The organism is Streptomyces sp. NBC_01268, assembly GCF_036240795.1.
In the GTDB taxonomy this organism is placed as follows: domain Bacteria; phylum Actinomycetota; class Actinomycetes; order Streptomycetales; family Streptomycetaceae; genus Streptomyces.
In genome coordinates, this window is record NZ_CP108454.1 from 2,458,706 (window position 1) to 2,911,585 (window position 452,880).

The 452,880-nt window shown below is 72.7% G+C and carries 415 protein-coding genes, 8 tRNA genes, 1 other RNA gene, 2 pseudogenes and 1 riboswitch (2 of these 427 only partly in view); of the genes and pseudogenes, 201 read left to right on the forward strand and 225 right to left on the reverse strand.

Annotated features, from left to right (window positions below; genetic code table 11):
- The 3 genes from OG309_RS10740 to OG309_RS10750 form a co-directional block, all read left to right on the forward strand.
- On the forward strand, window positions 1-312 hold the 3' portion of the coding sequence (locus OG309_RS10740) for a TetR/AcrR family transcriptional regulator (protein ID WP_329420073.1). 303 nt of this gene lie to the left of the window's left edge; the window shows 312 of its 615 coding nt (coding positions 304-615); the start codon falls outside the window, past its left edge; the stop codon is at window positions 310-312.
- Window positions 313-329: 17 nt separating this feature from the next.
- Entirely contained in the window at window positions 330-539 is a 210-nt protein-coding gene (locus tag OG309_RS10745) for a hypothetical protein (protein ID WP_329420074.1), read from the forward strand.
- A 143-nt stretch (window positions 540-682) separates the two neighbouring features.
- The gene (locus tag OG309_RS10750) at window positions 683-1,138 is read left to right on the forward strand and encodes a hypothetical protein (RefSeq protein WP_329420075.1); all 456 of its coding nucleotides are present in this window, start codon (window positions 683-685) and stop codon (window positions 1,136-1,138) included.
- Here OG309_RS10750 and OG309_RS10755 read toward each other — a convergent pair.
- Window positions 1,089-4,076 carry a bifunctional [glutamine synthetase] adenylyltransferase/[glutamine synthetase]-adenylyl-L-tyrosine phosphorylase gene (locus tag OG309_RS10755; protein ID WP_329420077.1) on the reverse strand — a complete coding sequence of 996 codons (2,988 nt, stop codon included), beginning with the start codon at window positions 4,074-4,076 and terminating at the stop codon, window positions 1,089-1,091. The genes OG309_RS10750 and OG309_RS10755 overlap by 50 nt on opposite strands.
- Window positions 4,077-4,229: 153 nt before the next feature.
- Between OG309_RS10755 and OG309_RS10760 the strand changes: the two genes are divergently transcribed.
- On the forward strand, window positions 4,230-4,661 hold the full coding sequence (locus OG309_RS10760; RefSeq protein ID WP_329420078.1) for a VOC family protein: 432 nt from the start codon (window positions 4,230-4,232) through the stop codon (window positions 4,659-4,661).
- A gap of 3 nt (window positions 4,662-4,664) precedes the next feature.
- Here OG309_RS10760 and OG309_RS10765 read toward each other — a convergent pair whose 3' ends face one another.
- Together OG309_RS10765 and OG309_RS10770 are read right to left on the reverse strand one after the other, a co-directional pair.
- Entirely contained in the window at window positions 4,665-5,174 is a 510-nt protein-coding gene (locus OG309_RS10765) for a GNAT family N-acetyltransferase (protein ID WP_329420079.1), read from the reverse strand.
- A 74-nt stretch (window positions 5,175-5,248) separates the two neighbouring features.
- Complete coding sequence (locus tag OG309_RS10770; protein WP_329420080.1) at window positions 5,249-6,610, reverse strand: glutamine synthetase family protein; 1,362 nt, start codon at window positions 6,608-6,610, stop codon at window positions 5,249-5,251.
- Between the two features lie 237 nt (window positions 6,611-6,847).
- Between OG309_RS10770 and OG309_RS10775 the strand changes: the two genes are divergently transcribed.
- From OG309_RS10775 to OG309_RS10790, 4 genes are all read left to right on the forward strand, one after another.
- A complete protein-coding gene (locus OG309_RS10775) occupies window positions 6,848-7,237 on the forward strand; it encodes a hypothetical protein (RefSeq protein ID WP_329420082.1) in 390 nt (129 codons plus the stop codon).
- An 81-nt stretch (window positions 7,238-7,318) separates the two neighbouring features.
- A complete protein-coding gene (locus tag OG309_RS10780) occupies window positions 7,319-7,996 on the forward strand; it encodes a DUF3105 domain-containing protein (protein ID WP_329420084.1) in 678 nt (225 codons plus the stop codon).
- A gap of 2 nt (window positions 7,997-7,998) precedes the next feature.
- Window positions 7,999-8,619, forward strand: coding sequence for a DUF305 domain-containing protein (locus tag OG309_RS10785; RefSeq protein ID WP_329428253.1), 621 nt, complete (start codon window positions 7,999-8,001; stop codon window positions 8,617-8,619).
- A 165-nt stretch (window positions 8,620-8,784) separates the two neighbouring features.
- Window positions 8,785-9,204 carry a CBS domain-containing protein gene (locus OG309_RS10790; protein WP_329420086.1) on the forward strand — a complete coding sequence of 140 codons (420 nt, stop codon included), beginning with the start codon at window positions 8,785-8,787 and terminating at the stop codon, window positions 9,202-9,204.
- A gap of 7 nt (window positions 9,205-9,211) precedes the next feature.
- On the opposite strand, the gene OG309_RS10795 is transcribed toward OG309_RS10790, so the two are convergent.
- From OG309_RS10795 to OG309_RS10805, 3 genes are read right to left on the reverse strand one after another with little or no spacing between them, the layout of a single operon-like run.
- Window positions 9,212-10,042, reverse strand: coding sequence for an alpha/beta fold hydrolase (locus OG309_RS10795; protein WP_329420087.1), 831 nt, complete (start codon window positions 10,040-10,042; stop codon window positions 9,212-9,214).
- On the reverse strand, window positions 10,039-10,821 hold the full coding sequence (locus OG309_RS10800) for a DUF998 domain-containing protein (RefSeq protein ID WP_329420088.1): 783 nt from the start codon (window positions 10,819-10,821) through the stop codon (window positions 10,039-10,041). The genes OG309_RS10795 and OG309_RS10800 overlap by 4 nt, the downstream gene beginning before the upstream one ends.
- A 12-nt stretch (window positions 10,822-10,833) precedes the next feature.
- Window positions 10,834-12,324 carry an APC family permease gene (locus OG309_RS10805; RefSeq protein WP_329420090.1) on the reverse strand — a complete coding sequence of 497 codons (1,491 nt, stop codon included), beginning with the start codon at window positions 12,322-12,324 and terminating at the stop codon, window positions 10,834-10,836.
- Window positions 12,325-12,525: 201 nt separating this feature from the next.
- Here OG309_RS10805 and OG309_RS10810 point away from each other — a divergent pair, with 201 nt between their 5' ends.
- Window positions 12,526-13,350 (forward strand): DUF4190 domain-containing protein, encoded by an 825-nt coding sequence (locus tag OG309_RS10810; RefSeq protein ID WP_329420091.1) that lies wholly within the window; start codon window positions 12,526-12,528, stop codon window positions 13,348-13,350.
- 60 nt (window positions 13,351-13,410) lie between these two features.
- Window positions 13,411-15,168 (forward strand): NAD+ synthase, encoded by a 1,758-nt coding sequence (locus OG309_RS10815; protein WP_329420093.1) that lies wholly within the window; start codon window positions 13,411-13,413, stop codon window positions 15,166-15,168.
- Window positions 15,169-15,199: 31 nt separating this feature from the next.
- Here the strand turns inward: OG309_RS10815 and OG309_RS10820 are convergent, their stop codons facing one another.
- The 3 genes and pseudogenes from OG309_RS10820 to OG309_RS10830 form a co-directional block, all read right to left on the reverse strand.
- Entirely contained in the window at window positions 15,200-16,225 is a 1,026-nt protein-coding gene (locus tag OG309_RS10820; RefSeq protein WP_329420094.1) for an endonuclease/exonuclease/phosphatase family protein, read from the reverse strand.
- Between the two features lie 181 nt (window positions 16,226-16,406).
- A pseudogene (locus OG309_RS10825) lies at window positions 16,407-16,994 on the reverse strand (TetR/AcrR family transcriptional regulator); the annotation flags it as partial.
- Between the two features lie 362 nt (window positions 16,995-17,356).
- Window positions 17,357-18,970, reverse strand: coding sequence for an MFS transporter (locus OG309_RS10830; protein WP_329420096.1), 1,614 nt, complete (start codon window positions 18,968-18,970; stop codon window positions 17,357-17,359).
- A gap of 209 nt (window positions 18,971-19,179) precedes the next feature.
- On the opposite strand from OG309_RS10830, the gene panB reads away from it, so the two are divergent.
- The 3 genes from panB to OG309_RS10845 all read left to right on the forward strand — a co-directional run bounded on the left by panB (window position 19,180) and on the right by OG309_RS10845 (window position 22,064).
- The gene (panB, locus tag OG309_RS10835) at window positions 19,180-20,043 is read left to right on the forward strand and encodes a 3-methyl-2-oxobutanoate hydroxymethyltransferase (protein ID WP_329420097.1); all 864 of its coding nucleotides are present in this window, start codon (window positions 19,180-19,182) and stop codon (window positions 20,041-20,043) included.
- A 162-nt stretch (window positions 20,044-20,205) separates the two neighbouring features.
- Window positions 20,206-21,210, forward strand: a complete 1,005-nt coding sequence (locus OG309_RS10840; RefSeq protein WP_329420099.1) for an ATP-binding cassette domain-containing protein — start codon at window positions 20,206-20,208, stop codon at window positions 21,208-21,210.
- Window positions 21,207-22,064 carry an ABC transporter permease gene (locus OG309_RS10845; RefSeq protein WP_329420100.1) on the forward strand — a complete coding sequence of 286 codons (858 nt, stop codon included), beginning with the start codon at window positions 21,207-21,209 and terminating at the stop codon, window positions 22,062-22,064. Before OG309_RS10840 ends, OG309_RS10845 begins: the two co-directional genes overlap by 4 nt.
- Before the next feature lie 13 nt (window positions 22,065-22,077).
- Here OG309_RS10845 and OG309_RS10850 read toward each other — a convergent pair whose 3' ends face one another.
- Window positions 22,078-25,398, reverse strand: coding sequence for an ATP-binding protein (locus tag OG309_RS10850; protein ID WP_329420102.1), 3,321 nt, complete (start codon window positions 25,396-25,398; stop codon window positions 22,078-22,080).
- 5 nt (window positions 25,399-25,403) lie between these two features.
- Here OG309_RS10850 and OG309_RS10855 point away from each other — a divergent pair, with 5 nt between their 5' ends.
- Window positions 25,404-26,216: a site-2 protease family protein gene (locus OG309_RS10855; RefSeq protein WP_329420103.1), complete on the forward strand. Its 813-nt coding sequence runs from the start codon at window positions 25,404-25,406 to the stop codon at window positions 26,214-26,216.
- Here the strand turns inward: OG309_RS10855 and OG309_RS10860 are convergent.
- Window positions 26,213-26,401 carry a hypothetical protein gene (locus OG309_RS10860; protein WP_329420105.1) on the reverse strand — a complete coding sequence of 63 codons (189 nt, stop codon included), beginning with the start codon at window positions 26,399-26,401 and terminating at the stop codon, window positions 26,213-26,215. The genes OG309_RS10855 and OG309_RS10860 overlap by 4 nt on opposite strands.
- 134 nt (window positions 26,402-26,535) lie before the next feature.
- Complete coding sequence (gene npdG, locus OG309_RS10865; protein ID WP_329420106.1) at window positions 26,536-27,255, reverse strand: NADPH-dependent F420 reductase; 720 nt, start codon at window positions 27,253-27,255, stop codon at window positions 26,536-26,538.
- A 101-nt stretch (window positions 27,256-27,356) separates the two neighbouring features.
- Between npdG and OG309_RS10870 the strand changes: the two genes are divergently transcribed.
- Window positions 27,357-27,965, forward strand: a complete 609-nt coding sequence (locus tag OG309_RS10870) for a hypothetical protein (protein WP_329420107.1) — start codon at window positions 27,357-27,359, stop codon at window positions 27,963-27,965.
- Between the two features lie 71 nt (window positions 27,966-28,036).
- Entirely contained in the window at window positions 28,037-29,302 is a 1,266-nt protein-coding gene (locus tag OG309_RS10875) for an MFS transporter (RefSeq protein ID WP_329420109.1), read from the forward strand.
- Between the two features lie 37 nt (window positions 29,303-29,339).
- Here OG309_RS10875 and OG309_RS10880 read toward each other — a convergent pair whose 3' ends face one another.
- Window positions 29,340-29,723 carry a hypothetical protein gene (locus OG309_RS10880; protein WP_329420110.1) on the reverse strand — a complete coding sequence of 128 codons (384 nt, stop codon included), beginning with the start codon at window positions 29,721-29,723 and terminating at the stop codon, window positions 29,340-29,342.
- 10 nt (window positions 29,724-29,733) lie between these two features.
- Window positions 29,734-30,279, reverse strand: coding sequence for a cupredoxin domain-containing protein (locus OG309_RS10885; protein WP_329420111.1), 546 nt, complete (start codon window positions 30,277-30,279; stop codon window positions 29,734-29,736).
- Window positions 30,280-30,402: 123 nt separating this feature from the next.
- Here OG309_RS10885 and OG309_RS10890 point away from each other — a divergent pair, with 123 nt between their 5' ends.
- Both OG309_RS10890 and OG309_RS10895 read left to right on the forward strand, forming a co-directional pair.
- Window positions 30,403-30,978, forward strand: a complete 576-nt coding sequence (locus OG309_RS10890) for an RNA polymerase sigma factor (RefSeq protein ID WP_329420112.1) — start codon at window positions 30,403-30,405, stop codon at window positions 30,976-30,978.
- Window positions 30,975-31,667, forward strand: coding sequence for a hypothetical protein (locus tag OG309_RS10895; protein ID WP_329420113.1), 693 nt, complete (start codon window positions 30,975-30,977; stop codon window positions 31,665-31,667). The genes OG309_RS10890 and OG309_RS10895 overlap by 4 nt, the downstream gene beginning before the upstream one ends.
- A gap of 28 nt (window positions 31,668-31,695) precedes the next feature.
- Here the strand turns inward: OG309_RS10895 and OG309_RS10900 are convergent, their stop codons facing one another.
- On the reverse strand, window positions 31,696-31,944 hold the full coding sequence (locus OG309_RS10900; RefSeq protein ID WP_329420114.1) for a hypothetical protein: 249 nt from the start codon (window positions 31,942-31,944) through the stop codon (window positions 31,696-31,698).
- Window positions 31,945-32,002: 58 nt separating this feature from the next.
- On the opposite strand from OG309_RS10900, the gene map reads away from it, so the two are divergent.
- Together map and OG309_RS10910 are read left to right on the forward strand one after the other, a co-directional pair.
- The gene (gene map, locus OG309_RS10905) at window positions 32,003-32,860 is read left to right on the forward strand and encodes a type I methionyl aminopeptidase (protein ID WP_329420116.1); all 858 of its coding nucleotides are present in this window, start codon (window positions 32,003-32,005) and stop codon (window positions 32,858-32,860) included.
- An 88-nt stretch (window positions 32,861-32,948) separates the two neighbouring features.
- A complete protein-coding gene (locus OG309_RS10910; protein ID WP_329428255.1) occupies window positions 32,949-33,638 on the forward strand; it encodes a biliverdin-producing heme oxygenase in 690 nt (229 codons plus the stop codon).
- Window positions 33,639-33,680: 42 nt separating this feature from the next.
- Here OG309_RS10910 and OG309_RS10915 read toward each other — a convergent pair whose 3' ends face one another.
- A complete protein-coding gene (locus tag OG309_RS10915) occupies window positions 33,681-34,349 on the reverse strand; it encodes a PhzF family phenazine biosynthesis protein (RefSeq protein ID WP_329420118.1) in 669 nt (222 codons plus the stop codon).
- A gap of 317 nt (window positions 34,350-34,666) precedes the next feature.
- On the opposite strand from OG309_RS10915, the gene OG309_RS10920 reads away from it, so the two are divergent.
- From OG309_RS10920 to OG309_RS10940, 5 genes are all read left to right on the forward strand, one after another.
- Complete coding sequence (locus OG309_RS10920; protein WP_329428754.1) at window positions 34,667-34,963, forward strand: hypothetical protein; 297 nt, start codon at window positions 34,667-34,669, stop codon at window positions 34,961-34,963.
- Window positions 34,964-35,115: 152 nt separating this feature from the next.
- Entirely contained in the window at window positions 35,116-36,273 is a 1,158-nt protein-coding gene (efeO, locus tag OG309_RS10925; RefSeq protein ID WP_329420120.1) for an iron uptake system protein EfeO, read from the forward strand.
- Window positions 36,274-36,288: 15 nt separating this feature from the next.
- The gene (efeB, locus tag OG309_RS10930) at window positions 36,289-37,608 is read left to right on the forward strand and encodes an iron uptake transporter deferrochelatase/peroxidase subunit (protein ID WP_329420122.1); all 1,320 of its coding nucleotides are present in this window, start codon (window positions 36,289-36,291) and stop codon (window positions 37,606-37,608) included.
- A 36-nt stretch (window positions 37,609-37,644) separates the two neighbouring features.
- On the forward strand, window positions 37,645-38,529 hold the full coding sequence (gene efeU, locus OG309_RS10935; protein ID WP_329420124.1) for an iron uptake transporter permease EfeU: 885 nt from the start codon (window positions 37,645-37,647) through the stop codon (window positions 38,527-38,529).
- Window positions 38,489-39,508: a hypothetical protein gene (locus OG309_RS10940; RefSeq protein ID WP_329420126.1), complete on the forward strand. Its 1,020-nt coding sequence runs from the start codon at window positions 38,489-38,491 to the stop codon at window positions 39,506-39,508. Before efeU ends, OG309_RS10940 begins: the two co-directional genes overlap by 41 nt.
- Window positions 39,509-39,563: 55 nt before the next feature.
- Here the strand turns inward: OG309_RS10940 and OG309_RS10945 are convergent, their stop codons facing one another.
- Both OG309_RS10945 and OG309_RS10950 read right to left on the reverse strand, forming a co-directional pair.
- Window positions 39,564-40,343 carry a bifunctional DNA primase/polymerase gene (locus OG309_RS10945; RefSeq protein ID WP_329420128.1) on the reverse strand — a complete coding sequence of 260 codons (780 nt, stop codon included), beginning with the start codon at window positions 40,341-40,343 and terminating at the stop codon, window positions 39,564-39,566.
- A gap of 109 nt (window positions 40,344-40,452) precedes the next feature.
- Window positions 40,453-41,079 carry a TetR/AcrR family transcriptional regulator gene (locus OG309_RS10950; RefSeq protein ID WP_329420130.1) on the reverse strand — a complete coding sequence of 209 codons (627 nt, stop codon included), beginning with the start codon at window positions 41,077-41,079 and terminating at the stop codon, window positions 40,453-40,455.
- Window positions 41,080-41,216: 137 nt separating this feature from the next.
- Between OG309_RS10950 and ddaH the strand changes: the two genes are divergently transcribed.
- Window positions 41,217-42,047, forward strand: coding sequence for a dimethylargininase (ddaH, locus tag OG309_RS10955; protein WP_443067555.1), 831 nt, complete (start codon window positions 41,217-41,219; stop codon window positions 42,045-42,047).
- 43 nt (window positions 42,048-42,090) lie between these two features.
- On the opposite strand, the gene OG309_RS10960 is transcribed toward ddaH, so the two are convergent.
- From OG309_RS10960 to OG309_RS10990, 7 genes are all read right to left on the reverse strand, one after another.
- Complete coding sequence (locus tag OG309_RS10960) at window positions 42,091-43,071, reverse strand: small ribosomal subunit Rsm22 family protein (protein WP_329420132.1); 981 nt, start codon at window positions 43,069-43,071, stop codon at window positions 42,091-42,093.
- A 245-nt stretch (window positions 43,072-43,316) separates the two neighbouring features.
- Window positions 43,317-43,682, reverse strand: a complete 366-nt coding sequence (locus OG309_RS10965) for a hypothetical protein (protein ID WP_329420134.1) — start codon at window positions 43,680-43,682, stop codon at window positions 43,317-43,319.
- A complete protein-coding gene (locus tag OG309_RS10970; RefSeq protein ID WP_443067556.1) occupies window positions 43,679-44,293 on the reverse strand; it encodes an RNA polymerase sigma factor in 615 nt (204 codons plus the stop codon). Before OG309_RS10970 ends, OG309_RS10965 begins: the two co-directional genes overlap by 4 nt.
- A 158-nt stretch (window positions 44,294-44,451) precedes the next feature.
- On the reverse strand, window positions 44,452-44,775 hold the full coding sequence (locus tag OG309_RS10975; protein ID WP_329420136.1) for a hypothetical protein: 324 nt from the start codon (window positions 44,773-44,775) through the stop codon (window positions 44,452-44,454).
- A 215-nt stretch (window positions 44,776-44,990) separates the two neighbouring features.
- A complete protein-coding gene (locus OG309_RS10980; RefSeq protein ID WP_329420138.1) occupies window positions 44,991-45,467 on the reverse strand; it encodes a hemerythrin domain-containing protein in 477 nt (158 codons plus the stop codon).
- 16 nt (window positions 45,468-45,483) lie between these two features.
- Window positions 45,484-46,758 (reverse strand): Bcr/CflA family multidrug efflux MFS transporter, encoded by a 1,275-nt coding sequence (locus OG309_RS10985; protein WP_329420140.1) that lies wholly within the window; start codon window positions 46,756-46,758, stop codon window positions 45,484-45,486.
- Window positions 46,759-46,790: 32 nt separating this feature from the next.
- Window positions 46,791-48,425, reverse strand: a complete 1,635-nt coding sequence (locus tag OG309_RS10990; protein ID WP_329420142.1) for an alkaline phosphatase D family protein — start codon at window positions 48,423-48,425, stop codon at window positions 46,791-46,793.
- Window positions 48,426-48,527: 102 nt separating this feature from the next.
- Here OG309_RS10990 and OG309_RS10995 point away from each other — a divergent pair, with 102 nt between their 5' ends.
- A complete protein-coding gene (locus tag OG309_RS10995) occupies window positions 48,528-49,304 on the forward strand; it encodes an SDR family oxidoreductase (RefSeq protein WP_329420144.1) in 777 nt (258 codons plus the stop codon).
- A 34-nt stretch (window positions 49,305-49,338) separates the two neighbouring features.
- Here the strand turns inward: OG309_RS10995 and OG309_RS11000 are convergent, their stop codons facing one another.
- Window positions 49,339-49,662: a nuclear transport factor 2 family protein gene (locus OG309_RS11000; protein WP_329420145.1), complete on the reverse strand. Its 324-nt coding sequence runs from the start codon at window positions 49,660-49,662 to the stop codon at window positions 49,339-49,341.
- Between the two features lie 238 nt (window positions 49,663-49,900).
- Between OG309_RS11000 and OG309_RS11005 the strand changes: the two genes are divergently transcribed.
- From OG309_RS11005 to OG309_RS11020, 4 genes are all read left to right on the forward strand, one after another.
- Complete coding sequence (locus tag OG309_RS11005) at window positions 49,901-50,938, forward strand: hypothetical protein (RefSeq protein WP_329420147.1); 1,038 nt, start codon at window positions 49,901-49,903, stop codon at window positions 50,936-50,938.
- A gap of 222 nt (window positions 50,939-51,160) precedes the next feature.
- Window positions 51,161-51,766 (forward strand): hypothetical protein, encoded by a 606-nt coding sequence (locus OG309_RS11010; RefSeq protein WP_329420149.1) that lies wholly within the window; start codon window positions 51,161-51,163, stop codon window positions 51,764-51,766.
- 81 nt (window positions 51,767-51,847) lie between these two features.
- The gene (locus OG309_RS11015) at window positions 51,848-52,282 is read left to right on the forward strand and encodes a hypothetical protein (protein ID WP_329420150.1); all 435 of its coding nucleotides are present in this window, start codon (window positions 51,848-51,850) and stop codon (window positions 52,280-52,282) included.
- 152 nt (window positions 52,283-52,434) lie between these two features.
- Complete coding sequence (locus OG309_RS11020) at window positions 52,435-54,078, forward strand: alpha/beta fold hydrolase (protein ID WP_329420152.1); 1,644 nt, start codon at window positions 52,435-52,437, stop codon at window positions 54,076-54,078.
- Between the two features lie 372 nt (window positions 54,079-54,450).
- On the opposite strand, the gene rnpB is transcribed toward OG309_RS11020, so the two are convergent.
- Together rnpB and OG309_RS11030 are read right to left on the reverse strand one after the other, a co-directional pair.
- Window positions 54,451-54,849: RNase P RNA component class A (gene rnpB / locus OG309_RS11025), an RNA gene on the reverse strand.
- A 131-nt stretch (window positions 54,850-54,980) separates the two neighbouring features.
- Window positions 54,981-55,115: pseudogene (locus tag OG309_RS11030) on the reverse strand (Uma2 family endonuclease); the annotation flags it as partial.
- A gap of 145 nt (window positions 55,116-55,260) precedes the next feature.
- Between OG309_RS11030 and OG309_RS11035 the strand changes: the two are divergent.
- Entirely contained in the window at window positions 55,261-56,004 is a 744-nt protein-coding gene (locus OG309_RS11035) for a MerR family transcriptional regulator (protein WP_329428260.1), read from the forward strand.
- Window positions 56,001-56,855, forward strand: coding sequence for a hypothetical protein (locus OG309_RS11040; protein WP_329420153.1), 855 nt, complete (start codon window positions 56,001-56,003; stop codon window positions 56,853-56,855). The genes OG309_RS11035 and OG309_RS11040 overlap by 4 nt, the downstream gene beginning before the upstream one ends.
- Here the strand turns inward: OG309_RS11040 and OG309_RS11045 are convergent.
- The gene (locus OG309_RS11045; protein WP_329420155.1) at window positions 56,800-58,242 is read right to left on the reverse strand and encodes an RNB domain-containing ribonuclease; all 1,443 of its coding nucleotides are present in this window, start codon (window positions 58,240-58,242) and stop codon (window positions 56,800-56,802) included. The genes OG309_RS11040 and OG309_RS11045 overlap by 56 nt on opposite strands.
- A 129-nt stretch (window positions 58,243-58,371) precedes the next feature.
- On the opposite strand from OG309_RS11045, the gene yaaA reads away from it, so the two are divergent.
- The gene (yaaA, locus tag OG309_RS11050) at window positions 58,372-59,139 is read left to right on the forward strand and encodes a peroxide stress protein YaaA (protein ID WP_329420156.1); all 768 of its coding nucleotides are present in this window, start codon (window positions 58,372-58,374) and stop codon (window positions 59,137-59,139) included.
- A gap of 72 nt (window positions 59,140-59,211) precedes the next feature.
- Complete coding sequence (gene eda, locus OG309_RS11055) at window positions 59,212-59,841, forward strand: bifunctional 4-hydroxy-2-oxoglutarate aldolase/2-dehydro-3-deoxy-phosphogluconate aldolase (protein WP_329420157.1); 630 nt, start codon at window positions 59,212-59,214, stop codon at window positions 59,839-59,841.
- A 52-nt stretch (window positions 59,842-59,893) separates the two neighbouring features.
- Here the strand turns inward: eda and OG309_RS11060 are convergent, their stop codons facing one another.
- The 4 genes from OG309_RS11060 to OG309_RS11075 all read right to left on the reverse strand — a co-directional run bounded on the left by OG309_RS11060 (window position 59,894) and on the right by OG309_RS11075 (window position 64,117).
- Window positions 59,894-61,351, reverse strand: coding sequence for a bifunctional RNase H/acid phosphatase (locus tag OG309_RS11060; protein WP_329420158.1), 1,458 nt, complete (start codon window positions 61,349-61,351; stop codon window positions 59,894-59,896).
- Window positions 61,351-62,094, reverse strand: coding sequence for a zinc ribbon domain-containing protein (locus tag OG309_RS11065; protein WP_329428261.1), 744 nt, complete (start codon window positions 62,092-62,094; stop codon window positions 61,351-61,353). The genes OG309_RS11060 and OG309_RS11065 overlap by 1 nt, the downstream gene beginning before the upstream one ends.
- Entirely contained in the window at window positions 62,091-62,960 is an 870-nt protein-coding gene (locus OG309_RS11070; protein WP_329420159.1) for a Nif3-like dinuclear metal center hexameric protein, read from the reverse strand. Before OG309_RS11070 ends, OG309_RS11065 begins: the two co-directional genes overlap by 4 nt.
- 122 nt (window positions 62,961-63,082) lie before the next feature.
- Window positions 63,083-64,117: an ABC transporter substrate-binding protein gene (locus OG309_RS11075; protein ID WP_329420161.1), complete on the reverse strand. Its 1,035-nt coding sequence runs from the start codon at window positions 64,115-64,117 to the stop codon at window positions 63,083-63,085.
- A 225-nt stretch (window positions 64,118-64,342) separates the two neighbouring features.
- Here OG309_RS11075 and OG309_RS11080 point away from each other — a divergent pair, with 225 nt between their 5' ends.
- On the forward strand, window positions 64,343-65,488 hold the full coding sequence (locus OG309_RS11080) for a hypothetical protein (RefSeq protein WP_329420163.1): 1,146 nt from the start codon (window positions 64,343-64,345) through the stop codon (window positions 65,486-65,488).
- 48 nt (window positions 65,489-65,536) lie between these two features.
- On the forward strand, window positions 65,537-65,659 hold the full coding sequence (locus OG309_RS11085; RefSeq protein ID WP_329420165.1) for a hypothetical protein: 123 nt from the start codon (window positions 65,537-65,539) through the stop codon (window positions 65,657-65,659).
- Window positions 65,660-65,766: 107 nt separating this feature from the next.
- Here OG309_RS11085 and OG309_RS11090 read toward each other — a convergent pair whose 3' ends face one another.
- From OG309_RS11090 to OG309_RS11100, 3 genes are read right to left on the reverse strand one after another with little or no spacing between them, the layout of a single operon-like run.
- Window positions 65,767-66,711, reverse strand: a complete 945-nt coding sequence (locus OG309_RS11090) for a 3-oxoacyl-ACP reductase (RefSeq protein WP_329420166.1) — start codon at window positions 66,709-66,711, stop codon at window positions 65,767-65,769.
- Window positions 66,712-66,741: 30 nt separating this feature from the next.
- Window positions 66,742-67,818, reverse strand: coding sequence for a Zn-dependent alcohol dehydrogenase (locus OG309_RS11095; RefSeq protein WP_329420168.1), 1,077 nt, complete (start codon window positions 67,816-67,818; stop codon window positions 66,742-66,744).
- Between the two features lie 25 nt (window positions 67,819-67,843).
- Window positions 67,844-68,701, reverse strand: a complete 858-nt coding sequence (locus tag OG309_RS11100; RefSeq protein WP_329420169.1) for a MaoC/PaaZ C-terminal domain-containing protein — start codon at window positions 68,699-68,701, stop codon at window positions 67,844-67,846.
- A 298-nt stretch (window positions 68,702-68,999) separates the two neighbouring features.
- On the opposite strand from OG309_RS11100, the gene OG309_RS11105 reads away from it, so the two are divergent.
- From OG309_RS11105 to OG309_RS11115, 3 genes are read left to right on the forward strand one after another with little or no spacing between them, the layout of a single operon-like run.
- Window positions 69,000-69,956, forward strand: a complete 957-nt coding sequence (locus tag OG309_RS11105) for an ABC transporter ATP-binding protein (protein WP_329420171.1) — start codon at window positions 69,000-69,002, stop codon at window positions 69,954-69,956.
- On the forward strand, window positions 69,953-70,675 hold the full coding sequence (locus OG309_RS11110) for an ABC transporter permease (protein WP_329420173.1): 723 nt from the start codon (window positions 69,953-69,955) through the stop codon (window positions 70,673-70,675). Before OG309_RS11105 ends, OG309_RS11110 begins: the two co-directional genes overlap by 4 nt.
- A 26-nt stretch (window positions 70,676-70,701) precedes the next feature.
- Window positions 70,702-71,859: a sensor histidine kinase gene (locus OG309_RS11115; RefSeq protein ID WP_329420175.1), complete on the forward strand. Its 1,158-nt coding sequence runs from the start codon at window positions 70,702-70,704 to the stop codon at window positions 71,857-71,859.
- 17 nt (window positions 71,860-71,876) lie between these two features.
- Here OG309_RS11115 and OG309_RS11120 read toward each other — a convergent pair whose 3' ends face one another.
- The 5 genes from OG309_RS11120 to OG309_RS11140 form a co-directional block, all read right to left on the reverse strand.
- Entirely contained in the window at window positions 71,877-73,175 is a 1,299-nt protein-coding gene (locus tag OG309_RS11120; RefSeq protein ID WP_329420176.1) for a hypothetical protein, read from the reverse strand.
- Window positions 73,176-73,226: 51 nt separating this feature from the next.
- Window positions 73,227-73,472 carry a hypothetical protein gene (locus OG309_RS11125; protein WP_329420178.1) on the reverse strand — a complete coding sequence of 82 codons (246 nt, stop codon included), beginning with the start codon at window positions 73,470-73,472 and terminating at the stop codon, window positions 73,227-73,229.
- A 49-nt stretch (window positions 73,473-73,521) separates the two neighbouring features.
- Window positions 73,522-73,749 (reverse strand): hypothetical protein, encoded by a 228-nt coding sequence (locus tag OG309_RS11130; protein WP_329420180.1) that lies wholly within the window; start codon window positions 73,747-73,749, stop codon window positions 73,522-73,524.
- Between the two features lie 456 nt (window positions 73,750-74,205).
- Complete coding sequence (locus tag OG309_RS11135; protein ID WP_329420183.1) at window positions 74,206-74,733, reverse strand: hypothetical protein; 528 nt, start codon at window positions 74,731-74,733, stop codon at window positions 74,206-74,208.
- Between the two features lie 1,521 nt (window positions 74,734-76,254).
- A complete protein-coding gene (locus OG309_RS11140) occupies window positions 76,255-76,830 on the reverse strand; it encodes a hypothetical protein (protein WP_329420184.1) in 576 nt (191 codons plus the stop codon).
- A 273-nt stretch (window positions 76,831-77,103) separates the two neighbouring features.
- On the opposite strand from OG309_RS11140, the gene OG309_RS11145 reads away from it, so the two are divergent.
- On the forward strand, window positions 77,104-77,736 hold the full coding sequence (locus OG309_RS11145; RefSeq protein ID WP_329428262.1) for a response regulator transcription factor: 633 nt from the start codon (window positions 77,104-77,106) through the stop codon (window positions 77,734-77,736).
- 1 nt (window position 77,737) lies between these two features.
- Here OG309_RS11145 and OG309_RS11150 read toward each other — a convergent pair whose 3' ends face one another.
- The 3 genes from OG309_RS11150 to OG309_RS11160 are packed head-to-tail and all read right to left on the reverse strand — an operon-like array spanning window position 77,738 to window position 82,644.
- Window positions 77,738-79,201, reverse strand: a complete 1,464-nt coding sequence (locus OG309_RS11150; RefSeq protein ID WP_402544001.1) for an MFS transporter — start codon at window positions 79,199-79,201, stop codon at window positions 77,738-77,740.
- Window positions 79,202-79,246: 45 nt separating this feature from the next.
- Window positions 79,247-80,437: a lipid-transfer protein gene (locus tag OG309_RS11155; RefSeq protein WP_329420187.1), complete on the reverse strand. Its 1,191-nt coding sequence runs from the start codon at window positions 80,435-80,437 to the stop codon at window positions 79,247-79,249.
- A 23-nt stretch (window positions 80,438-80,460) separates the two neighbouring features.
- On the reverse strand, window positions 80,461-82,644 hold the full coding sequence (locus tag OG309_RS11160; protein WP_329420189.1) for an acyl-CoA dehydrogenase: 2,184 nt from the start codon (window positions 82,642-82,644) through the stop codon (window positions 80,461-80,463).
- A 124-nt stretch (window positions 82,645-82,768) separates the two neighbouring features.
- On the opposite strand from OG309_RS11160, the gene OG309_RS11165 reads away from it, so the two are divergent.
- The gene (locus OG309_RS11165) at window positions 82,769-83,182 is read left to right on the forward strand and encodes a DUF4259 domain-containing protein (protein ID WP_329420191.1); all 414 of its coding nucleotides are present in this window, start codon (window positions 82,769-82,771) and stop codon (window positions 83,180-83,182) included.
- On the opposite strand, the gene OG309_RS11170 is transcribed toward OG309_RS11165, so the two are convergent.
- Window positions 83,176-83,448 carry a DUF397 domain-containing protein gene (locus OG309_RS11170; RefSeq protein WP_329420193.1) on the reverse strand — a complete coding sequence of 91 codons (273 nt, stop codon included), beginning with the start codon at window positions 83,446-83,448 and terminating at the stop codon, window positions 83,176-83,178. The two genes, OG309_RS11165 and OG309_RS11170, sit on opposite strands and share 7 nt — an antisense overlap.
- The gene (locus tag OG309_RS11175) at window positions 83,417-84,256 is read right to left on the reverse strand and encodes a helix-turn-helix domain-containing protein (protein WP_329420194.1); all 840 of its coding nucleotides are present in this window, start codon (window positions 84,254-84,256) and stop codon (window positions 83,417-83,419) included. Before OG309_RS11175 ends, OG309_RS11170 begins: the two co-directional genes overlap by 32 nt.
- A gap of 84 nt (window positions 84,257-84,340) precedes the next feature.
- Between OG309_RS11175 and OG309_RS11180 the strand changes: the two genes are divergently transcribed.
- The 3 genes from OG309_RS11180 (at window position 84,341) to OG309_RS11190 (ending at window position 86,480) form a co-directional block, all read left to right on the forward strand.
- Window positions 84,341-84,748, forward strand: a complete 408-nt coding sequence (locus OG309_RS11180) for an ATP-binding protein (RefSeq protein WP_329420195.1) — start codon at window positions 84,341-84,343, stop codon at window positions 84,746-84,748.
- Window positions 84,749-84,798: 50 nt separating this feature from the next.
- Window positions 84,799-85,437: a class I SAM-dependent methyltransferase gene (locus OG309_RS11185; protein WP_329420197.1), complete on the forward strand. Its 639-nt coding sequence runs from the start codon at window positions 84,799-84,801 to the stop codon at window positions 85,435-85,437.
- A 125-nt stretch (window positions 85,438-85,562) separates the two neighbouring features.
- Window positions 85,563-86,480 carry a hypothetical protein gene (locus OG309_RS11190; RefSeq protein ID WP_329420198.1) on the forward strand — a complete coding sequence of 306 codons (918 nt, stop codon included), beginning with the start codon at window positions 85,563-85,565 and terminating at the stop codon, window positions 86,478-86,480.
- 125 nt (window positions 86,481-86,605) lie between these two features.
- On the opposite strand, the gene OG309_RS11195 is transcribed toward OG309_RS11190, so the two are convergent.
- Window positions 86,606-88,357, reverse strand: coding sequence for a hypothetical protein (locus OG309_RS11195; protein ID WP_329420199.1), 1,752 nt, complete (start codon window positions 88,355-88,357; stop codon window positions 86,606-86,608).
- A gap of 112 nt (window positions 88,358-88,469) precedes the next feature.
- Here OG309_RS11195 and OG309_RS11200 point away from each other — a divergent pair, with 112 nt between their 5' ends.
- From OG309_RS11200 to OG309_RS11210, 3 genes are all read left to right on the forward strand, one after another.
- Window positions 88,470-89,345 carry an N-acetylmuramoyl-L-alanine amidase gene (locus OG309_RS11200; RefSeq protein WP_329420200.1) on the forward strand — a complete coding sequence of 292 codons (876 nt, stop codon included), beginning with the start codon at window positions 88,470-88,472 and terminating at the stop codon, window positions 89,343-89,345.
- A gap of 114 nt (window positions 89,346-89,459) precedes the next feature.
- Window positions 89,460-90,317: a hypothetical protein gene (locus OG309_RS11205; protein ID WP_329420202.1), complete on the forward strand. Its 858-nt coding sequence runs from the start codon at window positions 89,460-89,462 to the stop codon at window positions 90,315-90,317.
- A gap of 105 nt (window positions 90,318-90,422) precedes the next feature.
- Window positions 90,423-91,433, forward strand: coding sequence for an LLM class F420-dependent oxidoreductase (locus tag OG309_RS11210; RefSeq protein WP_329420204.1), 1,011 nt, complete (start codon window positions 90,423-90,425; stop codon window positions 91,431-91,433).
- A 10-nt stretch (window positions 91,434-91,443) separates the two neighbouring features.
- Here OG309_RS11210 and OG309_RS11215 read toward each other — a convergent pair whose 3' ends face one another.
- Window positions 91,444-92,004, reverse strand: coding sequence for a hypothetical protein (locus tag OG309_RS11215; protein WP_329420205.1), 561 nt, complete (start codon window positions 92,002-92,004; stop codon window positions 91,444-91,446).
- Window positions 92,005-92,425: 421 nt separating this feature from the next.
- On the opposite strand from OG309_RS11215, the gene OG309_RS11220 reads away from it, so the two are divergent.
- The 3 genes from OG309_RS11220 to OG309_RS11230 all read left to right on the forward strand — a co-directional run bounded on the left by OG309_RS11220 (window position 92,426) and on the right by OG309_RS11230 (window position 94,699).
- Window positions 92,426-93,127, forward strand: a complete 702-nt coding sequence (locus OG309_RS11220) for a helix-turn-helix domain-containing protein (RefSeq protein WP_329420206.1) — start codon at window positions 92,426-92,428, stop codon at window positions 93,125-93,127.
- Window positions 93,128-93,239: 112 nt separating this feature from the next.
- The gene (locus OG309_RS11225) at window positions 93,240-93,689 is read left to right on the forward strand and encodes a hypothetical protein (protein WP_329420207.1); all 450 of its coding nucleotides are present in this window, start codon (window positions 93,240-93,242) and stop codon (window positions 93,687-93,689) included.
- A gap of 95 nt (window positions 93,690-93,784) precedes the next feature.
- Window positions 93,785-94,699, forward strand: coding sequence for a hypothetical protein (locus OG309_RS11230; RefSeq protein WP_329420208.1), 915 nt, complete (start codon window positions 93,785-93,787; stop codon window positions 94,697-94,699).
- Between the two features lie 16 nt (window positions 94,700-94,715).
- On the opposite strand, the gene OG309_RS11235 is transcribed toward OG309_RS11230, so the two are convergent.
- The 4 genes from OG309_RS11235 to OG309_RS11250 all read right to left on the reverse strand — a co-directional run bounded on the left by OG309_RS11235 (window position 94,716) and on the right by OG309_RS11250 (window position 98,783).
- A complete protein-coding gene (locus OG309_RS11235; RefSeq protein WP_329420210.1) occupies window positions 94,716-95,528 on the reverse strand; it encodes a DUF2690 domain-containing protein in 813 nt (270 codons plus the stop codon).
- A 98-nt stretch (window positions 95,529-95,626) separates the two neighbouring features.
- The gene (locus OG309_RS11240) at window positions 95,627-96,697 is read right to left on the reverse strand and encodes a prenyltransferase (RefSeq protein WP_402544386.1); all 1,071 of its coding nucleotides are present in this window, start codon (window positions 96,695-96,697) and stop codon (window positions 95,627-95,629) included.
- Window positions 96,698-96,711: 14 nt separating this feature from the next.
- A complete protein-coding gene (locus tag OG309_RS11245; protein WP_329420212.1) occupies window positions 96,712-97,446 on the reverse strand; it encodes a class I SAM-dependent methyltransferase in 735 nt (244 codons plus the stop codon).
- Window positions 97,440-98,783, reverse strand: coding sequence for a glycosyltransferase family 4 protein (locus OG309_RS11250; protein WP_329420213.1), 1,344 nt, complete (start codon window positions 98,781-98,783; stop codon window positions 97,440-97,442). Before OG309_RS11250 ends, OG309_RS11245 begins: the two co-directional genes overlap by 7 nt.
- A 230-nt stretch (window positions 98,784-99,013) precedes the next feature.
- On the opposite strand from OG309_RS11250, the gene OG309_RS11255 reads away from it, so the two are divergent.
- On the forward strand, window positions 99,014-99,640 hold the full coding sequence (locus OG309_RS11255) for a TetR family transcriptional regulator (RefSeq protein WP_329420214.1): 627 nt from the start codon (window positions 99,014-99,016) through the stop codon (window positions 99,638-99,640).
- Between the two features lie 11 nt (window positions 99,641-99,651).
- On the opposite strand, the gene OG309_RS11260 is transcribed toward OG309_RS11255, so the two are convergent.
- From OG309_RS11260 to OG309_RS11270, 3 genes are all read right to left on the reverse strand, one after another.
- Entirely contained in the window at window positions 99,652-100,191 is a 540-nt protein-coding gene (locus tag OG309_RS11260) for a hypothetical protein (protein WP_329420216.1), read from the reverse strand.
- A gap of 141 nt (window positions 100,192-100,332) precedes the next feature.
- The gene (locus OG309_RS11265) at window positions 100,333-100,566 is read right to left on the reverse strand and encodes a ferredoxin (RefSeq protein ID WP_329420217.1); all 234 of its coding nucleotides are present in this window, start codon (window positions 100,564-100,566) and stop codon (window positions 100,333-100,335) included.
- A complete protein-coding gene (locus OG309_RS11270) occupies window positions 100,566-102,035 on the reverse strand; it encodes an aldehyde dehydrogenase (RefSeq protein WP_329420218.1) in 1,470 nt (489 codons plus the stop codon). The genes OG309_RS11265 and OG309_RS11270 overlap by 1 nt, the downstream gene beginning before the upstream one ends.
- Before the next feature lie 224 nt (window positions 102,036-102,259).
- Here OG309_RS11270 and OG309_RS11275 point away from each other — a divergent pair, with 224 nt between their 5' ends.
- From OG309_RS11275 to OG309_RS11310, 8 genes are all read left to right on the forward strand, one after another.
- Window positions 102,260-102,721, forward strand: coding sequence for a hypothetical protein (locus tag OG309_RS11275; RefSeq protein ID WP_329420219.1), 462 nt, complete (start codon window positions 102,260-102,262; stop codon window positions 102,719-102,721).
- 104 nt (window positions 102,722-102,825) lie between these two features.
- Window positions 102,826-103,875 (forward strand): MBL fold metallo-hydrolase, encoded by a 1,050-nt coding sequence (locus tag OG309_RS11280; protein ID WP_329420220.1) that lies wholly within the window; start codon window positions 102,826-102,828, stop codon window positions 103,873-103,875.
- Window positions 103,876-103,968: 93 nt separating this feature from the next.
- Window positions 103,969-104,041, forward strand: a riboswitch (cobalamin riboswitch).
- A 95-nt stretch (window positions 104,042-104,136) separates the two neighbouring features.
- Window positions 104,137-105,387, forward strand: a complete 1,251-nt coding sequence (locus tag OG309_RS11285) for a prenyltransferase/squalene oxidase repeat-containing protein (protein ID WP_329420221.1) — start codon at window positions 104,137-104,139, stop codon at window positions 105,385-105,387.
- A 41-nt stretch (window positions 105,388-105,428) separates the two neighbouring features.
- Window positions 105,429-106,064, forward strand: coding sequence for an SCO2322 family protein (locus tag OG309_RS11290; protein WP_329428264.1), 636 nt, complete (start codon window positions 105,429-105,431; stop codon window positions 106,062-106,064).
- Window positions 106,061-107,170 (forward strand): energy-coupling factor transporter transmembrane component T, encoded by a 1,110-nt coding sequence (locus OG309_RS11295; protein WP_329420222.1) that lies wholly within the window; start codon window positions 106,061-106,063, stop codon window positions 107,168-107,170. Before OG309_RS11290 ends, OG309_RS11295 begins: the two co-directional genes overlap by 4 nt.
- Window positions 107,167-108,870 (forward strand): ABC transporter ATP-binding protein, encoded by a 1,704-nt coding sequence (locus OG309_RS11300; RefSeq protein WP_329420223.1) that lies wholly within the window; start codon window positions 107,167-107,169, stop codon window positions 108,868-108,870. The genes OG309_RS11295 and OG309_RS11300 overlap by 4 nt, the downstream gene beginning before the upstream one ends.
- Entirely contained in the window at window positions 108,867-109,724 is an 858-nt protein-coding gene (locus tag OG309_RS11305; protein ID WP_329420224.1) for an ECF transporter S component, read from the forward strand. Before OG309_RS11300 ends, OG309_RS11305 begins: the two co-directional genes overlap by 4 nt.
- Before the next feature lie 286 nt (window positions 109,725-110,010).
- Window positions 110,011-110,412, forward strand: a complete 402-nt coding sequence (locus OG309_RS11310) for a transglycosylase SLT domain-containing protein (RefSeq protein ID WP_329420226.1) — start codon at window positions 110,011-110,013, stop codon at window positions 110,410-110,412.
- A 92-nt stretch (window positions 110,413-110,504) separates the two neighbouring features.
- Here OG309_RS11310 and OG309_RS11315 read toward each other — a convergent pair whose 3' ends face one another.
- Window positions 110,505-111,674, reverse strand: coding sequence for a steroid 3-ketoacyl-CoA thiolase (locus OG309_RS11315; RefSeq protein WP_329420227.1), 1,170 nt, complete (start codon window positions 111,672-111,674; stop codon window positions 110,505-110,507).
- A 247-nt stretch (window positions 111,675-111,921) separates the two neighbouring features.
- Here OG309_RS11315 and OG309_RS11320 point away from each other — a divergent pair, with 247 nt between their 5' ends.
- The 6 genes from OG309_RS11320 to OG309_RS11345 all read left to right on the forward strand — a co-directional run bounded on the left by OG309_RS11320 (window position 111,922) and on the right by OG309_RS11345 (window position 116,645).
- The gene (locus OG309_RS11320) at window positions 111,922-113,166 is read left to right on the forward strand and encodes a cytochrome P450 (RefSeq protein ID WP_329420229.1); all 1,245 of its coding nucleotides are present in this window, start codon (window positions 111,922-111,924) and stop codon (window positions 113,164-113,166) included.
- A gap of 240 nt (window positions 113,167-113,406) precedes the next feature.
- A complete protein-coding gene (locus tag OG309_RS11325) occupies window positions 113,407-114,480 on the forward strand; it encodes a DUF2330 domain-containing protein (RefSeq protein WP_329420231.1) in 1,074 nt (357 codons plus the stop codon).
- Window positions 114,477-115,151, forward strand: a complete 675-nt coding sequence (locus tag OG309_RS11330) for an O-methyltransferase (protein WP_329420233.1) — start codon at window positions 114,477-114,479, stop codon at window positions 115,149-115,151. The genes OG309_RS11325 and OG309_RS11330 overlap by 4 nt, the downstream gene beginning before the upstream one ends.
- Before the next feature lie 244 nt (window positions 115,152-115,395).
- On the forward strand, window positions 115,396-115,695 hold the full coding sequence (locus OG309_RS11335) for a DUF6342 family protein (protein ID WP_329420235.1): 300 nt from the start codon (window positions 115,396-115,398) through the stop codon (window positions 115,693-115,695).
- Between the two features lie 88 nt (window positions 115,696-115,783).
- Complete coding sequence (locus OG309_RS11340) at window positions 115,784-116,116, forward strand: antibiotic biosynthesis monooxygenase family protein (protein ID WP_329420237.1); 333 nt, start codon at window positions 115,784-115,786, stop codon at window positions 116,114-116,116.
- 52 nt (window positions 116,117-116,168) lie between these two features.
- Entirely contained in the window at window positions 116,169-116,645 is a 477-nt protein-coding gene (locus OG309_RS11345) for a GNAT family N-acetyltransferase (protein WP_402544015.1), read from the forward strand.
- A gap of 33 nt (window positions 116,646-116,678) precedes the next feature.
- Here OG309_RS11345 and OG309_RS11350 read toward each other — a convergent pair whose 3' ends face one another.
- Entirely contained in the window at window positions 116,679-118,736 is a 2,058-nt protein-coding gene (locus OG309_RS11350) for an MDR family MFS transporter (RefSeq protein WP_329420242.1), read from the reverse strand.
- Between the two features lie 283 nt (window positions 118,737-119,019).
- Between OG309_RS11350 and OG309_RS11355 the strand changes: the two genes are divergently transcribed.
- Together OG309_RS11355 and OG309_RS11360 are read left to right on the forward strand one after the other, a co-directional pair.
- Window positions 119,020-120,018, forward strand: coding sequence for a peptidoglycan-binding domain-containing protein (locus OG309_RS11355; protein ID WP_329420244.1), 999 nt, complete (start codon window positions 119,020-119,022; stop codon window positions 120,016-120,018).
- A gap of 166 nt (window positions 120,019-120,184) precedes the next feature.
- On the forward strand, window positions 120,185-120,850 hold the full coding sequence (locus OG309_RS11360; protein ID WP_329420246.1) for an HAD-IA family hydrolase: 666 nt from the start codon (window positions 120,185-120,187) through the stop codon (window positions 120,848-120,850).
- Between the two features lie 64 nt (window positions 120,851-120,914).
- On the opposite strand, the gene OG309_RS11365 is transcribed toward OG309_RS11360, so the two are convergent.
- Window positions 120,915-121,655, reverse strand: coding sequence for an ABC transporter permease (locus tag OG309_RS11365; protein ID WP_329420248.1), 741 nt, complete (start codon window positions 121,653-121,655; stop codon window positions 120,915-120,917).
- Between the two features lie 199 nt (window positions 121,656-121,854).
- Here OG309_RS11365 and OG309_RS11370 point away from each other — a divergent pair, with 199 nt between their 5' ends.
- From OG309_RS11370 to OG309_RS11380, 3 genes are all read left to right on the forward strand, one after another.
- Window positions 121,855-122,505, forward strand: a complete 651-nt coding sequence (locus tag OG309_RS11370) for an HNH endonuclease family protein (protein ID WP_329420250.1) — start codon at window positions 121,855-121,857, stop codon at window positions 122,503-122,505.
- Between the two features lie 111 nt (window positions 122,506-122,616).
- Window positions 122,617-123,084, forward strand: coding sequence for a DoxX family protein (locus OG309_RS11375; RefSeq protein WP_329420252.1), 468 nt, complete (start codon window positions 122,617-122,619; stop codon window positions 123,082-123,084).
- A 60-nt stretch (window positions 123,085-123,144) separates the two neighbouring features.
- The gene (locus OG309_RS11380; protein ID WP_329420254.1) at window positions 123,145-123,786 is read left to right on the forward strand and encodes a DedA family protein; all 642 of its coding nucleotides are present in this window, start codon (window positions 123,145-123,147) and stop codon (window positions 123,784-123,786) included.
- On the opposite strand, the gene OG309_RS11385 is transcribed toward OG309_RS11380, so the two are convergent.
- Together OG309_RS11385 and OG309_RS11390 are read right to left on the reverse strand one after the other, a co-directional pair.
- Window positions 123,746-124,039, reverse strand: coding sequence for a DUF2277 domain-containing protein (locus OG309_RS11385; RefSeq protein WP_329420256.1), 294 nt, complete (start codon window positions 124,037-124,039; stop codon window positions 123,746-123,748). The two genes, OG309_RS11380 and OG309_RS11385, sit on opposite strands and share 41 nt — an antisense overlap.
- A 31-nt stretch (window positions 124,040-124,070) precedes the next feature.
- Window positions 124,071-124,295, reverse strand: a complete 225-nt coding sequence (locus OG309_RS11390) for a hypothetical protein (protein WP_329420258.1) — start codon at window positions 124,293-124,295, stop codon at window positions 124,071-124,073.
- Window positions 124,296-124,510: 215 nt separating this feature from the next.
- On the opposite strand from OG309_RS11390, the gene OG309_RS11395 reads away from it, so the two are divergent.
- Window positions 124,511-125,275, forward strand: coding sequence for a GntR family transcriptional regulator (locus OG309_RS11395; protein ID WP_329420260.1), 765 nt, complete (start codon window positions 124,511-124,513; stop codon window positions 125,273-125,275).
- Window positions 125,276-125,511: 236 nt separating this feature from the next.
- The gene (locus OG309_RS11400; RefSeq protein WP_329420262.1) at window positions 125,512-125,961 is read left to right on the forward strand and encodes a lamin tail domain-containing protein; all 450 of its coding nucleotides are present in this window, start codon (window positions 125,512-125,514) and stop codon (window positions 125,959-125,961) included.
- Here OG309_RS11400 and OG309_RS11405 read toward each other — a convergent pair.
- A complete protein-coding gene (locus OG309_RS11405; protein WP_329420263.1) occupies window positions 125,951-126,559 on the reverse strand; it encodes a DUF4231 domain-containing protein in 609 nt (202 codons plus the stop codon). The genes OG309_RS11400 and OG309_RS11405 overlap by 11 nt on opposite strands.
- Window positions 126,560-126,646: 87 nt before the next feature.
- Entirely contained in the window at window positions 126,647-127,561 is a 915-nt protein-coding gene (sigJ, locus tag OG309_RS11410) for an RNA polymerase sigma factor SigJ (protein ID WP_329420264.1), read from the reverse strand.
- A gap of 104 nt (window positions 127,562-127,665) precedes the next feature.
- On the opposite strand from sigJ, the gene OG309_RS11415 reads away from it, so the two are divergent.
- Complete coding sequence (locus OG309_RS11415) at window positions 127,666-128,079, forward strand: hypothetical protein (RefSeq protein ID WP_329420266.1); 414 nt, start codon at window positions 127,666-127,668, stop codon at window positions 128,077-128,079.
- A 119-nt stretch (window positions 128,080-128,198) separates the two neighbouring features.
- Here OG309_RS11415 and OG309_RS11420 read toward each other — a convergent pair whose 3' ends face one another.
- Window positions 128,199-129,125 carry a toll/interleukin-1 receptor domain-containing protein gene (locus OG309_RS11420; RefSeq protein ID WP_329420267.1) on the reverse strand — a complete coding sequence of 309 codons (927 nt, stop codon included), beginning with the start codon at window positions 129,123-129,125 and terminating at the stop codon, window positions 128,199-128,201.
- Between the two features lie 187 nt (window positions 129,126-129,312).
- Window positions 129,313-129,384: transfer RNA gene (locus OG309_RS11425), tRNA-Val, on the reverse strand.
- Between the two features lie 167 nt (window positions 129,385-129,551).
- Here OG309_RS11425 and OG309_RS11430 point away from each other — a divergent pair.
- Complete coding sequence (locus tag OG309_RS11430; protein ID WP_443067557.1) at window positions 129,552-130,907, forward strand: hypothetical protein; 1,356 nt, start codon at window positions 129,552-129,554, stop codon at window positions 130,905-130,907.
- A 22-nt stretch (window positions 130,908-130,929) separates the two neighbouring features.
- Entirely contained in the window at window positions 130,930-131,142 is a 213-nt protein-coding gene (locus tag OG309_RS11435) for an FmdB family zinc ribbon protein (protein ID WP_329420268.1), read from the forward strand.
- Window positions 131,143-131,164: 22 nt separating this feature from the next.
- Here the strand turns inward: OG309_RS11435 and OG309_RS11440 are convergent, their stop codons facing one another.
- Window positions 131,165-131,821, reverse strand: coding sequence for a response regulator transcription factor (locus OG309_RS11440; protein WP_329420270.1), 657 nt, complete (start codon window positions 131,819-131,821; stop codon window positions 131,165-131,167).
- Window positions 131,812-132,849: a sensor histidine kinase gene (locus OG309_RS11445; protein ID WP_329428268.1), complete on the reverse strand. Its 1,038-nt coding sequence runs from the start codon at window positions 132,847-132,849 to the stop codon at window positions 131,812-131,814. The genes OG309_RS11440 and OG309_RS11445 overlap by 10 nt, the downstream gene beginning before the upstream one ends.
- A 306-nt stretch (window positions 132,850-133,155) precedes the next feature.
- On the opposite strand from OG309_RS11445, the gene OG309_RS11450 reads away from it, so the two are divergent.
- Window positions 133,156-133,794: a DedA family protein gene (locus OG309_RS11450; RefSeq protein ID WP_329420272.1), complete on the forward strand. Its 639-nt coding sequence runs from the start codon at window positions 133,156-133,158 to the stop codon at window positions 133,792-133,794.
- Here OG309_RS11450 and OG309_RS11455 read toward each other — a convergent pair.
- From OG309_RS11455 to OG309_RS11465, 3 genes are read right to left on the reverse strand one after another with little or no spacing between them, the layout of a single operon-like run.
- Window positions 133,757-134,656, reverse strand: coding sequence for an HAD family hydrolase (locus OG309_RS11455; protein WP_329420273.1), 900 nt, complete (start codon window positions 134,654-134,656; stop codon window positions 133,757-133,759). The two genes, OG309_RS11450 and OG309_RS11455, sit on opposite strands and share 38 nt — an antisense overlap.
- Window positions 134,653-137,130: a phosphoribosyltransferase gene (locus OG309_RS11460; RefSeq protein ID WP_329420275.1), complete on the reverse strand. Its 2,478-nt coding sequence runs from the start codon at window positions 137,128-137,130 to the stop codon at window positions 134,653-134,655. Before OG309_RS11460 ends, OG309_RS11455 begins: the two co-directional genes overlap by 4 nt.
- Window positions 137,131-137,150: 20 nt before the next feature.
- Window positions 137,151-138,326: an HpcH/HpaI aldolase/citrate lyase family protein gene (locus OG309_RS11465; protein WP_329420277.1), complete on the reverse strand. Its 1,176-nt coding sequence runs from the start codon at window positions 138,324-138,326 to the stop codon at window positions 137,151-137,153.
- Window positions 138,327-138,480: 154 nt separating this feature from the next.
- Between OG309_RS11465 and OG309_RS11470 the strand changes: the two genes are divergently transcribed.
- Window positions 138,481-139,332: a TerD family protein gene (locus OG309_RS11470; RefSeq protein ID WP_329428270.1), complete on the forward strand. Its 852-nt coding sequence runs from the start codon at window positions 138,481-138,483 to the stop codon at window positions 139,330-139,332.
- Window positions 139,333-139,353: 21 nt separating this feature from the next.
- On the opposite strand, the gene OG309_RS11475 is transcribed toward OG309_RS11470, so the two are convergent.
- From OG309_RS11475 to OG309_RS11500, 6 genes are all read right to left on the reverse strand, one after another.
- The gene (locus OG309_RS11475; RefSeq protein ID WP_329420278.1) at window positions 139,354-140,088 is read right to left on the reverse strand and encodes a TerD family protein; all 735 of its coding nucleotides are present in this window, start codon (window positions 140,086-140,088) and stop codon (window positions 139,354-139,356) included.
- Window positions 140,089-140,189: 101 nt separating this feature from the next.
- Complete coding sequence (locus OG309_RS11480) at window positions 140,190-141,338, reverse strand: DUF475 domain-containing protein (protein WP_329420279.1); 1,149 nt, start codon at window positions 141,336-141,338, stop codon at window positions 140,190-140,192.
- A gap of 29 nt (window positions 141,339-141,367) precedes the next feature.
- Window positions 141,368-141,943, reverse strand: a complete 576-nt coding sequence (locus OG309_RS11485; protein WP_329420280.1) for a TerD family protein — start codon at window positions 141,941-141,943, stop codon at window positions 141,368-141,370.
- 90 nt (window positions 141,944-142,033) lie between these two features.
- Window positions 142,034-142,609: a TerD family protein gene (locus tag OG309_RS11490; RefSeq protein WP_329420281.1), complete on the reverse strand. Its 576-nt coding sequence runs from the start codon at window positions 142,607-142,609 to the stop codon at window positions 142,034-142,036.
- A 139-nt stretch (window positions 142,610-142,748) separates the two neighbouring features.
- Window positions 142,749-143,219 carry a peroxiredoxin gene (locus OG309_RS11495; RefSeq protein WP_329420282.1) on the reverse strand — a complete coding sequence of 157 codons (471 nt, stop codon included), beginning with the start codon at window positions 143,217-143,219 and terminating at the stop codon, window positions 142,749-142,751.
- 132 nt (window positions 143,220-143,351) lie between these two features.
- Window positions 143,352-143,774: a DUF3052 domain-containing protein gene (locus OG309_RS11500; RefSeq protein ID WP_329420283.1), complete on the reverse strand. Its 423-nt coding sequence runs from the start codon at window positions 143,772-143,774 to the stop codon at window positions 143,352-143,354.
- A gap of 413 nt (window positions 143,775-144,187) precedes the next feature.
- On the opposite strand from OG309_RS11500, the gene aceE reads away from it, so the two are divergent.
- Window positions 144,188-146,920, forward strand: a complete 2,733-nt coding sequence (gene aceE / locus OG309_RS11505; protein WP_329420285.1) for a pyruvate dehydrogenase (acetyl-transferring), homodimeric type — start codon at window positions 144,188-144,190, stop codon at window positions 146,918-146,920.
- Between the two features lie 89 nt (window positions 146,921-147,009).
- On the forward strand, window positions 147,010-147,771 hold the full coding sequence (locus OG309_RS11510; protein WP_329420286.1) for a potassium channel family protein: 762 nt from the start codon (window positions 147,010-147,012) through the stop codon (window positions 147,769-147,771).
- Here the strand turns inward: OG309_RS11510 and OG309_RS11515 are convergent.
- Window positions 147,752-148,183, reverse strand: a complete 432-nt coding sequence (locus tag OG309_RS11515; RefSeq protein WP_329420288.1) for a peptidase inhibitor family I36 protein — start codon at window positions 148,181-148,183, stop codon at window positions 147,752-147,754. The genes OG309_RS11510 and OG309_RS11515 overlap by 20 nt on opposite strands.
- Window positions 148,184-148,326: 143 nt before the next feature.
- Window positions 148,327-149,961, reverse strand: a complete 1,635-nt coding sequence (locus OG309_RS11520; RefSeq protein ID WP_329420290.1) for an MFS transporter — start codon at window positions 149,959-149,961, stop codon at window positions 148,327-148,329.
- 127 nt (window positions 149,962-150,088) lie between these two features.
- Here OG309_RS11520 and OG309_RS11525 point away from each other — a divergent pair, with 127 nt between their 5' ends.
- The 7 genes from OG309_RS11525 (at window position 150,089) to OG309_RS11555 (ending at window position 157,626) form a co-directional block, all read left to right on the forward strand.
- Window positions 150,089-150,718, forward strand: a complete 630-nt coding sequence (locus OG309_RS11525) for a TetR/AcrR family transcriptional regulator (RefSeq protein ID WP_329420291.1) — start codon at window positions 150,089-150,091, stop codon at window positions 150,716-150,718.
- A gap of 147 nt (window positions 150,719-150,865) precedes the next feature.
- Window positions 150,866-152,077, forward strand: coding sequence for an alpha/beta hydrolase (locus OG309_RS11530; protein ID WP_329420293.1), 1,212 nt, complete (start codon window positions 150,866-150,868; stop codon window positions 152,075-152,077).
- Window positions 152,078-152,153: 76 nt separating this feature from the next.
- A complete protein-coding gene (locus OG309_RS11535) occupies window positions 152,154-153,020 on the forward strand; it encodes a DUF4429 domain-containing protein (protein ID WP_329420294.1) in 867 nt (288 codons plus the stop codon).
- 99 nt (window positions 153,021-153,119) lie between these two features.
- Entirely contained in the window at window positions 153,120-154,493 is a 1,374-nt protein-coding gene (locus OG309_RS11540) for a sensor histidine kinase (RefSeq protein ID WP_329420296.1), read from the forward strand.
- A gap of 8 nt (window positions 154,494-154,501) precedes the next feature.
- On the forward strand, window positions 154,502-155,185 hold the full coding sequence (locus OG309_RS11545) for a response regulator transcription factor (RefSeq protein ID WP_329420299.1): 684 nt from the start codon (window positions 154,502-154,504) through the stop codon (window positions 155,183-155,185).
- Between the two features lie 258 nt (window positions 155,186-155,443).
- The gene (locus tag OG309_RS11550) at window positions 155,444-156,424 is read left to right on the forward strand and encodes an alpha/beta hydrolase (protein ID WP_329420300.1); all 981 of its coding nucleotides are present in this window, start codon (window positions 155,444-155,446) and stop codon (window positions 156,422-156,424) included.
- On the forward strand, window positions 156,421-157,626 hold the full coding sequence (locus tag OG309_RS11555; RefSeq protein ID WP_329420302.1) for an acyltransferase family protein: 1,206 nt from the start codon (window positions 156,421-156,423) through the stop codon (window positions 157,624-157,626). The genes OG309_RS11550 and OG309_RS11555 overlap by 4 nt, the downstream gene beginning before the upstream one ends.
- Window positions 157,627-157,667: 41 nt before the next feature.
- Here the strand turns inward: OG309_RS11555 and OG309_RS11560 are convergent, their stop codons facing one another.
- Window positions 157,668-158,699 carry an aldo/keto reductase gene (locus tag OG309_RS11560; RefSeq protein ID WP_329420303.1) on the reverse strand — a complete coding sequence of 344 codons (1,032 nt, stop codon included), beginning with the start codon at window positions 158,697-158,699 and terminating at the stop codon, window positions 157,668-157,670.
- Window positions 158,696-159,115 (reverse strand): MerR family transcriptional regulator, encoded by a 420-nt coding sequence (locus tag OG309_RS11565; protein ID WP_329420305.1) that lies wholly within the window; start codon window positions 159,113-159,115, stop codon window positions 158,696-158,698. The genes OG309_RS11560 and OG309_RS11565 overlap by 4 nt, the downstream gene beginning before the upstream one ends.
- Window positions 159,116-159,187: 72 nt before the next feature.
- On the opposite strand from OG309_RS11565, the gene OG309_RS11570 reads away from it, so the two are divergent.
- Complete coding sequence (locus OG309_RS11570) at window positions 159,188-160,006, forward strand: serine hydrolase domain-containing protein (protein WP_443067630.1); 819 nt, start codon at window positions 159,188-159,190, stop codon at window positions 160,004-160,006.
- An 18-nt stretch (window positions 160,007-160,024) separates the two neighbouring features.
- On the opposite strand, the gene OG309_RS11575 is transcribed toward OG309_RS11570, so the two are convergent.
- The 5 genes from OG309_RS11575 to OG309_RS11595 all read right to left on the reverse strand — a co-directional run bounded on the left by OG309_RS11575 (window position 160,025) and on the right by OG309_RS11595 (window position 165,660).
- On the reverse strand, window positions 160,025-160,597 hold the full coding sequence (locus OG309_RS11575; RefSeq protein ID WP_329420308.1) for a hypothetical protein: 573 nt from the start codon (window positions 160,595-160,597) through the stop codon (window positions 160,025-160,027).
- The gene (locus OG309_RS11580; RefSeq protein ID WP_329420309.1) at window positions 160,594-162,084 is read right to left on the reverse strand and encodes a sensor histidine kinase; all 1,491 of its coding nucleotides are present in this window, start codon (window positions 162,082-162,084) and stop codon (window positions 160,594-160,596) included. The genes OG309_RS11575 and OG309_RS11580 overlap by 4 nt, the downstream gene beginning before the upstream one ends.
- On the reverse strand, window positions 162,081-162,764 hold the full coding sequence (locus tag OG309_RS11585) for a response regulator transcription factor (RefSeq protein ID WP_329420310.1): 684 nt from the start codon (window positions 162,762-162,764) through the stop codon (window positions 162,081-162,083). Before OG309_RS11585 ends, OG309_RS11580 begins: the two co-directional genes overlap by 4 nt.
- Window positions 162,765-162,856: 92 nt before the next feature.
- The gene (gene murJ, locus OG309_RS11590) at window positions 162,857-164,488 is read right to left on the reverse strand and encodes a murein biosynthesis integral membrane protein MurJ (protein ID WP_329420311.1); all 1,632 of its coding nucleotides are present in this window, start codon (window positions 164,486-164,488) and stop codon (window positions 162,857-162,859) included.
- Window positions 164,485-165,660 (reverse strand): lipid II:glycine glycyltransferase FemX, encoded by a 1,176-nt coding sequence (locus OG309_RS11595; protein ID WP_329420312.1) that lies wholly within the window; start codon window positions 165,658-165,660, stop codon window positions 164,485-164,487. Before OG309_RS11595 ends, murJ begins: the two co-directional genes overlap by 4 nt.
- Before the next feature lie 211 nt (window positions 165,661-165,871).
- On the opposite strand from OG309_RS11595, the gene OG309_RS11600 reads away from it, so the two are divergent.
- From OG309_RS11600 to OG309_RS11610, 3 genes are all read left to right on the forward strand, one after another.
- Window positions 165,872-167,041, forward strand: coding sequence for a L,D-transpeptidase family protein (locus tag OG309_RS11600; RefSeq protein ID WP_329420314.1), 1,170 nt, complete (start codon window positions 165,872-165,874; stop codon window positions 167,039-167,041).
- A gap of 124 nt (window positions 167,042-167,165) precedes the next feature.
- Window positions 167,166-167,990: a helix-turn-helix domain-containing protein gene (locus OG309_RS11605; RefSeq protein ID WP_329420316.1), complete on the forward strand. Its 825-nt coding sequence runs from the start codon at window positions 167,166-167,168 to the stop codon at window positions 167,988-167,990.
- Window positions 167,974-168,240, forward strand: coding sequence for a DUF397 domain-containing protein (locus OG309_RS11610; RefSeq protein WP_329420317.1), 267 nt, complete (start codon window positions 167,974-167,976; stop codon window positions 168,238-168,240). The genes OG309_RS11605 and OG309_RS11610 overlap by 17 nt, the downstream gene beginning before the upstream one ends.
- Here the strand turns inward: OG309_RS11610 and OG309_RS11615 are convergent.
- A complete protein-coding gene (locus OG309_RS11615) occupies window positions 168,237-168,896 on the reverse strand; it encodes a pirin family protein (protein ID WP_329428272.1) in 660 nt (219 codons plus the stop codon). The genes OG309_RS11610 and OG309_RS11615 overlap by 4 nt on opposite strands.
- A 305-nt stretch (window positions 168,897-169,201) precedes the next feature.
- On the opposite strand from OG309_RS11615, the gene OG309_RS11620 reads away from it, so the two are divergent.
- From OG309_RS11620 to fabF, 5 genes are all read left to right on the forward strand, one after another.
- Window positions 169,202-170,383, forward strand: coding sequence for a PucR family transcriptional regulator (locus OG309_RS11620; RefSeq protein WP_329420319.1), 1,182 nt, complete (start codon window positions 169,202-169,204; stop codon window positions 170,381-170,383).
- Window positions 170,384-170,472: 89 nt separating this feature from the next.
- Window positions 170,473-171,390 carry an ACP S-malonyltransferase gene (locus OG309_RS11625; protein WP_329420320.1) on the forward strand — a complete coding sequence of 306 codons (918 nt, stop codon included), beginning with the start codon at window positions 170,473-170,475 and terminating at the stop codon, window positions 171,388-171,390.
- 18 nt (window positions 171,391-171,408) lie between these two features.
- Window positions 171,409-172,440 (forward strand): ketoacyl-ACP synthase III, encoded by a 1,032-nt coding sequence (locus tag OG309_RS11630; protein WP_329420322.1) that lies wholly within the window; start codon window positions 171,409-171,411, stop codon window positions 172,438-172,440.
- A gap of 59 nt (window positions 172,441-172,499) precedes the next feature.
- Complete coding sequence (locus tag OG309_RS11635) at window positions 172,500-172,748, forward strand: acyl carrier protein (protein ID WP_329420325.1); 249 nt, start codon at window positions 172,500-172,502, stop codon at window positions 172,746-172,748.
- Window positions 172,749-172,827: 79 nt separating this feature from the next.
- Entirely contained in the window at window positions 172,828-174,090 is a 1,263-nt protein-coding gene (gene fabF / locus OG309_RS11640) for a beta-ketoacyl-ACP synthase II (RefSeq protein ID WP_329420326.1), read from the forward strand.
- A gap of 77 nt (window positions 174,091-174,167) precedes the next feature.
- Here fabF and OG309_RS11645 read toward each other — a convergent pair whose 3' ends face one another.
- Both OG309_RS11645 and OG309_RS11650 read right to left on the reverse strand, forming a co-directional pair.
- Window positions 174,168-175,766 carry an outer membrane protein assembly factor BamB family protein gene (locus OG309_RS11645; protein ID WP_329420327.1) on the reverse strand — a complete coding sequence of 533 codons (1,599 nt, stop codon included), beginning with the start codon at window positions 175,764-175,766 and terminating at the stop codon, window positions 174,168-174,170.
- 52 nt (window positions 175,767-175,818) lie between these two features.
- Window positions 175,819-176,313 carry a DUF3145 domain-containing protein gene (locus tag OG309_RS11650; protein WP_329420329.1) on the reverse strand — a complete coding sequence of 165 codons (495 nt, stop codon included), beginning with the start codon at window positions 176,311-176,313 and terminating at the stop codon, window positions 175,819-175,821.
- 257 nt (window positions 176,314-176,570) lie between these two features.
- Between OG309_RS11650 and OG309_RS11655 the strand changes: the two genes are divergently transcribed.
- On the forward strand, window positions 176,571-177,464 hold the full coding sequence (locus OG309_RS11655; RefSeq protein ID WP_329420331.1) for an SGNH/GDSL hydrolase family protein: 894 nt from the start codon (window positions 176,571-176,573) through the stop codon (window positions 177,462-177,464).
- Window positions 177,465-177,532: 68 nt separating this feature from the next.
- Here OG309_RS11655 and OG309_RS11660 read toward each other — a convergent pair whose 3' ends face one another.
- Window positions 177,533-179,968, reverse strand: a complete 2,436-nt coding sequence (locus OG309_RS11660; protein ID WP_329420333.1) for a beta-glucosidase family protein — start codon at window positions 179,966-179,968, stop codon at window positions 177,533-177,535.
- A gap of 151 nt (window positions 179,969-180,119) precedes the next feature.
- On the opposite strand from OG309_RS11660, the gene OG309_RS11665 reads away from it, so the two are divergent.
- The gene (locus OG309_RS11665; RefSeq protein ID WP_329420334.1) at window positions 180,120-180,698 is read left to right on the forward strand and encodes a TetR/AcrR family transcriptional regulator; all 579 of its coding nucleotides are present in this window, start codon (window positions 180,120-180,122) and stop codon (window positions 180,696-180,698) included.
- 108 nt (window positions 180,699-180,806) lie between these two features.
- Window positions 180,807-182,039: a pyroglutamyl peptidase gene (locus OG309_RS11670; protein ID WP_443067631.1), complete on the forward strand. Its 1,233-nt coding sequence runs from the start codon at window positions 180,807-180,809 to the stop codon at window positions 182,037-182,039.
- Here the strand turns inward: OG309_RS11670 and OG309_RS11675 are convergent, their stop codons facing one another.
- Window positions 182,040-182,855 carry an NAD(P)-dependent oxidoreductase gene (locus OG309_RS11675; protein ID WP_329420336.1) on the reverse strand — a complete coding sequence of 272 codons (816 nt, stop codon included), beginning with the start codon at window positions 182,853-182,855 and terminating at the stop codon, window positions 182,040-182,042.
- Window positions 182,856-182,913: 58 nt separating this feature from the next.
- On the opposite strand from OG309_RS11675, the gene OG309_RS11680 reads away from it, so the two are divergent.
- Both OG309_RS11680 and OG309_RS11685 read left to right on the forward strand, forming a co-directional pair.
- Complete coding sequence (locus tag OG309_RS11680) at window positions 182,914-183,891, forward strand: LysR family transcriptional regulator (protein ID WP_329420338.1); 978 nt, start codon at window positions 182,914-182,916, stop codon at window positions 183,889-183,891.
- Window positions 183,892-183,943: 52 nt separating this feature from the next.
- The gene (locus OG309_RS11685; RefSeq protein ID WP_329420339.1) at window positions 183,944-184,666 is read left to right on the forward strand and encodes a carbon-nitrogen hydrolase family protein; all 723 of its coding nucleotides are present in this window, start codon (window positions 183,944-183,946) and stop codon (window positions 184,664-184,666) included.
- A 120-nt stretch (window positions 184,667-184,786) separates the two neighbouring features.
- Here the strand turns inward: OG309_RS11685 and OG309_RS11690 are convergent, their stop codons facing one another.
- Window positions 184,787-186,976, reverse strand: a complete 2,190-nt coding sequence (locus OG309_RS11690; protein WP_329420340.1) for a M4 family metallopeptidase — start codon at window positions 186,974-186,976, stop codon at window positions 184,787-184,789.
- A gap of 162 nt (window positions 186,977-187,138) precedes the next feature.
- Between OG309_RS11690 and OG309_RS11695 the strand changes: the two genes are divergently transcribed.
- Complete coding sequence (locus OG309_RS11695; RefSeq protein ID WP_329420342.1) at window positions 187,139-188,113, forward strand: LysR family transcriptional regulator; 975 nt, start codon at window positions 187,139-187,141, stop codon at window positions 188,111-188,113.
- Window positions 188,114-188,229: 116 nt separating this feature from the next.
- Here OG309_RS11695 and OG309_RS11700 read toward each other — a convergent pair whose 3' ends face one another.
- Window positions 188,230-189,051, reverse strand: a complete 822-nt coding sequence (locus OG309_RS11700; RefSeq protein WP_329420344.1) for an EI24 domain-containing protein — start codon at window positions 189,049-189,051, stop codon at window positions 188,230-188,232.
- A 108-nt stretch (window positions 189,052-189,159) separates the two neighbouring features.
- Here OG309_RS11700 and OG309_RS11705 point away from each other — a divergent pair, with 108 nt between their 5' ends.
- Window positions 189,160-191,670, forward strand: coding sequence for a M14 family zinc carboxypeptidase (locus tag OG309_RS11705; protein ID WP_329420346.1), 2,511 nt, complete (start codon window positions 189,160-189,162; stop codon window positions 191,668-191,670).
- A gap of 81 nt (window positions 191,671-191,751) precedes the next feature.
- Here the strand turns inward: OG309_RS11705 and OG309_RS11710 are convergent, their stop codons facing one another.
- Together OG309_RS11710 and OG309_RS11715 are read right to left on the reverse strand one after the other, a co-directional pair.
- A complete protein-coding gene (locus tag OG309_RS11710; RefSeq protein ID WP_329420347.1) occupies window positions 191,752-192,174 on the reverse strand; it encodes an organic hydroperoxide resistance protein in 423 nt (140 codons plus the stop codon).
- 63 nt (window positions 192,175-192,237) lie between these two features.
- On the reverse strand, window positions 192,238-193,257 hold the full coding sequence (locus OG309_RS11715) for an NADP-dependent oxidoreductase (RefSeq protein ID WP_329420349.1): 1,020 nt from the start codon (window positions 193,255-193,257) through the stop codon (window positions 192,238-192,240).
- 89 nt (window positions 193,258-193,346) lie between these two features.
- Between OG309_RS11715 and OG309_RS11720 the strand changes: the two genes are divergently transcribed.
- On the forward strand, window positions 193,347-193,775 hold the full coding sequence (locus OG309_RS11720) for a MarR family winged helix-turn-helix transcriptional regulator (protein ID WP_329420351.1): 429 nt from the start codon (window positions 193,347-193,349) through the stop codon (window positions 193,773-193,775).
- Window positions 193,776-193,839: 64 nt separating this feature from the next.
- On the opposite strand, the gene OG309_RS11725 is transcribed toward OG309_RS11720, so the two are convergent.
- Window positions 193,840-194,691, reverse strand: coding sequence for an SCO2400 family protein (locus tag OG309_RS11725; protein WP_329420352.1), 852 nt, complete (start codon window positions 194,689-194,691; stop codon window positions 193,840-193,842).
- Window positions 194,692-194,813: 122 nt separating this feature from the next.
- Between OG309_RS11725 and OG309_RS11730 the strand changes: the two genes are divergently transcribed.
- The 6 genes from OG309_RS11730 (at window position 194,814) to OG309_RS11755 (ending at window position 202,384) form a co-directional block, all read left to right on the forward strand.
- Window positions 194,814-195,386: a hypothetical protein gene (locus OG309_RS11730; RefSeq protein ID WP_329420353.1), complete on the forward strand. Its 573-nt coding sequence runs from the start codon at window positions 194,814-194,816 to the stop codon at window positions 195,384-195,386.
- A gap of 168 nt (window positions 195,387-195,554) precedes the next feature.
- Window positions 195,555-196,598, forward strand: a complete 1,044-nt coding sequence (locus OG309_RS11735; protein ID WP_329420354.1) for a rod shape-determining protein — start codon at window positions 195,555-195,557, stop codon at window positions 196,596-196,598.
- Window positions 196,599-196,641: 43 nt separating this feature from the next.
- On the forward strand, window positions 196,642-198,198 hold the full coding sequence (locus OG309_RS11740) for a GAF domain-containing sensor histidine kinase (RefSeq protein ID WP_402544394.1): 1,557 nt from the start codon (window positions 196,642-196,644) through the stop codon (window positions 198,196-198,198).
- A gap of 142 nt (window positions 198,199-198,340) precedes the next feature.
- Window positions 198,341-199,525: a nitrate/nitrite transporter gene (locus OG309_RS11745; RefSeq protein ID WP_329428278.1), complete on the forward strand. Its 1,185-nt coding sequence runs from the start codon at window positions 198,341-198,343 to the stop codon at window positions 199,523-199,525.
- 20 nt (window positions 199,526-199,545) lie between these two features.
- Window positions 199,546-201,024, forward strand: a complete 1,479-nt coding sequence (locus OG309_RS11750) for an acyl-CoA synthetase (RefSeq protein WP_329420355.1) — start codon at window positions 199,546-199,548, stop codon at window positions 201,022-201,024.
- Window positions 201,017-202,384: a carboxyl transferase domain-containing protein gene (locus OG309_RS11755; protein ID WP_329420356.1), complete on the forward strand. Its 1,368-nt coding sequence runs from the start codon at window positions 201,017-201,019 to the stop codon at window positions 202,382-202,384. Before OG309_RS11750 ends, OG309_RS11755 begins: the two co-directional genes overlap by 8 nt.
- A 94-nt stretch (window positions 202,385-202,478) precedes the next feature.
- On the opposite strand, the gene OG309_RS11760 is transcribed toward OG309_RS11755, so the two are convergent.
- The 5 genes from OG309_RS11760 to OG309_RS11780 all read right to left on the reverse strand — a co-directional run bounded on the left by OG309_RS11760 (window position 202,479) and on the right by OG309_RS11780 (window position 208,918).
- On the reverse strand, window positions 202,479-202,658 hold the full coding sequence (locus OG309_RS11760) for a hypothetical protein (RefSeq protein WP_329420357.1): 180 nt from the start codon (window positions 202,656-202,658) through the stop codon (window positions 202,479-202,481).
- Between the two features lie 116 nt (window positions 202,659-202,774).
- Window positions 202,775-206,383, reverse strand: coding sequence for a S8 family serine peptidase (locus OG309_RS11765; protein ID WP_329428280.1), 3,609 nt, complete (start codon window positions 206,381-206,383; stop codon window positions 202,775-202,777).
- Between the two features lie 205 nt (window positions 206,384-206,588).
- On the reverse strand, window positions 206,589-207,845 hold the full coding sequence (locus OG309_RS11770) for an MFS transporter (protein WP_329420359.1): 1,257 nt from the start codon (window positions 207,843-207,845) through the stop codon (window positions 206,589-206,591).
- A complete protein-coding gene (locus tag OG309_RS11775; RefSeq protein ID WP_329420361.1) occupies window positions 207,842-208,363 on the reverse strand; it encodes a GNAT family N-acetyltransferase in 522 nt (173 codons plus the stop codon). Before OG309_RS11775 ends, OG309_RS11770 begins: the two co-directional genes overlap by 4 nt.
- Window positions 208,364-208,429: 66 nt before the next feature.
- The gene (locus OG309_RS11780) at window positions 208,430-208,918 is read right to left on the reverse strand and encodes a MarR family winged helix-turn-helix transcriptional regulator (RefSeq protein WP_329420363.1); all 489 of its coding nucleotides are present in this window, start codon (window positions 208,916-208,918) and stop codon (window positions 208,430-208,432) included.
- 141 nt (window positions 208,919-209,059) lie between these two features.
- Here OG309_RS11780 and OG309_RS11785 point away from each other — a divergent pair, with 141 nt between their 5' ends.
- Both OG309_RS11785 and OG309_RS11790 read left to right on the forward strand, forming a co-directional pair.
- Window positions 209,060-209,476, forward strand: a complete 417-nt coding sequence (locus OG309_RS11785) for an organic hydroperoxide resistance protein (RefSeq protein ID WP_329420365.1) — start codon at window positions 209,060-209,062, stop codon at window positions 209,474-209,476.
- Between the two features lie 319 nt (window positions 209,477-209,795).
- Window positions 209,796-211,853 carry a phosphocholine-specific phospholipase C gene (locus tag OG309_RS11790; protein ID WP_329420367.1) on the forward strand — a complete coding sequence of 686 codons (2,058 nt, stop codon included), beginning with the start codon at window positions 209,796-209,798 and terminating at the stop codon, window positions 211,851-211,853.
- A gap of 72 nt (window positions 211,854-211,925) precedes the next feature.
- Here OG309_RS11790 and OG309_RS11795 read toward each other — a convergent pair whose 3' ends face one another.
- Window positions 211,926-212,654, reverse strand: coding sequence for a hypothetical protein (locus OG309_RS11795; RefSeq protein WP_329420368.1), 729 nt, complete (start codon window positions 212,652-212,654; stop codon window positions 211,926-211,928).
- A 142-nt stretch (window positions 212,655-212,796) separates the two neighbouring features.
- On the opposite strand from OG309_RS11795, the gene OG309_RS11800 reads away from it, so the two are divergent.
- Both OG309_RS11800 and OG309_RS11805 read left to right on the forward strand, forming a co-directional pair.
- Window positions 212,797-213,291 (forward strand): hypothetical protein, encoded by a 495-nt coding sequence (locus tag OG309_RS11800; RefSeq protein WP_329420370.1) that lies wholly within the window; start codon window positions 212,797-212,799, stop codon window positions 213,289-213,291.
- 231 nt (window positions 213,292-213,522) lie between these two features.
- A complete protein-coding gene (locus OG309_RS11805; protein WP_329420371.1) occupies window positions 213,523-214,284 on the forward strand; it encodes a hypothetical protein in 762 nt (253 codons plus the stop codon).
- Between the two features lie 132 nt (window positions 214,285-214,416).
- Here the strand turns inward: OG309_RS11805 and OG309_RS11810 are convergent.
- The 3 genes from OG309_RS11810 to OG309_RS11820 all read right to left on the reverse strand — a co-directional run bounded on the left by OG309_RS11810 (window position 214,417) and on the right by OG309_RS11820 (window position 214,810).
- Window positions 214,417-214,493, reverse strand: a tRNA-Ile gene (locus tag OG309_RS11810).
- A gap of 166 nt (window positions 214,494-214,659) precedes the next feature.
- A tRNA-Asn gene (locus OG309_RS11815) sits at window positions 214,660-214,732 on the reverse strand.
- 5 nt (window positions 214,733-214,737) lie between these two features.
- Window positions 214,738-214,810, reverse strand: a tRNA-Asn gene (locus OG309_RS11820).
- A gap of 137 nt (window positions 214,811-214,947) precedes the next feature.
- Between OG309_RS11820 and OG309_RS11825 the strand changes: the two genes are divergently transcribed.
- The 4 genes from OG309_RS11825 (at window position 214,948) to OG309_RS11840 (ending at window position 220,507) form a co-directional block, all read left to right on the forward strand.
- On the forward strand, window positions 214,948-215,232 hold the full coding sequence (locus OG309_RS11825; RefSeq protein WP_329420372.1) for a YtxH domain-containing protein: 285 nt from the start codon (window positions 214,948-214,950) through the stop codon (window positions 215,230-215,232).
- Between the two features lie 37 nt (window positions 215,233-215,269).
- Window positions 215,270-216,709 carry an FGGY family carbohydrate kinase gene (locus OG309_RS11830; protein ID WP_329420373.1) on the forward strand — a complete coding sequence of 480 codons (1,440 nt, stop codon included), beginning with the start codon at window positions 215,270-215,272 and terminating at the stop codon, window positions 216,707-216,709.
- 139 nt (window positions 216,710-216,848) lie between these two features.
- Window positions 216,849-218,582, forward strand: coding sequence for an ABC transporter ATP-binding protein (locus OG309_RS11835; RefSeq protein WP_329420375.1), 1,734 nt, complete (start codon window positions 216,849-216,851; stop codon window positions 218,580-218,582).
- Window positions 218,582-220,507, forward strand: coding sequence for an ABC transporter ATP-binding protein (locus OG309_RS11840; RefSeq protein ID WP_329420376.1), 1,926 nt, complete (start codon window positions 218,582-218,584; stop codon window positions 220,505-220,507). Before OG309_RS11835 ends, OG309_RS11840 begins: the two co-directional genes overlap by 1 nt.
- An 86-nt stretch (window positions 220,508-220,593) precedes the next feature.
- Here the strand turns inward: OG309_RS11840 and OG309_RS11845 are convergent, their stop codons facing one another.
- From OG309_RS11845 to OG309_RS11870, 6 genes are all read right to left on the reverse strand, one after another.
- Window positions 220,594-221,826, reverse strand: coding sequence for an RNA polymerase sigma factor (locus tag OG309_RS11845; RefSeq protein WP_402544172.1), 1,233 nt, complete (start codon window positions 221,824-221,826; stop codon window positions 220,594-220,596).
- Window positions 221,769-223,667, reverse strand: a complete 1,899-nt coding sequence (gene dnaG, locus OG309_RS11850; protein ID WP_329420379.1) for a DNA primase — start codon at window positions 223,665-223,667, stop codon at window positions 221,769-221,771. Before dnaG ends, OG309_RS11845 begins: the two co-directional genes overlap by 58 nt.
- A 22-nt stretch (window positions 223,668-223,689) precedes the next feature.
- Window positions 223,690-224,952, reverse strand: a complete 1,263-nt coding sequence (locus tag OG309_RS11855) for an NAD(P)/FAD-dependent oxidoreductase (RefSeq protein WP_329420380.1) — start codon at window positions 224,950-224,952, stop codon at window positions 223,690-223,692.
- Between the two features lie 129 nt (window positions 224,953-225,081).
- Entirely contained in the window at window positions 225,082-226,491 is a 1,410-nt protein-coding gene (locus OG309_RS11860) for a deoxyguanosinetriphosphate triphosphohydrolase (RefSeq protein ID WP_329420382.1), read from the reverse strand.
- Between the two features lie 35 nt (window positions 226,492-226,526).
- Complete coding sequence (locus tag OG309_RS11865; protein WP_329420383.1) at window positions 226,527-227,288, reverse strand: sirohydrochlorin chelatase; 762 nt, start codon at window positions 227,286-227,288, stop codon at window positions 226,527-226,529.
- 256 nt (window positions 227,289-227,544) lie between these two features.
- Window positions 227,545-228,246: a hypothetical protein gene (locus tag OG309_RS11870; RefSeq protein ID WP_329420385.1), complete on the reverse strand. Its 702-nt coding sequence runs from the start codon at window positions 228,244-228,246 to the stop codon at window positions 227,545-227,547.
- A gap of 78 nt (window positions 228,247-228,324) precedes the next feature.
- Between OG309_RS11870 and OG309_RS11875 the strand changes: the two genes are divergently transcribed.
- From OG309_RS11875 to OG309_RS11885, 3 genes are all read left to right on the forward strand, one after another.
- The gene (locus OG309_RS11875; RefSeq protein ID WP_329420386.1) at window positions 228,325-229,050 is read left to right on the forward strand and encodes an aquaporin; all 726 of its coding nucleotides are present in this window, start codon (window positions 228,325-228,327) and stop codon (window positions 229,048-229,050) included.
- 30 nt (window positions 229,051-229,080) lie between these two features.
- Entirely contained in the window at window positions 229,081-229,770 is a 690-nt protein-coding gene (locus OG309_RS11880; protein ID WP_329420387.1) for a SanA/YdcF family protein, read from the forward strand.
- Window positions 229,771-229,842: 72 nt separating this feature from the next.
- Window positions 229,843-231,957, forward strand: coding sequence for a molybdopterin oxidoreductase family protein (locus tag OG309_RS11885; protein ID WP_329420388.1), 2,115 nt, complete (start codon window positions 229,843-229,845; stop codon window positions 231,955-231,957).
- On the opposite strand, the gene OG309_RS11890 is transcribed toward OG309_RS11885, so the two are convergent.
- From OG309_RS11890 to OG309_RS11900, 3 genes are all read right to left on the reverse strand, one after another.
- The gene (locus OG309_RS11890; protein ID WP_329420390.1) at window positions 231,944-232,330 is read right to left on the reverse strand and encodes a gamma-glutamylcyclotransferase family protein; all 387 of its coding nucleotides are present in this window, start codon (window positions 232,328-232,330) and stop codon (window positions 231,944-231,946) included. The genes OG309_RS11885 and OG309_RS11890 overlap by 14 nt on opposite strands.
- Window positions 232,327-232,644, reverse strand: coding sequence for a divalent-cation tolerance protein CutA (gene cutA / locus OG309_RS11895; protein ID WP_329420392.1), 318 nt, complete (start codon window positions 232,642-232,644; stop codon window positions 232,327-232,329). The genes OG309_RS11890 and cutA overlap by 4 nt, the downstream gene beginning before the upstream one ends.
- 138 nt (window positions 232,645-232,782) lie before the next feature.
- On the reverse strand, window positions 232,783-233,376 hold the full coding sequence (locus tag OG309_RS11900; RefSeq protein WP_329420394.1) for an NADPH-dependent FMN reductase: 594 nt from the start codon (window positions 233,374-233,376) through the stop codon (window positions 232,783-232,785).
- A 68-nt stretch (window positions 233,377-233,444) separates the two neighbouring features.
- Between OG309_RS11900 and OG309_RS11905 the strand changes: the two genes are divergently transcribed.
- The 3 genes from OG309_RS11905 to OG309_RS11915 all read left to right on the forward strand — a co-directional run bounded on the left by OG309_RS11905 (window position 233,445) and on the right by OG309_RS11915 (window position 235,709).
- Complete coding sequence (locus tag OG309_RS11905) at window positions 233,445-234,239, forward strand: aminotransferase class IV (RefSeq protein WP_329420396.1); 795 nt, start codon at window positions 233,445-233,447, stop codon at window positions 234,237-234,239.
- 231 nt (window positions 234,240-234,470) lie between these two features.
- Window positions 234,471-234,998, forward strand: a complete 528-nt coding sequence (locus OG309_RS11910; RefSeq protein WP_329420398.1) for a hypothetical protein — start codon at window positions 234,471-234,473, stop codon at window positions 234,996-234,998.
- Between the two features lie 90 nt (window positions 234,999-235,088).
- The gene (locus tag OG309_RS11915; RefSeq protein WP_329420399.1) at window positions 235,089-235,709 is read left to right on the forward strand and encodes a class F sortase; all 621 of its coding nucleotides are present in this window, start codon (window positions 235,089-235,091) and stop codon (window positions 235,707-235,709) included.
- A gap of 250 nt (window positions 235,710-235,959) precedes the next feature.
- On the opposite strand, the gene OG309_RS11920 is transcribed toward OG309_RS11915, so the two are convergent.
- The 3 genes from OG309_RS11920 to OG309_RS11930 all read right to left on the reverse strand — a co-directional run bounded on the left by OG309_RS11920 (window position 235,960) and on the right by OG309_RS11930 (window position 238,579).
- The gene (locus tag OG309_RS11920; RefSeq protein ID WP_329420400.1) at window positions 235,960-236,745 is read right to left on the reverse strand and encodes a TSUP family transporter; all 786 of its coding nucleotides are present in this window, start codon (window positions 236,743-236,745) and stop codon (window positions 235,960-235,962) included.
- A gap of 135 nt (window positions 236,746-236,880) precedes the next feature.
- Entirely contained in the window at window positions 236,881-237,171 is a 291-nt protein-coding gene (locus OG309_RS11925) for a hypothetical protein (RefSeq protein ID WP_329420401.1), read from the reverse strand.
- Entirely contained in the window at window positions 237,164-238,579 is a 1,416-nt protein-coding gene (locus tag OG309_RS11930; RefSeq protein WP_329420402.1) for a ferredoxin reductase family protein, read from the reverse strand. Before OG309_RS11930 ends, OG309_RS11925 begins: the two co-directional genes overlap by 8 nt.
- A gap of 248 nt (window positions 238,580-238,827) precedes the next feature.
- On the opposite strand from OG309_RS11930, the gene OG309_RS11935 reads away from it, so the two are divergent.
- The 6 genes from OG309_RS11935 to OG309_RS11960 all read left to right on the forward strand — a co-directional run bounded on the left by OG309_RS11935 (window position 238,828) and on the right by OG309_RS11960 (window position 245,958).
- Complete coding sequence (locus OG309_RS11935; RefSeq protein ID WP_329420403.1) at window positions 238,828-240,057, forward strand: NAD(P)/FAD-dependent oxidoreductase; 1,230 nt, start codon at window positions 238,828-238,830, stop codon at window positions 240,055-240,057.
- A gap of 1 nt (window position 240,058) precedes the next feature.
- The gene (nirB, locus tag OG309_RS11940) at window positions 240,059-242,602 is read left to right on the forward strand and encodes a nitrite reductase large subunit NirB (RefSeq protein ID WP_329420405.1); all 2,544 of its coding nucleotides are present in this window, start codon (window positions 240,059-240,061) and stop codon (window positions 242,600-242,602) included.
- The gene (gene nirD / locus OG309_RS11945) at window positions 242,599-242,961 is read left to right on the forward strand and encodes a nitrite reductase small subunit NirD (RefSeq protein ID WP_329420406.1); all 363 of its coding nucleotides are present in this window, start codon (window positions 242,599-242,601) and stop codon (window positions 242,959-242,961) included. The genes nirB and nirD overlap by 4 nt, the downstream gene beginning before the upstream one ends.
- Before the next feature lie 28 nt (window positions 242,962-242,989).
- On the forward strand, window positions 242,990-243,574 hold the full coding sequence (locus OG309_RS11950; protein ID WP_329420408.1) for a TetR/AcrR family transcriptional regulator: 585 nt from the start codon (window positions 242,990-242,992) through the stop codon (window positions 243,572-243,574).
- Between the two features lie 84 nt (window positions 243,575-243,658).
- Window positions 243,659-245,092: an MFS transporter gene (locus OG309_RS11955; protein WP_329420410.1), complete on the forward strand. Its 1,434-nt coding sequence runs from the start codon at window positions 243,659-243,661 to the stop codon at window positions 245,090-245,092.
- Window positions 245,093-245,181: 89 nt separating this feature from the next.
- Window positions 245,182-245,958, forward strand: a complete 777-nt coding sequence (locus OG309_RS11960) for an SDR family NAD(P)-dependent oxidoreductase (RefSeq protein WP_329420411.1) — start codon at window positions 245,182-245,184, stop codon at window positions 245,956-245,958.
- A gap of 54 nt (window positions 245,959-246,012) precedes the next feature.
- Here OG309_RS11960 and OG309_RS11965 read toward each other — a convergent pair whose 3' ends face one another.
- On the reverse strand, window positions 246,013-246,423 hold the full coding sequence (locus OG309_RS11965) for a VOC family protein (protein ID WP_329420412.1): 411 nt from the start codon (window positions 246,421-246,423) through the stop codon (window positions 246,013-246,015).
- Between the two features lie 133 nt (window positions 246,424-246,556).
- A complete protein-coding gene (locus tag OG309_RS11970) occupies window positions 246,557-248,146 on the reverse strand; it encodes a right-handed parallel beta-helix repeat-containing protein (RefSeq protein WP_329420413.1) in 1,590 nt (529 codons plus the stop codon).
- A gap of 234 nt (window positions 248,147-248,380) precedes the next feature.
- Here OG309_RS11970 and OG309_RS11975 point away from each other — a divergent pair, with 234 nt between their 5' ends.
- Complete coding sequence (locus tag OG309_RS11975; protein WP_329420415.1) at window positions 248,381-249,538, forward strand: PhoX family protein; 1,158 nt, start codon at window positions 248,381-248,383, stop codon at window positions 249,536-249,538.
- Here the strand turns inward: OG309_RS11975 and OG309_RS11980 are convergent.
- The 3 genes from OG309_RS11980 to dusB form a co-directional block, all read right to left on the reverse strand.
- The gene (locus OG309_RS11980; RefSeq protein WP_329420416.1) at window positions 249,508-250,530 is read right to left on the reverse strand and encodes an ArsR/SmtB family transcription factor; all 1,023 of its coding nucleotides are present in this window, start codon (window positions 250,528-250,530) and stop codon (window positions 249,508-249,510) included. The two genes, OG309_RS11975 and OG309_RS11980, sit on opposite strands and share 31 nt — an antisense overlap.
- A gap of 553 nt (window positions 250,531-251,083) precedes the next feature.
- Window positions 251,084-253,795 (reverse strand): pyruvate, phosphate dikinase, encoded by a 2,712-nt coding sequence (gene ppdK, locus OG309_RS11985; protein WP_329428282.1) that lies wholly within the window; start codon window positions 253,793-253,795, stop codon window positions 251,084-251,086.
- A gap of 367 nt (window positions 253,796-254,162) precedes the next feature.
- The gene (gene dusB / locus OG309_RS11990) at window positions 254,163-255,299 is read right to left on the reverse strand and encodes a tRNA dihydrouridine synthase DusB (protein WP_329420418.1); all 1,137 of its coding nucleotides are present in this window, start codon (window positions 255,297-255,299) and stop codon (window positions 254,163-254,165) included.
- A gap of 52 nt (window positions 255,300-255,351) precedes the next feature.
- Here dusB and OG309_RS11995 point away from each other — a divergent pair, with 52 nt between their 5' ends.
- A complete protein-coding gene (locus OG309_RS11995; protein WP_329420419.1) occupies window positions 255,352-256,848 on the forward strand; it encodes an MFS transporter in 1,497 nt (498 codons plus the stop codon).
- On the opposite strand, the gene OG309_RS12000 is transcribed toward OG309_RS11995, so the two are convergent.
- On the reverse strand, window positions 256,818-257,771 hold the full coding sequence (locus tag OG309_RS12000) for an MmyB family transcriptional regulator (protein ID WP_329420421.1): 954 nt from the start codon (window positions 257,769-257,771) through the stop codon (window positions 256,818-256,820). The two genes, OG309_RS11995 and OG309_RS12000, sit on opposite strands and share 31 nt — an antisense overlap.
- Window positions 257,772-257,872: 101 nt before the next feature.
- Between OG309_RS12000 and OG309_RS12005 the strand changes: the two genes are divergently transcribed.
- The 3 genes from OG309_RS12005 (at window position 257,873) to OG309_RS12015 (ending at window position 261,045) form a co-directional block, all read left to right on the forward strand.
- The gene (locus OG309_RS12005) at window positions 257,873-259,309 is read left to right on the forward strand and encodes an MFS transporter (RefSeq protein ID WP_329420422.1); all 1,437 of its coding nucleotides are present in this window, start codon (window positions 257,873-257,875) and stop codon (window positions 259,307-259,309) included.
- 96 nt (window positions 259,310-259,405) lie between these two features.
- Entirely contained in the window at window positions 259,406-260,440 is a 1,035-nt protein-coding gene (locus tag OG309_RS12010) for an aldo/keto reductase (protein WP_329420424.1), read from the forward strand.
- Window positions 260,441-260,457: 17 nt separating this feature from the next.
- The gene (locus OG309_RS12015; RefSeq protein ID WP_329420426.1) at window positions 260,458-261,045 is read left to right on the forward strand and encodes a TetR family transcriptional regulator; all 588 of its coding nucleotides are present in this window, start codon (window positions 260,458-260,460) and stop codon (window positions 261,043-261,045) included.
- A gap of 85 nt (window positions 261,046-261,130) precedes the next feature.
- Here OG309_RS12015 and OG309_RS12020 read toward each other — a convergent pair whose 3' ends face one another.
- Window positions 261,131-262,510 carry a glycine--tRNA ligase gene (locus tag OG309_RS12020; protein ID WP_329420428.1) on the reverse strand — a complete coding sequence of 460 codons (1,380 nt, stop codon included), beginning with the start codon at window positions 262,508-262,510 and terminating at the stop codon, window positions 261,131-261,133.
- A 166-nt stretch (window positions 262,511-262,676) separates the two neighbouring features.
- Between OG309_RS12020 and OG309_RS12025 the strand changes: the two genes are divergently transcribed.
- The 4 genes from OG309_RS12025 (at window position 262,677) to OG309_RS12040 (ending at window position 265,859) form a co-directional block, all read left to right on the forward strand.
- Entirely contained in the window at window positions 262,677-263,642 is a 966-nt protein-coding gene (locus OG309_RS12025; RefSeq protein WP_329420429.1) for a metal ABC transporter substrate-binding protein, read from the forward strand.
- A 35-nt stretch (window positions 263,643-263,677) separates the two neighbouring features.
- Entirely contained in the window at window positions 263,678-264,454 is a 777-nt protein-coding gene (locus OG309_RS12030) for a metal ABC transporter ATP-binding protein (RefSeq protein ID WP_329420432.1), read from the forward strand.
- 29 nt (window positions 264,455-264,483) lie between these two features.
- Window positions 264,484-265,377 (forward strand): metal ABC transporter permease, encoded by an 894-nt coding sequence (locus OG309_RS12035; protein WP_329420433.1) that lies wholly within the window; start codon window positions 264,484-264,486, stop codon window positions 265,375-265,377.
- 71 nt (window positions 265,378-265,448) lie between these two features.
- The gene (locus OG309_RS12040) at window positions 265,449-265,859 is read left to right on the forward strand and encodes a Fur family transcriptional regulator (RefSeq protein ID WP_329420434.1); all 411 of its coding nucleotides are present in this window, start codon (window positions 265,449-265,451) and stop codon (window positions 265,857-265,859) included.
- Window positions 265,860-265,928: 69 nt separating this feature from the next.
- Here OG309_RS12040 and OG309_RS12045 read toward each other — a convergent pair whose 3' ends face one another.
- Window positions 265,929-266,753, reverse strand: coding sequence for an isoprenyl transferase (locus OG309_RS12045; RefSeq protein ID WP_329420435.1), 825 nt, complete (start codon window positions 266,751-266,753; stop codon window positions 265,929-265,931).
- A gap of 13 nt (window positions 266,754-266,766) precedes the next feature.
- Window positions 266,767-267,516, reverse strand: coding sequence for a DNA repair protein RecO (gene recO / locus OG309_RS12050; RefSeq protein ID WP_329420437.1), 750 nt, complete (start codon window positions 267,514-267,516; stop codon window positions 266,767-266,769).
- A 211-nt stretch (window positions 267,517-267,727) separates the two neighbouring features.
- Here recO and OG309_RS12055 point away from each other — a divergent pair, with 211 nt between their 5' ends.
- Together OG309_RS12055 and OG309_RS12060 are read left to right on the forward strand one after the other, a co-directional pair.
- Window positions 267,728-267,907 carry a hypothetical protein gene (locus tag OG309_RS12055; RefSeq protein ID WP_329420439.1) on the forward strand — a complete coding sequence of 60 codons (180 nt, stop codon included), beginning with the start codon at window positions 267,728-267,730 and terminating at the stop codon, window positions 267,905-267,907.
- A 5-nt stretch (window positions 267,908-267,912) separates the two neighbouring features.
- Window positions 267,913-268,746: a hypothetical protein gene (locus OG309_RS12060; RefSeq protein ID WP_329420440.1), complete on the forward strand. Its 834-nt coding sequence runs from the start codon at window positions 267,913-267,915 to the stop codon at window positions 268,744-268,746.
- Between the two features lie 8 nt (window positions 268,747-268,754).
- Here the strand turns inward: OG309_RS12060 and OG309_RS12065 are convergent, their stop codons facing one another.
- Together OG309_RS12065 and OG309_RS12070 are read right to left on the reverse strand one after the other, a co-directional pair.
- Complete coding sequence (locus tag OG309_RS12065) at window positions 268,755-269,324, reverse strand: DUF1707 SHOCT-like domain-containing protein (protein WP_329420441.1); 570 nt, start codon at window positions 269,322-269,324, stop codon at window positions 268,755-268,757.
- The gene (locus tag OG309_RS12070; protein ID WP_329420442.1) at window positions 269,321-269,950 is read right to left on the reverse strand and encodes a TetR/AcrR family transcriptional regulator; all 630 of its coding nucleotides are present in this window, start codon (window positions 269,948-269,950) and stop codon (window positions 269,321-269,323) included. Before OG309_RS12070 ends, OG309_RS12065 begins: the two co-directional genes overlap by 4 nt.
- Window positions 269,951-270,294: 344 nt before the next feature.
- On the opposite strand from OG309_RS12070, the gene OG309_RS12075 reads away from it, so the two are divergent.
- Window positions 270,295-270,609, forward strand: coding sequence for a hypothetical protein (locus OG309_RS12075; RefSeq protein ID WP_329420443.1), 315 nt, complete (start codon window positions 270,295-270,297; stop codon window positions 270,607-270,609).
- An 11-nt stretch (window positions 270,610-270,620) separates the two neighbouring features.
- The gene (locus OG309_RS12080) at window positions 270,621-271,043 is read left to right on the forward strand and encodes a tail fiber domain-containing protein (RefSeq protein ID WP_329420445.1); all 423 of its coding nucleotides are present in this window, start codon (window positions 270,621-270,623) and stop codon (window positions 271,041-271,043) included.
- Here OG309_RS12080 and OG309_RS12085 read toward each other — a convergent pair.
- Complete coding sequence (locus OG309_RS12085; protein ID WP_329420446.1) at window positions 271,035-271,769, reverse strand: hypothetical protein; 735 nt, start codon at window positions 271,767-271,769, stop codon at window positions 271,035-271,037. The genes OG309_RS12080 and OG309_RS12085 overlap by 9 nt on opposite strands.
- A 174-nt stretch (window positions 271,770-271,943) precedes the next feature.
- Between OG309_RS12085 and OG309_RS12090 the strand changes: the two genes are divergently transcribed.
- The 4 genes from OG309_RS12090 to OG309_RS12105 all read left to right on the forward strand — a co-directional run bounded on the left by OG309_RS12090 (window position 271,944) and on the right by OG309_RS12105 (window position 276,233).
- The gene (locus OG309_RS12090) at window positions 271,944-272,702 is read left to right on the forward strand and encodes a MerR family transcriptional regulator (RefSeq protein WP_329420447.1); all 759 of its coding nucleotides are present in this window, start codon (window positions 271,944-271,946) and stop codon (window positions 272,700-272,702) included.
- Window positions 272,612-273,229 carry an HAD family hydrolase gene (locus tag OG309_RS12095; RefSeq protein WP_329420449.1) on the forward strand — a complete coding sequence of 206 codons (618 nt, stop codon included), beginning with the start codon at window positions 272,612-272,614 and terminating at the stop codon, window positions 273,227-273,229. The genes OG309_RS12090 and OG309_RS12095 overlap by 91 nt, the downstream gene beginning before the upstream one ends.
- A 52-nt stretch (window positions 273,230-273,281) precedes the next feature.
- Window positions 273,282-274,655, forward strand: a complete 1,374-nt coding sequence (locus OG309_RS12100; RefSeq protein WP_329420450.1) for an FAD-dependent oxidoreductase — start codon at window positions 273,282-273,284, stop codon at window positions 274,653-274,655.
- Between the two features lie 75 nt (window positions 274,656-274,730).
- The gene (locus OG309_RS12105; RefSeq protein ID WP_329420452.1) at window positions 274,731-276,233 is read left to right on the forward strand and encodes a LuxR family transcriptional regulator; all 1,503 of its coding nucleotides are present in this window, start codon (window positions 274,731-274,733) and stop codon (window positions 276,231-276,233) included.
- On the opposite strand, the gene OG309_RS12110 is transcribed toward OG309_RS12105, so the two are convergent.
- The 3 genes from OG309_RS12110 to leuA form a co-directional block, all read right to left on the reverse strand.
- The gene (locus tag OG309_RS12110; RefSeq protein ID WP_329420453.1) at window positions 276,220-276,915 is read right to left on the reverse strand and encodes a tellurite resistance TerB family protein; all 696 of its coding nucleotides are present in this window, start codon (window positions 276,913-276,915) and stop codon (window positions 276,220-276,222) included. The genes OG309_RS12105 and OG309_RS12110 overlap by 14 nt on opposite strands.
- Before the next feature lie 154 nt (window positions 276,916-277,069).
- Window positions 277,070-278,386 (reverse strand): choice-of-anchor A family protein, encoded by a 1,317-nt coding sequence (locus OG309_RS12115; protein WP_329420455.1) that lies wholly within the window; start codon window positions 278,384-278,386, stop codon window positions 277,070-277,072.
- A 263-nt stretch (window positions 278,387-278,649) separates the two neighbouring features.
- Window positions 278,650-280,413 carry a 2-isopropylmalate synthase gene (gene leuA, locus OG309_RS12120; RefSeq protein WP_329420457.1) on the reverse strand — a complete coding sequence of 588 codons (1,764 nt, stop codon included), beginning with the start codon at window positions 280,411-280,413 and terminating at the stop codon, window positions 278,650-278,652.
- A gap of 294 nt (window positions 280,414-280,707) precedes the next feature.
- Between leuA and OG309_RS12125 the strand changes: the two genes are divergently transcribed.
- A complete protein-coding gene (locus tag OG309_RS12125) occupies window positions 280,708-281,742 on the forward strand; it encodes a M4 family metallopeptidase (protein WP_329420459.1) in 1,035 nt (344 codons plus the stop codon).
- 20 nt (window positions 281,743-281,762) lie between these two features.
- Window positions 281,763-282,029 carry a protealysin inhibitor emfourin gene (locus OG309_RS12130; protein WP_329420461.1) on the forward strand — a complete coding sequence of 89 codons (267 nt, stop codon included), beginning with the start codon at window positions 281,763-281,765 and terminating at the stop codon, window positions 282,027-282,029.
- A gap of 53 nt (window positions 282,030-282,082) precedes the next feature.
- On the opposite strand, the gene era is transcribed toward OG309_RS12130, so the two are convergent.
- The 6 genes from era to OG309_RS12160 all read right to left on the reverse strand — a co-directional run bounded on the left by era (window position 282,083) and on the right by OG309_RS12160 (window position 287,678).
- Window positions 282,083-283,033, reverse strand: coding sequence for a GTPase Era (era, locus tag OG309_RS12135; RefSeq protein ID WP_382748331.1), 951 nt, complete (start codon window positions 283,031-283,033; stop codon window positions 282,083-282,085).
- 21 nt (window positions 283,034-283,054) lie between these two features.
- Window positions 283,055-284,029, reverse strand: coding sequence for a WxL protein peptidoglycan domain-containing protein (locus OG309_RS12140; RefSeq protein ID WP_329420463.1), 975 nt, complete (start codon window positions 284,027-284,029; stop codon window positions 283,055-283,057).
- A 62-nt stretch (window positions 284,030-284,091) separates the two neighbouring features.
- On the reverse strand, window positions 284,092-285,429 hold the full coding sequence (locus OG309_RS12145) for a beta-xylosidase (RefSeq protein WP_329420465.1): 1,338 nt from the start codon (window positions 285,427-285,429) through the stop codon (window positions 284,092-284,094).
- A gap of 227 nt (window positions 285,430-285,656) precedes the next feature.
- Window positions 285,657-286,136, reverse strand: a complete 480-nt coding sequence (locus tag OG309_RS12150) for a hypothetical protein (protein WP_329420466.1) — start codon at window positions 286,134-286,136, stop codon at window positions 285,657-285,659.
- Window positions 286,137-286,335: 199 nt separating this feature from the next.
- Window positions 286,336-286,698 carry a cytidine deaminase gene (locus OG309_RS12155; RefSeq protein ID WP_329420467.1) on the reverse strand — a complete coding sequence of 121 codons (363 nt, stop codon included), beginning with the start codon at window positions 286,696-286,698 and terminating at the stop codon, window positions 286,336-286,338.
- 92 nt (window positions 286,699-286,790) lie between these two features.
- Window positions 286,791-287,678 (reverse strand): helix-turn-helix transcriptional regulator, encoded by an 888-nt coding sequence (locus OG309_RS12160; protein ID WP_329420468.1) that lies wholly within the window; start codon window positions 287,676-287,678, stop codon window positions 286,791-286,793.
- A gap of 92 nt (window positions 287,679-287,770) precedes the next feature.
- Here OG309_RS12160 and OG309_RS12165 point away from each other — a divergent pair, with 92 nt between their 5' ends.
- Window positions 287,771-289,201, forward strand: a complete 1,431-nt coding sequence (locus OG309_RS12165; protein ID WP_329420470.1) for an MFS transporter — start codon at window positions 287,771-287,773, stop codon at window positions 289,199-289,201.
- A 1-nt stretch (window position 289,202) separates the two neighbouring features.
- Here OG309_RS12165 and OG309_RS12170 read toward each other — a convergent pair whose 3' ends face one another.
- The 5 genes from OG309_RS12170 to OG309_RS12190 form a co-directional block, all read right to left on the reverse strand.
- Window positions 289,203-289,556 (reverse strand): MmcQ/YjbR family DNA-binding protein, encoded by a 354-nt coding sequence (locus OG309_RS12170; protein ID WP_329420472.1) that lies wholly within the window; start codon window positions 289,554-289,556, stop codon window positions 289,203-289,205.
- Complete coding sequence (locus OG309_RS12175; protein ID WP_329420473.1) at window positions 289,553-290,860, reverse strand: hemolysin family protein; 1,308 nt, start codon at window positions 290,858-290,860, stop codon at window positions 289,553-289,555. The genes OG309_RS12170 and OG309_RS12175 overlap by 4 nt, the downstream gene beginning before the upstream one ends.
- Before the next feature lie 10 nt (window positions 290,861-290,870).
- Window positions 290,871-291,368 (reverse strand): rRNA maturation RNase YbeY, encoded by a 498-nt coding sequence (ybeY, locus tag OG309_RS12180; protein WP_329420475.1) that lies wholly within the window; start codon window positions 291,366-291,368, stop codon window positions 290,871-290,873.
- Window positions 291,369-291,380: 12 nt separating this feature from the next.
- Window positions 291,381-292,466: a PhoH family protein gene (locus OG309_RS12185; protein ID WP_329420477.1), complete on the reverse strand. Its 1,086-nt coding sequence runs from the start codon at window positions 292,464-292,466 to the stop codon at window positions 291,381-291,383.
- A 193-nt stretch (window positions 292,467-292,659) separates the two neighbouring features.
- Window positions 292,660-293,775: a carbohydrate kinase family protein gene (locus OG309_RS12190; RefSeq protein WP_329420479.1), complete on the reverse strand. Its 1,116-nt coding sequence runs from the start codon at window positions 293,773-293,775 to the stop codon at window positions 292,660-292,662.
- A gap of 270 nt (window positions 293,776-294,045) precedes the next feature.
- Between OG309_RS12190 and OG309_RS12195 the strand changes: the two genes are divergently transcribed.
- A complete protein-coding gene (locus OG309_RS12195; RefSeq protein ID WP_329420481.1) occupies window positions 294,046-295,323 on the forward strand; it encodes an MFS transporter in 1,278 nt (425 codons plus the stop codon).
- Window positions 295,324-295,476: 153 nt separating this feature from the next.
- On the opposite strand, the gene OG309_RS12200 is transcribed toward OG309_RS12195, so the two are convergent.
- The 7 genes from OG309_RS12200 to hrcA form a co-directional block, all read right to left on the reverse strand.
- The gene (locus OG309_RS12200; protein WP_329420483.1) at window positions 295,477-296,481 is read right to left on the reverse strand and encodes an adenosine deaminase; all 1,005 of its coding nucleotides are present in this window, start codon (window positions 296,479-296,481) and stop codon (window positions 295,477-295,479) included.
- A gap of 68 nt (window positions 296,482-296,549) precedes the next feature.
- A complete protein-coding gene (locus OG309_RS12205; RefSeq protein WP_329420484.1) occupies window positions 296,550-297,452 on the reverse strand; it encodes a ribonuclease Z in 903 nt (300 codons plus the stop codon).
- 14 nt (window positions 297,453-297,466) lie between these two features.
- A complete protein-coding gene (locus OG309_RS12210) occupies window positions 297,467-297,826 on the reverse strand; it encodes a histidine triad nucleotide-binding protein (RefSeq protein ID WP_329420486.1) in 360 nt (119 codons plus the stop codon).
- 194 nt (window positions 297,827-298,020) lie between these two features.
- On the reverse strand, window positions 298,021-298,764 hold the full coding sequence (locus OG309_RS12215; protein WP_329420487.1) for a 16S rRNA (uracil(1498)-N(3))-methyltransferase: 744 nt from the start codon (window positions 298,762-298,764) through the stop codon (window positions 298,021-298,023).
- Window positions 298,761-299,840: a nitronate monooxygenase gene (locus OG309_RS12220; RefSeq protein ID WP_329420489.1), complete on the reverse strand. Its 1,080-nt coding sequence runs from the start codon at window positions 299,838-299,840 to the stop codon at window positions 298,761-298,763. The genes OG309_RS12215 and OG309_RS12220 overlap by 4 nt, the downstream gene beginning before the upstream one ends.
- 327 nt (window positions 299,841-300,167) lie before the next feature.
- The gene (dnaJ, locus tag OG309_RS12225) at window positions 300,168-301,304 is read right to left on the reverse strand and encodes a molecular chaperone DnaJ (protein WP_329420491.1); all 1,137 of its coding nucleotides are present in this window, start codon (window positions 301,302-301,304) and stop codon (window positions 300,168-300,170) included.
- A complete protein-coding gene (hrcA, locus tag OG309_RS12230) occupies window positions 301,305-302,324 on the reverse strand; it encodes a heat-inducible transcriptional repressor HrcA (protein WP_329420493.1) in 1,020 nt (339 codons plus the stop codon).
- 156 nt (window positions 302,325-302,480) lie between these two features.
- Between hrcA and OG309_RS12235 the strand changes: the two genes are divergently transcribed.
- Window positions 302,481-303,203: an MBL fold metallo-hydrolase gene (locus OG309_RS12235; RefSeq protein WP_329420496.1), complete on the forward strand. Its 723-nt coding sequence runs from the start codon at window positions 302,481-302,483 to the stop codon at window positions 303,201-303,203.
- Window positions 303,204-303,292: 89 nt separating this feature from the next.
- Window positions 303,293-304,105, forward strand: coding sequence for a DUF3097 domain-containing protein (locus OG309_RS12240; protein ID WP_329420498.1), 813 nt, complete (start codon window positions 303,293-303,295; stop codon window positions 304,103-304,105).
- A gap of 274 nt (window positions 304,106-304,379) precedes the next feature.
- Here OG309_RS12240 and hemW read toward each other — a convergent pair whose 3' ends face one another.
- The 3 genes from hemW to lepA form a co-directional block, all read right to left on the reverse strand.
- Window positions 304,380-305,612: a radical SAM family heme chaperone HemW gene (gene hemW, locus OG309_RS12245; protein ID WP_329420499.1), complete on the reverse strand. Its 1,233-nt coding sequence runs from the start codon at window positions 305,610-305,612 to the stop codon at window positions 304,380-304,382.
- 95 nt (window positions 305,613-305,707) lie between these two features.
- Window positions 305,708-307,585 carry an AMP-dependent synthetase/ligase gene (locus tag OG309_RS12250; protein WP_329420500.1) on the reverse strand — a complete coding sequence of 626 codons (1,878 nt, stop codon included), beginning with the start codon at window positions 307,583-307,585 and terminating at the stop codon, window positions 305,708-305,710.
- A gap of 191 nt (window positions 307,586-307,776) precedes the next feature.
- The gene (lepA, locus tag OG309_RS12255) at window positions 307,777-309,648 is read right to left on the reverse strand and encodes a translation elongation factor 4 (protein ID WP_329420501.1); all 1,872 of its coding nucleotides are present in this window, start codon (window positions 309,646-309,648) and stop codon (window positions 307,777-307,779) included.
- A 184-nt stretch (window positions 309,649-309,832) separates the two neighbouring features.
- Here lepA and rpsT point away from each other — a divergent pair, with 184 nt between their 5' ends.
- Entirely contained in the window at window positions 309,833-310,099 is a 267-nt protein-coding gene (gene rpsT / locus OG309_RS12260) for a 30S ribosomal protein S20 (RefSeq protein WP_329420503.1), read from the forward strand.
- Between the two features lie 196 nt (window positions 310,100-310,295).
- The gene (locus tag OG309_RS12265; RefSeq protein WP_329420504.1) at window positions 310,296-310,667 is read left to right on the forward strand and encodes a hypothetical protein; all 372 of its coding nucleotides are present in this window, start codon (window positions 310,296-310,298) and stop codon (window positions 310,665-310,667) included.
- A gap of 298 nt (window positions 310,668-310,965) precedes the next feature.
- Here the strand turns inward: OG309_RS12265 and holA are convergent, their stop codons facing one another.
- On the reverse strand, window positions 310,966-311,955 hold the full coding sequence (gene holA, locus OG309_RS12270; protein WP_329420506.1) for a DNA polymerase III subunit delta: 990 nt from the start codon (window positions 311,953-311,955) through the stop codon (window positions 310,966-310,968).
- A gap of 56 nt (window positions 311,956-312,011) precedes the next feature.
- Here holA and OG309_RS12275 point away from each other — a divergent pair, with 56 nt between their 5' ends.
- Window positions 312,012-312,257: a hypothetical protein gene (locus OG309_RS12275; RefSeq protein ID WP_329420508.1), complete on the forward strand. Its 246-nt coding sequence runs from the start codon at window positions 312,012-312,014 to the stop codon at window positions 312,255-312,257.
- Between the two features lie 15 nt (window positions 312,258-312,272).
- Here the strand turns inward: OG309_RS12275 and OG309_RS12280 are convergent, their stop codons facing one another.
- The 9 genes from OG309_RS12280 to OG309_RS12320 form a co-directional block, all read right to left on the reverse strand.
- Entirely contained in the window at window positions 312,273-313,157 is an 885-nt protein-coding gene (locus OG309_RS12280) for a YceI family protein (protein WP_329420509.1), read from the reverse strand.
- 127 nt (window positions 313,158-313,284) lie between these two features.
- The gene (locus OG309_RS12285; protein ID WP_329420510.1) at window positions 313,285-314,559 is read right to left on the reverse strand and encodes an MFS transporter; all 1,275 of its coding nucleotides are present in this window, start codon (window positions 314,557-314,559) and stop codon (window positions 313,285-313,287) included.
- A 2-nt stretch (window positions 314,560-314,561) separates the two neighbouring features.
- Window positions 314,562-315,176 (reverse strand): winged helix-turn-helix domain-containing protein, encoded by a 615-nt coding sequence (locus OG309_RS12290; protein ID WP_329420512.1) that lies wholly within the window; start codon window positions 315,174-315,176, stop codon window positions 314,562-314,564.
- Between the two features lie 29 nt (window positions 315,177-315,205).
- Entirely contained in the window at window positions 315,206-317,746 is a 2,541-nt protein-coding gene (locus OG309_RS12295) for a ComEC/Rec2 family competence protein (protein ID WP_329420514.1), read from the reverse strand.
- Window positions 317,743-318,495: a helix-hairpin-helix domain-containing protein gene (locus tag OG309_RS12300; protein WP_402544198.1), complete on the reverse strand. Its 753-nt coding sequence runs from the start codon at window positions 318,493-318,495 to the stop codon at window positions 317,743-317,745. Before OG309_RS12300 ends, OG309_RS12295 begins: the two co-directional genes overlap by 4 nt.
- Before the next feature lie 386 nt (window positions 318,496-318,881).
- On the reverse strand, window positions 318,882-319,727 hold the full coding sequence (locus OG309_RS12305) for a DegV family protein (RefSeq protein ID WP_329420517.1): 846 nt from the start codon (window positions 319,725-319,727) through the stop codon (window positions 318,882-318,884).
- Window positions 319,728-319,781: 54 nt separating this feature from the next.
- Window positions 319,782-320,525 carry a hypothetical protein gene (locus OG309_RS12310; protein ID WP_329420518.1) on the reverse strand — a complete coding sequence of 248 codons (744 nt, stop codon included), beginning with the start codon at window positions 320,523-320,525 and terminating at the stop codon, window positions 319,782-319,784.
- A 117-nt stretch (window positions 320,526-320,642) separates the two neighbouring features.
- A complete protein-coding gene (gene leuS / locus OG309_RS12315; protein WP_329420519.1) occupies window positions 320,643-323,513 on the reverse strand; it encodes a leucine--tRNA ligase in 2,871 nt (956 codons plus the stop codon).
- Between the two features lie 309 nt (window positions 323,514-323,822).
- Window positions 323,823-323,895 (reverse strand) — tRNA-Ala (locus OG309_RS12320).
- Between the two features lie 132 nt (window positions 323,896-324,027).
- Here OG309_RS12320 and OG309_RS12325 point away from each other — a divergent pair.
- Window positions 324,028-325,362: a glycosyltransferase 87 family protein gene (locus OG309_RS12325; RefSeq protein WP_329420520.1), complete on the forward strand. Its 1,335-nt coding sequence runs from the start codon at window positions 324,028-324,030 to the stop codon at window positions 325,360-325,362.
- Here the strand turns inward: OG309_RS12325 and OG309_RS12330 are convergent.
- On the reverse strand, window positions 325,341-325,574 hold the full coding sequence (locus tag OG309_RS12330; protein ID WP_005317760.1) for a hypothetical protein: 234 nt from the start codon (window positions 325,572-325,574) through the stop codon (window positions 325,341-325,343). The genes OG309_RS12325 and OG309_RS12330 overlap by 22 nt on opposite strands.
- Before the next feature lie 169 nt (window positions 325,575-325,743).
- On the reverse strand, window positions 325,744-327,177 hold the full coding sequence (locus OG309_RS12335; protein WP_329420527.1) for an MFS transporter: 1,434 nt from the start codon (window positions 327,175-327,177) through the stop codon (window positions 325,744-325,746).
- Between the two features lie 101 nt (window positions 327,178-327,278).
- On the opposite strand from OG309_RS12335, the gene OG309_RS12340 reads away from it, so the two are divergent.
- On the forward strand, window positions 327,279-328,139 hold the full coding sequence (locus OG309_RS12340; RefSeq protein WP_329420529.1) for a helix-turn-helix transcriptional regulator: 861 nt from the start codon (window positions 327,279-327,281) through the stop codon (window positions 328,137-328,139).
- Window positions 328,140-328,221: 82 nt separating this feature from the next.
- Here OG309_RS12340 and OG309_RS12345 read toward each other — a convergent pair.
- The 7 genes from OG309_RS12345 to OG309_RS12375 all read right to left on the reverse strand — a co-directional run bounded on the left by OG309_RS12345 (window position 328,222) and on the right by OG309_RS12375 (window position 332,553).
- Window positions 328,222-328,294: transfer RNA gene (locus OG309_RS12345), tRNA-Ala, on the reverse strand.
- Between the two features lie 95 nt (window positions 328,295-328,389).
- Window positions 328,390-329,043 (reverse strand): histidine phosphatase family protein, encoded by a 654-nt coding sequence (locus tag OG309_RS12350; protein WP_329428284.1) that lies wholly within the window; start codon window positions 329,041-329,043, stop codon window positions 328,390-328,392.
- Window positions 329,040-329,477, reverse strand: coding sequence for a ribosome silencing factor (gene rsfS / locus OG309_RS12355; RefSeq protein ID WP_329420531.1), 438 nt, complete (start codon window positions 329,475-329,477; stop codon window positions 329,040-329,042). The genes OG309_RS12350 and rsfS overlap by 4 nt, the downstream gene beginning before the upstream one ends.
- Window positions 329,478-329,557: 80 nt before the next feature.
- Window positions 329,558-331,318: an LCP family protein gene (locus tag OG309_RS12360; protein ID WP_329420532.1), complete on the reverse strand. Its 1,761-nt coding sequence runs from the start codon at window positions 331,316-331,318 to the stop codon at window positions 329,558-329,560.
- 19 nt (window positions 331,319-331,337) lie between these two features.
- Complete coding sequence (nadD, locus tag OG309_RS12365) at window positions 331,338-331,958, reverse strand: nicotinate-nucleotide adenylyltransferase (protein WP_329420533.1); 621 nt, start codon at window positions 331,956-331,958, stop codon at window positions 331,338-331,340.
- A 53-nt stretch (window positions 331,959-332,011) separates the two neighbouring features.
- Window positions 332,012-332,173 (reverse strand): hypothetical protein, encoded by a 162-nt coding sequence (locus OG309_RS12370; RefSeq protein ID WP_165961838.1) that lies wholly within the window; start codon window positions 332,171-332,173, stop codon window positions 332,012-332,014.
- Between the two features lie 83 nt (window positions 332,174-332,256).
- The gene (locus OG309_RS12375) at window positions 332,257-332,553 is read right to left on the reverse strand and encodes a hypothetical protein (protein WP_329428756.1); all 297 of its coding nucleotides are present in this window, start codon (window positions 332,551-332,553) and stop codon (window positions 332,257-332,259) included.
- 128 nt (window positions 332,554-332,681) lie between these two features.
- Between OG309_RS12375 and OG309_RS12380 the strand changes: the two genes are divergently transcribed.
- Window positions 332,682-333,881, forward strand: a complete 1,200-nt coding sequence (locus OG309_RS12380) for a M48 family metallopeptidase (protein WP_329420535.1) — start codon at window positions 332,682-332,684, stop codon at window positions 333,879-333,881.
- Here the strand turns inward: OG309_RS12380 and OG309_RS12385 are convergent.
- The 8 genes from OG309_RS12385 to rfbA form a co-directional block, all read right to left on the reverse strand.
- Entirely contained in the window at window positions 333,866-334,942 is a 1,077-nt protein-coding gene (locus tag OG309_RS12385) for an SCO2583 family membrane protein (protein ID WP_329420537.1), read from the reverse strand. The two genes, OG309_RS12380 and OG309_RS12385, sit on opposite strands and share 16 nt — an antisense overlap.
- 79 nt (window positions 334,943-335,021) lie before the next feature.
- On the reverse strand, window positions 335,022-335,597 hold the full coding sequence (locus OG309_RS12390) for an SCO2584 family spore wall biosynthesis protein (protein WP_329420539.1): 576 nt from the start codon (window positions 335,595-335,597) through the stop codon (window positions 335,022-335,024).
- Between the two features lie 77 nt (window positions 335,598-335,674).
- Window positions 335,675-336,958 carry a glutamate-5-semialdehyde dehydrogenase gene (locus OG309_RS12395; protein WP_329420540.1) on the reverse strand — a complete coding sequence of 428 codons (1,284 nt, stop codon included), beginning with the start codon at window positions 336,956-336,958 and terminating at the stop codon, window positions 335,675-335,677.
- An 88-nt stretch (window positions 336,959-337,046) separates the two neighbouring features.
- Entirely contained in the window at window positions 337,047-337,541 is a 495-nt protein-coding gene (locus OG309_RS12400) for a hypothetical protein (protein WP_329420541.1), read from the reverse strand.
- A gap of 239 nt (window positions 337,542-337,780) precedes the next feature.
- Window positions 337,781-338,881 (reverse strand): glutamate 5-kinase, encoded by a 1,101-nt coding sequence (proB, locus tag OG309_RS12405; protein WP_329420543.1) that lies wholly within the window; start codon window positions 338,879-338,881, stop codon window positions 337,781-337,783.
- A gap of 104 nt (window positions 338,882-338,985) precedes the next feature.
- Window positions 338,986-339,975, reverse strand: coding sequence for a UDP-glucose 4-epimerase GalE (gene galE / locus OG309_RS12410; RefSeq protein WP_329420544.1), 990 nt, complete (start codon window positions 339,973-339,975; stop codon window positions 338,986-338,988).
- A 108-nt stretch (window positions 339,976-340,083) separates the two neighbouring features.
- Window positions 340,084-340,689: a dTDP-4-dehydrorhamnose 3,5-epimerase gene (gene rfbC, locus OG309_RS12415; RefSeq protein ID WP_329420546.1), complete on the reverse strand. Its 606-nt coding sequence runs from the start codon at window positions 340,687-340,689 to the stop codon at window positions 340,084-340,086.
- A 17-nt stretch (window positions 340,690-340,706) separates the two neighbouring features.
- Window positions 340,707-341,585: a glucose-1-phosphate thymidylyltransferase RfbA gene (gene rfbA / locus OG309_RS12420; RefSeq protein ID WP_329420547.1), complete on the reverse strand. Its 879-nt coding sequence runs from the start codon at window positions 341,583-341,585 to the stop codon at window positions 340,707-340,709.
- A gap of 103 nt (window positions 341,586-341,688) precedes the next feature.
- On the opposite strand from rfbA, the gene rfbB reads away from it, so the two are divergent.
- From rfbB to OG309_RS12465, 9 genes are all read left to right on the forward strand, one after another.
- Complete coding sequence (rfbB, locus tag OG309_RS12425) at window positions 341,689-342,678, forward strand: dTDP-glucose 4,6-dehydratase (RefSeq protein WP_329420549.1); 990 nt, start codon at window positions 341,689-341,691, stop codon at window positions 342,676-342,678.
- Window positions 342,675-343,556 carry a dTDP-4-dehydrorhamnose reductase gene (gene rfbD / locus OG309_RS12430; protein WP_329420551.1) on the forward strand — a complete coding sequence of 294 codons (882 nt, stop codon included), beginning with the start codon at window positions 342,675-342,677 and terminating at the stop codon, window positions 343,554-343,556. The genes rfbB and rfbD overlap by 4 nt, the downstream gene beginning before the upstream one ends.
- The gene (locus OG309_RS12435) at window positions 343,553-344,821 is read left to right on the forward strand and encodes a lipopolysaccharide biosynthesis protein (protein WP_329420552.1); all 1,269 of its coding nucleotides are present in this window, start codon (window positions 343,553-343,555) and stop codon (window positions 344,819-344,821) included. Before rfbD ends, OG309_RS12435 begins: the two co-directional genes overlap by 4 nt.
- 152 nt (window positions 344,822-344,973) lie before the next feature.
- Entirely contained in the window at window positions 344,974-345,348 is a 375-nt protein-coding gene (locus OG309_RS12440) for a DUF2304 domain-containing protein (RefSeq protein ID WP_329420553.1), read from the forward strand.
- A complete protein-coding gene (locus tag OG309_RS12445) occupies window positions 345,345-346,079 on the forward strand; it encodes a glycosyltransferase family 2 protein (protein ID WP_329420554.1) in 735 nt (244 codons plus the stop codon). Before OG309_RS12440 ends, OG309_RS12445 begins: the two co-directional genes overlap by 4 nt.
- The gene (locus tag OG309_RS12450; RefSeq protein WP_329420555.1) at window positions 346,076-346,981 is read left to right on the forward strand and encodes a glycosyltransferase family 2 protein; all 906 of its coding nucleotides are present in this window, start codon (window positions 346,076-346,078) and stop codon (window positions 346,979-346,981) included. Before OG309_RS12445 ends, OG309_RS12450 begins: the two co-directional genes overlap by 4 nt.
- 103 nt (window positions 346,982-347,084) lie before the next feature.
- A complete protein-coding gene (locus OG309_RS12455) occupies window positions 347,085-349,322 on the forward strand; it encodes a bifunctional glycosyltransferase/CDP-glycerol:glycerophosphate glycerophosphotransferase (protein WP_329420556.1) in 2,238 nt (745 codons plus the stop codon).
- Between the two features lie 70 nt (window positions 349,323-349,392).
- On the forward strand, window positions 349,393-352,959 hold the full coding sequence (locus OG309_RS12460) for a bifunctional glycosyltransferase/CDP-glycerol:glycerophosphate glycerophosphotransferase (RefSeq protein ID WP_329420557.1): 3,567 nt from the start codon (window positions 349,393-349,395) through the stop codon (window positions 352,957-352,959).
- 20 nt (window positions 352,960-352,979) lie between these two features.
- Window positions 352,980-354,497: a DUF6020 family protein gene (locus OG309_RS12465; protein ID WP_329420559.1), complete on the forward strand. Its 1,518-nt coding sequence runs from the start codon at window positions 352,980-352,982 to the stop codon at window positions 354,495-354,497.
- Between the two features lie 127 nt (window positions 354,498-354,624).
- Here OG309_RS12465 and obgE read toward each other — a convergent pair whose 3' ends face one another.
- From obgE to folC, 17 genes are all read right to left on the reverse strand, one after another.
- The gene (gene obgE, locus OG309_RS12470) at window positions 354,625-356,064 is read right to left on the reverse strand and encodes a GTPase ObgE (RefSeq protein WP_329420560.1); all 1,440 of its coding nucleotides are present in this window, start codon (window positions 356,062-356,064) and stop codon (window positions 354,625-354,627) included.
- Window positions 356,065-356,175: 111 nt separating this feature from the next.
- On the reverse strand, window positions 356,176-356,430 hold the full coding sequence (gene rpmA / locus OG309_RS12475; protein ID WP_030494090.1) for a 50S ribosomal protein L27: 255 nt from the start codon (window positions 356,428-356,430) through the stop codon (window positions 356,176-356,178).
- 14 nt (window positions 356,431-356,444) lie between these two features.
- The gene (rplU, locus tag OG309_RS12480) at window positions 356,445-356,765 is read right to left on the reverse strand and encodes a 50S ribosomal protein L21 (RefSeq protein WP_329420562.1); all 321 of its coding nucleotides are present in this window, start codon (window positions 356,763-356,765) and stop codon (window positions 356,445-356,447) included.
- Window positions 356,766-356,949: 184 nt separating this feature from the next.
- Complete coding sequence (gene galU, locus OG309_RS12485; RefSeq protein ID WP_329420564.1) at window positions 356,950-357,888, reverse strand: UTP--glucose-1-phosphate uridylyltransferase GalU; 939 nt, start codon at window positions 357,886-357,888, stop codon at window positions 356,950-356,952.
- A gap of 91 nt (window positions 357,889-357,979) precedes the next feature.
- Complete coding sequence (locus OG309_RS12490; protein WP_329420566.1) at window positions 357,980-361,741, reverse strand: Rne/Rng family ribonuclease; 3,762 nt, start codon at window positions 361,739-361,741, stop codon at window positions 357,980-357,982.
- 235 nt (window positions 361,742-361,976) lie between these two features.
- A complete protein-coding gene (locus OG309_RS12495; RefSeq protein WP_329420568.1) occupies window positions 361,977-362,768 on the reverse strand; it encodes a TIGR03936 family radical SAM-associated protein in 792 nt (263 codons plus the stop codon).
- 230 nt (window positions 362,769-362,998) lie between these two features.
- Window positions 362,999-363,622 carry a hypothetical protein gene (locus OG309_RS12500; RefSeq protein WP_329420570.1) on the reverse strand — a complete coding sequence of 208 codons (624 nt, stop codon included), beginning with the start codon at window positions 363,620-363,622 and terminating at the stop codon, window positions 362,999-363,001.
- Between the two features lie 117 nt (window positions 363,623-363,739).
- On the reverse strand, window positions 363,740-365,671 hold the full coding sequence (locus OG309_RS12505) for a TIGR03960 family B12-binding radical SAM protein (RefSeq protein ID WP_329420572.1): 1,932 nt from the start codon (window positions 365,669-365,671) through the stop codon (window positions 363,740-363,742).
- A 52-nt stretch (window positions 365,672-365,723) separates the two neighbouring features.
- Complete coding sequence (locus OG309_RS12510; RefSeq protein WP_329420574.1) at window positions 365,724-367,241, reverse strand: CYTH and CHAD domain-containing protein; 1,518 nt, start codon at window positions 367,239-367,241, stop codon at window positions 365,724-365,726.
- 50 nt (window positions 367,242-367,291) lie between these two features.
- A complete protein-coding gene (rodA, locus tag OG309_RS12515; protein ID WP_329420576.1) occupies window positions 367,292-368,491 on the reverse strand; it encodes a rod shape-determining protein RodA in 1,200 nt (399 codons plus the stop codon).
- Window positions 368,492-368,495: 4 nt separating this feature from the next.
- Entirely contained in the window at window positions 368,496-370,757 is a 2,262-nt protein-coding gene (mrdA, locus tag OG309_RS12520) for a penicillin-binding protein 2 (RefSeq protein ID WP_329420578.1), read from the reverse strand.
- A gap of 19 nt (window positions 370,758-370,776) precedes the next feature.
- Window positions 370,777-371,445 (reverse strand): rod shape-determining protein MreD, encoded by a 669-nt coding sequence (mreD, locus tag OG309_RS12525; protein WP_329420580.1) that lies wholly within the window; start codon window positions 371,443-371,445, stop codon window positions 370,777-370,779.
- Entirely contained in the window at window positions 371,442-372,494 is a 1,053-nt protein-coding gene (gene mreC, locus OG309_RS12530; RefSeq protein ID WP_329420582.1) for a rod shape-determining protein MreC, read from the reverse strand. Before mreC ends, mreD begins: the two co-directional genes overlap by 4 nt.
- A 119-nt stretch (window positions 372,495-372,613) precedes the next feature.
- On the reverse strand, window positions 372,614-373,633 hold the full coding sequence (locus tag OG309_RS12535) for a rod shape-determining protein (RefSeq protein WP_329420584.1): 1,020 nt from the start codon (window positions 373,631-373,633) through the stop codon (window positions 372,614-372,616).
- Window positions 373,634-373,924: 291 nt separating this feature from the next.
- A complete protein-coding gene (gene ndk / locus OG309_RS12540) occupies window positions 373,925-374,338 on the reverse strand; it encodes a nucleoside-diphosphate kinase (protein WP_329420586.1) in 414 nt (137 codons plus the stop codon).
- Between the two features lie 64 nt (window positions 374,339-374,402).
- Complete coding sequence (locus OG309_RS12545) at window positions 374,403-374,759, reverse strand: DUF4233 domain-containing protein (RefSeq protein ID WP_329420588.1); 357 nt, start codon at window positions 374,757-374,759, stop codon at window positions 374,403-374,405.
- Window positions 374,760-374,762: 3 nt separating this feature from the next.
- Window positions 374,763-376,262, reverse strand: a complete 1,500-nt coding sequence (folC, locus tag OG309_RS12550; protein ID WP_329420590.1) for a bifunctional tetrahydrofolate synthase/dihydrofolate synthase — start codon at window positions 376,260-376,262, stop codon at window positions 374,763-374,765.
- A gap of 101 nt (window positions 376,263-376,363) precedes the next feature.
- Here folC and OG309_RS12555 point away from each other — a divergent pair, with 101 nt between their 5' ends.
- Window positions 376,364-377,386, forward strand: coding sequence for a rod shape-determining protein (locus OG309_RS12555; protein ID WP_329420592.1), 1,023 nt, complete (start codon window positions 376,364-376,366; stop codon window positions 377,384-377,386).
- A gap of 173 nt (window positions 377,387-377,559) precedes the next feature.
- Here the strand turns inward: OG309_RS12555 and OG309_RS12560 are convergent, their stop codons facing one another.
- Window positions 377,560-378,705 carry a sensor histidine kinase gene (locus OG309_RS12560; protein WP_329420594.1) on the reverse strand — a complete coding sequence of 382 codons (1,146 nt, stop codon included), beginning with the start codon at window positions 378,703-378,705 and terminating at the stop codon, window positions 377,560-377,562.
- 241 nt (window positions 378,706-378,946) lie between these two features.
- Window positions 378,947-381,568, reverse strand: a complete 2,622-nt coding sequence (locus tag OG309_RS12565) for a valine--tRNA ligase (protein WP_329420597.1) — start codon at window positions 381,566-381,568, stop codon at window positions 378,947-378,949.
- A gap of 138 nt (window positions 381,569-381,706) precedes the next feature.
- Between OG309_RS12565 and OG309_RS12570 the strand changes: the two genes are divergently transcribed.
- Entirely contained in the window at window positions 381,707-382,684 is a 978-nt protein-coding gene (locus OG309_RS12570) for a hypothetical protein (RefSeq protein WP_329420599.1), read from the forward strand.
- 63 nt (window positions 382,685-382,747) lie between these two features.
- Here the strand turns inward: OG309_RS12570 and clpX are convergent, their stop codons facing one another.
- The 5 genes from clpX to OG309_RS12595 all read right to left on the reverse strand — a co-directional run bounded on the left by clpX (window position 382,748) and on the right by OG309_RS12595 (window position 387,398).
- The gene (clpX, locus tag OG309_RS12575; protein WP_015033605.1) at window positions 382,748-384,031 is read right to left on the reverse strand and encodes an ATP-dependent Clp protease ATP-binding subunit ClpX; all 1,284 of its coding nucleotides are present in this window, start codon (window positions 384,029-384,031) and stop codon (window positions 382,748-382,750) included.
- A gap of 156 nt (window positions 384,032-384,187) precedes the next feature.
- Window positions 384,188-384,850, reverse strand: coding sequence for an ATP-dependent Clp protease proteolytic subunit (locus tag OG309_RS12580; RefSeq protein ID WP_329420601.1), 663 nt, complete (start codon window positions 384,848-384,850; stop codon window positions 384,188-384,190).
- Window positions 384,851-384,915: 65 nt separating this feature from the next.
- Window positions 384,916-385,533 carry an ATP-dependent Clp protease proteolytic subunit gene (locus OG309_RS12585; protein WP_329420602.1) on the reverse strand — a complete coding sequence of 206 codons (618 nt, stop codon included), beginning with the start codon at window positions 385,531-385,533 and terminating at the stop codon, window positions 384,916-384,918.
- Window positions 385,534-385,795: 262 nt separating this feature from the next.
- Window positions 385,796-387,175 carry a trigger factor gene (gene tig, locus OG309_RS12590; protein ID WP_329420604.1) on the reverse strand — a complete coding sequence of 460 codons (1,380 nt, stop codon included), beginning with the start codon at window positions 387,173-387,175 and terminating at the stop codon, window positions 385,796-385,798.
- Between the two features lie 146 nt (window positions 387,176-387,321).
- Window positions 387,322-387,398 (reverse strand) — tRNA-Pro (locus OG309_RS12595).
- Window positions 387,399-387,532: 134 nt separating this feature from the next.
- Here OG309_RS12595 and OG309_RS12600 point away from each other — a divergent pair.
- Both OG309_RS12600 and OG309_RS12605 read left to right on the forward strand, forming a co-directional pair.
- Window positions 387,533-387,606 (forward strand) — tRNA-Gly (locus OG309_RS12600).
- A gap of 136 nt (window positions 387,607-387,742) precedes the next feature.
- Entirely contained in the window at window positions 387,743-388,387 is a 645-nt protein-coding gene (locus OG309_RS12605; RefSeq protein WP_329420606.1) for an amphi-Trp domain-containing protein, read from the forward strand.
- 12 nt (window positions 388,388-388,399) lie between these two features.
- Here OG309_RS12605 and OG309_RS12610 read toward each other — a convergent pair whose 3' ends face one another.
- The 5 genes from OG309_RS12610 to OG309_RS12630 all read right to left on the reverse strand — a co-directional run bounded on the left by OG309_RS12610 (window position 388,400) and on the right by OG309_RS12630 (window position 393,750).
- Window positions 388,400-388,594 (reverse strand): hypothetical protein, encoded by a 195-nt coding sequence (locus OG309_RS12610; protein WP_046905580.1) that lies wholly within the window; start codon window positions 388,592-388,594, stop codon window positions 388,400-388,402.
- Window positions 388,595-388,754: 160 nt separating this feature from the next.
- On the reverse strand, window positions 388,755-389,216 hold the full coding sequence (locus tag OG309_RS12615; RefSeq protein WP_329420607.1) for an HD domain-containing protein: 462 nt from the start codon (window positions 389,214-389,216) through the stop codon (window positions 388,755-388,757).
- A 5-nt stretch (window positions 389,217-389,221) separates the two neighbouring features.
- Complete coding sequence (locus tag OG309_RS12620) at window positions 389,222-391,696, reverse strand: ABC transporter permease (RefSeq protein ID WP_329420609.1); 2,475 nt, start codon at window positions 391,694-391,696, stop codon at window positions 389,222-389,224.
- A complete protein-coding gene (locus tag OG309_RS12625) occupies window positions 391,696-392,469 on the reverse strand; it encodes an ABC transporter ATP-binding protein (protein WP_329420611.1) in 774 nt (257 codons plus the stop codon). The genes OG309_RS12620 and OG309_RS12625 overlap by 1 nt, the downstream gene beginning before the upstream one ends.
- 135 nt (window positions 392,470-392,604) lie before the next feature.
- Window positions 392,605-393,750 (reverse strand): PP2C family protein-serine/threonine phosphatase, encoded by a 1,146-nt coding sequence (locus OG309_RS12630; RefSeq protein ID WP_329420613.1) that lies wholly within the window; start codon window positions 393,748-393,750, stop codon window positions 392,605-392,607.
- Window positions 393,751-393,858: 108 nt separating this feature from the next.
- On the opposite strand from OG309_RS12630, the gene OG309_RS12635 reads away from it, so the two are divergent.
- Window positions 393,859-395,088, forward strand: a complete 1,230-nt coding sequence (locus tag OG309_RS12635; RefSeq protein WP_329420615.1) for a GNAT family N-acetyltransferase — start codon at window positions 393,859-393,861, stop codon at window positions 395,086-395,088.
- A 13-nt stretch (window positions 395,089-395,101) separates the two neighbouring features.
- Here OG309_RS12635 and OG309_RS12640 read toward each other — a convergent pair whose 3' ends face one another.
- Both OG309_RS12640 and OG309_RS12645 read right to left on the reverse strand, forming a co-directional pair.
- The gene (locus OG309_RS12640; RefSeq protein ID WP_329420616.1) at window positions 395,102-395,911 is read right to left on the reverse strand and encodes an Fpg/Nei family DNA glycosylase; all 810 of its coding nucleotides are present in this window, start codon (window positions 395,909-395,911) and stop codon (window positions 395,102-395,104) included.
- Between the two features lie 9 nt (window positions 395,912-395,920).
- Complete coding sequence (locus OG309_RS12645; RefSeq protein ID WP_329420617.1) at window positions 395,921-396,412, reverse strand: ribose-5-phosphate isomerase; 492 nt, start codon at window positions 396,410-396,412, stop codon at window positions 395,921-395,923.
- A 183-nt stretch (window positions 396,413-396,595) separates the two neighbouring features.
- Between OG309_RS12645 and OG309_RS12650 the strand changes: the two genes are divergently transcribed.
- Window positions 396,596-398,053 carry an amino acid permease gene (locus OG309_RS12650; RefSeq protein WP_329420619.1) on the forward strand — a complete coding sequence of 486 codons (1,458 nt, stop codon included), beginning with the start codon at window positions 396,596-396,598 and terminating at the stop codon, window positions 398,051-398,053.
- Between the two features lie 79 nt (window positions 398,054-398,132).
- Here the strand turns inward: OG309_RS12650 and OG309_RS12655 are convergent, their stop codons facing one another.
- The gene (locus OG309_RS12655; RefSeq protein ID WP_329420621.1) at window positions 398,133-398,726 is read right to left on the reverse strand and encodes a biotin transporter BioY; all 594 of its coding nucleotides are present in this window, start codon (window positions 398,724-398,726) and stop codon (window positions 398,133-398,135) included.
- Window positions 398,727-398,991: 265 nt separating this feature from the next.
- On the opposite strand from OG309_RS12655, the gene OG309_RS12660 reads away from it, so the two are divergent.
- Window positions 398,992-400,386, forward strand: a complete 1,395-nt coding sequence (locus tag OG309_RS12660) for an amino acid permease (RefSeq protein WP_329420622.1) — start codon at window positions 398,992-398,994, stop codon at window positions 400,384-400,386.
- 117 nt (window positions 400,387-400,503) lie between these two features.
- Window positions 400,504-401,931 (forward strand): amino acid permease, encoded by a 1,428-nt coding sequence (locus OG309_RS12665; protein WP_329420624.1) that lies wholly within the window; start codon window positions 400,504-400,506, stop codon window positions 401,929-401,931.
- 66 nt (window positions 401,932-401,997) lie between these two features.
- Here OG309_RS12665 and OG309_RS12670 read toward each other — a convergent pair whose 3' ends face one another.
- Complete coding sequence (locus OG309_RS12670) at window positions 401,998-402,903, reverse strand: hypothetical protein (protein ID WP_329420625.1); 906 nt, start codon at window positions 402,901-402,903, stop codon at window positions 401,998-402,000.
- A 153-nt stretch (window positions 402,904-403,056) separates the two neighbouring features.
- On the opposite strand from OG309_RS12670, the gene OG309_RS12675 reads away from it, so the two are divergent.
- On the forward strand, window positions 403,057-403,704 hold the full coding sequence (locus OG309_RS12675; RefSeq protein ID WP_329420627.1) for a superoxide dismutase: 648 nt from the start codon (window positions 403,057-403,059) through the stop codon (window positions 403,702-403,704).
- 118 nt (window positions 403,705-403,822) lie between these two features.
- On the opposite strand, the gene OG309_RS12680 is transcribed toward OG309_RS12675, so the two are convergent.
- Complete coding sequence (locus tag OG309_RS12680; RefSeq protein ID WP_329420629.1) at window positions 403,823-404,458, reverse strand: mycothiol-dependent nitroreductase Rv2466c family protein; 636 nt, start codon at window positions 404,456-404,458, stop codon at window positions 403,823-403,825.
- Between the two features lie 156 nt (window positions 404,459-404,614).
- Between OG309_RS12680 and pepN (OG309_RS12685) the strand changes: the two genes are divergently transcribed.
- Window positions 404,615-407,176 carry an aminopeptidase N gene (pepN, locus tag OG309_RS12685; protein WP_329420630.1) on the forward strand — a complete coding sequence of 854 codons (2,562 nt, stop codon included), beginning with the start codon at window positions 404,615-404,617 and terminating at the stop codon, window positions 407,174-407,176.
- A 221-nt stretch (window positions 407,177-407,397) separates the two neighbouring features.
- On the forward strand, window positions 407,398-408,228 hold the full coding sequence (locus OG309_RS12690; protein ID WP_329420631.1) for a hypothetical protein: 831 nt from the start codon (window positions 407,398-407,400) through the stop codon (window positions 408,226-408,228).
- A 46-nt stretch (window positions 408,229-408,274) separates the two neighbouring features.
- On the opposite strand, the gene OG309_RS12695 is transcribed toward OG309_RS12690, so the two are convergent.
- The 4 genes from OG309_RS12695 to OG309_RS12710 all read right to left on the reverse strand — a co-directional run bounded on the left by OG309_RS12695 (window position 408,275) and on the right by OG309_RS12710 (window position 411,409).
- The gene (locus OG309_RS12695; protein ID WP_329420632.1) at window positions 408,275-409,408 is read right to left on the reverse strand and encodes a serine hydrolase domain-containing protein; all 1,134 of its coding nucleotides are present in this window, start codon (window positions 409,406-409,408) and stop codon (window positions 408,275-408,277) included.
- A gap of 109 nt (window positions 409,409-409,517) precedes the next feature.
- Window positions 409,518-409,985 (reverse strand): NUDIX hydrolase, encoded by a 468-nt coding sequence (locus tag OG309_RS12700; RefSeq protein WP_329420634.1) that lies wholly within the window; start codon window positions 409,983-409,985, stop codon window positions 409,518-409,520.
- An 18-nt stretch (window positions 409,986-410,003) separates the two neighbouring features.
- Window positions 410,004-410,522 carry an HPP family protein gene (locus OG309_RS12705; RefSeq protein ID WP_329420636.1) on the reverse strand — a complete coding sequence of 173 codons (519 nt, stop codon included), beginning with the start codon at window positions 410,520-410,522 and terminating at the stop codon, window positions 410,004-410,006.
- Complete coding sequence (locus tag OG309_RS12710) at window positions 410,519-411,409, reverse strand: pyridoxamine 5'-phosphate oxidase family protein (protein WP_329420638.1); 891 nt, start codon at window positions 411,407-411,409, stop codon at window positions 410,519-410,521. The genes OG309_RS12705 and OG309_RS12710 overlap by 4 nt, the downstream gene beginning before the upstream one ends.
- A 153-nt stretch (window positions 411,410-411,562) precedes the next feature.
- Between OG309_RS12710 and OG309_RS12715 the strand changes: the two genes are divergently transcribed.
- The 4 genes from OG309_RS12715 (at window position 411,563) to pepN (OG309_RS12730) (ending at window position 419,557) form a co-directional block, all read left to right on the forward strand.
- The gene (locus tag OG309_RS12715; RefSeq protein WP_329420639.1) at window positions 411,563-412,105 is read left to right on the forward strand and encodes a CGNR zinc finger domain-containing protein; all 543 of its coding nucleotides are present in this window, start codon (window positions 411,563-411,565) and stop codon (window positions 412,103-412,105) included.
- 199 nt (window positions 412,106-412,304) lie between these two features.
- On the forward strand, window positions 412,305-415,625 hold the full coding sequence (locus OG309_RS12720; protein ID WP_329420640.1) for a S8 family serine peptidase: 3,321 nt from the start codon (window positions 412,305-412,307) through the stop codon (window positions 415,623-415,625).
- A gap of 174 nt (window positions 415,626-415,799) precedes the next feature.
- Entirely contained in the window at window positions 415,800-416,816 is a 1,017-nt protein-coding gene (locus OG309_RS12725) for an aspartate-semialdehyde dehydrogenase (protein ID WP_329420642.1), read from the forward strand.
- Between the two features lie 164 nt (window positions 416,817-416,980).
- On the forward strand, window positions 416,981-419,557 hold the full coding sequence (pepN, locus tag OG309_RS12730; RefSeq protein WP_329420643.1) for an aminopeptidase N: 2,577 nt from the start codon (window positions 416,981-416,983) through the stop codon (window positions 419,555-419,557).
- A gap of 68 nt (window positions 419,558-419,625) precedes the next feature.
- On the opposite strand, the gene OG309_RS12735 is transcribed toward pepN (OG309_RS12730), so the two are convergent.
- From OG309_RS12735 to OG309_RS12750, 4 genes are all read right to left on the reverse strand, one after another.
- Window positions 419,626-421,335: an FG-GAP-like repeat-containing protein gene (locus OG309_RS12735; protein WP_329420644.1), complete on the reverse strand. Its 1,710-nt coding sequence runs from the start codon at window positions 421,333-421,335 to the stop codon at window positions 419,626-419,628.
- A 253-nt stretch (window positions 421,336-421,588) separates the two neighbouring features.
- Window positions 421,589-422,512, reverse strand: coding sequence for a LysR substrate-binding domain-containing protein (locus OG309_RS12740; protein WP_329420645.1), 924 nt, complete (start codon window positions 422,510-422,512; stop codon window positions 421,589-421,591).
- 9 nt (window positions 422,513-422,521) lie between these two features.
- Window positions 422,522-423,562: a DMT family transporter gene (locus OG309_RS12745; protein ID WP_329420646.1), complete on the reverse strand. Its 1,041-nt coding sequence runs from the start codon at window positions 423,560-423,562 to the stop codon at window positions 422,522-422,524.
- A gap of 5 nt (window positions 423,563-423,567) precedes the next feature.
- Window positions 423,568-424,542, reverse strand: a complete 975-nt coding sequence (locus tag OG309_RS12750) for an EamA family transporter (RefSeq protein ID WP_329420647.1) — start codon at window positions 424,540-424,542, stop codon at window positions 423,568-423,570.
- Between the two features lie 126 nt (window positions 424,543-424,668).
- Here OG309_RS12750 and OG309_RS12755 point away from each other — a divergent pair, with 126 nt between their 5' ends.
- A complete protein-coding gene (locus OG309_RS12755; RefSeq protein WP_329420648.1) occupies window positions 424,669-425,190 on the forward strand; it encodes a MarR family winged helix-turn-helix transcriptional regulator in 522 nt (173 codons plus the stop codon).
- A gap of 65 nt (window positions 425,191-425,255) precedes the next feature.
- Here the strand turns inward: OG309_RS12755 and OG309_RS12760 are convergent, their stop codons facing one another.
- From OG309_RS12760 to OG309_RS12770, 3 genes are read right to left on the reverse strand one after another with little or no spacing between them, the layout of a single operon-like run.
- A complete protein-coding gene (locus tag OG309_RS12760; protein WP_329420649.1) occupies window positions 425,256-425,486 on the reverse strand; it encodes a hypothetical protein in 231 nt (76 codons plus the stop codon).
- A gap of 20 nt (window positions 425,487-425,506) precedes the next feature.
- Window positions 425,507-427,615, reverse strand: a complete 2,109-nt coding sequence (malQ, locus tag OG309_RS12765) for a 4-alpha-glucanotransferase (protein WP_329420651.1) — start codon at window positions 427,613-427,615, stop codon at window positions 425,507-425,509.
- Window position 427,616: 1 nt separating this feature from the next.
- Window positions 427,617-427,796: a hypothetical protein gene (locus tag OG309_RS12770; RefSeq protein ID WP_329428285.1), complete on the reverse strand. Its 180-nt coding sequence runs from the start codon at window positions 427,794-427,796 to the stop codon at window positions 427,617-427,619.
- A gap of 259 nt (window positions 427,797-428,055) precedes the next feature.
- On the opposite strand from OG309_RS12770, the gene OG309_RS12775 reads away from it, so the two are divergent.
- The gene (locus OG309_RS12775) at window positions 428,056-431,169 is read left to right on the forward strand and encodes a beta-N-acetylglucosaminidase domain-containing protein (protein WP_329420652.1); all 3,114 of its coding nucleotides are present in this window, start codon (window positions 428,056-428,058) and stop codon (window positions 431,167-431,169) included.
- 67 nt (window positions 431,170-431,236) lie between these two features.
- Here OG309_RS12775 and OG309_RS12780 read toward each other — a convergent pair whose 3' ends face one another.
- The gene (locus OG309_RS12780) at window positions 431,237-431,800 is read right to left on the reverse strand and encodes an HNH endonuclease (protein ID WP_329420653.1); all 564 of its coding nucleotides are present in this window, start codon (window positions 431,798-431,800) and stop codon (window positions 431,237-431,239) included.
- A gap of 258 nt (window positions 431,801-432,058) precedes the next feature.
- On the opposite strand from OG309_RS12780, the gene OG309_RS12785 reads away from it, so the two are divergent.
- From OG309_RS12785 to OG309_RS12850, 14 genes are all read left to right on the forward strand, one after another.
- On the forward strand, window positions 432,059-433,123 hold the full coding sequence (locus OG309_RS12785; RefSeq protein WP_329428286.1) for a mechanosensitive ion channel family protein: 1,065 nt from the start codon (window positions 432,059-432,061) through the stop codon (window positions 433,121-433,123).
- 166 nt (window positions 433,124-433,289) lie between these two features.
- A complete protein-coding gene (locus OG309_RS12790) occupies window positions 433,290-434,510 on the forward strand; it encodes an ROK family transcriptional regulator (protein WP_329420654.1) in 1,221 nt (406 codons plus the stop codon).
- Window positions 434,511-434,560: 50 nt separating this feature from the next.
- The gene (locus OG309_RS12795; RefSeq protein ID WP_329420655.1) at window positions 434,561-435,904 is read left to right on the forward strand and encodes an ABC transporter substrate-binding protein; all 1,344 of its coding nucleotides are present in this window, start codon (window positions 434,561-434,563) and stop codon (window positions 435,902-435,904) included.
- A 7-nt stretch (window positions 435,905-435,911) separates the two neighbouring features.
- Window positions 435,912-436,853 (forward strand): carbohydrate ABC transporter permease, encoded by a 942-nt coding sequence (locus OG309_RS12800; protein WP_329420657.1) that lies wholly within the window; start codon window positions 435,912-435,914, stop codon window positions 436,851-436,853.
- Window positions 436,854-436,856: 3 nt separating this feature from the next.
- A complete protein-coding gene (locus tag OG309_RS12805; RefSeq protein ID WP_329420658.1) occupies window positions 436,857-437,759 on the forward strand; it encodes a carbohydrate ABC transporter permease in 903 nt (300 codons plus the stop codon).
- Between the two features lie 9 nt (window positions 437,760-437,768).
- A complete protein-coding gene (locus OG309_RS12810) occupies window positions 437,769-439,034 on the forward strand; it encodes a 6-phospho-beta-glucosidase (RefSeq protein ID WP_329420660.1) in 1,266 nt (421 codons plus the stop codon).
- The gene (locus tag OG309_RS12815) at window positions 439,025-439,999 is read left to right on the forward strand and encodes an N-acetylglucosamine kinase (protein ID WP_329420662.1); all 975 of its coding nucleotides are present in this window, start codon (window positions 439,025-439,027) and stop codon (window positions 439,997-439,999) included. Before OG309_RS12810 ends, OG309_RS12815 begins: the two co-directional genes overlap by 10 nt.
- A gap of 295 nt (window positions 440,000-440,294) precedes the next feature.
- Window positions 440,295-441,731: a hypothetical protein gene (locus tag OG309_RS12820; protein WP_443067558.1), complete on the forward strand. Its 1,437-nt coding sequence runs from the start codon at window positions 440,295-440,297 to the stop codon at window positions 441,729-441,731.
- Window positions 441,732-441,742: 11 nt separating this feature from the next.
- A complete protein-coding gene (locus OG309_RS12825) occupies window positions 441,743-442,879 on the forward strand; it encodes a glutamate ABC transporter substrate-binding protein (RefSeq protein WP_443067559.1) in 1,137 nt (378 codons plus the stop codon).
- Window positions 442,880-442,894: 15 nt separating this feature from the next.
- A complete protein-coding gene (locus tag OG309_RS12830) occupies window positions 442,895-444,172 on the forward strand; it encodes a hypothetical protein (protein WP_329420663.1) in 1,278 nt (425 codons plus the stop codon).
- A gap of 59 nt (window positions 444,173-444,231) precedes the next feature.
- Window positions 444,232-446,652 carry a tetratricopeptide repeat protein gene (locus tag OG309_RS12835; RefSeq protein ID WP_329428291.1) on the forward strand — a complete coding sequence of 807 codons (2,421 nt, stop codon included), beginning with the start codon at window positions 444,232-444,234 and terminating at the stop codon, window positions 446,650-446,652.
- 2 nt (window positions 446,653-446,654) lie between these two features.
- The gene (locus OG309_RS12840) at window positions 446,655-448,031 is read left to right on the forward strand and encodes a PP2C family serine/threonine-protein phosphatase (RefSeq protein ID WP_329420664.1); all 1,377 of its coding nucleotides are present in this window, start codon (window positions 446,655-446,657) and stop codon (window positions 448,029-448,031) included.
- A gap of 90 nt (window positions 448,032-448,121) precedes the next feature.
- On the forward strand, window positions 448,122-449,447 hold the full coding sequence (locus tag OG309_RS12845; protein WP_329420665.1) for a vWA domain-containing protein: 1,326 nt from the start codon (window positions 448,122-448,124) through the stop codon (window positions 449,445-449,447).
- Between the two features lie 69 nt (window positions 449,448-449,516).
- Window positions 449,517-450,749: an FHA domain-containing protein gene (locus OG309_RS12850; RefSeq protein ID WP_329420666.1), complete on the forward strand. Its 1,233-nt coding sequence runs from the start codon at window positions 449,517-449,519 to the stop codon at window positions 450,747-450,749.
- A 6-nt stretch (window positions 450,750-450,755) separates the two neighbouring features.
- Here the strand turns inward: OG309_RS12850 and OG309_RS12855 are convergent, their stop codons facing one another.
- Window positions 450,756-451,721 (reverse strand): methyltransferase domain-containing protein, encoded by a 966-nt coding sequence (locus OG309_RS12855; protein WP_329420667.1) that lies wholly within the window; start codon window positions 451,719-451,721, stop codon window positions 450,756-450,758.
- Window positions 451,722-451,830: 109 nt separating this feature from the next.
- On the opposite strand from OG309_RS12855, the gene OG309_RS12860 reads away from it, so the two are divergent.
- Both OG309_RS12860 and OG309_RS12865 read left to right on the forward strand, forming a co-directional pair.
- Entirely contained in the window at window positions 451,831-452,235 is a 405-nt protein-coding gene (locus OG309_RS12860; protein WP_329420669.1) for a globin, read from the forward strand.
- Window positions 452,236-452,409: 174 nt separating this feature from the next.
- Window positions 452,410-452,880, forward strand: partial view of an ABC transporter permease gene (locus OG309_RS12865; protein ID WP_329420671.1) — the beginning only. 2,847 nt of this gene lie beyond the right edge of the window; only the first 471 of its 3,318 coding nucleotides appear in the window; the start codon lies at window positions 452,410-452,412; its stop codon lies beyond the right edge, outside the window.

Sequence of the window (452,880 nt, forward strand, 5' to 3'; positions counted from 1 at the left end):
ACCACCTCGCCGGTGCGCGCGCCCAGGGTGCTCCTCCAGTACGAGAAGGCCGTCGTCCGGCTCCTGGGCGCGGGCTTCCCGCTCGCGGACGTGATGCCGGTGATCATCGCCCTGGAGAACCTGGTGCTCGGCTCGGCCCTCGACATGGCCGCACCCGAGGCCATGTGGGAGCTCACCGACGAGACGGCCACGCCCCAACTGGCCCGCGCGCTGGCCGAGGTCGCCGAGGGACGCACGGACGCGGCCTTCGAGCTGGCGCTCGCGGGCTACCTGGAACACTGCCGGAGACGGCTCGACGCCGCCACCCCCTGACCAAGGAGAACAGCACCGTGGCCATCCTCATCCTGTCCGTCCTCGTCGTCCTCGCCGCCCTGGGCTGCGGCTGTGTCGTCTGGGCGGCCCGGGGCGGCCCGCGCTGGGCGCGCGGCGTGGCCGCCACGACCCTGGCGGCGGGCGAACTGGCGCGCGGCGTCAGCCGGTCGAGCCGGAAGTGGAACGGCGGCGAGGGCGTGGACGGCGACGGGAGCGGCGGGGCGTAGGAGCCTGCCGGGTCCGACGGGGCCGGGTCCAGGTGGGGCCGGTCCGGGCGGGGGGGCTCGGCGGCGCCGGTCGCGACGGCCCGGCAGGGGTACGGCCACCCCACTATGCACCCCATGTATACACACTACGTATAGTCCCGCGCATGACCACCGTCTCACGCCCGTTCAAAGCTCTGGCCGTCTCCTCGCTCGGCGTCGCCGCCTCGCATCTGATCCTCTCCGACACCCTCTACCTGGGCTTCGCCGGACAGGCCTCGGCGACGCTGGGCGGCGGGCCGGCCTACTCCGCGGACCAGGCGTTCACCACGGCGCTCGTGAACACGGCGCTCGTGATGCCGCTGGTGCTCTGGATCGGTCTGCGGATCTCCGGCGAGCGGCGGCTGTGGCTGACCGTGACGACGGGGACCTTCGCCTGGATCTGCGCGGTGTGGAACGGCGTCGACCACCTCGACGACGCCCCCGGCGCGCTGCTGCCGCTGCGCTCGATGCTCCTCGTGGCGGCCGTGACCGCGGTCGCCTCGCTGATCCCGACGAGCGCCCTGCGCCGCGCTACGCGCCGTAGAAGCGCTCCTCCACCACCGCCCGCGCCCGGCGCGTGATCCGGCGGTAGTCGTCGACCATCTCGCCGACGTGGCCCGGGCCGTAGCCCAGATAGCGCCCGACCGCGGCCAGTTCGCGCGGCTCGGAGGGGAAGGTGTCGCCGGGGCGGCCGCGGACCAGCATCACCGCGTTGCGCACCCGGGTCGCCAGGACCCAGGCCTCGTCCAGGATCTGGGCCTCGTCCGTGGCGATCAGCTCCGCCGCGTGGGCCGCGGCCAGCGCCTCGCGGGTCCGGGTGGTGCGCAGACCGGGCTCGGCCCAGCCGTGCCGCATCTGGAGCAGCTGCACCGTCCACTCGACGTCGCTCAGGCCGCCACGGCCCAGCTTGGCGTGGAGGGTCGGGTCGGCGCCGCGCGGCAGCCGCTCGGTCTCCATCCGGGCCTTGAGCCGCCGGATCTCGCGCACCGCGTCCTCACGCAGCCCCTCCACGGGGTAGCGCAACGGGTCGGCGAGCTCGACGAACCGGGCGCCCAGCTCGGCGTCGCCGGCCATCGGCTCGGCGCGCAGCAGGGCCTGGCTCTCCCAGACCAGCGACCAGCGCCGGTAGTAGGCCTCGTAGGACTTGAGGGTGCGGACCATGGGGCCGCTCTTGCCCTCCGGCCGCAGATCGGCGTCGATGAGCAACGGCGGGTCGGCGGTGGGGAGTTGGAGCAGTCTGCGCATCTCGGCGACGACCCGGTTGGCGGCCCGGGAGGCCTCCTGCTCGTCGACGCCCTCGCGCGGCTCGTGCACGAACAGCACGTCCGCGTCGGAGCCGTAGCCGAGTTCGTGTCCGCCGAAGCGGCCCATGCCGATCACCGCGAACCGGGTGGGCAGTTCGTCGCCCCACTCGGCCCGCACGGCGGCCCGGAGCGCGCCGGCGAGGGTGGCCGCGTTGAGGTCGGTGACGGCCTTGCCGACCCGGTCCACGAGGGCGCCGGGGTCGGGTTCGCGGGGGCTGTCCTCCGTGCCGTACGAGCGGATGAGGTCGGCGGCGGCGGTGCGGAACAGTTCCCGGCGGCGCACACCGCGGGCCGCGGCCACCGCCTGCTCGGCGCCGTCCGCGCGGCCGACGGCGGCGAGCACCTCCTGCTCCAGGTGTTCCCTTCCGCGCGGCTTGAGGCCCTCCGGGTCGCCGAGGATCGCGACCGCCTCGGGGGCACGCAGCAGCAGGTCGGGGGCGAGCCGGCCGGCGGACAGGACCCGGGCCAGGTTCTCGGCGGCGGCGCCCTCGTCGCGCAGCAGCCGCAGGTACCAGGGGGTCTTGCCGAGCGCGTCGGAGACCTTGCGGAAGCCGAGCAGGCCGGCGTCCGGGTCGGCGGAGTCGGCGAACCAGCCGAGCAGCACCGGCAGCAGGGTGCGCTGGATGGCGGCCTTGCGGCTGACGCCGGAGGACAGCGCCTCCAGGTGGCGCAGGGCGGCGGACGGGTCGGCGTAGCCGAGCGCTTCGAGGCGCTGGCCGGCCGCCTTGGGGCTGAGCCGGATCTCGCCGGGGGCGAGCTGGGCGACGGCGTCGAGGAGCGGGCGGTAGAACAGCTTCTCGTGCAGGCGGCGCACCACGGCCGCGTGCCGCTTCCACTCCTTGTTGAGCTCGGCGACCGGGTCGGTGCGCAGACCCAGGGAGCGCCCGAGGCGGCGCAGGTCGGCCTCGCCCTCCGGGACGAGGTGGGTGCGGCGCAGCCGGTAGAGCTGGATGCGGTGTTCCATCGCGCGCAGGAAGCGGTACGCGTCGTCGAGCTGGGCGGCGTCGGCGCGGCCGACGTAGCCGCCGGCGGCGAGGGCGGCGAGCGCGTCGAGGGTGCTGCCGCTGTGCAGGGTGGCGTCGCTGCGGCCGTGCACGAGCTGGAGGAGCTGGACGGCGAACTCGACGTCCCGCAGACCGCCGGGGCCCAGCTTCAGCTCGCGTTCGACCTGGGCGGCGGGGATGTTGTCGACCACCCGGCGGCGCATCTTCTGCACGTCGGGGACGAAGTTCTCGCGCTCGGCGGCGTGCCAGACGAGCGGGGAGACGGCGTCGATGTAGGCCGCGCCGAGCTCGGGGTCGCCGGCCACCGGGCGCGCCTTCAACAGGGCCTGGAACTCCCAGGTCTTGGCCCAGCGCTGGTAGTAGGCGAGGTGGGAGGAGAGGGTGCGCACGAGCGGGCCGTTGCGCCCCTCGGGGCGGAGGTTGGCGTCGACCGGCCAGATGGTGCCCTCGACGGTGGTCTCGGAGCAGATCCGCATGAGGTGGGAGGCGAGCCGGGTCGCGGCCTGGATCGCCTTGCCCTCGTCCGCGCCCTCGGCCGGCTCGCCGACGAAGATGACGTCGACGTCGGAGACGTAGTTGAGTTCGCGGCCGCCGCACTTGCCCATGGCGATGACGGCGAGCCGGCACAGGGCGGCGTCCTCGGGCGCGTCGGCCGAGGCCAGGGCGAGGGCGGCGCGCAGGGTGGCGGTGGCGAGGTCGGCGAGCTCGGCGGCGGTCTGGGCGACCAGGGTGGTGCCGCACACGTCGCGGGCGGCGATGGCCAGCAGGCAGCGCCGGTAGGCGACCCGCAGCGAGACCGGGTCGGTGGCCTCGGCGAGGCCCCGCTCGAAGTCGGCGACGCCCGGGTGCAGGTCGGCGGCCTCGTACGTGACGAGGGCCTGCCAGTCGTGCGGATGGCGGGCCAGGTGGTCGGCGAGCGCCTCGGAGGCGCCGAGCACGCCGAGCAGCCGGTCGCGGAAGGGCTTGGCGGAGAGCAGCGTGGTGGTGAGCGCCGGGCGCTCGGCCTCGGGCTGCGCCTCGACGAGCCGGACCAGGCCGCGCAGCGCGAGGTCGGGGTCGGCGGTGCCGCCGAGGGCGTCGAGGAGCACCGGATCGCCGCGCAGGGCGGCCAGCTCGTCCAGGTCGAGCAGTCGTTCGGCGGCGGACGGATCGGTGAACCCGTGCCGCAGCAGCCTGCTGAACGTGCTGCTCCTGCGTCCCGGCACCGTCATGCCGCCGCTCCCTCCACCGGTCGTTCCAGCCCCCGGACGAGCCTATCCGGCGAACGGCCGACTTGGCGTTTCGAGGTGCGTGGCGGGCGTGCTTCGGACACGGTGGTACGGCCGGAACCGCACCGGACACCGCACCGACCGAGGAGCCCGAACGTGAACTGGACCCTGGAAGTCGTCCCCGTCCCCGTCACCGACCTGGACCGGGCCAAGGAGTTCTACGCCGACCAGTGCGGTTTCAAGGTCGATCTGGACCAGGAGGTGGCGCCGGGCATCCGGATCGTCCAGATCACCCCGCCGGGCTCGCGCTGTTCGCTCACGCTGATCCAGGGCATGCCGCCGTTCCCCGGCACCCGCGAGATGGCCCCCGGCACCCTGCACGGCCTCCAGCTCTGCGTGACCGACATCGAGGGGGCCCGGAACGAGCTCGTCGAGGCGGGCGTGGACGTGTCCCCGGTGATGCACGTGGGCGCGACGGGCTGGGAGGAGGGCAAGGGCCAGACCTGGAACTCGTTCCTGACCTTCGCGGACCCGGACGGCAACGGCTGGGTGGTCCAGGAGGCCCCGTCGGATCTGTCCGAGCGCTGAGCCCTACCGCTCCTGGAGGACGATCCGGTAGTTCCGCACGGTCTCGTCCTCGCCCTCGTACGCCATCCCCGCGCGCTCCATCACCCGCTGCGAGGCGACGTTGTCCAGGTTCGCGTCGCCCCGCACGGCCGTGGCACCGGCCTCGCGGGCACGGCCGATCAGGGCCCGCAGCGCCTCGGTCGCGAAGCCCTGCCCCCGGAACGCCGGCACGAGCCCGTACCCGACGGTGACGACCCCGTCCGGCCCGGGCGGCCGGTGGAACCCGATCCCCCCGATGACGACGTCGTCCTCGTCGCGCACGCGTATGGCGTACGGCCGGTAGGCACCGGGGTCGCCGCGCTCGGCGACCCCGGCGAGGAAGGCCCGCGCGCTGGCGACGTCCCCGACCCCCGGATACTCCGCGGCCCAGCGCTCCCCGGCCGCGGGCCGGGCGTCGACGATGCGCTGCGCGTCGCCGAAGGAGAGCGGGTGCAGGACCAGCCGGCCCGTTTCGATGATCTTCGTTTCCCTCACGCGCCGAAGTCTCGGCCGACCGGCGGCCGGGCGCAACGGAATTGCCCGGCCGTTCCCGCACGGCGCCGCGGCGCCTACAGCACCGGCAGGTTCTTCCGCAGCTCGAAGGCGGTGACCTCGGAGCGGTACTCCTCCCACTCCTGCTTCTTGTTGCGGAGGAAGAAGTCGAACACGTGCTCGCCGAGGGTCTCCGCGACCAGTTCGCTGCGTTCCATCAGGGCGATGGCCTCGCCCAGGTTCTGCGGGAGGGGCTCGATGCCCATCGCGCGGCGTTCGGCGTCGCTGAGGGCCCAGACGTCGTCGTCGGCGCCGGCCGGGAGCTCGTAGCCCTCCTCGATGCCCTTGAGACCGGCGGCGAGGAGGACCGCGTAGGTCAGGTAGGGGTTGGCGCCCGAGTCGATGGAGCGGACCTCGACCCGGGAGGAGCCCATCTTGCCGGGCTTGTACATCGGGACGCGGATCAGCGCGGAGCGGTTGTTGTGGCCCCAGCAGATGTACGCGGGGGCCTCGCCGCCGGAACCGGCGGTGCGGCCCGAGCCGCCCCAGATGCGCTTGTACGAGTTGACCCACTGGTTGGTGACGGCCGAGATCTCGCCCGCGTGCTTCAGGAGGCCCGCGATGAAGGAGCGGCCCACCTTCGAGAGCTGGTACTCGGAGCCCGACTCGTAGAAGGCGTTGCGGTCGCCCTCGAAGAGGGAGAGGTGGGTGTGCATGCCCGAGCCGGGGTAGTCCGAGAACGGCTTCGGCATGAAGGTCGCCTGGACGCCCTGTTCGAGGGCGACCTGCTTCATGACCAGGCGGAAGGTCATGATGTTGTCGGCGGTGGAGAGGGCGTCCGCGTAGCGCAGGTCGATCTCCTGCTGGCCCGGCGCGCCCTCGTGGTGGGAGAACTCGACCGAGATGCCCATGGATTCGAGCATGGTGATCGCCTGGCGGCGGAAGTCCATGCCCACGTTCTGCGGGGTGTGGTCGAAGTAGCCCGAGTTGTCGGCCGGGGTGGGCCGGCTGCCGTCGAGCGGCTTGTCCTTCAGGAGGAAGAACTCGATCTCGGGGTGGGTGTAGAAGGTGAAGCCCAGGTCCGAGGTCTTGGCGAGGGCCCGCTTCAGGACGTAGCGCGGGTCCGCGAAGGACGGCGAGCCGTCGGGCATGAGGATGTCGCAGAACATCCGGGCCGTGCCGGGGGCCTCCGCGCGCCAGGGCAGGATCTGGAAGGTGCCCGGGTCCGGCTTGGCGATCATGTCGGACTCGTACACGCGGGCGAAGCCCTCGATCGCGGAGCCGTCGAAGCCGATGCCCTCGTCGAAGGCCTGCTCCAGCTCGGCGGGTGCCACGGCCACCGACTTCAGGAAGCCCAGCACGTCGGTGAACCACAGACGCACGAAGCGGATGTCGCGCTCCTCGAGCGTACGGAGCACGAATTCCTGCTGCTTGTCCATTTCCACACCCATCCTCGCTGGTCAGGCCGCCTGCTCCCACCGCCTCGGGCACATCGGGGGGCACCTGAGCATCCCACCACATGGTTTCGTGCACGTTGCCTACCCATAGTGCCTGCTCCGCTGTGACTGAGGTAACGGGAAAGCGGCCGGAAAGCGGCGCCGGTCAGGCATCTTTCCGGTACCGAGTGGTCCCCCGTTCGGCCCAAGGGACCCTTTCAACCACTACGATCGGCGCCCATGGGAGCCTCCCGGCTCATCGGCCCGCCGCGACACGCGCGTCCCCTGGCACTGGCGAGTGCCGTGGCGACGCTCATCGGCGCGCTCTTCCTCTGTCTGGGGGTCGGCGACCCGGCCGGCGCCGACCGGGACCCCGCCGCCCACGAGCAGGTCCTGCGCCACCACACCTCCGTCGTCGACGAGTACGTGTGCCCGTACGACCCCGGCGGCTGCTCCCTCTTCCCGTCCCTCTCCCCCGCGGTACTCAGCGCCCCGCCGCTGGACCCGCCGCTGCACACGGAGGGACGGCTGCCGCGCCTCGACGCGCCGCACCACTCCGGCCTGGCGCCCCGCCCCGGCGCACAGCCCCGTGCGCCGGACCTCCACGTCCTTCAAGTGCTGCGGACGTAAGCGGCCGGGTCATCCCCACAGTTCGTTTGCACCGTTCGCATTTCCCCTTACTTCCGAACTTCCGAGAAGGACGACATCACCATGGCCGCGAACCGCTCCACCACCTCCGACCGCCGCGCCAAGATAGAGGGGCTGCGCCGCGCCGAGCAGGCCCGTGAGCGCCGCAACCGTCTGCTGACGATCGGTCTCTCCACCGTCGTCGTGCTCAGCCTCGTCGGCTTCGGCGGCTGGGTGATCACCAAGGAGAACAAGGAGCAGGAGAAGACGGAGGCGGCCGCCAAGGCCCCCATCAAGGGCGAGAAGGACTGGGACGCCAAGAAGCTGGGCCGCAACCACGTCACCACCCCGGTGAAGTACGACATGAAGCCGCCGGTCGGCGGGGACCACAACCCCGTCTGGCAGAACTGCAACGGCGACGTCTACGACAAGGCGGTCAACGACACCAACGCGGTGCACTCCCTGGAGCACGGCGCCGTCTGGGTGACGTACAACAAGAAGGCGTCCCCCGCCGACGTCGAGAAGCTGAGCGCGAAGGTCAAGAAGACCCCGTACTCGCTGATGAGCCCGGTCGACGACCAGAGCGGCGCCATCATGCTCAGCGCCTGGGGCAAGCAGGTGACCGTGGACGGCGCGAGCGACCCGCGGGTCGACGTGTTCTTCACCAAGTACGTCAACGGCCCGCAGACCCCCGAGCCGGGCGCCGCGTGCACCGGCGGGGTCGGCGCGGAGGGTCAGGGCGGCGCCGGGATGGGCCAGTGAAGCTGAACCGGACGCAGTGGGCGTCCGTCACCGCCGTGGTCCTGGCCCTGCTGTTCGCCGGAGGCGCCGTCACCGTCGCCTCCGCGGACCGCGACGAGGGCCCCGGCACGCCCACCGCGGAGTCGGCGGACGCGGGCTTCGCCCGTGACATGGCCGTCCACCACCAGCAGGCCGTCGAGATGTCCTTCATCGTCCGCGACCGCACCGAGGACGAGGAGGTGCGCCGCCTCGCGTACGACATCGCCAACACCCAGGCCAACCAGCGCGGCATGATGCTGGGCTGGCTCGACATGTGGCGGCTGCCCAAGGTGCAGTCCGGCGTGGAGCCGATGACCTGGATGGGCATGGGCGGCATGGCCATGGGCGGCGAGGACGGTGAGCTCATGCCGGGCATGGCCACCCGCGCCGAGCTGGAGCAGCTGCGCAAGGCCTCCGGCCGGGACGCCGAGGTGCTGTACCTGAAGCTCATGACCGAGCACCACAAGGGCGGCATCCACATGGCCCAGGGCTGTGTGGAGCGGTGCGTGCCCGGCGTCGAGCGCGACCTCGCGCAGGGCATGGTCGACGGGCAGCAGTCCGAGATCAAGCTGATGGCGGACATGCTCAAGCAGCGCGGCGCCTAGCCGCCCCGTACCGCGCCCTCCCGCGCGTACCCGCGCCGATGCGCCGGCCCCCGTGACCCCAGCGGTCGCGGGGGCCGCGTCGTGACCGGAGAATGGTGGTGCTCGGGGATCCCGTACGCACGTCCGACGTCCGACGTCAGGCGTTCGACGAAAGGTACGCACCCCATGACCACGGCGAAGGACATCATGCACGCGGGAGCCCAGTGGATCCCCGCACACGAGACCCTCGACCGCGCCGCCCAGCTGATGCGCGACCTGAACGTGGGCGCCCTGCCCATCGCCGATCAGAACGAACGGCTCTGCGGCATCATCACGGACCGCGACATCGTCGTGGGCTGTGTGGCCATGGGCCACGATCCCGCCAAGATCACCTGCGGGGAGATGGCCCAGGGCACCCCGCGCTGGATCGACGCGGGCGCCGACGTGGGCGCGGTCCTGGAGGAGATGCAGAGTCACCAGATCCGGCGGCTGCCCGTCGTCGAGAACAAGAAGCTGGTCGGCATGATCAGCGAGGCCGATCTGGCCCAGCAGCTGTCGGACGAGCAGCTGAAGGCCTTCTGCGCGAGCGTGTACGCCGCCTCCTGAGGCGGCCTCAGCCTCCCAGCGCGGCCCGGGCCACGGCGTCCGGGCGGTCCAGCATGACCAGATGGCCCGACGGCTCGGCCGCCTCGTAGCGGGCGCCGAGCCGTCGGGCCAGCGCGCGTTGGCGCCGCTCCCAGCGGGCGGAGCCGTCGGGCGCGGCGAGCACGGTGACGGGCAGGCCCGGCGGCAGCGGCACGCGCGCGCGCAGGGCGAGGAGTTCGGCGGCGACGGCGCCGTAGCGGGCGTTCTCGTCGAGGGTGCCGCGCAGCACGCGCGAGGTGCGGTAGACGCGGCGGACCAGGGCGGGCGGCGCCGGGTCGTGCCGTACGGCCAGTGCGCGGGCGGCCGGCCCCAGCGCGGCCGGCGCGCCGAGGGCGGACAGCAGCGCGCCCAGCAGCCGGGCCCGGGCGGGCGCGGTGCGGGAGGCGCGCGGGTGCTCCTCCACGGAGGAGTCGACGAGGACGAGCGCGGCGGTACGGTCCGGGTGGAGGCGTGCGAAGGCCTCCGCGTGGAACCCGGCGAGGGAGTGGCCGACGACCGCGGCGGGCCCGGGCAGGCGCAGCGCGTCGAGCACGGCGGCGATCCGGTCCGCCTCGCCCGCGGCGGTGGAGGGCCCGGAGGCGGGGGCGGAGAGGCCGTGCCCGGGCCGGTCGAACCGGACGACCGTGCGGTACGGGGTGAGCAGCGGCACGACCGGCTGCCAGTCGAACCAGCTCATGCCGAGCCCCGCGGACAGGACGCAGACGGGCCCCGCCCCGTCGACGACGACGTGGTGGGGGACGCCGCCGATCCGGACGAAGCGGGGGGCGGGGCCGGGGACCGGGGCGGGGGTGGGGGTCATGGGCGCTGTCCTTCCGTCCGTACGGCCCGCTCGGCCCGCGTCGCCGCGTCCTCTCCCCGCTCGCGGTACACCGACCACGCGAGCACCGCCAGCCACACCGCCACGAGGAGGATCTGCAGGCGCTGACCCGCGCCCAGGGACCACAGGCCCCTGCCCGCCTCGAAGGCGGCCACGGCGGCGAGGGTCCAGGCGGTGGCGGCGAGTTCGAGGGCGACGAGGGCGGGTCCGGTGCGGGCGAGGGGGCGCCACAGGGAATAGCGGCGGGCGGCCAGGGTCAGGGCGAGCATCGCGGTCAGCGCACCCGCCATGGCGAGGCTGGAGCTGACGGCGTGGGCGGTGTGGGTGGCGGGCACGAGCCCGGCGGTCTCGCGGGCGGCGCACTCGGGGTCCGAGGTGGGGGCGCAGCTGAGCGGGAGCCGGGAGTCGACGGCGGTGGCGGCTCCGAAGAGCGCGAGGGCGAGCCAGCCGACGAGCAGCCAGGGCCGGCGCGGGCCGGGTTCGCGCCGGGCCCAGGAGGTCGGGGCCGGTTCGGCGGGGCGGCCGGGCCGGCCGGTCGCCGCGAGGCCGGTCAGCGCGCCCGCGAGGACGAGCAGCCCGGCGGTGAGGTCGGTCGCGCGGAACAGGCCGCCGAGCGGCTGGTCGGCGGCGGCGAGCTCGGAGACGTAGGCCCGGACCGGGTCGAGCCCGGTCCGGACGACGACTTCGAGCACCCAGGCGGTGTACGCGAGCGCGCCGAGCGCGAGGAGGACGGCGGCGGCCTGCGTGGCTTTCCTGGACACACTCGTCCTACGTCAGGGCGTGGTGGAAGGTTCCCGGTGGTCCGGGTGGATCCAGCCCGGCTTGCGGTATTTGAGCAGGGCTCCGGGGATGACGAGGCCGAGGACGAGCAGCCCACCGCCGACGATCAGGAGGTAGCGCCACAGCGGCTGGTCGCCGAACTGGTCGGGCGGTACGAAGCCGATGACGAGGGCGGCGACGGAGGAGACGAAGCCGACGCCGGCGACCCAGGCGACGGCGGGGACGCGGAAGCCGCGCTCCACGGCGGGCTGGGTCCTGCGCAGTCGGACGACGGCCGCGAACATCAGCAGGTAGGCGATGAGGTAGATCTGCACGGTGATCACGGAGAACATCCAGTACGCGCTGGAGACGTTGTCGCTGAAGGCGTAGAGGACGCCGATCAGGGTGGTGACGACGCCCTGCGCGACCATGATGTTCACGGGGGCGCCGGCCTGGTTGAACTTCTGGAACGCGGGCGGCAGGTAGCCCTCCTGCCGGGAGAGCAGGACGAGGCCCCTGGCGGGTCCGGAGAGCCAGGTGAGCATGCCGCCGAGGGCGGCGCAGACCAGCATGACGCCGACGACCTTCGTCATCCAGCCGATCGAGAAGTGGTCGAAGAAGGCCTGGAAGGCCTGCATGAGACCGGCGGTCAGGCTGAGCTGCTCGGCGGGCATCACCCAGGCGATGGCCAGGGCCGGGAGGATGAAGATCAGCAGGACGAGGCCGGTCGCCAGGAACATCGACCGGGGGTACTCGCGCTTGGGTTCGCGCAGCGAGGAGACGTGGACGCCGTTCATCTCCATGCCGGCGTAGGACAGGAAGTTGTTGACGATGAGGACCAGGCTGGCGAGGCCGGTCCACGGCGGCAGCCAGTGGTCGGCGGTCATGGGCTGCGCGGAGGGGTTGCCCTGGCCGAGGAAGACGATGCCGAGGACGACGAGCAGGACGCCGGGGACGAGGGTGCCGACGACGAGGCCGAAGGAGGACAGGCCGGCGATCGTCTTCGTACCGCGCGCGGAGATCCAGACCCCGGACCAGTAGATGACGACGATGACGATCGCGACGTAGAGGCCGTTCTCCGCGAGGGAGGGGTCGATGACGTACGCGAAGGTCGAGGCCACGTAGGCGAGCAGGCTCGGGTAGTACGCGATGGTCATGGCGAACTGGCACCAGACGGCGAGGAAGCCGAGCGGTTTGCCGAGCGCCTCGCTGACCCAGCGGTAGATGCCGCCCTCCCAGCCGGAGGCGAGCTCGGCGCCGACCAGGGCGGTGGGCAGCAGGAACACGAGGGCGGGCAGCAGGTAGAGGAAGATCGCCGCGAGTCCGTAGAGGGCCATGGACGGCGAGGGCCGCAGCGAGGCGACGGACGCGGTGGTCATGAACGCGAGCGTCAGCCAGGAGATGAACTGCCGCTTGGTGCCGTCGTCCTGGCGGAGCTCGGCTTCCGTCGGGGAGCCCGCGACGGTGTTCCCCGCCGGCTCTGCCGGATCGTCAGTGGTCGTCATGGGCTCATGATCAGCGGACCGGACCAGCTTCGCATGTCGGCCGAAAGAGGTGGAATCCCGCCCGTTCGACCCCCCGTGCTGATCACGAACACATATCGTTCACAAATCAACTGGGTCCTTCACGCATGACTGGCCTACGGTCGTGATCTCCAGGGGTGGGGCGGTCTTGCCATGCCCCGAACCGCCTGCGAAGGACACCGCATGACCATGCCCACCCACTCCCCCGACCAGCAGCCCTGGGGCGCGCCGGGGATGCAGCCCCCGGTCCAGCCCCGCAACGGGCTCGGCACCTCGGCACTGGTGCTCGGCATCGTGGGCCTGCTCTTCGCGATCATCCCCTTCCTCTTCTGGCTGGGCGGGATCCTGGGCCTGCTGGCCCTGATCTTCGGCATCGTCGGCGCCTCGCGGGCCGGCAAGGGTCTGGCGACGAACAAGGGCATGGCCGTGACCGGCCTGGTCCTGGGCGCCCTCTCGATCCTCGTCTCGATCATCTGGACCGTCGTCATCGCCACGGCGGTCAAGGACGTCGCCGACGAGATCGAGAAGTCGGGCGGCCTGCCGACCGCCACGTCCTCCGCCAAGCCGGGCGCGGGCAGCACCGCCGAGCCCTCGGCCGACGCGACCCCCGGGGCGCTGAAGTTCGGCGAGACCTTCGCCTACGAGGACGGCCTCAAGGTCACCGTCTCCAAGCCGCGCGCCCACAAGCCCGACGCCTTCGCCGCCGGGTACACCAAGGGCAACAAGGCCTTCCAGGTGACCATCACCATCGTCAACGGCGGCAAGGAGGCGGTCGACGTCACCGCCGCCCTGCCGAACGCCAGCGACGCCAACGGCGCCGCGGCCGAGATGGTCTTCGACGGCAGCAACGCCACCAAGCCCTTCGAGGGCAAGGTGCTCCCCGGCAAGCAGGCCAAGGCCGACTTCACCTTCGCCATGGCGCCCGACGCCGCCGGCGAGCTCCAGGTGGAGATCGCCCCGACCGTCCTGGACCACGAGTCCGCGGTCTGGACCGGCTCGACCAAGTAGGGCGGCGACGGCACCCATTCCCCAGGACATAGCGTCGAATTGACGATTAGACTGGGGGGCGTGCCTCAACTACGCCTCGCTCTGAATCAGATCGACTCGACGGTCGGCGACCTCGCCGGCAACGCCGAGGCCGTCGTCCAGTGGACCCGGCACGCCGCCGAGCAGGGAGCGCACCTCGTCGCGTTCCCCGAGATGGTGCTGACCGGCTACCCCGTCGAGGACCTGGCGCTGCGCCCCTCGTTCGTCGAGGCCTCCCGGGCCGCCCTGCGGGCGCTCGGGCGGCGCCTCGCGGACGAGGGCCTCGGCGAGCTGCCGGTCGTCGTCGGCTACCTCGACCGGTCCGAGCGGGACCGGCCCCGGCTCGGCCGGCCCGCCGGCTCCCCGGAGAACGCCGCCGCCGTGCTGCACCGGGGCGAGGTGGTGCTGCGCTTCGCCAAGCACCACCTGCCCAACTACGGCGTCTTCGACGAGTACCGCTACTTCGTCCAAGGCGACACCCTGCCCGTCCTGCGCGTCCACGGCGTCGACGTGGCCCTGGCGATCTGCGAGGACCTGTGGCAGGACGGCGGCCGGGTCCCGGCGGCCCGCACCGCGCGGGCCGGGCTGCTGCTCTCGGTCAACGCCTCCCCGTACGAGCGGAACAAGGACGACACCCGGCTCGAACTGGTCCGCACCCGGGCCCGGGAGGCCGGCTGCACCACCGCGTACCTGGCGACCACCGGCGGCCAGGACGAGCTGGTCTTCGACGGCGACTCGATCGTCGTCGACGCCTCGGGCGAGGTGATCGCGCGCGCCCCGCAGTTCGCCGAGGGCAGCGTGATCCTGGACCTGGACCTCCCGGCGGCCGTGCCGGACGCCCCCGAAGGGACCGTCGACGACGGGCTGCGGATCGACCGGGTGGTGCTCTCCGAGGAGCCGCTGCCCCCGTACGAGCCGGAGGTCACCGGCGGTTACGCGGAGCGGCTCGACGACGACGAGGAGGTCTACTCCGCGCTGGTCGTCGGCCTGCGGGCGTACGTCGCCAAGAACGGCTTCCGGTCGGTCCTGGTCGGCCTGTCCGGCGGCATCGACTCCGCCCTGGTCGCCGCGCTCGCCTGCGACGCGGTCGGCGCGGCCAACGTGCACGGCGTGTCCATGCCCTCGAAGTACTCCTCGGACCACTCGCGCGGGGACGCCGCCGAACTGGCCCGCCGCACCGGCCTGGACTTCCGCACCGTCTCCATCGAGCCGATGTTCGACGCCTACATGGGCTCCCTCGGCCTGACCGGCCTCGCCGAGGAGAACCTGCAGTCCCGGCTGCGCGGCACGCTGCTCATGGCGCTCTCCAACCAGGAGGGCCACCTCGTCCTCGCACCGGGCAACAAGTCCGAGCTGGCGGTGGGCTACTCGACCCTGTACGGCGACTCCGTCGGCGCGTACGGCCCGATCAAGGACGTCTACAAGTCGGACGTCTTCCGGCTGGCCCGCTGGCGCAACCGGGCCGCCGAGGAGCGCGGCCAGCTGCCGCCGATCCCGGAGAGCTCGATCAGCAAGCCGCCGAGCGCCGAGCTCCGCCCGGACCAGGTCGACACCGACTCGCTGCCCGACTACGGGGTCCTGGACCGGATCCTGGAGCTGTACGTCGACCGCGACCGGGGCAAGGACGAGATCGTCGCGGCCGGCTTCGACGAGGAGCTGGTGACCCGCACGCTGCGGATGGTGGACACGGCGGAGTACAAGCGCCGCCAGTACCCTCCGGGCACCAAGATCTCCGCGAAGGGCTTCGGCAAGGACCGCCGCCTGCCCATCACCAACCGCTGGCGGGAGACCCCTTCCTGACGGCGCCTCCGGGCGGCCCGGGCGGAGCGGGTCAGAACGTCACGCGGGCCGCGACCGGCAGGTGGTCGCTCTTCGTCTCCGGCAGCGTCCAGGAGGAGAGCGGCTCCACGCCCTTCACCATGATCTGGTCGATGCGGGCCATCGGGAAGGACGCCGGCCAGCTGAAGCCGAAGCCGTCGCCGGCCGCGCCCTGCGTGGAACGCAGCTGCGAGGTCACCGCGTTGAGCGAGCGGTCGTTCATGGTGCCGTTGAGGTCGCCGAGCAGCACGATCCGCTGGTGCGGGTCGTGCGAGATGGCCTCGCCGAGGGCGTTGGCGCTGTCGTCGCGCTGGTTGGCGGTGAAGCCGGCGTTCAGCTTGACCCGTACGGAGGGGAGGTGGGCCACGTAGACGGCCACGTCCCCGGCGGGGGCGGCGACGGTGGCGCGCATGGCGCGGGTCCAGCCCATCCGGATGTCGACCGGCCGCGGGTCGCGCAGCGGGTACTTGCTCCACAGGCCGACCGTGCCCTGCACCGAGTGGTACCGGTACGTGTCGGCCAGGCCCCGCTCGTAGGCGGGCACCACGTCGCCCTTCAGCTCCTCCAGGGCGATCACGTCCGCGCCGGAGGCCGCGATCTGACGGGCCGTGCCCTCCGGGTCGGGGTTGTCGGCGTTCACGTTGTGGCTCACCACGGTGAGGCCCTCGCCGGGCTCGGACTTGTCGACGATCAGGCCGCCGAAGAGGTTGACCCAGACCACGGCCGGCAGCAGCAGGGCGATCAGCGCGGTCGCGGAGCGGCGCAGCAGGGCGAGGACGAGGAGCACCGGCACGAAGAGGCCGAGCCAGGGCAGGAAGGTCTCGGTCAGGCTGCCGAGGTTGCCGATCCGGTTGGGGATGTCGGAGTGGAACACCATCAGGAGCGTCAACAGCACCGCGCACAGGGCGAGGAGGATGCCGCGCCGCCAGATCCCGCGGTCGCCGCGCAGGGCCCGCAGGCGGTCCGCGAGCCGGGAGGCGGGGCCCTTGTCGTGCGGCGCGCCGCCGTTCTCGGTCTCCGTCATGTCCACCCGCGTCATCGCTGCCCGTCCTCACTGCCTTGCTCTGCGACCCGGACTCGACCCTAGGCGATTCCGGTTCGGTCGTACTCCCCGAGGGACGACAGAGCCGCGTGGCGGGTTCCTGCAGGTGGCGAGAGGCGTCCTGCTGTGACAGAACGCGCACATTCGTACGACTCGTCCGGTCGGACGTCGCGCCTGGTCAGCGGCGCGGGCGCACGCCCTCCAGAACGGCGTCGACGACCCGCTCGGCGAGGTCCGGTTCCAGGGTGGCACCGGGGCGGATGACGGTACGCAGCAGCAACGGGCCGGTGAAGAGGTCGTTGACCAGCTCGACGTCGAGGTCGTCGCGGATCTCGCCGAGCTCCATCCCGCGCCGGACGACGTCCAGACCGAGGCGGCGGCGGGGGTCGATGACGGTCTGGTGGTACGCGTCCCACAGCTTCGGGTAGCTCTGCATCTGCGAGAACACGTTGTGGAGCAGCGCCGAGTTCCGCTTGGCGAGTCCTCGCCGCCGGATCGACTCCATGAGCGCGACGAGGTCGTCCCGGACCGAGACGCCGGGAAGCACCGGATCCGGGGCCTCGACGGAGCGCAGCAGGTCGACGAAGAGCTCCTCCTTGCCGGGCCAGCGACGGTAGATGGTGGCCTTGCCGACCCCGGCGGTGCGGGCGATCTTCTCGATCGACAGCTCGGTCAGCGGCGTCCCGCCCTCCAGCAGCCCGATCGCCGCGTCGAAGATCGCCTGCTCCGCCGCCTCGCTCCGCGGCCGCCCGCGCCGGGCGGACCCGGCGCAGTCGTCGGCGGCGGACGGAGTGGCCGAGGCCGCGGGCGGGGTGGCCGGGGCCGCGGACGGGGTGGCCGGGGCCGCGGGCGGGGTGGCCGGGGCCGCCGGGGTGCCCGGAGCCGTGGACGCGGCGCGCGGGCCGCGTGCGGCGCTCGGCGCGCCTTCGACGGTGCCCTCGGCCCGCGGCGCGTCCGTGTCCGGGGCCGTGTCCGGGGCCGGGGCCGTGTCCGGGGCCGGGCCGCGTGCGGCGCTCCCGGTCCGTCGTCCGGATCCCGGGCTCGTCGCCCGTGCCCCGCCGTTCTCCTGCGCCACGTCCGCTCCGCCTCTCCGTCCGGGCCCCTGGGCCACCGCCGCCGCCTCTGCCGCTACCTCGTCACCGATTCTCCCGCCTCTGCTCGGTCACCGGGAACGGAGGAGCGCGCCGCGGGGGGCGCCGGGGTGCGGCCGGGGAGGAAGAGGGCCACGACGACGGCGCCCAGGAGGGCGACGGCGGCGGAGCCGATGGCGGTGACGTGCATGGCGTCGAGGAAGGCGTCGTACGCGGGGGCGACCAGGCCGCGCCCGGCCGGGCCCAGCTTCTCGGCGACGGCCAGGGTGGCCTCCAGGGACTCGCCGGCCGCGTCGCGCAGCCCGGGCGGGACCGCGCCGAGGTGGTCCTCGATGCCGCCGCGGTAGGTGGAGGACAGGACGGAGCCGAGCACGGCCACGCCGAGCGCCCCGCCGACCTGGCGGAAGGTGTTGTTGATCGCCGAGCCGGAGCCGGCCTTCTCGCGGGGCAGCGCCTGCATCACGGCGACGGTGACCGGCGGCATGATGTGCGCCATGCCGGCGCCCTGGACGAAGAAGACGACTTCGAGGACCCAGACCGGGGTGTCGGCGTCGAAGAAGGCGAACGCGCCCAGGCCGACGGCGACGGCGAGCATGCCGGCCGTGCACACGGCCTTCGCGCCGAAGCGCTCGACGACCAGCCGGGCCCGCGGCGAGAACAGCACCTGGGCGACGGCCAGCGGCAGGATCAGCAGGCCCGACTGCAGGGCGCTGTAGCCGCGGACGCTCTGCAGGTAGAAGGCGGAGAAGAAGGTCACGCCGAGCAGGGCGAAGAAGACCAGCGCGATGGCGGCGACGGCGGCCGAGAACGCGGGCTTGCGGAAGTACGAGATGTCGAGCGCCGGGTGGTCGGCGCGCTTCTCGTACAGCACGAACCCGGTGAGGACCGCGATGCCGGCCAGCGCGGGCACGAGGACGGTGACGTCGGTGACGCTCGCCAGCTCGCCGCCGCGGATGATGCCGTACACCAGCAGGACCAGGCCGAGGACGGAGAGCAGCACGCCGGGCAGGTCGATCCGGCCGGGCTTCGGGTCCTTGGAGTCGGGCACGAGCCACGCCATGAGGACGAGCGCGAGCAGCACGACGGGCACGTTGACCAGGAAGATCGAGCCCCACCAGAAGTGCTCCAGGAGGATGCCGCCGGTGATGGGGCCGACGGCGATCGCGAGGCCGACGCTGCCGGCCCAGATGCCGATGGCCTTGGGCTGTTCGTCGCGTTCGAAGACGTTCATCAGGACGGCGAGGGTGGCCGGCATGACGAAGGCGGCGCCGAGGCCCATGAGGGCCCGGTAGGCGATGAGCTCGCCCGGGGAGCCGGAGAGCGCGGCGAGCGCGGAGGCGATGCCGAAGACGGTGATGCCGAAGAGGAGCACCTTCTTGCGGCCCAGGCGGTCCCCGAGGAGTCCGGAGGTGAAGAGGAGCCCGGCGAAGACGAGCGTGTAGGAGTTGATCGACCACTCCAGCTCGCTCTGGGTGGCGCCGATGCCGGTGGGCGCGGGGCTCGCGATCGTCTTGACGGCGACGTTCAGGATCGAGTTGTCGAGCACGACGATCAGCAGGCTGAGCATCAGGACGCCGAGGATCGCCCAGCGGCGGCGGTGCACGGCCTCGGGTATCCGAGGCAGGGTGAGGTCAGGGGACGGCTGAGACATGGCCCTCACCCTAGACCCATTTCGATACGAGACCGTCTCGTATCGAAAAACCAAGACGGTTTCTTTACCGACACCGCGACGCGGCCCGTCGCGGGGGTGTGAACAGCACCACTCCGCCCCACTTCCCCGGCCCCCCGGCGAAGTGCCACCATGGACATGGTCCGGGGACGCCACAGGGCGCCTCGAGATGACAAAAGGAGCCGTTCACCATGACGCTTCAGGCTGCCCAGAAACCGCCCGCCGACAGCAGCAAGGCGCTGTACGGAGGGAAGGGCACCCGCCGCATCACCGTCCACGACATCGCCGCCGCCAAGACCCGCGGCGAGAAGTGGCCCATGCTCACCGCCTACGACGCCATGACCGCGTCCGTCTTCGACGAGGCCGGCATCCCGGTGGTCCTCGTCGGCGACTCGATGGGCAACTGTCACCTCGGCTACGACACCACCGTGCCCGTCACGATGGACGAGATGACGCTGCTCTCCGCCGCCGTCGTACGGGGCACCCGGCGCGCCCTCGTCGTCGGCGACCTGCCCTTCGGCTCGTACCAGGAGGGTCCGGTCCAGGCCCTGCGCAACGCCACCCGGCTGGTCAAGGACGCGGGGGTCGGCGCGGTCAAGCTGGAGGGCGGCGAGCGCTCCCTCCCCCAGACCGAGCTGCTCGTCCAGGCCGGCATCCCCGTCATGTCCCACCTGGGCCTCACCCCCCAGTCCGTGAACACCATGGGCTACCGGGTGCAGGGCCGCTCCGACGAGGCCGCCCACCGGCTGCTCAGCGACGCCAAGGCGGCGCAGGACGCGGGCGCCTTCGCCGTGGTCCTGGAGCTCGTCCCGGCCGAGCTGGCCGCCGAGGTCACCCGCTCGCTGCACATCCCGACGATCGGCATCGGCGCCGGCCCCGACACGGACGCTCAGGTCCTCGTCTGGACCGACATGGCCGGTCTGACCGGAGGCAAGGTGCCGCGCTTCACCAAGCAGTACGCCAACCTGCGCGAGACGCTCGGCGACGCCGCGCGCGCCTTCGCCCAGGACGTCACCGGCGGGGCGTTCCCCGCCGAGGAGCACAGCTTCCACTAGGCCCCACCGGACCTTCCCGGAAAGAACGACAGCCCGCCGACCGTCCCCCGTCGGCGGGCTGTCGCCCTTCCGGCACCCCCCGACACTCCTGTCGGTGGCTGTAGGCGGTGCTGTCGGTCGGCTGTCGGTGCGTTGTCGGTGGCGCCGTGTTCCCTGGTGGACATGACGCGATCACACACCAACGCCGTCGAGGTCCGGGGCCTCGTGAAGCACTTCGGCGAGACGAAGGCCCTCGACGGGGTCGACCTGGACGTCCGCGAGGGCACCGTCCTCGGGGTCCTCGGCCCCAACGGCGCCGGCAAGACCACCCTCGTCCGCTGCCTGTCCACCCTCCTCGCCCCGGACGCCGGCACCGCCTTCGTCGCCGGCTACGACGTGGTGCGCCAGCCCCGCCAGCTGCGCCGCACCATCGGCCTCACCGGCCAGTACGCCTCGGTCGACGAGAAGCTGTCCGGCCGGGAGAACCTCTACATGATCGGGCGGCTGCTCGACCTCCCGCGCAAGGACGCCCGCGCGCGGGCCGACGAGCTCCTGGAGCGCTTCTCCCTCACCGAGGCCGCCAAGCGCCCCGCGATGAACTACTCCGGCGGCATGCGGCGCCGCCTCGACCTGGCCGCCTCGATGATCGGCCGGCCGGCCGTGCTCTACCTGGACGAGCCGACCACCGGCCTCGACCCCCGCACCCGCAACGAGGTGTGGGACGAGGTCCAGCGGATGGTCGCCGAGGGCGCCACCGTCCTGCTCACCACGCAGTACATGGAGGAGGCGGAGCAGCTCGCCAGCGAGCTGACCGTCATCGACCGCGGCCGGGTCATCGCCCGGGGCGGCGTCGACGAGCTGAAGGCGCGGGTCGGCGGCCGCACCCTCCAGGTCCGCCCGGCCGATCCGGCCGACCTCTCCGCGATGGCGGCGGCGCTCCGCGAGACGGGCCTCGACGGCATCGCGGGCGCGACCGTGGTGCCCGACGAGGGCGTGCTGTACGTGCCGATCCTCAGCGACGAGCAGCTGACCGCCGTCGTGGGCCTGTTCGGTGCCCGCGGCTTCGGCATCGCCCACATCGGCACCCACCTGCCGAGCCTCGACGAGGTGTTCCTCGCCATCACGGGGGAGAAGACCTCCGCCACCGACGCCGCCCACGACGCGCTCGACCAGGAGGTCGCCGCATGAGCACCACCACCCTGCCCCAGTCCCCGGTGGACACCCCCGGCCCCACGCCCGCCCGGCAGGCGTCCGGCGACGCCGACGGCCGCATCGGCCTGCGGGCCAACCTGCGCCACATCGGCGCCCTGGTCCGGCGCAACGCGCTCCAGATCAAGCAGGACCCGGAGTCGATGTTCGACGCCGTCCTGATGCCGATCATCTTCGTGCTGCTCTTCGTGTACGTCTTCGGCGGCGCGATCGCCGGCAAGGGCAACAACGACCAGTACGTGAACTACGTCGTGCCCGGCCTGATGGCCATGATGGGCATGAACATCGCGATGGGCGTCGGCACCGGCATCAACGACGACTTCAAGAAGGGCGTCATGGACCGGTTCCGGACCATGCCGATCGCCCGCTCCTCGGTGCTCATCGCGAAGATAGTCGTCGAGCTCGGCCGCATGCTGATCGCCACCGCGATCCTGCTGGGCATGGGCTTCCTGCTCGGCCTGCAGATCCACACCTCGGTGCTCCACCTGTTCGCCGCGATCGGCCTGTCCGCGGTCTTCGGCGCCGCCCTGATGTGGATCTTCATCCTGCTCGGTCTCACCATGAAGACGGCCCAGGCCGTCCAGGGGATGGCGATGCTCGTGCTGATGCCGCTGCAGTTCGGGTCCTCGATCTTCGCCAAGCCGACCACGATGCCCGGCTGGCTGCAGACCTTCACCGACTACAACCCGCTGTCCAACCTCGCCGACGCCGCCCGCGGCCTGATCAACGGCGGCCCCGTCGCCCACTCGGTGTGGATGACGCTCGCCTGGGCGGCCGGCCTCACCGTGGTCATGGCGCCGCTCGCGGTCGCCAAGTTCCGCAAGAAGACCTGATCCTCAGGGGGACTCAGGACTCGGCGCGCCCGTTGATCGCGTCGGCGCGTACGAGCAGGGCGGCGGCCTCCTCCAGGGAGAGGCCGCCGCCTTCGGCGTACGCGGCCTCGAACTCCGCCCCGTCGCCGAGCGCGGCACGGGCCAGCTCGGAGGCGCGCGCCAGGTTCTCCCGCTCGATGGGCGGGGACAGGTGCCCCGGTGGACGCAGTCCCTGGGCCGCGCCGAGCAGCACGGCCGCCGTGCGGGCCCCGGGGCCGCCGAGCCCCGCCAGCGCCCAGGCGGCGGTCATGAGATGGACCGAGGGCATCTGCGGCGCGACCATCAGCGACAGGGCGCCCAGGGAGCGCTCGTAGGCCCGCCGGGCGAGCCCGAAGGCCACGTCGTACCGCTCGTCGAGGTTCTCCACCCAGCCCAGGCTGCCGAGGGTGAAGCCCTCGAAGATGGAGAGGGTCTGCGAGCGGAACTCGTCGAGCAGCCGCTCCAGATGGCTCCGGGCCTCCTCCAGGCGCCCGGTCCGGCCGAGCAGCATCGCCAGGAAGATCCGGGCGGCGAGCATCGGCTCGTGGCCGCGCCCGTGTTCGCCCTCGACGACCTCGCGCAGGATCTTCTCGGCCTCCTCCACGCGTCCGGTCTCGATCAGCATGTCGGCGTAGCGGGCGCGCAGCAGCGCCATCTGGGACTGGGCGCCGACCCGCCGCGCGTAGTCGATGGCGGCCGCGAAGTCCTCGGCGGCGCCGTGGAACTCCAGGCGCCGCTCGCGCGCCTCGGCTCGCGAGGACAGCGCCTCGGCCGCGCCCCAGGCGTCGTCGAGCCGGACGAAGATCCGCAGGCTCTCCTCGGCGTCGGCGGCGGCCTGTCCGGCCAGGTCGGCCCGGTTGGCGAGCAGGTTGGCGCGCAGCTGCAGGGCGTTGCCCAGCTCCCAGTCGTACCCGTAGCGGCGGCAGGCGGCGACATGGGCGTCCAGGGCCTCGCCCATGCGTCCCGGTTCGGCGATGAGCAGGACGGCGAAGACGGCGAAGGACCCGGGCAGCCGGCAGGTCTGGGGCAGCCCCGGTGGATACAGCTCGTTGATCCGGCGCAGCCGCACGATCCCCTCCGGGGTGGTCCACCGCCCCGTCTCGTGGTCCATGTTGAGCAGTTCGATCAGGCGCACGCCACGCCGCGCCTCCCACAGCCGGTCCTCGTCGAGCGGCGGGGGCCCGGCCGTGATCGGCTCGTCCAGCGGTACGACGGGGGCGGCGTCGGGTCCGAACGGGTCGGGTCCGAGGGCGGTGACGGACTCGGACCAGTGCAGGGCGTCGGCCCGCAGGTCGCGCATGGTCCAGTACCAGAGCAGGGAGTGGACGAGGACGAGCGCCTCGTGCTCGTCGCGTGCGGCGACGGCCCGCCGCAGGGCCGTGCGGACGTTCCCGTACTCGACGCCGAAGCGGGCGAGGGCGGACGTCTGCCGCGGCCCGCGCAGTTCGGGATCGGTCAGCCGGGCCAGCTCCCGGTAGTACACGAGATGCAGCCGCTCCGTGCCCTCCCGGTCCCCACCCTCGTCCAGCCGCTCCCCCGCGTACTCGGCCACCGTCTCCAGCAACCGGTACCGCATCCCCCCGCCCCCCTCGACCGCCACCACCAACGACTTGTCGACCAACGACCCCAGCACATCCAGCACACCCGGCCCGCCCGGCCCACCCACCGAACCCGCCCCGCAGACCACCTCGGCAGCCTCCAGATCACACCCACCCGCGAACACCGAAAGCCGCCGCAACACCACCCGCTCCGGCCCGTCCAACAGATCCCACGACCAGTCCACCACCGCCCGCAACGTCTGCTGCCGCGGCAACACCGTCCGCGCCCCCGACGTCAACAACCGGAAACGATCATCCAACCGCTCCGCGATCTGCCCCACCGACAACATCCGCAACCGAGCCGCCGCCAACTCCACCGCCAACGGCAACCCGTCCAACCGCCGAACGATCTCCTCCACGCCACCCCGCTCCCCCTCCACCACGAACCCCGGCCGCACCGCAGCCCCCCGCTCACCGAACAACCGCACCGCCACCCCCAACGGCAACGGCCCCAACGAACGCACCACCTCCCCCGGCACCCCCAACGACTCCCGACTCGTCGCCAGCACCGTCACCCCCGCACACCCCGCCAACAACACCTCCACCAACCCCGCCACCGCACCCACCACATGCTCACAGTTGTCCAGCACGACGAGCATGCGCAGCCCGGCGCAGTGCTCGACCAGGCGGCGGGTCGGGTCGTTCGGGTCCTCGCCGAGGCGCAGTTCCTCGGCACCGGCGCCGCGCAGGACGGTCTCGCGGGCCCCGACGGCGCCGAGGACGGCCTCGGCGACGGTCTCCGGGTCGGTGACGGGCGCGAGCTCGACGAGCCAGACGCCGTCGGGCCAGTCACCGCCCACCCGTTCGGCGGCCTCCTGCGAGAGCCGGGTCTTGCCGACGCCACCGGGCCCGAGCAGGGTGACCAGGCGGGCGGATCGCAACTCCTGTTCCAGTTGCGCCAGTTCGACATCGCGCCCGAGGAAGCTGGTGAGCCGGGCCCTGAGGTTGCCGACGGGCGCCCGGACAGCGGGTACGGCCGCGGGCAGTTCCAGCAACTCACCGTGCAGGGACCGCAGTTCGGCCGACGGATCGGCGCCGAGCCGATCGGCGATCTCCCCCCGGACGACGTCGTAGGCCGCCAGGGCCTCGGCCGAGCGCCCGACGTCCCGCAGCGCCCGGATCCGCAGGGCCTGGAGGGGTTCGTCCAGCGGACGGGCCTCGCACAGCGCGGTGAGCTCGGGCAGCACGGCGGCCGCGTCGCCGAGTGCGAGGGCGGCCGCGAGCCGGGCCCGGCGGGCGTCCAGCCGGCGGGCCTCCCAACGGGCGGCCTCGGCCCCGCGGTCCGGGAGGTCGGCCAGGGCCGGCCCCTTCCACAGCGCCAGGGCCTCGTCGAGGAGCCGGGCGGCCGCCGCGGCGCGCCCGTCCTCCCCCTCGCGTACGCCCTCGGCGACGAGCCGCTCGAAGCGGAACAGGTCGACGTCGTCCCGCGCGGCGTCCAGCCGGTAGCCCCCGTCGGTGGAGACGACCCGCTCGTGCCCCAGGGCCCGCCGCAGCCGCCCGACCAGCGCCTGGAGCGCGGCGACGGCGTCGGCGGGCGGCTCGGCCCCCCAGACCTCGTCGACGAGCACCCCGACGGGGACGGCCCTGCCCGCCCGCAGCGCGAGCGCGGTCAGCAACGCCCGCACCCGGGGCCCGCCGACGGCGACGGCGGACCCGTCGGGGCCTTCTGACGTGTGAACCCGGGCCGGGCCGAGGACGAAGTAGCGCACGGGCCCCATTGTCCGTGAGCCGGCCGAGGGCCCGCGCCCGCACCACCCACCGCCACCACGAGCGGAGGATCAGTCCGGTCTTCCTCGCGATCGCCGCCGTGATGGGAGTCACCGGCTGGGCCGTGTGGACGGACTTCGCGGCCTCGCCGGGCCTGGCGGTCTTCCTCTTCGTGACCTCGGGGTGGATCGTCTCGCTCTGCCTCCACGAGTACGCGCACGCCCGCACCGCGCTGCACAGCGGGGACATCACGGTCGGTGCGAAGGGCTATCTGACCCTGAACCCGCTCGCGTACACGCACGCGGTGCTGAGCGTCGTCCTGCCGGTGCTGTTCGTGATCATGGGCGGGATCGGTCTGCCGGGCGGCGCGGTCTTCATCGAGCGGGACCGGGTCAGGGGCCGCTGGAAGCACAGCCTGATCTCGGCGGCGGGCCCGCTGGCGAACGCGCTGTTCGCGGTCGTCTGCACGGCGCCGTTCTGGCTGGGGGCGCTCGACGGCGTGCCGGTGGCGTTCCGGTACGCGCTCGCGTTCCTGGCGTTCCTCCAGGTGACGGCGGCGCTCCTGAACGCGCTGCCGGTGCCGGGGCTCGACGGCTACGGGGTGGTCGAGCCCTGGCTGTCGTACCGGTTCAAGCGCCAGATCGAGCCGTACGCGCCGTACGGCTTCTTCGTCGTGATCGCGCTGCTGTTCGTCCCGGCGGTCAACGGCGCGTTCTTCGACGGGGTGGACGCGCTGATGCAGGCGCTCGGGGTGCCGGAGCTGTCGCGCTCCTGCGGGTCGGCCCTGTTCCGCTTCTGGGAGTCGGCGCCGGACGTCTGCGCGGTCTAGCCCTCGGCGGAGGCGGAGGCCGCGGACGCCTTCGCACGCCGGATGTAGTACCAGGCCATGTTCGAGGAGAGACCGGCCAGCAGCACCCAGACGATGCCGAGGAAGCTGCCCTGGACGAAGGAGACGACGGCCGCGGTGACGGCGAGCGCGCAGACGACCAGGGCGTAGAGGGCGAGGCGGGGCATGGAGGTCGGCTCCTGTCGGATACGGCGATGGTGCCCGTCCAGTGTCCCCCATGCCCGGACCGCGCCCCGCCCGGGACCCGGCCGGGCGGGGGCGGGGAGACGGGCGGGTGCGCGTCCGGGTGCCCGGACGCGGCTCAGACGTCGGTGACGCGCAGCCCGGCGTGCGCCTTGTACCGCCGGTTCACGGAGATCAGGTTGGCGACCAGCGACTCGACCTGGTGCGCGTTGCGCAGCCGCCCGGCGAAGACGCCGCGCATGCCGGGGATGCGCCCGGCGAGGGCCTGGACGATCTCGACGTCGGCGCGGACCTCGCCGAGGACCATGACGTCGGTGTCGATCTCGTCGATGGAGGCGTCCTGGAGCAGGACGGCCGACAGGTGGTGGAAGGCGGCGGTGACCCGGGCGTCGGGCAGCAGCGCGGCGGCCTGCTCGGCGGCGGAGCCCTCCTCCGGCTTGAGGGCGTAGGCGCCCTTCTTGTCGAAGCCGAGCGGGTTGACGCAGTCGACGACCAGCTTGCCGGCGAGCTCGCCGCGCAGCGCCTCCAGGGTCTTGGCGTGCCCGTCCCACGGCACGGCGACGATCACGATGTCGCTGCGGCGGGCGCACTCGGCGTTGTCGGCGCCCTCGACGCCGAGACCGAGCTCGTCGGCCGCGGCCTGGGCGCGGTCCGCGGCACGGGAGCCGATGATCACCTTCTGGCCGGCCTTGGCGAGCCGGTAGGCGAGGCCGCGCCCCTGGTCGCCGGTGCCGCCGAGGACGCCGACGACGAGCCCGGAGACGTCGGGAAGGTCCCAGGGGTCCTTGGGCGCGGGGGCGGCGGAGGCGGGGCTGCTGGAGGAGGGCGAGGAAGTCATGGCCCCGACATTACCGACCGGTCGGGTCGATGGGCCCCGTACGGGTGAGAGTTCCGCGAACGCCCGCGCGCGCCCCCGGCGGGGGCCCATGATGCGGGGCCATGGACGCCGTACGTGTCGCGCTGCTGCGCGAAGTGCTCGCCGGTACGCAGTGGCCGGCGGCGGCCCGCCGCTTCGCGGGCTCGCTGCGCTCCTCGGTCGTGTCGCACGGCGGCGGGCTGCTGCTGGTCGGGACGGAGGAGTACGAGCCCTGGCACCTGGCCGCCCATCTGGTCGACGAGTCGGCCTGGTCGGGCTGCCCGGAGCTGGCGCCCACCCTGGTGAGGCACCGGGTGCGGCCCGGCGACCCGGCGCACCTGGCGGTCGGTCTCGGCAGGATCGAGACGGCGGGCCGGGGGGCGACGCTGCTGATGGTGGCGCCGTCGCGGCCCGCCGAGGGAGTGCTCGAACGGATCCATGACGCGCGCAGGGCGGGGGCGACGGTGCTGTCCCTGGACGGCGGCGACCCGGAGCTGCAGGGCCTGGCGCACGAGACGCTGACGGTCGCGGCGGACGCGGAGGTGGACCTGGACACGGTCCAGCACCTGGTGAGCGCGGCGACCGGCGAGAACTGCCTGCCGCCGCCGGCCCCGCGCGGGCGCCCGCGCTTCCGGGACCGTCTGTCCCGCCTGGCCGACCGGCTCACCGCCCCGCCGCCGGCCCGGTGGTGAACGGGCGCACTGCCCGATCCGGCGCTAATTCGGTTGCCCCGGGACCGCGCCCCGGCTGAGCATGGCGCCTCGTGACCCGTCTGCTCCGCCTCCTCCCCGACCTCGCCCCCTGGCGCTCCTCCCCCGACTTCCGGCTCCTGTGGGTGCAGGGCCTCGTGGCGTACTTCGCCGGCTTCATGGCGCTGATCGCGCTGCCGCTCCAGATCAAGGACCTCACTCACTCGCCGCTCGCGGTGGGCGCGATGGGGGCCGTGGAGCTCGTCCCGCTGATCGTCTTCGGGCTGTACGGCGGGGCGCTCGCCGACGCCGTGGACCGGCGCAGGGTGATCGTGGCGACCGAGGCGGGGCTCGCGCTGCTGGCGCTCGTCCTGTTCCTGAACGCGCTGCTGCCGCAGCCGCTGCTGTGGCCGCTGTACGTCGTCGCGGCCGGGGTCTCCGCCCTGGCCGGGCTGCAGCGCCCGGCGCTGGACTCGCTGATGGCCCGGATCGTGCCGCACGAGCAGCAGACCGCCGCCGCCGCGCTGAACTCGCTGCGCTGGCAGCTGGGGTCCATCGCGGGCCCGGCGCTGGCGGGTCTCGTCGTCGCGTACGCGGGACACGCCCCGGCCTACGCGGTCGGGGCGGCCGGCTTCGTGGTGTCGGTGCTGCTGTGCCGCCGCCTGTCGCCCGCGCCCCCGGCGCGGGACGCCGAGAAGCCGTCGCTGCGCGGGATCGCGGAGGGCGCGCGGTACGCGTGGTCGCGGCCGGTGCTGCTGGGGACGTACGCGATCGACCTGGCCGCGATGTTCTTCGCCTTCCCCAACACGATCTTCCCGTTCCTCGCGGACGACCTGGACGCGGAGTGGTCCCTGGGCCTGATGTACGCGGCCGGTTCGGTCGGCTCCCTGGTGCTGGGGCTCACCAGCGGCTGGACGTCGAAGGTGCGGCGGCACGGGGTGCTCGTCGTGGCCGGGGCGACGGGGTGGGGTCTGGCGATCGCGGCGGCGGGCTGGTTCGGGAACGTGTGGCTGGTGCTGCTGTGCCTGGCGTTCGCGGGCGCGGGCGACATGCTGAGCGGGCTCGGCCGGTCGACGATCTGGAACCAGACGATCCCGGAGGAGCTGCGCGGGCGCCTGGCGGGCATCGAGGTGCTGTCGTACAGCGTGGGTCCGCAGCTCGGCCAGGTCCGGGCGGGTGCGATGGCCGGCTGGACGGGCACGCGGGCGGCGGTCTGGTCGGGCGGGGTGGCCTGCGTGGCGTCGGTCGGCCTGCTGTGCCTGGCGCTGCCGAAGCTGCTCACCTACGACGCCGCGACGGACGAGGACGCGCTGGCCCGCAAGGCCGCGGCCGTCGCGTAGGGCGCTCGGCCCCGCGCGACGGCCTGGGCGGGCGTCCTCAGGAGTCCCCGCGGCGCGCCGCCCACCCGCGCAGGGACAGCACCGCGAGGACGAGGACCCCCGCCGTCTCGACGGCGAGCGTGGGGACGACCAGCTCCCCTTCGACGACCTCCTCGAAACCGAGGAGACCCGTGGTGAGGCTCAGCACGAGCGCTCCCAGGGTGCCGGCCGTGAAGAGCGCGGTGACCGCGGCGACCGGCTCCAGGAAGCGGGCGGGCGTCACGAGCAGGGCCGCCGCGAGGACGCAGCCGACGATGCCGTTCAGCAGGAAGAGCACGCCGATGGTGGCGACGTACCGGTAGCCGTCGCCCCAGAGGTAGAGGTGGATCGCGGCCATCGCGGCGGTCAGGGCGACGCCGGTCAGGCGCAGCAGGACCGTCACGGCGGTGCTCCTAGTAGCCCGTGCCCGGGCTGTCGCCGTTGCCATGGCCGTTCCCGTCGCTCGGGGTGGTCGGGGTGGTCGGGGTGGTGCCGCCGGTCCCGCCGACGGTGATCTGTGTCTTCATGCCCAGGTCCTTGTGGCTGTCGACCGGGCAGTAGACCTGGTAGGTGCCGGACTTCAGGGTCACCGTGAGGGTGGCCGATTCGCCCGGGGCGAGGGTCTCGGTCCGGTTCTCCGTGCCGCCGCCCTCGATCTCCAGGGCGTGCTCGTGCTGCCCGTCGTTCTTCGCGACGAAGGTGTACGGCCCGGCGTGGAAGGTCTGCTGGGAGAGCGTGATGTGGAAGTCGGTCAGGTCGGCCTTCACCTGGGTGGCCGCCGTGGTCCCCGAGGTCCCCGAGGACGGGGCCGGGGCCGGGGCCGGGGTGCTGCTGCTGCCGCTTCCTCCGCCGCCGCCTCCGCAGGCGGCCAGGAGGGCGGCGAGGGCGGCGCCCGACAGGCCGAGGGCGATGCGGCCGCGGGTGCGGTGGTCGCGTGGGGTGCTCGGTGTTCCGGTCATGGTTCGGTCCTCCACAGGGGATACGGCCGGGCCGGCCGAAGGGATTGCCCGCGGTCGGACGGACGTCGGACGGACAATGGGACCCAGGCAATCCCTTCGGGGCCGCGGAACGTATCCACGGGTATGCGGCACATGGGCGCTTCCCTCGGGCAGGTACCCGACGAGGCACTGCTCTCCGGTCTGACCACGGGCGACCAGGAGATCGCGGTGGCTTTCGTGCGCCGTTTCCAGCGGACCGTGTTCGGGGTGGCCGTCGCCGTCGTCGGCGATCCCCAGCTGGCCGAGGACATCGCCCAGCAGACCTTCGAGCGGGCCTGGCGGCACGCCCAGGTGTACGACCCGCGGCGCGGCTCGGTGCGGACCTGGCTGACGACGATCGCGCACAACCTGGCGATCGACGCGGTACGGGCCCGGCGGGCCAGCCCCGTGGCCCCGGAGGACCTGGACGCGCTGCTCGGCGCGATGACGGACACGCCCGAGCGGTACGCGGTGGCGGAGGAGGGCTCGGAGCGGGTGCGGCGGGCGGTGGCGACGCTGCCGCGCGAGCAGGCGCGAGCACTGGTGATGGCCGGGATCTACGGGATGACCGCGCGGGAGGTCGCCGCGCGGGAGTCCGTTCCGCTGGGCACCGCCAAGACCCGGATCAGGGCGGGAACGGCGAAGCTGCGGGCGGCCCTGGAGCGGGAGGAGGAGCGGTGAGCGGCGTGGGGTGCGAGCGGCTGCGGGAGCTCGGTGCCGAGCTGGCGCTCGGCGTCCTGCCGGCCCGGGAGCGGGCCGAGGCGGTGGCCCATCTGGACCACTGTCCGGAGTGCCGGGAGCACGTGGAGCAGCTGACGGCGGCCGGCGACGGGCTGCTCGGACTGCTGCCGGAGGCCGAACCGCCGGTCGGCTTCGAGAGCCGGGTGGTGGCGGCGCTGGCTCCGGCCCCGGCGGCACGGCGGCACGGGCGGCGCCGGCTGCGGCTGGCAGCGGCGGCGGTGGCCGCCGCCCTGGCCTGCGGGTTCGGCGGCTGGGCGGTCGGCACGGTGGTCCAGGGCGCGCCGGCGGTCTCGACGGATCCGGGGCGTGCGGCGCGTCCGGGGCTGTTCGAGGCGGCGCTGGTCTCCCCGGCCGGGCACGAGGTCGGCCGGGTCTTCGCGCACCAGGGGGAACCGGGCTGGGTGTACATGTCGGTGGACCTGGAGGGAGCGGGCCGCGGGCCGGTGCGGTGCGTGCTCGACGGGTCCGACGGCGGCTCGGCGGTGCTGGGGTCGTTCGCGCTCAAGGACGGGTACGGCTACTGGGCCGCCCCGGCCCGGGTGGGCCCCGCGGCGCCGGCCGGGGTCCGGCTGCTCGGCGCGGACGGGACCGTGCTGGCGACGGCCGCGTTCCCCGCGAACGGGGCGTGAGGGCCCTGGGGCCGGGCGGTCCGGTGGCCTAGCGGTCCTGGTCCGACGGGCCGCCGCCCTCCCCGCCGCCCTGCTTGTCGTGCCAGCGCGGGTCGGTCTCCCACTCCAGGTTCCGTTCCCGCGCCGTCTCCATGGCGTGGGCCGCCTCCTCCGGGCTGGCGTACGGGCCGAAGCGGTTCTTGGCCGGGCACTCGGGGCCCTCCTCGACCTTCTTGTGCTCCAGGCAGTAGTACCACTCGCCCGGCTTGCCCGCCGTGCGCTTCTTGAACAGGGCCATCGTCGGCTCCTTCCTCTGTCGCCATGCTGCCCCAGACGCGGTCGTTAGACTCGCTGACATGTCTGGCCAGTCGCTTCTCGTACCGGGGGAGCTCTCCCCCCACCGTTCCGTTCCGGGGTCCATCCGCCGCCCCGAGTACGTCGGAAAGCCCGCCCCCACCCCGTACTCCGGGCCCGAGGTGCAGGACTCCGACACGATCGAGCGGATGCGGATCGCCGGCCGCATCGCCGCGCAGGCGATGGAGGAGGCCGCCAAGCACATCGCTCCGGGGGTGACCACGGACGAGCTGGACCGGGTCGCGCACGAGTACATGTGCGACCACGGGGCCTATCCGTCGACGCTCGGCTACCGCGGCTTCCCGAAGTCGCTGTGCTCCTCGGTCAACGAGGTCATCTGCCACGGCATCCCCGACTCGACCGTCCTCCAGGACGGCGACATCGTGAACCTGGACGTGACCGCGTACATCGACGGCGTCCACGGCGACAACAACGCCACCTACCTGTGCGGCGAGGTCGACGAGGAGTCGCGGCTGCTCGTCGAGCGGACCCGCGAGTCCCTGAACCGGGCCATCAAGGCGGTCAGGCCGGGCCGGCAGGTCAACATCATCGGCCGGGTCATCGAGTCGTACGCCAAGCGCTTCGGCTACGGCGTCGTACGCGACTTCACGGGGCACGGCATCAACTCGTCGTTCCATTCCGGGCTGATCATTCCGCACTACGACTCGCCGCACCACACGACGGTCATCCAGCCCGGCATGACGTTCACGATCGAGCCGATGCTGACCCTGGGCACCCACGAGTACGACATGTGGGACGACGGCTGGACCGTGGTGACCAAGGACCGGAAGCGGACGGCGCAGTTCGAGCACACGCTCGTGGTGACGGAGACCGGGGCCGAGATCCTCACGTTGCCCTGACCCGATCGAGGGGTAGTTTTTTACCGACAGGACGTCGGGAACCAGTTGACTTAGGCAAGCCTAACTTGGCAGGATCATCCTGGCCATGATGGTTCCCGACCCCCGACGGTCCCGGAGGCACGCCTTGGACACGCCCTTCTCGACGCTCATCCGCACCGCTTCGCACGAGCAGCACACGGAAGCCGAGTCGTCGACGTTCATGAGCGATCTCCTCGGCGGCCACCTCGCCGTGGACGCGTACGCGCGCTACACGGAGCAGCTGTGGTTCGTCTACCGGGCCTTGGAGGAGGGCGCCGAGGCCCTGAGGGCCGACCCCGTCGCCGGGCCCTTCATACAGCCGGAGCTGTTCCGCACGGCCGCCCTGGAGCAGGACCTCGCCCATCTGCGGGGCGCCGGCTGGCGCGCCGGGCTCACGGCCCTGCCGGCCACCGAGGCGTACGCGGCGCGGGTCGCCGAGTGCGCCCGCGACTGGCCCGCCGGATACGTGGCGCACCACTACACCCGCTACCTGGGCGACCTGTCGGGCGGCCAGATCATCCGCGACAAGGCGGAGCGGACCTGGGGCTTCGCGCGCAAGGGCGACGGCGTGCGGTTCTACGTGTTCGACGCCATCGGCAACCCCGCCGCCTTCAAGCGGTCCTACCGGGAGCTGCTCGACGGGGTGAACGCGGACGACCTGGAGAAGCAGCGGATCGTCGACGAGTGCAAGCGCGCCTTCGACTTCAACGGCGCGGTCTTCCGCGAGCTGGCGGGCGAGTTCCCGCTCAGCGCCGCCTGACGGCGGCGGACAGGGGGCCGGGCACCCCGCCCGGCCCCGCCCTCAGACGGCGAGCGTCCGCTCCAGGCGGACGCGGCCGCCCAGTTCGACGATGCCGTCGGGGCCGGGCGCGGTGAGCAGCTGCGAGCCGCGCCCCTGGGTGATGTTGAGAGCCCGGCCGAGCTCCGCCGTGAGCAGCAGCGCCGCCGCGCCCGTCGCCTCGTCCTCGTCGATGCCGTCACCGCGCCCGGGGAAGGCCCGCGCGCGGATCCGCCCGGCCGCCTCGTCCTCCCAGGCCCAGGCGTAGATCCACTCCCCCGGCTCCGGGATGTCCAGGGCGTCGACCTCGGCGGCCGTGGCGTAACGCTTCAGCGTGCGCGGCGGGGCCCATTCGGCGCGGGCCTCGATCCAGGTGAACTCGCCGTCGCCGCGCACCCACACCTCCCCGGCCGGAGGGCAGATGACCTCCAGGTCCAGCAGCCAGGCCGCGCCCACGAGCGGGTGCCCGGCGAAGGGCAGCCGCAGCCCCGGGGTGTAGATGTCGACGACACCGCGCTCCGGGTCGTCCACGAACACGGTCTCGCTGAAGCCGAGCTCCTTGGCGAGTGCCTGCCGTGACGCCTCGTCGGGGTGGCCGCGCCCGTCCCGTACGACGCCGAGGGCGTTGCCGTGCCGGCCGTCGCCCGCACAGAAGACCCGCAGGACGTCGATGTCAGTGACCGTCGTGTTCATGGCGGAATTGAAGCATCCAGACGCCCGTTCGCGCCGGAGCACCACGAAGGGGCCGCACTCCTGGGGGGTACGGCCCCTTCGCGTCGGGGGAAAGACAGAAACCGGCTGCCCGGCGGCGCACGGCGATCACGACGCCCGCGCCGGTAGCGGCGGCGAGGCCGGCGGCGGCCAGGAGGGGGCCGGTGGGGGTGTCCGCGCCGGCCTTGGTGAGCTTCGCGGGGAGCGCGGCCAGGGTGACGACGCCGTTCCTCGCACGCCAGTAGCCCGTTCTTCTTCTGGCTACTGCGCAGGACCCGTCGCAGGCAAGGTGGTTGGGCATGAACATCCGGACGACCCCGCGGATCCCCGGGCGCCGCACCCGCGCGCTCCCCGTGCCCGTCCCGCCCGGCTCGGCGGTCGCCGAGGCCGTGGGCCTGCGGGTCGCGCGCGGACGGCGCGCGGTGCTGGACGGTGTCGACGTCGCCGTACGGGCCGGGGAGGTGCTGAGCCGGGTCTACCGGCAGCCGGTGGAGGCGTTCCCGCATCCGCGGACCGGCGTCCCCGTCGTGCTACCCGCGAGTAACCACAAATCACGACAATCCACCCCACTTGACCATCCCTTGACCAATCCCTGAGCCTCCCATGAGGCAGCCGTGACCGGGCCGTGTCCGGCACCCCGGTCCTGAGAGCTGAATCACTGGACGGGTGGGTATGGCTGAGGTAAGCCTCGGTTAAGTTAGGTCCGCCTCACCCCGTCCCCAGCGCCGTGTCCCCGAGTGGAGCCCTCATGCGAGCCGTCCGTCTCACCGTCGTCACCGCCGCCGTCACCGCGGCGACTCTGGCCGCCGCCACGGGCTGCACCCAGAAAAGCGACGGGAAGTCGGAGGACGGCGCGGTCCAGGTGATCGCGAAGGACGACTCCTGCGAGGTCTCGAAGAAGGACTTCCCGGCCGGTCACCTCAAGCTGAACGTGGAGAACCGCGGCAGCAAGGTCACCGAGGTCTACGTCCTGTACCCGGACGACCGGATCGTCGCCGAGCGCGAGAACATCGGCCCCGGCACCAAGGCCTCCATCACCGCCGAGATCAAGGCCGGCGACTACGAGATCGCCTGCAAGCCCGGCATGAAGGGCGACGGCATCCGCCAGAAGGTCACCGCGACCGGCGCCGGTGCCGCCGCCGTCAAGCGCTCCCCGGAGATGGACGCCGCCGTCGCCGCCTACCGCCAGTACGTGCAGGCGCAGGCCGACTCCACCCTGCCCAAGGTGAAGACCTTCACCGACGCGGTCCGCGCCGGTGACGTCGAGGCCGCCAAGAAGGCCTACGCCGACTCCCGCATCGGCTGGGAGCGCACCGAGCCGGTCGCCGAGTCCTTCGGCGACATCGACCCCAAGGTCGACGTCCGCGAGGACGGCCTGGAGGCCGGCCAGGACCCGGCGAAGGACTGGACCGGCTGGCACCGCCTGGAGAAGGCGCTGTGGCAGGACAAGAAGATCGGCGACCGCGAGAAGCAGCTCGCCGACCTGCTCGACAAGGACCTGGCCGACTGGCAGAAGCGGGTCGGCAAGGCCGACATCACGCCCACCTCCATGGCCAACGGCGCCAAGGAGCTCCTGGACGAGGTCGCCACCGGCAAGGTCACCGGCGAGGAGGAGCGCTACTCGCACACCGACCTGGTCGACTTCAAGGCCAACGTCGAGGGCGCCCAGAAGTCCTTCGAGCTGCTGAAGCCGGTCGCCTCCAAGAACGACCCCAAGCTGGTCGCCGAGCTCGACGAGCAGTTCGCCGCCCTGAACACGCTGCTCGACAAGTACCGCACGGACAAGACGAGCTACGTCTTCACCTCGTACGAGAAGGTCGGCAAGGAGCAGCGCAAGGAGCTGTCGGACGGCGTCAACGCGCTGGCCGAGCCGCTCTCCAAGCTGGCCGCCGCGGTTGTGAAGTAGAGGGGGACGACCGACATGAGCACGCCTTCGGACGAGAGCGCCACGCAGAGCGCCACGCAGAGCACTGAGCAGGCCGGACAGGACGGCGCCGGGCAGGGCTCCGCGCCCTCCCGTCGCAGCGTCATCGGCTGGGGCGGGGCCGGGCTCGCGCTCGGCGCCGTCGCCGCCGGCACCACCGTCGCCCTGACCCGGGGCGACGGCGACGCCACCGCGCCCGTCGCCGAGAGCGGCGCGGCCGTCCCCTTCCACGGCACGAACCAGGCCGGCATCGCCACCGCCGTCCAGGACCGGCTGCACTTCGCGTCCTTCGACGTGAAGACGAAGGACCGAGCCGAGCTCATCCAGCTCCTGAAGGACTGGACCCGGGCCGCCGAGCGCATGACGGCCGGCCGCGAGGTCGGCGAGGGCGCCTACGGCGGCCTGCCGGAGGCCCCGCCGGACGACACCGGCGAGGCGCTCGGCCTCAAGCCGTCCCGGCTCACCCTCACCATCGGCTTCGGCCCCTCGCTCTTCGACGGGCGCTTCGGCCTCGCGGGCAAGCGGCCCGCGGCCCTGGTGGAGCTGCCCAAGTTCCCCGGCGACAACCTGGACCCGGCCCGCAGCGGTGGCGACCTGTGCGTCCAGGCCTGCGCGGACGACCCGCAGGTCGCCGTGCACGCCATCCGCAACCTGGCCCGCATCGGCTTCGGCAAGGTCGCGGTGCGCTGGTCCCAGCTGGGCTTCGGCAAGACGTCCTCGACGACGCCGGACGCCCAGACCCCGCGCAACCTGTTCGGCTTCAAGGACGGCACCCGCAACATCGCGGGCACCGAGACCGACCGCCTCGCGCAGCACGTGTGGGTGGCCGGCAAGGGTGCCGAGGGCCCGGCGGCCTGGATGGACGGCGGCTCGTACCTGGTCGCCCGCCGGATCCGGATGAACGTCGAGACGTGGGACCGCACGCCGCTGGCCGAGCAGGAGGACATCTTCGGCCGCGACAAGAAGGAGGGCGCGCCGGTCGGCAAGGCCAAGGAGCACGACGCGCCGTTCCTGAAGGCGATGAAGCCGGATTCGCACGTGCGCCTGGCGCACCCCGACTCCAACGGCGGGGCGACGATCCTGCGCCGCGGCTACTCCTTCACCGACGGCACGGACGGCCTGGGCCGCCTGGACGCGGGCCTGTTCTTCCTCGCGTACATGCGGGACGTCCGCACCGGCTTCATCCCGGTGCAGACCTCGCTGTCCCGCAACGACGCGCTCAACGAGTACACGCAGCACGTGGGTTCGGCACTGTTCGCGATCCCGCCGGGCGTCCGTGACAAGGACGACTGGTGGGGCCGGGCGCTGTTCGCCTGAGTCGCGTACAACCCCGTCATCCAAGAAGGGACCGACGTGTTCGGCAACTATCTGATCGGCCTGCGCGAGGGTCTTGAGGCCAGCCTGGTCGTCTGCATCCTCATCGCCTACCTGGTGAAGACCGGACGCAGGGACGCCCTGCGGCCGATCTGGATCGGCATCGGGGTCGCCGTCGCGCTCGCGCTCGCCTTCGGTGCCGGCCTCACGTTCGGCTCGCAGGAGCTGACCTTCGAGGCGCAGGAGCTGCTCGGCGGCTCGCTGTCGATCGTCGCCGTGGTCCTGGTGACCTGGATGGTCTTCTGGATGCGGCGCACCGCGCGGCACCTGAAGACGGAGCTGCACGGCAAGCTGGACGCGGCGCTCCAGATGGGCACGGGCGCGCTGGTCGCGACCGCGTTCCTGGCGGTCGGCCGGGAGGGCCTGGAGACGGCGCTGTTCGTGTGGGCGTCGGTACGGGCCTCCTCGGACGGCACGTACGCGCCGCTGATCGGCGTGGTCCTCGGTCTGCTGACGGCCGTGTTCCTGGGCTGGCTGTTCTACCGGGGCGCGCTGAAGATCAACCTGGCGAAGTTCTTCACCTGGACCGGCGGCATGCTGGTCGTGGTCGCCGCCGGTGTGCTCGCGTACGGCGTGCACGACCTGCAGGAGGCGGACTTCCTCGGCGGCCTGTCGACCAAGGCCTTCGACATCTCCGCGACGATCCCGCCGGACAGCTGGTACGGCACGCTCCTCAAGGGCGTGTTCAACTTCCAGCCCGACCCGACGGTCCTTCAGGTCACGGTGTGGGCCGCTTATCTGATCCCGACGCTCGCCGTGTTCCTGGCCCCGGTAGGGTCGGGTCCGTCCAAGCGGGTGGCGAAGCAGAAGGCGACCGAGACCGATGAGAAGGCTGAGGCGACCGGCGCGGAGGCGACCGGCTGACACGCTCCTCGTGGCGGCGACGGCTCTCGTCCTCGCCCTGACCGCGAGCGGCTGCGTGACGGTGCACGGCGAGCGGGAGCTGACGCCCGCCGCGACGAAGGCCGAGGCCGAGCAGGCCCTCAAGGACTTCACCGACGCCTACAACAAGGCCGACAAGGCGTACGACCCGGCCCTCGACGCGGGCCGGGTCACCGGCCCGATGGGCGAGATCAACCAGGCGGGCCTGACGTCGCGCCAGAAGTCCACCCCGGGCGGCAACCCGGACCACCGGCCGCTGGAGCTGACGGACGCCAGGTTCGCCATCCCCCGCAAGGCCGGCTGGCCGCGCTACTTCGTCGCGGACACCGACTCCAACCGGGACACCGACCAGGGGTCCGGCGACAACCGCTGGCTCCTGGTCTTCGTGCGCGGCGGGGCCCAGCAGCTCTGGGAGGTCGCCTACCTGTCGATCCTGAGCGCCGGCGACGTCCCCGCGTTCCAGAGCGAGGCGGGGTACGCGGTGCCCGTCGGCGCCGGTTCCCAGGGACTCGCGGTCGCGCCGCAGGAGCTCGGCGAGCGGTACGTGTCGTTCCTGAAGGACGGGGCGGCCGGGCAGCAGGGGCCGTTCGCCCCCGGCCCGCACACCACCGAGTGGCGGGCGGCGCGGGAGAAGGACGCCAAGCGGCCCGGGCTCGTCACGCAGTACGTCGACCGGGCCGACAGCACCGGGGACTTCGCGCCGCTGGGACTCGCGACGGAGGACGGCGGGGCGCTGGTCTTCTTCGCCACCCGCTACTTCGAGCGCCAGACGGCGGCGCAGGGCTACCGGCCGAAGGTCGGCAAGGACGTGAAGGCGCTGCTGACCGGCGAGGTCAAGAACACGGTCACCAAGCGGTGGGTGTCCAGCCAGACGGTGCTGGTGAAGCCGGCGGGCACGGAACGCGACGCGGTCGCGGTCGTGGGCCGGCTCCAGGGCGTGACGGCGGCGGAGGGGTCGTAGCCCCTCGGACCGCGGGGCCGCCCGGCGGACGGGCGGCCGGGTCCTCCGCGCCGGCTCAGCGGCTGAGCGGCCAGGCGGTCTCGTGCTCCGCGGACTCCCCCTGCTCGGCCCGCGCGGCCGCGTGGCGGGCGCAGGCGTCGGTGAGGGACTCCAGGAGGTTCAGCGGCTCGGGCAGCGGGTGCTCGGGGCCGCGGACCCAGGCGAGGACCGGCTGGCTGCCCTCGTCACCGGCGAGCCGGGACGGCGGCACGAGCACGTAGCTGCCGCGGCAGTGCCAGCGGAGCCCCGGATGCTCGTCCATGGTCTCGGGGTGGCAGTCCAGCTCGCAGGGCCACCACTCGTCCTCGTCCTCGGGGGTGCCGCGGGTGGCGGTGAAGAAGAGCATGCGGCCGTCTTCGTCGCGGTCCTCGGCGGCGCCGGAGACGGCGACGGGGCCGACCTCGACGCCCTCGGCGAGCAGCCGGTCGAGCGCGGCCTGGCCGGCGGCGAGGGGGACGTCGAGGACGTCGTGGACCATGCCGGTGGCGGTGACGAAGTTCGCCTCGGGCTGGTTGCGGGCCCAGCGCTCGATCTGGGCGCGGTCGGTGGTCGACTGGGTCTGCCAGGCGAAGGAGACGGGGTGCCGGGCGGGGGTGGGACAGCCGATCCGCTCACAGGAACAGCGGTAGCCGACGGGGTACGCGGCGGGGGCCAACGGCATCCCCGCGGCGGCGACGGCCAGGAGCGCGTTCTCGCGGTCGTTCTCGACGTCGGCCGCGCTCCGCTTGGGGCGCCTGCGCAGCCACTGTGCGAGTTTGCTCTCCGTGCCGCGGTAGCGGCCGATGCCGTCGCCCATCTATCCCCTCACACCTCGTGCTCGCCCGTTCGGTCCCACGGGCTCTCCATGGTCCCACCATCCTGCGCCTCGGGTGACCGGAGTCGGGAACCGGGGGGTGGGCCGGTTCTCACGGACGGGCGCCGAGACCGCGCAGGGCGTAGTCGACGAGGGTGTCCGCGTAGGCGTGGGTGAGCGGCTGCGTGCGGTGCAGCCAGCGGTGGTGCAGGGGTCCGACGAGGAGTTCGAGGGCGATGCGGGGGTCGACGGAGGGGTCGACGTCACCGGCGGCCTGGGCGGCCTCGATGCGGCGCACGTACTGCTGGAGCGCGGGTTCCAGGAGCCTGGCGGTGAACTGGGCGCCGAGGTCGGGGTCGACGATGCCCTCGGCGGCGAGCGCGCGGGTGGGGCGGTCGTAGACGGGGTCGTTGAGCTCGTCGACGGTGGCCCGCAGGACCAGCTTGAGGTCGGCGGCGAGGTCGCCGGTGTCGGGGATCTCACTCTCGCCGCTGCCGCCGGCCGCCTCGTTCGCCTGCTCGGCCAGGTCGAGGAAGGCCTCCATGAGGACGGCGGGCTTGGAGTTCACCGGCCACCAGCGGTAGATGGTCTGCTTGCCGACGCCCGCGCGGGAGGCGATGCCCTCGACGGTCGTCCTGGCGTAGCCGTGCTCGGAGACGAGTTCGAGGGCGGCGGCGTAGATGGCGCGGCGGGAGCGCTCGCTGCGGCGGGAGGAGTCGGGCGCCTTGGAGTCGGTCATGCCGCCAACCTAACAGTCAGCGAGACGTCTCGTCTCGCCACCTGCTCTTCATCGGAACCACCCGAACGGTCCACTGCGCGCGGCCCTCGGAAGGCGGACCATGGGCTCAACGCTCAGCGACCGTAGAGGAGCCCTCTTTGCGCCACACTCCGCGCGAGGCCTCGCCCCGCCGTTATCTGATGTGCCCACCCACGCACTTCAAGGTGACCTACTCCATCAACCCCTGGATGGACCCCACGAAGCCGGTCGACCTGCCGGTGGCCCTCGCGCAGTGGGAGGACCTGCGCGACCGCTACCGCGCCCTCGGCCACACCGTGGAGCTGCTCGACCCGGGTCCGGAACTGCCGGACATGGTCTTCGCCGCGAACGGCGCCACCGTGGTGGACGGCCGCGTGCTCGGCGCGCGGTTCGCACACCCGGAGCGCTCGGGCGAGGCGTCCGCGCACCTGGACTGGTTCCGCAGGAACGGTTACCCGGACGCGGACGTTCGGGTGCCGGAGCACGTGAACGAGGGCGAGGGCGACTTCGCCGTCACCGACTCCTGGATCCTGGCCGGCCGGGGCTTCCGCTCCAGCCCGCTCTCGCACGACGAGGCCCAGGAGTTCTTCGGCCGCCCGGTGATCGGCCTGGAGCTGGTGGACCCGCGCTACTACCACCTGGACACCGCGCTGTGCGTCCTGGACGACGCCCGCGACGAGGTCATGTACTTCCCGGACGCCTTCTCCCCCGGCAGCCGCCGCGTCCTGGAGCGCCTCTTCCCCGACGCCCTGATCGCCGGCGCCGAGGACGCCGCAGCGCTCGGCCTGAACGCGGTCAGCGACGGCCGCCACGTGCTGCTCCCGCAGGCGGCGGTGGGACTCTACGGCCCGCTGCGGGAGCGCGGCTTCGAGCCGGTCGGCATGGACCTGGGCGAGCTGCTCAAGGGCGGCGGCAGCGTGAAGTGCTGCACCCAGGAGCTGCGCCCCTAGGGCGTGGCCGACCCGCCCTGGCCGCCCGGACGGACCCGCTCCGTCAGTCCGTCTCCGGCGGCCACGGGTCACCCCAGTCGGCGTCCCGGGCCTCCTTGTACAGGGGCCCGTGGCGCTTGGTGACCGTCTCGCGGGCGAGCCCGTCCGGCCCGCAGAGCTCCAGCAGGACCTGTCCCTTGCGGATCTGCGGGCGACGGGTGATGCGCGAGGTCGTCGGCGTCACCGGGAACCGCGCGGCGGCGACGTACGCGTACTTCTCGTCCTCGTACGGCAGCGAGCCGCCCTTCACCTGCCGGTGCAGGGAGGAGCGGCTGACCCGGGCGGAGAAGTGGCACCAGTCGGTGCCCGGCACGATCGGGCAGGCGCCGCTGTGCGGGCAGGGCGCGGCGACGGTGAAGCCGGCCTCGACGAGGGCGGACCGGGCGGCGATGATCCGCTCGTACCCGTCGGGGGTGCCCGGCTCCACGACGACGACGGCCTGCGCGACGCGGGCGGCCTCGGCGACGAGCGTGGCCCGGTCCTTCTCTGTCAGCTCCTTGAGCACGTACGAGACGGTCACGAGGTCCGTCTCGTCGAGGCGCAGCGCGGTGCCGACGCGCTCGCGCCGCCAGTCGGCGTCGAGGACCCCGGTGGCCAGTTCGCGCCCGAGGGTGAGCGCGGGCTCGGCCCAGTCGAGGACCCGGGTACGGGGCGGGGCCTCGTCCCACAGTTCGGCGACGGCCCAGGTGGCGGCGCCGGTGCCGCCACCGACGTCGGTGTGGGTGGCGGGCACCCAGTCCGGGGCGGCGTCCCGCAGCGCGGCGAGGGCGCCCCGGGCGGCCTCGAAGGTGGCGGGCATGCGGTAGGCGGCGTAGGCGACCACGTCGGACCGGTCGCGCAGCACGGGCGCGTCGGTCGGGGTCGTCCCCCGGTAGTGCGCGATCAGGCGCTCGACGGCCCGGGCGGCCTGCGAGGGCGGCAGCCCGCCGACGACGCCGGCGAGGGCGGCGCGCAGGGACTCGGCGGAGGCGGGGGATCCATTCACCGCACGATTCTAGGCGCCGCCACGGCCCGGGACGCTCCTGGCCAGGACGGCCGTCGTCCGGGCCCGTGCCCTGGGGCCTGTCGTCAAACTCCCGCCTGGCCCGCGGCGCCTGGCACGCGCTCTCGCCGCACCGGGTGAAAGTCCGAGTACGTCCAGTACGAGGGCTTCCACCCGGCACGCCGAGAGCACGCACCAGACGCCGCGGGGCCGCCCTTCGGGCGACGACGGGAGTGTGACGACAGGCCCTAGCGGGACCGGCCGCCGCCCTCCGTCACGGACGGGGCGACCGGGCCCGAGGACGGTGGCGGGGCCGGCCTGGGCGTCGGGTGTTCGACGATGCCCGGCGGGCGGGCGGGCGGCTCCGGAGCCGGACTCGGCACGCCGCCGGGGAGCACCCCCAGCAGGTACGCGGCCGCCACGGCCGCCGCCGCCCCGAGCCCCGCGAAGGCGAGCCGCCGCACCCGGCGCGTCCCCCGGGTACGCCCCCGCGGCGGCTCGTCGCGGCGCAGTTCGCGGGAGGTGACGAGGGCCGCGCGGGCGGCCAGCGCGGCGCGCAGCCGCTCCTCGACCGGGGAGTCGTGGTCCCCGGCGAACGGTGTCTGCGGTCTCATCGGCCCGCCTCCAGCTTCTTCTCCAGCGCGTCGAGCGCCCGGCTCGCGGTGGACTTGACGGTGCCGCACGAGAGCCCCAGCGTCCGCGCGATCTGCGCCTCGGTCAGCTCCGACCAGTAGCGCAGCACGAGCACCTCGCGCTGGCGCCGGGTCAGCTGGGCGAGGGCGTCGAGCACGTGTCGGTGCTCCTCCGCGAGCAGCAGCCCCTCGTCGACCGGTGCTCCCGCGCCCGGGTGCGGCGGGGTGTACGCGCGCGCGGTGCGGCGCCTGCGCAGGACGGAGCGGGCGGCGTTGACCACGGCGGTGTGCAGGTACGCCCCGGGGTCCTCCAGCCCGCCGAGCGAGGTGCCGTGGGTGCGGCACAGCGCGGTGAAGGCGTCCTGGACCACGTCCTCGGCGGTGTGCAGGTCGTCCACCAGGAACAGCGCGAGCCGGACCATGTCGAGTCGACGTGCCCGGTACAGCTCGGTGAGGGTCGGCGGTGGTTCGTGGCCGTGCACCGGCTCGTCCGCGCACGCGGGTCCGACCGCCCGGAGGCGGCGCCCGCGTACCGGCGCCTCGCCGACCGCCCGGGACAGCCGGGCGAGCAGCCGTGGCCATCGGAGGGGCAAGGGGCGGGGGCGGGGGCGGGGGCGGGGGCGGGGGCGGGGGCGGGGGCTGGATATGGCGTACGACACCTGCACGTCCTCGGTCGATCCGTCGCGGGAGGGGTGGGGGACGGGACCGGGCCCGGTCCCGTCCCCCCACCCCGTCGGCGTTGCCGCTCGCGTTACTTCCGGACGCCGGTGCCGGGCGAGATCACCCGGGGCGCGGTGTCGGCCGGGGCGGGTGCGGGCGCGGCGGTGGAGCCGGGCGCCGCGGCCCCCTTGGCCGGGGAGGCGACCTTCGGGGCGGGGGCGGGCGCGGGGGCACCGGGCGTGGACACGGCCGGGGCGGCGTCGGGCGCGGTGGCCGGCGCCGGGGCCGGGGCGGGCTTCGTGCCGGAGTCGGCGAAGGCCTGCGCGGCGAATCCGCCGCCGAGGAGCAGCGCGACACCGGCGACGAGGCCCAGGGCCCGGGGGCGGCGGAGGTTCCGCTTGGAGTGGACGGACATGAGATCTCCCGAGGAAGGGGGACGGAACACGGTCTGGTGGATCCGGCCGACCAGGTGATCAGGTGGTGGGCCGGAGCCGGTGGATCGGTCGAAGGGCGCCTTCAACCCACCAGACGTGCGTCTCCCCCGGAGGTTGCGACCCGCCCCGGAATTCTTCCGCCGGGACCTGGGGCGGCCCCGGGTCCGGGGGCGCCCAGGTCCCGGGTCCGGGCGGCCTAGGCGCCGGCCGGGGCCCCGACGTCCCGGCCGTGGGCCGTGCTCCAGGCGGACATCGCGAGGTTCCACTGGGGGCCGGTGAGTTCGGTGAGGGAGGCGGGGAAGAGGCCGTCCTCCTCCTTGGCGATGTGCGCGTGGAGTTCGTCGACGGCCTCGGCGAAGGCGGTGCGCTGCTCCGGGTCGTCCAGGTCCAGGGCGGAGAGGAAGGCGGCGAGCTCGCGGTGCTCCCGTTCGAGCGCGTCGACGTAGCCCGCGTACTCCTCGTTCTCGCTCATGACGCGGAAGAGACCCGCCTCCTCGCCCGCCCAGTGTGCGCGCAGCAGCACCGCCATCTCGGCGGCGAGCGCGGCGGCGCGGGTGCGGTCCCCGGCCGCCAGGGCCCGGACGGCGTCCCCGCCGAGGTCGGTGACGGCCTCGTGCTCGGCGATGAACTCCTTGATCAGGGGAATGTCGCGGCACCCGCAGTAGTGGCACATGCCCCGGATCGTCACATCAGGGGTTCCGCTTCTCCGCTGCGACGCGCCAGGGGCGGCAGAGCAGCAGGAAGCAGGCGACGGCGGCGACGGCGCAGCAGACCTGGACGACCGCCATGGGGACGGCGGTGGTCTCGCCGGCGATGCCGACGAGCGGCGAGGCGACGGCTCCGATGAGGAAGGAGGAGGTGCCGAGCAGGGCGGAGGCGGAGCCGGCCGCGTGCGGGGTGCGCATGAGGGCCTGGGCCTGGGTGTTGGGCAGGGCGAGGCCCATCGCCGACATCAGCACGAAGAGGCCGGCGGCCACGGCCGCGAGACCGGGCTCGCCGAAGACGCCGGTGGTCATGAGGAGCAGGGCGACGGAGGCGAGCAGGATGATGCCGAGGCCCCAGCCGAGCACCTTGTCGAGGCTGACGCGGCCGACGAGTAGCCGCCCGTTGATCTGGCCCACGGCGACGAGGCCGACGGAGTTGAGCCCGAAGAGCAGGCTGAAGGTCTGCGGGGAGGCCCCGTAGATCTCCTGGACGACGAAGGGCGAGGCGGAGATGTAGGCGAAGAGGACGGCGAAGGCGAGCCCGCCGGTCAGCATGTAGCCGGCGAAGACGCGGTCGGCGAGCAGCCCGCGCATGGTGCGCAGGGCCTCGCCGACGCCGCCCGCGTGGCGCCGCTCGGGCGGCAGGCTCTCGTGGAGGAAGCGCCAGACGACCAGGGTGAGGACGACTCCGACGCCGGTGAGGACGTAGAAGACGCCCCGCCAGTCGGTGATCCGCAGGATCTGGCCGCCGATGAGCGGGGCGACGACCGGCGCGACCCCGGAGATCAGCATCAGGGTGGAGAAGAAGCGGGCCATCTCGACGCCGTCGTACAGGTCGCGGACGACGGCGCGGGCGATCACGATGCCGGCCGCGCCCGCGAGGCCCTGGAGCAGCCGGAAGCCGATGAGGAGGCCGGCGGAGGGGGCGAGGGCGCAGACGGCGGTCGCCAGGACGTAGACGATCATGCCGATGAGCAGCGGCCGGCGTCGGCCCCACTTGTCGCTCATGGGGCCGACGACGAGCTGACCGAGCGCCATGCCGGCGAGGCAGGCGGTCAGGGTGAGCTGGACGGTGGCGGCGGGTGCGCGGAGCACCTCGGTGACCTCCGGCAGGGCCGGCAGGTACATGTCCATGGAGAGCGGCGGGAGGGCGGTGAGACCGCCCAGCACGAGGGTCACGAGCAGCCCCGCCCTACGGGCGGTGGCGGCCGGTGCGTCGGCTATGTGGGCTTTGGTGGTGGTCCGGCCGCTCTCCGGCATTGCTGCTCCGTTTCGTTGAATCCTTCCTTATGTTAGGCGGGGGTGAGCCCGGGGTCGCCCGCCTCGGTGACGAAGGACGCGGCGGTGGTGACCGGGGCGCCGGGGACCGTCACGGCGGAGACGGTACGGAAGTCGGCCCGCGCGCTGTCCTGCCCGAGCGCGACGGTCACGTAGCCGCGCCGCCCGTCGTAGAACTTCAGGTGGGGGTTGGCCCGCGTCAGGTTGCCGTAGTTGGAGGGCCGCTCGCTGCCGTCCTTCCCGCTGCTGATGGACGTGGTGACGATCTCGGTCCCGAGGGTCCGGGAGCCGGGGTCGCGGAAGTCGGCCTTGATGTCGAGGCCGTACGCGACGTGCACGTCGCCGGTGAGCACCATCAGGTTCTCGACCCCGGCCGCCTGCGCCCCGGCGAGGACGCGCTGCCGGGAGGCGGGGTAGCCGTCCCAGGAGTCCATGGACAGCTTGTACGCGTCGGTGGGGACGCTGCGGCGCTCGGCGAGGACGACCTGCTGCGGGACGACGTTCCAGCGGGCGCGCGAGTCGCGCCAGCCGTCGATCAGCCAGCGCTCCTGGGCGGCGCCGGTCAGCGTGCGCGCGGGGTCCTCGGACTCGGGTCCCGGGACCTGCCAGCCGTCGCCGTACGCCTGGTCCGAGCGGTACTGGCGGGTGTCGAGGATGTCGAACTGGGCGAGCCGCCCGAAGCGCAGCCGCCGGTACAGCCGCATGTCCGGGCCCTGGGGCCGCTGGGGGCGGCGCAGCGGCTGGTTCTCCCAGTAGGCGCGGTAGGCGGCGGCGCGGCGGATCAGGAACTCCTCCGGCGGCACGTCGTTCTCGGGGGTGTCGCCCGCGTAGTTGTTCTCGGTCTCGTGGTCGTCCCAGGTGACGACGAAGGGGTGGGCGGCGTGCGCGGCGATCAGGTCCGGGTCGGACTTGTAGAGCGCGTAGCGCAGCCGGTAGTCGTCGAGGGTCAGCGTCTCCTTGGCGAAGACGCCCGGAAGGACCCGGTCCTGGTAGGCGCGGGCACCGCCGGCGCCGTTCACGGCGTACTCGTAGAGGTAGTCGCCGAGGTGGAAGACGACGTCGAGGTCCTCGTCGGCGAGGTGGCGGTAGGCCGTGAAGTAGCCGTCGTGGTAGGCCTGGCAGGAGACGGCGGCCAGCTTCAGACGGGTGTTGTGCGCACCGGGAGCGGGCGCGGTGCGGGTCCGGCCGACCGGGCTGGTCCAGGACCCGACGCGGAAGCGGTAGAAGTAGACCCGCCCGGGCCCGAGGTCCGGGACCTCGACGTGGACGGTGTGGTCGAACTCGGGATGCGCGATCGCGCTTCCCCGCCGGACCCCGCGCCGGAACAGCTCGTCGTGGGCGAGCTCCCACCGGACGGTGACCCGGCTGCCGGCGGGCAGGCCGCCGCCCGTCTCGTACGGGCGGGGGGCGAGCCGCGTCCACAGCAGCGCGGACCCGGGCAGCGGGTCTCCGGACGCCACCCCCAGGGTGAACGGGTCGTCGGAGATGCGGCGCGGGTCGAGCTCCGCGGCGGCGGCCGTGCCCGCGGCGGGCAGGTTCACGGCGAAGGCGAGCGCGGCGGCGGCACCCGTGACGGTGAGGAACCGGCGCCTCCCGAAGTCCCGTGCGGCGGCGCGAAGTTCCTCGGAACGTACCTGACTGGTGGTCATGTTCCCCTCCCCTGAAGGATGCTGTCCGTCCGGTATTGCAAGGGGGCGGGACGACCTCACGTTGTCGGGTACAGAACATCCACGTGTCGGACGGATGAGTTCATGGGGCACGGGTCTGCCGTACGCTGCGCGCCCATGAGCATCGCAGTGGTGACGGGAGCGGGGTCGGGCATCGGCCGGAGCGTGGCGCGGGCCCTGGCGGAGGCCGGCTGGCAGGTGGCCCTGGCCGGCCGCCGCCTGGCCCCCCTGGAGGAGACCGCAGCCCCCTTCCCCGCCTCGGACGTGCTGTGCGTCCCCACCGACGTGACCTCCCCCGAGCAGGTCGCGGCCCTCTTCGAGGCGGTACGGGACCGGTTCGGCCGGGTCGACCTGCTCTTCAACAACGCGGGTACGTTCGCGGGCGGCGGCGTCCCCGTGGAGGACCTGGACCACGCGACCTGGCGCTCGGTGGTGGACGTCAACCTGACGGGGGCGTTCCTCTGCGCGCAGGCCGCCTTCCGCACGATGAAGGACCAGGCGCCGCAGGGCGGCCGGATCATCAACAACGGCTCCATCTCGGCGCACGTGCCGCGCCCGCACTCCATCGCGTACACGGCGACGAAGCACGCGATGACGGGCCTGACGAAGTCCCTGTCGCTGGACGGGCGCCCGTACCGGATCGCCTGCGGCCAGCTCGACATCGGCAACGCGGCGACGGAGATGACGGCCCGCATGCAGACCGGCATCCTCCAGGCCAACGGCGAACTGGCGGCGGAACCGGTGATGGACGCGGCGGACGTGGCGGCGACGGTGGTGCACATGGCGGCTCTGCCGCTGGAGGCGAACGTGCAGTTCGCGACGGTGATGGCGACGGCGATGCCGTACATCGGGCGGGGCTGAGCCCCGCCCGGGGAGCGCTGCCGGGCGGGCCCGGTCAGGCCTGACCGGTCTCGAACCGCGACACCTTCCCCCCGTCGACGGTGAACCGCCAGGCGGTCCGCATGGCCCCCCAGGTCTCGTTGCTGTAGGTGGCGACGAGGGCCCGCCCGCCGTCCGCCTCCGACTCGACCTCCATGCGCCCCGAGGAGGAGAAGATCTCCCGCTCGGTCCAGTCGGCCACGTCCCGGTCCGACCCGTCGTCGGACATGGTCACACCGGGCGCGAGGACCTCGGAGAAGGCCTGCCGGTCGTTGGCGTTGAGCGCGGCGACGAAGGCCCGCACGGTGGGATCGCTGAGCTGGTCCACGGAAAGGGTCATGCACCACCCGTACACCGGGGGAGGCCGCGGCCGGGGGTCCCACACCGGGAGGGGCCCCCTCACGGACCAGCGAGGGCCTTGAGGGGCAGACGAGTCGGGCTGTACGCCGGGTTCTGTGCTCGGACCACGAGTGTGATGCCGCATCACATGGCTGGTTTCTGTGAGTTCCGTACCGCAGGGATCGGGCAGAATCGGTGAGCTTCACACCAGTGCCGGAACCGGCCGTGCAAGCCGCCCCATGGTGCGGCCGCCGGCTCGTCAGGCGAGCGAGGACAAAGGGAAGACCATGCTGGCGGGGTTGGGCCTGGGAGCTGTTGAGTCGGAGTTCTACCGCCTCTTTCTGACGCGGCTGACGTCGACCGCAGAGTGTGTCGGTGACTCGGTGGGCCTCTCCGCGCAGGAGGCCTGCCTTGTCGCAGAGCGGCTCTTGTCGCTGGGCTTGCTCGCCGGGACCGCAGGGGGAGAGCTGCGTGCCGTCCATCCGGTCCTGGCCTGTCATCCCCTGTTGGAACGCGCCGAACTGCGCCTGGCACGTCAGCAGAAGGAACTCGAGCTGAGCCGTGCGGCGGTCGATGAGCTGGCCTCCGAGATCGGCTCGGAGAGGGCCTCCTCCCTTGCCGAGGCGCAGGTGCACCGTGGAGCCGCCGCGGCCTGGTCGTTTCTGGAGCAGATCGCGGCCACGGCGTCGACGTCGGTGCAGTGCATGGCCGCCGCCGGTGCCGCCCCGGGAGTAGGGGAGACCTCCGACTACACGGCGATCGGCGAGCTCGCGGCCTTCACCGCCCGGCGGGGCACCCCCGTGCAGCTCCTGCTCCTGGAGAGCATCGACATCCTGCCCAGCCTGGTGGACGGCGCCCACACGATGGCAGCGGCCGGTGTCGAGATCCGCACCGTGCCCACGCTCCCCGTCTGGGTGTTCATCGTCGACGACGAGTACGTCGCCACCGCTCTGGACCCCGCCGACAACCAGGCAGGGATCATGGTCGTCCGAACACCGGGGGCGGTCGCGGCCGCTGCCGACCTCTTCGTCCGTCACTGGCGCGGAGCCGCACCGCTTGCCGCTCCCGATCACCAGACCCCCCGCGACCTGATGCAGAAGCATCGCGATCTCATCGCGCTGCTCGCCGACGAGGTGAAGGACGAGGCCATCGCGCGGCGCCTCGGCGTATCGCCGTCGACCGCACGACGCCGCATCAAGGACCTCTGCCGCGAGTTCGAGGTGAGCACCCGCACTCAACTGGTGGTCAGGGCATGCCGGATGGGCCTGCTCGACTGATCCCGGCGGTGGGGCGATGCGGATGGGTCCGGCGCCCCGATCCCCTCTTGATGATCTTGGTCACCTGTGCTCACGCCAGAGCTCGCCACGCCAACCTGCACGGAGACACCCCAAGGCCTCCTACGGTGGTGACAGATCGCAGGCCGCAGCGCCTGAACGCGCAGCGACGTTCCTCATCGCGGTCATCCCACCACCACCGAAGGGTCGCTCATGCCTGCCCGCATGCCCGCAAAGCCCACGAGGACCTCTGCATTCCGCCTCGACGCGGTCCTGGTATCCCTCTCCCTCGCCCTGCTCCCCGCCTCCCTGGCAATCCCGCAGGCCCACGCCGCAGGACGAGGACAGGTGTGCTTCTTCCTCGACACCGACGGCGCGGGCGGCGCCGGACACGCCGGCTGGGCCGTCAAGGACACCGCCCGCGCCGACCACTACATCTGGGGAACCTTCCAAGGGCCGACCACGCAGCAGCCCCTCGCCATGGGCGCTCGCATCGCAGGCGGAACCTGGCGGGAGCTGACTGCGAAAGGCAGCATCCTCGCCCCCTCGAAGTACGAGTTCTACCGATGCCAGACAACCGCGAGCGGCAGCATCGCCCCCGCACAGCGCACCTACCGAGCTCTGGCCCGCACGAGCTACGACCTCCTCACGAACAACTGTCTGACGGGCGCCGGCGAGATCTTCCGGGCCTACAGCCCCGCCATGAGCACACGGCACCTTCCTGACGGCCTGGGAGGCCGCCCCAACGGAGGCGGTCTGAGCCCGACGTACTACATCAAGACCCGCCTCACCTCACATGCCGGCGGCTGGGGCCCGGTCAACCGGTACTGATCACGGCGCACCGCACCGAGGCACTCCGTTTCCCGCTGATGTGTCCTTCGCACACCTGACTCTCCACGGAGGCATGAAGTCATGCGAAAAACCCTCCTGGTCCTCGGCCTGGCCCTGGTAGCCGCCTTCGGAGTCGGCTATCTGGCCCTCCGCGACAACCAGCCACCACGCCCACCGGACAGCGGCAAGCCTCCGGGCGCCCCCTCACTGCCGTACAAGCCGGGTGGACCCCTGCCCGCCCAAGCGGCCGACGTCGCCCAGGACCTGGCCTCCGGCGATGCCGCCACCCAGCGGGCGGCACTCACCCCGGAACTGGATCACGCTCTGGAGGCCGGCCGCCTTCTCCCCGAGGGAACCCGCATCGACCTGAGCGAGGACAGCTGGCACGAGGCCAACGGCTACGCCAACGCACAGGCCACCCTGACGAAACCAGGGAAACCCGCACAGCACGTCCTCATCGGGTTCGCCAAGCGGAGTACCGGATGGCGCATCACCGTAGTGGAGGTCCTGAAGTGACGGGCCATTCGATCCGGAAGCGCGTTGTCGCCCTCTGTTCCACCCTGCTGACCCTCCTCGGCCTCACTACGGTGCTTTCCGGGACCGCAGCGGCGGCCCCCGGCCCCTGTTCCGCGGGCGGCAAGGTCGTACAGGTCGAGCCTCGCGGGCCGGTGGCGAACAGTACGCCCGTCCTCTTCGTCCACGGCATCAACGCCGGAGCCGACACCTGGAACCAGCCCGAGGGGGTGTACCCGGCCGACAAGGCGCAGAAGGCAGGCGAGGCATACCGGCCGGGGAAGGGATCCTTTCCCGCGAGAGTCGCCCACCTGGCCCGGGTCACGGCGTGGACCTACGACTACCACGCGGCCCAGCCCGAATGGGTCACGGACCGTCGCATCGGTCCGGCGCTCGCGGACGCCGTCAACTGCCTGGCCCGAGCGACCGGCCACAAGGTCGTGGTCGTCGGCCACTCCATGGGCGGCCTCGCCACCCAGTACGCAGCCTCACGCTCCGACGGCCGGTCCGACGGCAAGACGTGGCAGAACATCGCCGAGGTCATCACCATCGGCACGCCGACGATCGGCTCCCCACTCGTCACCGCCCTCCAAACGGGCACGGACCTGCTCAGCATCTCCCGTGACCCCGTACTCATGACGCTCAACGCCGTCCTCAGTTTCTGTGCGGGATACGACCTCACGCACGAAGACGACATCTGCGATGCATTCACAGCCCTCAAATCTCCCCAGGGCCGTGCGCTGAGGTACCGCTCGGCCGAAATCGCCAAACTGCCGCCCTGGCCCAAGGAACTGCCCGTCCGGGCGATCGCGGGCGACATCAGGTTCACCCTGCCCCGGGGGCCTTTCGACGTCTCCCCGCCGCCCGAAGTGGGAATCGGGGACATCGCCGTCACCCGCGACTCCGCCACCGCGTACGCGAACATGACCGGCGAGCCGCACGTCCTCACCTGCCGCCCGAGCGGCTGGAAGGTTCTCGAGAGCGGCTGCAACCACATCAACATCAAGACCGATCCCGCCGTCATGGAGACGGTGATCAAGCAGATCGAACGCATCCGGGGCACACAGCCCGTCAAGCCCGTCCCCACGAACCCGTGCCCCACCCGCGCGGAACTGAAGACGGCAGTCACCCGCACCTTGCAAGCCCCCTCCGAAGTCCACCTCGGAGACAGCAAGTGCTACCCCGGCTGGTCGGCCGTCATCTGGGGAGACACTCCCGCCACCGACTCCGTGATCATCACGGTCTTCACCCGTACGGCCGGCCGGCTCAAACTGGCCACCCACCTCGTCCCGGTCATGGAGGACGACCACGACCCGGACTGGGTCCGTGACTGCGGCCGGCTCCGAGGCATGAAACCCCCCGCCCGGCTGGTCGAGTTCACCGGCTGCCCGGCCACAGCCCAACAACCGACCACGACCACCATCGACGGCGCCGCGGCCCTGGGACTCATCCGGCGGCACCACTTCAGCACCACTGTCACCGCAGAGGAGATCACCCGCATGGCCGGCCCGCTGCGCGCCGTTCAAGCCGCCTGCGTCGGCAGCGCCAACGGCAACTGCGTCAGCGTGTTCTTCTTCCACGGCAACAGGTACGTGGGCCAGGCGACCGGATCCGGGCAGCTCCGCCTCACCTCGCAGAACGGCACGGAAGCCACGCTGACCCGTCCGATCTTCAAGGACACCGATCCCACCTGCTGCCCCTCAGGAGGAACCGAGACGCATCGCGTCCGATGGGGAGGCAGCGCTGTTGTGGCCGGCCCGTCCCTTCCCCACTTCGAACCGGCAGACGAACCGCTGTAGGTCCTCTCCGTTGCCCGGCTGGGCCCGGGAAACGACGAGTGCGCAACCCACGACGGCTACGGCGGTCCACATTCAAGACGAGAAGGAGAACTCTCATGGCCCGATGCACGTCATGCCCTGACAGGAAGGGCGAGTGCCGAAAGTGCAAGGGCACCGGCAAGGTCGACGGCTTCCCCTTCCCGCGAGACTGCGACACATGCGGAGGGGACGGCGTCTGCAGCTCGTGCAACGGCGACGGGTACACCTTCGGCTGGTAACCCACTGAGCGGGTCCTGGCGGAGAAGAGGGGCGGGTCGGCAAGCCCCTCAAAGATCGAAAAGGGCATCCGACGCAGGTCAGACGCCCTTTTCGAGGAAAAGCCCCAGGTAGGGGCAGACGAGTCGGGCTGTACGCCGGGTTCTGTACCCCGGGACCTCGCGGTCGTCGGGGTGACGGCCATCCATCTAGGACCGGCGTTGCCGCCGGTCTCGTGCGGTCTACCCGCGGACTCGGGCGGGCAGCCCTCGATCGTCCGCGCAGGAACACCGGGGTGTTCCCTTTTGACCTTGCTCCTGGTGGGGTTTACCGAGCCGCCTGAGTCACCTCAGGCGCTGGTGGTCTCTTACACCACCGTTTCACCCTTACCGAGGACCGAGGTCCCCGGCGGTCTGTTTTCTGTGGCACTGTCCCGCGGGTCACCCCGGGTGGCCGTTAGCCACCACCTTGCCCTGTGGAGCCCGGACGTTCCTCGGGAAGACCCGAAGGTCTCCACGCGGCCGCCCGCCCGGCTCGTCTGCCGTGCCGACCATGCTACCTGCCGATTCACACGAAGTCGGCCGTCTCCACGTCGAAGCCGAAGGGCTCGGGGAGGGCGAGGGACTTGCCGAACGGGACCCGGTGCTGCTCGCGGTAGTCCCCGCGGTCCCGTCCGGCGGCGGCGTCACGACGATCTCCCCTTCGATCAGCTCCGCCCGGAAGCCCTCCGGCGTCTCCAGCGCCAGAACGCCCTCCGGCAGGATCTCCTCCTGCGTGAGTGGCGCGTGCGGCATGGCAGTCATGTCGTGACCGTCGGACATCCGGGCACCCGCCGTCCCTGTGATCGGGGTCGTTCCCTCGACCGTGGCACATGATCCGTGCCGTGCCCCGGAGGACGCTTGACCTTGTCGCAGCGTCAGGGTTTCTACTGGGGGCATGGGCAAAGGGATGCGGATCGGCGAGATCGCCGCGCTCGTCGGGGTCACCCCTCGGGCCGTGCGGCACTACCACCACCTCGGGCTGCTGCCCGAGCCCGAGCGGCGGGCCAACGGGTACCGGGAGTACGGGGTGCGGGACGCCGTGCTGCTCGCGCGGATCCGGCGGCTGACCGAGCTGGGGGTCGGGCTCGACGAGGTGCGGGACGTGCTCGCCGACGACGCCGGGCGGGAGCTGGTGGAGGTCCTTGAGGAGCTCGACGGGGATCTGGCGCGGCAGGAGCGGGTGATCCGGGAGCGGCGGGCGCGGCTCGGGGAGCTGCTCGGGCAGGCGCGGGAGGGGCGACTGGCGGCGGAGGGGCCGGTGTCGGCGGAGCTGGCGGCGCTCTTCGCGGAGCTGGGCGAGGCGCCCGGACCGGCCGCGTCGCCGATGGCCGCGAAGGACCGGGAGCTGCTGACCCTGCTCGACACCGTGGTGCCGGCGGAGGAGCGGGCCCTGCTGATGGAGCGGATGCGGGCGGCGTCCGGGCACGCGCCCGAGCTGTACGCGCGCCTCGACGCCCTCGTGGACGCGGCGCCCGACGACCCCCGGGTCGCGGAGGCCGCCGCGCTGCTCGCCGCCTGTCTGCCGGACGAGGCCGTCGCGGAGCCGCCCGGGAGCGGGCTCGCCGACGTCTTCTTCGACGACCTCGCCCCGGCGCAGGCCGCCGTCGTACGGCAGGCGCTGCGGCTGGCGTACGAGCGGACCGCGCGATGAGGTACCTCGCTTACGCGCTGCTGCCCGCCGAGTTCGTGCTCGTCGTCTGCCTCGTCGCGGGCGTACGGATACCCGGGGCGGTCCTCGTCGGTGCCGAGGCGGCCGTGGCGCTGCTGGTCGGCGTCGAGGCCTTCGCCTACCTGCGGCTGCGGCGGCGCGGGCTCTCGCGGCGGGCCGCGCTGAGCCGGCTCGTGCCGGAGCCGGTGCTGCGGCTGGCCGGGCACGAGCTGCGGCTGATGGCGAGCCTGGCACGCTGGGTCGTCCGCCGGCCGCACGGCGTCGGGCCGGGCGCCACGGCGTTCCCGCACGCGCGGGACCAGGCGGCCCTCATGTACGGCTTCGCGTTCGTCTGCGTCGTGGAGACCGTCGGCATGTCGTACCTGCTGGCCCCGTGGCCGGTGGTGCACGCCGTCGTCCTCGTCCTCGACGTGTACACCGTGCTGTTCGTGCTCGGCCTGCACGCCGCCTCCGCGACCCGGCCGCACCTGCTCACCGAGGACGCGCTGCGGGTGCGGCAGGCCGCCCACGTCGACGTGCGCATCCCGCTGGAGCGGATCGCCGCCGTCCGCCACGAGTCGCTGTTCTCGCACGAGAAGGCGGAGGGCGAGCTGAACCTGGCCGTCGGTTCGCAGACCTCCCTCACGGTCGAGCTCACCGGGCCGGTGGCCGCGCCCCGGCTGCTCGGGCCGCCCCGGCCGGTGCACACCGTCCGCCTCCACGCGGACGACGCGCGGGCGCTCGTACGCGCGCTGCGGGAGGCGCGCGGGACGCTCGGGGGCCGGGGCGGCGACGCCGCTACGCCGGCGCGAACAGGACCTTCGCCCGTCCCGGATCCGCCTGCGTCAGCCTGACCCGCAGGGGGTCGCCGAGCGGCAGCGGCGCCCCGTCGGCCTCGACCCGGCCGATCACGGCCGGGTCCGGCAGGTGGACGGTGCCGACGTCCGGTTCGTGCTCCTGGACGTCGATGACGACCGAGTCGAAGGTCTCGCCGATCCGGTGGCTCATCAGGGCGGCCTCGACGATGTCGACGCTCTCCCGCTCGGCCTTGTTGGCCAGCTTCGTCCCCTTCGCCATGTCCTGCGGCAGGGTGTCGAGCGCGCTCAGCACCCACTCGGGCGGAGCCGTGCCCGCGGACGCGGCGAGGCTCAGTTCGCCGGTGTAGCGGTCGATGAGCCGCCGCAGCGGGGCCGTGCAGTGGGTGTACTCGTCGGCGACGGCCGCGTGCACCGACGGGGTGGGGACGTGCCCGCCGGTGAAGGGCGTGTAGTCGGAGCCGCGCAGCAGGCTGGTGGCGTCCTGGAGGAAGGCGGCGTGCCGGCCGTTGCCCGGGTCGAGGGAGCGGATCAGCTCCGCGTACGAGACGTGGTGCGGCCACTCGATCCCGAGGGCCTTGGCGGAGAGCCGCAGCTTGGCGACGGCCCCGTCGGGGGCGGGCGGCAGGGTGCGCAGCACACCGGTGCCCGCCGCGATCATCAGGTCGGCGGCGACCATTCCGGTGAGCAGGGAGATCTGGGCGTTCCAGCCGTCGACGGGCAGCGGGACCCGGTAGTCGAGCGTGTAGACGCCGGCGGTCTCGGAGACCTCCTGTTCGGGCACGTTGAGGGAGACGCCGCCGCGTTCGATCTCCAGCCGCTCCCGGAGGGGGCCGACGGCCGCGAGGAGGGCGAGCGGCTCCTCGGCGGTGCCGGCGTCGATCTGGGCCTGGGCGCCCGCGTAGTCCAGCTTGGTGACGCTGCGGACGAGGGCCCGGCGCACGTCGACGGCGACCTGGCGCCCCTCGGCGTCGAGGTCGATGCGCCAGAGCAGGGCGGGGGCGGTGTTGCCCGGCAGGAGGCTGGCCGCGCCCTCGGAGAGCACGGGCGGGTGCAGCGGCACCTTGCCGTCGGGGAGGTAGAGCGTGGTGGCCCGCCGGTGCGCCTCCGCGTCGAGGGCGCCGCCCGGGGCGACGAACGCGGCGACGTCGGCGATCGCGTAGTGGACGCGGTAGCCGCCCTCGGGGCGCCGGGCCAGGTGCATGGCCTGGTCCAGGTCCCGGGAGGTCGGCGGGTCGATGGTGAAGAAGGGGATGTCGGTGGCGTCGTACGCGGGCAGGTGCGGCGCCTTCGCCGCGGCCTCCGCCTCGGCGAGGACGGCCGGCGGGAAGGACTCGGGGATGGCCAGCTGGGTACGGAGCGCGCGCAGGGCGGCCGACAGCGGAGCGTCCGCTGCGGCGGTCACGTGAAGGTGTCGGCGGGGCATGGACCGAGCGTAGGACGGGGGGCGGGGGGCGGCACCTCGTCGCGGGCGGCGGCCCGGGCCCCCCGCCACCTCGTACGCTGGGTCACCGGGGCCGCACCCCCACGCCCGTACGTACGAAGGAGAACCGCCGTGCTCGTCCTGTTGCCGCCCTCCGAAGGCAAGGCCTCCTCGGGGCGCGGGGCGCCGCTCAAGCCGGAGTCGCTGTCGCTGCCGGGGCTCGCGCAGGCGCGGGCCGCGGTCCTCGACGAGCTGGTCGAGCTGTGCGCCGCCGACGAGGAGAAGGCGCGCGAGGTGCTCGGCCTGAGCGAGGGCCTGCGCGGTGAGGTCGCGAAGAACACGGAGCTGCGGACGGCCGGCGCGCGTCCCGCCGGGGAGATCTACACCGGGGTCCTGTACGACGCGCTGGGCCTGTCGACGCTGGACACGGCGGCCCGGAAGCGGGCGGACCGCTCGCTGCTGGTGTTCTCCGGGCTGTGGGGCGCCGTACGGGTGAGCGACCGGATCCCGTCGTACCGCTGCTCGATGGGAGTGAAGCTGCCGGCTCTCGGCGCGCTCGGGGCGCACTGGCGCGGGGCGATGGCCGCGGTCCTGCCGGAGGAGGCCGGGGACGGTCCGGTCCTGGACCTGCGCTCGTCGGCGTACGCGTCGGCGTGGAAGCCGAAGGGCGACCTGGCCGCGCGTACGGCGACGGTGCGCGTGCTGCACGCGCCGACCCGGAAGGTGGTCAGCCACTTCAACAAGGCGACGAAGGGGCGCATCGTGCGGAGCCTCCTGGAGTCGGGCGCGGCGCCGGCCGGCCGGGAGGAACTGACGGAGGCGCTGCGGGACCTGGGGTACGTGGTGGAGGAGGGCGGCAAGGCGGGAGCGCTGGACGTGCTGGTGGACGAGATCCACTAGCCCCACCCGGCCGCCGTTGCAACATACGCAACGCTCGTTGCACACCCCGTTCCGCACCGCCAGGATGGGGCCATGACGAGCGTGCTTGACCTTGCCTCCGCCTCCCCCGTCGTCCCGGTCGTCGTGATCGAGGACGCCGCCGACGCCGTACCGCTGGCCCGCGCCCTGGTGGCCGGCGGCCTGCCCGCGATCGAGGTGACCCTGCGCACCCCGGCGGCCCTCGACGCCCTCCGGGCGATCGCGGCGGAGGTACCGGAGGCGGTCGTCGGCGCGGGCACGGTCGTCTCGCCCGTCGACGTGGCGGACGCGGTCGGCGCGGGGGCCCGCTTCCTGGTGAGCCCCGGCTGGACGGACGCCCTCCTGGAGGCGATGCGCGCCTCGGGCGTGGCGTTCCTCCCCGGCGTCTCGACCGCCTCGGAGGTCGTGGCGCTGCTCGAACGCGGGGTGACGGACATGAAGTTCTTCCCCGCGGAGGCGGCGGGCGGCGTGCCGTACCTGAAGTCCCTCGCGGGGCCCCTCCCCCGGGCCCGCTTCTGCCCGACGGGCGGCATCTCCCGCAGCTCCGCCCCGGGTTACCTGGCCCTCCCGAACGTGGCGTGCGTCGGCGGCACCTGGATGCTCCCGGCGGACGCGCTCGCGGCCCGCGACTGGGGGCGCGTCGAGGCGCTCGCGCGGGAGGCCTCGGGACTGGCGGGCGGCTGACCCGGCAGTCGGGTCAGCCGGGCCGCGGCCTCCGGCGGGCTCCGGGTGCCGGCTACCTCAGGTGCGAGGTGTCGTTGAGGAGGCGGACCGACGCGTTGCCGTCCGCGTAGTAGGCCACCGCCGAGATCGAGGCCGCCGAGAGCTCCATGCGGAACAGGGACTCGGGCGGGGCGCCGAGGGCGAGTCGCACCAGGGTCTTGATGGGGGTCACGTGGGTGACCGCCAGGACCGTGCGGCCCGCGTAGGCGGCCGTCAGGCGGTCGCGGGTGGCGGCTACCCGGCGGGCGACGGTCGCGAAGCTCTCGCCGCCGCCGGTCGGGGCGGCCTTCGGGGAGGCGAGCCAGGCGTCGAGGTCGTCCCTGTACCGCTCGCGGACCTCGCCGAAGGTGAGGCCCTCCCAGGCGCCGAAGTCGGTCTCGCGCAGCCCGTTCTCGATCCGGACGTCCAGGCCGAGGCGGGTGGCGACGGCCTCGGCGGTCTGGCGGCAGCGGGTGAGCGGGGAGCTGACGATCTCCTGGATCGTGCCGCGCGCGGCGAGCGCGGCGGCCACGGCCTCGGCCTGGCGGCGGCCGGCCGCGGACAGCTCGGGGTCGCCCCCGCCGCTGCCGGAGAAGCGCTTCTCGGGGGTGAGGGCCGTCTCGCCGTGCCGGAGGAGCACGAACGTCGCCGGGGCGCCCATGTCCGGGCCCGACCAGCCCGGCGAGGCGGCGGGCGCGGCCCGCGTGTGCGCCGCGTCCGCGGCCTCCGCCTCGAAGTCGCCCGTCGCCGTCTCGCGGTCAGCGGCGACGGTCCGGTCCGCCGCCGCGGCGGTGCTCAGGGAGGCGCGGGCCTGGGACGCCACGGCCTCGTCGGGGGCGAAGAGGCCGTCGTCGGAGGCGGAGACGGAAGCGGAGGCGGAGGCGGAAGCGGAGGCGGCAGGCGTGGCGGGCGGGCGCCCGGCCGCGGTCGTGGTCGCGGTCGGCTTGCCGCCGGCCAGGGCGGCCCGCGCCCTGGCCGCGCCGGCCGTCGGGTCGCCCGCCGCCTTGCGGGCGGCGGCCAGGTCGGCCGTCAGGTCCAGGGCCGCGGTCGACGCGGCGGGGCTCCACTGCTCGCCCCGGCGCCCGGCGTCCATCGCCTCGTTGGCCAGCCGGTCCGCGTGCTTGTTGCGCTCGCGCGGGATCCACTCGTAGCGGACCCGGCCCGGCGGGAAGACGCGGGCGGCCTCGGCCGCCAGCGGCTTCATGTCGGGGTGCTTGATCTTCCAGCGGCCGGACATCTGCTCGACGACCAGCTTGGAGTCCATGCGGACATGGACGGTGCAGTCCGGGAACAGCTCCCTGGCGGCGGCCAGACCGGCCACCAGGCCCTTGTACTCGGCGACGTTGTTCGTCGCGACGCCGATGAACTCGGCCCGCTCCGCCAGGGTCTCCCCCGTCGCCGGGTCCAGGACCACCGCCCCGTAGCCGGCGGGTCCCGGGTTGCCCCGGGAGCCCCCGTCGGCCTCGACGATCAGCTCCCTCGACGGTGTCATTACAGACCGGACTCCGACGTACGGACCAGGATCCGGCGGCAGTTCTCGCAGCGCAGCACGGTGTCGGTGGCGGCCGCGCGGACCTCGTTGACCTCGGTGATGTTCAGCTCGATGTGGCAGCCCTCGCACTTGCGCTGGTACAGCCGGGCCGCGCCGACGCCGCCCTGCTGCTCGCGCAGCTTCTCGTAGAGCTTCATCAGGTCGGCCGGGACGGAGCCCGCCACGAGCTCGCGCTCCTTGGTGACCGAGGCGGTCTCGGCGTCCAGCTCGGCCTGCGCGCGGTCGCGGCGGCCGGTCGCGTCGTCGGTCTTGGCCTGCACGGCGGCGACCCTCTCGGTCAGCTCGGCGACGCGCTCCTGGGCGGACTCGCGGCGCTCCATGACCTCCAGGACGATCTCCTCGAGGTCGCCCTGGCGCTTGGCGAGCGAGGTGATCTCGCGCTGCAGGCTCTCCAGGTCCTTCGGGGAGGACACGGCACCGGAGTCGAGCCGCTGCTGGTCGCGGGCGGCGCGCTGGCGCACCTGGTCGACGTCCTGCTCCGCCTTGGTCTGCTCGCGGGCGCAGTCGCTCTCCTCGGTCTGCGCGGCGACGTGCAGGTCGCGGAGCTGGGTGAGGTCCTTGTTCAGCGACTCGATCTCGGCGTGCTCCGGCAGCGACCGGCGCTTGTGCGCGATCTGCTGGAGGCGCACGTCCAGGGCCTGGACGTCGAGGAGTCGGATCTGGTCGGCGGGCGCGGCGTTCAGTTGGGGGCTCCAGGAGAGGTGGGTGCGGAAGGGGCGCTCGGAGCGCTCCCGGGGAGGGCGGCGGCCGGGTCGACGTGGGCCGACCAGGGGTCGGTGACCGTCTGGGAGACGTGGACGCGCAGGTCCCAGCCGTGGCGGTCGGAGATCGTGTCGAGCTGGGCGGCGGCCTGCTCGCACCAGGGCCATTCGGTGGCCCAGTGGGCGGCGTCGACCAGGCCGAGCGGGGAGTGCTGGGTCGCCTCGGAGACGGGGTGGTGGCGCAGGTCCGCGGTGAGGAAGGCGTCCACGCCCGCGGCCCGTACGGCGTCGAAGAGGCTGTCGCCGGAGCCGCCGCTGACGGCGACCCGGCGCAGCTCCATGTCGGGGTCGCCGGCGAGGCGGATGCCCTGCGCGGTGGCGGGCAGCCGCTTCGCGGCGCGGGCGGCGAACTCGGCGAGGGTCTCGGGGTGGTCCAGCTCGCAGATCCGGCCGAGGTTGCTCTCGGGGACGAGCGGTCCGGTGACCCGGAGGTCGAGGGCGCCGGCGAGGGCGTCGGAGACGCCGGGGTCGGCGGTGTCGGCGTTGGTGTGGGCCACGTGGAGGGCGATGTCGTGCTTGATCAGGGTGTGCACGACCCGGCCCTTGAAGTGGGAGGCCGCGACGGTCGTCGTCCCGCGCAGGTAGAGCGGGTGGTGGGTGACGATCAGGTCGGCGCCGAGCGCGATGGCCTCGGCGGCGATCTCCTGTACGGGATCGACGGCGAAGAGCACGCGGGAGACCTCGGCGTCGGGGTCGCCGCAGACGGTGCCGACGGCGTCCCACTGCTCGGCCCGCTCGGGCGGCCAGAGGGCGTCGAGCTCGGCGATGACTTCAGACAGACGGGGCACGAGGGAAAGGCTACCTGCCCTGCATGCCCCGCCGTCCTGGCCTGTGGACAACCTGCTCCGGCCGGGTGGGCGCGCCCGCCCGCCGGGTGGGGCGGCCCCGCCCCGGCCGCCGCCCGGTCCCGCTACTTCACGAGGTCGGCGCGCAGGTCGTCGAGGACGCTGTCGGCGGCGGTGACACCGAGGCCGAGGTACCAGGTCTCGTCCGGGACGTCCTTGGCCTGGCCGGCCTTGACCGCCTTGAGGTTCTTCCAGAGCGGGTTGGCCTGGGCGGTGTCCCGCTTGGTGGCCTTGGGGTCGCCGTAGACGCCGGTGAAGATCCAGTCGCCGTCGGCCTGGTCGATCTTCTCGGGGCTGACCTCGACGGCGAGGTCGTCCACCTGCTGGTTGGCGGGCCGGGGCAGGCCGGCGTCCTCCAGGATGGTGCCGATGAAGGAGGCCTTGGCGTAGAGGCGGATCTTGCCCGGGAGGTAGCGGACCATGGAGACGGTCGGCTTGTCGGCCCCGAGGTCCGTCCCGAGCTTCCTCGCCTTGGTCTCGTAGGCGTCCAGCTTGGTCTTCGCCTCCGCGCTCTTGTCCAGGGCGGCGGCGTTGAGCAGGTAGTTCTCCTTCCAGGTGAAGCCCGGGCGGATGGAGAAGACGGTGGGGGCGATCTTCGACAGCTCGTCGTACTTGTCCGCGGCGCGCAGCTGGCTGCCGAGGATCAGGTCGGGCTGGAGGTTGGCGATCGCCTCCAGGTTGAGGTTGTTGATGGTGCCGATGGACTTGGGGCTCCCGGCGTCCTTCTTCAGGTAGCCGGGGATGCCGTCGTCGCCCTCGGAGGGGGCGTAGCCGACGGGCTTGACGCCGAGGGAGACGACGTTGTCGAGCTCGCCGACGTCGAGGACGATCACGCGCTTGGGCGCGGCGGGGATCTCGGTCTTGCCGAGGGCGTGGGTGAGGGTGCGCGGGAACTGTCCCGGCTGGGCGTCCGTCCCCATGGCGGCGGTCTTGGCGGCGGCGTCGCCGAAGTCCTTGCCGCCGACGGCGACGTCCTTCTTCTTGCCGCCCTCGTCCTTCTTGGCCCCGTCCGAGGAGCCGTCACCGCCTCCGCAGGCCGCGAGGGTGAGCGCGGCGGCGAGGCCGAGGGCGGCGGCGGTGCCGCGGCGGCGGAAGGACATGAAGGATCTCCTGTACGCGTACGGGGACGGCTCGCGACCCGGAGGCGGAGCACCGAGTTCCACTTAGGGTCGCCTTACCTTACCTACCCTGAGCCCCACCAGCACAACCCGCCCCCTCCGCTCAGCGGAACCGGATGACGGCCACCCTTTGGGGTGAAGTGCGGTGGCTCGCGTTGTTCGGCTGGAAGTGCGAAAACTAGCTTCGTGGCCGGAGGTGACGAGTCGATGACAGTCTGTGCCGTCGAAACGGCGGCGGAAGGCGGCCCGATGTGGCCCGCGCCCGCCGGCCCCGGAGCGTTCACGATCACCACGAACGGCGCCTACGCGGCCCGGCTCGCGGGATCCGGGGACGCGCTGTACGTCGAGCGGTGGACGCTCGACGGCCCGGAGCCGTACGCCGTACCGCTGCCGCTCGCCCAGCCCGAGGAGCCCGGCACACCGCTGCTGCCGCTGGCCGACGGGCGGGTGCTGGTCGCGCGCCGCGTGGACGGGCGCCGGCACACGTTCTCGCTGCTGTACCCGACCGGCCCCGAGACGGGCGAGCTGGTGCTCGGCGCCGTGGAGGCGCCCGGCACGGGGGAGCTGGTGCTGCTCCCGCCGTCGCCCGACGGCATCTGCGCGTACGCCATGTGCGTCGGCCAGGACACCACCACCCTGTGGCTGGTGGCGGGCGGCGCCTTCGGGCCCGAGCAGGTCGCCGAGGTCAGGGGGCGCTGCTCGGGCGGCGTGTGGCTGGACCGTACGGGCCGGATGCTCGCCCTCGACCGGCGCCTGGACGACGGCCCGGTGAAGGCGGTCGCGGTCGACCTGGAGCGCGGCGGCGAGGTGACCCCGCTGCTGCAGATCACCGAGGACAGCCACGACCGGCTGCTGCTCGCGGACCCCGACAGCGGGCTGCTGCTGATCCGCTCCGACGCGCCCTCGCCGGGGCACGACCGGCTGGGCTGGGGCGTCCTGGGGAGCCTGCTGCCGGTGCGGTTCCCCGAGTGCCTGCGCCTCGACGACGCGGCGGTCACGCCGTTCGCGGTGCAGCCCGGGCAGGCGCTCCTGCCGGAGGGCTGCGGGGTGGCGCTGCGGATCGACGCCGCGGCGGGCAGCTGGGTGGGCATGTGGCGGCCCTCCGCGCGCCGGATGCGCCAACTGGGCGTACCGGCGGGCTGGCTGGCCGGGGCGGGCCTGTGGACGCCCGAGGGGGTGCTGCGGCTCCCCTACGCGACGGCCGGCACGCCCTGCGGGCTCGCGTCCCTGGAGGAGCCCGACGAGCCCCCCGTACCGGAACCGGGCCCGGTGACGGGCACCGGCGCCTTCAAGATCTGCCGGCCGGTGCCGTTGCAGCAGGCTCCGCTGACGGACCGCCGGCCCGCTCGTTAGACTCACTGGCCGCACAGCAAGAGCGAGATCAACGGGGTGAGTTCCACCATGAGCAACACGGACGCGCAGGAGTCGAACGGCTCGGGCAGGCACCGGGGCGAATCGGCACCGTCGGAGGACGCGACGTCCTCCTCGCCGCACGGCCGCCACCGTCGCGAGCCCGACGCGTAGCGGCAGGACCGGCAGGCGCGCGCGAGCGCACGGACGGCCCCCGGGGAGGGATCCCTCCCCGGGGGCCGTCCGCCTTCCTCGACCTCCCCGTCCGCACCCCCGCGCGGTCAGCCCTTCTTCAGCCCCAGCACCTCCGCCGCCGCGAAGGTCTCCCCCGCCGGCCGCGCCGCGTAGTGCGGGGTGAGGAGCCCGTCGAGCTCCTCGTAGGTGAAGGCGTCCTTCGCCGTGTCGAACTTCGCGGCCACCTTCGGGCGGTCCACGATCGCCACCATCCCGCCGTGGACGACCAGCAGCTGCCCGTTGACCCCGGCCGCCGCCGGGGAGGCGAGATAGCCGACGAGCGGCGCCACGTGCTCCGGAGACAGCGGGTCGAGCTGGTCCTCGGCGGTCGGCTCGGCGAACCCGGCGAAGACGTCCTCGGTCATCCGGGTGCGGGCCCGGGGGCAGATCGCGTTCGCCGTGACGCCGTACTTGGCGAGGGCGAGCGCGGTGGACGTCGTCAGGCCCACGATCCCGCCCTTGGCCGCCGCGTAGTTGGGCTGTCCGGCCGAACCGGCGAGGAAGGCCTCGGACGAGGTGTTGACGATCCGCCCGTAGACGCCGCTCTCGCCCGCCTTCGCCCGGCCCCGCCAGTGCACCGCCGCGTGGTGGGTGGTGTTGAAGTGGCCCTTGAGGTGGACCCGGATCACCGAGTCCCACTCCTCCTCGCTCATCGAGAAGACCATCCGGTCACGCAGGATGCCCGCGTTGTTGACCAGGATGTCCAGCTTCCCGAACTCGCTCACGGCCAGGTCGACCAGGGCGCGCGCGGTCTCGAAGTCGGCGATGTCCCCGAGGTGGGCGACGGCCCGGCCGCCCGCCGCGCGGATCTCGGCGGCCACCTCCTCGGCGGGGGTCGCCGACGCGTCGCCGGAGCCGTCCCGCCCGGGCTGGCCGTAGTCGTTGACGACGACGGCCGCGCCGAGCCCGGCCAGTTCGAGCGCCTCGGCCCGGCCGAGCCCGCGGCCGGCGCCGGTGACGATCGCGCTCAGTCCCTCAAGAGGGAGTGACATGGGGCAGGTCCTCTCAGGTGTGGGTACCGGTCAGATCTCGATGCACGTGCGCAGCGCGGCCCCGGTCCGCATCTGCTCCAGCGCCTCGTTGATCCCGGCCAGCGGCACCCGGTGCGTGATCAGGGACTCCAGGTCGATGCGGCCGGCCCGCCAGAGCGCGATGGCCCGTTCGTACGAACGGAGCACGTCCCCGCCCCCGTACATGGACGGCAGGATCTTCTTCTCGTCGAAGAAGAGCTCGAACATGTTGAGCTGGAGGTGGTCGTCGAGGGCGCCCGCGCCGACGACGCAGAGGGTGCCGCCGCGCCGGGTGGTCTCGTACGCGGTGCGCGCGGTGGCCGACTTGCCGACGACCTCGAAGACGTAGTCGAAGCCCTCGCCGCCGGTGATCCGCTGCTTGGCGTCGGCGAGGGCGTCGGGGGCGACGGCCTCGGTGGCGCCGAAGCGGAGGGCGGCCTCGCGCCGGGACTCGACGGGGTCGACGGCGACGATCTGGGCCGCGCCCTGCAGCTTGGCGCCCTGGATCGCGGAGATGCCGACGCCGCCGCAACCGATCACGGCGACCGACGAACCTGCCTCCACCTTCGCCGTGTTGATGGCCGCGCCGAGCCCGGTGGTCACGCCGCAGCCGATGAGCGCGGCGATGTCGAAGGGCACGTCGTCCGGGATGGGGACGGCGCAGCCCGCGTCGACGACGACCTCCTCGGCGAAGGTGCCGGTGCCGGCGAAGCCGAAGACGTCACCGCCGGGGCGCTTGAAGTTGGGGGTCCCGGCGTTCATGAAGCCGGCCAGGCAGAGCTGGGTCTGACCGCGCTTGCAGGCGGGACAGCTGCCGCAGGCGGGCAGCCAGCAGAGCAGCACCCGCTGCCCCTCGCTCAGTCCGGTCACCCCGTCGCCGATGTCGATGATCTCGCCGGCGCCCTCGTGCCCCGGGATGAAGGGCGCGGGCTGCGGGAGGACGCCGCTCATGGCGGAGACGTCGGAGTGGCACAGGCCGGTGGCCCGTACCCGGATCCTCACCCGGCCGGGGCCGAAGCCCACCGCCTCGACGTCGTCGAGGACTTCGAGTTTGTCCTGGCCGATCTCGTGCAGTACGGCTGCGCGCATGGTGCGGCTCCCCTCGGGGCTGGTGTCAGGAGTGGTCCACGACGGTGTCGGCGAGCACGGGCGCGTCGTCCCGCTCGACGGCGCTGACCGTGATCTGGATCCGGCCGCCCTCCAGGCGCCACATCCGGATCCGCAGGGTCTCGCCCGGGAAGACGATCCCGGCGAAGCGGGTGCGGTAGGCGCGGACCCGGGTGACGTCGCCGTCGAGGAGGGTGTCCACGGCCGCCTTGAGGGTCATGCCGTACGAGCAGAGGCCGTGCAGGATCGGCCGGTCGAAGCCCGCCAGCTTGGCGAACTCGGGGTCCGCGTGGAGCGGGTTCCAGTCGCCGGAGAGGCGGTAGAGGAGGGCCTGCTCCTCGCGGATGGGGCGCTCGACGGTGGCGTCGGGCTCGCGGGCGGGGAGTTCGAGGCGCTCGGAGGGCCCGCGGTCGCCGCCCCAGCCGCCCTCGCCGCGGACGAAGATCTGGGCGTCGCTGGTCCACAGCGGGCCGTCCTCGTCGGCGGCCTCCGAGCGGAGCACCAGGACGGCGGCCTTGCCCTTGTCGTACACGGCGGCGACGCGGGAGGTGGAGACGGCCCGGCCGGAGACGGGCAGCGGGCGGTGCAGGGTGATCGACTGCCCGCCGTGCAGGACGGCGGCGAGGTCGATGTCGATGCCGGGGGCGGAGAGCCCGCCGACGACCCCCATGCCGGCACCGGCGACGGTCGCGAAGCTGGGCAGCACGTGCAGCCGGGATTCGAGGGTGTAGCGCAGCTCGTCGGGGTCGGTCGCGGGGACGCCCGCGCCGAGGCCCAGGTGGTAGAGCTGGACGTCCTTGTGGTCCCAGCCGATCTCCGCGCTGCGGGGCTCGGCGGCGACGGCCTTGGCGGCGTCAATGGGCATCGGCTTGCTGCTCCTTGGGGATCCTTGGAGTGGAAGACCTCGGTGCGGTCGTCCGCACCGTCGACCGCACCGAGGCCGTGCGGGAACCGGGACCGGAACGGAAGCCCCAGAAGCTAGAACCTGTTCCAGTTCGGTGACCCCCATGTATAGCGGAGGGGTGTTCTGTTGGGAACCCTCCTGACGGCATGTCAGATCCTGTCCGCTCCCAGGGATGCAGGGCACCCGGGACATTTGTCACTGCCAGGTCCGTACATGCGCTCCTGTCCGGCCGCACCCTCCCCTCCGTAACGTCGTGGTCATGACGAACGAGCCCGCCGTCGCCTTCGAGGCGGCCACCAAGACCTACGGCCCGGTCCGCGCCGTGGACGGCATCGACCTCACGATCCGCCGCGGCGAGACCGTCGCCCTGCTCGGCCGCAACGGCGCCGGGAAGTCCACGACCATCAACCTGCTGCTCGGCCTCGACGCCCCCGACAGCGGCCGGGTCCGCCTGTTCGGCGACACGCCCGCCCGCGCGGTCGAGGCGGGCCGGGTCGGCGCCATGCTCCAGGACACCCGCCCGGTCCCCCGGGTCACCGTCCGCGAGCTCGTCTCGTTCGTCGCCCGCACCTACCCCTCCCCCATGCCGGTCGCGGAGGCGCTGGAGCTGGCGGGCCTGACCGAGTTCGCGGACCGCCGCGCCGACCGGCTCTCCGGCGGCCAGGCCCAGCGCGTCCGCTTCGCCGTCGCCCTGGCCGGCAACCCCGAGCTCATCGTCCTCGACGAGCCGACCGCCGCCCTGGACGTCGAGGCCCGGCAGGTCTTCTGGGACGCGATGCGGGACTACGCCGGGCGCGGCAACACGGTGCTGTTCTCCACCCACTACCTGGAGGAGGCCGACACCAGCGCCGACCGGATCGTCGTCGTCGACGCGGGCCGCGTGCTCGCCGACGGCACGGCCGAGCAGCTGAAGCGGAGGGCCGGCGGGGCGCTGGTCTCCTTCGACCTGCACGGCGGTCCGACGGACGGCCTCACCCTGCTGCCCGGCGTCACCTCGATCGAGATCCGCGGCGACCGCGCGCACCTGCGCAGCGACGACTCGGACGCGACCGTCCTCGCGCTGGCGGCGCTGCACGCGATCCGCGGCCTGGAGGTCGCCCCGGTCTCGCTGAACGACGCGTTCCTGGCACTGACCGGCGCAGACACCACCACCGGCACCAACACCACCGGCACCGCCACCACCGCCACCACCAAGACCATGGAGACGGCCCGATGATCACCGCCTACGTCCGCCTCGAAGTCCGCCGCACCCTGCGCGACGTCGGCTTCGCGATCTCCTCGATCGCCGTGCCGGTGATGATGTACCTGCTCTTCACCAACCTCGGCGGCGCGAACAGCGCCGACGTCAAGGCCGCCGCCATGGTCGGCATGGCCGCGTACGGAGCGCTCGGCGCCGCCCTGTCCCTGGGCACCGGCGTCGCCGAGGACAAGTCCTCCGGCTGGCTGCGCCAGTTGCGGATCACGCCGATGACCTCGCGCCAGGTGGTCACGGGCCGCGCCCTGACCGGCACGGTCGTGGTCCTCCCGGCGATCGCCGCCGTGCTGCTCGCGGGGGCGCTCGTCAACGGCGTACGGCTCGACGCCTGGCAGTGGGCGGCGGTCGCCCTCGCCCTGTGGGCCGGCTCGCTCCCCTTCACCCTGCTCGGCCTGGGCAACGGCTACCGGCTCTCCGCGCAGACGACCGGCGTGGTCAACGTCGCCTGCAACCTGGGGCTCGCGGTGGTCGGCGGCCTGTGGTTCCCGGTGGAGCTGTTCCCGCAGTGGCTGCGCACGATCTCGTCGTACACGCCGACCAACCGCTTCGCCGAGCTCGGCAGGGCACTGACGGAGGGCACGATGCCGGGGACCGGGGCACTGGTGATCCTGGTCGCGTGGGCGGCACTGTTCGGCGCGTACGCGGCGGTCTCGTACCGTCGTTCGGCACGGACGATCTGATGCCTGGGACTGGAGGAGGAGTCGACATGCGACGCAAGCGACGCGGCGGCCGGATCCCGGAGGAGCTGGGCCCGCCGAACGGCTTCGCCATGCTGCCGTGGCTGCTGATGGGCATGGGCGCCGTCTCCAACCTCCTCCAGGGCGACACCCGCTACCCGTGGATCGCCGGCCTCGGCCTCCTGGCCTTCAACTCCCTCTACATCTCGATCGTCTTCCGCGCCTTCGACCGCACCAAGCGGGAGGCCCCGGCGACCTGGTGGCTGCTGGCCGCGATCACTGCGGTCACCCTGGTCCTCGCCACCACCTGCGGCGGCCCCTACCTGCTCTTCTTCCCGCTCCTCGGCCTCGCCGTGGGCTCGGTGGTCCGCGGCCGGATGCTGGGCCGGATCGTCTTCCCGCTGTGCGTGGTCGCGGGCACGGTGGCCGGGCTGCGGGACGGGTGGGGCGCGATCAACGTGGCGTACGGGACGTTCATCTCGGCCATGGTGACGGCGGCGGTGCTCACCCTCTCCGAGACGGTGAAGGAGCTGCGCGCGACCCGCGAGCAGCTGGCCCGCACGGCCGTCGAGAAGGAGCGGCTGCGCTTCTCCCGGGACCTGCACGACCTGCTCGGCCACACCCTGTCGGTGATCGTGGTGAAGTCGGAGGCCGCCCGCCGTCTGGCGCCGCGCGACCTGGACGCGGCGCTGTCGCAGATCACGGACATCGAGTCGGTCGGCCGGCAGGCGCTGACCGAGATCCGCGAGGCCGTCACCGGCTACCGCGAGGTCACCCTGGCCGCGGAGCTGGACCGCGCGCGGGACGCCCTGTCCTCCGCCGGCATCGAGCCGGTCGTCCGCCGGTCGGGCCCGCCGCTGGAAGCGCAGACCGAGGCCCTGCTGAGCTGGGTGGTCCGCGAGTCGGCGACCAACGCGGTACGGCACAGCCGCGCGACCCGCTGCACGATCGAGGTCGGGGGCACCCCCGAACGCGTCCGCCTCACCGTCACGGACAACGGTCGCGGCACGGGCGAGGGCACCCCCGGCAGCGGGCTGAAGGGCCTGCGCGAGCGGGTGCTGGCGGCGGGCGGCACCCTGGAGTCGGGCCCGGGCCCGCGCGGCGGCTTCCGGGTGACGGCGGAGCTGCCGGTGGACGGGGAGGCGGCGGACCCGCCGGCCGATGCCGCCTCCGAAGCCCTGCCGTAGCCCCTGGGCCTTGGGCCCTAGGCCCGGTCGACGGAGAAGACCACGCGTACGCCGACGGTGGAGTTGATCCGCTCGTTGAGCCCCCAGATACGCCCGGTCGCCGGGTCGTAGCCGAGGTTCTGGGTGTAGACGGGGGCCGTGGTCAGCACGTGCGGGGCGGCGTTGGCGGCCGCCTTGTGGATGCAGGAGTACGAGGCGCCCGACGGGTCCCCGGATCCGCCGCCGACACCGGTGGGGCAGTCACCGGCGAGGTACCAGTCGGTGCCGTCGGTGGCGGCGCCCTGCATGGCCCAGATCGGGGAGGAGTACGCGGCGGTGGCGTGCCCGTACGGGAGGGCGGTGCCGGCGTCGAGGGCCCAGCGGATGACCCGGCCGCCGGCGGCGCCCGGCTTGTACTCGGCGGAGACGAGGCCGTCCTGGCCGGTGCGGTCGAGGCTGAGGGAGTTGAGGCAGGGCCGGTCCTTGGGGACGGTGGCATCGCTGCTGCCGACCGAGCAGGCACCGCCGTCGGAGGTGGTGACGTACTCGCCGATCATCGGCAGGGCGTAGCTGCTCCACCGCGCGGACGAGGTCGTGCCGGAGACGCCGACGGCGTCGGTGCTGGAGTTGACCTGCCAGATGTGCCGCAGGTCGTACACCTGGAGCCAGCGCCCGTTGGCGACGAACACCTTGTTGCCGTACCAGACGACGCCGTCGCTGTGGCTGGAGACACCGGTGAAGCTGCCCTTGCCGTCGGCGTCGACGGTGGGGCGGACGAGGAGCAGGTGGTTGTAGCGGACCTGGCCGCCGTCGTTGTTGACGAGGCTGACCCGGCTGAACTCGTTGGCGACCTTGGCGCCGCCGGTCTGCATGCCGCGGCTGAAGTGCCAGGAGGCGAGGAAGGCGGTGTGGCCGTCCCACAGGCCGCCGGGCTGGGCGTCGTACGACCCGGTCAGCCCCTGCGGGGTCCAACCGCCGGCGTCGGTGTACGAGTTGGAGGTGTCATCGGCCGCGTCCCAGCAGAAGCCGCTGGGGCTGAGGGAGGCGGAGAGGCCCGTGGTGTGGCACAGGCCGGGACGCCCGGTACGCCCACCGGAGGTGAGGACCTGGGTGGCGTTCCGGACGGTGACGGCGCCCTGGGCTTCGACGGCCTTGATGGCGGTGTCGTTCTCGGCGAACGTGTTCCCGGGCCGCAGCTGGAATCCGGCGACGGTCGCCGCGTCGACCGCCCCGAACGGCGTGGCGGCCTGGGCGGGCCCGGCGGCGACGAGGGAGGACCCGAGCGCGAGGAGGGCGGTCCCGAGGACCGCGAGGTGCGTGCGCAATGTCTTGACCATGGCGAGAGATCGTAGGCGGCCCCTGGTGCCGCCCCTCCGCTGCCCCGGCCCCTAGCTCCCGATGCTCTGCTCGGAGGCGTTCCCCCCGATCACGGCACTCTGCGCGTCGCCGCTTGCGGGGGCCGCGGTGCCGGAGTCCTCCACCCCGAGCACGTCGGCGAGCCCGAGCCCGCCGCCGGGCAGGTCGAGGGGGACGGGAGCGGCCTGCGCGGCCCCCGCGACCCCGAGGGCGGCAGCCGCGGCACCGGCGGCGAGGAGGAGGGAGGCGGCGAGGACACGCTGTGCGTTGTTGCTCATGCGCTGCGAACGAGGAACGGCACGCCGTGGATGCGCCGCGCCGCGTCCCTCAGATGATGTGACCGGTGTTCACGCCCTCGACGAGCGGCTGCCGGAGAATCAGCTTGCCGACGCCCTTGTTGACGTCGCCTCCGAGCCCGTCCGCGGTGACGTCGGCCGATGCGCCACGGCCCACGGAGCCGGTGTCTCCGGTTCCGTCGGCGTGAGCGGTGCCGACGACCGACAGCGCGGCCCCCGCGAGGGCCAGTACGGCGAGAGTGCGCTTGGTGATCTGCATGTGCTGCACAACGAGTGCGGACGGACGCGGATGCGCCCGACCTCTCCCGCCGCGCCCCAACAGGTCATCCGCCCTACCCTGTTCCTCGTGAACGAGATGCCGCAGCATCCGGGAGTAACCGCCTATGACACGGGTCGCCGAGACGGGTCGTAAGCGCATGCAGTCCACGCCGCGTCTGGACCGGTCCCACCGGCGAGGACGACGACACGTGGCTATGAGGTTCTCAGTTCGGGTAGCACCCCTGGGAATCGGCGCCAACGCCGTCGATCCTGCCGTCCCAGTCCCAATCTTCGGCGTAATCCCTCGGCCTGAGGGTGCGGTAGTAGCACTGCCCTGCCGGTCCGTAGTCGATTGCGTAGACGGTGCTGTCCGCGTGGGACTCAAAGAAGCCGGTGTGGTCTTGCCGGCGAGGGAGCGCCACGCTCGGAAGACACGGACGGAGTTCGGTACCGCGACTCAGCGTTGCTGCAGTTCAGTGCTGGTTTCGGGACTCTGGCTTTCGGCCGGTTCGGAGTGAGGTTCCAGAGCATCGTATGCACGCGTATCACGATTTGCTCGCATATGGCCTCGCCAGACGCTCTCCAGGAGGCGGGCGGCAGGGATCAGGAGAACCGCAAAAAGCCCAACTATGGCCAGCGAAATCAAGAAGATGGCCGTCCCTTCGGAAGCCCACGCCAAGTCATTGCCGAGCCAGCGAAGGCATGTGACCTCGCCAAATACAACAACTCCCGCATACAGGTAGGCTACCGTTCCGACAACCCCCCAGATTATTCGGTCATTGTGATTCTGCCGAATTATCTCACTCTCGGGGGAGTCGTCGGCGAACTTCTTCCCCGTACACTTCGCCGCTTTGATCGCTTTGGCGGCCTCTTGTCGCTTCGCTTTAACCTGACCGTGAACTGCTTGAATTTGAACGGATACGGCTATACCTAGCGCTGGAAGAATCACGGAGAGTTGCCTTGCCAACCCTTCAGTCATTTCCATAATTCCAGTCTGCGCCGCGCTGCTGAGGCGTGCATGCGGAGAGAGGCGTCCTGTGCCCCGTATCCGCCCTCCGTCTTCGGTACCTGTGCGCCCCCGAGCTGGCCGCCCGAGGCGGCTGGCACTGACAGGGCTGCCCGTTCACCGCTGAGCCCACCAGGTTCCGACTGCCCCGCCTACGGTGGCCGCGAGGGCGACCAGCCGTGGGGGGGACGCGCTGAATCCTCAAGCGCAGTCCGCCTAGCCGGAGTTCGAGGGCTGGACGTTCAAGGGGGTTACTCGGTCGGCTCATGGCGCTAGGACAGCACGGTGGCCGCAGGAGCCGGCAGGGGGGCGCTCGGACCTTGCGCCAGCGGGCCCTCCCGCCCGGATGTCCCGCGAAAGTATGGAGCGCCTCTGCCCCCTCGACCCCGCCCACCTTGCTCGGTACCCGGGTGCCCCGAGCCGACTGCCCGGGGTGGCCGCTGTGCCGCTCACGAGCATGAGGCGAATGGGGACCGCGCGTCTCGTGGTGGCGCGGTGTACACGACGCGGTGGCAGCGCATCCGCCGTGGCTATCTGTACGCAAACCCGTGGCGCGTCCTTTGCGGTCGAGCGGCGAACGTGGCGGTCCACTTCCCTCTGAGCCGGCGAGGGCTGGTGGTCGGGCTCCTGGCTCGCTCGCGGCGTGAGTCGCTGGAGCGTCCGCCGTACTGACCAGGGGACCCCCGACCCTCTCGCCAACTGAGCAACGGCATGGTGCCGAGGCGGTGGGCTCACGTCCGATGAAAGGGGTGGAGTAACGGCAGGCCCGACACGCAAGACACCGTCGTTGACGGTGGTCCGTGAGGGCAACCCCGGCAAGCGCCCCGTTTCCGAGGGGGCGCGGGTTCCGCCCGCCGAGCTGTCCGAACTCCTGGCGTTCACGACCGGCGTCGGCTCCTTGGATACCGCCACGGTCACGGACTGCTGCGTGTGCGTTGCCCGTATCGACCAGTGCGAGCGGGAGCGCGAACGGATTCCTCTGCTCGACCCGGGCCAGAATTCGGCTGGGGTGGAGATTCTGCCGACCACTGGGACGCAAGGCACGGCTACGGATCCGTCCAGCCGCGCTGTTCGGTGGACAGGCTGCGGCTCGCATCAACGGCATTTTTGTCACGTAGCCGAATGGGGTCCGAAATTTCCGCCGCGTAAGCGTGCAGCGCCCACCCCGAAGGCTCCGCACACGGACGAGTGCGACACCCCGCAGCTCCTCGATATGGCGTCCACGATCGTGCGGCGCGAGGTACGACAGAACTTCACCAGGGCGACCAGGCCGGTAGCGCTCCGCCCGAACGGGGGTCGGGTGGAGCTGCCGCAGCGCCCCGTGACATCCGTGCAAGCTTTGCGTGCAGGCGGGCAGCTCGTACCCGCCGAGCGGTGCACGGGGCGGGAAGTCGGGGCCCGCAGTGGCTACCTGATAACGCGTCGGGGTCACCCCGGTATGCGTTGGCTCTAGAGATTCACGTGCGGGGACATGTGACAGATCAGCCATGACTACGCTCACTAAGTGGCGTCGAATTTCAACGCATGGCGAGCCTGCTCGGTGAATTTAGAGACCTCATCTGCAAGCTGCTGGTGTAAATGATCGATAGCCCTTGCTGTCGTGTCATCGAAATCGGGCTTCGATGCCGGTCTCGTCTCTAGTGGAACTTTTCTCCAATTATTCAAGCTCGTGACCTTAGCGCCCATTTCATCGCAGATTCGACCGATCGCATCCGCCGAGTTCGCTACAGAATCCGGTCCGAGCAATGCCACATCCCGCCACGCCTCACGCCAGTTCTTGTTCGCCGACTGCCAGGCGTCCCACTCTTTGTCGCTCATAGCCGATACAAGAATCCAAGGCCCCTCCTGCGGAAGAAAATACACTGGAACGCTCTCTCTGACCCTGGTAGCTCCATCGATGAGACGTTTGAAGGCAGCAATGCGTGGCTCTCGAAGGTGCCTGGCGTCCTCTGAGCGTGCCGCGATGCGGGCAGACGCACGTTGCGCAAGCACACCGAGAAGTCCGGCAATCACTGCGCCGAGCGCGCCGGCTACGGCACCTAATACGGCTGCCCATCCTGAGTCCAATGCACCCATGCGCACCCCGTGCGGTAGCTACCAGACCAACTATTCACACCTTAGCAAGGGGGCTTACCAATGTCGCTCAGCGCCAACACCGATTGTTGATGGATCTCGGGATGGCATTACCGAAGCGAACTCCTCGGACCCTCCAGAGATCAAGGGGTGGCAGGGCGGGCAGACCTTCTGCGAGGTCATTTCGTCCAGCGAGATTACCTTCTCTTTTACTGCCATCGAGACCAGCAAGACGGTACCTGCGCTGTAGGTCCTACCCTGTTCCTCGTGAACGAGATGCCGCAGGACCACCGCCCCGCCAAGAGCATCCGGGTGCTGCTCGCCGAGGACCAGGGCATGATGCGCGGTGCGCTCGCGCTGCTCCTCGGGCTGGAGCCCGACATCGAGGTCGTCGCCCAAGTCGGGCGCGGGGACGAGATCGTGGACACGGCGCTCGTCTCGCGGCCCGAGGTGGCGTTGCTGGACATCGAGCTGCCGGGGCGGTCGGGGCTGGACGCGGCGGCGGACCTGCGGGACGAGGTGCCGGACTGCCGGGTGCTGATCCTGACGACGTTCGGGCGGCCGGGGTACCTGCGGCGGGCCATGGAGGCGGGGGCCGCCGGGTTCCTGGTGAAGGACGGGCCGGTCGAGGATCTGGCCGAGTCGATCCGCAAGGTGCTGCGCGGCGAGACCGTCATCGATCCCGCGCTCGCCGCCGCCGCGCTCAGCGCCGGGCCCAATCCGTTGACGGCGCGTGAGCGGGACGCCCTGGGGGCGTCGGTGGACGGGGCGACGATCGCGGACATCGCGGCCGCGCTGCACCTGTCGGAGTCGACGGTGCGGAACTACCTGTCCTCCGCCATCGGGAAGACGGGGACCCGCAATCGGATGGAAGCCGTTCGGGCGGCCCGGCAGCAGGGGTGGCTGTAGGTCAGCCCTTCCGCTCCCGTCCCGGCAGCCACACCGCCATCAGCCCCGCCGTCGCCACCAGCACGCACGCGCCCACCCGGAACGCCGCCGCGTAGCCCTCGGTGAGGGAGGCCGGGGTCGGGGTGTCGGTGGTCCAGGCGGCTGCGACGGTGGAGAGGATCGAGAGGCCCAGGGCGCCGCCCATCGTGCGGGAGGTGTTGATGAGGCCCGAAGCCAGACCCGCTTCGGAGGGCGGGGCGCTCGTGGTGGCCAGGATGGCCAGCGGGGTCGAGCCGATGCCTATGCCGAACATCATCAGCATGCCGGGGATCAGGATCGACGGCACGTACGTGCCGTCGGGGGTCATCGTCGACTGCCACACGAAGCCCGACGCCGCGATCAGGATGCCCGTCACCGCGACCGTTCGGGCGCCGAAGCGCGGGAGGAGGCGGGGGGAGAGTTTGGAGCCGACGATGACGCTGGCCGAGCTGGGGACCAGGGCGAGGCCCGCCTGGAGGGGGGTGTAGCCCAGGACGTTCTGGGCGTACACCGTCATGAAGAACCACATCCCGAAGGTCGTCGAGGCACAGAGGGCCATCGTCGCGTTCGCCGCCGACACCGCGCGGGTGCGGAAGATGCGGAGCGGCATCAGGGGGGCCTTCGCGCGTGTCTCCCACGCCACGAACGTCGCGAGCAGCAGCAGGCCGCCCGTCAGGGGGAGCAGGGTCGTCGGGGACCCCCAGCCCGACTCCTCGGTCTGCACGATCCCGTAGGCGAGGGTCGCCAGGCCGCCGGTCACCAGGACCGCGCCCGGCAGGTCCAGGCGGTTGCGGGCCTCGGCCACGCGGCTCTCCGTCAGCCACAGGCACGCGCACAGCAGGACCAGCGCGCCGATCGGGACGTTGATCAGGAGGACCCAGCGCCAGGACAGGAGGTCGACCAGGACGCCGCCGACGAAGCCGCCGGCCGCGCCGCCGGCCGCACCCACCGCCGTCCACGTGCCGACCGCCCTCGTGCGGGCCGGGCCCACGGGCACGGCCGCCGTGAGGAGGGTGAGGGTGGAGGGGGACAGGACCGCCGCGCCGAGGCCCTGGACCGCGCGGGCGGCCAGGAGTTGCCAGCCCTCCTGGGCCAGGCCGCCCGCCACCGACGCCAGCGTGAACAGGCCGAGGCCCACCACGAACATGCGCCTGCGGCCGAACAGGTCCGCCGCCCGGCCGCCCAGCAGCATGAAGCCCGCGAACGCGATCGAGTAGGCGTTCACCACCCACTGGAGGCCCGAGGCCGTCAGGCCCAGGTCCGTGCGCATCGACGGCAGCGCCACGTTCACCACCGACACGTCCAGCACCACCAGGAACTGGCCCGCGCACGCGATCAGGACCACCAGCCACAGGCGGGGGGACGAGGGCGTGGGTGAGGAGGGTATGGAGGGGTCGTCCGCCTCGCGGGGGGTTTTGTTCGTGTCGGTTCGCGGCATGCCCGTCATGGTCGCAGAAGCGTCCCGCCCCGTACATCGACTATCCCTCCGCGCCTATGCCCTCCGCAGCAGCGTCACCACCGCCGCCCCGCCGAGCCCGATGTTGTGCGCCAGCCCCACGCCCGCGCCCGCCACCTGGCGCCCGCCCGCCTCGCCCCGCAGCTGCCACACCAGTTCCGCCGCCTGGGCCAGGCCCGTCGCGCCCAGGGGGTGGCCCTTGGAGATGAGGCCTCCGGAGGGGTTGACCACCCAGCGGCCGCCGTACGTCGTCGCGCCCGATTCGACCAGTTTGCCGGAGGCGCCCTCCTCGCACATGCCCAGCGCCTCGTACGTGAGGAGTTCGTTGATGGAGAAGCAGTCGTGGAGTTCGATGACGTCGACGTCCTCGATGCCCAGGCCCGAGGCCTCGTAGACCTGCCGCGCGGCCGCCCGCGACATCGGGCGGCCGACGACGTCGATGCAGGTACCGGAGGCGAAGGACTCCTCCGTGTCGGTGGTCATGGCCTGGGCGGCGATCTCCACCGCCCGGTCGCGCAGGCCGTGTTCCGCCACGAAGCGTTCGGAGACGACCACGGCCGCCGCCGCACCGTCCGAGGTCGGCGAGCACTGCAGCTTGGTCAGCGGGCGGTGGATGGTCTTCGCCGCGAGGATCTCCTCGACCGTGTACACGTCCTGGAACTGCGCGTTGGGGTTGCGCGAGGAGTGCTCGTGGTTCTTGGCGGCCACCGCCGCCAGCTGGGCCTCCGTCGTGCCGTACCGCTCCATGTGCTCGCGCGCCGCGTCGCCGAAGATCTGGGCGGTGGGCGGGGACATCTCGAAGCCGTGCCCGGCCGCCATGATCCCGTAGTGGCGGGCCACCGGCGAGGTCTTGAAGTCGCCGCCGTCCGAGCCGCCGCCCAGCGCGCCGCGCGCCATCTTCTCGAAGCCCAGCGCCAGCACGCAGTCGGCGATGCCGCCCTCCACCAGCTGCCGCGCCATCATGAGGGCGGACGAGCCGGTCGCGCAGTTGTTGTTGACGTTGTAGACGGGGACGCCGGTCAGGCCCAGCTCGTAGACCGCGCGCTGTCCCGCCGTCGACGCCTGGAAGCAGTAGCCGACCGGGACCTGTTCCACCAGGCCGTACGGGATGCCGGCGTCGTCCAGGGCGGCGGTGCCGGCCTCCTTCGCCATGTCCCAGTACTGCCAGTCCCGGGTCTCCGGCTTCTCGAACTTCGTCATGCCCACACCGACGATGTACGACTTCATCGAAGCCACTCCCTCAGTCTCTCTCAGTCTCGCGGCAGGCCGAGCAGACGCTCGGCGACGACGTTCAGCTGCACTTGGGTGGTGCCGCCCGCGATGGTCAGGCAGCGCGACATCAGCAGTCCGTGCACGGCCCGCTCCCCCGGCCCCTCCCGCAGCGCGCCCTGCGCGCCGAGGAGTTCGAGGGTGAGTTCGGCCAGTTTCTGCTGGTGGACGGTCTGGACGAGTTTGCGGACGCTGGCCCCCGGGCCGGGTTCGAGGCCGGACACCTGGAGCAGGGTGGTGCGCAGGCCGATGCAGGCCAGGGCGTGCGCCTCGGCGACGAGCGCGCCGATCCGGGCCCGCACGGCGCCGTCCTCGTCGGCCGCCCGCCCGATGAGCGCTTCGAGGCCGGTGTCGAAGGCGACCTGGTCGGCCATGTGGACGCGCTCGTTGCCGAGGGTGTTGCGGGCGACCTGCCAGCCGCCGCCGACCTCGCCGACGACCGCGTCGGCGGGCAGCACGGCGTCGTCGAACCACACCTCGTTGAAGAGCGACTCCCCGGTGATCTCCTTCAGGGGTCTGATGTCGATGCCGGGGGTGTTCCGCATGTCGACGACGAAGTAGGTGAGCCCCTTGTGCTTGGGCGCGTCGGGGTCGGTGCGGGCGAGGAGGATGCCGTAGTCGGCCCACTGGGCGGCGCTCGTCCACACCTTCTGCCCGTTGATCCGCCAGCCCCGCCCGTCCTCCGTCCGCTCCGCCCTCGTACGGAGGGAGGCCAGGTCCGATCCGGCCTCGGGCTCGGAGAAGAGCTGGCACCACTGCTGTTCGCCGCGCAGGGTCGGCGCCAGGTGGCGGGCCTGCTGGGCGGGGGTGCCGTACGCGAGGAGGGACGGGATCACCCAGGTGGCGATGGAGAGGGGGCTGAGCCTCACCCCGGCCGCCTCCATCTCCCGTTGCACGGCGAGCTGCCGCACCGGGCCGGCGCCCAGCCCGTACGGCTCCGGGAGGTGCGGGGCCGCGTAGCCGGTGCCCGCGAGGGCGCGGCGGGCGGCGCGCGGGTCGAGTCCGACGGCCGGTGCCAGCGCCTCCCGGGCGTCGGCACGGAACGCCTCGGCCTCCTCCGGGAGTTCCAGGCGCAGTTCGCGCCGGGTGCCGGCGGCAGCGTGGCGCACGGCGGCCAGCCGGTGGCTGTCGCCGGCGCCGAGGAGCTGGCGGGCGACGAGCGCGCGGCGCAGGTACAGGTGGGCGTCGTGCTCCCAGGTGAAGCCGATGCCGCCGAGGATCTGGATGCAGTCCTTCGCCAGCCCGTACGCGGTGTCGAGCGCGGCCCCCGCCGCGAGCGACGCGGTCAGCGCCCGCACGTCGGCCGCGTCCTCACGCGCGGCGCGCGCCGCGTCCCAGGTCAGCGCCCGCGCCTGCTCCAGCCGCACGAGCATGTCGGCACAGAGGTGCTTCACGCCCTGGAACTGCCCGATCGGCTTCCCGAACTGCACGCGCGTACGGGCGTGTTCGGCGGCGATGTCGAGGACCCGGGCCGCGGTCCCGCAGGCGTCGGCGGCGAAGAGCACGGCGGCCAGGTCGGCGACCAGCGCCGGTTCCACGCCCCCCAGGATCCGGCTCGCCGGCACCAGCACCCCGTCGGCGGCGACCTCGGCCGTCGGCCGCGTCGGATCGGCGCTCTCGTGCGGGCGCACGTCGAGGGTGTCGGCGTCCACCGCGAGCCACACGGTGCCGCACTGAGCGCGCGCGGGGAGGATCAGCAGGTCGGCCTGTGCCGCGCCGAGCACCGGCGGGGCGACCCCGTCGAGCACGAAGCCGTCGGCTTCGAGCGCCGGCGCGGCGGTCAGCGTGCCCGGCCCCAGCGCCACGGCCCCGGTGCGCTCCCCCGTGGCGAGCGCACCGGCGTCCTCCCTCCGCCCGGCCCGGTGCAGCAGTTCGGCGGCGAGGACGGTCGGGAGGTACGGGCCCGGCAGCAGCGCCCGCCCCGCCTCCTCCAGGACCACGGCCAGGTCGACGAGATCGCCGCCGCCCCCGCCCTCGTACCCCTCGGGGAGATGGATGCCGAGGAGGCCCTGCGCCGCAGCCCCGTCCCAGTACGCCGGCCTGCCCGTCGCGCCCCCCGGCGCGTCCAGGTGCTTGCGTACGTCCTCGGGCGGTACGGCGCGGGTGAGCCAGCCGCGGACGGATCGGGCGAGCTCCCGCTGTTCGTGCGTGATGGCGATGCCCATGGCACGGCAGACTAGAACACGTTCCAATCTGACGGAAGGTCAGGAACAAGGGTGTTGTCAGTGGCGCCTGTCACGATGCGGAGGCAGGCAAGGAACCGCACCAGCGAAGAAGGTTGGGTACGCCATGGGCACCTGGGACATCGGCCCGTTCGACAACGACACCGCCGCCGACTTCTCGTACCGGATCGACGAGGCCACCGAGGGCGACAAGGCGGCGGTGCTCCTCGTCGCCTTCCGCGAGGTCACCGAGAACGGCGACGACTACCTCGACTCGGACCTCGCGGTCGAGGCCGTCGCCGCCGCGGCCCTCGTCGCCGCGCAGTGCCCGGGCGGCGAGCCCGTCACCACCGCGTACGGCCCGAAGCAGGCCGTACCGGCCCTCCCGACCGCCCTCCGCCCCCTCGCCGTCGCCGCCCTCGACCGCGTCCTCGGCAAGGACTCCGAGCTGCTGGAACTGTGGGAGGAGTCCGACGGGGAGGAGTGGAAGGCGGGCATCCTGCGGCTGCGCGCGGTGCTGGCAGGTGCCGCAGGTCAGTGACCGAAACGCCCCTCGGCTGCGGCCGTCACGAAGGCCGTGAAGGCCGCCGGGGTGGCGAGGAAGGCGGGGCCGGCGGGGTTCTTGGAGTCCCGCACGGCGACGTGGGCGGTGAGGTCGGCGATCTCGATGCACTGGCCGCCGGTGTCGCCACTGAACGAGGACTTACGCCAGGCGGCGGCGCCGAGGGGGGCGCATTCAATGCATTCGCCACCGTTGGGGCCGCTGTAGGACGACTTACGCCACCTCGGGTCCTGGCTGGTACCCATACCGATCCTCCATTACGCGTGCGATCAGCGCCGCTGAGTCCTCCCGGGAGAGGGCCGTGGCCTGAAGCCGAGCGTAGCCGACGAACCGCTCCCTGATCGCTTGGGAATTGGCGGTCATGTGACCCGACTCGTAGCTCTCGGCATAGAGGATGTCCGGGTCGTCATCGAAGCGAAGAAGGGTGAACGAACCGAGCAGTCCGGAGTGCTGTCCGACACCGAACGGAAGGACCTGCACCTGAATCCACGGATGATCGCGGAAACTCAACAGGTGGGCCAGTTGACCGCGCATCACCTCGACTCCACCGATCTCCCGGTACAGCACGGCCTCGTCGAGGATGACGCAGACGACGGGCGGGTTCTCGCGTTCCAGGATGCGCTGGCGTTCCATTCGGGCTGCGACCATCTCGTCGGCGCCGCCTGGGTTGTCCACGCTCAGGACGGCGCGGGCGTACGGCTCGGTCTGAAGCAACCCGTAGACGAGTTGAGCCTGGTACGTCGAGATGTACGTCGCCTTCGCCTCCATCTCCGCGTACGGCTGGAACCAGTTCGGCAGCTGGCTCTTCAACACCAGGCCGATCAGGCGCGTGAACAGGCCGCCCGTCATCAGCGCGGCGTCCAGCCGCTCCGAGAACTGTCTCGTCGGCAGCTTCTTCGCGGTCTCGACCTGCCCGACGAGCGACCCCGTACAGAACAGGATGCCCCCCAACTGGTCCTGGCTGAGCCCCGCCTCCTCCCTCAACCGGCGTAATTCCGAGCCGTAGTAGTCCAGCGGCGAGGCGCTGGGATCGAGGTTGCGGATGTTGGCCACGGCGAGGTCACCCCCAAGCTCACGCTTGCACACGTTGCGTCCGATTCGTAGCCGAGCGTAGTGATGTCGCTCCAATCTGGAGGCATGAATCACGTAACGGACCTCTACCCTGCGGAACTTGAAGCGAGCTACCGGATGGGCTTCACCGTGGGTGAGCACTCCGCCGGTCACATGCGCCGCATCCTCCGCATGTTCCTCACGCGTTGGGGGCTCGACCGGCTGTCCGATTCCGGTGAGCTCGCGCTCACGGAGCTCGTCGCGAACGTCGTGCGGCACGTGCCGGGCCGCCGGTGCACGGTGCTGCTCCTGCGGGAGCCGCACGGGCTGCGGGTGGAGGTGGCCGACGGGGTGCCGGGGCCGCTCGCGGCGAAGGCGGCCGGGCCGCTCGACGAGGGCGGGCGGGGGCTGGCCCTGGTGGAGGCCGTGACGGACCGGTGGGGGGTCATGGAAGGGGCCGACGGGAAGACGGTGTGGTTCGAGTGCGACGGGTAGGGCACGATGGGCGCCCGTAAGCGCGTACCCGCCAGTAGGAGGAGCCGACCATGGTCGCCGCCGAGCCCACCCCCGAGATCCTCGCCGCCTTCGAGGCCGCGAAGGGCTTCATGCCGGTCAAGGAAGGGCTCGCGCTGTACGCGGCGGCTGCCGAGGCGGCGGAGCTCGGGCTGCCGCTGCTGGAGGTCGGGACGTACTGCGGGCGGTCGACGATCCTGCTGGCGGACGTGGCGCGGGCGGCCGGGACGGTCGCGGTGACCGTGGACCACCACCGGGGCAGCGAGGAGCAGCAGCCGGGCTGGGAGTACCACGACCCGACCGTCGTCGACCCGGAGGTCGGCGTCATGGACACGCTGCCGACCTTCCGGCGGACGCTGCGCAAGGCGGGCCTGGAGGAGCACGTGGTCGCGGTCGTGGGGCGGTCGCCGCAGGTCGCGAAGGTGTGGGCGGGGCAGCTCGGCTTCGTGTTCGTGGACGGCGGGCACACCGACGAGCACGCGACCAACGACTACGAGGGCTGGGCCCCGAAGGTCGCGCCGGGCGGCGTCCTGGTCATCCACGACGTCTTCCCGAACCCGGAGGACGGCGGCCAGGCCCCGTACCGGATCTATCTGCGGGCGATCGAGTCGGGCGACTTCGAGGAGGTCTCGGTCACCGACTCGATGCGGGTGCTGCGCCGGCGCGGCTGAGGGGCGACGGGGCCGGAAACGGCCCCCGAATCCGCAGGGGCGAATGCACCGAAACCACCTTCGCCCGGCCTTTTCCGCTGCGATGATGGCGCCCCTCGGCCCCGATCGGCCCCTTCAGCGGCCCCGTGCGTAAGAGGTCCCAGGTGCAGTTGTTCGACGATCCGGTCATTCGCGCGGCGGTCATCGCCGGTGCCGTCACCTACGGCCTCGCGTGCCTCGTCTCGGGCGTGGGCGGGGTGCGGACGGAGACGCGCGAGCAGTCCGACCAGCTTCCCTTCGAGAAGCGCGGGTTCCACGTCCACGTGTCGGAGCACGGGCGAAGGCTCAACACCAGCTTCGGGCAGGGCGCCACCAACCTGGCGCTGGCGGTCACGTGCTGCGTGATGGCGCTCGGCGGGCCGGCCGGCACGATCGGGCAGTGGCTGCCGCTGGTCTTCACCGACCGTCGGGCGACCCTGAACAGCCTCGCGGAACAGCTGGCGAACGGATCGCTGGTCCTCCAGCTCACCACCGTGGCGGTCGGTGTGACCGTGCTGATGCGGCACATCAGCTTCCTGCGCACGCTCTTCGGGCACGACGGCACCACGCTGGAGCTCTGGCGGAAGCTGCGTCAGCTCAACATCACCAACGCCCAGGGCGGCGTCTTCCTCGCCTCCCTCACCATCATGTGGCTGCTCCGGGGGCACGGTCTCGACGGCCTCTGGATGACGTCGCTGGCCTATGTGTTCGCGTTCTTCATCGACGACTGGATCATCATCAGCGAATACAGCATCCGTCTGGACGTCCCGTCGCTGACCTTCCACAGATGGCGGCTCCGGTTCGCCTACGTGTGCCTGCTGGTGCCCAGCGTGGTCCTCGCCTGGGACGCCTTCGGCGGGTGGGGTGCCGGGGTCATGATCTGGTACGCCGTCTCGCTGTTCGCCGTGGCCGGTTCGCACCGCAAGGGTCCCGAGCGGCGTCGCCCGTCGTGGGGTCGTCTGTCGAAGGTGCCCCCGCAGCGGGCCGCGGAGGCGGAGCGGGCGAAGGGGACCGGACAGGCCTAGATACCGGCGCTGTCCGCCGACCGTCCCCGCCGGCCTCGTCCCGTGACGCCGCGACGCGCGTGGGCCGGGCCCCGCACACGGGGCCCGGCCCTGGAACAACACGCTCGGCGACCTTCTCGGGATGCTCAGAACCCCGAGGTCACATAGAGGCAGTTGGTGTAGCTGTAGCCGGACTCGATCTTGGCGTTGCTGGGCTTCTTCATGCCCGCCGACGTGCCCGTGCCCACCCGCTTCTGGAGCATCTGGTAGCTGCCCGGAGGCAGCGTCAGGGTCCGCTTCGGGTACTTGGAGGAGGGGCCCGAGCACGGCTTGGGCTTCTCCCCGACCGGCAGCAGGAGGGTCGGGTAGCTCGTGCACTTGGCGCAGGACGGGATGGTGATCCGGCCGGTGACCGGGCCGGTGTAGAGGAGTTCGACCTCGCCGGGGCCGTCGTTGCTGATGACCATGACCATGCCGGAGCCGTCGACCGTGGCGCCGGAGGGCACCTTGTTGCCGGCCGCCGGGGTCTCCTCGGCGATCTCGGCGGCGATGGCGACGTTGCGCGCCTGGGCGGTCTGCGGGCTGTCCGGGTAGGTCTTGGCGTAGTCGGTCATCGCCGTGGCGGCCTCGCTGAACTCCTTCTTCTTGAAGCGGTCGAGACCGCAGCCGAAGTCGCCCCGCTGGATGACCCGCTTGGTGTCCGCCCCGAGGCTCGCGTAGGTCGCGCTCGGCAGCATGCCGACGGTGGTCTGGAAGCGCCGCACCTCCGCGATGCCGTCGCAGGGCGCGACGCCCAGGGCCTTCTCGCGGGTGCGCAGGCCCTCGCGGAGGGTGGGCTCGATCTTCTGCGTGAAGGGGGACTGCGGGAAGGTCTTCGTCAGGTCGTTGAGGTGGTTCCCGGAGCTGGTCTCCTGGCCGGCGGAGCCGATCGTGGTGGTGCCGCACTGGAACCAGGACTCGGCCAGCGGCTCGTCGGCCTTGCCGACCAGGCCGCCGAGCAGTCCGCGGTCGACCTTCTCGGGCAGGGTGCGCAGGTGCTTCAGGCCGGGGACGGCCGCGCAGTAGTCCTTCTTCGTGTACGGGAGGGAGACCGAGGTGTAGTAGGCGGTGAGCCGGTCGGGGACCAGCTTCGCGGCGCGCGAGCCCGCGTGCTGCGTGGCGATGTCCTGGTAGGTCGCGAGGACCGAGCCGTAGGTCACCTCGACGCTGGTGAAGGACTGGCCCTCGACGCGCTTCACCAGCCCGTCGGCGGTGGTCAGCCGGTCCATGAGCTGCTGCTCGACGGCCTCGTCGCGGGCCGCCCCGTAGGCGAAGGTGCCGCCGCCGGGGACGGCCAGCACGAGCGCGATCGCGACCGGCAGGACCAGCTTGGCGCGGCCGGGTGCCTCCAGGGCGGCGGGAGTCGCCCGCAGTCCGCGGCGGGCCCCGTCGGCGGCGACGGCCAGGAGGAAGACCCCGTACGCCACGAGGACGCCGAGGGGGATGCCGTCCGGGTCGGCGGGCAGGGCGACGACGAGCAGCGCCACGGTGGCCGCCCAGCAGAGGGCGGCGGAGGCCCAGTGCCTGAGCAGGACGTACCCGAGGCCCAGGCCGGAGAGGTTGAGCAGGGCGACGGCGACGGCCTGCACGGGGTTCGGCGGGCCGGGCGGCGGTCCGGGCGGCGGCGGTGGCGGTGCGGTCATCACCGGCGGCGGTCCCGGGGGCGCCGGCGGCTGCTGCCCGTACGGGCCGGTCCCGAGGCGCGGGTCCTGGGGCGCTCCGGGTGGCTGCGGTGCCGACGGCGGCAACGGCTGCTGCGCCCCCGGTCCGGTCCACTCCCAGGGCGACGGCTGTCTGCCCCGGGAGTCGTTCGCGCCGTCGTCGTCGGCGCTGGTGTGGTCGTGATCTTCCCCCGCCACAGGTTCCCCCTCTGTGGTCGTTGCTGCGGTGCCCCCCACATACCCTTCACCCTCCCCCCACACACGTCCAGCGGAACGCGCAATCCCGCGCCGGAACGCCTACAGTCGCGGGGTGCCGTACGCCCACCGCAAACTCCTCGCCCTCCCTCTGGCCCTGACCGCCTGCGCCGCCCTCGCCGGCTGCGGGGGCGCCGCCGGGTCGGCGACACAGACGCCCTCGCAGCCCTCTCCCCGTACCGAGGCGGCCAGGGCCACCGCCCCCGCCGGCGGGGGCCCCGCGACCGGGGCGATCCCGGCCGGGCCGCCGCGGAAGCTGCCGCTGGCCGGGCGGACGGTCGTGATCGACCCCGGCCACAATCCCGGCAATTTCCGGCATGCCTCGGAAATCAACAAAAAGGTCGATATCGGGACGACCCGCAAGGAGTGCGACACCACCGGCACCTCCACGAACGCGGGATACACCGAGGCCGCGTTCACCCTCGATGTTTCACACCGTCTCCGCGATCTCCTCAAGGCGCGGGGCGCCGAGGTCGTCCTCGTCCACGACGCCGAGCGCCCCTTCGGGCCCTGCATCGACGAGCGCGCCCGGATCGGGAACGGCGCCGGGGCCGACGCGGTCGTCTCGGTCCACGCGGACGGCTCGGCCGTCGGCAACCGGGGGTTCCATGTGATCCTGCCCGCACGGGTGCAGGAGGGCGGTGCGGACACCACGAGGATCGTGGCGCCCTCGCGGTCGCTGGGCGAGAAGCTGGTCACGCAGTTCGGGCGCGCGACCGGGACCCACCCCGCCAACTACATCGGTTCCGGTACCGGGTTGGATGTGCGGAAGGATCTCGGGGGACTCAATCTCTCGACCGTCCCCAAGGTGTTCGTCGAATGCGGCAATATGCGTGACCCGAAGGACGCCGCACTGCTGACCGAGGCCGCGTGGCGCCAGAAGGCCGCACAGGGGATCGCCGACGGCATCGGGGCCTACCTCAAGGGGTAGGACCGGCGTCCCGACGGACGGACGATAGATTCGCTCCGTACGATGCTCCGTACGATGGGGCCGCCCCCGTGATCCGCGCCACCCCGACGAGACGACCCGACGAAGGACTCTTACGTGAATATCCGCTCCCTCACCCGAGGCGATGGCGTGCTGATCGGTGCAGCGGTGGTGCTGTTCATCGCCTCGTTCCTCAGCATCTCCGGATGCGACGCCGGCGCCGCGATCTGCGACAAGGTCGACCTCCCGAACTCGTGGGAGGTGTCGCCGCTCGGCTGGGGCTCCTTCTTCCTCGGCATCGCCGGCGCCGCGCTGGTGGTCCTGTCCCGCGCGCTGCCGCAGCCGCGCAAGGTGGCCGGTCTCGAGCTCGGCCAGGTCGGTGCCGCGTTCGGCATCGCCTCCGCCTGGACCCTGCTGATGTGGGTCTTCGAGTCGGAGAACGCCGGTGCGGGCCTCATCCTCGGCCTGATCGCCGCGCTCGTGGTGGCCGGTGCGGCCGTCGCGGCCCCGCTGGTCCCGGCCCTCGGCGGCCCGCTGCTCGGCGCCCCGAAGCCGCAGACCCCGCAGCCGTACGGCATGCAGCCCGGCGCCCAGCAGGGCGTCCCCGGCGGCTACGGCTACCCGGGCGCCCCGCAGCAGCCGTACGGCGCCCAGCCCGACCCGTCGCTCGGCGGCCAGCCCTTCGGCGGCCAGCCGCAGGCGCAGCAGCACCAGGCCCCGCAGCCGCAGGCCGCGCAGCCGCAGCCGCAGCAGGCCGCCGCTCCGGCGCCCGCCGCCGACTTCACCGCGTTCTGGTTCGCCGTCCCGGTGGCCCGCCCGCTGTACGCGGAGGACGGCTCCCAGGCGCCCATCGCCGAGCTGGCGCCCGGCACCTGGTACCTCGCGGTCGAGCAGCGCGGCCAGGCCCTGGTCGCGCAGACGCAGGACGGCCGCCGCGGCGTCCTCCAGGACACCACCGGCATCCAGCGCGGCTAGCCGCACCCCGCCGCCACGGCCCCTCGCCCTTCCGGGCGGGGGGCCGTTGTCGTACAGTCCAGGCCGACCGAAGAATCTGACGATGCGTCAGGAAGGCTGGCCGTCATGCGCCTTGGACTCGCCCTTGGCTACTGGGGCCGCGGCCCCTCCGCCGCCCACCTCGAACTGGCCCGCGAGGCCGAGCGGCTCGGCTACCACTCGGTGTGGACCGCCGAGGCCTGGGGCTCCGACGCCTTCACCGCGCTCACCTGGATCGCCGCCCACACCAGCCGCATCGGGCTGGGCACCGCCGTCGCCCAGATGGCCGCGCGCACCCCGACCGCCACCGCCATGCACGCGCTCACCCTCGACCACCTCTCCGGCGGCCGGATGATGCTCGGGCTCGGACTCTCCGGGCCGCAGGTCGTCGAGGGCTGGTACGGGCGCCCCTTCCCCCGCTCGCCGCTCACCGCGACCCGCGAGTACGTGGACGTGATCCGGCAGGTGCTGCGGCGCGAGGGTCCCGTCCGGCTCGACGGGCGCTACCACTCCCACCCGTACGCGGGCGCCGACGGCACGGGGCTCGGCAAGCCGCTGAAGCCGATCACCCATCCGCTCCGGTCCGATCTGCCCGTCCTGCTCGGCGCCGAAGGCCCCAAGAACATCGCCCAGACCGTCGAGATCGCCGACGGCTGGCTGCCGCTCTACTGGTCGCCCGGCCGCTGGGCCGAGGTCTACGCCCTCCCCGAGCGCCTCCCCGACGGCTTCCTGGTCGCCCCGATGGTCCGCGCCCAGGTCTGCGACGACGTCGCCGAGGGGCTGCTGCCCGTCAAGGCCATGCTCGGCTTCTACATCGGCGGCATGGGGCACGCGGCCCGCAACTTCCACGCCGACCTGATGGGGCGCATGGGGTACGAGGCGGAGGCCCGGCACATCCAGGAGCTGTTCGCGGCCGGGCGGCGCCAGGAGGCCGTGCTCGCCGTGCCGGACGCCTTCGCCGACGAGATCTCCCTGGTCGGGCCGCGCGAGCGGATCGCCGAACGGCTCGCCGCCTGGCGCAAGGGCCCGGTCACCGACCTCCTGGTCACGGCGCCGGACCCCGCCACGCTCCGCGTCCTCGCGGAGCTCACCGCCTGAGGGGCGCCGGTCAGCCGCCGCCCAGCTGGGACGTACTGGGCACCTTGTCGACGACCTCGGCGCCCGCGCTCTTCCCCGCCTCCTTCACCTGGTTGATGATGCTGTCGAAGGAGCCGATGTCCGCGTCGCTCGCCTCGCCCTTGCGCAGCTTCGTCCCGAGCTCCTTCAGCGACTCGATGCCGGCGCTCAGCGGCGCCACCGCCTTGGAGAGCAGCGGGTCGCCCTTGGCGTTGTTCAGCGCCGCCTTGAGCCGGTTGTAGGTGAAGGCACCCGCCAGGCCGGCCTTCACCAGAGCGAACGTGCGCCCGTCCGCGCCCTTCTTGAACTTCCCCGCGCGGTACGGCTTCACGATCCACTGGTACGTGGCTCCGGCCGCCAGACCCGCGTTCGCCACGAACCGGGTCTTGGCCAGCCTCTGCTGCTCGAAACTGGCCGAGCTCGTCGGCGTCGAGTCGGCGCTCGTGGTCATGGACTGCGAGCTGTCGCCGCCGCAGGCCGCGGTCGTGGCGAGCAGCGCGCCGGACAGGAAGAGCGCGACGACGGCACGCCGCGCGCGGTCGAGGCTGGGCACGTGGGACCTCCGTGGGGCTGTGGCGCCGGGCCTGATCCGCCGGGCAGGCCCCAGCCTCGCCCGGGGCCCGGGGGTGCGCCACCGGAGTGACTCCGTACGGGGTTCCGCCCCTGCTCAAAAACGGCGCCCGACATCCCTTCCTCCGAACATCCCCGCAGGTCAGAGCCTTGGGACGTCCCATCGTGTCCCTGGGACGCCGCCGCCCCTGGCCCGGCCCGCCGGGCGGTCGGAGAGTGGATCACCGGCCCGGGACGGTTCCGGGCGGGGGAGGTACGGAAGTTCGATGGTGAGTCGCCGCGTGTGTACGGGGGGCGGTCGGTGCCAGTGGTTCTACCGGGCGCCGGACGCCCGGCTCGGCAGGGGGATCGGCACGTACCGGGGGTTCCGGTCGGCGGCAGGGGTGCCGCAGGAGCGTCTCGTCGTGCCGAGCGGGCGGGTGTCGCTGCTCATCGGCTTCGGCGGCGAGCTGCGGGTCCGGGACGCGGGACGGCACACGTCCCTGGTGTCGGGGCTGCACACCCGGGCGCGGGTGCTCGGGCACAGCGGGGACGTGCAGGGCGTGGAGCTGGCCCTGGCTCCCTGGGCGGCGCGCCGCTTCTTCGGCGGCACCGCGCTCACGGAGCTGACCGACACGCTGGCCGACCCGGCGGACGTCGTGGGCACCCGGGCCCGCGGCCTGGCCGAGGCGCTGGCGGAGGCCCCGGGCTGGCCCGAACGGTTCGCGCTGCTCGACGAGACGCTGCTGCGCTGGTCGGCGGAGGCGGACGCGGCGGGTGACACGGGGCCCGCGCCGGCCGTCCTGGAGGCCTGGCGGCTGCTGGAGCGGTCCGCGGGGGCCCTTCAGATCCGTGAGGTGGCGGCGGCCACGGGCTGGAGCCAGCGGCACCTGGAGACGCGGTTCCGTGAGCAGATCGGGCTCGGCCCGAAGCGGCTGGCCCGGATCCTGCGCCTGAACCGGGCGATCGGGCTGCTCTCGGCGGGCGACCGGCCCGCCGAGACGGCCGTCCGCTGCGGCTACTACGACCAGGCCCACCTGAGCCGCGACTTCAAGGCGCTGACCGGGATGCCGCCGGGCCGCTTCCTCGCGGACCGGGGCACGGCCAGCGCCTGGATCGCGGGCTGACCGGCCGCGCAACCGACGCGGCGGTTTTTTCCAATACCGGACCGGGCGCCGGGTGCGAGTCTTGCGCCCGCGTGCAGTTGCGCACGCGACGTCTCAAGAGAAGGACGATCTGATGGGCATGGCAACGGGGATCCGCAAGAAGGCCGCGGCTGTCGCCGCGACCACCGCGCTGTTCGTCGGTGGCGGCGTCGCCGCCGCGACCGAGGCGTCGGCCGGCTACATGTGCGGCGCCGGCTACCACTGCGTGTACTGGGGCAACCTGGGCGACAGCGCCTCGCACGACTTCTACAACAGCGACCGGAACTTCACGGACGACACGTTCGACAAGAACCCGGGCACGGGCGGCTACGGCCAAAACGTGAACGACGCCCTCTGGTCGGCGAGCAACTCCAGCACGGGCGGCTACGAGAGCCACTACTACCGCGACATCAACTACCAGGGCGGCCTGCTCTTCTGCGTGAACCCGGGCAGCGAGGTCTTCGGTTCGCAGCTCTCGGACGGGCAGCGCAACGCCGCCAGCTCGCTGGAGCTGCGTCCGTCGACGACGATCCGCTGCTTCTGATCCACACGCCCCGCGCGTGAACGGGGCCCGGTGCTACAGGGGTGCACCGGGCCCCACCCCCTCCCCCCGCGCACCGACGAAAGGCAACCGCCACCATGCACCGGTCGGGCCGCCGCGCCCTGCTCGCCCTCACCGCCGTTCTCGCGGGCGGAGCCGCCGTCGTCGGGGGGACGATGCTGACCTCCGCCTCCGAAGCGGCGCCCGCGCCGTCCGACGGGACCCTCGCCTCGGCCGAGGCCCTTGAGCGGCTGCACGGACTGCCGCCCGTCACCGACCGCGTCTTCGCCTGGACCGACGTCCACTACCGCGGTGCCGAGGCGCAGCGCCGGTATGCCGTCGACTGCATGGCCCGGCAGGGCTTCCGCTACGCCCCGCCCGCCACTCCGGCCGCCCGCGCGGGCGGGGACGAGGACCAGCGGCCCCGTCCCTTCGGCCTGGAGACCGCCCCTTCCGCGGCCCCGCCGGCCCCGTCGCCACCCGGCGAGAAGCCCCCGAAGCCGGGCAGCCCGGAGGCCTCCCCCGCGTACGCGAAGGCGCTCTTCGGCGACGAGACCAAGCGGGTCACCGCCGTCGGCGCGAAGGGGATGAAGGTGTCCAGGCCCGGCAACGGCTGCCTCGCCGACGCCGAGAAGCGGGTCCTGGGCGACGGCCGGATGCGCTGGCTCCAGGTGCGGATCATGCTCTTCGAGGCGCAGGAGCAGGCGCGTACGGACGTGGAGAAGGACCCGGCGTTCCGGAACGCCACCGCACGCTGGCGGCAGTGCATGGAGCGGGCCGGTTTCCCCGGGCAGCGCGATCCGCTGGGGCCGGCCAAGGCCCCGTCCGACGGCATCCTGAAGGCCGATCTGCGCTGCAAGAGCGAGACCGGCTATCTGACCACGGCGTACACCCGGCTCGCCGCCGTCCAGCAGCGCTGGCTGGACGCCAACCCGGCCGTGGTGAAGGACTGGACGGCGCTGCTGGCCCGGCAGGACAAGGCCTCCCGCGAGGTGCTCGCGGGCAGGGCCTGACGCCTCGGGACACGTCTCAGGGCTGGTGGGACTCCGCGCTCGGGATGAAGCGCCCGGTGCAGGTGGGCACGCTGTCCTTGCCGTTCTTCTTCGGCAGGGCGGCGCAGACGAAGACGGAGCCGTTGTCGGGGGCCGCGATCAGCGGGGTGTAGACGTCGCGGTCGTAGTGGACGACGTCGGCCTGGGCGGCGCCGTCGGAGTTGTTGACGACGACGGTGGCGCCGACCTCGGCGAAGGAGATGCGGCCCCAGGCGGCCTTGCAGGCGCGGCTGTAGCGGAGCTCGATGACGAGGTCCTTGGGGATGGAGCCGGTGCGGACGGTGACCGCGTCGGCGCCGCAGTTCATCTTCTTCGGGTCCTTGCCCTCGCAGGTGGTGAGGGTGCAGCCGGTGGCCGGGCCCGCGACCTTCACCGCGGGCTTGGGCTTGACCGGCGGCTCGTCGGAGCCGGAGAGGGTCACGGCGGCGTACGCGCCCGCGCCCGCCAGCAGGAGGAAGGCGAGGACGAGCGAGATCCACAGGGTGCGGCGGCTCTTGGGCGGCGCGGCCCCGTCCGGGGCGTCCGTCCCGTCGGGCTCGTCCTCGGGGGCCGCGCGCCGGGCCTCCTCCTCGTCCCAGAGGGCGAGCAGCGGCGCCGGGTCGGCGTCGCACAGCTTCGCGAGGCTCTCGACCGCGTCGCGCGGCGGGAACTGCTTGCCGTTGACCCACCGCTCCCACGACGACTTGGCGTAGTGGGTCTTCTCGCTGAGCTGGGCGAAACTGCACCCCGACGCCTTCTTCAGCGCGAGAAGCTCGCCGGCAAGATCCGTGACCGACCCCGCACGGTCCATCGTGACCGATTCTCCCTGATATGCATGCCCATGCCAGTCATGGACGTGGACATACTAGAGCCGGTTTATCGACCGGGTGTACGTGCATCGGGCATGGATCAACGGGGCGGTCCGCCGCAGCAGTCGGGCTCCAGCCCGCGCGGCAGCCGCTCGCCGCCGAAGACCGCGACCGTCGCCTCGTCGCCGCCGAGCGCCGCCACCGCGAGCAGCAGCGAACCGGAGGTCCAGGTGGTCTGCTCCTCGGGCCAGACCGCGCGGTTGCCCTCGAAGACGTAGCCCGTCCAGTAGTTGCCGTCGGCGGCGCGCAGGTGCCGGATGGCCTGGAGGATCTCCAGGGCCCGGTCCGACTCCCCCATCGCCCACAGGGTGAGGGCCAGTTCGCAGCTCTCGCCGCCGGTCACCCACGGGTTGGGCAGCACGCAGCGCACCCCGAGGCCCGGCACGACGAAGTCGTCCCACCGCCCGTCGATCCGCGCCTGGGCCTGCGCTCCGGTCACCGCGCCGCCGAGGACCGGGTAGTACCAGTCCATCGAGTAGCGGGACTTGTCGAGGAACCGCTCGGGGTGGCTGCGGATCGCGTGGCCGAGCGCGCCGGCCGCGAGCTCCCAGTCGGGCTGCGGCTCCTCGCGCTCCTCGGCGATGGCCAGGGCGCAGCGCAGCGCCTGGTGGATCGAGGAGCTGCCGGTCAGCAGCGCCTCGTCGACGGGGGTGCCGTCGGCCTCGCGCTTCCAGCCGATCTCGCCGCCCGGCCGCTGCAGCCGCAGGACGAACTCGACGGCCGCGTAGACCACCGGCCACATGCGGTCGAGGAAGACGTCGTCGCCGGTCGACAGGTAGTGGTGCCAGACGCCGACGGCGATGTACGCGACGAAGTTGGACTCCAGACCGCGGTCGGTGACGTCCTCCGGGTCGCCGTCCCGGTAGGCCGCGTACCAGGAGCCGTCGGCGTTCTGGTGCCGGGCCAGCCACGCGTAGGCGCGGGCGGCGGCCTCGTGTTCGCCGGCGGTGTCGAGGGCCATGGCGGCCTCGGTGTGGTCCCACGGGTCCAGGTGGTGCCCGCGGAACCAGGGTATGGCGCCGTCCTCGCGCTGCGCGCCGAGGATGCGGGCCACGGTCTCGGCGGCCTCCTCGGCGGTGAGCACGCCCGGCAGGACGAGGTGCTGCGCCATCCGCTCGGGAGAGGTCACTGGGCGGCGTCCACGGGAAGGTGGGGCTTGGTCGCGTAGGCCACGAAGCTCTTGCCGACGACCGGGTTGAGCAGCTGCTCGGCGACCCGGGTCACGGCGGGCTTCTTCATGATGTCCCAGACCAGCAGCTTGTGGTACGCCCGCACCGGCAGCGCCTTGTCGTTGTCGACGCCGAAGGCGCACTTCAGCCACCAGTACGGGGCGTGCAGCGCGTGGGCGTGGTGGGTGCCGTACGGCTTGAGGCCGGCCTGGCGCATCTTGGCCAGCAGCTCGTCGGCCTTGTAGATGCGGATGTGGCCGCCCTCGACCTCGTGGTACTCGTCGGAGAGCGCCCAGCAGACCTTCTCGGGGCCGTAGCGCGGGACGGTGACGGCGATCCGGCCGCCCGGCTTGAGGACCCGGACCATCTCGGCGAGCACGCCCTTGTCGTCCGGGATGTGCTCCATGACCTCGGAGATGATGACGACGTCGAAGGACTCGTCGGGGAAGGGCAGGTTGAGCGCGTCGCCCTCCATCGCGGTGGCGCTGGCACCGGCCGGGGCCTCGCCGGCCTCCTTCATCGCCGCGAACCACTTGGCGACCTCGCGGATCTCCTCGGCGTTCTGGTCGAGGGCCACCACCTGGGCACCGCGCCGGTAGCACTCGAAGGCGTGCCGGCCGCCGCCACAGCCCAGGTCGAGCACGCGGTCGCCGGGGGCGAGCGGGAAGCGGGTGAAGTCGACGGTCAGCACGGGTTCCTGCTTTCGCGGTGGAGGGAGGCCTGCGCGCCCTGCGCGGCGATCGCCGCACGGTACAGCTCGGCGGTGCCCTGGGCGGCCCGCGCCCAGGTGAAGCGCTGGAGGACCCGCTCGCGGCCCGCCGCGCCGAGCCGCGCGCCGAGGGCCGGATCGGTGAGGACCCGGCCGAGGGCCGCGGCCAGCGCGCCCGCGTCGCCCGGGGGGACGGCCAGACAGGTCTCGCCGTCGGTGCCCGCGACCTCGGGGATCGCGCCGCCGGTGGTGGCGACCAGGGGGGTGCCGGTGGCCATGGCCTCGGCGGCGGGCAGCGAGAAGCCCTCGTACAGGGACGGGACGCAGGCGACCCGGGCGGAGCGGTAGAGGTCCACGAGCTCGGCGTCGGTGACGCCCTTGACGAACTCGACGGCGCCCTCCAGGCCGTACCGCTCGATGGCCTGGGCGACCGGTCCGTCCTCGGCGCGCTTGCCGACGACGACGAGGTGGGCGTCGGGGTGCTCGGTGCGCAGCTTGGCGAGCGCCTCGATCAGGTGGACCAGGCCCTTGAGCGGGACGTCGGCGCTGGAGGTGGTGACGATCCGGCCGGGGACCTCGGCGACGGACGGGTCGGGCGACCACAGGTCGGTGTCGGCGCCGATGTGGACCACGCCGATGCGGTCCTCGCGGACCCCGAGGTGCTCGACGATCTCCCCGCGGGAGGTGCCGGAGACGGTGAGGACGGAGGGCAGTCGCCGGGCGACGCGCTTCTGCATGCGGGTGAAGGCGTACCAGCGGCGGACGGAGGCGCGGCGCTTCCAGTCGGCGGCGGCGTCCAGCTCCAGCTGCCGGTCGACGGTGATCGGGTGGTGGATCGTGGTCACCAGCGGGGCGCCGAGGGCGCGCGGGCCGCCGAGGAGTCCGTATCCGAGGGTCTGGTTGTCGTGGATGACGTCGAAGTCGCCGCGGCGGGCGGCGAGGGCGCGGCGGGCGCGCAGCGAGAAGGTCAGCGGCTCCGGGAAGCCGCCGGTCCACATGGTGGCGACCTCCAGGGCGTCGATCCAGTCCCGGTACTCCTCGCGCTTCGGGGTGCGGAACGGGTCGGGCTGGCGGTAGAGGTCGAGGCTGGCGATCTCGGTGAGCGGGACGCCCTCGTCGAGCGTGGGGTACGGCTGGGAGCCGAGGACCTCGACGCTGTGGCCGAGCCGGGCGAGCTCACGGGAGAGGTGCCGGACGTAGACGCCCTGGCCGCCGCAGAACGGGTTCCCCTTGTACGTGAGGAGAGCGATCCGCAACGGACGGTCACCGCCCGGCGTGACACCCTGCCGGGGGCTTGCCTCTATGGCCTCCGCGGTCATGTGCGACCCCCTTCGAGCGTGTATTTCGCGGGAGCGTAACCGCCCGCGCTAATCTAGAACAAGTTACAGACTTGATCGTTCATGATCTTCTGGCTTGATCTTCTTGATCCTTCAAGGAGCACAGAATCTACCGGCAGGTAGCTCCGCCGTGAGAAGCCGGATCAGGTGATTCGCGCCACGGCCGGAGCCCCGCGATACTGTCCCTCCTTCACCGCACGGAACGGGGCCCCATGACCGTGGAAGACAGACCGGCGTCGCCGCCTCTGACGGAGCGCCAGGAGGCGCGCCGACGGCGCATCCTCACGGCGAGCGCGCAGCTCGCCGGGCGAGGCGGGTTCGAGGCCGTGCAGATGCGGGAGGTGGCGGAGGCGGCCGGCGTCGCGCTCGGCACCCTCTACCGCTACTTCCCCTCGAAGATCCATCTGCTGGTCGCCACCATGCAGGACCAGCTCCAGCACATGCACACCACGCTCCGCAAGCGTCCGCCGGCGGGCGCGGACCCGGCGGACAGGGTGGCCGAAACCCTGATGCGGGCCTTCCGGGCGCTCCAGCGCGAACCGCAGCTCGCGGACGCGATGGTCCGCGCGCTGACCTTCGCGGACCGGAGCGTGAGCCCCGAGGTGGACACGGTGTCCCGGCTGACCACCGCGATCATCCTGGACGCGATGGGGACCGAGCACCCGACGCCGTCGCAGCTCTCGGCGGTGCGGGTGATCGAGCACACCTGGCACTCGGCGCTGATCACCTGGCTGTCGGGCCGGGCCTCGATCGCACAGGTGAAGATCGACATCGAGACGGTCTGCCGGCTGATCGACCTGACCGCGCCGGGGGCCGGCGGGGCCCCCGGGCGCGGCTGACCCCTGGGGGGTCAGGACTTCTTCTTGCTCTTCTCCTTCTCCAGGTCCGCCTTGAACAGCTCCTCGCACGCGGGGGAGGTGTCGCTGGCGATGAAGAGCACCATCTTGAACTCGCCCATGGTGTGCTCGCTGGCCTTCAGCTTCCACTGGCTCTTGGTGAGGGGCACGATCCTGGACTCGGCCTGGTCGACGCCCTGCCCCTCCTTCCAGCCACCCTTGCCGAGCGCGTCGAGCGTGTCCGTGTAGGACTTCTTGGGGTTCACGGCCTTCTCGGTGTCGGGCGTCCAGGAGACCATGCAGTTCTCCAGGCCGGGCGGCACGTCGTCGCCGGTGGCGTCCTGCGTGAAGCCCGCGGCCTTCGCGGCGGTCTCGATCTCCTTCTTCACCGCGTCGGCGGACAGGCCGCCCTCGGCCGACGGTGCGGCCGTGGCACCCGAACCGCCCCCGCCCGGAGTCCCCTTGCCGGCGTCGCCGCCCTGACCACTGCATCCCGCGACCCACAGCACCGCACTGGCGGCCACCGTCGCGGCCACCCACCTCGCCTTGCGCACGACTCTCCCGATTCCCCGTGCCCGAGGGCCCGTTGCCCCCGTGATCAAGGGAGTAGTTTTGCACGCGGGAACGACTGGAACGGACCGGGCCGGGTGCCGGTACCCGAAGTCCCGGGTACCGGCCCGTGTTCCACGCGGCGCCTAGTCCTCGGGAGGGAACACCGTCTCCCCGCCGTCCACCAGGGTGATCGAGATGGCCTCCACCGGGCAGCCCTCCGCCGCCGCCAGGACCCGTTCGTTGGCGTCGAGTTCGCCCTCGCGCGGGTGGGACTGGCGCGCGGTGTCCAGGCGGAAAGCCTGCGGGGCGTGGTTGATGCACATGCCCGAACCGATGCAGACCGTGCGGTCCACCTCGACGTGCCAGCGGTCGCCCATCACGCACCACCGGGCCCCTCGTAGCCGGCGGGCAGGTGGATCATCTTGTGCTCCAGGTACTCCCCCAGGCCCTCGGGACCGAACTCGCGGCCGACGCCGGAGTTCTTGTAGCCGCCGAAGGGGCCGAGCATGTCGAGGCTGAAGGTGTTGACGTTGAAGGTGCCGGTGCGGACCCGGCGGGCGAAGTCGACGCCGTGCTCGACGTCGCCGGTCCACACGCTGCCGCTGAGGCCGTAGTCGGAGTCGTTCGCGACCCGCAGGGCCTCGTCCTCGTCCCCGTACGGCAGGAGGCAGATGACCGGGCCGAAGATCTCCTCGCGGGCGATCCGCATGGAGTTGTCCACGCCCCCGAAGAGGGTCGGCTCGACGTACCAGCCGCGCTCCAGGCCCGCCGGACGCCCGCCGCCGGTGAGGACCTTGGCGCCTTCGGCCTGGCCGATGGAGATGTAGTCGAGGGAGCGCTGCTGCTGGCGGCGGGCGACGAGCGGGCCGACCTGGGTGGCGGGGTCGAGCGGGTCGCCGACCACGAGCGCGCCGGCCGCCGCGGCGAAGGCCTCGGCGATCTCCTCGTAGCGGGAGCGCGGGGCGAGGATGCGGGTCTGGGCCACGCAGGCCTGCCCGTTGTTCATCCAGGCAGCGGGGACGATCCCGGCGACGGCCGCGTCGAGGTCGGCGTCGGGCAGGATCACGGCGGCGGACTTGCCGCCGAGTTCGAGGGTGACGCGGGTGAGGTTGCGCGCGGCGACCTCCATCACGCGCTTGCCCGCCGCGACCGAGCCGGTGAAGGACACCTTGTCGATGCCGGGGTGCGCCACCAGGTACTCGCTGACCTCGCGGTCCGCCGGCAGGATCGAGAGGACGCCCTCCGGCAGGCCCGCCTCGGCCGCGATCTCGCCGAGGATGTACGAGTCGAGGGGCGACTCCGGCGAGGGCTTGAGGATCACGGTGCAGCCGGCCAGCAGCGCGGGCCCCAGCTTGGCGGCGGCGGTGAACTGCGGCACGTTCCACGGCACGACCGCCGCGACGACGCCGACCGGCTCGCGCCGCACGAGCAGCGGGCCGAGGACGCCGGCGCGCCGCTCCTCGTACGCGTACGCGCGGGCCACGGTGATCGCCGAGTCCCACACCATCATGGCGCCGAGCGCCTGGGCGAGGACGGACCAGGAGTACGGGGAGCCGTTCTGCGAGCTGATCGAGCGGGCGATCTCCTCGTGCCGGACCGCGACGGCGTCCTTGATCCGCCCGACGACCTCGATCCGCTCCTCCAGCGTCATCCGCGGCCAGGGCCCCTCGTCGAAGGCCCGGCGGGCGGCGGCGACGGCCCGGTCGACATCGGCCTCGGCCGCGTGCGGGACGCGGCCGATGACCTCCTCGGTGTGGGGGGAGATCACCTCGATGACGTCGCTGCCGAGCGGGTCGGCCAACTCGCCGCCGATGAACAGTTTTCCGTGCTCCACAAGCTCGGTCATGACCGACTGCCTCCCGGAACCACGCGCCGATGCCGATATCTGTCCGCCGATATCTGACTGTGTTTCAGAACTGATACCAGTTCTAGTTCTGCTTGGCCAGACTCGGGACGGCGGGCGTCCCGGAGCCCGCCGGTCTAGACTTTGAGGCGGAGCGGAAGAACCCGCGGCCGCGCGCACCCCCCGGCCGCCGACGTCACCCTCCCCCACGCCCCACAGGAGCAGCCATGCGTACCCTCGCGCGCTCACATCCGCACCGGGCCCGGCGCCTGACGGCCGCCGCGGTCTCGTCCGTCGCCGCGGTGGCCCTGCTCGTGCCGGCGACCGCCTCGGCGGCACCCACGCCGGTCGCGCAGCCCGTACCCGAGAGCGTCTCCGTCACCACGAAGGCGCCCGCACCCTTCCTCTTCCAGTACACCTTCAACGGGCACCTGAAGATCGGCGGCGGCAACTTCACCGTCGACGGCCCGGTCACCCTCTACGTCAAGCTGAACAACGGCACCATCATGTTCCGGCAGACGGTCATCGCGCGGACCCACTCCATCACCCCGGGCGGCGCGATCTACGTGGAGACCACGATCAGTTCACCGTGCGCCCCCGGCAACAACGGCTACGCCCGCGCCTTCGACCGCACCACGCAGACCTGGTCGCCGCGCCTGCCCGTGCCGGTGTGCCAGCGGATCGACTGACCCGCCCTCCCCGCCATTCGCCCCTCCCCAGCTATTCTGACGCTGCGTCAGTTCTCGTTATAGTGCTGCGACAGCCGTACCGGCACGCAGAGACGAGGGCGCTCATGACGCAGCCGACCGACCAGGTGACCGAGCACGGCGGAGGCGTCTGGTCGCTGCGGGTGCCCATCCCGGACAACCCCCTCGGCCACACCCTCGTGCACGTCCTCGACACCGACCGCGGCCCCGTCCTCGTCGACACCGGCTGGGACGACCCCGCCTCCTGGCACGAACTCACCACCGGACTCGGCACCTTGGGCATCGGCATCCAGGACGTCCACGGCGTCGTCGTCACCCACCACCACCCCGACCACCACGGCCTGTCCGGCCGGGTCCGGGAGGAGTCCGGGGCGTGGATCGCCATGCACGCCGCCGACATCGCCGTCGTCCGCCGCACCGGCAGCGCCGAACCCGGCAGCTGGCTCGACTACCTGGCCCGCAAGCTGGCCGCCGTCGGCGCCCCCGAGGAGCACACCGCCCCGCTGCGCGCCGCCCGCGCCGCCGGCCGGATGCGGACCCTGCCCGGCCTGTCCTCCGCCCTGCCCGACCGGGAGATCGTCCCCGGCGAGCTGCTCGACCTCGCCGGGCGCCGGCTGCGCGCCGTCTGGACCCCCGGCCACACCCCCGGCCACGTCTGCCTCCACCTGGAGGAGGCCCACCCGGCCGGCCTGCCCGGCCACGGCCGGCTCTTCTCCGGCGACCACCTGCTGCCCGGGATCAGCCCGCACATCGGCCTGTACGAGGACCCCGACGAGGCCACCGCCGCCGACCCCCTCGGCGACTACCTCGACTCCCTCGAACGCATCGGGCGGCTCGGCGTCGCCGAAGTGCTCCCCGCCCACCAGTACGCCTTCCCCGACGCCGCCCGCCGGGTCCGCGAGCTCCTCGACCACCACGAGGAACGCCTCGCCGGGCTGCTCGCCCTCCTGGCCACCCCGCTCACCCCCTGGCAGCTCGCCGAACGCATGGAGTGGAACCGCCCCTGGGAGCTCATCCCGCACGGCTCCCGCAACATCGCCGTCAGCGAGGCCGAGGCCCATCTCCGGCGCCTGGTGAAACTGGGCCGCGCCGAGCCCGTCCCCGGCACGGACCCGGTGGCCTACCAGGCGGTCTGACGCCCTCCGCCCGCGCCGCCGGTGTGACGCACGGCGCCCCGGCCCGGCGGGGCGCGGCCGGTAGAGTGGGCGGTCGTCGTCATGCCCGTACAGGGGGAAGCCGGTGGGATTCCGGCACTGACCCGCAGCCGTGACGTGCCCGGAAGGGCATGGAGTCGGAATGCCCGGTACGGGACGTGAGCGCCGGCACCGTCGAGGAATACGGCGCCGGAGGCCGGCTCCTCGGGTGCCTGGTGTCCGGTGCCCGCAGGAGAGGGACCCATGATCAGCGTTCGCCGTGTCGCCGCCGCACTCGCGGCCGGTGCCGTGCTCAGCACCACCGCCGCCGGAGTGGCCGCCGCCGCACCCTCGCCGACGCCGACCCCCGCGAAGATCCCCGCCGGTCTGTACGGCACGACCGACCCGACCTACGACGGCGTCTGGCGCCAGTCGCTGGCCTTCCTGGCCCAGCGCACCTCCGGCATCCAGCCCGCCGACCAGGCCGTGGACTGGCTGCTCGGCCAGCAGTGCGACTCCGGCGCCTTCGCCTCGTACCGCCCCGACCCGGCCAAGCCCTGCGACGCCAAGACGATGCTCGACAGCAACGCCACCGCCGCCGCCGTCCAGGCGCTCGCCGCGGTCCGGCGCCAGTCCGACGCCCCCGAGAAGGCCGAGAAGGCCGCCAAGGCGGGCACCGCCTGGCTCAAGAGCGTGCAGAACAAGGACGGCGGCTGGAGCTACACCCCCGGCGGGCCCAGCGACGCCAACTCCACCTCCATCGTCGTCAGCGCCTTCGTCGCCGCCGGCGAGCGCCCCGGCGACGTGAAGTCCACCGACGGCCGGAACCCGTACGACGCCCTCCTCACCTTCGCCCTGCCCTGCACGGACAAGGAAGGCGCCGGAGCCTTCGCCTACCAGCCCGACAAGACCGGCAAGCTGTTCGCCAACGCCGACGCCACCGCCGCCGCCACCCTCGGCGGGCTCGGCAAGAGCATCACCGCCCGCGGCACCCAGCCCGAACAGCCCCCCGTCTGCAAGGACCTGCCGAAGCCGACCGCCGACCGGGCCGCGCTCAACGGCGCCGCCTACCTCGCCGCCCAGCTCGCCAAGACCGGCCACCTCACCGTCCCGCCGATGCCCGGCGCCTCCGAGACCGCCGAGCTCCCCGACTACGGCAACACCGCCGACGCCGTCGTCGCGCTCGCCGCGGCCGGTGCGAAGAAGGAAGCGGCCGGCGCCCTGGCCTGGCTGGAGAAGAACTCCTCCCAGTGGGCCGGGACGAGCGGCCCCGCCGCCTACGCCCAGCTGGTCTTCGCCGCGCACGCCATGGACACCGACCCGCGCAGCTTCGGCAGCACGGACCTCCTGGAGCGGCTGAACGCCACCGGGCCCGCCCCCAAGGCGCCCGACAACTCGCAGGCGTCCACCACCGCCGAGGACGACGAGTCCGGCTTCGACCTGTGGTGGATCATCGGCATCGGCATGGTCGTCGGCGTCGGCATCGGCTTCCTCCTGAGCGGCCGCAAGAAGTGAGGGCCCGCACCGGGCTCGCCGGTGGCGCCGCCGGTCTCCTGATGCTGCTGGCCGCCGCCCCCGCCCAGGCCGCCGGCTACCGCTACTGGTCCTTCTGGGAGGGCGAGGGCAAGGGCGGCGGCTGGGCCTACGCCACCCAGGGCCCGGCGACCGCCCGGCCCGCCGACGGCGACGTCATCGGCTTCCGCTTCGCCGTCAGCAAGGACTCCGCCGACGCCTCGAAGCCCTCCGCCGCGCCCGACTTCGGGCAGATCTGCGCGGGCGTGGAGAAGCAGGACGGCAACAAGCGGGTCGCGGTCGTCGTCGACTTCGGCGGCCCCCTCGACGCCCCGCCCGGCGAGACCCCGCCCGCGAAGGTGCTCACGGCCGGCTGCCCGCAGGTCCGCGAGGACGCCACCGCCGCCGAGGCGCTCGCCGCGGTCGCCAAGCCGCTGCGGTACGACACGAACGCGATGCTCTGCGGGATCGCCGGCTACCCGGCGAAGGGCTGCGGCGAGCAGGTGGCGACCGCACCGGACGCCGCCGCGTCGAAGCCCGCCGCGAAGCCGTCCGGGACCCCGGCCGCCGCCGCTCCCGAGCACTCCGGCGGCCCCTCCTTCGGGCTCGTCACGGGCGGCGCCGCCGTGCTGCTCCTCGGCGTCGCCGGCGTCTGGCAGGCCCGCCGCCGCCGCGGATGACCCGCCCGAACCGGCTGCGCGCCCCCGAGGCGAACCGCTCGAACGCCCTGCACCCCGGAGCCTGGTGGCTCTGGGCGCTCGGCCTCGCCGTGGCCGCCTCGCGCACCACCAACCCGCTGGTCCTCGGCCTGATCGTCGGCGTCGCGGGGTACGTCGTCGCGGCCCGCCGCACCGAGGCGCCCTGGGCCCGCTCGTACGGCGCCTTCGTCAAGCTGGGCCTGTTCGTCGTCGCCCTGCGGGTGGTGTTCTCGCTGGTCCTCGGCTCGCCGATCCCGGGCGAGCGGCTGCTGTTCACGCTGCCCGAGGTACCCCTGCCCGACTGGGCGCAGGGCGTACGGATCGGCGGCCGGGTCACCGCCGAACAACTCGTCTTCGCCCTGTACGACGGGCTGAAACTGGCGACCCTGCTCATCTGCGTGGGCGCGGCGAACGCGCTCGCCAACCCGGCGCGGCTGCTCAAGTCGCTGCCGGGCGCGCTGTACGAGGTGGGGGTCGCCGTCGTCGTCGCGATGACCTTCGCACCGAACATGGTCGCCGACGTGGTCCGGCTGCGCACCGCCCGGCGGCTGCGCGGCCGCCCCACCGGCGGGGTGCGGGCCCTGCTCCAGATCGGCCTTCCGGTCCTGGAGGGCGCCCTCGAACGCTCGGTGGCCGTGGCCGCCTCCATGGACGCGCGCGGCTACGGCCGGACCGCCCAGGTGCCGCCCGCCGTACGGCGCACCACCGCCGTGCTGACGATCGGCGGGCTCCTCGGCGTGTGCGCGGGATCGTACGGGCTGCTCGCCGCGCAGGGTGCCGGGTACGGGCTGCCGCTGCTCGCCGCCGGGCTCCTCGCGGCCGTCGCGGGGCTGCGGCTCGGCGGGCGGCGGGCCGCCAGGACCCGCTACCGGCCCGACCGCTGGGGCGTCCGGGCCTGGCTCGTCGCCGCCTCCGGCATCGCGGTCGCCGTCGCGATGATCTGGGCCGCGTCGGTCGACCCCGAGGCGCTCCGCCCCGGCGTCGTCCCCCTCCGGGCGCCCGAGCTGCCGCTGTGGCCCGCGGCGTCCGTGCTGCTCGGCCTGCTCCCCGCCTTCGTGGCCCCCGTTCCGAAGGAGACCTCCCGATGATCCGCTTCGAGAACGTCTCGGTGACGTACGACGACGCGGCCGCGCCCACCCTGAGCGGGCTCGACCTGACCGTGCCCGAGGGCGAGCTGGTGCTGCTCGTCGGGCCCTCCGGGGTCGGCAAGTCGACCCTCCTGAACGCGGTGTCCGGGCTCGTCCCCCACTTCACCGGCGGCACCCTGCGCGGCCGGGTCACCGTCGACGGACGCGACACCCGCACCCACCCGCCCCGCGAGCTCGCCGACCTGGTCGGGACAGTGGGGCAGGACCCGCTCGCCCACTTCGTCACCGACACCGTCGAGGACGAGCTGGCCTACGGCATGGAGTCCCTGGGCCTCGCGCCCGCCGTCATGCGGCGGCGCGTCGAGGAGGTCCTGGACCTGCTGGGCCTGGCCGAACTCCGCGACCGGCCCATCGCCACGCTCTCGGGCGGGCAGCAGCAGCGCGTCGCGATCGGCTCCGTGCTCACCCCGCACCCCAAGGTCCTCGTCCTCGACGAGCCGACCTCCGCGCTCGACCCGTCGGCCGCGGAGGACGTGCTCGCCGTGCTCCAGCGGCTCGTCCACGACCTCGGCACGACGGTCCTGATGGCGGAGCACCGGCTGGAGCGGGTCGTGCAGTACGCGGACCAGGTCCTCCTGCTCCCCGACGGCGTCCTGGGACGGCCCGCCGACGTCATGGCCGTCTCGCCGGTCCACCCGCCGGTGGTCGCCCTGGGGCGGCTGGCGGGGTGGGAGCCGTTGCCGCTGTCCGTGCGGGACGCCCGGCGGGCGGCGGGGGCCTTGCGGGAGCGGTTGGCGGGAGCACGTCCCGCCGCGCCGGCGCGCGAGGGCACGGCCGCGGGCCGTACGGGAGCCCGGGAGCACGCCCCCGGCTCCGCGCAGGGGCGCGGTGGGGGTCTCTCCCTCTTCCGGCGCCGCCGCACCCGCTCCGCACCCGCCGCCGCCCCCGGCCTCCCCCTCGTCCACGTCGACCGCCTCGCCGTCCGCCGCGGCCGCGTCGAGGCCCTGCGCCAGGTGACCCTCCAGGTCGCCGCGGGCGAGACCGTCGCCCTGATGGGACGGAACGGGGCCGGGAAGTCGACGCTGCTCGGCACGCTCGTCGGGATGATCGCGCCGACCTCCGGCACCGTCCGCGTCGCCGGGCTCACCCCGCACGCCACGGACCCGCGAACCCTGATCCGGCAGGTCGGGCTCGTCCCGCAGGAGCCCCGGGACCTGCTGTTCGCGGACACGGTGGCCGCCGAGTGCGCGGCCGCCGACGAGGACGCGGGGGCGGAGCCGGGGAGCTGCCGGGCGCTGGTGTCGGAGCTGCTGCCGGGCGTCGCGGACGAGACGCATCCGCGGGACCTGTCGGAGGGGCAGCGGCTGACGCTCGCCCTCTCCGTGGTGCTGACGGCCCGCCCGCCGCTGCTGCTGCTCGACGAGCCGACCCGCGGTCTGGACTACGCGGCCAAGGCCCGCCTGGTGGCGCGGCTGCGCGGGCTCGCGGCCGAGGGGCACGCGATCGTGCTGGCCACGCACGACGTGGAGCTGGCGGCGGAGCTGGCGCACCGGGTGGTGATCGTCGCGGGCGGCGAGGTGGTCGCGGACGGGCCGACGGCCGAGGTGGTCGTCTCCTCCCCCGCGTTCTCGCCGCAGGTCGCGAAGGTCCTGGCGCCCCAGCCGTGGCTCACCGTCGAACAGGTGGAGGCGGCGCTGTGAGCGCGCGGCCGATCCGGCTGGGCGTCCGTTCGGTCGTCGCCCTGGTCCTGGTCTCCGTCGTCGGGCTGATCGCGGTCGGCTGGCCGCTCTTCGCCGACCCGGGCTCGGCGCTGACCGACCACGCCGCCGACGCCCCCTGGTTCTTCGCCCTGCTGCTCCCCCTCCTCATCGCGGTGGTCGTGGCGACGATCGCGGACTGCGGGATGGACGCGAAGGCGGTGGCGATGCTGGGGGTGCTGGCCGCCGTGGGGGCGGCGCTGCGCCCGCTGGGGGCGGGGACGGCCGGCCTGGAGCCGATGTTCTTCCTGATGGTGCTGAGCGGCCGGGTCCTGGGACCGGGCTTCGGCTTCGTGCTGGGCGCGGTCACGATGTTCGCGTCGGCCCTGCTCACGGGGGGCGTGGGGCCGTGGATGCCGACGCAGATGCTGGCGATGGGCTGGTTCGCGATGGGCGCGGGCCTGCTGCCGGGGAGGGTGCGGGGCCGGGGCGAGCTGCTGATGCTCTCCGGCTACGGCTTCCTGGCGGCGTTCGCGTACGGCACGGTCACCAATCTCTACGGCTGGGTGACGGTCGGCGGCCTGGGGCAGGGGATCTCCTTCCAGCCGGGGGCGCCGGTGCACGAGAACCTGGTCCGGTTCCTGGCGTACGTGGTCGCGACCTCCCTCGGCTGGGACCTCGGGCGGGCCGTCCTCACGGTGGTGCTGACCCTGGCCGTCGGCGGCACCCTCCTGAAGGCGCTCCGGCGGGCCACGCGGCGCGCGAACTTCGAGGCCCAGGTCACATTCGAGGCCCCGGAGAGGGCCCTCGCGGGTGAGGCGCCTCATAGGACCCACGTCACGTACGACGGGAAATAGTAGGCGTTCGAGGGTGTACCAAATCCCCCCATAGGGGTGCCCTGCCTGCGGAAACGGCACAGAGCGCGCGCCGGGCCCCGCCGCCGGGGTCCGAACCTTCCTCGTACTGGGGGTGATTGCGCCGCCGTCCGGGGTTTGTTTGTCTGGTGGACGTCGCCAGGCAGCCGGTGCTCATCGCAACGGCACGGCCGGCCGGTTCCCCCCAGTTCCCGGGTCTCCCGGGCCCTGGTTCCGGCATGCCGAAACCCCTGGCGCGGACCCAGCCCCCGACGTTAGGTATGACGCTTTGTTCCGCTCGATCGCCACTCGTGCCAACTCCCGCAAGAAGTCCTTCGCCGTGACCGCAGCGGTGCTGCTCGGCGCCTCGGGTGCGGTGCTCGGCACGACGGGTACGGCTTCCGCCGCCACCCCCCAGGAGATCGCCCGGCAGATCGTGCCGCCGGCCCAGTTCGCGTCCTTCAGCAAGATCGTCGAGCACGAGTCCGGCTGGAACCACACCGCCACCAACTCCTCCAGCGGCGCCTACGGCCTGGTCCAGGCCCTCCCGGGTTCGAAGATGTCCTCGGCCGGTTCCGACTGGAAGACCAACCCCGCCACGCAGATCAAGTGGGGTCTGGACTACATGAACGAGCGCTACGGCTCCCCGAACGGCGCCTGGAACTTCTGGCAGTCGCACGGCTGGTACTAAGAGTCACCACGCCGCACCGCGCACACCCGCAAGGCCCCGCCCTCCGCACGGAGGGGCGGGGCCTGCGGCGTTTCCGGGGTGTGGTCACCCGGTCACAGCCGCTGGATGATCGTCCCGGTGGCCAGCGCGCCGCCCGCGCACATGGTGATCAGCGCGAACTCCTTGTCGGTGCGCTCCAGCTCGTGCAGGGCGGTGGCGATGAGCCGGGCCCCGGTGGCGCCGACGGGGTGCCCGAGGGCGATGGCGCCGCCGTTGACGTTGACCTTCTCCAGGTCCTGGTCGAAGACCTGTGCCCAGCTGAGCACGACGGAGGCGAAGGCCTCGTTGATCTCGACGAGGTCGATGTCCTTGAGGGACATCCCGGCCTTGCCGAGCACCGCGCGGGTCGCGTCGACGGGTCCGTCGAGGTGGTAGTGCGGGTCGGCGCCGACCAGGGCCTGGGCGACGATCCGGGCGCGTGGACGCAGCTTGAGGGCGCGGGCCATGCGCTTGGAGGCCCACATGATCGCGGAGGCGCCGTCGGAGATCTGGGAGGAGTTGCCGGCGGTGTGGATGGCCGTCGGCATGACGGGCTTGAGCCGGCCGAGCCCCTCCATGCTGGTGTCGCGCAGGCCCTCGTCACGGTCGACGAGCCGCCACATGCCGTGGCCCGCGGCCTGCTCCTCCTCGGTGGTGGGGACCTGGACGGCGAAGGTCTCGCGCTTGAACCTCTCCTCGGACCAGGCGACGGCGGCCCGTTCCTGGGAGAGCAGGCCGAGGGAGTCGACGCGTTCGCGGGTGAGGCCGCGGCGGCGGGCGATGCGTTCGGCGGCCTCGAACTGGTTGGGCAGGTCGACGTTCCACTCGTCCGGCCAGGGCTTGCCGGGGCCGTGCTTGGAGCCGGAACCGAGCGGGACGCGGGACATCGCCTCGACGCCGCAGCTGATGCCGATGTCGATGACGCCGGCCGCGACCATGTTGGCGACCATGTGGCTGGCCTGCTGCGAGGAGCCGCACTGACAGTCGACGGTGGTGGCGGCGGTCTCGTACGGGAGGCCCATGGTGAGCCAGGCGGTGCGGGCGGGGTTCATGGACTGCTCCCCGGCGTGGGTGACCGTGCCGCCGACGATCTGCTCGACGCAGTCGGCGTGGATGCCGGTGCGGCCGAGGAGCTCGCGGTAGGTCTCGCCGAGGAGATAGGCGGGGTGCAGATTGGCGAGCGCGCCTCCGCGCTTGCCGATGGGGGTGCGTACGGCTTCGACGATGACGGGTTCCGCGGCCATGAGCTCGTCCTCTCCTCGCCCGCCCGGGGTGTCCCGGCACTCCGGTGCGGACTCACATCCGGAACTGGTACGCGTTCTAGTTCTGAGTGCAGTCTTATGACTGCTACCGCGGGTACGCAAGGGTCCGGAACGCAACAGTTCCCGCGCCATGCCTTGCCTCTTGTAGAACTCGTTACTACCTTTCCCGGCAACTTCTGATGGGTCGTCAGACAATGGGCTGACAGGATCAGACAAGGACGTGTTGCCGATGCCGTGCCCTCACCTCTCCGAAGGGTTCGACGCCACCGACCCCGATCTGCTCCAGGACCGGATACCCCATCCGGAGTTCGCCCGACTGCGGCAGACCGCGCCCGTCTGGTGGTGCGCCCAGACCCCCGGCCTCACCGGCTTCGCCGACGACGGCTACTGGGCCGTGACCCGGCACGCCGACGTCAAGTACGTCTCCACCCACCCCGAGCTGTTCTCCTCCAACGAGAACACCGCCGTCATCCGCTTCAACGAGCACATCACCCGGGACCAGATCGAGGTCCAGAAGCTGATCATGCTCAACATGGACCCGCCCGAGCACAGCCGGGTCCGCCAGATCGTCCAGCGCGGCTTCACCCCGCGCGCCATCCGGAGCCTGGAGACCGCGCTGCGCGACCGGGCCCGCGCCATCGTCGAGGAGGCGAAGGCCTCGGCCGGCGAGGGCGGCACCTTCGACTTCGTCACCAAGGTCGCCGTCGAACTGCCGCTCCAGGCCATCGCCGAACTCATCGGCGTACCGCAGGAGGACCGGGCCAGGATCTTCGACTGGTCGAACAAGATGGTCGCGTACGACGACCCCGAGTACGCCATCACCGAGGAGATCGGGGCCGAGGCCGCGATGGAGCTCATCGGCTACTCGATGAACCTCGCCGCCGGCCGCAAGGAGTGCCCCGCCCAGGACATCGTGAGCCAGCTCGTCGCCGCCGAGGGGCAGGGCAACCTCTCCTCCGACGAGTTCGGCTTCTTCGTGCTGCTCCTCGCCGTCGCCGGCAACGAGACCACCCGCAACGCCATCAGCCACGGCATGCACGCCTTCCTCACCCACCCCGACCAGTGGGAGCGCTACAAGCGGGAGCGGCCCGCGACCGCCGCCGAGGAGATCGTGCGCTGGGCGACCCCCGTCGTCTCCTTCCAGCGGACCGCCACCCAGGACACCGAGCTCGGCGGGCAGCAGATCCGCAAGGGCGACCGGGTCGGCCTCTTCTACTCCTCCGCCAACAACGACCCCGAGGTCTTCGAGAACCCCGAGGCCTTCGACATCGGCCGCGACCCCAACCCGCACCTCGGCTTCGGCGGCGGCGGACCGCACTTCTGCCTCGGCAAGTCCCTCGCCATCAAGGAGATCGAGCTGATCTTCGAGGCGCTCGCCGACGAACTGCCCGACCTGACCCTCGCGGGCGACCCGCGCCGACTGCGGGCGGCGTGGCTGAACGGCATCAAGGAGCTCCAGGTCCGGGTGGCCTGAGGGCCCGGGGAGGCGGGGTCCCATCCCCACGCCGACGGCCCCGCCTCCCCCACGGAAGCCGCACGGCACGACACCGCACGGCACGATCCCGCACCGCACGACACCGCACGGCACGACCGCACGGCACGGCATCCACGGACGGGCACGGCGTGGCGCGGGCGACGGAACCGGATGCTCCGCCCCTACGTCCGAGCAGGCATGCGGGGGACACACCGGAACCGGTTCACCAGACTGCTCACCATGCTCGTCGCGCTGCTCGCCCTCCAGGCCGGCTCGCTCGTCGCACCGGCCTACGCCTGCGGCTGCGGCGCCATGATCCCGGGCAGCGGCGCCCGGATCGGCGTCGACCGCGAGACCTCGGCCGTGCACTGGGACGAGCGGACGGGCACCGAACGGATCGTCATGCGCTTCAGCGTGCACGGCGACGCCGAGAAGGCCGCCTGGGTCATGCCCGTGCCGCACCGCGCCGACGTCCGGCTGGGGGACCCGGCGCTCTTCGACGCCCTGTACCGGCTCACCGCACCCGTGAACCGGGACCGCGACCACTTCTGGCCGCGCTCCGGCGACTGGCCCTTCTCCTCCGGCGACACCGACGGCGTCGCCGGGGCGGCGCCGCCCACCGCCCAGGCCCCCGGCGTCGGCGTCGTCGGCCGCGAACGGCTCGGCCCCTTCGACGTGGCCCGGCTGACCGCCACCGACCCGGACGCGCTCGGCGACTGGCTGCACCGCAACGGCTTCGAGCTCTCCGACCGGCTCGCCGGCGAACTGCGCCCGTACGTCGAGCGGAAGTGGGAGTACGTCGCCGTCCGCCTCGCCCCCGAACAGCCCGGCGAACCCCTGCACGGCTCCCTCGACCCGCTGCGGATCACCTTCGCCAACGACACGCCCGTCTACCCGATGCGCCTCTCCCGGCTGGCGAAGACCCCACAGGCGCTCGACCTGTACGTGCTCTCCGGCCACCGCATGGAGCCGCAGGGCCGCATCGGCGGCGACCGGCCCGACGTCACCTTCGCCGGGACGCTCGACGCGCCCGACGGCGCCGTCGCCGAACTCACCGGCCGCGCCCCGGTCTTCCTCACCGCCGTCGGGCAGTACTTCCCGGTCCCCGCCCGGATCGACGGCGACCACACACTCGTCCGCGCCGAAGCGGACACCCCGTACCAGAGGGTGTACTACACCGACCGGCTGCTGACCGCCGGCGGCGTCCCGGTCTGGCTGCTCACCGTGACCGGCACGGTCCTGCTGGTCGTGGCCGGAGTCCTCGTGGCGGTGCGGGTGCGGCGCACGAGGGCCGGTGTACGTTCGGCCGCATGAGCAACGACCAGGATCGATGGACCGCCGTGGACCGCTACTTCACCGGGCTCCTCGCACCCGACGACGAGGTGCTCGACGCCGCGCTCGACGCGTCCACGGCCGCCGGGCTGCCGGAGATCGCCGTCGCCCCCAACCAGGGCAAACTGCTGAACCTCCTCGTCCGCGCGCAGGGCGCGAAGAAGGTCCTGGAGATCGGCACCCTCGGCGGCTACAGCACCATCTGGCTGGCCCGCGCGCTGCCCGCGGACGGCAGGCTGATCAGCCTGGAGTACTCCCCCGTCCACGCGGACGTGGCCCGCGCCAACATCGCCCGCGCGGGCCTCGACAAGACCGTCGAGGTGCGCACGGGCGCCGCCCTGGACACGCTCCCCGCCCTCGCGGAGGAGGGCGCGGGCCCCTTCGACTTCGTCTTCGTCGACGCCGACAAGGCCAACAACCCGCACTACGTCTCCTGGGCCCTGAGGCTGTCCCGGCCCGGCACGCTGATCGTCGTCGACAACGTGGCGCGCGGCGGGAAGGTCGCCACCGCCCACCCCGACGACCCGGCGATCACCGGCATCCGCGCCATGTTCGACCTGATCTCCCGCGAGCCGCGGCTCGACGCGACCGCCCTCCAGACGGTGGGCACGAAGGGGCACGACGGACTGCTGGTCGCCCGCGTGATCGACTAGCGCCGCCCGCTGCCTCGCGGAGGGGTCGCCTGCCCCTCGCCGGGGATCCCAAACTGGATATATCGCGACCAACGCCAGCAATAACCAGTCATATTCACACAGCCCTATGCCACCGTGTGACTACGCTGTGTAGGTTCTGCGTCGGTTCGGGTGATGCCGCACGTCACCCGACGCACGGAGCTCTTTTCACCGGAGAGCGGGCCCGCCCTGCCGGGCGGCCCGCCGGCACTGGAGAGGAAGCCTCATGGCGGACATCGATCTCGGACTGGCGACGGACTGGAGCGAGGGCGACACCCACGGTCGCGTCAAGCTGCGGCAGAACCAGGTCTACCCGACCTCGCCCAAGAAGGACGTGCTCATCAGCTCGCCGGTGAGCATCGAGCTGTCGGTGAACACCAACCTCTCCTCCTCGCAGGAGGCGGACAAGATCTACTTCACGACCCACCACGGCTCGACGAAGAAGATCATCGCGGTGCTCGACTCCGACGGCAACCTGCACATCGCCGGCCGTCTGATCACCGACCAGAAGGACCTCACGTACTAGAAGCGGCTCCCCGGCCGCCCGACCGCGACAGCGCCGGGCGGCCGACCGCTGTCCGGACCGCGTCCGCCCCGGTCATATCCTGCCCTTCATGAGCATCGTGAAGATCAACGCACTGACCGTGCCGGCCGAGCAGCGCGAGGTCCTGGAGCAGCGCTTCGCGTCCCGCGCCGGAGCCGTCGAGGGCTCGGACGGCTTCGAGTGGTTCGAGCTGCTGCGCCCGCTGGAGGGGACGGACCAGTACCTGGTCTACACCCGCTGGCGCAGCGAGGAGGACTTCCAGAACTGGATGAACGGCTCCATGAAGGCCGCCCACCAGGGCACCGCGGGCGGCGAGGGCGGGGCAGAGCGCCCGAAGCCCGCGGCGACCGGCTCCACCCTCTGGTCCTTCGAGGTCGTGCAGCAGACGGCCCCCAAGGCCTGAGCCGCCGAAACCCGGCTGCGCCCCGGGACGTGCGCGCCGCACAATGGCGCGCATGACCTGGATCTTCACCCCCGAGCACGTCGGCACCCCGGACGCCACCGCCCTGCGCCGCGCCTACTACGGCGACGTGGCGGGGCGGTACTGGAAGCGCCCGGCGACCGAGGCGGAGATCGACGAGGGACTGACCGCCGACGGGGTCGAGCTGCTCACCCCGCCGACCGGCCAGTTCCTGGTCGGGCGCCACGACGGCGAGTCGGCCGCGTGCGGCGGTGTGCTCCTGCTGGACGCCGAACGGGCCGAGCTGACCCGGGTGTTCCTGCGGCACGGCTTCCGTGGCAAGGGCGGCGCGGGCACCCTGATGCAGGGCCTGGAGGACGCGGCGCGCGGCCTCGGTGCACGCCGGATGGTCCTCAACACCCGGCTCGACCTGGTCGAGGCGCGGGCGCTGTACACACGGCACGGGTACGCGGAGATCCCCGCGTACTGCTCGGGGCCGTACATGGACATCTGGTACGGCAAGGAGCTCTGACCCCTCGGGCGCCCCGGGGCGCGGCGCCCCGCCTCAGGGGGCGTGGTGGTCGCCCGGCGGCTCCGGCGAGCGGGGTCGTTCCCCGTCCGAGCCGCCGAGTTCGGCGGTCAGCTCCTCGACGAGCTGCACCAGGTCGGTCGGACGGTCCGGCCCCCACCAGTCGCCGAGCAGATCGGATAGCGAGTCCTCGCGCGCCTTGGCGAGCCGTACGGCCGTGTGGGCCCCGTCCTCGGTGAGCACGAGCTGGATCCCCTCCCTGGCCACCAGCCGCCGCTCCTCCAGCTGCCGGGCCGCCTCGGTGATCACCCGCAGCGGTACGGGGGTGGTGTCGGCGAGCAGGGAGGGCTCCACTGCACCGTGCCGGCGCACCCGCAGCAGCAGCCAGCCGGCGGCCGGCAGCAGGTCGAGCCCGGCGCGCGCGATGATCTTCTCGTACACCTGCTTGCGCCCCTCGCGGGAGCCGAGCAGCGACAACGCGCGGGCGCACTCCTCGTACGAGGAGCGCTCGACGGGGTTGGAGGCGAGGGTCTGACTGGTGTCGGGCGCGGTGACCGAGGCGCGCAGCGGGTCCTCCTTCAGGAAGCAGGCGACGACGAAGCCGATCAGGACGACCGGCGCCGCGTACAGGAACACGTCGGTGATGGACGTGGCGTACGCGTGCAGCACCGAGGGGCGCAGCTCGGGCGGGAGGGCGGCGATGGCCCGGGGGTCGGCGGCGATCTGCGAGGCACCGGCGCCGGGGGGCAGCTGCTGCCCGGCGAGGGCGGCCGCCAGCTTGTCGGTGAGGCGGTTGGTGAAGACGGTGCCGAAGATGGCGACGCCGAAGGAGGCGCCGATGGAGCGGAAGAAGGTGGCTCCGGAGGTGGCGACGCCGAGGTCCTGGTAGGAGACGGCGTTCTGCACGACGAGCACCAGGACCTGCATGACCAGGCCGAGCCCGGCGCCGAAGACGAAGAAGTAGACGCTCATCTCCCAGGTGGAGCTGGTCTCCGTCAGCCGGTGGAGGAGGAGCAGGCCGAGGGCGGTGACGGCGGTGCCGGCGAGCGGGAAGACCTTCCAGCGGCCGGTACGGGACACGATCTGGCCGGAGGCGGTCGAGGTGAGCAGCATGCCGACGACCATGGGCAGCATGTGGACGCCGGACATGGTGGGGCTGACGCCCTGCACGATCTGGAGGAAGGTCGGCAGGTAGGTCATCGCGCCGAACATCGCGAAGCCGACGATGAAGCTGATGACGGAGACCAGGCTGAAGGTCCTGATCCGGAACAGCTTGAGCGGCAGCACGGGTTCGGCGGCCCGCTGCTCCACGTACACGAACCACACGAGCAGGACGACGCCGAGGACGGCGAGCCCGATGATCTGCGGCGAGCCCCAGGCCCAGGTGGTCCCGCCGAGGGAGGCCACCAGCACCAGGCAGGTGGCGACCGAGGCGATGAGGAAGGTGCCGAGGTAGTCGATGGTGTGGCGGGTGCCGCCGACCGGGATGTGCAGCACGGCGGCGATGACGAAGAGGGCGACGATGCCGATGGGCAGGTTGATGTAGAACACCCAGCGCCAGGAGAGGTGTTCGGTGAACAGCCCGCCCAACAGCGGCCCGAGCACGCTGGTGGCACCGAAGACCGCACCGAACAGGCCCTGGTAGCGGCCGCGTTCGCGGGGCGACACGAGGTCGCCGACGATCGCCATCGACAGCACCATGAGCCCGCCGCCGCCGAGGCCCTGGAGCGCGCGGAAGGCGATGAGCTGGGGCATGTTCTGTGCGATGCCGCAGAGCGCCGAGCCGATCAGGAAGAGGACGATGGCGCTCTGGAAGAGCTTCTTGCGCCCGTACTGGTCGCCCAGCTTGCCCCACAGGGGCGTGGCGGCGGTCGACGCCAGCATGTAGGCGGTCACGACCCAGGAGAGGTGCTCCATGCCGCCGAGTTCGCTGACGATGGTCGGCAACGCGGTGGAGACGATGGTCTGGTCGAGTGCGGCGAGCAGCATGCCGAGCAGCAGTGCGCCGATCGCGATGATGACGGTGCGGTGGCTCCGGCCCTCCCCGGGCACAGGGTCGCCGCCGGCGCGCGGCGCGCGCACTTCCTGGGCCATGGGCGTCTCCTCCGGCCGGGCCGCTGGGGTTCGTCCCCCCCTCCGTACGCCTCCATCCTGGTTGCTTTGCCCGGGTATGGCCTGCGGAAGACCGGCGAAAGGGCACAGCTGTTCACCCTGCCGGGGCGGGCTGGCTGCATAATCGCTCGCAGTTGAACCGGGGAGGGAACCAACGATGTCCGGACACGCCTGTCCTGAATGCGGTGTACACAGACCTGGCTGCGCCTGCGCCCGGGCGGAGGCGCAGGCCGCGGAGGTGGCGGCGGCGGAGGACTTCGATCCGTTGCGCATCCGCCCGTACGTGACGCTGGAGTCGCCGGAGGAGGCGACGACGATGCCGCCGCCCGTACCGCCGGGGCCGCCCGGCGGGCCGGGGCCGCTCGCGGGGCCGCTGCCCGCGGAGGTCCCCGCCCCACACCTGACCGGAGACCCGTCCGAGACGATGCCGCTGCTCCTCCCGGGGGCGGCCGGACGGGGGTACGGCGAGGGGCGCGGGACCGCGTACGGGGCAGGGCAGGGATACGGGGCGGGGCAGGCGTACGAGGCGGGGCAGGCGTACGGGGCGGGGCAGGCCGACACCGCCGCGTACGGGGCCGCCGGGGCCGGCGCCGCCGCGTACGGGACCGACGGGGTCCCGGAGGTCTCGCACACGCTCGCGTACGCCCCCGAGGGGCGCCGGCGTTCCGGGCGGGGCCGGGCCGTGGTCATCGCGGGCGTGGTCGCCGCCGCGGTCGTGGGCACGGCGGTCATGGCGACCGCGATGATCGGCGGGAACGACAACACCGACGACCGGGCCGCCGTCCCCGAGGTCACCACCAGCGCGTCCGACAACGTCGCCGTCTCCGAGGAGCCGAGCACCGCGCCGACCCCGACGGAGACCGCCTCCCCCTCCGCCCGGACCACCTCGGCGACCTCCACCGCGTCCGCTTCCACCTCCCCCGCGACGACCCGGGCCTCGGCGTCCGCCACCGGGACGGCTCCGCCCGCGCGCCCCACGAAGACCACCACCGCGCCGTCGAGCGCGCCCGCGGTGGCCCCGAGCGCCACGGAGGACCCGGAGGCGGCGACCCTGAGCCTGGGCTCCACCGGGGACGAGGTGGCGGAGCTCCAGCGGCGCCTGAAGGAGCTGTGGCTGTACAACGGGCCCGAGGACGGCAAGTTCACCAGGAAGGTGGAGCACGCGGTCGAGGTCTTCCAGTCGTACAAGTACATCGACGACGACCCGGAGGGCGTCTACGGGCCGAGCACGCGCCGGGCCCTGGAGGCCGAGACGACGGGCTGAGGGGCGGCCGGAGTCCCGTGATGCGGACGGATTGGCGCGGATGCCGCCCCGTTTTGTATCGTGGAGAAACAAAGTGGCCCCGCCCGCACTCCCTGACCGGCGGGCGGGACCGCTCTGTACCCCTCTGCCTCATCTCGTCTCCGACCACCCCTCCTGGAGATCCCTGATGACTGCCACCACCCCGGCGTCGTTCACCGCACGTGCCCTCCTGCTCGACATGGACGGCACGCTCGTCAATTCCGACGCCGTCGTGGAGCGCTGCTGGCGGCGCTGGGCGGAGCGCCACGGCCTCGACCCGGTGGAGGCCCTGAAGGTGGTGCACGGCCGTCAGGGGTACGCCACGATGGCGGTCCTGCTGCCGGACCGGCCGATGGAGGAGAACCTCGCCGACAACCGCGTCATGCTCGCCGAGGAGACCGCCGACCTCGACGGCGTCGTGCCGGTGCCGGGCGCGCCCGCGTTCATGGCCGCCCTCGCGACGCTGCCGCACGCCCTGGTGACCTCCGCCGACGAGGCGCTGGCCCGGGCGCGGATGGGCGCGGCGGAGCTGCCGATGCCGGCGACCCGGGTGACCGCCGAGGGCGTGAGCGCCAGCAAGCCGGACCCGGAGGGCTTCCTGAAGGGCGCGGCGGAGCTGGGCTTCGCCCCCGAGGACTGCGTCGTGTTCGAGGACTCCGAGGCGGGCATCCAGGCCGGCCGCGCGGCCGGCATGCGCGTGGTGGGCGTCGGCCCCCGCGCCGCCGCCTTCGCCCCGGACGCGCACGTCCAGGACCTGACCCGGCTGCGCGTCGAGCCGGGCGCCGAGGGCACGATCACGCTGACGTTCGCGTAGGACGCCCCAGGGCGCGTCCGGCCCTTCACACCGGGTCCGGACCGCCCGGCCCGCACGCCCGGCCCTAGGCCCGGACCAGCCGCCCCCGCGCCACCAGCTCCAGCGTCACCGCGACCGCCACCGCCTGGACCAGGAGCAGGGCGACCAGGACGAAGAGCTGCACGGCGCCCGCGTGCAGCGGTGACGCGCCGCCCAGGAGCATGCCGACGAAGGCGCCCGGAAGGGTGACGAGCCCGACCGTGCGGGTCTGGTCCATGCCGGGCAGCAGCGCGTCGGACGCCGCCTCGCGGGCCACCTCCAGGCGGGCCTCCCGTTCCGGGAGGCCGATCGCGAGACCCGCCTCGACCTCCCCCCACCTCCCCCGGATCTCGTCGAGGGCGCGGCGCCCGCCGAGGACGGTGGCCGTGAGCGCGCCGCCGATGAGGATCCCGGTCACCGGGACGAGCGTGATGCCGCGCGGCGGTACGAGACCGGTGAGGACGAGCGCCGCGACGACCGGGAGCACGCCCGCCGCGATCGGGACGGCGGCCCACCGCCACGCCCGGCCGGGCGCCGGGACGATCCGCCGGCCCGCGGTCCGCACCGCCACCGCGTACATCAGCAACAGGAAGCAGACCAGCAGCGGCACCGAGCGGACGACCCACCCGATCACCAGGGAGACGGCCACGAGCTGCGCGGCCGCGCGGACTCCGGCGACGAGCGTGTCGCGGGCGCGGCCGAGCCGGGCCAGTGCGACGACCCCGGCGGCGAGGGCGAGCAGAACGGCGAGAACCGCCCCGAATGTCACGTTCACGTCCACGAGCACGCGCCAACCCTAGGACCCCGTGCGGGAACTGTCGGCACGTCACACCCCTTGATGTGACGTGCTCATGTCGCCACTCTGTTACCTGGCGCACCCCCCACGGAAACCCGGCGCCGTCACGATGGCCGGGCCGTCCGGCGCCCCTCCGCACCCGCACGGGGGCCGGCCATGGCCAAGGTCCCCCCACATCAAGGGAGTTCGCATGTCCGTCGCCAGCGTCTACGCGCGTCGAATAGGTGTCGCCGCCGCCTCCGCCGCCCTCGCCGCCACCGGCCTGCTCGCCACCGCCCCGGCCGCCCAGGCCGCCCCGCCCACCCCGGTCAGCGCCGCCACGGCCCGTACCTACCTCGCCGCGCTCACGGTCAAGGCGGAAGGTTCCTCCACCGGCTACAGCCGCGACCTCTTCCCGCACTGGATCACCCAGTCGGGCACCTGCAACACCCGCGAGACGGTCCTCAAGCGGGACGGCGTGAACGTCGTGACCGACTCCAGCTGCGCGTCGGTCAGCGGGAGCTGGTACTCGGAGTACGACGGCGCCACCTGGACCACCGCCTCCGACCTCGACATCGACCACGTCGTCCCGCTCGCGGAGGCCTGGCGCTCGGGCGCCAACTCCTGGACGACCGGTCAGCGCCAGTCCTTCGCCAACGACCTGACCCGCCCCCAGCTGATCGCGGTGACCGACAACGTCAACCAGGCCAAGGGCGACAAGGACCCGGCCCTGTGGATGCCCTCGCGCACCGCGTACCGCTGCACGTACGCCCGCATGTGGGTGCACGTGAAGTACTACTGGAACCTCAGCGTCGACACGGCGGAGAAGAGCGCGCTCCAGTCGACCCTCAACGGCTGCTGACCCCCGCACCCGCGACTCGGCCGTCTCACAGCGTGGAATGTTGAACTTGCAAGTAATAGTGAGGGATGCCTAACCTGAGGGCCCGGCGAACCGAAGGAGCCCTCCCCCCACATGAACACCCTTGCCACCCGCCTGAATCAGGCACAGCCCTACGCCCTCGGCCTGTTCCGGATCGTCATCGGTCTGCTCTTCGCCTGCCACGGCGCCGCCTCGCTCTTCGGAGTGCTCGGCGGCGCCAACGGCGGCGGCACGGTGGAGACCGGCGCCTGGCCCGGCTGGTACGCGGCCGTCATCCAACTCGTCGCCGGCGCCCTGGTCCTGCTGGGCGTGGGGACGCGCGGTGCCGCGTTCATAGCCTCCGGCTCGATGGCGTACGCGTACTTCGACGTCCACCAGCCCGAGGGCCTGTTCCCGCTGCAGAACGGCGGCGACGGCGCGGCCCTGTTCTGCTGGGCCTTCCTGCTGCTCGTCTTCACCGGACCGGGCGCCCTGGCGCTCGACCGCCTCTTCGGCGCGCGCGGCCCGGCGGCCGCGCAGCCGTCGCCGTCGGACGAGAAGCGCCCGACGGTCGCCGCCTAGGCGCCGCTTTCCGGCCCCGGTCGGTTCGACCGGGGCCGCCCCCACGTAGGCTCTGGCGCTGTGAACGTGCTCGACGGCACGGGGTGGTCACTGCAGGCGCTGACCTCGGGCCCGTGGATCTACGCGGCGGTGACGACGTCGATCCTGCTCGACGTCCTGCTGCCCGTGCTCCCGAGCGGCATCCTGGTGGTCACGGCCGCCACGGCGTCCTCCGCCGCCGCCGTGTCCGCCACCCCGGGCACGTACGCCCCGGCCCTGCTCCCCCTCCTGCTCTGCGCGGCCACCGCCTCGATGCTCGGCGACCTCCTCGCGTACCGCCTGGCCAGGAGCGGCGGCACCCGGCTGGCCCGCGCCGTCGCCCGCTCACGCCGCCTGGCCGCGGCGCAGGAACGTCTCGGCGAGACGCTCGCGCGCGGCGGCGGCCTGCTCGTCGTCCTGGCGCGCTTCGCCCCCGCCGGGCGCTCGGTGGTCTCCCTCGGCGCCGGCGCGACGGGCCGCCGCCTGCGGGACTTCCTGCCCTGGTCGGCCCTGGCGGCCGCGGCCTGGGCCACGTACAGCGTCGGGCTCGGCTGGCTGAGCGGCCGCTGGCTGGGCGCGACCTGGCTCGGCGCCTGCGTCCCGGTCCTCGCCCTGTTCCTGGCGGGCGGGGTGGCCGCCTACGTCATACGGCGTCCGGCTGCGGCTCCCGCGACCGCGGGCTGACGGACCCGTCGGCCTGACCGGCCGGATGGGCCGGATGCGGGTGGCTGCCCCGTATCTCCAGGCCCGCGAGGAGACGCGCGGTCGCCTCCGCGATCTCGTCCACGGCCCGGTCGAACACCTCGCGGTTGTGCGCGGCGGGCGCCCGGAAGCCGGAGACCTTGCGGACGTACTGCAAGGCGGCGGCGCGGAAGTCGTCCTCGGTGGCCTCTACGGGGAGGGCCGGCGGTCGGAGGGTCTTGATGCTGCGGCACATGCCTCCAGTGTGACGCGCCCCACTGACAACGTCAGCCGCCGAGGCTCCGTCTGCTCCGCGCGTTGATCTCGGCGGCCCGGGCACGCAGCTCCCGCAGGGGCGTGGCGAGCTGCACGTCGGCGGGCTCGGCCTCCCACGCGCAGTCGCCGTTGACAGGCCGGATGAGGAAGCGGCCGGAGACGCTGTCGACGTAGAAGCCGACCCGCCCGGTGGCGGTATCACGGACGAGGTCACCGACCTCGGGCACGGGCTGCACGCATTCCCTCCGTCCCCGTACGCAGAGTTCTGACAGCGATCTGGCAGAGATCAGATAGATACACCCAGAGAAGCCCTGAGACCCCCCTGTGTCAACGCATCTCTAGAGATGTCCCCCGAAGGATGGATCGGCGGCGCGGGACGGCGCACAGGTGTACACCACCCCGCAGAACCGGGCCGTAGGGTGTCCCGCAGACGGAAGGGAGTGGTCCACCCATGACTGACCAGGACGGCGGTCGTCGGCCCAAGTACCAGCGCATCGCCGACGAGTTGAGAACCGCGATCCAGTCGGGTGACTTCGCGCCGGGCGACCGCCTCCCCGGCGAGAACGATCTGATGTCCACCTACGACGTGGCCCGGATGACCGCCCGCCAGGCCCTGTCCGTCCTGCGCAACGAGGGCCTGGCGGAGGCCCGCAAGGGTGCCGGGGTCTTCGTCCGCACGTTCCGCCCGCTGCGCCGCCGGGGCATCCCCCGGCTGGCCCACGCGCACTGGGGCGCCGGGCGCTCGGTCTGGTCGGCGGACATCGAGGACCGGTCCCTGCTCGTGGACGAGATCGAGGTCCGGGCCGCCGCTCCGGCGGGGGCTCGGGTGGCCAAGGTGCTCGGCCTGGCCTCGCCCGACGCGGCGGTCTGCGTGCGCAGCCGGCGCTTCGTGCTGGACGACAAGCCGGTGCTGTTCTCCGTCTCGTACCTCCCGGCGGCCCTCGCGGAGGGCACGGCGATCACGGAGCCGGACACCGGCCCCGGCGGCACCTACGCCCGCCTGACCGAACTCGGCCACCGGCCGGTGCACTTCCGCGAGGAGATCCGCTGCCGGATGCCGACGGCCGAGGAATCGGCGCGGCTGGCGCTGGAGTTCGGCACGCCGGTGATCCTGATCAGCCGGACGGCCCTCACGGAGGCGGGCGTTCCGGTCGAGCTCAACGAGATGACGCTGGACTCGGCGTCATACGTCCTGGAGTACGACTTCGACGCGTGACGCCGAGCCCGGACCCCTCACCGTCCCCCCCCTGCCGAGGAACAGGGCACTGTCGCGGGCGATTTCGGAGGGGGACGAGCCACCCCAGGAGCGGGTTCCGGCCGCCTCACCGTCATTTCCCGAACTTGGTGGGGAACTTGTGAAGAGCGTGCGTATTCTGTGTCCGCGCCGGGCGCCCGTCGGGGCGGGCCCGGCCCGTCACCACCGCATCCGCCCCACCACGCCAAGGGACACCCATGCTCCGTATCCGCACCGTCGCGGCCGCCGCCGCTGCCGCCGCAGCCGGTCTGCTCCTGCTGCCCTCGCCCGCCCAGGCGGCCGGTTCCGTCCACCTGTACAAGATCTACTACGACAGCCCGGGCTCGGACACCCGCAGCACGGCCAGCCTCAACGCCGAGTACGTGCAGATACGCAACACCACGGGTGCGGCGGTCAACCTGCGGGGCTGGACGCTGACGGACGCGTCGAACCACAAGTACACCTTCGGCAACGTCACCCTCGGCAAGGGCAAGACGGTCACCGTCCGCACCGGCCGCGGCACGAACAGCGCCACGAACCTCTACCAGGGCCGTGGCGCGTACGTGTGGAACAACGACCGGGACACGGCGACGCTGCGCAAGTCCAACGGCGCGCGGATCGACACGTGCTCGTACAACTCGACCCGGGTCGACTACGTCATGTGCTGACGGCGGGACCGTCGTCGGACCCGGCCTGACCGGCCGCCGGTCCGGCCTGACCGGCCTGACCGGCCGGACCCTTCGGGCTCTCCTCGCGCTGCGAGGGGAGCCCGTACTGCTGCAACTCGCTGCTGACCTGCCCGCCGAGGGTCATGACGTTGAGCGTGGCCGAGTTCTCGCTGGCGATCGCCTTCTCCACCCGCGCGACCAGCGTCGTGAACGCGTCCCTTTCCGAGAGCCGGTGATACGGCCCGACGCGGGCGGCGAAGTAGACCCGCTCGTGCCCGAGCAGCTGCTCGGTCGACCGGTAGTTCTTCCACTGCTCGCGATAGCGGTAGACGCTCTCCAGCGACACGGACGCCACCACGACCAGGCTGAGCACGGTCGCCGTGATCCGCGCGAACCCCAGGTCGAGGTTGACGAGCACGGGCACGAGCGCGCCCCCGACCACCGAGACGGTGCGCATCCGCAGATGCATCGCCTTCATCTTGGTGGCCTTGCGGTCGTACCACTCCTGGTACTGCGCGAGCCTCGTCTCCACGTACCCCTGCGGCGTCATCTCACCGCTCTGCGCCCCGACTTCGGGCGCGTCCCCCACCTGGTCCATGCGGGGAGTACACCGCCGTGCCGCCCCACGAGTCAACCCGCCCCGGGCGCCCCTCCCTCACCCGTCCCAAAGCCCGTCCCCCACCCGTCACCCCTCATCGCTCCAGGGCCGCAGCTTCTCCGGATTGCGCACCACCCAGATCCGCCGGACCCTGCCGTCGTCCTCGCCGAGGTCGAACGCGGCGACGGTCACGGTGACGCCGCCGAGCTGGGCGACCAGACCGGGCCGGCCGTTGACCGACCGTTCCAGGAGCCGCAGCCCGGGGGCCTTGCCGGCGATGAAGAGCAGGTAGTCGGCGATCCGGCCGCCGCCCTCGACCGGACGCAGGACGGTGCCGACGAGACCGCCGCCGTCGGCCGTCATGACGGCATCGGGATCGAGCAGCCCGACCAGCGCCTCGATGTCCTTCGCCTCCCACGCCTCCTTGAACTCCCGTACCACACCGGCCTGCCCGGCCGCGGCGGGGACGGCGGGCGCCTCGGCGGCACCGATCCGGCGACGCGCCGAGGAGGCCAGCTGCCGGCAGGCCGCGGGTGTCCGGCCGACGATCGTGGCGACCTCGGCGAAGGGGTACCCGAAGACGTCGTGCAGGACGAAGGCGACGCGCTCGGCGGGCGTCATGGCCTCCAGGACGACGAGAAAGGCCATGTTGACGGACTCGTCCAGGGTCACCCGGTCCGCGGGGTCGACCGAGGTCCCCCCGCCCCACTCCGTACGGTCCGGCAGCGGCTCCGGCAGCCAGGCACCGACGTACCGCTCCCGCCGGACCCGCGCCGAACCGAGCAGATCGAGACAGATCCGCCCGGCCACGGTGGTCAGCCAGGCCCCCGGCGCCCGCACGGCCGCCCGCCGCTCCGGCGACATCGCGTACCAGCGGGCGTACGCCTCCTGGACGGCGTCCTCGGCCTCGGCGAGCGAGCCGAGCAGGCGGTAGGCGAGATCGGTGAGCCGCCGCCGCTCCGATACGAGCACGTCGACGTCACCCGCGTACCGACCGGTCATGCGCCCCCCACCCCGTCCCCCGCCTCACATTCCACGCCCCTGTGTCGTCGAACTACCGAGAAGGTACCGACCCACCGCCACGCGGCAGAACAAGGGATCCCACGATGACCACGCAGACCGCCCGGACCCCGCAGACCCCGGCAGCAGCTTCCCGCCCGACCGTCACGTTCCTCCGCGTCACGGTGGCCCTGCAGACCCTCACCCTCTTCTTCCAGGCGACGACGGCGGGCATCCTGCTGACCTCCGCGCACGGCGAGCTGCTGCACGGCATCGGAGCGCGCGTGATGTACGGCGCGTCGATGCTCTACCTGTTGGCGGCGATCCTGGCGTGGCGGCCGGGCGGCGGCAGCCCGCGCCCCATCCTGTACGCGACCGGCTTCCTGCTGCTCGCCTCGGCGCAGGTGATCCTGGGCATCGCGCGCGTGCCGTCGGTGCACGTGCCGCTGGGCGTCCTGATGTTCGGCCTCAGCGTCCTGGCGCTGGCCGCCCCCGCACTCTCACCGAGAAGAGCCCACTGACCCGTCCGCCCGTCGGGCAGGCATGACCGCGGTGGCGGGCGGATCGGCAGGGCCGGGGCCCGCCACCTGGATTCCCGGGCGGGCCCGCTTTCCCGTGCGGCGCGGGCGACGCCGTGCGGTCAGTGCGGCGGAAAGACCTCCAGCAGCCCTTCCGGGCCGAACACATGGATCTCGAGGCCGCTCACCTCGGCGAGCTCCGCGAGCTCGCGGTTCACCTCGCGGACCCTCTCGGCGGCGCCTTCGACGCAGTTCACCTCGATCCCGGCCCCCTTCCTCTGGATGCTCGCCACGTATGCGGGCCCGATGGTCTGCTGCACCAAGCGGGCCGCGGAGGCCGCCAGGCGCCGCTGCGAGGCCGACAGCGTCGTCACCTCGTCCGCGTCGCCTCCGATGCGTACTTCCCTGGGCTCGTAGATCGCGTAGTGGGAGTGGGAGGTGTTGCCGCCGGAGTTCTCGATCGCCTTCTCCAGCACTCCGATCCTCGTGCTCTGCTCACGCGCCAGTTTGACGAGTTCGTCGAGGATGTCCGAGGTCTCCCGCTGGGGCACGTCCGTGGCCTGCGCCCCCTCCTGGATGGCGGCCAGTCCCTCCGCCAGCTCGCCCCAGAACTTGTCGAACACGGTCCGGAGCCGGCCCTCGGGCAGCCTGTTCTCGCACTTCTCGTTGATGGACCTCACCATCGCCCAGACGTCCTCCCGGTTCGAGGCGTCGGTGGCCTGGAACTGGGCCAGGGGCCCCGCCGCCAGATCCTTGACCTGCATGTCGAGGAGGAGCGGCGCCAGCGAGCTCTCGCCCAGTTCGCGGGAGAGCGCCCCGGCCTCGAAGTTGATCCAGGGAGCGGACTGGTTGTCACGGGTCACGCACACGATGCCGAACGAGGATTCCTGGAGACGGTCGGCGATCTTGGTGAGGCCCCGCTCCCCCTTGGAGATGTCCTGGGAGGAGACGAACGGTTCGATCTCCGGGTTCATGTACGGCAGCCACTCCCGTAACGCCTCCGCGCCCTGCCGCGACGCCTCGCCCGACCAGCTGATGAAGATGTGCACGCGTCCCCCTGGACCTCATGGTGGGTGGCCATGATGCACGAGGGGCCGGACCGGGGTCCCGGCCTCGGCCGAAGTCGGGAACCGGGTGCCCCGGGGCGAGGGCGGCGGCGATGCGCTGGGCGATGGCGAGGCGTCCACAGGGCGCGAAGAAGCCCCCGACCATGATCGGCCGGGGGCTTCCCGTCGGTGGGCGCGGACGGTTTCGAACCGCCGACATCTGCTTTGTAAGAGCAGCGCTCTACCCCTGAGCTACGCACCCGTGGAGTGAAGCAACAGCGTACATGGCGGACCGGTGGGGACCGCAAACCCGTTGGGGCGGGGAAGTCGGTGGGGGTTCGGGCGAACTGAGGGGGCTGTGTCTTCGTCACTAGCGGGTGGGAGAATGTAGCGGACCGGGCAGGGCGGACACAGCACGGGAGAGGGAACGTGGCGGCGACCGAGGACAGGGGCGGGGCGACGCCCGGGGTCACCAGCGTGGTTCGGCTGGGGCTCGCTTTGCCGCTGCTGGTCGTCGCGCTGTTGCCGCAGGCCTTCGCCGGGGGTGGCACCCGGCGGTGGTTCGGCGGGCGGGACGAGAGCCGGCGGGCCGAGGCACAGGCCGCGAAGGACGCCGCCGCGGCGGCCTTCTACGAGCTGGACACCGCGCAGCGCGGGCTGCGGATCTCCATCGAGACCATCACCGCCGCCGACGACTCCGCCGACGCCCGGCGTGCGGTGGAGGGGTTCGCCGCGCTGGGGCGGAGGATCGACGAGGTCAGCCACGTCTACATCGAGGCCGTCGACGGGCACGACCTCGACCGGGACGAGCTCGACGCCGCCGCCGCCGGGCGTGCCAAGGCCGAGCTGGAGCGGGCCCGGGACCAGCTCATGGGGGCCAAGGGCGAGCTCGACCGGTTCGAGCAGGGGCTCGCGCCGCTGATCGACCGGGCGGAGACCCAGCTGGCCCGGCTCGCCCCCGCCGTGGAGCGGGCCCGGCAGGCGCTGCGCGGGGCGGCGGTCGCGCTCGACGCCACCAGGGAGCAGGGGTTCCGGGCGGACGAGCTCGCGCGGCGGCTCGCGCTGCTCGGGCCCGAGCTGACCCGGCTCAACGAAGGGGCCGGGCGGCACGGCGTCGCCGAGACCCTGCAGCGGGCCGACCGGGTGCTCCGGGAGGCCGAGGCGGTACGGGCCGAGGCGGCCCGGGTGCCCGAGCGGGCCGCCGAGATCGACAAGCGGCTCGTCTCGCTCCGTACCCGCGCCCAGGCCCTCGCCACCCGCGCCGACGGTGTCGAGCCGGTCCTGTCCGAGCTGCGCCGCCGGTTCTCGGCCGCCTGCTGGCAGGACCTCCAGCACGTGCCCGAGCAGGCCGCCACCGCCGCCCGCCAGGCCGAGGAGCGGCTGGCCGAGGCCGTCAAGGCGCGCGACGAGCAGCGCTGGCCCGACGCCACCTCGCTGCTGGCCACCGCCCGTGCCCTGCTCAACACCGCCGACGAGGGCGTGGCCGCCGCCGGGGAGCGGCTGCGGCGCCTGAACGCCGTCGCCAAGGACCCGCAGGCCGAGATCGACCGCACCCGCTTCGCCGTACGGGACGCCCAGCGGCTCGCCATGGCGGGGCGCTCCACCCCCGAGCCCCGGCACGCCCGGCCCCTCGACGAGGCCGTCGCCCGGATCGACCGGGCCGTGGGGACCCTGAACAGCGGTCGGCATCCCGACTACTGGGCCTTCCTGACCGAGCTGGAGGCGATCCGGGCCACGGCCGGGCACGTCGTCGAGCAGATCCGGGAGGAGCGGGGGAAGCCGTAGGGGCACGCCGTAACCTGTGTCCATGCCTCGTTACGAGTACCGCTGCCGGACCTGCGGCGACACCTTCGAGCTCAGCCGTCCCATGGCCGAGTCCTCCGCCCCCGCCGCCTGCCCCGCCGGGCACGACGACACCGTCAAGCTGCTCTCCGCCGTCGCGGTCGGGGGCGGGAAGGGCTCCGCACCCGCGCCGAGCGGCGGCGGGGGCGGATGCTGTGGCGGAGGGTGCTGCGGCTGAGGCCGGTCGCCCCGCCCGCCCGTCAGCTGTCCAGGTAGCGCAGGACCGCCAGGACCCGCTTGCTGTAGCCCTCGCTGCGGCCCGTCAGCTCCAGCTTGTCGAAGATCGCGTTGATGTGCTTCTCCACCGCGCTCAGCGACACGTGCAGCCGGGCCGCCACGGTCGCGTTGGTGTGGCCCTGCGCCATCGCCGCGAGGACCTCCCCCTCCCGGGGTGTCAGGCGGGCCAGCGGGTCGGTGTGGGAGGAGTGGACGAGGAGCCGCCGGACGACCTCCGGGTCGAAGGCGGTCCTTCCCTCCCCCACCCGCTCCAGCGCCTCCAGGAACTCGTCGACCTGCGCGACCCGGTCCTTGAGCAGGTAGCCCACGCCGCCCCGGGCCCCGGCCCCGCCGGTCAGGAGCTCCGTCGCGTACCGCTTCTCCACGTACTGCGACAGCACCAGCACGCCCACCTCCGGCAGCCCGGCGCGGATCTCCAGGGCGGCGCGCAGGCCCTCGTCGGTGTGGGTGGGCGGCATGCGGACGTCGACGACCACCACGTCCGGGGGGTCTGCTCGGACCGCGGCGAGGAGTTCCACCGCCGTGCCCACCGCGGCCCGCACCTCGTGGCCCTCCTCGGCGAGGAGGCGTACGAGCCCCTCCCGTAGCAGCGTCGAGTCCTCGGCCAGTATCACGCGCACGGCAGCTCCGCCCCGATCACCGTCGGGCCGCCCGCCGGACTGTGCACGCTCAGGCGTCCGTCCAGCGCCGCCACCCGGCTCGCGAGGCCGGCGAGGCCGCTGCCGGCCGGGTCCGCGCCACCGGCGCCGTCGTCCTCCACCCGTACGTCCAACGTCCCGTCCCTCCACGTCACTTGTACGTCCACGGCGCCCGCACCCGCGTGCTTGACCACGTTCGTCACCGCCTCCGACACGACGAAGTACGCCGCCGTCTCCACCGGCTTCGGCACCGGCCGCGGGACCGCGAACCCGAGCCGCACCGGCAGCGGGCTGCGTTCGGCGACCGCCTCCAGGGCGGGGCGCAGGCCCGCCTCGTCCAGGACCGCGGGATGCACCCGCCAGGCCACCTCGCGCAGTTCGGCGAGGGCCCGGCCGCTCTCCTCGTGGGCCTGGAGCAGCAGTTCGGCGGCCCGCGCGGGGTCCTGGCTGCGGCGGGCCCGGCCGATGAGCATGCCGAGGGCCACCAGGCGCTGCTGCACGCCGTCGTGCAGGTCGCGCTCGATGCGGCGGCGTTCCTCGTGGACGACGTCCATGATCTCGGCGCGGCTCGCGGCGAGTTCGGCGATCCTGGCCTCCAGGGCGTCGGCCTGGCTCGGGCCCAGCATCCTGGCCGCCAGCTCGGCCTCCATCCGGGCGACCTGCCCCATCCCCTGGGCCGCGAGGAAGAGCAGGAGCAGTCCGCCGGCGCCTCCGAGGGCGACCACGAGCGGCTGCCGGACGTCCACGAGGAGCCAGCCGGTCAGCGCGAAGAGCGCGTAGGCGAGGCCGGTGGCCGCACAGCCGAGGACCACCCCGCCCAGCAGGCCGACCGGCCAGCGCGCGACGAGGTACGCGAGGGTGCGCTGCCGCCCGTACGGCGGGACGCGCACGCCGAGCAGGCGGCCGAGCCGCCACCGCTCCGCCCGCACGGCCCGGCCCGCCACCCGCGCGAGGCCCCGTCGGCCGTGCGGCGACACCAGGACGGGCAGCAGGACGAGACCGGCCGCCATCTCCAGGACCGCCGAGACGGCGCCGAGCACGAGCGCCGCCACGGTCCGGACCGCCCGACGGCCGCCACCGAGCGGCCCTGGGCGCGCGCCCCCGCGTGGGTCGCCGCCGCCCGGCCCGCCGGGTGCGACCCCGCGTACGCCTCCGCCGCCCGGCCCACCGCTCACGCCCGCGCCGGTCCCCTCCGACCTGATCCCCATGATCGCCACGCTAGCGCGGCGCCGTCCCCCGCACCCTGCGGAAAACCGCACCCTCCCGTGCGGGCGCCCGCAGTCCCCCGGGCCCCGGGGATTCCTAGCGTCGAGGGCATGGACCAATGGATGGCGCAATGGATCAACACACTGATGGACACCCTCGGCGCGCCCGGTGCGGGCGTCGCCGTCGCGCTGGAGAACCTCTTCCCGCCGATCCCGAGCGAGGTGATCCTGCCGCTGGCGGGGTTCGCCGCCTCCTCGGGGCGCATGAACCTGATCGCCGCGCTGCTGTGGACGACCGCCGGGTCGGTCGTCGGGGCGCTCGCCCTGTACGCGGTGGGGGCGTTGTTCGGGCGGGAGCGGGTGGTCGCGGTGGCGGCCCGGCTGCCGCTGGTGAAGGTGGCGGACATCGAGCGGACGGAGGCGTGGTTCGCCCGGCACGGCACCAAGGCGGTGCTGCTCGGCCGGATGGTGCCGATCTTCCGCAGCCTGATCTCGGTGCCGGCCGGGGTGGAGCGGATGCCGCTGCCCCTCTTCCTGGCGCTCACGACCCTCGGCAGCGCGCTGTGGAACACCGCCTTCGTCCTGGCCGGTTACGTGCTCGGCGAGAACTGGGAGCAGGTCACCGACTATGTGTCGGTCTACTCGAAGGCGGTGCTCCTCCTGGCGCTGGCCGCGCTGGCCTGCCTCGTCGCCGTCCGGGTCGTACGGGCCGTCAGGCCGGGTCCGGGAGGGCGGCGGGCGCGCCGTTGAGCCGGGGCGCGATGTGGGCCCGGGCCGCGGCCCGGAAGCGGCGCAGGATCTCCTCGCCCGCCGCCACGCCCCGCTCGGGCAGGGCCTCCACGTGCGGTGCCGTCCAGTCGGCGTCGGCGAGTTCGCCGTGGCCCGGGCGCCAGCCGCGGTCGGCGGCGAGCAGGAGGTCGGCGTCGAGGAGCGAGTCGCCGGCGCCGAGCGTGAGGGTGGCGCCGGTGCGGCGGGCGACCTCGCGGACGGCGGCGCTCTTGGTGAGCGGCCGGGGCACGGCGTACACCTTGCGGCCCTGGAGCGAGACGGTCCAGCCGCGCTCGCCCGCCCACTCGGTGAAGCGGGCGAGCCACTCCTCGGGCAGCCGCTCCCGTTCGACGACGAGGTAGGCGAACAGGTCCTCGGCGACCCGGTGCTTGCGCACCCAGGACAGGTCGGTGGTGGCGGTGAAGTAGGCGCGGACCTCGGCGAGCGGGGCGCAGGACTCGGTGACCCGGCGGAGTACCTCGGCGTGCCAGTCGGGGTCGGAGACGCCGTCGACCAGCAGGTGCCCGCCGTTGGCGCAGATCGCGTACTTCGGCTGGGTGTCGCCGGGCAGCCGGATCCGCTGGTACTGCTTGCGGGTGCGGGTCGTGGTGGGGACGAAGACCGTCTCGGCGGCCAGCGCGCGCAGTTCGTCGGCGGCGCTCTCGGTCACGTACGAGAGCGGCTTGGACTCGTGGACCTCCACGCACAGGAGCCGGGGCGCCTGGGCGTCGGGCATGCCCAGGGAGAGGGCGGCCGTGGAGTAGATGAGGGTGCGGTCGAGGTCGCTGGCGACCAGGACGGTGGGCGTGGACGCGGCCCCGGTGGGCTTCGGAATCGCGTTCATCGGGACACCACCGCCGTGCCGTCGGCGCCGGTCGCCCCGCGCGTGTACTGGGGGTGGATCAGTCCGACGCAGCTGTACGGCAGGTCGTCGACCTCCTCGACCGGCACGCCCCGCTGTTCGGCGAGCAGCCGTACGTGGGCCAGGTCGGCGCCCGCGCCCCGCTTGGCCAGGATCTTCCAGGGGACCCGGCGCAGCAGCACCCGGGTGGTCTCGCCGACGCCCGGCTTGACCAGGTTGACGTCGTGGATGCCGTACTCCTCGCTGATCCGCTCGACGGCGCTCCAGCCCTCCCAGGTGGGGGTGCGGTCGGTGGCGAGCAGCTTGGCGACGTCCTCGTCGACGTCGGCGGCGACCTCGTCGAAGCGGGCGGCGACGGCGTCGAGGAAGGCGCCGGAGACGTCCGCGCCGGCCAGTTCGCGGTAGAACTTGGCGCCGTGGAAGTCGTGCGGGCCGACCAGGTCGGAGCGCAGGACCGTGCGCGAGATCAGGCCGGAGACGGTGGAGTTGAGGCAGGCGGAGGGGATGAGGAAGTCCTCGCGGGTGCCGTAGACGCGGACGCAGGAGCCGGGGTCGGCGAGGACCGCGACCTCCGGGTCGAAGCCGTCGAACTCCTTGAGCGCCTCGGCGAGTTCGCGCGTGATGGCGCCCTTCCCGGTCCAGCCGTCGACGAAGACGACGTCGGCCGGGTCGTGGTGGGCGGCGAGCCAGCGCAGCGCGTTGGCGTCGATGCCGCGGCCGCGCACGATGGAGACGGCGTAGTGCGGGAGCTCCAGACCGTGCCGGTGCAGGGCCCAGCGGCGCATCAGGACGCCGACGGGGGTTCCGGCCCGGGCGAGGGAGACCAGGACGGGCTGCTTGCCGCGCTCGGCGAGGACGGTCTCGGTGACGGTGCCGACGGCCCGGGCGATCCGGGCGGCCGAGCCGTCCAGGGCGGCCTGGAACAGCTCCTGGTACCGCTCGCTGGGCTGGTACTCGACGGGCAGCGACTCGGCGTAGTGCGCGCCGCCGCTCTGGATGGCCTCCTCCCGTTCCTCGGTCGGTGCCTCCAGTTCGACGTCCGAGAGGTCCTGGAGCAGCCAGCCGACCTCCTCGGGTGCGTACGAGGAGAAGGCGGGGCCGCGGAGGGGCTCGGGCAGCATGGAGCTCCTTTCGGGAGCTTCGGTGACCTGGGGGGTGTACGAGGGGACGACGGCCAGCACGACCCGGGGTATGTGGGCCGCGAGCTGGGCGAGGAGTCCGTCCGGGGCGTGCAGCTCGGGGGTGTCGGCGACGGAGTCGACGACGGCGACGACCGCGTCGAAGCCGCCGCCGGCCACGTTGTACGCGTACCGCTCGCCGGGGCCGTCGGCGGGCTCGTCGTGGGCCGGGAAGACCAGCCGGGTCCTTATGGCGTAGCCGGGGTCGTCGACGGCGAGGACGGGCGAGCGGGTGGTGGTCGAGTAGCGCACCTCGGCGGCGCCGGTCCGCTCCAGCTCGCCGGCCAGGCGCAGCGGGGCGTACATGAGCTCCTCGAAACCGAGGACGAGCACGCGGGGGGCGCGGAGGGCGCCGGGAGGGGCGGCCGGTCCGTCCTCCGCGACGTCCTCCAGCGCCTGTGCGATCCGTGCCGCCATCGCGGGCAGGGCCTTCTCCAGGCGCTCCCGGTGCTCGGGGGTGAAGCCGTGCCGGCCGCCGTCGGGCAGGCCGGCCGGCCAGTCGAGGGCTATCCGCCGGGTCCGGAGCCCGGCTCCGCCGCGCGGGGGGCGGGGTACCGGTACGGCGGGGGCGGCGGCCTCGTGGCGGGCGACGAGTTCCTGGCCCTTGGCGAGGACCCCGTCCGGCAGGTCCACGGTGCCCGCCGCGAGGGTGATCAGGTCGACGCGGACGCCGAGGGCGTCGGCGAAGGCGGTGAGCCGGGCCCGGTCGGCGGGGGTGCGCATGTCGACGAGCGCGACGACCACGTACCGCTCGCGCGGGTGGCGTTCGTGCAGGTCGCGGATGGTGTTGAGGACCGTGTTGCCGGTGGAGAACTCGTCGTCGACGAGGACCAGCGGGCCGTCTTGGGCGAGCAGCTTGGGGTCCTCGGGGAGCAACAGGTGGGAGGTGGCGTGGGAGTGGGACTCCTCGAAGCCGCCCGCGGTGGCGACGCCGTCGACGGGGCGCCGGGTGGAGTGGAGGTACGGGGCGAGCGCGAGGCCGTCGGCGACGCTGTGACCGAGGCCGGTGGCGGTCTCGGCGTACCCGAGGACGACGGCCCGCGCCGCCTCCTCGTCGCCGAGCAGCCGCCGTACCCGTACGCCCAGGTCGTGGCCGGCGTCCCGGACGACCGAGGGGCGCTGCGGCACGTGCTTGCCGAGCACGTTGGAGACCAGCAGATGCGCCCGCTTGGGGTTGCGGCGCAGTGCGAGGCCCAGCAGGCCCGGCAGCTCCTCGTCGCCGATCAGTTCGACGCCCAGTCGCTCCGCGACCCAGGTTCCCGACCACACCGTTTCCATCGGAGTTCTTCAGCCTTCCGTCAGCCGGCGAGGCCGGCGGTGAGCAGCTCCACGAAGCCGACGTCCTCGCGCGCGACGCCGAAGACCTCGGCGCGCAGCAGGGTCCGTTCGGCCCACGCGCGGTGCGGCTTCACCTCGTTCATCTTGTTCGTGTACGCGGAGCGGAGCACCCCGCCACCGCCGCGTTCCGGCCGCAGGATGTCCTGGGCGTCGCTGAACTCCTCGTGGCTGACCACGGAGAGTGCGTGCACCGGGGGCACGTGGGTGGGGTGGATGCAGGTCTTGCCGAGCAGGCCGTTGGCGCGGTCGAGTTCGATCTCGCGCAGCAGCCCGTCGAGGTCGTGCTCGATGAGCGCGGTCCGCAGGTCCTCGGCACGGCCCTCCAGGAAGGGGCTGCGGCGGAGCTGCGGCTTGAACATGCGCTCGCCGGGGCGGAAGTACTCCCAGACGGGGCCGGTGATGGTGAAGCCGGTGCCGTCGGAGCGGCCGAGGACGTTGACGACGTCGGCGATGACGTCGGCGACCAGCTTGACGTCGTACGCGGTCATGTCGGGCGAGCGGCGCAGGCCGTAGTGGGAGCAGAAGTCGGTGACGCCGAGGCGCAGGGCGAGGACGCGGTCGCGGTACTTGCCGGTGATCGAGGCGATGCCGGCCAGGGTCTCGGCCCGGGTCTCCAGGTGGAGGAGCTCGGAGGACTCCAGGACGGGCATGGCGAAGAGCCGGCGGCCGCAGTTCCGCTCGGCGACGGCGAGCGCTTCGAGGAAGGCGCGGCCTCGGGTCTCGGTGAATTTGGGGAGTACGAATCCGGACAGCAGCCGGACCGTTTCGCCGAGGCGGTCGACGAGGTCGGTGATCTGTCCGGGTTCGCGGACCCGGATGAAGAGCAGGGGCACGTCGGAGCCGTCCGGGCCGCTGCCGGCGGCGAGGTCGGCGAACTGCCGGACGAGGTTGGCCTCGCCCGCCTCGACCTCGGCGTCGCTGATGGAATCCTCCAGGCAGAGCACCATGGAGGCCACTCCCCGCGCGACCTGTTTGCGCACGTCGTCGGCGAGCCGCGGCCGGGTGGCCGGGCTGTAGAGCGTGGCGCCCAGGGCCACGGCGAGCGTGCGCGCGGCGGAGTCGACCGTGAACGCGGCCGGCTCCTGATGGAACAGCCTGGTCCGCGTTGCGGCCGGGATGTGCCCGAAATGACGCATGTATCTCCCCCGACTGGCCCGGGAGGCCCTGATGAGATGTGGCCGGTAATAGTACGTAGGTGAGGGTGTCCGTAGTTCCCCACGTGCGTGAAGTTCAGGTAACTCGTCCGCATCGGGCCCCCCGCGTTGTCCGGAAGGTGCCCGGGCAGGAATGATGACGGGCATGACGCACGCGATGCTGAAGGGCTCCAACGTCCCTCTCGACACCGCGGCCGTACGGGCCGTGCTCCGCTGGACTCCGGGCCCCGGGGTGCCCGACGTGGACGCCTCGGCGCTGTTGCTCGGCGTGGACGGGCGCGTGCGGTCCGACGAGGACTTCGTCTTCTACAACCAGCTCCGGCATCCGTCGGGGCTGGTGCGCAGGCTGCCCCACAAGAAGCGGGTGCCGGAGGGGCTCACGGACACCGTGGAGGCCGACCTGGGCGTCCTCGACGCCTCGGTCGACCGGGTGGTGCTCGCGGCCTCATCGGACGGTGACACCTTCCGTTCGGTCTCCGACCTGCGGATCCTGCTGTACGACGGGGCGCCGGGCGCCGGGGACCGGGACCCGCTGGCGGTCTTCGACGTGTCGGCGGAGACCGGCGAGGAGACCGCGATCATCTGCGGTGAGCTGTACCGGCGCGGGGACGGCTGGAAGTTCCGTGCGGTCGGCCAGGGCTATCCGACCGGCCTGGTGGGCCTCGCGACGGACTTCGGGGTCTCGGTCGACGACTCCGTCGACACGGCGGCCACAGGGGCCGCAGAAGCCGAGGACGACGGGCCGCGGGACGCCCCGGCGGCCGGGCACGACCCCGACGCGACGATGGTGCAGCCGATGGAGGCGGTGCGGGCCCCGGAGGGCCCGGTGACCGGGCCTCCGGTCCCGGTGGTGCCGCCGCAGCCGGCCGCTCCCCCGCTCCCGGCGACGGCACCGGCCGCTGTTCCGGCCGCGCCGCCCGCGTACGGCTATCCGCAGCCGGTGCGCGAGTTCCGGATGCCTCCGATGGGTCCGCAGTTCGTCCGGTGACCCCGGTGGGCCGGACGGGCGTCAGGTCTTCGACTTGAAGCCGCGGCCCCACTGGAGGCCCCAGCCGTACAGCCGGTCCAGCTCGGCCTGGAAGCCGTACACGAACCGCACCTCGCGGCGGACGGTCAGCTCGCCCTTGACGTTCTCGACGCTGAAGACCGCGCAGGAGCGGGCCTGCGGGGCGTGCTCGTCCAGTTCGATCTCGATCCGCGGGCCGTTGCTCGGGTAGAGCGTGACCTTGGCGTGGGTGCGGTCGAAGGCCGGTGTCTGGTCGTAGATGTAGACGAAGAAGAGCAGCCGCTTGATCGCGTCCACGTGGTCGAGGTTGACGAAGATCGTCTCGCCGGAGGGCGCCCCGAATCGGTCGTCGCCGCTCAGCCGCACGTACGGCGGCTCGTTCAGCTCGCCCATGAAGCCGCCCAGGGGCTGCACGACGCCCTTGGAGCCGTCGGCCATCTCGTAGAGGCAGCCGAGGTCGAGGTCGACGTTGACGACGCCCTGGGTGTGCGCCTGGACCTCCTCGGGCTTGAAGAGCCGTAAGGGGTGGCGCAGCAGGCTGCCGGACTGGCGGGGCCGGTCTCCGATGTCGGAGGTGCGCATGCGCCAGGAGAGGTTGACCCGGAGGTTGCCGGTGGCGGCGCCCTGCTTGCTGAGGGAGATCGTCGGGCGGCGTCTGGTCAGGTCGATGGAGTGCGAGCCGGTGCCCGCGGCGAACTCGTCCACCCGGCCCGGAAACAGGTTGTCCCAGAAGGCCATGCGCCTTCACCCCCCACTCGTCGCCCACCCCTGACACACGCCGCGGGGCGGCCGGGTGCACCGGCCGCCCCGCAGAGAAGCGTTCCTCATTGTCGGGGGTGTCACACCCCCGACGGCACCCCGGTCTTGTCGTCCGAGGAATCGGCGTTCCCGCCCGCCGCGGCGAGCGCCTTGTTGCGCCGCACGGAGGACCAGAAGGACCAGCCGATGAGGGCGACGCCGATACCGCCGGTGACGATCTCGGGGATCTCGTACTGGATGGTGATCATGAGGACCACGGCCAGGGCGCCGATCGCGTAGTGGGCGCCGTGCTCCAGGTAGACGTAGTCGTCGAGGGTGCCCTGGCGGACCAGGTAGACGGTCAGCGACCGCACGTACATGGCGCCGACGCCGAGGCCGAGGGCCATCAGGACGATGTCGTTGGTGATGGCGAAGGCGCCGATGACGCCGTCGAAGGAGAAGGAGGCGTCGAGGACCTCCAGGTAGAGGAACATGAAGAAGGCGGCCTTGCCGGCGAGCTGGACCGCGGAAACCTTCTTGCCGCTGCGCTTGGCCTCTTCCTCGGCCTCGTGCTCGCGCTCCTCTTCCTCCTCCAGCTTGTTCTCGAAGTAGCCGGAGAGACCGCCGACGATCAGGTACGTGATGAGGCCGGCGATGCCGGAGATCAGCACCGTCTGGGCCTTGTCGACGTGCGCGCCACCGTGCTGGTGGGCCTGGGTCGCGAAGGTCATCGAGGTGATCAGCAGGACGATCAGGGCGATGCAGACCGACAGCATGTCGACCTTGCCCAGCTTGGCCAGCGGGCGCTCGATCCAGCGCAGCCACTGGATGTCACGGTCCTCGAAGATGAAGTCGAGGAAGATCATCAGCAGGAACATGCCACCGAAGGCGGCGATCGACGGGTGCGCGTCGGTCACCAGCTCCTGGTACCGGTCGGCGTCGTTCAGCGCGAGGTCGACGGCCTCGATGGGGCCGATCTTGGCGCTGATCGCGACGATCACGACGGGGAAGACCAGCCGCATGCCGAAGACGGCGATGAGCACACCGATCGTGAGGAAGATCTTCTGCCAGAAGGCGTTCATCTTCTTCAGGATTCCGGCGTTGACCACCGCGTTGTCGAAGGACAGCGAGATCTCGAGGATGCAGAGGATCGCGACGACCCCGAACGCCTCCCACCCCCCGTAGATCACGGCCGCGACAAGGCCGAGCGCAGTGATCGCGAACGACCACCCGAAGGTTTTCAGAACCACTGTCTACCCCATCGTGTAATAACGCGGCTTTACGAAACGTTGACCCCGAAGTCTAGAGCGATGCCCCGGAGGCCTGACGCGTACCCCTGCCCCACCGCCCGGAACTTCCATTCGCCGTTGTAACGGTAGAGCTCGCCGAAGATCATCGCGGTCTCCGTGGAGGCGTCCTCGGAGAGGTCGTAGCGGGCGAGTTCCTGGCCGTCGGTCTGGTTCACGACGCGGATGAACGCGTTCGCCACCTGGCCGAACGACTGGCCGCGGTTGTCGGCCTCGTGGATCGAGACGGGGAAGATGATCTTGTCGCAGTGGGCCGGGACCTTGTCGAGGCCGACGATGAGCGACTCGTCGTCACCCTCACCCTCACCGGTGAGGTTGTCGCCGGTGTGTTCGACGGAGCCTTCGGGGCTCGTGAGGTTGTTGTAGAAGACGAAGTACTCGTCGCCGAGCACCCGGCCCGACTGGCACAGCAGCGCGCTGGCGTCGAGGTCGAAGGGGGCTCCGGTGGTGGAGCGCGCGTCCCAGCCGAGACCCACGAGGACCCGGGTGAGGTTGGGTGCGGCCTTGGAGAGGGAGACATTGCCTCCCTTGGCGAGCGTGACGCCCATGACGGTGGTTCCTCCCCGGTGATGACTGCTGATCAGGCACGTCCGGCGCCGCACGAGGGGTGCGGCGCCGGACGGATGCGAAGGCGTCGGTCAGACGTTGACGCCGAAGTCCTGCGCGATGCCGCGCAGACCCGAGGCGTAGCCCTGGCCGACGGCGCGGAACTTCCACTCCGCACCGTTGCGGTACAGCTCGCCGAAGACCATGGCGGTCTCGGTCGAGGCGTCCTCGGAGAGGTCGTACCGCGCGATCTCGGCGCCGCCGGCCTGGTTCACGACGCGGATGAACGCGTTGCGGACCTGGCCGAAGGACTGCTGCCGGTTGTCGGCGTCGTAGATCGAGACCGGGAAGACGATCTTGGCGACGTCCGCCGGAACGTTGGCCAGGTCGACCTTGACCTGCTCGTCGTCACCCTCGCCCTCGCCGGTGAGGTTGTCACCGGTGTGCTCGACGGAGCCGTCGGCGCTCTTCAGGTTGTTGAAGAACACGAAGTCCTGGTCGTTGCGGACCTTGCCCTCCGTGTTCACCAGGATGGCGCTGGCATCGAGGTCGAAGTCCGTACCGGTGGTGGTGCGGACGTCCCAGCCCAGACCGACGGTGACGGCGGTCAGGCCAGGGGCCTCCTTGGTCAGCGAGACGTTGCCGCCCTTGCTGAGGCTGACTCCCACGAGTCCCTCCATTGTTTTCCAGGGGTCGTGCCCCCAGTCGTGCGTTGGCATCGGATCAACGTCTGGATCCTAGTGACGGGTTCCCCGCACAAACAGACGTTTCGCCCGAGTGTTGGACCGGTAGCCCCCGGCCGGACCCTCAGAGGGCCGCGAGCGCCTTGACGTAGGCGTCGAGGTCACGGGCGTCCGGGAGGGCGTTGACGACCGACCAGCGGACCGTTCCGGCCTTGTCGATGACGAAGGTGCCGCGCACCGCGCAGCCCTTGTCCTCGTCGAACACGCCGTAGGCGCGGGAGGCCGCGCCGTGCGGCCAGAAGTCGGAGAGCAGCGGGAACTCCAGCCCCTCCTGTTCTCCGTAGACGCGCAGGGTGTGGATGGAGTCGTTGGAGACCGCGAGCAGCTGGGTGTCGTCGTTGACGAAGGTGTCCAGGTGGTCGCGGAGCTCGCGCAGCTCGCCGGTGCACACCCCGGTGAAGGCGAAGGGGTAGAAGAACAGCACCACGTTCCGGCTGTCCGGGGAGTCCCCGAAGAGGTCGGAGAGCCGCACGGTCCGCCCGTGGTTGTCCTTCAGCTCGAAGTCCGGGGCCTGGGCGCCGATCTCGATCGCCATCGCGTACGCATCCCTTCGCCCGGCGGCCCACCCCTTGGGCCGATCCGGTGAAGCCCACCCTAAGGGGCGGCCGGTACGCGCAGAGCCCCCGCCGGTCGTGACCGGCGGGGGCTCCGTGCAGCGTTCGAGGGATCAGCGCTTGGGAGTGCCCAGGCGGGTGCCCGTCCAGTCCTTGGCGACGCTGATGCTCTTGGTCTGGGAGAGACCGGCGGTCTGCGCGGCATCGTTGATGTCGCTCGGCTCGATGTAGCCGTCGCGGCCCGTCTTCGGGGTGAGCAGCCAGATCTGGCCGCCCTCCTCCAGAAGACCGATGGCATCCACCAGGGCGTCGGTGAGATCACCGTCCTCGTCACGGAACCACAGCAGCACGACGTCGGCGACGTCGTCGTAGTCCTCGTCCACGAGTTCCTGGCCGATGAGGGACTCGATGCCTTCACGGAGATCGTGGTCTACGTCGTCGTCGTAGCCGATCTCCTGGACCACCTGTCCGGGCTCGAACCCCAGCCTCGCTGCCGGGTTGGTCCGCTCCTCCGCGTGGTCCGCGGTCGCGCTCACGGCTTGCCTCCTGATCGTCTTCGGAAAAGATCTGTGGCCGCGCGCGTGCGCGCGGCGCTGGCCGTAGTCCACACGGGCCGGGGCGGATCGCGCAAGTACCCGGCCATGGAGACCGCCGAAACGGTGACGTTTGGGGCCGTCTCGCCGCAACCTCCGGCGAGTGCCCGCCACTCTCCGTGACGAGTCATGCACGCTTCGCCCCGGATTGCGGGACTCTGCGGCTTCAGTCTGCCGAACGTGCTGACGAAACGCATGCGCGGGATGGGCGTAAGGTTGCGATTTGACCGAACAAGGCGCCTCGGGAGGGTTACCCCACGGTAAAGATGACGTTTGCCGTCGGCGGGGTACACGATGGTCATCCCGGCCTCCGCGGGTCCCTCCCCGTGGGCTCCACCGACCAGCGAAGGAACAGCGTGGCTTCCGCATCCGATCGCAACCCGATCATCATTGGCGGCCTTCCCAGCCAGGTCCCGGATTTCGATCCCGAAGAGACCCAGGAATGGCTCGACTCCCTGGACGCCGCCGTCGACGAGCGGGGCCGGGAGCGGGCCCGTTACCTCATGCTGCGGTTGATCGAGCGGGCTCGCGAGAAGCGGGTCGCGGTGCCCGAGATGCGCAGCACGGACTACGTCAACACCATCGCGACACGGGACGAGCCCTTCTTCCCCGGCAACGAGGAGATCGAGCGCAAGGTCCTCAACGCCACCCGGTGGAACGCGGCCGTCATGGTCTCGCGCGCCCAGCGCCCCGGCATCGGCGTCGGCGGCCACATCGCGACCTTCGCCTCCTCCGCCTCGCTGTACGACGTCGGCTTCAACCACTTCTTCCGCGGTAAGGACGAGGGCGACGGCGGCGACCAGATCTTCTTCCAGGGCCACGCCTCCCCCGGCATCTACGCCCGCGCCTTCCTGCTGGACCGACTGAGCGAGACCCAGCTCGACGCCTTCCGCCAGGAGAAGTCGAAGTTCCCGAACGGGCTGTCCTCGTACCCGCACCCGCGGCTGATGCCGGACTTCTGGGAGTTCCCGACCGTCTCGATGGGCCTCGGCCCGCTCGGCGCGATCTACCAGGCCCGGATGAACCGCTACATGGAGGCGCGCGGCATCGCGGACACCTCCAAGTCGCACGTGTGGGCCTTCCTCGGCGACGGCGAGATGGACGAGCCGGAGTCGCTCGGCCAGCTGACCATCGCCGCCCGGGAGAACCTGGACAACCTCACCTTCGTCGTCAACTGCAACCTGCAGCGCCTCGACGGCCCGGTGCGCGGCAACGGCAAGGTCATCCAGGAGCTGGAGTCGGTCTTCCGCGGCGCCGGCTGGAACGTCATCAAGCTGGTCTGGGACCGCTCCTGGGACCCGCTGCTCGCGCAGGACCGCGACGGCGTGCTGGTGAACCGGATGAACACCACGCCGGACGGACAGTTCCAGACGTACGCGACGGAGACCGGCGGGTACATCCGCGACCACTTCTTCGGCGACGACCAGCGGCTGCGGGCCATGGTCGAGAACATGACCGACGACCAGATCCTGCACCTGGGCCGTGGCGGTCACGACCACAAGAAGATCTTCGCCGCGTTCTCGGCGGCCAAGGCCCACAAGGGCCAGCCGACGGTGATCCTGGCCAAGACGGTCAAGGGCTGGACGCTGGGCCCCAACTTCGAGGGCCGCAACGCCACCCACCAGATGAAGAAGCTGACGGTCGACGACCTCAAGCGCTTCCGCGACCGGCTGCACATCCCGGTCACGGACCGGCAGCTGGAGGACGGCCTGCCGCCGTACTACCACCCGGGCCGGAACTCCGAGGAGATCCAGTACATGCACGACCGCCGCAAGGCGCTCGGCGGGTACGTCCCGACGCGGGTGGTGCGCGCCAAGCCGCTGGCGCTGCCCGAGGAGAAGACCTACGCCCCGGTGAAGAAGGGCTCCGGCCAGCAGTCGATCGCCACCACCATGGCCTTCGTCCGGCTGCTCAAGGACCTGATGCGGGACAAGGAGATCGGCAGGCGCTTCGTGCTGATCGCGCCGGACGAGTACCGCACCTTCGGCATGGACTCGTTCTTCCCGAGCGCCAAGATCTACAACCCGCTCGGGCAGCAGTACGAGGCCGTGGACCGCGAACTGCTCCTCGCCTACAAGGAGTCCCCGACCGGCCAGATGCTGCACGACGGCATCTCGGAGGCCGGCTGCACGGCCTCGCTGATCGCCGCCGGCTCGGCCTACGCGACGCACGGCGAGCCGCTCATCCCGGTCTACGTCTTCTACTCGATGTTCGGCTTCCAGCGCACCGGCGACCAGTTCTGGCAGATGGCCGACCAGCTCGCCCGCGGCTTCGTGCTGGGCGCCACCGCCGGCCGCACCACGCTGACCGGTGAGGGCCTCCAGCACGCCGACGGCCACTCGCACCTGCTGGCCTCGACCAACCCGGGCTGCGTCGCGTACGACCCGGCCTTCGGCTTCGAGATCGCGCACATCGTCCAGGACGGTCTGCGGCGGATGTACGGCCCCGAGGCCGAGGACGTCTTCTACTACCTGACGGTCTACAACGAGCCGATCCAGCACCCGGCCGAGCCCGAGAACGTGGACGCCGAGGGCATCCTCAAGGGCATCTACCGCTACAAGGCCGGCGAGTCCGGTGCGATCCCCGCGCAGATCATGGCCTCCGGTGTCGGCGTGCCGTGGGCCCTGGAGGCCCAGCGGATCCTCGCCGAGGAGTGGAACGTGCGCGCCGACGTCTGGTCGGCCACCTCCTGGAACGAGCTGCGCCGCGAGGCCGTGGCCGTCGAGGAGCACAACCTGCTCCACCCGGACGAGGAGCAGCGCGTCCCGTACGTGACCCGCAAGCTGCAGGCGGCCCAGGGCCCGTTCGTGGCGGTCTCGGACTGGATGCGCGCGGTGCCGGACCAGATCTCCCGCTGGGTGCCGGGCCGTTACACCTCGCTGGGCGCGGACGGCTTCGGCTTCGCGGACACGCGGGGCGCGGCCCGTCGCTACTTCCACATCGACGCCCAGTCGATCGTGCTCGCGGTCCTCACCGAGCTGGCCCGTGACGGCAAGGTCGACCGGTCGGTCCTGAAGCAGGCCGTGGACCGCTACCAGCTGCTCGACGTGGCGGCCGCGGACCCGGGCGCCGCGGGCGGCGACGCGTAGCACGTATCCGCTGGTGAGGGCGGTGGGACCGGGTGGTCCCGCCGCCCTTCCGCGTTCCTTACGATGCCGGGCATGGAGGATCACCCGTCATGAAGGACCGCTGGGAAGCACGCACCCAGACGCCGCTGCTGGTGCTGGCCGTGGCCTTCGGCGTGGCGTACGCCGTGCCGATCGTGGCGCCCGGCGCCGACCCGTGGGTGCACCGGCTGTGCACCCACGTGGAGTGGACGGTGTGGGCCGCGTTCGCCCTGGACTACCTGGTGCGTCTCGCGCTCGCCCCGGCCAGGTGGGTGTTCGTGCGGGGGCATCCGCTGGATCTGCTCGCGGTGATACTGCCGATGGTGCAGCCGCTGCGGCTGCTGCGGGTGGTGTCGACGCTCCTCCTGGTGGGCCGGCGGGCCCGGATGGCCCCGCAGATAACGCTCACCACCTATGTGGCGGGCGCGGTGGTCGGGCTGATGATGTTCGGCTCGCTGGCCGTGCTCCATGTGGAGCGGGACGCGCCGAACGGCAACATCAAGACGTTGGGGGACGCGGTCTGGTGGTCCTTCACCACGATGACCACCGTCGGCTACGGCGACCACGCCCCGACCACGGGCCTGGGCCGGGTGCTCGCGGTGGGCCTGATGCTGTCGGGCATCGCCCTGCTCGGTGTGGTGACCGCCAACATCGCCGCCTGGTTCATCGCCCGCTTCGAGCGGGACGACGAGTCCGAGCGCCGGCAGTTGGAGCTCCTGGAGGCGCTGACCGTCGAGGTGCGGGAGCTGCGGGCCGAGGTCGCGCGCCTCTCGGTCCCGCCGCCCGGCACCCCGGACGTCCCGGCGCCGGCGCCTACCTCTCCCAGATCTTGAAGGCCCGGACCTGGTAGGGCGTCTGGGGCACCCACGTCCCCCGGCCGGGATAGGTCTCGAACTCCCCGGTCTCCGCGCAGACCGCGGACTGGTAGGTGGTGACCGGCCGTCCGGTCCGGTTGGCGAGGGCTTGGGCGGTCGTCCCCGGTGGCAGGGCGACACAGCTCTCGATGTCGACCGAGGACAGCTCATGGGTCTGCGGCCGCCCCTTGAAGTCGGCCTTCGGCCAGAGGCACAGCTGCCCCGGCCCGCAGGGCCCCAGGGCTGTGCCGCTCGGGGCCGCCGCCTCGGCCGGGATCGCGAGAAGAGCGGTCAGGACCGCCCCCACGGCACCGACGGCCAGCTTCGTCTTCCTCGCCTTCGTCCTCGTCCTCGTCTTCGTCCTCGTCTTCGCCTTCGTCTGCGTATACATGCAGGTGAACCCCCGTTTCGTCACTCTCTGTAATCAAGAGCATGGCGGAAGTCACCCCGGGAACGGAAGAGGGGCCGCCCCCGTTCACGCGAACGGGTGACGACCCCCTGAGGGAGCTCAAGGCTCCCGGGTCGGGCTCGGGCTCAGATGTGGGCCGCGCCCGCGCCCGCCTCCGCGTTGGCGCCGCGCTTGGTGAGCGTGGCGACCAGGGCGGCGACGACGGCCACGACACCGGCGACGGTGAAGGCGAGCCCCATGCCGTCCATGAACGTGTCGTGGATGACCTTGCCGATGGTCTGGGCGATCTCGGGCGTCATGCCCGGCGCCTGGTCCAGGCCGGGCGGCACCATGCCGAACTCGGCGGCCTGCTCCAGGCGCGGGTCCGGCGGCGTCGGGATGCCGGCGCCCTTCCAGTTCTCCGCGAAGGCGCTGGAGACCTTGGAGGACATGACCGCGCCCAGCACCGCGGTGCCGAGGGCGCCGCCGACCTGCATGGCGGCCTGCTGCAGACCGCCGGCCACACCGGAGAGCTCCAGCGGCGCGTTGCCGACGATGACCTCGGTGGCGCCGACCATGACCGGGGCCAGGCCCAGGCCGAGCAGCGCGAACCAGAGGGACATCGCCAGGGTGCCCGTGCCGGAGGTGAGGGTGATCATGCCGAACATCGCGATCGCGGTGCAGACCATGCCGCCGACCAGCGGGACGCGCGGGCCGAACTTGGTGATCAGCACGCCGGCCAGCGGCGAGGAGACGATCATCATGCCGGTCAGCGGGAGCAGGTGCATGCCGCTGTCGACCGGGCTGAGCCCCTTCGCGCCCTGGAGGTAGAAGGTGACGAAGAACAGGCCGCCCATGAAGGCGAAGGCCATCAGGACCATCAGCACCACACCGGCCGAGAGCGGCACGGAGCGGAACATCCCCAGCGGGATGAGCGGCTCCTTGACCCGGGTCTCCCAGAAGGCGAAGACGCCGAAGAGCACCAGCGCGCCGACCAGACAGCCCCAGGTGTTCAGGCTGGACCAGCCCCAGGACTCACCGGCCTTGATGATGCCCCAGATGAGGGAGGCCATCGCGCCGGAGAGCAGCAGGATGCCGAGGACGTCGAAGGAGCGCGGGGCGTTCTCGGCGCGGTGGTCCTTGAGGATCACCAGGCCGAGGACGAGCGCGAGGACGCCGACCGGCACGTTGATGAAGAAGACGGACTGCCAGCTGACGTGCTCGACGAGCAGACCGCCGACGATCGGACCGCCCGCGGTCGAGGCGCCGATGACCATGCCCCAGATGCCGATGGCCATGTTGAGCTTCTCGGCGGGGAAGGTCGCGCGCAGCAGGCCGAGCGCGGCCGGCATGAGCAGGGCGCCGAAGAGGCCCTGGAGGACACGGAAGCCGACGACGAGCCCGATCGAGCTCGACAGGCCGATCGCGCCGGAGGAGGCGGCGAAGCCCGCGATGCCGATGATGAAGGTCTGGCGGTGCCCGAAGCGGTCGCCCAGCTTGCCGGCGGTGACGAGGGCGACGGCCAGCGCGAGCAGGTAGCCGTTGGTGATCCACTGGACCTCGGCGAGCGAGGCCTGGAGGTCGTCCTTGATGGCGGGGTTGGCGATGGCGACGATGGTGCCGTCGAGCGCCACCATCATGACGCCCACGGCCACGGCGAACAGCGTCAACCACGGATGACCGCGGAGCCCCTTCGCCTGAGCCGGGGCCGGAGTCGTGTCGGGCTTCCGGCCACCCCCCTGCCCCTGCGGGGTCTTTTCCACGGTGGTCTGACTAGTCATGCCGCGAGGCTAATGTCAGTCACTGACAATTGACTAATGAGTTCACGCGACGGTAACTGTCATGTTGCTCACAGGTACGCTGAGCTGGACGAAGTGACCGAAACGAGACGGGGAAGGGGGCCGGGCGGTGACGGTTCCCGGTCTGCGCGAGCGGAAGAAGCAGCGCACCCGCGACGCGTTGATCCGGGTCGCCCTGGAGCTCTTCACCGCCCAGGGGTACGAGGGGACCACCGTCGACGAGATCGCCGACGCGGTCGAGGTCTCGCAGCGCACCTTCTTCCGCTACTTCGCCTCCAAGGAGGACGTGGCCTTCGCCGTCCAGCAGATGGTCGAGGAGCGCTTCATGCGCGCCCTGACCGAACGACCGCCCGAGGAGGGCCCGTTCGACGCGATGCGCAACGCGGTCCTGAGCGCCTGGGACACCATCGGCGAGGCCATCGCCGAGGTCGTCCCCGTCGAGCTGTACGTCCGCAGCTTCCAGGTCATCGAGTCCACGCCCGCGCTGCTCGCGGTCCATCTGCGCCGTTCCACCGAGATGGAGGAGTCCATCGCGCGGGTGATCGCCGAGCGCGAGGGCCTCGACGTGGACGCGGACCCGCGCCCGAGGATCGCCGTGGCGGCGTTCAGCGGCGTGATGCGGGTGACCGGGCAGCTGTGGGGGCGGAGCGGGGAGCCGACCCTGGAGGCGATCCGCGCGCTCACCGAGCACTACCTGGACCACCTGGGCCCGGCGCTCGCGCCGGACTGGAGGGCCTGAACCCCCGCGCCACCCCCTCCACGCCGCCCGCCCGTGCGAGCTCCGCGTGCGCCCGCGCGTACGGAACGTCACCACGCCCGCCGCGCCAGGTGATCCGCGTCACTCGCCCGCCCGGGGGTACGACCGCGCCCCCTAGGGTGGCTCGCAATGCCTTCCTTCGACTCCTCCCCCACCCTCTCCGTCTGGCGCATGATGCTCGCGCTGGCCGTGGTGTTCGTGTTCCTGGCGACCACCGGGTGGACCACGATCCGGGATCAGAGCACGCCAGGGGAGACCCGGGCGACCGCGCTCGCCGCCTGGGCCCACGGACGGGTCGGGCAGCGCCCCCTCCCCGACGCGGCGGCCCCGGCCCGTACGATCGCCGCCTTCTTCGCCTCCCTCGCCCCCGCGCAGCGGACCCGTCTCGCCGACAGCTACCCGCTCGTCGTCGGCAACCTCAACGGCGTCCCGGTCACCCTCCGCTACCGCGCCAACCGCGTCTCCCTCGCCCGCACCCTCGACGCCGAGCGGAGCAGGGTCGACGACCCGCGGCTCAACGCCCAGGGCCTGCACGAGGCCCGCCGCCGCGTGGACCGCTTCCGGTCGCTGATGCGCCCCGACCGCCAGATCCTCGCCTTCGACCCGACCGGCACCGGACGGACCGCCGAGGTCCTCGGCGACCTGGACCGGGCGCGGCGGGTGTCGGTGATCGTGCCGGGCGTCGACACCAACCTGCTCACCTTCCAGAAGACCGCCCGGATGTACTCGGCCCCCGCCGGCATGGCCGCCTCCCTGTACGCCGCCGAGCACCGCGCCGACCCGCGCGCCCGGACCGCCGTCATCGCCTGGGCCGACTACACCGCGCCCGTCGGCGTCGGGATCGACGCGGCCATCGGGAGGCTCGCCGAGAACGGCGCCGTACGACTCGTCGACCTGACCGCCGCGTTGCCCGGCGACGCACGGATCAGCCTCTTCTGCCACAGCTACGGCTCCGTCCTGTGCGGGGTCGCCGCCTCCCGGCTGCCCGCGCGGGTGACGGACGTCGTGGTCGCCGGCAGCCCCGGCATGCGCGCCGAGCGCGCCGCCGACCTCGCGACCCCGGCCCGGGTCTGGGCGATGCGGGACGCGGGTGACTGGATCGCCGACGTCCCGCACGTCGAGCTCGGCGGGGTGGGCCACGGCGCCGACCCGGTGTCCCCGGAGTTCGGTGCGCGCCTGCTCTCGGCGGCCGGGGCCAGCGGCCACGCCGGCTACTTCGAGCCCGGCACCGGCAGCCTGCGGAACTTCGCCGCGATAGGCGTCGGCGCGTACGACGACCTGACCTGCGCCGCCGCGGACAGCGCTTGCCGCCGGGGAATCTCCGGTGCAGAAGCCGCCTGACGCGCGTAGATCACGGCGGATTTCGGGCGTTCCCACAGGGGCGACGCCGGGGCATACGCCGCATACGATGAGGCGCATGGGTGATGTGCTGGCCGGAATACATGCCACCTGGCAGTTCGAGAGCGACGCCATCGTCATCCGTTTCGAACGGGGGATCCGCACGCCGAGGCTCTTCGGCACGCTGCGCGAACGGCGCATCCCGCACGAGGCGCTGGCGTCGGTGACGCTCGCGCCGGGCAAGCGGGGCACCGTGGTGCTGCATGCCGTGCCGAGGCCGGGGGCCGATCCGCTGGTCGAGGCGGCGGCGGGGCAGCTGAAGGAAGGGGGCGACCCCTACCGGCTCGTGCTGCCCGTCGAGCGCGAGGCGCAGGCCGCGTACTACCGCGAGGAGCTGCTCGCGCTGCTCCCGCCCGACGCGGCGGAGCCCGCGGACGGCTTCCTCGTCGCGGCGCCGGAGGGCCCGCAGTCCTTCAAGGCGTACGACGGGAAGGCCAGCTTCGACGGGTCCGCCGAGGTCGTCTTCCGCTGGTCCCGGACCGGGGCGTCCTCGGAGAAGTGGCGGGCGGGCGACCAGGTCTTCCCGGTGCGGGAGCTGGGCGGGGTCGAGTGGCACTCGCCCGAGTCCCCCGACGGCTGCCTGCGGCTGCTGCCGCGCGGGGCGGTGTCCGCGTCGGGCCGCCCGGCCCACCCGGAGCGGGATCCCGCCTCGGTGGTCTTCGGGCTCGGCTACGGGCCGGTGCACGAGTCCCTGCCCTTCGCCGCCGCCGTGCTCGCCGCGATCCGCGGCTCCGCACGCGTCCCCGCCCTCCCGTGCGCGGCCCCGCCCTACGATCCCGCGGGAGTTGCGGAAAGGATTCGCCACCTCGGCGAGCTGCACCAGGCGGGTCTCGTGACCGACGAGGAGTTCTCCTCCAGGAAAGCGGAGCTGCTGGCGGAGCTGTAGGACGGGCGGGACGAGGGGAGGGGTACCCCGGTATGACCCCGCACCCCACCCCCCGGTATGACGTCCGCCCCCGCCGGGCCTGCCTACCCTGGGCGGGCCATGAAGGACGAACCGCGGCGCCGACAGCGCCTCCCCCAGACCGCCGTCCGTGTGCGCGGGCGGCTCCAGAGCCTCGGGGCCCGGGCCGCCGGGCCGCTCCGTGCCGTCGGGGCCCGGACGAACGGGCTGGTGCGCAGCTTCGGGGTCGCGCTCGCGACGCCGACCGCCCCCGGAGAGGCGCTGCTCGCCCGGGCCTCCTCGCCCTGGGTGCGGCTGCTTCCGTACGGGGTCGCGCTGGCGTTCGTCGCCTCGCTGCTGCCCGTCACCGTCACCGTGCTCGTCCAGGACTACCAGGTCGACGGCGCCCTCGCCGGGGCGCTCGCCACCGCGCAGACCGCGCCCCTGCTGCTCGCCGTCACCCGGCCCCTCCAGGCCTGGTGGGTGATCTTCGCGGCGGACGTCTTCGGCGGCTTCGTGCTGCTCGCCGCCGACGGGGTCGACGGGCGGCCCTGGCCGTGGACGCCGATGGTCGTGGTCGGCTACCTGGCGCTGATGCTGGCGCTGGGCCTGCGCGAGTCCCGGCGGGCCCTCATCGGGGTGTGGCTGATGACCGGGGCCGCCGCGACCGTCTTCGAGATCTTCTCGCCCCGCCGGGCCGGCGGCATCACCCTGCTCCTCTTCGTGCTCAGCGGCGTCGTGCTGCTGATCACCGCGACCCTGCGGGGCCGCGGTGACGCCGAGCGGCGGCTCGTCGAGCAGGAGACCATCAGCGAGGCCGAGCGATCCCGGCGCACCCTCCTGGAGGAGCGCGCCAGGATCGCCCGCGAGCTGCACGACGTGGTCGCCCACCACATGTCGGTGATCACCGTGCAGGCGGACTCCGCCCCGTACCGCATCCCCGAGCTGCCGGACGCGGCCCGCGAGGAGTTCGCCTCGATCGCGGCCGGCGCCCGCGAGTCGCTCGCCGAGATGCGACGGCTGCTCGTGGTGCTGCGCAGCGAGGGCGTGGAGGGCGAACGCGCCCCGCAGCCGGGGCTCGACCGGGTGCAGCAGCTGGTCGAGGCGACGGTACGGGCCGGGGTGCCGGCCGAGCTGTCCCTCGCCGCCGATCTGGACGGCGTCCCGCAGGCGGTGGACCTGTCGGCGTACCGGATCGTGCAGGAGGCCCTCTCCAACGTCGTCCGGCACGCGCCGGGCGCCGCCACCCGGGTGTCGGTCCGCCCGGACGGCGAGGGCTGGCTGAACGTCCTGGTCGTCAACGGGCCCACCGCGGAGAAGGGATCCCCCGTGGAGCGCGGCTCCGGGACCGGGCACGGGCTCGTCGGGATGCGGGAACGCGTACGGTTGACCGGCGGCTCGCTCGACACCGGGCCGCTGCCGGACGGGGGCTTCCGGGTCGCCGCCCGGCTGCCGCTGGGACCGACCGACAGCTGAGGAAGCCCGTGACCATCCGTGTGATCATCGTCGACGACCAGGCCATGGTGCGGGCGGGGTTCGCCGCGCTGCTCGCCGCGCAGCCCGACATCGACGTGGTGGGCGAGGCGCCGGACGGGCGGCAGGGCGTGGACGTGGCCCGCTCCACCCACCCGGACGTGGTCCTCATGGACGTACGGATGCCGGAGCTCGACGGGCTCGCGGCGGCGCGGGAGATCCTGAACCCGCCGCCGGGCGTGGTCCACCGCCCCAAGGTGCTGATGCTCACCACCTTCGACGTGGACGACTACGTGTACGAGGCGCTGCGCGCCGGCGCCTCCGGCTTCCTCCTGAAGGACGCGCCCCCGGCCGACCTGATCGCGGCGGTCCGGGTGGTGGCGGCCGGCGACGCGCTGCTCGCGCCCTCGGTGACCCGGCGGCTGATCGCCGACTTCGCCGCCTCGAAGCCCGCGCCGCGCGCCGACCGTGCGGCCCTGCGCCTCAACGGGCTGACCCCGCGCGAGACGGAGGTCCTCGAACTGATCGCCCGGGGCCTGTCGAACCAGGAGATCGCCGATCACCTGGTGCTCGCCGAGCAGACCGTGAAGACCCACATCGGCCGGGTGCTGGCCAAGCTGGACCTGCGGGACCGGGCACAGGCGGTCGTCTTCGCGTACGAGTCGGGGCTCGTGACGCCCGGTCAGGGGCGCTAGCCCCACCTGCGCGCCGACGCCGGCCCCGCCCGGCGCCGACCCCCGTCCTTTCGGCGGTCCCTCCCGCGCGCCGCCCCGTCCCTTCGGCGGTACTCGGGCTAGCCCCCGGGGGACAGCCCCACCCCCGGCCTGGGGCCCTCTGCTCCTCCTCCCCCTACCCCGGTATCGGTTCGCGGTTGGCGCTCCGGTGTGACGCCCGGTCAGGCGTCCCCTTCCTACCTTCCTCTCGCCAACGACGAGAGAGAGGAAGGGCACTCGATGCGCCGCTTCACGAGGACCCTGGTCGCCGCCGCGCTCACCGCGACCGTGGTGGCCGGGACCGCAGGCTGGGCTTCCGGCAGCAGCCAGCAACCCGTGACGGGTGCGCCGGTCGGGACCGCGCAGTGGCGGGCCGACGGGCTGCCCGATCCGGAGCGCATGACGCCCGCTCAGGTCGCCGCGTACTTCGGCTCCCTGACCCCCCGGCGGCAGCGGGAGCTGGCCGCCGCCCACCCCACCGTCGTCGGCAACCTCGACGGCGCCCCGCCCGCGCTGCGCTACGCGGCCAACGCCCGGGCCACCGGGGCCGGGTTCGCCGGGCAGCAGGTCCTCGCCTACGACCCGCGGGGGCGCGGCCAGGCGGTCCTCGTCTACGGCGACCTGACGAAGGCCGCGCACGTGTCCGTGATCGTGCCGGGGTCCGACATCGACGCGGGCAACCTCGCACCGCTCACCCGCAAGGCCACCGCCCTGCGCGAGGCCACCGGCGGCCGGACCGCCGTCGTCGCCTGGGCCGGCTACACCACGCCCGTCGGGGTCGGCCTCGACGCCGCCACCGGGGGGCTCGCCGAGGTCGGCGCCGGGCGGCTCACCCGCTTCGCCGAGGGGCTGGCCGCCGTCGGCGCCGCCGAGCCCTCGGTCTTCTGCCACAGCTACGGGTCCGTCGTCTGCGGGCTCGCCGCGCACGACATGAAGGCCGAGGACCTCGTCGTCCTCGGCTCCCCCGGGATGCGCACCGACAACGCCGCCGCCCTCGGTACCGACGCCCGGGTGTGGGCCGCCAAGGACCCCACCGACTGGATCGACCGGATACCCCACGTCGAGGTGGCCGGCCTCGGTCACGGCACCGACCCCACCGCCCCGGAGTTCGGCGCGCGCCGGATCGACGCCGCCGACGCGGAGGGCCACGACGGCTACTTCGCCCCCGGGACCGCGTCCCTGCGCACCTTCGCCGCCATCGCCGAGGGGGTCGCCCGATGAGCTCGCCGCAGACCCTGGTCCGGCGCATCGAGGCCGGTACGCCCGCCCACCGCGACCGCGCGATCGACGGGCTGCGCGCCCTCGCGCTGCTCGCCGTGCCCACCGGGCACTGGCTGCTCGGCGGCTTCACGCTCTCCGCCGACGGCGCGATCCACAACGCCAGCCCGCTCTCCGCCTTCGGCGGCCTCGCCCCGGCCAGCTGGATCCTCCAGATGCTGGGCATCTTCTTCCTGGTCGGCGGCTACGCCTCGGTGCTCTCCTTCCGACGCCACCAGGGCCCGGTCCGCGACTGGCTCAAGGCCCGGCTCGCCCGGCTCGGACGCCCGGTGCTCGGCGTCACCGCCGTGTGGGCGGCGCTGCTGCCGCTGCTGCACTACGGGTTCGGCGTGCCGGGCGACACCCTGCGGACGGCGTCGACGCTGGTCGTGCAGCCGCTGTGGTTCGTGGGCGTCTACTCGGTCGTCACCGCGCTCACCCCGTACTGCGTCCGGGCCGCCCGCCGGCTCGGCGTGTGGGCGGCGGCCCCGCTGCTCGGTTCCGTCGCCGTCGTCGACCTGCTGCGCTACGGGCCGTACGCCGACGCCATGCCGTCCTGGCTGAGCCTCCTCAACATCCTGCCCGGCTGGCTCTTCGCCTATCAGCTCGGCGTCTCCTGGGGCGAGGGCCGGGTCACCCGCCGGCACGCCTGGGGGCTGCTGGCCGGCGGCGCCGCGCTCTTCGCCGTGCTCCTGGTGTGGTGCGGGTACCCCGCGTCCATGGTCGGCGTCCCCGGCGAGGCCCGCACCAACTCGCACCCGCCGTCGCTGCTGGTGCTCGCCCTCGCCGCCACGCAGAGCGGCGCCGCGATCCTGCTGCGGGACCGGCTCGGGAAGCTGCTCCGCAAGCCCGCTCTGTGGGCGCCGGTCGTCGTGATCAACCTGTCCGCGATGACGATCCTGTGCTGGCACCAGACGGCGATGCTGACCGCCGCGATCCCCGCCTCGTACGCGGGGGAGATCACCGGTCTGGTCGGGGCGCCCGACTCGGTCGGCTGGATCCTGGCGCGGCTGGCCTGGATGCCGGTGTTCGCCGGGCTGCTCGTCCTGATCGGGCGGTACGCCCGGGGCTTCGAGTCCCCGTGGAGCCGGACCGGCGCCGCCAGGCGCGCCCTCGCGGGCGTCCTGGCGGCGGGGTTCGCGGTCTTCGCGCTGGGGCTGGCGTGAGGCGTCGGGTCCGGGACGCCGGGCGTCCCCGCCCCCTGCCGTCAGCCCTCCCGCGCCGCCGACGTGAACGTCATGTCGGGGTAGCGGTCGCCCGCCACCCGGTCGGCGATCGGCTCCAGGGCGGCGAGCTGGGACTCGGTGAGGGTGATCCGGGTGGCGGCCGCGTTCTCCGTCAGGCGGGAGCGCTTGCGGGTGCCCGGGATGGGGACGACGTCCAGGCCGTGCACGGCGGCGCGCTGCTGGACCCAGGCGAGGGCGATCTGCGCGGGCGTCGCCGCGTGCTCCTCGGCGATCGTCCGGACCGGGGCGAGCAGGGCCGCGTTCCGGGCCGCGTTCTCGCCGCTGAAGCGGGGCTGGTGCCGGCGGAAGTCCGCGTCGGACAGCTCCTTGGAGGCGTCGGCGAACGCGCCGGTGAGGAAGCCCCGGCCGAGCGGCGAGTAGGGGACGAAGGTCACGCCGAGTTCGGCGGCGGCGCCGACGGCGCTGCGCTCGACGTCGCGGGAGAACAGCGACCACTCCGACTGGAGCGCGGCGATCGGGTGCACCGTGTAGGCCTCGCGCAGCTCGGCCCCGGTCACCTCGCTCAGGCCCAGGTGCCGGACCTTGCCCTCCCGGACGAGCTCGGCCATCGCGCCGACGGACTCGGCGAAGGGGACGCCCGGGTCGCGGCGGTGCATGTAGTAGAGGTCGATGGTCTCGACGCCGAGGCGGCGCAGGCTCGCCTCCACCGCGTTGCGGATGTACGCGCGGTCGTTGCGGACGCCCCGGTAGAACGGGTCGTCGGCCCGCCGCTCGATGGCGAACTTGGTGGCGAGGACGATCTCGTCGCGGTGCGCGGCGACGAAGGGGGCGAGGAACTCCTCGTTGGCGCCCTGCCCGTAGACGTCGGCGGTGTCGATGAGGGTGACGCCGGCTTCCAGGGCCGCGTCGAGGGTGTCGCGGGCGGCCGTCTCGTCGGTGTCGCCGTAGAACTCGCTGATGCCCATGGCGCCGAAGCCCTGGACGCCGATCTCCGGTCCGTCCTGGCCGGCGCCGAGCCGTACGGTGCCGATCCTGCCGTTGCTGCTGCTCATGAGGTGGCCTCTCCGCATGTGGTCGCTTGGTTGCCGTAGTAGCCGATCTTGAGGTCGAGCACGGCGAGGGTGTCCTGCAGCTCGGCGATCCGGGTCAGGACGTCGCGCCGGGTGGTCTCCAGGAGCGCGCGCCGCTCGGGGTGGGTGTGATCGCCGTCGCGGACGAGCTCCGCGTACCGCACCATGTCGGCCACCGACATCCCGGTCAGCCGCAGCTTGCCGACGAAGGCCAGCCAGTCCAGGTCCCGCCCGGTGAAGCGGCGCTGGCCGGTGTGCGAACGGTCGACGTGCGGCATGAGGCCGATCCGCTCGTACCAGCGCAGGGTGTGTGCCGAGAGTCCGGTCAGGGCGGCCACCTCGCTGATCGTGTAGCGGTCCTTCCGCACCGGCGGTGTCGTGCTCTCGATCAAGCTCATGCCCCCACGCTAGAAGGTTGGAGTGCACTCGAAGCAAGCAGGCCAAGTACGCTCGGCACCATGCTGAGCAGCCTGCAGACCCTGGCGTCGATCGAGAACTGGCCCGTCCCCACCGCCGCGGCCGCCGTCGTCCGCGCGGACGGCACCCTGGCCGGCGCGCACGGCCCCACCGGCCGGCGCTTCCCGCTGGCCTCGGTCACCAAGCCGCTCGCGGCGTACGCCGTCCTCGTCGCGTACGAGGAGGGGGCGATCGACCTCGACGAGGCGGCCGGGCCCGAGGGCGCCACCGTGCGGCACCTGCTCGCGCACACCTCCGGGCTCGCCTTCGACGAGAACCGGGTCATGGCGGCGCCCGGCGCCCGCCGGATCTACTCCAACACCGGATTCGAGGTGCTCGGCGACCATGTCGCCAAGGCCACCGACATCCCGTTCGCCGAGTACCTGCACCAGGCGGTCCTGGAGCCGCTCGGCATGACCGCGACGACGCTGGAGGGCTCGCCCGCCAAGGACGGCGTGTCGACCGTCGACGACCTGGTGCGCTTCGCCGCCGAGGTGCAGGCGCCGCGACTGCTCGACGCGCGGACGGTGCTGGACGCGATGACCGTGACGTACCCCGGCCTCACCGGCATCCTGCCGGGCTACGGGCATCAGAAGCCCAACGACTGGGGCCTCGGCTTCGAGATCCGCGACGGCAAGTCGCCGCACTGGACGGGCGCCTCGTCCTCGCCGCGCACCTTCGGGCACTTCGGCCAGTCCGGGACCTTCCTGTGGATCGACCCGGACGCCGGTGCGGCCTGCGTGGCGCTCACCGACCGGCCCTTCGGCGCGTGGGCGGTCGAGGCGTGGCCGCCGTTCACGGACGCGGTCCTCGCGGAGCTGCGGAGCGCCTGAGGCGCGGCCCCGACGGGTTCAGTCCGTCTCGCAGCGGGCGGCGGGCAACGGCCCGTCCGTCCCCGCGACGACGACCTCGACCGCCCGGCCGAGGTCCTCGGCGTAGGAGGCCGTGCAGATCAGCTGGCGCACGGCGACCGGGTCGAGGTCCTGAAGGCGGACCGTGAGCCGGACGGTGAGCCGCGGGCGCCCGTCGGAGCCCGTCTCGCGCAGCGCGTGGGGTTCGCCGGCGCCGTGGAAGGCGATCCGGCTGGTGATGCCGGCGGCGCGCTCGCGCTCGTCCGGGCCCTCGATGAGGGCGCCGAGGACCTTGTCGGTGGTGACCCGGTACGGCGGTTCGGTGATCGTGGTCCCGGTGCCGGTGTCGACGACGCGGTGGAATCCGAGGTCGCGGGCGACCGGCATCAGCCGGCCGTCCCGTCCGACGAAGAACAGCAGCATCCGCGGGTTGCCGGTGGGGTTCACCGTGACCGGGGCGCCCGCCCCGGCCTCCACGACGTCGCTCTTCTGTATGCCGCAGCCCGCCAGCGCCAGCAGGGCCAGCAGAGCGGCTGCGGCACGCCTGCGGAAGCGGCTCGCGGCGGGGGTCACCGCGGGATCCTGACGGTGAAGACGGCGCCCCCGTCGGGGCGGTTGGCGGCGACGACGGTGCCGCCGTGCAGCCGGACGTTCTCCAGCGTGATGGCGAGGCCGAGGCCGCTGCCCGCCGAGCGGGTACGGGCCGCGTCGGCCTTGTAGAAGCGGTCGAAGACATGCGGCAGGACGTCTTCGGGGATGCCCGGCCCCCGGTCGGCGACCTCCGTGACGAGCCGGTCCTCGGGCCCGTCCTCCGCGTACACCCGGACCGTCACCGGCGCGGCGCCGTGCCGCAGGGCGTTGCCGACCAGGTTGGCGACGACGACGTCGAAGCGGCGCGGGTCGAGGGGGGCGCGCAGGCCGTCGGTGAGCTCGGTGACGATCTGCGCCGGGTCGGTCCAGTGCCTGTTCTGGAGGGTCTTGCGGACCGAGTCCGCCACGTCGACCTCGTCGGTGTGGAGCTCGGCCGCGCGGGCGTCGAAGCGGGAGATCTCCATCAGGTCCTCGACGAGCACGGCCAGCTTGCCGGTCTCGGCGCTGATCAGGCGGACGGCGCGGGCGGTGTCGGAGTCGAGGCTGCCGGCGTCCTCGTCGAGCACCTCGGTGACGGCGAGCATCCCGGCGAGCGGGGTGCGCAGTTCGTGGGAGACGTCGGAGGCGAAGCGGCGGGCGCGGGCCTCGGCGCTCCGCAGCTCCGTGACGGAACGTTCCAGCTCGGCAGCGGACTCGTTGAACGTGCGGGCCAGATCGGCGAGTTCGTCGCTGCCCTTGGCATGGATACGGGTGTCCAGAAGGCCCCGGCCCATGCTGTGGGCGGCGACCCGCAGCTCCCGCACCGGCCGCAGCACCCCTCGCGAGGCCACCAGCGCCGGGATCAGGGCGACGAGCAGCGCGGGCAGGGCGCCGTCACGGGCGGCGACGACCATCGCCTCGATGTTGGCCTCCTCCTCGCCCAGGTCCATCACCGCGTACAGGACGAGCCCGGTGGGACTGCCCTCGGGGAAGCCCCGATAGTAGTTGCTGAAGACGGCGGGGACGGCGATGGTGAGGTACGGGGTCCCGTTCTTGACGACCCGCTGGAAGCTGCCGTGGGTGGCGCCGACCGCCGTGGCACGACGGCGCAGTTCGGGGGTGAGGACGCTCGACTCGGGCCGGTCGGTGGAGGACACCCGCAGGTCGCCGTATTCCGCGTACACCCGCCAGGGACGCGGCTTGCCCTGCCGGGCGATGGTCTGCAGGGCGGAGCGCAGCCCGTCGGGGTTGACGGGCAGCTGGGTGTTCAGGGTCTCGACCTGCTGGCGGAAGGCGGTGACGGCGGTGTTCTGGGTCTGCTCCAGGATCGCGTTGCGGGCGGCGCGGTAGGTGAGGGCGGCGGTGGTGCCGCAGCCGACGGCGGCGACCAGCAGGAAGGCGAGGACGAGCCGGGTGCGCAGCCCGAAGGGGTGCAGGCGTCTGCGGCGGGCCTCGGCGTGTCTGCCACCGCCCGGGACGTGGGCTCTCACAACGGTCCGAAGCGGTAGCCGAAGCCGCGCAGGGTCTGGATGTAGCGGGGGTCGCCGGGGGTGTCCTCGATCTTGTTGCGGAGGCGGCGGACGCAGGCGTCGACGAGCCGGGCGTCGCCGTGGAAGCTGTGCTCCCAGACGTGTTCGAGGAGCTGCTGGCGGCTGAAGACCTGCTCGGGGGCGGCGGTGAGGTGGAGCAGCAGCTTGAGCTCGGAGGGGGCGAGGGCGATGCGTTCGCCGTTCTTGGCCACGGTGAGGCCGGTCCGGTCGACGGCGAGCTCCCCGTGGAACTCCACGGCCTGGCGTGCGCCGCCGGGCTCGTCGATCCGGCGGAGCACGGCCCGGATCCGGGCCTCGATGACCTCGGTACGGGCGGGCTTGACGATGTAGTCGTCGGCACCCGCCTCCAGGCCGATGACGACGTCGAAGTCGTCGCCGCGCGCGGTGAGCATGATGATCGGCAGCTGGCTGGTCTCGCGGACCTGGCGGCAGACCTGGACGCCGTTCATCCCGGGCAGCATGAGGTCGAGCAGCAGCAGGTCGGGGAGGAACTCGCGCAGCGCGGCGAGCCCAGCCTCCCCGGTGGCGGCGGTGCGCACCTCGTGCCCGCGGCGCCGGAGCCCGAGCTCGACGCCTTCGCGGACGGAGGGGTCGTCTTCGATCAGCAGCACGCGTGGCATTCGTGGAGTATCCCAAGGTCGGTCGGATGCGCTCCCCGCCGGGGAGGGGATCCGGCGGGGAGCGGGTACGGGGGGCGGCGGGACGGGTGGTCTCAGCGCCGCCGGGTGAGCCGGGCGGTGGCGCCCGTGAGCAGGGCCCGCACCTCGGTGAGCCGGAGCGGCCGGGCGAGGAGGGCGAAGACGGCGACGACGGCGCCCGCGCCGGCCAGGCCGGAGAGGACGGAGCCGGCGCCGGTGGTGCGGTCGGCGACGAGCAGCCCGGCCCCGGCGGCGGGCACGGCGGCGGCCAGCAACCGCAGCAGCGCGGAACCGGCGCCGGTGGACGCGGCCCCGGCTTCCGGGAGCCGCGCGCCCTTGAGCCTGCGCCCGAGCACGTACGCCGTGAGGCCCCAGCCCGTCCACAGCGCCAGGGAGTAGCCCGCGGCCATGCCCGCCACGGCCCAGCGGGCGGGCAGGACGGTGTACGAGCAGACGGCGAGCAGGGCGTTGAGGCCCGCGATGACCAGGTTCAGGAAGAAGGGCGTGCGGGTGTCGCGCAGCGCGTAGAAGGCGCGGGTGCAGACGTACTGGCCGGAGAGGGCGACGAGGCCGGGTGCGAGGGCCATCAGGATCCAGGCCATGGAGCGGACGGCGCCGGCGTCGGTGCGGCCGTAGCCGAAGACCAGGCCCATCAGCGGGACGGCCAGGGCGAACAGCACGCACGCGGCGGGGACGATCGCCGCCATGCTGGTGCGCTGGGCGTAGGCGACGTCCCGGCGCACCCCCGCCAGGTCGCCCTCGGCCGCCGCGGCGCTCATCCGCGGCAGCAGGGCGGTGACCAGGGCGACGGTGACGATGCCGTGCGGGACGGCCCACAGCAGGTAGGCGTTGTTGTACGCGCTGAGGCCGGCGCCCTCGGCGCGCTGCCCGGCCGCCGTGGCGATCTTGGTGGTCACCCAGTACGCGGCCTGGTTGGTGAGGACCAGGAGGACCAGCCAGCCCGCCGCCTTCAGGGGCGCGGTCAGGCCGCTGCCCCGCCAGTCGAAGCGGGGGCGCCAGCGGAAGCCGGCCGCCTTCAGGGAGGGCACGAGGGCGAGGGCCTGGAGGGCGATGCCCGCGGTGGTGCCCCAGCCGAGCAGCGCGGTCTCGCCGGGCGTGAGCCCGCCGCCCGTGGAGACGGCGAGGAACAGTCCGAAGACGCCGACCACGACGACGTTGTTGAGGACCGGCGTCCACATCATCGCGCCGAACCGGCCGCGGGCGTTGAGCACCTGCCCGAGCAGCGTGAACAGGCCGAGGAAGAAGATCTGCGGCAGGCAGGAGCGGGCGAACGCGACGGTCATGTCCCGCTGGGCGCCGGTGTAGTCGGTGTACCCGTCGACGATCGCGGGGGCCGCGAGCACGGCGACGCCGGTCAGCACGGTGAGGGCGAGCACGCAGACGGTGAGCAGCCGGTCGGTGTAGGCCGCGCCGCCGTCCGCGTGTTCCTTGGCCGCCTTGACCAGCTCGGGGACGAAGACCGCGTTGAGCGCGCCGCCGAGGAGCAGCATGTAGACGATCGTGGGGACGGAGTTGCCGACCGCGTAGCCGTCGGCGACGAAGCCGGTGCCGATGGCCGCCGCGACGACGGCGGAGCGGACGAAGCCGGTGGCGCGCGAGACGAGCGAACCGGCCGCCATCAGCGCGCCGCTGCGCAGCACGGACGGGGACTTCGCCGGGGCGGCCTCGGTGGCCGTGGCCGTCATCGGCGGGCCAGGTACGCCTGGAAGGCGCGGTACAGCGTGTGGTTGGTCGTGCCCTGCAACGGAATCTCCCACTCCCCCAGCGTCTCGACGACCCGCCCGCCCGTGCCCAGCTTCCAGCGGAGCAGCCCGTGGGCGCGGTCGTCCGGATCGAGGGTGGAGGGTACCCCGCGCATGTCGTAGACGTCCGCTCCGAGCGCGTGGGCGTCGAGCATCATGCGCCACTGCAGGGCGTTGGAAGGGCGGACCTCACGGCGGTGGTCGGCGGAGGCACCGGTCTGGTACCAGACCCGCCGTCCGACGGTCACCATGGTGTGGGCGGCGAGGACCTCCCCCTCGTGCCGGGCCAGGTACAGCTTCATCCGGCCCGGGTACTCCGCGTTGAGGACGGCGTACTGGCGCTCGTAGTACGCGAGGGAGCGGCCGAGCCGGAAGCCGTCGCGCTCCTCGGTGACGCGCAGCAGCCGGTAGAACTCGGGCAGGTCCGCGGCGGACCCGACGACGACCTCGACGCCGGACTTGCGGGCCTTGCGGATGTTGCGCCGCCACTCCTGGTTGAGCCCGGACCACAGGTCGTCGGAGCTGCGGCCGGCGAGCGGCACCTGGTAGACGAGGCGCGGCTGGGCGTCGGCGCCGTCCTCGGACTCGCCGCCGCACCGGCGCCACCCCCGCGCCCGCAGCCGTTCGGCGACGGCCGAGCCGAGCGGGTCGACCTCGGTGGCGAGGACGTCGGACAGGCGCCGCCCGGGCCCGGCGTGCGCCTTGAGGGTGGCGGCGGACCAGCGCCGGTAGTCGGGCCCGGGGCCCATGCGCACCGCGAACACGCCACAGGACCGCAGGTGCCCGAGCAGCGGCTGGAGCCAGCCGTCGAGGTCCGGGTCGGCCCAGTCGGCGACGGGCCCCTCGGGCAGGTAGGCGAAGTACTTGCGGGTGCCGGGGAAGGCCCGCAGCAGCACGAGCGCGACCCCGGACAGCTCACCGGACTCGGGCCCCCACCCGACGAGTTGGTGGGTCCACCCGTCCTTCACCTGCGCCCAGGAGGGGAGCTGGAGGAAGCTGGGCCCGTCCGCACCGGTGCTGCGGGCGGCGAGGAAGGCGCGGTACACCTCGGGGGTGACGGGGCCGAGCCGCAGCGCGGGGCGGGCGGGCGCGGGCGTCACGAGCAGCGCTGACACAACGAGGGCCTCCTGGTTCCGCCCCGTCGGTGGTGGGGCGCACAGCAGGCTCACAGCCGGTATTGACCACTCCGCGCGAGGAATGTGACCGGACGATGACCGTTTCTCATCAGCCCCCGTCACATGGCCCGTGGGCCGGGCGCGCGACCCGGGCGGCGGCCTACAGTCCGGTGCATCCCACTTCTTCCCACCCTCCCGCGGAGGCCGTGCCGTGCTGCGCACCCACATACGCATCCCCCTGTTCCTGATCGCGGCCGCGTCGCTGACCGCCTGCTCGACGGCGGCGGCCGACCCGCAGTCCGCGTCGCCGAAGGCGTCCGCCGACGGCACCCCCGCGAAGGTGACCGTGGCTCCCCCGACGGCCGGCCGGCCGGTGACGGTGACGGCCACCGGCGGCACCCTCGCGACGGTGAAGGTGGTCGACGAGGACGGCGCCGTGCTCGCGGGCCGCACCGCGACCGGCGGCTCCTCGTGGTCCTCGGACCGCAAGGCGGCGCCGGGTGCCACGTACACGGTGGAAGTGACCGCGCGCGGCGCCGGCGGCAAGGAGACGAAGGACCGCACGTCCTTCTCGACCCCCGCCGCGGACAAGGTCAACAAGCTGACGCTGGCCCCCGGCAAGAACACCACGGTGGGCGTCGCGCAGCCCCTGTCGATCGTCTTCGACCGCCCGGTGACCAACAAGGCGGACGTGGAGCGCCAGTTGAAAGTCACCACGTCCGTCGCCACCGAGGGCTCGTGGGGCTGGCTCAAGGACTACTCGGGCAAGGACCGTGCGGACTGGCGGCCCCGCTCGTACTGGAAGCCCGGCACGAAGGTCACCCTGGACGCGACGCTGAACGGCACGGACTCGGGCGGCGGCTGGTTCGTCCGCGACTACCGCACCGGCTTCACCGTCGCCGCCCAGTCCCAGGTGGTGAAGGTCGACCTGGACCGCAAGAAGCTCACCGTCGTACGGGACGGGCGCCCGGTCCGCACGATCCCCGTCTCCGGCGGCACCCCCGGCGGCGACAAGCGCTCCTGGCGGGGCACGGCCGTCCTGATGGCGAAGGAGGGCACGATCAACATGAACTCCGAGACGGTCGGCCTCGGCGACGCCTACAACAAGGACGTCGACTACTCGATGCGGCTGACCTGGTCGGGCATGTACGCCCACGCCGCCCCGTGGAACGCGGCCTACTTCGGGCGGGCCAACCACAGCTCCGGCTGCATCGGCATGAGCACCGAGAACGCCGCCTCCTTCTACGCCTCGGTCCGGGTCGGCGACCCCTTCGAGATCACCGGCGAGGACACCAAGGGCGTCGTCGCCGAGGGCAACGGCTACGGCGCGTGGAACCTGGACTGGACGGCCTGGCAGGCGAAGAGCGCGCTGCGCGGCTGACCGGGCCGGGTCACCCACAGGGGTGGCCGTCCGGCATTCCCCCCTCCGGCCCGCGACGCGCCGGATACGCTCGGCGACACAGCCAGTCGACACGCCGCGCGCGTCCGGGCCGGAGGTATCCGCCATGGCCAACATCCAGCAACTCGACCCCGGCGCCTCGCCCTTGGACTACTACGGCTGGGAGCTGCGCCGCTTACGCGAGGCGCACGGGCTCAGACAGCAGCAGCTCGGCGACATCATCTTCTGCTCGGGCTCCCTGGTCGGCCAGATCGAGTGCGCGAAGAAGATCCCCACCCGCGAGTTCTCCGAACGGCTGGACGCGGCGCTCGGCACGGGCGGTCTGTTCAGCCGGCTCGTGGGGCTGGTGCTGCGGAGCCAGTTGCCGAACTGGTTCCAGCCGTACGCGGAGATGGAGGCCCGGGCGACGTACATCTCCACGTTCCAGACGCAGCTGGTGTACGGGCTGTTGCAGACGGAGGAGTACGCGCGGGCGGTCCTGGCCACCGGAATGCCGGACGACCTGGAGGGCCTCCTCGCGGCACGCATGGAACGCCAGCGCATCCTGGACCGGGAACGCCCGCCGCTGGCCTGGGCGGTGCTCGACGAAGCGGTGCTGCACCGGCCGATCGGCGGCCGCGAGGTGATGCGGAGGCAACTGGCCCACCTGCTGGGCTTCGTCGACCACCGTTGGATGCGCATCCAGGTGCTGCCTTTCGAGGCGGGCGAACACGCTAGCTTGGCAGGCTCGTTCAACCTCCTCCGATTCGACGACGACCCGGACATCGTCTACACGGAAGACCTCATCTCGGGCCACATGACCGCCAACCCCGACACCGTCAGAGAAGCCGCGCTCCGTTACTCTCACGTGCAGGCCACCGCCCTCTCCGTAGAGGATTCGGCGGCGCTGATCACCCGCGTGATGGAGGAACGTTATGGAGACCCGTCCTGAGCTGACCGGCGCGCGGTGGCGTAAGTCCAGTTACAGCGGAAGCACCGGCGGCGACTGCGTCGAGTGCACCGTCACCGGCGACGCGGCCTGGCGGAAGTCCTCGTACAGCGGAAACACCGGCGGCGACTGCGTCGAGGTCCTCGACGACTGCCCCGGCACCGTCCCCGTCCGTGACAGCAAGAACCCCACGGGCCCGACCCTGATCGTCGGCGCCGCCGCCTGGCAGGCCTTCGTGGACGGCGTCCGCTAGGACGCCCCCCGCATCTCCCACAGCAGCACCTCCGCGTCGCCGGTCGCCAGCAGGGCGAGCCCCTCCGCGCCGGTGACGCGGGCCGCGTCGCCCGTGCTCAGCTCCTCCCCCGCCAGCCGCACCGAACCCCGCACCACGTGCACGTACACGAACGCGGCGTCCGGGACGGCCGCCCGCTCGCCCTGTTCCAGGCGCCGCACGTACAGCATCGCGTCCGCCGCCGGCAGGGCGTACGGGGTGGCGTCGGCGATGCCGCGGACCACGTCGTACGCGGGGTCGCCGCCGGGGGCCGCCGGGGCCAGCCACATCTGGACGAAGACGAGCGGGTCCGGGCCGTCGTTGCGCTCCACGTGCCGGACGCCCTCGGCGGCGCTCAGGTGCTGGAGGTCGCCGGGGCGGACCACCGTCGCGTGGCCCGCCGAATCGCGGTGGGTCAGCTCGCCCTCGACGACCCAGGTCACGATCTCGGTGTGGCTGTGCGGGTGCTCGTCGAAACCGGCGCCGGGCGCGAGACGTTCCTCGTTCACGGCGAGCAGGGCGCCGAAGCGGAGGTTGTCGGGGTCGTAGAAGCGGCCGAAGGAGAGGGCGTGCCGGGTGTCGATCCCGGCCTCGGGGTCGCCTCCGGGGTACCGCTCCCCGGCGCGCTGGATGCGTATCACGGGCCCACGGTAGCGGCGGCGGTGCGGCGGGTGTCCACGACACCGCCCCGACCGGCACGCGGCCGGCCCCGATCCGCGCGGCGCCCCACGGCGTGCGCCCACGGAGCCCCGGGACGGCCCTGCGGCCGCACCACGGGCTTCCGGCGCTGTCGGATCTCCACAGCCCCGGTGAGGCGACCGAGTCGGCACGACACGACCAAGCAGCCGGATCGGTCGGCAGCCTCACGGCTGTGACCTGCGACTTCGTACTCTCGCGCCGGTCCGTGCCAGCCGACTCCCCGGCATAGGGCAGTCTTGTCCCCGTGTCTGAACCCGTGAACGCCCCTCACCCGCATGCCGCGACCCTGAAGCGCCTCGAACAGTCCTCCGGGCGGCTCGCCGCCAACGCCATTGCCCGCATGGACGAGACGCTGCCGTGGTACCGGGCGATGCCGCCCGAGAACCGGTCGTGGATCGGCCTGGTCGCCCAGGCCGGCATCGCGGCGTTCACCGAGTGGTTCCGGCACCCCGAGACCCCGCAGGCGATCTCCACCGACGTGTTCGGCACCGCCCCGCGCGAGCTGACCCGGGCGATCACGCTGCGCCAGACCGTCGAGATGGTCCGCACGACCATCGAGGTCATGGAGGTGGCGATCGACGAGGTCGCCGCCCCGGGCGACGAGCGCGTGCTGCGCGAGGCGCTGCTCGTCTACGCGCGGGAGATCGCCTTCGCCACCGCCCAGGTGTACGCGCAGGCCGCCGAGGCCCGGGGAGCCTGGGACGCCCGGCTGGAGTCGCTGGTCGTCAACGCGGTGCTGTCCGGGGAGGCCGACGAGGGGGCCGTGTCCCGGGCCGCCGCGCTCGGCTGGAACTCGCCGGAGAACGTGTGCGTGGTGCTGGGGACGGCGCCCGACGGGGACAGCGAGCTGACCGTCGAGGCGATCCGCCGGGCCGCCCGGCACGCCAAGCTGCAGGTGCTCACCGGGGTCCTCGGGGACCGGCTCGTGGTCATCGCGGGCGGCAACGACAACCCGCTGGCCGTCGCGAAGGCCCTGATCGGGCCGTACGCGGCCGGAGCCGTCGTCGCCGGGCCCGTCGTGCCCGACCTGCTGGCCGCGACCCGGTCCGCGCAGGCCGCCGCCGCCGGCCTGAAGGCCTGCACGGCCTGGCAGGACGCCCCCAGGCCGGTCCTCGCGGACGATCTCCTGCCGGAGCGCGCCATCGCCTCCGACCCTTCGGCCCGTGACCAGCTGGTGGAGGAGATCTACAGACCGCTGGAAGAAGCGGGGTCGGCGCTGCTCGAAACGCTCAGTGTCTATCTGGAGCAGGCGAGCAGCCTGGAAGGCGCGGCGAGGATGCTGTTCGTCCACCCGAACACCGTGCGCTACCGGCTTCGACGTGTGACCGACGTCACCGGCTGGTCACCCTCCGACGTCCGCTCCGCGTTCACCCTGCGGATCGCGCTCATCCTCGGGCGCTTGGCCGACGCGGAGACGCAGTCCTAGACTTTTGTCGAACACCAACAATTCCCCCGACGGTTCTTCGTCCTTGTCCCCACGGGCGTCCGGGACCGTCCCCAAGAGAGAGTGTGAGGGTGCTCGTACTCGTCGCTCCCGGCCAAGGCGCCCAGACGCCCGGCTTCCTGACTCCCTGGCTCGAACTCCCCGGTGCCGCCGACCGCGTCGCGGCCTGGTCCGACGCCATCGGGCTCGACCTTGCCCACTACGGCACGAAGGCCGACGCGGACGAGATCCGCGACACCGCCGTGGCCCAGCCGCTGCTGGTCGCCGCCGGTCTGCTGTCGGCCGCCGCCCTCGGTGACGTGGCGCCCGGCGCCGTCGCCGGTCACAGCGTCGGCGAGTTCACCGCCGCCGCCTTCGCGGGCGTCCTCGACGACACCGCCGCGCTGCGTCTCGTACGCACCCGTGGTCTGGCGATGGCCGAGGCCGCCGCGATCACGCGGACCGGCATGTCGGCGCTGCTCGGCGGCGACCCCGAGGTGACCGTCCCCCACCTGGAGAAGCTGGGCCTGACCCCGGCCAACGTCAACGGCGCCGGCCAGATCGTGGCCGCCGGCACCCTGGAGCAGCTGGCCGCCCTGGCCGAGGACAAGCCCGAGGGCGTCCGCCGGGTGGTCGCGCTGCAGGTCGCCGGCGCGTTCCACACGCACCACATGGCCCCGGCCGTGGAGAAGCTGGCCGCCGCCGCCCAGGAGCTGTCCCCGGCCGACCCGGCCGTGCGCTACGTCTCCAACAAGGACGGCCAGGTCGTGGCCGGCGGCAGCGAGGTCATCGCCCGCCTGGTCGGCCAGGTCGCCAACCCGGTCCGCTGGGACCTGTGCATGGAGACCTTCCAGGAGCTCGGCGTCACCGGCCTGATCGAGGTGTGCCCCGGCGGCACCCTGACCGGCCTCGCCAAGCGCGCCCTGCCCGGTGTCCCCACCGTGGCCCTGAAGACCCCGGACGACCTCGACGCGGCCCGCACGCTCGCAGCGACGACGACCACGGCCTGACAAGGAGTGTCGAGAAGCATGGCGAAGATCAAGCCCAGCAAGGGCGCCCCGTACGCGCGCATCCTCGGCGTCGGCGGCTACCGCCCGACCCGTGTGGTGCCCAACGAGGTGATCCTGGAGAAGATCGACTCCTCCGACGAGTGGATCCGCTCGCGCTCCGGCATCGCCACCCGCCACTGGGCGTCCCCCGAGGAGACCGTCACCGCGATGTCGGTGGAGGCCTCCGGCAAGGCGATCGCCGACGCCGGGATCTCTCCCGAGCAGATCGGCGCGGTCGTCGTCTCCACGGTGTCGCACTTCAAGCAGACCCCGGCGGTGGCCACCGAGATCGCCGACAAGATCGGTGCCGGCAAGCCGGCCGCGTTCGACATCTCCGCCGGCTGCGCGGGCTTCGGCTACGGCCTCACCCTCGCCAAGGGCATGATCGTCGAGGGTTCGGCCGAGTACGTGCTGGTGATCGGCGTGGAGCGGCTGAGCGACCTGACGGACCTGGAGGACCGCGCGACGGCCTTCCTGTTCGGCGACGGTGCCGGCGCCGTGGTCGTCGGCCCCTCGGACGAGCCGCACATCGGCCCCACCGTGTGGGGTTCGGAGGGCGACAAGTCCGAGACGATCAAGCAGACCGTGCCGTGGAACGACTTCCACCTCGGCGACGTCTCGAAGCTGCCCCTCAACGAGCAGGGCGAGATCAAGTTCCCGGCCATCACGCAGGAGGGCCAGGCGGTCTTCCGCTGGGCCGTCTTCGAGATGGCGAAGGTCGCCCAGCAGGCGCTGGACGCCGCCGGGATCTCGGCGGACGACCTGGACGTCTTCATCCCGCACCAGGCCAACATGCGGATCATCGACTCGATGGTGAAGACCCTCAAGCTGCCGGAGCACGTCACGGTCGCCCGTGACGTGGAGACCACCGGCAACACCTCGGCCGCCTCGATTCCGCTCGCGATGGAGCGGCTCCTGGCGACCGGCAAGGCCAAGAGCGGCGACACGGCGCTCATCATCGGCTTCGGGGCGGGTCTCGTCTTCGCCGCGACGGTCGTTACTCTCCCCTAGGCACTCCGGATCTCCCGGAAGCCTCTTTTTTCTCAGCACACACAAGAAGGAGCGCCACCATGGCCGCCACCCAGGAAGAGATCGTCGCCGGTCTCGCCGACATCGTGAACGAGATCGCCGGCATCCCGGTCGAGGACGTCGCGATCGAGAAGTCCTTCACCGATGACCTGGACGTCGACTCCCTGTCCATGGTCGAGGTCGTCGTGGCCGCCGAAGAGCGCTTCGACGTCAAGATCCCCGACGAGGACGTCAAGAACCTCAAGACGGTCGGCGACGCGACCGAGTACATCCTGAAGCACCAGGCCTGATTCGGGCCTAGCTGACCCGGTTCGCCACCCAGCGGTGGCGCCGCTTTTCGACCATCACACACATGGAGAAAGAATTCCTGTGAGCTCGACCAATCGCACCGTGGTCGTCACCGGTATCGGCGCAACCACTCCGCTGGGTGGCGACTCCGCTTCCACCTGGGAGGGCCTCCTCGCCGGACGCTCCGGCGTGAAGCCCCTGGAGGGCGAGCGCTTCGAGGAGCTGCCCGTACGGATCGCCGCGCGCGTCGCGGTGGAGCCGTCCGAGGTCCTGCCCCGCCCGCTGGCCCGCAAGCTGGACCGCTCGGCGCAGTTCGCGCTGATCGCGGCCCGCGAGGCGTGGGCCGACGCGGGCTACACCGCGCCCGCCGGCGAGGACGAGAAGATCGTGCCCGAGCGGCTCGGTTCCGTCATCGCCTCCGGCATCGGCGGCGTCACCACCCTGCTCGACCAGTACGACGTGCTGAAGGAGTCCGGCGTGCGCCGCGTCTCCCCGCACACCGTGCCGATGCTGATGCCCAACAGCCCCTCCGCCAACGTCGGCCTGGAGGTGAACGCCCGGGCGGGCGTCCACACCCCGGTCTCCGCGTGCGCGTCGGGTGCCGAGGCGATCGGCTACGCCGTCGAGATGATCCGTACCGGCCGTGCCGACGTGGTCGTCGCGGGCGGCACCGAGGCGGCGATCCACCCGCTGCCGATCGCGGCCTTCGCCAACATGATGGCGATGTCCAAGAACAACGACGAGCCCCAGCAGGCCTCGCGCCCCTACGACAAGGGCCGGGACGGCTTCGTCCTGGGCGAGGGCGCCGGCGTGGTCGTGCTGGAGTCCGAGGAGCACGCGAAGGCGCGCGGCGCGAAGATCTACTGCGAGGTGCTGGGCCAGGGCCTGTCGGCCGACAGCCACCACATCGCGCAGCCCGAGCCGACCGGCCGGGGCATCGCCGCGGCGCTACAGAACCTCCTCGACGCGACGGACCTGAAGCCGTCCGAGGTCGTCCACCTCAACGCCCACGCCACGTCGACCCCGCAGGGCGACGTCGCCGAGATCAAGGCGCTGCGCAAGGTCCTGGGCGACGACCTGGACCACGTCGCGGTCTCCGCGACCAAGTCGATGACGGGCCACCTCCTGGGCGGCGCCGGCGGCATCGAGACCGTCGCGACGGTCCTGGCCCTCCACCACCGGCTGGCCCCGCCGACGATCAACGTCACCGACCTCGACCCCGAGGTCGACGCCGACATCGTGCTGAACGAGCCGCGCGAGCTGCCCCAGGGCTCGATCGCCGCGATCAACAACTCGTTCGGGTTCGGCGGCCACAACGTGGTGCTGGCGTTCCGTTCGGTCTGATCCGTGCCGTGACGTTCCGTCACAGGTGAGGCCCACCCCCCGGCCGGGGGGTGGGCCTCCGTCGTTCCCGCGCGGTGTCAGCGGATCGCGAACACCGCCGGTTCGCCGCTCATCGAGAGGTGGTTGACGACGACGTGCCCGCCCGCGACCGGGAAGAGCTCCGGATAGATCGAGGTGAGGCCGTCCTCGCCCTCGGGGACGCGCTGGGAGCGTACGCGCCCCGTGGCGGCGTCGAGCAGGACGACCTTCGGGGCCTTGAGGGTGCGGACGAGCAGGGCGAGGGTGCCGTCGGGCTGCCGGGCCAGCGCGTCGACCATGAGCTCGTCGGAGTCCGCCACCTCGTGCTCCCACAGCTTGCGGCCGTCCTTGAGGGAGTAGCCGACCGTCTTCTCGGCCACGGACGAGCTCCGCTCCACGCGGGCGACGAGCACGTCGCCGAAGACCAGGGGGCGGTCGTCGTCGAAGACGACGACGGTCCCGTCGGGTCCCGAGAGCGGCACGGTGGCGGTCGGCGCGCCCGTGTCGTCGAAGCCGAGCAGGGCGCGGGTGCCCCGGTCGTCCCGTTCGAGGAGCGCGACGACCGCGGGGGCGACCGACACGACCCGGGCCTGGACGGTGGACTCCACGGGCAGGGCGCGGGTCCAGAGCTCCTTGCCGGTGGCCGGGTCGAGGGCGAGCAGGCGGGCTCTGTCGCCGCACTGCTCGACGAGGAGCGCGCGGGTGGCGTCCGCGTCGAGGGACGGGATCGCGCACCCCTTGCCGAGGGCCCGCTGCCAGCGTTGCGCGCCGCTCTCGGCGGCGCGGCCGCGGACCGTGCCGCCCTCGACGGCGACGGCGACGGTGCCGCCGACGGCGATGCCCCGAGCGGGGACCCCGTCACCGCCGACGCGCTGCTTCCACAGGACCTTGCCGGTGCCGGTGTGGACGGCGACGAGCGTCGCGCAGGGCTTGTCGTGGCGTCCGTACGCGAGGAGGCCGATGTTCCCGTCGACACGCGGGCTCATCACGCAGACGGCCTCACGGGCGGGCACGGCGACGTTCCAGCGCACCTTCCCGTCGGCGCCGCCGTACGCGTGGAGGCCGTCGAGCCGCCCGTCGACGATGCCGTCGGGCAGGCCCCAGGTGCCGGGCCCCTGGCCGTCGCCGACCCGGGGCACCTGCCAGGCGAGGGTCGGCCGGGCGGGCGGCTTCGATTCCGGGCGCCCCGCGGCGGTCCCGTCCTCGCCGGCCGGCCACACGCCCCAGGCGCCGGCCAGCAGTCCGAGGCAGACGGCGACGGCGAGGGCCGCGCGTTCGGCGCCGCCGAGCCGGGACGAGCGCGGCGCGGCGGGCTCCCGCTCCTCCTTGCCGAGGAGCACGGCGGGCCGCACCCTCGCCTCGGACCCCGTCGGTCCCCAGGCCTTGGCGTTCCGGGGGATCGCGTCGCGGGGCTCCTCCGGCGGGACCTTTCGGCCGCGCCGCCCGAGGACGTGGCCGGCCCGGCCGACCGCCAGGAGCCCCGCTCCGGCGAGCAGCCACCACCACACGGCGGCGCCCTCGGGCCAGGAACCCTGGCACTCGTAGCTCATCCCGCCCAGGCCCCGGACCACGAAGCCGCCGAGCAGCACGGCCGCGGCGCCGAACGCGGCCCCCGACAGCAGAACGACGGCCGTCGAGGCCGCCGTACGTCCCTGCATCGCTTCCCCCCCACCTCACGGGACCCGCCCCCTGCGGGCCCCGGCGGGGAATCTAGACCACCTGGTGCAGCCAGCGCACCGGAGCCCCCTCGCCCGCGTAGCGGAAGGGTTCCAGCTCGTCGTCCCAGGGTTTGCCGAGGAGCCGGGCGATCTCCGCCTCGAGCACCGTCTCGCCCTGGGCCGCGCGGGCCAGGGCGGCGCGCAGGCGGTCCTCGGGGACGAGGATGTCGCCGTGGATGCCGGTGACGGCGTGGAAGATGCCCAGGGCGGGGGTGGCGCTGTAGCGCTCGCCCTCGGCGGTGGGGCAGGGTTCCGCGGTCACCTCGAAGCGGAGCATCTGCCAGCCGCGCAGGGCGGAGGCGAGTGTGGAGGCGGTGCCGGTCTGCCCCTTCCAGGAGAACTCGGCTCTCCAGGTGCCGGGGGACGCCGGCTGGCGGATCCAGTCGAGCTGGACCCTCGCACCGAGGACGCCCGCGACCGCCCATTCGACGTGCGGGCAGAGCGCACGCGGTGCGGAGTGTACGTACAGGACTCCACGTGTCGTCACCGGGACCTCCAGTGTGGGACGAGGTTCACCTTGCCCAGCGGCCTCAGTAAACACATCAGGAGTAGATCTTCGCAAACCCCCAAAAAGGGGACAGCAAGTGACGTGATGTAATTTACCGGACCCATTCGGCCGAGGCGCCTCTGGTTCGACGGGGAAAAGCTACCGTGCCGCACCCGCATCGGGGTGACGTACGGTCGGTCAGGGGCGGGTGGACACCAAGCATTCACTCGCGAGGACGCCGAGGAGGGGCCCCGGGGATGCGCGGGCGACGTCGATTCCGAACCACCGCCGCCGCGGTCGCGCTGCTGTGCGTCGCGGTGCTGCCGGGCTGCTCGGCCGACGGCCCGGCCGACGCCGCGCGTCCGGCCGCCACCCCGTCGAGGCCGGGACCGGCCCCGAGGCCGACGCCCCTGTGGGACCCCTCCCCCGGCTCCGTGGCCGCCGTCGGGGACTCCATCACCCGCGCCTTCGACGCCTGCGCGGTCCTGGCGGACTGCCCCGAGGCGTCCTGGGCGACCGGCACCGACACGGGCGTCGACAGCCTGGCCCTGCGGCTGCTCGGGCCCGAGGGCGTGGCCGGCCGGAGCTGGAACCTGGCCCGCACCGGGGCGCGGATGGCGGAGCTGCCGGAGCAGATGGCCGCGGCGGCGGCCGAACGCCCCGAGCTGGTCACGGTCATGATGGGCGCGAACGACGCGTGCCGGGAGCGGCCCGAGCTGATGACCCCGGTCGAGGACTTCCGGGCCTCGTTCACGGCGGCGCTCGGCCGGCTGCGGGCCGGGGCGCCGAAGGCGCAGGTGTACGTGTCGAGCCTGCCGGACCTGAAGCGCCTGTGGGCGACGGGACGGGTCAGCCCGATGGGCCGTCAGGTGTGGAGCCTGGGCGTCTGCGGGGCGATGCTGGCGGACCCGGAGGACCTGGGACCGGCGGCTCAGGAGCGCAGGAACCGGGTGCGGGACCGGGTGGTCGCGTACAACGGGGTCCTCCGGGAGGTGTGCGCGAAGGACGCGCGCTGCCGTGACGACGGCGGGGCGGTGTTCGGCTTCCGCTTCGAGGGCGGGCAGCTGAGCCCGTGGGACTGGTTCCACCCGAGCCGGGACGGGCAGGCGCGGCTCGCGGAGATCGCGTACCGGCGGATCACCGCGCGGTAGGGGACGACGGCGGGCCCCGGGGCGGGAGTCAGGTTCCGCCCCGGGACCGGTCCCGGGGACCCCGGAGGTCAGAGCTCCAGGGTCGCGGTCAGGCGCGCGTCGGCCAGCGAGTGCGCGGCGAGCACCTCGTAGCCGCCGGTGACGAGGGTCCAGGCGGATCGCTCCTCGTCCCAGATCTCGAAGGCGCGGCGGGGCAGTTCGACGGTCGTCTCGACGGTCTCTCCCGGGGCGGCCTCGACGCTCGCGAAGGCGGCCAGCCAGCGGGCCGGGCGCTCCACGGAGTCACCGACGGGCGCCAGGTAGAGCTGGACGGTCTCGCGGCCGGTGCGCTCACCGGTGTTGGTGAGGCGGACGGTGGCGCCGTCCGGGGTGACGACGAGGGAGTCGTACGTCCAGGTGGTGTAGCCGAGGCCGTGACCGAAGGGGTACGCGGGGGCGGTGCCCGCCTTGTCCCAGGCCCGGTAGCCGATGAACACGCCCTCCTTGTACGGGAGTTCGCCGTCGGTCGGGGTGACCTCGGTGACCGGGACGTCGGCCAGGGCGACGGGCCAGGTGGTGGGGAGACGGCCGCCGGGCTCCTCGGCGCCGGTGAGGACGTCGGCGAGCGCGGCGCCGCCCTCCTGGCCGGGGAACCAGCTGAGCAGGACCGCGGCGACCTCCTCGCGCCAGGGCATCTCGACCGGGGAGCCGGCGTTGACGACGACGACGGTGTTCGGGTTGGCGGCGGCGACGGCCCGGACGAGGTCGTCCTGGCGGCCGGGGAGGGTGAGGTCCTTGCGGTCGAAGCCCTCGGACTCGACGCGTTCGGTGGTGGCGACGACCACGATGGCGGTGTCGGCGGCGCGGGCCGCCTCGACGGCTTCGGCGATCAGTTCGTCGGGGTCACGGCGCGGACCGAGGTGGACGAAGGAGAACATGACGGCCGGGAGCGGGGCCGCGAACTCCTTGTCCAGGGTGTGCAGCAGGGAGACCTCGACGGTCTCGCCGGCGGTGAGGGCGACCCGGCCGCGCTCGACCGGCGAGCCGAAGAAGGCCTCGAAGGGGTCGGTCTCGGGGCCCATGGCCTGGACGCCGTCGAAGAGGGCCTCCCCGGCGACGGTGAGGGCGAAGGCGCCGAGGCCGCGGGTGCCGAAGGAGTGCTCGCCGCTCTCGCGGGGCGTGAAGCTGCCGATGACCTCGACGGAGGCGAGGGCCTCGTGGGTGACACCGGCCGGGAGGTCGTCGCCGATCCACTGGACCTGGCCGTTGGGCAGGGTGCCCTCGCCGAGGACGGTGCCGTCGGCGTCGCGGCAGACCGCACGGAGGGTGAAGCCCTGGTCGGCGGGGGCGAGTTCCTCGCTGGGGTCGGCGCCGACGCGGAAGGTCAGCGCGCCCTCGGGGAGCGCGGCGGTGAGGCCGTCGAGCGGGGAGACGGTGTGGTCGGGGAAGACCTGGGCCGAGCCGCCGCCGAGGACGCGGGCGTCGCGGGCGGCGGCGCCGGAGAGGGCGACGCTCCCGGGCTTGAGCGGCAGGGCGCCGTTCTCGTTGCGCACGAGGACGAAGCCGCGGCGGGCGACCTCGCGGGCGAGGGCGTCGCCGTCGATGGCGGCGGGCGGCTCGGTGACGACGGCCGGGGCGCCTTCGAGGGCGCCGACGCGGGCGGCGAGCCGCAGCACGTTGCGCACGGCGGCGTCGACGGCGGACTCCTCGACGTCGCCGGTGCGCACGGCGGCGGCGAGCGCCTCGCCGTACACGGTGTGCGGGCCGGGCATGGCGACGTCGAGGCCGCCCTCGATGTCGCCCTTGGTGTCGCGGGCGGCCATCCAGTCGGAGACGTTGTAGCCGTCGAAGCCCCACTCGCCGCGCAGGACCTCGTTGACGAGGTACCGGTGCTCGGTCATGGTCGTGCCGTTGATCCGGTTGTAGGCCGTCATGATGCCCCAGGGGTGGGCGTTTTTGACGATGGCCTCGAAGGGCGCGAGGTAGAGCTCGCGGAGCGGGCGCGGGGCGATCCTGTTGTCGACGGTGAAGCGGTCGGTCTCCGCGTCGTTGCCGACGTAGTGCTTGACGGTGGTGCCGACGCCGCCGTCCTGGACGCCCTGGACGTAGCCGGTGCCGATGGCGCCGGTGAGGTACGGGTCCTCGCTGTACGCCTCGAAGTGGCGCCCGCCGAGGGGCGTGCGGTGCAGGTTGACGGTGGGGGCGAGGAGGACGTGGACGCCCTTGCGGCGGGCCTCCTGGGCGAGCAGCCGGCCGGCCCGGCGGGCGAGCGCGGGGTCCCAGGTGGCGGCGAGGGCGGTCGGGGACGGCAGGGCGACGGAGGGGTCGTCGGCGGTCCAGCGGACGCCTCGGACGCCGATCGGGCCGTCGGACATGACCAGGGAGGCCAGCCCGATCTCGGGCAGCGCCGGGAGCGACCACATGTCCTGACCGGCGAGCAGCCGGGTCTTGGCGTCCAGGTCCAGCTTGGCCAGGGCCGCCTCGACGGCCTCTTCGCGCAGGGTGTCCGCGTTCGTCTCCGGCACGGCCTACCTCCTCGTTGAAGTGCTGATGCCGCCATGGTGACCCGACTACCTGTAGATCGGTAGGTTACGTTAGCATTTCGTTATCAACGGTGGACCGTCCGGCATGCCGTACGGTCCTCCTGTCAGGGACCTACGCAAGGGGGACGGGGCGATGGCACGGGCCAGGAGCGAGGAGCGGCGGGCGGAGATCGTCCGCGCCGCCCTCGAAGTGATCGCCGAGCGGGGCTACCGGGGCGCCTCCCTCGGCGCGGTCGCCGAGCGGGTCGGACTCACCCAGCAGGGACTGCTGCACTACTTCCCCACCAAGGAGGCGCTGCTCGTCGCCGTCCTGGAGGAGCGCGACCGCTGGGACACCAGCGGCGGCCAGGAACGCGAGCGCTGGCGCCTCGACCTCATGGAGTCGCTCGTCGAGTACAACGCGATGCGGCCCGGCATCGTGCAGACCTTCTCCGCGCTGCTCGGCGAGAGCGTCACCGAGGAGCATCCGGCACGGGCCTTCTTCACCGAGCGCTACACCCAGGTGCGGGAGAACATGGCCGAGGTCCTGCGCGCCGAGTACGGCGACGAACTCCCCGGCGGGCTCACCCCGGAGCGGGTGGCGCCGCTGCTCACGGCGGTCATGGACGGCCTCCAGTACCAGTGGCTCCTGGACCCGGACGCGGTGGACATGGCGGCGTCCTTCCGGGACTTCCTGGCGCTCCTCAAGGAGGACTCGAAGCGGACGGTGTGACGGGCGCGTCCTGACGGACACGCGGGGGCTCCGTAGCGGCACCCGGGGAAGGGACGGGATACTTCCGGCGGCCCGTCACCGCCGTACGGAAGGACCCCCGTGCCCCCGATACGCAGCACGCTCGCCCTCTCCCTCGCCGCCGCCTCGCTCGTCGTGGCGGCCCCGCCCGCCCCGGCCGCCCCCGCCCCCGCCCCCGCCGTCACCACGGAGGAGGCCAGGCTCGACCGGGCCGCGCCCCAGGAGATCCTGCGCAGGAGCGGATTCGACGCCCTGGCACCGGAGTTCGCCGCCGACCTCGCGGACGCCCGCACCATCGGGCAGGCCGAGCGCACCGCCACACGGTACGGATCGCAGCTGTGGCGGCGGGCGGTCGACCGGGCGCAGGGGCGGGGGCCGTCGCGCGGCGACCTGACGCGGGACGACGACCGGCCGCTGTACTGGGCGCGGCTCGCCCTCACCCGTGAACTGCGCGGCTGGCGGCCCGGGTTCGACGTCACCGACGAGGGCCGGGCCCGGCTCCTGGACCGGCTGGAACGCTCCTCGCGCGGCCAGGAAGCGATCCGCTACCCGGCGGGCAAGGGCGTCAAGCGCATCCTGCTGACCGGCTTCGACCCGTTCACGCTCGACCGGGACGTGCGGATCAGCAACCCCTCCGGGGCCACCGCGCTCGCCCTGGACGGCACCTGGCTGCGCACCGCCGACGGCTCCCTCGCCCGGATCGAGACGGCCGTCTTCCCGGTGCGCTGGGAGGACTTCGCGGACGGCACGGTCGAGCGGACGCTGCGCCCGCACCTGCCCGGGGTGGACCTGTTCACCACGGTGAGCCAGGGCCGCCCCGGCCGCTTCGACGTCGAGCGCACCAACGGCGCCTGGCGCGGCGGCTTCCCGGACAACGAGAACCTGTCCAGGACCGGGACGGTGCCGGTGGACGGTCCGGCCGCGCAGCCCCAGTGGACGTCGACGACCCTCCCGTACACGGCGATCACGGCGGCGGCCACCGGGCGCTTCCCCGTCTACGACAACACCTCGGTGACCGAGGTCCCGGCCGGGACGGACACCCCCGTGGTCCGTCCCGGCGGCCCCACGCCGGGCTCGCGGGCCCGTGCGGGCGGCGGCGGGGACTACCTCTCCAACGAGATCGCCTACCGGGCCACCCTGCTGCGCGACCGGCTCGGCCTGACCGGACTGCCCGGCGGCCATGTGCACACGCCGGTCCTCCAGTTCGGCGCCGCCAACGCCGACCCGGCGACGGGCACGGTCACCGACCCCGAGTTCGTCCGCAACCGGCTGGACATCATCGCCCAGGTGCGGGCGATCCTGGCGGTGGCCGCCGGCTCCTGATCACCGGGTGATCGCGGCCAGGTCCTCGCCCGCGAGGGCCGGGTCGCGGGTCAGGGCGGCGTGGACGGCCTCCAGGACGGGCAGCTCGGCGGCCCCGGTCGCCAGGGCCACGTCCTTCGCGGCCAGCGCGACCGGGAAGTGCGAGCCGACCGCCCCGGCCCGGGCGACGGCGCCCGCGAGGGGGCCCGCGGCGAGGGTGCGCAGGGCCAGGTCGCGGGGCAGGCCGAGCGCGTCGGCGAGGGTCAGCGCCTCGGCGACCAGGGCGACCCCGCCGATGGCGGCGTTGATGAGGACCAGCTTGAGGGCGGCCCCGGCACCCGGAGCGCCGCACGCGGTGACGGTGCCGAGCAGCCCGAGCAGCTCCGCGACGGGCGCGGTGTCGCCGCCCGCCAGGATCAGCAGTTCGCCCGTCGCGGCCCGGTCGACGCTGCCCATGACCGGCGCGTCGATCAGGGCGACGCCCTCGGGCAGTCGCCCGGCGAGGGCGCGGACGGTGTCGGGGCCGACGGTCGAGGTGTCGATCCAGTACGTGCCGGGGCGCAGCGCGGGGACGATCGCGTCGGCGACGGCGAGCGCGGCGGCCGGGTCGGCCAGCATGGTGACGACGACGTCGGCGTCGGCCACGGCCTCGGCGGGCCCGGTGGCGCGCACGGCCCCGGCGGCGACGAGCCCGTCGGCCTTGGCGGGCGTGCGGTTCCAGACGGTCAGGGGGTGCCCGGCGTCGAGGAGGCGGCGGGCCATGGGCAGGCCCATGGAGCCGAGGCCGAGGAAGGCGATCTTCTGCCGGGTGGTGCCGGTGGCGTCCGTGGTGTTCATGACCTCGACGCTAGGGGCAGCCACTCCATGCGACAAGCGAATGTCTAGCATGACTGCCATGCCCTTGACTCATGGCTCGTCCGGCTTGTACGAGGTCTTCCTCGCCGTCGCCGGCCACGGCTCCTTCACCGCCGCGGCCCGCGCCCTCGGCTACACCCAGTCCGCGGTCTCCCGTCAGATCCAGACCCTGGAGGACGAGACGGGCGCCGCCCTCTTCGAGCGGCTGCCGCGCGGGGTGCGGCTCAGCGAGGCGGGCCGGGTGCTGCTGCCGCACGCGGAGGCGGTCCGGGACCGGCTGGCCGTCGCCCGGACCGAGCTCGCGGCGCTGCGCACCCTGGACGGCGGGCTGCTGCGGCTCGGCGCCTTCTCCAGCGCGGGCGCCGCCCTCGTCCCGCGGGCGCAGGCCGTGTTCCGGGAGCGGCACCCGGGGGTCGTGGTGACCCGGGTCGAGGGGCCCTCGGTCAAGCACCTGGCGCTCGTCGCCGCCGGGGAGGAGGACCTGGCGGTGGTCAGCCCTGCGGCGGAGGGGCCGCCGCCGGAGGGGGTGACGCTCCATCGCCTCCTGGACGAGCCGATGCTGGTGGCGCTGGGCCGCGGGCATCCCTACGAGGGCCGGCGGGCGGTGCGGCTCGCGGAGCTCGTCGACGAGGAGTGGATCGTCGGCAACGAGCGCCTGGAGGACACCCTGTTCCGGCCCGTCGCCGCCGCCGGGCTCCGGCCGCGCACGGGCCTCGTCGCCCACGACTGGATCGCCAAGCTGGGCGCGGTCGCCGCGGGCCTCGGCGTCACCCTCGTACCGGCGCTCGCGGCGGCCGCCGTGCGGCGGGACGTGGCGCTGGTGGCGCTCCATCCGGACGACATGCCGCGGCGGCGGATCTGCGCGGCCACCCCGGCGACGCCGACCGTGGCGGCGACCGCCTTCCTGGCACTGCTGCGCGAGACCGCGGCGGAACCGGCCTCGGCCTGGGCCCGCGACGAGACCGGCGGGGGCGGCGGGGGCGGCACGGGCGCCACGGGCAACGAGAGCAGCGGATAACACCCGCAGCACCCCATTGATCCTTACCAAGGGAGGCGGGATGATGGCGGTCATGATCGTCGCAGCCACCCAGTTCGCCCCGGTCGCCGGGGACATCGCCGCCAACGTCCGTACCGTCGCCGGACTCGTCCGGGCCGCCGGGGCCGAGGGGGCCAGGGTCGTCGTCTTCGCCGAGCTGGCCCTCACCGGCTACGAGCCGAGCCTGATCCGGGACACCCCCGGCCTGGTCCTCACCGAGGACGACCCGCGCCTCGCACCCGTCCGGGAGGCCTGCCGGGAGGCGTCGGCGGCCGCCGTCGTCAACGGGCCGGTGCGCACGCCGTCCGGGCGGCCGGCCATCACCACGCTGGTGATCGGCCCGGACGGCTCCCTCCTCGCCCGCTACGACAAGCGGCACCTGTACGGGGTGGAGGCGGAGGTCTTCGCGCCGGGCACCGCCGACGGGCGATTCGCGCTCGACGGCGTCCGGTTCGCGACCGCGACCTGCTACGACAACCGCTTCCCGGAGCTCGCCGAGCGGGCCGCCGCGGACGGCTGCGCGGTCTATCTGGCGAGTTCGGTGCTCGGCGCGGACAACGACTCGTTCGAGACGGTCTATCCCGCGCGGGCCCGGGACTTCGGCCTGTACGTGGTCCTGGGCAACGTGCTCGGCGCCAACGAGGACGGGGTCGGCGCCGGACTCGCCGGGGCCTGGGCCCCGGACGGACGCCGGATCGCCGACGCGGGCGGCGAGGAGCCGGGGTACGCGCTGGCGGAGGTCCCGGACGGCCGGTGACGGGGAAGGGCCGCCGGCGCCCCGCACGCGGAAGTGCCGGACGGCCGGTGGGTGCGTCCACGGCCGTCCGGCGGGGGAAGCCGCCGCGGAACCCCCGGTCCGCGACGGCGCCCCGGCCCCTTACGGGGCGCTCAGGCCCAGCGTGTACGCGCCGGAGCCGCTGTAGGCGTGGACCACATAGCGGTAGTAGCCCGCGGTGCCGTAGTACGAGGTGTCCTCATCGGCGCCGGCCGTGCCGCCGACCGCGACGTCCGCCCAGGCCGACCCGTTCCACTTCTGCAGGTACAGGTCGAAGTCGGTGCCCGCCGGGCCGCGCAGGCAGCCCACGTGGGTGCCGGCGGTGGCCGAGTAGTAGTACGAGCCGTCCGGCTGGGCCTGGGCCTGGCCCGAGGCGAGGGTGCCCTGGTAGGTGTACTCGGTGTCGTCGCAGCCGGTGGGCGGCGTCGTGGAGCCGACCGTCAGCTGGTAGGTCACCGTGTGGGTGGCCGAGCCGGTGCCGGTGACGGTGATCGCGTAGGAGCCGTTGGGCGTACCGGCCGCGGTCTGCACGGTCATCGTCGAGGAGCCGCCCGAGGTCACCGAGGACGGGCTGAAGGAGACCGTGGTCCCGCTCGGGGCGCCGCTCGCGGAGAGCTGCACGGTCTGCGCGCTGCCGCCGGTGGTGCTCGTGCTCACCGTGGAGGTGGCCGAGGCGCCCGGCTGGACCGAGCCGGAGGTCGGGTTCAGGGCCAGCGAGAAGTCCGGCGTGGTGGTGCCGCCGCAGTCGGTCTCACCGGACTGGGCGGGGACGCCGATCGCGTTCCAGGCCGCCTTCACCGCGTTGCACTCGGCGCTGCCGTAGGTGTTCTTGGCGCTGGAGAGGGTCGCCTTGCGGGCGGCGAGGTGGTTCCAGGACGAGGTCTTCATCAGCAGGGCGCCCATGAAGATCTTGCCGGCCTTCTGGATGCCGACGCCGGTCACCGAGGAGGGACCGCCGGAACATATGGGGCTGCTGGGCTTGCCGCCGCCCGGGTTCGAGCCCTCGGCGAGCAGGTAGAACCAGTGGTTCTGCGGACCGGCCGCCGCGTGCACCTCGGTGCCCGAGGTCAACTGGGGGTAGCAGTTGGGGTCGTTGCCGACGAGCGAGGGGTTGTACATGTTCCGGATCGGCTTGCCGTCGCCGAAGAAGTTGACCTTCTCGCCGACCGTGTAGTCCGGGGTGTCGTTCGGGTTGTTGGCATAGTGCTCGGTGAGGGCGCCGAAGATGTCGCCGGTGGACTCGTTCATCCCGCCGTTCTCGTTGGACGAGCCGGAGCTGCCCGGAGTGCGGTCGAAGATCTCGTGGCCGTACTCGTGGGCCACGACGTCGATGCCGGTGAGCTGGTTGGAGCCGGTCTGGGCCCGCCCGTAGGTCGTCTTCGTGCCGTCGTAGTACGCGTTGACCTCGGAGAGTCCGGCGCGGGCCGGGACCATGCCGCCCTGGCCGTTCTGCCCGTTGTAGCCGAACCACTCCTTGAGCATGGAGTGTTCCTTCTGCGCCGCGTACATGATGTCGACGCAGGCGGTCACCAGGTCGTTGGCGCCGTTGTTGCCCCACGGCGAGGAGCCCGTGTAGGCGCTGCCGTTCTGGCCACCGCACTTGAAGCCGCCGCGGCTGGTGTCGGTCATGGAGCTCGCGGCGGTGTCGATGGTGACGTTGCCGTTGTGGTAGCCGCGCCCGTCGGCGTGCAGGATCTTGTCGGTGGCGCGGGCCACGGCCCCGGTGCGGGCGTCGACGTAGGTGTCGAGCGAGCTCGGCAGGCCCTTGGCGGTGCGGCCGACGACCAGGGTGTGCCAGGTGAGGACCGGCTTGTCGCCCTTGAGGAGCACGGTGAGCTCGGGGGTGCTCGCGCTCTCGACCTCGGCGAGCCGGCCGCGGGCGGTGGCCAGCGCGGCGGCGGAGCTCACGGTGGCCTTGGTGGAGAGGCGGATGGCCGGAGCGGGCGCCGAGGTGACGTCACGGACCTTGCCGGCGCTGTCGGAGAGGACCACGGCGTCGCCGCCGGCCACCGGGAGCCCCTTGTAGGTGCGCTGGTAGGTGGCGTAGTAGAGACCGCCCGTCCAAGGGGTGACGGCGGTGCGGACGAGCTCCTCGTCCGCACCGTGGCGCAGGCCGTCGAGCCCGCTGTCGGCGGCCTTGTCGGCGGCGGCCAGCGCGAGGGACTTGCCGTGCCCGGGCGGTACGGGCTGCGGCGCCGGCGTCACGGCGGAGGCGGTGCTCGCGAGGGTGCCCGCGAGGCTCGCCGTCAGCGCGAGCGCTGCCACGGCCGCCGAGAGTCTGGTGGGTTGCACGTCTGCTCCGATCAAGGGTGGGGGGGAGACGGTGGGTCGTCGCGCCGAGTATGTGCGTGGACATGGCAAGTCGGGGACATCTCACCCGTCATAAGACCCGCGTTATGGATCGGAGCCGCAGAACCCTGCCGTCCGCCCTCGTGCGCTGCGTACGCTGCTGAAATGCAGTTGGAGTTGAGGCATCTCGAAGCCGTCTGCCGGATAGCGGAAGCGGGCAGTCTGGGGCGCGCGGCGGTCCGGCTCGGCGTCTCGCAGCCCGCGCTCTCGGCACAGTTGCGGCGGATCGAACGGGCCGCGGGCGGCGAGCTGTTCTTCCGCGGCCGGCACGGGGTGGACCCCACCCCGCTGGGCGAGTTCGTGCTGTCCAAGGCGCGCCGGGTGCTCGGCGAGATGGACGCGCTCGCGGCAGGCGCCCGGGCCGCCGAGCCGCATCCGACGCTCCGGCTCGGGTGCATCCTGCTGGTCCTGGTGGACGGCCTGCTCGGGCGCCTCGACCAGGAGATGGAGGGCCAGGAGATCGCGGTCAGCATCGAGCACTCGGTGACCACGCTCAGCCGCCTGCTCGGCGCCGGCCAGTACGACGCCATCGTCTACGGGGAGTGCAACGACCACGAGGTGCCGCTCCCCGAGGGCACGGCGGCCCGCACCCTGATCCCGAAGGAACCGTTCTGCGTGCGCATGTCCGCGGCCCATCCGCTGGCCTCGCGGGAGCGGGTGGAGCTCGCGGACCTGGCGGGCGAGACCTGGATGACGCTGGTGGAGGACGACGACGGCGGCCCGGAGGCGCTGGTCGCGGCCTGCCAGAAGGCCGGGTTCACGCCGGCGCTGCGCTACCGGATCGCGGACCGCAAGATGCACTACGACCTGATCGCGGCCGGCCGCGCGATCTCGGTGAGCCAGCCGACGGCGCCGCCCGCCGAGGGGACCGTGCTGCGTCCCCTGGCCGGCGACCCGATCACGGGCCGCATCCGGCTCGCCTGGAACCGGGCCGCGGTCTCCGAGCGCCGGGCCGGACTGCTGTACCGCGCGGCGGGGCTCGCCTATCTGGCGAACGTCCCCAACAACGCCTTCCACCGGACCTGGTGGGAGTCCCGTCCGGAGCTGCACCCGGTGCTGGAGCCGGTGGCGCCGGACTGACCCCCGGGGCACACCCGCCGGGCGGGCGGATGTAGGGCATCGGGTGCCGGGCGGCGAGCGACGGGTGACAGGCGGCGGGTGACGGGTGACGGGCGGCGGTCCCGCCTCGCGGCGGCTCAGGCGCCGGAGGCGGCCCCCGTGGCGGGCCGGCGGCCGTCGGCGTCGACGGCCGCGTCGGTGCCGTCGGCGTCCCCGTCGCCGGTCTCGCCGTTCAGGTCGCGGGCCATCAGGGTGGCTCCGGCGACCGCGCCCGGCATCAGCAGGACGGCGACGAAGGGGACGAGGAAGGCGAGGGTGAGGGGGACGCCGAAGCCGAGGACGGCCATCCGGCGGCCGCGCAACAGGCCCAGCCGCTCCTTGAGTTCGATCCCCCGGCGCTGGAGCGCGACCGCGGTCAGCTCCTCGGTGAGGAAGAAGCCCGAGACGCAGAAGCCGATCGCGGGGACGACCGTCTGGCCGGCCACCGGGATGAACCCGGCCGCGAAGAGCAGGACGCCGTAGAGCGCCACCCGGAGCAGGACCCGCAGGCTGTCGCGGGCCGAGATCCACAGGTCCTTCCAGAGCGGCAGCCCGGACTCGGGCACGTCGCCGCCCTGGCTGCGGTCGACCTCCTCGGACAGCGACTCGTAGAAGGGCTGGCCGATCAGGAGCGTGACGGCGGTGAAGGTGATCACGGCGAGGAAGAGGCCCATCGCGAAGACCAGGAAGGTCAGCGTGCCGCGGAGGACGCCCTGCCACGGCGAGCCCCAGTCGTCGGCGAACGGGGTGGCCCAGGCCGTCAGGTCGTCGGCGCCGTAGAAGAGGCCGATGAGCGCCCCCACGTAGAGGACGAAGGTCACGAGCCCGGGCAGCAGCCCGAACCCGAACCACCGTCCGTGCCGGCCGACCCACTTCTGACCTTGCAGCAGGTAACCGAATCCCGCCCCGAAATCGCGCATGGTGATCACCCTAACGGCGGTCGGCCCGACGCCCTCTTGTTGTTCCCGAGTTGAGACGGTAGACCCCTCCGTAATGATCATCGGGCCCAGTCGCGGAGGTTCGCACGCATGGCACGACCCCGTTCCGTTCTGATCACCACGACCTGCGCCGCGCTCGGAGCGCTGGTCCTCACCTCGCTCCCGGCGAGCGCCGCGCCCCCGGGCCCGGCGGGGACGCCGGGACCCACGACCCGTCCGTTACGGGAGGGCGGCGGGCCGGAGTCCGCCGCCGCGCGGCTGCCCCGGGCGCTCGGCGCCCCCGACCTGACCACGGCGGTCCGCCCCGGCACCGGCTATCCGCGCCGCACGCCCCTGACCGTGCCGCCGGTGGACCCGGCCGACCGGTCGCTCAAGCTGGGGCTCGCCCCGTACCACGCGCTCGCTCCGCGCCTCAACGCCCTCCAGCGGCTCGGCGACCGGGTGAGCGTCGAGGTCGCCGGGCGGTCGGCCGGCGGGCACGAGCTGTACCTGGTCACCGTCACCGCGCCGGAGTCCGCCGGGCAGACCCGCGAGCAGGAACGGATGCGCGAGCGGATCGAGAACGCGCCCGCGGCCGCCGCCGGGGACCCGCGGATCAAAGCGGCCTACAAGACGCCGGTGTTCATCAACAACAACATCCACGGCAACGAGTGGGAGGGCACGGACGCGGCCCTGAAGCTGATCGAGGAGCTGGCCACCGCCACCGACCGCAAGACCGCAGGACTGCTCGCGCGCACCCGGGTCTACCTCAACGTGACGGCCAATCCGGACGGCCGGATCGCCGGCACCCGCGCCAACGCCGACGGCTTCGACCTCAACCGCGACTTCGTCACCGCCTCCCAGCCGGAGGCACGGGCGATCCGCCGGATCGCCATCGACAAGCAGCCGGCCGTGATGCTGGACCTGCACGGCTACGTCAACGGCACCCTGATCGAGCCGACCACCCCGCCGCACGGCGAGAACTACGAGTACGACCTGTTCCTGAAGAACTCCTACGCCAACGCGCTCGGCATGGAGAAGGCCGTCAACGGGCTCGGCTACACCCCGGCGAAGGACGGCGTGGAGCCGGCGGTCATCCCGTTCCGCGACATGCCGGAGGGCTGGGACGACTGGCCGCCGATCTTCACCCCGCAGTACATGCCGTTCCAGGGCGCGGTGGCCGCCCACACCATCGAGTTCCCGATGGCGGTGAACAACGAGGAGTACGACACGCTGCCGGTGCCGGAGCTGCGCCGCCGCTCGGCCGTCAACGTGGCCGTCGCGGGCGCGGCGATGCGGGCCGCCCTCGGCTACACGGACGCGCACCGCGCCTCGGTGCTCGCGGACCAGATCGAGACCTTCCGGCGGGGCGCGGCGGGCGAGCCGCAGCGGCCGGTGTCGGAGAAGACGGTGCCGGGAGTGCCGGGGATCGGCCCCGAGGACGTGTACACGACGTCCTTCCCGCGGGCGTACGTGATCCCGGCGGGCCGCTCCCAGAGGTCGGCGGTCGCGGCGGCGCGGCTCGTGGACCATCTGCTCGCCAACGACGTGCGGGTCGGGCGGGCGGCGGACGGCTCGTACGTGGTGGACCTGCGCCAGCCCAAGCGGGGCATCGCGAACGTGATCCTGGCGGACGGCCGGGACATCAGCGCGGACGTGTCGACGATGTACGACATCTCGGGGTGGAGCCTGGGCCTGCTGTGGGGCGCGACGGTGCGGAAGGTGGAGCGCGGCCCGGTGCCGTCCGTGGTGCGGCAGGTGCACGCGGCGGCGCCGACCGGCTCCGTCGCGCCGTACGGGGACCTGCTGCTGCGGCTCGACGACCCCGAGGAGCTGGTGGCGGTGAACGCCCTGCTCGCGCGCGGGGTCGCGGTGCGCCGGACGGAGAGCGGGGCGGCGGTCGTGCCGGGTTCGGCGCGGAAGGCCGCCCGGGAACTCGCCGGGCGGTACGGGGTGGAGTTCCGGGCCACGAAGGAGCGGGGTTCGGCGCCGCTGCTCCGCACCCGGGTGGTGGCCTCGGCGTCGGCGGGCGAGCTGTTCGCGCTGCGGGAGATGGGCTTCGAGGTGGTGCCGGTCTCGGCGGAGCGTCTGAACGGGGGCTTCCGCTGGGCGGCCGGGGACGTGCTGTACGTGTCGCGCGGCCTCGACTGGGCCGAGCTGTCCCCGGCGGCCCGGGCGGCGCTGCGGGCGGGCCGGGCGGGCGTGGTTGCCGTCGGCGCGGAGGGCGCCGCGTTCAATGCGGCGGCGGGGCTGCTGAGGGCCACCGCCGTCGCGGGCGGCCCGGACGCGAACGGGGTGGTGCGGGTCCGCGCCGCGGGCTCCCCGCTGACCGCGGGTGCTCCGGGGCACGCCTTCGTCTACGCGCCGCTGTGGTTCACGGGGCTGGGGGCGGGGGTGCGGACGGATCTGGCGTACGCGCCGGCGGCGCCGCTGGTCTCGGGCCACTGGCGGGCCGGGGCGGACGGCCGGGGCGGTCCGGCGGACGCGGCCGGGCGGGCCGCGGTGGTCAGCGGCCGGGCCGGATACGGCGTCCCGGTGGTGCTGATCGGCACGGAACCGCTGTTCCGGGACCACCCGAAGGGCTCGTTCGCCCTGGTGGGACGGGCCCTGCTGACCCGCTGACGGGCGCGCGCGGGCATGACGCGAAGGAGGGGCCGCACCTCGGTCGGTCGGGGTGCGGCCCCCTTCTACGGTATCCCGTGATCAGACCGCGAGCTCCACCGTGATGTTGCCGCGGGTCGCCTTGGAGTACGGGCAGACCTGGTGGGCCTTCTCGATCAGGCTCTTGGCGGTCTCGGCGTCCACGTTCGGAAGGGTCGCCGAGATCTTCACGATGATGCCGAAGCCCTCGTCGTTCTTGCCGATGCCGACCTCGGCGGTGACCGTCGAGCCGGACACGTCGGCGTTCTCGTTGCGGGCGACGACGCCCAGCGCACCCTGGAAGCAGGCGCTGTACCCGGCGGCGAAGAGCTGCTCGGGGTTGGTGCCGGCACCGGAGCCGCCCATGGCCTTCGGCGGGTTCACGACGACGTCGAGCTGCCCGTCGTCGGTGGCGACCCGGCCGTCGCGGCCGTTCTCGGCGGTCGCGACGGCGGTGTACAGGACGTCGGAGTGCTGGATCGACATGCTGATGTCTTCCTTCTTCGTTCGCCGCGACTCGCGCCCACGATCGCGACGGCTGAGGGAAGACTAACGGGTCAGCGAGACGATCATCTTTCCGGTGTTCTCGCCGCGGAGCAGGCCCAGGAAGCCGTCCACGCCGTTCTCGATGCCCTCGACGAAGGTCTCGCCGTACTTCAGCTCGCCGGAGCGCAGCCAGCCGCCGACCTCCTGGACGAACTGCTGCTGCATCCCGTAGTGGTCGCCGACGAGGACGCCCTGGAGGCGGAGCCGCTTGCCGATGATCATGGCCATGTTGCGCGGGCCCGCGACCGGCTCGGTGTCGTTGTACTGCGCGATCATGCCGCAGATGGTGGCGCGGCCGTGCACGTTGAGCGAGGAGATCGCGGCTTCGAGGTGGTCGCCGCCGACGTTGTCGAAGTAGACGTCGATGCCGTCCGGGGCGGCCTCGCGGAGCTGGTCCTTGACCGGGCCGTTCTTGTAGTTGAAGGCGGCGTCGAAGCCGAGCTCCTCGACGAGCCACTTGACCTTCTCGTCGGAGCCGGCCGAGCCGATGACCCGGGAGGCGCCCTTGAGCTTCGCCATCTGGCCGACCTGGCTGCCGACGGCGCCGGCCGCGCCGGAGACGAAGACGGCGTCGCCCTCCTTGAAGGAGGCCACGTCGAAGAGGCCAGCGTAGGCGGTGAGGCCGGTCATGCCGAGCACACCGAGGTAGGTGGAGAGCGGGGCGAGCTCCGGGTCGACCTTGGTGGCGTGCTGGACGGGCACCTCGGCGTACTCGCGCCAGCCGAGGCCGTGCAGCACGTGGTCGCCGACGGCGAAGCCCTCCGCGTTGGACGCGACGACCTCGCCGACCGCGCCGCCGTCCATGGGGTGGTCCAGCTTGAACGGGGGAACGTACGACTTGACGTCGTTCATGCGGCCGCGCATGTACGGGTCGACGGAGAAGTGCAGGTTGCGCACGAGGACGCGGCCCTCGGCGGGCTCGGCGACCGGGGTCTCGCGCAGGGCGAAGTCCGAGGGCACGGGCCAGCCGTGCGGACGGGAGACGAGGTGCCACTCACGGCTGGACGCGGGCAGTGCGGACATCGGCGGAGCCTCCTAGAAATGTTTCATGAACTGAAACAACCATGCGCCTCAATATTTCATGTTGTCAAGTATCGGAGTACGATGAACCCATGCCCACCACACGCACGGATCCCCTGACGCTGGAAGTCGTGGAGCTCATCGGCACGGTCGTGGCGCGCTACCACGACGAGTACGAGGAGGCCGCCGCCCAGCACGCCCTCACCGGCGCGCAGGCCCGCGTCCTCGGCCTGCTCTCGCTGGAGCCCACCCCCATGCGGAAGATCGCCGAGAAGCTCAAGTGCGAGCCGTCGAACGTGACGGGGATCATCGACCGCCTGGAGTCCCGCGGCCTCGCCGAGCGCCGCCCGGATCCCGCCGACCGCCGGGTCAAGGTGGCCGCCCCCACCGAGGAGGGCCGTGACGTCGCCCGCAGGCTGCGCGAGTCTCTGCACTTCGCCCGCGAGCCGCTCGGCGAGCTCACCGAGGTCGAGCGCACCCTGCTCCGCGACCTCCTGAAGCGCATGCTCGGCACGGCGTAGCCGACCGACGCCGCGGACGGCGGCGACGCCACCGGCGGCACCGGCCGGTGGCCCCGGCACCGCCCTACACGCACCACCACAGGAAGCGCGTGCACGTCGGGGTCGGGCTCGGCGAGGTGCTGGGCGTGCCGCTCGGCTCGCCCGGCGTCGGGGCGGGGCCGCTCGCCGTGGGCGAAGCGGGGCCCGAGGCCGTGCCGGAGGGCGTGACCGTCGGGGTCGGGGAGCCGGTGGACGCCCGCGGCGAGGCACCGGAGCCGTCCCCGGAGCCCGAGCCCGGCCCCGTACCGGATCCGCGCCCCGCCCCCGTGCCCGTACCGCTGCCCGGCGCGCCGGGGCCACCGGAACCTCCCGAGCCGCCGGAGCCGTGCGAAGCCTGCCCGGTGGGCGCCGGACTCGCGGAGTCCGGCACCTCGACCGTCCCGGGACCCTCGGTCCGCGCGGCGCTCTCCGACGGGGTGAGCGGATCGGGGTCGAGCGAGGTCTCGACGACCTCCTCCTCCTGGACGGCGGTGGCCGCACCGCCCCCGTCGGGCTGTTCCAGGGCCAGCTTCGCCATGCTCAGCGCCCCGGCCGCGAGCACCAGGCCGAGCGTGCCGACCAGGACCGTGCGCCCGCGCCGCGAGCGCGCCCGGCGGCCCCCCTTGGCTCCGGCGGCGCCCCGAGCGCCCTTTCCGCCCCTGCCTCCGCCACGCGCGCTCCGGCGCGCGGCGGCGCGCCCCTCGCCGGGGCGCGGCGGCTCCAGGGGGTCGAGCTCGAAGGCGTAGCCGAACTCCGGCTCGGCCGGCGGAGGGAAGTCCGCCGCCGGTGCGGCGTTCGGGTGGGGGGCGCGGTACCGCAGCTCCTCGACGGGGATCCCGCAGCCGGCACAGGCCAGGGCGCCGTTGAGATGCCGTCGGCACTGGTGGCAGTAGTCCATGGCGCCCGCAGGCTATGCGTCCCACGGACACGACAGGTAGCCACAGAGGTGAGGATCCTGTGAGGAAACCGCAGGTCGTCGGCGTGCCGTCGCTAATCTCCCCCTTCGGGCAGGATGGGCGCATGACCCCTGCCGCCCCCTTTGGGCCGGACGAGTTCCAGCTCGTCCTGCTCCGCCGGATGGCCGACCACCAGCCGGGACTCGTCGAGGAGGCGCTGCGCGCGCTCGGCGCCACCCACACCGTGATGCGCGAGGCGAACAAGCGCTGGCAGGCGCGGGCGCACGCCCGGCGCGGACCGGGTGAACTCGACCGCTACCGGGCGGCGCTGGGCGAGCCGGAGGCGCGGCAGGCGATCCCGGGCTTCCCCGCCGGGCACGAGGCCTGGGTGTGGCCGGTGCCGCTCTGGCCCGAGCTGCGGTTCACGGTGTGCGCCGGGCCGGGGCGCGCGGTCTGGTCGAGGACCCTGACCAGGGCGCCCGGCGCGCCCGTACCCGGACTGCGCACCGCGGCCGACCTGGTGCCGTGGCGGTGCACGATCGACGAGGTGTACACGGCGTTCCGGGGCGCCCGGGCCCGCGAGCAGGTCTCCCCGGCGCTCACCCGGCTGGACTTCACCCTGCCCGACGGCACGGCGTGCGCGGCCGAGTTCGCCTGGGGGCTGCTCCAGCGACTGCTGCCGCCGGTGAACCCCTGACCAGCCCTGCCGGACCCCTCACCCGAGCCTGACCCTCCGTCAGCAACTGCCCACCCCCGGGCGGCGCAGCCCAACGCGCGCCCCGGCCGGGGCGGCAGCACGATGCGAACAGGACCGCGCTCCGCGCACCGCCTCGCCCGTGCCAGCACCGCACTCCGGAGGAACGCCGTGACCGTCAGCCTTGAGCAGCTGCGCCGCTGCCATGTCGCCGTCGACCTGGGAGCAGCCCGCACCCGGGTCTTCGTCAAGGGCGCCGGACTCGTCGTCGACGAGCCGTCCGTCGCCGCCGTGAACACCCGCACCGGCGCGCTCATCGCCGTCGGCGCCCTCGCCGAGAAGATGACCGGCCGCACCCCCGACTACATCCGGGTGGTCCGCCCCGTCTCCGGCGGCACCGTCGTCGACATCGAGATGGCCCAGCGGATGCTCCGTCACCTGCTGGGCGACAAGCTCCGCCGCCAGCTGCGCCGCAAGCCCCGGCTGCGCGCCGCCGCCTGCACCCCGCACGACAGCGACCCGCTCGCCCAGCGCGCCGCCGTGGAGACCCTGGTCGGCCTGGGTGCCCGCCGGGTCGAACTGGTCGACACCCTGATCGCGGCGGCCGTGGGCTGCGGGCTCCCGGTGGAGCAGCCCACCGCGACCATGATCATGGTGTGCGGGGCGGCCACCACCCAGGTCGCCGTGCTCTCGCTCGGCGCGATCGTCACGGCCGAGCGCGTCCCGGTCGGCGGCGACGCCATCGACCACGCGATCATCCAGCACCTGCGTCACCAGCACGAGCTGATGCTGCCCAGCCAGTCGGTCCGTCCGCTGCAAGTCGCCCTGCACGGGAACGGCCTGACGCTCCAGGGCCCCACGTACACGGAGATCCACGGCCGGGACGTGGCCACCGGCCTCGCCCGTTCGGTGACCGTCGACACGGCCGCCGTCCGGGAGGCCATCCAGACCCCGCTGACCGCCGTCCTCGACGTCATCGGCAAGGTGCTCCGCGACTGCCCGCCCGACCTGGTGGCCGACCTGGCGGACCGCGGCATCATGATGGTCGGCGGCAGCGCCCTGCTGCCGGGCCTCGACCAGATGCTGCGCGAGGCCACCGGGATGCCGGTGCACATCGCCGAGCGGCCCGACATCTGCGCGGTACTCGGCCTGGGCGCGATGCTGGAGGGCAAGATCCAGCCGCTGGCGCTCGCCCCGCTGTCCGAAAGCGAATAGCCGAGGGCTGGGTGTTTTGTACGACAATGACCCTATGTCGATCATGGACGAGCACGGAGACGAGCACGGGAACGGCCCGGCCGACGAGCCCGACGACGCCTCCGCCCCCCGGCTCCCGATGCTCCTCGAAGCCGTCCTCGGCGTCGGCAACGAGCTCGAACTGCGGGCCACCCTCCAGCACCTCGTGGAGACCGCGACCCAGCTGACCGGGGCCCGCTACGGGGCGCTCGGGGTCGTCGACCCCGAGCGCCGGACCGTCACCGACCTGTACACCTCCGGCATCACGGAGGAGCAGCGGGAGCGGATCGGCCGGCTCCCCGACGGGCACACCGGACTGCTCGGCGTGCTCGTCCGGGACGCGCGGCCGATGCGGCTCGACGACGCGACCGCCGACCCGCGCTCCGCCGGCGTGCCCGAGGGCCACCCGGGCACGAACACCTTCCTCGGCGTGCCCGTCCGGGTGCACACCGAGGTGTTCGGCAACCTCTACCTCACCGAGAAGCGCGAGGGCCCCTTCACCGAGGAGGACCACAGCCTGCTGCGCGTCCTCGCCTCCCAGGCCGGCATCGCCATCGGCAACGCCCGGCTGTACGAGACGGCCCGGCAGCGCGAGCGGTGGATCGAGGGCGCCGCCGCCGTCACCACGGCGCTGCTCGCCGGCGAGCCGGCCGAGAACGCCCTGATGACCGTCGCCGAACGGGCCAGGCTGCTCGCCGACGCCTCCGCCGGCGTGGTGCTCCAGCCCACCGAGGAGGGCGGCATGGAGATCGTCGCCGCCTCCACCACCGACGACCCAGGCGACCTGGTCGGCACCACGATCGCCCCCGGCTCCCCCGTCCTGGTCCAGCTGCTCGGCGGCGAGCCCGTCTTCGTCGAGGACTCGGCGACCGACCCCCGGATGACCACCCACGTCCGCAGCCGCTTCGGGCCCTCGATGATGCTGCCGCTGCAGAGCGGCGGGCAGCTCATCGGCACCCTCGCCCTGCCCCGGCGGCGCGGCGACCGCCCGTACACGGCGGTGGACCGGCTGCTCGCCGCCCAGTTCGCCTCCCAGGCGGCCCTCGCCCTGGTCCTCGCCGACGCCCAGCACAACCGGGAGCGGCTCGCCGTCTACGAGGACCGCGACCGGATCGCCCGCGACCTGCACGACCTGGTCGTCCAGCGCCTCTTCGCCACCGAGATGATGCTGGAGTCGACCCGGCGCCGGGCGGACGACTCCTCCGACGAGGACGCGCTCCTGGGGCGCGCCGTCGACGAGCTGGACTCGACGATCCAGGAGGTCCGCACGACGATCTTCGCCCTCCAGCAGCCGCCGGCCGACGCGCCCACCTCGTTCCGCGGCCGGGTGCTGCGGGAGACCGGCGGCGCGGCGGCGCTGCTCGGCTTCCAGCCCTCCGTGCACTTCTCCGGCGCCGTCGACACCCTCGCCGAGGAGACCTCCGCCGACCGGCTGCTCGCCGCCCTGCGCGGCGCGCTCGCCGCCGCGCACCGCCGACCCGGCGTCGGGGCGGTGACGGTCGAGGTGACCGCGGACGAGAACGGGCTGCGGCTGCGCGTCGAGGACGACGGCACCCCGCCGACGACGGTGACCTGGCCCTGACCCGTACGGCCCCGCCATCCCCTGTACGGCCCGCCATCCCCCGTACGGCCCAGTCCCGCGCGCACCGCCCCCGGCCCGGATCTTGACTGAGGGCGTGGACACCGAAGCGAAGATCCCCGCGGCCGCCTACCGCAACCTCGTCATGGCGACCATCGGCTTCACACTCACCTTCTGGGCCTGGAACCTGATCGCCCCGCTCGCCAGCTGGTACGGCGACCGGCTCGCGCTCAGCTCCTTCCAGCAGTCCCTGCTCGTCGCCGTCCCCGTGCTCGTCGGCTCGCTGGGCCGGATCCCGGCGGGGGCGCTCACCGACCGGTACGGCGCGAAGACGATGTTCCCGCTGGCCTCGGCGCTCACCATCGTGCCCGTCCTGCTGCTGACCGTCGTCAAGGACTCGTACGGTCTGATGCTGGCCGTCGGCTTCCTGCTCGGCCTCGGCGGCACGACGTTCGCGATCGGCGTCCCGCTGGTCAACTCCTGGTTCCCGCCGGCCAAGCGCGGCTTCGCCCTCGGCGTCTTCGGCATGGGCATGGGCGGCGTGGCGCTGTCCGGCTACTTCACCCCGCGGATCGCCCGGCACGGCGAGAACCTGCCCTTCTTCGTGGTGGCGATCGCCCTCGCCGTCTATGCCGTGCTCGCCGCCGTGCTCCTCTCCGACCGTCCCGACCGGCCGGTGCCCGCCGCCTCCCTCGCCCACCGGCTCGGCCAGGCGGGCCGGCTGCGGGTCACCTGGGAGCTGTCGGCGCTGTACGCGATCGGCTTCGGCGGCATCGTCGCGTTCGGGGTCTACCTGCCGACGTACCTGAAGACCTGGTACGAGCTCGACCCGACCGACGCGGGCACCAAGGCCGCCGGATTCGCCGCGGTCACCGTCGTGTTCCGGCCGTTCGGCGGCTGGCTCTCGGACCGCGTGCACCCCGCGCTGGTGACGGCCGTCGCGCTCGGCGTCGTCGCGCTCCTGGCGATCGTGCAGGCCTTCGACCCGCCCCTGAACCCCGGCGGCACCACCGCCCTGCTCATCATGGCCGCCGGCCTCGGCACCGCGAGCGGCTCCGTCTTCGCCCTCGTCTCCCAGGTCACCCCACAGGCCCAGGTCGGCAGCGTCACCGGCATCGTCGGCGCGATGGGCGGCCTCGGCGGCTTCGTCCCCCCGCTGGTCATGGGCGCCATCTACAGCGCCAAGGGCTCCTACTCGATCGGCTTCATGCTCCTGTCCGACCTGGCCCTCGCCGGCTGCGTCTACGCCTACGGGCGGATGCGGAACGTCCGGCCCGAGGACGACGACCCGCGGCCCGAGGTGAGCAAGGTCGCAGCGCGCCGCCCCTGACGCCTGGGCAGAATGCCTCCATGAGCGCCCTGTTCCCCGCCCTGAAGGCCGGATCCGACCGGCCCGCCCTGCGCTTCGGCGCGGACCCGCTGACGTACGAGGAGCTGGCGCGCGCCGCCGGGGCCCTGGCGGTACGGATCGGGGGCGCCGGCCGCGTCGCCGTCTGGGCCACGCCCACCGCGGAGACCGCCGTCGGCGTGGTCGCCGCCCTCCTCGCCGGTGTGCCGGCCGTCCCCGTCAACCCGCGGATCGGCGCGCGCGAGCTGGCGCACATCCTCGGCGACAGCGCGCCCGGCGGGGTGCTCGCGGGCGCCGGGGACGAGCTGCCGGAGGGACTCACGGAACTGCCCCGGATCGACGTGGAGACACGGGTCCCGTACTTCAGCCCCGTCAGCGCCGTCACCGCCTTCGGCGACGGACCCGACGACCCCGAGGCCCCCGCCCTGATCGTCTACACCTCCGGCACGACCGGCCCGCCCAAGGGCGTCGTGCTCTCCCGGCGGGCGATCGCCGCCTCCCTCGACGCCCTGGCGGAGGCCTGGGAGTGGACCGCCGAGGACGTGCTCGTGCACGCCCTGCCGCTGTTCCACGTGCACGGGCTGATCCTCGGGGTCCTCGGCCCGCTGCGGCGCGGCGGCGAGGTGCGCCACCTGGGAGCCTTCTCCGTCGAGGGGGTCGCGAAGGAGCTCGGCGACGGCGGCGGCACGATGCTGTTCGGCGTGCCCACCATGTACCACCGGATCGCGGAGGCGCTCCCCCACGACCCCGCGCTGGTCCGGGCGCTGACCGGCGCCCGGCTCCTGGTCTCCGGCTCGGCGGCGCTGCCGCTGCGCGACCACGAGCGGATCACGGCGGCGACCGGCCGGACGGTGGTCGAGCGCTACGGCATGACCGAGACCCTCATGAACACCTCCGTCCCCGTCGGCCCCGGCCCGCGCCCCGGCTCGGTCGGACTGCCGCTGCGCGGGGTCGGGCTGCGCCTGGTGGAGGAGGACGGCTCGGTCCTCGACGCGTACGACGGCGAGACCGTCGGCGAGATCCAGGTCAAGGGCCCGAACCTGTTCACCGCCTACCTCAACCGCCCGGACGCCACGGCGGCGGCCTTCGCCGACGGCGGCTGGTTCCGCACCGGGGACATGGCGGTGCGGGAGGCCGACGGGTACGTCCGGATCGTCGGCCGCAAGGCGACCGACCTCATCAAGAGCGGCGGCTACAAGATCGGCGCGGGCGAGATCGAGAACGCCCTGCTCGACCACCCCGAGGTCCGCGAGGCGGCCGTCACCGGTGAACCCGACCCCGACCTCGGCGAGCGGATCGTGGCCTGGGTGGTCCCCGCCGACCCGGCCCGGCCCCCCGCGCCCGACGCCTTGGCCGCCCACGTCACCGCCCTCCTCGCCCCGCACAAGCGGCCCCGCGAGGTCCGCTACCTGGCGGCGCTGCCCCGCAACGACATGGGCAAGATCCTCAAGAAGGCGCTGCCGGGGACGCCCGATGCCTGAGCGGCTCTCCGCGCGGGAGGCCGTGGCCCTGGTCGCGGAGGAGTTCACGCCCGACACCGCTCCCCCGCCCCCGCAGCCGCCCGACGGGCCGGTCGCCTGGAGCGGCTACGACGCCTCGCGCGCCCGGGCCGCCGGGCGCACCGGCGCCGACGAGTCCGTCCTGTACGGCACGGCGACCGTCGGCGGCCGGCCCTGCGTGCTGGTCGTCTTCGAGTTCGGCTTCCTCGGCGGCTCGCTCGGGCGGGCGGCCGGGGACCGGCTGGTCGCCGCGTACCGGACGGCGGCCGAGCGGCGCCTGCCGCTGGTCTCGCTCGTCGCCACCGGCGGCAGCCGCATGCAGGAGGGCATGGTCGCCCTCGCCCAGCTGCAGCGCGTGGCCGCCGCGGCCGTCCGGCTCCGGGCCGCGGGCGTGGCCCATGTGACCGTGCTGCGCGACCCGTCGACCGGCGGCGGCTGGGCCACGGTCGGGGCGGGCGCCGACGTCGTCCTGGCCCTGCCCACCGCGCAGGTCGCCTTCGCCGGCTCCCGGGTGCGCCCGGCGGACGCCGACCCGGCCGCTTACACGGCGGAGGGGCAGTACGCCCATGGCCACGTCGACGCGCTCGTCCCGCCCGAGCGGCTGCGGGAGACCGTCGCGCTGTGGCTGCGGCTGCTCGGCCCGGACGCCACGCCCGGCGACTCGGAACCGCCGGTGGCCGCTCCCCCGCCGTACGCCCTCGGTCCGCTCGGCCCGCCGGCCTCCGGCTGGGACGCGGTGCGGCGGGCCCGGGCCGCGGAGCGGCCGCGCGCCGGGGCGTACCTGGCCCGGTACTTCGAGGTGCGGGCGACGATCCGCGGCGACCGGGCCGGGGGTGTCGACCCGGGCGTGGAGTGCGGTTTCGGCGTGCACGAGGGGCGGGTCGTCGCGTACGCGGCGCAGGACGGCGGGGCGACCCGGCCGGCCGGGTTCCGGACCGTGGCGCGGCTGGTGCGGCTCGCGGGGCGGCTCGGCGTCCCCGTCCTCACCCTGATCGACACGCCCGGCGCCGCCAACGACGCCGACGCGGAACGGGCGGGCGCGGGCCCGGCCATCGCGGACGCCTTCACGGCCCTCGCGGAGGCCCGCACCCCCGTCACCTCGCTCCTCGTCGGCGAGGGCGGATCGGGAGGCGCGCTGGCGCTCGCGGCCCCCGGCAACACCTGGGCCGCGCCCGGCGGCTACTTCTCCGTCATCGCCCCCGAGCTCGCCGCGCAGATCCTGAAGCGCCCGCCGGACCGCGTCCCCGAGACGGCGGACCAGCTGCGGCTGCGCCCCCAGGACCTGGTGGAGCTCGGCGTGGTGCGGGGAATCGTCGGAGCGGATCCCCGGCGGGACGGCTGACGGGGCCCGGGCGGCGGGCGAGGCCCTCTCCCCCTGATCCCGGGCGGCACGAAGCCCCCTCTGGACGAGGGGGCTTCGCGGTGGTCCGGTGACGTCAGCCGATGCTGACGTCACCCGCACACACGCTGAAGTCGCCACAGACGACGACCGTGTTGTCCACCACGACGATGTCGATGTCCTCCCCGTACTCGGGCCCGTTGTGGGCGAGGGCGGTTCCGGAACCGACGAGAACAGCGGCGGCGGCCAGCGTGACCGTGGCGATGAACCTACGCATGAATACCTCCTGGACGAGCGGAGTTGCTCATGTCGGAGCCTCGCCGGGGCATAGGCCGTCAGCAAGTGCACGCGCCCTGTCGAGTGGCGGGATGACCCGTTCGGCTGGGAGCACTTCTACTTCACGCCCACCGCCCGGATGACCTCCTGCCGTACCGAGCCGCCCTTGTCGTCGTGCGCGCCCGCGCGCAGCGAGACGGACGTCGCCCGGGACGGGACGCGCAGCTCACCCCGCCACGAACGGTCCAGCCCGACCTTCGTCCAGCTCTTCCCCTCGTCGTACGAGACCTCCAGCGAGCCGCCGCCGATCCGGCCGGTGCCGGCCGCGTCCGCCACGTACGCGGCGGTGATCCGGACGGGGACCCGGGAGCCGGCCCGGACGTCGCCGGCGAGGTCGGTGCGCAGGTCGAAGCCGAGGTTGATGAGCGGCAGATAGGTGATCCGGTCGCCCGGCGTCTCGGCGGACCGGAAGGTCCACTCGGCGTGGCCCTTCGTGCCGAGGCGCCAGCGGGCCGGGTCGAGCGCGGTGTCGGTGACGACCTTGTACGCGGCCTCCTCGGCCGGGGCGTCCCAGGCGTAGGCGCCGGAGCTCTTGCGCCGGTCGACACGGACGCCGTTCACGTACACCTCGGTGTACTGGGTCATCGAGTCGTCGCCCCACACGTTGCCGAAGCCGGTGTGGTCGGGGCCCGAGTCGCCCCAGCCGGGCGTGTTGAACCGCAGGTCGTTGCCGCTGCGCTCCTGCCCCCAGCCGAGGCCGGTGCCGAGCCAGGGGTGCCAGACCGGCTTGAACCACTCCAGTGCGTTCTCGCTGCCGCCCCGGTAGACGGACTGCCCGCCGCGCTGTTCCAGGGAGTCGCCGAGGTCGACGGACTCGTGCCAGCGCTGTCCGGTGCCGGTGGAGACGTACTCGGTACGTTCGGCCGGGAAGGAGATCCACTCCTTGAAGCCGAAGCCGATCCGGAAGGTGTCGGTGAGCGAGTAGCGGAACTCGCCGCCGAGCTCCTTGCGGGCCGTCGGCATGTGGAACGTGGAGCGGATCGTGGCCAGTTCCCTGTGCCCCGGGCGGAACACCAGGTCGGTGCCGATGGCGCCGGGGTGCCCCTCGGAGAGGTCGTACGTGTACGGGGTGAAGCGGGTGCCCGTCAGGTCGAGCGCGGTGCCGCGGGCGGCGGCGGCCGCGAGGCGGGCGGCGTCGGCCGTGTTCACGGTGGCGACGGAGAGCGGCCGGTCCTCGTAGTCGGCGGTGCCGAACCACGCCATCAGGCGCCCCGGCCGGTCGTCGGTGACGAACAGCGCCTTCGCGCCCGCGTCCTGGGCGGTCTGGGCGAGCGCGACCGGATCGGCGCCCTCGGTGCGGCGGACCAGGACGGCCTTGCCGGTGACGTCGCGGCCGGCGTACTCGGCGGCGGTGCCGGTGCCCGCGTCGACGACGCCGAGCCGGTGGCGGCCCTCCAGGAGGGTGCCGCCGGGCTGCGCGGTGACGTCGGCGAGCCGGGCGCCGCCCGCCGTCGCCTCCAGCATCGGCTTGCCGAGCCGCCAGACCGTCCGGTACTCGAAGCTGCCGGTGGCGGGCGCGGTGGTGGGCGCGGCGAAGATCGAGTCGTAGGTCGCCGGGACCTGGACGGCGCCGCCGTAGGAGGCCCCGTTCGCCTTGCGGTCGAACTCCATCAGGAGCTGCCGGGTCTCGGTGCGCCGCTCGACCTCGGCACGGATCTCGCGCAGCCGCCGGCCGTCGAGGGTGACCTCGCGGTCGCGGTCGAGGACGATCTCGGGCGCGGTGAGGAAGCCGAGGCCGAGGGAGTCCTCGCCGTGCGAGCCGCGGACGTCGAGGAAGGTGTCGACGGTGTACGTGCCGGGCTGCAGGCGCAGTTGGAGGGTGCCGGAGTCGCCGACGGCCACCGGGAACGGATCGGCGTCGGCGGCCAGCCGCTGCACGCCGAGGTGGGCCGGGACGGGGGCGCCGTCACGGTCCTTGACGTGGACGGTGAGCGTGTAGCGCTCCTCCTCCTTGACCAGGCCGAGCGCGGTGTGGGCGACCGTGGTGCCGTCCGAGCTCGCCGTGATCCGGCCGGAGCTGCTGCCGACGGGGGCCTTGGCGCCGTCGCCGGTGACGGTGGTGGCGGCGCTGCCGTGGGCGGGGACGGTGAGGGTGCTGTCGGCGAGGGCGGCGGTGCCCTCGGGCATGCCCTCGACGGACAGGTCGAGCCGGACGGGCGCGTCGGAGGAGTTGGTGTAGGTGACGGTCTTCGTCACCTGCTTGTCCGCCTCGTAGGGCCAGGCGTAGAAGCCCAGGTCGGCGGAGCCGGTGGCGGTGACGTTCGCGGCGATGGCGGCGGCGACGTCGACGCGGCCCGCGCCGAGGTCGTAGGCGGAGTCGGCGAGCGTCCTGGAGCTGGACATGAGGGCGTTCTTGAGCTGGGCGCCGGTCCAGTCGGGGTGCCGCTCGGCGAGCAGCGCGGCGACGCCGGCGACGTGCGGGGTCGCCATCGACGTACCGCTCATGGAGGTGTACAGGCCGCTGCCCGCGATGAGTTGGGAGCGGGCGGCGAGGATGTCGACACCGGGGGCGGAGACGTCGGGCTTGAGGCCCTGGTCGCCGTAGCGGGGGCCCTTGCTGGTGAAGTAGGCGGCCTCGTCGGCGGAGTCGACGGCGCCGACGGTGAGCGCGGCGTCGGCGGCGCCGGGCGAGCCGATGGAGCCGGGGGCGCCGGAGTTGCCCGCGGCGATGACGAAGAGCGCGCCGGTCTCGGCGGAGAGCGCGTTCACGGCCTGGGCCATGGGGTCGGTGCCGTCGCTGGGCTCGCTGGACCCCAGGCTCATGGAGACGATCTTCGCGTCGACGTCCCGGGCGGCCCACTCCATGCCGGCGATGATCTGCGATTCGCTGCCGGAGCCCTGGTCGCTGAGGACCTTGCCGACGGCGAGGGCGGCGCCGGGGGCGACGCCCTGTTCCTTGCCCGCGGAGCCCGCGCCGCTGCCGCCGACGGTGGAGGCGACGTGGGTGCCGTGGCCGTTGCGGTCGGCGACCTCCTGGCCCTCGATGAACGACCGGGTCTCGCCGACCCGTCCGGTCAGGTCCGGGTGGCCGGCGTCGAAGCCGGTGTCGAGGACGGCGACCTTGACGCCCTTGCCGGTGAGCCCGGCCTCCCAGGCCTTGGGGCTGCCGATCTGGGCGTTGGACTCGGCCATGGCGGCGGTCACCCGGGCGTCGAGCCAGACCTTGGCGGGGCCCGCCGAGCGGCGGGACGGGGCGGTGAACTCGCGCCAGAACGCGCCCGGTTCGGTGACGGTGACGGCGGCTCCGCCGATGCTGGGCAGCGCGCGCACGGTCTCGGTGCCGCGCGGGGCGCCCACGGCGCCGCGGGCGTTCCGGCCGCCTCCGTTCGTGACGATCAGCGGCAGTTCGCCGGTGATGCCCTGCTCGACGAGGCCGGTGACGTCGAAGAGGCGCCGGTCGAGGACGCCGGACTCCAGGTAGGGCCGGGCCTCGTCGGGTATGACGGTGACCCTGCCGTTGACCGTCTCGCTGCGGACGGCCCCGGTGGCGCCCTTGGCCCGCTCGACGGTGACGGTGCTCCGGCCGCCACCGAGGTCGGTGAGGGTGACCCGGTCACCGGTGACGAGGGTGACGGTGGCGGAGGCGGACGCCGCGGCGTTCCTGAAGGTGTCCGGCACGGCGGGTTCCGCCGCCCCGGCGGGGGTCTGGCCCGCGGTGAGCAGCATCAGGGAGAGCCCCGCCGCGAGCAGGCCGGCTGCCCTTCCTCCTACGGAAGGTCTGATCACGACACACTCCTCGGGCGCCCGGGGGAAGAGGTGGTTCCGGGCGTCGCGAGGAGTCTGGTCCGCGGGGCGGGAGTTGACCCTTGTCGCGCCTGGCGGCTATGTGCCGTGGCGGTCAACCGCCAGTGGGCGAGGGGGATTCGTCGGGTCAGGCGGTGGGGTTGTCGGCGTCGTAGCGCCGGAAGCCCTTCGCGTACAGGGAGAGGATCCCGATCGCCAGGACACAGGCGAGGCCGCCGCCGGTGATGGCCACGGCCGGGGAGGTGAGGTCGGCGACGGATCCGGCGAGGAAGTCGCCGAGACGCGGACCGCCCGCGACGACCACGATGAACACGCCCTGGAGCCGCCCGCGCATCTCGTCCGGGGCCGCGACCTGCATCATCGTGTTGCGGAAGATCATCGAGACGGTGTCGGAGTACCCGGCGACGGCGAGCAGGAGCAGCCCGAGCCAGAGGTTCCGGGTGAGCCCGAACGCGGCGATCGCGGTGCCCCAGGCCGCGACGGAGAGCAGGATCGCCTGCCCGTGGTGCCGGATCCGGCCCTGCCAGCCCGACAGCACCCCGCCGAGGAGCGCGCCGAACGCCGGTGCGGCGACCAGGAGCCCGGTGGTGCGGGCGTCGCCGCCGTACCAGAGGACGGCGACGGCCGGGAACAGTGCGCGCGGGTGGGCGAGGATCATCGCGCAGAAGTCGGAGAAGAAGGTCATGCGCAGGTTGGGCCGGGTCGCGAGGAACCGCAGCCCGTCGAGCACGGAGGCCCGCTTCGCCCCCGTCCGCTCGGGCAGCATCGACGGCAGCCGCCCCATCGCGTACAGCGAGGCCGAGAAGGCGATGACGTCGATGGTGTACGCCGCCTGGTAGCCGGCCAGTCCGACGATGAGGCCGCCGAGGCTGGGCCCGACGAGCGTGCCGAAGGTCGTGGTCATCGCGTTGAGCGCGTTGGCGGCACGCAGCTGCTCGGGCGGCAGCAGCCGCGGGATCATCGAGCTGCGGGCGGGCGCGTTGAGCGCGGCGCAGACGGCCTGGAGGGCGACGATCCCGTACAGGAACCAGACCTGGTGGAACCCGGCGAACGCGGCCGCGGCGAGCGCGGCGGAGAGCACCGCGGACCCGCCGGCGCTGGCGAGCCCCAGCTTGCGCCGGTCGACGGTGTCGGCGACGGCGCCGCCGTACAGGCCGAAGACGACGAGGGGCACGAGCGAGAACAGCCCGACCAGGCCGACCGAGAACGGCGAGCGGGTGATGTCGTAGACCTGGAGCGAGATGGCGAGCGTCGTCATGCCCTGGCCGACCCAGGTGACGGCGTTGCCGAACCAGAGCCGGCGGTAGTGGACGGAGGTGCGCAGCGGGGTGAGGTCGGCGAAGACCCTGCGCTTCCCGGGGCCCGCCTCCTGGGTGGCGGTCACGCGACGGGGGCCGCGAGGCCGGGCGGGACGTCGGCGGGGCGGCCGGCGGCGGTGCGGGCGCCCGCGCTTTCGGCCGGCACGTCGTACCGGAGCTCGGGGCGCGCCCAGTGGATGTGCCCGGAGGGCGGGACGGTGCCCGTGCGGCGGGCGCCGGTGCGCAGGTAGAAGTCCTCGGCGGGCGGATGGGCCACCACCCGTATCGACCCGAGCCCGGCGGCCCGCGCCTCCCCGATCATGTGCTCCACGAGCAGCCGCCCGATCCCCCGCCCCTGGGCCTCGTCGGCGACGAAGGCCAGGTCGAGCTCGGCCTCGTCGAGGAGCAGCGCGTAGAAACCGAGCACCTTGTCCCGGCCGTCGACGGCGACGTACACGGGGTGGTGCTCGATGTACGTGCCGCCCACCTGATACCCGTCGACCATGGCGGCGTAGTCGCCCCGGTAGGCACCGGACTTCCGGACGATCTGGGTGAGGCGCTTGGCGTCGTCGGCCGTGGCGCGTCTGAGGGTGATCTCGACCATGAGGGGAGTATAGGACCGCCTAGGCGGTTGGCTCCTTACATTTATGTGAAGGACGAGAGGCGGTGCTCACCCGCAGGCCGCGAGGTCGTCCGGGTCGACGCCGTCGAGGCGGGCGGCCAGCGCGTTCAGCCGGTCGCGGAGTCCGACGATCTCCTCCAGGTCGAGCCCGGTGGCGGCCGCGATGCGGCGCGGCACACCGAGCGCCCGCTCGCGCAGGGCGGCCCCGTCGCCCGTCACCCGCACGGTGACGGACCGCTCGTCCTCGGGACTGCGGCGCCGCTCGACGTAACCGGCCGCCTCCAGCCGCTTGAGCAGCGGGGACAGGGTCCCGGAGTCGAGCCGGAGCCGCTCGCCGATCCCCTTGACGGGCAGCTCGCCGTGCTCCCAGAGCACGAGCATCACGAGGTACTGGGGGTAGGTGAGCCCGAGCTCCTTGAGCGCGCCGCGGTAGACGCCGTTGAAGGCGCGGGTGGCGGCGTGCAGGGAGAAGCAGATCTGGTTGTCGAGCCGGAGGAAGTCCTCGTCGGCGGCTGCGTCGATGGTGCGTCCGTCCATGGGGTCCAGGGTACGGGAGACCCGCATCACACGCAATTAAGTTGTGCACAACTAAATCGCGCACTATAAATATGAAGGCAGCACGGCCGGCGCACCGGCCGGCACACCGCACCTCCTCGGACAGAACGGACGGGAACACCCATGGACGCGATCTACACCGCAGTCGCCACCGCCAACGGCCGCGAGGGCCGCGCCGTCAGCTCCGACGGCCACCTGGACCTCCCCCTCGCCCACCCGGCGGCCCTCGGCGGCAACGGCCAGGGCACCAACCCGGAGCAGCTCTTCGCCGCCGGGTACGCGGCCTGCTTCGCGAGCGCGATGGGCGTGGTGGCCCGCCAGGAGAAGATCGACATCGCGGACGCCTCCATCACCGCCGAGGTCTCCATCGGCAAGGACCCGTCGGACGGCGGCTTCGGCCTGGCGGTCGTGATGCGCGCGGAGTTCCCGGACCACCTCCAGGGCGAGGCGGGCGCGGCCCTCCTGGAGAAGACGCACGCCTTCTGCCCGTACTCGAAGGCGACGCGCGGCAACATCAAGGTCGAGCTGGTCGTGGAGTAACCACACAAGGTCGTGGCGCAGCAGGACACGGTCCAGGAGCAACCACGGACCGGCCCCATGGCCGCCGCGGCGACCGAGGCCGTCAAGGTCACCGCCGTCGGCAACCGAACGCCCCCTGTGCACTTTTCCCGCACAGGGGGTGTTCGCATCTGCTCGTTCATGTTGAGATACGGGGGATTCGCCTGCCGTACGGCGGGCAGTCATCGGACGGCCGCCGGGCGGTAGTTCGGGGGCGCTCTCCTTGGGGCGCCCGTCGCCGGCCCGTCGGCCGGCACGCCGCGCGCCCCGCCCACCCTCACCCCCGGAGGACAACTCCCCCATGGCCGACCTCAATCGCCGCCGGTTCCTTCAACTGGCAGGCGGCACCGCCGCGTTCACCATGCTGTCCGACAGCATCGCCCGCGCCGCGTCCATACCGGCGCAGGGCTCGACCGGCACGATCCAGGACATCGAGCACATTGTCGTGCTGATGCAGGAGAATCGTTCCTTCGACCACTATTTCGGTGCGATGAAGGGCGTACGGGGCTTCGGCGACCCGCGCCCGGTGACGCTGCCCAGCGGCAAGTCCGTCTGGAACCAGTCGGACGGCAGCAAGGTCACGCTGCCCTTCCGCCCGACCAGCGACAAGCTGGGCATGGAGTACCTCCAGGGCCTCAACCACGACTGGCAGGGCGGCCAGAGCGCCTTCAACAAGGGCAAGTACGACAACTGGATCCCGGCCAAGACCAAGGCCACGATGGCCCACCTCACCCGCGAGGACATCCCGTTCCACTACGCGCTCGCCGACGCGTTCACCATCTGCGACGCGTACCACTGTTCGTTCATCGGGGCGACGGACCCCAACCGGTACTACATGTGGACCGGTTACGTCGGCAACGACGGCACGGGCGGCGGCCCCGTCCTCAACAACGCCGAGGCGGGCTACGGCTGGACCACCTACCCCGAGCGCCTGGAGGCGGCGGGCGTGTCCTGGAAGATCTACCAGGACATCGGCGACGGCCTGAACGCGGCCGGCTCGTGGGGCTGGATCAACGACGCGTTCCGCGGCAACTACGGCGACAACTCGCTGCTCTACTTCAACACCTACCGCAACGCGCAGCCCGGCAACCCGCTCTACGACAAGGCCCGCACCGGCACGAACGCGAAGGCGGGCGAGGGCTACTTCGACAAGCTGCGCGCCGACGTCCAGTCCGGCGGCCTCCCCCAGATCTCCTGGATCGCCGCCCCCGAGGCCTTCTCGGAGCACGCGAACTGGCCCTCGAACTACGGCGCCTGGTACATCGCGCAGGTCCTGGACGCGCTGACCTCGAACCCGGACGTGTGGGCGAAGACGGCCCTGTTCATCACGTACGACGAGAACGACGGCTTCTTCGACCACGTGGTCCCGCCGTACGCGCCGGGCTCGGCCGCCCAGGGCCTCTCGACGACCCCCACCACCCTCGACTACTTCGGCGGCAAGGTGGGCTACGCGGCCGGCCCCTACGGCCTGGGCCCGCGCGTCCCGATGCTGGTCGTCTCCCCCTGGTCCACCGGCGGCTACACCTGCTCGGAGACCTTCGACCACACGTCGATCATCCGCTTCATGGAGTCCCGCTTCGGCGTCCAGGAGCCCCACATCACCCCCTGGCGCCGCGCGGTCTGCGGCGACCTGACCTCGGCGTTCGACTTCACCCGCACGAACACCCAGTCCGCCCAGCTCCCGCCGACCGCGGGCTACTACCCGCCGGACAAGAACCGCCACTCCGACTTCCTGGCCACCGCCCCGGCGGTCGGCACGATGCCCCGCCAGGAACCGGGCACGAAGCCCACCCGTCCCCTCCGCTACGCCCCGTACGTGGACGGCGCGGCGGACACCACGGCCGGCACGTACCGCCTCACCTTCAGCGGCGGCCCGTCGGCGGGCGCCCAGTTCTACGTGACGTCGGCGAACCGCACGGACGCACCGTGGACCTACACGACGGAACCGAACAAGTCCATCGCGGACACCTGGAACACGAAGTACAGCAAGACCCTCACGGACCTGACGGTCCACGGCCCCAACGGCTTCCTCCGCCGCTTCCGCTCCCCCGGCAAGACGGCGGTCCCGGAGGTGACGGCCCGCCACAACGCGACGACGGGCAACCTGGACCTGACCCTGACGAACGGGACGTCCACGGACGCGACCCTGACTCTCACCAACGCGTACGCGGGCCAGCCGCTGACGGTGACGGTCCCGAAGAACTCGACGGTCACCCGCACCGTGGACCTGACCGGCTCCTCCCGCTGGTACGACGTGACGATCACGTCCTCGTCGAACACGGACTTCCTCCGCCGCCTGGCCGGCCACGTGGAAACGGGCGCGGCGGGCGTGTCGGACCCGGGCATCCTGACGTACTGATGTGAGCCCGCCCCGGCACCGCTCGTACGGTGCCGGGGCGGCAGACATAGGAAGCAGGTAGGGCAGCCCGCCCTAGAAGATCTTCTTCCCTCCCTCGAAGAGCTTCTTGTGGTACAGCGCGAAGTACCCGCCCAGGTCCCCGCTGGTGACGCTGAATCCGCGCACGGTCTCGTCGTCCGTCGTGAAGGCGCAGAACACCGTCTTCTCATCGAGTACGGCGATGCTCAGCGCGTCCACCTGGGAGATGGCGCGGGTGTCGTGCAGTTGGATCGAGTGGAGCCGGTACTTCCCGTTCTTGACCGACTTCGCCTGCTCCCGCTGCTCCTCGACCCACTCGTGCATGGCGTCGGTCTGCGGTTCGGCCATGACCCGCAGGAGCGCGCGGTCGGAGCCGGCGTTGGCCCATGTGACGCAGGCCTTGAAGTAGTCCTTGGCGGCCCGTTCGTTCCCGGGCGGGACCCGCCGGAAGTAGCTGGAACGCACCTCGTCGGTGGTGTCCTTGAGCGCGGTCTTCAGCGCTCCGTAGAACTCCCTCCCGTTCTTGTAGTGGGTGACCGAGGACGCGGACGCGATGATCGCGTCGACCTTCTCCTCCACGCTCTTCTGCTGCTTCTGGACGAGGTCGAGGCGCTGGAAGACCAGCCCGGCCAGGAGGAGCGCCACCGGCGCCGCCCAGCCGTCAGCGGTCCAGGCCGCCGTGAACACGTTGCGGAGAGTGAGGATCGCGGCCCCGATGAGCGGGATCCACACGGTGACGACGGACGTCACCTTCTCCGCAGTGCGACTTACCTTCGCTTTCACCACAGACTCCCTACTGTGATCGGGCGATGGCTGCCCTGGGACGCAAACTACGCGCGTAGCCGCCCCCAGGGACAGGGGTGTCCACACCCCAAGACGTCGACGGGAGGGGGTGGGTTGCAGTGACCCCGTAGGGTGAGTCGCCGTGAGCGAATGGCAGATATCCGATGAGGCGGGCGGCGTGCTCGCCGCGCGCTGGTGGCAGTGGGCGTTGTCGGCGCCCGACGAGGTCAGCCCGGTCGCGGACGAGACCGGGGAGCACGCGGGGTGGCGTCAGCCGGAGGACCTGTGGTTCCTCGCCGGGACGTACGGCGGGCGGGTCGAGCGGCGTTGCGAGCTGCCGGCCGGGCGGCGGGTGTTCTTCCCCGTGCTCAACATCCAGCACACGAAGCTGTTCTCGCGGAAGCCGATGAGCCTGGACGTCACGCGGGCGACGGCTCACCTGAACGGCGTTCCGCTTCCGCTCAAGGAGTTCGTCGCGCCGCCGTTCCGGGTGGGGCTGCGGATGCATCTCGCCTGGGGACTCTGGACGGGGCTCGCGCCCCTGACGCCGGGGCAGTACGTGCTGGAGATCAAGGGGGAGACGGCGGAGGGGTTCTGGGTCGACACGACCTATCACCTGACCGCCGTCGGCGACTGACCACGGGCGGGGCTGAGGGGGCCTCGGCGGACGGCGACTGACCACGGGCGGGGCCAAGGGGGTGGCACCAAGGGGACGTCGGCGGACGGCTGTTGCCGAGGCGGCGTTCCGGGCCGCGCGCAAGCGGCTGCCTGACGCGCGGGGCGTATGGCGCGCGACGCCCGGAGTGGGAGGCGGTCCCGGCCACCTGGGAGGATGTCCGGCGATCACGCGCCTACAGATCAGGGGGACATGCAGGTGCCTTCCGTCACGCCGCCGCCCAGGCCGTCCTATGCGCCCTCGGCGCCGGCGTCGCCGCGCGACTCCCCGCCGCTGCGGAACAGGACCACGTGGGTCACCGTCGTCGTACTGCCGCTCGTCGGCGCACTGGTGCTCTGGCTCGCCCAAGGCGGACTGTCCTGGGTGGCGGAGAAGATCTCCGGTCCGGCCGGTCTCACCGTCTTCGACGGGGGGATCGGCGGCTGCGTACCCCGGTACGTCGACGCGTCGCTGGAGGACCTGAAGCGGGAGCCGGACGCCGCCGACAAGGGCGTGCCCGTCCACGGCGCCCGGAGCGAACCCGTCGAGCTGCCGCTGACGCTGCAGGCGAAGACGTCGCAGGCCGTCGTCGTCACCGGTGTGCGGATCACCCTGCTCTCGGCGAAGGCCGTCCCCCGCACCGGAGTCGTCGTCGAGCCCGACGGCTGCGGGGCCCTCATGACGCCGCGAGCCTTCGACGTCGCCCTCACCGTCACGCCCACGCCCGTCGCCGAGCCGGTGCCCGGCAAGAACGGGGCGGTGGCCGACTTCCCCTTCAAGGTCTCCGACAGCGACCCGGAGGTGCTCACCCTCCGATTCGACCCGGGCTCCCAGGACGTGCGCTTCACCGTGGAAGTGGAATGGGTGGCCGACGGGGAGTACGGCAGCAAGGTCCTGGACAACAGGGGGCTCGGGTACCGGGTCATGGCCAGGGGCGGTCTGCCCCTCCACCCGCACGCGGCGCTCTACAGGTAGGCCACCACGCGGCGGCGCGGGCGCATCCGTACGTACATTCGTGGGATCCCGGCGTGTCGCTCCTGTGACGCGTATCACCGGTGGGGCACCGTGGACGCAGGGCTGGCAAAACCTTCCTGCGGCCACGGGCAGTGGTGGGGCGGGTGGGACTCGAACCCACGGCCGACGGATTATGAGTCCGCTGCTCTAACCGGCTGAGCTACCGCCCCGAACACCACGGCGCGTACAAGTGTGCGCGCCGTCTGCCGCAGCATAGCCGCTCATACGATCTCCTGCTCCGGATGGTCGGCCATGCTCGATCTAGAGGACTCCGGGGGCGAGCCGGTGGTTCCCGGGGAAACGAAAAAGGACCCCGTAGGGTCCTCTTCCGCTCTGCTCCCCCGACTGGACTCGAACCAGTAACCCTCCGGTTAACAGCCGAATGCTCTGCCAATTGAGCTACAGGGGATCGCGCTCCCCCGACTGGACTCGAACCAGTAACCTGCCGGTTAACAGCCGGCTGCTCTGCCAATTGAGCTACAGGGGATTGCTGCGTTGCGACGAACGGATCCACCTCCGGCCTTGCCGGGGGGCGGTCGCTCGCTGCGAGACATAGATTAGCGCAAGCAGGGGGGTGCTCCGCCAATCGGTATCCCCAGGGCGCTCCAGGGAAGGGTCACAGCCGTGCGGTACAAGCTGATCTTCGTCGCGGGACTGGCCGTCGGGTTCGTGATCGGGACCCGCGCCGGGCGCGAGCAGTACGAGCGGATGAAGAAGTCCGCGCAGGCCGTCGCGCAGAACCCGGCCGTGCGCAACGCGGCCGAGTCCGCCGCCCAGACCGGGCGCCAGGTGGCCGGGAAGGCGCTGCACGCCGTCGGCGACCAGGCGCAGAAGATCCGGTCGCGGCGCGACCACGACGGCCAGTTCTCCGTGTACGAGGAGGACGACTGGGGCACGAGCAACACCTGAACCCGGCACGGCCCCGCGTACGGCAGAATCATGTGCCATGGGGATAGTCGCCGGACTCGACAGCTCTTCGGACTCCACGCGCATCGTCGTGTGCGACGCGGACACGGGCGCCGTGCTGCGGCAGGGCCATGCCGCGCACCCCGTCGAACCCAAGGCCACCGACGTCGATCCGCAGGCCTGGCTGCTCTCCCTCGGTGAGGCCGCGACCGGCGGCCTGCTCGAAGGCGTCGAGGCCATCGGGGTCGCCGCGCAGCAGCACGGCCTCGTCCCGCTCGACCCGCAGGGCGCCCTCGTGCGGCCCGCGCTGGTCGGCAACGACAAGCGGGCCCAGGTCGCCGCCGCCGACCTCGTCGAAGGTCTCGGCGGGCGTTCCGCCTGGGCCGAGGCCGTCGGGGTCGTCCCGCACTCCGGGCTGCCGCTCGCCAAGCTGCGCTGGCTCGCCCGCAACGAGCCCGAGCACGCCCAGCGGGTCGCCATGCTCCTCCAGCCGCACGACTGGCTGGTCTGGCAGCTGCTCGGCCGCCCCGCCCGTCGCACCACCGACCGCGGCGCCGCCTCCACCACCGGCTACTGGTCCGCCCGCGGCAACACCTACCGCCCCGACCTGGTCGAGCTCGCGCTCGGGCACCAGGCCGTGCTCCCGGAGGTGCTCGGCCCCGCCGAGGCCGCCGGCACCACGCCCGAGGGCCTGCTGATCTCCGCCGGTACGGGGGAGACGATGGCCGCCGCCCTCGGGCTCGGCCTCGGCACCGGCGACGCGGTGGTCTCCCTCGGCGCCTCCGGTTCCGTCATGGCCGTCCACCACGAGGCCCTCTCCGACCCGGCCGGCGCGATCACCTCGTACGCCGACGCCACCGGCATGCACCTGCCCGTCGTGCACACCTCGAACGCCGTACGGGCGCTGCGGGGCACCGCCGAGCTGCTGGGCGTGGAGTCCCTGGACGAGCTCTCCGCGCTCGCCCTCGCCTCCACCCCCGGCTCCTCCGGGCTCGTCCTGCTGCCCTACCTGGAGGGCGAGCGCACCCCGAGCCTGCCGCACACCGCCGGCACCCTCTCCGGGCTGCGCCGCGAGTCGATGAAGCCCGAGCACCTGGCCCGTGCCTCCTTCGAGGGCATGCTCTGCTCCCTCGCCGACGCCATGGACGTGCTCCGCGGCCGGGGCGTCGAGGTGCGGCGGGTGTTCCTGCTCGGCGCGGCGGCGGGGCTGCCCGCCGTCCAGGCCATCGCGCCCGCGCTGTTCGGCGCGCAGGTCGTCGTCCCCCAGCCGGCCGACTACGCGGCGCTCGGCGCGGCCCGGCAGGCCGCCTGGGCCCTCGGCGTGTCCCGGGGCACCCTCACCCCCACCGCTCCCCCGGCCTGGCAGGGCGCCGCCGCCCAGGTGTTCGAGCCGGGCGAGGACCTGGCCGTCGGCCAGGCCGTGCGCCAGCAGTACGTCGCCACCCGCGAGCAGATCCACCCGGGGGCCTTCGGGGGCTGAGGCGGGAGCCGTTGAGGGGATGACGCCGCCCGGGCCTCGCGCCCCCGGCGCCCCCGCTTCGTAAAGACTTCCCCAGGCCTGGGCCCGGGCCTCGAAACCCAGTCGTAACGCCGCAGCGGCGCGGGCGATAGTAGAACCCGTGCTCATAAGACTTCTCCGAACCCACCTACGGCCGTACAGAAAACCCATCGCCCTGCTCGTGGTGCTGCAGCTGCTGCAGACCAGCGCCACGCTCTACCTGCCGACCCTGAACGCCGACATCATCGACAACGGTGTCGTGAACGGGGACACCGGCTACATCCTGCGGTTCGGCGCGCTGATGATCGGCGTGTCCGTGATCCAGGTCGTCTGCAACATCGGGGCCGTCTACTTCGGGGCGCGCACCGCTTCCGCGCTCGGGCGGGACGTGCGGGCCGCGGTCTTCGACCGGGTGCAGTCGTTCTCGTCCCGCGAGGTCGGGCACTTCGGCGCGCCGTCGCTGATCACCCGGACGACCAACGACGTCCAGCAGGTCCAGATGCTGGTCCTGATGGCGTTCACCCTGATGGTGTCCGCGCCGATCATGTGCGTCGGCGGCATCGTCATGGCGCTCGGTCAGGACGTGCCGCTGTCGGCGGTGCTGCTCGCAGTGGTGCCGGTGCTCGGCATCGCCGTCTCGCTGATCGTGCGGAAGATGCGGCCGCTGTTCCGCACCATGCAGACCCGCCTCGACACGGTGAACCGGGTGCTGCGCGAGCAGATCAGCGGCAACCGGGTCATCCGGGCCTTCGTGAAGGACGACTACGAGCGCGAGCGCTTCAAGGGCTCGAACGCCGAGCTGACCGAGGTGTCGATGTCCACCGGGCGGCTCATGGCGCTCATGTTCCCGACCGTGATGACGGTCGTGAACGTGTCGTCGATCGCCGTCGTCTGGTTCGGCGCCCACCGCATCGACAGCGGCGGGATGGAGATCGGCGCGCTGACCGCCTTCCTCGCCTATCTGATGCAGATCGTGATGGCGGTCATGATGGCCACCTTCATGTTCATGATGGTCCCGCGGGCCGAGGTGTGCGCCGAGCGCATCGAGGAGGTCCTGGCGACCGAGTCCAGCGTGGTCCCGCCGGCGGCGCCGGTGACGACGCTGCGGCAGCGCGGGCACCTGGAGGTCAGGAGCGCGGACTTCCGGTACCCGGGCGCCGAGGAGTCGGTGCTCAAGGACGTCGGACTGGTCGCCCGGCCGGGCGAGACGACCGCGATCATCGGTTCGACCGGCAGCGGCAAGTCGACGCTGCTGGGGCTGGTGCCGCGCCTGTTCGACGTGACGGGCGGCGAGGTGCTGGTCGACGGCGTCGACGTGCGGGAGCTCGACCCGACGCTGATGGCGAGGACGGTCGGCCTCGTCCCGCAGAAGCCGTACCTGTTCTCCGGGACGGTCGCGACCAACCTGCGGTACGGGAAGCCGGACGCCACCGACGAGGAGCTGTGGCACGCCCTGGAGGTCGCCCAGGCCGCCGACTTCGTGAAGAAGCTGGAGGCCGGGCTGAACGCGCCGATCGCGCAGGGCGGCACGAACGTGTCGGGCGGTCAGCGGCAGCGGCTCGCGATCGCGCGGACGCTGGTGCAGCGGCCCGAGATCTACCTGTTCGACGACTCGTTCTCGGCGCTCGACTACGAGACGGACGCCCTGCTGCGGGCGGCGCTCTCCGCGGAGACCTCCGACGCGACGGTGGTCATCGTCGCGCAGCGCGTGTCGACCATCCGGGAGGCCGACCGGATCGTGGTCCTCGACGAGGGCCGGGTCGTGGGCACCGGACGGCACCACGAGCTGATGGCGGAGAACGAGACGTACCGGGAGATCGTGCTCTCCCAGCTGACCGAGGCGGAGGCGGCCTGATGGCGGGTCCACGTATGCCCATGGCCGGCGGTGGTCCCGACCAGCGCTCCATGGACTTCAAGGGCTCCGGGAAGCGGCTGCTCAAGCAGCTGGCGCCGGAGCGGAGCTCGCTGTGGGTGATGCTCGTCGCCGGCGTGCTGTCGGTGGCGGCCTCGGTGGTCGGGCCGAAGATCCTCGGCCGGGCGACCGACCTGATCTTCGCGGGCGTGGTCGGGCGGCAGATGCCCGAGGGCGCCACGAAGGAGCAGGCGCTCGCGGGGCTGCGCGCCAAGGGCGACTCCGGGATGGCGGACATGCTGTCCGGAGTGGACTTCACCCCGGGCCAGGGCATCGACTTCACGGCGGTCGGCGAGGTCCTCGGACTGGTGCTCGTCGTGTACGTGCTGGCGGGCCTGCTGATGCTGGTCTCCACGCGCATGTCGATCAAGGTGATCAACCGGACCGTGTACCGGATGCGCGAGGACGTGCAGACGAAGCTGGCGCGGCTGCCGCTGTCGTACTTCGACAAGGCGAAGCGCGGCGAGGTGCTGTCCCGGGCGACCAACGACATCGACAACATCTCGCAGACCCTCCAGCAGTCGATGGGCCAGCTGATCAACTCGCTGCTCACGATCGTCGGCGTGCTCGCGATGATGTTCTGGATCTCGCCGCTGCTCGCCCTGGTGGCGCTGGTGACGGTGCCGGTGTCGGTCGTGGTGGCCACGAAGATCGGCAAGCGGTCGCAGCCGCACTTCGTGCAGCAGTGGAAGTCCACGGGCAAGCTGAACGCCCATGTGGAGGAGATGTACAGCGGCCACACGCTGGTGAAGGTCTTCGGCCGGCAGGAGGAGTCCGGGAAGGACTTCCACGAGCAGAACGAGGCGCTGTACGAGGCCGGGTTCAAGGCCCAGTTCAACAGCGGCGTGATGCAGCCGGTGATGATGTTCGTCTCGAACCTGAACTACGTCCTGGTGGCCGTGGTGGGCGGTCTGCGGGTGGCGAGCGGCAGCCTGTCCATCGGTGACGTGCAGGCCTTCATCCAGTACTCCCGGCAGTTCTCGATGCCGCTGACCCAGGTCGCCTCGATGGCGAACCTGGTGCAGTCGGGTGTCGCCTCGGCCGAGCGGATCTTCGAGCTGCTCGACGCGGAGGAGCAGGCGCCGGACACCCCGGTCAGCGAGCACCCGGCCGACCTCAAGGGCAAGGTCGCGCTGGAGGGCGTGTCCTTCCGCTACGAGGCGGACAAGCCGCTCATCGAGGACCTGTCGCTCGCGGTGGAGCCGGGCCAGACGGTCGCGATCGTCGGCCCGACGGGCGCGGGCAAGACGACGCTGGTGAACCTGCTGATGCGGTTCTACGAGGTGACCGGCGGCCGGATCACCCTCGACGGCGTCGACATCGCGAAGATGGCCCGCGAGGACCTGCGGGCCGGGATCGGCATGGTCCTCCAGGATACCTGGCTCTTCGGCGGCACCATCGCCGAGAACATCGCGTACGGCACGACGCGCGAGGTGAGCCGGGCGGAGATCGAGGAGGCGGCGCGGGCCGCGCACGCCGACCGTTTCATCCGCACCCTGCCCGAGGGGTACGACACGGTCATCGACGACGAGGGCGCGGGCGTCAGCGCCGGCGAGAAGCAGCTGATCACCATCGCGCGGGCGTTCCTGTCCGACCCGGTGATCCTGGTCCTCGACGAGGCGACCAGCTCGGTCGACACCCGTACCGAGGTGCTGATCCAGAAGGCGATGGCGCGGCTCGCCCACGGGCGGACCTCGTTCGTGATCGCGCACCGGCTCTCCACCATCCGGGACGCGGACGTGATCCTGGTGATGGAGAACGGCTCGATCGTGGAACAGGGCACGCACGGGGAGCTGTTGGACTCCGGCGGCGCGTACGCCCGCCTGTACGCGGCCCAGTTCGCGCAGGCGGTCGCCGAAGTCGACTGACCGGCGGCCTCGTCGCCGAGCACACCCCCATGGCCCATGCCGCACGACGCGCGGCATGGGCCATGGGCGTCCTCGGCCGGGGGCGGCTAGTCGAGATAGCCGCGCAACTGGTCCGCGTAGGCGTGGTCGCGCAGTTTGTTGAGGGTCTTGGACTCGATCTGGCGGATGCGTTCGCGCGTCACGCCGAAGAGCTGTCCGATCTCCTCCAGGGTGCGGGGCCTGCCGTCGTCGAGGCCGTAGCGCAGCTGGACGACCTTGCGTTCGCGTTCGCCGAGGGTGGAGAGGACGGCCTCCAGGTGTTCGCGCAGCAGCAGGAAGGCGGCGGACTCGACGGGGGACGCGGCGTCGCCGTCCTCGATGAGGTCGCCGAGCGCGACGTCCTCCTCCTCGCCGACGGGGGCGTGCAGCGAGACCGGTTCCTGGGCGAGCCGCAGCACCTCGCCGACCCGCTCGGGGGCGAGGTCGAGCTGGGCGGCGACCTCCTCGGCGGTGGGCTCGTAGCCGCGTTCCTGGAGCATCCGGCGCTGGACGCGGATGACCCGGTTGATGAGCTCGACGACGTGCACGGGGACGCGGATGGTCCGGGCCTGGTCGGCGAGGGCCCGGGACATCGCCTGGCGGATCCACCAGGTCGCGTACGTGGAGAACTTGTAGCCGCGCGCGTAGTCGAACTTCTCGACGGCCCTGATCAGGCCCAGGTTGCCCTCCTGGACCAGGTCGAGCATGGTCAGGCCGCGGCCCACGTACCGCTTGGCGACGGAGACGACGAGCCGCAGGTTGGCCTCGATGAGCCGGCGTTTGGCGATCCGGCCGAGCACCACGAGCCGGTCCAGGTCGAGGGCCAGCAGGGTGTCCAGGTCGGGGGTGTTGGCCAGCTTCTCCTCGGCGAACAGACCGGCCTCGACCCGGCGGGCGAGTTCGACCTCCTCGGCCGCGGTGAGCAGCGGGACGCGGCCTATCTCCCGCAGGTACTGCCGGAAGAGGTCGGAGGAGGGCCCGCTGCCGCCGGGGTCGGCGCGGCGGCGCTGGGGAGGGACTTCGGGTTCCTGTTCGGCGGCGCCGAGTTCGGCCGGAGAGGGGTCCTGGGGCACGGTGACGGTCTGGGTCTGCACGGGGGGCGACCTCCGGGGTGGGTGATCGCTGCCGGTTCGGGGGCGTGACGGCAGCGGGACTGCACCGTCACCCAGTGTGGGGTACGACACATCGCCGCCACGAGGGGCGTGCGGTGACTTTTTGAGTCCGGTACGTGACCGAACGTGTGTCAGAGCGCCGTGGCCCCGTGGTTGCGCAGCGACTGCCCGTACTGGGTGAGCACCCACAGCTCGTTCTGCACGGCCGCCAGCTGTGCCGGGTCGCCCTGGGCGCCGAGGCGGGCCAGGGTGCCCTGGACGTCGCGGATGCGCCGGTCGACGGCGCGCAGCCGGACGGTGACGAGCTGGTCGCCGGCGTAGGCCTCGTCGACGGTCCTGGCGAAGATGGTCTCGACGGCGAGCTCGGTGACGAGCGCGCGGACGGTGTCGTCGGGCGCGGCCTCGCGGACCGTGTCGAGGTAGTCGGAGGGGGCGTCGGTGGCGCCGCCCGCGTCCTGGACGCACTGGCGGACGGCCGCGTAGGGCGCGGCGGTGAACTCGTCGATCCCGTAGGCGTCGAAGGCCGGGGAGACCAGCTCAGGACGCTGGAGGGCCAGCTTGAGCAGCTCGCGCTCGGTGCGGTGGGCGGGGCTGCGGAGGTTGAGCGCGGGTCCCGCGGGGGCGGCGGGGGCCTGGACCTCGCCGTAGGTGCGCCGCTGCCGGGCGCCGTCGCGGCCGGGGGTCTGGTCCTTGCCGCCGCCGCGCTGCCAGCGGGCGATCTGGGCGACCCGGCGGACGACGAACTGGGTGTCGAGGATGCCGAGCATGCCGGCGAGCTGGACGGCGACCTCGTGCTGCGAGGCGACGTTCTTGATCCGGGCGACGATCGGGGCGGCCTCGTCGAGGGCGGCGGCCCGGCCGGAGGGGATCTCCAGGTCGTAGCGGTTCACGATCTGGCGGAGCGCGAACTCGAAGAGCGGGGTGCGCGGCTGGACGAGGTCGGCGACGGCCTCGTCGCCCTTGGCGAGGCGCAGGTCGCAGGGGTCCATGCCGTCGGGGGCGATGGCGATGTACGTCTCGGCGGCGAACTTCTGGTCGTCCTCGAAGGCGCGCAGGGCGGCCTTCTGGCCGGCGGCGTCGCCGTCGAAGGTGAAGATGACGCGGGCCGAGCCGTTGTCCATGAGGAGGCGGCGCAGGATCTTGATGTGCTCGCCGCCGAAGGCGGTGCCGCAGGTGGCGATGGCGGTGGTGACGCCGGCCAGGTGGCAGGCCATGACGTCGGTGTAGCCCTCCACGACGACGGCGCGGCTGACCTTGGCGATGTCCTTCTTGGCCAGGTCGATGCCGTAGAGCACCTGGGACTTCTTGTAGATCGGCGTCTCGGGCGTGTTGAGGTACTTGGGCCCGTTGTCGTCCTCGCGCAGCTTGCGGGCGCCGAAGCCGACGACGTCGCCGCCGACGTCCTTGATCGGCCACATGAGCCGGCCGCGGAAGCGGTCGATGGGGCCGCGGCGGCCGTCCTGGGAGAGGCCGGAGAGGATCAGCTCGCGGTCGGAGAAGCCCTTGCCGCGCAGGAAGCGGGTGAGGTGGTCCCAGCCGGCCGGGGAGTAGCCGACGCCGAAGTGGGCGGCGGCGGCCTGGTCGAAGCCGCGCTCGGCGAGGAACTTGCGGCCGATCTCGGCCTCGGCGGAGCCGAGTTGTTCGGCGTAGTACTGCGCGGCGGCCTGGTGGGCCTCGACCAGGCGGGTGCGCTCGCCGCGCTGGTGGCCGGGGTTGTAGCCGCCCTCTTCGTAGCGCAGGGTGATGCCCGCCTTCGCGGCGAGGCGTTCGACCGTCTCCGAGAAGGAGAGGTGGTCGATCTTCATCACGAAGGCGATGGTGTCGCCGCCCTCCTGGCAGCCGAAGCAGTGGAAGAGTCCCTTGCTCGGGCTGACCTGGAAGGAGGGCGACTTCTCGTCGTGGAAGGGGCAGAGCCCCTTCAGGTTCCCGCCGCCGGCGTTGCGCAGCTGGAGGTACTCGGACACGACGGCGTCGATCGGGACCGCGTCCCGTACCGCCTTCACGTCGTCATCGTTGATCCTGCCTGCCACGCATGAATTCTACGGGGACGAGTCAGGAGCTCAGACTCTCCAGGGGGACGGAGGGGTCGGCGAGGGCGTCGGTGTCCACGGTGGCGCGGGAGCGGATCAGGCTCTGGATCGGATCTGTGACGTCCCACACATTCACGTTCATGCCGGCGAGCACCTTGCCGTCCTTCAGCCAGAAGGCGATGAACTCGCGCTTTCCGACGTCCCCGCGGAGCACGACCTGGTCGTACGAGCCGGGCGGCGCCCAGCCCGAGTACTCCAGGCCGAGGTCGTACTGGTCGGAGAAGAAGTACGGGACCCGGTCGTACGAGACGTGCTGTCCGAGCATGGCGCGGGCGGCGGCCGGGCCGCCGTTGAGGGCGTTGGCCCAGTGCTCGACGCGCAGCCGGGTGTGCAGCGAGGGGTGGTGGGCGGCGGCGACGTCGCCCGCGGCGAAGACGTCGGGGTCGGAGGTGCGCAGCGACTCGTCGACGGCGATGCCGCCGCCGTCGGCACGGTCGACGAGGGCGAGGCCGGCGTTCTCGGCGAGGGTGGTGCGCGGGGCGGCGCCGACGGCGGCGAGCACGTCGTGGGCGGGGTGCTCCTCGCCGTCGTCGGTGCGGACGGCGAGGACCATGCCGTCGGAGCCGACGATCTCGGTGAGCTTGACGCCGAACCGGAAGCGGACGCCGTGCTCGGTGTGCAGGTCGGCGAAGAGCTGGCCGAGCTCGGGGCCGATGACGTGGTGCAGCGGGGTGGGGGCGGGCTCGATGACGGTGACCTCGGCGCCGTACGTACGGGCTGCGGCGGCGACCTCCAGACCGATCCAGCCGGCTCCGGCGATCACCAGGTGCCCGTTGTCGCGGCCGAGGGCGGCGAGGACGTGCCGCAGCCGGTCGGCGTGGGCGAGGCGGCGCAGGTGGTGGACGCCGGCGAGCCCGGTGCCGGGGACCTCCAGGCGGCGCGGTTCGGCGCCGGTGGCGAGGAGCAGCTTGTCGTAGCGGATCACGGTGGCGTCGCCGAGGCGGACGGTGTGGGCCTCGCGGTCGATGCCGACGACGGTCTGCCCGAGGTGGAGCTCGATCTCGGCCTGCGCGTACCAGCTCGGCTCGTGGACGAAGACGGAGTCCCGGTCCTCCTTGCCGAGGAGGAAGCCCTTGGAGAGCGGTGGGCGCTCGTACGGGTGGTCGCGTTCGTCTCCGATGAGGATCACCCGGCCGGTGAACCCCTCGGCGCGGAGCGTCTCCGCGGCCTTGGCTCCGGCGAGTCCTCCGCCGACGATGACGAAGGTCTGATCTGCGTCGACCACGTTCATTCCTCCTCGTTGCGACCGGTTCACTACGCTACGCCCCCCTGCCCGGCCCGGGCCGTACCGCCTCGGGGCGTGCAAGCGAGGGTCCCGCACGAGCGCCGGACGGGGAAAGGGGGCGAACGGCCCTTAGGCGCGGGGGGTCCTGAAGCGGGCGTGGAGGCTGCGGGCGGAGGCGTCGGTGAGGGAGGCGATCTGGTCGACGATCACCCGCTTGCGGGAACGGTCGTCGGGCGCCTCGGCGAACAGGGCGCGGAACTGCGGGTCGAGCCCCTCGGGCGCGCGGGCGGTGAGCGCCTCGGCGAGCTCGGCGAGGACGATCCGCTGGTCGGCGCGGAGCGCCTCCTGTTCGGCGCGCTGCATCACGTACCGGTCGGCGACGGCCTTGAGGACCGCGCACTCGTTGCGGGTCTCGCGGGGGACGACGAGTTCGGCGTCGTAGCGGGTGAGGCGGCCGGAGCCGAAGGCCTGCCGGGTGGCCCCTTCGGCGGCGAGGCAGAAGCGCCCGATGAGCTGGCTGGTGGCGTCCTTGAGGCGGGACTGGGCGACGGCCGACCCGTCGTATCCGTGCGGCCACCACTCCTGGTCGACGAGCCGGTCGAGGGCGTCGGCGAGCTCCTGCGGGTCGGTGTCCTCCGGTACGTACCGGCCGAGGGCGACGGCCCAGATGTCGGCGCGCTCGGGCTCGGCGAGCAGCAGGTTGGGGTCGATGTGCCCGGCGTGCAGGCCGTCCTCGAAGTCGTGCACCGAGTAGGCCACGTCGTCGGACCAGTCCATGACCTGGGCCTCGAAGCACTTGCGGTGGGCGGGGGCGCCGGCCCGGATCCACGCGAAGACGGGCAGGTCGTCCTCGTACACGCCGAACTTCGGCGAGCCGGGGTCGGTGGGGTGGCCGCCGCGCCCCCAGGGGTACTTGGTGGCGGCGTCGAGGGCGGCGCGGGTGAGGTTGAGGCCGACGCCGAGGGGCCTGCCGGTGTCGGGGTCGGCGATGAACCGCTTGGGCTCGATCCGGGTGAGCAGGCGCAGCGACTGGGCGTTGCCCTCGAAGCCGCCGCAGTCCTTGGCGAAGTCGTTGAGGGCCTGCTCGCCGTTGTGCCCGAACGGCGGGTGGCCCATGTCGTGGGCCAGGCAGGCGGCCTCGACGAGGTCGGGGTCGCAGCCGAGGGCGGCCCCGAGCTCGCGGCCGACCTGGGCGCACTCCAGGGAGTGGGTGAGCCGGGTGCGGGGGCTGGCGTCCCAGGCGTGGCTGAGCGTGCCGGGGGTGACGACCTGGGTCTTGCCGGCGAGGCGGCGCAGCGCGGCGGAGTGCAGAACCCGGGCCCGGTCGCGCTGGAAGGCGGTCCGCCCCGGGCGTTTGTCGGGCTCGGCGGCCCAGCGCTCGGTGGCGGCGGCGTCGTAGCCGGGGGTGTCCGTGCCGTCGGTCTTCTCGGCGTTGCCGGTGTTGCTGGTGCTGTCGGCGTTGCCGGTGTTGCTGGTGCTGTCGGTGTTGCCGGTGCTGTCGGTGGAGTAGGTGCCGTTGATGTCTCCGATGCCTTCCATGTCCCGAAGGTAACCGGCGGGACGGACAACCGGGACTAAGTGGCTGCGAGTTCCCGCCGGGGTGCGCGGGACAGGGCCTGCTCGTAGCGGTGCAGGACCAGCCGGGCCAGTGCCGGGTGGGCGCCCAGCGGGGCCGAGGCGATCCAGGGGGCGTGCGCGGCGGCGCGGGTGGCGAAGAGCCCGGGGGCGGTGAAGCAGGAGGCGACGGCCACCCGGTGGCGGCCGCGGGCGGCGAGGGCGCGCAGGGCCTCGGGGACGGTGGGGGCGGTGGCGGAGGCGTACGCGGCGACGACGGGCACGCCGCCGAGGCGTTCGCCGAGCAGCGCGGCGAGCCTGCGGGTGCCGGCGCCCGACTCCGGGTCGCGGGACCCGGCGGCGGCCAGGACCACCCCGGTGGCCCGGGAGGCCCCGTCCCCGGCGGTCCAGCCGGCCTCGGCGAGCCGGTCGGCGAGCGCCTCGACGAGGAGGGGGTGCGGGCCGAGCGGGGCGGCGACCCGGGTGCCGGGGGCGAGCGCGGCGGCGGCGGGCAGGTCGTGCTTGACGTGGTGGCCGGGGGCGAAGAGCAGCGGCACGAGCACGGCGCCCGGCACGGACGCGGCTGCCCGCACGTCCGCGAGCGCGTCCGGGAGCAGGGGCGCGTTCAGCTCGATGTGGGCGAGCCGGACGTCGAGGCCCGGGCGGAGTTCGCGGACCCGGTCGACGAGGAGGCCGAGGGTGGCGGCGGCGCGGGGGTCACGGCTGCCGTGGCCTACGGCTATCAGGGTGGGGGCGTGGCCGGGTGGCTCGTGCGGCGTCATGCGGGGATCCTGCCGGGGGCGGGTTGCCCCGGCGTTTCGCGGACGTCACGAGTGGCTGCGGCGGGTGGGGAGCGCAGGTCGGGGCGGCGGGGCGCGCCGGCGCCGCGGGCCGGGAGCCGGGGCGCGCGGGAAGCCGGGGCGCCGGGGCGCCGGGCGCGCGGGAAGCCGGGGGCCGGGAGCCGGGAGCCGGGGCGCGCGGGAAGCCGGGGCGCCGGGCGCCCGGGCGCCGCTGTGGGCGTCGTCCCGGCCGGCGCCGCTACGCGTCCAGCCAGACCCTCAGTCGTCCGATGGTCCCGAAGCCCGCCGCCACCGCCGGAGACAGGTCGTCGCCGGACTCGTAGCCGACGGCGGCGCGGTCGGGTGCGAGGTGGGAGAGGGCGCCCGCCCAGGCGGCGGAGGGGTCGACGCCGGGGGCGGTGAAGAGGTTGGAGATGCCGGTCACCGTGCCGCTGTCGGTGAGGACGGCGCCGCCGACGATCCGCCCGTCGGGGGCGTGGCCCGCGACGAGCGTCGTGTCCGGGTCGGCGAGGAGCTCGGGGCGGAAGAGGGCCGCCTCGTCCTCGTCGCCGTCGCTCCAGGCGAGGGCCCAGGCGGCGAGTTCGGCGCGGCTGCTCACGGGGCGCCAGCCGGCGGGGGCGGCGGGGCGCGGGAGGCCGGCGGGGCGGTGGATCCACTGGGCCTCGAAGAGCAGCCGGAAGCCTTCGGCGGCCAGGTCGAGCCGGGCGTGGCTGTCCTTGACGGAGGCGCCGGGGGTGCTGCGGTCGATGCCGGCCAGGACGTCGGCCGGGCCGGCGTCCTCGGTCAGGGTGACGGCGTCCGGGTAGTAGAGCGGGGTGCGGCGGGAGTTGGTCCAGGCACGGGCGCCGAACGCGCCGGCGTGGCCGTGGGCCCGGCAGATGGTGTCGCACCAGACCGCGTTGTTGCGGACGGCTTCGTCGAGCGCGGCGTCGATGATCATGGGCGGATCGTAAGGGGAGAGGGCGGGGTGACATCCACCCCTTTTCCGGGTTCCGCCCTGCGGAATATATTTTCCACCATGAGAATGTCCCCCGCGTCCCTCCCCCGACGCGTCACCGCCGAGTTCACCGGCACCGCCGCCCTCGTCGCCGTCATCGTCGGCTCCGGCATCCGCGCCGACTCCCTCAGCCAGGACATCGGCGTCAGGCTGCTCGCCAACGCCCTCGCCTCCGCCATCGGCCTCGGCCTGCTCATCGCCCTCCTCGGCCCGCTCTCCGGCGCCCACTTCAACCCCGTCGTCACCCTCTCCGAGTGGTGGTCGCGCCGCCGCGAGGGCCGGGCCGGGGAGGCCGCCGGGTACATCGCCGCCCAGCTCACCGGCGCCGTCGCGGGCGCCCTGCTCGCCGAGGCCATGTTCGGGCGGGCGCCCGGCACCCTCGCCACCGTGCCGCGCGCCGCACCGCACCTGCTGCTCGGCGAGGCCGTCGCCACCGCCGGGCTCGTCCTCGTCGTCCAGGGCCTGCGCCGCATCGGGCGCCTCCCCCTCGCCCCGGTCGCCGTCGCCGGCTACATCGGGGCGGCGATCTGGTTCACCTCCTCCGGCTCCTTCGCCAACCCGGCTGCCACCGTCGGCCGCGCCTTCTCCGACTCCTTCACCGGCATCGCCCCCGGTTCCGTCCCCGCCTTCGCCGCCGCCCAGCTCCTCGGCATGCTGCTCGGCATGGGCCTCGCGGCCGCGCTCTACGGGAATCCCGCCGCCCCGGCGAGTGAACCGAACGGCGTTCCCACGCGTCGGAGCAGGTGACCGCCCCCGCACCACCCACGGAGGACCCCCATGCGCGGCGTACGCCTGCCGCTCCCCCGGACCACCCGGGCCCGCCGCCGCACCGTCCAGGCCGTCATGCTCGGCGCCGTCCTCGCCCTCGCCCCGGCCACCTGGATGCACACCACCGCCGGGGACCGGCTGCGGACCACCGCCGACGTGCCCGCGCAGGACGTCGCCGTCGTCTTCGGCGCCGGACTGTGGAAGGGGCGCCCCACCCCGTACCTCGCGCACCGCCTCGACGCGGCCGCCGAGCTCTACCGCTCCGGCAAGGTCCGGGTGCTGCTCGTCACCGGCGACAACAGTCGCACCGAGTACGACGAGCCGAGCGCCATGCGGAAGTACCTCGCCGCCCGCGGCGTCCCGGACGACAAGGTCGTCAGCGACTACGCCGGATTCGACACCTGGGACTCCTGCGTCCGCGCCAAGAAGATCTTCGGCGTGGACCGGGCCGTCCTCGTCACCCAGGACTTCCACATCAAACGGGCCGTCGCCCTCTGCGGCGCGGCCGGCGTCGCCTCGTACGGCGTCGGGGTCGCCGAACCCCACGACGCCACCTGGTACTACGGCACCACCCGCGAGCTCGCCGCCGCCGGGAAGGCCGCCCTCGACGCGGCCCTGCGCCCCGACCCGCACTTCCTCGGCACCCGCGAGGACGGGGTCGCGAAGGCGCTGGCCGCCTCACCCCGGACCCGGTCCTGACCTGAGCGCCTGGCACCCTCCCCGTAATACGGCGGGCGGCCGCCCGTAACACGGCGGCCGCACCCTCGGACCATGTCCGAGGTCAGCACCGTCCCCACCCACTGCCCCTACTGCGCCCTCCAGTGCGGCATGAGCCTGCGCCCCACGCCCGGCGCGGAACTCCCCGTGGAGGTGGTCGAGCGGCCCGGCTTCCCCGTCAACCGGGGCGCGCTGTGCGGCAAGGGCCGTACCGCGCCCGCCGTGCTCTCCACCCGGGTCAGGCTCACCGAGCCGCTGGTCCGCGACCCCGGGACGGGCCGGCTGGCGCCCGCCACCTGGGAGGAGGCGCTGACGGCCGTCGCCGACGGACTGCGCCGCACCCGCGCCGGGCACGGCCCCGACGCCGTGGGCGTCTTCGGCGGCGGCGGACTCACCAACGAGAAGGCGTACGCGCTGGGCAAGTTCGCCCGACTCGTCCTCGCCACCTCGCAGATCGACTACAACGGGCGCTTCTGCATGTCCTCCGCGGCCGCCGCCCACCAGCGGGCCTTCGGCCTCGACCGGGGCCTGCCGTTCCCCCTGGAGGACGTCCCGAAGACCGGCTGCGTGATCCTCGTCGGTTCCAACCTCGCCGAGACCATGCCGCCCGCGCTGCGCTACCTCACCGAACTCAAGGCCAACGGCGGCACCCTGATCGTCGTCGACCCGCGCCGCACCCGCACCGCCGAGCAGGCCGACCTGCACCTCGCGCCCCGCCCCGGCACCGACCTCGCGCTCGCCCTCGGCATGCTCCACCTCGTCGTCGCCGAGGGCCGGGTCGACGAGGAGTTCGTCGCCGCCCGCACCGACGGCTGGCCCGCCGCCCGCGCCGGGGCCATGTCCCACTGGCCCGAGCACGTGGAGCGCCTCACCGGCGTCCCCGTGCCGCAGCTGCGCGAGGCGGTACGGATGTTCTGCGACGCCGACAGCGGCATGGTGCTCACCGCCCGCGGCCCGGAGCAGCAGTCCAAGGGCACCGACACCGTCGGCGCCTGGATCAACCTGTGCCTCGCCACCGGCAAGGCCGGCCGGCCGCTCAGCGGCTACGGCTGCCTCACCGGCCAGGGCAACGGGCAGGGCGGGCGCGAGCACGGCCAGAAGGCGGACCAGCTCCCCGGCTACCGCAAGCTGGACGACCCGGCCGCGCGGGCACACGTCGCCGGTGTGTGGGGCGTCGCGCCGGAATCCCTGCCGGGGCCCGGGCGCAGCGCGTACGAACTCCTCGACGCCCTCGGCGGCGAGGTGAAGGCGCTGCTGCTGATGGGCTCCAACCCGGTCGTCTCCGCGCCCCGCGCCGCGCACGTCGAGGAGCGGCTGCGGTCCCTCGACTTCCTGGCCGTCGCCGACGTCGTCCTGTCCGAGACGGCCGCACTCGCCGACGTCGTCCTGCCGGTCACCCAGTGGGCCGAGGAGACCGGCACCACCACCAGCCTGGAGGGCAGGGTGCTGCTGCGCCGCCGCGCCCTCACCCCGCCGCCCGGCGTCCGCAGCGACCTGGAGGTGCTGCACGGGCTCGCCGCGCTGCTCGACTGGGAGAAGGGCTTCCCGACCGACCCCGAGGAGGTCTTCGACGAGCTGCGGCGCGCCTCCGCGGGCGGCGCCGCCGACTACGCGGGCATCGGCTACCGCCGCATCGAGGAGGAACAGGGCGTCTTCTGGCCCTGCCCCGAGACCGGCCCCGGCGAGCGGCCCCACCCCGGCACCCCGCGCCTCTTCCTCGACCGCTTCGCGACGGCCGACGGGCGGGCCCGCTTCGTGCCCGTGGTGCACCGTCCGGCGGCGGAGGAGACGGACGCCGAGTACCCCGTGGTCCTCACCACCGGCCGGGTCGTGTCCCAGTACCAGTCGGGCGCGCAGACCCGGCGGGTCCCCGAGCTGAACGCCGCCGCGCCCGGCCCGTTCGTGGAGCTGCACCCCCGGCTCGCCGAACGCGTCGGCGTCGCCGAGGGCGACCCGGTCGCCGTGCACTCGCGGCGCGGGACGGCCGTGGCGCCCGCCCGGATCACCACCGCGATCCGCCCCGACACCGTCTTCATGCCCTTCCACTGGGCGGGCGAGGGCCGCGCCAACACCCTCACCAACCCGGCGCTCGACCCGGTCTCCCGGATGCCCGAGTTCAAGGTGTGCGCGGTCCGCCTGGAGCGGGCCACCGACGCTACGGGCGCCTGAACCAGTCCCCGCTCACGATGACCGGACCGAGCGGCGCGCCGGGCGCCGCCACGTACACCCACGCGGACAGGTACGCCCCGTCCCCGGACCGCACCACCTCCCGCACCACCCGCTCGTACCCGGCGGGCTCCTCCAACCGGTCCAGTACGCCGAGGAGTTCGCCGTACCGGCCGGGCGCGGCGGTCAGCAGCGCCCCCGCGACCCGGCCCTCGCCCGGCACCACGAACGGATAGCCGGGCCCGTCGTGGAGCAGCGCCCCCGGCAGCACGGCGTCCTCCTCGGCGCCGGTGCGGCCCCACAGGAAGCGGTCGTGGTTGTACGCGCCCGGGCGCAGCGTCCCGTACACGAAGAAGGGCAGCGCCTCGTCCGTCACGGAGCGGCGGTCTCCCGCTCGACCCACCGCGCGTACTCGGCGCTCACCCGCGCCACCGGGGTCGCGAGGATCTCGGGCGTCTCGTAGTCGTGCGCGGCGAGGAGGTGCGCCTCCAGGGCCGCGTAGCGGAGCTCGGTGGTCTTGAACACCACCTGCCACTCCTCTGCGCCGTCGACCGCGCCCTGCCACCAGTAGACGGACGTGAGCGGCCCGGAGACCTGCGCGCAGGCGGCGACCCGGGCCTCGACGGCACCGCGGGCCAGGGCCTCGGCCTTGGCGCGGGCGTCGGTGGTGGTGAGGACGGTGAGGATCACCCGCCCACCGTACGACAGGGCGGTGGGCCGGGGGCGCCGGCCGTGCCGGTGTTTCCGCGCCCCGCGCCGCGGCGGGTGAACCACCTCCCCGTGCCGCCTCTCGGCCGAACCGACCGGCGCGCGGAGGGGATCGCCAGGTCAACCGGCGTACGGGCGGACGGACTTCGCGTCCCGGAGGGCGTGGGCCCACCAGGCGAGCTGGTCGAGCATCGACTTGGCGGCGATGTCCGGACCCTCGGGGTCCTTGGGGGAGCCGTCCTCGTGGAAGCGGCCGTGGGCGCCGTGGAAGGAGACGGTGTCGCGGACCGTGACGGCGTGCATCTCGGCGTAGACCTGGCGGAGTTGCTCGACGGCGCGCAGGCCGCCGGAGATGCCGCCGTAGGAGACGAAGCCGACGGGCTTGGCCTGCCATTCGGTGAAGTGCCAGTCGATCAGGGACTTGAGGGAGGCGGGGAAGGAATGGTTGTACTCGGGGGTGAGGACGACGAAGGCGTCGGCGGCGGCGAGCACCGGGGTGACCTTGCCGAGTTCGGCGCGGACGGCGGGGGCGGGGGTGTGGGAGAGGGCGGTGGGCAGGTCGACCTCGGCGAGGTCGACGACGTCGACGGCGAAGTCGTCGCGCTCGGCGGTGCGGGCGGTGAACCAGTCGGCGACGACGGGGCCGAAGCGGCCCTCGCGGTTGCTGGCGACGATGACGGCGAGACGGAGGGGGTTCGGATGCGTGGTGTCCATGACGAGGATGCTGGTACCTCAAGCGGACTTGAGGTCAAGCCCGGAGCTCTCGGCATACGGTGGGACCCATGACCACCCCCGCGACACCCGCCGCCGCGTCCCCCACCGGGACCCCCGCCCTGTACGTCGAGGTCGACGGCTCCCCCGTCGCCGACCCGGAACTCCTCGCGACGCTGATGAGCGGGTACGGGCACTTCACCGCCATGCAGGTGCGCGACGGCCGGGTACAGGGCCTCGGCCTGCACCTGGACCGCCTGGACCGGGCCACCCGGGAGCTCTTCGACCGGGGCCTCGACGGCGGCCGGGTCCGCGCCCTGGTCGGCGCGGCCCTGGAGACGGCGGGCCGGCAGGACGCCTCCGCGCGGGTCTACGTGTACGACGGCGGCCGCACCGTCGTGACCGTGCGGGCACCGTTCCCGCCGGACCGCACCCCGCAGGCCCTGCGCTCGGTCACGTACTGGCGCCCCGCCGCGCACATCAAGCACCTGGGCGGCTTCGGCCAGACCTACCACGGCGAGGCGGCCCGCCGGGCCGGCTTCGACGAGGCCCTCCTGACGGCGCCGGACGGCGAGATCGCGGAGGGCGCGGTCACCAACATCGCCTTCTGGGACGGCACTTCGGTGATCTGGCCGTCGGCGCCCTGCCTGGCCGGCATCACCATGGCCCTGCTCGCCCCGCGGCTGCCCTCCACGAGCCGCCGGGTGACCCTGGCGGACCTGCCCTCCTTCCGCTCGGCCTTCGTGACGAACTCGCGGGGCATCGCCCCCGTCTCCCGCATCGACGGGGTCGAGCTCGTCGTCGACCAGGAGCTGATGGACCGGGTGTACGCGGCGTACGACGCGGCCCCGTGGGAGACCCTCTGACGCCGGACCCCCGCCGGACCGGCCGCCTCCCTCACCCGTTCGGCACGCACCGTCAGCTGACGCCACAAAACCTGCCCTGACCTGCGAAGTCTCCCGAACTCCAGCCGACGCGCCGTATCGGACGGAGCAATTCTGATGGAACATCAGCAGGCGCCCGTCGCCTCCACGCATTTATCTCGGTCCTACGGAAGCCCCTTTCCGGAAGACCGTCCGCGCGCCACGGAGGCCCCCATGCGCCGCACCCCTGTCCCCCTGCTCACCGGTACCGCGCTGGCAGTCGTCGCCCTCGGAGCCCTCGCCGCGCCCCTGGCGTACGCGAACAACGACGGACACGACGGACGACCCGAGGCACTGGAGATCTTCCCCTCCTCGGCCGACCCGGGGACCACGGTCACCGTGAACACCCTCGCCTGCGGCTCCCACGGCCACGGTGTCGGTGACGCGAACTCGCTCGGCGCGGGCGACTTCCAGCTCAACCCGAGCACCCACAAGGAGGTCGTGGTCGGCCAGTTCACGGTGCCGCACCACGCCCGGGCCGGCACGTACGGCATCAGCGTCGCCTGCGACAACGGGCGGACCGCCCGAGGCGACCTCGACGTCAAGCACAAGAGCCCCAGCGGCCATGTGCAGACCGGTGTCGGAGGCAGCGTGGGCCCCGACACCGCCCAGGTCACGGCAGGCGCGGCGGTGCTGGCCGCGGCTGCCGTAGGCGGTACCTGGCTCCTGCGCCGCCGGGCGAGCGGCGCGCAGGGCGACTGACCGTACCGCCACCCGTCCTGCCCCCGCCGCGCCCGCTACGGCCCGGCGGGGGCAGGACCACACCGTCGTCAGCTCCGTCGGAGGACGTCCGTGAGCAACAGCAGCAAGGGCTGGGGCATAGCAGTCGCGGCCTGCGTCGGCCTCTGGCTGATCCAGAACGGTTCGGGCGACGTCACCCCGCCCGTCCCGTCCGCGGCCCAGGCCTTCGCCGCCGGTCCCGGCGTCCACACCGACGCCGCCGCCGACCCGCTGCCGCCCTCGCAACCGCTCCGCATGCGCATCCCCGAGATCGACGTCGACACGCCCCTGACCGCCCTCGGGCTCGACTCCTCGGGCTCCCTGGAGGTGCCGCCGGCGTCCGACCGCAACCTGGCCGGCTGGTACGAGGACGGCACCCGGCCCGGCGCCAAGGGCACTGCGATCGTGGCGGGCCACGTCGACAACGACCGGGGCCCGGCGGTCTTCTACGCGCTGGGCGCCCTGAAGAAGGGCCACCGCGTCGAGGTGCTCCGGCAGGACGGCCGGACGGCGGTGTTCACGATCGACGCGGTCGAGGTCTACGACAAGGACCACTTCCCCGACGCCAAGGTGTACGGGGAGGCGGACCGGGCCGAGATCCGGGTGATCACCTGCGGCGGAGGCTTCTCGAAGAAGGCCGGCGGCTACCAGGGAAACGTGGTCGCCTTCGGGCACCTCATCGGGGTCCGCTAGGGCCTGTCGTCACACTCCCGTCGTCGCCCGAAGGGCGGCCCCGCGGCGTCTGGTGCGTGCTCTCGGCGTGCCGGGTGGAAGCCCTCGTACTGGACGTACTCGGACTTTCACCCGGTGCGGCGAGAGCGCGTGCCAGGCGTCGCGGGGCAGGCGGGAGTGTGACGACAGGCCCCAGGGCCCGGGCCGGCAGGCCGGACCCCGCGGGCCCTCAGGAGTCCGTACGCCCCGCCGGGCGGGCGCGCCCGGGCCCTCACGCCCACTGGTCGAAGGCCAGCTTCGCGACCAGCGAGAAGACCACGACCAGCAGCACTCCGCGGACGAACTCGGACCCCTTGCTCAGCGCCATCCGCGCGCCGATCATCCCGCCCGTCAGGTTGAAGACCGCCATGACCGCCGCCAGCTGCCACAGCACGCTGCCGTGGTAGGCGAACATCGCGAGCGCGCCCACGTTGGTGCACACGTTGACGATCTTGGCGGTGGCGGAGGCCGTCACCAGGTCCAGATGGAGCACGGCGGTCAGGGCGAGGACCAGGAAGGTCCCCGTGCCGGGGCCGAAGAGGCCGTCGTAGAAGCCGATCCCGCCGCCGACCACGACGATCGAGGTGACGATCCGGGCCCGGGTGAGCGGCGCCCGCTCCTCGCCCTCCGCGAGGGTGCCGAAGGAGGGCCGGAAGAGCACGAACGCGGCCACCCCGACGAGGACCACCATGATCACCGGGCGCAGCACCTCGCTGCTGATCCCGGCCGCGAAGAAGGCCCCGGCCATCGAGCCGGTCAGCGCGGCGAGCCCGATCCGTACCGCCCGGCCCACCTGGACGGGCGTCTTGCGGACATAGGTGACGGCCGCGCCGGAGGTTCCGACGATCGCGACGGCCTTGTTGGTCCCGAGGATCTGGGCGGCCGGCAGGTGCGGCAGCCCGAGCAGCAGCGCGGGCAGCAGGAGCAGCCCGCCACCCCCGACCACGGCATCGATCCAGCCGGCCACGAGCGCGGCGAGGCAGAGCAGGACAACAGTGGTCAGGGATATGTCAGGCATGCCCGCGAGCCTAGGGCCGGGATGGCTGCGTGATCCATCGATCCCGGGAGAGTTGAGCTTCGCCAGAGCTTACGGAGGTCAGGGCGGGTACGGAGGTCCCCGACGTCACCGTGCTGCCGTCGCGCAGCCCCCACGTCACCGTGCTCCCGTCACGGAGGTCCCCGACGTCACCGAGGTCCCGGAGGTCACGGTGGCGGGTTCGCGGTCCGGGGCCGGCGGGGCGGCCGGGTGCAGGCCGACGGTCAGCAGCGTGCCGGCGAGGGCGCCGGCGGCGAGCAGCCCGGCGGCGGTCCGGCGCCGGATCTCCTCCCCCGGCGATCGGCGTCGCCGGAGCCGCTCCTCCGGGGCCCTGTGTTGCCGGATCGGCTCGCCCGCGGCTCTGCGGTGCCGGATCGGCTCGCCCGCGGCTCTGCGGTGGCTAGGCATGGCTGAAGTCCTCGCTGTGGATGCGGCGGGCCGGCACGCCGGCCCTGGTCAGGGAGGCGGTCGCCGCCCGGGCCATCCCGGGCGGCCCGCACAGGTAGACGTCGTGCGCGGCCAGCTCCGGCACCAGGTTGCGCAGGGCGCGGGGCGCGAGCGGGTCGAAGGCCGCGTCGGACGGGCCGAGCAGGAAGTGCAGGGCCGCCCCGCGTTCCTGGGCGATGGCCTCCAGTTCGGCGCGGAACACGAGCCCGGCGGCGTCGGAGGCCCGGTAGAGGAGGGTGAGGTCGCCGGGACCGCCGGGCAGGGTCTCGAACAGGGCCCGCAGCGGGGTGATGCCGACGCCTCCGGCGAGCAGCAGCACCTTGCGGCGGGTGCGCCGGTGGGCGGTGAGCGCGCCGAACGGGCCGGTGGCCACGACGCGGGTGCCGGGCCGCAGCCGCCGGATCCGGCGGGTGTGGTCGCCGCACGCCTTCACCGTGATCCGCAGGGTGTCGTCGCGGACGGGCGCGGAGAGCGAGAAGGGCAGGGCGGTGGAGCGCAGCCCGGGGCGCAGGAAGCGCCAGCGGAAGAACTGCCCGGGCTCGGCCCGCAGCTCGGCCACTCCCCTGCCCCGGACGAGGACGGAGACCGTGTCGGGTCCCTCGGCGACGACCTCGGCGACGCGCAGGTCGTGCCGGAGGGCGCGCCGGACGGGGACGACGATCCGGTACCAGACGAGGACGACGCCGACCGTGGCGTGCGCCATCGCCCACAGCCAGCGGGTGACCGGGGCGGCGAGGTCCGGCCCGGCGAGCTGGTGCACGAAGCCGAGGGCGGCCGCGAGGTGGCTGAGCAGATGGATCCGGCGCCAGGTCTCGTGCCGGATCCTGCGGCGCACCGGCCCGGCGGAGGCCGCGCCGACGCCGGCGAAGAGGACCGTGCCCACGCAGGCGGCGGCGACCCACGCGTAGCCGAGCAGGCCCCGGACGGCGGCGAGCAGGTCGGCGCCGGTGTGGACGGCGTAGCCGCACAGGGCGAGCAGGCCGTGGGCGGCGACGAGTCCGAGGACGTACCGCCCGCCGAGGGAGTGCCAGCGCGCGAGCCGGTCGGCGCCGACTCCGTGCTCGACGGCCGGGATCCGGGCCATGAGCAGCAGCATGACGAGCACCCCGTACCCGGCGAGCAGCCCGGTGAGGTGGGCGCCGCTCGCGAACAGGGCGTCGAGCCGCGCGGACGGCCGGGCCTGCACGCCCCAGCAGAGGGCGACGGCTCCGGCGCCCGCGATGACGGCGTCACGGAGCCGGTCGGGGGCGAGCCGGGGCGGCGCGGGCTCGGGGGCGGGGGCGGGCCGGGGGGCGGGGGCGGGCTCGGGGGCGGGAGCCAGCGACACGGACAGCGGGGCGTAGAGAGGGTGCGGGGCCTCGGTGGTCACGTCGGCACCCTAGGGCGGCCCACCCCCGGCGAAACGCCGCTTCCCGCCCGCCCGCACGATCCTTAAGGCCGCCTTGAGCGGTCCCTCACCGCCGGTTAACCCTCACCGCCCGTCGCCCACCCCCACAGCGGGTCGGTCCTCACCGCCGGCCGGTCCTCACAGGGCGACCCGGCCGAGGTGAGATCAGCGTTCCGCACGGGAAACAGTGGGGATGCCACCGGGTAACACCCTCCGCGCACGCTTCGGACATGAGTACACGGATCGTGGTGGTCGGCGGCGGGACGGCGGGCGCCCGGCTGGCGCAGCGCCTGCCGGTGACGCTCCTCGGCGAGGAGCCGCACGCGCCGTACAACAGGGTGCTGCTGGCGGACGTCCTCGCAGGTCGTTACGGGCCCGAGGTCATCGCGCTGCCCGGGACGCGGGAGCCGGCCCGGCTCGGCGTCCGGGCGGTGCGGATCGACCGCGCGGCCCGCACGGTGGAGTGCGCGGACGGCTCGCTGGTCGGATACGACCGGCTGGTCCTGGCGACCGGCTCGGCCCCGGTGCTGCCGCCGCTGCGCGGCCTGCGCGGCGCCGAACTCCCGGCGGGCGTCCACCCGTTCCGCACCCTGGACGACTGCCTGGCCCTCCAGGCGCTCGTCCGCCCCGGCACCCGTGCCGTGGTCGTCGGCGGCGGTCTGCTGGGCGTCTCGGCGGCCCGTGCGCTGGCGGCCCTGGGCGCCGAGGTGGTCCTCACCCAGCAGGGCGAACACCTGATGGAGGGCCAGCTGGACCGGACCTCCTCGGCCCTGCTCCAGGAGCATCTGGAGGCCCGGGGCGTGGAGGTGCACACCGAGTGCCGCGTGAGCGGACTGCGGCGGCACCAGGGAGCGGTGACCGCGGTCGAACTGGCCGACGGCTACGTCCTGGACGCCGACGTGGTGATCCTGGCCTGCGGGGTCCGCCCCCGGGTGGCGCTGGCCCGGGAGGCCGGCCTGGACGTGCGCCGGGGCATCGTCGTCGACGACGAGCTGCGCACCTCCGACCCCCGCATCCACGCGATCGGCGACTGCGCGGAACACCGGGACCGGGTCTACGGTCTGGCGGGCCCGGCCCTGGACCAGGCGGACGTGCTGGCCGACCTGCTCGCGGCGGAGGCCGACGGCGGCGGGAGGGGCACCGGGCCGCTCGCCGCCCCCCGCTATACCGGCACCCGCGCCCTGACCCGTCTCACCCTGTCGGGCCCGGCGGCCGACACCCTCGACCTGGCGACCTTCGGCGAGACGACGCCCACGCCCGGCGACGACGTCGTGCAGCTCACCGACGCCACCCGCCGCGCCTACCGCAAGGTCGTCGTCCGCGGCGACCGGCTGGTGGGCGGCGTCCTGCTCGGCGACCTGGCCTCGGTCGGGACGCTGGCCCGGACCTGGGAGGGCGACGAGGCCCTTCCCGAAGACGCTCCTCTGCTCCACCTGCTCAGCCACGACGGAGGCTCCTGACATGACCACCGCGCCCATCCCCACCATCGTCCTGGTCGGCCACGGCATGGTCGGCCAGCGCTTCCTGGAGGCGCTCGCGGAGCGGGACGTCACCGCGCGGGCCCGGATCGTGGTGCTCTGCGAGGAGCCGCGCCCGGCCTACGACCGCGTGCAGCTGACCTCGTACTTCTCGGGGAAGACCCCGGACGACCTGTCGATGGTCGAGGCCGGCTTCATGGAGAAGCACGGCATCGAGCTCCACACCTCGCACGCCGCGGCGGCGATCGACCGGGACGCCCGCACGGTGACGACCACCGGCGGCCGGACCTTCGGCTACGACACCCTGGTCCTGGCCACCGGCTCGTACCCGTTCGTCCCGCCGGTGCCGGGCAAGGACGCCCGGGGCTGCTTCGTCTACCGCACCATCGAGGACCTGCTGGCGATCGAGGAGTACGCGAAGGGCGCCACGACCGGCGCGGTGGTGGGCGGCGGCCTGCTGGGCCTGGAGGCGGCGGGCGCCCTCAAGGGTCTGGGCCTCGACACGCACGTGGTGGAGTTCGCGCCCCGCCTGATGCCGGTGCAGGTCGACGAGGGCGGCGGCGCGGCCCTGCTGCGCACGATCGAGCGGATGGGCCTGACGGTCCACACCGGGACGGGCACCCAGGAGGTCGTCACCGAGGACGGCGCCGTGACGGGCATGCGGCTCTCGGACGGCTCGGAACTGCGCACCGACCTGGTGGTGTTCTCGGCGGGCGTCCGCCCCCGCGACCAGCTGGCCCGCGAGAGCGGCCTCACCGTCGGCGAGCGCGGCGGCATCGCGGTGGACGAGCACTGCCGCACCTCCGACCCGCGGGTGTTCGCGATCGGCGAGTGCGCGCTCGCGTCGGACGGGCGGGTGTACGGGCTGGTGGCGCCGGGCTACGAGATGGCGCAGACGGTGGCGGCGGCGATCGCCGAGGAGAGCACGAAGGGCTTCACCGGCGCGGACCTGTCGACCAAGCTGAAGCTGCTGGGCGTGGACGTGGCGTCGTTCGGCGACGCCCACGGCGCCACGGAGGGCTGCCTCGACGTCGTCTACTCCGACTCGCGCTCCGGGGTCTACAAGAAGCTGGTCGTCGACGCCGAGGGCACGCTGCTCGGCGGCGTCCTGGTCGGCGACGCCGATGCGTACGGCATGCTCCGCCCGCTCACCGGCACGAAGCCGCCGGTCTCGCCGGAGCAGCTGGTGCTCCCGGCGGGGGCGGGCGCCGGGGCGCAGGCGCTCGGCCCGTCCGCGTTGCCGGACGACGCGGTGATCTGCTCCTGCCACAACGTCACCAAGCACGCGATCTCCCAGTGCGCGACGCTGCCCGAGGTGAAGAAGTGCACCAAGGCCGGTACGGGCTGCGGCAGTTGCGTGAAGGTGATCGAGAAGCTGCTGCCGGCGCCCGCCGCGACGGGCCTGTGCGGCTGCTTCCCGTACACCCGCAGCGAGCTGTACGAGATCGCCCGCACCCTGCGGGTGACCTCCTTCGCCGGGCTCCTCGACTCGCACGGCCGGGAGGAGGCGAAGGGCGGGGAGGGCTGCGAGGTGTGCAAGCCGACGGTCGGCTCGATCCTGGCGAGCCTGGCCCCGGAGATCGGGGCGGACGGCTACATCCTGGACGGCGAGCAGGCCGCGCTCCAGGACACCAACGACCACTTCCTGGCCAACCTCCAGCGCAACGGCTCCTATTCGGTGGTCCCGCGCATCCCGGGCGGTGAGATCACCCCGGAGAAGCTGATCGTGATCGGTGAGGTCGCCCGCGACTTCGGCCTCTACACGAAGATCACCGGTGGCCAGCGCATCGACCTGTTCGGCGCCCGCGTCGAGCAGCTCCCCTCGATCTGGACCCGGCTGGTGGACGCGGGCTTCGAGTCGGGGCACGCGTACGGCAAGGCGCTGCGGACGGTGAAGTCCTGCGTGGGCCAGACCTGGTGCCGCTACGGCGTGCAGGACTCGGTGAGGACCGCCATCCTCCTCGAACTGCGCTACCGGGGCCTGCGCGCCCCGCACAAGCTGAAGTCGGCCGTCTCGGGCTGCGCCCGGGAGTGCGCGGAGGCCCAGTCGAAGGACTTCGGGGTGATCGCGACGGCCAACGGCTGGAACCTGTACGTGGGCGGCAACGGGGGCGCGACCCCGCGCCACGCGGACCTGCTGGCGCAGGACCTGTCGGACGCGGAGCTGTTCCGGCTGATCGACCGCTTCCTGATGTTCTACATCCGCACGGCCGACCGCCTGGAGCGCACCTCGGTGTGGCTGGAGCGCCTGGAGGGCGGCCTGGACCACCTGCGGGACGTGGTCGTGCACGACTCGCTGGGGCTGTGCGACGAGCTGGAGGCGCTGATGGCGGCGCACGTGGCCGGCTACCGCGACGAGTGGGCGGAGACCTTGGACGACCCGGAGCGGCTGCGGCGCTTCGTGTCGTTCGTGAACGCGCCGGAGGCGCCGGACCCGACCGTGCGGTTCGTGCCGGAGCGCGACCAGATCAAGCCGGACCTGCAGCTCCTGACCATCGGAACGCGCGAAGGGACCCTGACCCGATGATGCTCGAACTCTCCCACTCCGCCGACGCGTGGACGCCGGTCTGCGAGGAGCACCGGCTCACCCCCGGCCGGGGCGTGGCGGCCCTGCTGCCGGACGGCCGGCAGGCCGCCGTCTTCAAGGACCGGTCGGGCCGGACGTACGCGATCGACAACCGCGACCCGTTCACGGGCGCGCAGGTGCTGTCGCGGGGCCTGACCGGCTCGGCGGCCGGGCGCCCCTTCGTGGCCTCGCCGCTGCTGAAGCAGCGCTTCGACCTGGAGACGGGCCGGTGCCTGGACGACGAGGAGGTGTCGGTGACGGTCTACCCGGTCCGGACGACCGGGCCCGCCGATCACCCGCACGAGCACCTGCTTGACTGATCGTTCCAGAAAGGCGTAGCGTCCTCGCATGGCCAGAACGAAGGAATTCGACCCGGACGCGGCACTCCGCTCGGCCCTCGACCTGTTCTGGGAGCGGGGGTACGAGGCGACGAGCATGGCCGACCTGGTCGAGCACCTCGGCATCGGCCGTGCGAGCCTCTACGCGACCTTCGGCAACAAGCACGAGCTGTACCTGAAGGCGATGGAGCGGTACGCGCAGACGCACGACCCGCTCCTGTTCGCGGAGCTGTCGGCGCCGGGGCCCGCCCTGCCCGCCGTCCGCGGCCTCGTCCGCCGCTTCGCCGCCGAGTCCGGCGCGGACGAGACCCGGCTGCGCGGCTGCCTGGTCACCAACTCGGCCGCCGAACTGGGCCCGCACGACGCCGGCGTGGCACGCCGCGTGGAGCGCAGCTGGGAGCAGCTGGAGACGCTGCTGCACGCGGCGCTCGCGCGGGCCGCCGCCCAGGGCGAGCTCCCGGCCGACCGGGACCCGCGAGCACTGGCGCGGATGCTGCTGGTGCTGCTGCAGGGCCTGCGGGTGGTCGGCAAGGCGTCGAGCGACCCGGGCCGGGTGCACGACGCGGCGGAACAGGCACTGACACTGCTCGACTGACGTCCACCGACGTCCGGGGCGCCGATCGGCGCCCCTCTCTTCGGTCCTTATTCTGGAATGTACGGTCTATTACAGGGGGGGCTCATGCCCAGCACGACCACGGCACGGGCCTCGACGGCTCCCGCCTCACCGGCACAGGCCTCACCGGCACCGTCACCGGCACCCGCGCACCGGCCGCGGCGGCCGCAGCGCTCCCCCCGCCCCGCCTTCGCCCTGCTCGGCACCGTCCAGGCCACCCTGATCTTCACCCTCGCCTCGCTCGCCGTGCCGCTCCCCCGGATCGGCGCCGAACTGCGCCTGGACCGGGCCGATCTCATCCTGCTCAGCGCCGCCTACGGGCTGACCTTCGCCGGGCTGCTGCTCTTCGGCGGCCGGCTCGCCGACCGCTACGGCGGGCGCCGGGCGCTGACCGCCGGGCTCCTCGTCTTCGGCGTCGCCTCCGCCCTCGCCCCGCTCACTCCCGGGTACGGCACGCTGCTCGCCGCCCGGTTCGCCCAGGGACTCGGCGCCGCGCTCGTCGCCCCCGCCGCGATGGGCGTGCTGCGCGCCCTGTACCCGGCGCCCGCCGCGTACGGCAGGGCCATGGCCACCTGGGGCGGCCTCGCCGTGCTCGGCGCGACCGCGGGCAACCTGCTCTCCGGGGTGATCTCGGCCGCCGCCTCCTGGCGCTGGACCTTCGCCGTCCCCGTCGCCGTGACCGCCGCCGCCCTGCTCCTGGGCCCGCGCCTGCTGCCGGACGCGGCACCGGACCAGGACCCCACCCGGCCCGCCCGGGGCCTCGACCTCCCCGGGGCGCTGCTCGCCACCACCGGGATCACGCTCGCCAGTTACGGACTCGTGCTCACCGACGCCCGCCCCTGGGGCTCGGCCGACGTCCTCGTCCCGCTGCTCGGCGGCCTGGCGCTGCTCGCGGGCTTCGCGCTCGTGGAGCGGCGGGCCGCCGATCCGCTGCTGCCGCCCGCGTTCCTGCGCGACCGGCGCCGGGGCCTGGGGCTCGCCGCCGTGGCGCTCACCGCCTCCGGCACCGCCGGGGTCTTCGTCCTGCTGTCGCTGGCGCTCCAGGAGGGCCGCGACTGGTCCGCCCTGCGCACCTCGGGCGCCTTCGTGCCGTTCGCCGTCGCGCTGCTGCTCGCGGGCCGGGCGGCCGGGCCGCTGATCCGGCGGTACGGGGCGGGGCGCGCGACCGGTGCCGGGCTCGGCACCGGGGCCGTGGGCCTCGGGCTGCTCGCGGCCACCGGCCTCGACCCGGCCGTGCCCTACGCGTACGGCCTGCTGCCCGGCCTGCTGCTGCTCCCGGTCGGCGCGGCGGTCTCCTTCGCGGGGGCGGCCGTGATCGCCACCGAGGGGGTGCCGGCCCGGGACGGCGGCCTCGCGGGCGGCGTCCTGAACACCGCGATGGAGCTGGGCCCCACCGTCGTCTTCGCCGCCGTGCTGACCCTCGGCACGGACGCCGCCTCCCTGGCGGCGACGGCCCTCGGCTTCGCGGCCCTGGCCGCGGCGGCCTCGCGCACCAGGTGAACGTCCTCGGTGCACGTCCGAAGTGAACGTCCGAAGTGAACGTCCGAAGTGAACGTCCTCAAATGCACCTTTCCACCAAGGAGTCGACCATGACGTCCGCACCCTTCTCCGCACGCTTCTCCGGCCGCACCGTCCTCGTCACCGGCGGCGGCACCGGCCTCGGCCGGGCCATCGCGCTCGCCTTCGCCGCCGAGGGCGCGAAGGTCGCCGTCGCGGGCCGCAGCACCGCCACCCTGGACGAGACGGTGGCGCTGATCGAAGAGGCGGGCGGCACCTCCGCAGCCTTCGCCGCCGACGTGTCGGACGCCGCGTCCATGCGGCGTCTGGTGGGCGCGACGGTCGAGGCCTTCGGCGGTCTCGACGCCGCCGTGAACAACGCGGGGGTCTTCCGCGGCGGTCACTCGGCCGCCGACTTCCCCTTGGAGGACTGGCACACGCTCCTCGACATCAACGTCACCGGCGTCCTGCACGCGCTCCAGGCGGAGGTCGCCCACATGCGCGCCCACGGCGGCGGGGCGATCGTCAACATCTCCTCGAACCTGGGCCCCCACGTGCGCATCCCGGGCGTCTTCGGCTACCAGGTCTCCAAGGCGGCGGTCTCCGCGCTCACCCGGGCCGCCGCGCTCGACCACGTCGCCGACGGCATCCGGATCAACGCGGTCAGCCCGGGTGCCTCGGAGTCCTCGATGTCGCTGCGGCCGGGCGAGACCGAGGCCGAGCGGGAGGTGCGGATGAAGGAGGAGTCGCCGCTGGGGCGGATCTCCTCGGCGGCGGAGGTGGCGGCGGCGGTGCTGCACCTGGCCTCCGACGCGGCCGGTTCGACGATCGGGGCGGACCTGGTCGTCGACGGCGGCGTCTCCGCCTGACACCGCCGCCGGGCCGGGGCCCGCCCGGACCACCTCCGGGCACCGCCTCGGTGCTCAGCCCTGGACGGCGGCCGGGTCCATCCAGAAGACCTCCCAGTGGTGCCCGTCGAGGTCGGTGAAGGAACGCCCGTACATGAAGCCGTGGTCCATCGGCTCCTTCGCCGCACCGCCCCCGGCGGCGAGGGCCGCGTCGGCCAGCTCGTCGACGGCCTCGCGGGAGTCACGGCTGAGGGTGATCAGCACCTCGGTGTTCTTCGTCGCGTCGGAGATGTCCTTCCCCGGCGCGGTGAAGGTCCGGAACTTCTCCTCGGCGAGCAGCATGGCGAAGATCGTGTCGCTGATCACCAGACAGCCCGTCGTCTCGTCCGAGAACTGGGGGTTGAAGGAGAAGCCCAGCTTGTCCCAGAAGGCCTTGGTGGCGTCGAGGTCGCGGGCGGGCAGGTTCACGAAGATCATCTGAGCCATGGTGTCGTCTCTCTCTTCCGTTCCGTACGGGTCCGTTCCGTACGGGTCCGTTCCGTAGGGGTGCTTACGAGAGTGAAGACCGGGCGCGGCGACGAAACTCATCGCCGCGCCGAAGGTTCTTTCCGATCGTGCCTCAGACCGCGTTCTGGACGGAGGTCGTCGCCGTCCCGGAGTCCACGATCGCGGTCACGCCGGCGCCCCGTCCGGTCAGGTCGTTGCCGACCAGCCAGGTGTCGGTGGAGCCCGCCATGACGCCGATCGCGACGCTGGAGGCGCCACCGGTGAGGGCGCTCACGGTGTTGCCCTGGACGAAGGCGCCGGCCGCGTTCCCGCCGACGCGGACGGCGTAGGCGGCGGCGCCGGTGACGCGGTTGCCGCGGACGGTGATGCCGCTGACGCCGGCGCTGATGCCGTGGCCGGTCGTGGTGAGGACCGTGTTGTCGGCGACGAGGGTGCCGGTGGCGGCGGAGTCCACGCCGATGCCGTCGCCCTGGACGTCGGAGACGCTGTTGCCGACGACGATCGCGTTCGGGGAGTTCTGGACGTGGAGGGCCTGGCAGTTGCCGGTGGGGCTGGTGCGCAGGGTGGTGGTGACGGTGTTGCGGCTGATCGTCAGGCCGTCGGTCTGCGTGGCGTAGATCCCGGCCTCGCCCTTGACCGAGGTGATCGTGTTGCCGCTGAGGGTGACGGACCGGTGGCGGGCGCCGCCGGTGGGGACGGTGACGGAGATGCCGCCACCGCCCTCGATGCCGCTGAGGGTGTTGCCGGTGACGGTGATGCCGCTGAGGGCGTTGCCCTGGGGCGAGTTGAGGTAGACGCCGTGGGAGGCGGTGCCGCGGATCGTGTTGTCGGCGATGACCGAGTCCTGCCAGTCGGCGACCCGAACGCCGTACGCACCGCTCTTCTCGACCGTGTTGCCGATGACCCGGATCCGCCGGTGGGCCACGCCCTTGGCCCCCCAGTGGTCCCCGCACAGCGCGCCGAACGGCCCGGTCGTCGTCCCGGGGCGCAGGACGCAGCCGGTGATGAGGATGTCCTCGCAGGGCGTGGCGTCGTACGCGGGGGCGGGCAGGTTGCCCTCGGTGGCGCAGGTGATCTGGACGGCCTCCTTGGTGGTGAGGCTCGCCCCGTCGCCGGGGTGGTGCCCGTCGAAGACGCAGTTCACGACGGCCGCGTTCCGGACCGCGTTCAGCTCGATGGCGTGCGCGGAGGGGGTGTCGACGAAGGTGCAGTCCTTGACCAGGACGCCCTCGCAGTGGGCGAAGCCGATGGCGTCGCTCTGGGTGCTGAAGACGCCGCCGCGCATGTCCCAGGTGCCGCCGAGGACGGCGATCGAGCCCGCGCCCTGGTAGCCGTACACGGGCGTGACGGAGTCGAAGTTCTTCAGCAGACCGCCGTTGTTCCCGGTCCGCACGATGCGGGCCCCGTACGCGGAGACGGTGGTCCCGGCGCCGACGACGAGACCGGTCCCGATCGGGTAGGTGCCCGGCGGTATCAGCAGGGTCGCCGGGCCCTGGACGGCCTTCAGGGCGGCGAGCGCGCTCTTGAACGCGGCCGTGTCGTCGGTGGTCCCGTCGCCCTTGGCCCCGTGGGCGGGGGCGGTGACGTCGACGACGGTCCCGCCGCCGGTCACCGCCGCGGCGGGTGTCGCGCCGAGGACGGCGGCGCCGCCCCACGCTCCGACGAATCCGCCCATGGCCAGCATCAGCGAACGACGTTCCACGCTGGGCTCCCCCTTGTTTCGATGTTCGTGCCGACGGGTGTGTCGATCTTCGGAGGAGGAGGCTACGTCAGACCCCGGGCCCTTCCGCCGGAGGGGCTCCGCCGACAGCCCGCCGCTCCCCCGTCATCGCCCGTTGACGCCCAGTCAATTCCGCCCTCCTAGGTTCCGGAAGCGCGCGACCCCGTCGCCGACCGGTGCGACGGGGCGGTTCACACCTCGAATCAGGAGTGGGACGTGGAGCGACGCAGTTTCCTGCGTGGAGCGGTCATCGGTACGTCGGCCGCCGCCTTCGGCGGCACCTTGTGGCGCGGGGCGGCCTTCGCCGCGCCCGCCCAGCCCGGACCCGGCCCGTACGGGGCGCTCGGCGCCGCCGACGCGAACGGCATCCTGCTGCCGGCCGGCTTCACCAGCCGGGTCGTGGCCCGGTCCGGCCAGGCGGTCGCGGGCACCTCGTACGCGTGGCACAGCGCTCCCGACGGCGGCGCCTGCTTCGCCGACGGGACGGGCTGGATCTATGTCTCGAACTCGGAGATCAACCCGGGCGGCGGCGCGAGCGCGGTGCGCTTCGACGCCTCGGGCACCGTCACCGACGCCTACCGCGTCCTGTCCGGCACCCGGCAGAACTGCGCGGGCGGCAAGACCCCGTGGAACACCTGGCTGTCCTGCGAGGAGGTGTCGCTGGGCTACGTCTACGAGGCGAACCCGTGGGGCGGCACCAGCTACCGCCGCGACGCCATGGGCCGGTTCAAGCACGAGGCGGCGGCCGCCGACCCGGTCCGCAAGGCGGTCTATCTGACCGAGGACGAGACCGACGGCTGCTTCTACCGCTTCGTCCCCACCACCTGGGGCGACCTGTCCGCGGGCACCCTGCAGGTGTTCAAGGCCGGCACCGCGACCTCCGGCACCTTCACCTGGCAGAACGTGCCCGACCCGGACGGCTCGCCGGCCACCACCCGCAGCCAGGTCTCCGGTGCCAAGCGCTTCAACGGCGGCGAGGGCTGCCACTACGCCGACGACACCGTCTGGTTCACGACCAAGGGCGACAACCGGGTCTGGCAGGTGAACCTGGCCGCCGGGACGTACGAGCTGGCCTACGACGACTCGCTGGTGACGGGCGGCGGCGCGCCCCTCACGGGCGTCGACAACATCACCGGCTCCGCCTCCGGCGACCTGTTCGTCGCCGAGGACGGCGGCACCATGGAGATCTGCCTCATCACGCCGGACGACGTGGTCACGCCCTTCCTGCGGATCAGCGGCCAGTCCGGCTCCGAGATCACCGGACCGGCCTTCTCCCCCGACGGCCGGCGCCTCTACTTCTCCAGCCAGCGCGGCACCAGCGGCAGCTCCTCGGGCGGCATCACCTACGAGGTGACCGGCCCGTTCCGGGCGTAGCAACGCGTCTCACGGGGGGTCCGGGCGCCGCCGAGCAGGGCGGCGCCCAGGGGCGTGAGGGTGTGCAGCACCGCGTTGCCGTGGCGCAGCGTGGCGACCAGGCCGGCCTCGCGCAGCACGCCCGCGTGCTGGCTCGCGGAGGCGAGGGAGACCCCCGCCCGGCGGGCCAGTTCGCTGGTGGTGCCGCCGTCGCCGATGGCGCTGAGGACGGCCGAGCGGGTGTGCCCGACGAGCTTGGCGAGCGAGGGCAGGCCCGGCTCGCGCACGGTCGGCGCCTCGCAGTGGGTGACGGGATAGACCAGCACCGGCGGCAGGCCCGGGTCGCGGAGCACGACCGGGGTGCCGCGGCAGAAGTAGGACGGCTGCAGCAGCAGCCCGCGCCCGTCGAGGTGCACGTCCCGCTCGACGGGGTAGTCGGCCTCCAGGACGGGGCTGCGCCAGCGGAGCATCGGCGGCAGCGAGGCGAGGAGTTCCTCCGCGCCCCCGTCGAGCAGGGCCCGTCCGCGCAGCGCCCGGTCGGTCTCCACCCGGGCCTGGATGTGCGACCAGTACGGTTCGACGGCGGCCCGGTGGTAGCCGCGCAGGGCCGCGACGAGCCGCCCGAGGGGCTCCGACGCGCCCTCCGCGAGGGCCCGCAGCGCGGCCGGCACGGCCGGGCGCCCGGCGCGGGTGGTGCCGAGCAGCGCGACCTCGGCGTGAATCCTGCCGGGCGGGGTCGCGCGGATCGCGTCGAGGGCCTCATCGACTCCGAGGATGCCTTGCGGCGGAGTCAGGAAGTCGGGGAAATAGCCGCGGCCCGGAACGAGCGCGGCGAGCAGCCGGGTCTCGGCGCCCAGCCGTACACGCGCTTCCGACCGCCATTCGCGGAAGACCATGGATCCGCGCCGGTCCCTTAAACGGTGAAAACTGAGAATCGTTTCCCAGAGAACGTCCGGCCGGGCGGCCATCCGGACCCCGGCCAAGTCGTTTCCGCTGAAATGAATCCGCAGCATGGAACCCCCACCTGTGCACTCGCAACCACCCCCGACGACGAGTATGCACAGCATCACTGCACGTTACCAGGGTGTTTCAGCCACACTTGAAAAGCCTCGCGGCGAACACAGGTCAACCGAAAAGCTGTGCGTGTCGGGCAGGAAACCTTCAGGACCGAGGTGACGTGGCGAAGACCGTGGGGGGCTTCGTCTCGTCCGGCGGCGGTCGGCGAGGTTGCGGCTCACCTGCCCGATGAAAAATGGGCGCGGCCTCCGGGTGGGGATCCGGAGGTCGCGCCTGTCTCATTCTTTGCGAAAGTTCAACGGCGTTAGAACGTCGTTCGACAGCGCTCATTGTCGTTCAATGTCCAATAATCCAATGCCTCGCATTCGCGCATGGACTTGAACAGGAACTCACATTTGCCCAACGATCATGTAACACCACACCTGGGACGAAATACGACGGGGCGGACACCTCCGCACAAGGTGTCCGCCCCGTCCCTCTTGCGAACCGGAGCCGCCGCCCATCGGTCTTGAGGGTCGGGGACGGACGGCGGCTCCGGTGGTCAGCGGGTCAGCGGCTGTCGCTGCCCTTCGCCTCGGCCGCCGCGCGGCCGGCCTCCAGGCGCGCCACCGGGATCCGGAAGGGCGAGCAGGAGACGTAGTCGAGGCCCACCTCGTGGAAGAAGTGCACCGACTCCGGGTCGCCGCCGTGCTCGCCGCAGACGCCCAGCTTGATGTCGGGGCGGGTGGCACGGCCGGCCTCGACGGCGCTGCGCACCAGGGCGCCCACGCCGTCCTTGTCGATGGTCTCGAAGGGGCTGACGCCGAAGATGCCCTTCTCCAGGTACGCGGTGAAGAAGCTGGCCTCCACGTCGTCGCGGGAGAAGCCCCAGACCGTCTGGGTCAGGTCGTTGGTGCCGAAGGAGAAGAACTCGGCGGCCTCGGCGATCTGACCGGCGGTCACCGCGGCGCGCGGCAGCTCGATCATGGTGCCCAGGGCCAGCTTGAGGTCGACGCCGGTCTGCGCACGGACCTCGGCGATGACCTCCTCGGCCTCCTCGCGGACCAGCTCCAGCTCCTGGACGGTGCCGACGAGCGGGATCATGATCTCGACGCGCGGGTCGCCCTTGGCGTCGATGCGCTGGGCGGCGGCCTCGGCGATGGCGCGGACCTGCATGGTGAACAGGCCGGGGATGACCAGGCCGAGGCGGACGCCGCGCAGACCCAGCATCGGGTTCTGCTCGTGCAGCCGGTGCACGGCCTGGAGCAGGCGCAGGTCGTTCTCGTGCGGCTCCTTGCGGGCCTCGGCGAGGGCGACGCGCACCGAGAGCTCGGTGATGTCGGGCAGGAACTCGTGCAGCGGCGGGTCGAGCAGCCGGACGGTGACGGGCAGGCCGTCCATCGCCTCGAAGAGCTCGATGAAGTCCTGCTTCTGCAGCGGGAGCAGCGCCTTCAGCGACTCCTCGCGCTCCTCGTCGGTGTCGGCGAGGATGAGCCGCTCGACGTACTGGCGGCGCTCACCGAGGAACATGTGCTCGGTGCGGCACAGGCCGATGCCCTGGGCGCCGAAGCGGCGGGCGCGCGAGGCGTCCTCGGCGTTGTCGGCGTTGGCGCGGACGCGCAGGCGGCGGACGCGGTCGGCGTAGGCCATGATCCGGTGGACGGCCTGGACCAGCTCGTCGGCGTCGTCGGCGCCGGCGTGCATGCGGCCCTCGAAGTACTCGACCACCGGGGACGGTACGACGGGCACCTCGCCGGCGTACACCTTGCCGGTGGAGCCGTCGATGGAGACGACGTCGCCCTCCTCGATCACCACGCCGGAGGAGGTGGTCATCCGGCGGCGCTTGGTGTCGACCTCGAGCTCCTCGGCACCGCAGACACAGGTCTTGCCCATGCCGCGGGCGACGACGGCGGCGTGCGAGGTCTTGCCGCCGCGGGAGGTGAGGATGCCCTCGGCGGCGATCATGCCGTCCAGGTCGTCCGGGTTGGTCTCACGGCGGATGAGGATGACCTTCTCGCCGGAGCGGGACCACTTGACGGCCGTGTACGAGTCGAAGACGGCCTTGCCGACGGCCGCGCCCGGGGAGGCGGCGATGCCGCGCCCGATCTGCTCGACCTTGGCGTGCTCGTCGAACTTGGGGAACATCAGCTGGGCGAGCTGGGCGCCGTTGACCCGCTGCAGCGCCTCGGCCTCGTCGATCAGGCCCTGGTCCACGAGCTGGGTGGCGATGCGGAAGGCGGCACCGGCGGTGCGCTTGCCGACGCGGGTCTGCAGCATCCAGAGCTGGCCGCGCTCGATGGTGAACTCGATGTCGCAGAGATCCTTGTAGTGGGTCTCCAGCGTGTTCATGATCTCCATGAGCTGGTCGTACGACTTCTTGTCGATCGACTCGAGCTCGGCGAGCGGCACGGTGTTGCGGATGCCGGCGACGACGTCCTCGCCCTGTGCGTTCTGCAGGTAGTCGCCGTAGACGCCGGCGTGGCCGGAGGCGGGGTCGCGGGTGAAGGCGACGCCGGTGCCGGAGTCGGGGCCGAGGTTGCCGAAGACCATCGAGCAGACGTTGACGGCGGTGCCGAGGTCGCCCGGGATGCGCTCCTGGCGGCGGTACAGCTTCGCGCGGTCGGTGTTCCAGGAGTTGAAGACGGCCTCGATGGCGAGGTCCATCTGCTCGCGCGGGTCCTGCGGGAAGTCGCGGCCGGTCGCGGTCCTGACGATCTTCTTGAAGTGCTCGACCAGCTGCTTGAGGTCGGCGACGTCCAGGTCGGTGTCGCTGGTGACCTTCTTCGCGGCCTTGGCCTCGTCGAGGGCGTCCTCGAAGAGCTCGCCGTCCACGTCGAGGACGGTCTTGCCGAACATCTGGATGAGACGGCGGTACGAGTCCCAGGCGAAGCGGGCGTTGTCGGCCTGCTGGGCGAGGCCCTCGACGGAGACGTCGGAGAGGCCGATGTTGAGGACCGTGTCCATCATGCCCGGCATCGAGAACTTGGCGCCGGAGCGGACCGAGACCAGCAGCGGGTCGTCCGCCTGGCCCAGCTTCTTGCCCATCCGGCTCTCCAGGGCGTCGAGGTGCGCGCTGACCTCGTCGCGGAGCTCGGCCGGCTCGGAGCCGCTCTCGAGGTAGACCTTGCAGGCCTCGGTCGTGATCGTGAAGCCGGGGGGGACCGGCAGACCGAGGTTGGTCATCTCGGCCAGGTTCGCGCCCTTGCCACCGAGAAGGTCCTTGAGGTCCTTGTTCCCCTCGGTGAAGTCGTACACGAACTTCTGATCATTAATTTCCGACACGGGTCCCGACTCCTCGACGACTCGGTTGGCTGCCCTGACGGCGAGGAACATACCCAGATCGAAGGCTTCTGGGGAGGTACGCCTACCGGTCATCCGGTCTTAACCACCCGTCCGCCAGCACATCGAAAGTAACTGATCGGTAGCTTCCGCTTTCACACCCCGAAGTCGAGTTGACTCATTTCAGGGCTTGACCGCTCAAGTGAGCGCCCAAAGGAGCATCTGCGTTCAACTCTTGAACACAAAAAGGGTGGCACTCCGTGCCACCCTTCAAGCGGAAGACGGGCCCGTAACATGCTCATCTGAGCACTACCCCTATCAAGGGTGGCGAGAATCACTCGCCAGGAAGGGCCCGAATCGCGGCCTCATCTCACCCGCCGGACGTGTCCAGCTCCGCGTCCTCGCTCACTCCGGCGCAGTCGTACGGGTCCTTCAGCCAGCCGTCCGGCAGGACAACCCGCCCATTTCCGGACGTACGCCCACGCGGGCCGTCCGCACCCACCGGCCAGGACTGGTCCAGGTCGAGCTCGCTCAACTGAGCGCTCAGTTCGTCCAGCGACGAGGTGATGGCCAGCTTCTTGCGCATCTCCGAACCGACCGAGAAGCCCTTCAGGTACCAGGCGACGTGCTTGCGGAAGTCGACGACACCGCGCGACTCGTCGCCCAGCCACTCCCCGAGCAGGCGCGCGTGCCGCACCATCGTGTCCGCGACCACCCGCAGCCCCGGCTGCGCGTACTGTCCGGTCCCCTCGAAGCCGGCCACCAGGTCGCCGAAGAGCCAGGGGCGCCCGAGGCAGCCGCGGCCCACGACCACGCCGTCGCAGCCGGTCTCGCGCATCATGCGCAGGGCGTCGTCGGCGGACCAGATGTCGCCGTTGCCGAGCACCGGGATCTCCGGCACGTGCTCCTTGAGCCGCGCGATCGCGTCCCAGTCGGCCGTGCCGCCGTAGTGCTGCGCCGCGGTCCTGCCGTGCAGGGCGATCGCGGTGACGCCCTCCTCGACGGCGATCCGCCCGGCGTCCAGGAAGGTGATGTGGTCGTCGTCGATGCCCTTGCGCATCTTCATCGTGACCGGCAGGTCGCCCGCGTTGGTCACGGCCTCGTGCAGGATCGCCCGCAGCAGCGGCCGCTTGTAGGGAAGGGCCGAGCCGCCGCCCTTGCGGGTCACCTTCGGCACCGGGCAGCCGAAGTTCAGGTCGATGTGGTCCGCCAGGTCCTCGTCCACGATCATGCGGACGGCCTTGCCGACGGTCACCGGGTCGACGCCGTACAGCTGGATCGAGCGCGGCTTCTCGGTCTCGTCGAAGCGGATGAGCTGCATGGTCTTCTCATTGCGCTCGACCAGCGCCCTCGTCGTGATCATCTCGCTCACGAAGAGGCCCTTCCCTCCGGAGAACTCACGGCAGAGGGTGCGGAAAGGGGCGTTGGTGATGCCGGCCATCGGCGCGAGCACCACCGGGGGCTGCACGATGTGCGGCCCGATGGCGAGGGGGGAGAACGCGGTCATCCGCCCATTGTCGCGCACCGCGGAGGTCGTTAGACAGCCGTACTATCCGCACATGTCCGAGCTCACACCCCAGCGGCCCACCGCCGCCCTCCTCCCCCGGCGCCGCCGGCTGCTGGTCCTGGGCATCTGCTGCCTGAGCCTGCTGATCGTCAGCCTGGACAACACCGCCCTCAACGTGGCGCTCCCCTCCATGCGGCGCGAGCTGGACGCCTCCGTCTCCGGACTGCAGTGGACCATCGACGCCTACACCCTGGTGCTCGCCTCGCTGCTGATGCTCTCCGGCTCCACCGCCGACCGGATCGGGCGACGCCGGGTCTTCACCACCGGACTCGTGCTCTTCGTCCTCGGCTCGCTGCTCTGCTCGCTCGCGCCCAGCCTGGAGGCGCTGGTCGCGTGCCGGATGGTGCAGGCGGTGGGCGGCTCGATGCTCAACCCGGTCGCCATGTCGATCATCACCAACACCTTCACGGAACCGGCCGAGCGCGCGCGGGCCATCGGCGTCTGGGGCGCGGTCGTCGGCATCTCCCTGGCGGCGGGCCCGCTGGTGGGCGGCCTGCTCGTCGGGTCGGTCGGCTGGCGGGCGATCTTCTGGGTCAACCTGCCCATCGGCCTGGCCGCGCTGCTCCTCACCCTCCGGTACGTCCCCGAGTCCCGCGCGCCCCGCCCCCGGCGCCCGGACCCGGTGGGCCAGGTCCTGGTGGCGCTGCTGCTGGGCTCCCTCACGTACGCGATCATCGAGGCCGGCCCGCTGTTCGCGGGGGTGGCGGCCGCCGCGCTGGCCGGGATCCTGGTCTACGAGCCGCGACGCCGCGAACCCCTGATCGACCTGCGCTTCTTCCGCAGCGCGCCGTTCAGCGGGGCCACCGTGACGGCGGTCGGCGCCTTCGCGGCGCTGGGCGGCTTCCTCTTCCTCAACACGCTCTACCTCCAGGACGTCCGGGGCCTCTCGGCCCTGCACGCGGGGCTCTTCATGCTGCCCATGGCGGCGATGACCTTCGTCTTCGCGCCGATGTCGGGGCGCCTGGTGGGGACGCGCGGACCGCGCCCCTCGCTGCTGCTCTCGGGGGCGGCGATGGCGGCGGGCTCCCTGCTGTTCGCCGCCTTCGACGCGGAGACGAGCACGCCGCTGCTCTTCACCGGGTACGTGGTCTTCGGCATCGGCTTCGGCATGGTGAACGCGCCGATCACGAACACGGCGGTGTCCGGGATGCCCCGCGCGCAGGCCGGGGTGGCCGCGGCCGTGGCGTCCACGAGCCGCCAGACCGGCCAGACCCTGGGGGTCGCGGTGGCGGGCGCGGTGCTGAGCGCGGGGCTCGCCTCCTCCCCGTACGCGGCGGCCACCGGCGATCTCGACGGCTTCGTGGCGGCGAGCCGGCCGGCCTACTGGATCATCACCGCCTGCGGCCTGTGCGTGCTCGTCGCCGGGGCGCTGACCAGCGGGGCGTGGGCGCGCGGGACGGCGGAGCGGACGGCGGCACGGCTGGCGGAGGAGGAGGAAGAAGAAGAGGGCGGCGGGGTTCAGGCGACGGCCAGGGCGTCCTCGCCCTGAGGCACGGCGGGGGCGGAAGCCCCGGCTTCCCCGTTCTCCTGCGCCGCCTCCTCCGCGAGGATCAGCGCCCGGAGCCGTTCGATCCCGGCCCGGCTCGCCTCGTCGACGGGGACGTACGTCACGAGCCGCGGCCCGGCGGCGGGGCCGAGGTACAGGTTGGTGTGCTCCAGCCTGAGCAGGCCGACGTGGGCGTTGTGGATGAGCTTGGTCCGTCCGGACTGGTCGACGACGTCGTGCCGCGCCCAGATCTCGCGGAACTCCGGCGAGGCCGTACGGAGCCGGTGCAGCAGCTCCTTCCAGGCGGGTTCGGCGAGGTGCTCGGCCATGGCGGCGCGCAGCTTGCCCGCCAGCGAGGCGAGGACCTCGGGCAGGTCGGTGACGGCGGCGCGGAAGTCGTCGTTCGTGAACGCCAGCCAGAGGCTGTTGCGCTCCTCGCGGGGCAGCGCGTCCAGGTCGCAGAAGAGCCGGCCGAAGGTGCGGTTGTGGGCGAGGAAGTCGTAGCGGCTGTTCTGCACGGCGGCCGGGACCGGCTCCAGCTGGTCGAGGAGGCCGCGCAGCGCGGGCGTGACGGCCGGGCAGGGCGTCTCGGGGTGCGGGTCGGTCTGTCCGGCGAGGGCGAAGAGGTGGTTGCGCTCGGTGGGGTCGAGCAGCAGGGCGCCGGCGAGGGCGTCCAGGACCTGGGGGGAGACCTGGATGGGCCGCGCCTGCTCCAGCCACGTGTACCAGGTGACGCCGACGGCGGAGAGCTGGGCGACCTCCTCGCGGCGCAGCCCCGGGGTGCGGCGGCGGCGCCCGCGCGGGAGGCCGACCTGTTCGGGGCTGATCCGCTCGCGGCGGCTGCGCAGGAAGCCGGCGAGCTCGTGGCGGCGGATGTCGGGCTCGCCGGAGGTGCCGATCGCCGGTGCGGAGGTCATGACCGTCATGCTCCCAGGGTGCCGGGGCGCTCAGCCCGTTGCCAGGTAGTGCTTGTACCAGGATAAAGAGACTCTGGTACCAGGTTGAGCGAGGGCCGATCGTCGGATGCGTGACTACGACATCCACCCCAGCCCGTACCGCCGCGGTCGTCGACCACGCCCGGCCGGTCCTCGGCACGCTCGGCCTGTTCACCGTGCTGCTGGGCGCGGCACTGCCCCTGATCGACTTCTTCATCGTCAACGTCGCCCTGCCGACCATCGACCACGACCTCGCCGCCGGACCGGCGCTCCTGGAACTGGTGGTCGCGGGCTACGGCCTGTCGTACGCGGTGCTGCTCGTGCTCGGCGGGCGGCTCGGCGACCTCTTCGGACGCCGCCGGCTCTTCCTCGCCGGGATGGGCGCCTTCGGCCTGACCTCGCTCGCCTGCGGGCTCGCCCCGGACGCCTGGACCCTGGTCGGCGCGCGGGTGGCACAGGGTGCCGCGGCGGCCCTGATGCTGCCGCAGGTCCTCGCGACCATTCACTCCTCGACGTCGGGCGCCCGGCACGCGAAGGCGCTGAGCCTGTACGGGGCGACCGCGGGCCTCGCGATGGTGGCCGGCCAGATCCTCGGCGGCGTGCTGGTCGCCGCCGACGTCGCCGGCAGCGGCTGGCGGTCGATCTTCCTGGTCAACGTGCCGGTGGCGCTGCTCGGGCTGCTGCTCGCGGCCCGCTCGGTGCCCGAGACCCGCTCGGACCGGCCGGCGCCGGTGGACGTGCCGGGCACGCTCCTGCTGGCGCTGAGCCTGCTGACGCTGCTCGCCCCGCTGACCGAGGGCCGGGCGGCGGGCTGGCCGCTGTGGACCTGGCTGGCACTGGGCGCCTTCCCCTTCGCGGCCGGGGCGTTCTGGTGGGTCGAGCGGCGGGCGGACCACCGGGGCCGGACGCCGCTGGTGCCGCCGAGCCTCCTCGAGCTGGTCTCGCTGCGCCGGGGGCTGGCCGTGGTGCTGCCGCTGTCGGGCGGCTTCAGCGGCTTCATGTTCGTGATCGCGGTGGCGCTCCAGCAGGGGCTCGCGATGGGCGCGGTGGCCTCGGGCCTGGCGCTGGTGCCGATGGCGGTGGCGTTCTTCGCCGCCTCGCTGGCCGGTCCGCGGCTGGTGCGGCGCTGGGGCACCCGGGTCGTGACGGCGGGCGCGGTGTTCCAGGCGGCCGGGATCGCGCTGATCGCCTGGGCCGTGGGGCACGGCTGGTCGGAGCTCTCGGTGGCGGACCTGCTGCCGGGCATGGCGGTCGCGGGTCTCGGCCAGGGGCTGCAGCTGCCGGTGCTGTTCCGGGTGGTGCTCTCGGAGGTGCCGGGCGAGCAGGCGGGCGTGGGCAGCGGGGTCATGGTGACCACCCAGCAGTCGGCGATGGCGCTGGGCGTGGCGACGCTCGGTTCGCTCTTCCTGTCGCTGGCCTCCTCGCCGGCCGCGATGGGCACGGCGCTGACCACGACGCTGCTGGTCCAGCTGGGCGTGGTGGTGCTGACGCTGCTGCTGAGCCTGCGCCTTCCCCGGTCGGTGAAGTGACCCGGCGGGGCGCCGAGGGTGACCCGGAGGAGTGAAAAGTGAAAGTGGGAGTGACAGATATTGAAATCTGTCATCGCTCATGTCATGGTTGATGGCATGACGCACACGACCTCCCTCCCCACCCGCTCCCTCGGCACCACCGGCCCCCGGGTCTCCGCCCTCGGCCTCGGCTGCATGGGCATGTCCGCGCTGTACGGCGAGAGCGACCGCGCCGAGTCGATCGCGACCCTCCACGCCGCCCTCGACGCCGGCGTGACCCTGCTGGACACCGGCGACTTCTACGGCATGGGGCACAACGAGCTGCTGATCAACGAGGCCCTGCGCACCGCGCCTCCGGCCGCCCGCGAGCAGGCCCTCATCAGCGTGAAGTTCGGCGCGCTGCGCACCGTGGAGGGCGGCTTCACCGGGTACGACGGCCGCCCGGCCGCCGTGAAGAACTTCGCGGCGTACTCGCTGCAGCGCCTCGGCACCGACCACATCGACATCTACCGGATCGCCCGCGTCGACCCCGACGTGCCGATCGAGGAGACCGTCGGCGCCATCGCCGAGCTGGTCGAGGCGGGCCACGTCCGGCACATCGGCCTCTCCGAGGTCGGCGCCGACACCCTGCGCCGGGCGGCGGCCGTCGCCCCCATCGCCGACCTCCAGATCGAGTACTCGCTGATATCCCGCGGCATCGAGGAGAAGATCCTGCCCACCGCACGCGAGCTGGGCATCGGCATCACGGCCTACGGCGTCCTCTCCCGCGGCCTGATCAGCGGCCACTTCACCCGGGACCGCGCCCTCGGCGCGGGCGACTTCCGCGGCATGTCCCCCCGCTTCCAGGGCGACAACCTGGCGCGGAACCTGGACCTGGTGGACCGCCTCCGCGAGGTCGCCGAGGCCAAGGGCGTGACGGTCGCCCAGACCGCCATCGCCTGGGTCCTCGCCCAGGGGGCCCGGCACGGCGCGGACATCGTCCCGCTGGTCGGCGCCCGCCGCCGGGACCGGCTCGCCGAGGCGCTCGGCGCCGTGGACGTGACGCTGGACGCGGCCGACCTGGCGGCGATCGAGGAGGCCGTCCCCGCCGGCGCGGCGGCCGGCGCGCGCTACCCGGAGGCCCAGATGGCCCACCTGGACAGCGAGCACTGACCGGTAGTGTCGTTTCCATGGCCGCCACCGAAACCCTGACCGCAGAGCGCATCCTCGAAGCCACCGAGGAGGTGCTGCGCCGGTACGGCCCCGCGAAGGCGACCGTCGTGGACGTGGCCCGGGTGCTCGGCGTCAGCCACGGCAGCGTCTACCGCCACTTCCGCACCAAGGCGGCGCTGCGCGAGGCGGTCACCGAGCGCTGGCTCTCGCGCACCGAGGTCGCCCTCGCCGAGCTGACCGGCGCCCCCGGGCGGCCCGCGCCGGAGAAGCTGCACTCCTGGTTCGCGACCCTCTTCGAGGCCAAGCGTCACAAGGCGGGCGACGACCCGGAGCTGTTCGCGACCTACGGCGTGCTCATCGACGAGAACAGCGGCGTGGTGGACCAGCACGTCGACGTGCTGATCGGCCAGGTCCGCTCGATCGTCGAGGAGGGCGCCCGGGAGGCCGAGTTCACCGCCGCCGACCCGGACGCCACGGCCCGCGCGCTCTTCCACGCCACCGCTCGCTTCCACGACCCGGCCTATGCGCCGGAGTGGCGACGGCCCGCGATCGAGGCGGAGTTCGAGTCGGTCGTCGGCCTCCTGCTGCGCGGCCTGCGGCCCTAGGCGTCGTCCTCACCGCAGACCACAGGACGCGGGAAAGCCCCCGGTTCCGAGAGGAACCGGGGGCTTTCCCGTGCGTACGCCGGACTCAGCAGCCGAGCAGGCGGCTGCCCAGGTAGCTCTGGATCTGGTCGAGGGAGACGCGCTCCTGCTTCATCGTGTCGCGCTCGCGCACCGTCACCGCGTTGTCGTCGAGGGTGTCGAAGTCGACGGTGACGCAGTACGGGGTGCCGATCTCGTCCTGGCGACGGTAGCGACGGCCGATGGCACCGGCGTCGTCGAACTCGATGTTCCAGTTCTGCCGCAGGTCGGCCGCGAGGCCCTTGGCCTTCGGCGAGAGCTGCGGGTTGCGGGACAGCGGCAGGACGGCGACCTTGACCGGGGCCAGGCGGTGGTCGAGGCGCAGCACGGTGCGCTTCTCCATGACGCCCTTGGCGTTGGGCGCCTCGTCCTCGATGTACGCGTCGAGCAGGAAGGCGAGCATGGTGCGGCCGACACCGGCCGCCGGCTCGATGACGTACGGCGTGTAGCGCTCGCCCGTCTCCTGCTCCAGGTACGTGAGGTTGGCGCCGGAGGCCTTGGAGTGGGCGTTCAGGTCGTAGTCGGTGCGGTTGGCGACGCCCTCCAGCTCGCCCCACTCGCTGCCGCCGAAGGAGAAGCGGTACTCGATGTCGGCGGTGCGCTTCGAGTAGTGGGAGAGCTTCTCCGCCGGGTGCTCGAACCAGCGCATGTTCTCCTCACGCAGGCCCAGGCCGGTGTACCAGTTCCAGCGCTGCTCCATCCAGTACTCCTGCCACTGCTCGTCCTCGCCCGGCTTGACGAAGAACTCCATCTCCATCTGCTCGAACTCGCGCGTGCGGAAGATGAAGTTGCCCGGAGTGATCTCGTTCCGGAAGGACTTGCCCATCTGCGCGATGCCGAACGGGGGCTTCTTGCGCGAGGTGGTCTGCACCTGGGCGAAGTTGGTGAAGATGCCCTGGGCGGTCTCGGGCCGCAGGTACGCGACGGAGCCGGTGTCCTGGGTCGGGCCGAGGTGCGTGGAGAGCAGGCCGGAGAACTGCTTGGGCTCCGTGAAGGTGCCCTTGTTGCCACAGTTGGGGCAGTTGAGGTCGGTCAGGCTCTCGGGGAGGCGGCCGTGCTTCTCCTCGTACGCCTCCTCCAGGTGGTCGGCGCGGAAGCGCTTGTGGCAGGAGGTGCACTCGGTCAGCGGGTCCGTGAAGGTGGCGACGTGACCGGACGCCTCCCAGACCTCGGTGGCCAGGATGACCGACGAGTCGATGCCGACGACGTCCTCGCGCGCGGTGACCATGTAGCGCCACCACTGACGCTTGATGTTCTCCTTGAGTTCGACACCCAGCGGTCCGTAGTCCCAGGCGGCACGCTGACCGCCGTAGATCTCGCTGCACGGGTAGACGAAGCCACGGCGCTTGCTCAGGCTGACGATGGTGTCGATCTTGTCGGCGGCCACGGTGCTCTCTTCATTACGACGACGAAGTGCGAATGCCTCAGGTTACCGGCGCCCGCACCCCCCGTATCAAATCGGTTCCGCCCCGGCCCCGGAGTGCTCGGGAACACAGGGGGACGAAGCGTCCGGCAATTGACAACCGTTTCCATCTTTGTTGAAAATGAGTGTCATGAACGTACGCCGACTGATACCCACCACCGCCCTCGCCGGAGCCGTCACCCTCGGCCTCGTCACCCTCTCCGCCTGCTCCGGCACCTCGGACGCGGCCGGCAAGGGCAGCGGCGGCAAGCTGGACGTGGTCGCGTCGTTCTACCCCATGCAGTACCTGGCCGAGCAGATAGGCGGCGGCCACGTCGCCGTCGACACGCTCACCAAGCCCGGCGTCGAGCCGCACGACCTGGAGCTCAAGCCGAAGCAGATCGGCGAGCTCGGCGAGGCCGACGTCATCGTCTACCTCAAGGGCATCCAGCCCGCCGTCGACGAAGCCATCGCCCAGGCCGGCGTCGCGAACACCGTCGACGCGGCCGCCCTCACCGAGCTGGAGGACCACGACACCTCCTCCGGCCACGACCACGCCGCCGAGGAAGCCGGCCACGACCACGCGTCCGAGGCCGGCGCCGACCCGCACATCTGGCTCGACCCCGTGAAGTACGCCGAGGTCGCCAAGGGCGTGGGCGCCGCCTTCGAGAAGGCCGACCCGGACCACGCCGCCGACTACCGGAAGAACACCGACGCCCTGCTGAAGAAGCTGGGCGCGCTGAACACCGAGTTCGCGAACGGCCTGAAGAACACCACCACCCGGACCTTCATCACCACGCACTCCGCCTTCGGCTACCTCGCCGAGCGCTACGGCCTGGAGCAGGAGGGCATCACCGGCATCGACCCCGAGTCCGAGCCGAGCCCCGCCCGCGTCAAGGAACTCCAGGACATCGCGAGGAAGGACAAGGTCTCCACCGTCTTCTTCGAGACCCTGGCCAGCGACAAGACCGCCAAGACCCTCGCGAACGACACCGGTCTCCAGACCGACGTGCTCGACCCGCTGGAGGGAATCACGGACACGTCCAAGGGCGCTGACTACATCCAGGTCATGCAGTCCAACCTCGCCGCGCTGCAGAAGGCCCTCGGCGCGAAGTGAAACCCACCCCGCAGGGAAAGCAGCAGGAGGCACCCGTGAGCGCACCCGGGCACGACGGCCCCGTCATCTCCGTCCGCGGAGCCACCGCGGCCCTCGGCTCGCGCCCCGTCCTGCGCGGCGTCGACCTCACCGTCCAGCGCGGTGAGGTCGTCGCCCTGCTCGGCGCCAACGGCTCCGGCAAGTCGACCGCCGTCCGCTCCGTCATCGGCCAGGTGCCGCTGACCGGCGGCAGCATCGAGCTGTTCGGCACGGAGCAGAAGCGGTTCCGCGACTGGGCGCGCGTCGGCTACGTACCCCAGCGCACCACCGCCGCCAGCGGCGTGCCCGCCACCATCCGCGAGGTCGTCACCTCCGGCCGGCTCTCCCGGCGCCGCTTCGGCCTCACCACCAAGGCCGACCGGGCCGCCGTCGACCGGGCCATCGCCCTCGTCGGCCTGGCCGACCGCGCCAAGGACTCCGTCTCCGCCCTCTCCGGCGGCCAGCACCAGCGCGTGCTCATCGCCCGCGCGCTCGCCTCCGAACCGGAGCTGCTGATCATGGACGAGCCGATGGCCGGCGTCGACCTCGCCAGCCAGGAGATCCTCGCCGCGACCCTGCGCGAACAGGTCGCGGGCGGCACCTCGATCCTGCTCGTCCTGCACGAGCTCGGCCCGCTGGAGCCGCTGATCGACCGGGCGGTCGTCCTCCGCGACGGCTGCGTCGTCCACGACGGCCCGCCCCCGAAGGCCGTCGGACAGCACGCGCTGCCCGGCCACGACCACGTCCACCCGCACGCGGCCGACGAGCCGCTCCGCACCGGTCTGCTGACCTGAGGACCCCGAGGATCTAGGAAAGCTGCCCCATGGAATTCCTCCAGCTCGCCTTCATGCAGCGGGCGCTCATCGCCGCCGTCCTCGTCGGCATCACCGCGCCCGCCGTCGGCATCTACCTCGTCCAGCGGCGCCAGGCCCTGATGGGCGACGGCATCGGCCACGTCGCCATGACCGGTGTCGGCCTCGGCTTCCTGCTGAACACCAGCCCCGTGTGGATGGCCACCGCGGTCGCCGTCATCGGCGCCGTCGCGATGGAGCTGATCCGCGCGTACGGCAAGACCCGCGGCGACCTCGCCCTCGCGCTGCTCTTCTACGGCGGCATGGCCGGCGGCGTGCTGCTCATCAACCTCTCGCCGACCGGCTCCAACGCCAACCTGAACTCGTTCCTGTTCGGCTCCCTGTCGACGGTCTCCACCGAGGACGTCACGGCCATCGGCATCCTGGCCGCGTTCGTCGTCCTCGTCACCGTCGGCCTGCGCCGCCAGCTCTTCGCGGTCAGCCAGGACGAGGAGTTCGCCCGCGTCACCGGCCTGCCCGTCCGGTTCCTCAACCTGCTCATCGCGGTCACCGCCGCCGTGACCGTCACGGTCGCCATGCGGGTCGTCGGCCTGCTCCTGGTCAGCGCGCTGATGGTGGTCCCGGTGGCCGCCGCCCAGCAGCTGTCCCGGTCCTTCCGTACGACCTTCGTGCTCGCCGTCGTCATCGGCACCGGCGTCACCCTCGCCGGCACGGTGACCTCCTACTACCAGGACGTGCCGCCCGGCGCGACGATCGTGCTCCTCGCCATCGGGGTCTTCATCGCCCTCACGGCCCTCGCCACCCCGCTCGCCCGGCGGCGCGCCCGCGCCGCCGAGAGCGCCGCGCGGGAATGCGACGCCGAGCTCCCGGGCGCCCGGCGCCCCGCCGACGACGTGAACGTCTGACCGCGGTCCGGGCCCAGGGGGGCGGGGGGCTGGCAGAATGGCGGGGGCAGACAAGATTCAAGGAGGCCCCCGTGGTGACGGCAGGACCCCCCGTACGAGGCCGCTCGACCAAGCAGCGGGCCGCCGTGTCGGCGGCGCTGAACGAGGTCGACGAGTTCCGCTCCGCCCAGGAGCTGCACGACATGCTGAAGCACCGCGGCGACTCCGTCGGCCTCACCACCGTCTACCGCACGCTCCAGTCCCTCGCGGACGCGGGCGAGGTGGACGCGCTGCGCACCAGCGACGGCGAGACGGTCTACCGGCGCTGTTCGACCGGCGACCACCACCACCACCTCGTCTGCCGCGTCTGCGGCAAGGCCGTCGAGGTGGAGGGCCCGGCCGTGGAGCAGTGGGCGGAGACGATCGCGTCCGAGCACGGCTTCGTGAACGTGGCGCACACGGTGGAGATCTTCGGCACCTGCGCGGAGTGCGCGACGAAGTGACCTGACATACGAGGGGCCCGCACCGGACGACTTCGGTGCGGGCCCCTCGCGTACGCGCGTCCCGCGCGCTCAGCCCTTGTCGAGCACGGCGAGGTCCGCCGGGTCCACACCGCCGAAGCGCCGGTCGCGCTGGGCGAACTCGACGCAGGCCCGCCACAGGTCCCGGCGGTCGAAGTCGGGCCACAGCACGTCCTGGAAGACCATCTCGGCGTACGCGCTCTGCCAGATCAGGTAGTTGGAGGTGCGCTGCTCGCCACTGGGGCGGAGGAAGAGGTCGACGTCCGGCATGTCCGGGTAGTACAGGTACTTCTGGATCGTCTTCTCGGTGATCTTCGCGGGGTCGAGCCGGCCCGCCTTGACGTCCTCCGCGAGCGCCTGCGCCGCGTCCGTCAGCTCCGCACGGCCGCCGTAGTTCATGCAGAAGTACAGCGTGAGCTTCGTGTTGTCCTTGGTCTGCTCCTGGGCGATCTGGAGCTCCTTGGCGACCGACTTCCACAGCTTGGGCATGCGGCCCACCCAGCGCACCCGCACGCCGAGGGAGTCGAGCTGGTCGCGGGACTTGCGGATGAAGTCACGGTTGAAGTTCATCAGGAAGCGCACCTCTTCGGGCGACCGCTTCCAGTTCTCGGTGGAGAAGGCGTAGAGGGAGATCGAGCCCACGCCCATCTCGATCGCGCCCTGGAGCACGTCGAGCACCTGCTCGGCGCCGACCTTGTGCCCCTCGGTGCGCGGCAGACCGCGCTCCTTGGCCCAGCGGCCGTTGCCGTCCATGACGATCGCGACGTGCTCGGGCACGAGCTCCGACTGGAGCTTCGGCGGGCGGGCGCCGGACGGGTGCGGCTCGGGGGCGCTGTACTCCCGGCGCTGGCGCCCGAGAAGTCGTGCGATGGCCATGGCGATGGATCTCCTAGCTCTTCTCTACGTACCGCAGCGAGCGCAGCCCGCGCTCCAGGTGCCAGTGCAGATAGGCGGACACGAGGCCGCTGCCCTCCCTGACGTGACGCGGTTCGCACGCGTCCGCCGTCTCCCAGTCGCCGGTGAGCAGCGCGCTGAGCAGGCCTACGGCCTCCGCAGAGGGTACGACGCTTCCGGGCACCCGGCAGTCGCCGCATATGACCCCGCCCGCACCGACCGAAAAGAACCGATTGGGCCCGGGAAGTCCGCATTTGGCGCAATCGTCGAAGCTGGGCGCGTACCCGTTCACGGCGAGCGAGCGCAGCAGGAAGGCGTCGAGGATCAGATGCGGCGCGTGCTCACCCCGCGCCAGCGTCCGCAGCCCGCCCACGAGCAGCAGGTACTGCTGCACGGCCGGCTCGCCCTCGTGATCGGTGAACCGTTCCGCCGTCTCCAGCATGGCGGTCCCCGCCGTGTACCGGGCGTAGTCGGTGACGATCCCGCTCCCGTACGCGGCGATCGTCTCGCTCTGCGTGCACAGCGGCAGCCCGCGCCCCACGAGCTCACTCCCCCGGGCGAAGAACTGCACGTCCACGTGCGAGAACGGTTCGAGCCGCGCCCCGAACTTCGACTTGGTCCGCCGCACCCCCCGCGCGACGGCGCGTACGCGCCCGTGACCGCGCGTGAGCAACGTGATGATGCGGTCCGCTTCACCCAGCTTCTGGGTGCGCAGCACGATGCCGTCGTCGCGGAACAGACTCATGGAGCCATTCTCCCGTACGGGGAGAGCGCCCCGGGCCGCCTCGGGCCACTCCCCCCGCTCCGGCGATCCGACCGGCCGATCCCGCCGGCGGGCGAATACGCCGAGGAGACGATTCGGGCGAGCGCCTCAAAGCGACGGAGTTCACCGGCTCCCCTCCCCCAACGGCATATACAGAGGGCGGGTATTCGGACCCCTCCTCGACGATCCGGCCGTGGTGCGGCGGACACGGGCGACCTACGATCTGGTCAAGGGCCGCCGCGCTGTCGCCGGAGGCGTCCCCGGCCCTGCTCGAACCGGCGGCGGAGGACCGAAGACGATGCACGCGTACGACCCGACCGCCGACCTCCCCGCCACCGCCCGGGCGGCGTTCGCCGCAGGCGCCGAGGGATGACGGGGATGCGGCCCTCGACACCGGTCCTGCGCGGCAGCGGCGGCGCCGTGCTCCGTCAGGACGACGCCGGTGACGCGCTCACGCTGAGCCGCGGGGACGAGGAGACGCGCATCCCCCTGCGGGCGATCCGGCGCGTGTCGCCGGGCGGTCGGGCGGTCACGGTCGCCCTCCGGGTGCCGGAGGGCGGGGAGCCCGTCGTCCACGTGGTGCAGGGCGTGAACGACACGTCGGCCTACGTGTTCGCGTCGACGGTGGGCGCGGCGCTGGACAGGCTGCCGGAGCCGCCCGCGCAGTTCGACGGCGCCGCGCTCGTGACGACCCGCTCGCTCGCCACTCCCCGCGCGCCCGAGACGGCGAGCGCCGGAGCCTGGGCGCGGGGTCGCGCGTGGGTCCTGCTGGCTCTCGGTCCGGGCCTGGCGGCGCTGATCGGCGTGAGCGTCATGGTCGTGGTCCGGGGGGAGCCGGCGGCGCTGGTCCTCTCGGTCCTGGTCGGGATCGTGACGGTCGTCCTCAACCTCTGCGGCGCCGCCTCGATGGAGCGGGCCTTCCAGATGTGGGCCCTCCCGTGGCGGGGCGTCACGGTGATGGCAGTGCGGACGAGCCCGTACGGCAAGTCGGGGATCTACGCGTACACGGGCCCGAACGGCGAGTCCCACACGTACTCCCGGCAGGCGTACGCGCGCAGCGTCGAGATCAGCTACCACCCGGACGACCCCGGCGTGGCGGTCGGCGTCTACCCCGTCGTGGTGCGGGTGCTGGTGGCGCTGGGCTCCCTGGCCCTCTGGGCGGCGACGATCGGCATGATCTCCCTGATGGTCGTCATGGGCGCCGGCGTCTGACCGACCGGCTACCCGGCCTCCTTCGTCCGGGTGACGACCGCGCCGAAGAGGGCGAGGCCCTTGATGACGACGCGGGGGGTGCCGGGCTTGCCGGTGCGGCGGGCGGCGCGCTTGTCGAAGACGCCGAAGAGACCGAAGCCGCGGACGTCGACCTCGATGTCCGCGGGGACGAAGATCTTGGTGCCGCCCCAGAGGGCGACGGCGCGGATCTGCGTGTCGTGGCTGCTGAAGCGCGCCTCGGTGAGGTCGACCTGGCCGCCGCCCCACATGGACCAGAACGTCATGCGCGGGGGCACGACCCACCGGCCCTTGCGGTGGAAGCCGCCGAAGATCCCGGCGACGAAGCTGCCCGAGGTCGGGGCGTGGTCGACGACGAGCGCGTCCCGGGGGCCGGGCACGGGGAGGTCGCGGCAGGCCGCTTCGAGTTGGCCGCGGGTGCGCGAGGCGTGCACGTCGTCGAGGCGGAGGGCGAGCTCTTCGAGCGGCAGCCGGCCGCTCTCGACGGCGGACCGCAGCCGCTCCTCGGCGGCGTACCGCTCCTGGTCGGAGGCGAGGATGTCGAGCTCGTGCTGCGTCATGGCGTCAACCCTTGGAGGTAGGCGGCGAGCGCGGAGGAGAGGGCCGTGCGGTACGTGTCGTCGCGCCCCGGGTCGTCGGGGTCGTGACCGAGGTCGGTGAGCCAGTAGCGGCGGCCGAGGGCGTAGCCGTACGCGCCGGACAGGGCGAGGAGGACGACCATCTCGATCCGCTCCCGGTCCGGGCCGTCGGGCCCGGGGAGCACGCCGCGGACGCCGTCCTCGATGGCGTCGACGAGCCGGGAGAGGTCGGTCGGGGCGTCGGGGGCGTCGCCGGCCTCCCGGCCGTGGAGCTGCGACCAGGCCCAGAGCCGGACGTACCGCTCGTCGCCGAGGATCTCGAAGAGGACGCGGGTCATGCCGTCGGCGTACGGCACGCGCCCGTCGGCCTGGAGCCGCTGCCGCACGAGGTCGCGCTTGCGTTCGTTCTCGCGCTGGAGGACGGCGCGGACGAGGGCGGCGTAGGTGCCGAAGTAGTGGGTGACGAGCCCGTGCGTGACACCGACCGCCTCGGCGACCCGCCGCAGGCCGACGCCGTCGGGCCCGTGCCGGGCGATGAGGTCGGTGGCGGCATCGAGAATCTCGGCCCGCGCCTCTTCAGGACTCCGCCGCCGCCGCTTGGTCGCCATTCACCCTCACGCTCCTCCCGCGCCCGCGCCCCCGCGCCCGCTATCGGCAAGGTGGACAATAACGCGCCGGGGCTCTTGTTATCCACCCCGCCAACAGCGCGCCGAGGGATCAACTCGCCATTCAGGGTCACTGGTTGGGCCGCCCGGCTCCAGGAAGGGTCTTCGCGGCGGGAGTTGCGGGTGGGCTTCTGGTGCGGCCAAGCTTGTGGTTGCCGAACAGTGCGCGCGTGCTCACCGTGCTGCGGGTTGCCGCGCCGGGGTGCGGAAGTCCACGTGCCTTTTGGGGCGTTAGGCCGTTAGGGGTGTCGCGGACGCATTCGGCGTCCCGGCCGGAAGGATGGCCCATGTCCCCGAAGCGCGTTACCCGTCGCCTGCTGGTGCTGTCGGCCACGGCGGCTTCCTGCACGGGCGCCTTGAGCGTTCCGGCCGTGGCGAGCACCAACGTTCTGGCGGTCGGAAACGCCGCCTACGACACCACGATGATCAACCAGGACCACGACATCACGGCGGTTGGTGAGACCGCTCACGGCAGCGGGCTGGGGAACGGCCTTGTCCAGCTGCCGGTGGACCACCCCGACAACCGCGGTGGTGGTGGCAGCCTGCTCTTCTCCGATCGTGGGCTGAAGACCGAGGTCACCGCGGTGGTCTGGGAACGATGAGCGGCTGGCGGTTGAGGTGGACCCTGGCCAGGATCTGGACGCCGGCCCTGGTCAGGAGGCGTCTTCGGCAGGGTGCCTCCGCGGCCGGGCTGGCGTCGGGGGCCGTGTCGGGGGCGGTGCGCGGCAGCGATCCGGTCAACGGATACCAGGTGCTGGAGCAGGTGGTGCGCCTGCCGGTCAGCACGTGGCGGTATCACTGGGACCCTCCGCACGTCCGCCACCTGGGCCCCATGGCGCAGGACTGGTGGAAGGCGTTCGGGGTGGGTGAGAACGACAGGACGATCTGCTGCACCGACGCCAACGGGGTGGCCGTCGTCGCGATTCAGGCCCTGCACCGGGAACTGGCCGAGCTACGAGACGAAGTCGCGGCCCTGCGAGCCCAGAGCGACCCGGCGCACGACCCCGGTGGGCCCGGAGCGGCCGGCTCAGGATGAAGGGCCAGGACACCCCAAAGCCGATGTCACCCAGCTTTCGGAGGGTGGTGCGTCCTGGGGCGTCTCGTTCACCAGCCAGGAACCGTTCCACTCCACGTTCCACACCTGGCCGTAGGAGTTCTCGAACTCCACGAAACTCCCCGGAGCGCCTTCGAGGAGCCCGAGCTCCCTCAGCAGCACGTCGGGCGTGGTGAACCCGCGGTTCGGACCCACGCTGCCGCCCTTTGTCCTGGTGTTCTCGTATCGCATCCGCAGGTACGGAACCGGGGGCCTGGAGAGGATCGTCGGCCGCAGCATCCGCTTGCACCGCAGCACCGCCTCCTCCAGGCTCTCGTCTCCGCGGAACTCGCACCGGTACGCCGGGAAGACCGCCGAGACGACCTCGTTCAGGGCCTCGTTCCGCCCGTGGTGGTAGCCGTGCACGGGCGGGGAAGCCGCTGCCACGGCGTCGAACCGGTAGGTCCCATAAGAGAAGCCGGTGGCGACCGTGAGCGGTCGGGCGCCAGGTCCGCGCCCGAGGCGGTGCTGTCTCGCGTACTCGAGAACAGCTCTGGTCAGGCCTTCGTCGTGGACGTCCAGAGAGTTCATCTGGTAGGCCCAGCCTCCATCGACGTCCATGGCGAGGGAGAACATGAAGCGCGACATGGGCGACCATCGCCAGGCCATGGGGAGGTCAGGCACCTCCTCGACGCTCCTGATCTCCGCGACAGCGCGTTCGATGTTCATGTCCGTCATTTTCCCCTTCCCGCGCCGGCTGGATGCGGATGGCATCCGGGCCGCCCGGCTCGGCCTTTGCGAGGATCTTGGATCTCGGGGTTGAAGCTGCCGCTGCGGCAGCTCCTACCGTCGTGACCAGGGCCGGAGACACCGGCCCGGCGACACACACGTGCAGGAGTCGTGATGGACTGGCCGATCGCGGAAGTGGCCCGGATGTCGGGCGTGACCGCCCGGACACTGCGCCACTACGACGAGACGGGCCTGCTGCCGCCGGCCCGGATCGGCGCCAACGGGCGCCGCTACTACGAGGAGCGCCAGCTCCTGCGGCTGCAACAGATCCTCGTGCTGCGGGCCCTGGGCGTCGGTCTGCCGGAGATCGGCCGGATCCTGTCCGAGCAGGTCGACGAGGTGGATGCCCTGCGGGGCCACCGCCGGCACCTCCTCGCGGAACGGGACCGGCTCGACGCCCTGGTCGGCACCGTCTCCCGCACGATCGCCGAACTGGAGCAGTCCAGGAAGGACGGCAACCCCATGACCATCAACCGACCGGAGAACCTCTTCGAGGGCGTGACGCCCTCCCAGTACGAGGAGAACATGCGCGACTTCCCCGAACTCGCCGAGGGAGTCGCACGACGCGCCGCCACGATGAGCCAGGCCGACGCCGACGCCGCGCACCGCGAGCGCACCGCGCAGATGATCCGACTGGCCGAACTCATGGCCGCGGGCCACCCGGCGGACGCCGACCCGGTCCAGGCCGAAATCGACGCCCAGTACCGAGCACTGACCGAACTGCGCGCTGTCTCCGCCGAGGACTACCGGGCCATCGGACGCTCCATCGTCGACAACGAGACGTGGCGCGCCGCGTACGAGGCCATCGTCCCCGGCCTGGCCGCTTACCAGCGCGACGCGATCGAGGCCTACGCAACCACCCGGCTGAACTGAGACACGAGGCAACCGCCGTCGAGGGAGGACCACGATGGCGGTTGCGTCGTGTCACGGCGGACCAGCGATGTTCGATCCCGAGGCCACCCGAAGCCCCATCCCACTGCCGCGCACCCCGGGCCAACCGAACTCCGCCCACGTCCAACGCGACGACCCGACTGGAGGACGACCTCGCCGCGCTGGGGCTGGCCGACGCGTTCGACGCGGTCGTCAACACCTCCCGTATCGGCTTCGCCAAGCCGGATCGCCGGGTGTTCGAAACGGCGGCGCGGTCCGTCGGAGTGGCGTCCGACCGCTGTCCCTTCGTCGACGACACCCTCGGCCACGTGGAAGTCGCCCGGGCCGCCGGGCTCATCGGGCACCATGACGCAGGCGTCGACGCGCTGCGCGGCGCAACCGAGGCAAAGGCGACTCGCGACACCGCGTACACAGCGATCCCCCGTCCACTTATGGAACCCATAAGTCCGCCTTATGAGGCCATAGACCGGGGGCGGGTACTCACCCGCTCGGCGCATTATTTAGGGTGACCTAAGTGCGGCGGGCCCCTGCCGACACGTCGCTTGCGAAGGGAAACCCGTCATGCCCCGCCCCCTCCGTGTCGCGATCGTCGGCGCCGGCCCCGCCGGGATCTACGCCGCTGACGCGCTGCTGAAGTCCGAGGCCGCCACCGAGCCGGGTGTGTCCATCGACCTCTTCGAGCGGATGCCCGCCCCCTTCGGCCTGATCCGCTACGGCGTCGCGCCCGACCACCCCCGCATCAAGGGCATCATCACCGCCCTCCACCAGGTCCTCGACAAGCCGCAGATCCGCCTCTTCGGCAACGTCGACTACGGCACCGACGTGCACCTGGACGACCTGCACGCCTTCTACGACGCCGTGATCTTCTCCACCGGCGCCACCGCCGACCGCGCCCTGAACATCCCGGGCGTCGAGCTCGACGGGTCGTACGGCGCCGCCGACTTCGTCTCCTGGTACGACGGGCACCCGGACGTCCCCCGCACCTGGCCGCTGGAGGCCGAGAAGGTCGCCGTCCTCGGTGTCGGCAACGTCGCGCTCGACGTGGCCCGGGTCCTCGCCAAGACCGCCGACGAACTGCTGCCCACCGAGATCCCCGCGAACGTCTACGACGGCCTCAAGGCCAACAAGGCGCTGGAGATCCACGTCTTCGGCCGGCGCGGCCCCGCCCAGGCCAAGTTCAGCCCCATGGAGCTGCGCGAGCTGGACCACTCGCCCAACATCGAGGTCATCGTCAACCCCGAGGACATCGACTACGACGAGGGCTCCATCGCCGAGCGGCGCAAGAACAAGCAGACCGACATGGTCGCCAAGACCCTCGAGAACTGGGCCATCCGCGACATCGGCGACCGCCCGCACAAGCTCTTCCTGCACTTCTTCGAGTCGCCCTCCGAGATCCTCGGCGAGGACGGCAAGGTCGTCGGCCTCCGCACCGAGCGCACCGAGCTCGACGGCACCGGCAACGTGAAGAGCACCGGCCAGACCACCGACTGGGACGTCCAGGCCGTCTACCGCGCCGTCGGCTACCTCTCCGACGAGCTGCCCAAGCTGCCCTGGGACGCCGCCAGCGGCACCGTCCCGGACGCGGGCGGCCGGGTCGTCGAGGAGAGCGGCGCCCACCTGCCCTCCACCTACGTCACCGGCTGGATCCGGCGCGGCCCCGTCGGCCTCATCGGCCACACCAAGGGCGACGCCAACGAGACCGTCGCCAACCTCCTCGACGACCACGCCAACGGGCGACTCCTCGCGCCCGAGTCCCCGCAGGAGGAGGCCGTCGTGTCCTTCCTGGAGGGCAAGGGCATCGCGTACACCACCTGGGAGGGCTGGTACGCGCTCGACGCCGCCGAGAAGGCCCTCGGCGAGCCGCAGGGCCGCGAGCGCGTGAAGATCGTCGAGCGCGACGAGATGCTGCGCGCCAGCGGCGTCGACCTGGGCTGACCCCTTCACCCCTCCCTTCGGGCCTTCCCGGTCCTACGCTGAAAGGACCGGGAAGGCCCGAAGGGAAGTGACGTCATGGGCGTCATGCGCGTCATGCGCGTCGCGGAGACCGCCGCAGGCCCGGCCGCGCCACCGTCCCCGGGCCGGCCTGCGGGCGATCCGGACCGGAGCGCCGTCTACGCCCGCCTCCACGCCGCCGACCGCCACCCCACCGGGTCCCTCGGCCCCCTCCGCCCCCGGGATCTCGACGCCCTCGCCGACTCCGCCTGGTGGTCCGGCCGCGTCGACGAGTCGGTCTCGGTGCGCCTGCGCGCCCACTCCGCACACGTCGCCGAGGGCGACTGGCGGGGCGCCGGGCTCGCGGCCTGGTGGCTCCACCACACGTACGGGCGGCTCGGCCGGCCCGTCGCCGCGGCGGGCTGGCTGCACCGGGCCCGGCATCACCTGGAGGGGCGGCCCGACTGCCCCGAGCAGTGCTTCCTCGCCCTCACCGACATCGACGAGGCCCAGGCGCACCACGACCCGGCGGCCGCGCTCGCCGCCGCCCGGCGCATGAACCGGCTCGCCGCCCGCTCCGGCAGCCCCGACCTGCTCGCCCTGAGCCGCCAGGCCGAGGGCGCCCTGCTCCTGGCCCAGGGCCGCCGGGCCGAGGGGCTCGCGCTGCTGGACGCCGCGATGGGCGCGGTCACGCGCGGCGAGCCGAGCGGGATGACCACCGGGCTCCTGTACTGCCTGGCCCTCGACACGTGCGGGGGCGCGGCGGAGTTCGGGCGCCTGGTGCGCTGGACGGGTGCCGCGATGGCCTGGTGCGCCACGGCGCCCAACCCCTTCCGCGCGCCCTGCCGCCTCCACCACGTCGAGGTGCTCGACCTGCTCGGCGACTGGGCGCGCGCCGAGGAGGAGGCGCGGCTGGTCTGCCAGGAGGCCCTGGAGGACGCGCTCGACACCGCGGCCGCCGCCGCGTACGCCGTCGGCGAGGTCCGGCGCCGGCAGGGCCGCCGGGACGAGGCGGCCCGCTCGTACGCCCGGGCCCATGCGCTGGGCCGGGTCCCTCAGCCGGGGCTCGCCCTGCTCCGGCTCGCCCAGGGCCGGGCCGACGCCGCGCTGGCGGGGCTGCGGCTCGCCCTGGACTGCCAGAGCGACCCCGGGCACGCCGTCCTCGGCCGGGCCCGCCTGCTCGCCGCCCTCGTCGAGGTGGACCTCGCGGTCGGCAGGGCCGGTGCCGCCGAGGAGGCGGTCGTGGAGCTGGAGGAGCTGGCCTCGGCGCGGGGCGTGCCCCTGCTCGCCGCGATGGCCGCGACCGCGCGGGGGGCGCTCGCGCCGGGCGCGGCGGCGCGGGAGCCGCTGCGGCGGGGGCTCGCGCTCTGGCGGGGGCTGGGGATCCCGTACGAGGCGGCGCGGACGCGGATGCTGCTCGCGGCGGCGGAACGGGCTGCGGGGGACACCGAGGCCGCCCGGCGGACCCTGACCGCCGCCCGGCGGGCCTTCGAACGCCTCGGAGCCGCCCCGGAGGCCCGCCGGGCGGGGCGACCCGGCACCCCGGTGAGCAGGCCCCGCCGGCCCCCTACAGCGGCGTAGTGCGCGCCGTGGCCAGCAGCCGTGCGGTGTCGTCCGCGCACAGCGCGAGCGCGTTGCCGACCGTACCCAGGACCTCGCGCTCCGCCGGGCTGTACGGGCCGTCCGCGAGGGCGATGCGGGCGCCCTGGAGCAGGATCGATTCGCGGCCCGCGGCGGCCAGGTGCGGGGCGAGGGGTTCGAGGGCTTCGTGGAGTTCGATGGCGAGGGCCGCTCCCCCGCTGCTGATGTCGGGGAGGAAGCGCCCGGTGTCGGCGGCGAGGGCCTCGACGAGGTCGACGAGCTGGAGGGCCGTGCAGTCCGTGAATCCGGCCGCCCGGACTCCGGCGGCGGCGGTGTCGACGGCGGTGCGGGAGGTGGTGCCGCCGGCGGCGAGGACGGCGAGGGCGACGGTGTGGACGGCGTCGCGCAGCATCGCCGAGAACCGTCCGGTCGTCGGGTGGGTGAGCGCGTCCGTGCCGAAGTGGGTGTGGCAGGCGGCGCACTCGACGACGGGGCCCGCGCTGCCCCGGGGCAGCAGCGGTACGCCCAGGAGGGCGAAGCGGCGGCGTCCGGTGCGGCGGCGGTAGTTGCGGTCCCCGCCGCACTCCTCGCAGAAGAACTCGCCGTCGCCGATCGTGTTCCACGAGGTGCGGATACCGCAGAGAACCCTGCTCCGGTCCGATGACTTCCGCGCTGCCCGCACGCCGCACCTCCTTCACGTCCCGGCAACATTGCCGGCGTTGGCGTGATGTTAGCCACATCGATGATGCGGCGTCAGCACCTCGTCAGCAGAACGCAACGGAGATGGCCGAGACCCGCCGGGCTCCACAGGGGTCCGGCGGGCCTCGGTCGGGGGGTCAGGAAGCGCGCTTGCGCAGCTTCGCGAAGGCCAGGAAGCCGCCGCCGAGGAGGACGGCCGCTCCGGCGACGCCCATCGCGGCCGGTCCGAAGGCCGAGCCGGTGGTGGCGAGATCACCCTCCGGGGTGGACGAGGGGGACGGGGCGGGGGCGCCCGCCGACGTGGTGGAGGAGGGGGTCGGCGAGGCCGGGGTCGACGGGTTCGACTCCGACGGGGTGGGGGTGGCCGAGGCCGGCGGGGTGGTGGCCGGGGTGGTCGGCTTGCCGGGGACGTCCGTGGGGGTGGGCTTGGGCTGCTCGGGGGTGACCGGGGGCTTGCCGGGGGTGGTGCCGGTGGGCAGGCAGCCGGTGAAGTTCATCTGGTGGGTCTCGGCGCCGGGCACGGTGAGCAGCTTCTCGGCGACGACGGAGCCGTTGACGTGGCCGGGGCCGACGCCGGGGCCGCCCATCTCGACGGTGGCGTTCGGCGCGAAGATCGTGCCGGGCCAGGAGGTGTAGTTCTTCTTGACGCTCTCGGCCTGCGGGAAGTTCCACAGCAGCTTGGAGCGGACGCTCTTGAAGGCGTCGCTGCCCGCGTTGTAGTCGTCCATGACCAGGGCGCCCTTGGCCTCGTCCCAGAGGTAGACGCCGTAGGTGGGGGCGGTGCTCATGTCGTACGAGCCGCCGAGGACGTTGACGAGCGTGGAGGAGCCGGCCGGGACCTTGAGGGATATCGCGCCGGCCTTCTGGAGGTCGGCGGCGGCGACGGCGAAGACGTTCAGCTTGGCGTCGGTGCCGGTGAGCATGAGGCCCTGGTAGTCGGTCGAGCGGCCGACGGTGCCGTTGGGCTCGACGGCGGCCCAGCCGGCGGAGAGGGTGCGCAGGGAGGTGAACTCCTTGCCGAAGTCGATCGGCGAGGGTCCTTCCTTCACCTTGTCGCCGTCGACGCCGAAGCCGGAGCCCTTGGTGGAGCGGTCGACGACCTTGCCGGCGATGCCGGTGCCCTTGTCGAGGACGACCTGGTTGGCGTAGAGGGTGCCGCCGACGACGAGGCTGTGGCCGCCGGGGAGCGCGGCGAGGTCGCCGGAGCCGAGGCGGCTGCCGATGGAGAAGCCGGAGGGCCCCTTGGGGTCGCCGAAGGTGGCGTCGCCGCCGACCGCGACGGCGCCCTCGGAGTCGGAGTGGCGGACGGAGTCCTTCTCGACGAACTCGGCGTAGCGGCCGGCGGTGCCGAGCGGATTCGTCTCGCACGCGGTGGTGGCGGAGGCGGCGGGGGCCCAGGTGAGGGCGGCACCGGTCACGGCGAGGACGGCGGCCACGGCGGCGGACGTGCGCATGCGGGCTCCAGGTCGAGGAGTGCGGGGAGGAAGGTGTCCGAGGGGATGCCTGGGGGCTGATCCGCGGGGACGAGCCGACCTTCCGCCATGCGCTGATGTGGCGTCAACTCATCCGATATGCCGCCGATTCCGGCATGTCGTGAGGATCTTCCTTAAGCGAACCTGAAACCGTGGCGCAGATCACATCCGGTGGGTGCCGCGGGGTCGCGAACGCCGCTGCCCCGCACCCCTGAGGGGTGCGGGGCAGCGGCCCGGGCGTCGGGTCAGCGGGCCGAGCGGTTGACCGCCGAGACGACCGCCTTCAGCGAGGCGCGGGTGGTGTTGGCGTCGATGCCGATGCCCCACAGGACCTTGCCGTCGATGGCGCACTCGATGTACGAGGCGGCCTGCGCGGAGGCGCCCTCGCTCATCGTGTGCTCCTGGTAGTCCAGCAGGCGGGCGTCCACGCCGACCGCCTGCAGCGCGGCGAAGAAGGCGGAGATCGGACCGTTGCCGGATCCGGTCAGGACCGTCTCGGCGCCGTCGACGACCGCTTCGACCTTCAGGGTGTCGGTGCCGTCCGTGTCGGAGGTCGACTGGCCGGAGCGCAGCTGGATGCGGCCCCAGGCGTTGTCCGGGTTGGGCAGGTACTCGTCCTGGAAGACGGACCAGATCTGCGCCGGGGTGACCTCGCCGCCCTCGGCGTCGGTCTTCGCCTGGATGATCCGCGAGAACTCGATCTGCATCCGGCGGGGCAGGTCCAGCTTGTGGTCGTTCTTCAGGACGTACGCGATGCCGCCCTTGCCGGACTGCGAGTTGACCCGGATCACGGCCTCGTAGGAGCGGCCGACGTCCTTGGGGTCGATCGGCAGGTACGGCACCGCCCACTCGATGTCGTCGACGGTCTTGCCCTGGGCGGCCGCGTCGGCCTCCATGGCGTCGAAGCCCTTCTTGATGGCGTCCTGGTGGGAGCCGGAGAAGGCGGTGTAGACCAGGTCGCCCGCGTAGGGGTGGCGCGGGTGGACCTCCATCTGGTTGCAGTACTCGGAGGTCCGGCGGACCTCGTCGATCTGCGAGAAGTCGATCTGCGGGTCGACGCCCTGGCTGAACAGGTTCATGCCCAGGGTCACCAGGTCGACGTTGCCGGTGCGCTCGCCCTGGCCGAACAGGCAGCCTTCGATGCGGTCGGCGCCGGCCATGATCGCCAGCTCGGCCGCGGCCACCGCGGTGCCGCGGTCGTTGTGCGGGTGCACGGACAGGCAGACGTGCTCGCGACGGGTCAGGTTGCGGGACATCCACTCGAAGCGGTCCGCGTGCGTGGAGGGCGTCGAACGCTCCACGGTGGCGGGCAGGTTGAGGATGATCTCGCGGCCGGGGCCGGGCTGCCAGACGTCGCAGACCGCCTCGCAGACGTCCAGGGCGAAGTCCAGCTCGGTGTCGGTGAAGATCTCCGGGCTGTACTGGTAGCCGAAGGTGGTCTCCGGGCCCAGCAGCTTCTCGGCGTACTCCATCACCAGGCGGGTGCCGTCGACCGCGATCTGCTTGATGTCCTCCTTGGAGCCGCGGAAGACGACCCGGCGGAAGGTGGGCGCGGTGGCGTTGTACAGGTGGACGGTGGCGCGCTTGGCGCCCTTCAGGGACTCCACGGTCCGCTCGATCAGGTCCTCGCGGGCCTGGGTCAGTACGGAGATGGTGACGTCGTCCGGGATCGCGCCCTCTTCGATGATCGAGCGGACGAAGGCGAAGTCCGTCTCGCCGGAGGACGGGAAGCCGACCTCGATCTCCTTGTAGCCCATACGGACCAGCAGGTCGAACATCTCGCGCTTGCGGGCCGGGCTCATCGGGTCGATCAGGGCCTGGTTGCCGTCGCGCAGGTCCGTGGAGAGCCAGCGGGGAGCCTTGGTGATGCGCTGCTCGGGCCAGGTGCGGTCAGGGATGTCGACGGCCTCGTACCGCCCGTACTTGTGGACGGGCATCCCGGACGGCTTCTGCAGGTGCGTCGCGGTGGTGACGGGGGTCGGACGGCTGACGAACGGAGACTGGGACATTGCGTAGGGCTCCTCGGGTCCTCTGAAACGGGACGGCCGACTGTCGAACGCAACACCGAAACCCGCGGGGAGGGGGTCGGCCTACGACTACAGGCCCTCGCCGCGGCAGCTAAGGAGAAGCAGCCCGAAACGCATGATGTGCGTCACCATAGCCCAGCACCGGCGGAGGCGGACGTCCCGTTTCAGTATGCGGGACGGGCTCGGCGTCAATGCCGAAAGGTGACCCATCACTCCATTTCGCCAATCATGGTCGCAAGCCGTGACACCGGCACCACTCAGTGCCACATTGCTGCCATGACTCCCCACTTCTGCACGATCGTCCCGCCGCACATCCTGGAGCACCTGGCCCGGTCCGAGGACCCGGCCGTCGCCGAGGCCGCCCGGCGGACCCTCGCGGTCGACGCCGCGCAGCGCACCACCCGCAGGCTGGCCCCGCCCGCCGAGCGCACCGGGACGCCCGGCACCGTCCGGCGCACCATCTACGACACGGGGAACAGCACCGAGCTGCCAGGCACCAAGATCCGCGACGAGGGCGGGGCGGCGACCTCGGACGCCACCGCCAACCGGGCGTACGCGGGCCTCGGCGCCACCTTCGACCTCTTCGAGAAGGTCTACGGCCACGACTCGATCGACGGCGCCGGCATGGCGCTGCTCGCGACCGTCCACTACGACGAGAAGTACGACAACGCCTTCTGGAACGGCGAGCAGATGGTGTTCGGCGACGGTGACGGGGAGCTCTTCCTCGACTTCACCATCCCGGTCGACGTCATCGGCCACGAGCTCGCCCACGGCGTCACCCAGCACTCCGCGAACCTCGCCTACTACGGCCAGTCGGGCGCGCTCAACGAGTCCGTCTCCGACGTCTTCGGCTCGCTCGTGAAGCAGTACGCGCTGGGCCAGTCGGCCGACCAGGCCGACTGGCTCATCGGCGCCGGCCTGCTCGGGCCGGCCATCGACCGGGGCGTGGCCCTGCGCTCCATGAAGGAGCCGGGCACGGCGTACGACGACGACGTCCTCGGCAAGGACCCGCAGCCCGCGACGATGGACGACTACGTCCGTACCCACGCGGACAACGGCGGCGTCCACATCAACTCGGGCATCCCCAACCACGCCTTCTACCTGGTCGCCACCGCCCTCGGCGGCAACGCGTGGGAGCGGGCCGGGCAGATCTGGTACGACACCCTGACCGGCGGCACGCTGGACCAGGAGGCCACGTTCAAGGAGTTCGCGGCGGCCACGGTCGCGGCGGCGAGGGCCCGCTACGGCGACGGCGACGAGCTCAAGGCCGTCACCGACGCCTGGTCGGCGGTCGGCGTGCCGACCCGTTGAGGGTGCGGTAGACAGGCCCCATGAAGATTCGTGTCGTACGCACAGGGGGCTTCGCGGGGATCGAGAAGTCGGCGGAGGTGGAGACCGACGGCCGGCCCGATCACGAGCGGCTGCAGGCGCTGGCCCGCGAGGCCCTCGACGCGCCGCCGCCGCCGGAGACCCGCGGGGTCCCGGACGGCTTCGGCTACGAGATCACGATCGACGGCAAGACGGTGAAGTGGGCGGACCCCCACCTCACCGAGGAGCAGCGCGAGCTGATCCAGCTGGTTCTGAAGGAAGGCGCCTAGCCTCCCGGGGGCCGGGGTCTCCCTGAGCCCCCGGGTGTCCCCGGGCTCCCGGGCTAGAAGCCCAGCTTCCTGAGCTGCTTCGGGTCCCGCTGCCAGTCCTTGGCCACCTTCACGTGGAGGTCGAGGAAGACCGGGGTGCCGAGCAGCGCCTCGATGTGCTTGCGGGACTTCATGCCGACCTCCTTGAGGCGGCTGCCCTTGGGGCCGATGATGATGCCCTTCTGGCTGGGGCGCTCGATGTACACGTTGGCGTGGATGTCGAGCAGCGGCCGGTCCGCCGGGCGGTTCTCGCGCGGGATCATCTCCTCGACGACCACGGCGATGGAGTGCGGCAGCTCGTCGCGTACGCCTTCGAGCGCGGCCTCGCGGATCAGCTCCGCGACCATGACCATCTCGGGCTCGTCGGTGAGGTCGCCCTCGGGGTACAGCGGCGGGGACTCCGGCAGCAGCGGGATGAGCAGGTCGGCGACGAGCTGGACCTGCTTGTTGCCCACGGCCGAGACGGGGACGATCTGCGCCCACTCGAAGCCGAGCTCCTTGCCGAGCTGGTCGATCGCGATCAGCTGCTCGGCGAGGGTCTTGGAGTCGACCAGGTCGGTCTTGGTGATGATCGCGACCTTGGGCGTCTTCTTGATCTCGGCGAGCTCCTTGGCGATGAAGCGGTCGCCGGGGCCCAGCTTCTGGTCGGCGGGCAGGCAGAAGCCGATCACGTCGACCTCGGCCCAGGTGGTGCGCACGACGTCGTTGAGGCGTTCGCCGAGCAGGGTGCGCGGCTTGTGGAGCCCGGGGGTGTCGACCAGGATCAGCTGGGCGTCGGGGCGGTGCACGATGCCGCGGACGGTGTGCCGCGTGGTCTGCGGCCGGTTGGAGGTGATGGCCACCTTCTGGCCGACCAGAGCGTTCGTGAGGGTGGACTTGCCCGCGTTGGGGCGGCCGACGAAGCAGGCGAAGCCGGCCCGGTGGGGGGCGGTGTTCTCATCAGTACGAGCGCTCATGGGGGCCATTCTCCCCGATGGAAGGCCCCCTCACGTACTCAGCGCCCGGCGGCGGCGTATCCGCAGGCCGAACAGCCCGGCCGCACCCCCGGCGACGAGCACCGCGAGGGGGAGCCAGGGCAGGGCGAGAAAGGAGACCCGGCCGGACTCGCGGACGTCCTTCGCGGTCGCGGTCAGGGTCAGCTCGCCCCAGTCGAGCTGCGGCGATCCGGTCCACCGCTCGCTGAGCCGGATCTTCTGCCGGGGCAGCAGTTCGGCGGGGAGCCGGTCCAGGTCGCGGGTGAGCAGGGTGCGCCCGAAGAGCCCCTGGGCCTTGAGGGCGACCTTGGGGTTGAGGGTGACGTTCCCGCGGTTGTAGAGGGTGTACGAGACGACGGCGGTGCTCGTGCCGGCGCCGGGCACCAGTGGCCGGTCCTGTTCGAGGGTGACGTCCTCGACGCCGAGGGCGGGCACGGTGGGGCCGCCGACCCGCAGGTAGACGCGGGCACCGACGGCGCGCTGCACGCCGAGCGCGACGGAGCCGCCGGAGCCCTTGGCGATCCGTTCGTCGAGGGCGACGACGGCTCCGGGGTGGTCGCCCGGTGCGGCGTCGGCGGGGACGGTGAGGGTGTAGGGGACGGTGACGGAGGAGTGCGGCGGGACGGTGACCCGGTCGCGCTCGGGCCGGATCCAGGCGCCGGCGCCGGTCTGCTTCTCCTGCCGGGTGCGGACGGCGAAGCCGCCGTCGCGTTCGGTGTTGTAGGCGTCGGCCCCGTACAGCAGGAAGCTGAGCGGGGCGGCGGTCTTGTTGGCGACGGTGACCCGGTCGGTCACCGTGCCGCCGGGGTCCGCGGAGAGGTAGAAGTACGGGCGGCTGCCGAGCCGGGAGGCCGCCGGGTAGACGGCCCACTCGCCGTTCTCGGCGGCGGAGGCGGGCGCGGCGGCGGGCCCGCCGAGCAGCAGCACGGCGCCGAGCACGCTCAGGGCGCGCAGGACGCTCAGGAGGAGGACGTACGGCTTGCGCACGGGTGCGGACCCCTTGGGAAGTGTGACGGGCCGGCCGGGTGCGCGGCCGGCCCGTCGGGCGGTCAGGACAGCGTCAGCGTGAGCACGCCCGCGTAACTGCCGGGCGCCGTGAACGCCGGGACGTCGAGGGAGAGCCCCGCGTCGATGGTGAACTCGCCGCCGGTGAGGGTGCCGTTGGGCGTGGAGGCGAGGGTGGCGCCGGTGGAGCCGACGGGGCCCGCGGCGCCGGGGGCGCAGGTGCTGGGGCTGCCCGCCTTGGTGGTGCAGGACGGCGTCCAGCTGAGCTTGTCGGCGCCGATGGCCCCGCCCGGTCCGGTGAAGTCGGTGACCTTGCCGGTCAGGGACCAGCCCGCGGGGCCGCCGCGGAAGTCCTTGACCGTCACCGTCTGCAGGGGTCCGGTGGCGGCGCCGCCCTGGCCGAAGTCGACGGCCGAGAGCTGCACGGCGTCACCGGCCTGGGTCATCGACAGCTGGCCCGCCGTGACCGAGGCCGTGATCTTCTGGCTGTTCGGCGGGGTCGGGGTGTCGTCGATGACCTGGTACGCGACGGGGCCCGCACCCTTGTCGGGGTCCCAGGCCGCGCCCTCGTAGGCCACGATCCCGGTGGTCGCCTTGTCGTTGACCTTCAGGCGGGCCGCGAAGCCGCCCTCGCTGTCGGTCGTGACGGTCATCCGGTCGGCGGTCTCGGCCGCTCCGGCCCGGCCGACGACGGTGACCTCGGCGAGCGGGGTGAACTTGGTGCCGGAGACGGTGACCCGGACGCCGGGCGCGCCGGAGGCGTTGTCGAGCTGGAGGGCACGCTCGTTCGCGCCGGGCTGCGCCGTCGCCGTGACCGTCTCGGAGACGGGTGCGTTGGAGACGGTGCAGGGGGTGTCCAGCTCCATGATGTAGCTGGTGTGGATGTTGTAGTCGCCGGGCGAGAGGGTGATCGAGCCGGGCGTGGTGACCGTGAAGGTGCCGGTCATGGAGAACGCCGGGAAGGTGCCCTTGCCCGGGATGGGCGGGTTCTTCTTCTGTCCGGTGACGGTGACCGCGCCGGACTGGGCGCCGCCGAGGGCGACCTTGCCGCTCGGGGTCATGATGTCGGCCGGGAGGGCGAGGTCCACCGGGTTGGAGGCCGCGGGCTTGGTGACCGTGTAGGTGACCTTGACCGTGTCGCCGACCTTGGGCGTGGCGTTGTCGACGGTGATCTGCGCCGTGGTGGTGCCGTCGATCGGCGGGATGCCCGCGATCGGCGGCGGCACGCAGTGCGTGGCGAAGTCGACGGGCTGGGAGGTCGTGGTGGCTCCGGCCGGTGCGGCGAGCGCGCCGCCGGCGGTGAGCGCGAGCGCGGTGGCGCCGAGGACGGCCGTCCAGCGACGCCGTCTTCGAGCCGCCGCGCGGCTTTTTTCGAGTGCCATGTGGGTCCCCTCCTGAGGGATGAGAGGGCGCCATTGACGGCTCCGGGCCGAGAGAAGTCAATGGAATCGAAACACACCGACTGATGACCCATCAGATACTGTCAAGATCGCCGCTCTGATCGGGTTTCCGCAGGTCAGCGTGGTGGTGAGCGGCGACTCGAAGAGGGGCGGACACAGCAACGACCGGTACCGCCCTGGGCGGTACCGGTCGGCCGTGCGGGTGGGGCTCAGCTGAACACGAAGGGTCCTGGCGTCTGCGAGGTGAGGGCGTCGCAGTTCACCGTGACGCCGAAGATCACCATCTTCAGCGCGACGCCCGCGAAGTACGAGTTGAGGCTGTCACCGGAGGCGACGGTCCCACTGAGCGGGCCCATGGTGACCGAGGTGTTCGCGGGGATCGCCGGGTTCTTGGTCCCGGTGAACACCCGCGTACCGCCGCCGGCCTTGGCCAGGGTCAGGGTGGAGGCGATGGTGTCCTTGCCGACCGAGATCGGCGTCTTCACCGCGGAGGTGATGGTGATCGTCGCCGCCGTTCCGCTCTGCGTGGCCGTCAGGGTGGCGCTGCCGCCGCCCCAGGACCCGCAGTCGTAGGTGGCGGTGGCCGTGCCGGGCGACACGGCGTAGGCACCCGGCGCGAGGGCGAGGCCGGTGGCGGCGAGCGCTCCGGCGAGCACCGCGGCGACTCCTAAGCTGCTTCTGCTTCTCATGACGAGTTCGTACCCCTTCCGATGACGAACGCAGGGGTGCGGACACTGCGTCTGGAGATCTGACGGTCCGTCGGACCGGTCGCTGTTATTGATGCGCACCGGAGCGGGGAAGGCAAGAGAAGTTCCGTTGATCCTTCACAAACGCGCAAGAGGCCCGGCACGGGACGCGTGCCGGGCCTCTCGCGGGTGGGTACGGGGCTCAGCCCGCCCAGACCGCCGCCTTGAGGCGCCCGTCCGTGCCGGCCAGCAGCACCGGGGTCTGCGGCCCGCCCAGGTCCCGGACCGCCGCGCGGTCCGCGTCGGAGGCGGCCTCCGCGGTGGACACGACGGCCGCGGCCTCCAGCGACTCGGCGCCGCTGGCCACCGCCATGGCGACCGCGGTCTGCAGCGCGCTGAGCTTGAGCGACTCCAGCGCGACCGTGCCGGCGACGTACGTCCGCCCGGTCTCGTCACGTACCGCCGCACCCTCGGGCACCCCGTTGCGGGCGCGGGCGCTGCGCGCCAGCGTGATGATCTTGAGGTCCTCGGCGCCGAGGTCGTCGTGCTCGCGGTTGAGTGTCATGCCCCGAGGATAGGTCGGCCCGGCCGGCCCACGGGCGGACGCCCGACCTGCGGACACCTGCCTACCGACCCCCGGACACCCGTGTGCTCCGCTCAGCCCGCGACCGGGTACATCGCCCCGCGCCGGCCCTCCGGGGAGACCAGCCACTCCAGCTTGGCGGCGGTGTCCGCCTCCGCCAGCGGGGTGTGCAGGACGATCACCAGGTCGGGGCGGGCCGGGACGCGCAGCTGGGTGGCCTCCACGACCAGCGGGCCGACCAGCGGGTGCTCCATCTCCTTGCGGTTCTGGCCGCCGGGCAGGATGTCCCGGCGCTGCCACAGCTCCGCGAACTCCTCGCTCGCCGCCTCGGCCTCCTCGACCACCTGCCGGAAGCCCTCGTCGTCCGGGCACTCCGAGCAGGCCGCGCGGAACTGGGCGACGACCCTCGGCGCGAGCTCCTGCCAGCGGGGCGAACGCACCCGGTAGAGCGGGTCCGTGAAGAAGGCGATCAGGCAGTTCTGCACGATCTCCGGGCGCATGCCGAGCACGATCGCCGCCGCGTCGTTGTACATCACGGTGTTCCAGTACTGGTCCATGATGTGCGCCGGGAACGGCATCCACGTGTCGATCAGGCGCCGCAGCCCGTGGCACATGTCCCGGTCCTCCGGGGCGAGCTCCGGCGCCGGCGGGTTCAGCGCCGCCAGCACGTACAGATGGCGCCGCTCGGTCGGGCTCAGCCGCAGCACCCGCGCCACCGAGTCGAGGACCTGCGCCGACACCGTGATGTCCCGGCCCTGCTCCAGCCACTGGTACCAGGACACCCCGACCCCGGCGAGGACGGCGACCTCCTCGCGGCGCAGCCCCGGGGTGCGGCGCCGCGCGCCGCCGTCCGGCAGGCCCGCCTCGGCGGGGCTCACCCGGGCCCGACGGCTCCTCAGGAACTCGCGGAGCTCGGCCAGTCGGTGCGACTTGGCGTCGGCGCTCTCCAGTGGCGTGGCCACGTGTGCTTCCTCCCCCTGGCTGCCTGGTGGTGCGACCAACAGGATAAGTTCCCGCTCCCCACCGTTGTTCCCGAGCCACCAGAGTCGTGGGCATGGCAACCGTGACCTCTCCGGACTCTCCCCCGGCCCAGCAGACCCCGCCCGCTCCCGCACCCGCACCCGCACCCGCACCGCCGGCGCTCTCCGGCCGCGCCCGGCTCATCCTGATCGTGCTGTGCGCCGCCCAGTTCATGGTGGCCCTGGACTTCTCCGTGCTGAACGTGGCACTGCCGGTGCTCGGCGCCGACCTCGGCCTCAGCCCCGCCGCGCTGCAGTGGGCGGTCACCGCCTTCGCCCTGCCGTCGGGCGGCTTCCTGCTGCTGTCCGGCCGGCTCGGCGACCTGTACGGGCGCAAGAAGCTGTTCCTGACCGGCCTCGCGCTGTTCGGCGCGGCCTCCCTGCTCGCCACCCTCGCCTGGGACCCGGCCTCCTTCCTCACCGGGCGCGCCCTGCAGGGCATCGGCGCGGCGATGATCGTGCCGACCGGCATGTCCCTGCTGACCACCACCTTCCCCGAGGGCCCGCAGCGCGACCGGGCGCTCGGCATCTCCGGCACCCTGCTGTCGCTGGGCTTCACCGTCGGCATGGTCCTCGGCGGCGTCATGACCGACGCCCTGGGCTGGCGCTCCACGATGGCCCTGCTCACCCTGTTCAGCGTGATCGTGCTGCCGCTGGCGCCGGGCCTGCTGCCCGAGTCCCGCACCCCCGAGCGGCCGAAGCTGGACGTGCCGGGCGCGGTCACCGTCACCGGCGGTCTGCTCTCGCTGATCTACGCCCTGTCGACGGCGGCCGAGCGCGGCTTCGGCGGCGCGGACGTCCTGATCACCCTGGTCGCGGGCGTGGGCCTGCTGACGGCGTTCGCGGTCGTCGAGTCCCGCAGCTCCGCTCCGCTGGTGTCGCTGCCGATGCTGAAGCGGCGCACCATCGCCTTCGGCAACCTGGGCGGGCTCGTCACCTTCTCGATGATGTCGACGGTCGTGTTCGTGCTGACCCTGTACCTGCAGGAGACGCTGGGCCTTTCGGGCTTCCTCACCGGTCTGGTCTTCGGCGTCCAGGGCATCCTGTCGGTCCTCGCCGGCTCGCTGGCCCCGAAGGTGATCGGCCGCTTCGGCGCCCGCCGCACCCTGGTGGTCTCGCTCGTCGCGCAGGGCCTGTTCACGGCGGCCATCCTGGGCATCGGCACCTCCTCGGGCGCCCTCCTCGCGACCGTCTTCGTCTCGCTGGCCTCGATGTTCCACCTGGGCGCGATCATCGCGTACGGCGTGACCGTCACCTCCGGCGTGCCCGACGACGAGCAGGGGCTGGCCACCGGTCTGGTGACCACCACCCAGCAGGTCGGCATCACCGTCGGCATCCCGCTGCTCGGCGTGCTCGCCACCACCGGCGAGAACCTGTACGGGGGCGTCCGCACGGTCCTCGCCCTGGACGCGGCGATCGTGCTGGGCGCGGCCGTGGTGGTCGCGCTCGGGCTGCGCCGCCGGTGACTCAGGGGCGGTCGAGCCGGAGCCGTACCGCCTTCGGCAGGCCGGCGACCACGAGGTCGTACGAGTCCTCGACGAGCTCCCGGACCATCCGGTCCGGGAGTTCGCCGACGGTCACGGTGTTCCAGTGCCGTTTGTTCATGTGGTAGCCGGGGGCGATCGCCGGGTGCTCCTCGCGGAGCCGTACGGCGTCGTCCGGATCGCACTTGAGGTTGATCCGCAGCGGCTCGGAGTCCAGTGCCGACAGCGCGAACATCTTCCCGGCGACCTTGAAGACGGAGGTCTCCGGAGTGAACGGGAACTCCTCCGTCGCGTCGTTGAAGTCCAGGCAGAACGCACGCAGCTGGTCGGGGGTCACGACTCCGGATCCTCCTCGGTGCCGGCCGGCTCGACCGGTTCGGCGAGCACGGTCACGATCTTGTTCCGGCGGCCGGCCGGGGACTCGGCGGTCAGCCGCAGCCGCCGCCCGTCGGGCAGCTCCACGACGGCGTTGGCCCCGGCGATCGGCACCCGGCCGAGGGCCTTGGCGAGCAGTCCGCCGATGGTCTCCACGTCCTCGTCGTCGTACTCGTCCGGACCGAAGCCGTAGAGCTCGCCGAGGTCGCCGATGTCGAGGCGGGCGGTGACCCGGTAGCGGTCGTCGCCGAGCTCCTCGACGGGCGGCAGCTCCCGGTCGTACTCGTCGGTGATCTCGCCGACGATCTCCTCCAGGATGTCCTCGATGGTGACGATGCCGGCCGTGCCGCCGTACTCGTCGATGACGACGGCGACGTGGTTGCGCTCCTGCTGCATCTCGCGCAGCAGGTCGCCCGCGTTCTTGGTGTCGGGCACGAAGGTCGCCGGGCGCATCGCCGTGGACACCAGGTCCGCCTCGGCGTCCCGGTTGATGTGCGTCTTGCGGACCAGGTCCTTCAGGTACACGATGCCGACGATGTCGTCCTCGTTCTCACCCGTCACCGGGATGCGCGAGAAGCCGGAGCGCAGGGCGAGGGTGAGGGCCTGACGGACGGTCTTGTACCGCTCGATGCAGACCAGGTCGGTGCGCGGCACCATCACCTCGCGCACCAGGGTGTCGCCCAGCTCGAAGACGGAGTGCACCATGCGGCGCTCGTCGTCCTCGATGAGCGACTCCTGCTCGGCGAGGTCGACCATCGCCCGCAGCTCGGCCTCGGAGGCGAACGGGCCCTTGCGGAAGCCCTTGCCGGGCGTGAGCGCGTTGCCGATGAGGATGAGGAGTTGCGGGATGGGGCCCATGATCCGGGCCAGCGGGAGCAGGACGTACGCGGCGGCGGTCGCCGTGTTCAGCGGGTGCTGGCGCCCGATGGTGCGCGGGGAGACGCCGACGGCGACGTACGACACCAGCACCATGACGGCGATGGCGACGAGCAGCGCCTCCCAGGTCTCCGGGAACTCCTCCAGGCAGGCGTACGTGACGAGGACGCCGGCCGCCATCTCGCAGGCGACCCGGACGAGCAGTGCCACGTTGAGGTAGCGGGTCGGGTCGGCGGCGACCTGCGCCAGCTTCTCGGCGCCGCGCCGCCCCGACCGCACCGCCTCGGCGGCACGGAAGCTGGAGACGCGGGCGAGGCCGGCCTCGGCGCAGGCGGCGAGCCAGGCGACGACGACCAGGGCGACCGCGCCCAGGATCAGCTGAGCACTCATGGCCGCCCGCTCAGGAGACGGTGGGGGCCGGGGAGGGGCCGGTCAGGCCCTTCTCCGCGCGCCAGCCGTCCACGATGGCGGCCTGCAGACCGAACATCTCGGCCTTCTCGTCCGGCTCCTCGTGGTCGTAGCCGAGCAGGTGCAGCACCCCGTGGACGGTGAGGAGCTGGAGCTCCTCGTCCATGGAGTGCTGCGTCGGGGCGTCCTTGCCCTGCTGGGTGGCGACCTCGGGGCAGAGCACGATGTCGCCGAGGAGCCCCTGCGGGGGCTCCTCGTCGTCCTTCGCCGGCGGACGGAGCTCGTCCATCGGGAAGGACATGACGTCCGTCGGGCCCGGGAGGTCCATCCACTGGATGTGGAGCTGCTCCATCGCGTCGGCGTCCACGACGATCACCGAGAGCTCGGAGAGCGGGTGGATGCGCATACGGGCGAGGGCGTAGCGGGCGATGTCGAGGATCGCCTGCTCGTCGACCTCGGTTCCGGACTCGTTGTTGACGTCGATCGACATGTGCTGCTGTTTCTACTTCCCGTTGCGGCCGCCACCGCGGCTGGCGCCACGGCCCTCGTTGCGGCCCTCGTTGCGGATGTCGTACTGCTCGTACGCGTCGACGATACGGCCGACCAGCTTGTGCCGTACGACATCCTGCGACGTGAGCGTCGAGAAGTGCACGTCGGGGACACCCTCCAGGATCTCCCGGACCTGCCGCAGACCGCTCTTCGTGCCGCCCGGCAGGTCGACCTGGGTGATGTCACCCGTGATGACGATCTTCGAGTCGAAGCCGAGGCGGGTGAGGAACATCTTCATCTGCTCGGGGCTCGTGTTCTGCGCCTCGTCCAGGATGATGAACGCGTCGTTGAGCGTCCGGCCTCGCATGTACGCCAGCGGCGCGACCTCGATCGTCCCGTTCGCCATCAGCTTGGGGATCGAGTCGGGGTCGAGCATGTCGTGCAGCGCGTCGTAGAGCGGCCGCAGGTACGGGTCGATCTTCTCGTAGAGCGTGCCGGGCAGGAACCCGAGCCGCTCGCCCGCCTCGACCGCAGGCCGGGTCAGGATGATCCGGGTGACCTGCTTGGACTGCAGGGCCTGGACCGCCTTGGCCATGGCCAGATAGGTCTTTCCGGTACCGGCGGGGCCGATGCCGAAGACGATGGTGTGCTTGTCGATGGCGTCGACGTAGCGCTTCTGGTTGAGCGTCTTGGGGCGGATCGTGCGACCGCGGCTGGAGAGGATGTTCTGCGTGAGCACCTCGGCCGGGGTCTCCTGGCCGCCCTCCCCCTCACCGTTCTCGCTCGCCCTGAGCATGGCGATCGAGCGTTCCACTGCGTCCTCCGTCATCGGCTGACCGGTGCGGAGCACCAGCATCATCTGGTCGAACAGGCGCTGGATCAGCGCGACTTCCGCGGCGTCTCCGACCGCGGTGACCTGGTTGCCCCGGACGTGGATGTCCGCGTCGGGGAACGAGTCCTCGATCACGCGCAGCAGGCTGTCACCGGATCCGAGGACGGTCACCATGGGGTGCTTGGCGGGGACGGTGAAGAGCGCGCGGGCCTGGGCGGGCGTCCCGTCGAGGGAGGCTCCGTTGTGGGCTGTGGGTGTCTGAGTCATGGGCCGGCACTGGGGCCTGCACATACCTCCCGTTGCAGGGTTCTCGCTGCTCGACAACCTCTCGGATACCAAGCCTACGACTCGGTACGGACAACCCCGAAGCGGTTTACGGGAGGCGGGCCGGCACCGCCCACGGGGGCGCCCCGGCGGAGGAACGGCCGTGGGGACGCGGCCCGACGGTCCGGGCCGCCGCTCAGGAGGCGGGCGTCGAGCGGAAGCCGATGGTGGGGACCGCACGGCGCAGCGGCCAGGCACGGTCCGGGACCGGCAGCAGCCGCTCCAGGAAGGCGTAGCGGCTGCGCAACGCCTCCGGGTCCTGGCCCTCGTGGCCCTGGACCGTCTGCCACCAGGCGGCGATCTCGCCCCAGGTGGGCGCGGAGAGCGAGCCGCCGAACTCCTGCACGGACAGCGCGGCGGTCAGCCCGGCGAAGGCGAGCCGGTCGGCGAGCGGCCAGCCGGCGAGGGTGCCGGTGACGAAACCGGCGACGAAGACGTCCCCCGCGCCGGTCGGGTCGAGCGCCGCCACCTGGATCGCGGGCACCTCGGCGGTCTCGCCGGTGCCCCCGTCCACGGCGTAGGCCCCTTCGGAGCCGAGCGTGACGACGGCGTAGCGCACCTTGTCGGCGAGGGCGCGGGCGGCGGCGCGCGGGCAGTCGGTGCGGGTGTAGCGCATCGCCTCGGCCGCGTTGGGCAGGAAGGCCTCGCAGTGCTCCAGGTCGCCGAGACCGGCCAGGTCCCACCGGCCGGTGTCGTCCCAGCCGACGTCGGCGAAGACCTTGGCACCGCTGCGGGCGGCCCTGGCCACCCACTCCTCGCTGCGGCCGGGCACCAGGGAGGCGACGGCGGCGCGGGCGTGCGGCGGGTAGGCGTGCGACGGGTAGGCGGGCAGGGAGCCGTCGAGCGGCGGGGCGGCGTGCCCGTGGGACACCATGGTCCGCTCGCCCTCGTACGCCATGGAGACGGTGACGGGCGAATGCCAGCCCGGCACGGTCCGCGACAGCGAGAGGTCGATCCCCTCGCCCTGCTCCAGGGCGTCCCAGCAGTACTCGCCGTAGTGGTCGTCGCCGAAGGCGGCGGCGAGCGAGGTGCGCAGCCCCAGCCGGGCCAGCGCGGTGGCCATGTTGGCGACGCCGCCCGGACTGGATCCCATCCCCCGGGCCCAGGACTCGGTGCCCCGCACAGGGGCGCTGTCGAGGCCCGTGAAGATGATGTCGAGGAAGACCGTGCCCGTGAGGAAGACGTCGCAGTCGGGGTCGGTCGGCTCGCGCAGCCGGACCAGCGGGTCGACGTCGGTGTCGCGTTCGGTCACGGCAGGCTCCCCGGTCGTGGTGCGGCGGATCGGCACCCTGGTGCTGATCCGGACAGTGTGCCCGAAGGGGGTGGCGGGACAGGGGTGACGCAACGAGGTCGTCGCTTGATACCCACAGAACCCCATCCCAAACCGATTGTGACCCGTATCACAGTTCCAATCGGGGGATCACGCCTTCTCCGCCCACTCGGATGCTTGATACACATGGTGCCGCGACCGTGTGGATCACCGGGCGTCATCTCATTTCCCCGTTCAGTCCCTGGAACGCCCATGCCCGCGCGCCCGCGTGCCCTGGGGGCCCTCGTCGCCCTTTTCACGGCCGGATACCTCGCCCCGTACCTGCTGCCGACCGTCGTCGGCAGGCTCTCCGCGGGGCTCTCCCTCAGTACCGCCCAAGCCGGTCTGGTCGGCTCGATCCTGCTGCTCGGCTCGGCCTGCGCGGGCTTCGTCCTCGCGTCCCGGGTGGAGCGGATCGGGCCCCGCCGGGCCGCCCGCCTCGGGCTGCTCGCCATGGCCCTCGGCTACGGGACGGCCGCCGCGAGCGGCACGCCGGCGCAGGTCGTGGCGGGCGCGGTCCTCGGCGGCTTCGGCTCCGGCACCGCCACGGCCGTCGCCGCGGCCGGCATCGCCGGCCGCGGCGACCCCCACCGCGCGGCCACCCTGGGCCTCCTCAGCGTCTCCGCGACGGCGGGCGCCCTCTACCTGAGCCTGCCGCACCTCGGCGGCGGCCACGCCCTGCCGTTCGCGGCGATAGCGGCGACGGCGCTCCTCACCTACCCGACGACGGCTCACCTGCCCACCCCCACCGGCCTCCCCGGCGCTCCACGCCACCGCCTGGCGACCCCCCTCCCGCACCGCCGCGCGGGGCTCGTACTGGCCGCCTCGATCCTGTGCTGGTCGATGGCCCAGAACGCGCTGTGGGGCGTCAGCGGCCGGATCGGTCTCACCCAGGCGGGGCTCTCCGAGGTCACCCTCGGCCTGGTCTTCGCCGTCGCCCTCGGCGCCGGACTCGCCGGCGCCACCGCCGCCGGAGTCCTGGGCCGCCGCCTCGGCCGCGTCGTGCCCATCGGCGCCGGCACGCTCCTCATCGCCCTCTGCGTCCTGCTCAGCTCGTCCGCCGAAGGCCCGTACTCCTTCGCGACCGGCGAGATCCTGTGGAACGCGGTGTACCCCGTCGTCCTGTCCTACCTCCTCGGCCTGGCCGCCTCCCTCGACCCGCGCGGCCGCTGGGCCGTCCTGGTCGGCTCGGCCTCCTCCCTGGGCGTGGCCTGCGGCCCGGTGACGGGCAGCGCGCTGGCGGAGTCGGCCGGCTACCGGGGCATGGGCCTGACCCTGTGCGCACTGCTCCTGCTGGTCGCGGCCCCGCTGACGGCAGTGGCCCGACAGGCAACGGGCCGCCCGCCCTTCCCGCCCCTGCGAGCCCTCTCCCGCACCCCGGCCCTTCCCGGACCGGGGGCTCGCCCCGGGGCGGTGGGCGAGGCTCGACCCGGGGCGGTCGGTGCTCGGCCCGGCGTGGTGGGTGCCCGTTCCAGCCCCGCCGGCGTTTGAGGCGCGGGGTCCGGGGCGGAGCCCAGGTTCGGGAAGGGGCGGCGTGGGGAACGGCCCGCCGCAGGCGCCCCCGCCCCGCCCCCCGACCACCGAGGCGCCGCCCGTCGAGCCCCCACGCCCGCCCGGCGGAGCCGCCCCGCCCCCGCGAAGCGCCTACGCCCCGCCGCCCCCGAACTCATACGCCTCGACCTCCGCGAGATACCGCTCCCGCAACCCCTCCGCGTCCTCCAGGAACGCCGCCAGGAACGAGTTCCGCGCCAAGGTCCGCAGCTCCTCCTCCCCCAGCCCCAGCGCATCCCGCACCGCGTCGAAGTTGTCGCCCGCATAGCCCCCGAAGTAGGCGGGGTCGTCGGAGTTGACCGTCGCCACGAGCCCCGCCGCCAGCATGGTCCGCAGCGGGTGGTCCTCGATGGTGTCGATCGTCCGCAGCCGCACGTTGGACAGCGGGCAGAGCGTCAGAGGCACCCGCTCCCGTGCCAGCCGCTCGACGAGCGAGGGGTCCTCCAGGCAGCGCAGGCCGTGGTCGATCCGCTCGACGCCGAGGACGTCCAGCGCCTCGCGGATGTACGCGGCGGGACCCTCCTCGCCCGCGTGCGCGACCCGGCGCAGACCGAGCCCGGCGGCCTCCTCGTACACCTCGCGGAACTTCGCCGGCGGGTGGCCGACCTCCGCCGAGTCGAGGCCGACGCCGGTGATCCGGTGGAGGTACGGCTTCGCGGCCTCCAGCGTCGCCATCGCCGACTCGGCCGACTCGTCGCGCAGGAAGCACATGATGAGCCGGGTGGAGATCCCGTACCGCTCCTGCGCACGGTCGAGGGCGACGCCGAGCCCCTCCACGACCACGCCGAACGGGACGCCTCGGGCGGTGTGCGCCTGCGGGTCGAAGAAGATCTCGGCGTGCCGCACGCCCTGCTCGGCGGCCCGCGCGAGGTAGGCGTCGGCGAGCTCGGTGAAGTCCTCGGCGGTGCGCAGGACGGCCATGAGGCCGTAGTACAGGTCCAGGAAGGACTGCAGGTCGCTGAAGCGGTACGCCTCGCGCAGGGCCTCGGTGTCCGCGTACGGCAGGGTGACGCCGTTGCGCGCGGCGAGCGCGAACGCCAGCTCGGGTTCGAGGGTGCCCTCGATGTGGAGGTGCAGTTCGGCCTTGGGTACGGGCATCGCTGGTGCTTTCCTGGAGTGTCTCGGTGTACGGCCGTCCGTCCGGGGCCTGGCCCGGACGGCGCCGCCTATCGCTTCGGTACGGGGATCCTCATCAGGTCCTGGGCGACGCTCAGCTCGCCCTCGAACCCGGCCGCCCGCGCCTGCCGCTCGAACTCCGAGGGATCGGAGTACCGCTGCGAGAAGTGGGTCAGGACGAGGTGCCGCACACCCGCGTCGCGGGCGACGGCCGCGGCCTGGCCGGCCGTCAGGTGGCCGTGGTCGGTGGCGAGCCGGACGTCCTCGTCGAGGAAGGTCGACTCGATGACGAGCATGTCGGCGCCCTCGGCGAGCGCGTGCACCCCGTCGCACAGCCGGGTGTCCATCACGAAGGCGAACCGCTGGCCGCGCCGGACCTCGCTCACCTCGTCGAGGGTCACGCCGGCCAGCACGCCCTCCCGCTGGATCCGGCCGACGTCGGGGCCCTTGATGCCGTGCGCGGCGAGCCGCTCCGGCAGGATGCGGCGCCCGTCCGGCTCGGTGAGCCGGTAGCCGTAGGACTCCACGGGGTGGGAGAGCAGGCGGGCGTCGAGGGTGTACGAGCCGGTGACGGCGAGCGGCCCGTCGGCGTCGACCGGCGCCTCGGTCAGCCGCACGGTCTCGCGGTAGGCCGTGGCGTACCGCAGCCGCTCGAAGAACCGCTGCCCGCTCGCCGGGTAGTGCGCGGTGACCGGGTGCGGGACCTGGTCGAGGTTGATCCGCTGGATCACCCCGGCCAGGCCGAGCGAGTGGTCGCCGTGGAAGTGCGTGACGCAGATCCGGTTCAGGTCGTGCGCCGCGACCCCGGCCCTGAGCATCTGCCGCTGGGTGCCCTCGCCGGGATCGAAGAGGATGCCCTGGCCGTCCCAGCGCAGCAGGTAGCCGTTGTGGTTGCGGTGCCGGGTCGGCACCTGGCTCGCGGTGCCGAGGACGACCAGTTCGCGTACGGACACGGTGACGTCCGGTCCTATCCGGGGGGCCAGTTGAGGCCGCGGCCGCCGAGGACGTGCGCGTGGGCGTGGAAGACGGTCTGTCCGGCGCCGGCGCCGGTGTTGAACACGATCCGGAAACCGTGACCGTCGATCTTCTCCTCCGCGGCGATCTCACCGGCCTCGCGCAGCACGTCGGCGGCGACCGTCGGCGCGGCGGCGGCGAGGGAGGCGGCGTCCGGGTAGTGCAGGCGCGGGATGACCAGGATGTGCGTGGGCGCCTGCGGGTTGATGTCGCGGAACGCGACGGTCGTCTCCGTCTCGCGCACGATCGTCGCCGGGACCTCCCCTTCCACGATCTTGCAGAACAGGCAGTCGCTCTGCGGCTCTCCGGCCATGGCCCGATCCTCCTCGACTCCGTTGATCAGTGATCAGTACACGCGCATGCTATCGGGACCCCGGCGGGGCGGGTCGGGCGCCGGGAATTGTCACGGGCGCCGACCGCGGGGCCTCCGGGCGGTGCGCCGGGGCCTCCGGGCGGTGCGCCGGGGGCTCCGGGCGGTGCGCCCGGGGGACTTCCGAGTGGTGTGCCCTAGGACCAGCGCCCGGTCCGCCCGAGGACGAGCGCCCCCGCCGCCGTGCCCGCCGTGGAGGTGCGCAGCACGCTGTGGCCGAGGCGGTACGGCTTCGCCCCCGCCGCCTCGAAGAGCGCCAACTCCTCCGGGGACACGCCCCCTTCGGGGCCGACGACGAGCACGATCTCGCCGTGCCCGGGGAGTTCGGCGGTGGCGAGCGCCCCGCTCGGGTGGTCGCGGTCCTCGTGGAGCACGGCCGCGAAGTCGGCGGTGGCGAGGAGGGCGGCGACCTGCTTGCCGGTCATCGCGTCGGCGACCTCGGGGAAGCGGGTGCGGCGGGACTGCTTGCCGGCCTCGCGGGCCGTCGCCCGCCACTTGGCGAGCGCCTTCAGGCCGCGCTCGCCCTTCCACTGGGTGATGCAGCGGGACGCCGCCCACGGCACGATCGCGTCCACGCCGGTCTCCGTCATGGTCTCGACGGCCAGTTCGCCGCGGTCGCCCTTGGGCAGGGCCTGGACGACGGTGATGCGGGGCGCGGGCGCCGGGTCCTCGTGGACGGCCGTGACCTCGACGGTCAGCTGGTCCTTGCCCTCGGCGGCGGCGACCACGCACGCGGCCCAGGCGCCGTTCCCGTCGGTCAGCACCAGCTCCTCGCCCGCGCGCAGCCGCTTCACGGACACCGCGTGGCGGCCCTCGGGCCCGTCGAGGAGGAAGCCGCCCACCGGGGGCACGGTGTCGACGACGAAGACGGGTGCGGTCACGATGCGCTCCTGGAGCTTTCTCGGGCGGTGTGGAGTTCTTCCGCGAGGACCTCGACGAGCCGCCCGGCCGGGAGGTCGCGGGCCAGGCGGTGGCCCTGCCCGGCCCACAGGGCCATGCCCTGCGGGTCGCCGGCGGTCGCGGCGGCCTTCCGCAGCGGGGCGGTGAGGTGGTGGACCTCGGGGTAGGCGGCGGGGGCGTACGGCCCGTGTTCGCGCATGAACCGGTTGACCAGGCCGCGGGCCGGGCGGCCCGAGAAGGCCCGGGTGAGCTCGGTGCGGGTGAACAGCGGGTCGGTCAGGGCCCGCTTGTGCAGCGGGTCCGCGCCGGACTCGGGGCAGACCAGGAACGCGGTGCCGAGCTGGGCAGCGTCGGCGCCGGCGGCGAGGACGGCGGCGATCTGGCGGCCGCGCATGATGCCGCCGGTGGCGACGATCGGCAGCCGGACGCTCTCGCGCACCTCGGTGAGCAGCGCGAGCAGCCCGCCGCCGCTGCCGGCGGACGGCCCGTCGGCCGGGTCGTCCCGGTGGGTGCCCTGGTGTCCGCCCGCCTCGGTGCCCTGGACGCACAGGGCGGCGGCCCCGGCGCGCTCGGCGGTGCGGGCCTCCTCGACGGAGGTGACGGTGACGATCGTGAACGTGCCGACCCGGGCGAAGGCGTCGAGCGCGTCGCGGTCGGGGCAGCCGAAGGTGAAGGAGACGACCGGCACCGGGTCGTCGAGGAGGATCGCCAGCTTGGAGTCGTACCCGTCGTCGCGGCCCTGGTCCGGGTCCCCGAGCTCCGTCTCGTACCAGCCGGCCTCCCCGGCGAGCTGGTGCCGGTAGACCTCGACGGCGGCGGGGTCGGCGGGCTGACCGCTCTGCGGCATGAAGAGGTTGACCCCGAAGGGCTGTCCGGTGAGTCCGCGGACCCGCTTGATCTCCTGGTAGAGCCCGCCCGCGGTCTTGTACCCGCCGGCCAGGAACCCGAGGGCCCCCGCCTCGCACACGGCACCGACGAGCTCGGGAGAGGATGCGCCACCCGCCATGGGGGCCTGCACGATCGGATGCCGAGAGAGATCGTTCAGTGCGGTGGACATGCAGGCATCGTGCCATGCCGGGACGGCCCGGCCGAATCGGTACGGGAGGGGTTACGGGAGGCGTACGCGAAGGGGCGGCCCCGCACAAAGCGGAACCGCCCCCAGGCATATGCCGTACGGAACTCAGCGCCCGTCGAACGCGTCCTTCAACCGCGGGAACAGCCCCTGCTGCCCCGGCTGACCGTGCTGACCCGGGGGACGACCCCCGGACCCCCAGCCGAGCGCCTACCGCCCGTCGAACGCGTCCTTCAACCGCGAGAACAGCCCCTGCTGCCCCGGCTGACCGTGCTGACCCGGGGGACGACCCCCGGACCCCCAGCCGAGCGCCTACCGCCCGTTGAACGCGTCCTTCAACCGCGAGAACAGCCCCTGCTGCCCCGGCTGGAACTGCCCCGTCGGGCGCTCCTCGCCGCGCAGCTTGGCCAGCTCGCGGAGCAGGCGCTCCTGCTCCGGGTCCAGCTTGGACGGGGTCTGCACCTCGACGTGGACGATCAGGTCGCCCCGGCCGTTGCCGCGCAGGTGCGTGACGCCGCGGCCGTGCAGCGGGATCGACTGGCCGGACTGGGTGCCCGGGCGGATGTCGACGTCCTCCAGACCGTCCAGGGTCTGCAACTGCACCTTCGTGCCGAGGGAGGCCGCCGTCATCGGGAGGGTGACCGTGCAGTGCAGGTCGTCCCCCCGCCGCTGGAAGACGTCGTGCGGGGTCTCGTGGATCTCGACGTACAGGTCGCCGGCGGGGCCGCCGCCGGGGCCGACCTCGCCCTCGCCGGCCAGCTGGATCCGGGTGCCGTTGTCGACACCGGCCGGGATCTTGACCGTGAGCGTGCGGCGGGAACGGACCCGGCCGTCGCCCGCGCACTCGGGGCACGGGGTCGGGACGACGGTGCCGAAGCCCTGGCACTGCGGGCAGGGGCGGGAGGTCATGACCTGGCCCAGGAAGGACCGCGTGACCTGGGAGACCTCACCGCGACCGCGGCACATGTCACAGGTCTGCGCGGAGGTGCCGGGCGCGGCGCCCTCGCCGGAGCAGGTGGTGCACACGACGGCCGTGTCGACCTGGATGTCCTTCGTGGTGCCGAAGGCCGCCTCGTCGAGGGTGATCTCCAGGCGGATCATCGCGTCCTGGCCGCGCCGGGTGCGCGAGCGCGGTCCGCGCTGGGACGCCGTACCGAAGAAGGCGTCCATGATGTCCGAGAAGTTCCCGAAGCCACCCGCGCCGAAGCCGCCGGCGCCACCGCCGCCGGAGGCGGAGAGCGGGTCGCCGCCGAGGTCGTAGACCTGCTTCTTCTGCGGGTCCGACAACACCTCGTAAGCGGCGTTGATCTCCTTGAACCGCTCCTGGGTCTTCGGGTCCGGGTTCACGTCCGGGTGAAGCTCGCGGGCGAGTCGACGGAAGGCCTTCTTGATCTCGTCTGCCGACGCGTCGCGGCGTACGCCGAGTACGGCGTAGTAGTCCGTGGCCACTTACGACTCCGCCAGGATCTGTCCGACGTAACGTGCCACTGCGCGTACCGCTCCCATCGTTCCGGGGTAATCCATGCGGGTCGGTCCGACCACGCCGAGTTTGGCGACTGCCTCGCCGCCGGAACCGTAGCCGACCGAGACGACCGACGTGGACGTCAGCCCCTCGTGGGCGATCTCGTGCCCGATGCGTACGGTCATGCCCGACTCCTTGGCCTCGCCGAGCAGCTTGAGGAGCACGACCTGCTCCTCGAGGGCTTCCAGGACGGGCCTGATCGTCAGGGGGAAGTCGTGTCCGAAGCGGGTCAGATTGGCGGTGCCGCCGATCATGAGCCGCTCCTCCTGCTCCTCCACGAGCGTTTCGAGGAGGGTCGCGAGCACCGTCGTGACGGTGCCGCGGTCCTCGATCTCCTCGAAGGACTCGGGAAGGTCCTGCACCAGCTGCGGCACGTCCGCGAACCGGCGGCCGACGACCCGGCTGTTGAGCCGGGCCCGCAGGTCGGCCAGGGTGGTCTCGCCGAAGGGCGCCGGACAGTCGATGACCCGCTGCTCGACCCGGCCGGTGTCGGTGATGAGCACCAGCATGAGCCGGGCGGGGGCCAGCGACAGCAGTTCCACGTGCCGGACCGTCGAACGGGTCAGCGAGGGGTACTGCACGACCGCGACCTGCCGGGTGAGCTGCGCGAGCAGCCGTACCGTGCGGCCGACGACGTCGTCGAGGTCGACGGCTCCGTCGAGGAAGTTGTGGATCGCCCGCCGCTCGGGGGTCGACAGCGGCTTGACGCCGGCCAGCCGGTCCACGAACAGGCGGTAGCCCTTGTCGGTGGGGATGCGCCCGGCGCTGGTGTGAGGCTGGGCGATGAAGCCCTCCTCCTCCAGCACCGCCATGTCGTTGCGCACGGTGGCGGGCGACACGCCCAGCTTGTGGCGCTCGGTCAGCGCCTTGGAGCCGACGGGCTCCTCCGTCCCGACGTAGTCCTGGACGATGGCGCGCAGCACCTCGAGTCTGCGTTCGCTGAGCACCGCGCACACCTCCAGCTGTCGATCCGGTTCCGGTTCTTCCCTTTTTGGCACTCGCCCTGCCCGAGTGCCAGGAATTCCCCGGCCAGTGTACGGCGGCGGACATCGCTCCTGGCAAGGAGGCGGGGTCGGCGGGGTCGTAGCGGTTAGCGTCGCCGCATGGACGTGAAATGGGAAGAGTACGGCTGGGAGCGCCTCGCGGAGGGTGTCGGCAGGCGCCGGCTGCCGGGCTGGGACGCCACGGTGGGCCTGGTCATCGGGCGGGACGCGGTGCTGCTGTACGACACGGGGGCGACCCTCGCGCAGGGCGCCGAGCTGCGCACCCAGGTGGAGGCGCTGACGGGCCGCCGCCGGGTGACGCATATCGCACTCAGCCATCCGCACTTCGACCACGTCATGGGCACGGCGGTCTTCTCCGGGGCCGAGGTCTTCGGGGCGGTCGGCATGGACACGCTGCTGCCGCGCGAGCGGGAGGAGCTGTGCACGGACGCGGTACGGCAGGGGGTGGACGCCCGGGTCGCGGCGGAGGCGGCCGAGGTCCTGGTCGCGCCCCGCCACACGGTCTCGGGCGAGTGGACCCTGGACCTGGGCGGCCGCCAGGTGCTCCTCGCGAACATCGGCCCCGGCCACAGCGGCCACGACCTCGCCCTGTTCGTGCCGGGCGCGCCGGAGGTCGTCTTCTGCGGCGACCTGGTCGAGGAGTCCGGCGAACCGCAGGCGGGTCCCGACGCCATCCCCGGGCGCTGGCCGGCGGCGCTGGACCGGCTGCTGTCCCTGGGCGGCGCGGAGGCGGTGTACGTACCGGGCCACGGGGCGGTGGTGGACGCCGCGTTCGTGCGCCGCCAGCGCGAGGAGCTGGCGCGGCGCTTCGGGGTGGTGTAGCGGCGTCGAACGCCCGCCCGCGGGACGGGACCTGACGCTCCCTCGCCCGCTCACGGCGGACGGGGCCCGCCCAGGGCAGAATCGGGCCCATGCGCAGTTACAACCCGGATCTGACTCCCCCTTGGAAGCGCTCGGCGCCCGTCCCCGAGGTCCCGGCGGACCGCGATCTCGTCGTGGAGGAGGTCGCGACCGGCTTCTGCGGGGCCGTGATCCGCTGCGAGGCGGACACGGTGACGCTGGAGGACCGCTTCGGCAAGCACCGGGTCTTCCCGATGGAGCCGCGCGGCTTCCTCCTGGAGGGCCGGGTCGTCACCCTGGTCCGTCCCTCCCGCCCCGCCCCGACCCGCCCCGCCCGGACCGCCTCCGGATCGATCGCCGTCCCGGGCGCCCGGGCGCGCGTCGCCCGGGCCGGCCGGATCTACGTGGAGGGCCGCCACGACGCCGAGCTGGTCGAACGCGTCTGGGGCGACGACCTGCGCATCGAGGGCGTCGTCGTCGAGTACCTGGAGGGCATCGACGACCTCCCGGCGATCGTCGCCGAGTTCGCCCCGGCCCCCGACGCCCGCCTCGGCATCCTCGTCGACCATCTGGTGCCGGGCTCCAAGGAGTCCCGCATCGCCGCCCAGGTCTCGTCCCCGGACGTCCTGATCGTCGGGCACCCGTACATCGACGTCTGGGAAGCCGTGAAGCCCGCCTCGGTGGGCATCCCGGCCTGGCCCTCGGTCCCCCGCGGCCAGGACTGGAAGACCGGCGTCTGCCGCGCCCTGCGCTGGCCGGAGAACACGGGCGCGGCCTGGCAGCACATCCTGTCGAAGGTCACGTCGTACAAGGACCTGGAGCCGGAGCTCCTGGGCGCGGTGGAGCACCTCATCGACCACGTGACGGCACCTGAGGGCGACTGACGGCACCCGAGGGCGACCGGGGGCATCTGAGGGAGGCCGGGGGGGCTCGGGGATGTCGAGGGCGCCGGGCGGACACCCGGGCCCCCGCCGGGCCGGACACCCGGCCCCGGCCCGCCCCCGGCGCGCCCCGGTCCACCCCCGGCCAGCCCCGGCGCGCCCCGGTCCACCCCCGGCCAGCCCCGGCGCGCCCCGGTCCACCCCCGGCCAGCCCCGGCGCGCCTCCTCTGCCCAGGTAGCCCAGGTAGCCCTGCTCTCCCTGCTCTCCCCGGTCGCCTCAGTCCACCAGGTCCCGCACCACCGCGTCGGCCAGCAGGCGGCCGCGCAGGGTCAGGACGGCCTGCCCCTGGGCGTACGGCTCGGGGGCGAGGAGACCGTCCTCCAGGGCCTTGCGGGACGCGGCCAGGCCCGCGGGCTTCAGGAGGGCCAGCTCGACGCCCTCGCGCAGCCGGAGCTCCAGCAGGACCCGCTCCACCCGCCGGTCCTCCTCCGACAGCACCTCGCGCCCGGCGCCGGGCGACGTGCCGGAGCCCAGGGCCGCCGCGTACGCGCCCGGGTGCTTGACGTTCCACCAGCGCACCCCGCCCACGTGGCTGTGGGCGCCGGGCCCGGCGCCCCACCAGTCGGCGCCGCGCCAGTACAGCTCGTTGTGGAGGCACCGTCCGGCCTCCGAGGTGGCCCAGTTGGACACCTCGTACCACTCGAAGCCCGCCCCGGAGAGCACCTCGTCCGCCATCAGGTACCGGTCGGCGTGGACGTCGTCGTCGGTCATCGGTATCTCGCCGCGGCGGATGCGCCGGGCCAGCTGGGTGCCTTCCTCCACGATGAGCGCGTAGGCGCTGACGTGGTCGGGTCCGGCGCCGATCACCGCGTCGAGGGAGGCCCGCCAGTCGTCGTCGGACTCGCCGGGGGTGCCGTAGATGAGGTCGAGGTTGACGTGGTCGAAGCCGGCCGCCCGCGCCTCGGCGACGCACGCCTCGGGGCGTCCGGGGGTGTGGGTGCGGTCGAGGATCTTCAGCACGTGCTGTCGGGCGCTCTGCATGCCGAAGGAGATCCGGTTGAAGCCGCCCTCGCGCAGCGTCGCCAGATACGCGGGGTCGACGGACTCCGGATTCGCCTCGGTCGTCACCTCGGCGTCGTCGGCGAGCCCGAACTCCTCCCGGATCGCCGCGAGCATCGCGACCAGGTCGCCCGCGTCGAGCAGCGTGGGCGTGCCGCCGCCGACGAAGACGGTCCGGACGGGACGCGGGTCGTCGCCGAGGACCTTGCGGGCCAGGCGTATCTCCTGGGCGACCTGGCCCGCGTAGTTCTCTCGGGAGGCGAGCACGCCGCCGGCACCGCGCAGCTCGCTCGCGGTGTACGTGTTGAAGTCGCAGTAGCCGCAGCGGGTCGCGCAGTACGGGACGTGCAGATAGAACCCGAGCGGCCGCTCGCCGGCCCCTTCCAGGGCGTGGGCGGGCAGCGCCCCGTCCTCGGGCATGGGCTCACCATCGGGCAGTACGGAAGGCATGCAGCCATTGTCCCGTACCGCCCGAGGTGACCGTCGAACCTGTGGATAACCGGGGAAACCCCAGCTCAGGACCGCTCGGGCCGGCCGAGGCCCGGTCAGGCCTCGCGGGCGCCCTCGTACATGTCGTCGATCAGGTGCTGGTAGGTCCGCTCCACGACCGGCCGCTTCATCTTCAGGCTGGGCGTGAGCTCGCCGTGCTCGACGTCGAGGTCGCGCGGCAGCAGGCGGAACTTCTTGATCGTCTGCCAGCGCTGCAGGCCCTCGTTGAGGCGGGCGACGTAGCCCTCGATGAGCTTCTGGGTCTGCGGGGCGGCGACGACCTCCGCGTAGGACTTGCCGCCGAGCTCGTGCTCGGCCGCCCAGCCGAGGATGGCGGGCTCGTCGAGAGCGATGAGGGCGCTGCAGTAGTTCCGGTCGGCGCCGAGCACCACGATGTTGGAGACGAACGGGCAGACGGCCTTGAACTGGCCCTCGACCTCGGTCGGGGCGATGTACTTGCCGCCGGAGGTCTTGAACAGGTCCTTCTTGCGGTCGGTGATCCGCAGGTAGCCGTCGGCGGACAGCTCGCCGATGTCGCCGGTGTGGAACCAGCCGTCCGCCTCCAGGACCTCCGCCGTCTTCTCCGGCAGGCCGTGGTAGCCCTCCATGACGCCGGGGCTGCGCAGCAGGATCTCGCCGTCGTCGGCGATGCGGACCTCGGTGCCGGGCAGCGGCTTGCCGACGGTGCCCGTGCGGTAGGCCTCGCCCGGGTTGACGAAGGAGGCGGCGGAGGACTCCGTCAGGCCGTAGCCCTCCAGGATGTGGATGCCGGCGCCGGAGAAGAAGTAGCCGATCTCGGGGGCCAGCGCGACCGAGCCGGAGACGGCGGCGCGCAGCCGCCCGCCGAAGGCCTCGCGGAGCTTCTTGTAGACCAGCGCGTCGGCGACCTTGTGCTTGGCGGCGAGGCCGAAGGGCGCGGAGGCGGTGCCGGTGCGGCGGAAGTTGTCCTGGGTGACCTTGGCGTACTCGCGGGCGATCCCGGCCGCCCACTGGAAGATCTTGTACTTGGCGCCGCCGCCCTCGCGGGCCTTGGCGGCGACTCCGTTGTAGACCTTCTCGAAGATGCGCGGGACGGCCGCCATGTAGGTGGGCTGCACGACCGGCAGGTTCACGATGATCTTGTCGATGCGGCCGTCGACGGCGGTGACGTGGCCGACCTCGATCTGGCCCGAGGTGAGCACCTTGCCGAAGACGTGGGCGAGCGGCAGCCACAGGTACTGCACGTCGTCCTGGGTGACCAGGCCGGTGGCGGCGATGGCCTTGGCCATGTAGGACCAGTTGTCGTGCGGGAGGCGGACGCCCTTGGGGCGGCCGGTGGTGCCCGAGGTGTAGATGAGGGTGGCCAGCTGATCGGCGGTGATCGCCCCGACCCGCTCCTTGACGGCCTCCGGATGCTTCTCCAGGTACGCCTTGCCGCGGGCCTCCAGGTCGGCGAGGGTCAGCACCCACTCGTCGTCGGTGTCGGCGCCCTCGGGGTCGATGACGACCACGTGGTGGAGGTGGGGCAGCTCGGCGCGCCGCTCGACGGCCTTGGCGAGCTGGTCGGCGTTCTCCGCGATGAGGACGCGCGAGTCGGAGTCGGAGAGGATGAACGCCGACTCCTCGGCGTTGGTCTGGGGGTAGATCGTGGTCACGGCGGCGCCCGCGCACATCACGCCGAGGTCGGCGAGGATCCACTCGACCCGGGTCGACGAGGCGAGCGCGATCCGCTCCTCCGGCTGGACGCCGAGGTCGATGAGGCCGGCGGCGATCCCGTAGACCCGCTCGGCGGCCTGCCCCCAACTGAGCGACTTCCACTCGTCGGGGCCCTGCCCGGAGGCGGCGGGGACCGGATAGCGGTAGGCCTCCGCATCCGGGGTCCGCTCGACGCGCTCAAGGAAAAGGGTCGCCACGGACGGCGGCCGGTTCTCGATCAGGGTCTGTGTGTCGCTCACGACGTCCTCCGGGCGGCGGCGGTGCGGTCAGGCGGTGCGTAACTAACTGGCGAGTAACCTTCGAGCGGCTTCAGAGTAGAGCGCCGGAGACTGGCGCGTAAGGGCTTGCTTATAACGAACGGGTCTGAGCGCCTACGGCACCCAGACCCGTTCGTTGCATACGGCAGCTACCGTGCGGCCGTCGGCAGGAGCTACTTCTTGCCCTTGCCGCCCGCCGCGTCGTCGCTCGACAGGACGGCGATGAAGGCCTCCTGCGGGACCTCCACGGAGCCGACCATCTTCATGCGCTTCTTGCCTTCCTTCTGCTTCTCCAGCAGCTTCCGCTTACGGGAGATGTCACCGCCGTAGCACTTGGCGAGGACGTCCTTGCGGATGGCGCGGATGGTCTCGCGGGCGATGACCCGGGAGCCGATCGCGGCCTGGATCGGCACCTCGAAGGCCTGCCGCGGGATCAGCTCGCGCAGCTTGGCGACCAGCCGGACACCGTAGGCGTAGGCGGCGTCCTTGTGGGTGACGGCGGAGAACGCGTCCACCTTGTCGCCGTGCAGCAGGATGTCGACCTTGACCAGGCTGGACGCCTGCTCGCCGGTGGGCTCGTAGTCCAGCGACGCGTAACCGCGCGTCTTGGACTTCAGCTGGTCGAAGAAGTCGAAGACGATCTCGGCCAGGGGCAGGGTGTAGCGGATCTCGACCCGGTCCTCGGAGAGGTAGTCCATGCCGATCAGCGTGCCGCGGCGGGTCTGGCACAGCTCCATGATCGCGCCGATGAACTCGCTGGGGGCCAGGATCGTGGCGCGTACGACGGGCTCGTACACGTCGCTGATCTTGCCCTCGGGGAACTCGCTCGGGTTGGTGACCGTGTGCTCGCTGCCGTCCTCCATGACCACGCGGTAGACCACGTTGGGGGCGGTGGCGATCAGGTCGAGACCGAACTCGCGCTCCAGGCGCTCGCGGATCACGTCGAGGTGGAGCAGGCCGAGGAAGCCGACGCGGAAGCCGAAGCCGAGCGCGGCGGAGGTCTCCGGCTCGTAGACCAGCGCGGCGTCGTTCAGCTGCAGCTTGTCGAGGGCCTCGCGGAGGTCCGGGTACTCCGAGCCGTCCAGCGGGTAGAGACCCGAGAACACCATCGGCTTGGGGTCCTTGTAGCCGCCGAGGGCCTCGGTCGCGCCCTTGTTCAGGGAGGTGATCGTGTCACCCACCTTGGACTGGCGGACGTCCTTCACACCGGTGATCAGGTAGCCGACCTCGCCGACGCCGAGGCCGTCGGAGGCCGTCATCTCCGGCGACGAGACACCGATCTCCAGCAGCTCGTGGGTGGCGCCGGTCGACATCATCTTGATGCGCTCGCGCTTGTTGAGCTGCCCGTCGACGACACGGACGTACGTCACGACGCCCCGGTACGAGTCGTACACGGAGTCGAAGATCATCGCGCGGGCGGGCGCGTCGGCGACACCGACGGGGGCCGGCACGTCCCGGACCACGCGGTCGAGCAGCGCCTCGACGCCCATGCCGGTCTTCGCGGAGACCTTGAGGACGTCCTCCGGCTGGCAGCCGATGAGGTTGGCCAGCTCCTCGGAGAACTTCTCCGGCTGGGCGGCCGGCAGGTCGATCTTGTTCAGGACCGGGACGATGGTGAGGTCGTTCTCCATCGCCAGGTACAGGTTGGCGAGAGTCTGAGCCTCGATGCCCTGCGCCGCGTCCACCAGCAGGATCGTGCCCTCACAGGCGGCGAGCGACCGGGAGACCTCGTACGTGAAGTCGACGTGCCCGGGGGTGTCGATCATGTTCAGGATGTGGGTACGGCCCTCACCCTGCCCGTCCGTGGGCGCCCAGGGAAGGCGGACCGCCTGGGACTTGATCGTGATGCCGCGCTCGCGCTCGATGTCCATCCGGTCGAGGTACTGGGCGCGCATCTGCCGCTGGTCGACCACACCGGTCAGCTGGAGCATCCGGTCGGCGAGCGTGGACTTGCCGTGGTCGATGTGCGCGATGATGCAGAAATTGCGGATCAGAGCCGGGTCGGTTCGGCTCGGCTCGGGCACGTTGGTAGGAGTCGCGGGCACGCAGGGTTCTCGTCTCGGGCGATGTTCAGAACGGATACGTAGGCTCCATGGTCCCATGACTGCGGTCCGGCGCTCGGTTTGGGCGGGGTGGAGCGCGGCTGATAAAGTGGACAGCTGTGTCTCGTGTGCCCTCTCAGCCGCGTGGCACATCCTGAAGAAACATCGAACCTGTAAAGGCTCTTTCGTGGCGAACATCAAGTCCCAGATCAAGCGGAACAAGACCAACGAGAAGGCGCGCCTGCGCAACAAGGCCGTCAAGTCGTCGCTCAAGACCGCGATCCGCAAGGCCCGCGAGGCTGTCGCCGCCGGCGACCTCGAGAAGGCCACCGTTGCCGCTCGTGCCGCCTCGCGTCAGCTCGACAAGGCTGTCTCGAAGGGTGTCATCCACAAGAACGCCGCCGCCAACAAGAAGTCGGCGCTGGCCACCAAGGTGGGCTCCCTCCAGGGCTGAGCTCTGATGTGAACGGCCGCACGGGAACCCAGCGGGCCCTCTAACCGCTCCCGCCCGGCCATCCCGGCCACGTACGCGAGACGCGTTCGCCACGCGTGTACGGGCCACCAAGCTGTACGCGAAGGCCCCGCCGCCCTCCTTCCCCAGGAGGCGGCGGGGCCTTCGTCGTATCCGGCGCCGCGCGTAGGCTCGCCGCATGACCGACTTCATGCCGCTCCTCGTGATCGCCGCAGCGCTCGCCGGGGTGCTGGGACTGCTGGCCCGGCTGGCCGTCGTGGTGCGCCGCCGGGGCTCGGCGGGCGCGGGGATCGCGGCGGCGCTGGCCGCGCACGACGAGGCGTTCCGGGTCACGGCGCACGAGTCGTACGTGGAGATCCAGGCCCGGACCGAGCGCAAGGCTCCGCTCCTGTCGCCCGACGGCCTCTGGACGCGGCGCACACCACTCCCGCCCCGCCGCCGCCCGAGCCTCCTCGCCCGCGCGGTACGCAGAACGGGACTCGGCACGGGCCTTGCGGGACGCGCTGCCCGCGGGGCCGGGCGCGGGGGCCGGAAGCCACGGGGCGCCTGACGGGCAGGTCGGCACGGACCCGCCGGGAGGGGCCGCGCCCGTCCCCGGTACGGGACGGCGGGGTACGGAGACGGCGGGGTGCGGAGTCGGCGGGGGTGGGGGCGCGCGGGAGGCGACGGAACGGGTGGCACCGGTCGCACTGACGCCGGGGCCGGCTCTCCCCGCCATCAGGGTGACCGGTGCCGGGACGGGCTCTCCCCCGCCATCAGGGTGACCGGCACCGACGACCCCCGCCCTCAGGGCGACCGGCGGCGTGACGATCTCCGCGCTGGTCGGTGGGGCCGCCGGCGCCCCGGTGTCAGGCGCGGCGCATGCGGGCGGCGCGGGCGATGGTCACCACGGCCTTCTCCAGCGCGTACTCCGGATCGTCGCCGCCGCCCTTGACGCCCGCGTCCGCCTCCGCGACCGCCCGCAGTGCCACGGAGACCCCGTCGGGGGTCCAGCCGCGCATCTGCTGCCGCACGCGGTCGATCTTCCACGGTGGCATCCCCAGCTCGCGCGCGAGGTCCGCCGGGCGTCCGCCGCGGGCAGAGGAGAGCTTGCCGATGGCCCGGACGCCTTGGGCCAGGGCGCTGGTGATCAGAACGGGCGCGACCCCGGTCGACAGGGACCAGCGCAGGGCCTCCAGGGCCTCCGCCGCCCGGCCCTCGACGGCGCGGTCCGCGACCGTGAAGGAGGAGGCTTCGGCGCGGCCCGTGTAGTAGCGGCCGACGACCGCCTCGTCGATCGTGCCGTCGACGTCCGCCGTCAGCTGCGCGACCGCCGCGGCCAGCTCGCGCAGGTCGCTGCCGATCGCGTCGACCAGCACCTGGCAGGCTTCGGGCGTGGCCGAGCGCCCGAGCGCCCGGAACTCCTGCCGCACGAAGGTCAGCCGCTCCGCCGGCTTGGTGGTCTTCGGGCAGGCCACCTCGCGGGCGCCGGCCTTGCGGGCCGCGTCGAGCAGCCCCTTGCCCTTCGCGCCGCCGGGGTGCAGCACCACGAGGGTGATCTCCTCGACCGGAGCGTCGAGATACGCCTTGATCTCCTTGATCGTCTCCGCCGGGAGGTCCTGTGCGTTCCGCATGATCAGGACCTTGCGCTCGGCGAAGAGCGAGGGGCTGGTCAGCTCCGCGAGGGCGCCGGGCTGGAGCTGTTCGGGCGCGAGGTCGCGGACGTCCGTGTCGGCGTCGGCGGCGCGGGCCGCCGCCACCACCTCGCGGACCGCGCGGTCGAGCAGCAGGTCCTCCTGGCCCACGGCGAGCGTGACGGGGGTGAGGAGGTCTTCGGTGGAAGTCTTTCTGGTGGCCATCGCGATCCAGCATCCCACGGGCCACCGACAGCCGGGCCATCGTCGAGAATGTGCACGTGAGCGATGTGAGACACGTACTGGTACTGCCCGACCGCGATGCCGCCGAGGAGGTCGCCGAGGCCCTGCCCGACCGCTTCGGCCTGGCCGAGGAGCCGCAGCTGGTCCGGGACGCCCTGGCCGGCGAGGACGACGCGGAGGACGCCCAGTGGCTGGTGGTCGTGGAGGACCCGCGGGGGCTGCTCGACCCGACGGCCCTCGACGCCCTGGCCGCGGAGCACGACGGCTGGCTGGAGGCCGAGTAGTCGGCGCCCGGCGCCCTAGCCCTTCTTGGGGACGATCTGGATGTCCAGCTCGATGGTGATGCTGGAGCCGACGGCGGCGATGCCTCGTGCGAGCAGCGTCTGCCAGGTCAGGGTGAAGTCCTCGCGGTGCAGTTCCGTGCTCGCGCGGCAGGCGCACCGGGTCTCGCCCTCCAGGCCGCTGCCGATGCCCAGGTACTGGGTGTCGAGGGTCACCGTGCGGCTGACGCCGTGCAGGGTGAGCGCGCCGGTGACGCCCCAACGGCTGCCGCCCCGGTGGACGAAGCGCTCGCTGTAGAACTCCATCGTCGGGTACGCGCCCACGTCGAGGAAGTCGCTCGAACGCAGGTGGTCGTCGCGCATCTGCACGCCGGTGTCGATGGAGGCGGCGTCGATCACGACGTGCATGGCCGACTGCTCCATGCGCTCGCCGACCCTGATCGCCCCGGCGAAGCCGTTGAACCGGCCGTGGATCCGGGCCAGTCCGATGTGCCGCGCGGTGAAACCGATCTGGGAGTGCGCCGGGTCGATCTCCCAGTCGCCGGACTCGGGGAGCTGCGGCTGGGGTGCGACCTGGAGCATCAGGTCGCCCAGGCTCGTGTGCCCGTGCTCGGCGACGACGGTGGCGCCGTGGTACGGGGTGTAGCCCTCGGCCGTGACCGCGAGTCGGTACTCGCCCGCCGGCACCGTCGCGAGCACGCTGCCGTACGGGTCGGTCTCCCCCGCCAGGACCTTGCGGCCCGCCGTGTCGCTGACCACGAACTCGGCCTGGCGGACCGGCTCGTTGACGGGGTCCAGGACCCGGCAGCTCAGCACGCCCGCCGACGGCGGGACCGTGAGCCCCGAGAGCGGGCCGCCTCGCGCGGCCGCGGAGCCGCGTTTGCCGAACAGACCACCGAACATTCCACGTACCCCCGCACGAACCACCGGCAATGACCGGCACTTTCTTCTTCGACGAAGATGCATTCGATCACTGATGTGATGTTCGAGGCAAACGGGGCAAGTGTTACCGGGAGTCCGAATATTCCGCTTAGGCCTTCGCCGGAACCGGCCCCTGCTCCTGCTCCCGCTCCGGCAGCTCCCGCAGGCGCGCCAGCGGCGAGGGCAGCACCCACAGCACGGCCAGAACGGCTCCGGCGGTCGCCACCCAGAGCGTGGGCCGCAGCCCCAGGGCCGTGCCGAGCACCCCGCCGGCGAGCGCGCCGAGCGGACGGAAGCCGTGGTTGAGCGTCCGGAACGCGCCCATCACCCGGGCCCGGATCGCATCGGGTATCAGCGCCATCTGGAACGAGCCCGCGGCGATGTCCGCCACCATCACCCCGGCGCAGGACAGGAACTCGGCGACGAACAGCAGCCCGAGCACCAGCGGCAGTGGCCCTCCGGCGAGCGGTATGAGCAGCAGCGGCAGGGTGAAGCCGACGAAGCCGGTCACGAGCGACGGGCCGATCCCGATCGCTCGGACCACCGGGCCGCTGCACGCCGCCCCGATCAGGCCGCCCACGGCCCCCGCCGCGAGCACCGCGCCCAGCACGCCGGCGCTCAGGCCGAGTTCGGCCGTCGCGTAGAGCACGAAGAGCGTGTGGAACATGTAGTTGAAGAACTGGACCGTCCCGGAGGCGGCGAACAGCGCGCGCATCGACGGGTTCCGCACGACCCAGCGCAGCCCCTGCACGAAGTGCCCCTTCTCCACCGGGGCGGGCGGCGGCTCGACCGGGCGGATCCGGGCCAGGTACCCCGCCGAGACCAGGTAGGTGAGCGCGTCCGCGACCAGCGCGAGGGGCGCGGTGAGCACCTGCACCAGCACGCCGCCGATGCCAGGGCCCGCCAGCCACGCCATCGAACGGCTCCCGTTGACGAGCGAATTGGCCTGCACATAGCGCTCGGCGGGGACCATCGCCACGAACAGCGTGGCGTTGCACACCTCGAAGAGCACCGTGAGCGCCCCTATCCCGAAGGCCACCGCGTACAGCTGGCCGAGGGTCAGCGCGTCCAGCAGGTAGGCGACGGGGAGGGTCAGGATCAGCACCGCCCGGGCGAAGTCCGCCGCGATCATGGCGCGCCGCCGCCGGGCCTGCCGGTCGGCCCAGGCGCCGAGCGGCAGGTTGAGCAGGAGCGCGGGCAGCAGCTCGGCCGTCTTGAGCCAGCCCATCTCGGCGGCGTCGGCCCCCAGGATCAGGACGGCGGTGAGCGGGAGCGCCATGAGCGAGATCTGGTCGCCCACGAAGGAGACGGTCTGTCCGGTCCAGTACCGCCGGAAGGGCCGCTCGCGCAGCAGTGCGGGTATGCGTTCGATGATCGCCATCATGCTCACTCCTCCCCCGCGCCGGTGTCGGCGTCAGTGTTCGTGTCGGCGTCGCGGTCCACCAAGGCGATCCGCAGGATGCCCACGGGGCGGGCGCCTTCGGGCCGCAGGGCGGGGTCGCCCTCCCGCTCCTCGTAGGGGCGGAGCAGTTCCTCGATCCGCCGCCCGAGACCGGTCAGCTCCTCGGGGGTGAGGTGGAGCAGCGTGTCGCCGAACTGCTCGGCCTCGCGCCATTCCTCCGGCAGGCTGTGCCGGTTCTCGATGGACTTCAGGACCCGCTGGAAGTAGTGCTCCGTGACCGCCGCGCTGAGCGCGTCCGCCGCCTGGGCGACCGCGGCGTCCTCGCTGCGGTCCGGCCATTCGGTGAACCGGGCCGTCGCCCGCCAGGGCTTCTCCCGCCCCTTGCCGCCGGGGGCCTGCTCGACCAGCCCGTACTTGGCGAGTATCCGCAGGTGGTACGAGCAGCTGGCCACGGACTCGCCGGTCAGCTCGGCCGCCTTGGTGGCGGTGAAGGGGCCGCTCGTGCGCAGCAGACCCACGAGGGTCATCCGGGTGGGATGGGCATAGGCGCGCAGGGCGCGCGGGTCCGTCAGCTCGATGCTGTGCGACTGCTCCGTCATGATGAAAACATATCTTTAGAAAGACTCCTTTACAAGGATGTGTAGGCCACCAGCGCCAGGCCGGCCCCGGCCACCGCGACGGCCCCGTCCCGATCCGTGCTCAGCACCCGCGCCCCGCCCGCCCGCAAGGCCTCGACGGTCAGCGGCGAGGGATGCCCGTACGGGTTGTCCAGGCCCGCCGACACCAGCGCGAGCCGGGGCCGCACCGCCCGTATGAGCCCCGGGTCCTGATGGGCGGAGCCGTGATGGGCCACCTTCAGCACGTCGACGGGCGGCAGCGACGGATACGCCCGCAACAGGCCACGCTGGGCGGGCGGTTCCAGGTCCCCGAGCAGCAACAGCGTCACTCCACCCGCGGTACGGACGAACAACGTCACACTGGCGTCATTGGCCCCCGACTCACCCGACTCCCCTGCGTCCCCTGCGCCCCCTGGGTCTCCCGCGTCCCCCGGCCCTCCGAGCCCGACCGGCCGTCCGGACCCGCCGCGGCCTGCGGGCCGCGCCCCGCCGGGGGTGGCCACCGGCCACAGCACCCGCCACTCCAGCGGGCCCAGCACGCGCCGCTCACCCGCCCGCGCCGTCACCAGCGGGATCCCCGCCGCCGCGGCCGTCCGGCGCACGAACTCCGCCTGCTCCGGCGGCTTCGCGAGCCCGGTCGTCTGGATCGCGCCCACCGCCCGCCCCCGCAGCACCCCGGGCAGCCCCGCGACGTGGTCCGCGTGGAAGTGGGTCAGGACGAGCAGCGGGATCCGGCGGACCCCGAGCTCCCGCAGGCACCGGTCGACCGGCGCCGCTTCGGGCCCGGCGTCCACCACGACGGCCGTGTCCCCGCCGGCCGCCAGCACCGTCGCGTCGCCCTGGCCGACCTGGCACATCGCGAACACCCAGCCCGGCGGCGGCCATCCGCCGACCAGCCGGACCAGCGGAGGCGGCCGGACCACCGCCAGGAACAGCAGCACCACGCAGCCCGCCCCGATCCAGCGCCGGTACGGCAGCCGCCGTGCTCCGAGCACCACCAGCCCCGAGAGCAGCGCGAGCAGCAGTCCGCCCCACCAGCCTTCCGGCCAGTCCGTCTCGGCCCCCGGCAGTCCCGCCCCGGCACGGGCCACCCCGGCGATCCAGCCGGCGGGCCATCCGGCGCCCCACGCCACGGCCTCGGCGGCCCGCGGCCACACCGCGGCGAGCCCCAGAGCGGCGAAGCCGAGCACCGTGGCCGGGGCCACCGCGGGCTCCGCGAGGAGGTTGGCGGGAACCGCGACCAGACTCACCCGGGCCGCGAACACCGCCACCACCGGCGCGCACACCGCCTGCGCCGCCAGCGTGGCCGCCAGCGCCTCCGCGATCCTGCCGGGCACCCGGCGCCGCCGCAGGGCCTCGCTCCACCGCGGGGCGACGGTCAGCAGCGCCCCGGTGGCCAGCACCGACAGCAGGAAGCCGTAACTCCGGGCCAGCCACGGGTCGTACAGCACCAGGACGAGCACCACCGTCGCGAGCGCCGGGATCAGCGACCGGCGGCGACCGGTCGCGATGGCCAGCAACGTGACGAGCCCGCAGGCCGCCGCCCGCAACACGCTCGGGTCGGGACGGCACACCACGACGAAGGCGAGCGTGAGGCCGCCCCCGGCCAGGGCGGTGGCCCGCAGCGGGATGCCCAGCCGCGGGGCGAGTCCGCCCCGCTCGATCAGCTGCGCGGTACCGGGCCTGCCGATCAGGAGGAGCAGGACGAGTGTGAGATTCGATCCGGAGACCGCCAGCAGGTGGGTGAGGTCGGTCGCCTCGAACGCGGCCTCCAGCTCCGGCCCGATCCTGGCGGTGTCGCCGACCACGAGCCCCGGGAGCAGCGCCCGCGCGTCCGGCGCGAGGCCCTCCGTCGCCCGCCGCAGCCCGGCCCGCAACTCCCCGGCGGTGCGCTGGAGCGCGCTCGGCGGCCCCGTGATCCGGGGCGGCCCCGCACCGTCCGCCCGCAGCACCCCGGCGAACGGGTCGCCCGCCCGGACCGGAAGCGCGAGCCGCCCCGTCACCCGCAGCCGGGTCGACGGCAACAGCCGCAGCCACTCCCCGCGCGCCTCACCGGCGGCCACCACGACCAGGACCGGTGCCCGAGTCAGGTGCACGGCGCCGTCCCGGTCCTCGACCCGCACCACCTCGCCCTCCAGGACCACGGAGACCGGCAGCGCCCGGCTCCCGCTCGACCTCGGCCGGGTGAGCCGCGGATCGGAGGTGACGGCCACCTCGGCCGTCACCCGGCCGCCGTCCCGGGCGAGCCCGGGGACCGGCCCGCGCCGCAGGTCGGCGGCGTGCAGTCCGCCGGACGCGGCTCCGGCGGCGGCGCACAGGAGCACTCCGGCGCAGGCGGTCGCCCGCAGGCCGTGTCGCGCGGCCGGGCGGACGAGCAGTGCGGCCCCGGCCAGGCAGAGCAGCACTCCTGCCACGCTCCACCAGCCGACGACGCCGACGGCGAGGGCCGCCCCGCCCCACGCGGCCAGGGCCGGCGGCACGAGCCGAAGATCGGCCGGGCCCTCGTCCCCTCCGACGGGCCGCTCGACCTCGGCCGGGGCGCCGGGGTTCACGGCCGCACCAGCCGTTCGAGGTCCGCGAACCGGCGCTCACCGATCCCGTTGACCTCACGCAGCTCGTCGACCGAACGGAACCCGCCGTGCTCGACGCGGTGCTCCACGATGTGCCGGGCCAGCACCGGGCCCACTCCCGGCAGCGTGTCGAGCTGCTCCACGGTCGCCGCGTTGAGGCTCAGCGGCTGGGCGGGGCCCGAAGCCCCGGACGGCCCCGCCGCCGCTCCCGCGCCCGCCGGGGCGGCCCCGGCACCCGGCAGCCCGACCAGGACCTGCTCGCCGTCCACGAGGACCCGGGCCCGGTTGAGGCCCGAGAGGTCCGCACCCGGGCGGACACCGCCCGCCGCACGCAGGGCGTCGGCGACCCTGGAGCCGGCGGGCAGCGTGAGCACCCCCGGCCTGCGTACCTTGCCGCCGACGTCCACGACGACCACGGGCGCCGCCGAGGCGGGGGACGGAGCCGGGTCCGGGCCCGGAGGCAAGGCGCCTCCCCGCTCGTCGGGGGACGGCCCGGTCCCGGGCAGCGGACGGGCCGCGCCCACCACCTCCGGCGCCCTGACCTGCTGGGGCCGCCCCGTCCAGAAGAACGCGCCCGCGACGCCCGCCGCCACCACGAGGACCACGGCGAGCGCGGCCAGCGACCGCCGTTCGAGCCCGCACCGCGACTGCACCCACAACGGCAGCCGCTCCCGCACCGCGAGCCACAGGCGCTCCTTGCGCGACGGCAGCAGCGACGGCGGCCGCGACACCGGTTCCGGAGGCGGCGGAGGGGGAGGTGGCGGCGTGGGCAGAGGTGGGGCCGGTGTGGGCGCGGCCGGGGGCGCCGCCGCCGGGAAGAGCGCGTCGCCCCGGTGCCGTACCCCTCCCGGGACCACGCCGGCCGCGTGTCTCGCCCGGGCCCGTCGCCCGGCCCTCCCGTCCGAGCCCGGGGCCCGGCCGGGACCGCTGGTGAGCGCGGCGCCACGCGTGCGCCGACGGGTTGTTGCGATGTGTGTGCGAAGAGTCATGGACGAGACGGTAGGCGGATGGCGCGGAACCTGCCGAGAGGCCTCAATTCCGGTGGAAATCCACTTACTTGTGGATAACTTCGCCACCCGGACGGGGGATACCGCGCACCGCCGTCATGCCGCGCCGGTCAGCGCGGAGAGACGACCACCGCGAGCAGCCCCGGTCCCGTGTGCGCGCCGATCACCGCGCCCACCTCGGTGACCTGCAGCTCCTCGATCGCCGACAGCCGGCCCCGCAGGCGCTCGGCCAGCGCGGCGGCGCGGTCGGGGGCGGCGAGGTGGTGCACGGCGATGTCGACGGGTCCGGCGCCGGCCCGTTCGACCGCGATCTCCTCCAGCCGGGCGATGGCCTTCGAGGCCGTGCGCACCTTCTCGCGCAGCTCGATCCGGCCGCCGTCCAGTTCGAGCAGCGGCTTCACGGCCAGCGCGGAGCCGAGGAGAGCCTGCGCCGCCCCGATGCGCCCGCCCCGGCGCAGGTAGTCGAGGGTGTCGACGTAGAAGAAGGCGGAGGTCCCCTCGGCCCGCTTCTCGGCCGCCGCGACGGCCTCGTCGAGCGAGCCGCCCGCGTCGGCGACCTCGGCGGCGGCCAGGGCGCAGAAGCCGAGCGCCATCCCCACCATCCGGGTGTCGACGACCCGTACCGGCACGGGGGCGTCCTTGGCGGCCACCACGGCGGCGTCGTAGGTGCCGGAGAACTCGGCGGACAGGTGCAGCGAGACGACGCCGCGGGCGCCCCCCTCCGCGGCCGCGCGGTAGGCGGCGGCGAAGACCTCGGGGCCGGGCCGCGAGGTGGTCACCGAGCGACGCTTCTGCAGCGCCTCGGCGAGGGAACGGGCCGAGATCTCGGTGCCCTCCTCCAGCGCACGGTCGCCGATGACGACGGTGAGCGGGACGGAGGTGATGGCGTGCCGCTCCATCGTCTGGGGTGGCAGGTAGGCCGTGGAATCGGTGACGATCGCGACATGCCGGGACATGAGCGGGAGGTTACCCGCAGGGGCCGTGGCACGGCAGCCCGGCCCCCACCGCGCTCAGGTGGTGGTCTCCGGCCGGGTCGACTTCTCCCACGGATACGGCGTCCGCAGGGGGTCTGGGCCGGTGATCGCCTGCGGCTGCTCGGGCGCCGCGGACTGCGTGCGCTCGGCGCCCGGCGCGGGAGCCGCGGTCCCGGGCCACGGGGATCCGGTCGCACCCGCCGCCTGCCCGGTCGTACCCGTGCCGTCGGCGTCGGTTCCGGTCCAGTGGCGCAGGGCGCCGGCCTCCACGTCGATCTGGGCGCTCAGCGAGGACAGCTCGTCCTCGGCGAACCGGTGGGCCCGGTCCCTGGCCGCCCAGCGCAGCGAGTCGGCGGAGTGGGTGATCTGTTCCGTGCGGCGGCGGAGCTCGCCCAGCTGCTGACGGACGCGCGCCTTGTCCGGCTCCCGTTCGAGCCGCTTGAGGTCCTCGTCCACCTCACGCCCGTGGGCGCTCAGCCGCTGGAACAGGTCGAGGGACTCCTTGAGGGAGGCGTCGTCGGCGACGCCTGCCTGCAGCGCGTCCTGGGTGGCGCGCATCGAGGTCCGCAGCGAGAGGCGCAGCTGCGCCAGCTCGCCCGCGGCGCCGGTCTGGCCGAAGCTCTTGGCCCGCAGGGTGGTGTCCTCGACCGTGCGCCTGGCCTGGTCGATCGTGCGGTCGACACCGCGCTTGGCCGCCTTGGCCACCTTCACCGTGGCGTAGACCCCGAGCGCCACGAAGGCGACGAAGAGCAGCGCCATGATCGTGATCGCGGCTTCCATGTGCCTCGCCCCTCCGACTGCGGTTGTGGTCCTTCCACGGTAAACGGAAGGGGCAGGCCGAGGGTTCCATCGGAACCCCCAACCTGCCCCCACCATCCCCCTAGGGGACGTCGAGCGTCAGGCGACGATGTTGACCAGCTTCGGCGCGCGGACGATCACCTTGCGGATCTCGGCACCGCCCAGCGCGGCGACCACGTTCGCGTCGCCCAGCGCCAGCGCCTCCAGCTCCGCGTCGGTGATCGACGGGGAGACCTCCAGGCGCGCCTTGACCTTGCCCTTGATCTGCACGACGCAGGTCACGGTCTCGTCCACGACGTACGCCGGGTCGGCGACCGGGAAGTCCTGGTGGACGACCGACTCGTTGTGGCCCAGGCGGTGCCACAGCTCCTCGGCGATGTGCGGGGCCAGCGGGGCGACCAGCAGCACCAGCTGCTCGGCGACCGGGCGGGACAGCGCGCCACCGGACTTGGTCAGGTGGTTGTTCAGCTCGGTGATCTTCGCGATGGCGGTGTTGAAGCGCATCGCGACCATGTCCTGGGAGACCCCGTCGATGGCCTTGTGCAGGGCGCGCAGGGTGTCCTCGTCGGCCGGCGCGTCCACGACGGTGGCCTCACCGGTCGCCTCGTCGACGATGTTGCGCCACAGCCGCTGCAGCAGCCGGTACTGGCCGACCACGGCGCGGGTGTCCCACGGGCGGGAGACGTCCAGCGGGCCCATGGCCATCTCGTACAGGCGCAGCGTGTCGGCGCCGTACTCGCCGCAGATCTCGTCCGGGGTGACCGCGTTCTTCAGGGACTTGCCCATCTTGCCCAGGACGCGGCTGACCTTCTCGCCCTCGTACCAGAACGCCCCGTCGCGCTCCTCGACCTCGGCGGCCGGGACCGCGATGCCGCGGGCGTCCCGGTAGACGAAGGCCTGGATCATGCCCTGGTTGTACAGCTTGTGGAACGGCTCGGCCGAGGAGACGTGGCCCAGGTCGAACAGCATCTTGGACCAGAAGCGCGCGTACAGCAGGTGCAGCACGGCGTGCTCGGCACCGCCGACGTACAGGTCGACGCCACCGGTGGGCATGCCCTCGCGCGGCCCCATCCAGTACTGCTCGACGGCGGGGTCGACCAGCTCCCGGTCGTTGCGCGGGTCCAGGTAGCGCAGCTCGTACCAGCAGGAACCGGCCCAGTTGGGCATGGTGTTGGTCTCGCGGCGGTACTTCTTCGGCCCGGCGCCGTCGCCCAGGTCCAGGGTCACGTAGACCCAGTCCTCGTTGCGCGACAGCGGGGTCTCCGGCTGGGTGTCCGCGTCGTCCGGGTCGAAGGTGCGCGGCGAGTAGTCCTCGACCTCCGGCAGCTCCAGCGGCAGCATGGACTCGGGCAGCGGGTGGGCGACGCCGTCCTCGTCGTAGACGATCGGGAAGGGCTCGCCCCAGTAGCGCTGGCGGCTGAACAGCCAGTCGCGCAGTCGGAAGTTGACCGTGCCCTCGCCGATGCCGCGGTCGGCCAGCCAGGCGGTGATCTTCTCCTTGGCGTCGACGACGCCCAGGCCGTCCAGGGCCACGTCCTCGTTGGAGGAGTTGACCAGCTTCGCCTCGTAGGAGGAGAAGGCCTCGTCCCAGGTGGACGGGTCGGTGCCGCGGTCGTCGGAGGGCTCCACGACGCAGCGCATCGGCAGCTCGAAGGCGCGCGCGAAGGCGAAGTCGCGGCTGTCGTGCGCCGGGACGGCCATGATCGCGCCGGTGCCGTAGCCCATCAGGACGTAGTCGGCGATGAAGACGGGGACCTGCTCGCCGCTGACCGGGTTGGTCGCGTACGCGCCGGTGAAGACGCCGGTCTTCTCCTTGGCGTCGGCCTGCCGCTCGACGTCGGACTTCGAGGCGGCCTGCTTGCGGTAGGCGTCGACGGCCTCGGCCGGGGTGGCGTGCCCGCCGGTCCACACGGCGTGGGTGCCCTCGGGCCAGGCGGTCGGGACGATCTTCTCGACCAGCTCGTGTTCGGGGGCCAGCACCATGTAGGTGGCGCCGAACAGGGTGTCCTGGCGGGTGGTGAAGACGGTGATGGCACCGGCGTCGCCGACCTGGAAGTCGACGCGCGCGCCCTCGGAGCGGCCGATCCAGTTGCGCTGCTGCAGCTTGATGGCCTCGGGCCAGTCCAGCGCGTCCAGGTCGTCCAGCAGGCGGTCCGCGTAGGCGGTGATGCGCATGTTCCACTGGCGCAGCTTGGCCTTGAAGACGGGGAAGTTGCCGCGCTCGGAGCGTCCGTCGGCGGTGACCTCCTCGTTGGCCAGGACGGTGCCCAGGCCGGGGCACCAGTTGACCGGGGCGTCGGAGGCGTACGCCAGCCGGTACTCGCCCAGGACGTCGGCGCGCTCGACGGCGCTCAGGGCGTTCCAGTCACGGCCGCCGGGGACCTCGCGGGTGCCGTTCTCGAACTGCTCGACCAGCTCGGCGATCGGTCGGGCCTTGGCGGCGTCCGTGTCGTACCAGGAGTTGAAGATCTGCAGGAAGATCCACTGGGTCCAGCGGTAGTACTCCGGGTCGATCGTGGCGAACGACCGGCGCTTGTCGTGGCCCAGGCCCAGCCGGCGCAGCTGGACCTTCATGTTCTCCATGTTGGCCTCGGTCGACACGCGCGGGTGCGTGCCGGTCTGCACGGCGTACTGCTCGGCCGGCAGGCCGAAGGCGTCGAAGCCCAGGGTGTGCAGGACGTTGTGCCCGGTCATGCGCGCGTGACGGGCGAAGACGTCGGTGGCGATGTACCCCAGGGGGTGACCGACGTGCAGGCCCGCACCGGAGGGGTACGGGAACATGTCCATGATGAACTTCTTGGGGCGGGCCACCACGGCCGCGTCCCCGGCCAGGTCGCCGGTGGGGTTCGGGGCCTCGTAGGTGCCCTCGGCGTCCCAGGCGTCCTGCCAGCGTGCCTCGATGTCGGCGGCCATGGCCGCCGTGTAGCGATGCTGGGCCGCCGTCTCGGCAGCCGTGTTGATCTCGGTCATGATCCTTGAAGCTCCATCGATCGTCTCTGCCCACTGCCAGCAACTGCCACGAAACGAAAAAACCCCTCGCACAGGAGGGGGCGCCGCGCCGATGCCGACCGGATCTTCATCCGTCGGGACTGATCAGCGCGGCTCGCTAAGCAGAAGGCGTACGGCACGCATGGCGCCAGGGTACCGCAGGGCCTGTCCGGGCCGCATCGACGTTCCAGGGGGCGACACCGCGGCAGCGGGCGCAAAAGAAGCGAGCGCAAAGAAGGCGGACACAAAAGAAGCGGGCCATCCGATCCGGATGACCCGCTTCTCTTTCTGTGGAGCTAAGGAGATTTGAACTCCTGACCCCTTGCATGCCATGCAAGTGCTCTACCAACTGAGCTATAGCCCCTTGTCGTTCATCCCCGCTTCGGTTTCCGTTTCCGTTTCCCTCGCGGCGACAGACAGAACATTAACCGGCTTCTCGCCAGATCACCAAATCGCTTCCTGGCCGGTCGGGAGGCTGCGGGTAGGGTCGCCCCCTGTGACCGAGTCCGTGCTTGCCCGATCCCCCGCCCGCAGGTGGCCCCTGGCCACCGCCGCGACCGTCTGTCTGCTCTCGTTCGCGGCCTTCTGGGTGGCTCAACGCCTCGCCCACGTGAACATGCTCGACGTGATGGTCTACCGGGCCGAGGGCGAGACGCTGCGGGCCGGCGGCGACCTCTACGCGATGCGCGCCACGTCGGCGAACCTCGCCATGACCTATCCGCCGTTCGCCGCCGTGCTCTTCGTGCCGCTGACCCTGGTGGGCGTCCCGCTGATGCGGACGCTCACCACCGCGGGGAACCTGCTCCTGGTGGTGGCGCTGGTCCAGCTGTCGCTCCAGCTGGTCCGCCCGGCGCTGTCCCGGGCCGGGGCCCGCGCCGATCTATGGCGTACGACACTGTGGGTCGCCGCGATCGTGGTCTGGTGCGAGCCGGTGTGGACGACGCTGCGGTACGGCCAGATCAACCTGCTCGTCGCGGTGGCGGTGCTGTGGGATCTGACACGCCGCGAGGGCAGCCGCTGGGCCGGCCTGGGCATCGGCCTCGCGACCGCGGTGAAGCTGACCCCGGGTCTCTTCGTCGTCCTGCTGCTCGCCGCCGGGCTGCTGCTGTGGCGCCGGGACCGGGCCCTGAACCAGTGGCTGCGGACGGCGTTCACGGCGACCGGGGTCTTCCTGGGGACGACGCTGGCGATGGCGCTGGCCCTGCCCGCCGACTCGAAGAAGTTCTGGACCCGGACCCTGTTCGAGACGGGCCGGGTCGGTCACGCCGAGGAGACCGCCAACCAGTCCATCAGCGGCGTCCTGGCCCGGCTGATGCACACCGACGCCCCCGGCCTGTGGTGGGTGGCGGCGGCCGCCCTCCTGGGCGGCGCGGCGATGACCGTCGCGGTCCGGGCCGCGGTGCGCGGCGACAGGGCGGTGGCCGTGATCGTCACCGCGTTCACGGCGCTGATGATCAGCCCGATCTCCTGGTCCCACCACTGGGTGTGGTGCGTGCCGCTGCTGATCCTGCTGTACGACCGGACCACGCGCTTCTTCCCCGTGACGGGAGTCGTGGCACTGGCCTTCGCCTCGTTCGCGCTGTGGTGGGTCCCGCACGACCCGGGCCGCCCCGAACTGGACCAGAACGCGGGCCAGATGCTGCTCTCCGCGGTCTACCCGCTGACGGCGACGGCGGTGTTCGCCGGCTACCTGCTCGCGCGCCGCCGGGCGGTCACCGGCGCGAACCCGGCCGGGCCGGACGCTTCTGTGCGCGCGGCCGTCGAAACCACCGGGCTCCACGAGCCCCGCGAGGCTCCGCGGGCGGCCGCTCAGGCCGTCGCGAAGGAGTAGAACCGCTTGAGGGTGCAGTGCTCGTCGAGGAGCCGACCGTAGATCGGCTCCCCCTCGAGTTCACGGTAGGTCTCGATCGGGTCGCCTTTTATGATCAGCGCCCGCGCGCATTCCTCGCACCAGTACTGGAACTCGGGGTTGACCGGGTCCATGTCCCGGACGATGGGCGTACCGCTGCCGCACCAGTCGCACTTCCGCCTGTGTGCACCCATCACTCAGCTCCGGATGTGGTGGCAGGACGTACACGGACAGGACGCGGCTGGTTCCGCGACGGCATCGGCTTCGGTCACCTCGGCACCGTCCACGGCCATGCGCGCTCCCTCCCGCCCGGACCCACGTCCCCCTCCGGCGGTCCGATTCTGCCATGGCCCCGCAAGGGGGTCAGCGCCGTCGCCGGACGAGCCCCGTGACAGCCCCCGCCAGCGCCGTCGCCGCCAGCGCGAAGGCGCACACCCACAGCGCGTCGGCTGACGCGCGCGCCCCCGGTGCGGTGATCCCGCCGAGGTAGAGGGTGCCGAAGGCGGCGACCCCGATCAGCTGCCCGAGCTGGGTGACGGTGGCGAGCAGCCCGCTGGCGTCGGCCGCGTCCTCGGGCCGGACGGTCGCGAGCGCGCCGGTCAGGGCGGGGCTGAAGGCCAGGGCGAGGCCGACGCCCATGACGCACAGCACCGGGTAGAGCTGCCGGCCGCCGTCTCCGCCGTCCCTCAGGACGCCGCCCACGGCGAGCGCGGCGGCGGCCGTCAGCAGGAAGCCGCACGGGACCAGGCGCGGCTGCCAGGAGGCCGGCCAGCGCCTCCAGGTGAGGCCGACGACCCCGAAGACGGCGGCGGTGGGCGCGAAGGTGAGCCCGGCCCGCAGGGCGCTGTGCCCGAGCCCGCCCTGGAGGTGCAGGGTGAGGGTGAACAGGAAGCCCGCGTTGACGCCCATGACCGCGGCGATGCGCAGGGCGGCCCGCCCGATGCCGGGGATCCGCAGGACCCGTGGGGCGATGAGCGGGGCGCCGCCGCGGCGGGCGAGCCGGGACTCGTACGCGCCGAAGGCGACCAGGAAGAGCGCGGAGCCGCCCAGGGAGAGCCAGGTCCACAGCGGCCAGTCCGCCTCCTGTCCCAGGACGAGCGGGACGGTGAGCAGGGACACCGTGGCGGCGAGCAGGAGCAGTCCCGGCAGGTCGAGCGCGTGGGCCCGCTCGCGGTCGGTGCGCGCGTCGCGGGGCAGCAGCTTGGCGCCGAGGACCAGCAGGACGAGCCCGATGGGCACGTTGACCAGGAAGACCGGCCGCCAGCCGGTGCCGAACAGGTCGGCGCTGACCAGGATTCCGCCGGCGACCTGCCCGGCGGCGGCACCGGTGGCGAGAACGGCCGAGTAGGCGCCGAGCGCCCGTACCCGGCCCTCACCGGTGAAGTTGCGCTGGATGAGGCTGAGCACCTGAGGGATCATCAGCGCCGATCCGGCACCCTGCGCCACCCGGAAGGCGATCAACTGGCCGGTGCCGGCGGCCAGTCCGCAGGCGAGCGAGGCGGCGGTGAAGAGCGCGAGGCCGGCGAGGTACATGCGCCGGTGGCCGACCAGGTCGCCGAGGCGGGCCCCGGTGATGAGCAACACGGCGTAGGCGATGGAGTATCCGGCGACGACCAGCTGGATCCCGGCCCCGGAGGCGGAGAGTTCGAGGCGGATGGTGGGGGCGGCGACGTTGACGATGAAGGCGTCGAGCAGCGCCATGAACTGGGCGGCGAGCACGACGGCGAGCAGCGGACCGCGCCGATTGTCGGTGCCACCGTCTTTACTGAGTACGGGACGTGTTGTGGTCGTCGTCATACGAGCAGCGTGACGCCGGTCCGATACGGGTAACGAGAGCCCGCTGATGCTGGTAGCGACAGCACCTGGCAACGGCGGCACGGGGACTCGACCATGGGGGTGTGACGACGTTGGCAGTGACCCAGCAGCGGCGCAGACCGGAGCTGTCCGCCTTCCTGCGCGCCCGCAGGGCCCGGGTGACGCCGGAGGACGTGGGCATGGCCCCCGGCCTGCGGCGGCGCACACCGGGGCTGCGACGCGAGGAGGTGGCCCAGCTCTCCGGCGTGGGCGTGACCTGGTACACGTGGCTGGAGCAGGGCCGCCCGATCAACGCCTCGGCCCAGGTCCTCGACGCGGTGGCCCGCACGCTGCGCCTGGACCGGCCGGAGCGCGAGCATCTCTACCACCTCGCGGAGGTGCCGTACGAGCCGGAGACGGCGGCCGAGGACGCGGCGGCCGTCAGTCCGGAGATCCAGGGCATCCTGGACGCCCTGGTGCCCCAGCCGGCCGTGGTCTACAACGCGCGGTACGACGTGCTGGCGACGAACACGACGTACGACCTGCTGTTCGACGTCGACGCGCTCAGCCGGGAGGCGGGCCCCCTCGGGACACGCAACGTGCTGTGGAACCTCTTCACCGTCCCCGACCTGGAGTGCCCCCTGGTCGACAAGCGGCTGGAGCTGCCCCTGATGGTGGCCCAGCTGCGCGGCTCGTACGGGCGGCACGTGGGCGAGCCCTCCTGGGAGGACCTGGTCCGGCGCCTGTCGGAGGCCAGCCCGTACTTCGCGGAGCTGTGGCGCAGCGGCGACGTCATGCCGCCGGGCACCCGGGTGAAGGCCTTCCGGCACGAGGCGGTGGGCGAGATACGGATGACCTCGGTGTCGCTGTCGATCAACGGGATGCCGGGGTGCCGGATCGTCACCTACACGCCGAACGACGAGGCGAGCCGCCGGGCGGTCGCGGCGCTGTACGAGGGCAGGTGAGGAGCGGGGGCGGCGAGGCGGGCCGGCCGGGGGGCGGGAAACGACGAATCCCGCCCCCTGCTGGGGACGGGATTCGAGGATGTGGAGCTAAGGAGATTTGAACTCCTGACCCCTTGCATGCCATGCAAGTGCTCTACCAACTGAGCTATAGCCCCTCGTGTTCTTCGCGCTCTGCGCTGCGAACAAGAAGAACTCTAGCCTGTGACCTACCGGAAAGTGAAATCCGGGGTCCGCGGGGCCCGGGCGGGGCTCAGGCGTCGTCGCCGAGGACGGGCTCGGGCAGCGTGCCGGCGTTGTGCTCCATGAGGCGCCAGCCGCGCGCGCCCTCGCCGAGGACGGACCAGCAGCAGTTCGAGAGCCCGCCAAGGCTCTCCCAGTGCCGGGCCTCCAGGCCGAGAAGCCGGCCGATGGTGGTGCGGATGGTGCCGCCGTGGCTGACCACGACGAGCGTGCCGTCCTGCGGCAGCTTCTCGGCGTGCTCCAGGACCACCGGGGCGGCCCGGTCGGCCACCTCGGTCTCCAGCTCGCCGCCACCGCGGCGCACCGGCTCGCCGCGCTTCCACGCGGCGTACTGCTCGCCGTAGCGCGAGGTGATTTCGTCGTGGGTCAGCCCCTGCCACTCCCCTGCGTAGGTCTCCCGCAGGGCGGCGTCATGGGCGACCGCATGACCGGTGATCGCGGCGAGCTCGGCGGCCGTGGCCGCCGCCCTCTTCAGGTCGGAGGCGACGACGGCATCGGGCTCCAGGGCGGCGAGCAGGCGGGCGGCCCGGCGCGCCTGGGCGACGCCGGTCTCGGTCAGCTCGATGTCCGTGGACCCCTGGAAGCGGCGCTCCAGGTTCCACGAGGTCTGGCCGTGACGCCAGAGGACGATGCGGCGGCCGCTGCCGCCCTTGCCGCTGGTCAGCTCAGCTCCCCGTCCGCCGCGTCGGCGCCCGTGAGGCGGGCGTGCTCCTGGGCCTTGCCGCGGGTCTTCACCGCGTCCTCGGGGAGCGGGAGCTCGGGGCAGTCCTTCCAGAGGCGCTCGAGCGCGTAGAACACGCGCTCCTCGCTGTGCTGGACGTGGACGACGATGTCGACGTAGTCGAGGAGGATCCAGCGGGCGTCGCGGTCGCCCTCCCGGCGCACCGGCTTGGCGCCGAGCTCCTTGTTCAGCCGCTCCTCGATCTCGTCGACGATCGACTTGACCTGGCGGTCGTTGGGGGCGGAGGCGAGCAGGAATGCGTCGGTGATCGACAGCACATCGCTGACGTCGTACGCGATGATGTCGTGCGCGAGTCGGTCGGCCGCCGCCTGGGCGGCGAGGGTGACGAGCTCGATGGAGCGGTCCGTGGCGGTCACAAGCAGGCTTTCGTCGGCGGTCAGAGACACCTCAAGGGTCTCATGTACCGCCGACGGGCCCGAAAAGGATTAACGGAGGGTCACTGCTTCGCTCCGCGAGGCTTGTAATCCTGCCCCAGCACCGCTGTGACCTCGGCGTTTCCGGCGGCCTTGCCCTTGGTGACGGATCCGGCGGGCAGGCCCAGGGTCTTCGCGACCTCGACCGCGTTCGCCTTCTGCGCCTCGTCGGCGTAGATCACCTGGGACTTCTCCTGGGTCTCGGACTTGGTGCCGCCGACCACGGCGTAGCCGCCGTTGTTCAGGACCACCCGGGCGGCCTCGGTGACGCCGGAGCCGCTGGCGTCCCGGATCGCGACGCGGGTCGCCGCGCCCTGCTCCGGAGGGCTGACCTTGCCGCCGAGGATGTCCTTGACCACGCTGTCGCCGGTGGCCTCGCTCAGCGAGCCGTCGGACTCGACCGGCAGGACGGCCGTCTTGTAGTCGCCGACCTTGGCGTGCTCGGCCAGCTTCGCGAGGGAGGCGCCGAGGTCCTTCTCCGGCAGTGACGGGTCGAGGATCTGGGCGAGGGTCTCGACGGTGACCGTGGCGGCCTGCGGGTCGTCGGAGATCTTCCGGAGCACCCCGTACATGACCTGACCGAAGCGCTGGAGCTGCTTGGCCTCCGCCTCGCCGGGCGCCCGGTAGGTGGCGTAGGCGACCGCGGCACGGCCGTTGAGGGTCTGGTTCTCACCCTTCTTGACCAGCGGCGCGGCGCCGGGCTTGGCGCCCGGCACGTCGGTGTCGGTGGTGATGTCGATGTTGCTGACGAGCTCGACGAGGCTCTCCAGGTACGGGGTGTCGAGCCGCCAGGTGCCGGTGATCTTCGCGCCGAGCAGGTTGCCGACCGCCTCGCGGGTGCCGCTGGAGCCGTCGTCCTCGACGGACTTGGCGAGCGTGGTGGTGGATCCCTCGTCGTCGGCGACGGCGAGGGAGTTCGGCAGCAGCACGGTGGTGCCCTGCTTGGTGGTGGCGTTGTCCACCAGGAGGGCGGTGGACGTGCCTCCGCCGGTGGTGTTGTGCAGGTGGACGATGATCGTGTCGCGCTTCTGCGGCCCGGTGGCGGTGTTCTGCTTCTGCTCGCCGCCGGACGTGCCGGGCAGCATGCCGGCGTACCAGAGGTAGCCGACCCCGCCGGTCACGGCCAGGACGAGGACCACCACGAGGGCGACGACCCGGTTGCGGCCGCGGCGCCGGGCCTCCTCGCGGCGCTCGGACCGGCTCTCGGTGAACGCGAGCCAGTCGATGACGTCCTCGGAGTCCTCGTCGGGCTCCTCGATGAACGAGAACTGCTCGGTGCGGTACGCCCGGTCGTCGTCGTCCGGCGCCGGGCGCTGCCCGGGCACACCGGCCTGCGGCGCGGTCTGCGGCGCGGCGGGCGGCGGCACGACGGGGGCGGCCTCGGTGCGGACGGCCCACTGCTGCCCGGTGTGGTCCGCCTGGGCGGGGTGGGCCTGCGGGACCGGCTGCTGCGGCTGGACCGGCGGGAAGTACTGCCCCTGCTGACCGGTGTCGTACTGCTGGTAGTCGTACGGGGTCTGCTGGGCGTACGGGTCGTACTGCGGCTGCTGGACGGGCTGCTGCGGCTGGACCGGCTGCTGGACGGGCTGCCCGTACGGGTCGTAGCCGTAGTGCTGCTGGCCCTGCGCCTGTTGCTGCGACTGCTGCTGTTGTTGCTGCTGGGCGTACGGGTCGTAGTGCTGTTGCGGCACCTGCTGCTGGTACACCGGCTGCCCGTACTCGTCGTAGCCGATGATCTGCGGCTGCGGATAGTACGGGTCGTACGGGTTCTGCTGATCGTTCACCGGTGCCCCTCCCCGAGACTCACTCGCCGCGGTACAGCTGGCGCTTGTCGATGTAGCGCACCACGCCGTCCGGAACCAAGTACCAGACCGGATCGCCCTGAGCGACCCTCACCCGGCAGTCGGTGGAGGAGATGGCGAGCGCGGGGACCTCGACCAGCGAGACCCCGCCCTTGGGCAGGCCGTCGTCGGTGAGGTCGTGGCCCGGGCGGGTGACGCCGATGAAGTGGGCGAGCGCGAACAGCTCCTCGGCGTCACGCCAGGTGAGGATCTGCGACAACGCGTCGGCGCCGGTGATGAAGAAGAGGTCCGAGTCGCTGTTGAGAGAGCGCAGGTCCCGCAGCGTGTCGATGGTGTACGTCGGACCGCCGCGGTCGATGTCGATGCGGCTGACCGAGAACTGCGGGTTGGAGGCGGTCGCGATGACCGTCATCAGGTAGCGGTCCTCGGCCGCCGAGACGGCCTTGTGGCTCTTCTGCCACGGCTGCCCGGTCGGCACGAACACCACCTCGTCGAGGTGGAACAGGGCGGCCACCTCACTGGCGGCCACCAGGTGTCCGTGATGGATCGGATCGAACGTTCCGCCCATCACGCCGAGTCGGCGCTTGCCGCGGCCGCCAGTAGGCACTTCCTGCTCTCCCATGCGTGCAGAGCCTACTGGCACGGCGACGGACGCCGGATCAGCGGCCTCTCGGCTCAGCGGTCGCGGTTGAAGCGGGTGGTGATCCAGAGCAGAAGCAGCAGCGCGAGGAAGGCGCCGCCACCCGTGACGTACGGGCTGAGGCTTTCGTGGTTGCCGCCGTGCTCGGCACCCTCGGCGAGCGTGACCAGGTTGGCGGCGGTGGCGTGGAGGCTCATCTTCGGCAGGACCTTCGATCGGGGATGGGAGCGGAGACTTCGCGCACATCGTATGCGGGAGGTCGCGGCGCGCTCACGCCGACTCAGGCGTTGGCGTCACGGGCGTCCTTTTCGGTCACTCCGTTCTCCACGATCTTTACGTTCTCCGGGCTCTCCGGGCTCTCCGGGCTCTTCGGGCTCTCCGGGCTCTCCGGGCTCTCGGCGCGTTCGTCCCGCTCGGCGCCGTCCCCCTTGTCCCCGTAACCCCGCAGCAGGAACCAGGCCAGCAGGGCTCCGCCCACGATCGAGACGAGCAGGACGACGCGGAGGGTGTTGCCGGGGCCCTGCTGCTCCGTCGCGGCGAGAAGGGTGGTGACGGCGGTGGTCACGTGATCCGTCATGGCGGTCGTGCTCCTCGGTTGTCCGCAGTGCCCGAGTTATCCACAGGCTCCGGCACACGGTAGCCCCCTCGCCTAGTCTGGGTTGCGTCAGGGGGACGAGCACGGACTCGTACGAATTGGGGGCATCCATGACCGAGCAGACCAACAACGGGCACGAGAACCTTCCCGGACGCCGGCGCAAGCGCTTCGCCGGAATCTCCTCGCGGGCCTACGAGCACCCGGCCGACCGCTCGGCCCTGGTCGCGTTGCGCAAGCTGAGCGGCTTCGACACCGTCTTCAAGGCGCTGAGCGGGCTGCTGCCCGAGCGGAGCCTGCGACTGCTGTTCCTCTCCGACTCCGTGCGGGTGAGCGACGCGCAGTTCTCCCCTCTCAACGACATGCTGCGGGACGCGTGTTACATCCTGGACCTGGAGAAGGTCCCGCCGATGTACGTCACGCAGGACCCCAAGCCGAACGCGATGTGCATCGGCCTGGACGAGCCGATCATCGTGGTCACCACCGGTCTGGTGGAGCTGCTCGACGAGGAGGAGATGCGGGCCGTCATCGGCCACGAGGTGGGCCACGCCCTGTCGGGCCACGCCGTGTACCGGACGATCCTGCTCTTCCTCACCAGCCTGGCCGTGAAGGTCGCCTGGATACCCCTGGGCAACGTGGCGATCATGGCGATCGTGACGGCACTGCGTGAGTGGTTCCGCAAGTCGGAGCTCTCGGCGGACCGCGCGGGGCTGCTCGTGGGACAGGACGTCCAGGCCTCCATGCGCGGCCTGATGAAGATCGCCGGCGGCAACCACCTGCACGAGATGAACGTGGACGCCTTCCTCGCCCAGGCCGACGAGTACGAGAAGGGCGGCGACCTGCGCGACTCCGTGCTGAAGATCCTCAACGTGCTGCCGCGCTCGCACCCGTTCACCACGGTCCGGGCGGCCGAGCTGAAGAAGTGGTCCGAGACCCGCGACTACCAGCGGATCATGGACGGGCACTACCCGAAGCGCTCCGAGGACAAGGACACCTCGGTGACCGACTCCTTCCGCGAGTCCGGGCGGCACTACGCCGACACGGTGCGCGGCAGCAAGGATCCGCTGATGAAGCTGGTCAACGACATAGCCGGCGGCGCTGGGGACCTCGCGGGCGACCTGGGCGGCAAGCTGTTCGGCCGCTTCGGTGGCGGTGCCGGCAACGGCACGGGCACCGGCGCTGGCACGGGCACCGGCACCGGCACCGGCACCGACGGCACGGACCGTGGTGGTCCGGCCGGTCCCGGCGCCAAGGGCGGTCAGGGCGGCGAGCGGCCTGGGACGGACGAGCGCGGCGGTCAGAGCGAGGGCTGAGCGCCCGGGGCCAGCGTCCCGCAGAGCGAGGAGGTGGTGGGCCGGCCCGTCGCGTACGGGTCGGTGACACCCTGGCGTGACCGGTCGGCGCGCTGGCCCGCGAGCAGCGGGTGCAGTGAGCCGGTGGGGTCGGCGTCGCAGGACTGGGGGCCGGCCTGGACGGTGCTGCTGAGCAGCTCCGCGCGGTGCATCCGCAGGTCCTCGCGGTCGAAGCGGAAGTGCAGCTCGCGGTGGACCGTGAACAGCGAGGCCGGGGGTGTCGGGCCGGTGGCGGGGGTGGCCGGCCGGACGGCGTAGGTGAAGGTGTGGTCCGCCGTGACCTCCAGGAGGTCGGTGTCGATCTCCTGGACGCGCAGGGTGCCGTGGACGCGGACGGTGGGCGCGGCGAGGGCCACCCGGTGGGGGTCGAAGCGCACGAGCCAGCCGGCGACGGCGTGCCGGCCGTCGTCCTGGGGCTGCTCGACGCTCCGGTCGAACTGGTCCAGCTGGTCCGGGTCGATCAGGAGCCGGGCCGGGCGGACGGTCGCGCCGGTCAGGACGCCGGGTTCGAGGGAGGAGGCGACCAGGTACTCCTTGGCGATGCCGAGGGCCGAGACGACCTGGCTCTCGGAGAAGTGAGGGGTACGGCCGGTGAGCGGGAAGTTGATCCCCGCGGCGCCGCTGGGGTACTCGGCGGCCGGGCTGTGGGCGAACAGCCGGTCGGGTTCGCCGCCCGTCACGGCGCCCTGCGGGGCGAGCGGGACGACGGTGGTCCGCAGCGGTTCGGCCCGCTGGTCGACGGGAGGCTGGTACGGGTTGCGGACGCCGAGGTAGACGGCGGTGCCGAAGGCCAGCAGGATCAGCAGCACCAGCATCAGGGCCTGCCGGGAGCCGCTCCGGCCCTCCCAGGAGGGGCGTGACCTGACGGCCTGGGCGTGTTCCCCCATCCGTTCCTGGGCGGAGAACTCCTGGAGCCGGGCAGCGCGGACGAACGCCTCGTCGAAGACGACGGCTCGGTACTCGTCCTCACCGCCGGGGAGCCCCTCGGGGGTCCCCTCAGGCGGGTCGCCACGCCCTGCCATACCTTCAGGGTAGGTCTGCGGAAGCCCCGGTAAACGCTGAGCTGCGCGACAACTTCCGACGAAGTCCGACGAACGGGGGTCAGGGGGCGCCGGGCGCGGCCGGCACCGCGGGCGCGGACGGCACGGTGGCGGCCGACGGGACGGCGCGGGGCTTGTCCACGCCGGTGGTGGCGGGCGGCGGGATGCGGTCCTGGCGGTTGGCGGAGGCGCCGCGGTAGACCGCGCTGAACGCGAGGGCGACCATGCCGACGCCCATCACCAGGGCGAGCACCCAGGCGACCGGCCGGTGCCAGCGGGCGCTGCCCCGGTAGGGGCGCAGGGCGCCGCCGTGGGGGCCGTAGGGGCCGAAGTCGTCCTCGGCGGTGTCCGGGTCGTAGCCGTCTGCGTAGCGGCGCGGTTCGAGGCCGTAGCCGTCCTCGTAGAGCTCCTCGTCGGCGAGTCCGGCGACGGCCCGGGCACGGGCCGCTTCCGCCTCGGCACGGGCCTGGGCGGCGGCGAGCAGGCGCTCGACGGCGGTCGGCTCGTGGACGGTGGCAGCCCGGACGAAGTCCTCGTCGAAGACCACGGCGGCGAAGTCGTCTGCGCCTCCGCGGTCGACAGAGTCCTCAGGGTCTCCGCCGTTCTGGGACGGCGTGCCCCCCACGTCGTCCGGCACGGGTTCAGAGTAGACCTGGGAGGGGGTTTTGGGCAGGGAGAGCGCGAACTGTCCCTGCCCCGGATACGACGTGACGGTTACCGGACGTGACCGTCGCCGGTCACGATGTACTTGGTGGAGGTGAGCTCCGGGAGGCCCATGGGGCCCCGGGCGTGCAGCTTCTGGGTGGAGATGCCGATCTCGGCGCCGAAGCCGAACTGTCCGCCGTCCGTGAAGCGGGTGGAGGCGTTCACGGCGACCGTGGTCGAGTCGACCAGCTGGGTGAAGCGGCGGGCCGCGGCCTGGGAGGTGGTGACGATGGCCTCGGTGTGGCCGGAGGACCAGAGCCGGATGTGCTCGACGGCCTTGTCGAGGGAGTCGACGACGGCGGCGGCGATGTCGTAGGAGAGGTACTCGGTCTCCCAGTCCTCGGGGGTGGCCGGGACGACGGTGGCCTTGGTGCCCTCGGCGTGGGCGAGGACCCGCTCGTCGGCGTGGACGGTGACGCCGGCCTCGGCGAGGGCGTCCAGGGCGCGGGGCAGGAAGGCGTCGGCGACGTCCTGGTGGACCAGGAGGGTCTCGGCGGCGTTGCAGACGCTGACCCGGTGGGCCTTGGAGTTGATCAGGATCTCGACGGCCATGTCCAGGTCGGTCTGGGCGTCGACGTAGACGTGGCAGTTGCCGGTGCCGGTCTCGATGACCGGGACGGTGGACTGCTCGACGACCGTGCGGATCAGGGAGGCGCCGCCGCGCGGGATCAGGACGTCGACCAGACCTCGGGCGCGCATCAGCTCGCGCACGGACTCGCGGGACTCGCCGGGCACGAGCTGGATGGCGTCGGCGGGCAGTCCGGCGCCGCCGACGGCGTCGCGCAGGACCTTCACCAGGGCGGTGTTGGAGGAGTACGCGGAGGAGGAGCCGCGGAGCAGGACGGCGTTGCCGGACTTGAGGCAGAGGGCGGCGGCGTCGACGGTGACGTTGGGCCGGGCCTCGTAGATGATGCCGACGACGCCGAGCGGGACGCGGACCTGGCGCAGGTCGATGCCGTTGGGGAGGGTGGAGCCGCGGACGACCTCGCCGACCGGGTCGGGCAGGGCGGCCACGTGCCGGACGTCCTCGGCGATGGCCCGCACCCGCTCGGGGGTGAGGGTGAGCCGGTCGATGATGGCCTCGCTGGTGCCGGCCTCGCGGGCGCGGGCGATGTCCTCGGCGTTGGCCTCGACGATCTCGGCCGTGCGGACCTCCAGGGCGTCCGCGACGGCGAGCAGGGCGTCGTCCTTCGTCGCGCGCGGGAGTGGCGCGATGACGGCGGCAGCGCCGCGGGCCCGGTAGGCGGCCTGGGTGACCGGGGACATGTTGTCGAAGGGCGTGAGCGAGGTCATGCCCGCAGGGTACTGGCACCTCTGCGGACATCCCTCACGTATACCTCGCCCGTCCCGTACTGCGAGACGTGCGCGGGTGCGACGCCCGTCAGTACGGGTGGACGCCCACCGGGGCGGCCGGCGGGGGGCCGTAGCCCTCGGCGATCCGCTGGTGGTAGGTCTCCCGGTCGATGACCTCCAGGCCGACGATCTCCCAGGGCGGCAGCTTGGCGCTCTGCCGGTGCTCGCCCCACAGGCGCAGGGCGACGGCCGCGGCGTCGTGGAGGTCGCGGGCCTCCTCCCAGTAGCGGATCTCGGCGTGGTCGTTGGCGTAGCGGCTGGTCAGCAGGAAGGGGTGGTCGTGGGCCAGCTGTTCCAGGGCACGGCGCACCTCCTTCAGCGGAGCCTCCGCGCCGGAGACACTGAGGGTGATGTGCCAGAGCTTGGACAGTTCCCGCTCCGGAACCTTGGCTCTCGTCGTCTCGTCTGTCGTGGCGGACTCGTCGGACTCGTCGAAGTCGTCGAAGTCGGCTCCGGCCTCGACGCTCGTCAGGGCGCGTTCGGCCGACCCGCGGGGCAGTGCCCCTGGGCGCGCTCGTCTCACCGGCGGCCTCCTGTGTGATGCCTGTGCTGCGTGCTGCTGCGTGTGCGCGTGCTGGTGTTCCCCGCCCTCTCCGTGCCCCCGAGACAAAGTTGACCAGCCCGGGGCGGTGCGTGGGGCGGTTTTGGTAAAGGTCCCTACCGGATGACCAGACTTTCAGCCGTTTCGGTTCACAGGACGTCGTTTCGGAGGACGCCGTTCGCGGGCGTCCGGTTGACAGGGCTCGGTCCGCGGGGCCCGGTTCACATCACGACGAGGTCGTCGCGGTGGACGATCTCGCGCTCGTACTCCGGGCCGAGTTCCCTGGCCAGGTCGTGGGTGGAACGGCCGAGGAGCCGGGGCAGTTCCTTGGCGTCGAAGTTGACCAGGCCCCGGGCGACCGCGCGGCCCGCGGTGTCGCGGAGCTCGACCGGGTCGCCGGCGGTGAACTCGCCCTCGACGGCGGCGATCCCGGCCGCCAGGAGCGACTTCTTGCCCTCGACCACGGCCCGGACGGCGCCGTCGTCGAGGGTCAGCGCGCCCCGCGGGGTGGAGGCGTGCGCGAGCCACAGGAGCCGGTCGGCGGAGCGGCGGCCGGTGCGGTGGAAGTAGGTGCCGGTGTCGCGGCCGGCGAGGGCGTCGGCGGCGCGGCTCGCGGAGGTCAGGACGACGGGGATGCCGGCCGCCGCGGCGATCCGGGCGGCCTCGACCTTGGTGACCATGCCGCCGGTGCCGACGCCCGCCTTGCCGGCCGAGCCGATCTCGACGTGGGCGATGTCGGCGGGCCCGGTGACCTCGGCGATCCTCGCGGTGCCGGGCTTGGCCGGGTCGCCGTCGTAGAGGCCGTCCACGTCGGAGAGGAGGACCAGCAGGTCGGCACGGACGAGGTGGGCGACGAGGGCGGCGAGCCGGTCGTTGTCGCCGAAGCGGATCTCGTCCGTGGCGACCGTGTCGTTCTCGTTGACGACCGGCAGGGCGCCCATGGCGATCAGCTGGTCGAGGGTCCGGTACGCGTTGCGGTAGTGCGCGCGGCGGCTGGTGTCGTCGGTGGTGAGCAGGACCTGCCCGACGCGTACGCCGTAGCGGGCGAAGGAGGCGGTGTAGCGGGCGACGAGGAGTCCCTGGCCGACGCTGGCGGCGGCCTGCTGCCGGGCGAGGTCCTTGGGGCGGCGGGTCAGGCCGAGCGGGGCGAGACCGGCGGCGATGGCGCCGGAGGAGACCAGGACGATCTCCTTCTCGCCGCCGCTGCGGACCTTGGCGAGCACGTCGACGAGGGCGTCGACCCGGTCGGCGTCGAGGCCGCCGGAGGCGGTGGTCAGCGAGGAGGAGCCGACCTTCACGACGATCCTGCGGGCTTCCGTCACGTACTGCCTTGCCACTGTCACCTGCGTCGACCCCATCGTGCCTGTCCTGCTCGCCTCGGCTGTCCGTCGCGCAATCTACGCGAGTGCGTTTCCGCGGCGCCCCTCTATTCCGCGGGCTGGACGGTGCCGCCGGTGTGCGCCGCCCAGGCCGAGGCGATCATGGAGCGGACGTCGTGGCGGGCCTTCCAGCCCAGCTCGGCGGAGATCCGTTCGGCGGATGCGACCACCTTCGCCGGGTCGCCGGGGCGACGGGCGACGACCTCGGGTTCGACGGGACGGCCGGTGACCTCGCGGATCAGGTCGATCATCTCCCGTACCGAAACGCCCTCCCCGCGCCCGATGTTGAGCGTGAGGTCCCGGTGCTCCCCGGCCGCGGCCAGCTCGGCGAGCCGGCGGGCGGCGGCCAGATGGGCCTCGGCGAGGTCGGCGACATGGATGTAGTCGCGGACGCAGGTGCCGTCGGGGGTGGCGTAGTCGTCGCCGAAGACGAGCGGCGCCTGTCCTGCGTCGAGGCGCTGGAAGACCATGGGGACGAGGTTGAAGAAGCCGGTGTCGGCGAGTTCGGCGGTGGCGGTGCCCGCGACGTTGAAATAGCGCAGGCAGCCGGTGGCCATGGAGTGGGCCCGGCCGACGGAGCGGACCATCCACTCGCCGGCGACCTTGGTCTCGCCGTACGGGCTGAGCGGCGCGCAGGGGGTGTCCTCGGTGACCAGGTCGGTGTCGGGGGTCCCGTAGACCGAGGCGGAGGAGGAGAAGAGGAAGGAGTCGACGCCGGCCGCGGCGGCCGCTTCGAGCAGGACCTGGAGGCCCGACACGTTCTCGCGGTAGTAGTGCAGCGGGCGTTCGACGGATTCGCCGACGGCCTTCTTCGCGGCGAGGTGGACGATCCCGCGGATCCCGTGCGCGGCGAGGACCCGGTCGAGGAAGGACCGGTCGAGGACGGTGCCGCGCTCCAGCGGCACCCCCGCGGGGACTCTGGCCGGGTCGCCGGAGGAGAGGTCGTCCAGGACGACCACCCGCTCACCGGCCTCGGTCATGGACTTGACGACATGGGAACCGATGTAGCCGGCGCCGCCGGTGATGAGCCACGTCATTCGGGCAGCCTAACGCGAAGCGGTACGGAACGACGGCGGCCCGGCGGTTTCCCCGAGGGGAACCGCCGGGCCGGCGTCACGAGCGGGTCGTGCGGGAGGCCGAGCGGCTCAGCCGCGCTCGGCGAGCGAGGCGCGGAAGGCCACGCACTCCTCGTACACCGGCAGGATGCCGGCCTCGCGCGCCTGCGCGAGGGTCGGGCCCTCGGCGTCCTTGGCGGACAGCTCGGGCACGCCGTCGACCGGCCACTCGATGCCGATCTCGGGGTCGAGCGGGTAGACCGTGCGCTCCCGCTCGGGGGCGTAGCCCTCGGAGCAGAGGTAGGTGACGGTGGCGTCGTCGGTGAGCGCGCAGAAGCCGTGGCCGAGGCCCTCGGAGAGGTAGACGGCCTTGCGGTCCTTGTCGTCGAGGCGCACGGCCTCCCACCTGCCGAAGGTCGGCGAGCCGACCCGCACGTCGACGATGATGTCGAGCACCGCACCGCGGACGCAGGTCACGTACTTGGCCTGGCCGGGCGGGACGTCGGCGAAGTGGATGCCGCGCACGACGCCGGCCGAGGAGACGGAGAGGTTGCCCTGCTTCAGGTTCAGCGGGTGGCCGACGGCCTCGGCCATGCGCTCGGCCTTGTACCACTCCAGGAAGAGGCCGCGGGCGTCCCCGAACTGCTGCGGGACGAACTCCCAGGCGCCTTCGATACCAAGGGGGTTGACCTTCATGGAAACGATCGGTCCTCTCAGGCCTTCTCGGCCTCGTAGGCCAGCAGGTCGATCAGGTAGTCGCCGTAGCCGCTCTTGGTCAGCGGCTGGGCCAGGGCGCGCAGCTGCTCGTCGTCGATGAACCCGGCGCGCCAGGCGGCCTCTTCGAGGCAGCCGATCTTCATGCCCTGGCGCTCCTCGACCACGCGGACGTACTCGGAGGCCTGGACGAGCGACTGGAAGGTGCCGGTGTCGAGCCAGACGGTGCCGCGGTCGAGGACCGAGACCTGGAGCTCGCCGCGGTCGAGGTAGTGCTTGTTGACGTCGGTGATCTCCAGCTCGCCGCGGCCGCTGGGCTTGAGGCCCTTGGCGATCTCGACGACCCGGCTGTCGTAGAAGTAGAGGCCCGGCACCGCGTAGCGGGACTTCGGGTTCTTGGGCTTCTCCTCGATGGAACGGGCGACGCCGTTCTCGTCGAAGTCGACGACACCGTAGGCGGTGGGGTCGGAGACGGCGTGGGCGAAGACCACACCGCCCTCGGGCTCGCGGTAGTCCGCGAGCTGCCGGCCGAGGCCGACGCCGTGGAAGATGTTGTCGCCGAGGATCAGCGCGACGGGCTCGTCACCGATGAATTCCTCGCCGATGACGAAAGCCTCGGCAATTCCGTTCGGGTGCTCCTGAGTGGCGAACTGGATGTTGAGCCCGAAATCGGACCCGTCCCCCAGAAGCCGCTCGAACTGGGGGCGCTCCTCCGGACCGGTGATGATCAGAATGTCCCGGATCCCCGCCATCACGAGGGTCGACAGGGGGTAATAGATCATCGGCTTGTCGAAGACCGGCATCAGCTGCTTCGACACGGCTCGGGTGATCGGCCACAGTCGGGAGCCGGTACCACCGGCAAGCAAAATTCCACGCATGGGCACGCAGCCTACGGCAGGCCCACGGGGCCGTTCACCATCACGACCGTGAGAACGGCCACGGAACGGTGCGCGAAGCCCACCCCATAGAATGGTGGCCCTTATGAAGATTCTCGTCACCGGCGGCGCCGGGTTCATCGGTTCACAGTTCGTGCGGGCACTGCTCTCCGAAGAGCTGCCCTCGGGCAAGGGCGCCCAGGTCACCGTCCTGGACAACCTGACCTACTCCGGCAACGAGGCGAACCTCGCCCCGGTGGCGGACAAGCCCGGCTACACCTTCGTCCACGGCGACATCCGCGACTACGCGACCGTCGACGACGCGATGCGCGGCCAGGACGCGGTCGTGCACTTCGCGGCCGAGTCCCACGTGGACCGCTCGATCCTGGACTCCTCGCCGTTCGTCACCACGAACGTGCTGGGCACGCAGGTCCTGCTTGACTCCGCCAAGCGCCACGGCGTCGGCCGCTTCGTCCACGTCTCCACGGACGAGGTCTACGGCTCGATCTCCGAGGGCACCTGGACCGAGGACTGGCCGCTCGCGCCGAACTCGCCGTACTCGGCCTCCAAGGCGGGCTCGGACCTGCTGGCCCTCTCGTACCACCGGACGCACGGCATGGACGTCGTCGTGACCCGCTGCTCCAACAACTACGGGCAGTACCACTTCCCCGAGAAGATGATCCCGCTGTTCACCACGAACCTGCTGGACGGGAAGAAGGTGCCGCTCTACGGCGAGGGCCTCAACATCCGCGACTGGCTGCACGTCTCCGACCACTGCCGTGGCATCGAGATGGTGCTGCGCGGCGGCCGTGCCGGTGAGATCTACCACATCGGCGGCGGCACCGAGGTCACCAACAAGGAGCTCACCGGTCTCCTCCTCGACGCCTGCGGCGCCGACTGGGACATGGTCGAGTACGTCGAGGACCGCAAGGGCCACGACCTGCGCTACTCCCTGTCGATCGCCAAGATCCAGGAGGAGCTCGGCTACGCGCCGCTCGTCACCTTCGAGCAGGGCCTCGCCTCCACCGTGCAGTGGTACCGCGACAACCGCGCCTGGTGGGAGCCGCTGAAGGCGAAGGCGGCGCTGTCCGCATGAGCCGCTGGCTGATCACCGGTGCGGCCGGGATGCTCGGCCGCGACCTCGCCGAGGTGCTCGCGGAGGGCGGCGTGGAGTACACCGCGCTGACCCGTCAGGAGCTGGACGTCACCGACGCCGCCGCGGTCCGCGCGGCGGTGGCCGGTCATGACGTGGTGGTCAACGCGGCCGCGTGGACCGATGTCGACGGCGCCGAGACCGAGGAGGCCGCGGCCACCCGGATCAACGGCGACGGACCGCGCGCCCTGGCGGCGGCCTGCGCCGAGACCGGCGCCGTGCTGATCCAGGTCTCCACGGACTACGTCTTCCCGGGCGACGCGACCGAGCCGTACCGGCACGACGCGCCCACCGCCCCGGTGAACGCCTACGGCCGCAGCAAGCTGGCGGGCGAACTGGCCGTCACCGAGCTGCTGCCCGAGCGCGGCTACGTGGTGCGCACCGCGTGGCTGTACGGGGCGCACGGCCGCAACTTCGTGTCGACGATGCTGGGCCTGGCCGAGCGTCTCGACACCGTCGACGTGGTCGACGACCAGCGCGGCCAGCCGACCTGGACCCGTGCGCTGGCCCGCCAGCTGCGGGAGCTGGGCGAGGCGGCCGTGGCGGGCAAGGCCCCGGCGGGCGTCTACCACGGCACGGCCTCCGCGACGGCGACCTGGTTCGACCTGGCGCGGGCGGCCTTCGAGCTGACCGGTCTGGATCCGGAGCGGGTGCGGCCGACCACCTCGGAGAAGTTCGTGCGTCCGGCGCGCCGGCCGTCCTTCAGCGTCCTCGCGCACGAGCGCTGGGCCGAGGCGGGCGTGGCGGCGCAGCCGCACTGGCGTGAGCAGCTCACCGAGGCCCTGCGGGTCATGGCTCCGGGCGGACGGTCCGGCGCGTGAGCCTGCTCGACCGGATCGGCACGGCGCTGCCCCGCGGCACCGCTTTCGTCGGCATCGGCACCGTGGTGCTGGGCGGGGCCAACTACGTGCACCTCGCGGCGGCGGGCCACTCGCTCTCCGTCGACGACATGGCCAGCTTCTCGGTCCTGTGGACCGCGGTGGCCTCCATAGGCCTGGGACTGTTCTTCCCGGTCGAGCAGGAGATCACCCGGGTGGTTGCCGCCCGGGTGGTGGCCGGCGACGGGGCGCTGCCCGTGCTGCGGCGCGGCGCGGCGCTCTCGTTCGGGCTGCTGGCGGCGGTGCTGGTGCCGCTGGCGCTGTTCGCCGAGCCGCTCGCGGACCTCTTCTTCCACGGGGACGAGAGCCTGGTTCTCGCGGTCGGCGGCGCCTTCGCGGCGCTGGCCGTCGCCTATGTGACCCGGGGCGTGCTGGCGGGGCTCGGCCGTTTCGAGGCGTACGGGCTGCAGCTCGGCCTCGACGGCCTGCTGCGGATCGTGCTGTCCGTGGGTCTGGCGCTGGGCGGGGTGACCTCGGCCTTCGCGTTCGCCGCGGTGATGACGGTGGCGCCGCTGATCGCGGTGGCCGTCACGCTGCCGCCGGTGTTCCGCGGGGCCAAGGCGGGTTCGACGGCGCAGTGGGGGGAGCTGATCGAGCACCTCGGGCTGCTCGTGGGTTCGACGCTGCTCGCCCAGGTGCTGGTCAACATCGCGGTGATCAGCACCAAGCTGATCGCGACGGACGACAGCGCCCTGGTGGCCGCGCTGCTCTCGGCGCTGGTCCTGGTGCGGGTGCCGTTGTTCGCGTTCGGGGCCTTCCAGGCCTCGCTGCTCGCGGGGCTGTCGACGGCGCAGGCCGAGGGGGACGCCCCGGCGTACCGGCGGCTGCTGATGCGGGCCTGCGGACTGACCGCGGGTCTCGGGGTGGCGTTCGGCATCGGCGTGGTCGCGCTGGGGCCGGTGCTGCTGCCGGTGCTGTTCGGTTCGCCGGACGTGCTGGGGCCGGTGGACTTCGCGTGGCTGTCGCTCGGCACGCTGCTGTACATGCTGGCGATGGTGCTCGGCCAGGCGCTGCTCACGAGTGGCGCGGCGCGTCAGCAGCTGCTCGCGTGGGTGGTGGGAACGGGCGTTCTCGTGGCGGTCACTCTCAGTCCTCTGGAGCTGCGGACGAGGGTCGAAGTCGCCTATGCCATGGGGTCGCTCGCGGTCGTCGCCTACATGACTCTCGTTCTTCGCTCTCGTGTAGGCTACCGTTCGGTGCACTCATAGGAATGATCACCATTCCCTCACTCTCCGTGACCATCGCGACGGACAGTGGACTGCAATCCGGCGGCTCCTTCTCCAGCCGCCCACCCCTGGAAGAGTAGACAGGCCCTTTCCATGAGTCGTCCCATACACCGGAGCCACGCATGAAGTTGTGGATGCTGACTTCGGTCACCGGAGTCTTTCTCGTCGCATGCATCGTGGAGCTGCTGCGCCGCCGCAAGCTCAAGGAGAAGTACGCGTTCCTGTGGGTGCTCACCGGCCTGGTGATCATCCCGCTCGGCTTCTTCCCGAGCGGCCTGGACTCGGTCGCCCGCGCGGTGGGCGTCGCCTCCGGCGTCAGCCTCCTCCTCTTCCTCAGCGTCGCGTTCCTCTTCATCGTCTGCCTCCAGCTGAGCTGGGAGGTGGGCCATCTCGAAGAGGAGGGCCGCACCCTCTCGGAGGAGGTGGCCCTGCTGCGCATCGACGTGACGGAGCTGCGCAAGGAGCTGGCGGAGAAGGCCGACACGGCGGGTCAGGGGAGCGGCAAGTGATCGACGGCAAGCGCGTACTGATCATCATGCCGGCCTGGAACGAGGCCGAGGGCGTCGCCGACGTCGTCAAGGAGGTCTACACGACCCTCCCGGGCGTCGACATCCTCGTCGTCGACGACGGCTCCGCCGACGAGACCAGCGCCATGGCGCGCGGTGCCGGCGCGACCGTGATGACCCTCCCGTACAACCTCGGCGTCGGCGGCGCGATGCGCGCCGGCTACCGCTACGCGCACGACCGCGGCTACGACGTGGCCATCCAGGTCGACGCGGACGGTCAGCACGACCCGCGCAACGTGCCGGAGCTGCTGGCGCGCCTGGACGCCGGCGCGGACCTCGTCATGGGCGCGCGCTTCGCGGGCACCGGCGACTACGAGACCCGCGGCCCGCGCAAGTGGGCGATGCTCGTGCTCGCCTTCTGGCTCTCGCGCATGGCCAAGACCAAGCTGACCGACGTCACCTCGGGCTTCCGCGCCTCCAACCGCGACCTGATCGACGTCTTCGCGCACTGGTACCCGGTGGAGTACCTGGGCGACACGGTGGAGTCCTCCATCGCCGTGGTCCGGGCCGGCTACCGGATCGAGCAGGTGCCCGTCGCGATGCGTCCGCGCGCGACCGGCACCCCGAGCCAGTCGCCGTGGAAGGCCACCCTCTACCTGGGCCGCATCGGCATGATCCTGCTGCTCGCGATGAGCCGCCGGTCCGCCCTCGGCCCCAAGGGGAAGGCCAAGTGACGGCGGTGCGCACCCTCGACATCATGCTGCCGCACTACGGCGACACCGGTCTGATGCAGGCCGCCGTCCGCAGTGTGCTCGACCAGACGGACGAGGACTGGCGGCTGACCGTCGTGGACGACGGCAAGGAGGAGGGCGTACCCGAGTGGTTCGCCTCCCTCGGCGACAGCCGCGTCCGGTACCTGCGCAACGAGCAGAACCTCGGCATCACCAGGAACTTCCGCAAGTGCGTCGACCTCGTCGAGTCCACGCACTTCTCGATGCTGGGCAGTGACGACCTGCTGCTGCCGACCTACGTCGCGACGATGCGCGCCGCGATCGAGGCCGAGCCCGGTGCGGCGATCTACCAGCCGGGCGTCGAGGTCATCGACGAGAACGGCGCCCCGTCGAGCACCCTGGGCGACGAGGTCAAGAAGCGGTTGTACGCGCCGAAGGACAACGGGCGCCGCCTGGTGCTCTCGGGCGAGCCGCTGGCGGCGAACCTGCTCGGCGGCAACTGGCTCTACTTCCCGTCGATCGTGTGGCGGGCCGACGCCGTGAAGGCGGTCAGCTTCCGGGAGGACCTGTCGGTCATCCAGGACCTGGCGCTGATCATCGAGCTGATCCGGCGCGGCGAGAAGCTGGTGGTCGAGCCGGCCACCGCGTTCCGCTACCGGCGCCACTCCGGCAGCCTGTCGTCCTCCGAGGCCGTCTCCGGCGCCCGCTTCGGCGAGGCCGTGCGGTTCTTCAACGAGGTGGCCGACGAGCTCGACCGGCACGGCTGGCCGAAGGCCGCGAAGGCGGCCCGCCGTCATCTGTCGATGCGGCTGCACGCGCTGACCATGGTGCCGGGGGCCTTGCGCCACCGACAGTCGGCCGCCGTGCGCAAACTGCTGGGTTATGCCCTGACCAGCTCGCAGTGACCGTCCGAGCGGGGCGGCGGGAACGTTCCCGCCGCCCCGCTCGGACGTGGTCCGCCCGTCTCCCGTGTCCAGAACGCCGTCCGTCCGGAAGCCCTAAGCCCACATGACTCCCACGCAAGCAGCGCAGCGGTCCGACGTCCCCCGGTTCAGCATCATCGTTCCGGCGTACGGGGTGGAGGCCTATCTGCGCGACTGTCTCGACTCGGTGCTGAGCCAGTCGTTCCAGGACTTCGAGCTGATCGCGGTCAACGACGCCTCGCCGGACGCCTGCGGCGCGATCATGGACGAGTACGCGGCGCTCGACCCGCGCGTGGAGGCGCTGCAGCTCGCGCAGAACGTGGGCCTGGGCCGGGCCCGCAACGCCGGCATGGCGCGGGCCAGGGGCACCTACCTGCTCTTCCTGGACAGCGACGACACCCTGCTGCCCGGCTCGCTCGCGGCGATCGCCCAGCGGCTCGACGAGACCGGCGACCCGGAGCTCCTGGTCTTCGACTACTCCCGCACGCACTGGGACGGCCGGATCACCCCGAACGCCAAGGCCAAGGTGCTCGCCGACAGCCCGCGCGAGGCCGTCGCCCTGGGAGCCAACCCGGGCCTGCTCGGGCTGCTCCAGGTCGCCTGGAACAAGGCCTACCGCCGGGACTTCGTGGAGCGCTGGGGCTTCGAGTACCCCACCGGCTACTACGAGGACACCCCCTGGACGTACCCGGTGCTGATCGCCGCCGAGTCCATCGCGGTGCTCCCCCGGGTCTGCGTGCACTACCGGCAGCGCCGCCAGGGCAGCATCCTGCACAGCACCAGCCGCAAGCACTTCGACGTCTTCGACCAGTACGGCCTGGTGTTCGCGTTCCTCGACGCGCACCCCGAGTTCGACGCCTGGCGCGGCCCGCTCTTCGACCGCATGATCACCCACTTCCGGGTGGTCGAGAACTCCCCCGGCCGCCTCCCCGACGAGGCCCGCGCCGAGTTCCGCGCGACCTTCCTCCGGTACGAGAAGCAGTACCGCCCGGCCGGACACGCCACCCCGCAGGGCTCCGCCTCCGCCCGCCGCAAGGCCGTCGGCAAGCTGCCGGCCCCGGTGCGCGGCGCCGCCCGCCGCGCGTACCGCACGGCCCGCAAGGTCAAGGCCGCCCCGCGCCGGCTGCGCAAGCCGCTGCGCACCGCGGTGCTGGCCGGCTACTACCGGGCGCAGCGCATGCTGCCCGTGCGCAACGACACGGCCGTGTTCGCCGCGTACTGGAACACGGACTACTCCTGCAACCCGGCCGCCGTGCACCAGAAGCTGCTGGAGCTCGCGCCGAAGGTGAAGACGACCTGGGTCCTGAAGCCCGGCTCGCGCAACACCCCGCCGCCCGGCACGAACGTGGTGCACCCCGGCTCGTTCGGGTTCTGGCGCGCGATGGCGCGGGGGAAGTACTTCGTCAACAACGTCAACTTCCCGACCCGGGTGGTCAAGCGGCCCGGTCAGATCCACGTCCAGACGCACCACGGCACCCCGCTGAAGCGGATGGGCGTCGACCTGGCCGAGTACCCCGTGGCCCAGGGCGACCTGGACATGCCGTCGCTGATGGAGCGGGTGGACCGCTGGGACTACAGCGTCTCCTCCAACAGCTTCACCACGGCGATCTGGGACCGCGCGTACCCGGCCGAGTACACCAAGCTGGACTACGGCTACCCGCGCAACGACGTGCTGGTCCGGGCCGGCGAGGACGAGCGGCTGCGGGCCCGCGCGGCGCTCGGGCTGCCCGAGGACACCACGGTCGTGCTGTACGCGCCGACCCACCGCGACTACCAGAACGTGCCGCAGCCGCTGCTCGACCTGGAGCACCTGGCGGCCCGCCTCGGCAAGGGCTTCACCGTGCTGTCCCGGGCGCACTACTTCCTGCTGGACAACCCCGGCGGCACCGGCCCGAAGGACGGCTCCGGCGTCGTGGACGTCAGCCGCCACCCCTCGGTGGAGGAGCTGTTCCTCGCCGCGGACTGCCTGCTGACCGACTACTCGTCGCTGATGTTCGACTACGCGCTGCTCGACCGGCCCGTCGTCGTGTACGCCAACGACTGGGACGTCTACCGCGCGACCCGCGGCACCTACTTCGACATCCACGTCGAGAAGCCGGGCCACGTCGTGGCAACCGAGCCGGAGCTGCTCGACGTCTTCCTCTCGGGGCGCTGGTCGGACGAGGAGTCCGCGAAGCTGCGCACCGAGTTCCGGAGGCGGTTCTGTGAGTTCGACGACGGCTCCGCGGCCGAGCGCGTGGTACGCAGGGTGTTCCTGAACGAGGAGAATGTACCGCCGGTGGTGCTCCCTCCGGAGCGCCCGAGCCCTCGCACCCGCGGCTAGAGCTACCGTGTCCGGCGAGCCGTACATCGCCGTCACGCACGAAACACCTTGAGGAAAGGCGCAGTACCCAATGCCTCCCCGCCTGTCAGTAATCGTTCCCGTGTACAACGTGGAGCTCTTTCTCGACGAGTGCCTGCAGTCCCTTGCCGACCAGACGTTCACCGACTGGGAGGCGATCGTCGTCGACGACGGCTCCAAGGACGGCAGCCTCGCGATCGCCGAGAGCTGGGCGGCGAAGGACGCGCGGATCCGTGTGGTCGCGCAGGAGAACCAGGGGCTGGGGCCCGCCCGTAACACCGGTGTCGCACACCTCACGGACGGCACCGAGTACCTCGCGTTCGTCGACAGCGACGACATCGTGCTGCCGGACGCCTACGAGCGGTTCATCGCCAAGCTGGACGAGACCGGATCGGACTTCGCCAGCGGCAACGTGAACCTGCTGAAGGCCGGCGAGATCCTGATCTCCCCGCTGCACGAGAAGCGCCTCAACAAGGACCGCGACCGCACCCACATCTCCCACGACAAGGCGCTGGTCTACGACCGCACCGCGTGGAACAAGGTCTTCCGGCGCTCGTTCTGGGAGCGGCACGCCTTCGAGTTCCCCGGCATCCTGTACGAGGACGCCCCGGTGACCCTGCCCGCGCACTTCCGGGCCACGTGCGTCGACGTCCTCGGTGACCCCGTCTACCTGTGGCGGCAGCGGACCGGCGGCGCCCCGTCCATCACCCAGCGCCGCACCGAGCCGGTCAACGTGCGCGACCGCATAAGGTCGTGCGACTCCGTGAGCCGCTTCCTCGGCACGCAGCCGGGCGAGGAGTTCGCGGAGCACAAGCGCTGGTACGACGAGATCTTCATCAGCGACGAGCTGCCCCTGTTCATGGGCGTGCTCGACGAGGCCGGTGAGGAGTTCCGCGAGCTGTTCATGACGGGCGCCGCCGACTACCTCAGCCGGGTCGACCCGCAGGTGCTGCCCCGCGTCGACGTGTCGCTGCGGCTCAAGTGCCACCTGATCACCGAGGGCCGGCTCGCCGAGCTCCTCGATCTGCTGGCCTACGAGCGCGAGACCGGCCGGGCCATCCCGGTCACCCGCCAGGGCCTGCGGCACTTCGCCGACTACCCGGTGCTCGACAAGGGCAACGGCGCCGTCCCGCGCGAGGTCCTGAAGGTCGGCGCCGAGTTCTCCGCCCGCGCCCGCGCCGAGCAGATCCTGTGGCAGAACGGCCGGCTGCACATCGACGGCCACGCCTACATCCGCAACCTGGCGGCCTCGACGCCGAAGCCCTCGCTGCGCGTGCTGATGCTGCGCGAGAGCGGCAGCCGGCGCACCGTCCTGGTCCGCCCCAGCCGGACCAAGGCGCCGAAGGCCACCCAGACCTCCGGGCAGTCGCTGCACAACTACGACTGGTCCGGCTTCTCCCTCGACGTCAACCCGGCGAAGCTCAAGGGCCGCGGCGGCTGGCGCGACGGCGTGTGGCGGCTCACCTTCGCCACCGTCCAGGAGGGTGTGGCGCGCCGCACCCGGCTGAAGGCCGGCGAGAGCGGCAACGCCGAGAGCCCGGCCCCGCACTGGGTGGAGAAGGACGTGCGGGTCGTCCCGTTCGTCGCCGACAGCCACCTGTACCTGCGCGTGGACCTGGTCCGCGCCCGGCTGACCGGCCATCGGGTCGCCGACGGTGTCGTCGAGCTGTCCGGTGTCCTCGGCCACGAGGCCGCCGCCGACGGCGCCAAGCCCGCGCTGCGCCTCACCCACGCCAGCTCCGAGGCCACCCTGGAGCTCCCGGTCACCCGGAGCGGCGCCGAGTTCTCGGTGCGCGTCCCGCTGGCCGACCTGGACGTCGAGGGCCGCGACTCCGCGGACCTGGAGGTCACCGACAAGTGGACGGCCGAGCTGGTGCTCGGCAAGCGGGCCCACCCCGTCGCGGTCAACGACCGCCAGGGCGACCTGGGCCGCCAGCACCCGGTCGACGGCACCGGCACGACCTCGTGGGGGGGCAGGACGGTCGCGGTCGCCAACGACGGCGTCGGGCGCCTCGTGCTGCGCACCCAGCCGGTCCAGCCCATGATCGCCAAGGCGACGGTGAGCCCCGAGGGCCGCATCGTCCTCGAAGGCGCCCTGCCCGCCACCGTCGACGAGCCCCTGGAGCTGGTGCTGCGGCACAGCCGGCACGCCGAGGAGCACGCGCACCCGGTGCGCGTCGAGGACGGCGTCTTCCACGCCGACTTCCTGCCGGTGCCCGGCGGTCTCACCAAGGTGCCGCTGCGCCAGGGCCGCTGGTACCTGTTCGTCCGCGCCGTCGACAGCCGCGTCGAGGTGCCGGTCCGGGCCGTCCCGACGGCCCTCGGCACCCTGCCGGTCTCCTTCTCGGTGCGCGGCCGCGACTACGCGCTGACCCACCGCTTCTACGACCGGCTCCTGGTCGACGCCTCGCCCGACCTGAACGCGCAGGAGGTCGGCTGGTTCCGCCAGCGCGAGATGCGCACCACGGTGTACCAGGAGGCCCGTACGGCCCCGCTCAAGGACACCGTGCTGTACGCCTCCTTCTCGGGCCGCCAGTTCTCCGACTCGCCGCGCGCGGTCTACGAGGAGCTGCTGCGCCAGGGCTCCGAGCTGGAGCACGTGTGGGTCGTGGAGGACCGCCGGGCGGAGATCCCGGAGGGCGTGAAGGTCATCCGCCGCTGGAGCCGTGAGTGGTACGAGGCGCTCGGCAACAGCCGGTACATCGTGACCAACACCCACCTGCCGTTCTGGATCCGGCGCCGTGAGGGCCAGGTGATCGTCCAGACCTGGCACGGCACCCCGCTCAAGCGGATCGGCCACGACATCGACAGCGTGCAGTTCGCGGACCGCAAGTACCTGTCGAAGGTGGCGGAGGAGACCCCGAGCTGGAGCTTCCTCGTCTCCCCCAACCGCTTCTCGACCCCGATCATGAAGCGGGCGTTCCAGTACGACGGGGAGATCCTGGAGTCCGGCTACCCCCGCAACGACGTGCTGCTCTCGGAGAAGACCGACGACCTGGCGGGGACCGTGCGGGAGCGCATCGGGCTGCCGGAGGGCAAGAAGGTCGTGCTGTACGCGCCGACCTGGCGGGACGACCAGTTCTACCAGGCGGGCAACTACAAGTTCGATCTCCGCGTCGACATCGAGAAGGCCGCCGAGCGGCTCGGCGAGGACCACGTCCTGCTGGTGCGCAAGCACTCGAACATCGTGGACGCGGTGCCCGGCGCGGGTGACGGCTTCGTCTTCGACGTCTCGTCCTACCCGGACATCGCCGAGCTCTTCCTCATCACCGACGTGCTGGTCACGGACTACTCGTCCCTCATGTTCGACTTCGCGAACACGGGCCGGCCGATGCTGTTCTTCACCTACGACCTGGAGTACTACCGCGACCAGCTGCGCGGCTTCTACTTCGACTTCGAGAAGCGTGCCCCCGGCCCGCTGCTGCAGACGTCCGACGAGCTCATCGACGCGCTCGGCGACATCGACCGCATCAGCGCCGGCTACACCGACGCGTACCGAGAGTTCCGGGACGTGTTCTGCGACCTCGACGACGGCCACGCCGCCGAGCGCGTGATCACGCGGATGCTGGAGCTCGCCCACCCCGACAGCCCCTCCACCGAGCCCGCGGAGCAGCGTTGAAGACGCCTTCCATCCCCTTTGTGAACCGGATAGTCGAGCGGATCCCGGTCCGGCGGCGCCTGCCGCTGGCCGTGTACGCCGCGACGCAGCTGATCTTCCTGGTGTGGTGGGCGGCGTTCTACCCGGGTGGGATGAGCTACGACTCGATCTCGTACGTGTGGCACGTGACCACCGGGCACTGGATGTCCAACCACTCGGTGGCGTACGACGGCCTGGTCTGGCTGTCGCTCCAGCTCACCGGTGACCTGGCGCTGCTGACCTTCGCGCAGTCCGTGGCCATGGCCGCGGCGCTGGCCTACGTGGTCGTCACGCTGCGGATGTTCGGTGTGAAGGGGAAGTGGGGCTTCACGGCGGCGGTCGCGTGCGCGGTGCTGCCGTCGATCGGCACCTTCGTCATCTACGTGTGGAAGGACGTGCCGTTCGCGATCGGCGCGGTCCTCGCCTTCGGCGCGACGGGCCGGCTCGCGGCGCGTCGGCTGCGCGGCGAGTCCCGGCTCCGGGACAAGGCCTTCCGCAACGAGATCGCCATGCTGTTCCTCGGCTTCCTGGCGATGGGCCTCTTCCGCAACAACGGTCTGCTCGTCGCGGTCATCGCGGTGCCGGTGCTGCTGCTGACGCTGCCGAAGATGCGCAAGTGGCTGCTGTTCGCGACCGTCGTCCCGGTGACGATCGCGGCGCTGCTGCAGACGGTGATCTACCCGGCCATCGGCGTCATCACGCCGACCAAGGACCAGGTGTACGCGATGAACTACGCGGACATCGCGGTGGTCTACGGCAAGGTCCCGCAGACCTTCACCAAGGCCGACAAGGAACTCATGGCGAAGGTCGCGCCGCTGTCCCACTGGGGCGGGCGTGCGGCGAACTGCTACAACGCCGACTGGGCGATGAAGAAGCCCATGAACCGCAAGCTGGCGGACCAGTACAACGACCAGCTGATCGACCTGTGGTTCCGCGTCCTGAAGCGGACCCCGGACCAGATGATCTCGGCCCGCGTGTGCCGCTCGCACATCGCGTGGTCGCCGTTCCCCGGCCCGGTCGACAAGATGGGCCACACGCTGATCAGCCCGCCGTCCGTGCCGAAGAACCTGTTCGGCTGGGCGAACTGGAACCCGGAGATGGCGGACAGCCCGTACCGCCCGATCCTGAAGATCCGCCCGCTCAACGACACCCTGCACGACGCCGCGTTCTTCACCTGGAAGGCCAGCAAGACGCCGCAGCTGCAGTGGCTGCTGTTCCGCGGCGCGATCTGGTGCTACGCGGCGTACGCCGTGGTGCTCGCCTTCTCCCGCAGGCACCGCAGCTGGGCCCCGGTGGCGCTGCTCGCCACGCCGCTGGCACTCCAGCTCACGGTGGTCGCCGCGAACCCGGCGCCGCTGGCCCGCTACATGTTCGCCCCGATGTTCCTGGGCATCCTCGCGCTGCCGCTGATCGGCGCGAAGCCCGACTTCACCAAGCGCTCCAAGCCCCAGCCGGAGCAGCAGGAACCGGAGCGCACCACCGCTCCGGACCCCGAACCGGAACCGGAACCGGTCGCCTGACGGTACGAAAGGGGCCCGCCTCCTCGCCAGAGGAGGCGGGCCCCTTTCGTACGAGCCGTCCACGACCACGACGCGGCCCCCGCCGGAGGAGATCCGACGGGGGCCGCGAACACGCTCCGACCGCTGCCTAGAACGGGTTGAACTCGTCGAACTCCCGCTGCGGGTCGACCCGCTCGGCCTCGCGGTCGCGGCGGCGCTGGGCGGCAGGACGGGGGGCTTCCAGGCGGTGGTCCTCGCCTCGGCGGCCGAGCATCTCGGCGCCGGCCATCATCGTGGGCTCCCAGTCGAAGACGACCGCGTTCTCCTCGGAGCCGATCGCGACGCCGTCGCCGGCGCGGGCGCCGGCCTTCATCAGCTGGTCCTCGACGCCGAGGCGGTTGAGGCGGTCGGCCAGGTAGCCGACGGCCTCGTCGTTGTTGAAGTCGGTCTGGCGGACCCAGCGCTCGGGCTTCTCGCCGCGCACGCGGTACACGTCCTCGGCCTCGTCGTAGACGACGGTGAAGCCGGCGTCGTCGACCGCCTTCGGGCGGATGACGATGCGGGTCGCCTCCTCCACCGGCTTGGCCGCGCGGGCCTCGCCGACGATGCCGGCGAGGGCGTAGGAGAGCTCCTTCAGACCCGTACGGGCCACGGCGGAGACCTCGTACACCTGGTAGCCGCGCTCTTCGAGCTCCGGGCGGATCATGTCCGCGAGGTCCTGGCCGTCCGGGATGTCGATCTTGTTGAGGACCACGAGGCGCGGGCGGTCCTCAAGGCCGCCGTACTGCCTCAGCTCCTCCTCGATGATGTCGAGGTCGGAGACCGGGTCGCGGTCGGACTCCAGCGTCGCCGTGTCGAGGACGTGGACGAGGACCGAGCAGCGCTCGACGTGGCGCAGGAACTCCAGGCCCAGGCCACGGCCCTGGCTCGCGCCCGGGATGAGGCCGGGGACGTCGGCGATCGTGTAGACGGTCGAGCCGGCGGTGACCACGCCCAGGTTCGGGACGAGCGTCGTGAAGGGGTAGTCGGCGATCTTCGGCTTGGCGGCCGAGAGCACGGAGATGAGCGAGGACTTGCCCGCGCTCGGGTAGCCGACGAGCGCCACGTCGGCGACCGTCTTGAGCTCCAGGACGACGTCCCCCGCCTCGCCGGGCTCGCCGAGCAGCGCGAAGCCGGGGGCCTTGCGGCGGGCCGAGGACAGCGCCGCGTTGCCGAGGCCGCCACGGCCGCCCTGGCCCGCGACGTAGGTGGTGCCCTGTCCGACCAGGTCGGCGAGGACGTTGCCCGCCTTGTCGAGTACGACGGTGCCGTCGGGCACGGGCAGGACCAGGTCCTGGCCGTCCTTGCCGGAGCGGTTGTCGCCGGCGCCGGGCTGGCCGTTGGTGGCCTTGCGGTGCGGCGAGTGGTGGTAGTCCAGGAGGGTGGTGATCGCCTGGTCGACGACCAGGATCACGTCACCGCCACGGCCGCCGTTGCCGCCGTCCGGGCCGCCGAGCGGCTTGAACTTCTCCCGGTGGACGGAGGCGCAGCCGTGGCCCCCGTTACCCGCGGCGACGTGCAGCTCGACGCGGTCCACGAAGGTGGTCATGGTTCTGTGCCTCCAGATACGTAAAACAGGTGGAATGTCTATCTAGTAACACGCGAAAGGCGGACCCGCTTCCCTAACGGGAAGTGAGGTCCGCCTCCGCAAAGTTTCCGATCAGGCGACCGGAACGATGTTCACGACCTTGCGGCCACGGAAGGTGCCGAACTGCACCGAACCGGCCTGCAGGGCGAACAGCGTGTCGTCGCCGCCACGGCCCACACCCGAACCCGGGTGGAAGTGGGTGCCACGCTGGCGGACCAGGATCTCACCCGCGTTGACGACCTGACCGCCGAAGCGCTTCACGCCGAGCCGCTGGGCGTTGGAATCGCGACCGTTCCGGGTGGACGATGCGCCCTTCTTGTGTGCCATTGCTCAGTCCCTCTTTACTTCGCGGCCGTCGGGATGGACGTGACCTTGATCGCCGTGTACTGCTGACGGTGACCCTGGCGACGGCGGTAGCCCGTCTTGTTCTTGTAGCGCAGGATGTCGATCTTGGCACCCTTGTGGTGGTCCACGACCTGGGCCTCGACCTTGATGCCCGCCAGGACCCACGGGTCGCTGGTCACGGCGTCGCCGTCGACCACGAGCAGGGTCGAGAGCTCGACCGTGTCGCCGACCTTGGCGGTGGAAATCTTGTCAACCTCAACGATGTCGCCGACAGCAACCTTGTGCTGGCGACCACCGCTGCGCACGATGGCGTACACGCGGACTCTCTCTCACTCGGGAACGGGTCCTCTGATGCCAGCCGCCCACGCGCGGGCCCGGGGGCCCACAGCGATCCGGAATCGGACGAGCGGCCTCTCCCGGAGGACCGGGAGGGAGGTGCTCAGAGGTGTGGCGCTATCAGACACGCCGACGGTCTAGGTTACGGGCGGCTCCCGCAGGGGGTCAAATCCCGGCCGCGTCGCCCGACGGGTCGCCCGCGGAGGTCTCCGCGACGAAGCCCTTGAGCCAGGCGCGGAAGTCCGGGCCCAGGTCCTCGCGCTCGCAGGCGAGCCGCACGATGGCCCGCAGGTAGTCGCCACGGTCGCCCGTGTCGTACCGGCGGCCCTTGAAGACGACGCCGTGCACGGGGCCGCCCAGCTTCTCGTCGGCCGCCATCTTCTGCAGCGCGTCGGTGAGCTGGATCTCACCGCCGCGGCCCGGCTCGGTCTCGCCGAGGACGCCGAAGACGGCCGGGTCGAGGACGTAGCGGCCGATGATCGCGTAGTTGCTCGGCGCGTCCGCCGCGTCCGGCTTCTCGACCAGGCCGGTGATCCGCACGACGTCGGCGTCGCCGGTCGGCTCGACGGCCGCGCAGCCGTACAGGTGGATCTGCGCCGGGTCGACCTCCATCAGCGCGACGACGCTGCCGCCGCCGGCCGCGAGGACCTCCAGCATCCGGGCGAGCAGCGGGTCGCGCGGGTCGATCAGGTCGTCGCCGAGGAGGACCGCGAAGGGCTCGTCGCCGACGTGCGGCTGCGCGCACAGCACGGCGTGGCCCAGGCCCCGCGGGTCGCCCTGGCGCACGTAGTGCATGGTGGCGAGCTCGCTGGACTCCTGGACCCGCGCGAGGCGCTCCTCGTCACCCTTGCGGGTGAGCGCCTCCTCCAGCTCGTAGTTGCGGTCGAAGTGGTCCTCGAGCGGACGCTTGTTGCGGCCGGTGATCATCAGGACGTCCGACAGACCCGCCGAGACCGCCTCCTCCACCACGTACTGGATCGCCGGCTTGTCGACGACCGGCAGCATCTCCTTGGGCGTCGCCTTCGTGGCGGGAAGGAAGCGCGTGCCGAGACCGGCGGCGGGGATGACGGCCTTGCGCACCTGGGGGGCGGGGGTGTTGTTCATCGGGCTGGTTCCTGGTTTCCGATCGGGTTCAAAACCGTGTGGACCGTCCTCGGGAGGAGGACGGTCCACACGGACTGCGTCGGGGACTGGGTCAGTCCTGCGCGGGGGCCGCGGTCTTCTTCACGGCCTTCTTGGCGGTCGTCGTCTTCTTCGCCGCCGTCTTCTTGGTCGCCGCCGTCTTCTTGGTGGCGGCCTTCTTGGCGGTGGCCTTCTTGGCCGTCTTACGGGCCGTCTTCTTGGCCGCCGGAGCGGCCTCGGCCTCCGGGGCGGCCTCGTCGGCCGGAGCCTCGGCGGGCGCCTCGGTCGCGGGGGCCGAAGCCACCACGAGCACGGCGGCCTCCTCGGCACCCGCGGGCGCGCCGGCCGGGGCGGTGGCCTTGCGGACCACCCGGCGACGGGCCTTCGGCGGGGCGGCCACGGGGGCCTCCTCGACGACCGGGGCGGGCTCGGCGACCGGCTCCGGGGCCTCCTCGGCGGCGACCGTCTCGACCACCGTCTCGGCGACCGGCTCCGGGGTGGAGACCACCGGGGCGGACACCTTGCGGGTGGCCCGGCGGCGGGTCCGGGGGGCGGGGGCCTCGGGGGCCTGCTCCTCGACGACCGGGGCGGCCTCGACGACCGGGGCCTCGACGACCGGCTCCGGCTTCGGCTCGGGCTTCGCCTCCGGGACAACAACCTCGAAGGTCTCCGTCTCGGTCACGACCGGTGCGGCGACCGGCGCCGACACCCGGCGGGTCGCCCGGCGGCGGCCACGACCGCGCGTGGCGGCGGCCTCGGCCTCCGCGGCGCTGCCGTACAGCTCCTCGTCCGCGGCGATCGGCTCGGGCAGCGCCACCGGGGCGGCGAGCTCGGCCGCGAGCTCGGCCTCGGTCTCGGCCGGGGTCTCGTGGACCTCGGTCTCGTGGCCGTGCTCGTGCTCGTGGGCGTGTCCCTCGCCACCGCGGCCGCGCTTCTTCGAGCGCTTGCCGCCGCCACCGCCACCGTGGGTGGGCGGCTGCTCCATGTGGACGATGACACCGCGCCCGTTGCAGTGGACGCAGGTCTCCGAGAAGGACTCCAGGAGGCCCTGGCCGACCCGCTTGCGGGTCATCTGCACCAGGCCGAGCGAGGTGACCTCGGCCACCTGGTGCTTGGTCCGGTCACGGCCCAGGCACTCCAGGAGGCGGCGCAGCACCAGGTCGCGGTTGGACTCCAGGACCATGTCGATGAAGTCGATGACGACGATGCCGCCCAGGTCGCGCAGCCGCAGCTGGCGCACGATCTCCTCGGCCGCTTCGAGGTTGTTCCTCGTCACGGTCTCTTCGAGGTTGCCGCCCTGGCCGGTGAACTTGCCGGTGTTGACGTCGACGACGATCATCGCCTCGGTCTTGTCGATCACCAGCGAGCCGCCGGAGGGCAGCCAGACCTTGCGGTCCAGCGCCTTCATCAGCTGCTCGTCGATCCGGTACGTCGCGAAGACGTCGACCTCGCTGGTCCACCTGGACAGGCGGTCGGCCAGGTCCGGGGCGACGTGGTTCACGTAGCCGTGGATGGTCTCCCAGGCGTCGTCGCCGCTGACGATGACCTTGGAGAAGTCCTCGTTGAAGATGTCGCGGACGACCCGGACGGTCATGTCCGGCTCGCCGTACAGCAGGCTCGGCGCGGACGTCGAGATCTGCGCGGCCTTCTTCTGGATGTCGGCCCACTGCGCCTGCAGGCGCTCGACGTCGCGGCGCAGCTCGTCCTCGCTCGCGCCCTCGGCGGCGGTGCGCACGATGACGCCCGCGTCCTCGGGGACGATCTTCTTGAGGATGGTCTTCAGACGCGCGCGCTCGGTGTCGGGCAGCTTGCGGCTGATACCGGTCATCGAGCCCTCGGGCACGTAGACCAGGTAGCGGCCGGGCAGCGAGACCTGGCTGGTCAGGCGGGCGCCCTTGTGGCCGATCGGGTCCTTGGTGACCTGCACCAGGACCGACTGGCCGGACTTGAGGGCGGCCTCGATGCGGCGCGGGCCGTTGCCCATGCCGAGCGCCTCGAAGTTGACCTCGCCGGCGTACAGGACGGCGTTGCGGCCCTTGCCGATGTCGACGAAGGCGGCCTCCATCGACGGCAGCACGTTCTGGACCTTGCCCAGGTAGACGTTGCCGACGTACGAGGTGGCCTGCTCCTTGTTGACGTAGTGCTCGACGAGCACGTTGTCTTCCAGGACGCCGATCTGGGTGCGTTCGCCGTTCTGGCGGACGACCATCACGCGCTCGACGGCCTCGCGGCGGGCGAGGAACTCGGCCTCGGTGATGATCGGGACCCGGCGGCGGCCCTGCTCGCGGCCCTCGCGGCGGCGCTGCTTCTTGGCCTCCAGACGGGTCGAGCCCTTGATGGACTGGACCTCGTCGGACGGCTCGCCCTTCTCGCGGGCCGGGCGGGGCTCGCGGACCTTGACGACCGTGCGGACGCCGTCCTCGTCGGCGCCCTCGGCCTCGGCGGACGCGTCACCGCTGCGGCGACGGCGACGGCGGCGACGGCGGGAGCTGCTGCTGCCCGACCCGGCGGCGTCCTCGTCGGCCTCGTCGGCCTCGTCCTCGGCGTGGAGCTCGTCGGTCTCCTCGCCCTCCTCGGTCTCGTCCGACTCCTCGGCCTCGGCGAGCTCGCCGCGGCGACGGCGACGGCCGCCCCGGCGGCGACGGCGGGACGGGCGGTCCTCGTACTCGTCGGCCTCGTCGGTCTCGACGGCCTCGGTCTCGGCATCCGCCTCGGAGGTGGACTCGACCTCGGGCTCGTCGGCGACGGTGGCCGGGACGGGCTCGACCGCGACGGGCTCGCCACGGCGGCGACGGCGACGGCGCGAGCCGGTCTCGGCGCGCTCGGCCTCGGCCTCGACCGTCTCCAGGGTCACGGGGGCCTCGGCGACCTCGGCGACCTCGGTGGTCTCCTCCTCCGGCTCCTCCTCGACGGCCTCGGCGGCGGCGATGTACGCGGCCGTCTCCGGCGTCTGGAACATCGGCTCGGTGAAGACCGGCGGCTGGAAGACGGCGACGGCGGGGCGCGCGGCGCGGCGGGTGCGGGGCGCCTCGGCCTGGGTGGACGGCTCGGCGGTGAACTGCGGCGAGGTGGCGCGGCGGCGGGTGCGGCCACGGGTGGCGGCCTGCTCGGCGGCGGCGACCTCGGCGGCGTGCGAGGCGATCTCCTCGACGGTGTCCTCGGGCAGCGCCTCGCCGGAGGTCTCGGCGGCGATCTCCGCGGCGGCGTCCGGGGTCACCGCGGGCGCGGTGGCCTTGCGGGTGGCGCGGCGGCGGGTACGCGGGGCCGGGGCGGCCTCCTCGACCGGCGCGGCGGGGGCCTCGGCGACCGGCGCGGCCGGGGCCTCGGCGGACGTGGCGGCCTCGACCGTGGTCTCGGGCGCGGTGGCCTTGCGGGTGGCGCGGCGGCGGGCACGGGGGGCCGGAGCGGCCTCCTCGACCGGCTCGGCCGGGGTCTCGGCGACCGGAGCGGCCTCGACGGCCGGGGCGGCCGGGGCCTCGGCGGACGTGGCGGCGCGGGTGGCGCGGCGGCGGGTACGCGGGGCCGGGGCGGCCTCCTCGACCGGCGCGGCGGGGGCCTCGGCGACCGGCGCGGCCTCGACCGTGGTCTCGGGTGCGGTGGCCTTGCGGGTGGCGCGGCGGCGGGCACGGGGGGCCGGAGCGGCCTCCTCGGCGGCCGGCGCGGCCGGGGTCTCGGCGACCGGAGCGGCGGGGGCCTCGGTGGTCCCGGCCGTCACCGGCGGGCCGGCCGGGCGGGACGCCGCACGGCGCCGACGGCGCGGCGGCAGCTTGTCACCGGGTGCGTCGCTGTCGGCGCCACCTGTGTTCTCGGTGTTCTCTTCGTGCTGTTCGAGCATGCGGGCGGTTCTCCCGTCACGCCCCCGGGCGCCGCGTCTGGTTCCGGTCCGGCGGCACGAACGCGCGAGGTGCACGGTGCCGCCGTCCGGGGCGCGGGCGCCGCACGGGAGCTGTAGGTCTGGCTCGCCGGTTCCGTACGCCCTCTGCGTACGGCCTGGCGAAAGTCTTGTGGTCAAAGCGCTGCCCGACCCAGGTGGCTCCCGAGTACGAGGGCTGCGCTACAACGACCGCTCCTTACGCGGTGCCCGCACCCGGCGCCGTCGCTGAGGCGGTCTCGGCGGCCGTGGATGGGGCGGCCGTGACTGCCTCGCGGTCGGGCGCGAGCGGGTCGGTCACCGTGCCGGACTCCTCGTCGAAGAGCCCCTGCGCCAGCCTGGTCACCGCAGCGGGGACCGGCGGCGCCAGGTCGGCCACAGCTCGGAGACCGGACAGGACGTCGTCGGGTCGTACGGCAGGTGTCACGTGCCGAACAACCAGCCGCAGTATCGCACAGGCGCTGTCCAGCGGCCTATCACCCTGGGGATCGCCCGGGGCGGCGGCCGAGGTCAGCTCGACGACGGCGGCGCGGGTGTCGAAGGTGCGGATGCCGTTCTTGGTCTTGCGCTGTACTTCCACCGTCTCGGCCGCGAGAAACGTCTCGACGGCCTTCCGCACGTCCTCGGGGTCGACGCCGTCCAGCCGCAGCTCCCACACGGAGGCGGTCAGGCGGTCGGCGAGGCCGGAGGTGCGGGCCTCCACGGCGTCGGTGATGTCGAGGCCGTCCGGCAGGGACTCGTCCAGCAGGCGCCGGAGCGTCTGCGGGTCGCGCGTCTCGGCGAGGGCGATCTCCAGGTACTCGGCCTCGGAGCCCGTGCCCGTGGGGGCGGCGTTGGCGTACGACACCTTGGGGTGCGGGGTGAAACCGGCCGAGTACGCCATCGGCACCTCGGCGCGGCGCAGGGCCCGCTCGAAGGCGCGCTGGAAGTCACGGTGGCTGGTGAACCGGAGGCGGCCGCGCTTGGTGTAGCGCAGTCGGATGCGCTGCACCGCGGGTGCGGGCGGCGGGCCTTCGGGCTGTCGCTTGCCCAGTGGTTCTTCTCCTCGGTGCGGGGCGGGCGCGGTGTGGCGCCGCCCACGAAATGCGGTGGCTGTCCTGGGGGGCCCACCCGGCTCACCCCCGTGGGAACGGGGAGATCTCGGGTGCGGGCGCCGCGCCGGGGACGTTCGTTGTACTACCCAGAGTACGCGCCGAGACCACCTGTGGTTCCCCGGGCCGGTCAGGCGGGCCCGCCGAAGAGGGCCCGCCACACCTCCCGGGTGGCGGTGCGGACGGCCCGTGCGACCTCGGCGGCCGGGTGCAGGGCGTAGGTGCGCAGCCAGTGGCCGACGGGGGTCAGGACGACGCGGTAGGTCCAGGCGAGGGGGCGGCCGACCGCGTGCCACAGGACCCAGGAGACGGCGCGGCCGACGGCCCGGGAGACCTCGCCGGCGATCCGCCAGGCCCAGGCGAGGGCGGCGCCCACGATCCGGAGGCCGGCACCCAGCACCCGGCCGACGGGCGCCAGCACGTACCTCCAGAGCCAGCCGAGGGGGGTGAGGACCACCAGGTCGACCACCCACCACAGGGCGCGGGCGACCGGGACGACGACCCAGCGCCAGAGCCAGCCCAGCGGGGTCAGGAGCAGCGTGTCGACCAGCCACCACAGGGCCTTGGCGACCGGCACGACGACCCAGCGCCAGAGCCAGCCCAGCGGAGTGAGGATCAGCACGTCGATCAGCCGTCCGAGGGCCCGGCCGACCGGGGCGAGGACCCCTCGCCACAGGTGCCGCAGGCAGTAGGCGACGGCGTCCCAGACCAGCCGGAGGGGGACGACGATCACGAGGGCGATGCCTCGCGCCACCGCGGTGAGACAACCTGGGTTTTCCGTGTTCATGACCGGAACGACGCGACGGCCCGGCGAAGGGTTTCCCCTTCGCCGGGCCGTCACCAGAGCGTTATGGCGCTCGCCGTGCGGGTCCTACTTGTTCACGACGGTCAGCGGCAGCAGCGTCTTGCCGGTCGGGCCGATCTGGATGTGCGTGTCCATCTGCGGGCAGACGCCGCAGTCGAAGCACGGGGTCCAGCGGCAGTCCTCGACCTCGGTCTCGTCGAGCGAGTCCTGCCAGTCCTCCCAGAGCCAGTCCTTGTCGAGACCGGAGTCCAGGTGGTCCCAGGGCAGGACCTCCTCGTAGGTGCGCTCGCGCGTGGTGTACCAGGCGACGTCGACCCCGAAGTCGGGCAGGGTCTTCTCGGCGCACGCCATCCAGCGGTCGTACGAGAAGTGCTCGCGCCAGCCGTCGAAGCGGCCGCCGTCCTCGTACACCGCGCGGATGACCGCGCCGATGCGGCGGTCGCCGCGGGAGAGCAGGCCCTCGACGATGCCGGGCTTGCCGTCGTGGTAGCGGAAGCCGATCGAGCGGCCGTACTTCTTGTCGCCGCGGATCTTGTCGCGCAGCTTCAGCAGGCGCGCGTCGGTCTCCTCCGCGGAGAGCTGCGGGGCCCACTGGAAGGGGGTGTGCGGCTTCGGCACGAAGCCGCCGATGGAGACGGTGCAGCGGATGTCGTTCTGGCCGGAGACCTTGCGGCCCTCGGCGATCACGTTGATCGCCATGTCGGCGATCTGCAGGACGTCCTCGTCGGTCTCCGTCGGCAGGCCGCACATGAAGTACAGCTTCACCTGGCGCCAGCCGTTGCCGTACGCGGTGGAGACGGTCCGGATCAGGTCCTCCTCCGAGACCATCTTGTTGATGACCTTGCGCATGCGCTCGGAGCCGCCCTCGGGGGCGAAGGTGAGGCCGGAGCGGCGCCCGTTGCGGGTCAGCTCGTTGGCGAGGTCGACGTTGAACGCGTCCACGCGGGTCGACGGCAGCGAGAGGCCGATCTTGTCCTCGGTGTAGCGGTCGGCGAGGCCCTTGGCGATCTCACCGATCTCCGTGTGGTCCGCGGAGGACAGCGAGAGCAGGCCGACCTCCTCGAAGCCGGTCGCCTTCAGACCGCGGTCCACCATCTCGCCGATGCCGGTGATGCTTCGCTCCCGCACGGGGCGCGTGATCATGCCGGCCTGGCAGAAGCGGCAGCCGCGGGTGCAGCCGCGGAAGATCTCGACGGACATGCGCTCGTGGACGGTCTCCGCGAGCGGGACGAGCGGCTGCTTGGGGTAGGGCCACTCGTCGAGGTCCATGACGGTGTGCTTGGAGACGCGCCACGGCACACCGGACTTGTTGGGGACGACCCGGCCGATGCGCCCGTCCGGCAGGTACTCGACGTCGTAGAACGCCGGGATGTACACCGCGCCGGTCTTGGCGAGGCGGAACAGGACCTCCTCGCGTCCGCCGGGACGGCCCTCGGCCTTCCACTGGCGGATGATCTCGGTCATGTCGAGCACGGCCTGCTCGCCGTCACCGATGATCGCCGCGTCGATGAAGTCCGCGATCGGCTCGGGGTTGAAGGCCGCGTGGCCGCCGGCGAGCACGATCGGGTGGTCGACCGTCCGGTCCTTCGCCTGCAGCGGGATGCCGGCCAGGTCGAGGGCGGTGAGCATGTTGGTGTAGCCGAGCTCCGTGGAGAAGCTCAGGCCGAAGACGTCGAAGGCGCCGACGGGGCGGTGGCTGTCCACGGTGAACTGCGGCACCTTGTGCTCGCGCATCAGCTCTTCGAGGTCCGGCCACACGCTGTAGGTGCGCTCCGCGAGGACACCCTCGCGCTCGTTGAGCACCTCGTAGAGGATCATGACGCCCTGGTTGGGCAGGCCGACCTCGTACGCGTCCGGGTACATCAGAGCCCAGCGGACGTCGGCGGACTCCCACGGCTTGACCGTGGAGTTCAGCTCTCCACCGACGTACTGAATCGGCTTCTGCACGTGCGGGAGCAGAGCTTCGAGCTGCGGGAAGACAGACTCGGCAGCAGACATCTCGAACCTTCGTGAGCTGGCAGGGGGGCGACTCTCAAGCGTACCCCGGTGCTCAGCGGCTCAGGGACGCCCGGATTCCCGGGGCCGCGGCCCACTCCCAGAGTCCGGGCAGCTCACGCTCCCGCGCGGCGGCCGCGGCCTCCTCCCGTCCGTACAGGAGTCCCCAGGTGAACGTGGTCTCGCCGGCCGTGTGCGCCTGGATGGCGATCTCGCGCAGCGCGGCGCGGGCGACGACGCTGTCCTGGTGTTCGCCGAGGAGGGACTGGACGGCCTTCACGCGCTTGGCGAACCGCTTGGCGGGCTTGCCGAGGACGGGGCGGGCGGCGTCGGCGGCGTAGCGGGTGCGCTTGGCGGCCTTGCGGGCGGCGTGCAGGGCGAGGTCGCGCTCGTGGCCGGGGGCGAGCGCGAGGGCGTGCTCGACCCGGCCGGCGAGCCGGGCGAAGTCCTTGCGGACGGCGCGGGCGAGGACCTCGGGGGCATCGTGGGCGGCGGCGGCGCGCAGCGGCGGGTCGGCGAGCAGCGCGTCGAGGGCGTCCAGGAGCGCGAGGTGGCGCGGGGAGTCCAGTGCGACGAGCACCGTGCGCCGGGCGTCCTCGGTGCGGCGCACCGCGCGGGCGCGCAGCCGGGCGCGGACCCGGCCGAGGCGGAGGGTGCTGGGCAGTTCGTCGAGCCGGGCGGTCAGGCGGGCGGTGAGCACCTCCTCGTCGCGGGCGGCGCCGAGCTCGCCGGCAAGCCACTTCAGCTCCTCGCCGAGGCGGTCGGTGACGGCGCGGTCGAGGACCTTGCGGTACGTCTTGAAGGTGCTGCGGAGCCTGCGGCAGGCGACCCGCATCTGGTGCACGGCGTCGGGCAGGTCGCGCCGGACGGCGGGGTCGAAGGCGACGACGGCGTCGGCCTGCTCCCGTACGTAGGCGAGGACGGCGTGTCCTGCGCTGCCCGGGGCTCCGCCGGCGTCCGCGGGCCGGGGAGCGGGCGCGCCCGTCTCCTCCAGCGCCCTGGCCAGCTTCGACGGTGCGGCCGAGGGGCGGATGCCGGCCTTCTTGAGGCGTTTCTCGACGGCGTCGAGGAGTGCCTCGTCGGCGTCGTCCGCCAGTTCGACCTCGATCTCGGTCCAGGTGGCCTCGCCCGTTCCGGTGAGGCGGTCGGCCCGGACGGTGTCGACGGACAGTTCGGCGAGCGGGCGGCCGTCGGCGTCGAGCAGCAGGCGCACGTCGCGGGAGGAGCGCAGGCGCACGACGGGAACGACCCGGGTGCCCCGGACGCGGGAACGCAGGAGCCCCGCCAGGGAGGCCGGAAGGGTCTCCGTGAGCGGGGCTCTGATCTCGTCGCGGATGCCGGCGGCGACGGGGACCTTGAGGTGCCAGCCCTCGTCCGCGCCGCCGGTGCGGCGGCGCAGGGTGAGGGCGTCGGCGGCCAGCCGCAGGTCCGGCGTGTCGTAGTAGACGGCGTCCAGCTCGGTGACGCCCTCGTCCCGGACGGCGGCCACGCCCCCGGTGCCGACGAGGTCGGGGACCGCCGTCTTCTCCGTGGCCTCGTACTTACGCTCGATCTCGCGCTTCGTCTCCGCCATGAGTCGAATCTAGACGCGAACGGCCCTGAACGGCAGTGCGTCCCGGAGCGCTAGGCCGTTATCGGCCGCTGCACCCGGATCGACTGGAGCAGTCCGATCGCCACCCACACCGCGAACATCGACGAGCCGCCGTACGAGACGAACGGCAGCGGCAGTCCGGCCACCGGCATGATGCCGAGGGTCATGCCGATGTTCTCGAAGGCCTGGAAGGCGAACCAGGCGATGATGCCGGCGGCGACGACCGTGCCGTACAGCTCGGTGGTCTCGCGGGCGATCCGGCAGGCCCGCCACAGGATGACGCCGAGCAGGACGAGGATCAGTCCGGCGCCGACGAAGCCGAGCTCCTCGCCGGCGACGGTGAAGACGAAGTCGGTCTGCTGTTCGGGCACGAACTGGCCGGTGGTCTGGGAGCCCTTGAAGAGGCCCGATCCGAGCAGTCCGCCCGAGCCGATGGCGATCCGGGCCTGGTTGGTGTTGTAGCCGACGCCGGCCGGGTCGAGGTCGGGGTTGGCGAAGGCGGCGAAGCGGTTGATCTGGTACTCGTCGAGCATGCCGAGCGTGGTGACGAGGACGGCGCCGAGGACGCCCGCGCCGATGAGGCCGAGGACCCAGCGGTTGGAGGCGCCGGAGGCGAGCAGCACGCCGAGCACGATCACGGCCATGACCATGACCGAGCCCAGGTCCGGCATCAGCATGACGATGCCCATGGGGAGCGCGGCGAGCGCCAGCGCCTTGGCGACGGTGCCGTGGTCGGGGTGGAGCTGGTCGCCCGCGTCGACCTTCGCGGCGAGCAGCATCGCCATCACCAGGATGATCGTGATCTTCACGAACTCGCTGGGCTGGAGCGAGAAGCCGCCGCCGACGACGATCCACGCGTGCGCGCCGTTGATGGTCGCGCCGAGCGGGGTGAGGACGGCGAGGATCAGCAGGACGGACAGTCCGTAGAGGATCGGCACGGCCCCGCGCAGGGTGCGGTGGCCGAGCCAGACCGTGCCGACCATCAGGGCGAGACCGATCCCGGTGTTCAGGACGTGCCGGAACAGGAAGTAGTACGGGTCGCCGTTGTTGAGCTCGGTGCGGCCGCGGGTGGCGGACCAGACGAGCAGCGCGCCCATCAGGGACAGTCCGAGCGCGGAGAGCAGGATCGGCCAGTCGAGCCGGCGCAGCACCGAGTCGCGGGCGGTCAGCCGGGAGAGCGTGCCGCGTTCGGGTGCGTAGCGGGAGACGGAGAAGCCGTGGGGTGCGGTCATCGGTTCAGAGCCTCCCTCGGGTGGCGGGCGGGCCCGCGAGGGGATCGTCGTCCGGCTTCCTGGCCGGCACGGCGGGGTCCGCGGGGTCGGCCGGCGGGTTGCCGGTGGGCTGGTCGGCGACCTGCTTCAGCGGGTCGTCGGGGTCGATCTTCCCGGCGTCGGGGTCGTAGGGCCCGATGGCCGGGGCGTCGATGGAGCCGTCGGGCTCGATCCTCGGCAGGGCCTTCTGCGGCTGCGGCAGCAGGGCCCGCTTCAGGTCCTGCTTCCCGGCGTCGTCGAGCCCGTAGAGCGCGTCGTAGATGTTGCGCACGGCGGGGCCGGAGGCGCCGGAGCCCGTACCGCCCTGGGCGATCGTCATGACGATCGCGTAGTCCTTGGTGTACGTGGCGAACCAGGAGGTCGTCTGCTTGCCGTAGACCTCCGCGGTGCCCGTCTTGGCGTGCATCGGGATCTTGTCCTGCGGCCAGCCGCCGAAGCGCCAGGCGGCGGTGCCGCGGGTGGCGACTCCCGCGAGGGCTTCGTCTATCAAGTCGCGGGTGTCCGCGTCGAACGGCAGCCGGCCGTGCGACTTGGGCGCGATCTGGCTGACCTTCTTGCCGTCCGCGCTGATGACGGCCTTGCCGACGGTGGGGTTCCACAGCGTGCCGCCGTTGGAGATCGCGGCGTAGATGGTGGCCATCTGGATGGGGGTGACGAGCGTGTCGCCCTGGCCGATGGAGTAGTTGACCGAGTCACCGGCGCGCATCAGGTTGCCTTCGAGGCAGTTCTCGTAGGAGAGCTGCTGGACGTAGCTGCCGCCCTTCTTGCCGTACTTGCACCACCAGTCCTTGTTGGCCTCCCAGAACTTCTGCTTCCACTGGCGGTCGGGGACGCGGCCGGTGACCTCGTTGGGGAGGTCGATGCCGGTCTCGGCGCCGAGGCCGAACTGGTGGGCGGTCTTGTAGAACCAGTCCCCCGGGTTCTTCTTCGGCTTCATCCCGCCGTCCCGCTGCCACTGCTGGTGGGCGAGGGCGTAGTAGACGGTGTCGCAGGAGACCTCGAGGGCCTGGCCGATGGTGATGGAGCCGTGGCCCTGGGACTCGAAGTTCTTGAAGACCTGGTTGCCGATGGAGTACGAGGAGGGGCACGGGTAGCGCCCGTTGAAGTCGTATCCGGCGTTGACGGCGGCGGCGCTGGAGACCACCTTGAAGATGGAGCCGGGGGCTGCCTGGCCCTGGATGGCCCGGTTCAGCAGCGGGAAGTTGGAGTCCTTGCCGGTGAGGGCGGCGTAGTCCTTGGCGGAGATGCCGCCGACCCAGGCGTTGGGGTCGTAGTCGGGCTGCGAGGCCATGGCGACGATCCGGCCGGTCTTCGCCTCCATGACGACGACGGCGCCGGCGTCGGCCTTGTAGTTCTCGCTGGTGTTCTTGTCGTACGTCTTGCGGGCCTCGACCATCGCGTTGTGCAGCTCCCACTCGGCGACCGCCTGGACGCGGGCGTCGATGGAGGTGACCACGTTGGCGCCGGGCTCGGCCGCGTCGCTCTTGGCCTGGCCGATGACCCGGCCGAGGTTGTCGACCTCGTAGCGGGTGACGCCGGCCTTGCCGCGCAGCTCCTTGTCGTAGGTGCGCTCCAGGCCGGAGCGGCCGACCTGGTCGGAGCGCAGGTACGGGGAGTCGCCGTCCTTGGCCTTCTCGATCTCGCCGTCGGTGACGGGCGAGAGGTAGCCGAGGACCTGGGAGGTGCGGGACTTGCCGGGGGCCGGGTAGCGGCGGACGGCGGCGGGTTCGGCGGTGATGCCGGGGAAGTCCTCGGCGCGCTCGCGGATCTGGAGGGCCTGCTGGGTGGTGGCCTCGTCGGTGACGGGGATCGGCTGGTAGGGCGAGCCGTTCCAGCAGGGCTTGGGGGTCTTGGAGTCGCAGAGCCGGATCTTGTTGACGACCTCGTCGGGCTTCATCCCGAGGACGCCGGCCAGCCGGGTGAGGACGGCCTTGCCGTCGTCCTTCATCTTCATCAGCTCGGTGCGCGAGGCGGAGACCACGAGGCGGGTCTCGTTGTCGGCGAGCGGGACGCCGCGGGCGTCGAGGATGGAGCCGCGGACGGCGGGCTGGACGACCTGCTGGACGTGGTTGTTCTTGGCCTCGTCCGTGTACTCCTTGCCGTTGCGGATCTGGAGGTACCAGAGGCGTCCGCCGAGGGTGAAGAGCAGGGAGAAGACGAGGACCTGGATGACGACGAGCCGGATCTGGACGCGGGGGGTCCGCCCGGTCTCGGGGATGTTGCTCATGCTGCCGCTGCCCCCTGGGTCACAGTCGCTTGACTCCCTTGATGCGTCCGGCGCGTGAGGCGCGGGTCCGGGCGGCCTTGACGCGCAGGCCGCCGCGCTGGTTGCCGATCCGCAGGCCGGTGCCGGAGGAGAGCCAGCCGGAGGAGACGTCGGCTCCGTTGGCGCCGGTGGCGTCGGCGAGCGGGTCGTTCTCGGCGCGCCGGGCCAGCGCCATGATCAGTGGCACGGTGAACGGCGCGAGGAGCAGGTCGTAGAGGGCCGCGGTGAACAGCAGGAAGCCGAGGCCCACATGGCGGGCGGCGGTGTCGCCGACGAGGGCGCCGACGCCGGCGTACAGCAGCGTGGAGCCGATGGCGGCGACGACGACCACGGCCATCGGTCCGGTCGCGGACTTCAGGCGCCCGTTCTCGGGGCGGGCGAGGCCGCAGAGGTAGCCGACGACGCAGAGCACCAGGGCGTAGCGCCCGGCGGCGTGGTCGGCGGGCGGGGCCAGGTCGGCGAGCAGGCCGGCGGTGAAGCCGACGAGGGCGCCGGTGACGTGCCCGTACACGAGGGCGAGGGCGACGACGGTGAGCAGGACGAGGTCCGGGACGGCGCCGGGGAGCTGGAGGCGGGCGAGGACGGAGACCTGGACGACGAGCGCGACGACGACGAGCGCGGCCGAGAGGAGGATGCGGTTGAGCTTCACGGCGTGGCGTCCCCCTGGTCCTGCGGCTGCTGATTCGGATCGCCCTGCCCGGTGGGCTGGTCGGCGGCCTGTCCGTCGGGCTGCTGCCGGTCGGCGGGCTTCTGCTGGGCGTCGCCCTGCTGCCGGCCGGCCTGCTGTCCGTCCGGTGGCGGCGGGGTGACCGTGACGGTGACGGTCGGGGCGGGCTTGGGCTTCTGCGGCAGGACCATGTCGCGGGGGTCGCTGCGCGGGGCCTGGACGACGACGCCGACGATGTCCAGCTTGGTGAAGCCGACGTACGGGCGGACGTAGATGTTGCGGGTGAGGCCGCCGCCCGCGGGGTCGACGCGGACGACCTCGCCGACGGGCACGCCGGGCACGAAGGGCTTGTCGGCCTGGGAGCCGAAGGTGACGAGCCGGTCGCCCTGCTTCACCTTGGCCTTGCCGTTGAGCAGCTGGACGAGGAGCGGGCGGTCGCCCTGGCCGGTGGCGAAGCCGAGTTCGTCGGACTTCTCCATGCGGGTGCCGACGGTGAAGTCGGGGTCGTTGGCCAGCAGGACCGTGGAGGTCGAGGGGCCGACGGTGGTGACGCGGCCGACGAGGCCCGAGCCGTTGAGGACGGTCATGTCGCGGCGGATGCCGTCGCGGGCGCCGACGTCGATGGTGACGGTCCAGGAGAAGCCCTGGGCCGCTCCTATGGCGATGACCTCGGCGCCCTTGATGCCGTACTGGCCGGCGCCGGCGGTCTTCAGCATGGCGTCGAGCTCGCGCAGCCGGTTGCGGTTGCGGTCGTCGCTGCCCAGCTTGGCCTTGAGGGCGGCGTTCTCCTGCTCCAGGGCGGTGATCCGGTTGTGCCGTTCCCCTGAGTCGCGGACCGCTCCTATGGCGTTGCCGATCGGGTCGACCGCCGAGGCGACTCCGTTCTCGACGGGACCGAAGACCGCGGCCGCGGCCTGTCGGGCACCGTCGACCGGCGACTCCTGGCCTCCTCTGATGTCCACCGTGATCAGTGCGAACGCGATGGCGATCAGCAGCACCAGGAGCAGCCGGCTCTCTCGTGTGTCCCTCACGTGCGGCGGCCGTGCCCTTCCTCGATGGTTACGGGGGGTGTGACGCGCCCCCGGGCCGGGGGCCCGGGGGTTGGATGCAGTTGTCGGTGGCCCTCACGGGCCGGTCGTACGGTGCCGGGTCAGCGGCGCGGCTGGGCGTCGAGGACCTGCTGGAGGGCCTCGAACTCCTCGACGCACTTGCCGGAGCCGAGCGCCACCGAGTCCAGCGGGTCCTCGGCGATGTGGATCGGCATGCCGGTCTCGCGGCGCAGCCGCTCGTCGAGGCCGCGGAGCAGGGCGCCGCCTCCGGTGAGAACGATGCCGCGGTCCATGACGTCACCGGAGAGCTCCGGCGGGCACTTGTCGAGCGTGGTCTTCACGGCGTCGACGATCGCGTTCACCGGCTCCTCGATGGCCTTGCGGACCTCGGCGGCGGAGATGACCACGGTCTTGGGGAGGCCCGAGACGAGGTCACGGCCGCGGATCTCGGTGTGCTCGTCCTGGTCGAGGTCGTAGGCGGAACCGATGGTGATCTTGATCTGCTCGGCGGTGCGCTCACCGAGGAGGAGGGAGTACTCCTTCTTGATGTGCTGGATGATCGCGTTGTCGAGCTCGTCGCCGGCGACCCGGATGGACTGTGCCGTGACGATTCCGCCGAGGGAGATGACGGCGACCTCGGTCGTGCCGCCGCCGATGTCGACGACCATGTTGCCGGTGGCCTCGTGGACCGGGAGGCCCGCGCCGATGGCGGCGGCCATGGGCTCCTCGATGATGTGCACCTGACGGGCGCCGGCCTGGGTGGAGGCCTCGATGACGGCGCGGCGCTCGACTCCGGTGATGCCGGAGGGCACGCAGACGACGACGCGGGGGCGGGCCAGGTAGCGGCGCTTGTGGATCTTGAGGATGAAGTAGCGGAGCATGCGCTCCGTGATCTCGAAGTCGGCGATCACGCCGTCCTTCAGCGGGCGGACGGCGACGATGTTGCCGGGCGTCCGGCCGATCATCTTCTTCGCCTCGGCACCCACCGCGAGGATGCCGCCGGTGTTGGTGTTGATCGCGACGACGGACGGCTCGTTCAGAACGATGCCGCGACCCCTGACGTACACCAGCGTGTTGGCGGTCCCGAGGTCGACAGCCATGTCACGGCCGATGAACGACATTGAGTTCCCCTTGTTTCCCATGAGGATGCGTCGGGCCTTCCCTAGCGGAGCGTTGACGGCTTCTCAGGTCGGCGAGGTAGTGGCTGAGGAGGGTACGGCGTGGAGTTTTCCATCGTAGTGCCGCCCGCCCGGATACCGCGCGGCGGACCGCCTCTGCCCACCTCTGTATAGGTGACGGTAGGACGCGGCGATCCGTTCCCGGGATTGGCGTTCATATGCCTGGGGGCGACCGAATTCCTTCGGTCGCCCCAGGGCGTGGCGCTGATCGGCTGACGAGGGCTCAGCCGCAGGTCAGACGAGACCGGGGAAGAAGATCTTCAGCTCGCGGTCGGCGGACTCCTCGGAGTCCGAGGCGTGGATCAGGTTCTCGCGCACGATCGTGCCGAAGTCGCCACGGATGGAGCCGGGGGCGGCGGCGATCGGGTCGGTCGGGCCGGCCAGGGTGCGCAGGCCCTCGATGACCCGCTCGCCCTCGACGACCAGCGCGACGACCGGGCCGGAGGACATGAAGCCCATCAGCGGCTCGTAGAAGGGCTTGCCCTTGTGCTCGCCGTAGTGCAGCTCCAGGGTGTCCTGGTCCAGCTCGCGCATCTCCAGGGCCGCGAGGGTCCAGCCGGCCTTCCGCTCGATGCGGCCGATGATCTCGCCGACCAGGCCACGGCGGACGGCGTCGGGCTTCAGCAGGACGAGCGTGCGCTGGCTCACGGGGGAACTCCTTCGGAAAAACGGTGTGCGGGCCTTGAGGCTACAGGGCCCGCACCGGCCGCGATCACGCAGCGTCAGGCCCTGCGGAGCCTTCGGCGGCGGCCCAGCCCGCCTTGATCCCGTCGATCTTCCGGCCGTAGTGCACCGAGGCCCACCACAGCACGGCGAACACCGCGCCGAGGAAGAACATGACCGGCACCACGAAGCCGCTGGCGATCAGGCCCGCCTGGAGAACCCACCCCATCTGCACGCCGCCCGGACGGGTGATCATCCCGCACAGCAGCACCGAGAGGACCATGGCGATCCCGCAGACCGTCCAGACCGCGGACATCTCCAGGGAGTCGTCCTTCATGGCGACCAGACCGGCGAAGCCGATCACGAAGAACTCGCCGATCAGCGTCGAGGAACAGAGCACGCGCATCGGTCAGCCCCGCTTCAGCAGCAGTCGGGCGTCGCCGACCGTGAAGATCGAACCGGTCACGAGGACACCCGCGCCCGCGTACTCGTCCTGCTCCTCGGCGAGGGTGATCGCCGCCTCCAGGGCGTCGTCGAGCCGCGGCTCGACGACCACCCGGTCCTCGCCGAAGACCTCGACCGCGATGGCGGCCAGCGCGTCGACGTCGGTGGCCCGGGGGTTGGAGTTCGCCGTGACCACGATCTCGGCGAAGATCGGCTCGAAGGCCTCCAGGAGGCCGCGGGCGTCCTTGTCCCCGCTGGTGGAGACGACGCCGATCAGCCGGGAGAAGCCGAAGGACTCCGTGATGCCGTCGGCGGTGGCCCGCGCGCCGTGCGGGTTGTGCGCGGCGTCCAGGATGACCGTCGGCGAGGAGCGCACGACCTCCAGGCGGCCCGGCGAGGCCACCTGGGCGAAGGCCCGGCGGACCGTGTCGAGGTCCAGGGTGCGGGCGTGCTCCGAGCCGATGCCGAAGAAGGCCTCGACCGCGGCGAGCGCCACGGCCGCGTTGTGCGCCTGGTGCGCGCCGTACAGCGGCAGGAAGACGCCGTCGTACTCGCCGCCCAGACCGCGCAGGGTCAGCAGCTGGCCGCCGACCGCCACCTCGCGGGAGGCGATGCCGAACTCCATGCCCTCGCGGGCCACGGTCGCGTCGACCTCGACGGCCTTCTTCAGGAGCACCTGGGCCGCGTCGACCGGCTGCTGCGCCAGGATGACCGTGGCGTCCGCCTTGATGATCCCGGACTTCTCGCCGGCGATCGCGCCCGTGGTGTCGCCGAGCCGGTCCGTGTGGTCCAGGTCGATCGGGGTGACGACGGCGACGGAGCCGTCGATCACGTTGGTGGCGTCCCAGGTGCCGCCCATGCCGACCTCGACGACGGCCACGTCGACCGGCGCGTCGGCGAAGGCCGCGTACGCCATGCCGGTGAGCACCTCGAAGAAGGAGAGCCGGTACTCCTCGCGGGCGTCGACCAGCTCCACGTACGGCTTGATGTCCTGGTACGTCTCGACGAAGCGCTCGGCCTCGATCGGGGCGCCGTCCAGGCTGATCCGCTCGGTGATGCTCTGCACGTGCGGCGAGGTGTACCGCCCGGTGCGCAGGTCGAAGGCGCCGAGCAGGGCCTCGATCATGCGGGCGGTGGAGGTCTTGCCGTTGGTGCCGGTGATGTGGATCGAGGGGTAGGCGCGCTGCGGCTCGCCGAGCACGTCCATGAGGGCCGCGATCCGCGTGACCGACGGCTCCAGTTTGGTCTCGCCCCAGCGGGTCGAGAGCTCGGTCTCCACCTCGCGCAGTGCCTTGTCGACCTCGGGGTCGAGCGGGCGGGTCGGGACCGGGTCACCCTGCGGCGGGCCGGCCATGGCGCGCAGGGTGCGGCTGCCGGCCTCGATCACCGCCAGGTCGGGATCCCGGTCGGTTTCGGTGTCGACGATCTCGTCGAACTGGTCGCTGCGGTCGCTCGGCTCACTCACGCCCCTCAGTCTACGGAGGGGGGCCGACAGGACGTTGGACCCACCCCATTCAGGACCTTCGGCCCGCCGCCCGCCCGGCCCGCCGGGCAAACTTGGCGATCATGGACATAGGTATCGACCTCGGCACGGCCAACACCCTCCTCTACGCCCGTGGCCAGGGCATCGTCCTCAACGAACCGTCCGTGGTGGCGGTCCAGGCCGGCTCGCGGGCGGCGCTCGCGGTCGGCGCGGAGGCGAAGGAGACCATCGGCCGCACGCCCGGTTCGATCACCGCGATCCGCCCGCTGCGGGACGGCGTGATCAGCGACTACGAGGCGGCCGAGGAGATGATCCGGCACTTCGTGCGCAAGGCCGTCCCCGGGCGCCGGCGCCCGCGCACCCGGATGGTGGTGTGCGTGCCGAGCGGGGTGACCCCGGTCGAGCGGCGGGCCATCGTGCACGCCACGCGCTCCGCGGGCGCGCGGGCGGTCCACCTCATCGAGGAGCCGATGGCGGCGGCGATCGGGGCGGGCCTGCCGGTGTCGGACCCACGCGGCTCGATGGTCGTCGACATCGGCGGCGGCACGACGGAGGTGGCCGTCATCTCGCTCGGCGGGATCGTCACCGCGCAGTCCCTGCGGGTGGGCGGCGACCGGCTGGACGCCGCCATCGCGGACTTCGTGCGCAAGGAGCACTCGCTGCTCGTCGGCGAGCGGACCGCCGAGGACGTCAAGATCGCCATCGGCTCGGCCTGGCCGGTGCCGGGCGGCGAGGAGTTCGAGCGCGCCACCTTCACCGTGCGGGGCCGCGAGAAGGTCAGCGGCCTGCCGCGCACGGTCGAGCTGACCGTGCCGGAGGTGCGCAGGGCGCTCGACGAGCCGGTGGAAGCGATCATCGCGGCGGTGCGGGTCACCCTGGAGGAGTGCCCGCCGGAGCTGTCAGGCGACGTCATGGAACACGGCATCGTCCTCACCGGCGGCGGCGCCCTGCTGTCCGGCCTGGACCTGCGCATGGCCTCGGCGACCGGCATCCCGGTCTTCGTCGCCGACGCCCCGCTGGACTGCGTGGCGCTGGGCTCCGGGCGGTGCGTGGAGGACTTCGACGGGTTGCAGCGGGTGCTGGGGAAGGCGGAGGTGGTCCGGTAGCCGGTGCGAGCCGGGGGCACGGCCTCGGGCCCGTCCGGCCTTGCGCGCCGGAGCACGCCGGGCGTGCGGTGCGTGCGTTCGGCTGAGCGCCGGGCGTGCGGTGCGTGCGTTCCGCCGTGCGCCGGGCGTGCGTGGCGGGCGGGCCGGACCCGGCGGGAACCGCCGGACGCGCCCTAGTGCGGAAACCCCGTCGGCAGCAGCGCCGTCACCACGTACGCGCCGTGCTCCGGGCCGGCCCGGAGGGAGCCGCCCATGCTGGTGACCCGCTCCTCCATGGAGAACAGGCCCGTGCCGGTCGAGACGGGGGCACGGTCCGGCGGGGTCCCGGGGAGCGGGTTGCGGACCTCGACGCGCACGTTCCGGCCCTCGACGTCGACCGTGATCGACACGGTCACCGGCAGACCGGGGGCGTGCTTGGCCGCGTTCGTCAGGCACTCCCGCACGACCCGGTGCACGGCCGTCTGCCGCAGCGGCGACAGCGCGTTCGCCTCGTCGGCGACCTTCAGGTCCACCGGACTGCCCATCCGCTCGCTCTCCTCGGCGAGCTCGGCGAGCCCTTCGAGGCCGGGCGTGGCGGCGGTCCCGTCGGCGCGCCGCACGATGGTCTCGTTGAGCATGTGGTGGGCGCGCCGGGCGGTGTCGGCGAGCTCCTCGAAGTCCTTCTGGTGGGCGTCGCCCCGGGCCCGCACGGCCAGCACCTCGGCCCGCACGGCGAGCACGGTCAGCTCGCGGCCCACCAGGTCGTGGACGTCCCGGCCGACCGAGATCCGCTCCTCCTGGACGGCCTGCCGGGCGGCCGCCTCGTTGCGCTGGATCTGGAGGGCCAGGACGAGGTCCTGGCGGTACGCGGCGATGCCGACGCCCGCGGCCAGGGCGCCGATCGGGACGACCAGGCCGAGGAACTCGCTGAGGGTCTCGCCGTGCTTGGCGGGCCAGTCGGGCAGGTTGAACAGGGCGTAGGCGGTGGCGACGTACAGCAGCGTGGCGACCACGGCGACCCGCCGGCCCCGGAAGCGGCCGAGCGAGTACAGCGCGAACTGGACCATCGTCAGCTCGTGCAGCCAGCCCATCAGGAAGAGCGCCACCACGAACGGCACCCACGGCGCCTTCCGGCGCAGCACGAGCGTGGCCGCGCCGGCCGCGAGGACCAGGGTCGCGGTGACGCCGGTGAGCGAGTTGTCGGCGCGGGCGAGGCCCGGCACGTCCAGGACCATCAGGCCGAAGGCGCTGGCGGCGGCGACGACGTCCATGGCGAGGGGCGACACGGCCCACCGGTCCGCACAGCGGCGCAGCGCGGGGAAGGCGGGAAGGCGGAGCATGCCCTCCATCATCCAGGGTCCTTCGTCCCGTCGCCGGGGACCTGAAGTCCCGTCTGGTGTGAGATCGGGCACTTCGCCCAGATTGCTGTTTGACTCTGAAATGTGTACGAAGCATCCCAGGAGCAGTGATCGCTCACCGGCGACGTGCTCGACGCGCTCCCCCGGGGGGGGGGACGGAGCGGGGGTACGCGGAAGGGCCCGGAACCAGTCGTGGTTCCGGGCCCTTCCGCGGAGGCGGTGGTTACGCCTGCGGCAGCTTCTCCAGCTGTGCCTGGATGCGGGCGATGTCCTCGTCCGCCTTGGCGAGGCGGCCACGGATCTTGTCGACCACGTTGTCCGGCGCCTTGGCCAGGAAGGCCTCGTTGCCCAGCTTGCCCTGGGCCTGCGCCTTCTCCTTCTCGGCGACGGCGAGGTCCTTCGCGAGGCGCTTGCGCTCGGCCGCGACGTCGATCGTGCCGGACAGGTCCAGCGCGACCTCGGCGCCGGCCACCGGCAGGGTGGCGGTGGCCGCGAAGCCCTCGCCCTCCGGCTGGAGGCGCAGGATCTGGCGGATGGCGGCCTCGTGCGCGGCGAGCGGGGTGCCGGTCAGCGTGAGGCGCGCGGGCACCTTCTGGGCGTCCTGCAGTCCCTGCTCCTTGCGGAACCGGCGGACCTCGGTGATGACCCGCTGGACCAGCGCGATCTCCTGCTCGGCGGCGGTGTCGCGGAAGCCGCTGTCCTTCGGCCAGTCGGCGATCACGAGCGACTCGCCGCCGGTCAGCGTGGTCCACAGCGTCTCGGTGACGAAGGGGACCACCGGGTGCAGCAGCCGCAGCATGACGTCGAGGACCTCGCCGAGGACCCGGCCGGAGACCCGCGCGCCCTCGCCGCCGGCGAAGAACGTCGTCTTCGACAGCTCGACGTACCAGTCGAAGACCTCGTCCCACGCGAAGTGGTAGAGGGCGTCCGACAGCTTCGAGAACTGGTAGTCGTCGTAGAACGCGTCGACGTCGGCGACCGTCTCGTTGAGCCGGGACAGGATCCAGCGGTCCGTGGCGGTCATCTCGGACGGGTCGGGCAGCTCGCCCTCGATCGTCGCGCCGTTCATCAGCGCGAAGCGCGTGGCGTTCCAGATCTTGTTGGCGAACTTGCTGGACGCCTGGACCCAGTCCTCGCCGATCGGGACGTCGACGCCGGGGTTGGCGCCGCGGGCCAGGGTGAAGCGCACGGCGTCGGAGCCGTAGGTGTCCATCCAGTCGAGCGGGTTGACCACGTTGCCGAAGGACTTCGACATCTTCTTGCCGTTCTGGTCACGGACCATGCCGTGCAGGGCGATGGTGTGGAACGGCGGGGTGCCGTCCATCGCGTACAGACCGAACATCATCATCCGGGCGACCCAGAAGAAGAGGATGTCGTAGCCGGTGACCAGGACGGAGTTCGGATAGAACTTCTTGAGGCTCTCCGTCTGCTCGGGCCAGCCGAGCGTGGAGAACGGCCACAGGCCGGAGGAGAACCAGGTGTCCAGGACGTCGCTGTCCTGGGTCCAGCCGTCACCGCTCGGCGGCTGCTCGTCGGGGCCGACGCAGACGACCTCGCCGTTGGGGCCGTACCAGACGGGGATGCGGTGGCCCCACCAGAGCTGGCGCGAGATGCACCAGTCGTGCAGGTTGTCGACCCAGTCGAAGTACCGCTTCTCCATCTCCTGCGGGTGGATCTTGACCTTGCCGTCGCGGACCGCGTCACCGGCGGCCTTGGCGAGCGGGCCGACCTTGACCCACCACTGCATCGACAGACGCGGCTCGATGGTGGTCTTGCAGCGCGAGCAGTGGCCGACGGAGTGGGTGTACGGGCGCTTCTCGGCGACGATCCGACCCTCGGCGCGCAGCGCGGCGACGATCGCGGAGCGGGCCTCCAGGCGGTCCAGACCGAGGAACGGGCCGTGGACCGTGATGACCGCGTGCTCGTCCATGACGGCGATCGACGGCAGGTCGTGGCGCTGGCCGATCTCGAAGTCGTTCGGGTCGTGCGCCGGCGTCACCTTGACGGCGCCGGTGCCGAACGCGGGATCGACGTGCGTGTCGGCGACGATCGGGATGCGGCGGCCGGTGAGCGGCAGCTCGATCTCGGTGCCGATCATGTGCCGGTAGCGCTCGTCGTCCGGGTGGACGGCGACGGCCGTGTCACCCAGCATCGTCTCGGCGCGGGTGGTGGCGACGACGATCTCGGCGTCGCCCTCGCCGTACCGGATGGAGACGAGCTCGCCGTCGTCGTCCTGGTACTCGACCTCGATGTCGGAGATCGCGGTCAGACAGCGCGGGCACCAGTTGATGATGCGCTCGGCGCGGTAGATCAGCTCGTCGTCGTAGAGCTTCTTGAAGATGGTCTGGACGGCCTGGGACAGGCCCTCGTCCATGGTGAAGCGCTCGCGGGACCAGGCGACGCCGTCACCGAGGCGCTTCATCTGCCCCGAGATCTGGCCGCCGGACTCGGCCTTCCACTGCCAGACGCGCTCGACGAACGCCTCGCGGCCCAGGTCGTGGCGGGACTTGCCCTCCTTGGCGAGCTCGCGCTCGACGACGTTCTGGGTGGCGATGCCGGCGTGGTCCATGCCGGGCTGCCACAGCGTCTCGTAGCCCTGCATGCGCTTGCGGCGGGTCAGGGCGTCGATGAGCGTGTGCTCGAAGGCGTGGCCCAGGTGGAGCGAGCCGGTGACGTTCGGCGGCGGGATGACGATGGTGAACGGAGGCTTGTCGCTCTTCTCGTCCGCCTCGAAGTAGCCCCGCTCTACCCAGCGCTCGTACAGCTGCCCCTCTACTTCGGCCGGCGCGTACGCGGTCGGCAGTTCGGGGGTGGCTGTCGTCTGCTGCTGAGTGTTCTCGGTCACCGGGCCAGTTTAGGGGGATCCCGGGGTGGTCCTGAAACTCGATTGTTCCGTAACGGTGTGGCCCCCACTGCCCCGGCGGCACAGGGCTTCCGACAGGATGTTCGCCAGGCATAAACATCTTGTGAGGGGAACCTGTCCATGAGCTACAACCAGCCGGGCCCGTACGGCGGCCAGCCCCAGCAGCCCGGGCCGTACGGCCAGCCGGGGCCTTACGGGCAGCAGCCGCAGCAGCCCGGCCCCTACGGGCAGCCGCCGCAGGCCCCGCAGCCCGGCTACGGCTACCCGCAGCAGGCTCCGCAGGGTGTCCCGCCGCAGCAGCCGTACGGCTACCCGCAGCAGGGCCAGCAGCCCGGCCCGTACGGCCAGCAGCCCCCGTACGGCGCCCCGCAGGGCCCGGGCGGCTACCTGCCCCCGCCGCCGGCCCCGAAGAAGAGCAAGGCCGGCTGGATCATCGGCGGCGTCGCCGTGGTCGCGGCGCTGGCGGTGGGCGCGTACTTCGTGATCGGCGGGGGTGGCGGTGGGAACGGCGACGTCGCCGACTCCACCAAGGGTTACAAGATCACCCCGGCGGCGACGGTCGGTGAGTACAAGAAGGAGGGCGCCGACAGGACCGGCGACCTGTCGGAGAAGCAGAAGGCCAGCGCCGACGCGATGGGGATCAAGAACCCCCACTCGGTCGTGGCCTCGTACAAGTCGGGGGACGCGTCCGACCCGCTCAAGGGCAAGAGCATGAGCCTGAACGGGATGTGGGGCGAGATCACCGACCCGGCGAAGGCGCTCGACACCGCGTTCGCGAACTACGAGAAGGACCAGACGGGCAAGGCCGAGGACGTCAAGGTCACCCCGGTCGGCAGCCCGGAGGCCAAGACCCCGGCGGGCTTCGAGGGCGCGCTGATGAAGTGCCAGTACCTCAAGCTGGAGAACACCGGCGCCTCGACCTCGCCTGGCCCGAAGTCCTTCCAGGTGCCCACGTGCATCTGGTCCGACTACAGCACCTTGGGCGTCGTGAACGTCATCGACCTGTCGACGATGATGACCGGCGGCCAGGGCCTCTCCCTGGACCAGGTCGCGGAGCTGGCGAGCCAGCAGTACAAGGCCTCGCGCAGCAAGGCCTGATCCGCCGCACACGAGAAGGGGCGCCCCGCCGGTCGGCGGGGCGCCCCTTCTCGTCGCTTCGGGTCAGGCGGACTTCTCGTGCCTGCCGTCGTTCTTCACGATCCGCGGGACCAGCGTCGGGTTGACGTTGTTGCGGACCACGTCGGCGGTGATGACCACGCGGGCCACGTCCTTGCGGGACGGGACCTCGTACATCACCGACTGGAGGACCTCCTCCATGATGGCGCGCAGGCCGCGCGCGCCGGTGCCGCGGAGGATCGCCTGGTCGGCGATGGCCTCCAGGGCCGGGCGGTCGAAGTCCAGCTCGACGCCGTCGAGTTCGAACAGGCGCTGGTACTGCTTGACCAGCGCGTTGCGCGGCTCGACGAGGATCTGGAGGAGCGCCTCGCGGTCCAGGTTGTGCACCGAGGTGAGGACGGGGAGACGGCCGATGAACTCGGGGATCATCCCGAACTTCACCAGGTCCTCCGGCATGACCTCCTGGAACTGGTCGCTCGCCTCGATCTCCCGCTTGGAGCGGATGGTCGCCCCGAAGCCGATGCCCTTGGCGCCCGCACGCGACTCGATGATCTTCTCCAGGCCGGCGAAGGCGCCGCCCACGATGAAGAGCACGTTCGTCGTGTCGATCTGGATGAACTCCTGGTGCGGGTGCTTCCGGCCGCCCTGCGGCGGGACGGAGGCGGTGGTGCCCTCCAGGATCTTGAGGAGGGCCTGCTGCACGCCCTCGCCCGAGACGTCACGCGTGATCGACGGGTTTTCGCTCTTACGGGCGACCTTGTCGATCTCGTCGATGTAGATGATCCCGGTCTCGGCCTTCTTGACGTCGTAGTCCGCCGCCTGGATCAGCTTGAGCAGGATGTTCTCGACGTCCTCGCCGACGTAGCCGGCCTCCGTGAGCGCCGTCGCGTCCGCGATGGCGAACGGGACGTTGAGCATCCGGGCCAGGGTCTGCGCCAGGAGCGTCTTTCCGGAGCCGGTCGGGCCGAGCAGCAGGATGTTGGACTTCGCCAGCTCGATGGCGTCGTCCCGGCCCTGCGCGCCGCCGTTCTCGCCGGCCTGGACGCGCTTGTAGTGGTTGTACACCGCGACTGAGAGGGCCTTCTTCGCCGGCTCCTGGCCGACGACGTAGCCCTCCAGGAACTCGTAGATCTCGCGAGGCTTGGGGAGCTCCTCCCAGCGCACCTCGCTCGTCTCCGCGAGCTCCTCTTCGATGATCTCGTTGCAGAGGTCGATGCACTCGTCGCAGATGTACACACCGGGTCCCGCGATGAGCTTCTTCACCTGCTTCTGGCTCTTTCCGCAGAACGAGCACTTGAGCAGGTCGCCGCCATCACCGATGCGTGCCACGAGGTGCTTCCCCTTCGCCTGGGAGTGCTTGGTTCAGCGACTCCTGGTGCCTCATATTCGACGGTACCTTGCCGGGCCCCTCGTTCGGGCCCCCCTTGGCGCGGTTGGCATGGACGGGATTCGGCCACACCAACCACGGCGAGGGAAGGTCGAGCGTCAGTGTGCCGCGGGGGCCGTGCTCTTACGGGTCGAGACGATCTGGTCGATCAGGCCGTACGCGAGGGCGTCCTCGGCGGTCAGGATCTTGTCGCGCTCGATGTCGTCGCGGATCTTCTCGATCGGCGTGGAGGAGTGCTTGGCCAGCATCTCCTCGAGCTGGCTGCGCATGCGCAGGATCTCCCGGGCCGCGATCTCCAGGTCGGAGAGCTGCTCACGGCCGGTGCCGCCGGACGGCTGGTGGATCAGCACGCGGGCGTTGGGCAGGGCCATCCGCTTGCCGGGGGTGCCGGCGGCGAGCAGCACGGCCGCGGCGGAGGCCGCCTGGCCCATGCAGACCGTCTGGATGTCCGGCTTCACGAACTGCATCGTGTCGTAGATCGCCGTGAGGGCGGTGAAGGAGCCGCCCGGGCTGTTGATGTAGATCGAGATGTCGCGGTCCGGGTCCATCGACTCCAGGCACAGCAGCTGCGCCATGACGTCGTTGGCCGAGGCGTCGTCGATCTGCACGCCGAGGAAGATCACGCGCTCCTCGAACAGCTTCGCGTACGGGTCGTACTCGCGCACGCCCTGCGAGGTGCGCTCCACGAAGCGCGGCACGACGTAGCGGTTGTCCATCGGCGCGCCGGTGTAGAGGCCGCTCGGGGAGAGGTTGTTCTGCATCTGGGTGTTCACCGTCCTGGTGGCGTTCGGCGGGGGGCTGGGGCTCTTGGGCGGGCTGCCGGCGCTCAGGCGCCCGTGCCGCCGCCGCCCGGAACACCCGCGGCGTGCGTGATGATGTCGTCGATGAGGCCGTACTCCTTGGCCTCCTCCGCGGTGAACCAGCGGTCACGGTCGCCGTCGCGGATGATCGCCTCGACGGTCTGACCGGAGTGGTGCGCGGTGATCTCGGCCATGCGCTTCTTCGTACGGAGAAGGTACTCGGCCTGGATCTTGATGTCGGAGGCGGTGCCACCGATGCCGGCGGAGCCCTGGTGCATCAGGATGTCGGTGTTCGGCAGCGCGAAGCGCTTGCCGGGGGTGCCGCCGGTGAGCAGGAACTGGCCCATCGAGGCCGCCATGCCCATACCGATGGTCACGACGTCGTTGGGGATGTACTGCATGGTGTCGTAGACGGCCATGCCGGCCGTCACGGAGCCACCGGGGCTGTTGATGTACAGGTAGATGTCCTTCGCCGGGTCGGCGGCGAGGAGGAGCATCTGGGCGGTGATCTTGTTGGCGATCTCGTCGTCGACCTGCTGGCCGAGGAAGATGATGCGCTCGCCGAGCAGCCGGTTGTAGACATGGTCGCCGAGGCCACCACCGATGGACGGCTCACCCGCGGCGTAAGGCTTCAGATTCGTCACGTATCCACCTGCTCGTCTCCGACGGCACCGGGCCGTCTCAGCGTCTCGTTCTGAGGGCATTGCCCTCGTATTCATGGACCCTAACGCGCAGGTAGGACAACGCCATCCCGCTTCCCGAACTGTTCGCTGGGAGCGCAAGGTAGTTGGAGGCGCATGAACGGGTCCCGGTACGTCCACGGGCCCGGGCGCACAGCTGTGCGTCCGGGCCCGTGGCGCGGGGTTCGGAGCGGGGCCGGAGCCCCACGCGTCCCCCCGGGGAGACTTACTTCTCCTCGGAGACCTCGGCCTCGCCGGTGACGGCCTCGACCGTCTCGGTGGCCTGCTCCTCGTCCTCGTCGGACAGGTCGACCTCGACACCGTTGGTGTCGACGACCTTGGCGGCCTCGACGACCAGCGCGAGCGCCTTGCCGCGGGCGACCTCGCCGACCAGCATCGGCACCTGGCCGCCCTGGACGACGGCCTGGGCGAACTGGTCGGGGGACATGCCGGAGGAGGCGGCGCGGCGCATGAGGTGCTCGGTGAGCTCCTCCTGGTCCACGTTCAGCTTCTCCTTGTTGACCAGCTCGTCGAGGATGAACTGGGTCTTGATGCCCTTGACGGCCTGGTCCTTGGTCTCGGCCTCGAACTCCTCGACCGTCTTGCCCTGGAACTCCAGGTACTTCTCCAGGCTCAGGCCCATCTGGCCGAGCTGGTGGTGCTCCAGGTTGTGCTTGCGGGTGTTGACCTCGTCCTCGAGCAGCTTCTCGGGGACGGGGATCTCCGCCAGCTCCAGGAGCTTCTCCAGGACGCGCTCCTGGGCCTGGGTGGCCTGGTCGAACTGCTTCATGTTCTCAAGGCGCTTGCGGCTGTCGGCCTTGAGCTCCTCGAGGGTGTCGAACTCCGAGGCCAGCTGCGCGAACTCGTCGTCCAGCTCGGGGAGCTCGCGGGCGGCGACGGTGAGGACCTTGACGGTCACCTCGGCGTCCTTGCCCTCGGCGGAGCCGCCCTTCAGCTGCGAGGTGAAGGTCGCCTCGCCGCCGGCCTCCAGGCCGGTGACGGCCTCGTCGATGCCGTCGAGGAGCTCGCCGGAGCCGATGGTGTACGAGACACCGCTGGCGACACCGTCGGGCAGGACCTCGCCGTCGACCTTGGCCTCCAGGTCGATGGTGATGACGTCGCCCTCGGCGGCGGCGCGCTCGACCGGGTTGGTGGACGCGAAGCGGTCGCGGAGCTGCTCCACGGACTTCTCGATGTCCTCGTCGGTGACCTCGACGGCGTCGACCTCGACCTCGATGCCGGAGAAGTCCGGGATCTCGATGGCCGGGCGGATGTCGACCTCGGCGGTGAAGGCCAGCAGCTCGCCGTCCTTCAGCTCCGTGATGTCGACCTCGGGCTGACCCAGCGGGTTGACCTCGGCCTCGTTCACGGCCTCGGTGTAGAACTTCGGGAGCGCGTCGTTGACGGCCTCCTCCAGCACCGCACCACGGCCGAACCGCTGGTCGATCACGCGAGCCGGGATCTTGCCCTTACGGAAGCCCTTGACCGTGACCTGCTGGTTGATCTTCTTGTACGCCGCGTCGAGGCTGTCCTTGAGCTCCTCGAAGGGCACCTCGACAGTGAGCCGAACCCGGGTCGGGTTCAGGGTCTCCACGGCGCTCTTCACGGTTCGGTCTCCTTGGTGGCTGATTCCTGGTTTCGCCGGTACCGCCTGGGGGCGGTTCCGGCCGATCGGCCCGGTCAGAGAGACACACGGGCACGCAGCTTGCATAGTAGCCGCAAGCGCCTCACGGCCCACAACGTGATCTTGGCTGGTCGGGGTGGCGGGATTTGAACCCACGGCCTTCCGCTCCCAAAGCGGACGCGCTACCAAGCTGCGCCACACCCCGTCGGTGCGACACGTAGGGTACATGGACGGGGACGCTGCGACGCCCCCTCTTTTCAAGGGGTGTGCGGGGACCTGCGAGGACCCGCTACGATGGCGTCCGTCGCCGGGGCCGATAGGCCTCGCGGCACACCTTGTGCGGGCGTAGCTCAATGGTAGAGCCCTAGTCTTCCAAACTAGCTACGCGGGTTCGATTCCCGTCGCCCGCTCCATACGGCCGAGGCCCCTCCGGACAGTGTCCGCAGGGGCCTCCGTCATGTCGCGGGATGCCGGGTCCGGTGCGGGGCAAGAGAATGGGCGCTGTCCGCTTTATTCCTGCTTGTCCCCGTGTGGGGCCCGGAGGCCGCCATGAAGGATCTGAAGTTCGAGCAGAAGCGCTCGCTGTCCCGCCTCGAAGCCGCCGATCAGCTGACCGCGCTCGCCGAGGCGCTCAGGAAGGGCGGCGAGGCCGAGCTGAGGCTGGGAACGGGGACGTTGGGCCTGCGCATCCCGGACGAGCTCGACGCCGAGGTGGAGGTCGAGCTCTCGGACGGGGAGATCGAGCTGGAGATCGAACTCAAGTGGGCGACGGGCAAGCCCCGCAAGCCGGCGCCGAAGAAGTCCGCGAACGAGAAGCCGGTGTCGAAGCCGAGGGCCGAGAAGCCGGGGGCGAAGCCCGGAGCCGAGAAGCCCGTGGCGAAGCCTGCCGCGAAACCGGCGGCGAAGAAGCCCGCGGCGAAGCCCTCCGTCAAGAAGCCGGTCAAGAAGCCGGTCACGAAGGCCGTCACCAAGACGGTCACGAAGACGGCCGCCGAACCGGCGCCGAAGAAGCCGGCGGCGAAGAAGCCGGCGGCCAAGCCCGCCAAGGAGGCGGCCACGAAGACGGCCAAGGCGTCGACGAAGGCGTCGGCCAAGAAGGCGCCCAAGAAGCCGGTCACGAAACCGGCTGCGAAGCCGGCCGGGAAGTCGGCGAAGTCGGCGAAGTCGGTCAAGTCCGCCGCGAAGGCGGCCTGACGGCGGCCCGGGTCAGAACTTGATGGAGCCGACCGTCTGCGTTATCGAGTCCAGGAAGCGCTGGATGTCGTCGGCCATGCCCGTCGAGGCGAGGAAGAAGCCGAAGAGGACCGCGACGACGGCCGGACCGGCCTTCAGGTTTCCGCCACGGATCAGCACCACCAGGATGATCGCCAACAGCAGCACCACAGACAGTGAAATGGCCACAACTGATCACACCCTCGGTCGGTCCCCGCCTTGCCGCCCGGGAGCGCACGTCACAGAACACCCCCGCCGCATCTATCGTGCCACCAACTACCTGCCCCGCAGGGGTGGGTGACGAATCATCGCCGTCGAAATCCGGCCAACATGACGAAATTCGTCTTGATCAGTTCGGCGGAACGAGTCCCAACAGGCCCCGGACCCGGGCGTACTTGGCGGTCAGACGGTCTCGGGTCGGCGGGTCGAGGACGGCGAGGCGGGCCGGATCCGCGTTGTGCGCGAGGTCGGCCTCCTTGACCAGCAGGGCACCCGGCGTGGCCAGAATCCGCCGGGTGTAGCCCTCCAGGTCCTCCCCCGGGCGCTTGGTGAGCGCCCGCACCATCTCCTTGACCTCCGGTGGCAGGGCCGCGCCCGCCAGCCACTCGGGAGACAGGGCGGCGTCCTCGACGGCGTCGTGCAGCCAGGCCGCCGCGATCTGCCGCTCGTCGCCGCCCCGGGCCCGTACCCCTTCGGCGACCGCGCGCAGGTGCTCCGCGTAGGGCCGCCCGGCCTTGTCCGTCTGGCCCGCGTGGGCGGTGACGGCGAGGGTCTCGATCTCGGCGAGGGTGAGGTACGGGGTGCCGGTCATGGCGGTCAGCGTAGTGCGGCCCGCGCGGGCAGGGCGGTGGCGGCGAGGCCGAGCCCGACCGTGGCCGCGGCGAACGAGCCGTACAGCAGCGGCGGGATGTACGGGCCCTCGCCGGTCAGGCCGTTGGCCATGGGGACCAGGGTGGCGAGGGCGATGCCGGTGCCGAGGGCCACGCCCGCGCCGGTGACGAGCAGCGACTCCCAGCGGATCATCCGCAGCACCTGGCGGCGGGTGGTGCCCACCAGGCGCAGCGTGCGCAGCTCGCGGCGCCGGTCGAGGACGGTCATCACCAGCGTGTTGACGGCGGCGACCGCCGCGAACCCGCCGAGGACGGCGGCCATGGTGGTGTTGGCCCAGGCGTTGAGCGCGCGGTCGCGGCTCTGGTCGGCGGACCAGCCGGCGGCGTCCGTGACGGCGCCGAGGGGGGCCAGGGCGGCGGGCTCGCCGCCGCGGACCAGGAGCTCGGTGGCGTACGGGGCGGTGACGTGCCCGGTGAGGGCGGCGGCCGGGAGGGTCACCTCCGACAGGCCGAGGCCGCGGCCGTAGGTGGCGACGACGAGCGGCTCCGTCCGGGTGCCGTCGGGCAGTCGCAGTTCCAGGCGGTCCCCGGTCCGTACGTGCTGGGCGGCGGCCAGGTTCGCGTCGAGGGCGACCGTGCCGGGGCGCAGCGCGGCGAGCGTGCCGGTGCGCACGTCGAGGTCGAGGACCGGGGTGGGGTCGGCGGAGACGCCCTGCGCGGTGGCGCTGAGGAAGCCCGCGTCGTCGTCGGCGAAGAGGACAGCGGTGTGCTGGACGGCGACGGCCGCGGTGACCCCGGGGGCGCGTGCGGCGCGCGCGGCCGCGTCGGCGGGGAGCCCGGCGGGGGCGGTGACGACGTGGTCGGCGACGAGGCCGGCGTGCTGCTGGTGCTCGGCGGCCCGGTCGGTGCTGGTGTGCAGGAAGACGAGGGTGGAGGAGAAGGACATCGCGAGGACGATCGGGGTGAGCGCGGAGGCGAGCCGCCGCGCGTTGCCGCGCGCGTTGGCCGCGGCGAGGTGACCGGCGGCCCCGGCGGCGCGCAGGGGCAGTCCGACGAGGGCCGCGCAGAGCCTCGCGAGCAGCGGGCCGAGCAGGGCGACGGCCAGCATGAAGAGCATGACGACGCCGAGGGCCGTGTTGGCGGCGGTCTCGCCGGAGGCCTGGGCGGCCACGCCCGTGAGGGTGACGCCGCCGGCGAGGGCGAGGATGCCGAGCGGGGTGCGGATCCGGCCGGTCGCGCGCCGTTCGACCTGGGACTCGGCGAGCGCGCGGCCGGGTTCGATGCGGGAGGGGCGGCGGGCGGCGGCGAGGCCGGCGAGCAGCGCGGTCAGCAGGGCTGCGGCGACGGCCGCGGCGAAGGGGAGCGGGCCGGTGTCGAGGCGTACCCCGGCGGGGATCGCGCCCTTCTCCTTCAGCTGCCCGAACCACCAGGTCGCGAGGGCGAGACCGGGCAGGCAGCCGAGGGCTCCGGCGACCGGGGCGACGAGCAGGGACTCGGTGGCGACGGAGCGGCGCAGCTGGCGCGGGGTCGCGCCGATGGCCCGCAGCAGGGCGAACTCGCGGGAGCGCTGCCCGACGGAGAGGGCGACGGTGCCGGCGGCGGTGAACACGGCGACGAGGGTGGCGGTGCCGCCGAAGGAGCCGCCGAGGCCGATCAGGAGCTCCTTGGCGGCCGGCAGCGCGGCGCCTTCGGCGAGGCTGCGGTCGTCGCCGGTGTGCACCTGGGCCTTGCCGTGCAGGGCGCGCTCGACCTGGGCGGCGAGCGTCGCGGGGTCGGTGCCCTTCGTGGGCAGGACGGCGATGGCGTCGACGGTGTGGGGGTGGCCGGAGAGGGCGAGGGCCTGGGCGTCGGAGAACCAGACGGCGGCGGACGCCGGGGCCGGGGACCCGGACGGCGGCGCCTCGCCCGGGACCGTGCCGGACGGCGCGGCCACTCCCGAGACCGTGAAGGCGCGCTCCCCCGCCGGGGTGTGCAGGGTGATCCGCTCGCCCACCCGTCCGTGGCCGGTGCCGACCACCGCCTGGCCCGGGCCCGGGGCCGTACCGGTGGCGAGGCGGGTGCCGGTGAAGGCGGCGGAGCCCCAGCCGGAGGCGGTGAGCGGGGCGCCGGAGGTCGCGCGTACGGGGTAGGAGACGTCTCCGACGGCGTGCGCGGCGCCCGGGACGCCGGCGGCGGCGCGGACGAGGGAGGCGTCGAGTCGGGCCCGGTCGGGCACGGCGGCGGAGAGCGTCCGGCGCTCCTCGCCGCGCCCGATCGTCGTGTGGAGCTGCTGGTCGGCGGCGGCGACGACGGGCGCGCCCGCGTAGCGCGCGGGCGGGACGGCGGCGGTGAGGCCGGTCTGGAGCAGCAGTCCGCAGCCGGAGATCACGGCGGCGGCGAGCAGCAGGGCGACGAAGGTGCCGGCGAAGGCGGAGGGCTTGAAGCGGACGGCGGCGCGGGCGAGGCCGTTGGGGCGGGGCATCAGGCGGCCACCCCGGCGCGGGTGGCGGCGGTGAGCGCGGTCATCCGGGCGGCGATGCGGTCCGGGGTGCTGCGCGGAAGGCTGTCGGCGAGGGAGCCGTCGGCGAGGAAGAGGACGCGGTCGGCGTAGGCGGCGGCGACGGGGTCGTGGGTGACCATGACGACGGTGGCGCCGAGGCGGTCGACGGCGTCGCGGAGCAGGGTGAGGACCTCGGTGGCGGTCGTGGTGTCGAGGGCGCCGGTCGGTTCGTCGCCGAAGATCACGTCGGGCCGGGTGATCAGGGCGCGGGCGATCGCGACGCGCTGCTGCTGGCCGCCGGAGAGCTCGGCGGGGCGGCGGGCGCCCTTGTCGGCGAGGCCGACCTGGCCGAGGACCTCGGCGGCGCGGTGCCGGTCGGGGCGCGCGCCCGCGAGCCGCAGGGGCAGCAGGACGTTCTGCTCGACGGTGAGCGAGGGCAGCAGGTTGAAGGCCTGGAAGACGAAGCCGAGGCGGGCTCGGCGCAGCTCGGTGAGCCTGTTCTCGCCGAGGCCGGTGATCTCGGTGCCGCCGAGGCGGACGGAGCCGGCGGTGGGGCGGTCGAGTCCGGCGGCGCACTGCAGGAAGGTGGACTTGCCGGAGCCGGAGGGACCCATGACGGCGGTGAAGCTGCCGTGCGGGAGGCGCAGGTCGATGCCGCGGAGCGCGTGCACGGCGCCGGCCCCCTTGCCGTACTGGCGCCGTACCCCGGCGAGTTCGACGGCTGCGGTGCCGAGGGCGGTGTCCCGGGCTGCCATGAGTGTCCTCCGTGCGTTCGTGACGTGCGTGACGTGACTGAGCGTCCTGTCGAACGTACGGATTTCCGCAGGTCGGGGGCGATGGAGGCGGCCGGTCTCTCAGGGGTGGGGGTGTCCCCACCCCGGCCGGTCGGGTCAGCCCGTGCGGCTGATCAGGAGCAGCGCGCGGTCGTCGTTGACGTCCTTGGCGCAGGCCTCGATGAGGTGCCAGGCGGCGCCTTCGAATCCGGCGGCGACATAGCGGTCGGCCTCTCCGGTGAGCCGGTCGATGCCCTCGGCGATGTCGCGGTCGGCGGCCTCGACGAGGCCGTCGGTGAAGAGCATGAGGACGTCGCCGGGGCGCAGGGAGCCCTTGACCGGGTGGAACTCCGCGCCGTCGTAGACGCCGAGGAGGGGTCCTTCGGCGGCCTTCTCCTCCCAGCGGCCGGTGCCGGCGTGCAGCTGGAGGGCGGGCAGGTGCCCGGCGGAGAGCAGTTCGTAGTCGCCGGAGTCCAGGTCGAGGACGAGGTGGATGGAGGTGGCGAAGCCCTCGTCCCAGTCCTGGCGCAGGAGGTAGCCGTTGGCGGCGGGCAGGAAGCCGTGCGGGGGCAGCGAGCCGAGGAGGCCGCCGAAGGCGCCGGAGAGCAGCAGGGCGCGGGAGCCCGCGTCCATGCCCTTGCCGGAGACGTCGGTGAGCAGGACCTCCAGGGTGCGGCCGCCGTGGGTGCGGGCGGCGACGACGAAGTCGCCGGAGAAGGACTGGCCGCCGGCCGGGCGCAGCGCCATCTCGCGGTGCCAGCCCTGGGGCAGGCGGGGCAGGGCGCTCTGTACCCGGATGCGTTCGCGCAGGTCGAAGAGCATGGTGCCGCCGCGTCGCCAGGGCACGCCGACGCGGGCCCGGAACTGGGCGATGAGCAGCCCGAAGAGTCCGCAGGCGGCGACCACCAGGACGGTGCCGGGGGTGACCCGGGCGGGGCCCTGGGTGTACGGGCCGAGGACCAGCGACTCGACGATGAGCGCGCCGGCGGCTGCCGCGTACAGGCCGAGCAGGCTGGCGGGGCGCAGCAGCAGTCCGCCGGCGACGATCGGCAGGGCGAGCGCGACCGGCGAGCACCAGACGGGGTTGAGGAGGGTGCCGCACATGATGGCGGGGACGGTGAGCAGGAGTCCGGCGAGGGCGATCCAGTCGGAGCCGTCGCCGCGGAAGTAGTCGACGCCGGACCGGCGCAGCGCGATGCGGGCCCGGAGGGCGCTCTTGCGCATCCGGGCCGCGTACGAGTCCACTCCGCCGCGACGTCCCATTGGCCTGGACCCTATCCACCCGATCGGCGCTCGTGCAGGGGGGACCCAGGTGACATTGCATTCGAAATCGGGTCGCGTCGGCCGGCGGGGCGCTGATATCGATGGCATATGACGACTGAACTCCGGGTTCTCGACCCGGCCGAGTGGGACGACTGGTACGGGGTGCTGGAGCTCGCCTTCGGCGGGGTTCCGGAGGCGGACGAGGAGCGGAAGCTCTGGCAGGACCTCACCGAGTACGAGCGCTCGATCGGCGCGTGGGACGGGGACCGCTGCGTCGGTACGGCGGGGGCGTTCACCTTCCGGCTCGCGGTGCCGGGCGGGGCCGTGGTCCCGGCGGCGGGCGTGACGATGGTGAGCGTGGCCGGGACGCACCGGCGGCGCGGCATCCTCACCTCGATGATGCGGCGCCAGCTGGACGACGTACGGGCGTGGGGCGAGCCGCTCGCGGTGCTGACGGCCTCGGAGCCGGAGATCTACGGGCGGTTCGGCTACGGCTTGGCGTCGTACGCGACGCACGCGACCATCGACACGACCCGGGTGCGGCTGACGGTGCCGCCGGGCACGGACGAGGTGTCGCTGCGGCTCGCGCCGCCGGAGCAGGCGCTGGACGCCTGCGAGGCGGTGTACGCGCGCCTGGTCACCGGCCGGCCGGGGATGCTGGAGCGGCGGCCGGGCTGGGAGCGGCAGGCGCTGATCGACCCGCCGGGCGACCGGGAGGGCGCCTCGCCGCGGCAGTGCGTGCTGGCGGAGCGCGGTGGCGAGGTCGTGGGGTACGCGCTGTACGCGGTCAAGCCCGCCTGGGCGTACGCGGGGGCCGACGGGTCGGTCGTCCTGCACCAGCTGGCGGGGCTCGACCCGGCGGCGGAGGCGGCGCTGTGGCGGTACCTGTGCTCGGTGGACCTGACCTCGCGGGTGCGGATCCACAGCCGCCCGGTGGACGACGCCTGGCAGCACCTGGTGAGCGATGTGCGCCGGTGCGAGCCGACGCTGCGGGACGTGCTGCACGTACGGCTCGTGGACGTGGGCGCGGCGCTGGAGGCACGGACGTACCAGGCGCCGGTGGACGTGGTGTTCGAGGTCGAGGACGCGTTCTGCCCGTGGAACGAGGGGCGGTGGCGACTGACGGGGGACGCGAAGGGGGCGACGTGCGTGCCGACTTCGGATCCGGCCGAGCTCTCGTTGTCCGTACGGGAGTTGGGGGCCGCGTATCTCGGGGGCGTGTCGCTCGTGTCGCTCGCGGCGGCGGGTCGGGTGCGGGAGCTGCGCGAGGGGGCGCTGGTCGAGGCGTCGGTGGCGTTCGGGTCACCGGTGGCGCCGTGGCTGCCGCACGGGTTCTAGCCGGGCGGCCACGTCAGCGGGACTGACAGCCCGGGCACCAGAAGAGGTTGCGGTTGGCCAGGTCCGCCGTGCGGATCTCCGTGTGGCAGATGTGGCACGGGAGGTTCGCGCGGCGGTAGACGTAGACCTCGCCGCCGTGGTCGTCGACGCGGGGCGGGCGTCCCATGGCCTCGGGGGTGTGCTCGGGGCGGACCGTGTCGATGCGGTTCAGGCGGACGCCCTCGCGCATCAGGAGGACCAGGTCCTCCCAGATCGCGGCCCACTCCCCCGCGCTCAGGTCCTTGCCCGCGCGGTACGGGTCGATGCCGTGCCGGAAGAGGACCTCGGCGCGGTAGACGTTGCCGACGCCCGCGATGATCTTCTGGTCCATGAGCAGGGCGGCGATCGTCGTGCGGGACTTCGAGATCCGCGGCCAGGCCTGGTCGGGGCCGTCCGCCGGGCGCAGCGGGTCGGGGCCGAGCCGCTCGTGTATCGCCGTCTTCTCGGCGTCGGTGATCAGCGCGCAGGTCGTCGGGCCGCGCAGGTCGACGTACGCCTCCTGACCGGCCAGGCGCAGCCGGACGGTGTCGGTGGGCGGCGGCGCGGGCGCGTCCCCGAAGTCGACCTTGCCGAAGAGGCCGAGGTGGATGTGGATCCACTCCTCGCCCGGGAAGCCGAGGAAGAGGTGCTTGCCGTGGGCCTCGGTGGTGGTGAGGACCGTGCCGTCGAGCAGGGCCGCCGAGTCGGCGAACTTGCCCTGCGGGCTGGAGGCGCGCACAGGCCGGCCGCCGAACCGTTCCCGGTAGTCGGCGGCCAGCCGGTGGATCGTGTGCCCTTCAGGCATGGGCGCTGATCAGGCCTCGTCCTGCGGGTGGTGCGCCGGGATCGCCGGGAGCTCGCCGGTCTCCTCGTAGCGGGAGAGCATGTCGATCCGGCGGGTGTGGCGCTCGTCGCCCGAGTACGGGGTGGAGAGGAAGATCTCGACGAACTTGGTCGCCTCTTCCTGGGTGTGCATCCGGCCGCCGATGGAGACCACGTTGGCGTTGTTGTGCTCGCGGCCGAGGGCGGCGGTCTGCTCGCTCCAGGCGAGGGCGGCGCGCACTCCCTTGACCTTGTTGGCGGCGATCTGCTCGCCGTTGCCGGAGCCGCCGATCACGATGCCGAGGGCGTCCTCGTCGGCGGCGGTCCGCTCGGCGGCGCGCAGGCAGAACGGCGGGTAGTCGTCGAGGGCGTCGTAGATGTGCGGACCACAGTCGACGGGCTCGTGGCCATGGGCCTTCAGCCACTCGACGAGGTGGTTCTTGAGTTCGTAGCCGGCATGGTCGGAACCGAGGTAGACGCGCATGTTCCGAGTGTGGCACGGCGGGGACGGGGTAGCGGTCAGCGGGGTCGGGACCTTGGTCCCGGCTGGTCCGGACCTTATGTCCTGAATCACGATCCGGAGTCAGCCCTTCCGTACTCACCGGTCTCCGGGTTACATGTCTCCAGCTCGCGACCCGAGCAGACCCCCACACCGAAGGAAGCGTTCATGAACACGCAACCGACCCTGGCGAAGGAAGGCGAGAACACCGGATCCACCGGTGATTCGCAGCAGTCCGACGGTTCCAACGGTCTCAAGGCAGGCCTCAAGAACCGCCACCTTTCGATGATCGCCATCGGTGGCGTGATCGGCGCCGGCCTCTTCGTCGGTTCCGGCTCCGGCATCGCCGCGGCCGGCCCCGCCATCCTCCTGTCCTACGCGCTGGTCGGCGCGATGGTCGTCTTCGTGATGCGGATGCTCGGCGAGATGGCGGCCGCCCGCCCCTCCTCCGGCTCCTTCTCCGCCTACGCGGACCGGGCGCTCGGCCGCTGGGCCGGTTTCACCATCGGCTGGTTGTACTGGTTCTTCTGGGTGGTGGTGCTCGCGGTCGAGGCGACCGCCGGCGCCAAGATCCTCGAGGGCTGGATCCCGGCCGTCCCGCAGTGGGGCTGGGCGCTCATCGTGATGGTGGTGCTCACCGCCACGAACCTCGCCTCCGTCGCCTCGTACGGAGAGTTCGAGTTCTGGTTCGCGGGCATCAAGGTCGTCGCCATCGGCGCCTTCGTCGTGGTCGGCCTGCTCGCCGTCTTCGGCGTGCTGCCGGGCTCGGACAACCCGGGCGCGGGCTTCGCGCACCTCACCGACACCGGGGGCTTCTTCCCGATGGGTGCGGGTGCCGTGCTCACCGGTGTGCTGATGGTCGTCTTCTCCTTCATGGGCAGCGAGATCGTCACCCTGGCCGCCGGCGAGTCGGAGGACCCGCAGCGGGCCGTCACCAAGGCCACCAACAGCGTGATCTGGCGGATCGGCGTCTTCTACCTGGGTTCGATCTTCGTCGTGCTCACCCTGCTGCCGTGGAACGACAAGTCGATCGTCGAGAAGGGCTCGTACGTCGCCGCCCTCGACTCCATCGGCATCCCGCACGCCGGCCAGGTCATGAACGTGATCGTCCTGACCGCCGTCCTGTCCTGCCTGAACTCGGGCCTCTACACGGCCTCCCGGATGGCCTTCTCGCTCGGCCAGCGCGGTGACGCGCCGAAGGCCTTCGCCAAGACCAACAAGCGGGGCGTGCCGCGGGCGGCGATCCTCTCCTCGGTGGTCTTCGGCTTCGTCGCGGTCTTCTTCAACTACAAGTGGCCCGACACCGTCTTCGCCTTCCTGCTGAACTCGTCCGGCGCCGTCGCCCTCTTCGTCTGGCTGGTCATCTGCGTGACCCAGCTGCGGATGCGCGGGATCATCCTGCGCGAGACGCCCGACAAGCTGGTCGTGCGGATGTGGCTCTTCCCGTACCTGACCTGGGCGACCATCGCCATGATCGTCGGCGTCCTCGGCTACATGGTCTACGACGGCGGCAGCAACCGGGAGCAGGTCGTGCTCTCGCTGCTGGTGGCCGCGCTCGTGCTGGCGATCGGGCTCGTCAAGGAGCGGCTCGTGAACCGCGCGAAGCCGGAGCTCGACCGGGTCTGAGCCCGGCCCGCACCGACACGCGAGAGAGGCCCCGCCGGTCCGGCGGGGCCTCTCTCGCGTGTCGGTGCGGGGTACGGCGTCAGCCCTTGCGGCCGACCAGCTTCCACGCGGCCGGCAGCGCGCCCATCGCGAGGGCGGCCTTGAGGGCGTCGCCGATGAGGAAGGGGACGAGGCCCGCGCTGACGGCCTGGCCGAGGGTCATGCCGGTGGCCAGGGCCAGGTATGGCACGCCGACCGCGTAGATGATCGCGGAGCCCAGCACCATCGTGCCCGCCGTCCGCAGCACCGAGCGGTCGGCACCGCGCCGGGCGAGGGCGCCGACGACGGTGGCGGCCAGCAGCATGCCGAGGATGTAGCCGAAGGACGGCATCGACCAGCCGGAGCTCGCCTCGGCGAACCAGGGCAGGCCCGCCATGCCGGCGACGGCGTACACGCCGAGGGAGAGGAAGCCGCGGCGGGCACCGAGGGCGGTGCCGACGAGCAGGGCGGCGAAGGTCTGGCCGGAGACCGGGACCGGGGAGCCGGGGACCGGGACGGTGAGCTGGGCGGCCAGGCCGGTCAGCGCGGCACCGCCGACGACCAGCGCGATGTCGCGGGCACGGCTGGCCGGGATCAGGTCGGCGAGGACCGTTCCGGAGCGGAGGGAACGGACGGGGGCGACGGCGGTGCTCATCGGTACTCCGCGGGGTGAGACGACGGGGGGACAGCGGGGACAGGCTCGACCGTATGCCAGGGGTGAACGGCCGATCACCATCAGCCGCCCACAAACCGGGGGTTGGGACGTTCGTGGAGATCAAACAAACCCGGCGGATCATGCCGAGCGCCACGTGACGCTTGTCACTGGGAACTCGCGCCCGGAGGTCCCTTTTGCGCCAGGGGACTGCCAACGGAGAGACTGTGGGGTCTCCATAAACCCTCCCAGAGCGCGAGCCCCCCGCATGCACGACGCCCCCACCCCCGGACCGGAGCCCCTCGCTCCCGGACCGGAGCCCCTCTCGCACGGACTGAAGCAGCGTCACCTGACGATGCTGGGGCTCGGCGGGGTGATCGGCGCGGGGCTCTTCGTGGGCTCCGGCGCGGGCATCGCGGTCGCGGGCCCCGGCATCGTCGTGTCGTATCTGATCGCGGGCGCGCTCGCGATGCTGATCATGCGGATGCTGGGCGAGATGTCGGCGGCGATGCCGGCCTCGGGCGCCTTCTCGGTGCACGCGGAGCGGGCGCTGGGCCGCTGGGCGGGCTTCTCGGTGGGCTGGCTGTACTGGTTCCTGCTGGTGGTGGTGCTCGCCGTGGAGGCGACGGGCGCGGCGCGGATCGCGCACGGCTGGGTGCCGGGGGTCCCGCAGTGGGGCTGGGTGCTGGTCTTCATGGTGGTGTTCACCGTCACCAACCTGGCGGCGGTGAAGAACTTCGGCGAGTTCGAGTTCTGGTTCGCGGCGCTCAAGGTCGGCGCGATCGTCCTCTTCCTGGTCCTCGGCACGCTGGCGATCGTCGGCTGGCTGCCGGACACCGACCCGGTGGGCACGGCCAACCTGACCGGCCAGGGCGGCTTCCTGCCCAACGGCTGGTCGGGGGTGGTGTCCGGGGTGCTCGCCGTGGTCTTCGCCTTCGGCGGCCTGGAGGTCGTGACGATCGCGGCGGCCGAGTCCGACGACCCGGCGCGCAACGTGGCGCGGGCGGTGCGCAGCGCGGTGTGGCGGATCCTCCTCTTCTACGTGGGTTCGATGCTGGTGATCGTGACCCTGCTGTCGTGGACCGCGCTGGAGCCGGGCGAGTCTCCGTACGTGGCGGTGCTGGACTCGATCGGGGTGCCGGCGGCCGGGCAGATCATGAACGTGGTGGTGTTCGTGGCGCTGCTGTCGGCGCTCAACGCCAACCTGTACGGCTCCTCGCGGATGGTGTTCTCGCTGGCCGAGCGCGGGGAGGCGCCGAGGGGGCTGCTGCGGGTGTCCGCCGGCGGGGTGCCGCGGCGGGCGGTGCTGGCCTCGGTGGCGTTCGGCTTCGTCTCCGTCCTGCTCAATCTGAAGTGGCCGGATTCCGTCTTCCTCTACATGCTCAACTCGGTCGGCGCGGTGCTGCTCTTCGTGTGGGCGCTGATCGCGGTCTCGCAGCTGCGGCTGCGGCGCCGGATCGAGCGGGAGGCCCCGGAGACGCTGACGCTGCGGATGTGGGGCTTCCCCTGGCTGACCTGGGTGGCGCTGGCGGCGATGGGCGCGGTGCTGGTGCTGATGCTGACCGACGACGGGGCGCGGCCGCAGGTGCTGTGGTCGAGCGGGGCGACGGCGCTGGTGCTGGTGGTGGCGTGGGGCCGCGAACTGCGCACGAAGCGGATGTGAATCTTCACCTTGTGTGAAGGTCGTGCCCGTATAGCGGACATCCGTTCCCTGTGAGCGGTGCGGGCCCACAGACTGTGGCCCACCCTCCCCGTCTCAGCTAGCGAACAGGGCTCGCCCATGTCTCGGACTCCCGCGCCCGCGCCGGCCGACCGCAAGGACGCCGGCACCAGCGCGACCGCTCCTGCCGGAGGCCTCACGCACGGCCTCAAGCAGCGCCATCTGTCGATGATCGCCCTCGGCGGTGTCATCGGCGCCGGCCTCTTCGTCGGCTCCGGTGCCGGCATCGCCGCCGCCGGTCCCTCGATCGTCCTCGCGTACGCGATCTCCGGCGTGCTCGTCATGCTGGTGATGCGCATGCTGGGCGAGATGTCGGCGGCGAACCCGGCCTCCGGCTCCTTCTCCGTCCACGCGGAGCGGGCGTTCGGCCCCTGGGCCGGCTTCACGGCGGGCTGGGCCTTCTGGTTCCTGCTCTGCGTGGCCGTCGGCCTGGAGGGCATCGGCGCCGCGAAGATCATGACCGGCTGGTTCCCGGGCACCCCCGAGTGGGCCTGGGTCGCGCTGTTCATGCTGGTCTTCTGTGGCACCAACCTGGCGGCCGTGAAGAACTTCGGCGAGTTCGAGTTCTGGTTCGCCGCGCTCAAGGTCGGCGCGATCGTGCTCTTCCTCGGCATCGGCGTCCTCGCCATCGTCGGCGTCCTGCCGGGCAGCGACGCCCCGGGCACCGCCAACCTCACCGGAGAGGGCGGCTTCTTCCCGAACGGCTCCGAGGGCCTGATCGTCGGCCTGCTGGCCTCCGTCTTCGCGTACGGCGGCCTGGAGACCGTCACGATCGCCGCGGCCGAGTCCGAGCACCCCGTGCAGGGCGTCGCCAAGGCCGTCCGTACGGCGATGTGGCGCATCGCGCTCTTCTACATCGGCTCCATGGCCGTCATCGTCACGCTCGTCCCGTGGGGCGACGAGGCGGTCGTCGAGAAGGGCCCGTACGTGGCCACCCTCGACCACCTGGGCATCCCGGCCGCCGGCCAGATCATGAACGTGGTCGTCCTGGTCGCCCTGCTCTCCGCGATGAACGCCAACGTGTACGGCGCGTCCCGCATGGCCGGCTCGCTGGTCGCCCGCGGCCAGGGCCCGAAGGCGCTCGGCCGCACCTTCGGCGGGGTGCCGCGCCCGGCGGTCCTGGTCTCCTCCGTCTTCGGCTTCGCCTGCGTGCTGCTGAGCTACTGGCGCCCGGACGACGTCTTCATCTGGCTGCTCAACACCATCGGCGCGATCATCCTGGTCGTCTGGTTCTTCATCGCCGCCTCCCAGCTGGTGCTGCGGCGCCGCACCGAGCGCGAGGCGCCGCAGAAGCTGGTCGTGAGGATGTGGGGCTTCCCGGTGCTGACGTGGGTGGCGCTGGCCGGAATGGCCGGCATCTTCTTCCTGATGGCCCGCGAGGAGGGCACCCGGGTGCAGCTCTACGCGACGGGCGCCCTGACGCTGCTGCTCGCGGCCGGCGGCTTCGCGCTCCAGAAGAAGCGCGCGGCGGTCGCCGACGAGGTCTGAGCCCGCCCCCCGGTCACCGCGCCCCGTCGAGCTCCTGCTCGGCGGGGCGCGGTGCCGTGTCCGGGGTCAGGCCCCGCAGTACGGCGCGGTGCGCACGAAGCCGCCGGTGTGCTCGTCGTCGGTGCCGAGGAGCGCGTCACCGGTGCCGGGCAGGCACTCGACCGCCTCGATCTTGTAGCCCGGGAAGGTCCCGAGCACGGTCGGGCTCGCGGCGAGCGTGACCCGTACCGAACCGGCCGCCGAGACGGTCACCCGGCCGGCCTCGCTCACCGCGGAGTCGAACGGGCCGTCGTCGCCGGCGTCCGCCGCGGAGCCCACCAGGATCCGCCCGGAGGGGGTCACCGCGATGTCGGAGATGTGCCGCGTGCCCCCACCGGCCGGGTACGTCGAGAAGTAGGACCGGCGGCTCACCGACCCGAAGAGCGGCTGCCCCCACGCGGCGAAGGAGAGCGGCGCCGCGTACAGCGTGGTCGCACGGCCCGGGCCCTCGCCGCGGTCGGCCCACAGGGCGGCCAGCTTCCCGCCGCGGGCCACGACGGCGAAGCTCTCGAAGTCGGCGCCCTCGCCGATCATCGGCAGCGGCGCGTAGTCGACGACGGTCGCCGTGTCGCCGGAGACCCGCAGGCGGTAGACGATCCCGCGGCTGGCCAGGGCCAGGTACTCCCCCGGCATCCCGGGGACCGCCTCGACGGCTTCGAGGTCCTCGGCGTGGGCCCCGTCCCAGGCGACCGGGGAGAGGGCGGCGGCCCCGAGGGTGAGCCGGGACAGCCGGGCCTGCCCGGGGCGCTTGTTGTCGTGCGCGACGAGAGCGGTGCCGCCGCCCTCGGCCGCGAGGCCGCTGACACCGGTGCGGGAGTCGGCGCCGACCTGCTGCCAGTCGTCGGCGGCGGGGGCGGGGGCGGCGGCGAGCACGGTCAGGAGCACGGCGCCGCCGGCGAGTCCGGCCGTACGCCGGATCATCGGGAGTCTCATGGCGGCACGCTATTGATCACCGTTCGCCCGTTTCAAGATTGTTTGCGCCATCCGGACCTAGGGCCGAGGTCTGATCCACTTCGCCGACTCCTGCTGCTAGCCTGCAGTTGCATAGAGGTTGCAATTAGAAGACGTCGGCGAGAGGCTCGGCACATGGCCATCTACACCCTTCCGGAACTGCCGTACGACTACGCGGCCCTGGAGCCGGTGATCAACCCGCAGATCATCGAGCTGCACCACGACAAGCACCACGCCGCGTACGTCAAGGGCGCGAACGACACCCTGGAGCAGCTGGAAGAGGCGCGGGACAAGGACGCCTGGGGGGCGATCAACGGCCTGGAGAAGAACCTGGCCTTCCACCTCTCCGGCCACATCCTGCACTCCATCTACTGGAACAACATGGCGAGCCCGAAGGCCGGCGAGGGCGGCGGCGAGCCGCTCGCCGCCGACGGGGTCGGCGAGCTCGCCGACGCGATCACCGAGTCCTTCGGCTCCTTCGCCAGGTTCAAGGCCCAGCTCACCAAGGCCTCGGCGACCACGCAGGGCTCCGGTTGGGGCGTCCTCGCCTACGAGCCGATCAGCGGCCGCCTGATCGTCGAGCAGGTCTACGACCACCAGGGCAACGTCGGCCAGGGCTCGGTCCCGGTCCTCGTCTTCGACGCCTGGGAGCACGCCTTCTACCTGCAGTACAAGAACCAGAAGGTCGACTTCATCGAGGCCATGTGGCAGGTCGTCAACTGGCAGGACGTGAACAAGCGCTACCAGGCCGCCAGGGCGAGCATCCCGCTGATCTCGTTCTGACGTCCCCCTGTTCGTCCTGCTCGTGATCGTCTTCTCCACCTTCACCTGCGGGCGGAAAGAGGAAGAACCCCCGCGATGACGTGAATCGCGGGGGTTCTTCTGTACGGGACGGCGACCGCTACTCGAAGCTGGGCGCCGCCGTGCGGGTGCGCTTGATCTCGTAGAAGCCGGGGGTCGCCGCCACCAGCAGCGTGCCGTCCCACAGGCGGGCGGCGGCCTCGCCGCGCGGGGTCGGGGTGACGACCGGGCCGAAGAAGGCGACCTCGTCGCCGTCCGCGCCGGGCACCGCGATCACCGGGGTGCCGACGTCCTGGCCCACCTTCTCTATGCCCTCCTTGTGGGAGGCGCGCAGCTCGGTGTCGTACGTGTCCTGGTCGGCGTAGTCCGCCAGCTCCTCCGGGAGGCCGACGTCGGTCAGCGCGCCGACGATCGCCTCGCGGGTCGGGCCCTCGCCGTTGTTGTGGAAGCGGGTGCCGAGCGCCGTGTAGAGCTTGCCGACGACCTCGTCGCCGTGCAGCTGCTGGGCGGCGATCACCACGCGCACCGGGCCCCAGGCCTGGGTCTCCAGCATCTCGCGGTACTCCGCCGGCACCTCGTCCAGCCGGTTCTCGTTGAGGACCGCCAGGCTCATGACCTTCCAGCGCACGTCGACCGGGCGCACCTTCTCCACCTCGACCATCCAGCGGGAGGTCATCCAGGCCCACGGGCACAGCGGGTCGAAGAAGAAGTCTGCGGTGGTCCTGCTCTCGGACATGTGTCTCCTCGGAAGATCACTCGACGGGCGCTCGAAAGGGCGTGGCGGTGCGACTGGCGGCAACGCCGCCGGCCGGCCCGGCATTCCCGTGGTGCCCCCGGTCAGCTGCACATGGGAGGATCGGTGCTGTTTCGAACGAGCCACGAAGGAGTGACCGTGCCCGGTGAGAACCTGTCCCGCGACGAGGCCCATGAGCGGGCGGAGCTGCTGTCCGTCGACGGGTACGAGGTCTACCTCGACCTGCGGTCCGCGGTCGGCGAGTCCACGGAGGACGTGCGCACCTTCCGCTCCGTGACGACGCTCCGCTTCCGGCGCACGGGCGCGGGCGACGCCACGTTCGTCGACCTGATCGCCCCCTCGGTGAACGCGGTCACCCTCAACGGACGCGCGCTCGACCCGGCCGTCGTCTTCGACGGGGCACGGATCGCGCTGGACGGCCTGGCCGACGAGAACGAGCTGGTGGTCGACGCCCAGTGCGCCTACAGCCGCACCAGCGAGGGCATGCACCGCTTCGTCGACCCCGAGGACGGCGAGGTCTACCTCTACACCCAGTACGAGCCGGCCGACGCCCGCCGGGTCTTCGCCACCTTCGAGCAGCCCGACCTCAAGGCTCCGTTCCGCTTCGCGGTGTCCGCGCCCGAGGGCTGGACCGTGTGGTCGAACGGGGCCGGGCAGCAGGACGGCGACGGCGTGTGGCGGTTCGCCGAGACGGCGTCCATCTCCACGTACATCACGTGTGTCGTGGCCGGTCCGTACCACTACGTCACGGACAGCTACAAGCGCGTGTTCGCCGACGGCACGGAGCTGGAGATCCCGCTCGGCGCGATGTGCCGCAAGGGCCTCGCGAAGCACTTCGACGTGGACGACGTCTTCCTGATCACCAAGCAGGGCCTCGACTTCTTCCACGACAACTTCGACTTCCCGTACCCCTTCGGGAAGTACGACCAGGCCTTCGTCCCCGAGTACAACCTCGGCGCGATGGAGAACCCGGGCATGGTGACCTTCCGCGAGGAGTACATCTACCGCGGCAAGGTGACCCAGGCGGCGTACGAGCGCCGGGCCAACGTGATCCTGCACGAGATGGCCCACATGTGGTTCGGCGACCTGGTCACCATGGTGTGGTGGGACGACCTGTGGCTGAAGGAGTCCTTCGCGGACTTCATGGGCGCGTTCTCGCTGGCCGAGGCGACCCGCTTCACCAACAGCTGGGTGACCTTCGCCAACAACCGCAAGGCCTGGGCGTACCGCGCCGACCAGCTGCCGTCCACCCACCCGATCACGGCCGACATCCGTGACCTGGAGGACGCCAAGCTCAACTTCGACGGCATCACCTACGCCAAGGGCGCGTCCGTCCTGAAGCAGCTCGTCGCGTACGCGGGCCGGGACGCGTTCCTGGAGGGCGCGCGCCGCTACTTCAAGCGCCACGCCTACGGCAACACGCGCCTCGCCGACCTGCTGACCGTCCTGGAGGAGACCTCCGGCCGGGACATGAAGGGCTGGGCCAAGTCCTGGCTGCAGACCTCCGGCGTCAACACCCTCACCCCGGCCGTCACCTACGACGCCGAGGGCCGGATCACCGAGCTCGCCGTCCTCCAGGAGGGCGACGAGCTGCGCCCGCACCGCGCCGCCGTGGGCCTGTACCGCCTCTTGGGCGGGGAGCTCGTCCGGTACGCGCGGGCCGAGGCCGACATCACGGGCGCCTCCACCGTCGTGGCGGAGCTGGCCGGCGCCGAGAAGCCGGACCTGGTGCTCGTCAACGACGACGACCTCACCTACTGCAAGGTCCGCTTCGACGAGGGCTCGCTCGCCACGCTGCGCGCGCACCTCGGCGACATCACCGACCCGCTGGCCCGCGCCCTGTGCTGGTCCGCGCTGTGGAACCTGACCCGCGACGGCCTGATGCCGGCCCGGGACTTCGTCCGCATCGCGCTCGAGTTCGCGGGCCGCGAGACCGACATCGGCGTGCTCCAGATGGTGCACGCCTGGGCCCGGACCGCCGTCACCGACTACGCGGCGCACGACTGGCGGGCCGAGGGCGGGCGGCTGCTCGCCGAGGGCGGCCTGCGCGAGCTGCGGCAGGCCGCGCCGGCCAGCGAGCACCAGCTGACCTGGGCGCGCTTCTTCGCCGCGGTGGCCTCCTCCGACGCCGACCTCCAGCTCCTGGAGGGCCTGCTCGACGGCGGCGCCGTGATCGACGGGCTCGCCGTCGACCAGGAGCTGCGCTGGTGCCTGCTGGAGTCGCTCACCGTGCACGGCCGCGCCGACGAGGCCCGGATCGGCGAGGAGCTGACCCGGGACGACACCGCGACCGGCAAGCGCCACCAGGTGCGCTGCCTGGCCGGGCGTCCCTCGGCCGCGGTCAAGGCGCAGGCCTGGGCGCAGGTCGTCGAGTCGGACGCGCTGTCCAACGCCCTGGTGGAGGCCACCATCTCGGGCTTCGCCCAGTCCTCGCAGCGCGAGCTGATCGCGCCGTACGCGGAGAAGTACTTCGCCGTGATCGAGCGGATCTGGGCGGAGCGCTCCATCCAGATCGGCATGGACGTGGTGCGGGGCCTGTTCCCGGCGCTCCAGGACCGCGCGGAGACCCTGGAGGCGACGGACGCGTGGCTCGCCGCGCACGCCTCCGCCGCCCCGGCGCTGCGCCGGCTCGTGCTGGAGTCGCGTGACGACCTGGCCCGTGCGCTGCGGGCTCAGGAGTGCGACGGGCGCGCCGCCTGACACCGGTCGGCCTCGCGGCCCCCGGCGGTGCGTCCGCCGGGGGCCGCGGTGCGTCGGCCCGCGGTGGTCGCGCGCCGCGGCGCGGCCACGGTGCTCCGCGGCGTCGGCGGCCGTTGTTCATCGGCACTCGAACGCGCGTACTTTAGTGCGGAGTTGTCCGGATTGAGCGACTGATTCGTAACAGCGGTTAGGGGCGGCCCGTCCGGCGGAAGACCGTCGACATGAACCCCAACACCCCCAAGGCCCCCCTCTCCCCCCTCCCCCGCACCGGGGACGAGCGGTTCCGGGAGGCGCTGCGCTTCGCCGGTGCCGACGCGATGCTCACCGGGCTCGCCGCGCTCTCCCTGCACGGCTTCGCCGCCGCCCCGCCGGCCGGGACGGTGAACCGGATCGACACCCTGGTCCCGCGCACCCGGCGGGTGCGGTCCACCGGACAGGTCCGGGTGGTGCGCGCCGCCGAGCCGCCGCGGCCGACCGAGATCGACGGCTTCCCCGTCGCCCCGGTGCCCCGGGCGCTCGCCGACGCCGTCGCCGCGCTGGCCGACCCGGGCACGGTGCGCCGGCTGCTCACCGAGGCAGTGAGCGGCGGACACTGCGAACCCGCCGCTGTCGTCAGGGAGTTGAACCGCGCACGGCTGCTCAACCGGCCGCACGTCGTGGACGCGGTGGACGCGCTCCTCGCCGAGGGGCGCTCGCTCGCCGAGGACCGGCTGTACGCGATGGTGCGCGAGTTCGCGCTGCCGGACCCGCTGTGGAACGTGGACCTGCGGCTGCCGGGCGGCCCGCACCTCGGCGGCCTGGACGCCTACTGGCCCGACCAGGCGGTCGCCGTGGAGCTGGACACCCGGGCGCCGCGGCAGGACGACGACGCGCTCTGGTCCGAGTACACCCGCAAGCGCGAGCACCTGGAGCGACTCGGCATCACCGTCGTCCACCTCACCCCGCGCAAGCTGCGCGAGGCGAGGGAACAGCAGGCGGCCGTGGTCCGCACGGCGCTGATGGCCTCGACCGACCGGACGCCGGCCGCCTACGTCGTCGTCCTGCCCCGCTGAGCGGCCCCGCCGGACCCCCGTACCCGCGAGGCCGCCGTCGCGGCGGCTACTTCTTCGGGGCCGTCCCGCAGAACTCGGCCTCGACCAGCGCCTGGCTGTCGCCGGTCCAGTCGGCGTTGAGGTTCCCGGCCAGGGAGTGCTCGCCGTCCCGGGTGACCAGGGCCTGGGAGCCGGAACCGTGGATGCCGCCGCCGTGGCCCCACACCTCCTTGCCGCAGCTCAGCTTCTGCTGCATGAGCCCGAGGCCGTAGCCCAGCTCGGGCGAGACCCGGACGGTGTCCGTCATCTCCTTCAGCTCGGCCGCCGGCAGCAGCCGGCCCTTGAGCAGGGCCCGGTAGAAGGTCTGCAGATCGTTGGAGTCGGAGATCATCTCCCCCGCCGCCCCGGCGATGCTCGGGTTCAGGGCGGTCACCTCGTAGGTCGGTCCGGTCGTCTCGCGGGAGAGCTTCGAGTAGGCGCCCGAGTGCGGCCTCGGCATCCGGGAGTCGGTGCCGGGGACGCTGGTGGCGCGCAGCTTGAGCGGCTTGATGATGCGGTTCTCGACGGCCTGGGCGTAGGGGCGGCCGGTGACCTTCTCGATCACCATCCCGGCCAGCACGAAGTTGGTGTTGGAGTAGCTCCAGGAGGTGCCGGGCGCGAACTCCGGCTCGTGGGCCATGGCGACGTCGACGAGCTGCTTCGCGGTCCAGGTGTCGTACCGGTGCTGGAGGAACCCGGGCCCGAACACCCGCTCCTGGAAGGCCGGATCACCGGTGTAGCTGTAGATGCCGCTGGTGTGGTTGAGCAGCTGCCGGACGCTGATCTTCCGCCCGTCGTGCCCGTGCCCGGCGACGACTCCGGGCAGCCACTTCTCCACGGGGTCGTCGAGGTCGATCCGGCCCTCGGCCTGGAGCTGGAGCAGGACGGTCGCGGTGAAGGTCTTGGTGATGGAGCCGACCCTGAAGCGGTCGTTCCCCTTGCGCTCGCCGGCGGTGCCGGTCCAGCGGTCCCTGCCGTCGCGGGCCTGGGCGACGGCACCGGGCACGCCCGCCGCCACCGCCGCGTCGAGCGCCTGCTGGGTGGCGGCGTGCGAGGGCTTGGGCGGCGCGGCGGCGACGGCCGGCGCGGCGAGCGCGGTGGCGGCGAGGCCGGCCACGAGGGTGGCGGCCAGGACGGTACGGGCGGTGCGTGCGGCTGACATGTGTGCGGGCTCCCCTGACGTACGTACAGCTGCGTACTGCTTCGGTCACGGGAGGGGACCACGGGGCACGGGCGGCGGGTTGAGCGCGTCCGTGACGGTTGAGCCGTTTTCAGCCGTTCGCCGGGTCATGGAGCGGCGAGTGCCCCAGGGGCGGCCGGTCGCGCCAGAGCTGGAGCCCGATGTCGACGAGCTCGACCCGGGTGAGCGAGTCCACCGCCTCCAGCGGATGCCAGGCGGCGAGATCGGTGGACCCGTCCTCCTCGTTCCGCAGCTCGCCCCCGGTGACCCGCGCCTCGTAGACGATCCGCAGCCCCTGCCAGTCGAGGGCCCCGCCCAGCCTGCCCCGCCGATCCCGCCGGATGGAGTCGATCCCGAGCAGCGCGGTCGCCTCGGCGACGTACCCGGTCTCCTCCTCGACCTCCCGCACGACGGCCTCCACGGGCAGCTCCCCGTGATCCATCCCGCCCCCGGGCAGCGTCCACCGCTTCACCCCGGCCCGGTCCACCCAGCGGGCCAGGAGTATCTCCCCGTCCCGCACGCACACGGCGTAGGCCGCCACCCGCAACTCGGTCTGCATGGGAGGAGGTTAGAGGCATCAGATCCAGTACGCGGGATACCGCCGCCCCGTGAGCCGGGCGCCGGCGAGGCCCGTGGCGACGAGGACGAGGGCGGCGAGGGCGAGGAGCGCGAGGAAGGGCCAGAACGGCGGGTTCTGGAGGGCGACGATCACCGCGGTCGCCGCGGCCGGGGAGTGCGGGGTGCGGGCGGCGGACATGACGCCGAGGGCGAGGCCGCCGGCGACGGCGGCGCCCCACGGGCCCGGGCCGGTGAACGCGAGGACGGCGAAGCCGGTGAGGGCGGAGAGGAGTTGGCCGCCGACGACGGAGCGGGGCTGGGCGAGCGGCAGGTCGGGGGCGCCCGCGACCAGGGCCATGCTCGCGGCCAGGGGCGGGATGAGCAGCGGCTCGTGGAGCACGGTGCCGAGGGCGACGAGCAGGAGCAGCGCGGTGACGCTGACGGCGGTGGAGGCGAGGAGCACGCGGGGCCTGGGGCGGGCGGGAGCGGTGGCGCGGGCGGGTGCCGCGGCGGCGGGAGCGGGCGGGGCGGTGGTCATGGGCGGTCCTTCGTGACGGGCGGGTTGGACGGGGAGTACTCGGGGGCCGACCAGCGCAGGGGGCTGGCGTCCCTGGTCTCCGCCACCGCGTCCAGGCGGAAGCGGACCGCGCGGCCCTCGGGGCCGTACTCGGTGTGGGCGAAGCCGGAGAGCTGGAGGGTGGTGCCGGTGCGCCAGTCGAGGAAGAGCAGGCCGGCGCGGCCGTCCGCCTCCAGGTTGCCGAGGGTGAGGAACATGGCGTTGCCGGGGTAGTCGGCCCAGCGCAGTTCGGTGGGCGAGACGAGCTCGACGAAGCCGGGGTCGCCGCCGCGGTGGCTGGCGTCGACGCCGTCGGGGGAGGCGGTGGCGACGAAGAAGGTGTCGGCGGTGCGGATCAGGCGCCGCTGGGCGGGGGTGAGGGAGCGGGTGTGGCGCGCCGCGACCGGGCGGGGGGCCTGCTCGTAGCCGCGCAGCTCGCGCTTCTGGAGGTACTTCGGGCAGTTCGCGAAGACCTGCTCCGCCTCGACGAGCAACCCGCGGACACTGGGGCGCGCGGTGCCGTTGAGGCGCATCCGGCGGCGGGTGCGGGGGTCGAGGGCGATCGTCCCGACGGGGGTGCCGGCCTCGGTGACCGCCGCCACGAGGGGGTCGCGGGCGGGGACGCCTCCCGCGACGGAGACGGCGTGCGGGCCGACCGCCCGGACGAAGCCGGGGCGGCCGGTGAGCAGGCTCGCCCAGACCCGGCCGTCCGGGGCGGCGGCTGCGAGCACGAGCATCGGCTGGACCTCCAGGAAGGCGGCGGCGACCGGGCGGATGCCGGGGGCGATGGATCTGCCGACGTGCTCGGCGAGGTCGCGGACGCCGACGCGGGTCTGAACGGCGAGGGAGCCGGGGTGGTAGGCGCGCATGGGGACCTCCTCGGGTGCGAGTCGTACGCGTCGTCCACTGCGGATGGCGCTAACCTTTGAATATGACTTTAGAGGTTAGAGCACGCTACACGCAACCGGTCACGTAACCTTGAGGGGTTAGTCCGAAATTCGTCGCCGAGGAGGGCGTCCGCCATGACCGTTTCCGATCCGCGGCCACTCGTCGGCGAGCCCGTCTCCCTCGACCTGCTCAACACCCGCTGGATGGCGGACGGCGTACGTCAGGACCTGCTCACCGGCGTCGAGGGGCTCGGCGTCTGGCTGCGCACGAACGGGCTCGACGGGCGCTTCCGCACCGACGACGTCACCCTGCGGCACACCCTGGCCGCGCGCGACGCCCTCGCGGGCCTGGTCGACCGGCCCGGCGACCCGGACGCCACCGCCCGGGTCGACGCGGTCCTCGGGCATGGCCGGATCCGGGCCACGCTCACCCCCGAAGGGCCGGGCGAGAAAGCGGAATTCGCCGATCCCGCCTGGGGGCCCGGATGGACCGCCGCCCGCGACTACCTCGACCTGTTGCGCGCGAATCCGGAACGCATCCGCAAGTGCGCCCACGAGGCGTGCATCCTGCACTTCTTCGACACCTCGCGGAACGGCACCCGCCGCTGGTGCTCAATGGCCGCCTGTGGCAACCGGGCCAAGGCCTCGCGCCACTATGCCCGTACAAAGGACAACTAGTCCCCCACCGGCAGGACTGCACCTCGCCCCTGTTGGGCATCTTTCGTCCGCCGTGGCGCATCTTCCGCAGTGGCGGATGTGTGCCACGCGCGCATTCCGCCACCCGGTAACTCTCCCCAAACCCCTGTCATTTGCGAAAGGCTGAGCGGTCATCCGGTACCGGAATCCGGACCCTCTTCTTTCACAAACAGGGATGTAGATGACCACCCCCGAAACGCAGAGCTCCATACCCGGGCGCTCCACCTCCGGGACCAGACGCGCGGCCCGCATCGCGGCCGCCGCCGGCCTCGTGACCGCGCTCGTCGCGGCCGGTGCCGCCCCGGTCCTGGCCGCCGACGACCCGGCGGCCGGCACCTCCCCGGTGAAGACCGCCGGGCCCGCCGACAAGCTGGGCGCCACCGACGCCCAGCGCCTCTCCGAGGCCGAGGCCTCCGGCCAGGCCAACGTCACCGTCCTCGTCGCCACCGCCCCGGGCGCCACCGAGCAGGTCGCGGACCAGCTCGACGCCGTCCCCGGCGCCTCCGTCGGCAAGCAGGACGACAAGCTGGGCTACGTCCGCGCCACCCTGCCGACCGGCAAGGCCGACGCCGCGATCAAGGCCGCCACCAAGCTGTCCTCCGTCCAGTCGGTGGACCTCCAGGCGGAGATCAAGCAGGACGACCCGACCCCGGACGCGGGCACCACGGGCGCCGTCGACGGCACCACCGTCACGCGCACCTACCCGGCCCCCGGCAAGAGCACCCCGGCGAAGAACCCGTACAACCCGTCCCACGAGACCGGTGCGGTGGACTTCGTCAAGGAGCACCCGAAGGCCGACGGCCGCGGCGTGACCATCGGCATCCTCGACTCCGGTGTCGACCTCGGCCACCCGGCCCTGCAGAAGACCACCACCGGCGAGCGCAAGATCGTCGACTGGGTCACCGCCACCGACCCGCTCACCGAGAGCGACGGCACCTGGCGCGCCCAGATCACCCCGGTCACGGGCGCCGCGTTCACCGCCGGCGGCCAGAGCTGGAAGGCCCCCGAGGGCTCGTACCAGTGGAGCCGCTTCAGCGAGTCGGTCACCGCGGGCGGCGACCCCAAGGGCGACATCAACCGGGACGGCGACACCACCGACCGCTTCGGTCTGCTGTACGACCCGGTCGCCGGCACCGTGCGCGTGGACACCGACCAGGACGGTGACTTCACGAACAACGAGCCGATGAAGCCGTACAAGGACGGCTACCAGGTCGGCTACTTCGGTACCGACGACCCGGCCACCGAGGTCGTCGAGAAGACCCCGTTCGTCGTGCAGATCCGCAAGGACGTGCCGATGGACCCGCTGGGCGGCACCTGGGTCGGCAAGAAGGCCGACTTCGTCAACGTCGGTCTCGTCGAGTCCTCGCACGGCACCCACGTCGCCGGCATCACCGCCGCCAACGGCCTCTTCGGCGGCCGGATGAACGGCGCCGCCCCCGGCGCGAAGATCGTCTCCGCCCGTGCCTGCACCTGGACCGGCGGCTGCACCAACACCGCGCTGACCGAGGGCATGATCGACCTCGTCGCCAACCGCGGCGTCGACATCGTCAACATGTCGATCGGCGGCCTGCCGCTGCAGAACGACGGCGACAACGTCCGCGCCCGCCTCTACACGCGTCTCATCGACACGTACGGCGTGCAGCTGGTCATCTCGGCCGGCAACGAGGGCCCCGGCATCAACACGATCGGCGACCCCGGCCTGGCCGACAAGGTCCTGTCGGTCGGCGCGGCCGTCTCCAAGGAGACCTGGGCCGCCAACTACGGCTCCGCCGTCGAGAAGAAGTACGCCATGTTCCCCTTCTCCTCGCGCGGCCCGCGTGAGGACGGCGGCTTCACCCCGACCATCACCGCCCCCGGCTCGGCCGTGAACACCATCCCGACCTGGCAGCCCGGCGCGGGCGTCGCCGAGTCCGGCTACGCGCTGCCCGCCGGCTACGGCATGCTCAACGGCACCTCGATGTCCTCGCCGCAGGCGGCGGGCGCGAGCGCGCTGCTGATCTCCGCGGCCAAGCAGAAGCACATCGCGCTCTCCCCGCTCACCCTGCGCACCGCGCTCACCTCGACCGCGAAGCGGATCCCGGGTGTCGCGGCCCACGAGCAGGGCGCCGGCCTCATCGACATCGAGGACGCCTGGGAGTCGATCAAGGACGGTGCCACCGCCCACGACTACAAGGTCGAGGCCCCGGTCGACACCGCGATCTTCCCGGCCCCGCACACCGGCACCGGTGTGTACGACCGCCAGGGCGGCCTCAAGGTCGGCCAGAAGAAGGTCTACGACGTCACCATCACGCGCACGAGCGGCCCGGACCGGCCGATCGAGCACGAGCTGGACCTGAAGTACGACGACGGCACCTTCCGCATCCTCGGCGACGACGAGATCGACCTGCCGCTGAACAAGCCGGTCACCGTCAGGCTGCAGGCCCGTCCGACCTCCGCCGGCGTGCACAGCGTCATCCTGGAGGCCGACGACGAGCGCACCGAGGGCGTCGACAAGCAGATCCTCGCCACCTCGATCGTCTCCGCCGACCTGGTCGGCCCGGGCTACGGCTTCTCCGCCACGAGCACGACGCAGCGCAACAGCAGCAAGTCGTACTTCGTGACCGTGCCGAAGGGCGCCAAGACCCTCGAGGTCTCCCTGAGCGGGCTGAAGGAGAAGAGCCAGACCCGGTTCATCACCCAGCACCCGTACGGCGTCGCCCTCGAGGACAACGCGACGAACCAGTGCTACCCGCACTACAACCCGGACAACACCTGCCGTCCGGACCTGCGCTCCTACGCCAACCCGCTCCCGGGCGTGTGGGAGATCATCGTCGAGTCCCGCCGTACGTCGCCGGACCTGGACAACCCGTTCAAGCTGAACGTCACGGTGCTCGGCGCCTCCTTCGACCCGGCCGTCCAGACGGTCCCCGAGGCGAAGGTCGGCACCCCCGCCGCCGTGCAGTGGAAGGTCTCGAACGAGTTCGCGGCCCTCGACGGACGCCTGAAGGGCGGCTCGCTCGGCTCGCAGAAGTCCGAGAAGGCGACCATCCAGCACCACGAGCAGCAGATCAAGACCGTCACCATCGGTGAGGGCGTCGAGCGCCTCGACATCGCCATCGGCAACACCTCCGACCTGTCGGCCGACCTCGACCTCACGGTCAAGCTGGGCGACACCCAGGTCGGCCAGTCCGCCGACGGCGACTCCGAGGAGTCCGTCAGCCTGGTCAAGCCCGCCCCCGGCACCTACACCGTCATCATCGACGGCTACTCGGTGCAGGCGGCCGGCGGCACCAGCTACGACTACGAGGACGTGTACTACTCGTCCGCGCTCGGCTCCGTGAAGGTCGACGAGTCGAAGCCGGTCCAGCTGGCCAACGGCGCGTCCGCCCAGGTCGCCGCCGAGGTCGTGGTCAACGCCGCGGCTCCCGAGGGCCGCCGGTTCTTCGGCGAGGTCCAGCTGCTGAACGCCCGCGGCACCGCCGCCGGCACCGGCAGCGTGGTGATCGGGAACGTCGTCCCGTAACACCGCGTGAACAAGGAGGGGCGGGCGCCCGGAACCGGCGCCCGCCCCTTCGCCGTCCTCCGATCCGTCCGCGGTCCGTCCCGACCCTTGGACAATGGATTGGACAAGGCGGGCCCGGGCACCCGCATCATGGAACCGGCAGCGCACCCTGCACAGATGTATGGAGGAGTCCCCGTGAAGGTCGGAATCGTCGGAGCCACCGGTCAGGTCGGCACAGTCATGCGCAGGATCCTGGCCGAGCGCAACTTCCCGCTCGACGAGCTGCGACTCTTCGCCTCCGCCCGCTCCGCCGGCACCGTCCTGGACGGTGTCACCGTCGAGGACGCCGCCACGGCCGACTACACCGGCCTGGACATCGTGCTCTTCTCCGCGGGCGGCGCCACCTCCAAGGCCCTCGCCGAGAAGGTCGCCTCCCAGGGCGCCGTCGTGATCGACAACTCCTCCGCCTGGCGCAAGGACCCCGAGGTCCCGCTGGTCGTGTCCGAGGTCAACCCGCACGCGATCAAGGACCGCCCCAAGGGCATCATCGCCAACCCGAACTGCACCACGATGGCCGCCATGCCGGTCCTCAAGCCGCTCCACCAGGAGGCCGGCCTGGTCGCGCTGGTCGCCACCACCTACCAGGCCGTGTCCGGCTCCGGCGTGGCCGGTGTCGCCGAGCTGGACGGCCAGGTCAAGGCCGTCGCCGAGGGTGCCGCCGCGCTGACCCACGACGGCGGGGCCGTCGCCTTCCCCGAGCCGGGCGTCTACAAGCGTCCGATCGCCTTCAACGTGCTGCCGCTGGCCGGCGCCCTCGTCGACGACGGCTCCTTCGAGACCGACGAGGAGCAGAAGCTCCGCAACGAGTCCCGCAAGATCCTGGAGATCCCGGAGCTCAAGGTCTCCGGCACCTGCGTGCGCGTCCCGGTCTTCTCCGGCCACTCGCTCCAGGTCAACGTCCGCTTCGAGCGCCCGATCAGCGTCGAGCGCGCCTACGCGCTGCTCGAGGACGCCGAGGGCGTCGAGCTCTCCGAGATCCCCACCCCGCTCCAGGCCGCCGGCAAGGACGCCTCCTTCGTCGGCCGCATCCGCGTCGACGAGACCGTCGACCACGGCCTCGCGCTCTTCGTCTCCAACGACAACCTGCGCAAGGGCGCCGCCCTGAACGCGGTGCAGATCGCGGAGCTGGTCGCGGCCGAGCTCAAGGGCTGAGACCGGGGACGTCGCCAGGGCGAAAACCTGACGAACACTGACGAAGGGCGGCCATCCGTGGGATGGCCGCCCTTCGCTTGTTCGCCCTGGGAAATGTGCGGTGCGCCGCCGACACACCCCGTGGAAGGATGGCCCAAACGTCACGAAACCGAGGAGTTGACCGGGTGCCTGGCACAAACCTGACCCGTGAAGAGGCGGCGCAGCGGGCGAAGCTGCTGTCCGTGGACGCGTATGAGGTCGACCTCGACCTCACCGGTGCGCAGGAGGGCGGCACCTACCGGTCCGTCACCACCGTCCGCTTCGATTCCGCCGAGGCCGGGGCCGAGACCTTCATCGATCTCGTCGCCCCCGCCGTCCACGAGGTCGTGCTCAACGGGCACGCCCTCGACGTCGCAGCCGTCTTCCGGGACTCCCGGATCGCGCTCCCCCACCTCGCACAGGGGCGCAACGAGCTGAAGGTCGTCGCCGACTGCGCGTACACCAACACCGGTGAGGGCCTGCACCGGTTCGTCGACCCCGTCGACGGCCAGGCCTACCTCTACACGCAGTTCGAGGTGCCGGACGCCCGCCGCGTCTTCGCCTCGTTCGAGCAGCCCGACCTCAAGGCGACCTTCCAGTTCACGGTGAAGGCCCCCTCCGGCTGGTCGGTCATCTCCAACTCCCCCACGCCGGAGCCCAAGGACGACGTGTGGGTGTTCGAGCCGACCCCGCGCATCTCCACGTACATCACCGCGCTGATCGTCGGCCCGTACCACTCGGTGCACTCCTCGTACGAGGGTCCCGACGGCCAGGTCGTGCCGCTGGGCATCTACTGCCGCCCGTCGCTCGCGGAGTTCCTCGACGCGGACCACATCTTCGACGTGACCCGCCAGGGCTTCGGCTGGTTCCAGGAGAAGTTCGCGTACGACTACCCGTTCGCCAAGTACGACCAGCTGTTCGTGCCGGAGTTCAACGCGGGCGCGATGGAGAACGCGGGCGCGGTCACCATCCGCGACCAGTACGTCTTCCGCTCGAAGGTCACGGACGCCGCGTACGAGCGTCGCGCCGAGACCATCCTGCACGAGCTCGCCCACATGTGGTTCGGCGACCTCGTCACCATGGAGTGGTGGAACGACCTGTGGCTGAACGAGTCGTTCGCCACCTACACCTCGGTCGCCTGCCAGGCCTCCGTCGAGGGCACCCGCTGGCCCAACGCCTGGACCACCTTCGCCAACGCGGAGAAGACCTGGGCCTACCGCCAGGACCAGCTGCCGTCGACGCACCCGATCATGGCGGACATCAACGACCTGGAGGACGTGCTCGTCAACTTCGACGGGATCACGTACGCCAAGGGCGCCTCCGTCCTGAAGCAGCTCGTCGCCTACGTCGGCCAGGACGAGTTCTTCAAGGGCGTGCAGGCCTACTTCAAGGCCCACGCCTTCGGCAACACGCGCCTGACGGACCTGCTGGGCGCCCTGGAGGAGACCTCCGGCCGTGACCTGAAGGCCTGGTCGAAGGCGTGGCTGGAGACCGCCGGCATCAACGTGCTGCGGCCCGAGATCGAGACCGACGAGAACGGCTCCATCACCTCCTTCGCCGTCCGCCAGACCGCCCCGGCGCTGCCGGCCGGCGCCAAGGGCGAGGCCGTCCTGCGCCCGCACCGGATCGCCATCGGCTTCTACGACCTGGACGCGGCCGGCAAGCTGGTCCGCACCGAGCGGGTCGAGCTGGACATCGAGGCGGCCGAGCTGACCGCCGTGCCGCAGCTCGTCGGCAAGAGCCGTCCGTCGGTCGTGCTGCTCAACGACGACGACCTGTCGTACGCCAAGGTCCGCCTCGACGAGGTGTCCCTCAAGAACGTCACCGCGCACCTGGGCGACTTCACCGAGTCCCTGCCGCGGGCGCTGTGCTGGGCCTCGGCCTGGGACATGACCCGCGACGGCGAGCTGGCCACCCGCGACTACCTGGACCTGGTGCTCTCGGGCATCGCCAAGGAGACCGACATCGGCGTGGTCCAGTCGCTCCAGGGCCAGGTCAAGGCGGCCCTGGACCTGTACGCGGCGCCGGAGTGGCGCGCCGAGGGCCTGTCCCGCTGGGGCGCCTTCGCGCAGGAGCAGCTGCGGGCCGCGGCGCCGGGCAGCGACCACCAGCTGGCCTGGGCGCGGGCCTTCGCGGCCACCGCCCGCGAGGACGCCGAGCTCGACGTGCTCGCCGGTCTGCTCGCGGGTGACGTGACGATCGACGGTCTCGCCGTCGACACCGAGCTGCGCTGGGCGTTCGTGCAGCGGCTCGCGGCGACCGGCCGGTTCGACGAGCCGGAGATCGCGGCGGAGCTGGAGCGCGACCGGACCGCCGCGGGCGAGCGCCACGCGGCGACGGCCCGCGCGGCCCGTCCGACCCAGGCGGCGAAGGCCGAGGCGTGGGCCCAGGTCGTCGAGTCCGACACCCTGGCGAACGCGGTGCAGGAGGCCGTGATCGGCGGCTTCGTGCAGGCCGACCAGCGCGAGCTGATCGCCCCGTACACGGCGAAGTACTTCGCCGCGATCAAGGGCGTCTCGGAGACGCGCAGCCACGAGATCGTGCAGCAGATCGTGGTCGGTCTCTACCCGTCGCTCCAGGTCTCGCAGGCCACCCTGGACGCCACGGACGCGTGGATCGCCGCCAACGACCCGGCGCCGGCGCTCCGCCGCATGGTGACGGAGTCCCGCGCGGGCGTCGAGCGGGCGCTGAAGGCGCAGGCGGCGGACGCGGCCGCCGCCTGACGGCTGACCTGACGCACGAGGGGCCCCGGACCGGTCACGGTCCGGGGCCCCTCGCCGTGCCGGGCGGGTCAGCTCAGGGCGGTGAGCCACTGCCAGCCGCCGGTGCCGACGGTCGTCGGCGTGCCGAGGCCGGTGGCGGTGCCCGGGAGGAACTCCAGGTTCTCGGCCGTGCCGGCGGTACGGGTGGTCCACAGGTCCGGCAGTCCGTCGCCGTCCAGGTCGCCGGCCGAGACGGCGAGCCGCCGGTCGGCGACGGGCAGCGGGCCGCCGGTCATCGGGGCCGGGTCGGCGGCGAGCAGTGCCGCGCCCTGGCTCACGTGCCGCCTGATCTCGCCGGTGGCGCGGTCGCGGCTCCAGACGTCGGCCTTGCCGTCGCCGGTGACGTCGCCGGGCAGGATCACGTCGTAGCCGGCCCATTCGGGGCCGCCGATCTTGACGGCGGCCCGGGGGGCGAAGGTCGGCTTCCCGTCGACGGCCTGGCCGCCGCGGTGCAGCCAGAGGCCGGTGGTGCTGCGGGCGAGGACGTCGGCCAGGCCGTCGCCGTCCACGTCGCCGGCGGCCAGCGGGAGGACGGCGGCGTTGGACCAGCCGGTGGGGCGGCCGCCCATGGGCATGCGGGCGCCGAGCTCTCCGTTGCCGGTGTTCGGGTAGACCCACAGCTCGTCGCCGATGCGGGCGACGACGTCCTCGCGGCCGTCGCCGGTCCAGTCGCCCCGGTGGCTGACGGCGGCGCCGGCCCAGCCGGTGCCCGTCTGGCGCATGCCGGAGACGCCGCCGGTGCCGGTGCCGGGGTAGAGGCGCAGGGCGCCGTCGTCCTTGACGGCGAGGAGGTCGGGGCGCCCGTCGCCGGTGAGGTCGCCGGGCCGGCCCTTGAGGTACGCGGCGGCGCGCAGCAGCTTGTGGTCGGAGAGCGGGGCGGTGCCCTCGGGCTCGGGTTCGAGGGCGTCGGCGCGGACGGTGCCGAAGTCGCGGGCGCTCAGGAAGACGTGGTCGAACTTCTTGCCGGAGGCCACGGTGGGCTCACCCGAGTGGCACGTGGAGGCGCCGCTGTCCTTGCAGGCCTGGGTGAAGAAGTCGTGGTCGTTCTCGTCGGCCTCGACGAACGGGCCGGTGCCGGGCAGGCCCTGGCGGACGGGGTCGAGCATCGGGTCGTACGCCGGATCCGTACCGGCGTTGAAGTCGCCGCCGAAGACCACCGGGGCTCCGGCGGCCCAGGTGTCCGCGTGCGCCAGGGCCTCGGCCGAGCCGTTGTCGGGGGTGATCTTCTGGTCGAGGTGGACGTTGCAGACGAGCGTGGTGCGGCCGTCGATCGGGCCCCGGGCGCAGAGCACCGGGCGGGGCTCGGTGCCGGGGGTGGTCAGGTTGGCCGTGTAGCGGTCGACCGCCGACGCCTTGACGAAGACGCCGAGGCCGAAGCCGTTGTCGGTGCCGCCCCAGTGGCCGCAGCCGTTGGTCTTCGTGGCGAAGCCCCAGACGGCGGTGTAGCCGGCGTCGGCCAGCGCGGTGCGCAGCGAGGTCCACTGGGTGAAGCAGAGTTCCTGGAGCATCAGGGCGTCGGCGTCCCAGGCGAGGGCCTGTTCCTTGACCTTGGCGGTCCAGGTCGGCAGGTCCAGCTTGCTCTGGCAGGTGGACGCACCGCAGACGTTGTACGAGATGACGCGTACCGACGGTGCCGTGGCGGGGTCGACGACGTCCTCGGCGGCGGCCGGCCCCGCGGTCGTGAGGACCGCGGAGGCCAGCAGGAGGAGGGCGGCGAGCGCCCTCTGGAGAAGTCTCATGGGGCGAGAGCCTAATGATCCTTTTCGTGCACCTGACAGGAGGCCCGTCAGCCGGTCAGGCGCGCGTACCGGGCGCGGAGTTCCGCCGCCCCCTGGTCGGTGAGGCTGCCGTGCAGCCGCAGCGGACGATCGCCCCGTCGTGGTCCCTCGGCGAAGAACGCGTCGTCGGCATGCGGGTCCCGGGTCCATCGAATGTTTTCGACGTCGTCGTTCAGCCGATCTGAAAGGTCGGCCGGCTCGCCCCGGCTCCGCCCTAGGGGAAGACCTCGGGCGCCTCCCGCTGCACGGCGGCCTGCCGCAGCGCCGCCAGGACCCGGGCCACGGCCGGCCCCTCCTCCGCCCCGCGGCGCACCGCGGCGACGACGTGGCGGCGCGGCTGGTCGGCGGAGAGCACCCGCATGACGACGCCGGTGCGGCGCTCGGCGGCGGCCATCCGGGGGACCAGGGCCACGCCCATGCCGGCCTCGACCATGGCGAGGATCGCGGTCCAGCCGGCCGCGCTGTGCGCCTGCTCGGGAACGAAGCCGGCCGCCTCGCAGGCCGCGGTGGTGATCTCCGACCAGGGGCCCGAACCGCCGTAGATCCAGGGCTCGGCGGAGAGGTCGGCGAGCCGCAGTCCGGGGGCCTCGGCGAGCGGGTGCCCGGCGGGCAGGGCCAGGTCGAGCGGGTCGGCGAGCAGCGGGACGCGGCTGTACTTGGGGTCGCGGGCGGTGGGCGCGTGGGCGGCGAGCGAGAGGGCCAGGTCGACCTCGCCCGCGGTGAGCAGCTCGTAGGCCTCGGCCGCCTCGGCCTCGCGGACGCGTACGTCGAGCCCGGGGTGGACGGTGCGCAGCGCCTGCACGGCGGGGACGACGAGCGCGGGCACGGCGGTGGAGAAGGCGGCGACCCGGACCCGTCCGGCCTCGCCCCGCAGGTGGGCGTCGAGTTCGGCCTCGGCCCGCTCCAGCTGGGCGAAGACCGCCTCGGCGTGCCGCAGGACCAGGTGCGCGGCGTCGGTGAGGCGGACCCGGCGCCCGTGCGCCTCCAGGAGCTGTACGCCGAGCTGCTTGGACAGGTTGGTGAGCTGCTGGGAGACGGCCGAGGGGGTCATGAGCAGCGCCTCCGCGCTCGCGGTGACGGTGCCGCGGTCGCGGAGGGTGCGGAGGATCTGGAGCTTCTTGATGTCCCACTCGGTCATGGCCGCAACCTACCGGGAGGAACTCAGCGCCACCCCGCCGAGGATGAGCGCCATGCACACGACCCCGACGAGGCCGAGCTGTTCGCCGAGGAGCACGTACGACAGGAGGGCGACGCAGACGGGCTGGAGGTAGTAGACGACGCCCGCGCGGGCCGCGCCGACGAGGGAGATCGCCCGGTTCCAGGCGAAGAAGGCGACGGCGGAGGAGAGGACGCCGACGTAGAGGAGGGGGCCGACGGTCCCGACTCCGGCGGTGAAGCCGCCCTGGACGGCGAGGGAGACCGCGTACGCGGGGGCGAGCATCAGGGCGCCGAGCAGGAAGGTGGTGAAGAGGAAGGCGAGCTGGTCGATCTCGGCGGGCTTGCGCTTGAGCAGGGCGCTGTACGAGGCGAAGGAGAGGGCCGCGGCGAACATCCACAGGTCGCCGGCGGTGAAGTCGACGGCGAGGGAGCCCTTGCCGACGAGCAGGAGCACGCCCAGCGCGGCGACCAGCATGCCGACGACGCGGCGGGCCCCGAGGCGTTCGCCGCCGAGGCGGGCGTAGCCGGCCATGAGCACCGGCGAGGCGGCCATGATCATGCCCATGTTGGAGGCGGAGGTGGTCAGCCCGGCCTGGTGCACCAGGGTGTTGTAGAGGGCGACGCCGAACAGCGAGGCGAGGGCCACGAAGCCGAGGTGCCGGCGGACGACCGCACGCTGCCGCCAGAACGGACGGGCGGCGAACGGCGCGACGGCGGCGAGCGCGATGATCCAGCGCCAGAAGACGGCCTGGACGGGCGGGACGCTGTCGGCCATGTCCCGGGTGGCGACGAAGGAGCCGGACCAGACGACGGTGGCGAGCAGGGCGAGCAGCACACCGAGGCCGGCGCCCTTCGCGAGTCTTCTCGCGGGCGCCGGCCTCTCGGTGCTGCCGTCGGTCGGGGTGGTGCGGGTGGGGAGGTCGGTCTCGGTCGGGCTGTCGGTGGCGGTGGCGGTGGCGGTCGGGCTGTCGGTGGCGGTGGCGGTGGCGGTGGCGGTGGCAGTCGGGTTACGGGCGGTGGTCCGGGTCATGCGCCCTACCGTCGCACCGCCGAACCCTCCAGGTCCATCGAAACTTCCTGACCATTCTTTTCAGCAGAACTGAACGATCCGGCGGCGGGGGCGGGGACCTCGACGGGCTTCTTCGCCGCCTTGGGAGTGCGCGGCCCCATCTGGGCGATCAGGGTGGCGCCGAAGGCGATCGCCATGCCGAGCAGCTGCACCGGGCCGAGCGCCTGGCCGAGCGCGGCCCAGCCGATGACGGCGGCGGTGATCGGCGAGAGCGGGCCGAGGAGGGTGACGGAGGAGGCGCTCAGCCGCTCGATGCCGCGGAACCAGAGGAAGTAGGAGATCGCGGTGTTGCCGAAGGCGAGGTAGGCGTAGCCGGCCAGGTTGGTGCCGGTCAGGGCGGGCGGGGCGCCCTCGATCAGGAAGGCGACGGGCAGGATGATCAGGCCGCCCGCGGAGAGCTGCCAGCCGGTCAGGGCGAGCGCGCCGACACCCTCGGGGCGGCCCCAGCGCTTGGTGAACACGGTGCCCGCGGACATCGAGAGCGCGGAGAGCAGTCCGGCGACGACGCCGATCGTGTCGAGCGCGGCTCCGGCCTTGAGGACCACGAGGCTGACGCCGAAGGCGGCGGCGACGGCGGTGAGCAGCGCCTTCACGGTGGGCTTGTCGCCCAGGAGGAGGGCGGCGAGGCCGACGACGAAGAGCGGGCCGACCGAGCCGACGACGGCGGCCACACCGCCGGGCAGGCGGTAGGCGGCGAGGAAGAGGAGCGGGAAGAAGGCTCCGATGTTCAGGGCGCCGAGCACCGCGGACTTCCACCACCAGGCCCCCTGCGGCAGCTTGCGGGTGAGGGCGAGGAGGACGAGGCCGGCGGGCAGGGCGCGCAGGAGGCCGGTGAGGAGCGGCCGGTCGGGCGGCAGGAACTCCGTGGTCACGAAGTAGGTGGAGCCCCAGGAGATCGGGGCGAGCGCGGTCAGTGCGACGGTTGCGGCCTTGCGGGACATGGCAGGTTCCCCCTGGGGTGGCTGGCAGCTCGCCGGGTGGCTTGCTGGTAATTAACTTACCACTAAGCTACTTACTTGCAAGTGGCTTTCTTGCCATCGAGTCAGCAGAGAGAGGAGACTGGGGCCATGGAGAAGCACACGCCCGCCACCGGACCCGACCACGACGCCGTCGACGCCATCACCGACCAGTGGGCCGCGGTCCGCCCGGACCTGGACACCCTGCCGATGGCCGTCTTCGGGCGGATCTACCGGCTGGCCGGCGCGATGCGCGGCAAGGTGGACAAGGCGTACGCGCCGTACGGGGGGATGTCGCTGGGCGAGTTCGACGTGCTCGCGACGCTGCGGCGTTCCGGGGAGCCGTACACCCTCTCACCGCGTCAGCTGACCGCCACGCTGATGATCACGACCGGTGGGATGACGGGCCGTCTGGACAAGCTGGAGCGGGCCGGACTGATCACCCGCAGCCCCGACCCGAACGACCGGCGCGGGCTGCGGGTCACCCTCACCGAGGAGGGCCGCACCCTCGTGGACCAGGCCGTCGGCGCCGGGCTCGCCCAGCAGACCGCGGCCCTGGAGGCGGCGCTCACCCCGGAGGAGTCGGAGCAGCTCTCGGCGCTCCTGCGCAGGCTGCTCGCCACGACGGTCTGAAACAGGCGAGGGCGCCGCGCGGTAGCTCGTACCGTGCGACGCCCTCGTGAAGGAACGAGTGGGGCTTACGCCTTCTTCCGCGACTTGTCGAGCACGGCCACCAGGCCGATGATCACCAGGAAGAGCACCAGCGGTGCGGCGACAAACAGGCCGAGGGTCTCGGCGACACTCAGCTTGGGGGCCGGGTCGTCACCGTCGTCGCGGGTGAGCGCGAGCGCGGGGGACGACATGAGCAGCATCATCAGCGTCGTACCGGCCGCGACAGCACCGGCGCGCAGGGCGTTCTTCTTGTCCACGGTGCAAAAGTAGCGAACACCTAAACGGACCGCGCGCCCGGGGGTGCCGTACGGGCTCCGACCTCCTCCGCCAGCACCCGGAACAGGTCGTGCGCGCGCGGCGAGGCGGCCAGGTCCTCCAGGGTCACCGGCTGCCCGTCGGGACCCGCGACCGGCAGCCGCCAGTTGGGGTACTGGTCCCAGGTCCCGGGCAGGTTCTGCGGCCGCCGGTCCCCCACCGCGTCCGGCAGCCACACCCCGACCATCCGCGCCGGGGTGGCGGCCAGGAACCGGTGGAAGGCCCTGGCCTCCGCCGCCTCGTCGCCCGGGCCCTCCGGCAGCATCCCGAGCCGCTGGAGCAGCCCCAGCCACTCCGCGGTCTCGGCCGCGTCCCTGGTCCGCTCGCGCCCCAGGTCGCCGGTGAGCAGCCCGAGCCGGTGGCGCAGCGTCACATGGGCGCCGGAGAGCCGGGCGGCGGTGGAGGGCAGGTCGTGGGTGGTGGCGGTGGCCACGCAGTCGGCCCGCCAGGCCTCCGGGGGCAGCGGGCGGCCGGTGCCGGCCCAGTCCCGTTCGAACCAGAGCACGGAGGTGCCGAGCACCCCGCGCCGGGCGAGGGCCTCCCGCACCCCCGGCTCGACCGTGCCGAGGTCCTCGCCGATGACCGAGGCCCCGGCCCGGTGGGCCTCCAGGACGAGGACGGCGAGCATGGCCTCGGCGTCGTGGCGGACGTACGTCCCCTCGGTCGGCTCGCCGCCCTCGGGCACCCACCAGAGCCGGAACAGCCCCATGACGTGGTCGATCCGCAGCGCGCCCGCGTGCCGCAGCAGTTCGCGCAGCAGACCGCGGTACGGGGCGTAGCCCTCGGCGGCGAGCGCGTCGGGGCGCCAGGGCGGCAGGCCCCAGTCCTGGCCGCGCGCGTTGAAGGCGTCGGGCGGGGCGCCCACCGACATGCCGGCGGCGAAGACGTGCTGCTGGGCCCAGGCGTCGGAGCCGTCCGGGTGGACGCCGACGGCCAGGTCGTGGACGATCCCGACCGCCATCCCGGCCCGCCGGGCCGTGTGCGAGGCGGCGGCGAGCTGGCCGTCCGTCAGCCAGGCGAGCCGGCAGTGGAAGTCGACCCGGGCGGTGAGCTCGGCGTCGGCCCGCACCACCGCCTCGGCCGTCCGCGGGTCGCGCAGCTCCTCGGGCCAGCGGCGCCAGTGGTGCCCGTGGCGTTCGGCGAGCGCCTGGTAGGTGGCGTGGTCCTCCAGGGCGCGCCCCCGCTCGGCGAGGAAGTCGCGGTAGGCGGCGCGGCGGCCGGGGCCGAGCTCCACGGTGTGGATCAGCTCCAGGGCCCGCCGCTTGGCCTCCCACACGGCGTCCCGGTCGATCAGGGCGCCCTTGCCGAGCACCCGTTCGCGCAGCTCGGCCGCGTCGGCGAGGACCCGGTCGAGCTCCTCGCGGCGGGCCGGGTCGACATGGGCGTACTCCGGGACGTCCTCGATCCGCAGGTGCACCGGGTCGGGGAAGCGGCGGGAGGAGGGGCGGTACGGGGAGGGGTCGGTGGGCGCCCCGGGCACGGCCGCGTGCAGCGGGTTGACCTGGACGAACCCGGCGCCGTGCGTCCGGCCCGCCCAGTCGGCGAGCTCGCGCAGGTCGCCGAGGTCGCCCATGCCCCAGGAGCGGGTGGAGAGCAGCGAGTAGAGCTGGACGAGCAGTCCGTGGGCCCGTGCTTCGGGCCCCGGCGCGTACGCCGGCGCGACGATCAGGGTGCCGGTGCAGCGGCGTCCGTCGGGGGCGTCGGCGGCGAGCCGGTGCACGCCGAGCGGGAGGCCGGTCCAGTCGGGTCCCTTGCCGGCGGCGGCACTGGCCCCGGTGACGGTGGTGCCGTCCTCGGTGGTCACGGTCAGGCGGGTGCCGGGCGGCAGGCCGAGGGCCGGGCGCGGCGGCCCGTCCCGCCAGTGGACGACCGTGGGCGGCAGGAGCCGCGTGCGGGCGGCCCGTTCCGCCGCGTCGAGCGCGGTGGCGACCGCCTCGGGCGTGGACGCGTCGACGTCCAGGGCGCGCAGGACGGCCACCACCGTGGCCTCGGGCACGGTGACCGTGACGCCTTCGGAGGGGGCGTACTCGGTCGCGACGCCGTGCAGGGTGGCGAGACGGGCCAGGGTCACTTCACACTCCGGGTGACTCCGTACCGCCCGCGGTGCCCCGGGCGGTGGGTTCGCTGGTCAGGGGGGCCGCTTCGATCAGCGGCGGCTCGCTGGTGAGGGGCGCGGCGTCGGCGAGGGGCGGTTCGCTGGTGAGCGGGCCCTGCCGCGGGATCCGGATCGGTGCGAGGGTCTGCTCGCGTATCCGGGGGGCGGAGTGGTCGGTCGCGTTCACGGGATCTCCCGGGTCGTCTCGACGGTCTCGACAGGTAAGACAAGGGGGACAGCACGGGAAGCCTTACCCATCGCTCCCCGTTTTACCGGCGGAACTTGACGAATCGACGCCACCTCGCCGAAAGCCCGTGGGGCAAACCGGGCAGTTCGACCAGGCGCATTGACACTCCGTCGACCCGGATGGTGGGCTCGTCATCGAATCGTGACCCACGGGACCGGAGGGAGCCCCCGTGCACTTCGGACACAGGAGGCGGACGGCGACCGCGGTGGCCGTCGCGGTCATCGGCGGCCTGCTCGGCGTCGGCGTGCCGGGCCCCGCCCAGGCGGCGCCGGACACACCCGTCGCACCGGCCCCTCCCGCCACCGCCGCCCCGACGGCGCGGACGGCCGGTCCGAACGCCCCGACGGCCGGGCCGCCGTCGGTCTGGCCGCGGCCCCAGTCCCTGACGGCAGCGGGCGAGGCCGTGGCGCTCGGCCCCGAGGTGACGCTGCTGGCCGCCCCGGACGCCGACCCGTACGCCGTCGCCGCGTTGCGCGCGCTGCTGCGGGGCGCAGGGGTGCGGACCGTCCACGAGGCGCTGCCCGGGCGGGGCGCGGTGGTCCGGGTGGGCGAGGACGCCGACGGGGCGCGCGAGGCGCTGGGCGCCCTGCGGGTGGCCGGGCGGGGCGACCTGCCGGACGGCGGCTACCGGCTCGCGACGGGCCGCTTCCAGGGCCGGGACACGGTCGTGCTCGACGGGGTCGGCGAAGACGGCCTGTTCCACGCCGTGCAGACGCTGCGTCAGCTGGTCCGCACCGACGGGAGCCTGCCGGGCGTCCGGGTGCGGGACTGGCCCGGCACCGCCGTGCGCGGGGTCACCGAGGGCTTCTACGGGCGCCCCTGGAGCCGTGAGCAGCGGCTGGCTCAGGTCGACTTCCTGGGCCGCACCAAGCAGAACCGCTATCTGTACGCGCCCGGGGACGACCCGTACCGCCAGACGCTGTGGCGCGAGGCCTACCCGGCCGCCGAGCGGGCCGCGTTCCGTGAGCTCGCCGACCGGGCCCGCGCCCAGCACGTGACGCTGGCCTGGGCGGTCTCCCCCGCCCAGGCCATGTGCCTGTCCTCGGACCGGGACCTGACGGCGCTCACCGGGAAGCTGGACGCCATGTGGGCGCTGGGGGTGCGCGCCTTCCAGCTCCAGTTCCAGGACGTCAGCTACAGCGAGTGGCACTGCTCGGCGGACGCCGAGGCCTTCGGGCGCGGCCCCGAGGCGGCCGCCCGGGCGCAGGCGCGCGTGGCGGGGGCCGTCGCCCGGCACCTGGCCGAGCGGCACCCGGGGGCGGAGCCGCTGTCGCTGATGCCGACGGAGTACTACCAGGACGGTGCGACGGAGTACCGGACGGCGCTGGCCGAGGCCCTCGACCCGCGGGTTCAGGTGGCGTGGACGGGCGTCGGGGCGGTGCCGCGGACCATCACCGGGCGCGAGCTGGCCGGGGCCCGCGACGTGCTGCGGCATCCGCTGGTCACCATGGACAACTACCCGGTCAACGACTACGCCCAGGACCGCCTCTTCCTCGGTCCCGCCACGGGCCGGGAGCCGGCCGTCGCCGCCGGCAGCGCCGCGTTCCTGGCCAACGCCATGGAGCAGGCCACGGCCTCGCGCGTGCCGCTGTTCACGGCCGCCGACTTCGCCTGGAACCCGAAGGGCTACCGGCCGCAGGAGTCCTGGCGGGCGGCGGTGGAGGACCTGGCGGGTCCGGACCCGGCCGCGCGCGCGGCGCTGGCGGCGCTCGCCGGGAACGGCGCCTCCTCGCTGCTCGCCCCGGACGCCGAGTCGGCCTATCTGAAGCCGCTGACGGACGCCTTCTGGGCCTCCCGCACCGGCGCGGGAGGCGAGGCCGCCCGGGAGCGGGCGGCACGGGAGCTGCGGTCCGCGTTCACCGTGATGCGCGAGGCGCCCCGGCGGCTGGCCGGGACGGCGGGCGGCGCGCTCGGCGCGGAGGCGGGCCCGTGGCTGGAGCAGCTGGCGCGGTACGGGCAGGCGGGCGAGACGGCCGTCGACATGCTGCTCGCGCAGGCGCGCGGCGACGGCGCCGGGGCGTGGCGGGCCCAGCTGGAGCTGGAGCGGCGGCGGGAGGCGCTGGAGGGGAGCGCGGTGACCGTCGGCAAGGGCGTGCTCGACCCGTTCCTCACGCGCGCGGCGACGGAGTCGGCGGCCTGGACGGGCGCCGACCGGGAGCGCGGCCCGGGGCTGAAGTCGGACGCGGCGGACGGCGCGTACACGGTCCGGCTCGAACGGGCCCGGCCGGTGGAGACGGTCACCGTGATGACGGAGCCCGGCACCGGTTCGGGCGGCACCCTGGAGGCCCTGGTGCCCGGCGAGGGCTGGCGGGCGGTCGGCCCGCTGGCGCCCTCCGGGTGGACGCAGGCGGACCTGGCGGGGCTGCGGGCGGACGCGGTGCGGATCACGTGGAGCGGGCCGGCGGGGCGGGTGCGGTCGCTGGTGCCGTGGTTCGCCGACGAGCCGCGGGCCGCCCTGGAACTGGCGCGGGCGCAGACCGACGCGGAGATCGGCGGCCCGCCCGTACGCGTGTCCGCGACCCTGGAGGGGCGGCGGGCGGCCGAGGTGCGCGGGGCGCTGACCGCGCGGGCGCCGAAGGGGATCACGGTGCGGCTGCCCAAGGAGGCGCTGGTGCCGCGCGGTGCGCGGACGGCGGTGCCGCTGGAGGTGTCGGTCGCCGCGGGCACGCCGGCCGGGTCGTACCCGGTCCCGGTGGCGTTCGCGGGCGAGGAGCGGGTCCTGACGGTGCGGGCGTTCCCGAGGACGGCGGGCCCGGACCTGGCTCCGGCGGGCACGGCCTCGTCCTCGGGCGACGAGACGCCCGACTTCCCGGCCGCGCTGGCCGTGGACGGCGATCCGGCGACCCGCTGGTCCTCGCCGGCCGAGGACGGCGCCTGGTGGCAGCTGGAGCTGGCGGAGCCGGCCCGGGTGGGCCGGGTGGTGCTGCACTGGCAGGACGCCTACGCGAGCCGCTACCGGGTGCAGGTCTCCCCCGACGGGCGGAACTGGCGCACGGCCGCCACGGTCCCCGACGGGCGGGGCGGACGGGAGTCGGTGCGGATGGACGCGCCGGACACCCGCTTCCTGCGGGTGCAGGGCGACGGGCGGGCGACGGAGTACGGCTATTCGCTGTGGTCGGTGGAGGCCTATGCGGTGGCGGAGCCGCCGGGGAAGGGGGCCGGCAACCCGCCCGGCACCCCCGGCACCCCGGCGGACGCCCCGGCGCCGGACGCACCGGGGTCCGGCGCACCGGCTTCGGACGCCTCGGAAGGGGGGCGGGGCGCCCCGCCCGGTTCCCCCTGACCTTCCCGTAAGGGAAGACTCCGCTCAGGGGAGACGCGCGGAACGCCCGGAACGCGAAAGGCCCGGCTCAACTCGTCGTCACGACCCCCTGGGGGGTGGTGACGGCCGAGTCGATCCGGGCCAGCGCGTCGTCCGCGCCGTACGGCTGGAGGTAGGGCAGCCACCGCGGGTCGCGATGGCCGGTCCCGATGATCCGCCAGGCCAGTCCGGTCGGCGGGGCGGGTTGGTGCCGCAGCCGCCAGCCCAGCTCGCGCAGGTGCCGGTCGGCTTTGACGTGGTTGCAGCGGCGGCAGGCCGCCACGACGTTCTCCCAGGCGTGCGTCCCCCCGCGGCTGCGCGGAATGACGTGGTCGACGCTGGTTGCGACGCCACCGCAGTACATGCAGCGCCCGCCGTCGCGGGCGAAGAGTGCTCTGCGGGTCAAGGGAACGGGCCCCCGGTAGGGGACCCGCACGAACCGTTTGAGGCGCACCACACTGGGTGCGGCGACGACACGGCTCTCGCTGTGCAGGAAGGCGCCGGACTCCTCGAGGCAGAGTGCCTTGTTCTCCAGGACGAGGACGAGCGCGCGGCGGAGCGGTACGACGCCGAGCGGCTCGTACGACGCGTTGAGGACCAGGACATGCGGCACGGATGCCTCCTATGACGCCGGCGGCGCGTGGCTCGCGCCGGGACGAAACTGCTCTCAGTCTCTCCTCATGCCTGGTCGGTGCGCCACCACGTGGGGGTAACGGGCCCGAGGTGTTCTCGACCACATCGGCGGGCATCCGGGAGTCTTCACCCGTCGTGGTCCGTCTTCCCCTGTGCACACACCGACCGGGGCGCGCCGTGCCCCCGTTACTGTGGACGGATTGCCCGCCCCTGCCCTGGAGGTCCCCCCGTGCCCCCCGTGCTCTGGTCCGCCCTGCCGACCGCCGACGCACCGCCGACCGTTCCGGTGACGCTGGACGAGGCCGCCGAGACGGCGACGAACGCCGCCGGGTGGGTCGAGCAGAACTGGTCCACCTGGCTGAACACGGGTCTGCGGATCGTGCTGATCCTGGTCGTGGCCCTGACCCTGCGGATGCTGATACGGCGGGCCCTGACGAAGCTGATAGAGCGGATGAACCGCTCGGCGCAGGCGGTGGAGGGGACGGCCCTCGGCGGTCTCCTGGTCAACGCCGAGCGGCGCCGGCAGCGCTCGGAGGCCATCGGCTCGGTGCTGCGTTCGGTCGCCTCGTTCCTCATCCTCGGCACCGCCGGTCTGATGATCCTGGGCGCCTTCAAGATCGACCTGGCGCCGCTGCTGGCCTCGGCCGGTGTGGCCGGTGTGGCGATCGGTTTCGGCGCGCGCAACCTGGTGACGGACTTCCTCTCCGGCGTCTTCATGATCCTGGAGGACCAGTACGGGGTGGGCGACTCGATCGACGCGGGCGTCGCCTCCGGCGAGGTGGTCGAGGTCGGCCTGCGGGTGACGAAGCTGCGCGGGGTCGACGGCGAGATCTGGTACGTCCGCAACGGCGAGATCAAGCGGATCGGCAACCTCAGCCAGGGCTGGGCGACCGCGGGGGTGGACGTGACGGTCCGCCCGACGGAGGACCTGGACCGGGTGTCGGCGGTGATCGCCGAGGCGACCGACGCCATGTCGAAGGAAGAGCCGTGGAACGAGCGCCTGTGGGGCCCGGTGGAGATCCTGGGCCTGAGCGAGGTGCTGCTCGACTCGATGACGATCCGGCTCTCGGCCAAGACGATGCCGGGCAAGAAGCTGGGCGTGGAGCGCGAGCTGCGCTGGCGGGTCAAGCGCGCCCTGGACGCGGCGGGCATCCGGATCGTCGGCGGCGTGCTCCCGGCCCAGGCCGAGGACTCGCCGGCCGACCCGTCGGCGGGCGTGGCGGCCCCGTCGGCCTTCGCCTCCCCGACCTCCCCCCAGTCGACGGCGGCCACGCCGCTGCCGAGGCCTGACCTGACCAAGTAGCCGCTCCCGGTACGCGCGAAGGGGCGTCCCGCCGATGATGGCGGGGCGCCCCTGCGCGCGTCGGGTCGTGGCGGCCCTCTTGACGCCCCGGTGACGGGCGTCTTACCTTCCTCCCAACCCAATAGGAAACTTTCCTAACAGTGCAGCGGGACGAGGCGGATCCGACATGGCAGGTACGACCCCGGGAACCCCCGGAACCCCGCGCGTCCTGCGCGCCATGAACGACCGCGCCGCCCTCGAACTGCTCCTGGTGCACGGGCCCCTGTCGCGGACCCGGATCGGCAAGCTGACCGGCCTCTCCAAGCCGACCGCCTCGCAGCTGCTCGCCCGCCTCGAAGCGGCCGGGCTCGTGGTCGAGACCGGCACCACCGCCGGGCGCCCCGGACCCAACGCGCAGCTGTACGCGGTGAACCCGCGGGCCGCCCACGCGGCGGGGCTCGACGTCACGCCGCGCCGGATCCGCGCGGCCGTCGCCGACGTCACCGGCGAGGTGGTCGGCGAGTTCGAGCTGCCGACGCCCGGCCGTACGGCGGAGGGCGGCGTGGTCCGGCAGGTCGTCGACGCCCTCGCCGGGGCCGTCGCCGCCGCCGGGCTGGGCGGCCTCGCCGACGTGCACCGGCTCGTCATCGGCACCCCCGGCGCCTTCGACCCGGCCACCGGGCGCCTGCGCTACGCCTCCCACCTGCCCGGCTGGCACTCCCCCACCCTCCTGGAGGAGCTGGCCGTCGCCCTGCCCATGCCGTTCGAGTACGAGAACGACGTCAACCTCGTCGCCATCGCCGAGCAGCGCCTGGGAGCCGCCCACGGCCACGAGGACTTCGTGCTGCTGTGGAGCGAGACCGGCGTCGGCGCGGCCCTCGTGCTCGGCGGGCGGCTGCACCGCGGCTTCACCGGCGGCGCCGGCGAGGTCGGCTTCCTGCCCGTGCCCGGCACCCCGCTGGTGCGCCAGGTCACCAAGGCCAACTCCGGCGGCTTCCAGGAGCTGGCCGGCGTCCAGGCCATCCCCCGGATCGCCAAGTCCCTCGGCATCGACACCCGCGAGCAGCCGTACGTGGAGACCGCGGCCGCGCTGCTCGCGCACGCCGCCACCGCGCACACCGGGGACGAGCGGTACGCCCGGCTCCTCGACTGCTACGCCGAACGCCTCGCCACCGGACTCGCCTCCCTCGTCGCCGTGCTCGACCCCGAGCTCCTCGTGCTCGCCGGCCTCGCGATCACCGCGGGCGGCGAACCGCTGCGGGCCCGCGTCCAGACCCAGCTCGCCGACCTGGCCGCCTCCCGGCCACGGCTCGTCCTCGCCACCGTGGAGCCGACCCCCGTGCTGCGGGGCGCGCTCGAAAGCGCCCTCGCCGCCACCCGGGACGAGGTCTTCGACACCTCCCGCTAGCCCCGAACCGCCCCCGCCACCGCCCCCCGCCCGTTCCAGGGAGACCCTCCATGCCCGCACGCCGACGCCGGCTCGCCGCCCCGCTCGCCGCCACCGCCTCCATAGCGCTCTTCGCCTCCGCCTGTACGGGATCGGCGAACAACGAGTCCAAGGACGACCCCAACGCCAAGACGACGATCACCTTCTGGCACGGCTGGAACGCCCCGTCAGAGGTGAAGGCGATCAACGACAACATCGCCCGCTTCATGAAGGCCCACCCGAACATCAAGGTCGACGTCATCGGCGGCATCAACGACGACAAGCTCAACCAGGCGCTGCGCACCGGCGGTTCGAAGGGCCCCGACGTCGTCTCCTCCTTCACGACCTCCAACGTCGGCAAGTTCTGCTCCTCCGGCGCCTTCGCCGACCTGAAGCCGTTCATCGAGAAGTCCAAGCTGGACCTCGACAAGATCATCCCGAAGACGCTGCTCCAGTACACGCAGTTCGAGGGCAAGCGGTGCGCGATGCCGCTGCTCACCGACGCGTACGGCCTCTACTACAACAAGGACGCCTTCAAGAAGGCCGGCCTGGACCCCGAGAAGCCGCCGCGCACCTACTCCGAGCTGCTGACCACCGCCAAGGCGCTGACGAAGACCAAGGGCGACTCCTACGAGCAGCTCGGCTTCATGCCGAACTACCACGGCTACGAGACCACCACCGAGCACTACCTGGGCAGCTGGGGCCCGACCTACTTCGACGCGAACGGCAAGTCGACCGTCGGCACCGACCCGGCCGTCGCCGAGATGATGACCGTCCAGAAGAAGATGGTCGACGAGCTCGGCGGCTACGAGAAGCTGGAGAAGTACCGCACCACCTTCGGCGACGAGTGGAACGCCAAGCACCCCTTCCACACCGGTCAGGTCGCCATGCAGATGGACGGCGAGTGGCGGCTCGGCATGGCCACCGACGCCAAGGTGCCCTTCGACATCGGCGTCGCCCCCATGCCCGTACCGGACAGCCAGGCAGCCGACTACGGCAAGGGCTTCCTCTCCGGCACGGTCATGGGCATCGCCCCCCAGAGCAAGAAGCAGAACGCCGCCTGGGAACTGATCAAGTTCATGACCACGGACACCGACGCCGTCGTGGGCTTCGCCAACGACATCCGCAACGTGCCCTCCACCTTCGAGGCCCTGAAGTCGCCGAACCTGAAGTTCGACCCGCGCTTCAAGACCTTCCTCGACATCGCCCGGCACGAGAAGTCCAACACCCCGGCCGGCGCGGTCAACGGCGCGACCCACCTCAACACGCTCCAGGACTTCGCCCTCCAGTACGAGAAGGGCTCGGTGACCGACCTCAAGGCCGGCCTGGCGAAGACCGCCGAGCAGATCGACACCGACATCGCCAAGGCGAAGTAGCCGACCGATGGACACCAACACCCTCCGCGCGAAGCGCCGCAGGTCGGCGCTTCGGACGGCGGCCTTCATGTCGCCGTGGCTGATCGGGTTCGGCGTCTTCTTCGCCTACCCGATGGTCTCCACCGTCTACTTCTCCTTCATGGACTACGACGGCTTCACCGCCCCGTCCTTCAACGGCCTGGACAACTGGACGTACGTCCTCCGGGACTACCCCATGTTCTGGCCGGCCCTGCGCAACACCCTGTGGCTGGTCGTCGTGATGGTCGCCTGCCGGGTCGTCTTCGGACTCGGCGTCGGCCTGCTCATCACGAAGATCAAGACGGGTGCCGGGGTCTTCCGCACCCTGTTCTACCTGCCCTACCTGGCCCCGCCGGTCGCGGCCACGCTCGCCTTCGTCTTCCTGCTCAACCCCGGCACGGGACCGGCCAACTCGCTGCTCGAAGGGGTCGGCATCTCCGGCCCCGGCTGGTTCACCGACGCCGCCTGGTCCAAGCCCGCGCTCACCATGCTCGCGGTCTGGGGCGTCGGCGACCTCATGGTCATCTTCATGGCCGCCCTGCTCGACGTACCGAAGGAGCAGTACGAGGCGGCCGAGCTGGACGGGGCCTCGGCCCTCCAGCGGTTCCGGTACGTGACCCTGCCGAACATCTCGCCGATCGTGATGTTCGCCGTGGTCACCGGCGTCATCCAGGCGATGCAGTACTACACCCAGCCGTTCGTGGCCGCGAAGGTCGCCTCCGGCGTCATGGGCGGCTCCGGCCAGCAGTTCGAACCCGGCTACCCGGACAAGTCCACGCTGACCCTGCCCCAGCTCGTCTACAACCTCGGCTTCCAGCGCTTCGACTACGGAGCGGCCTGCGCCATCGCCCTCGTCCTCTTCGCCCTGGCCATGCTCTTCACCGGGCTGCTCATGCGCCGCCGCGGCGGTCTGATCCAGGCAGGTGACTGACCCGTGAGCCAGGTACTCGACTCCCCCAAGGCGCCGGCCCGGCCGGCCGACGGGGTCACCCCCGCCGCCCGTACCGCCCGCCGCAAGGCCCTGCTGCACTGGATCGCGGTGCACTCGCTCGGCGTCGCGGCCGCGCTGTTCTTCGTGCTGCCGTTCGTCTTCGTCCTGTTCACCTCGCTGATGAGCGACCAGCAGACGCTCACCCGCGACCTCACCCCGGACACCTGGGAGTGGGGCAACTACGTCCGCGTCTTCGAGACCCCGGGCTTCCTCACCTGGTGGCGCAACACCCTGCTGTACGCGGGGCTCGGCACCGTCCTGACCGTGGTGTCCTCGATCCCGGTGGCGTACGCGCTCGCCAAGTTCCGCTTCCGCGGGCGCAACCTCTCGCTGATCCTGGTGATCTCGATGATGATGCTGCCGCCGCAGGTCGTGATCATCCCGATGTACCTGTTCTGGGCCAAGGAACTGGACCTGTCCGGCACGCTGTGGCCGCTGATCATCCCGATGGCCTTCGGCGACGCGTTCTCCATCTTCCTGCTGCGCCAGTTCCTGCTGACCATCCCGAACGAATACCTCGACGCGGCCCGTGTGGACGGCTGCGGCGAACTGCGCACCCTCGTCAGGGTCGTGCTGCCGATGGCGAAGCCGGGGATCGCGGCCGTCGCGCTCTTCCAGTTCTTCGCCGCGTGGAACGACTACTTCGGACCGCAGATCTACGCCTCGGAGAACCCGGGGGCGTGGACCCTGAGCTACGGCCTGGAGTCCTTCAAGGGCGCGCACCACACCGACTGGAATCTGACCATGGCCGCGACCGTCCTGGTCATGGCCCCCGTGATCCTCGTCTTCTTCTTCGCCCAGAAGGCGTTCGTCGAGGGTGTCACGCTGACCGGAGTGAAGGGCTAGCCGACTGTTATGAAGCTCGCTGTCGTGGGGGGCGGCTCCACCTACACCCCCGAACTGATCGACGGTTTCGCGCGCTTGCGCGACACCCTGCCCATCACCGAACTCGTCCTCGTCGACCCGGCCGCCGACCGGCTCGACCTGGTCGGCGGCCTCGCCCGGCGGATCTTCGCCAAGCAGGGGCACGAGGGCCGGATCGTCACCACCTCGGACCTCGACGCGGGGGTCGACGGCGCGGACGCCGTCCTGCTCCAGCTGCGCGTCGGCGGGCAGGCCGCCCGCGAACAGGACGAGACCTGGCCGCTGGAGTGCGGCTGCGTCGGCCAGGAGACCACCGGCGCCGGCGGCCTCGCCAAGGCGCTGCGCACGGTCCCCGTGGTCCTGGACATCGCCGAACGGGTGCGCCGCACCAACCCGGACGCCTGGATCATCGACTTCACCAACCCGGTCGGCATCGTCACCCGGGCGCTGCTCCAGGCCGGGCACAAGGCGATCGGCCTGTGCAACGTGGCGATCGGCTTCCAGCGCAGGTTCGCCGCGCTGCTGGACGTCTCTCCCGGCGAGGTCCACCTCGACCACGTCGGCCTGAACCACCTGACCTGGGAGACCGGGGTACGGCTCGGCGGTCCCGAGGGCGAGGACGTGCTGCCCCGGCTGCTCGCCGAGCACGGCGAGGCCATCGCGGCCGACCTGCGCATGGACCGGGAGCTCGTGGACCGGCTCGGCGTCGTCCCCTCCTACTACCTGCGCTACTTCTACGCGCACGACGCCGTCGTGCGGGAGCTCGGTTCCAAGCCCTCACGGGCCGCCGAGGTCGCCGCGATGGAGAAGCAGCTCCTGGAGATGTACGGGGACCCCGCGCTCGACGAGAAGCCGGCGCTGCTCGGCAAGCGCGGCGGCGCCTTCTACTCGGAGGCGGCCGTGGACCTGGCCGCCTCGCTCCTCGGCGGGGGCGGCTCCCCGTACCAGGTGGTGAACACGTACAACCGCGGCACGCTGCCGTTCCTGCCGGACGACGCCGTGATCGAGGTGCAGGCCGCGGTGGGCGCGACCGGTGCCGCACCGCTGGCGGTGCCGCGGCTCGACCCGCTGTACGCGGGACTGGTCTCCCACGTCACCGCGTACGAGGACCTGGCGCTCGACGCCGCCCTGAAGGGCGGCCGGGACCGGGTGTTCAAGGCGCTCCTCGCGCACCCGCTGGTGGGACAGTTCGACTCCGCGGAAGCGCTCACCGACCGGCTGATCGCGCACAACCGGGAGCACCTCGCGTGGGCGTGAGAAGGGTGGCGCTGGCCGTCGACGCCGGCAACAGCAAGACCGACGTCGCCGTCGTCGCCGAGGACGGCACCGTCCTCGGCGCGGCGCGCGGCGGCGGGTTCCAGCCCCCCGTGGTGGGGGTGGGGACGGCCGTCGACGCGCTCGCCGAGATCGTCGGCCGGGCCTGTGCCGAGGCCGGGACGCCGGCCGAGTTCGAGGTGGTCGCGGCCTGCCTCGCCAACGCCGACCTCCCGGTGGAGGAGGCCGAGCTGAAGGCGGCCCTGGAGGCGCGCGGCTGGAGCCGCTCGGTCCACGTCCACAACGACACCTTCGCCATCCTGCGGGCCGGGATCGACGAGCCGCGCGGGGTGGCCGTGGTGTGCGGGGCGGGGATCAACTGCGTCGGCATGCTGCCGGACGGGCGGACCGCCCGGTTCCCCGCGATCGGGAAGATCTCCGGCGACTGGGGCGGTGGCGGCGGACTCGCCGACGAGGCCCTGTGGTTCGCGGCGCGCGCCGAGGACGGGCGGGGCGAGCCCACGGAGCTCGTCCGCACCCTGCCGGGGCACTTCGGTCTGCCGACGATGTACGCGCTGATCGAGGCGCTGCACCTGGGGCGGATCCCGGTGGAGCGGAGGCACGAGCTGACGCCGGTGCTGTTCCGTACGAGCGCGGGGGGCGACCCGGTCGCCGGGGCCCTGGTCGACCGGCTGGCCGACGAGGTCGTGGCGCTGGCCGCGGTCGCCCTCGGGCGGCTGGGGCTGCTCGACGAGGCGGCCCCGGTGATGCTGGGCGGCAGCGTGCTGGCCGCCCGCCATCCGCGGCTGGACGCGCGGATCGCGGAACTCCTCGCGGCGAAGGCCCCGAAGGCGGTGATCGGTGTGGTGACCGCTCCGCCGGTGCTGGGCGCGGGGCTGCTGGCCCTGGACGCCTGGGGCGCGGCTCCCGGCGCGGCGGCGCGGCTGCGGGAGCACTACGGGGCCTGACCGGCGCGGGCGGTGCGGATGCGGGGCGTTCCCTCACGGGGCGCCCCGCACGCATGTTCACTCGTACGAGCGACGTTCGAGAAGGAACCGATTCCGGTCGGGCGACGTATTCAAAGTGAGGGATGTGTGAAGGGGGGTTCGCCTGCGGAAGCTCCGCAGGCATGCGGCACGATAGGAACAAGATCGAGTCAATCCCGGTGTGCGGGCGGGTCGCTGCGGCCATACTGCTGGCCGGGAGGCGTCCGCCGCTCCGCCGGAAGGACAGGTCGACGTCTCAGACCGAGGGGGAGGTCACGTGACACACCCGCCGAACGCGCCCGCCGCCTCGGCGGCGCAGGGCGCCACCAGCGCGGCCGCTCGACCGGGTTCCGGCGTGCCCGCACAGGCGGGGGCGGGGACCCCGGCCGAGGTGCCGCCGCCCGCCGCGCCCGGCGCCTGGGCGCAGGGCCGCGAGCTGCTGCGCCGGGCCGCCACGACCGAGCCGGGCCGGCTGCGCGTGCTGGGCGCCGTCCTGGCCCTGCTCGTCGTCGCCTTCGGGGCCGTCACCGCCTTCGAGGTCGCCGACCGCGCCTCGTACGCGGACGACGTGGTGGGGCGCAGCCAGCCGCTGAGCGCCGACGCCGCCGACATCTACCGCTCGCTCGCCGACGCCGACGCCACCGCCGCGAGCGGGTTCCTGGCCGGCCCGCAGGAGTCCGCGCAGATCCGCGAGCGGTACGCGGACGACGTCACCACCGCCTCCCGGCTCCTGGTGAAGGCCGCCGCCAGCACCGACGCCGCCGGCGACTCGGCCCGCGAGCTGGCCACGCTCAGCGAGCACCTGCCCCGCTACACCGGCCTGGTGGAGCGGGCCCGCGCCGCCAACCGGCAGGGCCTGCCCCTGGGCGGCGCCTATCTGCGCTACGCCAACCAGACGATGGCCCAGGAGCTGCTGCCGGCCGCCGAGCGGCTGTACGCGGCGGAGACCCTGCGGCTGCACCAGGACGACGACGAGGCCCGCGTCTGGCCGTTCCTCTCGCTCGCCCTCGGCCTGCTGGCGCTCGCCGTCCTGGTCTGGGCCCAGCGCCGCGGCTACGCGCAGACCAACCGGGTGTTCAACCGCGGGCTGCTCGGCGCGACCGCCGCCTGTGTGGTCGGCCTGGTGTGGCTGCTCGCCGGACAGGGCCTGGCCCGCGCGGGCCTCGACGACGCCCGGACGCACGGCCAGGACTCCCTCCAGGTGCTCAACGAGGCCCGGATCAGCTCCCTGAAGGCCCGCGCCAGCGAGAACCTGACCGTCGTCGCGCGCGGCGCCGTGCTCACCGAGGACGGCAAGCGCGACAAGTACGAGGCGGACTACGCGACGAGCGTCTCCGCCCTGACCGCCGCCCTCGACTCGGCGACCCGGCTCGCCGACGACGAGGAGGGCCGCGCCCCGCTCACCGAGGCCGCCGCCCGGGCCGGCGAGTGGCGCGAACGGCACGCCCAGGCGCGGGAGAAGGACGACGCCGGCGACTTCGACGGCGCGATGCAGCGGATCGTCGGCCCGACGGACTCGACCGGCCGGTCCTTCGACCAGGTCGACGCGGCCCTCGGCCGGGCCCTCGCCCACGAACAGGACGAGTTCACCCGGGCCGCCGAGGGCGGCCGGGACGCGCTGACCGGGCTGCCGCTGGGCGCGGCCGTCCTCGGCGTCCTCGGCGCGGCCTGCGCCGTGACGGGCATCAACCGCAGACTGTCGGAGTACCGGTGAGAGGGGGCGGAATGCCGGACGGCGTCGCGCACACGAGCCCGGCGGGCCGGGTGCCGGACCGCACCGCGCCCGCGGGCCCGGCGGGGGTCCGCGTCACCGCGTGCCGGGTCGCCGGACGCCTGCGCGGCTGGGGCGGCGTCGCCGCCATGGCCACGGTCTGCGCGCTGACCGCCTCGCTGACCCTGCTCTCGCTGCCGCACGCGGCCCCCGGCGCCCCGTCGGCCGGCGTCACGGGCCCCGGGGTGGGCACCGGCCTGCAGGTGCGGGCGGAGACCGCGGAGAGCTGCGAGAGCCCCGAGGCCTCGCTGCCCCCGTCCGGGGTCGACGGCCCCGCCGTGGCGGCCGTCAAGCAGCGCGGCAAGCTGATCGTGGGCGTCGACCAGAACAGCTACCGCTGGGGCTACCGCACGCCCGCCACGACCAAGGTGCTGCCCGACGGGCGCAAGGAGACCACCCCCGGGCGGCTCGTGGGCTTCGACATCGACCTGGCCCGGGCCATCGCCAAGGACATCCTCGGCGACGAGGACGCCATCGTCTTCCGGACCATCCCGACCAACCAGCGGATCGCCGCCCTGGAGAGCCGCAAGGTCGACCTCGTGGTCCGCACGATGACGATCAACTGCAAGCGCATCCAGCAGGTCGCCTTCTCCACCGCCTACTTCCAGGTCGGGCAGCAGATCCTCGCGCCCAAGGACTCGGAGATCACCGGCTACGACGCCTCCCTCAGCGGCAAGCGGGTCTGCACCGCGGAGGGCTCCACGGCCTACGAGGCCCTGGAGGAGAAGTCGTTCGGCGCGGTCTTCAAGGACGTGGGCGACGGCACCAAGGACGACCCGGACCAGCTGACCGTCCCCAACCAGCTGGACTGCCTGGCCCGGCTGCAGATGGGCGAGGTCGACGCGGTCCTCACGGACAACGCGCTGGCCGCCGGCCAGGCCGCCCAGGACCCGGCCGTCGAGCTCAAGGGAAAGCCGTTCACCACCGAGTACTACGGAGTGGCCGCCAAGCTGGGCGACGACGACCTGGTCCGCCGGGTCAACAAGGTCCTGGTGGACTACCGGCAGGGCCCCTGGCAGAAGGCGTACGAGACCTGGCTGAAGGCGGACCTGCCCGGGATATCCGGGCCGCCCGCACCCAAGTACAAGTAGAGCGAGAGGTGATCGATGGGCGTCACGGGACCCCCTGGGCCGGTGATGGACCGGGACGAGGTGGACCGTGCGCTGGCGCGGCTCGGCGCGGAGCACAAGGCCGTCGAGGACTCGCTCCTCGCGCTCCAGGACCACGCCGGCCGCAGACTGCTCGAAGGCGCCGAGCTGACCGGGACCACCCGGGACCGCTGGCAGTCCACCGAGCGGACGATCACCCTGCTCTGGGCGTACTTCGACGCGTACACCGCCGCGCTGCACGCCGCCCGTGAGCTGCGCGCCCGGCGCCGCTGGCCCGGCCGCGAGGAGCTCGCCGAGCTCACCGAACGGCTGCGCGGCGACAGCGTGCACGTCCCGGGCGGTGCGCTGGAACAGGCGGCGCTGTCCGAGCGGTTCACCCTCGAACGGCTGGTGCGGCGGATGAACGAGCTGTACGCGGCCTCGCTCGACGTGGTCGTCACCGCCGACGCCGTCTGGTCGGCGCTGCCCGCGCGGATAGACCTGCTCGCCGCCGAGCTGGGCCGTACCCGCTCCCTCGCGCACTCCGTCGGAGTGCGGCCCGGGGAGCACCCGGCCGGGGACGAGCTGGAGGCGATCACGGCCGAGCTGACCGCGCTGCGCTCCCAGGTGGTGTCCGACCCGCTCGCCTTCTGGCGTTCCGCGGCGGGCAGTTCGGCCCCGGGCGGCGGACGCCCGGACACCGCACGGTACGACCGGGCGGCCCGCGCCCTGGAGGACATCCGGCGGGAGATCGAGGCCGTGCTCCAGGTCCGGCAGGACTCGGAGGACCGGCTGCTGCGCCTGCGGGACGTGCTGTCCCGGGCGGACCGCACGCTCGCGGAGGCCCGCGCCGCCCGCGGCGAGGTCCTCGCGAAGATCGCCGCCTCGGAGGTGCCGGCCGTCAGCGGACCGCCGACGGCCCTGCACGAGCGTCTGGTCGCCGCCGCCGAGTACCGCAGGCACGCCCAGTGGCACCGGCTCTCCCCGCTCCTGGACTCCCTGGAGCGGGAGGCGGAGGACGAACTGCTGCGCGCCCGCGAGTCGTTGACCGCGGTGACGGCGCCGCTGGCCGTCCGCGCGGAACTGCGCGGCCGGCTCGACGCGTACAAGGCGAAGGTGGCCCGGCTCGGCGCGGCGGAGGACCCGCTGCTGATCGAGCGGTACGACGCGGCCCGCCGGATGCTGTGGAGCGCCCCGTGCGATCTGCGGGTGGCCGAGCAGGCGGTCCTGCGCTACCAGCAGGCGGCGACGGAGACACTGTCCGGGCCGAGGGACGACAGGGGGAACCAGTGGTGAGCGGGGAGACCGGAGTGAGCAGCTGTCAGCGTCCGTCGTGCGAGGGCTCGTACGAGGACATGGGCGGCGGCGAGCTGTACTGCGACACCTGCGGTCTCGCCCCCGTCGTCGCGCCCGGGGGGCTGCTCGCCTCCACCCCGACGGGGCTCGCGGCGGCCGGGCGGGGGGCCGACCGGTCCGAGTCGTCCCGGTCGAGCTCACGCGCCTCCTCCCACAGCTCCTCGCGCTCCTCGACCTCGCGGCGTTCCGTCTCCGGGCGCCTGTCGCGCTCGCTGTCCGGGCAGAGCACGGCCCGCTCGGTGTCGGTGCGCAGCTCCGGCGCGACCGGCGGCCAGTCCGGCCGGGGCCGGCTCGGCGCGGGCCTGGTGACCGTCCCCGAGGTGCCGCGCCCCGACCCGCGGGCCGCGGTGATGGCGAACCCCGAGGTGCCCGAGCGGAAGCGATTCTGCTCCCGCTCCGACTGCGGGGCGCCGGTGGGCCGTTCGCGCGGCGACCGGGCCGGCCGCACGGAGGGCTTCTGCACCAAGTGCGGGCACCCCTACTCCTTCGTGCCGAAGCTGCGCGGCGGGGACGTGGTGCACGGACAGTACGAGGTCGCGGGCTGCCTCGCGCACGGCGGCCTCGGTTGGATCTACCTCGCGGTGGACCGGGCGGTCTCCGACCGCTGGGTGGTCCTCAAGGGCCTGCTCGACACCGGCGACCAGGACGCCATGGCGGCGGCGATCTCCGAGCGCCGATTCCTCGCCGAGATCGAGCACTCCAACATCGTCCGCATCTACAACTTCGTCGAGCACCTCGACCAGCGCACCGGCTCCATGGACGGCTACATCGTCATGGAGTACGTGGGCGGCAAGTCCCTCAAGGAGATCGCCAACGACCGGCGCACCCCCGACGGGCGCCGCGACCCGCTGCCGGTCGAGCAGGCCTGCGCGTACGGCATCGAGGCCCTGGAGGCCCTCGGCCACCTGCACAGCCGCAACCTGCTCTACTGCGACTTCAAGGTCGACAACGCGATCCAGACCGAGGACCAGCTGAAGCTGATCGACATGGGCGCGGTCCGGCGGATGGACGACGACGAGTCGGCGATCTACGGCACGGTCGGCTACCAGGCGCCCGAGGTCGCCGAGCTCGGCCCGTCGGTGGCGAGCGACCTGTACACGGTCGCACGCACCCTGGCCGTGCTGACCTTCGACTTCCAGGGCTACACGAACGTCTTCGTCGACTCGCTGCCCGAGCCCGACGGCATCGAGGTGCTGCGCACCTACGAGTCGTTCTACCGCCTGCTCGTGCGCGCCACCGACCCCGACCCGGGGCGCCGGTTCGCCTCCGCGCAGGAGATGGCCGAGCAGCTGACGGGCGTGCTGCGGGAGGTCGTCGCCCTGCAGTCGGGCCGCCCGCGCCCGGCCCTGTCGACGCTGTTCGGCGCGGAGACCCGGGTCACCGACACCGAGCTGTTCGAGGAGCACACGGACGACGTGTCGGTCCTCGGGGCACGCGCCCCCCGGCGGGCCCGCAAGGCGCTGCCGACGTCCGTCGCCGGTCGGGGCGGCAGCTTCCTGCGCCCGCTCGGCGTGCCCGCGACCGCGCTGGCGCTGCCGGTGCCGCGGGTGGACCCGGGCGACCCCAACGCCGGTTTCCTCGCCGGTCTGCTGGCCGCGGCCCCCGCCGAGCTGATCACTGCCCTGCGCGCCGCGCCCGTCGCCTCGCTCGAACTGCGGCTGCGCGAGCTGCGGGCCCGGCTGGAGATGGGCGACGTCACCGAGGCCGGCCGGGCGCTCGCCGCCCTGGAGGAGCGGCACCCGGACGACTGGCGGGTGGTCTGGTACCGGGGCGTCACCTCGCTGGTCACCGGCGACCAGGCCGGCGCCGCGCTCTCCTTCGACGCGATCTACGACGCCTTCCCCGGCGAGCCGGCGCCCAAGCTGGCGCTCGGCATCTGCGCCGAGTTCCTGGGCCAGCTGGACAACGCGGCGGAGTACTACCGCCTGGTGTGGGCGACCGACCCGAGCTACGTCAGCGCCGCGTTCGGCCTGGCCCGGGTGCAGCTGGCGGCGGGCGACCGGGCCGCCGCGGTGCGCACCCTGGAGTCGGTGCCGGAGTCGTCCATCCACTACACGGCGGCCCGGGTCGCCGCGGTCCGGGCCCGGCTGCGCCGCCGTCCCGCGAACGAGCCGCTGGGCGCCGACCTGACGGCCGCCGCCGCGCAGGTCTCGGCCCTGCAGGGCTTCGGCCTGGACGCGGTGCGCCGCGAGCGGCTCTCCACGGAGGTGCTGGGCACGGCCCTGGACTGGGTGCTGTCCGGGAGCCCCGGCGCGGGTCCCGCCGGCACCGTGCTGCTCGGCAGCGCACTGGACGAGCGCGGACTGCGCTTCGGCCTCGAACGCTCGTACCGGGTGCTCGCCCGGCTCGCCCAGCAGGGCGAGGAGAGGATCGAACTGGTGGAGCGGGCCAACCGTTTCCGCCCCAGGACGTGGGTGTGAGTATGTCCCTGAAGCCCAAGCAGCCGCACCCCATGGGGACCTGCCCCGAGTGCGCGGAGCCGCTCGAGTCGGGCGACCGCTTCTGCGGGGCCTGCGGATACGACCTGTCGGCGGCTCCGGAGCCGGAGCCCGCGACGGACCGCCCGACGGTGCCGATCAGCCTGCCGGTGGACTGGCCCGAGGCGCCGCCCCGGGACCCCGGGTCGCTGACCACGGCCACCCAGCACCCCGGCGAGCTTCCGGGCACCGACTCGGGCGGCCGGGACCTGCCGACGGTCCCGGTCCGCACCGACGGCCTGCCGGAACCCGCCGCCGCGCCTGCCGGCCCCGTCGACCCCGCCGCGGGCCCCGCCGGGAACGCCGGGCAGACCGGAAGCCCCGGCGGGGGTCCCGCCGAACCCCCCACCACGGACGGGGACTTCACCCTCGCCGCGCCCGATCCGCGTGCCGCGCTCCAGGGCGAGGCCGACGGCCGGAAGCTGTGCGTGGCGTGCCGTACGGGCCGGGTGGACCGCGACGGGTACTGCGAGCACTGCGGGCACGCCCAGCCGCGCGAGCGGGACCACATGGAGGAGGAGCTGTCCTCGGTCGCCGCCGTGAGCGACCGCGGACTGCGCCACCACCGCAACGAGGACGCCTTCGCCGTGTCCTCGACCGCGCTGCCCGACGGCTCCCCCGCCACGCTCGCCATCGTCTGCGACGGGGTGTCCTCGGCGACCCGCCCCGACGAGGCGTCCGCCGCCGCGGCGGCCGCCGCCGACGCCGCGCTGCTCGCCGCACTGCCCCGCGGGACCCACCCGCAGCAGGCCATGCACGAGGCGATCGTGGCCGCCGCCGAGGCCGTCAACTCCCTGGCGGAGGAGACCGTCAAGGAGCGCGAGCACCAGAACTCCCCGGCCTGCACCATCGTCGGCTCGATCGTGGCGGGCGGCCTGCTCGTCGTCGGCTGGGTCGGCGACAGCCGGGCCTACTGGGTGCCGGACGACCGCACCTCGCCGCCCGCCCGGCTCACCGAGGACGACTCGTGGGCCGCGCAGATGGTCGCCGCGGGCCTGATGAACGAGGCGGAGGCGTACGCGGACGAACGCGCCCACGCCATCACCGGCTGGCTCGGCGCCGACGCGTACGAACTGGAGCCGCACACGGCCTCGTTCAAGCCGGACCGGCCCGGCGTGGTCGTGGTCTGCACCGACGGCCTGTGGAACTACGCGGAAGGCGCCGAGGACATGGCCCGGGTCGTCCCCCCGGACGCCGCCGGGCGCCCGCTGCACGGCGCGCAGGTCCTGGTGGGCCACGCCCTCGACGGCGGAGGCCACGACAACGTCACGGTCGCGCTGCTGCCGTTCACCCTGCCGTCCACGGGGGCAGGATCGGCCTGAGGCCGCGCCCGTCCCGTTCCCGACCCCGAGACCCGAGACCCGACCTTCCCTTCATCTCACGTCTCCCGTGAGCCGAGGAGCCGCATCACCATGGCCAACTTCTCCAAGCCGACCGGGCCGCAGTTCTCGGTGGACGTCTACCAGAACGAGTACCTGCCCGAGGGCGGCCGGGACGTCAACGCGATCGTCACCGTCACCTCCACCGGGGGCGGCACCGCCGCGGGACCGGTCACGCCGGGCGGCGGTTCCGCCGCCGTCGTCCTGATGCTCGACTGCTCCGGGTCGATGGACTACCCGGCGTCCAAGATGCGCGGCGCCCGCGAGGCGGCCGCCGCCGCGATCGACACCCTGCGCGACGGCACCTCCTTCGCCGTCGTCGCCGGCACGCACCTCGCCAAGGAGGTGTACCCGGGCGGGCGGCGGCTCGCCGTCGCCGACGCCCGCACCCGGGCCGAGGCCAAGGACGCGCTGCGCGGCCTGAGCGCCGGCGGCGGCACGGCCATCGGCACCTGGCTGCGGCTCGCCGCCGGGCTGCTCGCCTCGGCCGACGTGTCGATCCGGCACGGCATCCTGCTCACCGACGGGCGCAACGAGCACGAGTCGCCCCAGGACCTGCGGGACGCCCTCGACTCCTGCGCGGGCCGCTTCACCTGCGACGCGCGCGGGGTGGGGACCGACTGGGAGGTCAAGGAGGTCACCGGCATCGCCTCGGCGCTGCTCGGCACGGCCGACATCGTCGCCGATCCGGCCGGTCTCGCCGCGGACTTCACCACGATGATGGAGCACGCCATGGGCAAGGAGGTCGCGGACGTCGCGCTGCGCCTGTGGACCCCGGTCGGCGTGGAGATCGGCTTCGTGAAGCAGGTGGCGCCGACGGTCGACGACCTGACCGGCCGGCGCACCGAGGCGGGCCCGCGCGCCGGGGACTACCCGACCGGCTCGTGGGGCGACGAGTCCCGCGACTACCACGTCTCCGTCCGGGTCCCGCAGGCCGCGATCGGGCAGGAGATGCTGGCCGCCCGGGTCTCGCTGATCGTCCCCGACCCGGCGGGCGGCGCGCCGACGACGCTGTCCCAGGGACTGGTACGGGCGGTGTGGACCGACGACATGGTGATGTCCACGTCCATCAACCCGCAGGTCGCCCACTACACCGGGCAGGCCGAGCTCGCCGACGCGATCCAGGAGGGCCTGGACGCGCGCAAATCGGGCGATCGGGACGGGGCGACGGCCAAGCTGGGGCGTGCGGTGCAGCTCGCGGCGGTCTCCGGCAACGCCGATACGGCGAAACTCCTTTCGAAGGTAGTGGACGTGGTCGACGCGGCGACGGGTACTGTGCGGTTGAAGGCGAAGGTCGCGGAAGCGGACGAGATGACTCTCGAGACGCGCTCCACCAAGACCGTTCGCGTGAAGAAGTAGCGCGCCGAGAAACACCCAGAGACACCCAGAGACAACGCTCGACGGACGACGAGAGGGGGAAGCACCGACATGCCGACCTGCCCGAACGGACACCAGTCGGTCTCCGACGACTGGTGCGAGGTCTGCGGCCATCGCATGGCCGGGGCGGGTGCGCCGACGGGTGCCGTACCGCCGCCTCCCCCGCCGCCGCCGCCCGCGTACGGATACCCCGGCCCCGGAGGTCCCGTACCGCCGCCGCCCGCGCCCGGAGGCTACGGGGGCCCGGGGGGCTTCGACGCTCCCGGGGGTTACGACGGCCCCGGAGGTCCCGGGGGTTACGACCCGAACGCGACCGCCCAGGCCGAGCTGTGCCCGCAGTGCCGGACGCCGCGCGAGCACATGGCGCCGTTCTGCGAGGAGTGCCGCTGGAACTTCCTCACGAACACGGCGACCTCGTACACGCCGATCGCCCCGCACCCGCAGCAGGGCCCGCCGCCCGCGCTCAACCTGCCGCCGGGCTTCCAGTCGCCGCCGCAGCCGCCGCAGCCCCAGCACCCGCAGCAGCGGCCGTCGCACCCGGACCCCTACGAGTACCAGGGCTCGCGCCCCTCGCAGGTGAACCGTCCGGCCGAGCCGCTGGGCGCCGACCCGACCCACCACCAGGCGCCGCCGCAGCGTCCGCCGCTGGCCCCGCAGCCGCCGCAGGCCCCGCAGGCGTTCCACCAGGCGCCTCCGCCGCCGCCCGTGCCGCAGCAGCCTCAGCAGCCGATGCCGCCGCAGCCGCGCGCGGACGACGACTGGATGATCTCCCCGCCGTCGCAGCCGCAGCCCCCGGCGCCCCCGCCGCCGGCCCCCGCGCCGCCGACCGGTCCGGTCCCGCAGGGCCCGCCGGCGCAGTTCCGGCAGCCGGGTCCGCCCGCGGGGTGGACGGCCACGATCGGCCCGGACCGCGACTACTTCATGGCGATGATGCAGCGCAGCGGCCCGGAGGCGACCGGGCTCAACCTGCCCGCGTACTCGCCGGAGCAGCACATCCGGCTCCAGGGCAACCAGATCGGCATCGGCCGCCGCCGGCACTCCACCGGCGAGTCGCCCGACATCGACCTGTCGGTGCCGCCGGAGGACCCGGGCGTCTCGCACCAGCACGCGGTGCTCGTGCAGCAGCCGGACGGCTCGTGGGCGGTGGTGGACCAGAACTCCACCAACGGCACCACGATCAACGGCTCCGCCGACCCGATCCAGCCCTATGTGCCGGTACAGCTCCAGGACGGCGACCGGGTGCACGTCGGCGCCTGGACGACGATCACCGTCCGGTACGGCTGAGGCCCGCTACAGGTCCGGCAGGGGCCAGGCGTACGGCCCCTCGGGGTCGTCCAGCCAGGCCCACTGCCGCCCGCCGCTCACCGTCACCCCGAAGCGCTCCCGCTCCGGCCGCCGTTCGCGCAGCCAGAGCGAGAGCGCTTCGCGCGGGTCGAGGCCCCCGGTCGCCAGGGTCGCCAGGAAGCGGAAGCCCTCGTCCTCGTGCATCCGCCGCGGCACCCCTCCGAGGCGCGGGCGCAGGGTGCGGGCGTTGCCGCCGCGCAGGGCGACGAAGTAGGCGGCGGTCGGCAGGAAGCGCCCCTCCGCGTGATCCGGTCCGGTCACCCGCAGCAGGACGAGCCCGGTGGACAGCGGCGTGAGGACGAGGGCGTCCGGCCGGCACTGGACGAGCCAGGAGTACGGGACGGAGGGCACCGCGCAGGTGGCCACGACCCGGTCGTAGGGGGCGTGCTCGGGGCAGCCGCGGGCGCCGTCGCCGGTGACCACGGCGGGCCGGTACCCGGCGGCGGCCAGGTGGACGCGGGCGGACTCGGCGATCTCCTCGTCCAGGTCGACGGTGGTGACGTGCCGGTCGCCGAGGCGGTCGCAGAGCAGCGCCGCGTGGTAGCCGGTGCCCGCGCCGATCTCCAGGACGTCCTGGCCGTCGCGGACGTCGAGCGCCTCCAGCATCTGGGCCATGAGGGAGGGCTGGCTCGCGGAGGAGACCAGCTCGCCGTCCCTGACCCGGGTCGCGAGGGCGGTGTCGCGGTAGGCGCCGCGCAGCCAGCGGGTGCGGCGGGCGGGGTCGGGGTCGCCGGACCAGAGGCGTTCGTAGCCGCCGGCGCCGGGCACGTAGTAGAAGGGCACGAAGAGGTGGCGCGGGACCCGGCCGAACGCGTCCCGCCAGGCGGGGTCGCGCAGCTCGCCGTACGCCTCGATCTCGCGCACGAGCGCCCGCCGCGCCCGCGCGGCCTCCTCGGCGAACATCTCGGGCATGGATCCACTGTGCTGCGACCCGCACCGTTCCGGCCACCCCTCGCGGGCCGCGGAGGCGGAGGGTCCTAAGCCTCGGGTCCTCCGCCGGGGCATCTGAGACGATGGAACGGTGAACGAGATTCCGCGCGGCACGCTTCAGGAGCAGACCTTCTACGAGCAGGTGGGTGGCGAGGAGACCTTCCGGCGCCTGGTCCGCCGCTTCTACCAGGGAGTCGCGGAGGACCCGCTGCTGCGGCCGATGTACCCGGAGGAGGACCTCGGTCCCGCGGAGGAGCGCCTGGTGCTCTTCCTCATCCAGTACTGGGGCGGCCCCCGCACCTACAGCGACCACCGCGGCCACCCCCGGCTGCGGATGCGGCACGCCCCGTTCACGGTCGACCGGGCGGCGCACGACGCGTGGCTGCGGCACATGCGGGACGCGGTGGACGCGCTGGGGCTCGCGCCGGAGCACGAGGCGCAGCTGTGGCGGTACCTGACCTACGCGGCCGCCTCGATGGTGAATACCGCCGAGTAATCGGCGCCGCCTGATGATCGCCACCGCGGAGTGACACATTCCGGTGACGGAGTCCCGGATAACGGTCACGATCGCATCAAGGTGGCGTCGAAAGCGTTTTCCGGATCGATATCCCTCTGAAAGCATCCTGTGAACGTTCGAAACTGAACGATCACGGTGTTTTCAGGGGGATGGGTGACGGGCTTCGTACTTCTGCGCGTCAGGGCACACCGGCTGCTGCTGGCGGCGGCCCTGCTCGCCGTCCTGTTGACCACCTCGGTCCTGGCCACCCTCGCCGCCTTCTCCGGCTCCATCGGGGACGCCGCCCTGCAGGGCACCCTCCAGGGCCGTTCCGCCCCCGCCGCCGCGCTGATCGTCACCGGCCAGGTCCCGCCCGAGAAGCGGGCCAGCGCCGACGCGGCCGTCCGGGCGGGCGCCCGGGCCACCTTCGACGGGCTCCCCGTCACCGTACGGAAGCTGGAGCGCTCCGGGCCGTACGCCCTGCCCCGCTCCCTCCAGGCCCCCGGCGCCCGCTCCGGCGACCCGGACCTCACCCACTTCGCCGCGATCGACCGCTCCCGGGTCACCCTGGTCAGCGGCGCCTGGCCGAAGACCACCGGCGCCGCCGACGCCGTCGAGGCCGCTCTCCCCGAAGAGGCCGCCAAG

Bases quoted from the DNA above. Each gene is read 5' to 3' on its own strand.
- OG309_RS10750 (WP_329420075.1), top strand. From the start codon at position 683: ATGACCACCGTCTCACGCCCGTTCAAAGCTCTGGCCGTCTCCTCGCTC.
- OG309_RS10755 (WP_329420077.1), bottom strand. From the start codon at position 4,076: ATGACGGTGCCGGGACGCAGGAGCAGCACGTTCAGCAGGCTGCTGCGG.
- OG309_RS10770 (WP_329420080.1), bottom strand. From the start codon at position 6,610: ATGGACAAGCAGCAGGAATTCGTGCTCCGTACGCTCGAGGAGCGCGAC.
- OG309_RS10775 (WP_329420082.1), top strand. From the start codon at position 6,848: ATGGGAGCCTCCCGGCTCATCGGCCCGCCGCGACACGCGCGTCCCCTG.
- OG309_RS10780 (WP_329420084.1), top strand. From the start codon at position 7,319: ATGGCCGCGAACCGCTCCACCACCTCCGACCGCCGCGCCAAGATAGAG.
- OG309_RS10790 (WP_329420086.1), top strand. From the start codon at position 8,785: ATGACCACGGCGAAGGACATCATGCACGCGGGAGCCCAGTGGATCCCC.
- OG309_RS10795 (WP_329420087.1), bottom strand. From the start codon at position 10,042: ATGACCCCCACCCCCGCCCCGGTCCCCGGCCCCGCCCCCCGCTTCGTC.
- OG309_RS10805 (WP_329420090.1), bottom strand. From the start codon at position 12,324: ATGACGACCACTGACGATCCGGCAGAGCCGGCGGGGAACACCGTCGCG.
- OG309_RS10810 (WP_329420091.1), top strand. From the start codon at position 12,526: ATGACCATGCCCACCCACTCCCCCGACCAGCAGCCCTGGGGCGCGCCG.
- OG309_RS10820 (WP_329420094.1), bottom strand. From the start codon at position 16,225: ATGACGCGGGTGGACATGACGGAGACCGAGAACGGCGGCGCGCCGCAC.
- OG309_RS10830 (WP_329420096.1), bottom strand. From the start codon at position 18,970: ATGTCTCAGCCGTCCCCTGACCTCACCCTGCCTCGGATACCCGAGGCC.
- panB (WP_329420097.1), top strand. From the start codon at position 19,180: ATGACGCTTCAGGCTGCCCAGAAACCGCCCGCCGACAGCAGCAAGGCG.
- OG309_RS10840 (WP_329420099.1), top strand. From the start codon at position 20,206: ATGACGCGATCACACACCAACGCCGTCGAGGTCCGGGGCCTCGTGAAG.
- OG309_RS10845 (WP_329420100.1), top strand. From the start codon at position 21,207: ATGAGCACCACCACCCTGCCCCAGTCCCCGGTGGACACCCCCGGCCCC.
- OG309_RS10850 (WP_329420102.1), bottom strand. From the start codon at position 25,398: ATGGGGCCCGTGCGCTACTTCGTCCTCGGCCCGGCCCGGGTTCACACG.
- OG309_RS10860 (WP_329420105.1), bottom strand. From the start codon at position 26,401: ATGCCCCGCCTCGCCCTCTACGCCCTGGTCGTCTGCGCGCTCGCCGTC.
- npdG (WP_329420106.1), bottom strand. From the start codon at position 27,255: ATGACTTCCTCGCCCTCCTCCAGCAGCCCCGCCTCCGCCGCCCCCGCG.
- OG309_RS10870 (WP_329420107.1), top strand. From the start codon at position 27,357: ATGGACGCCGTACGTGTCGCGCTGCTGCGCGAAGTGCTCGCCGGTACG.
- OG309_RS10885 (WP_329420111.1), bottom strand. From the start codon at position 30,279: ATGACCGGAACACCGAGCACCCCACGCGACCACCGCACCCGCGGCCGC.
- OG309_RS10890 (WP_329420112.1), top strand. From the start codon at position 30,403: ATGCGGCACATGGGCGCTTCCCTCGGGCAGGTACCCGACGAGGCACTG.
- OG309_RS10900 (WP_329420114.1), bottom strand. From the start codon at position 31,944: ATGGCCCTGTTCAAGAAGCGCACGGCGGGCAAGCCGGGCGAGTGGTAC.
- map (WP_329420116.1), top strand. From the start codon at position 32,003: ATGTCTGGCCAGTCGCTTCTCGTACCGGGGGAGCTCTCCCCCCACCGT.
- OG309_RS10910 (WP_329428255.1), top strand. From the start codon at position 32,949: ATGGTTCCCGACCCCCGACGGTCCCGGAGGCACGCCTTGGACACGCCC.
- OG309_RS10915 (WP_329420118.1), bottom strand. From the start codon at position 34,349: ATGAACACGACGGTCACTGACATCGACGTCCTGCGGGTCTTCTGTGCG.
- OG309_RS10920 (WP_329428754.1), top strand. From the start codon at position 34,667: ATGAACATCCGGACGACCCCGCGGATCCCCGGGCGCCGCACCCGCGCG.
- efeO (WP_329420120.1), top strand. From the start codon at position 35,116: ATGCGAGCCGTCCGTCTCACCGTCGTCACCGCCGCCGTCACCGCGGCG.
- efeB (WP_329420122.1), top strand. From the start codon at position 36,289: ATGAGCACGCCTTCGGACGAGAGCGCCACGCAGAGCGCCACGCAGAGC.
- OG309_RS10940 (WP_329420126.1), top strand. From the start codon at position 38,489: ATGAGAAGGCTGAGGCGACCGGCGCGGAGGCGACCGGCTGACACGCTC.
- OG309_RS10945 (WP_329420128.1), bottom strand. From the start codon at position 40,343: ATGGGCGACGGCATCGGCCGCTACCGCGGCACGGAGAGCAAACTCGCA.
- OG309_RS10950 (WP_329420130.1), bottom strand. From the start codon at position 41,079: ATGACCGACTCCAAGGCGCCCGACTCCTCCCGCCGCAGCGAGCGCTCC.
- OG309_RS10965 (WP_329420134.1), bottom strand. From the start codon at position 43,682: ATGAGACCGCAGACACCGTTCGCCGGGGACCACGACTCCCCGGTCGAG.
- OG309_RS10975 (WP_329420136.1), bottom strand. From the start codon at position 44,775: ATGTCCGTCCACTCCAAGCGGAACCTCCGCCGCCCCCGGGCCCTGGGC.
- OG309_RS10980 (WP_329420138.1), bottom strand. From the start codon at position 45,467: ATGTGCCACTACTGCGGGTGCCGCGACATTCCCCTGATCAAGGAGTTC.
- OG309_RS10985 (WP_329420140.1), bottom strand. From the start codon at position 46,758: ATGCCGGAGAGCGGCCGGACCACCACCAAAGCCCACATAGCCGACGCA.
- OG309_RS10990 (WP_329420142.1), bottom strand. From the start codon at position 48,425: ATGACCACCAGTCAGGTACGTTCCGAGGAACTTCGCGCCGCCGCACGG.
- OG309_RS10995 (WP_329420144.1), top strand. From the start codon at position 48,528: ATGGGGCACGGGTCTGCCGTACGCTGCGCGCCCATGAGCATCGCAGTG.
- OG309_RS11000 (WP_329420145.1), bottom strand. From the start codon at position 49,662: ATGACCCTTTCCGTGGACCAGCTCAGCGATCCCACCGTGCGGGCCTTC.
- OG309_RS11005 (WP_329420147.1), top strand. From the start codon at position 49,901: ATGGTGCGGCCGCCGGCTCGTCAGGCGAGCGAGGACAAAGGGAAGACC.
- OG309_RS11010 (WP_329420149.1), top strand. From the start codon at position 51,161: ATGCCCGCAAAGCCCACGAGGACCTCTGCATTCCGCCTCGACGCGGTC.
- OG309_RS11015 (WP_329420150.1), top strand. From the start codon at position 51,848: ATGCGAAAAACCCTCCTGGTCCTCGGCCTGGCCCTGGTAGCCGCCTTC.
- OG309_RS11035 (WP_329428260.1), top strand. From the start codon at position 55,261: ATGCGGATCGGCGAGATCGCCGCGCTCGTCGGGGTCACCCCTCGGGCC.
- OG309_RS11040 (WP_329420153.1), top strand. From the start codon at position 56,001: ATGAGGTACCTCGCTTACGCGCTGCTGCCCGCCGAGTTCGTGCTCGTC.
- OG309_RS11045 (WP_329420155.1), bottom strand. From the start codon at position 58,242: ATGCCCCGCCGACACCTTCACGTGACCGCCGCAGCGGACGCTCCGCTG.
- eda (WP_329420157.1), top strand. From the start codon at position 59,212: ATGACGAGCGTGCTTGACCTTGCCTCCGCCTCCCCCGTCGTCCCGGTC.
- OG309_RS11060 (WP_329420158.1), bottom strand. From the start codon at position 61,351: ATGACACCGTCGAGGGAGCTGATCGTCGAGGCCGACGGGGGCTCCCGG.
- OG309_RS11075 (WP_329420161.1), bottom strand. From the start codon at position 64,117: ATGTCCTTCCGCCGCCGCGGCACCGCCGCCGCCCTCGGCCTCGCCGCC.
- OG309_RS11080 (WP_329420163.1), top strand. From the start codon at position 64,343: ATGACAGTCTGTGCCGTCGAAACGGCGGCGGAAGGCGGCCCGATGTGG.
- OG309_RS11085 (WP_329420165.1), top strand. From the start codon at position 65,537: ATGAGCAACACGGACGCGCAGGAGTCGAACGGCTCGGGCAGGCACCGG.
- OG309_RS11090 (WP_329420166.1), bottom strand. From the start codon at position 66,711: ATGTCACTCCCTCTTGAGGGACTGAGCGCGATCGTCACCGGCGCCGGC.
- OG309_RS11095 (WP_329420168.1), bottom strand. From the start codon at position 67,818: ATGCGCGCAGCCGTACTGCACGAGATCGGCCAGGACAAACTCGAAGTC.
- OG309_RS11100 (WP_329420169.1), bottom strand. From the start codon at position 68,701: ATGCCCATTGACGCCGCCAAGGCCGTCGCCGCCGAGCCCCGCAGCGCG.
- OG309_RS11105 (WP_329420171.1), top strand. From the start codon at position 69,000: ATGACGAACGAGCCCGCCGTCGCCTTCGAGGCGGCCACCAAGACCTAC.
- OG309_RS11110 (WP_329420173.1), top strand. From the start codon at position 69,953: ATGATCACCGCCTACGTCCGCCTCGAAGTCCGCCGCACCCTGCGCGAC.
- OG309_RS11115 (WP_329420175.1), top strand. From the start codon at position 70,702: ATGCGACGCAAGCGACGCGGCGGCCGGATCCCGGAGGAGCTGGGCCCG.
- OG309_RS11120 (WP_329420176.1), bottom strand. From the start codon at position 73,175: ATGGTCAAGACATTGCGCACGCACCTCGCGGTCCTCGGGACCGCCCTC.
- OG309_RS11125 (WP_329420178.1), bottom strand. From the start codon at position 73,472: ATGAGCAACAACGCACAGCGTGTCCTCGCCGCCTCCCTCCTCCTCGCC.
- OG309_RS11130 (WP_329420180.1), bottom strand. From the start codon at position 73,749: ATGCAGATCACCAAGCGCACTCTCGCCGTACTGGCCCTCGCGGGGGCC.
- OG309_RS11135 (WP_329420183.1), bottom strand. From the start codon at position 74,733: ATGGAAATGACTGAAGGGTTGGCAAGGCAACTCTCCGTGATTCTTCCA.
- OG309_RS11140 (WP_329420184.1), bottom strand. From the start codon at position 76,830: ATGGGTGCATTGGACTCAGGATGGGCAGCCGTATTAGGTGCCGTAGCC.
- OG309_RS11145 (WP_329428262.1), top strand. From the start codon at position 77,104: ATGCCGCAGGACCACCGCCCCGCCAAGAGCATCCGGGTGCTGCTCGCC.
- OG309_RS11150 (WP_402544001.1), bottom strand. From the start codon at position 79,201: ATGACGGGCATGCCGCGAACCGACACGAACAAAACCCCCCGCGAGGCG.
- OG309_RS11155 (WP_329420187.1), bottom strand. From the start codon at position 80,437: ATGAAGTCGTACATCGTCGGTGTGGGCATGACGAAGTTCGAGAAGCCG.
- OG309_RS11160 (WP_329420189.1), bottom strand. From the start codon at position 82,644: ATGGGCATCGCCATCACGCACGAACAGCGGGAGCTCGCCCGATCCGTC.
- OG309_RS11165 (WP_329420191.1), top strand. From the start codon at position 82,769: ATGGGCACCTGGGACATCGGCCCGTTCGACAACGACACCGCCGCCGAC.
- OG309_RS11170 (WP_329420193.1), bottom strand. From the start codon at position 83,448: ATGGGTACCAGCCAGGACCCGAGGTGGCGTAAGTCGTCCTACAGCGGC.
- OG309_RS11180 (WP_329420195.1), top strand. From the start codon at position 84,341: ATGAATCACGTAACGGACCTCTACCCTGCGGAACTTGAAGCGAGCTAC.
- OG309_RS11185 (WP_329420197.1), top strand. From the start codon at position 84,799: ATGGTCGCCGCCGAGCCCACCCCCGAGATCCTCGCCGCCTTCGAGGCC.
- OG309_RS11210 (WP_329420204.1), top strand. From the start codon at position 90,423: ATGCGCCTTGGACTCGCCCTTGGCTACTGGGGCCGCGGCCCCTCCGCC.
- OG309_RS11225 (WP_329420207.1), top strand. From the start codon at position 93,240: ATGGGCATGGCAACGGGGATCCGCAAGAAGGCCGCGGCTGTCGCCGCG.
- OG309_RS11230 (WP_329420208.1), top strand. From the start codon at position 93,785: ATGCACCGGTCGGGCCGCCGCGCCCTGCTCGCCCTCACCGCCGTTCTC.
- OG309_RS11235 (WP_329420210.1), bottom strand. From the start codon at position 95,528: ATGGACCGTGCGGGGTCGGTCACGGATCTTGCCGGCGAGCTTCTCGCG.
- OG309_RS11240 (WP_402544386.1), bottom strand. From the start codon at position 96,697: ATGGCGCAGCACCTCGTCCTGCCGGGCGTGCTCACCGCCGAGGAGGCC.
- OG309_RS11250 (WP_329420213.1), bottom strand. From the start codon at position 98,783: ATGACCGCGGAGGCCATAGAGGCAAGCCCCCGGCAGGGTGTCACGCCG.
- OG309_RS11255 (WP_329420214.1), top strand. From the start codon at position 99,014: ATGACCGTGGAAGACAGACCGGCGTCGCCGCCTCTGACGGAGCGCCAG.
- OG309_RS11265 (WP_329420217.1), bottom strand. From the start codon at position 100,566: ATGGGCGACCGCTGGCACGTCGAGGTGGACCGCACGGTCTGCATCGGT.
- OG309_RS11270 (WP_329420218.1), bottom strand. From the start codon at position 102,035: ATGACCGAGCTTGTGGAGCACGGAAAACTGTTCATCGGCGGCGAGTTG.
- OG309_RS11275 (WP_329420219.1), top strand. From the start codon at position 102,260: ATGCGTACCCTCGCGCGCTCACATCCGCACCGGGCCCGGCGCCTGACG.
- OG309_RS11280 (WP_329420220.1), top strand. From the start codon at position 102,826: ATGACGCAGCCGACCGACCAGGTGACCGAGCACGGCGGAGGCGTCTGG.
- OG309_RS11285 (WP_329420221.1), top strand. From the start codon at position 104,137: ATGATCAGCGTTCGCCGTGTCGCCGCCGCACTCGCGGCCGGTGCCGTG.
- OG309_RS11290 (WP_329428264.1), top strand. From the start codon at position 105,429: ATGCTGCTGGCCGCCGCCCCCGCCCAGGCCGCCGGCTACCGCTACTGG.
- OG309_RS11295 (WP_329420222.1), top strand. From the start codon at position 106,061: ATGACCCGCCCGAACCGGCTGCGCGCCCCCGAGGCGAACCGCTCGAAC.
- OG309_RS11300 (WP_329420223.1), top strand. From the start codon at position 107,167: ATGATCCGCTTCGAGAACGTCTCGGTGACGTACGACGACGCGGCCGCG.
- OG309_RS11315 (WP_329420227.1), bottom strand. From the start codon at position 111,674: ATGGCCGCGGAACCCGTCATCGTCGAAGCCGTACGCACCCCCATCGGC.
- OG309_RS11320 (WP_329420229.1), top strand. From the start codon at position 111,922: ATGCCGTGCCCTCACCTCTCCGAAGGGTTCGACGCCACCGACCCCGAT.
- OG309_RS11325 (WP_329420231.1), top strand. From the start codon at position 113,407: ATGCTCGTCGCGCTGCTCGCCCTCCAGGCCGGCTCGCTCGTCGCACCG.
- OG309_RS11330 (WP_329420233.1), top strand. From the start codon at position 114,477: ATGAGCAACGACCAGGATCGATGGACCGCCGTGGACCGCTACTTCACC.
- OG309_RS11335 (WP_329420235.1), top strand. From the start codon at position 115,396: ATGGCGGACATCGATCTCGGACTGGCGACGGACTGGAGCGAGGGCGAC.
- OG309_RS11340 (WP_329420237.1), top strand. From the start codon at position 115,784: ATGAGCATCGTGAAGATCAACGCACTGACCGTGCCGGCCGAGCAGCGC.
- OG309_RS11345 (WP_402544015.1), top strand. From the start codon at position 116,169: ATGACCTGGATCTTCACCCCCGAGCACGTCGGCACCCCGGACGCCACC.
- OG309_RS11350 (WP_329420242.1), bottom strand. From the start codon at position 118,736: ATGGCCCAGGAAGTGCGCGCGCCGCGCGCCGGCGGCGACCCTGTGCCC.
- OG309_RS11360 (WP_329420246.1), top strand. From the start codon at position 120,185: ATGACTGCCACCACCCCGGCGTCGTTCACCGCACGTGCCCTCCTGCTC.
- OG309_RS11370 (WP_329420250.1), top strand. From the start codon at position 121,855: ATGTCCGTCGCCAGCGTCTACGCGCGTCGAATAGGTGTCGCCGCCGCC.
- OG309_RS11375 (WP_329420252.1), top strand. From the start codon at position 122,617: ATGAACACCCTTGCCACCCGCCTGAATCAGGCACAGCCCTACGCCCTC.
- OG309_RS11385 (WP_329420256.1), bottom strand. From the start codon at position 124,039: ATGTGCCGCAGCATCAAGACCCTCCGACCGCCGGCCCTCCCCGTAGAG.
- OG309_RS11395 (WP_329420260.1), top strand. From the start codon at position 124,511: ATGACTGACCAGGACGGCGGTCGTCGGCCCAAGTACCAGCGCATCGCC.
- OG309_RS11400 (WP_329420262.1), top strand. From the start codon at position 125,512: ATGCTCCGTATCCGCACCGTCGCGGCCGCCGCCGCTGCCGCCGCAGCC.
- OG309_RS11405 (WP_329420263.1), bottom strand. From the start codon at position 126,559: ATGGACCAGGTGGGGGACGCGCCCGAAGTCGGGGCGCAGAGCGGTGAG.
- sigJ (WP_329420264.1), bottom strand. From the start codon at position 127,561: ATGACCGGTCGGTACGCGGGTGACGTCGACGTGCTCGTATCGGAGCGG.
- OG309_RS11415 (WP_329420266.1), top strand. From the start codon at position 127,666: ATGACCACGCAGACCGCCCGGACCCCGCAGACCCCGGCAGCAGCTTCC.
- OG309_RS11435 (WP_329420268.1), top strand. From the start codon at position 130,930: ATGCCTCGTTACGAGTACCGCTGCCGGACCTGCGGCGACACCTTCGAG.
- OG309_RS11445 (WP_329428268.1), bottom strand. From the start codon at position 132,849: ATGGCGGCCGGTCTCGTCCTGCTGCCCGTCCTGGTGTCGCCGCACGGC.
- OG309_RS11450 (WP_329420272.1), top strand. From the start codon at position 133,156: ATGGACCAATGGATGGCGCAATGGATCAACACACTGATGGACACCCTC.
- OG309_RS11455 (WP_329420273.1), bottom strand. From the start codon at position 134,656: ATGAACGCGATTCCGAAGCCCACCGGGGCCGCGTCCACGCCCACCGTC.
- OG309_RS11460 (WP_329420275.1), bottom strand. From the start codon at position 137,130: ATGGAAACGGTGTGGTCGGGAACCTGGGTCGCGGAGCGACTGGGCGTC.
- OG309_RS11465 (WP_329420277.1), bottom strand. From the start codon at position 138,326: ATGCGTCATTTCGGGCACATCCCGGCCGCAACGCGGACCAGGCTGTTC.
- OG309_RS11470 (WP_329428270.1), top strand. From the start codon at position 138,481: ATGACGGGCATGACGCACGCGATGCTGAAGGGCTCCAACGTCCCTCTC.
- OG309_RS11475 (WP_329420278.1), bottom strand. From the start codon at position 140,088: ATGGCCTTCTGGGACAACCTGTTTCCGGGCCGGGTGGACGAGTTCGCC.
- OG309_RS11485 (WP_329420280.1), bottom strand. From the start codon at position 141,943: ATGGGCGTCACGCTCGCCAAGGGAGGCAATGTCTCCCTCTCCAAGGCC.
- OG309_RS11495 (WP_329420282.1), bottom strand. From the start codon at position 143,219: ATGGCGATCGAGATCGGCGCCCAGGCCCCGGACTTCGAGCTGAAGGAC.
- OG309_RS11510 (WP_329420286.1), top strand. From the start codon at position 147,010: ATGAAGGACCGCTGGGAAGCACGCACCCAGACGCCGCTGCTGGTGCTG.
- OG309_RS11515 (WP_329420288.1), bottom strand. From the start codon at position 148,183: ATGTATACGCAGACGAAGGCGAAGACGAGGACGAAGACGAGGACGAGG.
- OG309_RS11520 (WP_329420290.1), bottom strand. From the start codon at position 149,961: ATGACTAGTCAGACCACCGTGGAAAAGACCCCGCAGGGGCAGGGGGGT.
- OG309_RS11530 (WP_329420293.1), top strand. From the start codon at position 150,866: ATGCCTTCCTTCGACTCCTCCCCCACCCTCTCCGTCTGGCGCATGATG.
- OG309_RS11535 (WP_329420294.1), top strand. From the start codon at position 152,154: ATGGGTGATGTGCTGGCCGGAATACATGCCACCTGGCAGTTCGAGAGC.
- OG309_RS11540 (WP_329420296.1), top strand. From the start codon at position 153,120: ATGAAGGACGAACCGCGGCGCCGACAGCGCCTCCCCCAGACCGCCGTC.
- OG309_RS11550 (WP_329420300.1), top strand. From the start codon at position 155,444: ATGCGCCGCTTCACGAGGACCCTGGTCGCCGCCGCGCTCACCGCGACC.
- OG309_RS11555 (WP_329420302.1), top strand. From the start codon at position 156,421: ATGAGCTCGCCGCAGACCCTGGTCCGGCGCATCGAGGCCGGTACGCCC.
- OG309_RS11560 (WP_329420303.1), bottom strand. From the start codon at position 158,699: ATGAGCAGCAGCAACGGCAGGATCGGCACCGTACGGCTCGGCGCCGGC.
- OG309_RS11565 (WP_329420305.1), bottom strand. From the start codon at position 159,115: ATGAGCTTGATCGAGAGCACGACACCGCCGGTGCGGAAGGACCGCTAC.
- OG309_RS11585 (WP_329420310.1), bottom strand. From the start codon at position 162,764: ATGCCACGCGTGCTGCTGATCGAAGACGACCCCTCCGTCCGCGAAGGC.
- murJ (WP_329420311.1), bottom strand. From the start codon at position 164,488: ATGACGGCCACGGCCACCGAGGCCGCCCCGGCGAAGTCCCCGTCCGTG.
- OG309_RS11605 (WP_329420316.1), top strand. From the start codon at position 167,166: ATGGCCAACATCCAGCAACTCGACCCCGGCGCCTCGCCCTTGGACTAC.
- OG309_RS11610 (WP_329420317.1), top strand. From the start codon at position 167,974: ATGGAGACCCGTCCTGAGCTGACCGGCGCGCGGTGGCGTAAGTCCAGT.
- OG309_RS11630 (WP_329420322.1), top strand. From the start codon at position 171,409: ATGGCGAAGATCAAGCCCAGCAAGGGCGCCCCGTACGCGCGCATCCTC.
- OG309_RS11635 (WP_329420325.1), top strand. From the start codon at position 172,500: ATGGCCGCCACCCAGGAAGAGATCGTCGCCGGTCTCGCCGACATCGTG.
- OG309_RS11645 (WP_329420327.1), bottom strand. From the start codon at position 175,766: ATGCAGGGACGTACGGCGGCCTCGACGGCCGTCGTTCTGCTGTCGGGG.
- OG309_RS11655 (WP_329420331.1), top strand. From the start codon at position 176,571: ATGCGCGGGCGACGTCGATTCCGAACCACCGCCGCCGCGGTCGCGCTG.
- OG309_RS11665 (WP_329420334.1), top strand. From the start codon at position 180,120: ATGGCACGGGCCAGGAGCGAGGAGCGGCGGGCGGAGATCGTCCGCGCC.
- OG309_RS11675 (WP_329420336.1), bottom strand. From the start codon at position 182,855: ATGAACACCACGGACGCCACCGGCACCACCCGGCAGAAGATCGCCTTC.
- OG309_RS11680 (WP_329420338.1), top strand. From the start codon at position 182,914: ATGCCCTTGACTCATGGCTCGTCCGGCTTGTACGAGGTCTTCCTCGCC.
- OG309_RS11685 (WP_329420339.1), top strand. From the start codon at position 183,944: ATGATCGTCGCAGCCACCCAGTTCGCCCCGGTCGCCGGGGACATCGCC.
- OG309_RS11695 (WP_329420342.1), top strand. From the start codon at position 187,139: ATGCAGTTGGAGTTGAGGCATCTCGAAGCCGTCTGCCGGATAGCGGAA.
- OG309_RS11700 (WP_329420344.1), bottom strand. From the start codon at position 189,051: ATGCGCGATTTCGGGGCGGGATTCGGTTACCTGCTGCAAGGTCAGAAG.
- OG309_RS11705 (WP_329420346.1), top strand. From the start codon at position 189,160: ATGGCACGACCCCGTTCCGTTCTGATCACCACGACCTGCGCCGCGCTC.
- OG309_RS11710 (WP_329420347.1), bottom strand. From the start codon at position 192,174: ATGTCGATCCAGCACTCCGACGTCCTGTACACCGCCGTCGCGACCGCC.
- OG309_RS11715 (WP_329420349.1), bottom strand. From the start codon at position 193,257: ATGTCCGCACTGCCCGCGTCCAGCCGTGAGTGGCACCTCGTCTCCCGT.
- OG309_RS11720 (WP_329420351.1), top strand. From the start codon at position 193,347: ATGCCCACCACACGCACGGATCCCCTGACGCTGGAAGTCGTGGAGCTC.
- OG309_RS11725 (WP_329420352.1), bottom strand. From the start codon at position 194,691: ATGGACTACTGCCACCAGTGCCGACGGCATCTCAACGGCGCCCTGGCC.
- OG309_RS11730 (WP_329420353.1), top strand. From the start codon at position 194,814: ATGACCCCTGCCGCCCCCTTTGGGCCGGACGAGTTCCAGCTCGTCCTG.
- OG309_RS11740 (WP_402544394.1), top strand. From the start codon at position 196,642: ATGGACGAGCACGGAGACGAGCACGGGAACGGCCCGGCCGACGAGCCC.
- OG309_RS11745 (WP_329428278.1), top strand. From the start codon at position 198,341: ATGGCGACCATCGGCTTCACACTCACCTTCTGGGCCTGGAACCTGATC.
- OG309_RS11750 (WP_329420355.1), top strand. From the start codon at position 199,546: ATGAGCGCCCTGTTCCCCGCCCTGAAGGCCGGATCCGACCGGCCCGCC.
- OG309_RS11755 (WP_329420356.1), top strand. From the start codon at position 201,017: ATGCCTGAGCGGCTCTCCGCGCGGGAGGCCGTGGCCCTGGTCGCGGAG.
- OG309_RS11760 (WP_329420357.1), bottom strand. From the start codon at position 202,658: ATGCGTAGGTTCATCGCCACGGTCACGCTGGCCGCCGCCGCTGTTCTC.
- OG309_RS11765 (WP_329428280.1), bottom strand. From the start codon at position 206,383: ATGCTGCTCACCGCGGGCCAGACCCCCGCCGGGGCGGCGGAACCCGCC.
- OG309_RS11775 (WP_329420361.1), bottom strand. From the start codon at position 208,363: ATGGTCGAGATCACCCTCAGACGCGCCACGGCCGACGACGCCAAGCGC.
- OG309_RS11780 (WP_329420363.1), bottom strand. From the start codon at position 208,918: ATGGACGGACGCACCATCGACGCAGCCGCCGACGAGGACTTCCTCCGG.
- OG309_RS11785 (WP_329420365.1), top strand. From the start codon at position 209,060: ATGGACGCGATCTACACCGCAGTCGCCACCGCCAACGGCCGCGAGGGC.
- OG309_RS11790 (WP_329420367.1), top strand. From the start codon at position 209,796: ATGGCCGACCTCAATCGCCGCCGGTTCCTTCAACTGGCAGGCGGCACC.
- OG309_RS11805 (WP_329420371.1), top strand. From the start codon at position 213,523: ATGCAGGTGCCTTCCGTCACGCCGCCGCCCAGGCCGTCCTATGCGCCC.
- OG309_RS11830 (WP_329420373.1), top strand. From the start codon at position 215,270: ATGGGGATAGTCGCCGGACTCGACAGCTCTTCGGACTCCACGCGCATC.
- OG309_RS11840 (WP_329420376.1), top strand. From the start codon at position 218,582: ATGGCGGGTCCACGTATGCCCATGGCCGGCGGTGGTCCCGACCAGCGC.
- OG309_RS11860 (WP_329420382.1), bottom strand. From the start codon at position 226,491: ATGGAAGGCATCGGAGACATCAACGGCACCTACTCCACCGACAGCACC.
- OG309_RS11865 (WP_329420383.1), bottom strand. From the start codon at position 227,288: ATGACGCCGCACGAGCCACCCGGCCACGCCCCCACCCTGATAGCCGTA.
- OG309_RS11870 (WP_329420385.1), bottom strand. From the start codon at position 228,246: ATGATCATCGACGCCGCGCTCGACGAAGCCGTCCGCAACAACGCGGTC.
- OG309_RS11875 (WP_329420386.1), top strand. From the start codon at position 228,325: ATGAGAATGTCCCCCGCGTCCCTCCCCCGACGCGTCACCGCCGAGTTC.
- OG309_RS11880 (WP_329420387.1), top strand. From the start codon at position 229,081: ATGCGCGGCGTACGCCTGCCGCTCCCCCGGACCACCCGGGCCCGCCGC.
- OG309_RS11885 (WP_329420388.1), top strand. From the start codon at position 229,843: ATGTCCGAGGTCAGCACCGTCCCCACCCACTGCCCCTACTGCGCCCTC.
- OG309_RS11900 (WP_329420394.1), bottom strand. From the start codon at position 233,376: ATGGACACCACGCATCCGAACCCCCTCCGTCTCGCCGTCATCGTCGCC.
- OG309_RS11905 (WP_329420396.1), top strand. From the start codon at position 233,445: ATGACCACCCCCGCGACACCCGCCGCCGCGTCCCCCACCGGGACCCCC.
- OG309_RS11910 (WP_329420398.1), top strand. From the start codon at position 234,471: ATGCGCCGCACCCCTGTCCCCCTGCTCACCGGTACCGCGCTGGCAGTC.
- OG309_RS11920 (WP_329420400.1), bottom strand. From the start codon at position 236,745: ATGCCTGACATATCCCTGACCACTGTTGTCCTGCTCTGCCTCGCCGCG.
- OG309_RS11925 (WP_329420401.1), bottom strand. From the start codon at position 237,171: ATGCCTAGCCACCGCAGAGCCGCGGGCGAGCCGATCCGGCACCGCAGA.
- OG309_RS11935 (WP_329420403.1), top strand. From the start codon at position 238,828: ATGAGTACACGGATCGTGGTGGTCGGCGGCGGGACGGCGGGCGCCCGG.
- nirB (WP_329420405.1), top strand. From the start codon at position 240,059: ATGACCACCGCGCCCATCCCCACCATCGTCCTGGTCGGCCACGGCATG.
- nirD (WP_329420406.1), top strand. From the start codon at position 242,599: ATGATGCTCGAACTCTCCCACTCCGCCGACGCGTGGACGCCGGTCTGC.
- OG309_RS11950 (WP_329420408.1), top strand. From the start codon at position 242,990: ATGGCCAGAACGAAGGAATTCGACCCGGACGCGGCACTCCGCTCGGCC.
- OG309_RS11955 (WP_329420410.1), top strand. From the start codon at position 243,659: ATGCCCAGCACGACCACGGCACGGGCCTCGACGGCTCCCGCCTCACCG.
- OG309_RS11960 (WP_329420411.1), top strand. From the start codon at position 245,182: ATGACGTCCGCACCCTTCTCCGCACGCTTCTCCGGCCGCACCGTCCTC.
- OG309_RS11965 (WP_329420412.1), bottom strand. From the start codon at position 246,423: ATGGCTCAGATGATCTTCGTGAACCTGCCCGCCCGCGACCTCGACGCC.
- OG309_RS11980 (WP_329420416.1), bottom strand. From the start codon at position 250,530: ATGCTGCGGATTCATTTCAGCGGAAACGACTTGGCCGGGGTCCGGATG.
- dusB (WP_329420418.1), bottom strand. From the start codon at position 255,299: ATGACCGCGTTCTCCCCCCTCGCCATCGGGCCGCACATCGTGCAGCCC.
- OG309_RS11995 (WP_329420419.1), top strand. From the start codon at position 255,352: ATGTCCGAGCTCACACCCCAGCGGCCCACCGCCGCCCTCCTCCCCCGG.
- OG309_RS12000 (WP_329420421.1), bottom strand. From the start codon at position 257,771: ATGACGGTCATGACCTCCGCACCGGCGATCGGCACCTCCGGCGAGCCC.
- OG309_RS12010 (WP_329420424.1), top strand. From the start codon at position 259,406: ATGACGCACACGACCTCCCTCCCCACCCGCTCCCTCGGCACCACCGGC.
- OG309_RS12015 (WP_329420426.1), top strand. From the start codon at position 260,458: ATGGCCGCCACCGAAACCCTGACCGCAGAGCGCATCCTCGAAGCCACC.
- OG309_RS12025 (WP_329420429.1), top strand. From the start codon at position 262,677: ATGAACGTACGCCGACTGATACCCACCACCGCCCTCGCCGGAGCCGTC.
- OG309_RS12035 (WP_329420433.1), top strand. From the start codon at position 264,484: ATGGAATTCCTCCAGCTCGCCTTCATGCAGCGGGCGCTCATCGCCGCC.
- OG309_RS12045 (WP_329420435.1), bottom strand. From the start codon at position 266,753: ATGGCCATCGCACGACTTCTCGGGCGCCAGCGCCGGGAGTACAGCGCC.
- recO (WP_329420437.1), bottom strand. From the start codon at position 267,516: ATGAGTCTGTTCCGCGACGACGGCATCGTGCTGCGCACCCAGAAGCTG.
- OG309_RS12060 (WP_329420440.1), top strand. From the start codon at position 267,913: ATGCGGCCCTCGACACCGGTCCTGCGCGGCAGCGGCGGCGCCGTGCTC.
- OG309_RS12065 (WP_329420441.1), bottom strand. From the start codon at position 269,324: ATGACGCAGCACGAGCTCGACATCCTCGCCTCCGACCAGGAGCGGTAC.
- OG309_RS12070 (WP_329420442.1), bottom strand. From the start codon at position 269,950: ATGGCGACCAAGCGGCGGCGGCGGAGTCCTGAAGAGGCGCGGGCCGAG.
- OG309_RS12075 (WP_329420443.1), top strand. From the start codon at position 270,295: ATGTCCCCGAAGCGCGTTACCCGTCGCCTGCTGGTGCTGTCGGCCACG.
- OG309_RS12085 (WP_329420446.1), bottom strand. From the start codon at position 271,769: ATGAACATCGAACGCGCTGTCGCGGAGATCAGGAGCGTCGAGGAGGTG.
- OG309_RS12090 (WP_329420447.1), top strand. From the start codon at position 271,944: ATGGACTGGCCGATCGCGGAAGTGGCCCGGATGTCGGGCGTGACCGCC.
- OG309_RS12100 (WP_329420450.1), top strand. From the start codon at position 273,282: ATGCCCCGCCCCCTCCGTGTCGCGATCGTCGGCGCCGGCCCCGCCGGG.
- OG309_RS12105 (WP_329420452.1), top strand. From the start codon at position 274,731: ATGGGCGTCATGCGCGTCATGCGCGTCGCGGAGACCGCCGCAGGCCCG.
- OG309_RS12115 (WP_329420455.1), bottom strand. From the start codon at position 278,386: ATGCGCACGTCCGCCGCCGTGGCCGCCGTCCTCGCCGTGACCGGTGCC.
- leuA (WP_329420457.1), bottom strand. From the start codon at position 280,413: ATGTCCCAGTCTCCGTTCGTCAGCCGTCCGACCCCCGTCACCACCGCG.
- OG309_RS12125 (WP_329420459.1), top strand. From the start codon at position 280,708: ATGACTCCCCACTTCTGCACGATCGTCCCGCCGCACATCCTGGAGCAC.
- OG309_RS12130 (WP_329420461.1), top strand. From the start codon at position 281,763: ATGAAGATTCGTGTCGTACGCACAGGGGGCTTCGCGGGGATCGAGAAG.
- era (WP_382748331.1), bottom strand. From the start codon at position 283,033: ATGGCCCCCATGAGCGCTCGTACTGATGAGAACACCGCCCCCCACCGG.
- OG309_RS12145 (WP_329420465.1), bottom strand. From the start codon at position 285,429: ATGGCACTCGAAAAAAGCCGCGCGGCGGCTCGAAGACGGCGTCGCTGG.
- OG309_RS12150 (WP_329420466.1), bottom strand. From the start codon at position 286,136: ATGAGAAGCAGAAGCAGCTTAGGAGTCGCCGCGGTGCTCGCCGGAGCG.
- OG309_RS12155 (WP_329420467.1), bottom strand. From the start codon at position 286,698: ATGACACTCAACCGCGAGCACGACGACCTCGGCGCCGAGGACCTCAAG.
- OG309_RS12165 (WP_329420470.1), top strand. From the start codon at position 287,771: ATGGCAACCGTGACCTCTCCGGACTCTCCCCCGGCCCAGCAGACCCCG.
- OG309_RS12175 (WP_329420473.1), bottom strand. From the start codon at position 290,860: ATGAGTGCTCAGCTGATCCTGGGCGCGGTCGCCCTGGTCGTCGTCGCC.
- ybeY (WP_329420475.1), bottom strand. From the start codon at position 291,368: ATGTCGATCGACGTCAACAACGAGTCCGGAACCGAGGTCGACGAGCAG.
- OG309_RS12185 (WP_329420477.1), bottom strand. From the start codon at position 292,466: ATGACTCAGACACCCACAGCCCACAACGGAGCCTCCCTCGACGGGACG.
- OG309_RS12195 (WP_329420481.1), top strand. From the start codon at position 294,046: ATGCCCGCGCGCCCGCGTGCCCTGGGGGCCCTCGTCGCCCTTTTCACG.
- OG309_RS12200 (WP_329420483.1), bottom strand. From the start codon at position 296,481: ATGCCCGTACCCAAGGCCGAACTGCACCTCCACATCGAGGGCACCCTC.
- OG309_RS12210 (WP_329420486.1), bottom strand. From the start codon at position 297,826: ATGGCCGGAGAGCCGCAGAGCGACTGCCTGTTCTGCAAGATCGTGGAA.
- OG309_RS12220 (WP_329420489.1), bottom strand. From the start codon at position 299,840: ATGTCCACCGCACTGAACGATCTCTCTCGGCATCCGATCGTGCAGGCC.
- OG309_RS12235 (WP_329420496.1), top strand. From the start codon at position 302,481: ATGGACGTGAAATGGGAAGAGTACGGCTGGGAGCGCCTCGCGGAGGGT.
- OG309_RS12240 (WP_329420498.1), top strand. From the start codon at position 303,293: ATGCGCAGTTACAACCCGGATCTGACTCCCCCTTGGAAGCGCTCGGCG.
- hemW (WP_329420499.1), bottom strand. From the start codon at position 305,612: ATGCCTTCCGTACTGCCCGATGGTGAGCCCATGCCCGAGGACGGGGCG.
- OG309_RS12265 (WP_329420504.1), top strand. From the start codon at position 310,296: ATGACCGACTTCATGCCGCTCCTCGTGATCGCCGCAGCGCTCGCCGGG.
- holA (WP_329420506.1), bottom strand. From the start codon at position 311,955: ATGGCCACCAGAAAGACTTCCACCGAAGACCTCCTCACCCCCGTCACG.
- OG309_RS12280 (WP_329420509.1), bottom strand. From the start codon at position 313,157: ATGTTCGGTGGTCTGTTCGGCAAACGCGGCTCCGCGGCCGCGCGAGGC.
- OG309_RS12285 (WP_329420510.1), bottom strand. From the start codon at position 314,559: ATGATGGCGATCATCGAACGCATACCCGCACTGCTGCGCGAGCGGCCC.
- OG309_RS12290 (WP_329420512.1), bottom strand. From the start codon at position 315,176: ATGACGGAGCAGTCGCACAGCATCGAGCTGACGGACCCGCGCGCCCTG.
- OG309_RS12305 (WP_329420517.1), bottom strand. From the start codon at position 319,727: ATGTCCCGGCATGTCGCGATCGTCACCGATTCCACGGCCTACCTGCCA.
- OG309_RS12310 (WP_329420518.1), bottom strand. From the start codon at position 320,525: ATGGAAGCCGCGATCACGATCATGGCGCTGCTCTTCGTCGCCTTCGTG.
- leuS (WP_329420519.1), bottom strand. From the start codon at position 323,513: ATGACCGAGATCAACACGGCTGCCGAGACGGCGGCCCAGCATCGCTAC.
- OG309_RS12330 (WP_005317760.1), bottom strand. From the start codon at position 325,574: ATGGGTGCACACAGGCGGAAGTGCGACTGGTGCGGCAGCGGTACGCCC.
- OG309_RS12335 (WP_329420527.1), bottom strand. From the start codon at position 327,177: ATGACGACGACCACAACACGTCCCGTACTCAGTAAAGACGGTGGCACC.
- nadD (WP_329420533.1), bottom strand. From the start codon at position 331,958: ATGGGAGAGCAGGAAGTGCCTACTGGCGGCCGCGGCAAGCGCCGACTC.
- OG309_RS12370 (WP_165961838.1), bottom strand. From the start codon at position 332,173: ATGAGCCTCCACGCCACCGCCGCCAACCTGGTCACGCTCGCCGAGGGT.
- OG309_RS12375 (WP_329428756.1), bottom strand. From the start codon at position 332,553: ATGACGGATCACGTGACCACCGCCGTCACCACCCTTCTCGCCGCGACG.
- OG309_RS12380 (WP_329420535.1), top strand. From the start codon at position 332,682: ATGACCGAGCAGACCAACAACGGGCACGAGAACCTTCCCGGACGCCGG.
- OG309_RS12385 (WP_329420537.1), bottom strand. From the start codon at position 334,942: ATGGCAGGGCGTGGCGACCCGCCTGAGGGGACCCCCGAGGGGCTCCCC.
- OG309_RS12395 (WP_329420540.1), bottom strand. From the start codon at position 336,958: ATGACCTCGCTCACGCCCTTCGACAACATGTCCCCGGTCACCCAGGCC.
- galE (WP_329420544.1), bottom strand. From the start codon at position 339,975: ATGACGTGGCTCATCACCGGCGGCGCCGGCTACATCGGTTCCCATGTC.
- rfbC (WP_329420546.1), bottom strand. From the start codon at position 340,689: ATGAAGGTCAACCCCCTTGGTATCGAAGGCGCCTGGGAGTTCGTCCCG.
- rfbA (WP_329420547.1), bottom strand. From the start codon at position 341,585: ATGCGTGGAATTTTGCTTGCCGGTGGTACCGGCTCCCGACTGTGGCCG.
- rfbB (WP_329420549.1), top strand. From the start codon at position 341,689: ATGAAGATTCTCGTCACCGGCGGCGCCGGGTTCATCGGTTCACAGTTC.
- rfbD (WP_329420551.1), top strand. From the start codon at position 342,675: ATGAGCCGCTGGCTGATCACCGGTGCGGCCGGGATGCTCGGCCGCGAC.
- OG309_RS12440 (WP_329420553.1), top strand. From the start codon at position 344,974: ATGCTGACTTCGGTCACCGGAGTCTTTCTCGTCGCATGCATCGTGGAG.
- OG309_RS12455 (WP_329420556.1), top strand. From the start codon at position 347,085: ATGACTCCCACGCAAGCAGCGCAGCGGTCCGACGTCCCCCGGTTCAGC.
- OG309_RS12460 (WP_329420557.1), top strand. From the start codon at position 349,393: ATGCCTCCCCGCCTGTCAGTAATCGTTCCCGTGTACAACGTGGAGCTC.
- obgE (WP_329420560.1), bottom strand. From the start codon at position 356,064: ATGACCACCTTCGTGGACCGCGTCGAGCTGCACGTCGCCGCGGGTAAC.
- rpmA (WP_030494090.1), bottom strand. From the start codon at position 356,430: ATGGCACACAAGAAGGGCGCATCGTCCACCCGGAACGGTCGCGATTCC.
- galU (WP_329420564.1), bottom strand. From the start codon at position 357,888: ATGAACAACACCCCCGCCCCCCAGGTGCGCAAGGCCGTCATCCCCGCC.
- OG309_RS12490 (WP_329420566.1), bottom strand. From the start codon at position 361,741: ATGCTCGAACAGCACGAAGAGAACACCGAGAACACAGGTGGCGCCGAC.
- OG309_RS12505 (WP_329420572.1), bottom strand. From the start codon at position 365,671: ATGTCTGCTGCCGAGTCTGTCTTCCCGCAGCTCGAAGCTCTGCTCCCG.
- OG309_RS12510 (WP_329420574.1), bottom strand. From the start codon at position 367,241: ATGGCGGAGACGAAGCGCGAGATCGAGCGTAAGTACGAGGCCACGGAG.
- rodA (WP_329420576.1), bottom strand. From the start codon at position 368,491: ATGACCGCACCCCACGGCTTCTCCGTCTCCCGCTACGCACCCGAACGC.
- mrdA (WP_329420578.1), bottom strand. From the start codon at position 370,757: ATGAGCAACATCCCCGAGACCGGGCGGACCCCCCGCGTCCAGATCCGG.
- OG309_RS12535 (WP_329420584.1), bottom strand. From the start codon at position 373,633: ATGTCGTTCATCGGCCGTGACATGGCTGTCGACCTCGGGACCGCCAAC.
- OG309_RS12545 (WP_329420588.1), bottom strand. From the start codon at position 374,759: ATGCGCGTGCTCTGTTCCTCGACGCTGATCGGCGAGTTCTTCGTGATC.
- OG309_RS12555 (WP_329420592.1), top strand. From the start codon at position 376,364: ATGGACATAGGTATCGACCTCGGCACGGCCAACACCCTCCTCTACGCC.
- OG309_RS12560 (WP_329420594.1), bottom strand. From the start codon at position 378,705: ATGCTCCGCCTTCCCGCCTTCCCCGCGCTGCGCCGCTGTGCGGACCGG.
- OG309_RS12570 (WP_329420599.1), top strand. From the start codon at position 381,707: ATGAGCTACAACCAGCCGGGCCCGTACGGCGGCCAGCCCCAGCAGCCC.
- OG309_RS12580 (WP_329420601.1), bottom strand. From the start codon at position 384,850: ATGCAGAACAACCTCTCCCCGAGCGGCCTCTACACCGGCGCGCCGATG.
- OG309_RS12605 (WP_329420606.1), top strand. From the start codon at position 387,743: ATGAAGGATCTGAAGTTCGAGCAGAAGCGCTCGCTGTCCCGCCTCGAA.
- OG309_RS12615 (WP_329420607.1), bottom strand. From the start codon at position 389,216: ATGACCGGCACCCCGTACCTCACCCTCGCCGAGATCGAGACCCTCGCC.
- OG309_RS12620 (WP_329420609.1), bottom strand. From the start codon at position 391,696: ATGCCCCGCCCCAACGGCCTCGCCCGCGCCGCCGTCCGCTTCAAGCCC.
- OG309_RS12625 (WP_329420611.1), bottom strand. From the start codon at position 392,469: ATGGCAGCCCGGGACACCGCCCTCGGCACCGCAGCCGTCGAACTCGCC.
- OG309_RS12630 (WP_329420613.1), bottom strand. From the start codon at position 393,750: ATGGGACGTCGCGGCGGAGTGGACTCGTACGCGGCCCGGATGCGCAAG.
- OG309_RS12635 (WP_329420615.1), top strand. From the start codon at position 393,859: ATGACGACTGAACTCCGGGTTCTCGACCCGGCCGAGTGGGACGACTGG.
- OG309_RS12640 (WP_329420616.1), bottom strand. From the start codon at position 395,911: ATGCCTGAAGGGCACACGATCCACCGGCTGGCCGCCGACTACCGGGAA.
- OG309_RS12645 (WP_329420617.1), bottom strand. From the start codon at position 396,412: ATGCGCGTCTACCTCGGTTCCGACCATGCCGGCTACGAACTCAAGAAC.
- OG309_RS12650 (WP_329420619.1), top strand. From the start codon at position 396,596: ATGAACACGCAACCGACCCTGGCGAAGGAAGGCGAGAACACCGGATCC.
- OG309_RS12655 (WP_329420621.1), bottom strand. From the start codon at position 398,726: ATGAGCACCGCCGTCGCCCCCGTCCGTTCCCTCCGCTCCGGAACGGTC.
- OG309_RS12660 (WP_329420622.1), top strand. From the start codon at position 398,992: ATGCACGACGCCCCCACCCCCGGACCGGAGCCCCTCGCTCCCGGACCG.
- OG309_RS12665 (WP_329420624.1), top strand. From the start codon at position 400,504: ATGTCTCGGACTCCCGCGCCCGCGCCGGCCGACCGCAAGGACGCCGGC.
- OG309_RS12670 (WP_329420625.1), bottom strand. From the start codon at position 402,903: ATGAGACTCCCGATGATCCGGCGTACGGCCGGACTCGCCGGCGGCGCC.
- OG309_RS12675 (WP_329420627.1), top strand. From the start codon at position 403,057: ATGGCCATCTACACCCTTCCGGAACTGCCGTACGACTACGCGGCCCTG.
- OG309_RS12680 (WP_329420629.1), bottom strand. From the start codon at position 404,458: ATGTCCGAGAGCAGGACCACCGCAGACTTCTTCTTCGACCCGCTGTGC.
- OG309_RS12690 (WP_329420631.1), top strand. From the start codon at position 407,398: ATGAACCCCAACACCCCCAAGGCCCCCCTCTCCCCCCTCCCCCGCACC.
- OG309_RS12695 (WP_329420632.1), bottom strand. From the start codon at position 409,408: ATGTCAGCCGCACGCACCGCCCGTACCGTCCTGGCCGCCACCCTCGTG.
- OG309_RS12700 (WP_329420634.1), bottom strand. From the start codon at position 409,985: ATGCAGACCGAGTTGCGGGTGGCGGCCTACGCCGTGTGCGTGCGGGAC.
- OG309_RS12705 (WP_329420636.1), bottom strand. From the start codon at position 410,522: ATGACCACCGCCCCGCCCGCTCCCGCCGCCGCGGCACCCGCCCGCGCC.
- OG309_RS12710 (WP_329420638.1), bottom strand. From the start codon at position 411,409: ATGCGCGCCTACCACCCCGGCTCCCTCGCCGTTCAGACCCGCGTCGGC.
- OG309_RS12715 (WP_329420639.1), top strand. From the start codon at position 411,563: ATGACCGTTTCCGATCCGCGGCCACTCGTCGGCGAGCCCGTCTCCCTC.
- OG309_RS12720 (WP_329420640.1), top strand. From the start codon at position 412,305: ATGACCACCCCCGAAACGCAGAGCTCCATACCCGGGCGCTCCACCTCC.
- OG309_RS12735 (WP_329420644.1), bottom strand. From the start codon at position 421,335: ATGAGACTTCTCCAGAGGGCGCTCGCCGCCCTCCTCCTGCTGGCCTCC.
- OG309_RS12740 (WP_329420645.1), bottom strand. From the start codon at position 422,512: ATGACCGAGTGGGACATCAAGAAGCTCCAGATCCTCCGCACCCTCCGC.
- OG309_RS12745 (WP_329420646.1), bottom strand. From the start codon at position 423,562: ATGACCCGGACCACCGCCCGTAACCCGACTGCCACCGCCACCGCCACC.
- OG309_RS12750 (WP_329420647.1), bottom strand. From the start codon at position 424,542: ATGTCCCGCAAGGCCGCAACCGTCGCACTGACCGCGCTCGCCCCGATC.
- OG309_RS12755 (WP_329420648.1), top strand. From the start codon at position 424,669: ATGGAGAAGCACACGCCCGCCACCGGACCCGACCACGACGCCGTCGAC.
- OG309_RS12790 (WP_329420654.1), top strand. From the start codon at position 433,290: ATGGCAGGTACGACCCCGGGAACCCCCGGAACCCCGCGCGTCCTGCGC.
- OG309_RS12795 (WP_329420655.1), top strand. From the start codon at position 434,561: ATGCCCGCACGCCGACGCCGGCTCGCCGCCCCGCTCGCCGCCACCGCC.
- OG309_RS12800 (WP_329420657.1), top strand. From the start codon at position 435,912: ATGGACACCAACACCCTCCGCGCGAAGCGCCGCAGGTCGGCGCTTCGG.
- OG309_RS12810 (WP_329420660.1), top strand. From the start codon at position 437,769: ATGAAGCTCGCTGTCGTGGGGGGCGGCTCCACCTACACCCCCGAACTG.
- OG309_RS12825 (WP_443067559.1), top strand. From the start codon at position 441,743: ATGCCGGACGGCGTCGCGCACACGAGCCCGGCGGGCCGGGTGCCGGAC.
- OG309_RS12830 (WP_329420663.1), top strand. From the start codon at position 442,895: ATGGGCGTCACGGGACCCCCTGGGCCGGTGATGGACCGGGACGAGGTG.
- OG309_RS12835 (WP_329428291.1), top strand. From the start codon at position 444,232: ATGGGCGGCGGCGAGCTGTACTGCGACACCTGCGGTCTCGCCCCCGTC.
- OG309_RS12840 (WP_329420664.1), top strand. From the start codon at position 446,655: ATGTCCCTGAAGCCCAAGCAGCCGCACCCCATGGGGACCTGCCCCGAG.
- OG309_RS12845 (WP_329420665.1), top strand. From the start codon at position 448,122: ATGGCCAACTTCTCCAAGCCGACCGGGCCGCAGTTCTCGGTGGACGTC.
- OG309_RS12850 (WP_329420666.1), top strand. From the start codon at position 449,517: ATGCCGACCTGCCCGAACGGACACCAGTCGGTCTCCGACGACTGGTGC.
- OG309_RS12855 (WP_329420667.1), bottom strand. From the start codon at position 451,721: ATGCCCGAGATGTTCGCCGAGGAGGCCGCGCGGGCGCGGCGGGCGCTC.